Annotated in this window: 321 protein-coding genes, 5 tRNA genes, 1 other RNA gene, 3 pseudogenes and 1 riboswitch; of the genes and pseudogenes, 174 read left to right on the top strand and 156 right to left on the bottom strand. The window is 42.5% G+C overall.

The window, feature by feature from the left end; genetic code table 11:
* Positions 1 to 187 precede the first annotated feature (187 nt).
* On the bottom strand, positions 188 to 430 hold the full coding sequence (locus ACFSVN_RS02710; RefSeq protein WP_390298233.1) for a hypothetical protein: 243 nt from the start codon (positions 428 to 430) through the stop codon (positions 188 to 190).
* 47 nt (positions 431 to 477) lie between these two features.
* Here ACFSVN_RS02710 and ACFSVN_RS02705 point away from each other — a divergent pair, with 47 nt between their 5' ends.
* Positions 478 to 2292, top strand: a complete 1815-nt coding sequence (locus ACFSVN_RS02705) for a Xaa-Pro dipeptidyl-peptidase (protein ID WP_390298230.1) — start codon at positions 478 to 480, stop codon at positions 2290 to 2292.
* Between the two features lie 484 nt (positions 2293 to 2776).
* Here ACFSVN_RS02705 and ACFSVN_RS02700 read toward each other — a convergent pair whose 3' ends face one another.
* Positions 2777 to 4051 (bottom strand): M28 family peptidase, encoded by a 1275-nt coding sequence (locus ACFSVN_RS02700; RefSeq protein WP_390298228.1) that lies wholly within the window; start codon positions 4049 to 4051, stop codon positions 2777 to 2779.
* A 203-nt stretch (positions 4052 to 4254) separates the two neighbouring features.
* Here ACFSVN_RS02700 and ACFSVN_RS02695 point away from each other — a divergent pair, with 203 nt between their 5' ends.
* Both ACFSVN_RS02695 and dcm read left to right on the top strand, forming a co-directional pair.
* On the top strand, positions 4255 to 4674 hold the full coding sequence (locus tag ACFSVN_RS02695; RefSeq protein ID WP_390298225.1) for a very short patch repair endonuclease: 420 nt from the start codon (positions 4255 to 4257) through the stop codon (positions 4672 to 4674).
* A gap of 2 nt (positions 4675 to 4676) precedes the next feature.
* The gene (dcm, locus tag ACFSVN_RS02690) at positions 4677 to 5708 is read left to right on the top strand and encodes a DNA (cytosine-5-)-methyltransferase (protein WP_390298222.1); all 1032 of its coding nucleotides are present in this window, start codon (positions 4677 to 4679) and stop codon (positions 5706 to 5708) included.
* Here dcm and ACFSVN_RS02685 read toward each other — a convergent pair.
* Positions 5696 to 6820 carry a phospholipase D-like domain-containing protein gene (locus ACFSVN_RS02685; protein WP_390298218.1) on the bottom strand — a complete coding sequence of 375 codons (1125 nt, stop codon included), beginning with the start codon at positions 6818 to 6820 and terminating at the stop codon, positions 5696 to 5698. The genes dcm and ACFSVN_RS02685 overlap by 13 nt on opposite strands.
* A 160-nt stretch (positions 6821 to 6980) precedes the next feature.
* On the opposite strand from ACFSVN_RS02685, the gene ACFSVN_RS02680 reads away from it, so the two are divergent.
* Positions 6981 to 7628, top strand: coding sequence for an HNH endonuclease (locus ACFSVN_RS02680; RefSeq protein WP_390298215.1), 648 nt, complete (start codon positions 6981 to 6983; stop codon positions 7626 to 7628).
* Positions 7629 to 7632: 4 nt separating this feature from the next.
* On the top strand, positions 7633 to 7878 hold the full coding sequence (locus tag ACFSVN_RS02675) for a hypothetical protein (protein ID WP_390298212.1): 246 nt from the start codon (positions 7633 to 7635) through the stop codon (positions 7876 to 7878).
* A gap of 476 nt (positions 7879 to 8354) precedes the next feature.
* On the opposite strand, the gene ACFSVN_RS02670 is transcribed toward ACFSVN_RS02675, so the two are convergent.
* From ACFSVN_RS02670 to ACFSVN_RS02655, 4 genes are all read right to left on the bottom strand, one after another.
* Entirely contained in the window at positions 8355 to 8852 is a 498-nt protein-coding gene (locus ACFSVN_RS02670) for an HAD domain-containing protein (protein ID WP_390298209.1), read from the bottom strand.
* Positions 8853 to 9187: 335 nt separating this feature from the next.
* Positions 9188 to 9475 (bottom strand): type II toxin-antitoxin system RelE/ParE family toxin, encoded by a 288-nt coding sequence (locus ACFSVN_RS02665; RefSeq protein WP_390298206.1) that lies wholly within the window; start codon positions 9473 to 9475, stop codon positions 9188 to 9190.
* On the bottom strand, positions 9468 to 9695 hold the full coding sequence (locus ACFSVN_RS02660; protein ID WP_390298203.1) for a hypothetical protein: 228 nt from the start codon (positions 9693 to 9695) through the stop codon (positions 9468 to 9470). Before ACFSVN_RS02660 ends, ACFSVN_RS02665 begins: the two co-directional genes overlap by 8 nt.
* Positions 9696 to 10717: 1022 nt before the next feature.
* Positions 10718 to 12352 carry a potassium channel family protein gene (locus tag ACFSVN_RS02655; RefSeq protein ID WP_390298200.1) on the bottom strand — a complete coding sequence of 545 codons (1635 nt, stop codon included), beginning with the start codon at positions 12350 to 12352 and terminating at the stop codon, positions 10718 to 10720.
* Between the two features lie 580 nt (positions 12353 to 12932).
* Positions 12933 to 13026, top strand: a riboswitch (TPP riboswitch).
* Positions 13027 to 13077: 51 nt separating this feature from the next.
* Here ACFSVN_RS02655 and ACFSVN_RS02650 point away from each other — a divergent pair.
* Entirely contained in the window at positions 13078 to 15525 is a 2448-nt protein-coding gene (locus tag ACFSVN_RS02650; RefSeq protein ID WP_390298197.1) for a TonB-dependent receptor, read from the top strand.
* A 513-nt stretch (positions 15526 to 16038) separates the two neighbouring features.
* Here the strand turns inward: ACFSVN_RS02650 and ACFSVN_RS02645 are convergent.
* Positions 16039 to 16995: a YpdA family putative bacillithiol disulfide reductase gene (locus ACFSVN_RS02645; protein ID WP_390298194.1), complete on the bottom strand. Its 957-nt coding sequence runs from the start codon at positions 16993 to 16995 to the stop codon at positions 16039 to 16041.
* A gap of 162 nt (positions 16996 to 17157) precedes the next feature.
* On the opposite strand from ACFSVN_RS02645, the gene ACFSVN_RS02640 reads away from it, so the two are divergent.
* Positions 17158 to 17922, top strand: a complete 765-nt coding sequence (locus ACFSVN_RS02640; RefSeq protein ID WP_390298191.1) for a DUF481 domain-containing protein — start codon at positions 17158 to 17160, stop codon at positions 17920 to 17922.
* 272 nt (positions 17923 to 18194) lie between these two features.
* On the opposite strand, the gene ACFSVN_RS02635 is transcribed toward ACFSVN_RS02640, so the two are convergent.
* Positions 18195 to 19130 (bottom strand): YheT family hydrolase, encoded by a 936-nt coding sequence (locus ACFSVN_RS02635; protein WP_390298188.1) that lies wholly within the window; start codon positions 19128 to 19130, stop codon positions 18195 to 18197.
* 137 nt (positions 19131 to 19267) lie between these two features.
* Here ACFSVN_RS02635 and ACFSVN_RS02630 point away from each other — a divergent pair, with 137 nt between their 5' ends.
* On the top strand, positions 19268 to 20011 hold the full coding sequence (locus ACFSVN_RS02630; protein WP_390298185.1) for a lysophospholipid acyltransferase family protein: 744 nt from the start codon (positions 19268 to 19270) through the stop codon (positions 20009 to 20011).
* Between the two features lie 241 nt (positions 20012 to 20252).
* Here the strand turns inward: ACFSVN_RS02630 and ACFSVN_RS02625 are convergent, their stop codons facing one another.
* Together ACFSVN_RS02625 and ACFSVN_RS02620 are read right to left on the bottom strand one after the other, a co-directional pair.
* Positions 20253 to 20504: a hypothetical protein gene (locus ACFSVN_RS02625; protein ID WP_390298182.1), complete on the bottom strand. Its 252-nt coding sequence runs from the start codon at positions 20502 to 20504 to the stop codon at positions 20253 to 20255.
* 131 nt (positions 20505 to 20635) lie between these two features.
* Positions 20636 to 21778, bottom strand: a complete 1143-nt coding sequence (locus ACFSVN_RS02620; protein ID WP_390298179.1) for a 6-bladed beta-propeller — start codon at positions 21776 to 21778, stop codon at positions 20636 to 20638.
* A gap of 83 nt (positions 21779 to 21861) precedes the next feature.
* Between ACFSVN_RS02620 and ACFSVN_RS02615 the strand changes: the two genes are divergently transcribed.
* Complete coding sequence (locus tag ACFSVN_RS02615) at positions 21862 to 22365, top strand: heavy metal-binding domain-containing protein (RefSeq protein ID WP_390298177.1); 504 nt, start codon at positions 21862 to 21864, stop codon at positions 22363 to 22365.
* 174 nt (positions 22366 to 22539) lie between these two features.
* Here the strand turns inward: ACFSVN_RS02615 and ACFSVN_RS02610 are convergent.
* Positions 22540 to 22617 (bottom strand) — tRNA-Val (locus tag ACFSVN_RS02610).
* Positions 22618 to 22795: 178 nt separating this feature from the next.
* Between ACFSVN_RS02610 and ACFSVN_RS02605 the strand changes: the two genes are divergently transcribed.
* The 6 genes from ACFSVN_RS02605 (at position 22796) to ribB (ending at position 31003) form a co-directional block, all read left to right on the top strand.
* A complete protein-coding gene (locus tag ACFSVN_RS02605; RefSeq protein ID WP_390298174.1) occupies positions 22796 to 24100 on the top strand; it encodes an acetyl-CoA C-acyltransferase in 1305 nt (434 codons plus the stop codon).
* A gap of 75 nt (positions 24101 to 24175) precedes the next feature.
* Positions 24176 to 26287, top strand: coding sequence for a 3-hydroxyacyl-CoA dehydrogenase NAD-binding domain-containing protein (locus ACFSVN_RS02600; RefSeq protein WP_390298171.1), 2112 nt, complete (start codon positions 24176 to 24178; stop codon positions 26285 to 26287).
* Between the two features lie 343 nt (positions 26288 to 26630).
* A complete protein-coding gene (locus ACFSVN_RS02595) occupies positions 26631 to 28250 on the top strand; it encodes a BCCT family transporter (protein ID WP_390298168.1) in 1620 nt (539 codons plus the stop codon).
* 10 nt (positions 28251 to 28260) lie between these two features.
* Positions 28261 to 29163 carry a universal stress protein gene (locus tag ACFSVN_RS02590; protein ID WP_390298165.1) on the top strand — a complete coding sequence of 301 codons (903 nt, stop codon included), beginning with the start codon at positions 28261 to 28263 and terminating at the stop codon, positions 29161 to 29163.
* 284 nt (positions 29164 to 29447) lie between these two features.
* Positions 29448 to 29765, top strand: a complete 318-nt coding sequence (gene yajC, locus ACFSVN_RS02585) for a preprotein translocase subunit YajC (protein WP_390298163.1) — start codon at positions 29448 to 29450, stop codon at positions 29763 to 29765.
* A 47-nt stretch (positions 29766 to 29812) separates the two neighbouring features.
* The gene (gene ribB, locus ACFSVN_RS02580; protein ID WP_390298160.1) at positions 29813 to 31003 is read left to right on the top strand and encodes a 3,4-dihydroxy-2-butanone-4-phosphate synthase; all 1191 of its coding nucleotides are present in this window, start codon (positions 29813 to 29815) and stop codon (positions 31001 to 31003) included.
* 23 nt (positions 31004 to 31026) lie between these two features.
* On the opposite strand, the gene ACFSVN_RS02575 is transcribed toward ribB, so the two are convergent.
* Genes ACFSVN_RS02575 through ileS form a run of 3 tightly spaced genes read right to left on the bottom strand, consistent with a single transcriptional unit; the run spans position 31027 to position 35188 of the window.
* Positions 31027 to 31608, bottom strand: a complete 582-nt coding sequence (locus ACFSVN_RS02575) for a signal peptidase II (protein WP_390298157.1) — start codon at positions 31606 to 31608, stop codon at positions 31027 to 31029.
* 9 nt (positions 31609 to 31617) lie between these two features.
* Positions 31618 to 32019, bottom strand: a complete 402-nt coding sequence (locus ACFSVN_RS02570) for a TraR/DksA family transcriptional regulator (RefSeq protein WP_390298155.1) — start codon at positions 32017 to 32019, stop codon at positions 31618 to 31620.
* 10 nt (positions 32020 to 32029) lie between these two features.
* Positions 32030 to 35188: an isoleucine--tRNA ligase gene (gene ileS, locus ACFSVN_RS02565; RefSeq protein WP_390298152.1), complete on the bottom strand. Its 3159-nt coding sequence runs from the start codon at positions 35186 to 35188 to the stop codon at positions 32030 to 32032.
* A gap of 188 nt (positions 35189 to 35376) precedes the next feature.
* Here ileS and ACFSVN_RS02560 point away from each other — a divergent pair, with 188 nt between their 5' ends.
* From ACFSVN_RS02560 to ACFSVN_RS02550, 3 genes are read left to right on the top strand one after another with little or no spacing between them, the layout of a single operon-like run.
* On the top strand, positions 35377 to 35889 hold the full coding sequence (locus ACFSVN_RS02560; RefSeq protein ID WP_390298149.1) for a low molecular weight protein-tyrosine-phosphatase: 513 nt from the start codon (positions 35377 to 35379) through the stop codon (positions 35887 to 35889).
* Between the two features lie 5 nt (positions 35890 to 35894).
* Positions 35895 to 36749 (top strand): fructosamine kinase family protein, encoded by an 855-nt coding sequence (locus tag ACFSVN_RS02555; RefSeq protein ID WP_390298146.1) that lies wholly within the window; start codon positions 35895 to 35897, stop codon positions 36747 to 36749.
* A complete protein-coding gene (locus tag ACFSVN_RS02550; protein WP_390298143.1) occupies positions 36742 to 37485 on the top strand; it encodes a helical backbone metal receptor in 744 nt (247 codons plus the stop codon). Before ACFSVN_RS02555 ends, ACFSVN_RS02550 begins: the two co-directional genes overlap by 8 nt.
* 4 nt (positions 37486 to 37489) lie before the next feature.
* Here ACFSVN_RS02550 and ACFSVN_RS02545 read toward each other — a convergent pair whose 3' ends face one another.
* The gene (locus ACFSVN_RS02545; protein ID WP_390298141.1) at positions 37490 to 37753 is read right to left on the bottom strand and encodes a hypothetical protein; all 264 of its coding nucleotides are present in this window, start codon (positions 37751 to 37753) and stop codon (positions 37490 to 37492) included.
* Positions 37754 to 37888: 135 nt separating this feature from the next.
* On the opposite strand from ACFSVN_RS02545, the gene ACFSVN_RS02540 reads away from it, so the two are divergent.
* Positions 37889 to 38290: a response regulator gene (locus ACFSVN_RS02540; RefSeq protein WP_390298138.1), complete on the top strand. Its 402-nt coding sequence runs from the start codon at positions 37889 to 37891 to the stop codon at positions 38288 to 38290.
* A 102-nt stretch (positions 38291 to 38392) separates the two neighbouring features.
* Here ACFSVN_RS02540 and ACFSVN_RS02535 read toward each other — a convergent pair whose 3' ends face one another.
* Genes ACFSVN_RS02535 through ACFSVN_RS02525 form a run of 3 tightly spaced genes read right to left on the bottom strand, consistent with a single transcriptional unit; the run spans position 38393 to position 41576 of the window.
* Complete coding sequence (locus ACFSVN_RS02535; RefSeq protein ID WP_390298135.1) at positions 38393 to 39412, bottom strand: YhdH/YhfP family quinone oxidoreductase; 1020 nt, start codon at positions 39410 to 39412, stop codon at positions 38393 to 38395.
* Positions 39388 to 40755: an aldehyde dehydrogenase gene (locus tag ACFSVN_RS02530; protein ID WP_390298132.1), complete on the bottom strand. Its 1368-nt coding sequence runs from the start codon at positions 40753 to 40755 to the stop codon at positions 39388 to 39390. The genes ACFSVN_RS02535 and ACFSVN_RS02530 overlap by 25 nt, the downstream gene beginning before the upstream one ends.
* Positions 40755 to 41576: an SDR family oxidoreductase gene (locus tag ACFSVN_RS02525; protein ID WP_390298129.1), complete on the bottom strand. Its 822-nt coding sequence runs from the start codon at positions 41574 to 41576 to the stop codon at positions 40755 to 40757. The genes ACFSVN_RS02530 and ACFSVN_RS02525 overlap by 1 nt, the downstream gene beginning before the upstream one ends.
* A gap of 114 nt (positions 41577 to 41690) precedes the next feature.
* Between ACFSVN_RS02525 and ACFSVN_RS02520 the strand changes: the two genes are divergently transcribed.
* The 7 genes from ACFSVN_RS02520 to ACFSVN_RS02490 all read left to right on the top strand — a co-directional run bounded on the left by ACFSVN_RS02520 (position 41691) and on the right by ACFSVN_RS02490 (position 49893).
* Positions 41691 to 42773, top strand: a complete 1083-nt coding sequence (locus ACFSVN_RS02520; RefSeq protein ID WP_390298126.1) for a Kelch repeat-containing protein — start codon at positions 41691 to 41693, stop codon at positions 42771 to 42773.
* A gap of 118 nt (positions 42774 to 42891) precedes the next feature.
* Entirely contained in the window at positions 42892 to 44544 is a 1653-nt protein-coding gene (locus tag ACFSVN_RS02515) for a M28 family peptidase (protein WP_390298123.1), read from the top strand.
* Between the two features lie 161 nt (positions 44545 to 44705).
* Positions 44706 to 46241 carry a sensor histidine kinase gene (locus tag ACFSVN_RS02510; protein ID WP_390298120.1) on the top strand — a complete coding sequence of 512 codons (1536 nt, stop codon included), beginning with the start codon at positions 44706 to 44708 and terminating at the stop codon, positions 46239 to 46241.
* Positions 46238 to 46627 (top strand): response regulator, encoded by a 390-nt coding sequence (locus ACFSVN_RS02505; protein ID WP_390298117.1) that lies wholly within the window; start codon positions 46238 to 46240, stop codon positions 46625 to 46627. Before ACFSVN_RS02510 ends, ACFSVN_RS02505 begins: the two co-directional genes overlap by 4 nt.
* Before the next feature lie 123 nt (positions 46628 to 46750).
* Positions 46751 to 47980, top strand: coding sequence for an MFS transporter (locus ACFSVN_RS02500; RefSeq protein ID WP_390298114.1), 1230 nt, complete (start codon positions 46751 to 46753; stop codon positions 47978 to 47980).
* Positions 47981 to 48037: 57 nt separating this feature from the next.
* On the top strand, positions 48038 to 48667 hold the full coding sequence (locus ACFSVN_RS02495; RefSeq protein ID WP_390298112.1) for a DsbA family oxidoreductase: 630 nt from the start codon (positions 48038 to 48040) through the stop codon (positions 48665 to 48667).
* Between the two features lie 89 nt (positions 48668 to 48756).
* Entirely contained in the window at positions 48757 to 49893 is a 1137-nt protein-coding gene (locus ACFSVN_RS02490; RefSeq protein ID WP_390298110.1) for a DUF2911 domain-containing protein, read from the top strand.
* A 41-nt stretch (positions 49894 to 49934) separates the two neighbouring features.
* On the opposite strand, the gene ACFSVN_RS02485 is transcribed toward ACFSVN_RS02490, so the two are convergent.
* Positions 49935 to 50333 (bottom strand): DUF2784 domain-containing protein, encoded by a 399-nt coding sequence (locus ACFSVN_RS02485; protein WP_390298107.1) that lies wholly within the window; start codon positions 50331 to 50333, stop codon positions 49935 to 49937.
* A gap of 12 nt (positions 50334 to 50345) precedes the next feature.
* Positions 50346 to 51104, bottom strand: a complete 759-nt coding sequence (locus tag ACFSVN_RS02480; RefSeq protein ID WP_390298105.1) for an enoyl-CoA hydratase/isomerase family protein — start codon at positions 51102 to 51104, stop codon at positions 50346 to 50348.
* Between the two features lie 150 nt (positions 51105 to 51254).
* On the opposite strand from ACFSVN_RS02480, the gene ACFSVN_RS02475 reads away from it, so the two are divergent.
* The gene (locus ACFSVN_RS02475; RefSeq protein WP_390298102.1) at positions 51255 to 52502 is read left to right on the top strand and encodes a hypothetical protein; all 1248 of its coding nucleotides are present in this window, start codon (positions 51255 to 51257) and stop codon (positions 52500 to 52502) included.
* Positions 52503 to 52529: 27 nt separating this feature from the next.
* Positions 52530 to 53255 (top strand): T9SS type A sorting domain-containing protein, encoded by a 726-nt coding sequence (locus tag ACFSVN_RS02470; protein ID WP_390298099.1) that lies wholly within the window; start codon positions 52530 to 52532, stop codon positions 53253 to 53255.
* Positions 53256 to 53261: 6 nt separating this feature from the next.
* Here ACFSVN_RS02470 and cutA read toward each other — a convergent pair whose 3' ends face one another.
* Positions 53262 to 53603 (bottom strand): divalent-cation tolerance protein CutA, encoded by a 342-nt coding sequence (gene cutA, locus ACFSVN_RS02465; RefSeq protein WP_390298096.1) that lies wholly within the window; start codon positions 53601 to 53603, stop codon positions 53262 to 53264.
* Between the two features lie 154 nt (positions 53604 to 53757).
* Between cutA and ACFSVN_RS02460 the strand changes: the two genes are divergently transcribed.
* The 5 genes from ACFSVN_RS02460 (at position 53758) to ACFSVN_RS02440 (ending at position 58568) form a co-directional block, all read left to right on the top strand.
* A tRNA-Leu gene (locus ACFSVN_RS02460) sits at positions 53758 to 53841 on the top strand.
* Between the two features lie 67 nt (positions 53842 to 53908).
* The gene (gene tig, locus ACFSVN_RS02455) at positions 53909 to 55186 is read left to right on the top strand and encodes a trigger factor (RefSeq protein WP_390298093.1); all 1278 of its coding nucleotides are present in this window, start codon (positions 53909 to 53911) and stop codon (positions 55184 to 55186) included.
* An 18-nt stretch (positions 55187 to 55204) separates the two neighbouring features.
* Positions 55205 to 55858, top strand: coding sequence for an ATP-dependent Clp endopeptidase proteolytic subunit ClpP (gene clpP, locus ACFSVN_RS02450; RefSeq protein ID WP_390298090.1), 654 nt, complete (start codon positions 55205 to 55207; stop codon positions 55856 to 55858).
* 28 nt (positions 55859 to 55886) lie between these two features.
* Positions 55887 to 57140: an ATP-dependent Clp protease ATP-binding subunit ClpX gene (gene clpX, locus ACFSVN_RS02445; RefSeq protein ID WP_390298087.1), complete on the top strand. Its 1254-nt coding sequence runs from the start codon at positions 55887 to 55889 to the stop codon at positions 57138 to 57140.
* 90 nt (positions 57141 to 57230) lie between these two features.
* Positions 57231 to 58568, top strand: coding sequence for a sensor histidine kinase (locus tag ACFSVN_RS02440; RefSeq protein ID WP_390298084.1), 1338 nt, complete (start codon positions 57231 to 57233; stop codon positions 58566 to 58568).
* On the opposite strand, the gene ACFSVN_RS02435 is transcribed toward ACFSVN_RS02440, so the two are convergent.
* The 6 genes from ACFSVN_RS02435 to porQ all read right to left on the bottom strand — a co-directional run bounded on the left by ACFSVN_RS02435 (position 58553) and on the right by porQ (position 63514).
* Positions 58553 to 59128 (bottom strand): sigma-70 family RNA polymerase sigma factor, encoded by a 576-nt coding sequence (locus tag ACFSVN_RS02435; RefSeq protein WP_390298081.1) that lies wholly within the window; start codon positions 59126 to 59128, stop codon positions 58553 to 58555. The two genes, ACFSVN_RS02440 and ACFSVN_RS02435, sit on opposite strands and share 16 nt — an antisense overlap.
* A 137-nt stretch (positions 59129 to 59265) precedes the next feature.
* Positions 59266 to 59991: a CPBP family intramembrane glutamic endopeptidase gene (locus ACFSVN_RS02430; RefSeq protein WP_390298078.1), complete on the bottom strand. Its 726-nt coding sequence runs from the start codon at positions 59989 to 59991 to the stop codon at positions 59266 to 59268.
* On the bottom strand, positions 59984 to 60892 hold the full coding sequence (locus ACFSVN_RS02425) for a LysM peptidoglycan-binding domain-containing protein (protein WP_390298075.1): 909 nt from the start codon (positions 60890 to 60892) through the stop codon (positions 59984 to 59986). Before ACFSVN_RS02425 ends, ACFSVN_RS02430 begins: the two co-directional genes overlap by 8 nt.
* 73 nt (positions 60893 to 60965) lie before the next feature.
* Positions 60966 to 61298: a tetratricopeptide repeat protein gene (locus ACFSVN_RS02420; protein ID WP_390298072.1), complete on the bottom strand. Its 333-nt coding sequence runs from the start codon at positions 61296 to 61298 to the stop codon at positions 60966 to 60968.
* The gene (gene aroC, locus ACFSVN_RS02415) at positions 61295 to 62479 is read right to left on the bottom strand and encodes a chorismate synthase (protein ID WP_390298069.1); all 1185 of its coding nucleotides are present in this window, start codon (positions 62477 to 62479) and stop codon (positions 61295 to 61297) included. The genes ACFSVN_RS02420 and aroC overlap by 4 nt, the downstream gene beginning before the upstream one ends.
* A gap of 57 nt (positions 62480 to 62536) precedes the next feature.
* Entirely contained in the window at positions 62537 to 63514 is a 978-nt protein-coding gene (gene porQ, locus ACFSVN_RS02410) for a type IX secretion system protein PorQ (protein WP_390298066.1), read from the bottom strand.
* 90 nt (positions 63515 to 63604) lie between these two features.
* On the opposite strand from porQ, the gene ACFSVN_RS02405 reads away from it, so the two are divergent.
* The 6 genes from ACFSVN_RS02405 to ACFSVN_RS02380 all read left to right on the top strand — a co-directional run bounded on the left by ACFSVN_RS02405 (position 63605) and on the right by ACFSVN_RS02380 (position 69804).
* On the top strand, positions 63605 to 64363 hold the full coding sequence (locus ACFSVN_RS02405; protein WP_390298064.1) for an MlaE family ABC transporter permease: 759 nt from the start codon (positions 63605 to 63607) through the stop codon (positions 64361 to 64363).
* A gap of 3 nt (positions 64364 to 64366) precedes the next feature.
* Positions 64367 to 65116: an ABC transporter ATP-binding protein gene (locus tag ACFSVN_RS02400; RefSeq protein WP_390298061.1), complete on the top strand. Its 750-nt coding sequence runs from the start codon at positions 64367 to 64369 to the stop codon at positions 65114 to 65116.
* A gap of 10 nt (positions 65117 to 65126) precedes the next feature.
* Positions 65127 to 66059, top strand: a complete 933-nt coding sequence (locus ACFSVN_RS02395; protein WP_390298058.1) for an MlaD family protein — start codon at positions 65127 to 65129, stop codon at positions 66057 to 66059.
* A 154-nt stretch (positions 66060 to 66213) separates the two neighbouring features.
* Positions 66214 to 67968, top strand: a complete 1755-nt coding sequence (locus ACFSVN_RS02390) for a SurA N-terminal domain-containing protein (protein ID WP_390298055.1) — start codon at positions 66214 to 66216, stop codon at positions 67966 to 67968.
* A 98-nt stretch (positions 67969 to 68066) separates the two neighbouring features.
* Positions 68067 to 69194 (top strand): bifunctional diaminohydroxyphosphoribosylaminopyrimidine deaminase/5-amino-6-(5-phosphoribosylamino)uracil reductase RibD, encoded by a 1128-nt coding sequence (gene ribD, locus ACFSVN_RS02385; protein WP_390298052.1) that lies wholly within the window; start codon positions 68067 to 68069, stop codon positions 69192 to 69194.
* Positions 69195 to 69198: 4 nt separating this feature from the next.
* Complete coding sequence (locus ACFSVN_RS02380) at positions 69199 to 69804, top strand: riboflavin synthase (protein ID WP_390298049.1); 606 nt, start codon at positions 69199 to 69201, stop codon at positions 69802 to 69804.
* A 10-nt stretch (positions 69805 to 69814) separates the two neighbouring features.
* Here the strand turns inward: ACFSVN_RS02380 and ACFSVN_RS02375 are convergent, their stop codons facing one another.
* The 3 genes from ACFSVN_RS02375 to ACFSVN_RS02365 all read right to left on the bottom strand — a co-directional run bounded on the left by ACFSVN_RS02375 (position 69815) and on the right by ACFSVN_RS02365 (position 73879).
* Complete coding sequence (locus tag ACFSVN_RS02375) at positions 69815 to 72544, bottom strand: putative LPS assembly protein LptD (RefSeq protein WP_390298046.1); 2730 nt, start codon at positions 72542 to 72544, stop codon at positions 69815 to 69817.
* An 8-nt stretch (positions 72545 to 72552) separates the two neighbouring features.
* On the bottom strand, positions 72553 to 73500 hold the full coding sequence (locus ACFSVN_RS02370) for an ROK family protein (protein WP_390298043.1): 948 nt from the start codon (positions 73498 to 73500) through the stop codon (positions 72553 to 72555).
* A 73-nt stretch (positions 73501 to 73573) separates the two neighbouring features.
* The gene (locus ACFSVN_RS02365; protein WP_390298040.1) at positions 73574 to 73879 is read right to left on the bottom strand and encodes an FtsB family cell division protein; all 306 of its coding nucleotides are present in this window, start codon (positions 73877 to 73879) and stop codon (positions 73574 to 73576) included.
* Positions 73880 to 73957: 78 nt separating this feature from the next.
* Here ACFSVN_RS02365 and ACFSVN_RS02360 point away from each other — a divergent pair, with 78 nt between their 5' ends.
* Complete coding sequence (locus tag ACFSVN_RS02360; RefSeq protein ID WP_390298037.1) at positions 73958 to 75889, top strand: phospholipase D-like domain-containing protein; 1932 nt, start codon at positions 73958 to 73960, stop codon at positions 75887 to 75889.
* 88 nt (positions 75890 to 75977) lie between these two features.
* On the opposite strand, the gene ACFSVN_RS02355 is transcribed toward ACFSVN_RS02360, so the two are convergent.
* Together ACFSVN_RS02355 and ACFSVN_RS02350 are read right to left on the bottom strand one after the other, a co-directional pair.
* Positions 75978 to 76050: transfer RNA gene (locus ACFSVN_RS02355), tRNA-Lys, on the bottom strand.
* Positions 76051 to 76110: 60 nt separating this feature from the next.
* A complete protein-coding gene (locus tag ACFSVN_RS02350; RefSeq protein ID WP_390298034.1) occupies positions 76111 to 76596 on the bottom strand; it encodes a thioredoxin family protein in 486 nt (161 codons plus the stop codon).
* 77 nt (positions 76597 to 76673) lie between these two features.
* Here ACFSVN_RS02350 and ACFSVN_RS02345 point away from each other — a divergent pair, with 77 nt between their 5' ends.
* From ACFSVN_RS02345 to ACFSVN_RS02320, 6 genes are all read left to right on the top strand, one after another.
* The gene (locus ACFSVN_RS02345; RefSeq protein ID WP_390298032.1) at positions 76674 to 77072 is read left to right on the top strand and encodes an HIT family protein; all 399 of its coding nucleotides are present in this window, start codon (positions 76674 to 76676) and stop codon (positions 77070 to 77072) included.
* Complete coding sequence (locus ACFSVN_RS02340; protein ID WP_390298029.1) at positions 77069 to 77503, top strand: type II 3-dehydroquinate dehydratase; 435 nt, start codon at positions 77069 to 77071, stop codon at positions 77501 to 77503. Before ACFSVN_RS02345 ends, ACFSVN_RS02340 begins: the two co-directional genes overlap by 4 nt.
* Positions 77504 to 77534: 31 nt before the next feature.
* A complete protein-coding gene (locus tag ACFSVN_RS02335; protein WP_390298026.1) occupies positions 77535 to 78998 on the top strand; it encodes a lipopolysaccharide biosynthesis protein in 1464 nt (487 codons plus the stop codon).
* A gap of 132 nt (positions 78999 to 79130) precedes the next feature.
* Positions 79131 to 79946 carry an NYN domain-containing protein gene (locus tag ACFSVN_RS02330; RefSeq protein WP_390298023.1) on the top strand — a complete coding sequence of 272 codons (816 nt, stop codon included), beginning with the start codon at positions 79131 to 79133 and terminating at the stop codon, positions 79944 to 79946.
* Between the two features lie 71 nt (positions 79947 to 80017).
* On the top strand, positions 80018 to 80584 hold the full coding sequence (locus ACFSVN_RS02325) for a helix-turn-helix domain-containing protein (protein WP_390298020.1): 567 nt from the start codon (positions 80018 to 80020) through the stop codon (positions 80582 to 80584).
* Positions 80585 to 80676: 92 nt separating this feature from the next.
* A complete protein-coding gene (locus ACFSVN_RS02320; protein WP_390298017.1) occupies positions 80677 to 82626 on the top strand; it encodes a heavy metal translocating P-type ATPase in 1950 nt (649 codons plus the stop codon).
* An 11-nt stretch (positions 82627 to 82637) separates the two neighbouring features.
* Here the strand turns inward: ACFSVN_RS02320 and ACFSVN_RS02315 are convergent, their stop codons facing one another.
* From ACFSVN_RS02315 to ACFSVN_RS02305, 3 genes are read right to left on the bottom strand one after another with little or no spacing between them, the layout of a single operon-like run.
* A complete protein-coding gene (locus ACFSVN_RS02315; protein ID WP_390298014.1) occupies positions 82638 to 83090 on the bottom strand; it encodes a methyltransferase family protein in 453 nt (150 codons plus the stop codon).
* Positions 83091 to 83127: 37 nt separating this feature from the next.
* Entirely contained in the window at positions 83128 to 83889 is a 762-nt protein-coding gene (locus ACFSVN_RS02310) for a sulfite exporter TauE/SafE family protein (RefSeq protein WP_390298012.1), read from the bottom strand.
* 8 nt (positions 83890 to 83897) lie between these two features.
* The gene (locus tag ACFSVN_RS02305; RefSeq protein ID WP_390298009.1) at positions 83898 to 84470 is read right to left on the bottom strand and encodes an AraC family transcriptional regulator; all 573 of its coding nucleotides are present in this window, start codon (positions 84468 to 84470) and stop codon (positions 83898 to 83900) included.
* 281 nt (positions 84471 to 84751) lie between these two features.
* Between ACFSVN_RS02305 and ACFSVN_RS02300 the strand changes: the two genes are divergently transcribed.
* On the top strand, positions 84752 to 87844 hold the full coding sequence (locus tag ACFSVN_RS02300; protein WP_390298006.1) for a WD40/YVTN/BNR-like repeat-containing protein: 3093 nt from the start codon (positions 84752 to 84754) through the stop codon (positions 87842 to 87844).
* A gap of 202 nt (positions 87845 to 88046) precedes the next feature.
* Here the strand turns inward: ACFSVN_RS02300 and ACFSVN_RS02295 are convergent, their stop codons facing one another.
* Complete coding sequence (locus ACFSVN_RS02295; RefSeq protein ID WP_390298003.1) at positions 88047 to 88403, bottom strand: VOC family protein; 357 nt, start codon at positions 88401 to 88403, stop codon at positions 88047 to 88049.
* 141 nt (positions 88404 to 88544) lie between these two features.
* Here ACFSVN_RS02295 and ACFSVN_RS02290 point away from each other — a divergent pair, with 141 nt between their 5' ends.
* Positions 88545 to 88850: a HigA family addiction module antitoxin gene (locus ACFSVN_RS02290; RefSeq protein ID WP_390298000.1), complete on the top strand. Its 306-nt coding sequence runs from the start codon at positions 88545 to 88547 to the stop codon at positions 88848 to 88850.
* Between the two features lie 76 nt (positions 88851 to 88926).
* Here ACFSVN_RS02290 and ACFSVN_RS02285 read toward each other — a convergent pair whose 3' ends face one another.
* Positions 88927 to 90042, bottom strand: coding sequence for a CynX/NimT family MFS transporter (locus ACFSVN_RS02285; protein ID WP_390297998.1), 1116 nt, complete (start codon positions 90040 to 90042; stop codon positions 88927 to 88929).
* 379 nt (positions 90043 to 90421) lie between these two features.
* On the opposite strand from ACFSVN_RS02285, the gene ACFSVN_RS02280 reads away from it, so the two are divergent.
* The 17 genes and pseudogenes from ACFSVN_RS02280 (at position 90422) to ACFSVN_RS02200 (ending at position 107289) form a co-directional block, all read left to right on the top strand.
* Positions 90422 to 90679 carry a ribosomal protein L7/L12 gene (locus ACFSVN_RS02280; protein ID WP_390297995.1) on the top strand — a complete coding sequence of 86 codons (258 nt, stop codon included), beginning with the start codon at positions 90422 to 90424 and terminating at the stop codon, positions 90677 to 90679.
* 161 nt (positions 90680 to 90840) lie between these two features.
* Positions 90841 to 91302, top strand: coding sequence for a hypothetical protein (locus tag ACFSVN_RS02275; protein WP_390297992.1), 462 nt, complete (start codon positions 90841 to 90843; stop codon positions 91300 to 91302).
* A 90-nt stretch (positions 91303 to 91392) separates the two neighbouring features.
* A complete protein-coding gene (locus ACFSVN_RS02270) occupies positions 91393 to 95151 on the top strand; it encodes an efflux RND transporter permease subunit (RefSeq protein ID WP_390297989.1) in 3759 nt (1252 codons plus the stop codon).
* Positions 95148 to 96482 carry a TolC family protein gene (locus ACFSVN_RS02265; protein WP_390297986.1) on the top strand — a complete coding sequence of 445 codons (1335 nt, stop codon included), beginning with the start codon at positions 95148 to 95150 and terminating at the stop codon, positions 96480 to 96482. Before ACFSVN_RS02270 ends, ACFSVN_RS02265 begins: the two co-directional genes overlap by 4 nt.
* A gap of 68 nt (positions 96483 to 96550) precedes the next feature.
* Complete coding sequence (locus ACFSVN_RS02260) at positions 96551 to 98230, top strand: efflux RND transporter periplasmic adaptor subunit (protein ID WP_390297984.1); 1680 nt, start codon at positions 96551 to 96553, stop codon at positions 98228 to 98230.
* Between the two features lie 83 nt (positions 98231 to 98313).
* Positions 98314 to 99384, top strand: coding sequence for a DUF2231 domain-containing protein (locus tag ACFSVN_RS02255; protein WP_390297981.1), 1071 nt, complete (start codon positions 98314 to 98316; stop codon positions 99382 to 99384).
* 69 nt (positions 99385 to 99453) lie between these two features.
* Positions 99454 to 99837, top strand: a complete 384-nt coding sequence (locus ACFSVN_RS02250) for a YybH family protein (protein ID WP_390297978.1) — start codon at positions 99454 to 99456, stop codon at positions 99835 to 99837.
* 35 nt (positions 99838 to 99872) lie between these two features.
* Complete coding sequence (locus tag ACFSVN_RS02245; protein WP_390297975.1) at positions 99873 to 101921, top strand: copper-translocating P-type ATPase; 2049 nt, start codon at positions 99873 to 99875, stop codon at positions 101919 to 101921.
* A 60-nt stretch (positions 101922 to 101981) separates the two neighbouring features.
* Positions 101982 to 102527 carry a DUF3347 domain-containing protein gene (locus ACFSVN_RS02240; RefSeq protein ID WP_390297972.1) on the top strand — a complete coding sequence of 182 codons (546 nt, stop codon included), beginning with the start codon at positions 101982 to 101984 and terminating at the stop codon, positions 102525 to 102527.
* Positions 102505 to 102723: a GDCCVxC domain-containing (seleno)protein gene (locus ACFSVN_RS02235; protein WP_390297969.1), complete on the top strand. Its 219-nt coding sequence runs from the start codon at positions 102505 to 102507 to the stop codon at positions 102721 to 102723. Before ACFSVN_RS02240 ends, ACFSVN_RS02235 begins: the two co-directional genes overlap by 23 nt.
* A 161-nt stretch (positions 102724 to 102884) precedes the next feature.
* Complete coding sequence (locus tag ACFSVN_RS02230; RefSeq protein WP_390297966.1) at positions 102885 to 103730, top strand: restriction endonuclease; 846 nt, start codon at positions 102885 to 102887, stop codon at positions 103728 to 103730.
* 175 nt (positions 103731 to 103905) lie between these two features.
* Positions 103906 to 104379, top strand: a pseudogene (locus tag ACFSVN_RS02225) (MBL fold metallo-hydrolase); the annotation flags it as partial.
* Positions 104380 to 104499: 120 nt separating this feature from the next.
* Positions 104500 to 105114, top strand: coding sequence for an MBL fold metallo-hydrolase RNA specificity domain-containing protein (locus tag ACFSVN_RS02220; RefSeq protein WP_390298242.1), 615 nt, complete (start codon positions 104500 to 104502; stop codon positions 105112 to 105114).
* Positions 105115 to 105214: 100 nt separating this feature from the next.
* Positions 105215 to 105874, top strand: a complete 660-nt coding sequence (locus tag ACFSVN_RS02215; RefSeq protein ID WP_390297963.1) for a CDGSH iron-sulfur domain-containing protein — start codon at positions 105215 to 105217, stop codon at positions 105872 to 105874.
* Between the two features lie 92 nt (positions 105875 to 105966).
* Positions 105967 to 106344, top strand: coding sequence for a DUF423 domain-containing protein (locus ACFSVN_RS02210; protein WP_390297960.1), 378 nt, complete (start codon positions 105967 to 105969; stop codon positions 106342 to 106344).
* A gap of 84 nt (positions 106345 to 106428) precedes the next feature.
* Positions 106429 to 106932: a hypothetical protein gene (locus tag ACFSVN_RS02205; protein WP_390297957.1), complete on the top strand. Its 504-nt coding sequence runs from the start codon at positions 106429 to 106431 to the stop codon at positions 106930 to 106932.
* 3 nt (positions 106933 to 106935) lie between these two features.
* Positions 106936 to 107289: an MmcQ/YjbR family DNA-binding protein gene (locus tag ACFSVN_RS02200; protein ID WP_390297954.1), complete on the top strand. Its 354-nt coding sequence runs from the start codon at positions 106936 to 106938 to the stop codon at positions 107287 to 107289.
* 2 nt (positions 107290 to 107291) lie between these two features.
* Here ACFSVN_RS02200 and ACFSVN_RS02195 read toward each other — a convergent pair whose 3' ends face one another.
* On the bottom strand, positions 107292 to 107600 hold the full coding sequence (locus ACFSVN_RS02195) for a DUF6787 family protein (protein ID WP_390297951.1): 309 nt from the start codon (positions 107598 to 107600) through the stop codon (positions 107292 to 107294).
* Between the two features lie 184 nt (positions 107601 to 107784).
* Between ACFSVN_RS02195 and ACFSVN_RS02190 the strand changes: the two genes are divergently transcribed.
* Positions 107785 to 108408 (top strand): MIP/aquaporin family protein, encoded by a 624-nt coding sequence (locus tag ACFSVN_RS02190; RefSeq protein WP_390297948.1) that lies wholly within the window; start codon positions 107785 to 107787, stop codon positions 108406 to 108408.
* Here ACFSVN_RS02190 and ACFSVN_RS02185 read toward each other — a convergent pair.
* The 3 genes from ACFSVN_RS02185 to ACFSVN_RS02175 all read right to left on the bottom strand — a co-directional run bounded on the left by ACFSVN_RS02185 (position 108386) and on the right by ACFSVN_RS02175 (position 110922).
* Positions 108386 to 109786, bottom strand: a complete 1401-nt coding sequence (locus ACFSVN_RS02185) for a sensor histidine kinase (protein ID WP_390297945.1) — start codon at positions 109784 to 109786, stop codon at positions 108386 to 108388. The two genes, ACFSVN_RS02190 and ACFSVN_RS02185, sit on opposite strands and share 23 nt — an antisense overlap.
* A complete protein-coding gene (locus tag ACFSVN_RS02180) occupies positions 109783 to 110484 on the bottom strand; it encodes a response regulator transcription factor (RefSeq protein ID WP_390297942.1) in 702 nt (233 codons plus the stop codon). The genes ACFSVN_RS02185 and ACFSVN_RS02180 overlap by 4 nt, the downstream gene beginning before the upstream one ends.
* Before the next feature lie 69 nt (positions 110485 to 110553).
* Positions 110554 to 110922, bottom strand: coding sequence for a four helix bundle protein (locus tag ACFSVN_RS02175; RefSeq protein WP_390297939.1), 369 nt, complete (start codon positions 110920 to 110922; stop codon positions 110554 to 110556).
* A 95-nt stretch (positions 110923 to 111017) separates the two neighbouring features.
* Here ACFSVN_RS02175 and ACFSVN_RS02170 point away from each other — a divergent pair, with 95 nt between their 5' ends.
* The gene (locus tag ACFSVN_RS02170) at positions 111018 to 111815 is read left to right on the top strand and encodes an SDR family oxidoreductase (protein WP_390297936.1); all 798 of its coding nucleotides are present in this window, start codon (positions 111018 to 111020) and stop codon (positions 111813 to 111815) included.
* A gap of 74 nt (positions 111816 to 111889) precedes the next feature.
* Here ACFSVN_RS02170 and ACFSVN_RS02165 read toward each other — a convergent pair whose 3' ends face one another.
* The 4 genes from ACFSVN_RS02165 to carA form a co-directional block, all read right to left on the bottom strand.
* Positions 111890 to 112810 (bottom strand): DUF58 domain-containing protein, encoded by a 921-nt coding sequence (locus tag ACFSVN_RS02165; protein ID WP_390297933.1) that lies wholly within the window; start codon positions 112808 to 112810, stop codon positions 111890 to 111892.
* Between the two features lie 43 nt (positions 112811 to 112853).
* Positions 112854 to 115040: a DNA helicase RecQ gene (recQ, locus tag ACFSVN_RS02160; RefSeq protein ID WP_390297930.1), complete on the bottom strand. Its 2187-nt coding sequence runs from the start codon at positions 115038 to 115040 to the stop codon at positions 112854 to 112856.
* A 391-nt stretch (positions 115041 to 115431) separates the two neighbouring features.
* The gene (gene carB / locus ACFSVN_RS02155; protein WP_390297927.1) at positions 115432 to 118260 is read right to left on the bottom strand and encodes a carbamoyl-phosphate synthase large subunit; all 2829 of its coding nucleotides are present in this window, start codon (positions 118258 to 118260) and stop codon (positions 115432 to 115434) included.
* Between the two features lie 53 nt (positions 118261 to 118313).
* Positions 118314 to 119417 carry a glutamine-hydrolyzing carbamoyl-phosphate synthase small subunit gene (carA, locus tag ACFSVN_RS02150; RefSeq protein WP_390297924.1) on the bottom strand — a complete coding sequence of 368 codons (1104 nt, stop codon included), beginning with the start codon at positions 119415 to 119417 and terminating at the stop codon, positions 118314 to 118316.
* 650 nt (positions 119418 to 120067) lie between these two features.
* Here carA and ACFSVN_RS02145 point away from each other — a divergent pair.
* Positions 120068 to 120457: a GxxExxY protein gene (locus ACFSVN_RS02145; RefSeq protein WP_390297921.1), complete on the top strand. Its 390-nt coding sequence runs from the start codon at positions 120068 to 120070 to the stop codon at positions 120455 to 120457.
* A gap of 90 nt (positions 120458 to 120547) precedes the next feature.
* On the opposite strand, the gene ACFSVN_RS02140 is transcribed toward ACFSVN_RS02145, so the two are convergent.
* Positions 120548 to 120961, bottom strand: coding sequence for a hypothetical protein (locus tag ACFSVN_RS02140; protein WP_390297918.1), 414 nt, complete (start codon positions 120959 to 120961; stop codon positions 120548 to 120550).
* 37 nt (positions 120962 to 120998) lie between these two features.
* Between ACFSVN_RS02140 and ACFSVN_RS02135 the strand changes: the two genes are divergently transcribed.
* The 9 genes from ACFSVN_RS02135 to ACFSVN_RS02095 all read left to right on the top strand — a co-directional run bounded on the left by ACFSVN_RS02135 (position 120999) and on the right by ACFSVN_RS02095 (position 133758).
* Positions 120999 to 121934, top strand: coding sequence for an MBL fold metallo-hydrolase (locus tag ACFSVN_RS02135; RefSeq protein ID WP_390297915.1), 936 nt, complete (start codon positions 120999 to 121001; stop codon positions 121932 to 121934).
* 7 nt (positions 121935 to 121941) lie between these two features.
* Positions 121942 to 123162: a serine hydrolase domain-containing protein gene (locus tag ACFSVN_RS02130; protein WP_390297912.1), complete on the top strand. Its 1221-nt coding sequence runs from the start codon at positions 121942 to 121944 to the stop codon at positions 123160 to 123162.
* A gap of 73 nt (positions 123163 to 123235) precedes the next feature.
* On the top strand, positions 123236 to 125416 hold the full coding sequence (locus ACFSVN_RS02125; RefSeq protein ID WP_390297909.1) for a S9 family peptidase: 2181 nt from the start codon (positions 123236 to 123238) through the stop codon (positions 125414 to 125416).
* Between the two features lie 133 nt (positions 125417 to 125549).
* Positions 125550 to 126278, top strand: coding sequence for an NAD(P)H-binding protein (locus ACFSVN_RS02120; RefSeq protein ID WP_390297907.1), 729 nt, complete (start codon positions 125550 to 125552; stop codon positions 126276 to 126278).
* Between the two features lie 23 nt (positions 126279 to 126301).
* On the top strand, positions 126302 to 127588 hold the full coding sequence (locus ACFSVN_RS02115; protein WP_390297904.1) for an amidohydrolase: 1287 nt from the start codon (positions 126302 to 126304) through the stop codon (positions 127586 to 127588).
* A 21-nt stretch (positions 127589 to 127609) separates the two neighbouring features.
* The gene (locus ACFSVN_RS02110; protein ID WP_390297902.1) at positions 127610 to 128899 is read left to right on the top strand and encodes a M20/M25/M40 family metallo-hydrolase; all 1290 of its coding nucleotides are present in this window, start codon (positions 127610 to 127612) and stop codon (positions 128897 to 128899) included.
* Between the two features lie 22 nt (positions 128900 to 128921).
* Entirely contained in the window at positions 128922 to 130007 is a 1086-nt protein-coding gene (locus tag ACFSVN_RS02105; RefSeq protein WP_390297899.1) for a serine hydrolase domain-containing protein, read from the top strand.
* A 270-nt stretch (positions 130008 to 130277) separates the two neighbouring features.
* Complete coding sequence (locus ACFSVN_RS02100; RefSeq protein WP_390297896.1) at positions 130278 to 131885, top strand: peptide chain release factor 3; 1608 nt, start codon at positions 130278 to 130280, stop codon at positions 131883 to 131885.
* A gap of 343 nt (positions 131886 to 132228) precedes the next feature.
* Positions 132229 to 133758, top strand: a complete 1530-nt coding sequence (locus tag ACFSVN_RS02095; RefSeq protein WP_390297893.1) for a SulP family inorganic anion transporter — start codon at positions 132229 to 132231, stop codon at positions 133756 to 133758.
* A 42-nt stretch (positions 133759 to 133800) separates the two neighbouring features.
* Here ACFSVN_RS02095 and ACFSVN_RS02090 read toward each other — a convergent pair whose 3' ends face one another.
* Positions 133801 to 134592 carry a peptidase gene (locus tag ACFSVN_RS02090; protein ID WP_390297889.1) on the bottom strand — a complete coding sequence of 264 codons (792 nt, stop codon included), beginning with the start codon at positions 134590 to 134592 and terminating at the stop codon, positions 133801 to 133803.
* A gap of 114 nt (positions 134593 to 134706) precedes the next feature.
* Between ACFSVN_RS02090 and dinB the strand changes: the two genes are divergently transcribed.
* Complete coding sequence (dinB, locus tag ACFSVN_RS02085) at positions 134707 to 135792, top strand: DNA polymerase IV (RefSeq protein WP_390297886.1); 1086 nt, start codon at positions 134707 to 134709, stop codon at positions 135790 to 135792.
* A 34-nt stretch (positions 135793 to 135826) separates the two neighbouring features.
* Here dinB and ACFSVN_RS02080 read toward each other — a convergent pair whose 3' ends face one another.
* On the bottom strand, positions 135827 to 136039 hold the full coding sequence (locus tag ACFSVN_RS02080) for a four helix bundle protein (protein WP_390298239.1): 213 nt from the start codon (positions 136037 to 136039) through the stop codon (positions 135827 to 135829).
* Positions 136040 to 136374: 335 nt separating this feature from the next.
* Here ACFSVN_RS02080 and ACFSVN_RS02075 point away from each other — a divergent pair, with 335 nt between their 5' ends.
* From ACFSVN_RS02075 to ACFSVN_RS02060, 4 genes are all read left to right on the top strand, one after another.
* The gene (locus tag ACFSVN_RS02075) at positions 136375 to 137211 is read left to right on the top strand and encodes an enoyl-ACP reductase FabI (protein ID WP_390297883.1); all 837 of its coding nucleotides are present in this window, start codon (positions 136375 to 136377) and stop codon (positions 137209 to 137211) included.
* A 3-nt stretch (positions 137212 to 137214) separates the two neighbouring features.
* Entirely contained in the window at positions 137215 to 137790 is a 576-nt protein-coding gene (gene ruvC / locus ACFSVN_RS02070) for a crossover junction endodeoxyribonuclease RuvC (protein WP_390297880.1), read from the top strand.
* 180 nt (positions 137791 to 137970) lie between these two features.
* Complete coding sequence (gene ruvA, locus ACFSVN_RS02065; protein WP_390297877.1) at positions 137971 to 138567, top strand: Holliday junction branch migration protein RuvA; 597 nt, start codon at positions 137971 to 137973, stop codon at positions 138565 to 138567.
* 96 nt (positions 138568 to 138663) lie between these two features.
* Complete coding sequence (locus ACFSVN_RS02060) at positions 138664 to 140409, top strand: Na/Pi cotransporter family protein (protein ID WP_390297873.1); 1746 nt, start codon at positions 138664 to 138666, stop codon at positions 140407 to 140409.
* 46 nt (positions 140410 to 140455) lie between these two features.
* Here the strand turns inward: ACFSVN_RS02060 and ACFSVN_RS02055 are convergent, their stop codons facing one another.
* Entirely contained in the window at positions 140456 to 140920 is a 465-nt protein-coding gene (locus ACFSVN_RS02055; RefSeq protein ID WP_390297870.1) for a PH domain-containing protein, read from the bottom strand.
* Positions 140921 to 141168: 248 nt separating this feature from the next.
* On the opposite strand from ACFSVN_RS02055, the gene ACFSVN_RS02050 reads away from it, so the two are divergent.
* Positions 141169 to 142848: a formate--tetrahydrofolate ligase gene (locus ACFSVN_RS02050; RefSeq protein WP_390297867.1), complete on the top strand. Its 1680-nt coding sequence runs from the start codon at positions 141169 to 141171 to the stop codon at positions 142846 to 142848.
* Positions 142849 to 142909: 61 nt separating this feature from the next.
* Here the strand turns inward: ACFSVN_RS02050 and ACFSVN_RS02045 are convergent, their stop codons facing one another.
* The gene (locus tag ACFSVN_RS02045; RefSeq protein WP_390297864.1) at positions 142910 to 143914 is read right to left on the bottom strand and encodes a sugar phosphate nucleotidyltransferase; all 1005 of its coding nucleotides are present in this window, start codon (positions 143912 to 143914) and stop codon (positions 142910 to 142912) included.
* Between the two features lie 220 nt (positions 143915 to 144134).
* Here ACFSVN_RS02045 and ACFSVN_RS02040 point away from each other — a divergent pair, with 220 nt between their 5' ends.
* Complete coding sequence (locus tag ACFSVN_RS02040) at positions 144135 to 145745, top strand: UDP-N-acetylmuramoyl-tripeptide--D-alanyl-D-alanine ligase (protein WP_390297861.1); 1611 nt, start codon at positions 144135 to 144137, stop codon at positions 145743 to 145745.
* An 8-nt stretch (positions 145746 to 145753) separates the two neighbouring features.
* Here ACFSVN_RS02040 and ACFSVN_RS02035 read toward each other — a convergent pair whose 3' ends face one another.
* On the bottom strand, positions 145754 to 146980 hold the full coding sequence (locus ACFSVN_RS02035) for an FtsX-like permease family protein (protein ID WP_390297858.1): 1227 nt from the start codon (positions 146978 to 146980) through the stop codon (positions 145754 to 145756).
* Positions 146981 to 147100: 120 nt separating this feature from the next.
* Between ACFSVN_RS02035 and glgB the strand changes: the two genes are divergently transcribed.
* The 8 genes from glgB to rho all read left to right on the top strand — a co-directional run bounded on the left by glgB (position 147101) and on the right by rho (position 157864).
* Positions 147101 to 149302 carry a 1,4-alpha-glucan branching protein GlgB gene (glgB, locus tag ACFSVN_RS02030; RefSeq protein WP_390297855.1) on the top strand — a complete coding sequence of 734 codons (2202 nt, stop codon included), beginning with the start codon at positions 147101 to 147103 and terminating at the stop codon, positions 149300 to 149302.
* A 7-nt stretch (positions 149303 to 149309) separates the two neighbouring features.
* Positions 149310 to 150815, top strand: coding sequence for a 4-alpha-glucanotransferase (gene malQ, locus ACFSVN_RS02025; protein WP_390297853.1), 1506 nt, complete (start codon positions 149310 to 149312; stop codon positions 150813 to 150815).
* A gap of 73 nt (positions 150816 to 150888) precedes the next feature.
* Positions 150889 to 151710, top strand: a complete 822-nt coding sequence (locus ACFSVN_RS02020) for a phosphosulfolactate synthase (protein ID WP_390297850.1) — start codon at positions 150889 to 150891, stop codon at positions 151708 to 151710.
* 19 nt (positions 151711 to 151729) lie between these two features.
* Entirely contained in the window at positions 151730 to 152533 is an 804-nt protein-coding gene (locus tag ACFSVN_RS02015) for a glycogen/starch synthase (RefSeq protein ID WP_390297847.1), read from the top strand.
* A 35-nt stretch (positions 152534 to 152568) separates the two neighbouring features.
* On the top strand, positions 152569 to 153771 hold the full coding sequence (locus tag ACFSVN_RS02010) for a hypothetical protein (protein ID WP_390297844.1): 1203 nt from the start codon (positions 152569 to 152571) through the stop codon (positions 153769 to 153771).
* The gene (locus ACFSVN_RS02005; RefSeq protein WP_390297841.1) at positions 153764 to 155077 is read left to right on the top strand and encodes a hypothetical protein; all 1314 of its coding nucleotides are present in this window, start codon (positions 153764 to 153766) and stop codon (positions 155075 to 155077) included. The genes ACFSVN_RS02010 and ACFSVN_RS02005 overlap by 8 nt, the downstream gene beginning before the upstream one ends.
* A 71-nt stretch (positions 155078 to 155148) precedes the next feature.
* A complete protein-coding gene (locus ACFSVN_RS02000) occupies positions 155149 to 156480 on the top strand; it encodes a tetratricopeptide repeat protein (RefSeq protein WP_390297838.1) in 1332 nt (443 codons plus the stop codon).
* 166 nt (positions 156481 to 156646) lie between these two features.
* The gene (rho, locus tag ACFSVN_RS01995) at positions 156647 to 157864 is read left to right on the top strand and encodes a transcription termination factor Rho (protein WP_390297835.1); all 1218 of its coding nucleotides are present in this window, start codon (positions 156647 to 156649) and stop codon (positions 157862 to 157864) included.
* Between the two features lie 40 nt (positions 157865 to 157904).
* On the opposite strand, the gene ACFSVN_RS01990 is transcribed toward rho, so the two are convergent.
* From ACFSVN_RS01990 to miaA, 6 genes are all read right to left on the bottom strand, one after another.
* Positions 157905 to 158225 carry a rhodanese-like domain-containing protein gene (locus ACFSVN_RS01990; protein ID WP_390297832.1) on the bottom strand — a complete coding sequence of 107 codons (321 nt, stop codon included), beginning with the start codon at positions 158223 to 158225 and terminating at the stop codon, positions 157905 to 157907.
* Positions 158226 to 158237: 12 nt separating this feature from the next.
* A complete protein-coding gene (gene lptB, locus ACFSVN_RS01985) occupies positions 158238 to 158999 on the bottom strand; it encodes an LPS export ABC transporter ATP-binding protein (RefSeq protein WP_390297829.1) in 762 nt (253 codons plus the stop codon).
* Positions 159000 to 159005: 6 nt separating this feature from the next.
* The gene (gene purQ / locus ACFSVN_RS01980; RefSeq protein WP_390297826.1) at positions 159006 to 159707 is read right to left on the bottom strand and encodes a phosphoribosylformylglycinamidine synthase subunit PurQ; all 702 of its coding nucleotides are present in this window, start codon (positions 159705 to 159707) and stop codon (positions 159006 to 159008) included.
* Positions 159708 to 159711: 4 nt separating this feature from the next.
* On the bottom strand, positions 159712 to 160041 hold the full coding sequence (locus ACFSVN_RS01975) for an ATP-dependent Clp protease adaptor ClpS (protein ID WP_390297823.1): 330 nt from the start codon (positions 160039 to 160041) through the stop codon (positions 159712 to 159714).
* A gap of 3 nt (positions 160042 to 160044) precedes the next feature.
* Positions 160045 to 160290 (bottom strand): phosphoribosylformylglycinamidine synthase subunit PurS, encoded by a 246-nt coding sequence (gene purS / locus ACFSVN_RS01970; RefSeq protein ID WP_390297820.1) that lies wholly within the window; start codon positions 160288 to 160290, stop codon positions 160045 to 160047.
* A 161-nt stretch (positions 160291 to 160451) separates the two neighbouring features.
* Positions 160452 to 161360 carry a tRNA (adenosine(37)-N6)-dimethylallyltransferase MiaA gene (gene miaA, locus ACFSVN_RS01965; RefSeq protein WP_390297817.1) on the bottom strand — a complete coding sequence of 303 codons (909 nt, stop codon included), beginning with the start codon at positions 161358 to 161360 and terminating at the stop codon, positions 160452 to 160454.
* Positions 161361 to 161478: 118 nt separating this feature from the next.
* Here miaA and ACFSVN_RS01960 point away from each other — a divergent pair, with 118 nt between their 5' ends.
* Entirely contained in the window at positions 161479 to 162702 is a 1224-nt protein-coding gene (locus ACFSVN_RS01960) for a 6-bladed beta-propeller (protein ID WP_390297814.1), read from the top strand.
* On the opposite strand, the gene ACFSVN_RS01955 is transcribed toward ACFSVN_RS01960, so the two are convergent.
* Positions 162686 to 163771, bottom strand: a complete 1086-nt coding sequence (locus ACFSVN_RS01955) for a PorV/PorQ family protein (RefSeq protein WP_390297811.1) — start codon at positions 163769 to 163771, stop codon at positions 162686 to 162688. The two genes, ACFSVN_RS01960 and ACFSVN_RS01955, sit on opposite strands and share 17 nt — an antisense overlap.
* A gap of 187 nt (positions 163772 to 163958) precedes the next feature.
* On the opposite strand from ACFSVN_RS01955, the gene dnaN reads away from it, so the two are divergent.
* The 3 genes from dnaN to ACFSVN_RS01940 all read left to right on the top strand — a co-directional run bounded on the left by dnaN (position 163959) and on the right by ACFSVN_RS01940 (position 166818).
* Positions 163959 to 165074, top strand: coding sequence for a DNA polymerase III subunit beta (gene dnaN, locus ACFSVN_RS01950; RefSeq protein ID WP_390297808.1), 1116 nt, complete (start codon positions 163959 to 163961; stop codon positions 165072 to 165074).
* Positions 165074 to 165862, top strand: a complete 789-nt coding sequence (locus tag ACFSVN_RS01945; RefSeq protein ID WP_390297805.1) for an SAM hydrolase/SAM-dependent halogenase family protein — start codon at positions 165074 to 165076, stop codon at positions 165860 to 165862. The genes dnaN and ACFSVN_RS01945 overlap by 1 nt, the downstream gene beginning before the upstream one ends.
* A 149-nt stretch (positions 165863 to 166011) precedes the next feature.
* Positions 166012 to 166818: a class I SAM-dependent methyltransferase gene (locus tag ACFSVN_RS01940; protein WP_390297802.1), complete on the top strand. Its 807-nt coding sequence runs from the start codon at positions 166012 to 166014 to the stop codon at positions 166816 to 166818.
* Positions 166819 to 166912: 94 nt separating this feature from the next.
* Here ACFSVN_RS01940 and argS read toward each other — a convergent pair whose 3' ends face one another.
* From argS to ACFSVN_RS01925, 3 genes are all read right to left on the bottom strand, one after another.
* Positions 166913 to 168541, bottom strand: coding sequence for an arginine--tRNA ligase (gene argS, locus ACFSVN_RS01935; protein ID WP_390297799.1), 1629 nt, complete (start codon positions 168539 to 168541; stop codon positions 166913 to 166915).
* Between the two features lie 132 nt (positions 168542 to 168673).
* Positions 168674 to 169237, bottom strand: coding sequence for a DsbA family protein (locus ACFSVN_RS01930; RefSeq protein WP_390297796.1), 564 nt, complete (start codon positions 169235 to 169237; stop codon positions 168674 to 168676).
* Between the two features lie 4 nt (positions 169238 to 169241).
* A complete protein-coding gene (locus ACFSVN_RS01925) occupies positions 169242 to 170396 on the bottom strand; it encodes an IscS subfamily cysteine desulfurase (RefSeq protein WP_390297793.1) in 1155 nt (384 codons plus the stop codon).
* Positions 170397 to 170475: 79 nt separating this feature from the next.
* On the opposite strand from ACFSVN_RS01925, the gene nadC reads away from it, so the two are divergent.
* The 9 genes from nadC to ACFSVN_RS01880 all read left to right on the top strand — a co-directional run bounded on the left by nadC (position 170476) and on the right by ACFSVN_RS01880 (position 179469).
* The gene (gene nadC, locus ACFSVN_RS01920; RefSeq protein ID WP_390297790.1) at positions 170476 to 171306 is read left to right on the top strand and encodes a carboxylating nicotinate-nucleotide diphosphorylase; all 831 of its coding nucleotides are present in this window, start codon (positions 170476 to 170478) and stop codon (positions 171304 to 171306) included.
* A gap of 116 nt (positions 171307 to 171422) precedes the next feature.
* Complete coding sequence (nadA, locus tag ACFSVN_RS01915; protein WP_390297787.1) at positions 171423 to 172532, top strand: quinolinate synthase NadA; 1110 nt, start codon at positions 171423 to 171425, stop codon at positions 172530 to 172532.
* A 182-nt stretch (positions 172533 to 172714) separates the two neighbouring features.
* On the top strand, positions 172715 to 174433 hold the full coding sequence (locus ACFSVN_RS01910; protein ID WP_390297784.1) for a TonB-dependent receptor: 1719 nt from the start codon (positions 172715 to 172717) through the stop codon (positions 174431 to 174433).
* Positions 174434 to 174442: 9 nt separating this feature from the next.
* Entirely contained in the window at positions 174443 to 174640 is a 198-nt protein-coding gene (locus ACFSVN_RS01905; protein WP_390297781.1) for an HU family DNA-binding protein, read from the top strand.
* A gap of 3 nt (positions 174641 to 174643) precedes the next feature.
* On the top strand, positions 174644 to 176107 hold the full coding sequence (locus ACFSVN_RS01900; protein WP_390297778.1) for an SPOR domain-containing protein: 1464 nt from the start codon (positions 174644 to 174646) through the stop codon (positions 176105 to 176107).
* Positions 176108 to 176120: 13 nt separating this feature from the next.
* Entirely contained in the window at positions 176121 to 176828 is a 708-nt protein-coding gene (locus ACFSVN_RS01895; protein ID WP_390297775.1) for a MotA/TolQ/ExbB proton channel family protein, read from the top strand.
* A 2-nt stretch (positions 176829 to 176830) separates the two neighbouring features.
* Positions 176831 to 177244, top strand: a complete 414-nt coding sequence (locus ACFSVN_RS01890; protein ID WP_390297772.1) for an ExbD/TolR family protein — start codon at positions 176831 to 176833, stop codon at positions 177242 to 177244.
* Between the two features lie 4 nt (positions 177245 to 177248).
* Complete coding sequence (locus ACFSVN_RS01885) at positions 177249 to 178070, top strand: TonB family protein (RefSeq protein WP_390297769.1); 822 nt, start codon at positions 177249 to 177251, stop codon at positions 178068 to 178070.
* A gap of 31 nt (positions 178071 to 178101) precedes the next feature.
* Positions 178102 to 179469 carry a S41 family peptidase gene (locus ACFSVN_RS01880; RefSeq protein ID WP_390297766.1) on the top strand — a complete coding sequence of 456 codons (1368 nt, stop codon included), beginning with the start codon at positions 178102 to 178104 and terminating at the stop codon, positions 179467 to 179469.
* A gap of 73 nt (positions 179470 to 179542) precedes the next feature.
* Here the strand turns inward: ACFSVN_RS01880 and ACFSVN_RS01875 are convergent, their stop codons facing one another.
* From ACFSVN_RS01875 to ACFSVN_RS01860, 4 genes are all read right to left on the bottom strand, one after another.
* Positions 179543 to 180565: a mechanosensitive ion channel family protein gene (locus ACFSVN_RS01875; RefSeq protein ID WP_390297763.1), complete on the bottom strand. Its 1023-nt coding sequence runs from the start codon at positions 180563 to 180565 to the stop codon at positions 179543 to 179545.
* A 76-nt stretch (positions 180566 to 180641) separates the two neighbouring features.
* Positions 180642 to 183122, bottom strand: a complete 2481-nt coding sequence (locus tag ACFSVN_RS01870) for a glycogen/starch/alpha-glucan phosphorylase (RefSeq protein ID WP_390297759.1) — start codon at positions 183120 to 183122, stop codon at positions 180642 to 180644.
* Between the two features lie 128 nt (positions 183123 to 183250).
* Entirely contained in the window at positions 183251 to 184123 is an 873-nt protein-coding gene (gene ispE, locus ACFSVN_RS01865; protein ID WP_390297756.1) for a 4-(cytidine 5'-diphospho)-2-C-methyl-D-erythritol kinase, read from the bottom strand.
* The gene (locus tag ACFSVN_RS01860; protein WP_390297754.1) at positions 184116 to 185531 is read right to left on the bottom strand and encodes a CCA tRNA nucleotidyltransferase; all 1416 of its coding nucleotides are present in this window, start codon (positions 185529 to 185531) and stop codon (positions 184116 to 184118) included. Before ACFSVN_RS01860 ends, ispE begins: the two co-directional genes overlap by 8 nt.
* Before the next feature lie 113 nt (positions 185532 to 185644).
* Here ACFSVN_RS01860 and ACFSVN_RS01855 point away from each other — a divergent pair, with 113 nt between their 5' ends.
* The 3 genes from ACFSVN_RS01855 (at position 185645) to ACFSVN_RS01845 (ending at position 188390) form a co-directional block, all read left to right on the top strand.
* Positions 185645 to 186046, top strand: coding sequence for a universal stress protein (locus tag ACFSVN_RS01855; RefSeq protein ID WP_390297752.1), 402 nt, complete (start codon positions 185645 to 185647; stop codon positions 186044 to 186046).
* Positions 186047 to 186256: 210 nt separating this feature from the next.
* On the top strand, positions 186257 to 187429 hold the full coding sequence (locus tag ACFSVN_RS01850; protein WP_390297749.1) for an AI-2E family transporter: 1173 nt from the start codon (positions 186257 to 186259) through the stop codon (positions 187427 to 187429).
* Between the two features lie 127 nt (positions 187430 to 187556).
* On the top strand, positions 187557 to 188390 hold the full coding sequence (locus ACFSVN_RS01845; RefSeq protein ID WP_390297746.1) for a nucleotide excision repair endonuclease: 834 nt from the start codon (positions 187557 to 187559) through the stop codon (positions 188388 to 188390).
* Between the two features lie 53 nt (positions 188391 to 188443).
* On the opposite strand, the gene ACFSVN_RS01840 is transcribed toward ACFSVN_RS01845, so the two are convergent.
* The 5 genes from ACFSVN_RS01840 to dtd form a co-directional block, all read right to left on the bottom strand.
* A complete protein-coding gene (locus tag ACFSVN_RS01840) occupies positions 188444 to 189109 on the bottom strand; it encodes a nitroreductase family protein (protein ID WP_390297743.1) in 666 nt (221 codons plus the stop codon).
* Positions 189110 to 189249: 140 nt separating this feature from the next.
* Positions 189250 to 190812, bottom strand: coding sequence for a glycerol-3-phosphate dehydrogenase/oxidase (locus ACFSVN_RS01835; RefSeq protein WP_390297740.1), 1563 nt, complete (start codon positions 190810 to 190812; stop codon positions 189250 to 189252).
* A gap of 78 nt (positions 190813 to 190890) precedes the next feature.
* Positions 190891 to 191772 (bottom strand): patatin-like phospholipase family protein, encoded by an 882-nt coding sequence (locus ACFSVN_RS01830; protein ID WP_390297737.1) that lies wholly within the window; start codon positions 191770 to 191772, stop codon positions 190891 to 190893.
* A gap of 33 nt (positions 191773 to 191805) precedes the next feature.
* Complete coding sequence (locus ACFSVN_RS01825) at positions 191806 to 192693, bottom strand: alkaline phosphatase family protein (protein ID WP_390297734.1); 888 nt, start codon at positions 192691 to 192693, stop codon at positions 191806 to 191808.
* A gap of 111 nt (positions 192694 to 192804) precedes the next feature.
* Entirely contained in the window at positions 192805 to 193245 is a 441-nt protein-coding gene (gene dtd / locus ACFSVN_RS01820; protein WP_390297731.1) for a D-aminoacyl-tRNA deacylase, read from the bottom strand.
* A gap of 495 nt (positions 193246 to 193740) precedes the next feature.
* Between dtd and ACFSVN_RS01815 the strand changes: the two genes are divergently transcribed.
* The 5 genes from ACFSVN_RS01815 to ACFSVN_RS01795 all read left to right on the top strand — a co-directional run bounded on the left by ACFSVN_RS01815 (position 193741) and on the right by ACFSVN_RS01795 (position 197855).
* The gene (locus ACFSVN_RS01815) at positions 193741 to 194259 is read left to right on the top strand and encodes a YfiT family bacillithiol transferase (RefSeq protein WP_390297728.1); all 519 of its coding nucleotides are present in this window, start codon (positions 193741 to 193743) and stop codon (positions 194257 to 194259) included.
* Positions 194260 to 194374: 115 nt separating this feature from the next.
* Positions 194375 to 195382 carry a phosphoribosylformylglycinamidine cyclo-ligase gene (gene purM / locus ACFSVN_RS01810; RefSeq protein WP_390297725.1) on the top strand — a complete coding sequence of 336 codons (1008 nt, stop codon included), beginning with the start codon at positions 194375 to 194377 and terminating at the stop codon, positions 195380 to 195382.
* A 40-nt stretch (positions 195383 to 195422) separates the two neighbouring features.
* Positions 195423 to 195908: a hypothetical protein gene (locus ACFSVN_RS01805; RefSeq protein ID WP_390297722.1), complete on the top strand. Its 486-nt coding sequence runs from the start codon at positions 195423 to 195425 to the stop codon at positions 195906 to 195908.
* Positions 195909 to 196049: 141 nt separating this feature from the next.
* Entirely contained in the window at positions 196050 to 196658 is a 609-nt protein-coding gene (locus ACFSVN_RS01800; protein WP_390297719.1) for a CPBP family intramembrane glutamic endopeptidase, read from the top strand.
* A gap of 99 nt (positions 196659 to 196757) precedes the next feature.
* Positions 196758 to 197855 carry a DUF2914 domain-containing protein gene (locus ACFSVN_RS01795; protein WP_390297716.1) on the top strand — a complete coding sequence of 366 codons (1098 nt, stop codon included), beginning with the start codon at positions 196758 to 196760 and terminating at the stop codon, positions 197853 to 197855.
* Between the two features lie 108 nt (positions 197856 to 197963).
* Here ACFSVN_RS01795 and ACFSVN_RS01790 read toward each other — a convergent pair whose 3' ends face one another.
* Both ACFSVN_RS01790 and ACFSVN_RS01785 read right to left on the bottom strand, forming a co-directional pair.
* A complete protein-coding gene (locus ACFSVN_RS01790) occupies positions 197964 to 198272 on the bottom strand; it encodes a hypothetical protein (RefSeq protein WP_390297713.1) in 309 nt (102 codons plus the stop codon).
* 347 nt (positions 198273 to 198619) lie between these two features.
* On the bottom strand, positions 198620 to 198853 hold the full coding sequence (locus ACFSVN_RS01785; RefSeq protein WP_390297710.1) for a DUF3820 family protein: 234 nt from the start codon (positions 198851 to 198853) through the stop codon (positions 198620 to 198622).
* Positions 198854 to 199058: 205 nt separating this feature from the next.
* Here ACFSVN_RS01785 and ACFSVN_RS01780 point away from each other — a divergent pair, with 205 nt between their 5' ends.
* Positions 199059 to 200792 carry a carbon starvation CstA family protein gene (locus ACFSVN_RS01780; RefSeq protein ID WP_390297707.1) on the top strand — a complete coding sequence of 578 codons (1734 nt, stop codon included), beginning with the start codon at positions 199059 to 199061 and terminating at the stop codon, positions 200790 to 200792.
* On the opposite strand, the gene ACFSVN_RS01775 is transcribed toward ACFSVN_RS01780, so the two are convergent.
* Complete coding sequence (locus ACFSVN_RS01775; RefSeq protein ID WP_390297704.1) at positions 200777 to 202468, bottom strand: potassium channel family protein; 1692 nt, start codon at positions 202466 to 202468, stop codon at positions 200777 to 200779. The two genes, ACFSVN_RS01780 and ACFSVN_RS01775, sit on opposite strands and share 16 nt — an antisense overlap.
* A gap of 221 nt (positions 202469 to 202689) precedes the next feature.
* Here ACFSVN_RS01775 and ACFSVN_RS01770 point away from each other — a divergent pair.
* The 4 genes and pseudogenes from ACFSVN_RS01770 (at position 202690) to ACFSVN_RS01755 (ending at position 206390) form a co-directional block, all read left to right on the top strand.
* Positions 202690 to 203315: pseudogene (locus tag ACFSVN_RS01770) on the top strand (2OG-Fe(II) oxygenase).
* Between the two features lie 182 nt (positions 203316 to 203497).
* The gene (locus tag ACFSVN_RS01765; RefSeq protein ID WP_390297702.1) at positions 203498 to 204175 is read left to right on the top strand and encodes a response regulator transcription factor; all 678 of its coding nucleotides are present in this window, start codon (positions 203498 to 203500) and stop codon (positions 204173 to 204175) included.
* The gene (locus ACFSVN_RS01760; RefSeq protein WP_390297699.1) at positions 204172 to 205266 is read left to right on the top strand and encodes a sensor histidine kinase; all 1095 of its coding nucleotides are present in this window, start codon (positions 204172 to 204174) and stop codon (positions 205264 to 205266) included. The genes ACFSVN_RS01765 and ACFSVN_RS01760 overlap by 4 nt, the downstream gene beginning before the upstream one ends.
* Positions 205267 to 205304: 38 nt before the next feature.
* Positions 205305 to 206390 carry a mannose-1-phosphate guanylyltransferase gene (locus ACFSVN_RS01755; RefSeq protein WP_390297696.1) on the top strand — a complete coding sequence of 362 codons (1086 nt, stop codon included), beginning with the start codon at positions 205305 to 205307 and terminating at the stop codon, positions 206388 to 206390.
* An 8-nt stretch (positions 206391 to 206398) separates the two neighbouring features.
* On the opposite strand, the gene ACFSVN_RS01750 is transcribed toward ACFSVN_RS01755, so the two are convergent.
* Genes ACFSVN_RS01750 through ACFSVN_RS01740 form a run of 3 tightly spaced genes read right to left on the bottom strand, consistent with a single transcriptional unit; the run spans position 206399 to position 208178 of the window.
* Positions 206399 to 207157 carry an MBL fold metallo-hydrolase gene (locus tag ACFSVN_RS01750; protein WP_390297693.1) on the bottom strand — a complete coding sequence of 253 codons (759 nt, stop codon included), beginning with the start codon at positions 207155 to 207157 and terminating at the stop codon, positions 206399 to 206401.
* Positions 207154 to 207453 (bottom strand): hypothetical protein, encoded by a 300-nt coding sequence (locus ACFSVN_RS01745; protein WP_390297690.1) that lies wholly within the window; start codon positions 207451 to 207453, stop codon positions 207154 to 207156. The genes ACFSVN_RS01750 and ACFSVN_RS01745 overlap by 4 nt, the downstream gene beginning before the upstream one ends.
* Entirely contained in the window at positions 207450 to 208178 is a 729-nt protein-coding gene (locus tag ACFSVN_RS01740) for a BAPKO_0422 family outer member beta-barrel protein (protein WP_390297687.1), read from the bottom strand. Before ACFSVN_RS01740 ends, ACFSVN_RS01745 begins: the two co-directional genes overlap by 4 nt.
* Positions 208179 to 208240: 62 nt before the next feature.
* Between ACFSVN_RS01740 and ACFSVN_RS01735 the strand changes: the two genes are divergently transcribed.
* The 5 genes from ACFSVN_RS01735 (at position 208241) to ACFSVN_RS01715 (ending at position 212663) form a co-directional block, all read left to right on the top strand.
* Positions 208241 to 208789 (top strand): glutathione peroxidase, encoded by a 549-nt coding sequence (locus ACFSVN_RS01735; protein WP_390297684.1) that lies wholly within the window; start codon positions 208241 to 208243, stop codon positions 208787 to 208789.
* Between the two features lie 128 nt (positions 208790 to 208917).
* Positions 208918 to 208991: transfer RNA gene (locus ACFSVN_RS01730), tRNA-Asp, on the top strand.
* Between the two features lie 191 nt (positions 208992 to 209182).
* Entirely contained in the window at positions 209183 to 211066 is a 1884-nt protein-coding gene (mnmG, locus tag ACFSVN_RS01725; protein WP_390297681.1) for a tRNA uridine-5-carboxymethylaminomethyl(34) synthesis enzyme MnmG, read from the top strand.
* Positions 211067 to 211078: 12 nt separating this feature from the next.
* Positions 211079 to 211723 (top strand): 16S rRNA (guanine(527)-N(7))-methyltransferase RsmG, encoded by a 645-nt coding sequence (locus ACFSVN_RS01720; protein WP_390297678.1) that lies wholly within the window; start codon positions 211079 to 211081, stop codon positions 211721 to 211723.
* A 1-nt stretch (position 211724) separates the two neighbouring features.
* Positions 211725 to 212663, top strand: coding sequence for a helix-turn-helix transcriptional regulator (locus ACFSVN_RS01715; RefSeq protein WP_390297675.1), 939 nt, complete (start codon positions 211725 to 211727; stop codon positions 212661 to 212663).
* 83 nt (positions 212664 to 212746) lie between these two features.
* Here ACFSVN_RS01715 and gyrA read toward each other — a convergent pair whose 3' ends face one another.
* Complete coding sequence (gene gyrA, locus ACFSVN_RS01710) at positions 212747 to 215215, bottom strand: DNA gyrase subunit A (RefSeq protein WP_390297673.1); 2469 nt, start codon at positions 215213 to 215215, stop codon at positions 212747 to 212749.
* A gap of 45 nt (positions 215216 to 215260) precedes the next feature.
* Positions 215261 to 217198 carry a DNA topoisomerase (ATP-hydrolyzing) subunit B gene (gene gyrB, locus ACFSVN_RS01705; protein WP_390297670.1) on the bottom strand — a complete coding sequence of 646 codons (1938 nt, stop codon included), beginning with the start codon at positions 217196 to 217198 and terminating at the stop codon, positions 215261 to 215263.
* Between the two features lie 270 nt (positions 217199 to 217468).
* Here gyrB and rpmB point away from each other — a divergent pair, with 270 nt between their 5' ends.
* The 10 genes from rpmB (at position 217469) to ACFSVN_RS01655 (ending at position 222232) form a co-directional block, all read left to right on the top strand.
* Complete coding sequence (gene rpmB, locus ACFSVN_RS01700) at positions 217469 to 217714, top strand: 50S ribosomal protein L28 (protein WP_290877553.1); 246 nt, start codon at positions 217469 to 217471, stop codon at positions 217712 to 217714.
* 4 nt (positions 217715 to 217718) lie between these two features.
* Entirely contained in the window at positions 217719 to 217883 is a 165-nt protein-coding gene (gene rpmG / locus ACFSVN_RS01695; RefSeq protein ID WP_103664281.1) for a 50S ribosomal protein L33, read from the top strand.
* 8 nt (positions 217884 to 217891) lie between these two features.
* The gene (locus tag ACFSVN_RS01690) at positions 217892 to 218062 is read left to right on the top strand and encodes a DUF4295 family protein (protein ID WP_390297665.1); all 171 of its coding nucleotides are present in this window, start codon (positions 217892 to 217894) and stop codon (positions 218060 to 218062) included.
* An 86-nt stretch (positions 218063 to 218148) separates the two neighbouring features.
* Complete coding sequence (locus ACFSVN_RS01685) at positions 218149 to 218607, top strand: GatB/YqeY domain-containing protein (RefSeq protein ID WP_390297662.1); 459 nt, start codon at positions 218149 to 218151, stop codon at positions 218605 to 218607.
* Positions 218608 to 218610: 3 nt separating this feature from the next.
* Positions 218611 to 219192 carry a CvpA family protein gene (locus ACFSVN_RS01680; RefSeq protein WP_390297659.1) on the top strand — a complete coding sequence of 194 codons (582 nt, stop codon included), beginning with the start codon at positions 218611 to 218613 and terminating at the stop codon, positions 219190 to 219192.
* On the top strand, positions 219193 to 220407 hold the full coding sequence (tyrS, locus tag ACFSVN_RS01675) for a tyrosine--tRNA ligase (protein WP_390297657.1): 1215 nt from the start codon (positions 219193 to 219195) through the stop codon (positions 220405 to 220407).
* A 6-nt stretch (positions 220408 to 220413) separates the two neighbouring features.
* Positions 220414 to 220617 (top strand): endonuclease/exonuclease/phosphatase family protein, encoded by a 204-nt coding sequence (locus ACFSVN_RS01670; protein ID WP_390297654.1) that lies wholly within the window; start codon positions 220414 to 220416, stop codon positions 220615 to 220617.
* A 2-nt stretch (positions 220618 to 220619) separates the two neighbouring features.
* The gene (locus ACFSVN_RS01665; protein ID WP_390298236.1) at positions 220620 to 221180 is read left to right on the top strand and encodes an exodeoxyribonuclease III; all 561 of its coding nucleotides are present in this window, start codon (positions 220620 to 220622) and stop codon (positions 221178 to 221180) included.
* Positions 221181 to 221230: 50 nt separating this feature from the next.
* Entirely contained in the window at positions 221231 to 221683 is a 453-nt protein-coding gene (locus tag ACFSVN_RS01660) for a MarR family winged helix-turn-helix transcriptional regulator (protein WP_390297651.1), read from the top strand.
* A gap of 63 nt (positions 221684 to 221746) precedes the next feature.
* Positions 221747 to 222232, top strand: coding sequence for a hypothetical protein (locus ACFSVN_RS01655; RefSeq protein WP_390297648.1), 486 nt, complete (start codon positions 221747 to 221749; stop codon positions 222230 to 222232).
* A gap of 11 nt (positions 222233 to 222243) precedes the next feature.
* Here the strand turns inward: ACFSVN_RS01655 and ACFSVN_RS01650 are convergent, their stop codons facing one another.
* Complete coding sequence (locus tag ACFSVN_RS01650; protein WP_390297645.1) at positions 222244 to 222801, bottom strand: class I SAM-dependent methyltransferase; 558 nt, start codon at positions 222799 to 222801, stop codon at positions 222244 to 222246.
* A gap of 68 nt (positions 222802 to 222869) precedes the next feature.
* Positions 222870 to 224921: an excinuclease ABC subunit UvrB gene (uvrB, locus tag ACFSVN_RS01645; RefSeq protein ID WP_390297642.1), complete on the bottom strand. Its 2052-nt coding sequence runs from the start codon at positions 224919 to 224921 to the stop codon at positions 222870 to 222872.
* Positions 224922 to 225115: 194 nt separating this feature from the next.
* On the opposite strand from uvrB, the gene tyrA reads away from it, so the two are divergent.
* The gene (gene tyrA / locus ACFSVN_RS01640) at positions 225116 to 226249 is read left to right on the top strand and encodes a bifunctional chorismate mutase/prephenate dehydrogenase (protein WP_390297639.1); all 1134 of its coding nucleotides are present in this window, start codon (positions 225116 to 225118) and stop codon (positions 226247 to 226249) included.
* A 6-nt stretch (positions 226250 to 226255) separates the two neighbouring features.
* Here the strand turns inward: tyrA and ACFSVN_RS01635 are convergent, their stop codons facing one another.
* Both ACFSVN_RS01635 and ACFSVN_RS01630 read right to left on the bottom strand, forming a co-directional pair.
* Entirely contained in the window at positions 226256 to 229069 is a 2814-nt protein-coding gene (locus ACFSVN_RS01635) for a T9SS type A sorting domain-containing protein (RefSeq protein WP_390297636.1), read from the bottom strand.
* A 14-nt stretch (positions 229070 to 229083) separates the two neighbouring features.
* Positions 229084 to 229485, bottom strand: coding sequence for a hypothetical protein (locus tag ACFSVN_RS01630; RefSeq protein WP_390297633.1), 402 nt, complete (start codon positions 229483 to 229485; stop codon positions 229084 to 229086).
* 180 nt (positions 229486 to 229665) lie between these two features.
* On the opposite strand from ACFSVN_RS01630, the gene ACFSVN_RS01625 reads away from it, so the two are divergent.
* Positions 229666 to 230151: a hypothetical protein gene (locus tag ACFSVN_RS01625; RefSeq protein WP_390297630.1), complete on the top strand. Its 486-nt coding sequence runs from the start codon at positions 229666 to 229668 to the stop codon at positions 230149 to 230151.
* A 156-nt stretch (positions 230152 to 230307) separates the two neighbouring features.
* Here ACFSVN_RS01625 and ACFSVN_RS01620 read toward each other — a convergent pair whose 3' ends face one another.
* The 7 genes from ACFSVN_RS01620 to ACFSVN_RS01590 form a co-directional block, all read right to left on the bottom strand.
* A complete protein-coding gene (locus ACFSVN_RS01620; protein ID WP_390297627.1) occupies positions 230308 to 231369 on the bottom strand; it encodes a VOC family protein in 1062 nt (353 codons plus the stop codon).
* A gap of 81 nt (positions 231370 to 231450) precedes the next feature.
* Positions 231451 to 232062, bottom strand: coding sequence for a TlpA family protein disulfide reductase (locus ACFSVN_RS01615; RefSeq protein WP_390297624.1), 612 nt, complete (start codon positions 232060 to 232062; stop codon positions 231451 to 231453).
* 116 nt (positions 232063 to 232178) lie between these two features.
* Complete coding sequence (locus ACFSVN_RS01610; RefSeq protein ID WP_390297621.1) at positions 232179 to 232847, bottom strand: nitroreductase family protein; 669 nt, start codon at positions 232845 to 232847, stop codon at positions 232179 to 232181.
* 90 nt (positions 232848 to 232937) lie between these two features.
* Positions 232938 to 234056, bottom strand: coding sequence for a M23 family metallopeptidase (locus tag ACFSVN_RS01605; protein WP_390297617.1), 1119 nt, complete (start codon positions 234054 to 234056; stop codon positions 232938 to 232940).
* 13 nt (positions 234057 to 234069) lie between these two features.
* Positions 234070 to 236202 (bottom strand): bile acid:sodium symporter family protein, encoded by a 2133-nt coding sequence (locus ACFSVN_RS01600; protein ID WP_390297614.1) that lies wholly within the window; start codon positions 236200 to 236202, stop codon positions 234070 to 234072.
* 118 nt (positions 236203 to 236320) lie between these two features.
* Entirely contained in the window at positions 236321 to 236698 is a 378-nt protein-coding gene (locus tag ACFSVN_RS01595; RefSeq protein WP_390297611.1) for a DoxX family protein, read from the bottom strand.
* A 94-nt stretch (positions 236699 to 236792) separates the two neighbouring features.
* A complete protein-coding gene (locus ACFSVN_RS01590) occupies positions 236793 to 237644 on the bottom strand; it encodes a proline dehydrogenase family protein (protein ID WP_390297608.1) in 852 nt (283 codons plus the stop codon).
* A 126-nt stretch (positions 237645 to 237770) separates the two neighbouring features.
* Between ACFSVN_RS01590 and ACFSVN_RS01585 the strand changes: the two genes are divergently transcribed.
* Positions 237771 to 238718 carry a DUF4097 family beta strand repeat-containing protein gene (locus ACFSVN_RS01585; protein ID WP_390297605.1) on the top strand — a complete coding sequence of 316 codons (948 nt, stop codon included), beginning with the start codon at positions 237771 to 237773 and terminating at the stop codon, positions 238716 to 238718.
* 132 nt (positions 238719 to 238850) lie between these two features.
* A complete protein-coding gene (gene uvrA, locus ACFSVN_RS01580) occupies positions 238851 to 241667 on the top strand; it encodes an excinuclease ABC subunit UvrA (protein ID WP_390297602.1) in 2817 nt (938 codons plus the stop codon).
* A 6-nt stretch (positions 241668 to 241673) separates the two neighbouring features.
* Here the strand turns inward: uvrA and ACFSVN_RS01575 are convergent, their stop codons facing one another.
* The 4 genes from ACFSVN_RS01575 to ACFSVN_RS01560 all read right to left on the bottom strand — a co-directional run bounded on the left by ACFSVN_RS01575 (position 241674) and on the right by ACFSVN_RS01560 (position 247312).
* Positions 241674 to 242252, bottom strand: coding sequence for a DUF2911 domain-containing protein (locus ACFSVN_RS01575; RefSeq protein WP_390297599.1), 579 nt, complete (start codon positions 242250 to 242252; stop codon positions 241674 to 241676).
* Positions 242249 to 245191 carry a hypothetical protein gene (locus tag ACFSVN_RS01570; protein ID WP_390297596.1) on the bottom strand — a complete coding sequence of 981 codons (2943 nt, stop codon included), beginning with the start codon at positions 245189 to 245191 and terminating at the stop codon, positions 242249 to 242251. Before ACFSVN_RS01570 ends, ACFSVN_RS01575 begins: the two co-directional genes overlap by 4 nt.
* Positions 245191 to 245856 (bottom strand): PAQR family membrane homeostasis protein TrhA, encoded by a 666-nt coding sequence (gene trhA, locus ACFSVN_RS01565; RefSeq protein WP_390297592.1) that lies wholly within the window; start codon positions 245854 to 245856, stop codon positions 245191 to 245193. The genes ACFSVN_RS01570 and trhA overlap by 1 nt, the downstream gene beginning before the upstream one ends.
* Positions 245857 to 246055: 199 nt before the next feature.
* Positions 246056 to 247312, bottom strand: coding sequence for an Nramp family divalent metal transporter (locus ACFSVN_RS01560; RefSeq protein ID WP_390297588.1), 1257 nt, complete (start codon positions 247310 to 247312; stop codon positions 246056 to 246058).
* 263 nt (positions 247313 to 247575) lie between these two features.
* Here ACFSVN_RS01560 and ACFSVN_RS01555 point away from each other — a divergent pair, with 263 nt between their 5' ends.
* The 3 genes from ACFSVN_RS01555 (at position 247576) to ACFSVN_RS01545 (ending at position 251321) form a co-directional block, all read left to right on the top strand.
* On the top strand, positions 247576 to 248181 hold the full coding sequence (locus ACFSVN_RS01555) for a TolB family protein (protein WP_390297585.1): 606 nt from the start codon (positions 247576 to 247578) through the stop codon (positions 248179 to 248181).
* Positions 248182 to 248232: 51 nt separating this feature from the next.
* Entirely contained in the window at positions 248233 to 248535 is a 303-nt protein-coding gene (locus ACFSVN_RS01550) for a TolB family protein (RefSeq protein WP_390297582.1), read from the top strand.
* A 203-nt stretch (positions 248536 to 248738) separates the two neighbouring features.
* The gene (locus ACFSVN_RS01545; protein ID WP_390297579.1) at positions 248739 to 251321 is read left to right on the top strand and encodes a M14 family metallopeptidase; all 2583 of its coding nucleotides are present in this window, start codon (positions 248739 to 248741) and stop codon (positions 251319 to 251321) included.
* 577 nt (positions 251322 to 251898) lie between these two features.
* Here the strand turns inward: ACFSVN_RS01545 and ACFSVN_RS01540 are convergent.
* Genes ACFSVN_RS01540 through ACFSVN_RS01530 form a run of 3 tightly spaced genes read right to left on the bottom strand, consistent with a single transcriptional unit; the run spans position 251899 to position 254884 of the window.
* Complete coding sequence (locus tag ACFSVN_RS01540) at positions 251899 to 252369, bottom strand: YybH family protein (RefSeq protein WP_390297576.1); 471 nt, start codon at positions 252367 to 252369, stop codon at positions 251899 to 251901.
* 8 nt (positions 252370 to 252377) lie between these two features.
* Entirely contained in the window at positions 252378 to 253568 is a 1191-nt protein-coding gene (locus ACFSVN_RS01535; protein ID WP_390297573.1) for an amidohydrolase family protein, read from the bottom strand.
* On the bottom strand, positions 253565 to 254884 hold the full coding sequence (locus ACFSVN_RS01530; protein ID WP_390297570.1) for an amidohydrolase family protein: 1320 nt from the start codon (positions 254882 to 254884) through the stop codon (positions 253565 to 253567). Before ACFSVN_RS01530 ends, ACFSVN_RS01535 begins: the two co-directional genes overlap by 4 nt.
* Positions 254885 to 255029: 145 nt before the next feature.
* Here ACFSVN_RS01530 and ACFSVN_RS01525 point away from each other — a divergent pair, with 145 nt between their 5' ends.
* On the top strand, positions 255030 to 255686 hold the full coding sequence (locus tag ACFSVN_RS01525) for a DUF748 domain-containing protein (protein WP_390297567.1): 657 nt from the start codon (positions 255030 to 255032) through the stop codon (positions 255684 to 255686).
* Between the two features lie 35 nt (positions 255687 to 255721).
* Here the strand turns inward: ACFSVN_RS01525 and ACFSVN_RS01520 are convergent, their stop codons facing one another.
* The 4 genes from ACFSVN_RS01520 to ruvB form a co-directional block, all read right to left on the bottom strand.
* A complete protein-coding gene (locus tag ACFSVN_RS01520) occupies positions 255722 to 257056 on the bottom strand; it encodes an amidohydrolase family protein (protein WP_390297564.1) in 1335 nt (444 codons plus the stop codon).
* Between the two features lie 42 nt (positions 257057 to 257098).
* Entirely contained in the window at positions 257099 to 257893 is a 795-nt protein-coding gene (locus ACFSVN_RS01515) for a DUF6962 family protein (protein WP_390297561.1), read from the bottom strand.
* 171 nt (positions 257894 to 258064) lie between these two features.
* On the bottom strand, positions 258065 to 259189 hold the full coding sequence (gene metK / locus ACFSVN_RS01510; RefSeq protein ID WP_390297558.1) for a methionine adenosyltransferase: 1125 nt from the start codon (positions 259187 to 259189) through the stop codon (positions 258065 to 258067).
* A gap of 110 nt (positions 259190 to 259299) precedes the next feature.
* Complete coding sequence (gene ruvB / locus ACFSVN_RS01505; RefSeq protein WP_390297555.1) at positions 259300 to 260316, bottom strand: Holliday junction branch migration DNA helicase RuvB; 1017 nt, start codon at positions 260314 to 260316, stop codon at positions 259300 to 259302.
* A gap of 92 nt (positions 260317 to 260408) precedes the next feature.
* On the opposite strand from ruvB, the gene ppk1 reads away from it, so the two are divergent.
* The gene (gene ppk1, locus ACFSVN_RS01500) at positions 260409 to 262649 is read left to right on the top strand and encodes a polyphosphate kinase 1 (RefSeq protein ID WP_390297552.1); all 2241 of its coding nucleotides are present in this window, start codon (positions 260409 to 260411) and stop codon (positions 262647 to 262649) included.
* A gap of 16 nt (positions 262650 to 262665) precedes the next feature.
* Here the strand turns inward: ppk1 and ACFSVN_RS01495 are convergent, their stop codons facing one another.
* On the bottom strand, positions 262666 to 263463 hold the full coding sequence (locus ACFSVN_RS01495) for a tetratricopeptide repeat protein (protein WP_390297549.1): 798 nt from the start codon (positions 263461 to 263463) through the stop codon (positions 262666 to 262668).
* Between the two features lie 91 nt (positions 263464 to 263554).
* A complete protein-coding gene (locus tag ACFSVN_RS01490) occupies positions 263555 to 264100 on the bottom strand; it encodes an RNA polymerase sigma factor (protein WP_390297546.1) in 546 nt (181 codons plus the stop codon).
* Between the two features lie 97 nt (positions 264101 to 264197).
* On the opposite strand from ACFSVN_RS01490, the gene ACFSVN_RS01485 reads away from it, so the two are divergent.
* Positions 264198 to 264938: a segregation and condensation protein A gene (locus tag ACFSVN_RS01485; protein ID WP_390297543.1), complete on the top strand. Its 741-nt coding sequence runs from the start codon at positions 264198 to 264200 to the stop codon at positions 264936 to 264938.
* Positions 264939 to 264959: 21 nt separating this feature from the next.
* A complete protein-coding gene (locus ACFSVN_RS01480) occupies positions 264960 to 266588 on the top strand; it encodes a M28 family peptidase (protein WP_390297540.1) in 1629 nt (542 codons plus the stop codon).
* Between the two features lie 94 nt (positions 266589 to 266682).
* Here ACFSVN_RS01480 and ACFSVN_RS01475 read toward each other — a convergent pair whose 3' ends face one another.
* On the bottom strand, positions 266683 to 269610 hold the full coding sequence (locus ACFSVN_RS01475; protein WP_390297538.1) for a CHAT domain-containing protein: 2928 nt from the start codon (positions 269608 to 269610) through the stop codon (positions 266683 to 266685).
* Positions 269611 to 269695: 85 nt separating this feature from the next.
* Between ACFSVN_RS01475 and ACFSVN_RS01470 the strand changes: the two genes are divergently transcribed.
* A complete protein-coding gene (locus ACFSVN_RS01470; protein WP_390297535.1) occupies positions 269696 to 269830 on the top strand; it encodes a hypothetical protein in 135 nt (44 codons plus the stop codon).
* Positions 269831 to 269860: 30 nt separating this feature from the next.
* Here the strand turns inward: ACFSVN_RS01470 and ftsY are convergent, their stop codons facing one another.
* Positions 269861 to 270814 (bottom strand): signal recognition particle-docking protein FtsY, encoded by a 954-nt coding sequence (ftsY, locus tag ACFSVN_RS01465; protein WP_390297532.1) that lies wholly within the window; start codon positions 270812 to 270814, stop codon positions 269861 to 269863.
* Between the two features lie 5 nt (positions 270815 to 270819).
* Complete coding sequence (locus tag ACFSVN_RS01460) at positions 270820 to 271413, bottom strand: CDP-alcohol phosphatidyltransferase family protein (RefSeq protein WP_390297529.1); 594 nt, start codon at positions 271411 to 271413, stop codon at positions 270820 to 270822.
* Between the two features lie 63 nt (positions 271414 to 271476).
* Between ACFSVN_RS01460 and ACFSVN_RS01455 the strand changes: the two genes are divergently transcribed.
* Complete coding sequence (locus ACFSVN_RS01455; RefSeq protein WP_390297526.1) at positions 271477 to 272049, top strand: NUDIX domain-containing protein; 573 nt, start codon at positions 271477 to 271479, stop codon at positions 272047 to 272049.
* Positions 272050 to 272128: 79 nt separating this feature from the next.
* Here ACFSVN_RS01455 and ACFSVN_RS01450 read toward each other — a convergent pair whose 3' ends face one another.
* The 3 genes from ACFSVN_RS01450 to ACFSVN_RS01440 form a co-directional block, all read right to left on the bottom strand.
* Positions 272129 to 272416: a hypothetical protein gene (locus ACFSVN_RS01450; RefSeq protein ID WP_390297523.1), complete on the bottom strand. Its 288-nt coding sequence runs from the start codon at positions 272414 to 272416 to the stop codon at positions 272129 to 272131.
* On the bottom strand, positions 272403 to 272822 hold the full coding sequence (locus tag ACFSVN_RS01445; RefSeq protein WP_390297520.1) for a helix-turn-helix domain-containing protein: 420 nt from the start codon (positions 272820 to 272822) through the stop codon (positions 272403 to 272405). Before ACFSVN_RS01445 ends, ACFSVN_RS01450 begins: the two co-directional genes overlap by 14 nt.
* 264 nt (positions 272823 to 273086) lie before the next feature.
* On the bottom strand, positions 273087 to 273290 hold the full coding sequence (locus ACFSVN_RS01440) for a hypothetical protein (RefSeq protein WP_390297517.1): 204 nt from the start codon (positions 273288 to 273290) through the stop codon (positions 273087 to 273089).
* Between the two features lie 127 nt (positions 273291 to 273417).
* Between ACFSVN_RS01440 and ACFSVN_RS01435 the strand changes: the two genes are divergently transcribed.
* The 11 genes from ACFSVN_RS01435 to ACFSVN_RS01385 all read left to right on the top strand — a co-directional run bounded on the left by ACFSVN_RS01435 (position 273418) and on the right by ACFSVN_RS01385 (position 286181).
* Entirely contained in the window at positions 273418 to 273876 is a 459-nt protein-coding gene (locus ACFSVN_RS01435) for a thioredoxin family protein (protein ID WP_390297514.1), read from the top strand.
* Positions 273877 to 273899: 23 nt separating this feature from the next.
* On the top strand, positions 273900 to 275045 hold the full coding sequence (locus ACFSVN_RS01430) for a PQQ-dependent sugar dehydrogenase (protein ID WP_390297511.1): 1146 nt from the start codon (positions 273900 to 273902) through the stop codon (positions 275043 to 275045).
* Between the two features lie 79 nt (positions 275046 to 275124).
* Entirely contained in the window at positions 275125 to 277527 is a 2403-nt protein-coding gene (locus ACFSVN_RS01425; protein WP_390297509.1) for a DNA internalization-related competence protein ComEC/Rec2, read from the top strand.
* A gap of 75 nt (positions 277528 to 277602) precedes the next feature.
* Positions 277603 to 278841, top strand: a complete 1239-nt coding sequence (locus ACFSVN_RS01420) for an amidohydrolase family protein (RefSeq protein WP_390297506.1) — start codon at positions 277603 to 277605, stop codon at positions 278839 to 278841.
* Between the two features lie 119 nt (positions 278842 to 278960).
* Positions 278961 to 279164, top strand: coding sequence for an exodeoxyribonuclease VII small subunit (gene xseB / locus ACFSVN_RS01415; protein ID WP_390297503.1), 204 nt, complete (start codon positions 278961 to 278963; stop codon positions 279162 to 279164).
* A 10-nt stretch (positions 279165 to 279174) separates the two neighbouring features.
* Positions 279175 to 281097 (top strand): 1-deoxy-D-xylulose-5-phosphate synthase, encoded by a 1923-nt coding sequence (gene dxs, locus ACFSVN_RS01410; RefSeq protein WP_390297500.1) that lies wholly within the window; start codon positions 279175 to 279177, stop codon positions 281095 to 281097.
* Between the two features lie 2 nt (positions 281098 to 281099).
* On the top strand, positions 281100 to 282101 hold the full coding sequence (gene queA, locus ACFSVN_RS01405) for a tRNA preQ1(34) S-adenosylmethionine ribosyltransferase-isomerase QueA (protein ID WP_390297497.1): 1002 nt from the start codon (positions 281100 to 281102) through the stop codon (positions 282099 to 282101).
* A 126-nt stretch (positions 282102 to 282227) separates the two neighbouring features.
* Positions 282228 to 282301, top strand: a tRNA-Arg gene (locus ACFSVN_RS01400).
* A gap of 120 nt (positions 282302 to 282421) precedes the next feature.
* Entirely contained in the window at positions 282422 to 283942 is a 1521-nt protein-coding gene (locus ACFSVN_RS01395; protein WP_390297494.1) for a type I restriction-modification system subunit M, read from the top strand.
* Position 283943: 1 nt separating this feature from the next.
* Positions 283944 to 285290 carry an ATP-binding protein gene (locus ACFSVN_RS01390; protein WP_390297491.1) on the top strand — a complete coding sequence of 449 codons (1347 nt, stop codon included), beginning with the start codon at positions 283944 to 283946 and terminating at the stop codon, positions 285288 to 285290.
* 279 nt (positions 285291 to 285569) lie between these two features.
* On the top strand, positions 285570 to 286181 hold the full coding sequence (locus tag ACFSVN_RS01385; protein ID WP_390297488.1) for a restriction endonuclease subunit S: 612 nt from the start codon (positions 285570 to 285572) through the stop codon (positions 286179 to 286181).
* Positions 286182 to 286208: 27 nt separating this feature from the next.
* Here ACFSVN_RS01385 and ACFSVN_RS01380 read toward each other — a convergent pair whose 3' ends face one another.
* Both ACFSVN_RS01380 and ACFSVN_RS01375 read right to left on the bottom strand, forming a co-directional pair.
* The gene (locus ACFSVN_RS01380) at positions 286209 to 286844 is read right to left on the bottom strand and encodes a histidine kinase (RefSeq protein ID WP_390297485.1); all 636 of its coding nucleotides are present in this window, start codon (positions 286842 to 286844) and stop codon (positions 286209 to 286211) included.
* 1 nt (position 286845) lies between these two features.
* Positions 286846 to 287496, bottom strand: coding sequence for a hypothetical protein (locus tag ACFSVN_RS01375; protein WP_390297482.1), 651 nt, complete (start codon positions 287494 to 287496; stop codon positions 286846 to 286848).
* 192 nt (positions 287497 to 287688) lie between these two features.
* Here ACFSVN_RS01375 and ACFSVN_RS01370 point away from each other — a divergent pair, with 192 nt between their 5' ends.
* The gene (locus ACFSVN_RS01370) at positions 287689 to 288711 is read left to right on the top strand and encodes an isoaspartyl peptidase/L-asparaginase family protein (RefSeq protein ID WP_390297479.1); all 1023 of its coding nucleotides are present in this window, start codon (positions 287689 to 287691) and stop codon (positions 288709 to 288711) included.
* A gap of 73 nt (positions 288712 to 288784) precedes the next feature.
* Here the strand turns inward: ACFSVN_RS01370 and ACFSVN_RS01365 are convergent, their stop codons facing one another.
* The 6 genes from ACFSVN_RS01365 to ACFSVN_RS01340 form a co-directional block, all read right to left on the bottom strand.
* Entirely contained in the window at positions 288785 to 289576 is a 792-nt protein-coding gene (locus ACFSVN_RS01365) for a four helix bundle protein (protein ID WP_390297476.1), read from the bottom strand.
* Between the two features lie 100 nt (positions 289577 to 289676).
* Complete coding sequence (locus ACFSVN_RS01360; protein WP_390297473.1) at positions 289677 to 290513, bottom strand: purine-nucleoside phosphorylase; 837 nt, start codon at positions 290511 to 290513, stop codon at positions 289677 to 289679.
* 53 nt (positions 290514 to 290566) lie between these two features.
* Entirely contained in the window at positions 290567 to 291217 is a 651-nt protein-coding gene (locus ACFSVN_RS01355) for a DivIVA domain-containing protein (protein WP_390297470.1), read from the bottom strand.
* 45 nt (positions 291218 to 291262) lie between these two features.
* A complete protein-coding gene (locus tag ACFSVN_RS01350; protein ID WP_390297467.1) occupies positions 291263 to 291616 on the bottom strand; it encodes a hypothetical protein in 354 nt (117 codons plus the stop codon).
* An 11-nt stretch (positions 291617 to 291627) separates the two neighbouring features.
* A complete protein-coding gene (locus ACFSVN_RS01345) occupies positions 291628 to 291939 on the bottom strand; it encodes a hypothetical protein (protein ID WP_390297464.1) in 312 nt (103 codons plus the stop codon).
* 62 nt (positions 291940 to 292001) lie between these two features.
* The gene (locus ACFSVN_RS01340) at positions 292002 to 292706 is read right to left on the bottom strand and encodes a YggS family pyridoxal phosphate-dependent enzyme (protein ID WP_390297461.1); all 705 of its coding nucleotides are present in this window, start codon (positions 292704 to 292706) and stop codon (positions 292002 to 292004) included.
* A gap of 197 nt (positions 292707 to 292903) precedes the next feature.
* Here ACFSVN_RS01340 and ACFSVN_RS01335 point away from each other — a divergent pair, with 197 nt between their 5' ends.
* The 3 genes from ACFSVN_RS01335 (at position 292904) to rnpB (ending at position 295188) form a co-directional block, all read left to right on the top strand.
* Positions 292904 to 293965, top strand: a complete 1062-nt coding sequence (locus ACFSVN_RS01335; RefSeq protein WP_390297458.1) for a Nif3-like dinuclear metal center hexameric protein — start codon at positions 292904 to 292906, stop codon at positions 293963 to 293965.
* A gap of 10 nt (positions 293966 to 293975) precedes the next feature.
* Positions 293976 to 294710, top strand: a complete 735-nt coding sequence (locus ACFSVN_RS01330) for a zinc ribbon domain-containing protein (protein WP_390297455.1) — start codon at positions 293976 to 293978, stop codon at positions 294708 to 294710.
* Positions 294711 to 294837: 127 nt separating this feature from the next.
* Positions 294838 to 295188: RNase P RNA component class A (gene rnpB / locus ACFSVN_RS01325), an RNA gene on the top strand.
* A 125-nt stretch (positions 295189 to 295313) separates the two neighbouring features.
* Here rnpB and ACFSVN_RS01320 read toward each other — a convergent pair.
* From ACFSVN_RS01320 to ACFSVN_RS01295, 6 genes are all read right to left on the bottom strand, one after another.
* A complete protein-coding gene (locus ACFSVN_RS01320; RefSeq protein ID WP_390297452.1) occupies positions 295314 to 295868 on the bottom strand; it encodes an MgtC/SapB family protein in 555 nt (184 codons plus the stop codon).
* A complete protein-coding gene (locus ACFSVN_RS01315) occupies positions 295852 to 296040 on the bottom strand; it encodes an MgtC/SapB family protein (protein ID WP_390297450.1) in 189 nt (62 codons plus the stop codon). The genes ACFSVN_RS01320 and ACFSVN_RS01315 overlap by 17 nt, the downstream gene beginning before the upstream one ends.
* A gap of 47 nt (positions 296041 to 296087) precedes the next feature.
* Complete coding sequence (gene smpB, locus ACFSVN_RS01310; protein WP_390297447.1) at positions 296088 to 296564, bottom strand: SsrA-binding protein SmpB; 477 nt, start codon at positions 296562 to 296564, stop codon at positions 296088 to 296090.
* A 78-nt stretch (positions 296565 to 296642) separates the two neighbouring features.
* Positions 296643 to 297056 carry a hypothetical protein gene (locus ACFSVN_RS01305; RefSeq protein ID WP_390297445.1) on the bottom strand — a complete coding sequence of 138 codons (414 nt, stop codon included), beginning with the start codon at positions 297054 to 297056 and terminating at the stop codon, positions 296643 to 296645.
* An 8-nt stretch (positions 297057 to 297064) separates the two neighbouring features.
* On the bottom strand, positions 297065 to 298282 hold the full coding sequence (locus ACFSVN_RS01300; protein ID WP_390297443.1) for a site-2 protease family protein: 1218 nt from the start codon (positions 298280 to 298282) through the stop codon (positions 297065 to 297067).
* 10 nt (positions 298283 to 298292) lie between these two features.
* Complete coding sequence (locus ACFSVN_RS01295; RefSeq protein ID WP_390297440.1) at positions 298293 to 299528, bottom strand: arginine deiminase; 1236 nt, start codon at positions 299526 to 299528, stop codon at positions 298293 to 298295.
* A gap of 122 nt (positions 299529 to 299650) precedes the next feature.
* On the opposite strand from ACFSVN_RS01295, the gene ACFSVN_RS01290 reads away from it, so the two are divergent.
* Positions 299651 to 300502, top strand: coding sequence for a transglutaminase-like domain-containing protein (locus tag ACFSVN_RS01290; protein ID WP_390297437.1), 852 nt, complete (start codon positions 299651 to 299653; stop codon positions 300500 to 300502).
* Between the two features lie 3 nt (positions 300503 to 300505).
* Here the strand turns inward: ACFSVN_RS01290 and ACFSVN_RS01285 are convergent, their stop codons facing one another.
* The 4 genes from ACFSVN_RS01285 to ACFSVN_RS01270 all read right to left on the bottom strand — a co-directional run bounded on the left by ACFSVN_RS01285 (position 300506) and on the right by ACFSVN_RS01270 (position 308064).
* Entirely contained in the window at positions 300506 to 301867 is a 1362-nt protein-coding gene (locus ACFSVN_RS01285) for a histidine kinase dimerization/phosphoacceptor domain -containing protein (RefSeq protein WP_390297434.1), read from the bottom strand.
* A 298-nt stretch (positions 301868 to 302165) separates the two neighbouring features.
* Positions 302166 to 304784, bottom strand: a complete 2619-nt coding sequence (locus ACFSVN_RS01280) for an ABC transporter permease (RefSeq protein ID WP_390297431.1) — start codon at positions 304782 to 304784, stop codon at positions 302166 to 302168.
* 4 nt (positions 304785 to 304788) lie between these two features.
* Positions 304789 to 305127 carry a PadR family transcriptional regulator gene (locus ACFSVN_RS01275; protein WP_390297428.1) on the bottom strand — a complete coding sequence of 113 codons (339 nt, stop codon included), beginning with the start codon at positions 305125 to 305127 and terminating at the stop codon, positions 304789 to 304791.
* A 216-nt stretch (positions 305128 to 305343) separates the two neighbouring features.
* Positions 305344 to 308064: an alpha/beta hydrolase family protein gene (locus ACFSVN_RS01270; RefSeq protein WP_390297425.1), complete on the bottom strand. Its 2721-nt coding sequence runs from the start codon at positions 308062 to 308064 to the stop codon at positions 305344 to 305346.
* Positions 308065 to 308242: 178 nt separating this feature from the next.
* Here ACFSVN_RS01270 and ACFSVN_RS01265 point away from each other — a divergent pair, with 178 nt between their 5' ends.
* Both ACFSVN_RS01265 and ACFSVN_RS01260 read left to right on the top strand, forming a co-directional pair.
* Entirely contained in the window at positions 308243 to 309115 is an 873-nt protein-coding gene (locus tag ACFSVN_RS01265) for a DUF72 domain-containing protein (RefSeq protein ID WP_390297422.1), read from the top strand.
* Positions 309116 to 309261: 146 nt separating this feature from the next.
* Complete coding sequence (locus tag ACFSVN_RS01260) at positions 309262 to 310158, top strand: ATP-grasp domain-containing protein (RefSeq protein WP_390297420.1); 897 nt, start codon at positions 309262 to 309264, stop codon at positions 310156 to 310158.
* A gap of 8 nt (positions 310159 to 310166) precedes the next feature.
* On the opposite strand, the gene ACFSVN_RS01255 is transcribed toward ACFSVN_RS01260, so the two are convergent.
* The 8 genes from ACFSVN_RS01255 to ACFSVN_RS01220 all read right to left on the bottom strand — a co-directional run bounded on the left by ACFSVN_RS01255 (position 310167) and on the right by ACFSVN_RS01220 (position 316400).
* Positions 310167 to 310904: a DUF1499 domain-containing protein gene (locus ACFSVN_RS01255; RefSeq protein ID WP_390297417.1), complete on the bottom strand. Its 738-nt coding sequence runs from the start codon at positions 310902 to 310904 to the stop codon at positions 310167 to 310169.
* A 119-nt stretch (positions 310905 to 311023) separates the two neighbouring features.
* Positions 311024 to 311578: an adenylate kinase gene (locus ACFSVN_RS01250; protein WP_390297414.1), complete on the bottom strand. Its 555-nt coding sequence runs from the start codon at positions 311576 to 311578 to the stop codon at positions 311024 to 311026.
* 166 nt (positions 311579 to 311744) lie between these two features.
* Complete coding sequence (rplS, locus tag ACFSVN_RS01245) at positions 311745 to 312095, bottom strand: 50S ribosomal protein L19 (RefSeq protein WP_390297411.1); 351 nt, start codon at positions 312093 to 312095, stop codon at positions 311745 to 311747.
* 39 nt (positions 312096 to 312134) lie between these two features.
* Positions 312135 to 312827, bottom strand: a complete 693-nt coding sequence (trmD, locus tag ACFSVN_RS01240; protein ID WP_390297408.1) for a tRNA (guanosine(37)-N1)-methyltransferase TrmD — start codon at positions 312825 to 312827, stop codon at positions 312135 to 312137.
* Positions 312827 to 313363 carry a ribosome maturation factor RimM gene (gene rimM, locus ACFSVN_RS01235; RefSeq protein WP_390297406.1) on the bottom strand — a complete coding sequence of 179 codons (537 nt, stop codon included), beginning with the start codon at positions 313361 to 313363 and terminating at the stop codon, positions 312827 to 312829. Before rimM ends, trmD begins: the two co-directional genes overlap by 1 nt.
* Positions 313364 to 313381: 18 nt before the next feature.
* Complete coding sequence (rpsP, locus tag ACFSVN_RS01230; RefSeq protein WP_390297404.1) at positions 313382 to 314350, bottom strand: 30S ribosomal protein S16; 969 nt, start codon at positions 314348 to 314350, stop codon at positions 313382 to 313384.
* A 37-nt stretch (positions 314351 to 314387) separates the two neighbouring features.
* Positions 314388 to 315728 carry a signal recognition particle protein gene (ffh, locus tag ACFSVN_RS01225; RefSeq protein WP_390297402.1) on the bottom strand — a complete coding sequence of 447 codons (1341 nt, stop codon included), beginning with the start codon at positions 315726 to 315728 and terminating at the stop codon, positions 314388 to 314390.
* A 285-nt stretch (positions 315729 to 316013) separates the two neighbouring features.
* Positions 316014 to 316400 carry a hypothetical protein gene (locus ACFSVN_RS01220; protein WP_390297400.1) on the bottom strand — a complete coding sequence of 129 codons (387 nt, stop codon included), beginning with the start codon at positions 316398 to 316400 and terminating at the stop codon, positions 316014 to 316016.
* Positions 316401 to 316545: 145 nt separating this feature from the next.
* On the opposite strand from ACFSVN_RS01220, the gene ACFSVN_RS01215 reads away from it, so the two are divergent.
* Genes ACFSVN_RS01215 through ACFSVN_RS01205 form a run of 3 tightly spaced genes read left to right on the top strand, consistent with a single transcriptional unit; the run spans position 316546 to position 319022 of the window.
* The gene (locus ACFSVN_RS01215; protein ID WP_390297398.1) at positions 316546 to 317115 is read left to right on the top strand and encodes an RNA polymerase sigma factor; all 570 of its coding nucleotides are present in this window, start codon (positions 316546 to 316548) and stop codon (positions 317113 to 317115) included.
* Positions 317108 to 317788 (top strand): anti-sigma factor family protein, encoded by a 681-nt coding sequence (locus tag ACFSVN_RS01210; RefSeq protein ID WP_390297396.1) that lies wholly within the window; start codon positions 317108 to 317110, stop codon positions 317786 to 317788. The genes ACFSVN_RS01215 and ACFSVN_RS01210 overlap by 8 nt, the downstream gene beginning before the upstream one ends.
* Positions 317789 to 317807: 19 nt before the next feature.
* Positions 317808 to 319022 (top strand): hypothetical protein, encoded by a 1215-nt coding sequence (locus ACFSVN_RS01205; protein ID WP_390297395.1) that lies wholly within the window; start codon positions 317808 to 317810, stop codon positions 319020 to 319022.
* Positions 319023 to 319165: 143 nt separating this feature from the next.
* Here the strand turns inward: ACFSVN_RS01205 and aat are convergent, their stop codons facing one another.
* Complete coding sequence (gene aat / locus ACFSVN_RS01200; protein ID WP_390297393.1) at positions 319166 to 319750, bottom strand: leucyl/phenylalanyl-tRNA--protein transferase; 585 nt, start codon at positions 319748 to 319750, stop codon at positions 319166 to 319168.
* 70 nt (positions 319751 to 319820) lie between these two features.
* On the bottom strand, positions 319821 to 322232 hold the full coding sequence (locus ACFSVN_RS01195; protein ID WP_390297391.1) for a zinc-dependent metalloprotease: 2412 nt from the start codon (positions 322230 to 322232) through the stop codon (positions 319821 to 319823).
* A gap of 303 nt (positions 322233 to 322535) precedes the next feature.
* Here ACFSVN_RS01195 and ACFSVN_RS01190 point away from each other — a divergent pair, with 303 nt between their 5' ends.
* Positions 322536 to 323768: a hypothetical protein gene (locus tag ACFSVN_RS01190; RefSeq protein WP_390297388.1), complete on the top strand. Its 1233-nt coding sequence runs from the start codon at positions 322536 to 322538 to the stop codon at positions 323766 to 323768.
* Positions 323769 to 323794: 26 nt separating this feature from the next.
* Positions 323795 to 324556, top strand: coding sequence for a hypothetical protein (locus tag ACFSVN_RS01185; RefSeq protein WP_390297386.1), 762 nt, complete (start codon positions 323795 to 323797; stop codon positions 324554 to 324556).
* 9 nt (positions 324557 to 324565) lie between these two features.
* Here the strand turns inward: ACFSVN_RS01185 and ACFSVN_RS01180 are convergent, their stop codons facing one another.
* The 3 genes from ACFSVN_RS01180 to ACFSVN_RS01170 form a co-directional block, all read right to left on the bottom strand.
* Positions 324566 to 325912, bottom strand: coding sequence for an alanine/glycine:cation symporter family protein (locus ACFSVN_RS01180; RefSeq protein WP_390297383.1), 1347 nt, complete (start codon positions 325910 to 325912; stop codon positions 324566 to 324568).
* Between the two features lie 92 nt (positions 325913 to 326004).
* Positions 326005 to 326451, bottom strand: a complete 447-nt coding sequence (locus ACFSVN_RS01175) for a DinB family protein (protein WP_390297380.1) — start codon at positions 326449 to 326451, stop codon at positions 326005 to 326007.
* A complete protein-coding gene (locus ACFSVN_RS01170; RefSeq protein ID WP_390297377.1) occupies positions 326451 to 327080 on the bottom strand; it encodes a MarC family NAAT transporter in 630 nt (209 codons plus the stop codon). The genes ACFSVN_RS01175 and ACFSVN_RS01170 overlap by 1 nt, the downstream gene beginning before the upstream one ends.
* A gap of 168 nt (positions 327081 to 327248) precedes the next feature.
* Here ACFSVN_RS01170 and ACFSVN_RS01165 point away from each other — a divergent pair, with 168 nt between their 5' ends.
* The gene (locus tag ACFSVN_RS01165; protein WP_390297374.1) at positions 327249 to 327722 is read left to right on the top strand and encodes a GAF domain-containing protein; all 474 of its coding nucleotides are present in this window, start codon (positions 327249 to 327251) and stop codon (positions 327720 to 327722) included.
* 20 nt (positions 327723 to 327742) lie between these two features.
* Here the strand turns inward: ACFSVN_RS01165 and ACFSVN_RS01160 are convergent, their stop codons facing one another.
* The 8 genes and pseudogenes from ACFSVN_RS01160 to ACFSVN_RS01125 form a co-directional block, all read right to left on the bottom strand.
* The gene (locus ACFSVN_RS01160; RefSeq protein WP_390297371.1) at positions 327743 to 328591 is read right to left on the bottom strand and encodes a mechanosensitive ion channel family protein; all 849 of its coding nucleotides are present in this window, start codon (positions 328589 to 328591) and stop codon (positions 327743 to 327745) included.
* Positions 328592 to 328604: 13 nt separating this feature from the next.
* Positions 328605 to 329291: a hypothetical protein gene (locus tag ACFSVN_RS01155; RefSeq protein WP_390297368.1), complete on the bottom strand. Its 687-nt coding sequence runs from the start codon at positions 329289 to 329291 to the stop codon at positions 328605 to 328607.
* A gap of 93 nt (positions 329292 to 329384) precedes the next feature.
* Positions 329385 to 330143, bottom strand: coding sequence for an ABC transporter ATP-binding protein (locus tag ACFSVN_RS01150; RefSeq protein ID WP_390297366.1), 759 nt, complete (start codon positions 330141 to 330143; stop codon positions 329385 to 329387).
* A complete protein-coding gene (locus tag ACFSVN_RS01145) occupies positions 330128 to 330889 on the bottom strand; it encodes a hypothetical protein (protein ID WP_390297364.1) in 762 nt (253 codons plus the stop codon). Before ACFSVN_RS01145 ends, ACFSVN_RS01150 begins: the two co-directional genes overlap by 16 nt.
* On the bottom strand, positions 330873 to 331607 hold the full coding sequence (locus ACFSVN_RS01140) for a hypothetical protein (protein ID WP_390297362.1): 735 nt from the start codon (positions 331605 to 331607) through the stop codon (positions 330873 to 330875). Before ACFSVN_RS01140 ends, ACFSVN_RS01145 begins: the two co-directional genes overlap by 17 nt.
* A gap of 196 nt (positions 331608 to 331803) precedes the next feature.
* Positions 331804 to 332148 carry an AtuA-related protein gene (locus ACFSVN_RS01135; RefSeq protein WP_390297360.1) on the bottom strand — a complete coding sequence of 115 codons (345 nt, stop codon included), beginning with the start codon at positions 332146 to 332148 and terminating at the stop codon, positions 331804 to 331806.
* A 75-nt stretch (positions 332149 to 332223) separates the two neighbouring features.
* A pseudogene (locus ACFSVN_RS01130) lies at positions 332224 to 332943 on the bottom strand (SIMPL domain-containing protein).
* A 122-nt stretch (positions 332944 to 333065) separates the two neighbouring features.
* A complete protein-coding gene (locus ACFSVN_RS01125; RefSeq protein WP_390297358.1) occupies positions 333066 to 334964 on the bottom strand; it encodes an ABC-F family ATP-binding cassette domain-containing protein in 1899 nt (632 codons plus the stop codon).
* Positions 334965 to 335187: 223 nt separating this feature from the next.
* Between ACFSVN_RS01125 and ACFSVN_RS01120 the strand changes: the two genes are divergently transcribed.
* Both ACFSVN_RS01120 and ACFSVN_RS01115 read left to right on the top strand, forming a co-directional pair.
* Positions 335188 to 336186, top strand: coding sequence for an amidoligase family protein (locus ACFSVN_RS01120; protein WP_390297355.1), 999 nt, complete (start codon positions 335188 to 335190; stop codon positions 336184 to 336186).
* Complete coding sequence (locus ACFSVN_RS01115) at positions 336176 to 336961, top strand: gamma-glutamyl-gamma-aminobutyrate hydrolase family protein (RefSeq protein WP_390297352.1); 786 nt, start codon at positions 336176 to 336178, stop codon at positions 336959 to 336961. Before ACFSVN_RS01120 ends, ACFSVN_RS01115 begins: the two co-directional genes overlap by 11 nt.
* Here the strand turns inward: ACFSVN_RS01115 and serA are convergent, their stop codons facing one another.
* Complete coding sequence (gene serA / locus ACFSVN_RS01110) at positions 336962 to 338203, bottom strand: phosphoglycerate dehydrogenase (protein WP_390297350.1); 1242 nt, start codon at positions 338201 to 338203, stop codon at positions 336962 to 336964.
* Positions 338204 to 338451: 248 nt separating this feature from the next.
* Here serA and ACFSVN_RS01105 point away from each other — a divergent pair, with 248 nt between their 5' ends.
* Complete coding sequence (locus tag ACFSVN_RS01105; RefSeq protein WP_390297347.1) at positions 338452 to 340437, top strand: serine hydrolase; 1986 nt, start codon at positions 338452 to 338454, stop codon at positions 340435 to 340437.
* 10 nt (positions 340438 to 340447) lie between these two features.
* Here ACFSVN_RS01105 and ACFSVN_RS01100 read toward each other — a convergent pair whose 3' ends face one another.
* The 3 genes from ACFSVN_RS01100 to ACFSVN_RS01090 form a co-directional block, all read right to left on the bottom strand.
* Complete coding sequence (locus ACFSVN_RS01100) at positions 340448 to 341650, bottom strand: S1C family serine protease (protein ID WP_390297344.1); 1203 nt, start codon at positions 341648 to 341650, stop codon at positions 340448 to 340450.
* Positions 341651 to 341743: 93 nt separating this feature from the next.
* The gene (locus ACFSVN_RS01095) at positions 341744 to 342679 is read right to left on the bottom strand and encodes a response regulator (protein WP_390297341.1); all 936 of its coding nucleotides are present in this window, start codon (positions 342677 to 342679) and stop codon (positions 341744 to 341746) included.
* Positions 342680 to 342734: 55 nt separating this feature from the next.
* Entirely contained in the window at positions 342735 to 343712 is a 978-nt protein-coding gene (locus ACFSVN_RS01090) for a DHH family phosphoesterase (protein WP_390297338.1), read from the bottom strand.
* Positions 343713 to 343787: 75 nt separating this feature from the next.
* Between ACFSVN_RS01090 and ACFSVN_RS01085 the strand changes: the two genes are divergently transcribed.
* On the top strand, positions 343788 to 344426 hold the full coding sequence (locus ACFSVN_RS01085) for a thiamine diphosphokinase (protein ID WP_390297335.1): 639 nt from the start codon (positions 343788 to 343790) through the stop codon (positions 344424 to 344426).
* 4 nt (positions 344427 to 344430) lie between these two features.
* Here ACFSVN_RS01085 and pnuC read toward each other — a convergent pair whose 3' ends face one another.
* The 4 genes from pnuC to ACFSVN_RS01065 form a co-directional block, all read right to left on the bottom strand.
* On the bottom strand, positions 344431 to 345078 hold the full coding sequence (gene pnuC, locus ACFSVN_RS01080) for a nicotinamide riboside transporter PnuC (RefSeq protein ID WP_390297332.1): 648 nt from the start codon (positions 345076 to 345078) through the stop codon (positions 344431 to 344433).
* Between the two features lie 99 nt (positions 345079 to 345177).
* On the bottom strand, positions 345178 to 345414 hold the full coding sequence (locus ACFSVN_RS01075; RefSeq protein WP_390297329.1) for an SEC-C metal-binding domain-containing protein: 237 nt from the start codon (positions 345412 to 345414) through the stop codon (positions 345178 to 345180).
* 104 nt (positions 345415 to 345518) lie between these two features.
* The gene (locus ACFSVN_RS01070) at positions 345519 to 345962 is read right to left on the bottom strand and encodes a hypothetical protein (RefSeq protein ID WP_390297326.1); all 444 of its coding nucleotides are present in this window, start codon (positions 345960 to 345962) and stop codon (positions 345519 to 345521) included.
* Between the two features lie 104 nt (positions 345963 to 346066).
* The gene (locus ACFSVN_RS01065) at positions 346067 to 347545 is read right to left on the bottom strand and encodes a hypothetical protein (protein WP_390297323.1); all 1479 of its coding nucleotides are present in this window, start codon (positions 347543 to 347545) and stop codon (positions 346067 to 346069) included.
* Between the last annotated feature and the right edge of the window lie 157 nt (positions 347546 to 347702).

Here is a 347702-nt window from a genome sequence, read left to right as displayed (position 1 = left end):
GGGGCAAAACCATTGAACACGAGGGATCTCAAGGTTTGCACTACTTGCCAGGTCAACCTTTGATATCCTTCGCGGCAAACCTTCCAAACCTACATTCAACTCCACTTCGCTCAGGATGACGACTTTAGGGGGATAGAACTAAAAGAACAAACAAGGCCTTACTTAACTAATACACTCGCCTCCGTCGTCATCCCGAGTGCGTACCAAGTAGCCAGGGGTAATGCCCTTGAAAACGAGGGATCTCAAGGTTTGCACTACTTGCCAGGTCAACCTTTGATATCCTTCGCGGCAAACCTCCCAAACCTACATTCAACCCTGCTTCGCTCAGGATGACGACTTTAGGGGCTATTGGATATTGATCAGAGTGGCACCTTTGGCGAGTATAAAAGCTTTGTTTTACCCTAAGCTCAAAACTTTTTCCAACACTCAAATCTATTATCTGTTACTTTCCATCATATCTTAACTAATATTTTTTCCATGCGATCATTTTCCAGATTCTCACTTTGGCTTTCTGTATTTGCTTTGATCTTTGTTTCGGGGCTCACAGCACAAGATATTCAGGTACCCGTAATTGAAGACGGGCAGGCTCAGATCATCCCTGAATTTGAAGATCCCGAAAACTGGATCCGTCACGACCTCTGGGTTGAGACAGAATTTGATACCGATGGCAATGGTAAACCGGATCGTATGCATGTATCCGTTACGCGTCCTCAGCAAACTGAATCCGGGAACCTGAAGCTGCCGGTTATATATGAGACCAGTCCCTATTATTCAGGCACGGCACGTCCACCCTATGATTTTTTCTGGAATGTGGAGCATGAGATTGGGGAAGAGCCTCCGGTGCGAACAGAAGGGCCGGAAGTAGAACGCCGGGGAAATCGACCGATTATCTCCAACTCCCATATCAGAACATGGGTACCCCGCGGATTTATAGTGGTACACTCCAGTTCTCCCGGAACCGGACTGTCACAGGGATCTCCTACCGTGGGCGGCGAGAATGAATCGCTGGCTCCAAAGGCTGTCATAGAGTGGCTGAACGGTCGTGCCAATGGATATACCTCCCCTGATGGCGATGAAAAAGTAGAAGCTAACTGGACCACCGGTCAGGTTGGGATGACCGGAACATCCTATAACGGCACACTGCCATTAGCTGCTGCCACCACCGGAGTGGAAGGACTGGAAGCCATCATTCCTGTAGCACCAAATACGTCTTATTATCACTATTACCGCTCCAATGGGTTGGTGCGCTCGCCGGGTGGCTACCTGGGTGAAGATGTGGATGTGCTTTTTGATTTCATTCACAGTGGTGCTGAAGAATACCGTGAGCACAATCGTCGTGTTTACAGAGATTCCATCATCGCAAATGGCATCGATCGCAAGACCGGGGATTATAATGATTTTTGGGCCGGACGTGATTACCTAAATGAGATGGAGAACTTGAATGCACCCGTGCTGATGGCGCATGCCTTCAACGACTGGAATGTGATGCCCGAACACAGCTACCGCATTTACAAGGCATTGAAGGAAAAAGGGGTGCCAAGCATGATCTACTATCATCAGGGCGGACATGGCGGGCAGCCCCCTCTGTGGCTGATGAATATGTGGTTTACCCGATATCTCTTTGATGTGGAGAATGGGGTTGAGGATCTGCCTCGATCATGGATCACCCGCGAAGATGACGAGCGTGACCAGCCAACGTCTTATCCGGATTATCCCCACCCGGCAGCACAAGATGTAACCTTCTACCTCTCCGGAAATGCACCAGAACGAGGCACGCTTTCAACGGAAAGAACCAGGGGTGTGGGAACTGAATCCTTCATAGATAATGTCTCTTTTGACGGAACGGCTCTGGCCAAGGCCAACTGGACCAATCATCGCCTGATGTATGTGAGTGAACCACTTTCCGATTCCCTCCATATCTCCGGAGTGCCTTCCATCACGGTGAAGCTGGCGAGCAGCAAGCCGGCGGCAAATCTCTCGGTTTGGCTGGTGGCTCTGCCTTGGGAAGAAGGCCGTAGCGCTCAGATCACCGATAACATCATCACCCGGGGCTGGGCCGATCCGCAGAACCATGCATCGCTGACTGAAAGCGAAGCACTCGAGCCCGGAACCTTCTACACCATCACTTTTGATCTTCAGCCCGATGATCAGGTCATTCCGCCGGGGCAGCAACTTGGACTTATGATCTTTTCAAGTGATCAGGAATACACCCTGCATCCACAACCCGGCACCGAACTGACGGTGGATCTGGATGGGACCTCGTTGACTTTGCCGATCGTTGGAGGTTTTTAGGTTTATTGATATGCGATTAGCGAACGGTTATTAGCGATTTTTGGAGTGGCCGTGGTAGTGAAGGCAGATGAGGCCTTGGCGGCCACAACAGTCGTCATCCCGAGTGCGTACCAGGTAGCCAGAGGCAATGCCATTTAACACGAGGGATCTCAAGGTTCGAACTGTCTGCCAGAGCATACACTGAGATCCTTCGCGACATACTTCCCAAACCTGCATTCAGCCCCACTTCGCTCAGGATGACGACTTTGGGGGACTGGGATATAAAGAGCAAACAAAGCCTTACTTAAAAATACACTCCCTTCCGTCGTCATCCCGAGTGCGTGCCAAATAGCCAAGGGCAGTAGCATTGAACACGAGGGATCTCAAAGTTCGAACTGCCTGCCAGAGCATACACTGTGATCCTTCGCGACAAACCTCCCAAACCTGCATTCAGCCCCGCTTCGCTCAGGATGACGACTGTTAAGGTTTGGTATTCATTGAACCCCTAAAGCTCCAGATCAAAAACTAGCTCCTCCCCATCCCGAACCACCGTAACCGGGACCGTTGTTCCCCGCTCAAGTTCATTCAGGGCGCCCATGTAGCTGTAGATATCCTCGATCTCCATCTCTCCGATCCTGATGATGACATCTCCGCCTTCGAGTCCGCCGCGTTCGGCCGCGCCACCGTTGCTTACGCCGGTGATACGAAATCCTTCGCCATCAAAACCATAATCCGGAAGCACACCTAAAGTGGGGCCGTCCATGGACATGGACTGTCGCTGCTCGCCGGGAGCTTCCACAAAAGCCAATTCCTCTTTATCCATGGCATCCAGGCGCTGGATGACACGGGCTACGTGTTGCAGCAGTCGGGCCTGACCTTCTGCATTGATCCACTCCGTATCATCCGAAGGGCGGTGATAATCGGCATGGGTGTCGGTGAAGTAGTGCAGGACCGGGATGTCCTTGTAATAGAAACTCGTGTGATCGCTGGCGCCGGTTCCATCGGGAACGAGATCCAGGTCCAGGGAATCGGTGTTGGCTTCCGTGAGGATGGGTTCCCAGGCCTCCGTGGTAGCTACGCCGAAGATCATCATCCGGTCGTTATTCATTCGCCCGATCATATCCATATTGATCATAGCCAGCGTATTCTCCATATCCACCGTTGGGTTTTCTACGTAATACTGAGAGCCCAGCAATCCCATTTCCTCCCCGGAAAAAGCAAGGAAAAGCAGATCGGTTTCGGGGCGATTTTCAGAAAAAAACTCCGCCAGCTCCAGGAGTCCGGCCGTGCCCGAAGCATTGTCATCGGCGCCGTTGTGGATGGTAGAATCGCTGCTGCTGAGCGAGCCAAATTTACCCAATCCCAGATGATCGTAATGGGCCCCGATGATGATCAGCTCCTCCGAGTCTCCGGTTCCCTGAAGCAAGCCCGCTACATTTTTAGCCATTCTTTTATCACCGGCAGAACCGGAGTCGGCGGCATGGGGATTTTCAAGGATAGACATATTCACGGTGAAAGACTGAAAATAGGTCTCTTCCTCTCCGGCCGGGTCCAGTCTGTATTCCCGGAAATAGTCCGCGATGTAATTCGCTGCTTTGGCTTCCTCCGCCGTTCCGGTCTCGCGCCCTTTCATTTCATCACTCGCCAGGAAGCTGATATGCGACTGCACATCCATAGAGGAAATATCAGACATCGTATCGGCCGACTCATTTTCAGAGGCACAGGAAGAAAGAAGCATCAGCAGTGGGATCAGAACAGCAACAGCATTTCGGAATTTCATGGAGCAAAAATTTTTGGGTGATGATTGATGGGTTAAGATAGGGGTTTGTTGGGGTTATTGGGAATAATTGATTTAAGGGTGACGATAATTGTCACTACCTCTGTATATTTTATTCATAGGCTGAAATGAATAGCAAAAGAACTGTGAGTATATTTGTGATAGTGGCATAAGAATTATACACTTTAGTAAACAAATATATAAATATGACTGACGTTCACGAACCAAAGACTCGAAGTTATAATATGAGTCAAATACGTTCTAAGGATACAAAGCCTGAGTTAATTGTAAGAAAGTTCTTACATAGAAAAGGCCTTCGATTCAGTCTGCATGCAAAAGATTTGCCAGGTAAACCTGATATTAAACTCACTAAATATAAAACTGTAGTTAACGTCCATGGTTGTTTTTGGCACGGGCATGAAGATTGTGAGCATTTTAAGATGCCTAAATCAAATATAGATTATTGGGAAAATAAAATTTACGGTAATAAGGAAAGAGATAAAGCTAATAGGAAAAAACTAAAAAAAATGGGCTGGAAAGTAATTACATTTTGGGAGTGTAAGCTGAAAAAAGATGATTCTTTGGAAAGACTTGAAAACCTTTATTTAGAAATAATAAAAGAATAGCTATGTATACAGTCGGCGGTTTATTTTCAGGAGTTGGAGGAATTGAATTGGGTTTTGAGAGAACTGGAAAGTTTAGAGTTCTTTGGGCAAATGAGAATGACAAATATGCTTGTGAGACCTATCGCGAAAACCACGATCATCGATTATTTGAAAAAAGTATTTATGACCTAAAAGCTTCTGAGCTTCAACCTGTTGATGTTTTAACAGGAGGTTTTCCTTGTCAAGCTTTTTCAATTGCTGGTTATAGAAAGGGGTTTCAGGATGAAAGAGGTGAATTATTTTTCGAAATCATGAGACTTGTGGATGAGTTTGAAGAAATAGGACATAAGCCAAAAGTTCTTTTTTTAGAAAATGTCAAAAATTTCAGCACACATGATAATGGTAAAACCATAAAAGTTGTAGAAAAGGAGATAAGAAAAAGAGGCTACTCTTTCTTTGTCGAAGTTATAAATACTTCTGAAGTAACAGACATTCCACAAAACAGAGAAAGGACCTTCATGGTTTGTTTTAAGGATGAGAATAGATGGAATGAACTCATTAAAGACGAAAAAAATGCCGGTGATGTTTTTCAAGATTTATTTCCACCTAAAAAGTGTAAATCAAAAAAGCATATTCAGGAAATGCTTAGTAATGAAAAGGTGGATGACAGATTTTATTATGATGATCGATATAAAATGTTTAATCAAATCAAGGAAGCCGTTACTTCACCTGATACAACATATCAATGGAGACGTAAATATGTCAGGAAAAATAAAAGCAATGAGTTTCCGACCCTAACTGCTAATATGGGAACTGGCGGGCATAATGTTCCACTTATTAAGGATAAATCGGGAATAAGAAAACTAACCCCAAAAGAGTGCTTTCGTGTTCAAGGGTTTCCTGAAATTAAGCTACCAGATTTAAGAGGTGATGCTCAACTATATAAACAGGCAGGAAACATGGTTACGGTTGATGTGATTCAACTTATAGCTGAATCTATTGGGAAATCACTTGACTATAAATTTCAAGACAATGTTGAATATCAAGTTGCCTGAATACTTCGTTCTGGATCAATGAATTTTTCATAACTACCTACTGGCATAACATCTATTGTATAGTAATCTTTTTCTTTTTTTGTGACTATTACTGAATCAACACCAAGGTAATCTAGATGCTCTCGGGTTGCCAATTTACCTTCCTTTAAATTCAAAATAGTTCTTAGTAACCATTCACTTAAAGCTTTATTAGGATTTGTCATCAATGCTTTTGAATCTTGTTGGCAAATTTTCGCTTCAAATATTTCGCCAGTAGGTATTTCAAGCTTGAAAGGTGTGTCTCGAGAAGGAAAAAAATCAGGATATTTATTTCTTATATCTGCAGGATTTGGGATATAAACCTCTCCATAATCTCTTTGACGGCCTCCTGCATTCCATTGATTTAGCCCACTTTTTTCAGCTACTTCTCTGCTTTTACTTTGAGTAGAATACAATGGAAGAACAACATAATCAAAACTCTCTGCTTCTTCCTTTTTAAATAAATCATCTTTTAAGTTTAGCAGTAATTCAAATGGATCATCAACTATTTCTATTTCAATTTTAGAAGATTCCCCGACAGTAAAACGCTTATATAAAGTCGATTTAGAAATATTATAAGAGTACTCATAATGCTGATCTTCAAACTTCACAATATTGCTATTTGTTGATTTCAGCATTTTAATATTACCTAAATCTACTTTTAAGTAATCATTTTCAAAAACTTCCAGAACCCCATCTTTTCTTCCTACACAATGATATATCGCTTCTTTTACATTGTATAATCTTAGAGCCGAATTTATTCTACTATTTCTCGCCTTTGCTACTTCAATTGCTAATTTCTTCCCTTTCAACTCTCTTAAAGTTGATGAAATTGAATTAAATTCAGCAACTTTTTCCAAACTATTATCACTTTTAAGTAAAAATGTTTTTAAGCCAACCCCTATCTCATCTATTGTGGCATCATAGGAAGAATCTTTTCGCGCTAAATTTTTTGCTCCAAAAGCTCTGCAAAAAATATTCTCCGCTATTCGATAATTCATATACGGGGCTTTCCCTTCGCTAAATAATCTTGAAAGTGCGCTAATAATTTTAAGTAATTCAGTGTATTCTCTGTTTTCAAATTTAATAGCCATTTGTAAATCCGGACATAATTTGTTTAGAAAATTGAATATACTGCTAACATAATCAATTTAACTTATATCTCAATTATAAAGGATTTTGCGAAACCCCAAATGGCATAGAGATGAAATAATTTTAGCACTTGATCTATATTTTAGGATGGATTCAAGTAAGATGACCAGCTCACACCCTGATATTATTGAACTGTCTAAGTTATTGAATCGACTTCCTATTCATGATATAAGACCAGATGAGGTAAAGTTTCGGAATCCAAATGGGGTGAACTTAAAATTGAATAACTTCAAAGCTTTTGACCCTTCTTATTCGGGTAAAGGAATGGAAAATTATGGGAAGCTTGATAAACAAGTATTTGACGAGTTTGAATCTGACACAGATAGATTGCACAAAATTGCTGAACGAATACGTGCCGTTAGCCAAGATCTTGACCTGGCTATAGAACTCTACAAGATCAATGAGGAAGACGACCGAGCTTTTGAAATACGTGAAGGAACCGTCATCTATAAGCTTCACAAATACAGGGAAAGAGACTCCGATATCATCAAACGAAAAAAAGAAAGGGAATTTCAACGACTAGGCCGGTTACCCTGCGAAGCATGTACCTTCGATTTCTACCAAAAATATGGTCAGCTTGGCTACAAATACATTGAATGCCACCACCGTACACCTCTTTCTGAATTCTCAACTTCAACGACTACCACTCTAAAAGACTTGGCATTGGTTTGCTCAAACTGCCACCGAATGCTTCATAGAAAAGTGGATACCTTAAGTGTCGAAGGTCTTAGAAATATCTTAGCCAGTTAATAATATGAACAGGATCAAACAAATCAACTTCGAGTATCTAACTCCAAACAAAACGATCGAGGAGTTGTTAGTCTTCAATGATCACAGCGAGGGAATTTTCTATCTCTACAACTACAAAGGAACTTCATTCCGTCTCTTCCCTTCAAAACAAAAGCTGGATGATTTTTTCGATAATTCATCTGATGAAACACTCCATTTCCAAACCGAAGAAACCTTAGACAACTACCTTAACCACATTCAACTTCCCTAAACCAGTTCTACAAATTTCTTTATTGTTAAGGCTTCTGTATCAGATAATCGGCCTTAGAAAAAAGAGCGTGAAGAAGATGACGGAATGCAGCGTTAAGAAAGAAATCATACCGCATGGCACTTAACTTTCAGGCAAGCCCGGTGATGGAGCATTGATTTCTTTTAGTGAAATGGAGACAGCTTTAGCTCTTTTTTCGCAGACGAGAGCTTTTGGTTCTTTTGTCGGCACAAAAGAACAAGGAACACGATTGTAGCCAGAGGTCAATAGGGGCGCCGGAAAGTTGCAAAAAGTACGCCCCAACGCAGAGCGTGTGGGGCGAGGCGAAGGAACGCGACCAAGGTCAATCTATCAATAGCAGTAACGGGAAGCCGGAGCTTCCGGGAATGCATTCCAAAGATGGACCTTCGGAACGAGGATCAAGGTTGAAATGCGATGGAAGATGTGCGATGGACCGATTTGCGAAGTGGGTTAATATTTTAAACCAACCCCGCCATCCTCTTCACCTTTTCCTTATCGGCGAAGCCGACCTTGGGGTCGCACTGGATAAAGCGCTCGCCGAATTGGCTTAGTCCTTCGTCCATATCATCCAGGATGGCATACCTGGGGACCTCTTCGGTGTACAGGTGCTCGGAGATCCAGCGGCGGATCTCATCCCCGCGGTTTACATTTCCGGAGTTTTCGTAGATCAGGGAAGGTGTGACGCCAACCACATATTTCCCCGGCAGCCCATTGGTCTCGAACAATTCCTTTAGCTGTCGGAGGGAATGGTCGTACCGCCAGGTGGAACTCACCACGATCTGTCCGTTGTAATACTCCACCAGCAGCTTCAGATGCGCCATTGCCGTCGGACACCAATTCTTATTGCTGGACCTTCCCGTATCCCTTGCCTGCTTCCGCAGATGCGCCTCCGTATTCAGTACGCCGTCAATATCCACAAAAAGGGTGAAGGTGGTTGTATTTTCATCACTACTCATGGACTTATTTTAACAACATGGAAAGTTAGGGGCAATTTTAGTTTTGAGTTTTGAGTGTTTAGTTTTGAGTTGGGTTCAAGGTTTTAGGTAAATTGGCAACCAAGCCATCCTTTACTTCAGCGAGGAATTCATTCTGTATTTTGGATTAACGAATGGAACGCGGATGAGGCAGATTTGGCAGATTGTCGCTGAGGCATGGTTGAACTGATGGATCGAATTGCGAAACAGGAACCCAAAGCCATCCATCACCCCGCTATTCAGCGGAAAGATGGATTCCCGGCGGGTAATTTTCAATAATGAATTAATACTTCATTTAACGTTTAAAATTTGCAACCTTAATTCTTTTGACGGTTATCCAGAATAGTTATCACCTTTATAGTTTCCTCGCCAATTTCATAAATAACCGATTGATGTTTTGAAATAACAGCCTTTCTAAAATGGGGAAATTTCAACGATGAAGGGTATAGCTTTGGAAAGTAACTTATACGATTTTCAAACTTCTTCAGCTTTAGCAAAAAACTATTGACTTCTGTTTCACTCCATTCCTCTAAAAGATATGCTTTGATATCCCGGATCTTATTTGACGACTCAAGCGACCATACTAATTGCTTTCGCTCAGCCATGCTTATCCCAAAATTCCCGGCTGCTTAATGTTCTTCCCTTTTCATGATCTTCTTGCCCTTTTTTTATGGACTCTTTTTCTTCTTTGGTCAAACCATCATACCAATCTCCTTCCGTCTGCTCTGCTTCTTTCATAAGCTTCAGCGTTTCCAGCAGATCTTCATTCCCCGGCTTTGAGATCCACTCTACTAATTCTTCTCTGACTATATTTTCATCGTCCATGTTTTCTCCTTTTTGTAAGTCATTCAATATATAAAATTCGGGTTTTGAGGCAAATTGATTTGCGATATGTGATGATCGATTTTTTGGGAATAAAACTAACGAATGGAACGCGGATAAAGCGGATTCTGCGGATGATCGCAGAGGTGGGATTGAATTGCGATGGACGATGGACGATGGACGATGGACCGATTTATGAAGGAATGACTAGGATATAAACAAGCTCCGAATGCTCGGAGCAGGCTGCCTTTAGGCCTGCCTAAGGGTGACCAAGTTGCCACAAGCAAAACAGCCTTCCGGTACACAAGCATGGGGTTCAGCCCTGTTTTTGGACTAACGAATGGAACGCGGATAAAGCGGATTCTGAGGATGATCGTGGAGGTGGGATTGAATTGCGATGGACGATGGACGATGGACCGATTTATGAAGGAATGACTAGGATATAAACAAGCTCCGAATGCTCGGAGCAGGCTGCCTTTAGGCCTGCCTACAGGGTGACCAAGTTGCCACAAGCAAAACAGCCTTCCGGTACACAAGCATGGGGTTCAGCCCTGTTTTTGGACTAACGAATGGAACGCAGATGACACAGATTTGGCAGATGGTCGCTGAGGCATGGTTAAACTGATGGATCGAATTTCGAAACAGGAACCCAAATCCATCCATCACCCCGCTATTCAGCGGAAAGATGGATTCCCGGCGGGTAATTTTCAATAATGGATTTTTGAAGTTGGGAGTTGTTCTACAACCTCCGTCGTCATCCCGTGTGCGTACCCGTTGGCCAGGGGTAATACCGGTGAACACGAGGGATCTTAAGATTCAAACTACCTGCCAGAGCATACACTGAGATCCTTCGCGGTATACTCCCCAAACCTACATTCATCCCCGCTTCGCTCAGGATGACGACTAATGGGGAAGTGATCTGCACTCAGCGAACGGTGAGGTGCAATTTTTAAAATGAAATAGCTTTCGAAAACACGTGTGAAAGTTTTTAACGACGCTTCTAATTTGGGGCAAAATTGCCACACCTAATTCAGATACCGTCTTTCAAACTCCTGTGTGCTTTCGTCGGTACCGGCAAGGATCACCTCATCGCCATCCCGGAACACAAAGTCATTTGGATCTACCTTTGGGAATCTTTCATCACCCCTGATCACCACCAATATTGTACATCCGGTTTGGGCACGTACGTCGGCTCCAGCAAGGGTTTTCCCTGCCAATGAACCCACCGGAAGCTGTATCAAGTTGATCTGCTTGTTTGCAGCTATGGAGGTCTCATCCTCGAAAATACAGGAAGCCAGCATCCGACCGCTTACCGTAGCCAGCGACTGTACATAGTCGGCTCCTGCCTGATAGAGCTTTTGAACATCACCTTTATCATTCGCCCTCACAATGATATTAGCCTGGCGGTTTTTATTTCGCGACATAAGTGTGGCGAACAAAGCAGCAGTATCATCCCTGATCGTGATAATGATAGCCGAAGCATCTTCTACTCCCAATTCACTGAGTACTTTAGGTTCACGCACATCACCAATGATATCTACTCCTTCTTTGTCCTCAATATCTACGACCTTGACCGATACACTCGTATTTCTAAGTACTTCTGCCACGGCCTGCCCGGATTGTCCATATCCCAGGATCAGAACCTCATTGCGGGTAAAATCTCTTGTTTTGGCTACCGCTTTTTTGGTAAGGTTCTCAAGCTCTTCGGAAAAGCCTGCCACAAGAAGCCGGGTATTGGAACTCAATTCAAGATCTATATGCACCGGACTTTGAAATTCACCTTTCACCCAAGCCCCAATAATGTTGATATTATACTGTTTCAGAAGATCCGTTTTACCGATCACCTGATCACAAAGTTCACTTCCATCCTGTATATCGATCTCAACGATCTCCAGATTATTGTCAATTTCCACACTGTCGTTTATTGAAACAGCCGGAATTTGTTCAGCAAGTGTTTTTCCCACCAATTGTCGTGGCGCAATAGTGATATCAGCCCCGGCCAGGTCGTAATACACCTTCATGTTCTCATCTCTCAGGATTGCAATAACCTTAGCGTTTGTCTCGATATTCTTGACTGTAAAAATTGTACTGATGTTTTTGTAGATATCAGTATGAATGACCACCGCTGTCGCCTTATCAATACAGGCGGCTTCCAGGATCTCTTTTTGTTCCGGATCACCCAGCATCACATTGAATCCTGTTTCCATCAACCCTTTGGCCTTTTCCTCCTCATCCTCAATGATCACATAATCCTTATTTCTTGAATTCAGCTCCTCGATCAGTGCTTCGGTGTATGAGGAATAATCGCAGATGATCACATGATCTTGCTTATTGATCTTTCGCGGGATATCTCTGCTCATCACATTTTTAAGTGAAGGAATGAAAAAGACCGGAAAGGCAATGAAAAGCAGGGCAAGTCCGGTGAAGTTCATCCATAAGATAAAATAATTCATGAAATCACTTTCCCAGGGAGCAAAGCCGCCGTACCCGCTTGTCGTCAACGATTCCACGACCACCTGAATGGATTGGGCCAAGGTAACCTGTTGCCCTTCAAAATAGCCCATTCCCCACATGAAGATCTTGGCATAGATCAGGATGATCGCTATAACTCCTACTAAGAATATCAGGATCTTGTTTTGCCAGCTAAATTTTGAGTTCATTTTTTAAGTTTAGCTTTTGAGGTCAATTTGTTTGATTTAAGATAACAGGCGTTCAAATATATCTATCTAACTTAGATAAAAATAGCAAAGGTAATTTCGAATCAAAGGATTTCCAGCCAGATACCAGCTAATCATATTCGGGTGTTCGTTCCGGGAGATTGGGCGGATGACCGCTAAGGTGTGGTTGAACTGTGATGTACGTTGGACCGGGTTGCGAAACAGGAACCCAAAGCCATCCATCACCCCGCTATTAAGCGGAAAGATGGATTCCCGGCGGGTAGTTTTCAATAATGGATTTTTGAAGTTGGGAGTAGTTCTACAACCTCCGTCGTCATCCCGAGTGCGTACCAAGCAGACAGGGACAATGCTATTGACCACGAGGGATCTCAAAGGTTAAGCTACCTGCCAGATCAACCATTGATATCCTTCGCGGCAAACCTCCCAACCCTACATTCAACCCCTGTTCGCTCAGGATGACGACTTTTGGGGGGCGATTTTTGAAGTGTGTCGTTAAACTTCTGCATTCAATGTTGAATGTTCCTTGTTCGATATTCCTAAGCCTCTTATCTTGTCAGCTCACAACCAAGGTTGGGGGTGCTTGCATAGCGGGCTGAGATTACACCCTGATACCTGAACCGGATAATACCGGCGTAGGGAAACCTGTTTACCGCACAGTTACGCAAGTTAACCTCCTCCATTAATCTAAGTTTCAAATGGAGGAATTCATGTTTAATTCTTTACTTAAAAAGTCGTTTTTAGCGGCTTTTCTATTCACACTACCACTACTCTTCACTACCGAAATTCAGGCGCAGACCATCTCCGGTACCGTACTTGATGCTCAATCCAAACAACCGCTGGTCGGGGCAGCCGTCCGACAAATGGGCACTTCCCGCGGGGTTGTTACTGAAGATGACGGCTCATTCGAGATCCGTCTTTCCGAAAACGGACAACGAGCTTTGCTCATCACCTATCTCGGATATAAAGATCTTGAAGTCGATCTAACCGTCCCTAATAAAACGGGTGAACTCTTTATGTTTCCGGAAACCTACATCGGGGATGATGTTTTCGTAAGCGCCACCCGTGCCGACGAGACGTCCCCCATCACCTATACCAACATAGAGCGAGAGGAGATCGACCGGCGGAATCTGGGACAAGATGTGCCCTACTTGCTGCAAAGCACGCCATCGGTTACTACTACTTCTGACGCAGGTGCAGGCATCGGTTACACCGGTATTCGCATCCGTGGGGTTGACCCGGCTCGCATCAACGTGACGATCAACGGAATTCCTGTCAATGATGCTGAATCACATGCTGTGTTTTGGGTGAACCTGCCGGACCTGTCATCATCTACCGAGAATATTCAGATACAGCGCGGAGTGGGAACATCCACGAACGGAGCTGCTGCTTTTGGAGGCACCATCAATCTTCAAACCAGTTCTTCCCGGGTGGAGCCGTTTGGGGAGATCAATACCGGAGTTGGCTCCTTCAACACGCAAAAATATAACGTGAAGTTAGGCTCAGGTCTGATGGAAAATGGATGGCAATTCGAAGGCCGCCTTTCCAAGATCGATTCTGATGGATTCATCGATCGGGCAAGTTCTGACCTGGATTCCTATTTCCTTTCGGCTGCCCGACACGGAGAACGCAGCCTGCTGAGAGCGGATGTCTTTTCAGGACGAGAACGTACCTATCAGGCCTGGTATGGCATTGAAGAAAGCATACTTGAGGATAACCGCACCTTCAACGAGGCCGGAACAGAAAAACTTGGTGAGCCCTATGAAGATCAGGTCGATAACTACCAGCAGAACTATTATCAGCTGCATTATTCTTATCAGCTCACCGAGCAATGGAATGCTAACATATCCGCTTTCTATACCAAAGGATTTGGATATTATGAGGAATATAAAGCTGATGAAGACCTGGCCGATTATGACATTGAACCGATCCTTCCATCTACTCCTTCTGAAACAGATCTCGTCCGTCGCCGCTGGCTCGACAATGATTTCTACGGCACTATCTTCTCCACGAAATTCACCCCGAATGATACCTGGAATGTAACATTAGGCGGTGGGTACAATTATTATGACGGAGCTCATTTCGGAGAGGTGATCTGGGCTCGTTATGCAGGGGACAGTGAAAACGAAGACCGTTATTATGATAATGATGGTATCAAAAAGGACTACAATCTCTATGGAAAAATTCAGTATCAGCTCACGGAAAACCTGAATTCTTATGTGGATCTGCAGGTGCGGGGAGTTGATTACGAATTTCTCGGGAACGGCTTTGTTCGCAGCGCGGGAAGTACCGTGAGAGACAGTCTCGTAGCTCTTCAGCAAACCGATGATCTGCTGTTCTTTAATCCCAAGTTTGGCTTTGTATACCAGCTTCCGGAGCAGCAACGCATTTATGCTTCTTTCGCGATCGGTAACAAGGAGCCTACCCGTGATGAGTATGTGGATTCATCGCCCGAAAGCCGTCCTGATCCCGAGAGATTATACAATGTTGAAGCCGGGTATCGTGGTGATTTCAGCCGTTATTATGTGGGCGCTAATGTGTACGGCATGTACTATCGCGATCAGCTGGTTCCTACCGGAGCGATCAATGATGTGGGTGAGATCGTTCGTGAAAATGTCGATGAAAGTTATCGGGTTGGACTCGAGCTTCAGGCCGGTGTGAGTCTTTCGCAGAACCTTAGTGTGTCAGCGAATGCAACCTTCAGCCAGAACAAGATCACCGAATACACGCAGTTCACTGATCAGTATGATGCCAGCTTCAACTATCTTGGTCAGCAGGAAACAGTGTACGAGGATACCGATATTGCCTTTTCTCCTTCGGTGATCGGTAACGGGATCATTGGATATCAGTCCGGTGGGTTGAATGCAGAGCTGATCAGTAAGTATGTATCACGTCAGTACCTGGATAACACCCAAACCGAAAGCCGTTCCATCGATCCGTATTTTGTGAATGATCTCAGGTTGAGTTATGCACTGGATGGGATCGATCTGCTGAAGGGAATCACAGCAACATTGCAGGTGAATAACATCTTCGACCACGAGTATGAGACCAACGGTTATACCTTCGGCTGGTTACAAGCAGGGGAGCCGGTGAACTTCAATTATTACTATCCACAGGCCGGGACTAATTTCCTGTTTCAGCTTACTTGGTCTTTTTGATCACAGATTTTTGTGATTGCACTGATTTCGCTGATTTAAAAGGCGCTTCTTTGAAGCGCCTTTTTTTGTTTTGGGAGGCCTTGGCTACCACACCCCACGAAATCAATTCAGGAACAACTGAATTGATTGATCTGCCCTCAAGGGGAGACTGCAGAATATCGAATATTGAGGACGAGAACACTGAATATCGAAGTGTGTTGATCACTTCTGCATTCAATATCGAATATTCCTCTGTTCAATATTCGGAGAGTCCTCCCTTGAGGGAGGCGGAGGGTGTCAGTCAACAAAATATAAAAACTACTTACAGCCCACCACAAGTCATTCTGTGGGTACTCCCGAAGAATCCTGCCTATTTAAGACTAATAATTTCGAACAGAATATCGATCATCTCTTGCTCCACTATAGGCAAGGTCCTTCGCTTCGCTCAGGATGACGACTTGGGGATTAGATAAGTAAATGTTAAGTGTTAAATGAACAGCTACCATTTAACACTTAACATTTAAAATTAACGCATTATCCCAAATTCTTCTCAACATGAGTTGCTATCTGCTCGGCATGGATGCGGGAATTTTCTATGAACAGGCTGCTGGTATCCATTCCTCCACAAACCACTCCGGCTACGTACATGCCTTTGCGTTGAGTCTCCAGGCTATCTTCATCATATATGGGCATGCATTTTTCATCTTCGGTAAGTTCAATATTCAGGCTCTCCATAAGCTCATAATTGGGGTGGTAACCGGTCATGGCGAGCACAAAGTCATTTTCTATCGTCACTTCTCCATCCGGGGTTTTAATGACCACTTCCTTCTCGCGGATCTCCTTCACTTCTGAGTTGAAATACGCGGGGATCTCTCCGTTTTTGATCCGATTCTCAATATCCGGTTTCACCCAGTATTTTACCGTCGGCTTGATGGTATCATATTTTAGCAACATCGTTACTTCGGCTCCGCCTCTCCAGCATTCGAGCGCTACATCCACACCTGAGTTACCGCCGCCTATCACCAGCACTTTTTGCCATGCATATGGATGAGGTTCATCATAATAATGCTTCACTTTTGGAAGGTCCTCACCCGGAACTCCCATCATATTCGGTTTCCCATAAAATCCGGAAGCCACGATCACTTTCTCGGCTTTGTAGGTATCCTTATCTGTTTTCACAGTAAAGTTGCCATCTTCCCCTGTAACCGTATCAACTGTTTCATATAAATTGATCGGTAGCTTATAGTGTTCTGCCACACGACGATAATACTCCAGTGCCTCAGCTCGGGTAGGTTTAGGGCCGTGTGAAATAAAGGGAATATTGCCGATCTCGAGTTTATCTGAGGTTGAAAAGAAGGTCATGTTGGTGGGATAGTGAAAGAGTGAATTCACCAAACAACCGCGTTCAATAATTTTAAAGGGTATGTTTTTCTCTTGAAGGGCAATTCCGGTGGCAAGCCCAATAGGACCTGCACCAATAATGATAACCATGTGAATTTATGTTGTTATAAATTTGAGTAAGTGAGTTGAATTAACAGCCTGAAGATACGAATCGTTTGTATTTATATGGAATGATCTGATCGAACGATTTGGGAACAATTCTTGATGTTGTACCTTTCAACAAACCCAGAATAATCGCCTAATATTCAGTACATGCGTATATTTGTTCCATCCCTTCTATTTGTATCCCTTCTTTTTTCCGCCCCTGTTCATGCCCAGCTTTTGAATGTGGAAAGTGTCCGTGCCAATGCCGACTCAGCCGGGTGGCATGGTGAGCTGGAGTTCGACCTCTCTCTGAACCGATATAATGAGCAGGTTTTCGAATTCACCAACGAATCCAATCTTTCCTATTTCACAGAGCGGAACGCTTACATGCTTCTCAACAGCCTGAAGTTTGTGAACCTGGATGGAAATTCCCTGATCAGCAGTGGATATGTACACCTTCGCTCAACCTTGTTACGAAATGAAAAACTCTCTCCGGAATTCTTTACCCAATATCAGTACAACAACAATCTTGGGTTGAATCATCGTGCACTTGGCGGTGCCGGTATCAAATACCGTTTTTACCGGTCAGACTCCTGGCAGGCAAGTATTTCCACTGCACTGATGTATGAATTTGAGGAATGGCAACTTGCAAGTGAACCTTCCATCGAAAATGAGTATGTAAAAACCACCAGTAACATCCGTCTGAATGGAAAGATCAGTGATGACGCTACTTTTTTATTGGTTGGATACTATCAGGCCCGTCCCGCTCAGTTTTTTGAAGCCCGTTCTATTCTTGAATCAAAGCTAAAAATGGATCTAAGCAAGAGAATAGCATTGTCGATAAGTTTTGTGGCTTCCTATGATGCCAACCCGATCATCGATATCCCTCAGTGGACCTATGAGCTGAGTAATGGTTTAGTTATTAAGTTTTAACTTCATGCTTTTCTAGGTGTTTTCTCCCAGTAGATGTTTGATAATTTGATAACAAATAGAGGTAGATATCAAAGATAAAAACTATACACCAGCTTTGTCATTTCGACCGGAAAGAGTGAACACCATAAGGGTGAACGAGTGTAGCGGAGAAATCTGTGGGGTTGAATACAAAAATGCGCCTTTTTAACCTCTTTAGATTTCTCAGCTTCGTTTCGTTCGTTTTTACTCACTACACTACGTTCGAAATGACAACCTTGTGAGTATAGCCCTTCTCATCTTTCCAGCCATTGCAAAATCACCCTGTACAACCATCCCGGATCAGAACTCAAAAACCCAACATGTCCGCCTTCATCAGTAAAATGAGTTAGGATATGATGATTATCCTGCATCACTGAAACCGGAGCAAATTCTATAGGACAGAGCGTGTCTTCCTTGCTATGGATGACTAACAGATCTGTTTTCACCTCTCCATAAAAATGCTTGCTCGAACATTGGTGATAGTAATCATCGGCCCCGCTGAAATTGTGAAGCCTGGCTGTAACCTGATCATCAAAATCATAGATCGTGTTTCCATGGAAACTGGGCAAGTCCGGAAATTTATCCCGTTTTAACTCCAGTTTTTCAACCAGTGTTTTCAGAAAACGGATCTCGTAGATTCGGTTAAACCCTTGCTGCATACGGAGGGATCCTTCTTTCAGGTCATAAGGCGGAGAAACAGCTACTGCCCGCTTCACTAAACTTTGCTTTCCCTCTTCACCTAAATACTTTACCAGTGCGTTAGCACCCAGGGAATAGCCAACTGCATAGAGATCCCGATCCGGAAATTCCCTGTTGATCCATTGAAAGAAAGTACGATAATCCTGTGTTTCACCGGAATGGTAGAATCGGCGCTGATCATTCATCCGGCTTCCGCAGCCACGGAAATTTAAAGCTACCGATGAGAACCCATTTTCTTCCAGCTTTCCCATTAAATTAGCTATATAATGCCGATCTGTGGAACCTTCCAAACCATGAAAAAGTGCAACCACAGGCTTCTCAGTATCAACTCTGCAAACATCAATTTCGAGGAAATCATTATCCGGGGTTGGGATCTCGATCCGTTTGTGATCAGGTTTCTCTACCCTGGTGAGTTGCGAAGCAACCACGGTATGAACATGCGTATTCCAGGCCCACCAAGCCGGCTCAAAAGGTTCAATATTAATGCTCAAATTTGACTGATCTATCATTTATAAAAAAATTTATGCCGGACAAAGCTATACAGAATTGAGCTGCCAATCCATTTTAGGTTTTCAGCGAACCGTTGCTTCCTTTATATTCGGTTTCAAAAAATAACTTATCAAAAGAAATGGCATCATCACTTACACCCGTTGAATACATCCGAAGCATTTTAGCGTTAGTGGTCTTCTTTCTGATGTTTGCTATTTCCACTCCAATGATCGCTATTCTTTTGATCTTGTCTTTTGGTAAAGCCACAAACTATGTCGTGGAGAACTTCGGCCCCTTCATTGCCTATCCCGTGCTGTGGACGCTCGGAATTAAATTCAATGTAATTCAACATGGCGAACCCGTCAAAGGTTCTGTGATCTATACCATTAATCACAGTTCTACCCTCGATCTTGTTACAATGATCGCACTTGGGTTACCTCATATCCGTTTTGTAGCGAAGTGGGAACTGCAGTACAATCCCCTTTTTTTTATAGTGGGTCATCTTACAGGTCAGGTTTTTATTCAGCGTAAAAAGAGTAAAAAAGCGATCGCGAAATTGCAGAATACCTATGATCGTCTGCGTCGTGATAATCTATCCATCATGGTTGCTCCGGAAGGCTCAAGAAAACATCCCGGGGTGATCGGGCCTTTCAAAAAGGGAGCTTTTCATATGGCCATCGACCTTGGATTTCCTATCGTCCCCATTTATTTCGATGGCAATCAGGAATTGAGCTTAGGCGGATCGTTACTTTCCAAAAGCGGAACTATAAATGCACATATCCACCCTCCCATCGATACCTCTGACTGGGAAAAGGAAACCATCGATCAGCATATAACTGAGATCCGTAATAAGTATTTAGTTTGGGCCGGGGTAGAAGAGTAAGGGATTTTATTTGCTTGATCTTATAAAGTGAGATTGCAGTGAAAGCAAATGAGGCTTTGGTCACAGCACCCCACGAAATTCAAAAAGGAACAGCTTTTTGAATTGATCTCCCCTCAAGGGGAGACTTTCCATTGTTGAATTTGAGAGAGTTGCTAATCAGGAATCAAAAAATTAAAACCACCACGAAAATTCCTCCCTCGAGGGAGGTGCCTGCTGCCATAGGCAAGATATTAATTACCTTCTACTTATCCCGGTAGAAGTAGATCTTTTTGTTATCAGCGTCTCTTCGACTTTTTACTTTGAAATCATTTTGCTTCCCAAACTGATACACGGCCGTACGCATAGAATTGATGTTCTTTTCATTGCTATAACTTACCTCAACAGCCTGTCCGCCCGGTTTTAGTTTTTCAATGGCTTCAAGAAGTGGTTTAAATTTTGAGGTTCTTTTTTTGGAAGATTTTACTGTGGAGCGTTTTACGAATTTAATGTCCATTACCTTTTTTCTTTTTATCTGCTAATAATTATAAATAAATATATGAATATTATTTTATATGTCTTGAATTAATAACTTAATCATTGTAAAATAAATATGTTAATCAGACGGCATAAAACCATCGCTCAAAACTAATAATTTATTTGATATCTAAGTACTTCATCGGAATACTTTCTTGAATTAAAAGCTTTTGTGTAGACATATCCATCTTTGATAAGCATGATCTTGCTATTCCGGGGCAGATCAAAAGTTGCGAGGGGCTCGCCACCGGGAGCAAGGATGAACCAGCGATATTGGGTTAGATCCGGGATAATGGTAGCAATCCAAAGACGAACCTTATCATCTATTTTCATAGCTGCCAATGCCGGCCATGTTGCAGGAAGACTTGCCCGACGAATAGCCCTCCGCCGATGGGTATCCCTGTAGAGGTCAATAGCATCCGACCTGATCAGGTTATATTTTTCAAAAGGGTAATAGCGGGATCCGATATTTGTTCCGGAACTGTCGGCTACATGAATCAAAAAGTGATCTGAATATGCGGAATAGATCCGGCCATTGGAATCTGTTGCCGTGAGGGTTTCCGGCTCATAAGGCAGCATGATGATCAACGGAGGATTAACAGCTTCATCCACATAAAGGCTTCTATTTTTGAATGCCAGCAATTGATCTGAGATGATCTTTCCTTCAGGATCTACTTTATAATACACCAGCTGCCTGTCCTGTGGAGTATTGACCCTCTGAAAGGCCACAAGAAAATTACCATCATTCAGGACCTCAAATGCAAAAGGCCTGGCCTCACTCAGAGAATCCACTCCCAGCGAGCGAGCGGTAAATTCCAATTCTGTTACATCTTCCAGCTCTAAGCCGGGGAGGCTGTACCTATAGGTTCTGAATAAATTTTGATCATAAGCATATAAACTCTGCCCCTTTACTTTCAGATAGGTTGGGTTTTGAAAATCTCCCGGATCTCTGCCTATTCTTCCCAAACTGCCCATATTATTTCCTGAACCGTCAAAAACCTCGATCTTTTTTCTAAGCTCATCAACCACATAAACTGTTTCCTCCTCATCCACAGCCATGGCACCGATGTTGTTAACGGTTTTCATGGACCCTACTAAAAAATCCCTGTCTCTTATTAATTCAGCAGGAGCCGCTTCATCAAGGTTAAATTTTTGGGCTTCGGAAATTTGTTTTGAAAGCTCTTGTTCTTGCTGACATCCTGCTGTTAGTAATAACAAGATGGCACAAAGCATTGCTTTAAATAATGATCTCATTCTAACAAGCTAAAAAAATGATGAGCAATTTGTTTGGCTATCTAAAGTATATTACAAGAGAACATAAACTTAGAGATCGATCAATGAGACTTTTAGTAGTTATAGCAATTATTCTTTTTTCGGGATGTAGTACCACAATAGATTTAACACAAGAGGGTGGTTACGATTATAAAGGGATAGATTTCAGAGAGTATACCAGAAATGGGTTTAAATTTACACCAGAAAAACCATCAGGGAAATATGAATCCATTGGTATAGTTGAAGTGGAATTTTACCCTGAAATTAGGGAAATAGATCTTAATCAATATAATAGGGCCATGACTATTCAAATAAATTCTTCCAGTAATACTTATGAAATTGATGGGAAAGAATTTAAAGTTAACAAGAGTAGCTATAACGGAGTAGTTGAATACTATCTAATTGAACAATTCGAAACGGATTCAATCTTGGAAGAAATGTACGAACTTACTTCAAGTTGGGGTGCCAATGCTGTAGTAAATCTTAGATTCGATTATCAGTTATTTACAGAAGGATTGACTTGGTCAAGTGTTACAGTTAGAGGTTTTGCTATTAAAGAGGAGAGGTAATTGACTGAATGTTTTATGAAAAGATATGCTTCTTTAAATCCGTCAACCTAAATTGTGAGCTCAACAGGTAGTAACTCAAATACTCAGTTTTCCTTATTGACATTTTGACCCCAAATCATAGAAATAAAAAACCCTCTGCTCTACTCTAAATAAAGTTAAACAAAGGGTTTGTAGTGGTGGGCAATGAGGGACTCGAACCCCCGACCCCCTCGGTGTAAACGAGGTGCTCTGAACCAACTGAGCTAATTGCCCGACTTGCTTGAAGGGCGACAAATATAAGAACATTTCAAACGCAGACAAAGAAAAATAATCATACAGCTTGATTTATTAGTTAACACTGTTAACTTACGAGTGAGTTTTAGTGTTTTAATTTCAGTAAGGGCACATCGTAATATGCCCTTACTGAACAATTTATTCACCCAAATTGATTATGGATACAAGCCAAGATAACTCTCCAAAAGCTGTTCTTGTTGATGGATGCCGAATACCCTTCCAGCGCTCTTCTACTAACTATAATGATCTGATGGCCTATGATCTGGGGCGTATGGCCATCGAAGGATTACTTGCCCGAAATCCTATTGATCCCGCTGATATTGATCGGGTGATCATGGGAACAGTCATTCAGGAAGTGAAAACCAGCAACGTAGCACGCGAAAGTGCGCTCGGTGCAGGCATCCCAAATTCTGTTCCTGCTTTCACCACCACCATGGCGTGTATTTCTTCCAACCAGGCTATTGCAAGTGGCGTTGACCTGATCCGCTCAGGACAAGCAAAGATCATTTTGGCAGGCGGAACCGAGACCATGTCCGACATCCCGGTTCGCTTCAAAAAGAAATTCCGACAAAAAGTATTGGAAGCCCGAAAATATAAATCACCGCTCGATTTTCTGAAGTTTTTCAAGGGATTGGGATTCAAAGATCTTCTTCCGGAGTTGCCGGCTATTGAAGAATTTTCAACAGGTGAAGTTATGGGTGAGAGTGCCGACCGAATGGCCGCACGGTTTGGGATCTCACGGGAAGATCAAGATGAATATGCCATGCGTTCTCACCATCTGGCTGCCAAAGCGACGAATGAAGGGCTACTGGATGACGAACTTATCCCCGCCAAACTCCCTCCTGAATTTGATGTGGTTAAACACGATAACGGTTTTCGCGAAGACACTTCGATGGAGAAACTAAGTAAGCTTCGTCCCGCTTTTATCAAACCTCACGGAACTGTTACTGCCGGTAATTCTTCCTTTTTAACAGACGGCGCCTCCGCCAGCTTTATTATGGAAGAGCAAACAGCTTTGAAATTGGGACTGAAACCCAAAGCTTATATTCGTGAATATAATTTCGTGGCTCAGGATCCCGGTGAAGAATTATTGCTTGGCCCGGCCTATGCCATACCCAAAGTTCTGGATGCCATGAAGCTCTCATTGGAAGACATGGATGTGATCGAATTGCACGAGGCCTTCGCAGGACAAGTGCTCTCTGTTTTGGCCGCCCTGGATTCTGATACCTTTGCAAAGGAATCACTGGGCAAGGATAAGAAAGTTGGTGAGATACCCATGGATAAGCTGAATACGCTGGGCGGCTCCCTTTCTTTAGGGCATCCATTCGGAGCCACCGGCGTTCGGCTTGTTACCACAGCCGCTAACCGATTGATCCGTGAAGATGGAAAATATGCCCTCGTTTCCGCCTGTGCAGCAGGAGGCCAGGGACATGCGATTGTGTTGGAGCGGTATTCTAGTTAATCAAAATTTTCCACCCTTCGGTAGAAACGCGATGCATCGCGTTTCTACCGAAGGGTTAATTTATAAACACACACCATGAGCTACCTAAACATCACCCATAAGAATTCCGTCGCCATTATCACCCTCGATCTTCCCGGTGAGAAGGTGAACAAGCTGAATGAATCCATGATGGATGAATTTTCTTCTTTCCTGGATGAGTTGGAATCGAATGACAAACTGAAAGGAGCTGTCCTGATCTCAGGTAAAAAGGATAACTTCATTGCCGGGGCTGATATCGATATGTTTCAGGAGCGGGATACGGCTGAAGAAATTGAACAGCTCAGTAAAAACGGACATAAGATCCTGAATCGGATTGCAGATTTTCCAAAACCTATTGCCGTAGCCGTTCATGGGAGTTGTATGGGGGGAGGGCTCGAACTTTCTTTAGCATGTCATTATCGGGTTTGCTCGGATAGCTCAAAAACGATATTTGCTCTTCCGGAAGTTAAACTGGGATTACTTCCCGGAACCGGAGGAACACAAAGACTACCCCGAACCATCGGTATCCAGAAGTCGCTGACCTATATGTTGCAAGGGAAAAATATCTATACCCGTCAGGCACGAAAAATGGGACTGGTGGATGAAGTGACTCATAAAGATGCCATTGAGTCCGCCGCGATAAAAGCAGTTCATAAGATCGCAGAGGGAAAGTTCAACCGAAAAGATAAGCGGTCTTTGGTGGAGAAACTGCTTGAAGGTAACCCGATCGGGCGAAAGATCATCTTCTCCCAGGCAAGAAAGAAAACTATTTCACAAACCAAAGGAAATTACCCGGCTCCGCCAAAGATCATTGACGCTGTGGAATACGGATATAAGCATGGACTTGAAAAAGGACTTGAAAACGAGACGGTACTATTTGGCGAGTTGGGAGCTACTCAGGAATCCAGGAATTTAGTAGATCTGTTTTTCGGAATGAATGCCTCCAAGAAAGTGCCTAATCCTGACCTGCTAAGACCGGTTAAAAAGTTGGCAGTTCTGGGAGCAGGATTGATGGGCTCAGGAATAGCTGAGGTAAGCATAGATAAAGGGGACTATAACGTACTATTGAAAGATCAAACTATTGACCAGGCTGCACAGGGCGAAAAAGAGATCTGGAAATCGCTTAATGAAAAAGCCCAAAAAAGAATCATCTCAGAATTTGAGCGGGATAAAATGGCCAGTAAAGTCACAGGAGTTGATTCATATGATGGCTTTGGTTCTGTCGACCTGGTTATCGAGGCCGTCTTCGAAGACCTGGAACTGAAGCGTACCATTGTAGAGCAAGTTGAATTTGCTTCCGATGACGACTGCATTTTTGCATCCAACACCTCCTCACTGCCTATCTCAGAAATTGCAAAAGGTGCAAAACGACCCGAAAACGTAATTGGGATGCATTACTTCTCACCGGTTCAGAAAATGCCATTGCTTGAAATCATCACAACCGACCAAACCGCAGATTGGGTAACACAAACCGCATTTCAGGTTGGGGTGAATCAGGGGAAGAATGTGATCGTGGTGAAAGACGGACCGGGTTTCTACACCACACGAATTTTAGCTCCTTATATGAATGAAGCTCTCAAATTGTTGGAGGAAGGGGCTTCCATTGAGTTTCTCGATAAGATCATGAAAGACTGGGGATTCCCGGTGGGACCCATGGCACTTTTTGATGAAGTGGGGATTGATGTGGGAGCGCATGTAGCCGAAACCATGTCGGCCATGTTTGCCGAGCGCGGGGTGGATACTTCCAATCGTGCACAGGAGTTACTTGATGCCGGTTACAAAGGCCGAAAAAATAAACGTGGAATGTATAAATATGCTTCCGGCAAGAAGAAGGAAGTCAACACGGAGATCTACGAACATTTCGGCGGCTCCAGTCGAAATAATCCCGATAAAGAAACAGCACAGCTCCGCATGGCGCTGACCATGATCAACGAAGCGGCCTGGTGCCTGCAAGAAGGTATTTTGAAATCTCCGGAAGATGGCGACCTTGGGGCTATCTTAGGACTTGGATTCCCTCCATTTCTTGGAGGACCTTTCCGCTACATCGATCAAACCGGGGTCCAAAACGTTTTAGATAAACTAAATGAATTCACTGAAGCACATGGACCAAGATTTAAACCTGCCAAAATTTTAAGTGAGTATGCTACGGATGGGAAGAAATTTTATTAAAACCTGTGTATTTGATTATTATATTTATACTTAAGCATAAAGCATATCATTATTTAAACTTCAATATCAATTATTTGATACTCATCTGCATTTTATATACCCTATATGGAATTATTGGACGCTGTATTACTTTATAATTATCAGTTATTTCAATAAGCTGACCTTTTCAGCATTAGTTAATTTCTATAAGGAGTACATGAGGCCGATGAATAATCAAATTCAGGAGCATTTCTTCACTATAAATCTGAGCAATTCCATTCCTCAGAATTCTCGCTCTCCTTACGACATTTTGCCCCGCTTTCGGCAATTATTGAGTTAATTCTAACTTTCCAAATTTACCAACATGGCAATAAGAGGAGAAGAAAAAGACCCGGGTGAGAAAACGGGGATCAATAAATATTTCGACATTCACAAACCGGTATTCTGGCCTTCCGTTATTTTGATCACAGCTTTGATAGTTGGGGTGATCTGGGCCGGTGACGCTGCTAACGAGGCATTCAACTCCGTTAGGGTGGGTATCACTGATGCTGCCAGTTGGTTATTTGTCGGTGCTGTTAACATTTTCATTGGTTTTGCACTTTATTTTGCTTTCAGTAAATATGGTGACATCCGCTTAGGTGGAAAAGACGCAGAACCTGACTTTAGTACAATGGCTTGGTTTGCCATGTTATTTAGTGCGGGAATGGGAATCGGGCTTATGTTCTATGCTGTGGCCGAACCAATGTGGCATTTAATTTCACCACCACATGCCGAGGTTGGATCTACTGAGGCTATCCGGGATGCGATGGGCGTTACCTTTCTGCATTGGGGACTTCATGCATGGGCTATCTATGCTATCGTAGCATTAGCATTGGCATTTTTTGCATTCAACCGCGATCTGCCTCTTTCTTTCCGATCTGTGTTCTACCCGATTCTGGGCGATCGTATCAATGGATGGATTGGAGATGTAATCGATATTTTAGCTGTATTGGCCACCCTTTTTGGTTTGGCCACCTCTCTTGGATTAGGTGCAGCACAAGCAGGTGCCGGCATGGAATATGTGTTTGGCTTTGAAAATACTACCAATCTTCAGATCATCATTATAGCCGGAGTTACTGCTATTGCCGTAGTCTCTGTTGTACTCGGTATTGATAAGGGAGTAAAGGTTTTAAGTGAATTCAACATCCGCCTTGCCGGACTCTTCCTGCTTTTCATTCTGGTGGTAGGTCCTACCTTATATATTCTTAGTTCTTTCATTCAAAATCTTGGACACTATGCCCAGAATTTTGGAACCTATTCTTTCTGGACACAGTCGTATGAAGAGGGTTCATTTATGTCTTCATGGACTGTTTTCTATTGGGCCTGGTGGATCTCCTGGTCACCTTATGTTGGGATGTTCATTGCCAGAATTTCACGGGGTCGAAGTGTTAAACAATTTGTATTGGGTGTTTTGATCGTTCCGACCATGCTTACTTTCTTATGGATGAGCGGTTTTGGAGGAAGTGCGCTTTTCCTTGAAACAAATGGCATCGCTGAAATTGCCTCCGCCGTTGAAGCAGACCAAACTACCTCCCTGTTTATCTTACTTGATCAATTCCCGTGGTCTATGGTCACTTCATTCCTCGCCATCATCCTGGTGTTGAGCTTTTTTGTAACCTCATCTGACTCAGGCTCATTGGTGATCGATGGGTTAACAAGTGGCGGCAAACTTGACGCCCCTGTTGGCCAGCGTATTTTCTGGGCGTCTACAGAGGGTCTTGTAGCAGCTGTACTGCTCTTGGGCGGCGGGCTTGGAGCTCTTCAGGCCGGAGCCATCAGTACGGGCTTGCCTTTTGTTTTTGTGTTGCTCGTCATGTGTTACAGCCTGAAACGGGGGCTCGAAAAAGAACATCAGGATTACCTGCGAAAAGACAGAGATAAGGAGAGAGAGTCTTATCGCGAGTTAGTTATGAAAGCAATTCAAAAACAAAAAAAATCAGATTAGAGGTATAAAAATGATAGATTCAAAACATTGGTTAGCATGTCTCGACTTGTCCAACATGGACGATATCCTTATCGGATACACTGCATTTTTAACCTCCGTCGTAAAACCTAAAACCATCACTTTCTTTCACACGGTTGAATCGGGACCTACGGCTTTAGAGTTAGCAGAACAATTTCCGGAAATTGAATCCGAAGATGAATTTCTCGATCTCATCCGTAATGAGCTGAATGATAAAGTCAGTGGCCACTTCGATGATGATTCCATAGAAATCAGGATCATGATCAAAACCGGGAAACCTACCGATCAGATCATTGATGTAGTAAACTCTATTGAACCCGATCTCTTATTAATGGGTAAGAAGGTTGGATATACCGGAGAAGGTATCACCCCAAAAAGAATTCTCAAATATGTGGCTAATTCTGTTCTTCTTGTTCCCGAGAACAGTCGTTACAGTATGAAGAATATTCTTGCCCCTGTCGACTTTTCTGAGCAATCGGGTAGAGCGATCAAAACGGCTAAAGAATTGTCCGATGGAGGGACTGTTACCGGTCAACACATCTATAGATATCGAGCCCAGTTTTTCCCTTATACCCTTTCTGAAAAGGATAAAAAGGAAGTGGACCAAAAGGTGAAAAAGAAATTAGAGGAATTTAAAAAGCAACCCGGCCTTGAAGATGGGATCAATTATGTACTCTCATTGCAAAAGAAAGAGCGGGTAGCAGATGTTGTCTATAATCAGGCAATGGTCGATCAAACTGACCTTATTATCGTATCATCCAAGTCCAAAATGATGAACACTTTTGTAAGCCATGATTTCACTGATAAGATGGTAGATTATGCCTTTGGGATTCCACTTTTAATACAGAAAAACAAAGAGAAGCATCAGAAATTCCTAAAGTCTTTGTTTAGTTAGGCCGGGATTTACTTTTGAGTGTCATTCCTGACTGTCCTCCCCGGAAGTAATGAGCAAGCTCATTCTTCCTGTCCCTCCAAAGGGACACAAGTACGGGGCTTTGGCAAGAACTTGTCTCTCTTTGGAGAGAGACAGGAATCAGCTTTGCTGCAATCCAGAGAGAGGAACGTAATTTGGCTATGGCACTATACCTGATTTTCTATTCACAAATCCACCATCGTCTTTCAATGCAGGAATTCGTATCTTTTGCCCGCAAAAACATAATCGCACACTAATTAATACTTATGCAATTTCTACCTCTATTTTTTATGGGAGCTCCCGGTGACGAAAGCGCCGGAATTATCAACCTTGTTTTTCTTGGAGCGATCTTCCTTGTATTCTATCTCTTTATAATCCGTCCGCAGAGTAAGCGGCAAAAAGAGATCCAGCAAATGGTCTCTGATATGAAAAAAGGGGATAAGATCGTTACTTCATCCGGAATCATCGGTATTCTTGACAAGATCGAAGAAACGGAAGTTTTGGTTGACGTAGACAGTGGCACCAAGATACGCATGTTAAAGTCTGCTATCACCGATGTAAATCCTAATAAAAAGGATAAATAATTTATAAAGCTGCTCTGATATTCTGCAGCGCAAAGTGAAGTAAAGCTATGAGTCAGGATTTCCACTTCAATACCATTACCGAGGCCATTGAAGATATCAAACATGGTAAAATGGTTATTGTGGTTGACGATGAAGACCGGGAAAATGAAGGAGATTTCCTGATGGCGGCCGAGATGGTTTCCAAAGATGCCATCAACCTTATGGTGACACATGGTCGCGGACTCGTTTGCGCTCCTATAACAAAGGAAAAAGCCGACAAGCTTAAACTCCGGCATATGGTGCAGGAAGGAGCTGATCCGGATGAAGCCAATTTCACCATTTCGATCGATCATAAGCGTCAAACCACTACCGGGATTTCTGCGCAGGATCGTGCCAACACCATTCGTGAACTAGCCAGTGACGATTCCAAACCCGTTGACTTCCGGCGTCCTGGTCACGTATTTCCACTGTTGGCTGTAGAAGGCGGCGTTCTTCGCCGCGCCGGGCATACTGAAGCTGCCATTGATCTTGCACGCCTTGCCGGGCTAAAGCCGGTGGGAATCATTTGTGAGATCATGAAAGAAGACGGTGAAATGGCCCGCGTCCCCGAGCTCATCAAGATGGCGGAAGAGTTTGAGATGAAGATCATCACTATCAAGGATCTCATCGCTTACCGGAATGAAAATGAGACACTCGTTGAAGAAGTGATGGATGTTAACCTTCCAACCATGTATGGTGATTTCAGCCTTCGAGCCTTCAAAGAAAAACTGACCGGCGATATTCATCTTGCCCTTACAAAAGGCAGTTGGACCAAAGAGGAACCGGTACTTACCCGCGTTCATTCATCCGACCTGATCGGAGATATTTTTGGGGCCCGCAATAAAGACACCAGTGAACAGCTTCATCAGGCTATGCTTCAGGTAGAGCGGGAAGGAAAAGGTGTGGTTCTGTATATGAACCGAAATCAGCGTGGTTCGGTTTTGGTAAACCAGCTTAAAACCCTGAAAGCCTTACAACAGGGGAAAGTTTCTGAGAATGAAGAAGATATAAGTCCCCGAGGGGATACCCGGGATTATGGAGTTGGCGCCCAGATCCTGCGATCACTTGGCATCCGCAAGCTAAAGCTGATGACGAATAACCCTGTCAAGAGAATCGGGATCAAAAGTTTTGGGCTGGAGATCGTAGATCAGGTACCTATTGATCATAACTTCGACTTTTCTACGCAAAAGTATCCGTTTGAGGGAGAAGAGAATAGTTAGTTTGTTTGTACTAACTACTATTCCTAATTCAAAGTACTATCAGTCTTTACTTCAGATTCCGTTACGGATTCTTCTGTTTCTGATTCCCCATTCTGCGTAATAAAAAACCTGCGATTAAAGATCAGGATAAAGATAATAGAGCAGGAAATAGCAACATCGGCCACGTTAAAGATATAAGGAAAGACCGTCCAGTCTCCAATTTGAAGAGAAAAATAAATGAAGTCGACTACATGACCTTCCAACACCCCGCCATAGTCCATGATCAAACCCATAAAAAGGCGATCAGAAATATTTCCGAATGCTCCGCCAATGATCAGCCCCATACAGAATAAGTACCCTATGGTAGCTTCCTCAATATTTTTGATGATATAGAATAAAATCCCAGATACCGCCAAAATGGCGATAACGCTTATCACAGGGGTAGAAAACACATCGATCCCCAGTGCCATACCCGGATTTTTGGTATAGTAAAATTGCAACCACCCTTCTATTAGGACTTTATTTTGCAACTCAGGCGAAGTTCGGATAAGCCACTTTGTGAGCTGGTCTAAAGCCAGCACAATAAATGCAGGCACAAAAATGGCCGTCAGCTTTTGTTTGTTCAAAGCGTGGAGTTACCTGCGTTTTAGTTTGGCATCAATGCTTAACTGCGTATGTGGCACAGCTTCCAATCGACCTTTAGCGATCTTTTTTCCTGTTACTTTGCAAACGCCATAGGTTTTGTTATCAATACGCTTGAGGGCATCATCCAGATACTTCACGAACTTCTTGGTTCGGTTAAAAAGCATATAGGTTTTTTCGCGCTCCTGAGCATCAGTACCGGCATCCGCCATGTGATAAGAATAAGCAGATTCATTCGAAGCATTTTCCATACTTTCACGCAGCGTACGTTGTAAAGCATTTACTTCTTCTTCTGCTTCTTCCATCTTTTTGATGATTATGTCGCGGAAATATTCCAATTCTTCATCAGTATATGGAGATACTCTTTCGTCCTTTTTTGATTCTTCAGTAGACATAGCTGCTTAGTTATGAATTAATATTTCTTCGGATGGAGATAGTGCACTCTTCATCACTAATTTCCCATTTCTTAGTAAAGTCGGAAACTTCCAACTCCGTAATTTGAATTTCTTCTGCCAGTGTTTCCTTCTTAATATAATCACTCATGGAAACAACAGCTTCCTTAATTGCATCAGACCCTGTGAAGCCGATAGCAATACGGTCGGTTACTTCAAAGTTAGCTTCCTTTCTCATATTTTGCACACGATTTACAAATTCCCGGGCAATTCCTTCCTGAATCAGATCTTCACTTAAAGCAGTATCCACTGCAACACTGAGTCCTTTTTCAGTTTCAACCGTCCAGCCTTCCAGCCCGGTACGAACTATTTCGAGTCCCTCAGAATCGATACGAATAGTTTCATCTTCTACATCGAGATCGATCCATCCATTTTTCTCAAACTGAGTGATCTCTTCGGTGCTGAGCTTAGCTACTTTTGCTGCAACAGCTTTCATCTTTGGGCCTAATCGTTTACCTAATACCGGATAGTTTGGCTTCGCTGATTTCTCCACGATTCCTGAATCATCATCCACAAACTGAATGTCCTTAACATTCACTTCTTCCAAAATGATATCCCGAACCGACTCAATAGCCTGTCGTTCACTTTCATCTTTTATAGGAAGAATGATTCTCCCTAAGGGCTGACGAACGTTCATCTCTATCTGGTTACGAACTCGCAATACAATATAGGAGATAAGCCGCGCCATTTCCATCTTATGCTCAAGCGCTTTGTTTATGGCCGTCTCCTCTACCGTTGGAAAGAATGCCAAATGAACAGACTCTTCTTCTTGCTGGGTCACAGAATTTAGTTTTTGATACAGCCATTCGCCAATAAACGGAGCGATCGGACTGATCATTTTACTAAGATTACTCAGGCATTCATACAAGGTTTGGTATGCAGCTGTCTTATCAAGTGTATTTCCTTCTTTCCAGAAACGGCGACGATTTCGACGAACGTACCAGTTACTTAATTCCTCTACAAAGTTTTCCAACTCACGGGCAGCTTTAGTTGGCTCATAATCTTCAAGATATTCTTCCACAACTTTTACGGTACTGTTGAGGCGTGAGATCACCCACTTATCAATTTCCGGACGATCTGCGATCGGTATCGCTGTTCCTGAGAAGTTGAATCCATCAATATTCGCATACATGGCGAAGAAAGAGTAAGTGTTAACAATGGTGTTAAAAAACTTACGCTGGACTTCTTTGAGTCCGTCTATACTGAATTTCAGGTTTTCCCATGGCGAGGAATTACTCATCATATACCAGCGAACGGTATCGGCTCCGAACTCCTGTATCACCTCAAAAGGATCTACCGTGTTTCCTTTTGATTTACTCATTTTCTCGCCGTTCTCATCAAGTACAAGCCCGTTGGAAACTACATTCTTATAGGCTTCTTCATTGAACAACATGGTACCTAAGGCATGTAAGGTATAAAACCATCCACGGGTCTGATCCACTCCCTCAGCTATAAAATCTGCCGGATAGTTCACCTGGAAATCATGATCATTATCATACGGATAGTGCCACTGAGCGAAAGGCATCGCTCCGGAATCAAACCAAACATCGAGCAAATCCGGAATACGGCGCATAGTTCCGCCATCAGGCGCTTCCCATGTGATATCATCTATGAACGGGCGATGGAGATCGATCTCAGCATCTTCATCCAGTCCGGCTTTTTCGCGAAGCTTATCCATACTTCCGATACATTCCACATACTCAGGGTCTTTATCACTTACCCAAATCGGGATCGGTGTTCCCCAATAACGCTGACGGGATACGGCCCAATCCACGTTATTCTCGAGCCATGTTCCAAAACGACCTGAACCGGTACTTTCCGGCTTCCAGTTAATTTTCTTATTCAACTCCACCATTCGATCTTTCATCTTGGTGGTTTCAATAAACCAGGACTCTACAGGGTAAGACATAAGCGGAGTGCCTTTACGCCAGTCAAAAGGATAGTTGTGAACCATAGTCTCATGCTTATACATGCGGTTCTTCTCCTTGATAGCTTTTGAAATTTCTTTGTCGGCCTCCTTAAACCACTGTCCTTCAAAATCCGGGGCCTTGTCTGTAAACTTTCCGTCCCGATCTATCGGGTTAAACATTGGAATCCCGGCTTTCTGGCATGATTCGTAGTCATCGGCACCAAAAGCCGGTGCAGTATGAACCACCCCGGTTCCGTCTTCTGTGGTCACATAATCAGCCGGGATCACTTTCCAGGCTTCGGTTTTGTCAAATTCTTTAAGAGCGTAGTCAAAGATCGGTTCGTAGGTTCTGTGAAGCAGCTGCGAACCTTTCATCTCTTCTTCAATGATATAGTCCTCGCCAAGCACATCTTCTACACAATCTTTGACCATGATAAAGGTCTCATCGAAATGAGCAACTTTCACATAGTCCAGATTTGGATTTACGGCAATGGCCATATTCGAAACTACTGTCCATGGTGTGGTTGTCCAGGCCAGGAAGTAGGTATTTTCTTCTCCATCAACTTTAAATTTAAAATAGATGGAAGGGTCCTGAGTTTCCTTATAACCCAAGCTCACTTCATGGGAAGAAAGAACCGTTCCGCTACCCGGGGAATACCATTGGATCTTGTATCCTTTATACACCAAGCCTTTATTGTAAAGCTTATTAAAAGCCCACCAGACTGATTCTATATAGTTATTCTCAAATGTAACATAAGGGTCGTCCTGATCTACCCAGTAACCCATGCGAGAGGTGAGTTCATCCCACAGATCCTTATATTTAAGTACACTCTTACGGCATGCAGCATTATATTTTTCTATACCATACTCTTCAACTTGCTCACGACCTTCGAGCCCTAACGCTTTTTCAACTTCAATTTCTACCGGAAGTCCGTGCGTGTCCCAACCTGCTTTTCTCTCTACTTTGAAACCTTTGAGCGTCTTATATCGGCAGAACATATCCTTAACCGTTCTGGCCATCACATGGTGGATACCCGGCTTACCGTTAGCAGTAGGTGGGCCTTCATAAAAAGTAAAAGGAATCCCATCCTCACGGGTTTTGAGACTTTTATCAAAAATCTTGTGCTCCTTCCACCAATTCAGAATTTCGACTTCTGATTTCGGAAAACTTACTTGCTTAATCTCTTCGAATTTTTTTGTCATAAAAAACTTAGTTCCGCGAATAGTTTTAAGCCTCAAATATACAAAATATCAGGGAAAAGCATGTACAACCTTCAACCAAAAAATCTGGAACTTGACGCTAAGGCTCAGTCGTTATACTATCAGTGTTCCATTAAAATTGAAATGATCCATAAAATTGCCAATCATCATCTCTAAACATCTTTTAAAACGTGAGCAACTCATATTTAAGACCTATCAGTAAAGAAGACCCTTATAAGCTTGTATTTGTATGCCTTGGAAATATTTGCCGAAGCCCAACCGCAGAAGGTCTTTTTATCCATAAGGTTAACCAAAAAGGACTCGATAATTATTTCTACATAGACTCTGCGGGAACGGCCGCTTATCATGTGGGTGAATCAGCCAACAGTAAAAGTCAGGCTACAGCTAATAAACATGGTGTACACCTGCCTTCAAAAGCCCGAAAATTTGAGTATGCTGACCTTGAGGAGTTTGACCTGATTCTGGCTATGGATTCTGAGAACTTATCAAATATCAAAGAGTTAGACCGAAAAAATAAGTTCTCCGAAAAAATTAAAATGATGCGCGAGTTTGATCCCGAACCCGGTAATGGGGAGGTTCCCGATCCATATTATGGAGGTCAGGAAGGGTTTGAGAATGTTTTCCGCGTTCTGGACCGAAGTACACAAGCGCTTCTCAACGAATTGAATTCTTTTATTAAGTAATAATTATGCTTTCTGAGAACATTCAGACCACTTTAGAATCCCAACTCAACGACAAGATTGTATCAAAAGAATCCGTCCATGGTGGTGATATCAATCATGCCCATAAACTTACTTTTGATTCAGGAAATATTGCTTTTCTGAAGTGGAATGAGAATCCTCAAGAAACTATGTTCAAAGCCGAAGCAAAAGGGCTGAATTTGTTACGTAAATCTGATACAAACCTTGTTATCCCCAGAGCCTTGGCCATATCTGATGAATATCTTCTTTTAGAATGGATAGAAGAAGGGGGAGGAAAGCCTGACTCTTCTTATAAATTTGGTGTTGAGTTAGCCAAACTTCATTGTACGTCTAACTCCTACTTTGGTCTTGATCATGATAATTTTATCGGGAAACTGAAGCAATCAAATACGAATCATTCCAACTGGCCTGATTTCTTTGCCCTTGAGCGCATAGAGCCGCAGATCAAATTGGGGGTTGAGTCCGGGAAATTGACTCGCTCACTATTTCGAGATGTAGAGCACCTTTATAAAAATCTGGGTTCTATTTTCCCACAGGAGCAACCGGCTTTGCTTCACGGAGATCTGTGGGGTGGAAACTTTATGTTTACCAAATCAGGAGTAGCAAGTATCTATGACCCTGCCGTTTATTACGGGCATCGGGAAATGGACCTTGCAATGACGCGGCTCTTTGGTGGATTTTCCGCAGATTTCTACAACGGATATAATGAACAATTTCCAGTTGAGCCCGGTTTTGAAGAACGGATAAGCCTTTGCAACTTATACCCCATACTCGTTCATGCCAATTTGTTTGGCGGAAGTTATTGTCGCCAGGCGGAAAGTATTATTAAAAACTATGTCTGAATTCCCTTATAAGCGAATCGTTTCACTCGTTCCAAGCTTAACCGAGCTATTGATCGACCTTGGATTAAAAGGTCAGCTTATCGGGCGTACACGTTTCTGCATCCACCCGGAAGATGATGTTGAAGATATTGAGATTGTAGGGGGTACAAAAAAACCTGATCTCGAGAAGATCATTGAACTTAAGCCTGATTTCATTCTCGCCAACAAAGAGGAAAATCGTAAAGAAGACATTGAGGTATTACAGGCCTATACTCACGTACAGGTTACAGATATTGAGTCGGTGGAAGATGCATTACTTGAGATCAGTTCATTGGGTATTACACTTGGGGTTAATAATAAAGCTCAAAAACTTGTATCCAAGGCCACAAAATTACTTTCTGAGATTCCCAGTGAGCGCGAACTTTCCGTGGCCTACTTCATCTGGAAAGATCCCTGGATGACCGTGGGCAAAGACACCTATATTCATCACGTACTGGAACGATATCATTTAAAAAATGTATATGGCGATCAAACCCGATACCCTAAAACCACGTTAAAAGAACTGGAATCCAAGAACCCGGATCTTATTCTATTGAGCAGTGAACCCTATCCTTTTAAAGAGAAACACATACAAGAGATAAAAGAAGCATGTCCTGTTGCCAAAATAGAATTGGTAAATGGAGAATGGTTCAGCTGGTATGGTTCCAGGATGTCCAAAGCTTTTAACGCTTTAAATACCTGGAGAAGCAAACTCTGAATTGTTAGCAGATCTTCCCCTTTTCGGGATCAATGTAGCATCCGTCTCCGCTTAGCGATCGCTGCCAATTTAATTCTGCGGTAAGTTCAATCATCCATTCCTCGATCTCCTCTTCAGTTTTATAAACAATCCCATCCTCAACGATATAAGGTAATCCAGCTTCATTTTCGGCATGAATTTCCCTCTTGAAAGCGATCACGAGATCCTCGAGCCTGCTTTCCAACTTATCGGAATTTATGTGATCCTTTTTTTTGTGAAGAGTGATCATAGATATTATTCTGATTTTGCAGCTTCAGCTTACAACTTTTGTTCTTTTGATTGCAATAATTACAGATATTCATTGGTTAATATTAAAAAATCTTAATATGTTGATGTTAAGGAATTTTAATATTTAAGAGGCACTATGGGACCTTCAAAAAGGGTAATGATAGTTGAGGATGATCCGCTTCTTTCCATCGTTGAAGCAAAAATGATAGAAAAGCTTGGCTACACCGTTGTTGGCAAAGCCAAAAGCGGGGAGGAAGCACTGGAAAAATTTGACGAGTTGAATCCTGAGGTTTTGGTTATAGACATTCAACTCGCAGGTAAACTGAATGGGATTGAAACGGTGGAAAAACTAAGGGAACTATACTCTAATATCCCTGTCATTTTCTTATCAGGAGATAACTCTTCTTCCATCCTGAAAAAAGCAGAAACAGTAGACTACATTGACTTCCTATTAAAGCCAGTATCAAGTAACGAATTGTCCGGTACCTTACAGAAAGCCGTAGAGAAAAACGAAATGCTTTCTCAAAATGCCGCTTAAAAATGAACTAGATCAAACAAATACCCATAACTCACATAAAGTAGTTTGACCGCTGCTTTATGATTATTCAAAGCCTGCTATTATTCCCAATAGCAGGCTTTTTTATTTGTGTTCTACTACTACTCTTCCGGCTTGCTTTCCTTCCAGGATCCGGTCTATCTCTTTTATCAAATCCCCCAGTTGTACCATTTTTGAAAATTTCTCAGGCAATTTCTTATGATCAATATTCGCAATGGTATCCCAGATCTTAAGTCTCATCGGCATTTTACAAATGGCTGAATCAATACCAAGTAAACTCACCCCCCTCAAAATAAATGGATAAATATTGGTCGTAAGTTTATGGCCTAAAATATTCCCACAACAAGCAACAGCTCCATCATGATTGGTCTGCCGGATCACCGCATCCAGCATTTCCCCACCCACGGTTTCTATGGCACCATTCCACTCACGGCTTAGCAGAAAATTGCTATCTACATTTGTGATCTCATCCCGGTGAATGACTTCATCTGCTCCAAGCTCTTTCAGAAACTCTACCTTATGCATTTTGCCGGTAGCAGCTATTACTTCATAACCAAGTTCAGATAGAAAGAATACAGCAAGCGATCCTACCCCACCCGTAGCTCCGGTCACTAAAACCTTGCCCTCATTCGGTAAGATCAGTTCACGCTCCAAACGCTTTATACCATACATTGCCGTAAAACCAGCGGTTCCATAATTCATCGCTGTTTTCAAGTCCAGGCCGTCCGGCAAAGCAACCACCCAATCTTTAGGTACGCGGATCATAGCTCCAAAACCGCCCGGCGTATTTGATCCTAGATCCCGGCCGGTTACTACTACTTTCTGTCCTTTTTCAAATGTTTTGCTTTCGTCTTTAACTACAACTCCTGAGGCATCAATACCGGGAATATGAGGATAATTTCGGGTCACCCCTTTATTACCAGAAGCCGAAAGACCATCCTTATAATTAAGAGAGGAAAATTGAACCTGCACCTGCACTTCATGATCAGGCAAAAATGACATAGGAACATCTTTCACTTCTCCCCGGAAGTTTCCTTTTGATGTTTCTTCAACATAAAATGCTTTGAAGGTCTCTGTACTCATTTCAGAATTTTTTTTATCCATTTTAGCTTTCCTTTGTAAGGAGCATACCGAAATGGGATATCCAACCAAAGCGGCTTTTTCATGATCCCTTTGAAGTGGGAAAAGGTATCAAAGCTTTTCTTTCCGTGGTATGCTCCCATTCCACTTTTACCCACTCCGCCAAAAGGTAAATGGTGATTCCCAAGATGTGCAACCACATCATTAACAGCACCGCTCCCAAATGAACATTTCTCTACGATCCGGTCTTCTGTTTCTTTCTCCCTGGTGAATACATATAGTGCCAGCGGCTTAGGCTTTGAGTTGATGAGATCAATGGCTTCCCCAATATCATTAAATGTGATAATCGGCACAATGGGGCCAAATATTTCTTCCTCCATCACCGGTGCACGCTCTTTAATATCAGTCAAAATTGTTGGTTCTATATAACATTCCTCTTGATCCGTTTTACCGCCGTAGTATATTTCGCCATCTGATAAATATGAAACGAGCCTTCCAAAATGGTCTTCATTAACGATACGAGGGTAATCGGGACTTAACTTCGCATTCACACCATAAAAGGAGCGAATGGATTCTTTGAGATATTCCAAAAATTTATCTTTAACGGAAGCCTTAACCATTATATAATCAGGAGCTACACAAGTTTGTCCTGCGTTTAAAAACTTACCCCATGCAATACGTTTAGCAGCTGTTTCAAGATCCGCGGTATCATCAACAATGCAAGGACTTTTACCACCAAGTTCCAAAGTCACTGGGGTTAGGTTTTTAGAGGCCGCCTCCATCACAATCTTACCAACACGACTACTACCTGTAAAAAAAATATGGTCAAAATCTTCTGACAACAGTGCTTGATTGGTCTCAACTCCACCCTCAACAATTGCGATAAATTCTTCCTTAAACCACTTGCTCATCAAACGGCTTAAAACTGATGTAGTATGTGGAGTGAGTTCAGAGGGTTTCACCACTACGGTGTTCCCCGCTGCAATGGCTCCTACTAACGGTAAAAGGGCTAACTGGATCGGGTAATTCCATGGGGCTATGACCAGGACGGCTCCATAGGGTTCAGCGATGGTATAGTTTGATGAGGGAAAATTTATCCACGTCCCTTTCAATCGTTTTGGTTTTGCCCAATTTTTTAAATTCCTAATGGTGTAACTGATCTCATTATGAAGGATGCCGAGCTCAGTGGCATAGGTCTCAAGTTCCGGTTTTTTAAAATCAGCATATACTGCCTCAAAGAGCTCATCTTCATGTTCACTCAATAACTTCTTCAAAGTTTGAAGCTGGTGAATTCTAAACTCAACCGACTTTGTGGCTCCTGACCGAAAATAGGTTCTCTGTTTTTCCAGTAATCTTGCTGTGTCCATCAATCTTTATTTTTCCTTCCTATAAATGAATCCATTGAACCATATACCCCAAAGATCTTACCGGCTACAAAGTCATAGACCTTCGCGGGCAAAATTCCACGGATAAAAGGAGTTAGCTTCACCATAAATGGTTCTCTGAGGCGTGCTTTTCCGCGTTCAACAGCATCAAGTATTTTTGTTGTGATGTCATCCGGGTCCAAAAGCGGCATGAGCAGAGGGGCTGTTACTCCCGCAAACATTCCGGTATTTATATAGCTTGGCATAACAGTTAGAACCTTAACAGACGATCCGGTTTTCTCAAGCTCAAGGTTTAATGATTCTGACCAGCCCACGGCTGCCCATTTACTGGCCGCATAAACCGTCATCCCGGGGTTTGGCGTTAAGCCTGCTGCTGAGGCAATGTTAATGATATAGCCGTCTCCATGCTTTTTCATGGAAGGAAGGAATGCCCGAGCTACATACATCATTCCAAGGCTGTTCACATCCATAGTTTTCTTAATACTTTCCATGGAATGTTCTTCAAAATTTTTACCGGCTACAATGCCCGCATTATTGAAGATTATATCTACCCGGCCGTGCTCTTCGAGAACTTTTTCTGTCATTTTTAGAACACGCTGGTGATCACTTACATCGACAACGTCAGTACTAAGTGAATATCCTTTTCTGGTGAGCTTGGATGCAGCCTTTATCAAGGCCTCCTCATTAACATCCCAAATGATTAATTTTTCTGCACCTCTCTCAAGTGATTTTTGCCCCATTAACAATCCGATCCCACTCGCGCCACCGGTTATTAAAACAATTTTATTTTTAAAAGAGGACATATAAAAACCTTATATTTAAGACTTAAAAATAATTAAAAACTGAACACATTCTTTAAGCAAAATTTTCGTGTTCAGAGTAATTAACAAATAGACAATAAGTCCATTATTACACAAATGAAAAGAATATTATCACTTTTAACCCTTGTATTTTTTGTCGCATCCTGCCAGCAAACACCAAAGCAAGTTTCGCTGGACTGGTCAGAAGCAGAATCATTGCCCATGCCTGTTTCTAATAACGCTGTAACTTCAGCTACCATTGACGGGAAAGTATACCTTTATACCTTTCTAGGTTTGGAAGAAGGCAAAACCCATGAAGATGTTACTGATTTTGCGGCTCGTTATGATGTTGAAAATGGTACTTGGGAAGAAATCCCCGGTGTGCCTGACGGGATCGGCAGACTTGCAAGTACTGCAGAATACGTAAACGGAAATATCTATATTTTTGGCGGCTATACGGTTGCTGAAGATGGATCTGAAGTATCAACTCAGGAAGTTTTCAAATATGATCCGGCAGCAAATTCTTATGAACGTGTTGCTAATATGTTGCTTCCCGTAGAAGATGCTGTATCTCTTGTATATCAAGACCGCTACATTTACTTAGTAAGTGGATGGAATAACACCAATAATGTTTCAAATGTACAGGTGTATGATACCGAAACAAATTCCTGGGAACATGCCACTCCGTATGCGGGACCTCCTGTTTTTGGTCATGCCGGTGGAATTGTTGGAAACACCATGATCTTGTCGGATGGCGTTCAAGCTATTGTGGATGAAGGCGAACGTATTTTTAAAATGTCACCCGGTAGTATCCGCGGTGAAATTAATACCGAGGACCCAACCGTTATTGACTGGACCAGAATTAGGCAGCATCCTGGAAATGCACGTTACAGAATGGCTGCCGTTGGCGTTGAAAGCCCTGTTGAAATGGTCGTCTTTGTTGGAGGAACCGATAACCCGTACAACTACAACGGAATTGGTTACAACCTTAAACCATCTTTCCCGGATAGCAATGTACTTGCCTACCGCCTTGATACTAACGAATGGGTTGAATTAGGCACCCAGCCTACCCCAAGTATGGATCACCGCGGTGTAGCTAAAGCCGGAAATGATTTTTATATCATTGGTGGCATCCTTGACAATCAGCAAGTAACTGATATGGTACAAAGTTTTAGTATTGAGCTGGAAGCTGCTAACTAAGCTTTTTTCAGACATCATTTTTTAAAAGCGAAAGGTGAATAACCTTTCGCTTTTTTTATTTCTTCCAGGTACATTATTTTATCCGGAGTTTCTTCCATTAACTTTTAAAAGCTGTTCAATGAAATCAGTCTTATCCCTCCTGATCTTTTCTCTTCTCTTTGTAAGCTGTAATCGATCTCCTGCTAACAAAGCAGCGAATAGCATTAACAAAGATTCTTTACTTCGGCATATTGAAACACTTTCCTCTGATGAGTTTCAAGGTCGCGCGACCGGCACAGCAGGAGAGCAAATGAGTGTAGACTATCTTGTAAACGAATTAGAAGCAATGGGTGTAGACCCCGCCGGAGAAAATGGTACATATATTCAAGAGTTTCCGCTATTGGGACAAACCACCTCCAATGCCCAAATGTCGGTTTCAACGGATGGACGGACTCCTTTTAACATTGAGTATTTTAATGAGTTCATGGCCTGGCCTGCTAATCAGGCAGAAGAAGTTGAGGTCAGAAATGCGGAATTAGTTTATGTAGGATATGGCATCCAGGCTCCGGAAGAAAATTGGGATGATTTTAAAGGAGTGGATGTTGAAGGGAAGGTCCTTGTGTTCAAAAACAGTGACCCCGCCTATGATGAAAACCTATTCGGAGGCACCGCCCGATTGTATTATGGCCGCTACGATTATAAATACGAAAAAGCCAAAGAACTCGGTGCTTTGGGCGCTATTATCATTCACACAGATGAAACCGCAGGATATGGTTGGAATGTAGTTTCAGGTGCCTGGAGCGGTGAAGGATTTTATTTAAAAAGTGGTGATGAAGGCTCTTCCTCTGAAACTGAATTCAATGGATGGATAACAGAACCCACCAGTCGGTTACTTTTTGAAGAAGCAGGACTCAATTTTGATGATCTTTTTGAAGCCGCAGACAGTCCTGATTTTGAACCTGTTGAGCTTACGGGAGTACGGATAAATGTGAGTATGGATGCTGATTATCGCGAGATCAACGGAAAAAACGTACTAGCTGAAGTAAAAGGAAACGACCCGGAATTGAATGATGAGTATCTGTTGCTTACCGCACACTTCGACCACCTTGGGGTTACCAATCCAATTGAAGGAGATTCTGTGAATAACGGCGCTTCTGATAATGCTGCAGGTGTCAGTGCCCTTCTTGAAATGATGGAAGCATACCAATCGGTCCAACCCATATTGAAACGAAGTGTACTCGCCGTGATCGTAAGTGCCGAGGAAGTGGGCTTACTTGGTTCTCAGTATTGGGCTGAAAACCCAACCGTTGATCCCGGCAAAGTGACTGCTAACATCAATCTCGATGGGATGAACGTATATGGCGAAACAAGAGATGTGGTAGTAGTAGGTTACGGGCGCACTTCCTTAAGCGAGCTTTTAGAGGAAGAAGCTGAAAAACAGGGCCGTACCGTAAAACCTGATCCCTATCCGGAGCGGGGCTATTTCTACCGATCTGATCATTTTAATATGGCAAAAGTTGGAATTCCTGCGATCTTCCCGAATCCCGGCACTGAATATATTGGCAAGGGTGAAAATTTTCTAGCCTTACGAGACAGTGTGGCCGATGCGAATTATCACACCGTTTCTGATGAGATCAATGAATTTTGGGACCTTAGCGGTGCAGAAATTGACACCCGGTTATTTTTCTTGACCGGATTCAGAGCCCTGAATGCCGAAGAACTTCAATCCTGGAAAAAAGGGGATGAATTTGAGGCTACAAGGTTGGAAATGCTGGAGCGCCTTGAAAATTAATTTTCAAGCACTTCAGAATAACTTCATAAACATTTTCTAACATGTCTTAACTATTGCTAACGTAATCTTATACCATTATTTGATATCATATCATGTGAACATAAACTCACTGTAGATATTTCAAATACTCGATTTCAATTATCAGCTAACAGCTAGTACCTATGAGTTACGTGACTGCTAAGGATACCATCAATAAAGAAATCTTTTGGTCTTGGGATATAGCTTCCGATACGCTCACACTAAGTGAAGACTTTACCGATATCTTTAATTGCCCCCTCAATGAGTTGCCGGGGAGTTTTGAAGAAGTTCGTTCGTTTTTCAACAAAACAGATCTTGAAGATCTAAAGCATGCCTTTAACGAACATGTTGAGTCCAAAGGGGAAACAGATTTCAATTCCACAACAGCTCACTTTTCATTTGATAAAGAACATGCCCTTAACCTGCTTTGGAAAGGGGAAGTTGTAAAATGGAATGGGAAAAATGAACCTCTGCTCATGATTGGTTCTGTTAAGAAGATCACCTGGTATAAAAATGTTCAACTTGAATACCAACCTGCCAAAAATGGGTTAAATAGAGGATACATAACTGATTTTGGAGAACAGAAAGAGATACACAAATCCAATATCCGATTAAAACATCAGTTTCAGGCGGTGTTTGATACTGTTCCAAATTTAATCTTTGTGAAAGATCTGAATGGAACGTACATCATGGCCAATAAAGCTACCGCTGAATTTTTTGGTCAAAAACCGGAGGAGATCGTTGGTAAAAGAGATATCGACTTTGGTATGACCAAAGAAGAAGCCATGCGGTTCAGGGAAGCCGATCGGGAAGTGGTCGAAAACAATGATATGCTCTTCATCCCGGAAGTAAAAACTATCCGTCCTGATGGCACCAAGGTTTGGCACCAAACCATTAAAGTCCCTTTTCAGCAGCTCGACTCAAATCAACCAACCGTATTATCAGTTGTAACGGATGTAACCAGACGCAAGAAAAATGAGATGGAGTTGAGCAACAGCCTTAACATCATCGGGGAGCAGAACAAGCGGCTGATGAACTTTGCTCATATCGTATCACACAACCTCAGAAATCACGCCGGAAATATTGGAATGCTGCTTTCTTTATATGATACAGAAGAGTCTCAGGAAGAGAAGGAAGAGCTTCTTGATCATTTAAGAATGGCCTCCAATCAACTTAATGAATCCATCAACGATCTGAATGAGATCATCGATCAACAGTACAAAACGAGCAATGATCGTAAGGAGATCAATCTGAAAAATTATATTTCTAAGATCAAAGAAATTCTAACAACAGATATTCTTGCCCAAAATGTGACGTTCAATGAACATGTGCCCGAAGACCTTACCCTTAAATATAACCCGGCTTACCTTGAGAGTATTATTCTGAATTTACTTTCGAATGCTATCAAATACCGGCAGCCTGTTATTGAAGTAGAAGCTTCAGAGCATAACAAACATGTTCATTTGAGAGTCTCTGATAACGGGTTAGGCATCGACCTTGATAAACACGGGGATAAGCTTTTCGGTATGTACAATACCTTCCACGATAATAAAAACTCTAAAGGTATCGGGTTATTTATTACCAAAAATCAGATCGAGTCGATGGGAGGCTCGATCGAAGTTGAGAGCGAACCGAATAAAGGTACCACATTCAAAATAATTTTAACGGGGGAGAAATGAAGAGCATCTGTATAATTGATGACGATAGAATTTACACCTATGGGATCTCAAAGATCATAAAAAGTCACCTTCCAGGAAATGAACTTAGTTCCTTTGAAAATGGGCGGAAGGCATTAGATGCCATCACAAAAATGGCAGAGAATAATGAGGCTCTCCCTGATATGATATTACTTGATATCGATATGCCTGAAATGAACGGTTGGGACTTTCTGCATGCTTTTCAAAAAGTACGAGATAAGATCGAAAAAGAAATCGAGATCTATGTGATCAGCTCAAGAGTAAATGATAATAACGAGGAGCTCTATAAAATTGAATGGAATCAAAAAGTATCGGACTTCATCCAAAAGCCGGTAAATATAGAGGCTCTTAAAAAGCTCCTTAAATAGCTTCAAAACATAGACAACTTTTATACTTCAGATAGAGTAATACATTAATTTTCGAGTATCGCTTCGTTCGGAATAACGGTATTTTAGAGATCGTTAAAATCACAATCCGAACAGTATCATTTTTTGAGTTACCTCACCTTTGTTTTACAAGAGAGAAAAGTCCTTAGCTTTGGACTTTCATTTACTTTTTTCTCCAGCTTTGGGCAAACCTTTCTTATCTCATTGTTTGTCCCATTTTTTCTGGCCGATTTTGATCTGTCCAATGCAGCTTTCGGCTCCATTTATTCCGCAGCTACCTTAGCAAGTGCTTCCATTCTGCCTTACCTGGGTAAGTGGATAGACGTACTTCCTATCAGGCAATATAGCTTGTACGTAGCGGGAGGATTATTGGTCGCCGCTCTGACCATGGCTTTTTCGTGGCATATCGGGTTTTTATTTGCAGGAATTTTAATGCTTCGTATTGCCGGTCAGGGGCTTAGCGGTCACACTGCCGAAACCGCAATGGCCCGATACTTCAAACTTCAGCGGGGTAAGGCATTAAGTATCTCAAGTTTAGGCTATCCAATAGGGGAAGGTATACTTCCGGTTGGGATTGCGGCCATACTGGCTATTACAAGTTGGCGAACAACCTGGGGTATAATTGCTGCAACCATTGCGCTGATATTCATTCCTTTCCTCTTGTATGTATTAAACAAAACCGAGATCGAATACTCCAATCAACAGGTAAAAAAAGCTAAGCCTGAATCTGAAGACTCTTCCGGTTCCTACTTTCAGATCATAAATAATCGCAGATTCTGGTTGATCTTACCCGCTATCCTGATCCCGCCATTCTGGGCTACAGCTTTGTTTCTCTACCAGGTATCCATAGCGGAACAATTGGGGTGGTCTGCTGCTATCATCGCTTCCGCCTTTATTTTCTTTGCGATAGCGCGAATTGTTAGCTCTCTTGGAATCGGTCCGGTCATTGACAAATTCAGTGCTGCATCGGTCTTTCCCTTTTACATTATTCCGTTAGGAGCCGGGTTGATCTTGGCTTTTTATCATCCAGGAATATGGTCTGCCTTCCTGTATATGGCCTTGGTAGGTATTACACTTGGATTTGGAAGCACTACAAAATCTGCACTCTACGCAGAGCTTTACGGAGAAGAAATGATCGGAACGGTACGCTCCTTGTTTGCTTCTATAATGGTTTTCGGTACCGCTATGAGTCCGTTCTTAATGGGATGGATGCTTGATAACAATATAGCCATGGAAAGCATCTTACTAATAGCTTTTTCCACGGTTATAGCCGGTGTTGTACTGGCATATGTTGGGCTGAAAGATGAAGTCTCTTCCGGTCTTGATTTCAGGTGAACATTTTCATCCGGAAATGAGTTTTAATGACTACAATCAAAGAACTTCTATATGGCTATGAATATTGAAATTTGGTCAGACGTTGCCTGTCCCTTTTGTTATATCGGGAAACGACATTTAGAGCAAGCGCTCGAACAACTTCCTGATCTTGAGGTGGATATCACCTGGAAAAGCTTTGAACTCGACCCCAATGCACCGATCGATTCTGACCTCGATATCTATGACACTCTCGCCAAAAAATATGGACGGGATCGTGATTGGGCACAACAAATGAATGCCAATATGGTAAATATGGCATCTAATGTTGGGCTCGAATTTGATATGGACAGCCTCATACCAACCAACACTTTTAATGCGCACCAGCTTATTCATCTAGCAAAAGAGGTAGGCAAACAAAATGAAATGAAGGAAGCGTTACTTTCCGCCTATTTCAGTGAAGGCAAACATGTGGGCAAAACAGATGCGTTGGTTGAAATAGCGGAAAATGTCGGAATGGATGTGCAAAAGGCGAGACAAGCATTAGAGGATAACTCCTATTCCAATAACGTTGTGAAAGATGTCGAAGAAGCCCATAGCTTGGGAGTGCAAGGTGTTCCATTCTTTTATATCAATGGGAAATACGGCCTTTCCGGCGCTCAGCCTGTAGAAGTTTTTGTTGAAGCCCTATCCAAGATCGCTTCTGAGTGATCCCATTTGCAAACTTTAATCCCGGTTATTTGGGGGTTCCAAGATTTTAAAATAGATTTTAACTTCAACTCAAAATCATTCATGGTATTATGAGAAATATAGTTATCACGATATTTATAGCCGCAGTTTTTGCTGCATGCAGCACCTCCGATTCTAATCAGACTGCATTTGTAACTTTACTCGGCAGCGATACCTTAGCTGTTGAGCAATTCGAAAAAACTGACACCAGTATAACCGCTAATGTGATCTTACGAAGTCCGGAAACCCGTTTCTCCACCTATCTATTGAAGTGGGATGAGACCGGTGGCATACAGGAAATGGCCCGCACCGATTTTCCGCCATCAACCGGATTTGCAGGTGAAGGCGCTGTTGTTCAGACTGTCGTCAGAGAAGGCGACAGCCTAATGGTACAGGTGACAGACGATGAAAATCCACGAAGCTACAAAGCCCCATACCAACCGGGTGTTCTTCCATTCATCGATATGGTACACTGGCCTTTTGAGATCGCGTTTAACAATGCCGTTGAAGCCGGACAGGATACTGTCAACCAACCTTTATTAACCGGAAACCGACTCTCCAATTTCATTATTGCAGCCATTGAAGGCGACTCTATGACCATCCGTCATCCGTTCCGCGGAGTGATGGGGGGGAATGTGGATGAGAACGGAAATCTTGAACATTTAGATGCCGGACTCACTACCAGAAAATTAAAAGTAGATCGTGTTAATGATTTAGACATGGATGCCCTGAGTACAAGGTTTGCCAGTAATCCTATTGGCCAGCTTTCCGGTGCCGCCAGTGCTGAGTATTCATTTAAAGGAACTGATTTCACCATTGAATTCGGTTCACCACAAAAACGCGGCCGTGATTTATTTGGTGGTATTGTTCCCTACGGTGAAGTCTGGAGAACCGGCGCTAACCGTGCAACCCATTTTTCCACTTCTAACGATCTGATGTTCGGCGATCTTGAAGTGCCGGCCGGAGAATATACTCTATTTTCCATACCGGAGTCTGATGGCGGTATGCTCATCATTAACAGCCAAACCGGGCAAAACGGTACTTCCTATGATGAATCCCGAGACTTGGGTCGTGTACCAATGGAGGTTACAACCCGGGATGATACCGTCGAAGCCTTTACCATCACCATTGATGAAACCGATGAAGGCGGTCGAATTAACCTGATCTGGGGAAACACCATTTATTCATCTGATTTTATGATCGACTGATCAAATAAGAACGCATGTTAACTTATAACCGGTGGGAATATCTATTCCCTACCGGTTTTTTGTGTCTGCCAATCCCTGAAATTCATGATTACTGAAACCAAAAACGCCCCTATCCCCAAAACGGCCACCAAGACATCTACCGTAAAAGGCTCCCATGAAAAACCAAATACCTGATCAAGGTAATATTTGATATAAGAAGCCGGAAGCCCGGTTTCTCCCAACGCTCTTTTAACCTGCCAGTGCCAATCGGTGCAAGGGCAATATCCCAATCCATAAATAGCCCCCAATCCCACCCAGGAAAATATGGTAGCAGAAATTACATACAAATGAAGTCTTCGGGTTTTCTTCCAGATCCAGCCCGTTAAAATGAACACGACAAGAGAAAAGTGAAATGCCACAAAGGCATAATCAAAGATCAGCAATGTGGTTTGGTCGTCCATTGTTCAAAAATGTTATTTCTTTTTATTCATAAAAGCGTCCACACGGTCTATATGTTGCTTATCTACCCAAAGCTTAGAAAAGGGATCTACTTCTGCTTCTAAGGCTTCTTCCCGGTGAGATGTAAATCGCATAGCCCCCTCTTTAAGGATATGGATGAATTCCCGATCATTTTTGGTGAGTGTTTCTGCCCATTCCAATGTTTCTTCTTGTGGATTATCGCCTCTTAGAATGTGTTCGATCAGTCCATGCGCTAATACATTATTTGCTGAATTCACCTCTGATTTACCCAGCCACTGAAGGGCTTTTGCCCGACCAACTTTTTCTACCAATCGAGTCAAGCCGCCCCAGCCGGGTACCAGATAAAAACGGCCTTGGGTAAAACCAAATTTTGCGCCGGAAACTGATAACCTGAAATCAAAAGACAGCATCAGTTCTATGCCTCCACCATATGCATCCCCATTGATGTGAGCGATGGTCCAGCAGGGAAGTTGTTCAATTCTGCTTAACAGCCGCTGCATGCGTTTCGCTTTATACACGGCTTTTTCTTTAGATTTTATGGTGTGAAATTTCTTCAGATCGCCTCCGGAAATGAAAAACTTTTCACCGGCTCCACTTAGAATCAGCACCCGGATACTCTCATCTTTTTCCACCTCTCCCACCATTTCCTCCAGCTGCTCCATCACCTCAAAATCAATGGCGTTAAGGGCTTCTGGACGGTTTATTTTAACCCACAAAATATGATCTGATATGCGCTCTTTTAATAAAACCATGGCTGCTTTTTCTTTCCAAAATAGAAAAATTGGTATTAACCATGTTATCAAAAAAGAAATTTATCCAAGCATTAACCTGCCTCCGGCAGATATGATCTATTTCCACTTCCTGTTTCGTATCTAATAGTAAAAACTGAATTCTATCTCTCTATGAGCCTTCTAATAAAAGAATCTAAATTTCTACAGGTAACAATACTAACGATCAGCCTTGCTTTTTCAACCACTCCTCTCATTGCTCAAACCACGGTTTTAAAGGATATCTACCCCGGTAATTATGATAGTGATATCGAATATATGACGGTAATTGATTCTGTTATGTATTTTGTAGCGGATGTAAGTGATGAAGATGAAGGAGAGCTTTTTATTACCGATGGAACCCCGGAAGGAACTCAAAAGATCAGTGATATAGCCCCTCCTCATGATTTTCCGGATATTGAAGATGTTACCCCTCTTGGGAATAAGATCATTTTTACAGCCGTAACCGATGAAATGGGACGTGAACCTTATATCTCAGACGGTACTTTCTCCGGCACTCAACTCATTGAAGATATAAACCCTGATGACGGGTACTCCGAAGCAGAACATTTTGGAGTAATGAATGGAAAGGCATACTTCCCTGCTGAAGATGGCAGCTATCCGGATGCCAATAACGGAGAAGAACTATGGGTATCGGATGGTACATCGGGTGGAACCTATATGATCAAGGATATCTTTCCGGGCACCTATGAAGACCATCCGGATATAGAATATGATAGCTCCCCCACAAACTTTGCCTCTATCAACAGAACCGTACTATTCAAAGCTGAAAGCGACTCTGTCTCCAAACATTATTTATATACTACCGATGGCACAGAAGAGGGAACAGTAAAATTTCTGGAGGAAGAAGACGTATTCATCCATCAAGAGCCCATTGAATATAATGGAAACTGGTATTTTATTTCCGGCACCAAGCTTTGGAAAAGTGATGGTACGCCCACAGGCACAACTGTTGTTATTGATATGGCTGAAGGAAATTATGTAATTGAAGATGGTTCTGATCTGAGCAATAAACTATTTAGATACAATGGCCATATCTATTTTTTCAGTACTTATACATTATGGAAAACCGATGGTACCCATGCCGGAACGGAAGTGGCGGTAGAGGGTCTGTTTTCCCTATTTGATTATCATCACACAGATTTTGCTGCCCTTTTTAATGATCATATTTATTTTGCAGCAACGGATGAAGACTACGGACAGGCCAATGTATCAGGCCGCGAACTTTGGATGACTGACGGCACGCAGGAAGGAACCATGTATGTAGCCAACCTGAGAACAGGTATTGACCGTGGCGAACCTGATGACTCTGACCCGGAGGACCTTAGGGTACTTAATGGAAAATTATACTTTACAACATAAGGTGATTCCCTCGGAAGAGAGATCTGGATGACAACCGGGATCCCTCAGCGGAATTACCAGATCAAAGACACCTCACTTACCGCTGAATTCCCTGATTACGGAGCCACCGTAAGCTTCCCAAATTTTACAGATTCATTACAGCTTCAGGCATTTCTTTATAGCAATATAGATCCGGACTATCTCCAAATTTCCGATTCTCTTACACTGGGAGCAAATCGTGTCTGGAAACTTGAAACTCAAACATCAAGCTCGTTTGAGGCAACCCTTTGCCTGTCCCTGAGTAAAGTTAACCTTGACTCACCGGATCTGGATAACCTGGACATTATTAAAAGAACAGATCCACAGTCAGATTGGGAATTATTAGCTGCACAGGTTGGTAACAGTGAAGAATATCTATGTGCTGCAGGCATTCAGTCATTCAGTGAATTCACCATTGTGGAAAACCCCGGCAATGATCTGGGTGTTTTTACTGAGGCTGAAGAAACACCCGGTTCCTTTGAGCTGAAGCAAGCATATCCACACCCCTTTAATCCAACAACAAACATCCGCTATTCTATTCCGGAAGCAACAGATGTATTACTCGACGTCTACAATATAGTTGGGCAAAAGGTCTTAACCCTGGTAAATACAAGGCAATCGGCAGGAACCTACAACGTAACGTTTGAGGCCCACAATTTATCGAGTGGCGTCTACTTTTATCGGCTGGAAGCCGGAGGAAAGGTTGAGACCAATAAAATGACCTTATTGAAATAAAATACCCTAAAGCTCAAAGGGTTGTTTTGAGCTATTTTCAATCCAATTCAGGTACTCTTCATTTCCCTCATCTTCCGTAAGGGTGAGAGATATAACACAAGGTACTTCATAACTGTGCATTTCCTTGATGAGACGAGTTACTTTTTGCACTCTTGAATAATGGGTTTTTATCAGAAGCACACACTCATTGTCTTCCTGTATCTTTCCTTCCCACTTATAGATAGATTCCATTCCATCAATAATATTTGCACAGGCGGCAAGATTCTGTTCTATTAATGCCCTGCCTATTTTTTGGGCTTCTTTTTTATTGGAAGTAGTAACGTAAAGAAGGCGAAGGTTTTTATACATGATGACTAAAATTCAACATTTCAAGGTCCAATATCCACTTGTTTTTTGCTCCCGATCTGTCTCAAAGTATTAAGATCTGTTATTGCAGCACTTTCTGTGTCAATTTGGTTGAATTCAGAAGTTTAAACTCTTATCTTTGCAAGCTCTGAATTTTGCGAGAGTGGCGGAATTGGTAGACGCGCTAGATTTAGGATCTAGTATCTTAACCGATGTGGGGGTTCGAGTCCCCCCTCTCGTACTTCCTTCCTAATAAAAATTGAAATCCTGTTCATTTATTGAATTCACATAATTAAAGCGGAGAACACGTGGATATTTCTGTAGAAGAGCTCACATCTGTAGATAAAGAAGTCACCTTAAAAGCTAAAAGAGAAGATCTTCAAGAGGACTTCGACAAAGCTTACAAAAAATATAAAAGCCAAATTCAGCTTCCCGGATTTCGTCCAGGGAAAGTGCCCATGGGACTTGTGAAAAAGCGTTTTGGAAAAGAGATCGAACAAGAAGAGATCAGTAATATTGTCCAAAAGGTATTTGAGAAAGAAGTAGTACCTGAATACGAGCCCGTTGGTGAAACTGAAATGTTGGATTTCAATTGGGAAAACGATGAACTGGAAGTGAAATTCAAGATCGGTTCTAAGCCTGAAGTTGAAATTTCAGACCTTTCCAAGATCAAAGTGAACAAAATGGTTCATGACGTTACCGACGATGAGGTTGAAGAAGAAGTAGAGCGCACCCTTGAGCGCGAAGGAAACTGGGAAATTGTTGACGAGCCTGCTTCAAAAGAAACCCAGGTGATCGTGGATGTTATTTCTAAGAACCACGGTGATGAAGATAAAGACCAAAAAATAGACCTTCGCAAGGACGAAGCTGAAGATTTTCTAAAGGCTCTTAAAGGCAAGAAAGCCGGTGATGTAGTTGAAATGACCATTCCTCATGGTGATCATGAGGATGATCTGGAGATCACTATTAAAAAAGTTCAAAAACTTCATAAAGCGGAACTGAATGAAGAGGTCATTAAATCTCAAAGTAATGGAGAGGCTTCAAACGAAGACGAGTTTAAGAGCTATATCAAGAGCCGCATGCAAGAATACTATGACCAAACGGCCGAAGACCTTTTTAAAAATGACGTAGCCGATGCCCTTGTTGAAGCACACGACTTCGAAGTTCCTGAAACCTTTGTGGCACAGATACAGGGATCATATGTAGATCAATTGAAGCAAAAGCAGGGTGGCGAACTTCCTGAAGGCTTTGATGCCGAGCAGTATAAGGCTGGAATGAAGGAGCGTGCTGTACGCGAAGCCAAGTGGTCGTTCATCAGTCAAAAACTGCAAGAAACATTTGAAGATATCGAAATAAAACCCGAAGATATCGATGAGCATTTAGCTGGTCAGGCTGCACAATACGGCATGCCAACAGACCAATTGAAGCAGTATTATGCTCAGCAGCCACAAATGCTTGAACAATTAAGAAGCAGCATTCGCGAAAACAAAGTATTTGATATTTTACAGGATAAAGTGGCTATTAGCGAAATGGACAAAGATAAGTACCGCGAATTGCAGGAAAAGAAAGACAAAAAGAACAAATAACCGATTACTCAGGAAACCATGATTACTAAGCAACCTCTTTTTGAAAACCCGAATTTAGACTCTGTTCAACCTATTCAAAACAATCTGGTTCCTATGGTTGTGGAAACAACCAGCCGGGGAGAGCGTGCTTATGATATCTATTCCCGCCTCCTTAAAGATCGGATCATCATACTTGGCTCTGCCGTAAATGATGCTGTTGCAAGTTCTATTATGGCTCAGCTTTTGTTTCTGGAGTCGGAAGATCCTGAAAAAGACATTCAGTTTTATATTAACAGTCCGGGAGGCGTTGTTTCTGCCGGCCTGGCGATCTACGATACCATTCAGCACATCAAGTGTGATGTAGCAACTACTTGTATGGGAATGGCTGCAAGTATGGGTGCTGTACTCTTGACCGCCGGAACCAAAGGCAAAAGAAGCTGCCTTCCACATTCTCGTGTTATGATCCACCAGCCTCTTGGAGGAACTCAGGGTCAGGCAAGTGATATTGAGATCGAAGCTCGCGAGATCATTCGTGTAAAAAAAGAGTTGAGCCAAATACTGGCTGATCACTCAGGCAATTCTGTTGAGCAGATCATGGAAGATTCTGACCGTAACAAATGGCTAACTGCTGATGAAGCAAAAGACTATGGCCTGGTTGATAATGTGATCGTGAAAAGCAAAGATTCAAAATAACCGGCATTTTCATTAAATTAAGCTTGTTATGAGCGATAAAGAGAAAAACAGCGATATAGTACACTGTTCATTTTGCAGTCGCTCCAGTCTGGAAGTGAACAGCATGGTAGCCGGTCCCGGAGTTTATATCTGTGATCGTTGTGTAGAAGACGCATCCAGTATCATTGAAAGTGACTTGGCCTCATTGGCTCGCCGCCGTGAGAAAAGCTACAAGCCAATGCTTAAGCCTGTCGAGATCAAGAACAAACTTGATGATTATGTGATAGGACAGGAACTGGCTAAGAAAACCTTATCGGTAGCCGTATACAATCACTATAAACGTATTTCTGCTGAAACTGCCGAGATCGATGATACTCAGATCGAGAAATCAAATATTATGTTGCTCGGGCCAACAGGTAGCGGTAAAACTCTTTTAGCTCGTACACTTGCCAGAGTTATCGACGTCCCGTTCACCATCGCCGATGCAACTGTGCTTACGGAAGCCGGCTATGTAGGCGAAGACGTGGAAAGTATTCTGAGTAACCTTTTACAAGCAGCTGATTACGATGTGGAACGTGCCAAGCGCGGCATCGTATACATCGATGAGGTGGATAAAGTAGCCCGCAAGAGTGATAACCCCTCTATCACCCGTGATGTAAGCGGAGAAGGTGTTCAGCAGGCTCTCTTGAAGATATTAGAAGGAACTGTAGCTAACATCCCACCTAAGGGAGGCAGAAAACATCCTGAACAAAGTTTTATTCAGCTTGATACAGCGAATATCTTATTTATTTGTGGAGGGGCTTTTTCTGGATTAGAGCAAATAATTTCTCGACGGCTCTCTACAAGCGTTATGGGCTTCCACACCAAGGAACAGGTGAAGTTTGACAAAGAAGATCCCGAAATTTTCACTCATGTGGAACCGGAAGACCTTCAGCACTTTGGGCTAATCCCGGAATTGATCGGTCGTTTACCTGTCATTGCAGGATTGCATGAGCTTTCTGATGATGCTATGCTTGATATATTGACGGCTCCTAAAAATGCTCTTGTTAAACAATATACTAAGTTGTTTAACATGGAAGACGTTGAGCTTGAAATTGAAGAAGAGGCCTTAAAAGCTATTGTACAACGTGCAAAAGCTCGAAAAACCGGAGCACGCGGATTGCGATCCATTATGGAAGCAGCCATGCTTGATATCATGTTCACGCTGCCTTCCATGAAAAACATCGCCCGATGTGTAATAACTAAAGAGACCATCGAAAAACAGGCACCCCCTGTTTACGAAAAACAAAAAGCGTCTGCTTAAAAATTTCGCCTCCTTAAATGTTCGTTTATTAAGGAGGCTTTTTTATATCTCATCCTTTTTATTATTAGCTAAAAGGATTACCCTTGGCTTATGAAACTTTTTGTACCCTCAAACAAGATCAAACTCATTCTTGTATTCCTGCTCATCTTCCTGGGAATTGGGTCTGTTGTCTATAATCAATATTTGGTCTCAAAAATACTGGAGCAGGAACGGGCAAGCGTAGAGCTGTGGACTAAAGGTATAGAGTTCAACAGTCAACCGGTTAATGAACAAGCAACCACTATGTTGCTTAAAGCCATATACATTCTCCAAACTATAGAGGAAGTTCCGGATAGTGTCATTACACTGATCGAAGAAGCGGATGCCGCCCGAAGTTCTAATGATTTCGTAACCAAAGAAATTATTCTGCAGGATCGTTTTCGCATACCCACCATTCTGATCGATTCAAGTGATGTAATACTTGCTTCCCGAAACATTGATTCCCTTCGTCTCGCCACCCCCGAGAACCGGGAAGAACTAGTTAGGGAGCTAAAGAGCCTTAATACTCCGATCAGTTTTGTTTATGGTGATGAAAAACGTCAGATCACTCAATTTGTGTACTACGGTGAAAGTCCTACCGTACAAATGCTGCGTTATTTTCCCTATATACAGATCCTTTTGTTAGGCTTACTGCTTGGAATCGGTTATACCACTTATCGCAGTATCACCCGTTCAGAGCAATCCAATTTATGGGTTGGGATGGCCAAAGAAGCAGCGCATCAGTTGGGTACTCCTATCTCCAGTCTTTATGGCTGGTTACAGCTTTTAAAAGATGAATATCGGTATGAGGAAACAGCTGTTAACATTGCAAATGAGATTGAAAAAGACATACAGCGCTTACGCGGAGTCGCAGAACGATTTGGCAAGATCGGCTCAGAGCCTGAACTTAGAAAAATGGAGATCGGGCCATTACTTGAGCAGGTTGTTGTTTATATGGAACGGAGGCTCCCCCGTTTAGGAAAAGCCATTGAAGTTCGTAAAAATTTACAGGCTCAGGCTGTAGTTCGTGCTAATCCCGAATTACTACAATGGGCAATAGAAAATTTGGTTAAAAACGCTATGGACTCTCTTCGGGGGAAGGAAGAAACGGCGTATATTTCCGTTATATCGAAAGTACAGGAAGGGGAAGTGATCATAGATATTGAAGATTCCGGAAGCGGTATCGATATCAAGAACGTAAAGAATATTTTCAAACCCGGATTCAGTACTAAAAAAAGAGGATGGGGATTGGGTTTAAGCCTTACTAAGCGCATTATCGAAGAATATCATAAAGGCAGTATATTTGTGCTACGTTCTGAACTGAACGAAGGGACTACGATGAGGATCACTTTAAAAGTTCAGAAAAAGGAAGAAGAAGTATACCCGATGATAGATCAGTCTCCGGTATAGCCTCTCGTTTTTGCGTATTCCAGCAATTCTGTCTTCAATAAATTTCGGCCCCGGTGTAACCTTGAGCGGATTGTTCCGATCGGCACGTCCAGCATATTAGCTATTTCTTCGTACGTGTATCCATCCACATCACATAAAAGAACCACGGTCCTAAAATCTTCGGGAAGCCGTTTTAAAGCCATGGAAAGATCATCATCCATCATTTCACGAAACATCAGGTTTTCAAGATCCGATGTTTCTGTTCGCTCTGCACGAATTGATTCGTAATAGGAAGAAACCTCATCGTAATCTACCTGAGATGGTTTTATAGAGGACTTCCTGTAGTTGTTGATGAATGAATTTTTTAAAATTCTAAACATCCATGCCTTAGCATTAGTGCCTTTTTCATAGCTGCTAAAAAATCGATATGCTTTTACAATAGTATCCTGTACAAGATCTTCCGCATCATTTGGATCTGTTGTTAACCGAAGAGCAAAGTTATACAACGCATCCATATGAGGTATGATCTCTTCGTCAAAATCCTTCTGCTTTTTTTGTTCATCTCTCGTTAACTGAGACATTTACCCATCCCTAATTTCTTAATATCAATAAGAGTTAACTGCTTCTTTATTCAAATAATTTCAATCTACTTAATGCTAACTAAATAATACTTTAGTATTAAATAGATTCTATTGATCGCTTAGTTAATAAATTACTTTTATGACAAAAGCGCGATCACCATAATGTCATAGATGGCATGAGTCCAGGCGGCCACACCAAATCCTCTCCAAACATATATCCCATTGAGAATTAAACCAAATAAAAAACGATAAAGAAAGGAACTCATTGTAAAAGCGTCGCCCATTGAGCCAACGTAATGCACCGCAGAGAATAATAAAGCCGAAAGGACGACCGCTGCGGTAACACCGGCCCATTTTTTCCCTAAAAATTTTGTAAAAATCAGAATAAATAAGGTTACGAGAATGACTCTAAAGAACAACTCCTCATATAAACCGGCCCCCAATGATAGCGCTAGTTTTTGAGTAATCGTCAAACTGTTGATTGGATCTGTAGCAGCCATATTTACTATAAATGACACCAAACTCTGGCTTATAAAGGCCACTACAATAGCATAAACGGTAGCCTCCAGGATAAGAATTGGAAAGTAAGAAAGCTTAAGGCTCTTTAACCGCTCTCTTTCCTTATAGATAATAAAGAGTCCGATCACTGCCACTAATAACAACGAAAAAGAAACCGCATTCACTCCAAGATAAGTGAATAATGTTTTGATCCACACATCCACACTTATACGAACAATGGCATCTCCCGATGGCTGGGAGATCATGATCAATAACTCATACAATAAAAAAAGCGGAAGGCTTACAAGAAAGCTGTAAAGTAGGTTATTGGTATTCTCAAAGTATGTTTTAACATGATTAGTCATCTACTTCCGTATAAATGGTTACAGCCGGCTGATTTGCTTCATTTAAACGAAGTGTACTGTATGCCTTTCGAGAAAGTTTCAGGCCGGAACCGGTTATCCGGTCATTAATACGAATGTACACTCCCTTACCAGTTTGTACATTTTCAACAAAAATGATACTCCCCAAGCTGATATTGGAATGGGCCGCCGTTAAGGCTTCAGGATCGTATAGTTCGCCATTGGTAGTTGTTTCCCCAAATTCAGATTCACTATAAGAAAATACCTGAACTTCACCGAGATCTTGCAAGTCTGCTTTCTGTAAATATGGGTTCTCATAATTTCGTGAAGGCGGAAGTAATATGGTTACCTGCTGTCCGGCGGGTATCCGTCTCATATCCAATTCCGCATTTAACATCTGGAATTCATTCTCAGTCATTTTGAACCGGGATGTTATATCCTCTAAATTTTCCCCGCTTTTAATTTCATAAATGGAAAAAACACCTTGTGGGGTTGACTCCTCAGAGAATTCTGCTACTGATGGCGGGGCTTCAGACTGTTTTTTGACCGCTAACCTCTGGCCAACACGTATATTATTTTCTGTGAGGTTATTCAGATCCTTCAACTCCTGAACAGTCATATTATGTTCACCGGCAATTTTGTAGAGAGAATCTCCACTTTTCACTATGTAAGAAACATTTTCTGATCCTGAAGATCGATTAACCAAAGGCTCTGATTCTCCCTCGGATAGCTCTTGAGGATTCTCATTTTGCAAATAGTAGGTCAACTCTTGCCCTAATTCTATTTGATTTCCATCAAGGTTATTCCACTGCTGTAACTCTGCAATACTTACATTTAGCTGCTTAGAGATACCATACAGAGTATCTCCTTGCTTAACTTTATAGGTAGCTTTCTCTTGTGCCAAGCCTTCAACAGCTGTCAAAAAAAATACTGAAAGCAGTATGCATGCGATTTTTAAACAAAAATTAGACTTCATTCTATGATCCTTCTTCCATTTCAATTTCAAGATTCAACAGAGCCGCTGATAACTCTGATTTCGTATGCTGATCATTTTGATCTTCTGCGACTTTTATTCCCTCTTTATAAGTTTCTAACGCCTTTTTGTTCTCGTTCAATTCTGAATAAAGTTTTGCTAAATGGTAATAAACACCTACATATTCCGGATCATCATTCCTGATCGCTTCAAATAAGATCCGGGCTTTTACAGGCTGCTCTATTTTCAACATTTCCAAAGCCAAAGTAAATTTATAAAAGGAATCCTCTGGATGTTCTTTTACCGCTTTTGCCAACGTTGAAATTCGTGAACTCATTGTGTAGCATTTTTAAAATTTGCTTCAATTTCTTCAATGGAATCACCGCCAAATTTTTCTAGGAACGCATTTGCAATAACCGGAGCGACTACACTTTCAGCAACCACAACTGCCCTGGGAAGAGCACAAACATCTGATCGTTCGTATCTTGTTTCCGTTACTTCTTTGGTTTCCATATCCACAGTACTGAGCGGATTCAACATTGTTGGGATAGGCTTCATTACCCCCCTGATTATGATCGGCATACCGGTGCTCATACCTCCTTCAATTCCTCCCATACGATTTGTTCTTCGCTTGAAGGAACCTTCTTCATGTGTAATTTCATCGTGGACCTCATGGCCCGGAAGGGAACCTGACTCAAAACCCAATCCAATTTCAACGCCCTTCATTGCCTGTGTTCCCATGATAGCCTGAGCTAACTGCCCATCCAGTTTTCTATCCCAGTGAACATAGCTTCCCAAACCTACCGGAAGCCCGGTTATCACGATCTCATAAATACCTCCAAGAGAGGAACCTTCCTTTCGGCGTTTCTTAATTTCTTCCCTCATTTCTGCCGAAAGGGTTTCATTCAGGCAACGCACATCAGATTCATCTGCAGCTTTATAAATTGATTCAGCTCCATTTTCAGCCAATGGATCTGTAATCTCACGAACTTCATTCCAACCACTGTACCCAATTGAACCAATTCGAAGTACATGCCCTCCGATCTCGATCCCAAAGTGTTTCAAAAATTGTCGCGCAACACTACAGCAAGCAACTCTCATCGCTGTTTCACGGGCACTTGAACGTTCTATAACCGGACGAATATCATTGAATTTATATTTTTGCGCACCAACCAAGTCAGCATGTCCGGGCCGAGGAAGTGTGATCTTTTCTATGCCTTCCGCTTCGGTCTTTTTATTCATTACGGTAGGCCAGCCTGCATCATCTTTCTCAAACGCACGATTTGGCATGTACATTGAGATCGGACCGCCCATGGTTTTCGAAAAACGAAGCCCTGAATTGATCGTTGCGAAATCTTTTTCAAAGGCCATTCTTCCTCCACGGCCATAGCCCTGCTGTCGTCGAACGAGATGTACGGCAATTTCTTCTTCTGTGAGCGGAAGACCGGCTGGAACACCTTCAACAATGCCTGTTAGCCCCGGTCCGTGTGATTCTCCTGCTGTTATATATCTGATCATATAATGACCGTTCTGCTTTTTAAAATTTAATGAGTTGTTAATTGCCCGTTAAGTTAATCAAAGCAACGCTACTTTGATGCTTAATCTGGTTATTCCACCTAATTTACTGTATGAATTTCTGCTGACATCAAATGTCATACTCTTAAAATTGAAACCAACACCAAATGCCATTCCGGCAAGGTCAAATGTTTGACCGGTTTTAGTCTGCTCGTGCAAGTAGTGATCGTACCCAAGACGAACCTGCATGCTTTCACCAATATCCGCCTCAGCTCCAAATAACATATGACGAAATAAATTATCCAGCGGTGCCGGCTTTTCAGACTCCCCAAAAGTACGCAGATCCCAGTTATTGAGCTGCCGTAATGTGAAGCTTAAGTGAAAGGGAAATGCTTCCGGTTTTTTCGAAATACCAACAGATACGTCTAAAGGCAACGGCTCTCTTCGTTCCTCAAATGTGGTTATTTGCGCTCCTACATTTCGAATCGCTATACCCGCACTGAAATTACTTGTGCTATCTTGGTAAAGCAGTCCTGCAGACACAGAAATCGCACTTGATCTAAAATTTGCATAGGAAGAATGTATGTAATCGACCGCTGCACCTGCCTGAAATTTAGGCGAAATTGACTTGCTGTAAGCTCCCGTTATAGCAATATCATTAGCGCTAAAATTCCCCAGATCGTTTCCATTCTCATCCAGCTGGTCAAACTCTCCATATCCTACAAAGCGTATACCCAATCCAAGGGTCCCAATATGTTCCAGGTCATAAGCGCCACTGCTGAAGCCCATATTAGCATCTGCTAAAAAATTTATATAAGAGGCTGAAATTGACCCCGTATTTCCTGCATTCAGATATGCAGGGTTAACATGCATCAAACTAAAATCTGCATCAAATATACCCACATGATTCCCGCCAAGCCCTGCAGAACGTGCTGTTGGGGTTACCTCTAAAAAACGGAAAACACTTGACGTATTTGATTGCGCTGCCGAAAGTTCGGTGCAAATAAAAAGTATCAGGAAAGATGCAATCAGGCGCACTTTTTAACTCATTTATAAATCACAATTGGCAAAAATGTTTTGTAATATAATCAAATGCTTCGGCAATACGTCAAGATTATTGATTAAGAAATGATTTCCAATTTACCAGGGGCTGCCGGTTTACAGCAATTCGGCAAGTACGCCCAACTTTTATATCAGGCTTTACGATCATCGACCGAAATAAGCACCTACCGCAAAAACCTATTTCAGGAATTTGTTAAGGTTGGCTATGAATCTATACCTATTATTTTCCTTGTAGGAATATTTACGGGTGCTGTACTAACACTGCAAACAGCTTATCAATTAGACACTGATATTTATCCCAGTACCATCATCGGTTCTATTGTAGCTCAATCTATTGTAATTGAACTGGCTGCTGTTATAAGTGCGTTGGTATTGGCTGGAAAAGTAGGTGCTCGTATATCAACAGAACTTGGAACCATGCGCGTTAGTGAACAAATAGATGCGCTGGAATCAATGGGGTTTAATTCTGTCTCATTTTTGGTGGTACCAAGAATATTAGCCGGACTATTGATGTTTCCAATTCTCTATACAACGGCTGCTGTTTTTGGGATCATAGGCGGGATAACAGCCGGGGCCCTTGATGGAATATTGCCTGCTGCTGAATTCCTGGAAGGTGCACGAGCGTTCTTTTTTGAATCGGATATTATCTTCGGTTACATTAAATCAATTGTTTTTGGCTTTGTAATAACTTCTATTGCATGTTACAAGGGTTATTATGCATATGGCGGAGCAGAAGGAGTAGGAACAGCTACAACACAAGCAACCGTTTTAAGTTGTATCTTTGTACTTTTAGCTGATTTTGCATTAGCCGCGTTATTATTATAACTCATGATAGAGATCAAAAACCTGACAAAAAGCTTTGGCGACCTGGTAGTTTGGAGAGATGTTTCCTTTGATATCCAAGATGGCGAAACTACGGCTGTGATAGGACGCTCCGGATGTGGGAAATCAGTACTATTGAAACACCTGAATGCACTTTTATATCCTGACGAAGGAAATGTATTGATCGACGGAAGGTGTGTATTTGAATTGAGTTATTCTGAACTCCGAAAAGTACGTCAGCGATTTGGTATTTTATTTCAGGGGGGAGCTCTTTTCGATTCCATCAGTACCTTCGAGAACGTTGCTTTTCCCCTTCGTTATTTTACAGAACAAACCGAAGATGAGATAACACATAATGTTAATGAAGCTTTGGGCATGGTAAACCTTCAGGAAGCGGGCATGAAATCAACTTCTGAGCTTTCCGGAGGTATGAGAAAACGAGTAGGCCTGGCAAGAGCGATCATATTAAAACCTGATTATCTGCTGTATGATGAACCAACATCCGGGCTTGACCCAAAAACGTCAGATGAGATCAATGAACTGATCGTGAATATGGCTGACAGCCTCGATATCACTTCTATTGTTATTACTCACGACATGCATAGTGTCTTGGAGGTTTCTGATAAGGTGGCCTTTCTGGATAACCAAAAACTGAGCTGGTTCGGCAAAACCGAGGACATGAAACACAGTGAAAATCAAAACCTGCTTGAATTCATTTCAGCAAGTGAATATCAAATAAATTCAAAAACTGCATAGGAGACCTGTTTTGAAAAAAGTTTCCAACGAATTAAAAATTGGCCTTACCATCATTGTTGCTATCATCGTAGCATTTTTGGGGTATAGCTTCATGAAAGATATTCCGCTATTCAAATCGTCCACAACTATTTATACTAAGTTTGAACAAGTATATGGTTTGATACCGGGCAATGTCGTGAATGTGAAAGGCTTTAAGATCGGTACTGTAAAAAGAATGGAACTACTTGAATCCGATTCTACTCAGGTAACATTGAACATTGAAGAAGGATATGAAATACCGGAGGGTTCAGTCGCTTTATTAAAATCGAGCGGAGTATTAGGAGGTAAATACATTGAGATCCAAAAATCTGATTCGCAGACAATAGTAGAAGATCAAGGGTTTATAAAAGGCACTTTTGAGCAAGGCATCATGGATAGCTTTGCCGAAGAAGGTGAGCGACTTAGTAAAGATATTTCCGGATCTATACGTGGGTTTGAAGAGTTCATTACAAGCCTCAATCAAACCCTGAATGAAAAAAATAAAGATAACATCTCAGGTATTATTCAGAATCTGGAATCGAGTACCGGCTCCCTTAACGAAGTGATCCAAAACCGACAAACCGATCTTGACCAGATGATCGTGGAAGCTAAAAATACGCTTCAGAATTTAGATGAACTTAGTAGTGATAATAAAGAGAAGCTTACCAGTCTTATAGAGAACCTGGAGGCAACCAGCGCTGAGTTAGAAACCTTAAGCACAGGCCTTAATCAAACAAATCTGACATTGAATGAGGTTCTGACAAAGATCAACAATGGCGAAGGAACATTGGGCAAAATGGTCAACGATCCCTCTCTGTATAATAATATCGACAGCCTTTCAGTTAGCCTGAATAAGCTGATTAAAAATATCAATGAAGATCCCGGAAACTACCTGAAACATATGAGGCTGATCGAAGTATTTTAAGTCACAGCATCGTTTTTATTAGCTTTCAATTCCTTGGGTATTCACTTATATTTCCAAGCTTACTGTCAAAGGTTAAAATGACACCGACAGTATTCAAATCGCAATTTAACAAATGTTTTTTTAGAGGTAACCTTTTATGGGTGTAATGGAAAAAATGAGAAACAGTACCGCATTTATCTTGTGGTTACTGATAGGTTCTTTTGGCCTTTTATGGGTTCTGGCTGATGTTAACTTTTTTGACGCCATGCAAGCCGGGCCTAATGCTCTGGGCGCTGTGAATGGAGAAAAGATCTCGAATGAAGAGTATCAAAGCAGAATTCAATATTATTCTAATGCTTATAGCCAGCAAACCGGGAATTCCCTTTCAGCTGAAATGCGTGCCAATTATGAGAATCAAGCCTGGAATGAGTTGGTAAATGCCAGATTGATCAACCAGAAAATGGATGAGCTTGGCATTACCGTTTCTGATCAGGAAATCATGGATATGGTATTCGGAGAAAATCCCGCTCCCATAATCCGTCAGAATTTCACCCGTGAAGACGGAACAATTGATCGTGCTGCAATCCAGCAAGTGCTCTCATCAAGTGAATTTACTCAGCAGGCAGTTGCCCTTGAACTTCAGCTACGAGATCAGCGCCGCCAGCAAAAACTGAACAATTATATTTCTGCCGGACTGCAGGTTACTGAATCAGAAGTTGAGCAGGAATTTATTAAAAATAATACCACAGCTCAGATCAACTTCATCCGTTTTCCTTATAGCGAAGTTACCGAGCAAGAACTTGAGATATCTGACAGGGCCTTACGTGAATATTATAATAATAACAGAGAACGCTATACTCGCGACGAAAGTTACCGGTTCCAGTATGTAACTTTCAGTAAGCTTCCTACTGCTGCAGATACTGCACAGATCATTGAAGATATTCGCTCACTCAGAACGGCTTTTGCTGAAACTGAGAGTGATTCCCTTTTCCTTGCTCGCCAGGCTTCAACAACCAACTATCGTTCTACTTTTGTTGAAGTGGATGACATTCGTGACGAATTTCAGGCAGTGACAAACTTAGAAGTTGGGGAAGTTTCTGATGTAATCGTTACCGGAAGTCAGGTTGCAATACTTAAAAAAGAAGAAGAGCGTGGTAATGAGATCAAGTTCCAAACAATGAGCTACAATATTCAGGCGCTCCCGGCAACCATAGACGATGCCAATGAAAGAGCCTCTGACTTTGAGTTTTTTGCTTCTGAAGAAACAAGTTTTCAGGAAGAAGCAGAGTCTCGCGAATTGGAGATCAGTGAGGCCTTCGCAACGAAAGGTAATAACTTCATTTCCGGACTTGGAAGCAGTCAGCAGATCATGAATTTCCTTGAATCGGCTGATGAAGAAGATATATCAGACGTATTGGAGTTAAATACTGAATTTGTGGTACTGGAAGTTATAGAAGTAACCCCTGAAGGATTTCGCCCTTTTGATGAAGTACGTACACAAGTTGAGAATATGGTGAAGATCGAGCGACGAAAAGAACTTACACAACAGAAAGTTCAGGAGCTGCTTGACCAGAATCAAACATTAGCTCGATTAGCCGAGAGTTCAGAAAAAGAGATCCAAACGGTTAATAATCTTCGCTCAAATGCTACTGTAATACCCGGTGCAGGCCGCGAACCAATGATCGTTGGCGCCGTCTTTTCCTTGAATGAAGGCGAAACTTCTGATGTGCTTACCGGAAACAGTGCTGTATTTATTGTTGAGGTAGCTGAGAAAATGGAAGCTGACCTTGCAAACCTGGATCAGGAAACACGCCGGCAAATAAGACTACGACTGGAGCAACAAAAGCTTCAGGAATTTTCTTCCATTTGGCTGGAGCAACTGCGCGAAGAAGCTAAGATCGTAGATAACCGTTCTCGCTTACTTCAGTAACGAAAAATTTTGATGATTTCAGGGGTGAGGAGTTTCTTCTCACCCTTTTTTGTTTCCTATACATGTAAACGATACCGGTAAAACAGTAGATTTCATCTATGAATACCAACAGCAAACATAACCATGAATACTGGATGCAAGAGGCTCTTTCCCTGGCGGAAAAAGGTAAGGGAGCTGTGTCTCCAAATCCTATGGTTGGTTGTGTAATAGTCTCAGAAAATGGAGAAAAAGTAGGAGAAGGCTTTCATAAAAAATTTGGAGAAGCCCATGCTGAAGTACATGCTGTGCAATCCATTAAAGACCGGGATACTCTTAAAAATGCCACTGTTTATGTGACACTTGAGCCGTGTTCTCATCAGGGGAAAACCCCTCCATGTGCACAAATGCTTGCAAAACTCCCGATACAAACGGTTGTGGTTGCCATGCAAGACCCGAACCCTTCCGTCAATGGAAAGGGAATTCTTCACCTTAGGAATAACGGAATTGAAGTGGAGGTTGGTGTTCTGAAGAAAAAGGCTGAAAAACTGAATGAATTTTTTATTCATCATCAAACTTTCGGACGCCCTTTTATAACACTCAAAGTAGCTCAGACTTCAGATGGCTATATTGCAGCCGCTGACGGAGAATCGCAATGGATCACAGGCAAAGAATCACGGAGAATGGTTCATCAGTGGAGAGCCGAATATGATGCCGTACTCGTTGGCAGAACAACCGCAATGGTTGATAACCCGAGCCTTACTGTTCGTCATGTTTCAGGCAGACAACCCAGGCGTATTGTGATTGACGGACCTTATGAACTACCCAAAGAGCTCAATTTATTTTCCGACAAATTTGAAGAAAAAACCACCATTCTTACCTGGAATAAAGAGGCCTCTGCAACCGATGCAGACCCCATGTTGAAAGTAATGAAGCAAAACTATTTCAGGGGTGAAGTTATACAACTTTCCAAAGTAGATGGGCATGTAGATCTTCGGCAAGCCTTTAAAGTACTGGGAGAAAAAGGTATCACCTCCGTTTTAGTTGAAGGAGGACAGCAGCTTTCTTCTGCATTGGTCCGTCAAGGGATGGTTGATAAACTTGAACTTTTTATAGCCCCTAAATTGTTGGGTGCCGGAACCAGGTCTTTTATAAATATCGGTATTAATAAAATGAAGGAAATTGCCGAACTTAAAGATTCTACGTGGACCAAGGTTGGAAACGACATCTTATTAACCGGATATTTTTAGCACTATGTTTACAGGAATTGTACAGGAGATAGGAAAGGTAGCCGAGATCAGGTCACTGAATGGAGGAGGGCAAGAAATGAAGATCTTTTGTTCATTTGCTGACACTTGCCATGAAGATGAGAGCATCTCAATAAACGGAGCCTGCCATACTGTTACCGCATTTGATGAAGATACGTTTACGGTTCAAAGTGTAGAAGAGACCCTCCGAAAAACCTCGATCGGAGAACTTGAAAATGGAAGCCCTGTAAATCTTGAACGCTCTCTTACGCTGCAAACAGGAATTGAAGGACATCTTGTACAGGGCCATGTTGACACTACGGGTACTATCCAAAAAATAGTACAAGAAAAAACCGGATGGTTGCTCACCATAGAGTATCCTGATGAATTCACTAACATGATCGTAGGCAGAGGAAGTGTTACGGTGGAAGGTATTAGCCTCACCGTGGCAAGAGAATCCGGAAATCAATTTACCGTGGCCATCATCCCATACACATGGGCTCATACAAACCTTAAAGATAAAAAAGAGGGTGATCCTTTAAATTTGGAGTTTGATGTGATAGGGAAATATGTAGTTAAATACCTTTCTAAGATTGGTCGTGATTCTCTATAAGAATAGCATTTTAAAACCCACCATATCCACCTCTCCGGTTTCTCGCTCCGGATGGACTTGAGCTTCTCTCAAGATTCTTAAGTACAGGTAACTTCTGGAATAAACTCTGTATTTGGGCACTGTTTACACTTAAACGGAAGAAGTAATATTGGAATTCTCCAAATGGATTGATCTGAAATGAAAGATCCCAGCATTCTAAATTTCGGTTTAATGAAAACTGTGATGGAGTAAACTCTTTTCCAATAAAGTCATACCCTACATCCGTAGAAAATCTCCATTTTGGGGTCAGGTTGAAGGAGATATTTGAAGCCCTGAGTGTTGCCCTTTTAGAGGGATCTTCTCCGAAGCGAAAACTCCAACTATAGCTAAAATTTAGGGAGACGCTCCAGGGTGAATTAATTGGAGGAATAGGCTCATATCCGAATCTTGAATCTATTGGATGAAACCTCGACTGATCCAGTGGGTCGTACCTGCGACGATACTCCGGTGTATATACCCGAACTCCATTATTTCCACCCCTGAAGGATGTGCTTGCGTTAAGTGAGAAGGACCTAAGCTGTGCTAACTTCTTTCCATCTTCAATGAAAAACCGATCTATTTCTCTTCCTGTTGAATCGAACTGATAAAAGGAAAAATTGGCTGATGCTCTCAAATTCAATCCGGAAACCGCGCTTGAACTAATACTTGTGTTCAAATTACTCAAATTCAGGCTGTCAGCTGCAAAATTATAGGAAGAGCTAAGTGAAAGATTATCGATGAACCTAATATTCTTTTCGGTAACCTCCCCGGTGCTGTCCCGTTTTACCAGCTTTGTTTCAAATACATTTCTTAATGAGAAATTTAAGGACCGTTGCTCACCCCTGCCCGGCCCTTCAAAAACCTCGTCTTCAAAAATTGAATATTCCTGCGTATTGCCCTCTTCATCAGATTGTACCGTTTTGTAATACCCCCAAAATTCAGAACTGAAATCCGGACTGTAGCTGAAGCCTATCTGAGGGCGTACGGTATGCCGAATACCTTCCATATTACCGACCTTAATATTTGAGATTCCATAGAATGTAGTTCCCATACTAAGGTTCGTGCTGAATTCTCTTGCCGATTTAAATCCATATACTTTTTCCTCTTCAACCCGATTAGAATCTGCATTAAATGTTTTCAGTGTGGTTGAGGGATACCAGGTTTCCGTTGCATTAATACCCGCAGAAATATTTAAAAACTGACTGGGAATCAGCTGCCCCACTTGCAACCCGGCAACTTGTTGAAACCCGGCCTGTATGTAATCGTCATTTCCGGTTGCCTCCTCATATTTATCTCGATCAGTAAGTGCTTCGAAGAAGGATATTTCAGAGCTGTCTGCATCAATGGGATCAAAATCAAAACTGGACCTTAATGTATTGTTATAGCTTATACTGATAGATTCATACCATCTTGGGTCAGAAGTGCCTGAAGAACGGCCTTGAAATGGAGAGAATGTTCTTAACCTGAAATTTGCTGAAGGTCCACTGACACGTGTAGAGTAATTAGTAAAATTTTGAACAAGCTGTGCATTGGTACTGAAAGTGAACATGCTTTCCGGGTGTTTATAATTGTACGCCAGCTTTGAGTTGGAATTAGTTTGCGCACGCTCATCAATACTGTAAGAGTTTCGTGTATTGTAATCCGCTGTTCTTAGATTCACATTGGCCGTCAATGAAGCAAATGGTGAAATAGTTTGATTATGCGATACTGATATTGATTTCTGAATGGTTTCTGAGTATCCCGGATCTGTAGGTTCCATCCCACGGTCTTTCGAATATCCTATTCTAACTGAACCATTATAAAAATCTCTTTTCCGGTATTGAACCAATCCATTTAAATAGAATGATCCTGAAGTATAAATATCGCCATCAACCTGCCCTGTCAAGTAATCATTAAAATACTGAAACCAACCTACATTTTGCAGACCAAGTCCTCGTCCATTCTGATCCTGAAAGGCATAAGTAGGTGTTAAAAGTCCCGATCTTTTTCTCTCAATATCGGTAGGCACATATCCAAATGGAAAAATAATGGGGTAAGGAATATCCAGGATGTAAAGCTGGGCATTGCTGAAAAACAACTCGTCCTCATCTACTACTTTCATCTTCTTTGCTTTCAAATAATAGTACATGTATTCTGGCGGACAGGTTGAATAAATACCATCTTCTATGAAAACTTCGCTGTCGTTTATATTTTTTATTTTTGAACCGATCAGGTGTCCTTCAGATACTTGTACCTGAGCAGCTTCAAATTTTCCTTTTTCAGTCTTATAGTTGAATAATATTCGCGTACTTTTGATCTCATCTGTTTCCCTGATCAGCACGGGTCTGGAAAGGGTATCTTCAGGCGTTGTTGTGCGGGCCTCCACCGTAGTTTTGTCGATATCCATGTTAATTACCCCTGAACGTAATGCTCCTGATGTGTGCTTTACCTCAGAATTTCCATATAGAATAGCTTTTTTCCCTTCCCTGAAATCTATGACAAGAGAATCTGCCGATTGGAACTGCACTGCGTTTTCGGGAATCGAACCGCTCCTTGCACTACTGCGAGTCGTTTGGGGTTCTCCGGTTTGGGTAGTGTCAGCACCGATTATACCTTCCGGTACTGTTAAATCCTGGTTTATATCTGTGGAATCTCTCTGCTGTCCAAAAAGGGGAGCCGTCACCAGAAAAACGAGGCAAATACCTGTAACATATCTGCCTGTATTTTGGATAACGGAAAGCATAATCGTTGTTAGTTAGAAAAAGAATCAAAAGCCAAACCGGCAGCTCCCAGCAGTGCGCTGTCGTTACCAAGGTCTTCATACACTATCTCAAACCCTTTTTTGAACGGCTCCATCATATGTTTTCGTACTATTTGTTTTGCCGGTTCAAATAAAAAATCTCCGGCTTTAGAAACTCCCCCACTTAACACAAACTTCCGTATATCCATCATATGGACATAGTTTATAAGAGCATACCCAAGCCTTTGCCCGCTTTTGGCTAAGATCTCTATGGCTAACTCGTTTCCTTCTTTGGCCGCATTAGTAAGATCAACAGGCTCCAGTTTATCAAAATCGTTGGCAAACTTACTGTATAATGGGTTAGAAGGGTTTTGGGATATAAGGTCAGCTGCAAAACGACTTAAAAAGCGTTGACCTAAATAGGCCTCAACGGTACCACGAGTTACGCTATTGCTAAGCGGTCCGTGATAGTCTATGATCACATGACCAAGTTCTCCGGCCATACCTTCCGTTCCTTTAAATAGTTTTTTCTCGTAAATAATACCACCACCAACGCCGGTGCCAAGAGTGATCATAATAAAGCTGTCGAACTTCTGCCCAACCCCAAAATGCATAGAACCTAACGCTGCTATATTCGCATCATTTTCAATCTTGCAATCTATTCCCGTTCTTTTGCGAATCTCATCTGCAGCATTCACAGAGATCCAACCAGGTAAATTAGGCGGATTATTTACTGTTGTTTGATCTTTGGAAACCATTCCGGGCAGTCCCATTCCGATGCCAATGATGTCATGGGTCTCTACCAAACTTGAGATAGTTTCGGAGATCCTGTCAAGAAGATGTTCCTTTCCCAGATTTGCTTGGGTTGGAGTGGTTACCCGCTCAATGATTCCTTTATCTTTATCTACGACGGCAGCTTTTATGTTGGTTCCGCCAAGATCTACACCAATGACTTTCATTTAGTTTGGCTTAGAAGCTATTTTTACTTTTGGGGAAGATAATGGGCCTACCTGCTCGAACCAAACAGAAGTGCTACTCCTCACGCTTTACTTTGTACACGGTTTCGCCTGGTTTTCTCATACCATATTCTTCGCGGGCGATTTTTTCGAGAAGAGCAGGATCTTCATCTAATTGCTTGATCTTAGTTTTGAGTTCTTCAGATTCGACATTCAGATACTCAGCACGCTCCTTAAGCTCTTGTTTCTGGGTGTGAAGGTCCCAACGAGTCTTCAGGCTGTATGAATCTATAAATGCAAACCACACTACGATAAACGCGGCAAGTAAAGTGATCAGAAAAGACTTTTTCCACCGAAGTGGATTAAAAAATTGGAGGTTCATAAATAAGCCTGTAGATTTCTGTTATTGTTTTAAAATACATTAATTTGATTATTAAGTACAATCCGCTGTTCTTCTGATATGAAAGTAAGATCCGTTTCACATTTTTTCTTTTTACTCATCTTTTGGCTTGGCAGTTTTTCTGTTTTTGCCCAAACTGAAGAATGGATTGAAGTCTACTTTAATATGCCGGCTGATCATTCTGTAGCTACTCCCGGCAATGAGAGTAATAGTGAAGTAGATCTGATCGCCACCCTTGAAGGGATCATCGATTCCGCAAAAGTAAGCGTAGATGCTTGTTTATATGATTTCGAAGAGAAAAGAATTGCCTACGCACTTGTACGCGCTAAAGAACGAGGTGCAAGAGTAAGAGTTGTTACCGACGATCACAACCGAACCGATGGCGGTGAATACGATGAGGCTATTTGGCAGGTCCTGGCTGAAGGCGGCATTATTTCCATGGATGATGACGGTGATATCTATAACCCGGATGGGTCCATATCAGATAATGATCTCGTCAATTCGGGCTCACAAATGCATAATAAATTTGCCATCATTGACTATTTAAGTCCATCTCCGGATGATGATTATGTATGGACCGGATCTACCAACATGACCTACACCAGTAATTACAATACCAACCATACCATCATTATTAAAGACACTGAAATTGCTAAAGTTTATACTGAGGAATTTGAGCAGATGTGGGGAAGTAATAATGAAACACCCAATCCCGAAAATGCCGGATTCCACAAAGATAAAGTGAATGTCAGCCAAAACGTTTTTGATGTGGGAGGAACAAAAGTTGAGGTCTATTTTGCCCCCATAGACCGGGACCGAATAAAACCAAGCGTTAGTGACCGCCTTGTCAGGTTAATTGAGCAAGAAGCTCAACACGATATCAATTTCCAGGCATTTGCTATCACTCCGAGTATTCCCATCAGTGAGCAAATGTGGACACAAACAGCTGACGGACAAATATTGCTTCGGGGGGCGATAGATCGTCGCTTCTACAGTCGATACGAAAGTGCCGGTGAGATTTGGGGAAGCCCGGAAGCCCGATTGGGAAATCGTATGATTCTTCAGGCCAATGAACTGCGAACCCTTCATCATAAAATAATTTTGCTTGATATAGAACATCCCGATCCGGATGATATTGCTGTTACCGTTGCAGGTTCTTACAACTTTTCAATGAATGCAGAAATGAATAATGATGAGAACACTCTTATTTTTTATTCTGATGAAATTTCGAATCAATTCTATCAGGATTTTATGGGTGTAATGAGCCGGGCAAAAGAAGAGACTTTCCCACCAGCACCTGAGGTAGACGTAAATAAATGGTATGATATATTTTCTATATCTGATGGCAGTCGATTCGAAATTGATATTGCACCGGGTTTTGGATACAGTGTTCGCTTTCTTGGAGTAGATGTCCCCTCAATTTACGCCGGTGGTGATTCCGCCCGTTACTATTCAGGTGCAGCAGCAGAATATCTTCAGAATGTACTGGAGGGTCGAAAAGTTCGAATCAAGGGATATCATGGCGGAGTTCCTGATGCCCGATACAATGCATTTCAAGCCTATGTTGAGATGGAAACCGAAAATGGGCCCATAAGCCTAAATAAACTTTTACTCGAAAACGGGTATGGTACTACTTCTGTTTACTACCGTCAAAACCGGGATTCTATAGACGCTTTTAAAGAATATGAAGCAAAAGCCAGACAACAAGAACTTGGCTTATGGAAGAACTCTGATAAGATCGGAACAAAAGTACTTCGCGTAGAAGCGGTAGATTCCGGGAGCCCAACTAATGTAATGTATCCGATCAACATCAATACAGCGGATGAAGCCACTCTTCAGCTTTTACCTGGCATCGGACCTTCTTATGCACAACGGATCATAGAGTACCGAACCGAAAATGGGGGGTTCAAAAGCGTGGAAGAGATCACTAATATTCGAGGGATCGGGCCAAAGACTTTAGAAAAACTTCGGCCGATAGTTACTATAGATTAGTCAAATATAATTCCCATAAAAAAACCCCATCCGAGGTCAATCGTCTGGGGCTGGTCAAGAGAGATTCTAAAAATTTCTTAAAAAAGTGTGAATCGGGAGGGGCTCGAACCCTCGACCCACGGCTTAAAAGGCCGTTGCTCTACCAACTGAGCTACCGATTCTCAAATAGATTCCAAAGATAAGGCATTTATCAATTATAGTACAAGGGAAAAATCACTTTTTTAGTCACTTTTTCCCTGATGCCTTTTCACTATTTGAATCAAGTCGAACTCAATTGATCCTTGTGGCTTTTCTTCAATACGTCCTATTTCAAAACCGTCTTTTAAAACCACAACGGTGGGAATATATTCGATATCAAACTTATTTAAAAATGATTCCGGATAATTTTTTTGATCATCTACCCCAATATAAGTCGCCTCAATTAAATCACTATCAACCATTTTCAGTGTTTTCATAAGTCCGGGAATGTATTTTTTTGATTCCCGGCACCAATTTCCAAAGAAAATATAGAGCGAAAGCGAGTCTTCCTGAGAGCTTAAATATTCGATGGCTTCTTCCTCCGGATCATATCTATCCACATAAATACGAAAGATCCGGTCATGGTCTATAATCTCCTCAGCAGTAACCGGGCCTATCTGGTCTGCTGTAGATTGCGCTCTTGCAGGTATCATCATCAACCCAAATAGAATAAAGATGCTCAGAATCATGAGCCTTGCAGAGTTCATAAGGATTTCTCTTTTTTGGATGGTATCTTCACTCAAATTAACATCTTTCAATCAGAATTATGTCGAGCATTTTTACCAAGATCATAAGTGGTGAGATCCCTAGCTATAAGATCGCCGAAGATGAAAAGCATTACGCCTTTCTAGATATCAATCCTGCGGCGAAGGGACATACCTTGTGTATTCCCAAAAGAGAAGTCGATTACTTTTTTGATCTAAAACCAAATGAAATAGGCGAGCTTACCAAGTTTTCCCAGAAAGTTGCCCGGGCTATAGATAGATCGTTAAAACCTATTCGCACCGGCGTTATTGTTGAAGGCATGGAAGTGCCACATGCACATATTCACCTCATTCCGATCTATAAAGAAACACAAGCATTCAGCCTTGGGAAAAAAGTAGAAGTTACTGAAGACGGGATGAGGAAACTTGCTCAACAGATCCGACAAAAAGTTGAATTATGAACATACTGATCATTAACGGACCTAACCTAAATTTACTGGGTAAAAGAAACCCCGGCGTGTATGGAACCGGAAGCCTTGCTGAGCTGGAAGATTATTTAAAAACTGAGTTTCCCGGTCAAACCCTCGAATTTTATCAAAGCAATGTTGAAGGAGAGTTGATCAATAAAATCCAAGCTGCCTTATCCGATGGCACCGAAGCTCTTGTGATCAATCCCGGCGGATATTCCCATACTTCCGTAGCCCTTCGCGATGCCCTGGAACCTTTGGAGATTCCGAAAGTTGAAGTCCACATCTCTAACATTCATGGCAGAGAAGCATTCAGGGAAAAGTCGATCACAGGAAGCGTGATGAATGGCATCATCACCGGCTTGGGAAAATACAGTTATGTTTTGGCAATTCAAGCTATCGAAAAGCTCTCAGCTGATCACTGACCACTGCTTCTTTAAACACACCTAATTAACATTGACCAAGCTCAAAGAACTTTTTTCGGACACCCTTATCTACGGCATTAGCAGTGTGCTTGCCCGATTCATAGGGTACCTCCTGGTTCCGCTACATACCGGTGTTTTTGATGAGGATCAGTATGGGATCATAAGTTTGATCTTTGCTGCCATTGCCTTGTTTAACGTGCTTTTTACCATGGGCATGGAGTCCGCTTATATCCGTTATGGAAAAGACCGGGACGAAGCAAAAAGCCTGTTTAAAACACTCCAGCTTTTCTTATTGGGAAGCTCTGCGCTCTTTGTTATTGCAGTTTGGTTGGGACAACCCTTGATCTCCCCTATGATCGGTCTTGAGACTGGAGATCCCATATTGTGGATGATGCTCGGAATTCTATTTTTCGACACCTTGGCTATTGTTCCTTTTGCTGAGCTGAGGCTGGTCCGGAAATCGATCTCTTTTGCTGTTATTAAAACCGGAAACGTTCTTATTAATTTGGGACTCAATTTCTATCTCATTCTTTGGCTTGATTATGGCATCGAGGCCGTATTTATCAGCAATCTGGCCGCTTCATTACTTACCGCACTTGCAACCTGGATCGTCACCATCCCAATGTTTATGGGAGAATGGAATCGGGCACTGCTCACTAAAGCCCTCATCTTTGGGCTGCCTTTTGTGCCAGCCGGACTAGGACATGTCATCAACGAGTTGATAGATAGGTTTTTTCTTAAATCCATGGAACCTGAAACTGTTGAAGCTCTCTATGGTTCTGATTATTCAGCTGATGATATCGTAGGAATTTACAGTGCCTGTTACAAGTTGGCTGTATTTATGCTGCTATTGGTGCAAATGTTTCGCATGGCCTGGCAGCCATTTTTTATGCGGCAATCGGATGAGGAGTCTGCACCAAGAACTTTTTCACAAACTTTCTCGCTGTTCAATTTTGCAGCGGCCGCCATCTTTCTTTCCGTGGCCCTTTTTGCAGAGCAGATCGTTTCGATCAAAGTCCCCTTTCTTGATTTCTATTTAGTTGATGAGAAGTTCTGGAGTGGACTTGGCATTGTTCCCGTTTTATTGCTGGCGTATTGGTTTCAGGGATGGTATGTGAATTTCTCAGCAGGAATTTTTATCAGTGAAACCACCAAACGCCTTCCTCAGATCACCTTGATAGGCGCCGGCATAACCATTGTAGCCAACTTCATCATGATCCCGTTTCTTGGAATGATGGGTTCAGCTATTGCTACCTTGTCAAGTTATACAGTGATGGCTGCACTCATATATTACTACTCGAGAAATGCATTCCTTGTCCCTTATAAGTTAGTACCCGGGCTTGCTGTAATGTTAGTCGCAACAGCCTCTTACTACCTAAAGCCAACCCTCATTGGGTTTGGTTTCCCGGACCTTTTAACCTCCTTCTTATTATTATTTTCTGGATTGACAGTAACCGGACTGGTCACCTATCGAACTGTTCTACGCTTTAAATAGCCCCTTTCTAATAAGGGTTGATTCTAATCTTTTTTTTTCGCTTAATTTATTGGCGTACTTGGAGTTAAATCAGATAGTGGGTTATTTACCCCACAGCATATTATTAAATAAAGACCAGCACTGGATATTATTATGAAGACTAATGAACGAGTAGGAATTTTTGTAGACGCTGTTAACGTAACCATGAATGGCGGCTATGGACTCAGATATGATATTTTACGAATGTTTGCCTGCAGAGGTGGAGGGATAGCCTCTCGCCTTAACGTCTATTTATGTTATGATGCAGATCGACTAAAGGAAGATCATGAGTACCGTAAAAAGACACAGCGATTTTGTGAGGTACTTCGTGATTTTGAATATAAAGTGACGGAAAAACCCGTTCAAACCTATACCAATTACGAAACAGGTGAAAAGATCACAAAGTCTACCATTGATATGGATATGGCCGTTGACCTGCTGGTGCAGGGAGACCATCTGGACAAAGTAGTATTACTGAGCAGCAGTGGAAGCTACGTGAGTGTGGTAAATGCTCTCCAAAATAAAGGATGCCGAGTTGAACTGGTTGGTTTTGATAATGTCTCCTCCTCTCTAAAAAGAAGTGTGGACTCTTCTGTATCCGGATATCTGATTCCCGGACTTTTACCGATCGACTCTCCCTATGAATGGGGAAAAAATGGGTCTCGAGTTCGCGGTGTATGTTATGACTTCACTCAGGATGAAGGCTATGGATTTCTCCGGTTCCTCACCCGAAAGGAAGACTGCTTATGGATCACTGATTCAAGGGATCAAGAATCTCCTTACAAAACCGTTTTTGCACACATCTCACAATTCGAAGATGATTTTGATACCTCCTACCTACCTAGCCGGGAACTTATCTTTGAGTTCGATATCACCGAGAATGACAAAGGATTTGTCGCTGAAAATATTGTTTTGGTCAGTGCACCTTAATTTTATTAATTCCGGACCTATATTCTGATTGTTATTGGGAATGGTCTCCTTCCTTTGCTACTTTTCGAGGTATGAAACATCAACATTTCCATATAAAAAACATGGTATGCAGCCACTGTAGTGAAGTACTCCGGGAAAAACTGGACCAGGCCGGATTTCCTGTTAAAGAAATTGATTTAGGTGAAGTCACTCTCAAAAAGCCGATTGGGCTAAAACAGCAAAAAGAATTTACCGAACTTATTCGCCAGCATGGTTTTGATGTCATTAATGACCAAAATAGCCGCTTGGTTGAGCAAATTAAACAGCTTGTCATTCAGCTAGCCCGAACAGGTGAAAAACTTGAGAATCCGCTTTCTGATTATCTCTCTAAAAAGCTACATAAAGATTATCAGCAACTGAGCCGTTTATTTTCCGGGGTGGAAGGGAAATCCATTGAACGCTACTACATCCTCCAAAAAATTGAACGCGCCAAAGAATTAATCGTTTACGGCGAGCGAAGCCTCAGCGAGATTGCCTATGATCTTGGTTATAGCAGTCAGCAACACTTTTCCAGGCAGTTCAAAAAAGAAACAGGATTGTCTCCTTCCCATTTCAGCGAGATCAAGGAAAACCGACGCATTTCCATTGATGAGGTCTAACACAATCCTGCACAAGAATTACGCAATAGTGTAAGACTCTCTTTATCCCTCTTAATACTTTAGGTTTGCAAATTAAAACCTACTCCATCTACATGGAATTCGTTAAAAAGTATTACGAGGTCTTTTGGTCCGCCGTTTTTTTAATTGCGGCTTTGGCCGTTCAGCATTGGATCACTTTTCAGGGAAATGAGTATGTATTCTTGCTTTTTTACCTAATCTCTTACCTATTTGTAGGAGGGCCGGTATGGATAAAAGCGTTCAAATCTTTCCAAAAAGGAACCATTTTCAGTGAATTCCTGCTAATGGGCATTGCAACCGTTGGTGCTTTTATTCTTGGAGAATATGCCGAAGGTGTTGCTGTAATGTTGTTCTATATGATCGGAGAATATGCCCAGGGAAGTGCTGTACGAAAAGCCCGCCATTCCATTGAATCACTCATAAACCAGCAACCAGATGTTGCCCGGGTTGAACGAAACGGGGAGACAGAAGAAGTCCATCCTTCTGAAGTAGAAACCGGAGAGATCATTCAGGTAAAATCCGGGTCTAAAGTTCCGCTGGATGGAGAACTGCTTACAGATCGTGCTTCTTTTAATACTGCGGCTTTAACCGGAGAGTCGAAGCCTATGACTCGGATTGCCGGAGAAGAAGTCTGGGCCGGCTCTGTCAACGAGCTTGTCCCGGTGCGGATAAAAGTGACTAAGGGATATGAAGACTCCCGCCTTTCTGATATTTTGAATATGGTACAGGAAGCTTCACAGCGCAAAGCTCCTACCCAAAGGTTTATGACTCGTTTCGCCAAGGTGTACACACCCATCGTGGTCTGGCTGGCAGTAGCACTTACCTTCTTTCCATGGCTGTTTGTGGAACAGTATATATTTGAAGATTGGTTTTATCGTGCACTAATCTTCCTCGTGGTTTCATGTCCGTGTGGCTTAGTGATTTCAATTCCATTGGGATACTTCGGAGGGATCGGGGCGGCTTCACAAAATGGAATTCTCCTGAAAGGCTCCGATTATCTTGATCAACTTCGAAAAATGAAAACCTTGTTCCTCGATAAAACCGGTACCATGACTGAAGGTGTTTTTGAAGTACAAAAAATTCATCCTGCTAACGGTCATGAAACTTCAAATATATTAAAACTGGCCGCTTCATTAGAACAACACTCTTCACACCCTGTTGCAAAAGCCATTCTACAAAATACCAAGGGACAGGAAATACCGGAAGCCAGAAATATTCAGGAAATCCCGGGACGAGGGCTAAAAGGAACTATCGGGCAAGGGGAAATTCTGGTCGGCAATCGAAAACTATTGGAGGAGAACGAAGTTTCCGTTTCTGAAATCGGTAATGAAAAACCTTCTGCATGCGTATATGTGGCAAAGGATGGAATTCATATCGGAACCATTTTAATTTCCGATAGAATAAAAGCGGATGCTAAACAAGCCTTGGAGGAACTTAGGAATTTAGGGGTAAGAAAATTGATCATGCTCTCAGGTGATAATCAGGAAACCACGGATGCTATAGCCAAGAAACTGGGCATAGATCAAGCTTTTGGCGGATTACTACCTGACGGAAAATATGAAAAAGTTAAAGATGCTTTGGATTCAGATCATGTAGTTGGATTTGTAGGTGACGGGTTGAATGATGCTCCGGTGATCACTTTGGCAGACGTTGGAATTGCGATGGGAGGTATCGGTTCGGATGCTGCCATCGAAACCGCGGATGTGGTTATTCAAACTGATCAGCCTTCAAAAATTCCACAGGCTATTCATATTGCAAAATTTACCCATAAAGTAGTTTGGCAGAATATTGGCTTTGCCTTAGGGATCAAGGTCTTGGTGATGGCTCTTGCCACCGTTGGCCTGGCAACCATGTGGGAAGCTATTTTTGCTGATGTAGGTGTTGCCCTTATTGCGATTGCCAATGCAATAAGAGTTCAGAGAAAGTTTTCGAATGATCCATTCACATTCCGCTCTTTTTTTGAAACAGAAAAATCGAATACTTTAGCCAACAGTAAACCGGAAAGCTGTTGTGAGGTCTGTTAACAGGTTGCGCATTAAATCCACCGGCGAACTGCTTTTTTATATTCTAAAAACTCTTCCTCAAACTTCTGCTCCATTATTTCTTCTTCTGGCTTGATCTGAAATTTATTTATGTACCAAACATAAAAGATTAGAACTATTATACCCGCCGGTTCTCCAAATTTTATCATTCCACCCAAAAGTATTAGAAACATGGCAAGATACATTGGGTTTCTGCTGAATTTATATACTCCGGATGTTACCAGCATACGGGCTTTCTCTGGATGGTGTGGATCAACAGTTGTTGAATTGTTCCTAAACTGAATTACCCCTCCTAATCCAAAAAGAACACCAAAAGCCAATATTATCCTTAGTACCCATTGGTCTAGATCTATTACAAACCAATCGGTGATTTGGTTGTCTAAAGCCCACATCAAACCAATGCAGATCAAAAATACAAAAGCGGGAGGGATTTTGAGCTTTAGCATAGTTTTTGGTGTTTTGTTGCTTCCGTGTTATTCATTTCTATAAAATTCCCATCTTGGATATAATCATATACAGACCACTAAGCACCATAACGGCAAGCACATATTTTCGGAACGTTTTGTCGGTCATAGAACTGAGTAATTTTTTGCCGACCAGGTTTCCCGCCGTAGCTCCAAGTCCTAACACAATTCCCAAGATCCATAGATCTCCGTATAGCGCACCTAAAAAAGAATAAGTTCCGATCTGAACAACTCCCATAAAAAAAGAATTGGCTGTTTTGGTGGCTATCATTTCTTCTTTCAGAATTCCGGCATTCAGATAGAACGGATTTAGTACAGGCCCAAGTCCACCCACAATAGTAGAAATAGAAGCCACCCCAACGCCAAGAGGAAGCCAGTACCACTTCTTCATTTGAAACGTTCGCTCTTTTTTTCCAAACTGATATTGAAAAACCGTACTCACCAAAAAGACACCAATAATAACCTGAAACCAGCTCGCATCCACCCTGGTAAATAACCACCCGGCAAGTAACACGCCTGTTATAGCAGCAGGAGCGTACCATTTTAAAACATCCCACCTGATATCATCCCAGAAAATAATGAGTCGTGAAGGGCGCCCAATTAGATCTCCAAGATTAATGATGGGGGCTACAACCTTCGGCCCAAACATAAAATTTATGGCCGGAATCAAAAGCAGTGAACCACCACCTCCGGAAATCACAGATACAATATAAGCACCCATCCCTGCAACGAATACAGCTGCATACATCCACCAGGGTTCTGTGAATAGCGACTCTATCATGAATGTTTCTAAATTTTATCCAGGGATTTTCGCTCGGGATCTTGAAGCTTTTGGTATTCGCTCATACTCATTCCCGTTATTTCCTTGAACTGGCGGGAGAGGTGCTGCAAATTTTTATACCCAAGTTGATATGCAACCTCACTGAAGCTCAAATTTCCATATTCTACCAATTCCTTGGCCTTCTCTATCTTCAGGCGAATGAAATATTTTTCAATAGTTATCTCTTCCTTCCTTGAAAAAACCCGGGAGATCGTAGCGTAACTTTTGTTTAGATTTTTTGCCAGATGATCAGAAAGAGAAGTTTCATCGGATTCCAGCTCACCGGAATCCACCCATTGAATGAGAGTGGTCTTTACTTTTTCCACCACGATCAGTTCCTGATCCTTTATGACCCCAAAATTAAACCGCTCCAGCTCTTTCTCTATTTCATGCATGGTAGGTTTATCACCTTTACGGGTGACTTCCGCCTTTCCTAATTGTACATGGGTTACTTCCAATCCAAGGGCCGTTAAAGCGGTCTCTATAACCATCTCACAGCGATCACAAACCATGTTCTTTATATGCAGTGTCATTTTTTCCATAGTATTAAGGTAAACAGAAGTAGAAGAAACTACATTCAACTGAGATTTACGTTACAGGATTTATAGAAAGACTTATCTAATTTTGAATACTCATAATTGTTTTCAACCTCTTGAAGCTTAACGAATTAGTTTACAATTATGTAAAAAGTTTATACCGTTTTTTTTGTACTAAAAATAATCAGTACGTTCAAAACGGCAGATCTTCTCTTTGAACCGCCTAAACCTTGAACTTCAACTTCTTACCAATGAAAAAGCTTTCTCTTTTAGCACTAATTTTTTGTTTGGGAATATATTTTCCCTCAAATGCACAGGAAAAAATATCCAATTATCCCGTTGATGAAACACTCTATGAAACGTTAACATATCGTAATATTGGTCCTTTTCGTGGAGGCCGGTCAACTACGGTTACAGGTATCCAAGGAGATATCTATACTTATTATATGGGTACAACCGGAGGCGGTGTTTGGAAAACAACAGACGGTGGTACTACCTGGCATGTTATCTCTGATGGTTATTTTAATACGACAGGAATAGGTGACGTTACGGTAGCTCCTTCAGACAACAATATCATATACGTTGGAACAGGTGAGGGTCCCGTTCGTGGGGTTAAAACATCTCATGGTGATGGTGTTTATAAATCAACCGATGCCGGAGAAACATGGAGACATATTGGGCTAGAAGCTACTCGACATATTAGCCGGGTTTTTATCCACCCAAAAGATCCCGATGTAGTATACGTAGCTGCGCAAGGTAACCCTTGGGGACCAAATGAGGAACGAGGTATTTACTTAACCAAAGATGGCGGCGAAAACTGGGAGAAGGTTCTATATGTGAATGAAAATTCAGGTATTGCTGATCTAAGTGTAGATCCATCTAATCCTGACATTATGATGGCTACTTCCTGGGATTTTAATCGAAAGCCATGGTATGTTCAAAGCGGTGGGCCGGGCAGTAAAGTTTGGAAAACAACTGATGCCGGTAAAACCTGGAAAGAAATAACTAAAGGGCTCCCTGAACTGAAAGGGAAAATGGGAGTTTCTATATCACCTGCAAACCCAAAGATAGTTTATATGGCTATTGAAGCATTGGGCAAAGAAGGAGGGGTATATCGCTCAGATGATGGTGGTGAAAGCTTTGTGCAGACATCAAATGACCCAACAACTTATGCTCGCGCCTGGTACTATATGCATATTGTTGCAGATCCCTCAGATGAGGATGAACTATGGGTTTTAAATAGCTACGCAATGAAGTCTATCGATGGTGGCAAAACATTTTCCGGGAATAGGTTTACTCATGTTGATCATCACGATATGTGGATCAACCCGGAAAATAGCGAGAATATGATCAATGCCAATGATGGTGGTGGTGCCGTCACTTACAACGGTGGAGATACATGGTCATCAATCAGGAATCAGCCTACCGGACAGTTTTATCGTGCTATAACTGATAATCAATATCCATACCGTGTTTATTCCGGACAGCAAGATAATAGCTCTATCGTAATTGATAGTAGAACATCTGATGGTGGAATTGGTGAGATGCATTGGAATATTATCCGTGCCGGTGAATCCTCAACTGTTGGATTTGACGCTGACAACCCTCGATTTATTTATTCTACCTATTTTGCCAGTAACTTCATTGAGTGGGATAGCGAAATTGATAATGTTAGAATGGTTAGACCCTACCCTGAAAGAGTTAGTGGCGAGCAACCTAAGAATTTAAAATATAGAGCCAATTGGAATGGACCGGTGCTTGTTTCTCCTCACAACCCCTCTGTGATCTATTATGGTTCTCAGTATGTAATGAAATCAACTGATAGAGGAGTAAACTGGGATGTAATAAGTAAAGATCTCACTAGAAATAATAAAGACCATCAAGGTAAAGGCGGAGGCCCAATTTCTAATGAGCAAATTACTGCCGAAAGTTATAATAACCTTTTCAACATCGAAGAATCTCCGATTAAAGAAGGTGTTATTTGGGTGGGCTCTGATGACGGTTTAGTACATGTTTCTGAAAATGCAGGGGAAACATGGACAAATGTCACCCCAAAGGGTTTACCGGAAGCCATTATTAATGTAGTTGAGCCATCCCCCCATGATCCCGCTACTGCTTATATCGCTGTTGCTGGTTATAAAATGAATGATTTTACTCCATATATTTATAAAACCAATGACTACGGATCATCATGGGAAAAGATAGTAACTGGTATTCCTAATAATACATTTGCTCGCTCAGTAAGAGAAGATCCTGACAGAAAAGGATTACTTTATGCGGGTACTGAAACCGGGGTTTTTGTTTCTTTTAACGATGGGAGAAACTGGCAACCTCTTCAGAATAACCTTCCGGAAGTACCCATTACCGATCTTAGAGTTAAGCGAAAAGATTTAGTGGTATCTACCCAGGGACGTGCATTATGGATTTTAGATGATCTAACTCCATTACACCAGATTTCTGACAAGGTAGCAAATGCAGATTATTATCTATATAAGCCCCGTGACTTTAACACTGGAATCTCCATTTCATATAGCGTAGATGTAGCTCCTGGAGAGAATGCTCCCTCAGACTTACAAATTACATATGTGCTTAATAAAGAAGTTGGTAAAGATGTTCCGATGTCAATGGAAATAATAGATAGTAAAGGAAATATTGTTCATTCCGAAGCTACTAATGAGGCCCCAACACAATGTGATTCTATGAAAAGACCACAATTAGAAAGAAGTTCAGGTGCTCATGTTTACAATTGGAATATGCGAGTTGGTATGTTCGATTGTATTAAAGAGGTTACAACTACCAGCCGTAACTTGAGCGCATATGATGCCGCACCCGGTAAGTATAAGGTGAAATTGAGTATCGGTGATTTCAGTCAAACACAAGATTTTGAACTTAAAATTCATCCCAATATTCTTAGCAGCATTCCAAACGCTGCCGCCTCATTCGCTGAACGAGATAAGCTTTCTGCTTCTTTATTCGCAGCTGCAACCGAAATGTCTAAAGGTGTTCGCGACCTGCGTCAAGTGCAACGCCAAATTAATTTTGCTTTAGATGTTTCAGACAACAAAGAAGTAAAAGATAAAGGCGCTGCTTTAAACCAAACTATTGAAGATTGGATTGCAGAAATCTTACAAAAAGAGATGCGTACAGGACAACACAATTACCAATTTGAAGCAAGACTACTACTTAGATTTAAGGATTTCTTAACCCAAATGGGTAAAAATATTCCTGTTACAGCTGGCTCAAGAGATGTTACCAGAGATTACTTAAAAGAATGGTCCGACCTGAAAAAGGAACTTAATACTATAAAAAATCAATCGGTGAAAAATTATAGTGGCTTATTAGTAAGCAATGGATTGCCTGAAATCTATTGGCCTGAATAAGTTCACAATTTCTTGACTACAATTATTAAGGATTGGATCTCTTGAGGTCCGGTCCTTTTTTATTTCATAAATAAGCTGTTCTTGCTCCGGGCGAAAATAAATGGGAGGAATAACGGCAGTATTTATATCCAACATGTCATTTCATTCTCAGACCTTCCATGTTATTGGTTTCTTTTCGTAGAATTTAAATTATCAAATTCGATCAGTTTTTATCTGACCACACTGCAAATTCATTACCGCTTGGTTCAGTGAAGTGAAATCGACGCCCACCCGGAAAAGAGTAAGTCGTTTTGACGATCTTACCACCGGCTTCTTCTACTTTCTTTTGCGTAGCCTCCAGGTCTTTACTATAAAAAATAATAAGAGCACTTCCAGTTTCAGTAGTTCCTTTTTTGTTGGATTTAAAAAACCCGCCATTGATTCCTTCATCTGCAAAAGAGGTGTACTCAGGACCATAGTCTGTGAATCCCCACTCGAATACCTTGGTAAAGAATTTCTTGGTGGATCCCAGATCACTGGCCGGAAATTCTACATAGTCTATTTTTTCGTGTTCTTGCATAGGAGCCCCTTTTCTGAAAAAAGTAACTAACCACACCTTAAAGAACAATAGACATTAAACTAATAAATTAGCTACATTGTTATGTATAACGAGACAAGAGACACTATGATCAAATAATTATCCCTAATAAAATGAATACCCATGAGTACTGATAAAAAAGTTAAGCCGATTCATCCTGGAAAAATATTACTGGAAGAGTATTTAGAGCCCCTGAATATAAGCCAACGTGAATTTGCTCGCCGTATTTCAGTCTCACCCAATCGTGTAAATGAGATCGTTCGGGGGCGGCGTACTGTAACGGGAGACACAGCCCTGCGATTTTCCATTGCCCTCGGTACCAGTGCTGAGATGTGGCTTGGCTTACAAGCTCATTACGAACTCGGAAAGGCCCGCAAAGAAATGACAGATGAGGTCAGGGAAAGTATTGTAAAGCTTGAGGATCAGTGATAGCACCAGCAAGTCTTAAGTCATAGCTGCTAGCAGGGCAGCAGAATCAAAAATAAATATAAAGATGGTAGAGAAATCACGAATTTTCGTATATGACCCTGTCCTTAGCCGCGCCCAACCCGATTACTAGTTGCAAAACAGCAATGGCCAACATGCTGTAGATTGGAATATTCCAGCTATTGGTCAGGTCATGAATAAATCCAAAAAATACCGGGCCGAAGGCGGCTACAAAGTAACCGACGGATTGAGCCATCCCGGAAAGTCCGGTAGTTAGCTCAGCTGAATCAGCACGCAAGACCATGAATAGCAGCGCCAGGCTGAAGTTTCCACCCAAACCAAATCCCAAAATTCCGGCCCAGACAGAAACCATAAAGGTTTCCGTGATCAGGATTCCTGCAATACCTATAATTTCCATAGCGCCGGTAACTACTACAATTCTTCGCTGGTCTTTAAACCGACCGGCAACAACAGGAATGATCAGTGAACCAAGGATTCCGGTCCCTTGGGAAATTGATAAAACCAGACCTGCTTTTGTTTGGGTCATGCCTCTGTCGATCAATATCTCCGGAAGCCAGGCAAGAATAGCATAGAAGATGAGAGATTGTAATCCCATGAAGAGAGCAATCTGCCAGGCTATAGGAGAGGCACCTAGTTTTTTGATTGCTGAAATAATATGAATTGGGTTTTTAGGCTTTGTTCGGTTTCTGAGCTGTGGAATCCAGAACAACATTCCCAAAAATGCTAGAATTGCCCAACTTCCTAACGAGAATTGCCAGTTAGTGGTATGAGCCAAGGGAACACTTACGCCGGCCCCCAGCGTCGCCCCAACTCCCATCACCCCGGAATACATACTAGTCATTAATCCTGAACGCTCCGGGAAGTCCCGCTTGACTATGGAAGGCATTAGCACATTCATAATGGCGATCCCGATTCCAATAAAGAGAGTCCCCATGTATAAGGCCGGAATATTAGCAAAAGACCTGCCAACGGTGCCAACAGTTAAAATGAACAGTGCGGCTCCCAAGGTAACTTCCAAGCCAAATCGTTGTGTAAAATAAAGTGTGAAGCCGGACAAAGCAGCAAAGCAGATAAGAGGAAGCGTGGTGACCAACCCGACCATACTGTAGGAAAGGCCCAAAGCATTTTGTATAAATTCTGTAAGTGGCCCCACACTTGACAGCGGCGAACGCATTGACAAGGCAATGAAGACGATACCAAGAATCAGGATGTAGCGCTTTTTAGAATCGGGGCTAATGGAGAGGCCTCTTGCTTAAATTAATGGGTTATTCGAATGAAGTAGCAAAGCCAAATATACGGATGTGAGATTAATTATTTGAGAATCGAAAACTGAGTTCGAATCAGAGGATATATATGGGTAGAGCAGTGGGACAGGCCACCTGGGGCAAAAGGTCAATAACTTTTATTCAGCCGATTTAAATGACCGGGTTTGCTGAATTTTTTGGAGAGTGATTGAGCTTGTTTGTATAGAATTAATTTTGCTAATTCTAAGAAATATTAACGACGGGACCATCAAAAATAAGACGTTTTATTAATTATATAGGATTTGAACCATGAGTACACCTGAAGACATAATCAATCAAATCAACGCGGAAGTTAGAGATGGCAAGAAGATTCAGGCCATTAAAATACTTCGACAGGCTACAGGTATGGGATTAAAAGAAGCTAAAGATCATATCGATAGTGGCAAACCAATAACTGCCAACATGATCAAAAATACGGATATTGAGAACACTCCACCTGGTTGTGGTTCGAAAACTACAACTGTGCTGGTTTTTATTTCTATAGTCTTATATCAATTTCTGTTTTAAGCAACTCGCAGCGCTATTAAAGCTCGAGCTTTAAACCTTTTCTCAATACTAGTGAATTACCAACGCCACCGACCTTACCAAATCCTGTTAATCATTTATCAGATCCTGACTTGCTTCCTGCCCCGCTTTGAATTCACTGTTCCCTTGACTAATTTAGGCTTGTGAAAATTTCTGCGACATATCGATTTATTGCCTCTCTGCTTAGCCTGAGTATCCTGATAGGGGTTTCCATTCCTTCAGGCCTTCAGGCCATGTCGGAGGATGTGTGTGATGAAATGAAGGAAATGCAGCATCCTATGCAGCCAATGAGTCAGCATGGGGAAGATTGTCCCATGAACGGACAACCTGCTGAAATGCCGGAAAACCAACATCACCCCAAAACGGATAAAACACACCATAAGGCTCATAATCTTGGATTTGCGTGTGCCTGCTCCATAGATGAAGCACCTGTTAAAACTGAAGCTCCAGTTTTCCAAAAAGTGAAAACACAGATGTTGGTTGTTGTTCAAGTGTTGGAAGAAAATCACACCACTAAAACAGAATTCGATGCTCCTTCTTTTCTTACATCGGATTCTTATTCCCCTCCTCTTATCTATCTCGCTAACGAGTCTTTTCTGATTTAGGAATTGGTATTACTTGTTGAATCGAAATCACTCATACAGGCTTTGCCCGTACGAATGATTAACAATTAACCAATTCCTAATAACCATAACATGCTAAACAAAACCATCCGGTTTTTCCTGGAAAATAAACTTCCAGCTGTACTGCTATTACTAGTCCTGGTAGGCTGGGGACTTGCTGTAGCTCCCTTCAACTGGAACCTGAGTTTCCTGCCCAATGACCCGGTGCCCGTAGATGCCATCCCTGATCTTGGTGAAAACCAACAGATCGTTTATACCGAATGGGAAGGTCAATCTCCGCAGGACATTGAAGACCAGGTAACCTATCCGCTTACCACGCAATTACTGACTGTACCCGGGGTGAAGACCGTCCGGAGTACGTCGATGACCGGACTCTCCAGCATCTATGTGATCTTTGAAGAGGATGTGGAGTTTTACTGGAGTCGCTCACGGATCTTGGAAAAGCTGAATTCCCTGCCGGCTGGAACATTACCGGAAACCGCCAAACCTGCACTTGGTCCGGACGCCACGGCGTTGGGACAGATTTTCTGGTACACACTGGAAGGTCGGGATGAAAATGGTTATCCCGCAGGTGGATGGGATCCACAAGAGTTGCGTTCTCTTCAGGATTTTTATGTTAAGTACGGCCTTTCCGGGGCACAAGGTGTAGCAGAGGTCGCCTCCATCGGGGGATATGTTAAAGAGTACCAGATAGATATCGACCCCAACAAATTAAAAACTTATGAGGTTACTCTTTCACAAGTTATTGATGCCGTACGAAAGGCAAATGCCGAAACCGGGGCACGTACCATAGAGATGAACAACGCCGAATACCTTGTGCGAGGCTTGGGCTATATTAAAAACCTGAAAGACCTTGAGTCGGCCGTGGTTAAAGTGGTAGATAATACACCCATTCGTATTCAGGATGTGGGATTTGTAAGTATGGGGCCGGCTCCGCGAAGAGGCGCATTGGATAAAGCCGGAGCGGAGGCTGTAGGCGGCGTGGTGGTTGCTCGACAGGGAGCTAATCCTCAACAGGTAATTGATAATGTAAAAGCACAGATCGAAGAGATATCAGCCGGACTGCCTTCTAAAACTCTGGATGATGGCTCCGAATCAAAAGTTACCATTGTGCCTTTTTATGACCGATCCACGCTGATTGATGAAACTTTGGGTACACTGGAAGAAGCCCTCTCCCTCCAGATTCTGATTACCATTATTGTCATCATCATTATGGTGATGAACCTGCGAACTTCCGTTTTGATCTCTTCCATGCTGCCCATTGCCGTACTTATGACTTTCATAGCTATGAAATACTTCGGCGTGGACGCTAACATCGTGGCGCTTTCGGGAATTGCCATTGCCATCGGAACCATTGTGGACATGGGGGTGATTCTATCCGAAAATATGCTTCGGCATATGGAGGAAATGGAAGAAAATGAATCTCTGCTGGAGGTGATTTACAACGCCACGGTTGAGGTAGCCGGAGCGGTATTGACTGCCATCACTACCACCATTGTGAGTTTCCTGCCTGTCTTCACCATGATAGCCGCTGAAGGCAAGCTCTTTAAGCCACTTGCCTATACCAAGACTTTTGCGTTGATCGCTTCCATCATTATTACCATCACACTCATTCCGCCTTTCGCCCATTGGTTCTTCGGGCTTAAGATCAATAATAGAAAATTTAAACTGAGCTGGAACGGATTGTTAGTGATAGGTGGGTTGTTCGCTATGTTCACCCTTTCCGGCTGGGGTGGATTCTTGATCTTGGGCTTTGGACTGATCAATGGTGCCGGATATTTTTTAGATGAAAGCTATCGGCAGCGAATTCCGTTTTTGAATAATGCCTTGTCTGTATTTGTAGTAACCTGGCTATTAACAGTATACTGGCTTCCGTTTGGCCCCTCCGTTTCTTTTGCCGGAAATCTTATCTTCATTGTAATATTGATCGCCTTGATCCTGACCGCTTTCTGGCTCATCATCAAATATTATCAAGGCATCATTGGTTGGTGCCTGGACCATAAGAAAGCCTTCCTGTCTATCCCATCCGCATTTGTGGTTCTTGGGGTGATGATCTGGCTGGGCTTTGCCACCACCTTTGGTTTTATAGCCAAGAGTTTTGATGTTTTTGGGTTGGATGTCCGCCAAACTTCTGCGTGGAATTCCGCCTCCGAAACCTTTCCCGGACTTGGAGAGGAATTTATGCCCGCCCTCGATGAAGGTGCCTTCCTGTTGATGCCTACTACCATGCCTCACGCAGGAGTGGAAGAAGCCGAGGATGTAATGCGTAAAATTGATATCGCTGTTAACGCAATTCCTGAAATCGAAACAGTAGTTGGTAAAATGGGCCGTACTGAATCAGCTTTAGACCCTGCCCCGGTTTCAATGTTCGAGAATATCATACTCTATAAATCAGAATACAAAACGGATGAAAATGGCCGGCGGATTCGCTTTCAAGTAAATGAAGCTGGCGAGTTTGTGGAAGATGAAACAGGTGAATTGATCCCCGATGAAAACGGGGAGTATTACCGACAGTGGAGAGATTATATTCAATCTCCTGACGATATTTGGGATGAGATCGTTTCCGTTTCCCGCATTCCCGGAACTACTTCTGCCCCCAAACTTCAACCCATTGAAACACGACTTGTGATGTTACAGTCCGGTATGCGAGCTCCCATGGGTGTGAAGGTAAAAGGGAATGACCTGCTCGAAATTGAGCGTTTTGGCCTTGAATTAGAAGAAGTACTTCGTGAAGCAGAGGGCGTAAAAGCGTCCTCCGTATTTGCTGAGCGTATTGTGGGAAAACCATATCTGGAAGTAGATTGGAATCGTGAGCAACTGGCTCGCTATGGACTTTCAGTTCAGGATGCCCAACAGTTCATGTCAATGGGTGTGGGCGGAATGGCAGTTTCCACCTCGGTTGAAGGACGCGAGCGCTACCCCATTCGGGTACGTTTTGCACGGGAGCTGAGAAGTGATCCCGAAGCACTGGGTGAACTCTTAGTGCCAACAAAAACAGGAACCGAGGTTCCATTGGCTCAGCTTGCTGAAATCAAATACCGACAGGGCCCACAGGCTATAAAAAGTGAGGACACTTTCTTGGTCGGATACGTGATCTTTGATAAGGTCGACGGCTATGCCGAAGTGGAAGTGGTAGAAAATGCCCGGCGTGAAATTCAGGACAATGTGAATTCCGGAAATTTGACGATACCGGCTGGCATCAACTTTGAGTTTGCCGGGAATTATGAAAATCAGGTGCGGGCTGAGAAAAGGCTAAGTATCATTCTGCCGATTGCTCTGGCTATCATTTTTCTGATCATGTATTTCCAGTTCCGTTCAGTTAGTACTACCGCCATGATCTTTAGCAGCATTTTTGTGGCCTGGGCAGGTGGTTTCCTTCTCGTCTGGCTCTACGGTCAGGGTTGGTTCCTGAACTTTGATGTATTTGGACAGAATATTCGCGATCTCTTTCAGATGGGAACCGTGAATTTAAGTGTGGCCGTTTGGGTCGGTTTTATCGCCCTATTTGGCATTGCAGCAGATGGAGGCGTGGTGATGGCCACCTATCTTGATCAGCTTTTTGACCGCAAGAAACCAACGACATCGGCTGAGTTAAGGGAAATTGTGATCGAAGCAAGCACCCGAAGAATTCGTCCCACACTGATGACAACAGCAACTACCATTTTGGCGTTGCTGCCCGTGCTCACCTCCACCGGCCGCGGTGCAGATATCATGGTCCCGATGGCAATCCCAAGTGTAGGCGGGATGTTTTTACAGGTTATCACTTTGTTGGTGATACCGGTGCTTTATTACATGTGGAAAGAACTTAAAATGAAACGGAGTTTGAAATGAGAGAAGAACAGCGATCAAGGAACATCCACTATTCAACATTGAATAAGCAGGAAAGAAATCACTCAGCGTACCTATTGTATTCTCTGCGACTAATATCATTGTTGGTCTTAGTTATACTGCCTTTCACAACTTATGCCCAATCCATTGCCGATTACCAGCAAGAAGCAGCCGAAAACAATCCGGAACTGAAATCTAAATACCAGCAGTATCTATCGGCTTTGGAAGAAAGCTCCATAATGGGAACTTTGCCTGACCCGGAGGTTTCATTTTCTTATTTCATCAAACCCATAGAGACAAGATTGGGACCGCAGCAAGGGCGAATATCCGTTTCACAAATGCTGCCTTGGTTTGGCTCTCTGAGAGATCAACGCTCGGTTTCTGATATCCGGGCAAAAGCATCCTTTGAATCCTTTCAGGAAAGCCGGAATCGCATCTTTCTGCAAGTTGAGCAAACACTTCTGGAGATCTATGAACTCGATGAAAGCATTCGCTTAGCTAAAGAAAACCAAATGATCCTGAATTCCCTGGTGGAATTGAGTTTGTCTCGTTATGAAACCGATCGTGCCACTCAAGTTGATGTGTTGCGAGCTCAAATTGAAGAAGAGGATCTTAATATTCAGATCGAATTATTACAAGACAATCGGGAGGTCTTGCTTCAAAGAATGAATGAGTTACTGAACCGTAGTGAGAGCTCGAAGATCATATTGCCTGATTCTTTGGGAGAAACTGAAATTAATTCCCGGGAGGAACTTATGGCTCAAATTCAGCAACAAAATCCCAATTTAAACCGACTCCGATATCAGGAAGCCTCTTCCAAAGAAATGAGATCACTGGCTCAAAAGCAGAATAGACCGGGCATCAAACTAGGTGTGGATTACATCTTTACCGGTGAGACCGATATGCCGAACGTGGCTAACAGCGGAGAGGATGCACTTATGGTTATGGCCGGATTCAAAGTGCCCCTTTTTGGGAAAAAGAATAACGCCAAAGTACAACAGTCTGAACGAAACATTCAGGATGTCCAATTTCAGATCTCCTCCCGAGAAAATTCACTGCAAACTGAATTGGATGCATCCTTGCGGGACTACGAAGATGCCCAGAGAAAATTCACCCTTTATAACCAAAAACAAATTCAACGCATCACTCAGGCCATCGACATTATGATGGAATCCTATTCCTCCGACAGTTCAGATTTTGAGGAGATTCTGCGGATGCAGCGCAAAAAACTGGAATACCAACTCAAACGCATTCAGTCCAGAACGGTACAACATAAAGCGGCGGCATATATCGATTACCTAACCGGAAAAAAAAATTTAAATCTAAATAATTAGTAGTGAGTAGTGAGTATTGAGTCGTGAGAAACTCAATACTCAATACTCACGACCCAAAACTCAAAATCATGAAAACTAAAAACATACTTATTTACTCCGGACTGCTATTGGGTGGACTCTTTCTCGGATATTTATTCTTTGGAGGAACATCTGAGCCTCAGTCTTTGGAGGAACATATAGCAGAAACACATACGGATGAAGAAGGAAACATTGTGTACACATGTAGCATGCATCCGCAAGTACGTGAAAATGAACCGGGGGATTGCCCAATATGTGGAATGGAATTAATTCCTGCTAATGAGTTAGACGAAGATGACGGCTCAGTCCAAAACCCCAATGCCGTGAGGATTTCGCAAGCCGCCATGGCTTTGGCAGATATTCAGACCTCAGATGTGCGGCTGGGAATCCCGGTTAAAGAAACCCGACTCCCGGGGAAAGTTGTAGTAAATCAAAATTTGGTTTCTAATATTACCGCTCATTTCCCCGGACGTGTTCGGGAGTTATATGTTGATTTTTCAGGCGATTATGTCCGTAAAGGACAGCGACTAGCCTCCATTTATTCTCCTGAGCTCATAACAGCTCAAAGGGAATTACTGGAAACGGCCCGATTCAAAGAGCAAAATCCGCGGCTGTATGAGTCTGCGCGACGTAAGCTGATGCTTTGGGAATTCCCGGAAGAAACCATAGATCAGATCGAGCGATCCGGTGAGGTGATGGAGGAGCTAGATTTCTTTGCTCCTGTTTCCGGCTATGTATCAGAGATCAGCATTTCCAGGGAAGATCATATTATGGAAGGTATGGCAATGTATCGGATTGCGGATCTTTCCGATGTTTGGATCGAGTTTGAGGCTTATGAATCCGCTATCGGTGGGCTTTCGAAGGGTGATGAAGTTGAGTTTCAGGTTTCCTCTTTAGGCAGCCAAACTTTTAGCGGAGAAGTCGATTTTATTGAGCCTTTCCTGAATACTGATTCACGCACGGTAAAAGTCCGTGTTGTCACAAATAACCCCAACACTCGAATGAAGCCCGGTATGTTTGCGGAAGGCGTGATCTCATCCGGTTCAGCCCAAACAGAAAAACTGCTGGTTCCAAGATCGGCTGTTATGTGGACTGGCAAGCGTTCCATTGTTTTTGTAGATGTATCACAAGGTGACATCCCGGCTTTTGAAGCACGCGAAGTATTATTGGGCTCGCGTGCCGGAAATGATTACGTCATCGAGTCCGGGCTGGAGCCGGGAGAAAGAGTGGTGACTAACGGAACCTTTAAAGTGGATGCTGCCGCCCAGCTTTCTGATAAACTCAGTATGATGAACCGCGAGCCGGGAACCGGAAACAATCAGGGAGCTCACAATCACGGTGATATGGAAAGTGATGATTCTGAAATAGAGCAAACAGAAGATCATTCCGGCCTCCAAATGCAGGGAGATCTGAAGATGTTGATTCCGAAATACCTGAAACTGCGAGAAGCTCTTTCCAACGATGACTTTGAATCTGCACAAGAACAGGTTACCTCATTTACAAAAGATGACTTCAGTGACATCGAGGAACTCCGAGCGGAATTTAAGTCCATCTCGGAAATGTTAATTACTCGGGTTGAGGAAGAAGGGTATGAAGGAAAATTATTTAAACAATACTGTCCTATGTACGATGGTGGAAGCACCTGGATAAGTGACAAAGAAAATATTGAAAACCCTTTTTATGGCACTCAAATGCACAACTGTGGAGAGACTGTTGAGCAGATGAATTGACAATTCAATAAATGATGTTAGTTATAACTAATTAAGCTTCGGCAACTATTTATAGTCAATTAAACAAACGCTAAAAATTAATTATGGAATCACTACTAATTCCCGATTGGGCTCCAAACATTCACCCACTAATTGTGCACTTTCCAATTGCACTGTTAGTGATCACCGCATTCGCAAACCTTATTACCTTTTTTATTCCTGAAAAATGGTGGGATGAAACCAAAAATACGATCCTGTATGTCACAGGAACTATATGCGCCGGAATTACCTATTATACCGGAACTATAGCCGCAGATACTGTTTTTCTTCCAACTGAAGCCCAATCTGTACTCAGTGAACATGCCGACTGGGCTCAATATCTGCTCTGGTTCTTTATTCTTTATTCAATACTAAGGATTGCTTTTCACTGGTTTGATCTTTTTGAAAAGAACAGCTTTAAGATAGTAGCTTTCATAACGGTTTTACCGGGATTGTTTATGGTGTTTGAAACCGCGGAATACGGTGGAAAAATGGTCTTCGGATACGGAGCAGGAACGGGACAACTTTTGCAACAGGAAGAACCTGAATCACCTGTACCAATGGATAGCACTTCAACCGTTTCATCTTTTGTTACTAAAGGAAATGGGGACTGGACCTGGAACATAAACTCAAATTCGGTCAGTGATCTCATCACTAACTTTCATTGGGTGGAAGGTTCTGTTCAAGACTTAAATCCGGCAATAATTTCAGCAGAATCTCCACTACTTCGCCTTAAAGCTTCAGAACAAGCAAACTTGTTTGTGACCCATGACTCGTTCCAGGATGTACAGGTTGATTACAATCTCAACTTAGATGATCTAGATGGAAAAGTAGAACTTGTTCATCATTTACAGGACGCAAATAATTATGATTTTGTATCTCTTAGTTCAGATGGAATGATGCGTCAGGGAAGAATCCAAAATGGAGACGAAATCATATTTCAAGAAGGTACATTTAAAGTCAATGGAGAATTATTCCTGCGTGTTGTTGGAGACGGAACTCATTTTCGGGGGTATGTGAACCGTGAAATGAAAGTACACGGCCACGGGGATGCCCCGGAAAGGGGTAATGTGGGACTAAAGCTACAGGGAAGTGGCACAGTACTGCTCTCTCAAATTGAAATGACTCAACTTTAAACAAAAAAACAACCTTATGAAATCACTTATAAAGATAACTGGTATACTTTTTTGCTCTCGGGAACTGTAATGGCTCAAACGAACCAGCCAAAAACAAACGTATTAATGGCGTTAGAAGATTTTAAAACAGCGATCATAGATAATGACTCTGAAACCGCCAGCAATTTATTGGCTAATGATGCCCTGATACTGGAAGGAAGCGGAGTAGAGACGAAAAAGGAATATCTCTCCCATCACTTTCACTCTGACGGCAGGTTCCTGAAGGCCATGAATCGTGAGATCCTTACTCAAAAAGTTACAACTGAGGGTGCTATTGCCTGGGTAAGCACCGTGAGTACCATGAAGGGAACGTATTCTGAAAGAGAAATGGACCTGACCTCACTTGAACTCGCCGTATTGAGAAAAGATGGAGACCATTGGAAAATTACAGCCATTCATTGGTCATCCCGATAAGTAACAAACGACCACTAACTTAACCGGAACTTAAAATGGACCACCAAGAACAACACAACCATGATAATCACAATTGTCATGACCATAAGATGGATCACAATCACGAAAATGGTGACCATGGAAGCCACTCCCACCATGAACACCACAAACAAATGGTGCAGGATTTCAAGTGGCGCTTTTGGTGGGTGCTAGGGCTGACTATCCCTATTATGGCACTTTCCCCAATGATCCAGAATTTTCTTGGAGTAGACTGGAGATTTACTTCCGACAAATGGATACTCGCTGCTCTTTCTTCCGTAGTGTATTTCTTTGGAGGATGGCCGTTCCTAACCGGCTTAGTGGATGAGTTAAAGAAAAAACAGCCGGGCATGATGACACTTATCGGCCTTGCGATCTCCATAGCCTACCTCTACAGTACCGCTGTGGTTTTTGGATTTGAAGGTGACCTGCTGTATTGGGAGCTATCTACTTTGGTTGGCATTATGCTTCTGGGTCACTGGATTGAGATGCGTTCCGTGATGAGTGCTTCATCTGCATTAGAAGAATTGGCTGAGCTATTGCCGGGGGAGGCCCATCGTGTGAACGAAAACGGGTCAACTGAAGATGTTCCTGTTGATGAATTGAGGCAGGGTGACAAAATTCTCATCAAACCCGGAGAAAAAGTTCCTGCTGATGGCATCGTGGTGAAGGGGGAGTCAAGTGTAAACGAAGCTATGCTTACCGGCGAATCCAAGCCTGTTAACAAAGCTAAGGACGATGAAGTGATCGGGGGCTCAGTAAACGAAAAGGGGTCCATCACCATAGAAATTTCGAAGACGGGTGATGAGTCCTTCCTATCTCAGGTGATGAGTCTGGTGGAAGAGGCTCAGCAGAGTAAATCCCGAACACAAGATCTGGCTAATCGGGCTGCATTCTGGCTGACCATTGTTGCCATCACCGCGGGACTAATAACGTTTGGAGCGTGGATATTCTTCACCGGTCAAAGTTTTGATTTTGCGATGAACCGAACTGTAGCGGTAATGGTGATCACCTGCCCACATGCTTTGGGGTTGGCGATTCCTCTCGTTGTTTCAAGGTCTACCAGCATTGCAGCCACTAATGGATTTTTGATCCGTAACCGCGCCGCTTTTGAACAGGCCCGAAACCTGGATGCCGTCATCTTTGACAAAACAGGGACGCTTACAGAAGGAACTTTCTCGATAACTGATATCCTGAATTTTGGAGATGACTTTTCGGATGAGGAAATTTTGAAATATGCGGCATCATTAGAGAAAAACTCCGAACATCCATTGGCCAAAGGTATTTTAGAGAAAGCCGAAGAGACCTGGGAACCTGACGAGTTCAACTCCATCACCGGGAAAGGAATCGAAGGAACAGTGAATGAGAAATCAATGAAAGTAGTAAGCCCGGGATACATCCGTGAAGAGGAGATGGATTACCCGGAAGAAAACGTTCAAGAGCTTTCATCCCAAGGAAAAACGGTAGTTTTTGTGATCATCGAAGACAAGTTGGCCGGAGCTATTGCCCTGGGAGATGAAATACGGAAATCCTCTAAATACGCTATTGAAGCACTTCATAACATGGGTATCGAGTGCATCATGCTTACCGGCGACAATCAGCAGGCCGCCGATTATGTAGGCAAAGAACTGGGCATTGATCAGGTATTTGCCGAAGTCCTCCCCGATCAAAAAGCCAACAAAGTGAAGGAAGTTCAGGAACAGGGCAAAATGGTTGCCATGACCGGAGACGGAGTGAATGATGCCCCCGCACTTGCACAAGCTGATGTCGGTATTGCCATTGGAGCCGGCTCGGATGTGGCCGTTGAAACGGGAGATATCGTACTCGTTAAAAACAATCCCGAAGATGTAACTGCCCTTATCAAACTTTCTAAATCTACCTATAGAAAAATGATCCAGAACTTGTGGTGGGCTTCCGGCTATAATATTGGAGCTATTCCATTGGCAGCCGGCGTGTTATTTGCCTGGGGAATTATTTTGAGTCCGGCCGTAGGAGCTATTTTGATGTCCTTGAGTACGGTGATCGTAGCCATAAACGCACGATTTCTAAAAATGGAGGACGGATAGTTCTGACTTCTTAGTACCATCATTCAAATTTTCAAAACAATACACTAATCAAAAAAGACTATGAAATCAATATTAGCACTGACCCTAGTATCCCTTATAAGCTTTCCAGCGATCGCTCAGCATGGAGACCATAGTAATCACCAACAAGAGCAACATCAGCATACCGATCATTTGGAAACGTTGATCCTTCATTACATGGAAGCAAAGAATGCTTTGGTGCAGGATAAATTTGAATCTGCTAAAGAACACATTCTGCAATTTTCGAAAGAAGTTTATAACAGCGGAGAAATGAATAAACATGAAGAACACGCTGAAACACACGCAGATCATCATGCCAAAATGCAAGCTGCCGTACAGGAAGCATCTGAATCAAAAGACATCACAGCCTTGAGGTCCGCATTTAAGAAGATCTCAGATGAACTTATTACAGCTGTTCAAAATCAGGGCTTTGAAGGAACGTTGTTCAAACAATACTGCCCGATGTATAAAGGGGGCAGCAGTTGGCTCAGTTCGGAAGAAGAAGTTCAAAATCCATTTTTTGGTCAGGCCATGCATAGCTGCGGAGGCTCTTCTGAACTTATAAATGAAGATTCAGATGAACGTTAAGACTTCGTCAACAATTACCTGTCCATTGTGTGGCAATAAAGCTTCGGAAGCAATGCCGGAGGATTCCTGTCATTTCTTTTGGGAATGTCCGGGATGTGGAGAAATTATCAAACCAAAACAGGGAGATTGTTGTGTATTTTGTTCGTATGGAGATGCTGATTGTCCGCCTGTAAAACAAAATAAATCATGTTATTAATTAATTTACCTGCACCTTTGATGTCCTTTTAATTTAATAGATTAGTTTTTCTCTAATGGCTAATTCATATACGGAATCTTTCTTATATGAAATAATAGCCTCACTCAATCTTTACAGTTCTTTTATATACTTTTGTTTAACACAAAACGGAAGCTTTACACATGGTTACATTTGAAGTTATAAAGGCTACAGGTGAAAGAGAGACTTTTCAGCTATCCAAACTTAAACGCTCATTGAGTAATGCAGGAGCTCAGTCAAATGTTATAAATTCTGTGATCAAAGATCTGGAAGATACTGGCTTGTTTACAGACGGTATGACTACCCAAAAAATTTACCAAGAAGCCTATCGGCTGCTAAAGAAGAAATCTATCCGAATTGCAGGCCGGTATAAGTTAAAAGAAGCTTTGCTTGAACTGGGGCCCTCCGGCTATCCGTTTGAAATTCTGGTCTCAGAACTCTTCAAAAAGCTTGGGTACGCAACAAAAGTGGGCAGTGTAGTTAAAGGAGAATGTGTTTCTCACGAAATTGATGTACTTGCCGAGAAGGATGATGAATATTTAATGATGGAGTGTAAGTTTCACAACAGACAAACTCATCATTGCAATGTTACCATTCCACTTTATGTGAGATCCCGTTTTGTAGATGTCAAGAATGAGTGGATCAAACAGCCTGGGCTCCAACATAAAACCCATGCTGGATGGGTAGTTACTAACACACGGTTTACTACCGATGCCTCAGATTATGCAAATTGTATTGGACTCAAGTTATTGAGCTGGAGTTTTCCAAAGAACAACGGTTTGAAAGACCTGATCGGCAGAACCGGACTTCATCCTATAACCTGTTTATCAGTTATTGATAGATCTGAAAAACAGGTTCTTTTGAAGAACAACATTGTACTGGTTAGACAGATTTGTGACGATTTACAGCTCCTCACCCGGCTTGGTTTTGATAGAACCCGGGCAAAGCGTATTCATAAGGAAGCAACTGAAATTTTAAACCTAACATGAGCTGATCATGAGCAAATCCATTAAGATCCATTTTTTAGGAGCTTCAGGAACAGTTACTGGTTCCAAATACCTCATTGAAACTCCTGAAAAAAATCTAATGATAGATTGCGGGATGTTTCAGGGAATAAAAAAGCTACGGGAATTGAACTGACAACAGCTTCCTGTTAAAGCTTCGTCAGTTGATCTTATTTTATTAACGCACGGTCACCTTGATCATAGTGGATTTCTTCCGCGCCTCGTTAAAATGGGATTTAATGGCTCAATTTGGGGAACAGCTCCAACCCTTGACATAGCTGAGATCATATTAAGGGACAGTTCTAAAATTCAGGAAGAAGATGCTGAAAGAGCTAACAAAGACGGGTACAGCAAACACGATCCGGCCGAACCTCTTTACAATACGGATGATGCTGAAAGGGCCATAAGCAGATTTCAAAAACGGGAAAAAGCCGAGTGGATTGCAGTTGACGACAACATTAGAGTTCGATTTCAATACAACGGACATATTATAGGAGCTACTTTTATTGAGATAGATATCTACGGAAAACGATTTGTATTTTCAGGGGATATTGGCAGGCCAAAAGATGCTTTGCTTAGAAATCCTAAGAAGCCCAAACGTGCCGATGTACTGTTCATAGAATCAACGTATGGAAACCGGAAACACATTGAAGAAGATACTTCAGGAAAACTCAAGCAACTCATCGATGAGACTATTCAAAAAGGCGGAACACTCATCATCCCGAGCTTCGCTGTTGAACGTGCTCAGTTGCTCATGTTTCTGATCTGGCAGCTTCACAAAAAGAATCTCATTCCGGCCTCACTTCCTGTTATTTTGGATAGCCCCATGGGAGCCCGGGCTCTGAATACCTTCAACAAATATCCGGAATGGCATAAATTAACTGAAGAAGACTCTGCTGATATGAAGAATCGCGTTCACATCGTGGAATCTTTTAAGGAAACATGGAAGATTATAGATGATTCAAGGCCAAAGGTTATCATCGCCGGAAGCGGCATGGTGACTGGTGGCCGGGTTCTCACCTACCTCCAGCAGTATATTGGCAGAGAGGAGACCACTGTACTTTTAGCCGGCTTCCAGGCTGAAGGAACGCGCGGGCGTCAGCTGTTAGACGGGGCTGAAGAGATCAAATTCTATGGGAAATATCACCAGGTCAAGGCCCACATCGATATCCTTCACGGCCTTTCGGCTCACGCAGATCAAACAGAATTGCTGGACTGGATTTCTGATATCAAGAAAGTGCCCGAGCATGTTTTTCTGGTTCATGGCGAATCTCAAAGCCTGGATATGATGCGCGTTAAGTTGAAGGACACCTACAATTGGGAAGCCTATATACCTGAATTATATGAGATTGCTGACATTCAACTTTAACGAAACCGGCACCTGATTTTTTTACACTTTCTATTCCTTTTGGTTCGAAACTCTCACTTAATTATAATGATGAATAACTTAAAACCAATCTAAGACCTCTATGAAAGAAAAGATCCTGCACTACTCAACCGATAAGCTGAAAGTTACCTGGGATAAAGAACGCTGTATTCATGCTGCTGAATGTGTAAAAGGATTGCCAGATGTATTTGATCCAAAGCGGAAACCTTGGATAAAACCGGAGCTGGCTGATATAAATGAATTGACAGATGTGATCGAGCGGTGCCCAACGGGAGCACTTCATTATGAGCTCAAGAATTCGGATAAAGAAGAGAAAGCACCTGAGCAAAATGTGATCACCATAGAGAAAGACGGACCGTTATACATTCATGGTGAAGTAGTCATCAAAGATCTGGATGGAAATACGGTTTTGAAAGATACACGGGTTGCAATGTGTCGTTGCGGAAAGTCCAAGAATAAACCGTTATGTGATAATTCTCACATCCCTGCCAATTTTAAGGCGGATACCAGCTACAATGTTGATCGCCTCCGAACAGATCCTGTAAAAGGGACAGGCGGTGAGTTATCAGTCACCTTATATGAGAATGCTCCTTTTTTAGTGGAAGGGAATTATGACCTTGTGGGAGAAGAAAGCGGCCGTGAAACGTGCAGCAAGAAAATGAGCTATTGTCGCTGCGGAGCCTCTTCAACTAAACCTTTTTGTGATGGTACACATAAGCAAGTCGGCTTTGTTTCTAATTAATGAAGGTTATTCGTTATTGGTGTAATCGTTAATTATCTATTTGTTAACTTCATAGATATTACTTTCCCAATAACGATTAACGAATTTACTAAATGTCTAATCCAAAGATCATTATTGCCATAGCCGCCATCCTTTTAGCACTCGCTGTTGCGGCCGGAGCTTTTGGTGCCCATGCCCTCAAGAATGTACTCAGTGCAGAGCGACTAGAAACATGGCAAACCGCTGTACAATATCATGCCTGGCATGCTTTGGGTCTGATGTTAATTGCCTTGATCGGGCTTCAGTTTGACCTTGTTGTTACCTGGCCCGCTTCCCTGATCTTAACAGGTATTGTAATTTTCTCGGGGAGTCTATATGTGCTTTGCCTTACGGGAATTGGATGGCTCGGCGCTATTACGCCAATAGGAGGAGTTGCTTTTATTCTTGGATGGATCGTTTTTGCCATAAAGATCTTAAAGGTTAACAATTGATACGGAATGATAAATACCTTGCTATGATTTACTATGATGAACCTTGTATTTAACATTTATTCAGGTTTATAAATTATGATCGGCATGAAATCTCTAAACATATTCTCTTCACTATTTTTAGTTCTGCTCCTGAGTTCCTCAGGATATGGTCAAAATGAAGTGCTTCGAGAGCAAAATTCCCTTTATGGCATCTCCGAATTTGGGGTAGTTGTGAATGTGGAAAAGCCTGAAGGTCTGGATAACATCTCTATTCCTGTTGATAGTGTCCGAAATCTAATGCTTAAAGAGCTCAGCAGTCTTCCCGTTACTATTTTGGAATATGAAACACTTCAGCAATCCGATCAACTTCCTATTCTTTATCTGCATATCAATATTATGGAAGGGATGGCGGGGACCCTTTCTTTTACAGGACAACTTTTGTTCTACCAACCGGCAAAACTTCCGCTTAACAATGACCTTCGCACCATGGCTGCTACCTGGCATGATAGCTTTATAGGAGTGGTTACACCCGACCTGGCAAACTACATCATCTCACGTTCATCGCGACTTACCTCCAACTTTCGTATCGATTATGAAAGCGTGAACTAACTCATGCAGATTGAAGCTTTCTATAACTACTGCATTTCTCTTCCGGGGGCTACCGATGGTTTTCCTTTCGATAAAAAAACACTGGTCTTTAAAGTAAAAGGTAAGATATTCGCTCTTACTGATATAGATAAGTTCGAAAGCATAAACTTAAAATGTGACCCTTTGAAAGCATTGGAATTGAGAGCCGTTTATGAAGAAATTCAACCGGGTTACCATATGAACAAAAAACATTGGAACACCGTGAATACAAAAGGCGGCTTAAAAGATGAGTTTATTCTAGAGCTTATCCGGCATTCATATGACCTCGTTGTAGAAAAACTTCCTAAAAAAGACCGTATAAAGTTAACGTCTTTATGAACCTAAGCTCCTGAACTCCCGGGTATAAACCTGCTCATCATTTTCTTAAAAAATTTCCAGAAAAAGTGGAACTGACCGAATAATGCTGCGTAGGTAAGGAGCAAAATATTATACACAGGAAATATTGTTAATAACCACATGATAGTTTTATACCAAAAAGGGTCCGCAGATTCTACCCCAATGAGTGGAAAAATAAGACGTCTGGCAAAAAGGGAACTAAACCCGGTAATGGCAAATACAATCATAATGACGACGATCTGCCCATTACTCTCAATTTCCCAACGTGCTTTTAATTTATCTAATAAATGCATGCTATAAATTTTATTTCCCTGAAAATATCCTTTTTCTAAGCCTATATGAAGTCAAATAGTTAGAAATATTATTGGTATTCTTTTTACAATTTATGAAATTGCTTCCTTGCTATTCCTGCTTCCGGCAGGTAGTTTCAGCGGCAAGGAAGGACATATGAAGTTTTTACAGACCAACAAATAGGGTATGCGCACATATACAATTGAGGCGTTCGGAGCCTTTTTTTTCGTATTAGTTTTTGGCTTTACGGGCGATCCGCTCGCTATTGGCTTAACATTAATGGCTTTGGTCTATATCGGCTCTCCCATTTCCGGAGGACATTATAATCCTGCTGTTTCTTTCGCCTTTTTTCTGAAGCGTAAACTTTCCTTTTCTGATCTTTTGGGATATGTAGCCGCTCAATTGGCCGGGGGCTTTCTCGCAGCCTTTTTGTTGTACTTTCTTTCGGGATCCGTTTTTTATGTGGAGCCTCCTTCCGACACCGGACTATATCAACAGGCTTTTTCCGAATTATTTTTTACCGCGATCTTCACCTTGGTTATGCTCATGTTATCTATAGCAAGCCTTCATCGTAAGAACAACCTTAACGGACTTATAATTGGATTAACCTTTACCGGTATGCTGATGATTAGCACCCCTATCTCAGGAGGTATCTTGAATCCTGCAACTTCTATCGGAACCGCTTTATTTGATCTTATCCAGGGGGGCGACTCCTACCACCATATCTTGCTTTATACCATTGCTCCTCTATGCGGAGGAGCTTTGGCTGCGTTCTCTTTCAGCTTTTTTAATCCAAAGTGGGAAGCCTGAAATAAAACTTACTTCCCTTTCCAACCTTACTCTCTACTTTGATATCGCTTTGATGGGCATTCAATATTCCCTTCACCACAGATAGTCCTAACCCGGTTCCTCCCTTATCTCTTGATCTCGCTTTATCGGTTCGGTAAAAACGATCGAACAACCGATCTAAATGCTCCGGGCCTATTCCGGGTCCGGTATCCTTAACATACACTTCAACCACATCATCTTTCATCTCAAACCCAACTTCTACCGTTCCCTGTAGTGTATATTTGATGGCATTTGAGATCAGGTTATCCAGTACCTGCTCCAGTTTATCAGGGTCAGCATTTACTTTGCAAGAAGTGATGTTTTTGGCAACAAGCTCCAATCCTTTCTTTTGAGCTATAGGCTGATAGGCTTGCTCTGCTTCTACTACCAGTTGCTTGAGATCGATCTTCTTTCTGCTGATGAAACTTTCATCAAAATCGTATCGCTGCAATGTCTTGATATCTTCAAATAACCGCGCTACCCGCTTGATCTGCTTCTGAGCGGTTACCATGTACTGTTTTTTCTTTTCCGGCTGAAGATTTTCCAGCTCCAGCATTTCCAATGCTCCCGAAATAGTATGCAGTGGATTTCTTACTTCATGGGTAATATCAGCAAAAAACTGACTCTGCTTTTCATTGAGCATTTTAAGTTTTTCATTATCCGCTCTAAGTGTACTGGCCATATGATTTAGCGAATCTGCCAGGGTTCCAAATTCATCATTTCGTTTCAGATCAATTTTACGATCTAGGTTTCCCCGGGCGATATCCAGAGCTGCAGAATTCAGGCGGAGGATAGGAGCGGCTATATATCTCGCGAACAAAAAACTAACAATGATGACAGCCCCTATGGAGAAAAACATCCCGGCATAAATAATGTGCCGGATACTTGCAGCAGCTGCATAATATTCACTCTTGTCCTGACTGATCCTCAGGTACTGTGCTCTATTATCAGATTGTCCAAGATCAACATAAGAGATCAGTTTTTGTGACTGTTCATTGTTTTGAACGATCGGAGCTCCATCCCTCTTCTCCAATTGTGACAACAACTGATCAGATAGATGAGTATCAACCGTATCAAAAGCGTCTTCAGGAAAGGTTAAAAACCGTACTCCTTCCTTATCATAGACAGCCATTTCGTACCTTGATAGCTCAGCTTGTCTTCTGATCTTATCATCAAACTGAGCATCATCTTTAAAACTGCTTGCTGTAAGGGCAAGTGAAAGAGCATCCCTCTCAAATTGCTCCTCTCCCTCATCCAGTAAAAAACTCCGAATGGTCAGGATCGAATAGGCACTTATGGTGATGATCCCGATAACCAGAAGAATGATGTAGGTCCATGCCAGTTTGGAGCGGATCTTCATACGTGAAGGAATTCTTTGTTAAATCCATATCCTACCCCTCGGTAGGTCTTGATGAGCTTGCCTTCATTACCCATTTTTAAACGTAAATTTTTTACATGCACATCCACGGTACGGTCAAACACATACTTCTCTTCGTCTGATATCTTTTCAAGGATCTGTTGACGACTATACACCAACTTCGGATTCTGAAATATCATCTCCGCTATGGTGTATTCAGTATGGGTAAGATCTACCAATTCATCATTGATATACATTTCTTTTGAGTCAAGGTCTACATACACTTTCCCATATTGGATCCAGTTACTTCGCTCTTTTGAACGTCGTCGCAACTGCGTTTCCACATGAGCTTTGACCAAATTCAGACTTGCCGGCTTCTTGATATAATCGTCCGCACCCAGTTCCAATCCTTCTATCTCATCTTTCTCTTCATCCCGAGCCGTTAGAAACAAAACAGGTATCTCATAAACCACAGGATGCTGACGAATATGTCGACATATTTCCTTCCCGTCATGATGTGGCACCATAATATCCAGAATAGCCAGATGAAGATCATTCGCATTACTATCGATCAATTCAATGGCTTTTTTTCCATCTTTCGCCCAAAGCACCTCATAATTATTCAGTTCCAAAAAGTTGGCCAGCATCTCACCGGATTCTTCTTCGTCTTCCACTAAAAGTATGGTGTGTTTATTGCTCATCGTGTAGGTTTTTCGTTAAGGTGTTTGATGTAAATATAGTAAGCAGTTCTCAGTAAGCAGAATGCAGTTTTATAGTGTGAATTTTTCCGGGGAACGTATCATGGAACCCAGCATCTTGCCAACTTCTTCATACTTTTGGTTAAAATACGAATGTTGTTCATTATTGATATATCCGCAATCGAGAGCAAAATCAATCCAAACCAATGTTTCTGAGCATTCGGCATCTGAATCACTCAATTTACTTATAAAATGTTTCGGATATTGTCGCTTACGAAATGCTTCTGCGATATTTGTCGGAATTGATCTTGAAGATCTCCTTACCTGATCTGTAAGTGAATATTTTTCTTCTACTGGAAAATTCTTAGAAATCTGAAAAACCTCCATGGATAGCTTATACGATAGCTGATAAACTTTTAAATCTTTAAAACCTTCATACATATGACTTGCTTTCTGCCAACTGCTTTCTTGTTTTATAACAAAAGCTGTTCAAAAAGAATCAATTGATTAACTTTGGCTAAAAATAATACATCAGCATGAATTACCAAGGAAAAACCATTTGGATCACAGGAGCTTCTTCAGGCATCGGAGAGGCCTTTGCGCGAGCCTTTCATAAAGAAGGGGCAAATCTGATTCTTTCTTCCCGCAGAGAGGATACTCTTCTAGAGGTGAAGGAAAGCCTTGGGAATGACACATCAACTGTAAAGATCGTCACACTTGACCTGACGGATACTGAGTCCTTCCCCATAAAAGCGAAAGAAGCCATTTCAGCATTTGGCCAGATCGATGTGTTGATCAATAATGGTGGTGTGAGTCAGCGTTCAACGGTTTTAGAATCCGAGATGAGCACCTATCGACGGCTTATGGAAGTGAACTACTTTGGTTCGGTTGGGCTAACCAAAGAAGTGTTGCCACATATGGTTGAGAGAGGGGCCGGCCATATTATTGTTACAAGTAGCGTGGCAGGAAAGATCGGAACTAAGTTTCGATCCGGTTATTCTGCAAGTAAACATGCCGTACAAGGCTTCTTTAATTCACTTCGTCAGGAAATGTATGAGCATAATGTAGCCGTTACTTTGCTCTGCCCGGGGTTTATAAAAACAAATATCAGCAAAAATGCACTCACCGGAGACGGATCCAAGTTCAACAAAATGGGAGATGCTCACTCAAAAGCTATGACGGCCGACGAAATGGTTCAAAAAGTAATGCCAAAGATCAAAGCCCAAAAAGAAGAGATCTATGTTACCGGGATAAAGGAGAGCCTGGCGCTTTGGGTGCAACGATTTTCACCGACACTTCTTAATAAGATACTGAAGAATCAAAAAGTGACATAGATTCGTTATTCGTGTATTCGTTAATGGTTATTAGTGACCCTATTAAACGAATGCACGAATAACCATTAACAAAACTACCCCAGTCTTTTTCTTTTCGTAATATAGGCCAATAACGACTGGTCGAACGGACTCTGGGTATCCATCTCTTCAAAGTCGATCTCGAACTCGCTGCAGGCCATTCTGAATTTCTTGGTATACTCCGCCACTTTCTCCTGATAATCTTTTCTAACCTGAGCAGGCAGTACTTCCACTTCATCACCTAATTCCATATCCTCGAATACAAAGCGCCGATCCGGAAAATCAAGATCCCGTTCACTTTTCTTCTCCAATACGTTGAAAAGCAGCACTTCATGCTTCCGGTGACGAAGGTGTTTTAAAGCAGAGATCAACTTCTCATGCTCCCCTGCATTTTCAAAAAGATCTGTAATGATAACCACGAGGCTGCGGTGATTCAATCGCTCAGCGACTTCGTGAATAGCTTGGGCTGATGCCGTTTCCCGCCGTTCAGAACCTTTTTTCTCCTCTCGGATCAGTTCTCTTTCCAACTCAGTGTAAATTTGCCTCAAATGAGCATAGGTTGATTTCGCCGGTATAAAAGCATCGATCTTAGAGTTGAAGGGGATCAGTCCGCAAGCATCCCGCTGGCGATGCATCAGATACATCAATGAGGCAGCATAATGAATTCCGTAGCGTAATTTACTCCACTCTCCAAAGTGCTTGAACTCCATGGATGAGCTTGTATCCAGCATGATATAGGATCGAAGGTTCGTTTCCTCTTCATACTGCTTCACATAAAACCGTTCTTTTTTCGCATACACTTTCCAATCGATGTGCTTGAAATCATCGCCGGGATTGTAAGGCCGGTGTTCCGCAAACTCAACACTAAAGCCGTGAAATGGACTTTTATGCAAGCCTGATATAAAGCCTTCCACGATCTTCTTTGCCCGCAATTCAAGCGAGGATAATTTTGATAGTATATTTGGTTCTAGGATCATGGATCAGAGTACATAAATTATTACAGAAAAACTTATCTCCCGATCAACTCTTCTCCGCAGCTTCATTCGCCATAAAATAAAGCTGCATGATCCGGATCTGATCATACCCGATCTTTTTATTCATGCGGTCGTAGACTACTTTCAGCATATGTGATCCCTTTTCATTAAATACCTTGATGATCTCATCCTGCTGTCTCAGCGACAATGAAGTGGCTTCCGTAATACCTTCCAGCCGGAGCTCATTTCCCTCTTTAAGGTAATCTTTTAAATGATTCAGGATCGTTACTTCCTTTACTCCGTGTTCTTCAGCCAGGTGCGAAATAGACTGTCCGTCATTAAACGCCTTCCCGATCTGCTGGTGTAATTCCACACTCTCTAATTCTTCTACTTTTTCATTAAGTGAGTCTTCCTTGGCCTCAATACCATGCTCGGCCGTGTATTTTTTGATCACACCAATAAAAGCAGAACCGTATTTTTTCAGCTTCACATCGCCCACTCCATACAGCGGAAGCAGGTGCTCTTTATCTTTTGGGAAGTAGTATGCCATTTCCATTAATGTAGTATCCGGGAAAATAGTATAGGGAGTAACACCTTTTTCGTCTGCCATTTTCTTTCGCTCTGTACGCAGGATCTCGAACAGATCCTCATCATATTGAGCTTCCACCTCGCTGGTAACCCATGCTGCCTCTTCAGTACTCATCGCGGTTGCCGTACGGTCTAAGGTTCCGAATACATTTTCGTCCCCACTGATTACTGCATGAGCTTTATCCTCGAGCTTCAACTCGGCATGCTCTCCTTTTGAAAGATAGTCCTGGCGGATCAACATTCGCGATAATTGTCCCCACTGATTTTTAGACCATTCTTTCCCGGTTCCGTAGGAATCCAGCTTTTCATGCTCTAGCTCTAATACTTTTTGTGCTTTCGAGCCGCGCAGTACATTGATCACCTGTGTTTTCCCAAATCCTTCTTCCAGATCTGAAATACAATTCATTAATTTTTTAGCCTGAAGAGTGAAGTCTTCCACATCTTCATCTTTGGAAATACAGTTATCACACATTCCACATTCATCTTTGGGATATTCTTCCCCAAAATATTTCATCAACGGAATACGACGACATTTTTTGGTCTCAATGAATTTGACCAGATCTTCCAGGTGCTTTTCAGCGACCTCTTTTTCTTGCCCTTCTTTTTTATTGATGAAGTATTTGATCTTGTGGCGATCATTGTAGCTGAAGAGCATCACACAATCAGAACGAAGGCCATCTCTTCCTGCCCGACCAATTTGCTGATAGTACTGCTCAATGTTTTGCGGCATATCATAATGAACTACAAAACGAACATTCGGTTTATTGATCCCCATCCCGAAGGCGATAGTTGCTACAATGATCTGCACATCATCCCGAATAAACTGCCGCTGATTAATGGCGCGATCCCGATCCGAAAGCCCGGCATGATACGGTTTCACCGAATAGCCTTCATCTTCCAGCGCCTGGTACAACTCATCCACCTGGCGGCGTGAGATGCAGTAAATGATCCCCGACTGATTTTTGCGTGTGTACAAAAAATCGAGAACCTGATTGGTTGCATCGTCTTTATCGGCGATCTTCAAAAACAGATTTGGGCGATCAAAGCTTGCGATAAATTCTTCTGACTCTCCGAACTCCAGCGTTTTTTTGATATCCTCACGAACACGAGGTGTGGCAGTTGCCGTCAGAGCCATACAAGTTGCATCCGGGAAAAGCTCCTTCCTTACCCGAGCTAGTTCGCGGTAATCCGGCCGAAAATCATGTCCCCATTCTGAAATACAGTGTGCCTCATCCACAGCAAACAGATCTACCTTAATGTCTTTGAGGAGATCCCTGGTTTTATCCATCAGCAACGTTTCCGGCGCAATATATAGTAACTTTGCTTTACCCTGTAAAACCTGCCGGCGGTTGTATCCATAGGCTTCCGGAGAAAGCGAACTGTTCAGGTGAACAGCATTTATATCATATTCTCTAAGCTGTTCCACCTGATCTTTCATCAATGATATGAGCGGGGAAACAACAATGGTTAACCCGTCGAACAACAGTGCCGGGATCTGGTAGCAGAGGGACTTCCCACCACCGGTCGGCATAATTACAAGTGCGTCTTTTCTCTTGGTAACCTGACTGATGATGTCTTCCTGAAGAGGACGAAAGGTGTCATAGCCAAAAGTTTCTTTTAGGGTCTCTTTTGCTTCTTTGAACACAGATTAGTGGGATTTTGGGATTTCACAGATTGATCATGGATCTCGATTAAAAGAGTCGTGAAATCAGTGCGTCTTTAAATTTCTTATTTAAAAACTAAGATAAGGCTTTTTATATCCCGCATCTAAATCAAAAAGTGCTATTACTTTTTTAAGCCAAGCCCTGAAAGGGCGCCTTCAAAAACATAGTGTAACGCACTATGAAAATTAATCCATCACAAACTCCATAAGCCCCAACGGGGCGTAATCATATGATTCAACCCCATAAATATCTCTCGTCATAATCAACATTATAACGCCTCAACAACGTAATAAACTCTTTTTTGAAATCTAATCCGCACAAACCAAAAAATCAGCGCAATCAACGAAATCAGAGATCGTAATAACCACCACTCTACTTTGAGAGATACAAGCTTTTAAACTCATACGGTTTCTTAAAGTGCTCGTCATTGAAGTCCTTAGCGAAGTAGATACTTTCACCGGTTGATTTCATCTCAGGCCCAAGCTCTTTCTTTACTTCCGGGAACTTATCGAATGGGAAGACCGGCTCTTTGATAGCCCAGTTTTCCAGCTTCGATTCCAGGTCGAATTCTTTGAGCTTAGCACCCAGCATTACCTTCACTCCAATAGCGGCTTCGGGTCGCTGTGTCGCTTTGGCCAGGAAGGGTATAGTTCGGGTTGTTCGTGGGTTGGCCTCCAATACATACACCTTGTCATCTTTGACCGCATATTGCACATTGAGGAACCCGAGGATCTCCATGTTGTCAGCGATCTTCTCCTGATATTCCTCGATAGTCTTGATGATCTCATCGCTTAGTGAATAGGGAGGCAGAACTGCCGTAGAATCACCTGAGTGAACCCCGGCCGGCTCGATATGCTGCATGATCCCGGCTATATGAAGCTGATCTCCATCGTACACAGAATCCACATCCACCTCAATGGCGTGTTCCAGATACTTGTCTATGAGGAATGCATTTTCGGGATGGGTCTTCAGAATGTTGGCTACATATTTGCGCAATTCTTTTTCTTTCACCGCGATCCGCATGCCTTGCCCGCCTAATACATAACTTGGGCGGATAAGCACCGGGTAGCCAATTCGATCTGCGATCTTAATGGCTTCCTCAACTTCATGGGCTGTTCCGTATTCAGGAAATGGGATGTCGAGTTTCTCAAGGAATTTTGAGAACTCGCCCCGGTCTTCGGCAAAATCTATCATCTCAAAGGCAGTTCCGAAGATCTTAATTCCTTCTTCTACAAATCGTTTTCCGAGCTTGAGTGCTGTTTGTCCTCCTACCTGAAGAATCACCCCTTCCGGTTTTTCATGATCGATGATATCCAGAACTCGTTCCCAGTATACAGGCTCAAAGTAAAGTTTGTCAGCAAAATCGAAATCTGTGGAAACGGTTTCGGGATTACAATTCACCATTATGGCTTCGTAACCCATTTCTTTGGCTGCCAGCACAGCATGTGTACAGGAATAATCAAACTCGATACCCTGACCAATTCGGTTGGGGCCGCTGCCCAGGATAAGTACTTTTCTCTTGTCAGTGACTTCACTTTCATTCTCGCCTTCATAAGCCGAGTAGTAATAAGGGGTCTGCGCCGGGAATTCTGCCGCACATGTATCTACCATCTTAAATGATGGAGTGAGGCCCAATTCTTTTCGCCTGTCCCGAACTTTCTTGTCATCCACTTTCTCACCGCTTTTGCTTAGTAGGTATGCGATCTGTGAGTCAGAGAATCCGGCTTGTTTCAGTTCAAAGAAATCATCTTTGGAGATCTCCTTAAGGGCTTGTCCTTCGGTTCGATTTTCCAGTGAGACCATATATCGGATCTGCTGAAGATACCAGGGATCCACTTTAGTGATATCTGCGATTTCCTCTACAGATGCACCCATTTTAAAGGCATTGCGGATCTGCATTGAGCGATCCCAATAGGGTTTCAGTAGTCGCTCACGGACCGTTTTACGGTCAAACTCCTCGTAACCGTCAGCTCCCAGTCCATCGCGCCCAACTTCCAGTGACTGCCATGCTTTATTGAGGGCTTCCGGGAAATTTCGGCCGATCGACATTACTTCACCTACAGCCTTCATTTGGGTTGAAAGCTCTTCGTCTACACCGGGAAATTTATCGAAGTTAAAGCGTGGTATCTTACATACAACATAATCAATGCTTGGCTCAAAGCAGGCCGATGTGGTTCCGGTGATCTGGTTCTTAAGCTCATCAAGCGTATATCCTACGGCAAGCTTGGTTGCCACCTTTGCGATCGGATATCCCGTGGCTTTGGATGCGAGTGCCGAAGAACGGCTTACCCGCGGGTTGATCTCAATAGCCACAAGCCGATCACTTCCGGGCTCCATTGCGAACTGCACATTACAACCACCGGCAAAGGTTCCTATACTGCGCATCATCTTGATCGCCGCATCACGCATGTGTTGCAGCTGCTTATCGCTCAATGTCTGGGTTGGGGCTACAGTCACGGAGTCACCGGTGTGTACTCCCATCGGGTCCATATTCTCAATAGAGCAAATGATGATCACGTTGTCGTTGGCATCACGCAGTAACTCCAGTTCATATTCTTTCCAGCCAAAAATAGATTCCTCGATCAGCACCTGATGAACCGGACTCATTTCCAATCCGCGTAATACCTTTCGTTCAAACTCATCTTCATTCCAGACGATCCCTCCACCGGCACCACCCATGGTAAATGATGGTCGGATCACGATCGGTAAGCCGCCAAGCTCTTCTTTGATCTCCTTTGCATCCAGTAGCGATTGTGCCGTTCTGCTTTTACACTGCTCAATCCCTATCTCTTCCATCTTATCACGGAATAATTGGCGATCCTCAGTCAACTCTACCGCATCAATATCTACTCCAATGATCTTGACGTCGTTTTCTTTCCAGAAATTCTCTTTTTCAAGATCACGACAGAGATTTAACCCCGTTTGTCCACCCATTGTTGGGAGCACGGCATCGGGTTTCTCCTTCGCTACAATTTCACGGATGGAATCGGTGGTCATCGGCAGCATATAAACTGCATCGGCCATGATCGGATCCGTCATTATGGTGGCCGGATTCGAGTTGATAAGTACAATTTCATAACCCTCTTCCTGAAGAGAACGGCAGGCCTGAGAGCCGGAGTAGTCAAATTCACAGGCTTGTCCAATTACAATAGGTCCTGAACCAATGATCAAAATTTTATGAATGTCGTCGCGTCTGGGCATGGGTTTTGTGAGTAATTATTCGTTAATGGTGTTTTCGTTCTTGGGCTGTCGTATTATTTTTGTGCTTTCATCATGTCGATAAATTGATCGAACAGGTACGCTGAGTCATGCGGACCGGGAGATGCCTCCGGGTGATATTGCACTGAGAATCCCGGGAAGTTTTTGAACTTCAATCCTTCAATGGTATTGTCGTTCAGATTAATGTGGGTGACTTCAGCAATCTTCTCATCGAGAGAATCTTCATCGACTGCAAAACCGTGGTTTTGGGTTGATATCTCCACGAGTCCGGTTTCCAGGTTTTTCACGGGCTGATTGGCTCCCCGATGACCTACAAACATCTTGGTAGTTTTGAGTCCTTCACTGAGAGCCATTAACTGGTGGCCAAGACAGATACCGAACATCGGTTTACCGGTTTCCTTCGCGTAATTCACAGCTTCGAGAGCATACTCAGCTGTTGCAGTGGGGTCGCCCGGACCGTTGCTGAAAAAGTAGCCATCGGCTTCCCATTCTTTGATCTCATCCACTGTTGTTTTAGCCGGAAAGATCCGAAGTGTACAACCACGCTTATTTAAATTATTAATGATGTTTTGCTTGATGCCGTAATCGAAAGCGGCAACTCTGAATTCATCTTTTCCATTCACGGTTTGGGCTTCGAAACGAGTGACTTTAGTGGCAAGCTCAAGGCCTTCCATATCGTCCCAATCTTTAGCCATCTGGATAAGTTTCTTTTCATCCATTTCCGTGCTGGATATCACCGCGTTCATCACACCTTTCTCTCGAACGTGACGAACCAGCTTCCGGGTATCAACACCTGAAATCCCTGTGATCTCATTGTCTTCCAGGTATTCCTGAAGACTTCGATCCGCCATGGTGTTACTATACTCATGAGAGAAGGCTCGGCAGATAATACCTGCAACCATCACTTTTCGGGCTTCATCATCACGCGGCTGGGTTCCATAGTTCCCAATATGCGGATAGGTCATCATCATGAGCTGACCATAATAACTGGGATCGGTGAAAATTTCCTGATAGCCGGTCATGCTTGTATTAAAACACAGCTCGCCGCCGGTGATGCCTTCATAGCCAACGGCCTTCCCGTGAACCACGGTTCCGTCAGAGAGTGCAAGTATTGCTTTTTTTCTTTCGTTTAATGACATGGATTAGATATAGTTCTGGGTTGGTGAAATTTGTTGGTTTTGGGGGGGTATCGATTATGCTAAAAACTGTTCGGGCTCTGGAGCTATTGACCCTTCTCTTAATCCCCTCCAAGGAGGGGAAATAGCCTATTTTACATTGGCACTCAAATACAGAGTCTTCTTCTCCCGGGAGAGGAAACAAAGGTGAGGGTCGATGTTGCCAAGGTTTCAGTCTCAGAACATCAAAAACAATGGTATATAAAAAAGAGGGGAAATTTTTTAGCTCAAAAAAAATCCGACTACGGAAACCGCGTCGGATTTGAAAATTAATATGGGCAAATAATAATGCCATCAATCGCACGACCTCCATTTTTGGGTGTGCGCCGGCAGTGCTTCAAAGCTATGGATTGCTAAATCGTTAATTTGAGTATGAGCTTTTTTGAAGTTTGCCTAAGATAAGGAGTACGGAGATTGGATTCAATTTTTGATTGTAATATTTGTGAATCATTTCGGGAAGTAAGATTATCAATTTTGGGTTTTGAATCGCGGAATAACCGGATTTTTGGATTAACGCGGATTTATAAAGATCCGTGAAATCCTGTAATCCCCTTAATCCGCGATTCAATACATTTTACTATATTATTTTCAAAATCTGGGAAAACGGGGGAAGAATGAAATCAGATCTAAAGTATCATGATCTCACAGAGAAAATAATTGGTGCATCCTTCGAGGTTCATAAATTTTTAGGGAATGGATTTCAGGAAGTCATCTATCAAAGGGCTTTAGCTTACGAATTCCAAAAAGCAGAATTAACTTTCGAACGGGAAATTGATCAGCAGATCTTTTACAGAGACCTTGAACAACCAATAGGAACACGAAGGGCTGATTTTGTAGTAGACGGAAAAGTATTAGTTGAGATAAAAGCTGTTTCTGATCTGGAAGACGTCCACATGGCTCAAGCTCTTAATTATCTGAAAGCCTACAAATTAGAGGTGGGATTGTTAATAAACTTTGGGTCAAAAAGTTTGGAATTCAAACGGTTGATTCTTTCTAAGCGGTAGAATCGCGGATTAACCGGATTTTTGGATTAACGCGGATTTATAAAGATCCGTGAAATCCCTACATCCGCCTAATCCGCGATTCCAAAAATATTAACTAAACTCCCTCGGCGTCTCCTCCACCAAAGAACCAGTCAAAGTAGCCAAACCACTAATAAAACCACCAAGAATTCCGGTGATCAAAACCACCAAAATAGGTGAGCCTACTGAAAGCATTTCCGCAATCCGGGAGGAAAGTATGGCATCATTGGCAAGATGAATGTAGAGCGCTTGCCCGCCCCAAAGCAGGAAGAGGGCTAAAAAACCCCAACCAAAAGAGGGAAGAGGTTTTTCATTTAAGAAGTAACCAAAGATCAATCCGGGAATGGCGATGCTCCACCATGGCAAAAACAGGTTTAGCAGAAATGCGGTGATTAGAATCAGGACTGTCAGTAGCATCAGATATTCACTTGGTTGAAATGATGCCTGAGTGTAGCAATTATTTTGGAAAACTTTCAGCTTTTTCAAGTCTTTGAATTGACCTCTGTTTTTACTTCATTCTGATATGAATCGACTTCTTATCTTTACTTTACTTTTGATCACGGCATGTTCTGAGAAATTGAACCCGGAACCAACTCAAGAAACTGACCAGTCCATAACAATACTAGGCATAGCCCAGGATGCCGGATTTCCACAAGCTGATTGTAACAAAGAACATTGCCAACAATTCTGGGAGGGCAGGGTTGAAAAACGGCATGTGGTCAGTTTAGGTCTTACTGATCAAACCACAGGTCAAAACAGGATCTTTGAAGCTACTCCGGATTTTACCGCACAGCTTCATCAACTTAAGACCATTTCTGCCATCGATGATCTTTCCGGATTTTTTTTGACTCACGCCCATATAGGCCATTACACAGGGCTAATGTATCTTGGCCATGAAGTTATGGGTACTTCTGAAGTTCCGGTTTATACCATGCCAGGAATGCGATCCTACCTGGAAACCAATGGGCCCTGGAGTCAACTGGTGAACATGAATAACATTTCACTTCAAGATATACAGGCCGACTCTGCCATCCGGCTCACCCAAAATTTATCTGTTACTCCATTCATAGTACCCCACAGGGATGAATATTCTGAAACAGTCGGTTACCGAATTGAATCTCCAACCAAAAAAGTGCTCTTCATTCCTGACATCAATAAGTGGCATATCTGGGAAAGGGATATCATCAAGGAAATTGCCGCCGTTGACGTCGCTCTCCTCGATGGTACTTTCTATGATGCCGAAGAACTCCCCGGCCGGGACATGAGTGAGATTCCTCATCCCTATGTGGAGGAAAGCATAAAGCTTTTTAACAATCTTCCTGCTTCAGAGAAGTCAAAAATTATGTTTATTCATTTTAATCATACCAATCCATTGATCTTAGACAGTCCTGAGCGCAGGGAAGTTGAAGATCTTGGATTTCGGGTGGCTTCAGAAGGACAAATTATCTCATTAAACTAACTATATCATGACTCGTTTTTACCGCATATTACTAACCCTCATTGTTACCGTTCTGCTAAGCTCAACAACGTGGGCCCAAACCTACTATCCCGGTGAATGGGGTGATTGGGAAAAAAGGACTCCTGAAGAAGCAGGATTAAATGCTGATAAAATTCAGGAAGCGATAGAATATGCTCAGGCTCAGGAAACTGATAACCCCCGAAGCATGGAAGAAAATCACTACGGCACCTTTGGGCGAGAGCCGTTTGGGGATGGCATTGGCCCCTTCAAGGATCGCGGGGAGCAAACCGGGATCATCATTAAAGACGGATACATCGTAGCAGAATGGGGAGAGCCATTTCGTGTGGATATGACGCACAGCGTAACCAAAAGCTTTCTCACTACCACAATTGGTATTGCTTATGACCGTGGATTGATCCGTGATGTAAATGACAGGGTTGACCAATATATGGCTCCCATCTACTTTATGGAATGGGATAACAATCAAAACAAAGCAGATGCTTTTAAAGACCAAAAGGTCTTTCAGCCCTTCAAAGGAGAACACAACTCCAAGATCACCTGGAACCACCTGCTACGGCAGACTTCTGATTGGGAAGGGACTCTGTGGGGGAAGCCGGACTGGGCTGACCGGCCCACCGGAGATCGCTCCGAATGGATGACCCGCGAACGACATGAACCGGGATCTGTATTTGAATACAATGATACACGGGTAAACCTGCTGGCTTTAGCTGCTATGAATCTACTGCGTGAACCGCTTCCCAAAGTACTTCGTGAAGAGGTAATGGATAAGATCGGCGCTTCTCCTACCTGGCGCTGGATGGGGTACGAAAATTCATGGGTTATCATTGACGGACAGCAAATGCAGGCCGTGAGCGGAGGAGGCCACTGGGGCGGTGGCATGTTCATCAGCGCAAGAGACCAGGCTCGATTTGGATTGCTGACTTTAAGAAATGGTAAGTGGAAAGACGAGCAGGTCATTTCTGAGGAATGGAACAGAATGGCTCATACACCAACGGAAGCGAATACCAATTACGGTTTCATGAATTGGTTTTTGAATGTTAATAAAGACCGGTTGCCAAGTGCCCCAACTTCAGCATTTTTTCACCTCGGCTCAGGAGTAAACATGGTGTATGTAGATCAGGAAAATGATCTTGTGATCGTCACACGATGGATCGATAGCAGTGCAATGGATGGTGTAGTAAAAAGAGTCCTTGATTCCATCGAGTAATTTTTCTGTTAAATAGTTGTCTTTTCAGCTAAAACTGATAGATTCCCTAATTAATAATAAACCGGATTATATAATGAAGCTCTATTTTAAACATTTTACGCTCATTCTTTTTGCTTTTGTATTGCTAACCGGTTGTGATTGGCAACGCGAATCAACCATAAAAAGCAACGTAATCAACCTTTCTCCTCCGGACGCTGAAAAACAGGATTCAGTGCTTACCATCCACGGAGATACCAGGATCGACCCCTATTTTTGGATGCGTCTCACCGATGAACAAAAAATTGCTGAAACACCGGACGCTCAAACACAGAAAGTGCTCGATTACCTGAATAGCGAAAATGAGTATACCGATCTTGCCATGAAAGATACCGAGGGGCTTCAGGAGAAATTGTACGAAGAAATTGTTGGCAGAATTAAAGAAACAGACGAATCTCTTCCCTATTTCAAGAATGGATATTGGTATTACACCCGATATGAAGAAGGAAAGGAATATCCCATTTATTCCCGCAAAAAAGGATCCCTTGATGCTGAAGAAGAAATCCTGATCGATGTAAATGAGTTGGCTGAAGGCCACGATTATTATTCAGCTACAGGACTTCAGGTAAGTCCTGACAACAAGATCCTGGCTTTTGGGGAAGACACTTTAAGCCGAAGGGTGTACCACATTCGGTTTAAAAACCTGGAAACCCGCGAGTTTCTGGATGATAAATTAGATAATACCACAGGCAGCGGAGCCTGGGCGAACGATAACCGCACCTATTTCTACACCACCAAAAACAATGTGTCTCTGCTTTCAGAAAAAATATACCGGCATACCTTAGGGAATAACCCCTCAACAGATAAATTGGTGTATTCTGAAGAAGATCCCTCTTTTTATCTGGGTGTTTATAAATCAAAATCAGATCAATACATCATAATTGGTGAACAAAGTACCCTGGCCAACGATTATCATATTCTGAATGCCGATAACCCTAACGGAGAATTCCGGCAATTCACACCGCGTGAAGAAGTTCATGAATATTCTATCGATCACTTTGAGGATAAATTCTATATCGTTACCAATTGGCAGGCACCCAACTTCCGGCTTATGGAAACCCCCGAGAATGCGACTCAGAAAAGTAACTGGGAAGAAATAATCCCCCACCGGGAAGATGTGCTTATCAGTGGCATTGAAGTATTTCAAGATTACCTGGTAGTTAGCGAGCGGGGCAATGCGCTCACCAATATTAAAGTCATAGACCAAAACACACAAGAAGAGCATAATCTGGAATTCGATGAACAAGCTTATGTGGCGTACACCTCAACAAATCCTGAGTTTGATACTGAAACCCTTCGATTTGGTTATTCCTCTTTAACCACGCCAAATTCTATCTATGACTATAACATGAATACCCGCGAAATGGATTTAATGAAGCAGCAAGAAGTTGTGGGCGGTCATAATCCGGATGATTACACAACAGAACGCTTCTTTGCCGAAGCAAGAGACGGAGTGATGGTTCCTGTTTCCGTAGTGTACAAAAACTCCGTAGCGAAAAGCCCTTATACCCCTCTGCTGCTTTATTCCTATGGTTCCTATGGCTCTTCTACCGACCCATGGTTCAATTCTTCCTTGTTGAGTCTTTTAGATCGAGGGTTTATCTATGCCATTGCTCACATACGGGGCGGACAAGAAATGGGACGGCAATGGTATGAGGACGGCAAGATGTTCAACAAAATAAATACCTTTACCGACTTTATAGACGTAGCCAAATACCTTGAAGATAATGGCTATTCATCTGCCCCTCACATGTATGCCCGTGGAGGTAGTGCCGGAGGGTTGCTGATGGGAGCCGTTGTAAATATAGCTCCAAAGCAGTTTAATGGAGCAATCGCCGCCGTTCCTTTTGTAGATGTAGTTTCAACAATGCTGGATGAAACCATTCCATTAACCACAAACGAATTCGATGAATGGGGTAACCCCAAAAATGAAGACTCCTATCACTATATGCTTTCTTACTCCCCATATGACAATGTTGTAGAACAGGAATATCCTAACCTGCTGGTAACGACCGGATTATTCGACTCACAGGTTCAGTATTGGGAACCTGCGAAGTGGGTGGCTAAATTAAGAGATAAAAAGACGGGCGATAATGTCCTGCTGTTAAAGACAAATATGAAAGCCGGGCATGGCGGAGCGTCAGGCCGGTTTGAGCGTTATCGCCAAACGGCACTGGAATATGCTTTTTTACTCGATCTTGAGGGAATGAGACGTTAATTCGCTTAAGACCTTTTTTGTCATAGGATTGTTGAATAATTGGGAAATGAGAGTTGAAAGTTGATAGAGTGATGGTTTCATTTATTATACTCCAAGCTGTATTCAGGTAACATCAACTTTCACCCTTTCAAAAATGAGTAAAACAGCTATCGTAATAGGAGCAACCGGATTAGTAGGTTCAGAAATTATGAATCTGCTTCTGGAAGATGAACACTATCAAACAGTGAAAGTCTTCCATCGGCGAAGTACCGGTATAAGCCACCCGAAGCTGGAAGAGCATGTCATTAATTTTGATGAGGTGAATGAATGGAAACACCTTCTCACCGGCGATGAATTCTACTCGGCACTCGGAACTACTATCAAAAAAGCCGGAAGTCAGGAAGCGCAGTACACTGTAGACTTCACCTATCAATATGAAACCGCCAAAGCCGCTGCTAAAAACGGGGTGAAGAAATATTCCCTGGTTTCTTCGGCCGGTGCCAACCATCAATCCCGAATGTTTTATTCCCGCCTCAAAGGAGAGCTGGATGAAGCTGTAAAAGAGTTGCCTTTTGAGGTCACTACCGTTTTGCGCCCCTCAATTCTGGATGGTGACCGAAACGAGAAGCGGCCCGCAGAGAAATTTGGCTTACTGATGGCTCGTTTGTTCACCAAGATCCCCGGACTGAAAAAGTACCGCCCTATTTTAGCCCAGAAAGTTGCTGTGGGAATGATAAATTCTCTGCAAAAATGCCCTCCTGGATATCATATTTTTGAACTGGATGAGATTTTTATTTGTAAAGTAAAGAGACACGATGCATCGTGTCTCTATCGCAGGGAAAGGCAATTTTCAATTTGCGGGCTGATTACTTACTATCATTAAAATTCAAACATCATTCTTTACCCATGAAAAAACTGTTACTGCTTTTCCTGATCTCACTTTTCACCATTACTGCTAATGCCCAGGATCTCAAACAAATCATCGACCAAAAGGCCGATGAAATTGAAGAACAGGTCATTGAATGGCGCCGCCATTTCCACGAAAACCCCGAGCTTTCGAACAGAGAATTTGAGACCGCAGCTTACATAGCAGGTTATCTGAATGAATTAGGATTGGAAGTTGAAACTGAAGTTGCTCACACCGGAGTGGTCGCAATTCTTGAAGGTGGAAAACCCGGGCCTGTAATAGGTTTACGAGCTGATATTGATGCCCTTCCTGTCACGGAGCGCACAGATGTCCCTTTTAAATCCGTTGCCACAGGAATGTACCAGGGCAATGAGGTTGGAGTAATGCATGCTTGCGGGCACGACACCCATATAGCCATCATGATGGGGGTTGCTAAAATTCTAACCGATATGAAAGATGACATCAAAGGAACTATTAAATTCATCTTTCAACCTGCTGAAGAAGGAGCTCCACAAGGTGAAGAAGGCGGAGCCGAATTAATGGTAAAAGAGGGAGTACTTGAAAACCCTGACGTCGATGCTATATTCGGTCTTCACATTTGGGACAGCACCCCTGTTGGCACCATCGGGTATCGCTCAGAAGGGATCATGGCCAGCGTAAACAGTTTCAGCCTTGAGATCATCGGAAAGCAGGCGCACGGCTCAGCACCATGGGCGGGCATCGACCCTATCGTTACTGCAGCACAGATCATCAACAATGCACAGACCATTGTAAGCCGAAGCATGCCTTTGACCAAACAAGCTGCTGTGGTAACCTTCGGCAAAATTGAAGGCGGAGTTCGCCACAACATCATCCCGGAATCTGTAAGTATGGAAGGAACCATCCGCGCTTTAGATGAAGATATGCGTCAGCTTATTTTCAAGCGTCTTGAAACCATCGTCCAAAACACAGCCGAAAGTAACGGTGCTACCGCTGAACTTACCATCCACAAAGGATATCCCATCACCTATAACGACCCGGAATTAACCGCTATTATGGCACCGACCCTGGATGAAGTGACCGGCGGTAATGCACAGATCATGGATGCAGTAACCGGAGCTGAAGATTTCTCTTTCTTCCAGGAAAAAATACCGGGATTATATTTCTTCCTGGGTGGCCAATCTCCTGATGTTGAATCCGGAGGACACCACACTCCCGACTTTTATGTTGATGAAAGTGCCATGAAACTAGGGGTAAGAACCATGAGTAATTTGGTTGTTGATTACATGAACACCGCCGGAAATTAATTCTAAAACAGGCCTTAATTTATGAAGAAGTTTTTAACCACTGCACTGTTCTTGCTCTTCTCCATTAACTTGGTTGCCCAGCAGCTTACGGAGACAGAACAAAAGATCCTTGACCGTATCGATGCCAATCATGCCGAAGCATTGAAATTCCTGGAAACCAATGTAAACATCAACAGCGGAACCCTTAATCTTGATGGCGTTCGTAACGTTGGAGATAATTATATCGAAGCCTATGATGAGCTGGGCTTTGAAACCCGCTGGATCCCACAGGATGAGGTAAGCAGGGCCGGACATTTCTTTGCTGAGCAAAAAGGAAACTCAGGAAAAAAACTACTCCTTATCGGTCACCTCGATACCGTTTTTGAGCCGGACAGCCCATTTCAGAAATTTGAAATGCTGAATGATTCTGTAGCTACAGGTCCCGGAGTAAACGACATGAAAGCCGGCAACGTGATGATCTTCTATGCTCTTAAAGCGTTAAAAGAAGCAGGAGCTATTCCTGATGCACAAATAATTGTAGCCTATACCGGAGATGAGGAAAAGGCCGGAAGCCCAACTTCCATTAGCCGTAAAGATCTGGTTGATGCAGCTAAACGAAGTGATGTCGCCCTTGGTTTTGAAACGGCATCCGGATTCAGCTATGCCACGGTTGCCCGCCGAGCCTCGTTTTCCTGGAAACTTGAAGTTGAAGGCAGACAGGCACATTCATCCGGTATCTTCAGTGACTATACCGGGGCCGGTTCCGTTTATGAAGCCTCGCGAATTCTACATCGTTTTTACGAGGAACTTCGGGAAGAAAACCTCACCTATAATGTGGGCGTTATTCTGGGCGGAAATGAGGTGGATTATGATGAGGAACAGATAAGAGGTACCGTAAGCGGTAAAACCAACATTGTTCCCAAGAAAACGATCGCCCATGGTGGAATTAGATTTTTAACTACCGAACAAGGTGACCGTGCCTTCGCCAAAATGAGGGAAATTGTATCTGACCATCTGCCCCGAACTTCTGCAGAGCTTACCATCTATGAGGGCTATCCGCCCATGGAACCTACCGATGGAAACATGGAATTACTGAGTGTGTTAGACGAACTAAGTAAAGACCTGGGACTGGGTGAAGTGGAAGCCTACGATCCCGGAAGGAGAGGAGCTGCAGATATTTCCTTCGTTGCTAATTATGTGGACGGACTTGATGGGCTCGGAGCCATGGGAAGCGGTGCTCACGGCCCCAATGAAACCATCAACCTAAAGACCTATAAAGACCTTACAAAACGCGCCGCTCTTTTGATCTATCGCCTAACCCGGTCTGAATAATTCGCGCCAAATTATCTACATCATGAAAAAAATCACTTTCTATGTTATTCCGTTACTTTTCATCTGGATCTCAGGATGTAATACGCCCGACCCGGAGATACAACAAGACATCAGCGCAGCCGATGAAGTCTTGCAAACCTATGTGGAAGAGCATGACATTCCCGGCATGAGTGTGTCTGTTTATCGGGGTGGGGAAGTCATCTGGTCGAAAGGATACGGATATATGGATGTTGAGAATCAGGTGCCCGCCGATCCTGCCTCAACGCTTTTCCGTATCGGAAGTGTTTCCAAGACCTATACTGCTTCCGGGGCGGCTCTGCTTTTTCAGGATGGAAAATTGGATCCCAACGAGCCTATTCAAACCTATGTACCTGATTTTCCTGAGAAAGAATTTGAGATCACCGTTGAACAGGTGGCCGGACATATTGCAGGAATTCGTCATTACAGGGGAGATGAATTTATGAGTGATAAAAAATACACTTCTATTACAGAAGGGCTTGAGATCTTTAAAGATGATTCGCTGCTTTTTGAACCCGGAACCGATTACTCCTATTCAAGTTATGGTTGGAATTTGATCAGCGCTGTAATGGAAGGTGCTTCCGGTCAGGATTTCTTACCCTTTATGGAGACACAGGTTTTTGACCGATTGAACTTAACAAACACCATGCCCGACCATGCCGATCAGGATATTCCTAACCGCACGCTTTTCTATGTGTATGATGACAGCGCTGAATCCAATCAAGAAGCTCCTTATGTGGACAACAGCTACAAATGGGCCGGTGGCGGATTTCTTTCCACAACTGAGGATATGGTTCGTTTTGGAGAAGCTCATCTGACCAATGAATTTCTAACCGCAGAAACGCTCGATCGATTTATGGCTCCTTTGCAAACCTTAGATGGGGAATCTACCGGATATGGATTTGGGTGGAGCACCTTCATCGATTCCGAAGGAAATGAGTGGAAAGGACACAGTGGAGGATCCGTCGGAGGGAGTACCATGTTTTTCCTTCATCGGGAGAATGGTGTGGTGGTTGCTTTTGCCATCAACCGTTCCGGAGCCCCCATGGGAGATCTCAGGGATGAACTGGCTAAGATATTTATTGACTAAATCATACTACCCCTCGTTCCCAACAACCCGGTTGGTAATGCATTGAGGGGCCTCCCGGTCTCAACGTGTAAGATCATAGCTAGAATGAACTCTAAGAAATCTTAGCCACACTGACCCACCCCTTAATCCCCGCCCGAGCGGAGAAACTCCTTAACATAGATCTGTAGTTGAAATAACCCACTTCATCACTTTTTTACTCCTCACTCTCCACTACAAACTTCACTTAAAAGGCCGTATCTTTAAAGCTTCAATCAAGCTGAACGAGACATTATGAGCACGGCCACTGCCGAGACAGAAATTACCAAAGAGGCGAAAAAACGGCGAACCTTCGCTATCATTTCGCACCCCGATGCGGGTAAAACCACCCTCACCGAGAAGCTATTGCTGTATGGCGGAGCCCTGCACGAGGCCGGATCCATCCGCGCCCGAAAAGCAACCCGGCACGCAGCTTCCGACTGGATGTCGATAGAACAGGAGCGTGGTATTTCTGTGACCTCATCCGTGTTACGTTTTGAGCAGAACGGCATCAAATATAATCTCCTGGATACCCCGGGCCACAAAGATTTTTCTGAAGATACGCTCCGGACCCTGGTTGCTGCTGATTCCGGCCTGATGGTGATCGATGTTGCCAAAGGCGTTGAGGAACAAACCGAGAAATTATTCGAAGTATGTAAGCTTCGTGAAGTTCCGGTCATCACTTTTGTGAACAAGTGTGATCGCCCGGGTATGGACCCGCTCGAAATACTAAGTAATATTGAAACCAAGCTTGGTATTGAAGCTGTGCCGGCAAGCTGGCCGATGGGTTACGGGCAAAAATTTCAAGGTATATATGATGCCATTGCCAAAAAGGTGCACATCTATCAAAAAACAGAACACGGAGCTAAAAAGGCCGTGACCGATGTTCTTGATGTGGAAGATGCTATTGATGCTTCTTCTTTGTCTGATATGGAAAAAGAAGCCTTCCGCGAAGAGGTTATGCTGATCGATGGGATGTATGAAGGAATGGATCGCGATGAATATGCTTCCGGAAAAGTAACTCCTGTATTTTTTGGCTCTGCCTTACACAACTTTGGATTGGATGTATTTTTGAACTATTTCCATCAGCTGGCCCCTCATCCACAGCAGTATAAAACACCCGATGGAATTGTCCGTGATCTGAATGATGGATTTTCAGGCTTTATCTTTAAGATGCAGGCTAACATGAATCCTGATCACCGTGACTGTGCTGCTTTTATTCGGGTGGCTTCAGGGAAGTTTGAACGAGGCCAGCAGGTAACGATCGCGTCAACGGGAAAGAAAATTAAAATGTCTACTCCGCATACCCTGATGGGAGATGACCGGCAGCTCATGGAAGAAGCCTATCCCGGTGATATCGTGTCTATCTTCAACCCCGGTTCATTCCGGATCGGTACCACCATCTTTGAGAAGAATGAAGTTAATTTTGATGTGATACCACTTTTCACCCCCGAGCATTTCCAGAAAGTGGCCACCAAAGATCCATTCAAACGAAAGCAACTCCGTGAAGGATTAAAGCAGCTTTCGGAAGAGGGAGTGGTTCATGTTTTTGAAGTGCCAAATGGTGTTGGTAATGAATTATTACTTGGAACTGTAGGGGTACTTCAGTTTGAAGTGGTGGAACATCGCATGCTCACCGAATATGGGGTTGAACTGATCAAGACTCCCGTTTCCTATTTCTGTGCAAGATGGCTTCCCAATGAAAGGGATGATATTATCGAAAAATTGGAAGCGAGTTATTCAACTCACGTAACCAAAGACATGGAAGAAAACCCAATTGTACTATTTGATTCCATGTATGCCTTAAACCAAGGGGAAGAAAAAGTAGGCAAAGAAAACCTATTCAAGTTCAAACAGGGATAACTTCTCGCACAGAAATAAAAATTTATTTTAGAAATTTTTTAAAAACCGCTCTTTTTTTCCTGAATGAAGGGTCTTTCTGTGCCGGATTTAGTTCTAGCTAAAAAAAATTTCCCCGACTATCTCACCTGAAAACCGCTTTCAAAAACTCTTTATTTAAATGCAACTAAGTTCATGATTTTATAACATGAATAATTAGGCGTTGCTGTTCCCAAGTGGTTAATTGTTGCGTAATTTTGGACGGTAAAACAGAAACGGTTCTGCCCCTCTCTTCAACATATAAGCTCATCTCTACCCCAGAACCCTTCCCGATTTAAAACAACAATATTTAGTACGACTAAACTACATGAAAAAGTATTTAGACCTTTTCGGTCTCAATGATAAGATTGATTATAAAATTGAAATTCTAGCCGGTATCACTGTATCACTGGCACTGATTCCGGAAGCCGTTGCTTTTGCAATGATCGCCGGGCTTTCTCCTTTAACCGGACTTTATGCCGCCTTTATGGTTGGATTAGTGACTTCTATCATCGGCGGCCGCCCGGGGATGATCTCCGGAGCAACCGGTGCGGTTGCAGTTATATTAGTAGCCTTAGCTATTTCGCATGGACCTGAATACATTTTTGCTGCCGTTGTTTTGGCCGGATTGATCCAGATAGCCGCCGGAGTCCTAAAGCTTGGTAAGCTAATGCGCCTTGTTCCTCATCCTGTAATTTTTGGTTTCGTGAATGGATTAGCCATCATCATTTTCATGTCTCAGCTTGACCAATTTAAGACCCCTTCCGGTGATTGGATGACCGGTGAACCACTTTATATCCTGCTTGGGTTGGTTGTTTTAACGATGGCAATTATTTGGGGGCTGCCGAAGTTCAGAAAAAAAATACCGGCCTCCTTAGTCGCCATATTAACCATCTTTGCCATTGTGGTTGTATTCGGCATTGAGACGAAAACAGTGGGTGATATTGCTTCCATACAGGGAGGGTTCCCTCCATTCCATATACCTCAAATTCCATTCACCTGGGAAGCATTCATGGTCATTTTGCCTTATTCCGCAATTATCGCCGGAGTTGGATTGATCGAAAGTCTTTTGACCCTAAATATTATTGATGAGATCACTGAAACCCGCGGCAATGGAAATCAGGAAGCCGTGGCACAGGGTACAGCAAACATCTTCTCAGGATTCTTTTCCGGGATGGGTGGTTGTGCGATGATCGGCCAGAGCTTGATCAACGTATCTTCCGGCGCAAGCACGCGAATCTCAGGAATTGTGGCCGCAGTAATGCTGCTCGTATTCATCATGTTTGGTTCCGGGATGATCGAATTATTACCCATGGCTGCACTTACCGGTTTGATGATCATGGTTGCCATTGGAACTTTTGAATGGGCAAGTTTGAAAACTTTTAACCGCATGCCCGTCTCCGATCTTTTTGTAATGGTGATGGTAACCTTAGTTACGGCCGTGCTTCATAATCTGGCACTGGCGGTTTTGGTTGGGGTGATCATCGCAGCCCTCGTTTTTGCCTGGGACAACGCTAAAAGAATTCGGGCCCGTAAACACATTGATGAAAATGGTGCAAAACATTACGAGATCTATGGACCGCTTTTCTTCGGTTCAATTTCCGTTTTCAACTCCAAGTTCGATGTACTGAACGATCCTGACGAGGTCATTATAGATTTCAAAGAAAGCAGGGTGGTAGATATGTCAGCTATAGAAGCTTTGAACAAAATAACCGAACGATATAGTAAGGTAGGGAAAAAGGTTCATCTGAAGCACTTAAGTAAAGACTGTCGTAATCTGCTTCAAAATGCTGATGCCATCATCGATGTGAATGTACTTGAAGACCCTACCTACAAATTAGCTTTAGACAATATTTAGAAAGTGTTAAAAAGGGGCTCTGAAACAGAGCCCCTTTTTTATTTATTTACCACCGTTAGCCTGAAGATCGGCAATACAGTTGGCGTCCAGCTCAGCAACACTGTCATCAAAAAATTGTGAAATCAGATCCGGCCGTTCCATGGCGTAGTACATCAGGCAATTTTCATTGTCACAATGATGTCCATTCTGTTCATCCTGATGATCTGTTTGCATATCGGTTCCTGACCCGTCAATATTTACCAAGCCAAATAAATGGCCGAATTTATGTCGTAGAGAAGTGGGTTCAACCTGATACCTGGAAGGCGCTCCAAATCCGGAAGATGCCTGATCATAAGCCGGGCCAAAAAATGCATTTGATGTATTATAATAAGCTATCCCAAGTACATTTTGCTGCTCATATTCTCCATCTACAATGATCATGTAGGCTGCCAGTGTTTCACCTTCAGTAAACTCACTGCGGTGCTCACTTTCAAGATCGCGAACGTCTGATGCAGAATATTGACTTTGATCTCCGGAAGGTACTTCAGTCGGCTCTAAAATAGTCACCGTTGTTTTGTTCAATCTCCGTTCCAAAAATGCCTGAAGGCTGTCAATGGCCTGTTGATTGGGCGCATAGCCCGGCATGTAATCAACTTCAATAACTAAGTCAGTATAATTTTCATTTGATAAGAAATCATTTGCAGAAAGCCCCGGGTTTTGAGTGTGGGAATATTGATCCGGTTCTTCCTCATTATCTTCATCGGTTCCGGTTGGATTATTAAAGCAACTAACCGTGAAGATCATCAAAGAAAAGATCAGCGTGTTAAGTACTAAAATTCGTTTTGATCGCCTCATATAAGTTTTTTGTTTCTTTATGATCTCCTAATTAAATGCATCCCATAGAGTTATTGTTCCATATAAATATACGATTCCTCTTTTGAATCAGATTTTATATGTGTAATTTATGTTATGGACTCCAAATTCCCTATTCGTAAGATCATTCATGTAGACATGGATGCTTTTTATGCCTCTGTTGAGCAGCGGGATAATCCCGAACTGAGAGGGAAGCCGGTGATCGTTGGAGGCAATCCCAGTGGTCGTGGCGTTGTAGCTACCTGCAGTTACGAAGCAAGGAAATTTGGTGTACACTCTGCTATGCCCGCCTCACAAGCTGTTCGTCTTTGTCCACACGGTATTTTTGTCAAGGCCAATTTCGATGCCTATAAAAAAGCCTCTCAGCAGATCCGAGAGATCTTCTTTGAATACACCGACTTGGTGGAGCCACTTTCTATGGATGAGGCTTTTCTAGATGTCACAGAAAATCACAAAAACCTGCCTTCTGCTACACTCATTGCAAAAGAGATCAAAGAACGTATTTATGAAGAAACAAAACTGACAGCATCAGCAGGAATTGCTCATAATAAGTTTTTGGCGAAGGTTGCTTCCGATATCAACAAGCCAAACGGTCTTACCCTCATCACCCCTGAAAAAGCGGAAGCCTTTTTGGAAGAACTGGATATCAAAAAGTTCTTTGGCGTTGGAAAAGCTACACAGAAAAAGATGAACGCTGTTGGGATCAAAACCGGTGCAGATCTGAAACAATGGAGTGAAATAGATCTTGTTAAGGCATTCGGGAAGTCCGGAAGATTCTATTACCGGATCGTGAGAGGCATTGATCACCGGGAAGTGAAACCGCATCGGGTTCGAAAGTCCTATGGTAAGGAGCGAACCTTTTCGGAGGATATTGAGAGTCTGGAGTGGATCAATAACTTTCTGGATGAACTGGCTCAAACCATTGCTGAAGGAATGAAGAAGATCAACGCGGCCGGCAAGACCATCACCCTCAAAGTCCGCTACGATGATTTTGACACTATCACCCGAAGTTACTCCCTTACTCACTACACGAACAGATATCGGGATATCATGGATGTCGTCCGGAAACTGATGGAAGAAACTGAAGTTGGAAAACGACCGGTTCGGCTTTTGGGTATCACATTGTCTAATCTAAATTTAAATGAGAAGACAGTGTGGGAGCAGTTGGAGCTGGCGCTTTAGTGATGGAGTGATAGTTGAAAGTTGATAGAGTGATTTAGCTGGATTTACTTTTCCAACGCTGATCAGTTATCATACTTTGCAACAATTTTATGATTGAAGTCAGCATTTTAATTCTTGTATAAGCAAGATCATAACTAATTGCGTGTCGGCTTTTGAAATACCAATCTCTTGCTTCACGAGCTGAACCAAGAGAAATTTCATAAAATCTGGCTTTTTCTTTTTTTGATCTTCTAGAGTATCCCTCAATAATATTTGCACTAATTGATCTGCTAAAGAAAACCTCTTTATCTCAATTATTTTTTCAGTGTCCTTCCAACAAGCATCCGATAAAAAAAGGCCAAGCCTATACGCCTCTAATCGCCAAGCCACATCTTCTTTCATTTCTATAGGTATAATTTCTACCCATTTATCATATTTCATAGCCCTAATGTTTGTTACTTTTTAATAAGTAAGAGCACTTTCAAGTCAATTCCTTACAAAAAATATCACCCTATCAACTTTCAACTTTCACTTCACTATCATTTTACCAAGATTATCGTGAATTTCCCTTGATACCATTCAACAATAAGAAACTGATAAACAATGAGTGACGGTTACGAATTATTAAAAGGAAAAAAAGGAATTATTTTTGGAGCATTGGACGAGCGCAGCATCGCCTGGAGAATTGCCCTGGCATGTAAGCGAGAAGGTGCAGACTTCGTACTATCAAATGCACCGGTTGCTTTGCGATTGGGAGCCCTTGATGCATTAGGCGAAGAAACCGGCGCACCTATCATCGCTTGTGATGTAACAAAGGATGACGAGATCGAAGATCTCATGAATCAAACCAAAGAGCATTTAGGTGGAGTTGATTTCATCCTTCATGCTATTGGGATGTCACCAAACGTGCGAAAGAAAAAAGAATACACCGACCTTAACTATAACTGGCTGCAGCAAACGCTGGATATTTCTGCTATCTCTCTTCACCGCGTTCTTCACCATGCTGAAAAAATGGATGTGCTTAATGACGGAGGAAGTATTGTAGCTCTTTCCTACATAGGAGCGCAACGAATTTTCTCAAAGTATTCGGATATGAATGATGCAAAAGCACTGCTTGAGAGCATCGCCCGAAACTATGGAAGCAGACTTGCCCCAAGAGGAATTCGTGTAAACACGGTTTCACAGGCCCCAACTAAAACTTCAGCCGGAACCGGCATCAAAGGTTTTGACGGCATGTACACTTTTGCCGATATGATCGCACCAATGGGGAACCCTTCTGCTGATGAATGTGCCGATTACTGCGTTACTTTATTCTCTGACCTCACCCGAAAAGTGACCATGCAGAACCTGTTCCACGATGGTGGTTTTGTAAATTCAGGAATCTCAGAGGAAATGATAAACGATCTTGCTAAATTTTACGGCGACAAAGACGACGAATAACATATGCCTGACATAATCCTCGGTATTGATCCCGGCTCCAGAAACACCGGTTATGCCCTGTTGACGGAAGAAAACGGACAGCTGATCGCCTTACGGTGTGATGTAATTCGTATGGCCGACATCGATGATCATGCCGAGCGATTGCAGGTGATATTTGACAAAATATCAGGGATTATTCGTTCTAATAAACCTACTGCCTGTGCAGTTGAAACTCCTGTTTACGGGGTTGATCCCATGGCCATGCTAAAACTGGGTCGCGCACAGGCTGCGGCCATGTTGGCCATTACCAACAACGGACTTTCGGCTGTGGAGTATTTCCCAAAGGTGGTAAAGAAATCCATCACCGGAAATGGGAATGCCAATAAAGAGCAGGTCGCATTTATGTTGAACAAAATGGTAAAGTTACCGGATGAGAAACTATCCAATGACGCAACGGACGCTTTGGCTGTAGCCTGGTGTCATATGATGAAAGGCAAAGGGATCCCCGGTTCAGCCAAAAAGAAAACGCACCAGAATAACGCCAAAGGAGATTGGGCCAGTTTCGTAGCAGACAATCCCGAACGGGTAAAGGGGATGTAATTAATTTGTCCAATGAATTTGATCTCTGAATAAGCGTGAGGCAGAGCCTCAAGTAAGCATTCCGCAGCGGAGCTACGGAACGAGATAAAGGTAAGTTAGGGTCTATCCAATTTGTCCCATCAAGTCATTTCCGCGAAGGCGGAAATCTAATTGTTGAATTAAGAATCAGTTCCAGAAAATATGATCGCATTTTTGAAAGGTTACATCGAAGAAAAAAAAGAAGGAGTTGTGATCCTTGATGTATCCGGTGTAGGGTACCGGGTTGAAATTTCCTCCATCACTCAAGAACAACTGGAAAGCGCCGGCTCGGAAGTAAAACTCCTTACCTATCACCACATCACCGACAGCGATCAGCGGTTGTTTGGGTTTTTCTCTTCAGATGAAAAAGCGCTATTCGAGAAACTCATCACCGTAAAAGGTGTTGGCCCGAAATTAGGGCTTACTATTTTATCCGGATTACCGGCTGATCAGCTTATTGGAGCTATCACCAACAGTGAAGCCGGAACACTTTCCAAAGTTCCCGGAATTGGTAAGAAAACAGCGGAAAGGATCATTGTAGAACTGAAAGACAAGCTTGCGGAATACGCAGCTTCTGCCGGTGTTACCCCTACCTCTTCATCCGAATCGAGCGTTACGGGTGAAGCTATTTCTGCTCTTGAATCGCTTGGTTTTAAGAAAAAAGAATCGGAGCAGGCGGTTATGAAAGCACTAAAAGAGACCGGCAGTGAAGACGCCTCGATAGTTATTAAAAAAGCGTTGGCGAGTTTAAACAAGTAGGACTAAAATTGGCTTCTTTAACTTATGGCAATCGGTTTTAGATCGACCTAATATCTGTTATCTTCCCGCTCATCTCAGCACACTTACTCGTATACAATGGCTTATACCTTTTTTGACTTTCTCCAACTGCTCGGAGCACTCGGGATCTTTATTTATGGGATGAAAGTCTTTAGTGACGGCCTCCAAAAAGTTGCCGGAAGTAAACTCCGGGCCATCCTTAAAGGAATGACCACCACTCGCCTTCGGGGTCTTTTCACAGGATTTACAGCCACCACCATCACCCAATCTTCTTCCACTACCACAGTAATGGTTGTCAGTTTCGTGAACGCCGGTCTTATCACTTTTGTGGAATCAACCGGGGTTATTATGGGGGCAAATATCGGTACTACAGTTACCGCATGGATGGTTTCCATTTTTGGGTTTAAGATGGAGGTCACTCCCATTGCCGTGATGCTGATCGGTCTGTTCTTCCCATTTATGTTTTTTGGGAAAGAGAAATTACGCAACCTGGCTGAGGCGATGATCGGTTTTGGGATTCTCTTCATCGGACTAGATTTTATTAAAAATGCCGTCCCTAACATTCAGGATAATCCTGAGATGTTCATGTTCCTTGATCAATTTACTGAATTCGGTTTTATCTCCATTTTAATTTTTGTGGTAATAGGAACTGTTTTAACCTTAATTACGCAATCATCATCCGCGGCAACAGCTATTACCTTAGTGATGTTATTTCAGGGGTGGATCGATTTCCCAATTGCCGCAGCCATGGTTCTTGGTGAAAATATTGGAACTACCGTAACGGCAAATATAGCGGCCCTCGTTGGAAATGTATATGCAAAAAGAGCCGCACGATTTCACTTTGTGTTCAATGTTTTTGGGGTGATATGGATGCTCATGCTCATGCAGCCCTTTTTAGTTGGAATAGATAATATCATGAGCTATTTCTCTCCGGGGGCCGGCTCCGTTTTTGTGGCAGCAGATGAAATCGGACGGGCTAATGCTACGCTTGCACTTTCATTATTTCACACCACTTTTAATATTCTGAATGTAATTCTCTTATTTGGCTTTGTTCCCCGGATCGTTAAGCTGATCGAGAAATATCAAAAAGACAAACAAGGAGCGGATAACACCTATCGTCTTCAATATATTTCTTCCGGAATGATGTCCTCCCCTGAACTATCCATATCACAAGCCCATAAAGAGTTAGAACTCTTCGCCAAACTGATCGAAAAAATGCACTTTAGCTTACAGGGATTGCTTTTCAACAAGCAGAATAAACAAGATCAGTTCTTAGCTAAACTTAAAAAAAGGGAAGAGATCACCGATACCATAGAACTGGAAATAGCAGAATACCTAACCAAGATCTCCAGCTATAATCTAACCGAAGAAGCTACTCGCCGGATTCGTGGAATACACAGCATGATCAATGATCTGGAACGCATTGGCGACATTTATTACCAAATGTCTAAAACTTTTGAGCGTATGCAATCAGAAGGTACCGAACTGGCAGAACCTTCTATGATCCGAATCAAGAACATGCTGGATCTCATCCATGAAGGGGTACAAAATGTGCGCGAAAACCTGGCTCTTGACAGTGAAAACGCAGATCTCGACCAAGCGATGGAAATTGAGCAATACATTAATGACTACCGGGATGAACTGCTGGAATACCACTATAACCAGCTTGAGAACAAAGCCTATTCCAATAAAGTCGGTTTTGTATTTCTTGATTACCTTAATCGCCTCGAAAAAATTGGGGATCACTTATTTAATGTGAACGAAGCCATTGCAGGAGTGAAAGTGAAAGCCGCATATGAGAAAGTGGTTGAGGAGCGCGGCTAAAGAAATACCCACGGCATATTAAATAGTTGCGGATAGCTATGGAATTCTACATTATCGTTTCCTTCAGAGAGGCTACAAACTCTTGGGGACTATCGGAAGAGATGACGATCTGTTCTTCTTTTGTATAGATAACTACGGTCTGCTTGGTATGCGTTGAATAAGCCTTATATCTGCCTAAAATACTGTTGCTAAAATAACCTATATATCCGAACACTCCGCCTATCCCAAACCTCCTAAACGAACCTAACATCGCATTGGGTTTCTCTTCTACTTTATTAATCTCTGAAAGCTGAATATCCTTAGACCAACCAAGGCGAAGAATTTTCAGTTTCCCATCCTGAATACTGTAGCCATACACCCCAAAAGCGGCGCAGCCCAAAACAATGCTCCATAATAGAATGGCGGACCAAAGGTTTTGAGCTACATAATTCAGGCCTCCAAATACAATGATAATCCCTGAAGTTATTGCAATGAGTTTAAGATCCCATGGGGCGCGAAATTGTTTTCTCATGGTCATAACCTACATTTTTTTTAGAGATTTGATACTAAACTAGAGCCATCGAAGATCAAAAAGGTATAATTGGCTCCGTTCTTATTTTAAGTAATAACAAATCCAATAATAAACCAAAGGAGACCACTATTTCGTTGAAGCACCGACATTATGCCTTTTGCTGTTCTCAGTGAATTTATCTTTCCTTCACATCTTTAAGGGATATTAGTGTACGGTAAACATTATCCGCTAACTAAAAGGCCTGACAAATGATCGACAATATCAAGATTGCCCAAGATGCTCCTATGAAACATATGCGCCATTTTATGGCCGAACTTGAACTGGATGAAGATAACTTCGAGTTCTACGGAAAGTACACCGGTAAAATTCGACTTAACGTATTAGAGAAATTCAAAGACCGACCCGATGGCAAACTGATCCTTGTAACAGCCATCACACCAACACCTGCCGGAGAGGGTAAAACTCTAACTTCTATCGGTTTGAGTCAGGGGTTGCAAAAACTTGGGAAAAGATCATTGGTGGCTTTGCGCGAACCTTCTCTTGGACCGGTATTCGGGATCAAGGGTGGAGCTGCAGGAGGTGGTTATTCACAGGTAATACCTATGGAGCGGATCAACCTGCATTTTAATGGAGACATACATGCCATTGGTACAGCACATAACTTGCTCACCGCTATGCTCGATAATCACATATTCAAGGGGAACGAACTGGACATTGATGTCACAAGTCCGCTTTGGAATCGAGCAATGGATATGAATGACAGGGCTTTGAGGCAGATCGTTGTTGGATTGGGAGGAAGAGTTAATGGAATTCCAAGAGAATCAGCTTTTATGATCACTGCTGCCTCTGAAGTGATGGCAATTATGTCTTTGGCTACATCACGTATCGACCTAAAAAAACGGCTCGGAAATATTGTAGTTGGATACAACCGCTCGGGAGAGGCCGTAAAAGCTAAAGACCTGGGAGCCCATGAGGCTATGGCTGTGGTTCTTAATGAAGCCATTATGCCAAATCTTGTTCAAACCCTTGAGCACGTTCCTGCTCTTATTCATGGAGGGCCTTTTGCTAATATTGCTCATGGCACCAGTAGTATTATAGCTAACAAGATCGGTTTAAAGCTTGCCGATTATGTGGTTACCGAAGCCGGCTTTGGGGCAGATCTCGGGGCTGAAAAGTTTTTCGATATTGTAGCACGCACTTCCGACATATGGCCTTCCGCAATAGTTCTCGTTGCTACGGTTAAAGCACTCAAATATCATGGAGGTGTGACCGTGGAGGAAGCCAAGGAAAACGGCAAACACCTTAAGGAACTGCAAAAAGGCTTGGAGAATCTGGCTGCACACATTGAAAACATGAAGAAATTCAAGACCCCGGTTGTGGTAGGCATCAATAAATTTGTGGGCGATACTTCTGAGGAGATAAATATCATCAAAGAATTCTGCACCAAATTAGGTGTCCCCTGCGAAGCTCACAACGGATTTGAAGAAGGAGGAGAAGGTGTCACCGACCTCGCCAATGAGGTGGTGAAGCAAGCTGAAATGAATAAGAAACCTGAAAAAACCACGCTTTACGATACACAGCAACCCATAGAGGAAAAAATTGAAACCGTGGCCCGGGAGATCTATAACGCCAAAGATGTTTATTTTGAAAAAAAAGCCCTTAAGAATCTGGCTAATTTCAAAAAGCTCGGATACGGGAAACTCCCAATTTGTATAGCAAAAACGCAATCATCAATATCTGACAATCCCCTCTTAAAGGGGGCTCCTAAAGATTTTACCCTTACCGTCACGGATATTCAGCTTTCAGCCGGTGCCGGTTTTCTGGTGATAATTTGCGGGAATATGATGCTGATGCCCGGCCTGCCAAAAGTACCCGCCGCCGTAAATATGACGGTAGATGAGCATGGTGTGATATCAGGACTGTTTTAAAAATAAAAAGCCCCGAATTTCTTCGGGGCTTTTACTTTACTAACTCAAAAACTAGTCACTGTCAGTTTATATCCAGGTTGCTGTGATCTCCTACATCCACTTTTCCTTTCACATTTTTCAGTGAGGTGTGGGCTCCAATAGTTGATCCTGATGTATCCACATCTTCCAAAGAGGCGTGATCTCGAATGATGCTATTTTCAACTTTGGAATTTTTGATCACTGTATCGTTTTCAATACTCACTTTTGGGCCAACGGTGCTATTCTCGATTTTCACACCCTCTCCGATATACACCGGGGGAATGATTTTTGAACCGGGATATTTGCTCTCATCCACACCTTTAAACTCCTTTTCTGTAATGATGCCGGTAGTTTCCAGCCAGGCAGGCAGCGTTCCGCAATCCAGCCACTCATCAACAGTAGCCGTTTTAAAGATCTTGCCATCTTTGATCATCTTGTCAAGGGCAGCGGTAAGGAAATATTCTCCCCCGGGACCTCTCATCTCATTATTCAGGACCCACTCGATCTGCTTCTTGAAATAATTTCCATCTTTGAAATAATAAACCCCAATGATAGCAAGGTCAGAAATAAACTCTTTTGGCTTCTCCACAAACCCGGTGATCTTATCACCTTCATGCACTGCCACTCCAAAACGGGATGGATCCTCTACTTTTTTTAGCCAGATCACACTATCAGCATCTCCAAGGTCAAACTGTTCTTTACTATCAAAAATAGTATCCGCAAAAGCGATGATCACCTCTCCATCCAAATGCTCTTTGGCCATGGCTACGGCATGGGCTGTTCCCAGGGCTTCAGCCTGCACTTCAAAAAGTGCTTTGGCGCTGTGAAGTTCGCTCATTTCACGAAGTGGCTGCTTGATGTCTTCTCCAAAATCGGGGCCGAGGATATATACGATCTCCGTAATATCACGATCAAGCGTTCGGTTAAAGGTCTCGACAATACGCTCTACGATCATGGTTCCCGCAACAGGAAGCAACGGTTTTGGTACGGTATGCGAGTGAGGTCGGACACGAGTACCCCGTCCGGCCATTGGGATAATTAATTTCATATATTTCTCTACGTTTATTGAAACAATTTTATTGAATGCGCGGTGAATATAGGAAGGTTCTAAACCGATTTCGAATAACTGTTAATTTCATAACTTCCCATTACCCATAACGGCTTAATCCTTAAAACATACTCTGAATAATTTGAACTGGTATTACACGCTCCTTGATGTCGGCGCAATTCTTTTATGTCTTCTTTTCCTGCGGTACACCTGGCACCGCATGCGCTTTTTCCTGCATACCTTTCAGCAAGTTGGATATAAGAACAACGAATTTTGGCAATGGATAAAAGGCCATTGGGATGAAAAGGTCATTCCTGCTAATATTGCCATGGTCAACATTGCCATATTTCTGCTGCTTTGGTTTGATGACTGGATCTTAGAAACTATCACCTACTCCTCTTTGTGTATCATATTCTTTGTATTCTCCGTTTTCTGGTTCGGTTCAGTATCCCGATATACGCAGGCCAAGGTTAAAAAGCCCCTGGTATACACTTCCCGTGTTAAGCGTTTCTTAATCCCGTTTGTAGCACTCTCCTTTATTTTCCCGGCTTTATTTACCTATATGAGCTTTACGGGGTTTTTACCTTATTTCAATGTTCCGCTACCAAACCATTTCTCCGGATTTCTTTCTTTTGATCTGCTGATGCTCCTTGTGGGATGGGGATTTGGGGCAACATTTATTCCGTTCTTCATTTTACTCTCCGGCCTATTTACCAAACCTGTGGAAAAATTCATCCAAAACGGATTCAAAAAGGAGGCTCGTAAAAAGCTGGCTTCTATGCCGGACCTTAAGGTAATCGCCATCACCGGAAGTTATGGCAAGACCAGCACTAAATTTATGATCCGCGATCTTCTCAAGGAGCGGTTTAATGTGTGCTCTACGCCCGGCAGCTATAACACTCCAATGGGAATTTGTAAGGTGATAAACAATGACCTGCAGTCCAGCCATCAGATCCTGATCCTGGAAATGGGTGCAAGATATGAAGGCAATATTCAGGAGCTCTGTGATATAGCCAAACCTGATATTGCCGTGGTCACAAATGTGGGCGTGGCTCATCTCGAGACATTTGGTTCTCAGGATGTGATCGCCAAAGAAAAGGGCACCTTGGTTGACAACTTAGAAGTCGGTGATGTGGCCATCTTAAATGCTGACGACCCCAGAGTCTCAAAGATGGGCGCTAATCGTAATGAAATAGATCGCATTTTGGTCGGGTTGGAAAGTGGAGAAATACGTGGGAATGCTATTTCATATGATACCTCGGGGATGGAATTCGATGTTGAGATCGGAGATGAAAAAGAACGTTTTCAAACTAAACTGCTGGGAGCTCATAATGTCCAGAATTTACTTTTGGCTGTTGGAGTAGCGAAGCATTTTGGTATCCGCTTGAAAACCATGGCCCTGGCCGCTGCTAAGATCGAACCTGTTGAACACCGCCTGGAACTGAAGCAACAGGGTGATCTTTTTGTGATCGACGATGCTTTTAACTCTAATCCGATTGGTGCCAAAAATGCCGTTGAGATCTTAGCTCAATTCAATTCCGGCCAGCGGATTATTATTACTCCCGGAATGGTGGAACTTGGGGAGATCGAAGCGGAGGAAAACAGAAAATTTGGTTCTGCTATTGGAAAGGCTAACCTTGATCTTGTGGTATTAGTGGGAGAAGAAAGAGCACAGCCGATCCTGGAAGGAATTCGGGAACACGATACAACTGCTATGAATGTTCGTGTTGTAAATAGCCTATTCGAAGCCAACGAACTGGTTCAAAAGCACGCTCGGGCCGGAGACGTCATCCTCTACGAAAACGATCTTCCTGATGTATATAATGAGTAAGAAATTTCTTACTCATATCTTACTGCATCTGCGGGTTGTACCTGCGCTGCTCGATGGGCAGGATACCAACTTGCCAAAACACAAAGCAATAAGCTGGCCGCCAAAATAATGGACACATCAATTGGGCTTATTTGAACGGGGTAAGCATCAATTATAAAAGCAGAAGAAAGCTTGACCATACCAAATTTCATCTGGGCCCAACTCAATAACAGCCCTAAAGCCCCTCCTATTCCACACCCGATCAACCCTATATATAATCCTTGTTTTCTGAAAATGGTTTTGATCCCTTTTTTGCTATATCCCATTGACATCAAAATCCCAATATCGCGCTGTTTTTGTATGACGATCATTGTTAACGACCCGATTATGTTAAGTACAGCTACGATCACGATCAGGATCAGCACTACAAAGGAACCCCATTTTTCAAGGTACATAACATCATATAATGGTTTTTGAAGGTCATACCACGTTGAGATCTCATAGTCCAAACCCAACATCGCCGTAAGTTCCTCTTTAACCTCCTCAGCATCCTCATTATCATGAAGCTTAATGTCTATTCCGGTGATCTCATTTCGAGCCCGGAATAATCTCTTAGCTGCTTCAATATCCACAAAAACTTTCTGGCCACCGGCTATCTGCTGCAAAAAATAAGCTCCTCGCACATCAAACCGATATGTTTGAGGGACAGTGATCTGGGTGAGGGCATTTTTCATTCCGGCTGCACTCAAAAGAGCAATCTCGTCACCAACTTCGAGCCGTAACTTATTCTTTAGATCTTCATGCACGATAATGCCAGGGGTTCGGTCCCGCACCGAAATATCGAAAACACCGGTGGTAACACTTTCCTCAATATCTACCAGCTGGAAGAATACGTCACGTTGCACACCCTTGACTTCTACAACTTCATTCTGAACTCCATCAAGAGCGAATAGAGCCTTCCCTTCAACATAAGGAGAGATAATACGTACTTCAGGAAGTGATTCTATTTGCTCCATGATCTGCTCATTCTGAGCGAAGGTCTTCATCCCGGAGGCTTCAATCCTAATATCAGGGTCATATGAAAGAAGGAAGCTTTTTATCACATCAAAAAAACCATTAAAAACTGATAGAACCACTATAAGCAAAGCCGTACCAATGGTAATGCCGGTGATACTGATAAATGTAAGAGTTGATATCAGCGATATATGTTTTCGTGAAAAAAGATACCGCCGTGCAATAAATCCGGAATTTTTCATACGCTCAAAATATAGAATAGTGTAATCGAAAGCACTTTAAATGAACACATACATTAAATGAACACATACATTTCCTAAACTTTTAGTATCTTTATTGCCCTTTCAAATCCAACAATGGTGATGAATTTCACACTTTCAAAAAAAATAATTGATTCCATTTCAGACGGATCACATGGTGATCCTTTTTCGGTTTTAGGGCTGCATGAAATTAAGATAGATGGTAAATCAAAATTAGTGCTGCGTGCGTTTCGGCCGGAAGCTAAGTCGGTAACGGCGGTTGTCAACAAGAAGAAATATGAGCTGGAGCCGGTATCTTCAGATGGACTATTTGAAAGAGTCTTTTCCAGACGTAAAAATCGCTTTGAATATGATCTTGAGATCGTCCCTCATAAAGGAAAAAAATTCACCGTTACCGATGCATACCGTTTCAAATCCCTGATAAGTGATTTTGACCTCCAGCTTTGGGGAGAAGGAAACCACCATCAGGCCTATGAATTTATGGGCGCGCATCAGTGGGAAATTGAAGGAGTAAAAGGGACCCATTTTGTTGTAACGGCACCCAGCGCAACCCGTGTAAGTGTAATTGGAGAGTTTAATGGGTGGGATGGCCGGGTTCATCGAATGCGAAAATTTCATGATCAGGGTATCTGGGAGATTTTTATCCCGCATGTCACCGACGGTGATCATTATAAATATGAGATCAAAACTCCTGCACAAGATCCCCCGCTCAAAAAAGCAGACCCATTTGCGACCTATTCAGAACTTCGCCCCGGCACCGCTTCCATCGTAACCAATATTGAAGACTATAAATGGAATGATAAAAAATGGATGAAGTCTCGTCAGGATAAACAAGCTTTTGACCAGCCTATTTCCATTTATGAAATGCATTTAGGTTCCTGGCGTCGTAAAGTAGGGGAGGATCCCGGGTTTTTGAATTTTAGGGAAACAGCGGACCAGCTGGTGCCCTACCTTAAAGACCTTGGCTACACTCATGTTGAACTTATGCCAATTGCGGAGCATCCCTACGACCCTTCCTGGGGGTATCAGATCACCGGTTATTTTGCTCCTACAAGTCGCTTCGGCACCCCAGAAGACTTCATGTATTTTGTGGATAAATGTCACCAAGCCGACATTGGAGTGATCATAGATTGGGTTCCCGCCCATTTTGCCAAAGATGATCATGGCCTTCGTCGCTTTGACGGAACCGGCCTTTTTGAACATGATGACCCCCGTAAAGGAGAACATAAAGATTGGGGCACATGCATTTTTAATTACGGAAGAACAGAGGTTAGAAACTTCCTGATCTCCAACGCTATTTATTGGTGTGATAAATTCCATGTTGATGGGCTTCGTGTTGATGCCGTGGCATCCATGCTTTACCTGGATTATTCTCGTGACGAGGGAGAATGGGTTCCCAACAAATATGGGGGAAGGGAAAACATCGAAGCCATTGATTTTTTAAGAGCCTTTAATGATTCTGTTCATCATCATTTTCCGGGAGTCATTACTTTTGCTGAAGAATCTACTTCATGGGGAGGCGTTTCCCGTCCAACAGAAACAGGCGGACTCGGCTTCGACTTTAAATGGAACATGGGCTGGATGAATGATACCCTTACCTATATTGAGAAAGATCCTCTTTTTCGAAAATACCATCAGGATCAGCTTACCTTTTCTTTGATCTATGCTTTTTCAGAACAATTCACCCTTCCATTTTCCCATGATGAAGTGGTGCATATGAAGCAATCCATGCTCTCTAAAATGCCGGGCGATGACTGGCAGAAGTTTGCGAACCTACGCCTTCTTTACCTTTATATGTATGCCCATCCCGGAAAAAATTTATTGTTCATGGGTTCAGAGTTTGGGCAATGGTCGGAGTGGAGTGAGTCGCGGTCTTTAGATTGGCATCTACTTGAATGGGAAAAGCACCAGGGACTCCAATTGCTGCTTAAAGACTTAAATGGATTGAATAAAAAGGAAAATGCCCTTCATGAATTGGATTCTGATTGGCGCGGCTTTGAATGGATCGATGTGAGTGATGCTGATAATAGCATTATCTCATTTATCCGGCGGGCAAAGAATCCTGAAGATTTTGTGGTAGTGATATTGAACTTCACGCCAACTGTACATTATGGATATAAGGTAGGTGTTCCCCACGCCGGCGAATATGAAGTATTAATGAACAGCGACTCTGAATTCTATGGCGGCAGTAATGCCGGCGACAGTGAAATTCATGCGGAATGGGGTGAGTGGCATGGCCAGAAAGCAAATATTGCAATAACAGTGCCCCCATTGGCAGGTTTAATTTTAAAACCAAAGAGTTAGGTTGTAGATGAGGTTTCCACGCTCAAGCGGCACCTTGATTCATCCAACATCATTTCCTGGAAAATATGGAATGGGGGATTTCGGGTTTGAAGCACGACAATTCATAGATTTTTTAGAACGTACAAACCAAACGATTTGGCAGGTATTGCCCCTTACCCCAACAGGATTTGGACACTCACCCTATGCCAGCTATTCAGCTTTTGCAGGGAATATTTATTTGATCAGCCCGGATATCCTAAACAAAAAAGGACTGTTAACTGAAACAGAGATCGAAAGTATTCAGTTGCCTTCAAATACAGTTGCTGATTATGACGCTTCTTTTAAAAATAAGGATAAAGTATACCAGATTGCCTGCGATCGTTTTTTTAAAAAAATGACTCCCGAGGAAAAAGAAGCTTATTTAGCTTTCACTGCTCAAAACAAACATTGGCTGGATGATTTTTCATTGTTTATGGCCTGCTCCCTCCATTATAATAAAAAGCCATGGAATACCTGGGATCAGGATATTGTGAAACGAAAGCCGAAAGTACTGAAAGCGTATAGGGAGAAATTTAGTGAGCAGATCAAATTTCAATCTTGGCTACAATTCGAGTTTAATAACCAGTGGGTTGAATTAAAAAAATACGCTAACAACAGGGGCATTCGTGTTATAGGAGATATTCCCATTTTTGTGGATCACAACAGCGCTGATGTTTGGGCAAACCCGGAGTATTTTGAAATTGATGAAAACGGTAACCGGGAGCTAGTGGCGGGAGTCCCTCCTGATTATTTCAGTAGTACAGGTCAACTTTGGGGCAACCCCCATTATAAATGGGATGCACTTCAGAAAGATGGATTTTCTTGGTGGGTTGATCGATTTAAACATATGTTTGAAGCCTTTGATGCTATTCGGGTAGATCACTTTCGTGGTTTTGATGAATACTGGGAAGTCAAAGCTACAGAAGAAACAGCCGAAAAAGGCCGCTGGGTCAAAGCTCCCGGAGAAAAACTATTCGATACTATTTTGGAACAATGTGGAGAACTTCCCATTATTGCTGAAGATCTTGGTTATATAACCGAAGGTGTCGAAAAGCTTCGAGACAAATACAACTTCCCCGGCATGAAGATCCTCCAGTTTGCTTTCGATTCTGACTCAACCAATAGTTTCCTGCCCCATAATTACTCTCAGAACAGCGTTGCTTACTCAGGAACTCACGATAACGACACAACTCTTGGGTGGTATAATTCAGCCAGTGAAACCGAGCGACATCGTGCTCGCTCATACACGCGTTCAAATGGAGAAAATATTCATTGGGAGTTTATTCGTTTAGGGATGCTTTCGGTAGCAGATCAGGCTATATTCCCACTGCAAGATTTTATGGGTTTGGACGGCCGGCACAGAATGAATATTCCAGGAACTTCTTCTAATAATTGGCTTTGGAGATATACTGAAGAGATGTTGCAAAGTATTGAAGAAGGTCACATTTGCGAACTTATAGAACTCAGTAACAGACAGATTAAGAGAAATACCTAACTATAAAATGCCTGATTTCATATACAGAACGTGTTTTTGTATATTCAAGGCTTAGATATTTTAACTAATAAATATGGCATTTACACTCAATCACTTACCTAAGCGGACTGAAAAACCCCGTAATGAAGGTCTCACTCTTGCTTTAGATAAAGGATATAGCGTACGGCAAGCAGAAGATTTCGTTGAATCCAGTTCTAACTACTTTGATGTAGTTAAGTTAGGATGGGGTACTTCCTATGTGACTCAAAATCTTGAAGAGAAAATTGCAGTTTACCATAATGCAGGTATTCCGGTTTACTTTGGCGGTACTTTGTTTGAAGCCTATGTATTAAGGGACCAGCTTGATGCTTACGTGGAGCTGATGAAGAATTATGGTATTGAGCATGTCGAGGTTTCAAATGGTACTATCTGGCTTTCTGATGATAGAAAACAGGCCATAATAAAAGAGTTAAGTCAGGAATTTTATGTCTATTCAGAAGTAGGCAGTAAAAACCCCAATGACATCATTCCTCCATACAAATGGGTTAAGATCATTGAAAATGAATTGAAAGCCGGATCTCAAAAAGTGATCTGTGAAGCCCGCGAAAGTGGCACTGTTGGCGTGTTCAGACCTAACGGTGAAGTTCGTTCAGGCTTAATTGAAGAAATTACCGATCAGATACCACAAGACAAGCTGATTTTTGAAGCCCCGCAGAAAGAACAACAAGTGTGGTTCATCCGGAAATTTGGGAGTAATGTGAACCTTGGAAATATTGTTCCTGCCGATGTCATATCTTTAGAGACTTTACGACTAGGTTTAAGGGGCGACACCCTGTTAGACTTTTACTCATTGGATGACGATGAGGATCTTAATAATGTTATGAAAGACACTAATACAATCTCGAACAAAGAGTAATCACTGAGAGTATATATTTATGAAAATTCTTTACGTTGCTGCTGAAATTTCTCCTTTTGCACGCATGACCTATACCGCCGATCTACTTAGGTTTTTGCCTGCTTCACTACAAGACAAGGGGTTTGAAATTCGAATCCTGCTTCCCAAATACGGAACCATCAATGACAGAAGAAACCGGCTCCATGAAGTGATCCGGCTTTCAGGCATTGAGGTTGAAGTAGGTGAGAAAGTGGAAACCATGAAAATTAAAGTAGCAAGTATACCAAATGCTAAACTCCAGGTTTACTTTTTGGATAATGATACTTACTTCAAGAGAAAAGGGCTTTTCAGAAAACCCGATTCAGAAGAATTTTACGAGGATAACGATGAGCGCCTGGCTTTCTACAATAAAGGCGTACTTGAAACAGTTATTAAGCTCGGCTGGGAACCGGACATCATACATTGTCATGACTGGCCTGCTGGTTTAACTCCCCTTTTAGTAAGAACACTGTATAAGGACGAGAAGATCTTCAAGAACACAAAGATCGTTTATAATCTTCATCACCCGATCAATGAGGGCGATTCTGATTCAGCGAGAGTATTGGAGCTTCTTGGTCTTCCGGCCGATACAGATATCGACAATCTTACAGAAGAGGGCAAAGTTGATCTTCTAAAATTAGGTCTAAAGTATAGTGACCATGTGGTTACCGGAAATTACCTTAAAGATGAGTTTGATGACATCTTCAAAGAACTGGGGATCAAACCCGAAAAAATTCAGGGTTCTCCCGAGGATGTTTCAGATAAATTTGCCGAATATTACCGGACCATTTCTGACGTTGAATAGAATAACAGATAGAGAACATTTTAAATTTACCTTTGATGACCAATACAAATAAGGGTCTTTTTTCCTTATACATTTCACTATTTACCCTAATTTTATTTTTTAACGGCTGTGAGGATCCTGGAAATGTAGGTAGTGGCTTCGTTAACGAACCAACCATTAAAATAGATACTCTGTATCTTGATGATATCACTGCTGAATCTTTTGAAGCCTTTTCCGGAAACATATCCGTATTCAATATCGGGCTTTATTCAGATCAGGTTTTTGGTGATGTAAAAGCCACCGGGTTGGTGAAGCCAAACCTTTACACTAATGCTTCAAATATTGACGGTAATAACTTTACCCTCAACCTTGAAGTTCAGCTTGATAGTGCCATTGTTTATGGCGACACAACTTCTCAAGCCTCATTCACTTTATATGAGATCAACTCACTTTGGCGAGGTAATTCACAATTTGTGAATTCACCTGTCAGCTATGATGAATCCCAATCGATAGGCAGTTTTGTAGTTGGAGACGAGAAAAGGTTTTCAGTAGAACTCTCAGATTACTGGAGAGACAAATATGCCAGCTACATCAACAATGAGAATGATAATGTTGATTCTCTTTACCGGTATGAGTTCTTCGGTTTAGCCATTGTACCAGATAATAGTGCCAATAAGATCTCTGCAGTAGATGTCGGCAATTCAAATTTTACTCTTGTTGATGCAGAAGATGACACCGTGAACCTGGGAATGTCCAGCCAGGGATATTTTTTAGAAAGAACTAATTCCAATATTGGTGACCCTTCAATTACCCCGGTTTATTCTACACTTGAGCAAATGATGAGGATCAATCTGCCAATGCAAGAGTTAGAGCAGGACTACAAAGGAGCTAATTTATTATCTGTTGACCTTGTTGTTTATGAGGCAGATCAAGAGCTGTCTAATTCATTACCGGCAAACCATGTAAGGCCATCAGTTAATGCGCTTACAGTCAATCTCCGCGCGGAATCAGATGAAGTGTATGATTATCAGATCACCGGGCCCGATTTTTTCGCTCCCAAAAACAGCGATAGTCCTTACTATGAGGCTAATATCACTCCCTATATTAATAACTTATTTTTTGGAGGAGAGAGCACCACTGAAATTTTAGTTGGGCTTCGATCAGGCTCTGGAGTGCTGCGCTCTACTTTACTTCATAATCAATCAGCCTCACAAGAATTAAGACCAAAATTAATTATTACATCTACAGTGAATGAATAAGAATAATTTATATAGAATCTTTTGTTTAACGTTTCTCTTCTTCAGCCTTTCAGTTTTTCAGGCTTTTGCTCAAAGTGAAAGCAGAAGCATAAATAGTAATGGTTCTTTCTACTCTATATTTGGAGTAGGATTTCCTGTTGAAAATAATACGTCCAGAGAACTTAGCTTAGGTATCTCAGGAGTGTCTTTGGATAATACCCCATCCAACACCCTCAGCAATCCTGCACTGTGGGGTAAAAATGTCTATGCAACTACCTCATCCGGATTCAGCCTTTCACAGTACCAAGCTTCAGATAATGTAAGCGAAAGTGTTAACTCTGATTTATCTGCAGGTTATTTCCAGGTAACTCTTCCAATATATAAGCAAAAGCTTGGTATTTCTGCTTCTCTTTATTCGGTTACAACCTCTGATTACAGATATTTTAATTCCGGCACACTTATTACTACAGAAAATGACTCCATTGGTTATGTGTCCGATATAAGTGGAAGTGGGGGTATTAACAAGCTTGAACTTGGAATTGGGTGGAATATTAACAAGAATATAGCGATCGGATACGCCCCTTCTCTGGCATTTATTTCTCAGGAAAATACCACCGAGTTATTCTTTAGCCAAAATGATTTCCCTTACAACTCTCTTGACTATAAAGTTACCGGATCTACTTTTAGCCATCGCTTTGGAGCACTGCTTACTTTTAATGATTTACTTCGCGATAATGATAAATTGGGATTTGGAGCTTCCTATATATTACCTGTAAATATTTCCACTGAAGAAACCTCTGAAACCTCCCGTATCATCAATAATAGCGAACAAGATGTTACTTTAGGTGATACTTATAATGGAAATGCAAAATTGCCTGCTGAGTTTAATGCCGGCTTGACCTATTACCCCAGTAATCTCGTTAACATATCAGTAGAAGGAAAATTTCAGCAATGGAGTAAAGCCCGGTCAAATTTGAAGTTGGATAATGAAAACTATGAGCTTTCAGATCGTTTTAAATTAGGCTTAGGTGGCGAGTACCATCCATATAAAACCACTTCTTCAAGCTTCCTGTCAAACTTCCGATACAGCGGAGGAGTTTCCTATGATTCCGGCCATTTAAAAACTTTAAACCAAGATATTAATACTCTTTGGTTTTCTGCCGGTTTAGGAATAATTTCTCGCTTCTCTAATTCTTCCATTGGATTAAGCGCCCGATACGGGCTCAGGGGCACAACCTCTGATGATCTGATTAGAGAAAAAATATGGTCTTTTAATTTGTCTGTAAATTTAACAGAGCTTATGTTTTTCAGGCCTAAATTGAATTAATTAACAATCATTTATAATAAATCAACATATTGCTTAGTTTTAATAACTGAGTATTAATAATAGCTAGATCAATGAAACAATTAATTACGCTTTTAGGGATTCTCTTTGTTAGCACCCCTCTCATTAACGCCCAGGCAAACTGTCAAGAAGAGCCGCCAAGTGGTTTATCTCCTTTAGCCGCCTATTCTATTTTTTATGAAAACTACCGGTCCGGCGATTATGAATTTGCTCTGGACTATGGTCGATGGATGATCTGTGCCAAACCTGAAAAACTTGAAGGTAATCCTCGCTTCAGTCTTTTATCCCAATACAAACGAATGGCCACGATCTATGAAGAGATCAGCCGTACCAAAGAAGACCCAACTGTAAAAACCGCGTATGTTGATAGCGCTATGATCATTCTTAATGAAGCTATTGAGCTTTTTGGAGAAGATCAGAAAACCGAATTTGACCTTACTTTTAAGAGAGGTCGTTTTTACCAGCAAAATTACAACAATATTGATAACGGTCTTCAGAAAGCATACGGAGATTATGCTAAGCTTTTTGAAATAAACCCTGAAAGAGCCATTTCCTTGGGTGATGGATATTATCTTCGTCAAGCCCTTAATAATATTGTAAGGCAAGGCACCAAAGAAGAAGCACAAGCCTTTATTGACAATGTAAAACCATTTGCCACCGGCGAAGCCCTTGCATTCATTGAAGAAAAACAGCAAGAAATATTAGGTTCTCCTGAAGAGCAGATCGCTTATTTTTCTCCTTTGGTTGAAGAAGACCCTGAAAATCTCGAGGCCTGGAAAGCACTTGAATCCGCTTATGAAGACCTCGATGACCGGGAAAAACTGAATGAAGTTAAACTCAAGATCAATGAGCTTGAGCCTACTTACGAAAGTGCCATGGGTCTCGCTGAATTTGCACGCGGCAACGCAGAATACCAAGATGCAGTAGAGTATTACAATCAGGCACTGGAAAGAACAGACGATAATTCTCAGAGAAAAGACCTGTTTCTCCGCCTCGCTGATATGCATATCAATCTTGAAAGTTTAAGTACTGCCAAAAGGTATGTTCAGGATGCTCTTGCTATAGACGCCAATGATGGGGCCGCATACATTAAAATGGCTACCATCTATGGAGCTGCTGTTACTCAGTGTACTGAAGATCGTACACTTGAAGCTGCAGACAAAGTAGTATACTGGTTGGTAATTGATTATTTGAATAAGGCTAAACAAATAGATCCTTCTGTTGCGAATACCGTTAATCGCCAAATGTCTTCCTTCGAAGATGTGACCCCAAATTCAGAAGATAAGTTTTTTACCTTGAATCTTGAGAATGGACAAACGATCAGAGTCGACGGCTCATTAAATAGCTGTTACAGCTTTATTAATGAATCTACAACGGTTCGTTAATTTGGTATCAATAAAAACATTTGTATCTTTTCTCATCCAATAAGTTTATAGGTGCGGAGTATTAATCCGCACCTTCTTTTTCCCTCCTTCCTCTTACAATACACTTTAAATTTGGTTTTCCACTTTTCAATACCGATAGAAGGATTAAACAACACGCATCAAGTACATGGCACGTAAAAAGAATCATAAGAATCGCAATAAGAACAAGCGAAATAACCGCAATAATAAAGGCGGCAACGTTTTCATTCCTAAATTTCACTGGAAAAATAACCAGGGTGTAGCAGGTCGTTATGCCGGAGTATTGGAGATCAACGCCAAAGGGTGGGGCCTTATTCGTAAACTTGATTATGAGTTTTCATATCAACCCCAAGACCCTTTCCTGAAGCCTGAAGAAGTTAAAGAATTGGATCTTCGTCCGGGTTTGGTTTTAGAAGGTGAATTTGAAGAAGATAACCGGGGCAATAAGCATGCATCCTCAGTGGATGTGATAAATGGAAGGCCGGTGGAAGCCTGGACCAAGTCAAGCCGGTTTGAGCGTCAAACCCCGATCATGCCGGTAGACTGGCTCAAGCTTGGATTTAATGCGGACGATGTTGAAATGCGAGTCATGGATCTTGTAGCGCCCATCGGTAAAGGACAACGAGCTCTCATCGTTGCACCACCGCGAACCGGTAAAACGGTACTACTTAAAAAAATTGCCAAATCACTTACTGATAACTACGACAATGTACACGTTAGTGTCCTTTTAGTTGATGAACGCCCTGAGGAAGTCACTGATTTTATTCGCACAACTCAGGCAGAAGTATTCGCTTCTTCAAACGATAAACAAACCCAAAGTCACATTCGCATTACAGAAATGGCCTTGGGATATGCCAAGAGAAAAGCTGAGATGGGAGAGGATGCCGTATTATTAATTGACTCACTCACTCGTTTAGGCCGCGCTTATAATGCCGTTCAAACAAACAGCGGGCGTACACTTTCCGGGGGGTTAGATATACGAGCTCTTGAGATCCCTAAGAAGATCTTTGGTTCAGCGCGTAAAATTGAAGGTGGTGGCTCACTAACTATAATTGCGACCTGCCTGATCGAAACCAATTCCAGAATGGACGATCTCATCTTTGAAGAATTCAAGGGAACAGGAAATATGGAACTGGTACTGGATAGGGAGTTAGCCAATGATCGTATTTACCCGGCTATAAATATTGCAGCTTCAGGAACGAGAAATGAGCATAAATTTATCACCGATTCTCTGGAAGAGCGTAATATGGTAAGAAGATATCTGCTCAAGAAGTCACCAAAAGAGTCGATGCTTGGTCTTCTTAAGGTCCTTAAAAATACCGATAGTAACCAAGAACTGTTGAACCAGATAGCTGCATTAGCATAACCGTTTTTGGTTCCCGGAAACTAATATTCCTTCTTGGGTTCTAAATTACCGGAAGTGAGGGGTCAATCTCTTTCGCCCATTTTTTCATTCCACCCTCTAAACTGAATATATTTTCAAATCCGGAGTCGATCAAGATACTTGCTGCGTCTTTACTGGTATTTCCGGAGCGGCACATGACTACCACATCTTTATCTTTGTGCTCATCAATTTCACTTAGGCGATTTTCCAGATCATTATAAGGGATATGATGGCCATCAATATTTGAAACTAAGTATTCGTGGTATTCTCTTACATCAAGTAGAAAAAAAGAGTCCTCATTTTCCTTTTTCTTCTTTAAATCATGTACGGTAATGGTTTCCATAGGATCTTAATATTATTCTGAAATATAGCGGTCTAATTTAAACTGTTTCCCCAAATACAACTGTTTTGCTTTTTCGTCTTCGGCAAGCACATCAGCTGAGCCTTCCATCAATATTTTTCCTTCGAACATTAAATAAGCTCTGTCAGTGATCGCTAAGGTTTCATGTACATTATGATCAGTGATCAGGATTCCTATATTCTGATGTCTTAATCCTGAAACGATCTCCTGAATATCCTCAACAGCGATCGGGTCTACACCGGCAAAAGGCTCATCCAATAATATAAACTTCGGATCTGTAACTAAAGCTCTTGCGATTTCTGTTCTTCTTCTTTCGCCGCCGGAAAGGCTATATCCTTTACTGTTTACTACTTTATGAAGACCAAACTCTTCGATCAGTTTATCCACCTTTAGGTCTATCTCCTTTTTGGGAATGGATAGAAACTGGAGCACTGACTCAAGGTTTTCTCTGACGGTTAGATTACGAAATACACTGGCTTCCTGCGCAAGATATCCGATTCCCATTCGTGCTCGTTTATACATGGGCTCTCGAGTCAGGTTCTTTTCATTCAGGTAGATCTTTCCGGCATTGGGACGAACCAACCCAACCATCATATAAAAAGTTGTTGTTTTACCTGCACCATTAGGTCCAAGCAGGCCAATCACTTCACCCTGACTTACATTGATCGACACATCATCCACAACCGTACGTCTGCTGTAGCGCTTAACCAAGCCCTCACTATGCAGCATTAATTCCGGTTGGGTTTCAGTATTCATTAAGATCTATTCGGCTATTGATAGTGAATTCAGGATCGATTCAAAGATCGGCTTTCCATCCACAGATCCAAGTAATTTTTCCATCGCCCGTTCGGGATGGGGCATCATTCCCAATACATTTCTGCCTTTGTTACAAATGCCTGCGATATGATCGATGGAGCCATTGAAGTTGGCTTCCTCTGTTAATTTTCCTTTGGCGTCACAATAACGGAACAATACTTGATCATTGTCCTGAAGTGATTTCAACCCATCACCCTCAATAAAATAATTTCCTTCCCCATGGGAAACCGGTATATCCAACACCTGTCCTTCTTTCAACCCATTGGTGAAAATGCTATCGGTTGATTCAGTTCGGATAAATACATTCTTACAAACGAATTTCAGCTTTTCGTTATGCATCATGGCGCCGGGAATCAATCCGGCTTCCAGCAAAATTTGGAATCCGTTGCAGATACCCATCACCGGACCACCTTTCTCCGCGAACTTAACGACTTCCTGCATGATGGGCGAGAAGCGGGCAATAGCTCCTGACCGGAGATAATCACCATAGGAAAAACCACCGGGAACGATCAAAAAATCGATGCCGGAAAGATCGGTTTCTTTATGCCATAGAAATTTTACGTCTGAGTTCATCACGTGCTTCATGGCATGGTATGCATCGTGATCGCAATTGGAGCCGGGAAATACTACTACGCCAAATGTGGCCATTGTTCTATCCTTTTATTTCAGTAACAAGTTGAATTTCTTTAAGTACGCCGTCTATGCGCAGGCATTCCTCAAATTCGCCTTCATGAACAAGCGCTTTACCTTCGTTGTGAACCTTCCAGGTTTTATCTTCCGCTTCGGAAAGACTGCACCCGGTAGCTTTCATTAATTGAGAGATCACTTCGTCAAAGGTATGAATGTCATCATCATAAAGAATAAGCCGCCATGGTGTGGTAACCGATTCTTCGACTTCTTCTTCTGTTTTAGTTTCGGTGATCTCTTCAGATTCCGTCCCAGACAACACGAGTACATCGATATGTTGAGAAAAGGAAAACACAGATCAGGATTCGATCGTAATTTCGAAATCTTCCATCACCTCATTTGCCAGCAGCTGAGCACAGGCAGATTCTACAATTTCCTTGGCCGCAGCTTCGTCTTTGGCATCCACATCAAGTTCAATAAATTTTCCGATGCGAACCTGCCGAACTTCATTTAACCCAAGATTTTGCAGGGCATGATGGGCGGCTTTTCCTTTGGGGTCTAAAATCGACGGACGGAGCGTCACATTAACTTTCGCTTTATACATATTCGGGCTTCGTTTTAAGTGAATGCCAAAGTTAACCTTTCTTCAACTTAGCTGCTAACTTCTCTTTGAGAATACAGGAGTCAGAACTCAGGATTCAGAATTCTTCTCTGAGTACTGAATTCTGAATCCTGAGTTCTGACTTCCTTTTGACATCTACTCCTTCAGTTCAATCTATTCAAGACCTCTTCTTTCATCTCTTCCACACTCATCTCATCTGCATCCATCCAGTGAACAAAATCCCATCGTTTATACCAGGTCATCTGTCGTTTCGCGTAGCGACGGGTACTTGTTTTGATCTTCTCTATCGCCTTCTCCAGTGTCCATTCCCCATCCAGGTATTTGATGATCTCCTGATAGCCTACCGTATTCAGTGATTGAAGGTCTTTGGAGTGACCCGAATCCAGAATGGATCTCACTTCATCAACCAAACCTTGCTCTATCATCTGGTCAACGCGCCGGTTGATGCGATCATATAATTTCTTTCGTGGCCTCATCAACCCAAAAACGAGGGTATTTTCATCGGGTTGAATTTCACCCCGCTGATGGAAGCTACTGAAAGGCTTTCCGGTCTGCATCCAGACATCCAACGCCCGGATGATGCGTTGCCGATTCATCCCATCCATTTTTTTGAGGTATTCCGGATCTATTTCCTTCAGCATTTCATACAATGACTCAAGCCCCTCTTCCTCAATCCGCTCTTCCAGTTTTGCGATGTTCTCCTCATCCGCCTCCGGCATTTCATTGAAAGGCTGGATCAGGCTTTGGATATGCAGCGTACTACCGCCCACATAGATTACATGTTGGGACTTCTTGAGGATTTTCTCTTCCCACTCTTTAGCCCTTTGCTGAAAACTCATGGCGTTATCATCTTCCTCAAGTTCCAACAGGGAAATATTATAATGTGGTACGCTTTCTAGCTCTTGGGCTGAAGGCTTGGCCGTACCGATATCGATATGCTTGTAGCATTGGCGGGAATCCGCCGAGATAATGGACGTATCCAGTTCCTCAGCAAGCTGAAGGGAAAGTTCGGTTTTACCGGCAGCAGTTGGGCCTAAAATGATGATGCGCAAAATGAAGAGTTTGGATTTATAATTGTAAGGATAAAAATAAACCTCCTTACTGGTCTTTCTAAATATTCTTCCCAATATTCTCTTCACCAAATTTCTGAGAATACACTTTCATCTTATTATGAAAAAGATCTTATCTGTTTTTCTTTTTGCGAGCCTTTTCTACTCTTGCTCAAAGGATGGTGAAGTTATACACCCCCGAGCTGAGTTTATCCAATCAATTGAAATGATGTCTAATTCAGTAAAAATACAGGATCATGAAAATTCATCGGAAAATATTCTTCCAGTAGTACCCCCTGAACTCGTTTATCTCGGAGGTGGAGAAGTTGGTACAGATGATTTCATAGTAGAAATGGGGGGAGTTGTGATGGATGACTTTGGAAGAATTTATGTTTCAGTGCCCAAAGAATATAAAATTAAAGTTTTCGATAAAAACGGAGACTTTCTTGAAGATATTGGACGAGGTGGCCGAGGACCGGGAGAGTTTGAGTTTTTAAGCGATATCGATTATCACTCAGAAAAGGATTTACTAATCGTACTAGACAATAAAGATATTGAGATTTTTAAAGTCACTGAAAATGAAATAAGCCACGAACGAACCATTTATAATGAAGCCACTATGAGTACCGATTTATGTGTTACAAATAATAAAATCATCGTAAATGGCTATACCGTTCAGGAAACGAATTCTAATACAGATGGTGAATTGCCTAACTTAAAAATTTCACCACCGCTTCAAGCATATCCTTTAGATCAAGATACATTATTGTCTTCTTTTGGTGACCCATATTATTCCGAGCATGGTTGGGGTATTTTTGACGGAACTCTATCTAAGATGAAAGTTCAATGCAATGAAAACAGCGGGATTATAATTGGCATGCTAGACCTATATCCTTATTTAGCTGGATATGATGCTATTACTTTTGAGAAGAATTGGGAAACAGGTATTACAGGTGTTAACCTCCAGAAATTTAAGGAAACAAAAACAAGCGCAGTTGACATCAATCTTAGCCCGATGCGTGAGCTTAATTTATCGAGACATCATGTCAACACATCGTTTACCTCATATCAAGATAAAAAAGCACTTATCCAATTCAATGAATTTAGAATAAGCTTTTCAGATGCTTCTAAATTAGATAAGGATATGATTGAAAAGGAATACTCAGACAAAGTAACTAACATCTCTATTACCATAGACCACTCAACCGGTAAAATAGATTTTTTAAAGAGTAATTATCCAATATTATTAAATTCAATACTTTACAAGAAGAATAACTCCATCATACTTGGGCCTAAAATTGTCCCTAAAGATGCCGGGATTGTATTAGCTATCTATCATTATTAAAATCAAACCTAAGCGAAATACGGTGCGTAAATCCCAGGTCGCTGGAGGCTCCGGCAAAACTGGCGAAGCCATAATCAAGAACAAAAGAAGAAAGCTTCAATCCCATTCCCAATGTTGGCGATACCATAAAACCGGAAACGGGATCCGTGATGAAATCCGTAACTCCGGCCCGAAACGCTATCAAGTCTTTATATGAAACCTCTCCGCCCACATGCGGCTCAATACTCATCCTTCCCACATTTAAATAATACGCACGTCGATTCTCGAAAAGCAGATCCACATCCGTGGCGGCACTTACAGTGAAGTCTTCTCCGATCGGGAATAACTTTGATGCGCCGATCTTAACAGAAGGCAACACATATTCATTTTGTCCGGTAGGCAGTGTTGCTCCCAAACTGTCGAACTGAGCTTCGTAATCGCCGAAAGCAGATTCATTCACATCCCACATTTTCTGCATGGTGGTAATATCGTGGACAGTGACACCGACATTGGCGAAATCGGTTCTTAACTTCGCCCCTATATCTAAACTATATCCCCAGGCTTGTGCAAATGGTCCTAATTTATGGTGGATGATCTTGGCTGATGCTCCTATTGAAAGCCGATCCGTTCGTTGTTTTGCATAAGAGAAAAAGATCGCCATATCTGCAGCACTAAAACGAGTGATATAATCTTCTGCATTTCCTTTGGGTTGATCACGCTCCCGATCCCAGGCATTCAATGTGTTGGCAATATTATCAACTCCCTGACGGAAAAAGCTTAGTGAGACGACCCCTTTTCCGGATTTTAGCGGAAGAACTCCCGCACCATAATCATACCCAACAATGCCACTGAATCGCTCCGAATGCATGTACATAAGTTGTGGTTTTTCTACCTCAGCGAGTCCGGCCACGTTCCAGAATGCTGCGGTAACATCATTTGCTAAAGCAACCTGAGCACTACCCATTCCTAAAGCCCGGGCACCACTACCTGTACTCAAAAAATCATTACCATACGTTGCCTGTGCCGACTGGGCAGTAGAGAGCAAGGGAAACAGGCCAACCAATAAAAGCGCTGATAGGAAGCGATTCATCAATAAAAATGATAAAAATTAAAAGGTTACTGTAGCGCTTAAACGATATATTTTGAGACTTATTGGTATTGAAAATTGCTCTTTCTGTGGTTGCAGAGAGAGTCAGTATTTCTTAGTATAAGCACACTCCATAGAAAGGGCAACTTTGGGTAAATAATGCCCTTTAACCTTTTTAAATAATGAATGTATGAAATTTTCTGTATCGAGTAACGAACTTAATAAAGGGCTTTCGGCCGTGATTGGAGCCGTGCCTTCCAAAGCCACTCTTCCCATACTTGAAACGATTCTTTTTGAATGTGAAGATGGTAAACTGAAATTGACGGCAACCGACCTCGAGATTTCCATCATCGAGTATATTAAAGCTGATATTGAAGAAGAAGGAGCGGTTGCTATTCCCGCCCGGCGTTTATTGGAGACTTTACGTCAACTTCCAAACATACCGGTATTCTTTGATGTGGATGACCGTAAGAACATCAACTTCCGTACTGACAAAGGAAACTATAAACTGGTTGGGGATGATGCCGATGAATTTCCGGAAGTACCGAACCTGGATGACGGAACCAACATCAGTACTACTACCGAGCTGATGAATAATGCTATCCATAAAACACTATTTGCGGTTTCAAGTGATGATCTGCGTCCTGCCATGATGGGGGTCTATTTTCAGATCGGAACCGATGAAAGCAAATTTGTTGCAACCGATGGCCACCGTTTGGTGAAATACTCCAACAGAGAGATCACCGCTGACAAAGATGTAGATTTTATTGTTCCTGATAAAGCATTGAGCCTAATACAGAAAACCATTGATGGCGAAGAGTGTGACCTCACAGTAACTGAAGATCATGCACGCTTCAAAAGTGAGAATACCATCGTCATAACCCGACTTATTAATGAGCAATATCCGAATTACGACTCGGTTATCCCTCGCGATAACGACAAGTTCCTTACCATCAGCAAAGATCAGATGCTTTCAACCGTGAAGCGTGTGGCCATTTTCTCAAGCACTACCACCCGCCAAATTCGTCTTCAGCTTGGTTCAGACAAACTGACCATCCGCGCCGAAGATCTCGACATGAGCAGTGAAGCGAAGGAAACCATCGAGTGCGAATATTCTAATGAAGAAATGGAGATCGGCTTTAATGCGAAATACTTAGGCGACGTCCTCAGCAATATTGATGATGATGAAGTAACCTTTGAGTTTTCTTCACCAAACCGTGCCGGTATCGTGAAGCCTTCCAACAAAGATGATAACGAAGACATCCTGATGCTGGTTATGCCGGTTATGCTCAACAGCTATGCTTGATGAGTCAATTAATTACTCTCACAACTGATTTCGGATTACAAGACCATTACGTGAGTGCCATGAAGGCCGTCATGCTGGGAATCGCTCCCAGTGCCCGCTTCGTTGACATTTCTCATGAGATTCCGCCACAAGACATTATGGCCGGGGCTTGGGTAGTCCGAAATACTGCTTTTCTTTACCCGCCAAATACCGTGCATTTGGTTGTGGTAGATCCCGGCGTAGGAACCCCACGTCATCCTGTAGCACTAAAAGTAAAGGATCAATATTTTGTGGGGCCCGACAATGGTATTTTCTCCCTTTTCTTTAATGAATATGATTATAAAGCGTACAAGCTGAATAACTCAAACTTTTGGCGGGAAGGGGTTTCCAACACTTTTCACGGGCGTGATATTTTTGCTCCGGTGGCCGCTCATATCAGTAATGGTGTCGCTCTTGAGGATATTGGTGAACCTATTGAGGAGCTCGTTACTTACCACTGGGCCGTTCCAATTGCCGATAAAGACGGGCTGCAGGGTTGGGTCGTTCATATAGATCGCTTTGGGAATTTGATAACGAATATTTCTAAAGAGCTTATTGATGATCATCTCAAGCGTAAGAGCGTGAAGATCTATGTTGGAAATACCATGCTCAACAAGATCGTCACTACCTTCGGGGATGTGGAAGAAGGGGAACCGGCCGCTTTCATTGGCAGTTCGGGTATGTTGGAAATTGGCATTAATAAAGGAAATGCCAGCCGAATGTTAAGTGTTGATAAAGGTGCGCAGATCTCCATCGTGCTGCAGAAGTAGTTGTTTCCTAAACTAACTTTTCCAAAGTTAGTTTAGCTTCTTCTTTTTTTATTCTACTCCTCAGGTAACTTTGGAAAAGTTGCTACTGGATACTGTAACACTAACATCCAATTAGCGTATTCTACACAAAATTAAATGATTGGTTTTTTATGAAGCTTGAATTACGCTCCCCCATTGATGAACGCGCCGGTATCTCCGTCCCGGATGAAGTATCCAACCTTTCCATGCCATTTAACGGAACCGTTGGTTCCAAGGAAGGAGATGAGTACCAGGTCAAGAACAATATTATTGATCTTTTAGGAAAAGAACCTGATTTCACCTCCATTGCTCAAAGCACTAACCACTGGAAGATCACTGCCGCTATTTATGAGGACATCTGGCGAAAGCGTTCCCTCTCATTGCTTTCCGGAGAAGAGTTCCCGATCGAAAAAGAGCACGAATTACTCATTGACTGGACCGCTCCAAAAGAAGAAGGCTGGTATTTGGATCTTGGATGTTCAACTGCATTATATGGCCGGGCGCTAAAAGCGGCTCAGAAAAAAGCGAATATTGTTGCTCTCGACTTTTCTTACCAAATGCTTGAAGAAGCCAGGCTAAAAGCTGAAGCTGATGAAACAGATATGACCTTCATCCGTGCTGATGGACGAGAACTTCCTTTCTTTTCCAAAACCTTTGATGGCGTTGTGATGGGTGGAACGCTTAATGAACTGACAGAAGAGTTGAAGGTGCTTTACGAAGCAAAACGGGTTTTAAAAGAAGATGGCGTGTTCTTTATGATGCACCTTATAAAATCAGACGCTTGGTATGGACGCTTGCTTCAGGAATCAGTAGCAATTGGGGGTATCAACTTCTGGTCTGTGGATGAAAGCAATGAGCTTTTCAATCAGGCAGGATTTAAGGTTGAAGAGCAGCTGGTGAAAGGGATCGTTTGCTTTACGAAATTAAGGCCGGCGTAGCCGGAATGCTTAATTTTAAATGATGAATGTTAAATTTAGCAGCGCCAGCGGCGCAGTCCTATTTAACATTCAGCATTTCCACATTTAAAATTACCTACATTTGTTCCGGAGCTGAAATCCCAAGAATGCCCATTCCGTTTCTGAGCACCTGCTGTGTTGCTTTCGCTAACTCCATTCTGGCCTGTGCGAGATTTTCATCCTCACCTAAAATTCGGCAGTCGTGGTAGAAGCTTGTAAAAGCAGAAGCCAATTCATTGAGATAGGTGATCACGTGATGGGGCTCTCTAAGCCGGGCCGCATTTGCTATAGTATCAGGAAACTTCAGCATGGTTTTTATAAGCTTGATCTCACTTGAGTGTGAAAGCAAACGGAGTTCGGCGGCATCAGAGAAATCATATTCCTCTTCCACTTTTCTGAGGATGCTTGAAATACGGGCATGGGCATATTGCAGATAAAAAACAGGGTTCTTCTCGCCGGCCTCCTTGGCCTGAGCGATGTCAAATTCCAGATGTGTGTTCGGGGATCTCATCAAGAAAAAGAATCGAGTTACGTCGGCGCCCACTTCATCCATCAAGTCATCCAATGTTACAAAGTTGGCCTTCCGGGTGCTCATTTTGAACGGTTTGCCATCCTTTACCAGCGTTACAAACTGGTAAACAACTACATCTACTTTATCCGAGTCATAACCCAGTGACTTGATGCCTGAAAGCACATCCGGATAGGTCGCAATATGATCGGCGCCAAACACATCAATACACAGATCGAAACCGCGATCAAGTTTATTGGCGTGATAAGCTATATCAGGAAGTCGGTAGGTGGGCTCCCCGGTGCTTTTTACAAGCACCGTATCTTTTTCTTTTCCAAACTCTGTGGTTTTGAACCAAACCGCTCCATCCTTGTCATACGCTAAGCCAAGTTCCCGAAGTTTCTCAATCGTTTTTTCGATCTTTCCTTCTTCATATAAACTGTGCTCATTAAAATAGGAATCCATTTTGATCTTCATCCGCTCCAGCGTGCCGCTGATATCCGCAAAGATCTCTTGCTCCGCTTTTTCCTTGAACGGTTTTTCGTCCTTGGCTTCAATAAGGCCTTCTCCCTTTTCATTCACTAAAGACTGAGCGATCTCGCGTACGTACTCCCCTTCATAACCACCTTCAGGAAACTCCGCTTCCTTTCCCAATAATTCCAGGTATCGGGCGCGTACACTTTCTCCCAGAACCCGCATTTGTCGGCCTGCGTCATTAAAATAATACTCACGTTCTACTTCTGCTCCGGTCCATTCCAGCAGTCGGGATACGGTATCACCCAAAACGGCATTTCTTCCGTGACCTACCGTTAGCGGTCCGGTTGGGTTAGCGCTTACAAATTCCACCAATACACGGTTCCCTTTGTTAGTCTCACTTTTTCCAAAAGCTTCGCCTTTTTCCAAAATTTCAGACAGCTCATCAAATAAATACTTCTCAGCAAAGCGGAAATTGATGAACCCCGGTCCCGCTATTTCTACGGCTGAGATCTTTTTCTCATCGTACTTCAATCCATCTACAAGTTGTTGCGCGATCGCTCGTGGGTTATTTCGCAATGGCTTGGCCATCATCATGGCGATGTTACTGGATGCATCACCATGGTCCGGTTGATTCGGTTCCTCAATTCTTATTTCAGGTGTCTCTTCTAACTCAAATTGTTCAAGCGACTCGCTTATGATCTGTGCTAAATATTCTTTCATGAAGTAGTGGTTTTCAAATTCACCCAAAGATAAGGGAAATGGAAATCAGTAATAAGGTCGGGTTAGAAATCTTCTACATAAAAAAAAAGGGAGGGTGCTAAAGCACACTCCCTTAAAACTATGTCGCTATCTTTAGTTAACGATGGCTTCTATAATGTTTTTAAACTCAGCAGCAGTTCTGGGGTTGCGCTCTACTTTTACTCCGTTAACATAAAATGTGGGAGTTGAATTGACATCGAGCTCAAGGCCCTCACGTTTATCTGCCATTACAATTCGTTGCATTTCCGCCGAATTCATATCGTTTCTGAACTTTTCAACATCGAGGTCTAATTCACGGGCATAGCCGAGAAACATCGTTTCAGCATTTCCGCGCGCCCACTGTTCCTGCCCGGCAAAGATCATATCGTGCATTTCCTGATATTTTCCCTGAACCCTTGCCGCTTCTGCCGCGCGTGCCGCCACTTGCGCAAATTCGTGCATGCTAAGCGGAAAGTGTTTGGTAGTAATGGAGATATCATCGCCATATTCTTCTTTCAATTGCTTTTCAATAGGCACGTAGTATTTACACGCGGGGCACTGATAATCGCTGTACTTAACAATATTGATCCTTGCGTCACCGGCTGCGCTACTTTGAGCAATCAGGGAGGTGCTAAACATAAGCGCGAAGACCGTAAGTAAAAATAATCCTTTTTTCATGTCCTTATCCTTTCTTTCTGTAGTAATTTACTTTATCAAAATGTCGTTTCAAGATACCACTCATTTTTTCAATTATCAGTGGAATTTGAAGTTCTTCATTTTCTTTTCCGAATGATAAACGTATGAACTCCCTCGCTTCTTGTTCATTTTTCCCCAGAGCCATCATGGTATTATTCGGTTTATCGGAACCGGCCTGACATGCACTTCCCGTTGAAATAGCCAAACCTGCCTGATTACACTCCAGCATCATAAATTGGCCTTCCATTCCCGGAAAACGAAGTCCCATTATGTTTGTAACACTTTGTCTTGATCCGCCTTCAAGCTTCACTTCAAAGCCCATTGTATTGATCTCTGATAACAATTTATCTTTGAAAACCCGCATTCTTTCCTGCTCTGCTTCCATATCAGAAGTCGTCTCCTTTGCAGCAGTGGCAAACGCGGCAATGGATGCAACATCAGCTGTTCCGGGCCTGAACCTGGAAGTATTATCCTGATCGGGAAACACAGGCCTCCACTCTGCTTTGGGATTTATCCATACGGCACCGGCTCCCTTAGGGCCGTAGATCTTATGCGAAGATATTGTCAGGGCATCTACATTTAATGCCTCGACATCCAGAGGAAGACGGCCATAACTTTGCACGCAATCACTGTGAAGGGGTATCTTTTTTTTGTGCAAAAGTGCCCCGAGTTCCTGGATCTCCTGAATGGTACCGATCTCAGAGTTTACATGTTGTATGGAAACCAGGGCTGTTTCATTTCGAATCGAATCCTCAAGCTGGTCCAGTGACACCTGTCCAAATTCATCTACAGAAAGCTTCGTTATTTCATAGCCCTCGCTTTCCAATTTCAAAAATACGTTTCGGACAGAAGAATGCTCGACCTCCGTAGTAATGATGTGCTTGCCCGACTTCGCCTTCAATAAAGAGTTGATTGCCAGATTATTTCCCTCCGTTGCCCCTGAAGTAAAGAAGATATCCTTTGGACGAGCATTCAATGTTAACGCTATGGTTTTTGCCGAGGCTTGTAAAACCTGCTTGGCCGCAGAGCCTTCATCATGCAAACTGCTCGCATTTCCAAAATAATACTTCGCTACGTTCACGTACACTTCCAATGCCTTTCCGCTCATAGGGGTGGTAGCCGCGTGGTCTAAATAGATCATCAATGATCGCTCTTGAGATTAAAAAAAGGTATCTTCGACATCCTCAAAAATAGACAAATAAAACGCCCCAATCATCAAAATGAATCAACTTGAGCTAAGAAAAATACTTGAAAATGCTTTTACCGAAGATATTGGAATGGGCGACCTCACCTCCGAGTCCATATTTTCAGCTGATAATAAAGGCACCGGAATTTATACAGCCAAAGCAGATGGCACACTTTCAGGACTTGCAGCTATAGAAACAGGTTACTTGTTGTTAGACCCAAATGTTCAGGTAACCTTATTTAAGCGTGATGGGGATAGCGTAGAAAAAGGAGATGAGATAGCTAAGGTAACCGGCTCCATACGAACTTTGCTGACCGGTGAGCGTGTAATCCTGAACCTGATCCAGCACCTCAGCGGGATTGCGACTTCAACAAAAGAAGTAATATCACTTTTGGATGATCCCGATATCACCGTCACCGATACCCGAAAAACCCTGCCCGGATTGAGAGCCCTCCAAAAATATGCTGTCCGGTGTGGAGGTGGGAAAAATCACCGTTTTCGGCTGGATGATGGCGTAATGATCAAAGACAATCACATTAAGGCGGCCGGCAGTATTTCTGCAGCTGTTGACTTGGTTCGTAAAAACTCTGGACATATGGTCAAAATTGAAGTAGAAACTGAAAACCGAGCACAGGTTGAAGATGCCGTTTCAGCAAGAGTTGATGTGATAATGCTGGATAACAGGACGCCCAAGGAAGTAAAAGAATTCCGAGAGATCATTCCGGCTGAAATTATACTGGAGGTGTCCGGAGGAATCAATCCACAAAATATAGGCGGCTTTAATAACTGTGGCGCCGACGTGATCTCCCTCGGCTGGCTCACACATTCTGTCAAAGCCTTTGATATCAGTTTTAACCTCAAGTAAAAGCCTGTTATCCTGAACGAAATCAGCGATTATTTTCATACCTTTATAACTGATCAAAATGTTGACCTGAATTTCGTTGAAATGACGCCCTTATTTACCCAACACCTAATAATTCTATGGAAGTTTTAGACCTGTTAGAAATTGAATCAGAAGTGTCACTCCCCAAGCGCTACAGTAAGTTATCTGTTGAAGAAATGGAGGCGCGTGTTAGAGAGATCAAATCTAAGTTTGGGGATCGGCTTTTTATTCCCGGGCATCACTATCAAAAAGATGAAGTTATACAGTTTTCGGATGCCCGCGGAGACTCACTGAAGCTTGCTCAAATTTGCTCTCAAATGCCTGAAGCAGATTTCATTGTTTTTTGCGGTGTTCACTTTATGGCAGAAACGGCCGACATGCTTACCAATGCTGATCAAAAGGTCATTCTTCCTGATCTTCGTGCCGGTTGTTCCATGGCAGACATGGCTGATATTGATCAAACTGAAACCGGTTGGGGGAAAATGCAGGAGATCTGGGGTGATACCATTTTACCCCTCACTTATGTTAATTCAACAGCCGCCATCAAAGGGTTTGTTGGAAAGCATGGCGGGGCTACCGTAACCTCCTCCAATGCTAAAAAGATGTTAGAGTGGGCCTTTACTAAAAAAGAGCGGATCTTATTTTTACCCGATCAGCACTTGGGGCGAAATACCGCTTTTGACCTGGGAATTCCTCTCGACCAAATGGCAATATACGCTCCTTTGGAAGGAAAATTCGAATATGAGGGAGATCTTGATGACGTGAAGGTGATCCTTTGGAAGGGGCACTGTTCCGTTCATGAAAAGTTTAACATAAAGCATATTGAAAACCTTCGGAAACAAGAACCCGAAATGAAGATCTTGGTTCACCCCGAATGCACCTATGATGTTGTTCAGGCCTCTGATCTTGATGGTTCTACCGGCTTTATTATAAGTACCATTGAAAATGCTCCGCCCGGCTCAAAATGGGCTATCGGAACAGAAATGAATTTGGTGAACCGGCTGGCGCAAGAACATCCCGATAAGGAGATCGTTTCGCTTAACCCTTTTATGTGCCCCTGTCTGACCATGAATAGGATCGACCTCCCGCATTTATTATGGTCGCTGGAAAAGCTGGAAGAAGGCGAAGTCGTTAATCAGATCACTGTTCCGAAGGAGGTGGCTGAGTATGCCGTTCTTGCTTTAGAACGAATGCTGGAGCGATCCTGATCTAACTAAGCTTTTGTTACCGATGTGGTTTTGTTGATCATTACACAAATTCATACTCTTTGAAAAAGCCGTTAAATGGAACCCCTTTCAGGAACAACCCACGATACTTACAGTACATCTTTTTCGTTAGCTAAGCCTTAAACCTTCTGTCAATTTTTAGTACCTTCAGGAAACGCAGCTCTATGATGAGAATACAACCGCTACTTTTTACCCTTTTTATTTTTCTGATCCCCACACTTTCCCCTGCACAGGGCGGACAAGGCGGGGGCGATGGTTCTCTTCTACCTGAGATCAATCCTCAGGATATTGAGATCCGAAGTGAATTCACCGCACGCTTTCCAGGCTTGAGAAGACAACCCATATTGGGATTTAATCCCAATCCCCGTGTTTTTCAAATTGACCCAAACAGGATGCCCTTCATGGAAACGCGGGAAGAAGCCGTGGCTGATATTTCCATCACTCAGCTTGGCCGACCTGAACCACCCTTCCGAAGCTTCCTGCGAATACCGAATCGTATTAATACCTATATAAAAGCAGGTTTTGGAAGCTATCTTACACCTGAATTAAATGGGTATGGGTTTTATAAACTGAATGAGAGCAGCATAGCTTCAGCAAGTTTAAACCTGCGTGCCTCTGATGGACATTTAAATACTCAGGAGAGCGGCTTCCGTTATCTGGATATAAATGGGACTTATATCACAAAAATTCAGGAAGATCTTCAGCTTACAGTTAACGCCGGAGCGCTCAGTGACTTCAACTACCTGTACAATCTTAGCGACCCCTTCCAGGATAATTTCATTGGGGAAACTTCAGACAAAGAATATCGAGGGGGAAGTGCCAATATTACGCTTCAAAAGAAGCAAAACTCACTGAGTGGATGGGACATCGGTCTGGGCGGTAATATTTTTTCTTCCACATTGAATGCAGGTAATTCCGGTTCATCAGGAGATATGGAAGAACAGGTTCTTCGTTCTTCTTTTTCATATTACTGGCCGGGACAAAAAATTTATGAGACTTTCGATATCACCGGCTCTGTTGAAGCCGGCACGTATAAGTCTGATTTTTTCGACAGCCAAAACTGGACCGATGCTCGTGCTTCCTTTACATATGAACGATTATTTGATTTCACGACCCGAATAAGAGCAAAGGGAGGAGTAGCTTATGTTACTGATACTTTTTCTGAAAATGTATACGCTGCTCCGGAAATTGAGATCATACATAACCTGAATAGAAATATTTCTGTTACCGGAACTGCTTTCGGACGACCGGAAATGCAAACCATTCAGGATCATAATCAATTTAATCGCTTTCTGAATTCCCAAACACAATTGCGTCATGCTTATGAGGCAGGAGCTTCCGGTGAGGTCAACTATCAGCTTTTTGACGGCAACAGAATTTTTGGCGGGCTCAGTTACACCCATACTAAAGATTATGCCTATTATTTCAGGGAAGAAATTCCCCCCGCCAATGTTCTTGGGTTCTACGACGTAAATTATGGAACTGCCAATATTTTTGAGCTTTATGTTGGGGCTTCACATCAATTGGTTCCTAATAAATTCTGGGCAGATGTGAAGGTCTATGGTCGTAGTCCTAAATTAAAATCCGGTGGCGATATTCCTTACGAAGAAAAGCTAGGGCTGAAGGGTGCTGTTTCCTATAAGCCTGTAAAAGAACTAACAATTAATGGCTGGACAGAATATATTGGAAGCCGTAATTCCCCGGAATCAAATACAGAATTAAATTCCTTTTTATTGCTTAATGCCGGGGCAGAATATCAGATCAACGAAACATTTGGCGTTTATGCCAAACTGTTGAATATTCTGGGGCAGGATTATGAAATTTGGAATGGATATACCGAACGTCCATTTCAAATGTTTGGAGGGTTAACCGTAAAGTTCTGATTATTTATTATGACTAAAGAATTTTTAGAAACACTTGGTATTGTTATTCGTGACCAGATCATCATGAAGAACTCTGTAGAAATTAAAGGCTTGGGTACATTCAAACCGGTTCATCACAACCAAAAACAAGAAAAAAAGGCGGATGGCACCAACGTCATGATGCCACCAAAAGACACTATCGAATTTACAGCTGAAAATAAGGGGTAAGCCATGCATATAGATCATTCAAAACTTGTTGAGCTTCTTGTAGAAACTGCCGGTCTTGAGAAGGAGAAAGTTGAAAGCCAGTTAATGGAACTTGTGGATGAGATTAGGGCTGCAATTGAAGAAGGTGACGCCTATGAAGTGGATGGACTGGGTGTTTTTAGCGGCATTGGCAATAATGTGATCTTTATACCTTCCGACGAACTCTCTACTGAGATTAATTACAAGTATGTAGGGATGGAACCCATTGAAATGGATGATGCTATTTCCGGTGAAGAGCAAATTCCACAAGAAAAGGATCCCTCTCCTGAGGAAACTGATCTTGATGATGAAGGATCAGAAAAAGATCCTGAAGAAGAGAAACCGGGACCCGATAAATGGGGAATTGACACTTACAAAGACGACACCGCAGAAAATATGTTTTCCGGACTTTTGGGAAAGCAGGAGGAACCTGAGGATACCGAAAAAGAGCCTGCGGAAGAAGACCCCTTCAACGCTTTGTTTGAGCAGGAGGATGAGGAAGAATCGGATGATAGCCTGTTAAATGATTTAACTGAAGCAGAGGATGATTCCGATTATGTAGAGGAAGAAGCCTTAAAAGCTGAGCTGGATGCACAATCTTCTGATGATGATGACGAAGAATTCGATGATCCGTTTGAGGCTCTTGCTGCCGAGAACGAAGAAGAGGATGAAGACGACAACCTTGAAGAATCAGCGGAGGAAGAAGAGGTTATACCCGTGATCAAAAACCTTTCTTCTGAAGGCGCCAAAAAGAAAAAAGAAAAGGCGAAAGAAGAAGAAGAAGAGGAAAAAACAGAACCGAAAGATCCAAAAAAGGATAAAACGAAATTTAAACCTTCTTCAGAGCCTAAATCTCAGCCCGTTATGCTTTGGGTACTGTTGATCATACTTATACTTGGAGGGGGAACCTATGCATTGGGATACTACGGAATAGTAAATATCCCCGGTGTAACACCTCAGCCACAGATGGCATCTTCAACCACCCAAACGACATCCCCAGCTACACAACCTGAAGAAACTACTCCTCAAGAGCAGCAAGTTCCGGAGCCCCAGAGTGAAACTCCCGATGAGGAACCTCAAGCAGACAATCCAGCAGAAGAACCCGCTCAAGAACAGGAACAAGAGTCGCCAGATCAGGTATCTACTGATAGACAGGCTCCGGCCAATCAACCTACATATGGAATGAACGGTGTACCGGTAGCGGCTGCCAATAACGGATATACTATTGTCATTTATTCACTGAGCAGGGAAAGCAGCGCAGAATCCCGACGAAATGAACTATCTGAACAAGGATATCGGGTACTTGTTGCAACCGTGCCTTCTCAACAATATGGAACACTTTGGCGCGTAAGTTTGGGACAGTTTAGAACAATGAGAGACGCCGCCCTTGCTGCTGAAGATTTGGAATCACCATTTTCTGAAAATTATTTTATAACTAAAATTCAATAAATACATCATCTACATGCACCCATTGCTGATATTTTTGCAGGATACAACTGCCGCAGACTCCCTCATGGCTATGCAGGAAGAAACTACTTCATTTTTCGACCTTCTTGTTGAAGGCGGAGTTTTAATGATCCCGATAACCATTCTTTTTATGATCGCAATGTACGTGATCGTAGAACGCTGGAAAGCCTTGAATCGCTCTCATGTTGATCCGGATAAATTCCTTGGTACCATTGGAAGTATGTTGAAATCCGGAAAGGGAGGAGCTTCAAATGCCATGAGTTATTGTGACGAATTTGACAAACCGATCTCAAGGATCATTAAGGCCGGAATTCGTCGCTTGGGTCGCCCTATTCGTGATATTGAAGATGCGATCGACAATGCCGGTAAAAAAGAGATCTTTTTTCTCGAAAAACGCATGAACTGGCTGGCAACTATTGCCGGTGTTGCCCCTTTGCTGGGTTTTACCGGAACTGTAACAGGTATGATCGAAGCCTTTATGGATATTCAGTCTCTGCAGGGGAATGTAAACCCCAGCGTTTTGGCCGGAGGTATTTGGGAGGCGCTTATCACCACCGCTGCAGGACTGATCGTAGGACTGATCGCTTATGGCTTTTATAACTTCCTGTTAGGTAAGATCAACCGCTCGATCTTCGAGCTTGAAAATGCTTCTGCTGATTTCCTTGATCTGTTACAATCACCTGCAAAAAAAGAAGATAATTAACCATGCCAAGAGATTTTAGAAGAGGAGATAAACGCCTTCCGCCTTTGTCGCTGTTTTCACAGTCGTCATTGACGGATATTGTGCTTCTGCTACTTATTTTCTTTCTGTTGACTTCCTCCTTTGTTACCAACTTTGGAATACGGGTTGAGGTGCCACGCGCTGAAAGCAGTGCCGCCACAGATTCTCAATTCATTTCTGTTGCCGTTACAAAAGAAGGAGAGTTTTATGTGGATGGTGACCTCACCGCAAGAGGTTCCCTTGCTTCTGCCATTCGTAATGCGCGAAATAATAAGCCCGACGGTACCGTTGTATTAAGGGCTGATAAAGAAGCTAAAGTTGATGATGCCGTTCGTGTGATGAACATCAGCAAGGCTCTTAATCTAAGAATCATAATGGCTACCGAACAAGGCTCCTGATATTATGGGACGTTATAATTTTACTTCAGATGACCGCTTTGCTCTTAAAGTTACTTTTGGAGTAAATGCCGTATTACTTATTCTGTCCCTCTTGTACACTTTCGATATGAACAGCAATGTTCGTCCATCATATATTGAGGTTGAATTCGGGGAATATCAAACCGGGCAATTGGCAGAATATTCTGAAGTACAGAATGAAGAAGTTGCCCAGCGTCCCAATCCTTCACAAACAGAACCGGAAGAACCGGTAGAGGAAGTCCCGGAGCCGGAGGATACCCCTCAACAAGAAACTCAGGAAGAAACGAAACCGGTTGATCTTGCAGACCAGGTAGAAGAAGTTGATGCGGAAGTAGTAAATACACCCGAAACCGACCAAATTGACCCTAGCCAAGAAGAGACAGAGCCACAAGAAGAAGAAGTCGAAATTCCCCCTGTTGCCCAGAAAAATGAAACCGTTACCGAGGGAGCTGATGAAAGCGGTGACGTGGATGGTGCCCGGGGAGACATGAACTCTGATCAGGGAATCGGTAATGATGAGGATAAAACTTCTCCCTATGAACTAAAATGGGAAGGAGATCTTGATCGGTCCCCTATGGTTCAGCCACTTCCTGAAAATACATCCAACTCCGAGGCCGTGATAACGGTCCGATTTGAAGTTCGCCCCGATGGTACCGTGGGCCGGGTAATACCCCTACGAAAGATGAACCCGGAATTAGAAAGAGAAGTGATGAGTACGCTCCGAACATGGCGCTTTTCACGATTGCCGGGCGGCCTTCCTCAGCAAACACAATGGGGCACCATTACTTTCCGTTTTGTGTTTGATTGATCGATAACACTAAACCAATAAGCGGTTTGACATGCAATCCAGAATATTCTTCTTTCCCCTTTTATTTTCTGCACTGATGCTCTTCTCAGCTTGTAAGGACAACCCTTCAGGAACCGATGAAGGTGAATTTTTCGAGATAAACAGCTGGATGCATCAAAATATGGAGCTATACTATTTTTGGAATGAACTGGTACCTGAAGAACCAAACGGCACTATTACACCCGGTGATTTTTTTGATTCCATGCTCGAGCCTGATGATGAGTTTTCCTACTATTCCGATGATGCCCAATCTCTGTTGCAGGAGTTGAACGGTTCTTCATTTACCGCCGGTTTCTCTCCTTATTTTGGTCGTTTTTTCGATACCGATAACGTTTTTATCGTTGTTGAGTTTTCATATCCAAATTCACCCGCAAAAGAAGCCGGTATTGAACGGGGTGATTTCATTATTAAGATCAACGGGCAAGACATCACTATTAATAACTATCTTGACCTTTATTACGCAGAGTCAGCGACAACAACGTATACGCTTGCTGAATACGATTCCTCACAGAATACTCTGGTTGAATCCGAAACAGTTGAACTAACTAAAGCTGAACTGGATCTGGACCCGGTGGTTTACTCTGACATCATAGAAGAGAACGGAAGCAAGATCGGGTATTTATTATATGCGCGTTTCTTAACCGGAGAAAATGATCAGTTTATCGAAAGTTTGGATAATGTGCTCTCCAACTTTAAAAACGCCGGTGTAGACGAACTTGTGGTAGATCTTCGGTACAACCCGGGAGGAAGGATCTCTGCTGCAACGAATTTTGCAAATGCACTGGCTCCACCATCCGTGACATCAAATGAAGAAGTATTTGTACGGTATGAATACAATGAAAACCTCGAAAACTTTTACATAGAAGACGGGGGCTTGGACTCACCCAACCTGGTTGCTCGATTTTCTGATGATCCCAATAATTTGAATTTAGATCGTGTATACTTTTTGACCACTTCCTCATCTGCTTCTGCAAGTGAATTATTGATCAATGGGTTAACCCCATACATGGAAGTTATCTCTATCGGAACCCCTACTTTTGGTAAATTTTATGGTTCTTATGTATTGACGGGTGAGAATGCCAACCCTCCTAATAACTATGCCGTTGTACCGGTGACCCTTAAATATTCCAATGCTAATGGCTTTTCCGATTTTAGGGACGGACTGGCACCCGACCACCCCATCGAAGAAAACATCCTGGAACTTAAAGCCGTAGGGGACACCACCGATGTTATGCTTGCCAAAGCAATTCAACTTATTACAGGCGGGGAAGGGCCTCCTGCAAAAGTGTCAACTCCTTTATTAATCGAGAAGTTAGATGATCCTATTCGGCTTAAGCGAGGAAATGTCTTTTTTGAATAGCTGATATGTAGGAGAGGGAGAGATCAAATTTTAACCTGCCGGCAATTGCTGACCGGAGCAACTTTTCCTGACCCTATTCTTTTTCGCTGGTCTCTGAATCCTCAGATCCGTGCTTTTCCTCTTTGTTCCCCATATCAAGCCCTGAACGGACATGCAGGTCTCTTTGTGGGAATGGGATCTCGATCTCATACTCAGCAAATTTTCTGACTATCGCCTGATTCAGTTCATTCTGAACCTGGTATCTTTTTTTCACGTCCGGTACCCACACCAACAATTTCATGTCCCAGGATGAGTCGCCAAACGACCTGAGATGAACATCATGCTTAGGATGCTTTAGTACATCATCGCTCTCTTCAGCTACCTCATTTAAGGCTTTCAATACTTTATCCAGATCTGAGGAATAAGAAACTCCAACGTTTATACTCAGCCTGTACGTGGTATCGCCATGCGAGAAGTTGATCACATTCCTGGACACAAATTCCGAGTTCGGCACGATGATCGAGATGTTATCCAGTGTTTTCACTGTGGTAGAACGAATATTGATCTCCTCGATATCTCCTTCAATATCACTCACTGATACACGGTCTCCCACACTTATAGGTCGCTCAAAAAGCACGATCAGGCCTGAGATAAAGTTTGAGGTAACGTTCTGTAGTCCAAAACCGATACCAACGGAAAGGAAACCAAAGATCACCGCAAGTCCTGTCATGTTTATTCCCAGGAATTGGAAAGAGATAAATACGCCTATTACCACAATAATATATTGCGACATCCTCGCAAGTGTATATCTCAGTCCGCTGTCTCTTACGAATCTTGGAAGAATTCGGTTATTCAGTATACGCTTTACAAAAGAAGCCAAGAACGAAAATCCTATCAACAGAACAATGAAGATGATGAGCTTCAAGAAAGTGACGGGATTATTCTGAATGCTGAAAAGCTGTACTTGTAACAGATCCCAGATGTACTGAAACGTATCCGAAATAGTATAATTAGATGGATCGGGTATCTGAAATGCAGAATCTGCGGAAATGATCGAATTCGCGCTATCCGGTGCAAGCGAATCGACTTGTGTGTTTGGTATCTGTAATTGGTTCATAACCTCAAATGTAATGGATTATAACGAAAAAATAATTCCGTTAAGCAGTTCAGGAAAAATGATGATAAAACATTCATTACCGCTCTTTCAAACTAGTCTTAGGCGCCTTCCAGATCTCATCATTATAATCATTGATGGTGCGGTCGCTGGAGAATTTCCCAATATTGGCCGTGTTAAGAATAGCTTTCTTATTCCATTCCTCCTGATCCTTAAATGCCTCTGATACTTCGTCCTGCTTTTCCACATAGGCTTCGTAATCGGCCAGTACCATAAAGTAGTCGCCTTCATGCAGCAGTGCATTGATGATCGGCTCAAACAGCGACTTATCGCCATTACTGAAAAACCCTTCGCGGATCTGGTCCACAGCTTTTTTCAATTCTTCGTTGGCATTGTAGTAATCCCATGGGTTATATCCTTCCCGGCGAACCTGTTCGATCTCTTCTTCTTCAAGCCCAAAGATAAAGATGTTCTCGTCGCCCACCTCTTCCCGGATCTCCACATTAGCTCCATCCAGCGTCCCGATAGTAAGGGCTCCGTTGAGAGCAAATTTCATGTTTCCCGTTCCGGAAGCTTCCATGCCGGCTGTAGAGATCTGCTCGGAAAGATTGGCGGCAGGAATTAGTTTTTCCGCAAGAGTCATACTGTAATTCTGAAGGAATACACACTTCAGCTTTTTATTTACGATTGGGTCATTATTAACGACTTCGGCAATGCTATTTATAAGCTTGATATGCAATTTGGCCATCGTGTATCCCGGGGCCGCTTTACCGGCAAAGATCACCGTGCGAGGAGAGATGTCCAGATCGGGATCTTCTTTAAGTCGGTTATACAAGGTAATGACGTGCAAGGCCGCCATAAGCTGTCGTTTGTACTCATGAATTCTTTTGATCTGAATATCGAACATGGAATTAGGGTCTACATCCAGGTCGTTATGCTCCTTGATGTATTTTGTCAGCCTTTTTTTATTCTCGAACTTGATATCAGCAAACTTATCGCGGAATTTTTTGTCGTCCGCATACTTATTGAGCTTTTTCAACTCATCCAGGTCGGTGATCCAATCATCCCCAATGTTATCAGAGATCAGATCTGCTAACGCCTGATTAGATTGTTTCAGCCAGCGGCGTGGAGTAATTCCGTTCGTCTTATTGGTGAATTTGTCGGGATACATCTCATCGAAATCCTTGAACATAGAGTTCTTCAGCAAACGGGAGTGCATGGCCGCTACCCCATTCACTTTTCTGGCTCCTACAATTCCTAGATGGGCCATATGAACCACCGGATGTTCATCATCACTTATAATGCTCATTCGGCTCTGACGATTTTTATCGTTCCCTAACTTTATCTTCACATCGTCCAGAAAGCGCCGGTTAATTTCATAAATAATATTCAGGTGGCGAGGTAACAGGTTTCTTACCAGTGAAACCGGCCATTTTTCCAATGCTTCCGGCAATAAAGTATGATTGGTATAAGCCATGGTCTCTACCGTGATGTCCCATGCCTTCTCCCAATCCATGTGTTCTTCGTCGAGGAGGTAACGCATCAATTCCGGAATAGCCAGATTTGGATGCGTATCATTACATTGAATAGATACTTTTTCAGGGAATTTGGTGAAATCAGAATACTGCTTTTTAAATCTCCGGATGATATCCTGCATAGAAGCTGACACAAGAAAATATTCCTGCTTCAGTCTCAGTTCCTGCCCTACAAACACCTTGTCATTCGGATAGAGAACGCGGGATATATTCTGTTCAAGCTGATTATCCTTTACGGCATCAATGTATTGCCCCTGATTGAAGCTTTTAAGGTCAATGGCAGAAGATGATTCCGCCTTCCATAAGCGCAGGTAGTTAACGATCCCATTGTCATATCCCGGGATGGGGGTGTCGTATGCAACCGCTTTTACGCGATGTGTATTTTCCCAGGCGTAGCGAGTGTCCCCGTTACTGCCACTTACTGTAGCTTGGTTTCCATAAAACTCTACCGGGTACTGAACTTTAGGGCGAACCGTATCCCATGGGTTGCCATATTTGAGCCAAAGATCCGGGCGTTCTATCTGAAAACCATCTTGTATTTTTTGATAGAAGATCCCGTAGTCATATCGAATTCCATGTCCTATTGCGGGAATTCCCAGCGTTGCCATTGAATCCAGAAAACAAGCTGCAAGCCTTCCAAGACCTCCATTACCAAGACCGGCATCCCACTCCTGATCCCGAATATTTTCATAGGAAAGATCCAGATCGTCAAGAGCCTCTGCAACCAGATCACGCACATTGAGGTTCACCAGCATGTTATCCAGCAAGCGGCCTATCAGGTATTCCATCGACAGATAATACACCCGCTTGGCATCTATCTCATAATAATGTTGCTGTGTTTTCAGGAGGCGGTCATTTAGCCGGTCCATGATAGTGAGCGCCACGCTTTGATATTTATCCCAGTTTGTAGACGAATATTCATCCTTTGCCAGCGTATGGCGTAAATGCAGTTTAATATCTTCGCGCAGTGAATCCTTGTCCATTCCGGAACGGATGTTCACATTTGGTGTTTTTTTGTTGCTCATAATTATTCTCTCTGATCTATATGCTTTTTCTTTCGGGAACGATAGTTGAAAGTTGATAGGGTGATATTGCCCTTATCAAATTCCGGGCAACATCAACTTTCACTCTATCAACTTTCAACTCTCAATCTTCAATCATCCTTTAAATAAATACCCTGATCCGGCTCAAATTTTGGCCTGGTTAGGTTGGCAGGGAATCCGAGTTTATGAAACGATTCATACGCATTAATAGCAACAAAATCCTGTTCAAAAATTCCAAAAACACTGGAACCGCTTCCACTCATACTGGCGTACTCAGCCCCGAATTCATAGAGCTGATCTTTGAGATTTCCAACCAAATGCAGACGAGGAAAAACGGCCTTCTCTAATTCATTCAAAAGCAAATACCGCCATTCTTCCGGCTCTTCTTCAAGCAGTACATTTTTAAGGGAGAATTCCGGTTCCGGATTTGGCTCACACATTTGATAGGCTTCTGCCGTGCTGCTTTCGATATTTGGGTATACGGTAACGATCCAGGCATCAGGTTGAATATCAAGCTCCTGGATCTCGTGTCCAAGTCCGGTTGCAAACCCCGGTTCTCCTTTTATAAAAAAGGGGACATCGGCTCCAAGTTTTTTTCCAAACTCGATCAGGTCATGCTGCGTCAATCCCAGGTTGGCGATCTTATTCATCATTTTCAGCGCCGTGGCAGCATTACTGCTTCCCCCTCCCAAGCCGGCGCCGGTGGGAATATTCTTCTCCACCTTGATATTATACTCGTCTTTTAACCCGGCGTCTTGCTGAAGCAACCGAATAGCCTTCACTATAAGATTCGATTCATCCACCGGAATTTTAGGGTCACTCATTTCCAGGTGCATGCGTCCCGGTTTTACCTCAAACCGATCATTCCATTCAATAAAACAGAAGCCGGATTCGATAGCATGATATCCGCTATCCAGCTTTTCGAGCACATTAAGCCCAAGGTTAATTTTTGCGTAGGAATTTGAGATCCAAAGATCAGCCATTGTTTAAAAAGTCTTCTTTGTGTTCCATCATATAATTAAATGCCGCATCATGTTCGTTCGGAATTTCACCGTTGAGGATCGCTTCTTTCACCGCATCCTTCACATCTCCAACGGTTTTACTTGGCTTGATGTTCAGCGCATCCATGATCTCCTCTCCGGAAAGCGGGTTTTTCCACTTCCTGAGGCGATCTTTTTCTTCCACTTCCTTGATCCGCCGTTCCACATAATCAAAGTTCTTTTGATACTTAACCTGCTTATAGTCATTCTTTGTGGTGATATCAGCACGGCATAATTTCATAAGGTCGTCGATATCATCACCGGCCTCATAAATTAACCTGCGAATGGCTGAATCCGAAACTTCATCTGAAACCAGGGCTATGGGGCGGAGATGCAATCTCACTAATTTTTTTACATAACGCATCCGTTCATCCAGAGGAAGACCCAGCCGTCGAAAGATCCGCTTGGTCCATTTGGCCCCCAGGGCATCGTGACCGTGAAAGGTCCATCCCGCTTTTTCATGGAAGCGTTGGGTTGGCGGCTTGGCGATATCGTGCATGATGGCTGCCCAGCGCAACCAGAGATCGGCTCCAAGTTCGATCACATTATCCAGCACCTTTAGGGTGTGCCAGAAATTATCTTTATGACGAACCCCGTTGATCTCCTTTACCCCATGAAGTTCATGCATTTCAGGGAAGAACTCCTTTAGCAACCCTGTCTTGAAAAGCATCGTGAATCCAAGAGAGGGCTGATCGCTGAGAATAATTTTATTCAACTCATCGATGATGCGTTCCTTGGAGATGATATTGATCCGTTCTGCCATTTCGGTAATGGCTTCAAAGGTTTTTTCCTCAATTCTGAAGTCGAGCTGAGAGGCAAACCGAATGGCCCTCATCATGCGAAGAGGATCATCATCGAAGGTTTGGTGCGGGTCGATCGGAGTTTTGACGATCTTGTTTTCGAGGTCTTTCATTCCCTCAAAAGGATCGACCAGTTGTCCATAGTTTTCTTTATTCAGAGACCATGAAAGGGCGTTTATAGTCAGGTCACGTCGCAATTGGTCATCTTCCAGTGTACCGTCTTCCACGATCGGCTTACGTGAGTTCTTCCGATAACTTTCCTTTCGGGCTCCCACAAATTCCAGCTCCAGCTCACCGGCCTTTACCTGAGCGGTTCCAAACTGTTGATAAACAGCCAGCGAAGACCCTTCAATATTATCAGCAACTTTCTTTGCAAGGGCAATTCCGGAGCCTACTGTAACAAAGTCGAGATCCATCACTCCTTCTTTGAGCCGGTTGAGATAGTAGTCGCGGACATATCCGCCCACTACATACACCGGGCAGTCCAGTTCCCCGGCTGCATCGCTGATTATTCTAAATACTTTTTGATGTAAAGTTGGTATGTTATTCATGTGTTCCAAAGCATCGCAAAGATAGGAATGTTCGGGATTGCTTTCAGAGGATTACTGAGATATTTTCAGTACCATTAATAAATTATGTTTATCAGTTAAAACAAACGATCGTCATGGGAAATGCAAAAAAATGGGTTATAGCCACAAACGGTACAAAATATGCGAGTGCAGCTGTAAAATATGCGGCTGAATTATTTCGGGACCTGCGCGTAGATCCTGAAGTGTACATATTGGTTGTGGCTGTTGATGATGAAGCACTTAACGAAGCAAAGGGCATCATTGAGTTGGCTAAATATACCTTCGAAGATATTGCCGGCAAAGAGGGTCCGCTTACAACATTGGTTGAAACCGGAGAGCCGGGTAAGATCATCGTTGAGCAAATGAAGAAATTAAAAGCCGATCATCTGTTCATCGGCGGTGCTGATTTTAAGTGGGATATCAATGATGATGGCCCGGGAGGTATCAGTAATTATATTATCGAGCATATTTCGGGTGGAGTTACGCTGATCAAGTAGTAATTAACTCCTTATACTTATTTCATAATTCTACAGAATCTTTGGAAGAACCCTCAAATTGAGGATATATGAACGGTTGAGTTCTAAATTTTGCACTATCCAGAAATAATATAATCTTCACAAATGATCACTAAACTCTTCCCGTAGCTTTAGAATTACCTATCTTAAGATGCTCTTTGCAAATTGCACCTTGTCCAACAGAGAACATACATGGAGCAACAAACAATGGAAAACTCCAGACTGATTAGAATAGCCTCATTGCTGGTCATCGGCGTTTTGATAGTCTATATCATGATCGAGGCTCAGTTCATTATACTTCCTTTGATTTGGGCTACTTTTATCGCGCTCCTCATTTTGCCTCTGACTGCAAAACTCGAGCAGATCAAGTTTCCCCGCTGGTTATCTATTATAGTAGTTCTGACAGTTGTCACTTCAACCTTAAGTGTGATTCTTTATCTCTTATCAATTCAGGTAGTGGGCTTGCTTGGTGATATGCCCACAATTACCGATAAAATTGATAGTTGGATCAATGGACTGGAGCATTTTCTTGAAGTTCGGATCGGCATTTCTCATGAATTGTTAACCCGTCAGGCGACTAATTCTATATCACAGATCATCAATACCGGATTGATCGAGCTTAGAAATTCGTTGTTCTCTGTGTTCAGGTTGCTAACAGTTATCAGTATCATCCCTCTATATATTTTCTTTCTGCTTTACTACCGTGACAATTTTTATCGAAGTTCTCTACACTTTTTCATCAATTATCCTGACCAAACTCGGGCGCTTTTCAACAAAATAATAAAAGTTACTCAGCAATATTTACGAGGGTTGATGATGGTGACTCTCATTGTAGGGGTTTTATTCTACATTGTACTATCAGTTTTAAATATAAAATACGCTTTTTCCTTTGCGGTTTTACTTTCCATATTTAATCTGATACCCTACATCGGTGTATTTATTTCATCATTACTTGTGGTGCTGTATTCAGTTGCAACCTCTGATTCTACGTTCTACCCGGTAGCCATTCTCATATCACTTTGGCTCATTCAGCTTCTTGAAAACAATCTTATCACTCCTTATGTGGTTGGATCACAGGTAAAAATAAATCCCCTTGTAGCATTGATCGCTGTGTTAATGGGTGCCTCAATATGGGGTGTCTCCGGTATGATCCTTTTCATTCCTATGGTCGGCGTACTAAAAGTCGTCCTTGATGAATTTGAGGGCCTTAAACCTTTTGGCTTACTTCTGGGAAAAAATGAGTTGGTACTATATGGGAAGAAAATGGCTGCTTGTGCTCTTTTTTTTGGTGAGCCGATTGCCTTATGTTCTCGTCATTTATTAAGCCATATTAATGCACTCTATAATGTTTCAAATCATTCTTAAGCCCAATAAAATTCCATTTGTTTAATAGTGTATAGATTTTAAGTTCATTAATTCCGCATTGGAATTTGATTCTTCCTTTCCCCTATTTTAGCCTCGTTGTTAGCAATCAATTCAAAAATATTCCTGCGTGACCTTAGACCTCTTTGAGCCTTCCGCTGTTACCCAAAAGGAGCGGGTGAATAATGCCATGGGGGAGGAACTTCCTCCGCACGATCCCGGCGTGTACACCATGTACGATCGCCACGATCAGGTGATGTATGTGGGCAAGGCCAAGGATCTGCAACAGCGGGTTACTTCGTATCGGTATTCCAAGTCCAAGAAGATACAGCGGATGATCGCACACCTGGAGCGTATTTCCTATGAGGTTTGCAATTCGGAGACGGATGCCATTTTACTTGAAAACCTGCTGATCCGTTCACTTCGGCCTCCTTTCAATCACGCCAACAAAAAGCCGGAGACCTATTATTATATTTCCACCGCGCGGCGCGGCAACCAGCGGGAGTTCAGGCTTTCCATGCGGGTACTCGATGATTATCCGAATGTGTACGGTTGCTTTAAAGGCCACCTTAAAACCCGAAAAGGTTTGGGAGCTTTATTAAAGTTGCTTTATCTGTTTAACCGCCCGATCAAAAGTGCCACCTATTTGCCAAGTCAGCTTTTGAACAGGATCACCCCACAGAAATTTCACCTCAACCTGGATACCCAAACCGGCGTGTTTGTCGATCAGTTTTTGAAAGGCTCCTCAAGCCTGCTGGCCGATGAACTGGAAGAGTGCGTGATGGATGTCAACTTCAAAGACCGCTTTACCGAAAATTATTTTGATAACGAGCTGGAGCTGCTCCGCATGTTCTACACATTGGGACCGGAACGCAACTTCCGCATGAAAAAGGAATTGGGGCTGGAATCCGTACTTATCGATCAGGATGAGATCGATGACTTGCTGGCTCTAATGAAAAAATAGGGGAGCCCAAATATCCAAGCTTTTATACTTGGATATTCCGTGTTGAATATTGGTTATTGGATATTCTCACCTGCCTCGATCCAGTCCATAAAGTCCCCGACTTCGCTTCGCTCCTCTGCATTCTTTCCGGTTTTGGTTTCGGTATCAGCCGGATACTCTTCAGGAAACAGAAAAACGGCTCCGAGCAGGATCTCATGTTTTGGGATTCCCAGAAATTCCAGCACTTTGTCTTTTCGGATGATCCCGCCCGACGACCAATATGCGTTGATACCCCTTGAAGTTGCCGCCAACAACAAATTTTGAATGGCTGCGCCGGTAGCCGCAATATGCTCCATGTTCTTCAGGTTGGGATGAAACCTTCGGGAAAGCTTTCGGCTTTTTTCCGGCAGCCAGGTGGCCAATATCAATCCATCCGCAGCAGCCAGCATTTGACGGATGCCTTCCGGGGCCTTCATTGGTTTATCCTGATTCAAAGACCTGAGAAATGAACGGCAGGTCTTCCCGTCCAACGCATGAAAACGCCAGGGCTCAATTCCTTGTAATGAACCTTTCCTCTGATCTTCACTGCTTTCATAATGAAAGGGTGCCTTTCCGGCCAGCTCGATGAGTTCTTTTATGGTTTGCTTAAATTCCTCCCCCTTTGTTACCGGAAGAGGTTTTTCAGGATCAACCCGTAGCTTCAGGGTTTTGCGGGTGCGAATGGATTCGTCGGTGGTCATGATATCTTTTGAATTGGTTTTTGAATCCAAAGATACGGAAGAAATGAATATCCAATATCCACCACGGAATATCCAACGCCCAAGGGGTCTCTACTTGATCATTCCGTGTTGAATTTTGGTTATTGGATATTCGCCTACATCTATTCCAACATATAATTCTTCGCTACCTGCTTATACTCTTTCACTTCCTGTTCTACCCAGGCTTCGTCTTTGCGGAATTCTTTGGCGAGCAATCGGCCGACTTCGGGAGCCATTTCCACGCTGGCTTTGGCGTCCAATAACAGCGCCCGGGTTCTGCGGGAGAGAATATCTTCAATGGTCTGCGCCATTTCATTTCGAACGGCCCACACTACTTCAGCTTTCAGGTAAGAGAGGTCGGGATGCAGTTTTTCCCCAAGCGCCGGTTCCTCTTCGATGAGTTTATTTAATGCTACTTTGTCAGAACCGTACACATAAAGATGATCTTTACGGTCTACGTTTTTGAGCCACCCGTGAATGCGAAGTTCCTTCGTGGGTGTTTCCTTTACATCGAGACCTGCGACCAATGCCGCCTGATCTACGGTATCTTCGGCCATCTTCCGATAGGTGGTCCATTTTCCGCCGGCTATCGTAACCAGTCCAGATTCTGAAACCTGTATATGGTGGCTTCGGGAGATCTCAGAGGTGTCTTTGGCGTCCGGTGGTTTAACCAACGGTCGGATTCCCGCAAATACACTTTTCACATCTTTTCGGGAAGGGTCTTTGGTGAGATATTGCGCAGCATGGCGTAACACAAACTCGATCTCTTCTTCCAGCGCGATCGGTTCCAGTGTGGCTTTGTCAACAGGTGTATCCGTTGTTCCAACGATCACCTTATCGTGCCATGGCACTGCAAAAAGTACACGGCCATCTTCTGTATGAGGAACCATAATGGCTGAGTCGCCGGGTAGAAATTCCTTGTCCAACACCAGATGTATTCCCTGTGCATATTGAATGATCTTTTTATGGCCTTCTTCATCCATCTCCAGGATATCGTCGGAGAAAATTCCCGTAGCATTGATCACCACACGGGCGTTGATCTCATAATCATCTCCATTAAGCATATCACGGACTTTCACACCTTCGATCAGATCCTGTCCATTTTTCTCCAGCCCCATCACCTTCATATAATTCATGGGATATCCGCCCTGATCATACATGGTTTGGGCCAGGTTAATGGATAGTCGGGAATCATCAAATTGCCCGTCGTAGTAGATCACCCCTCCCCTTAAACCTTCGGGTTCCAGTGTAGGGATCTTCTTAAGTGTTTCTTCTTTGGAGAGGTTTTTCGATTTGTTGATCCCGAGTTTTCCGGCCAGGGCATCATATACTTTCATTCCAACCCCATAAAACGGGCCGTTCCACCATTCATAACTCGGAACGATAAAAGACTGGTGACTTACCAGATGAGGAGCATTTTGAATAAGTAACCCACGTTCATGCAGCGCTTCGATCACTAGGGAAACATCTCCTTGCTGCAGATACCGAACTCCGCCATGTACCAGTTTTGTGCTTCGGCTAGACGTTCCTTTTGAGAAATCGTGCATTTCCAGAAGCAGGGTTTTATATCCACGGGAGGCCGCATCAACACCCACGCCCAGTCCGGTTGCTCCGCCTCCAATTACGACTACGTCCCAATAATCGTTGAAGTTTTTGATGTGATCCAGAAATTCGGCTCTTTTCATGATTTCGGTGGTTATTCGTTATTCGTTAATCGTTATTAGTGTAATGGTTATTAGATCCTGCTAATTCCTAATAACTATTTAACCAATAACTTCCTTGCAGGCTTCTCTTCCAATATCATATACCCTTTTTCCCTGATCAAAATCAAAAACTCCGCAGGCATTTCTAGGTATTTCTATCAAATGATCCGGCTGATACATTTCGATGATAAGTTCGGTAAGGCGATCTTGAGTAAAGCTAAAAGAGCTGTCCATCAATTCGATCAGGGAAAAGGAATCTTCCTCTGCCGGAAGCTCCGCTTTCACCTTGTTTTTTCTGGTTGATTTCATGGAATCCGGAAGCATTTTATCAAACCATTTTTGCATTTCTTCGAGCTTATCGGGTTCCGGTTCTTTATCATATTTAGGATCCGTTCTTCCGTTTAAATTAACGGCTACGATAATCGCATCTTCTTCCTTGTCTACAAGATTGATCGGCAGGGGGTTAAGAACCCCTCCATCTACCAAAACCCTTCCTTCTTCAACAACGGGCACAAAAAATCCGGGCGTGGAAACCGAAGCTCTTAATGCTTTATACAGATCACCGGATTTAAAATGCACTTCTTCATGGTGACGCATATCTGTTGCTACTGCAGTGAATGGGATCTTAAATTCCTCAATACTTTCATTTCCTGTCACCTCTATATGCTTCGCGAATAGTTTTTCCCCCTTCAAAAATCCCTGCTTAGTAAAAGTAAAATCCAGCAGATCGAAAACTCCTTTTCGGGACACCCCTGTTATCCACTCCTTATATTCGGGAAGATGTCCTGCAGCATAAATTCCCCCAACAACCGCACCCATGGAGCAACCTATTACTTCGATGATCTCGTATCCGGCTTTTTCGAGTTCCTCAATTACAGCAATATGGGCAATTCCTCTGGCCCCGCCGCTTCCAAGTACTAAGTGGACTTTTTTATTACTCATGAACTCCCTTATTAAAACTGGCTATTGAACTCTTTAAATAAACGAAATTATACCGTCTTTAACACCGGTCAGGCTCTCAGTGTTTTCAAATACTTGAACCGATTCTCCCAATACAAACAGCGGTACTTTATTTCGGGTATGTGTTTTAGTAGAAAGATCTTCCAGGTTGCCATGGTCACTGGTGATGACCAAAGTATCGCTGTTTCTCTTGTTTTTGATGATATGCAGTAAAAATTCATCCAGTGGTTTCAGGACACGCTCGGCATCTTCATGCTTTTGTTTGTGGCCGGCTTTATCGGTGAGGTAATATTCATAGAGTACCAGATCGTAATCGGGAACTACATTCAACAATCGTTGGGCAGCATCGGTTGGGGATATCTTGGGGATATCGATACCTAGCTTTTCCCGCCAGGCATTCTGGACGATCTCAGCCGTCAAGGCCGATTCATTCAGTACATCTTCAGTGGAATTCAATTTCAATCCGGCACTTTTGGTCATGAGCGTAGTACAGCTCCAGCGATTTCGCTTTTTGGCGTGCTCGAAAAAGATCGGGGGATAGGCGTTCATGAAATACGGTTTCTTACCGGCTTCCTTCACCGCATGGAATACACTTTCTTTTTTTAGAAAGGGTTTGATGCCCGAATGAGGAAAAGGGCCAAAATGCTTTCCTATTTCCCTGGCCGCATTTCGTCCGGTAAAAAGAGCGGTTTGTCCGGTACCGCTTTGAGGTAATCCCTTTACACCGAGATTGGCATCAATGGGTTTGAATAGCCGTCCTTTTTCAATAACAGGGCGGGAATCAAAATTGAAAAAACCATCGGTCAGGATCTCAAACGACTCATACCTATTTTCAGAAAATGGATTTTCAGGCCCGGCTTTTCCAAGTCCAACCCCATCTATAAAAATGAATATGACTGACATTTTAAATTTTCTGATTTATCTGATTTAAAGGTGATCCCGTTGAAATGATTTTTTGAAAGATTGAAAGTTGATAGGGTGATTATCACTTTATCATCTTTCAACTTTCATTTTCTACTTCTCCAAAATTATAGTAACCGGGCCATCGTTCTCCAGCTTCACACTCATCATTGCCCCAAATTGGCCTGTTTGGATGTTCAGGTTCGTGTTCGTTTTAAACCATTTGACGGCATCATTATACATAGGTTCTGCTTTTTCAGGTTTAGCAGCTTCTATAAAACTCGGCCGTGTCCCTTTATCGGAATTGGCATACAAGGTGAATTGTGAAACCATCAGGATCTCGCCGCCTACATCCTGTACCGACTTATTCATTTTCCCTTCCTCATCTTCGAATATCCGAAGCTTTGCGATCTTTCTGCAGATCCATTCCAGTTGTTCATCCGTGTCTTCTTGATGTATTCCCAGTAAGACCAAAAGTCCGCGCTCAATGGCCCCGATTATCTCGTTATTTACCATTACTGATGAAGAACTCACGCGCTGAATAACTGCTTTCATAAACTGTTTATATGTGGATTACTATGTGGATTACTCACTAACAAAAGTTGGATAACTAAAATGCCCCGAAATTATTAACACGTTTCCACAAAGTTTCAGGACTATCAACATCCAAAAAGAATAACTTTTCGTGTGGACGACTTTTTCGGTGATCTTATGTATGAAATATATAGCGATGTTTATAAATAAAATAATCCTACCATAAATACTTGATTTCTATGGCTGAGTTATAAACAAAACTATCCACATTCATTAAAGATCGGCAGGATTATTTTGGATAAAAAAGTTATCCACTTATCCACAGCCTCTACTATTACTATTAAACTATATAAATCCAATTTTCATAATAAAACCCTGTGGAAAACAAAGAGAAAAAGTTCTTAAAACACTCTTCTAAACATTCTATATTTGTGTGTTATCAGTGAGAAGTAATAAAGTGAAGGTTAGGTTTAATAACTTTTCTTTTTTCACAGAACTTTTGACTTAATTAAGCAAATGAATAAGCAATATCCCATAGGTAAATCTTCTTTCCCAGAAACCTATTCTCCAAATGATCTAGAGCAATGGATCGATGACATTGCACTTCTACCTGAAAGAATAAGAAATGAGATCAGTGGTTGCTCTGATGATATACTGTTAACACCTTATAGGGAAAATGGCTGGACAGTAAGGGAAGTCATAACTCATTTGCTGGACTCTCATACAAATGCTCTCACACGAATAAAGTTTGCTTTAACTGAAGAGGAACCAACCATTCTTCCTTATGATCAGGAGGCTTGGGTTGAGATTGAAACCCAGTTCGAAATTCCTTTGGAACTGACCTTGCAAATGCTGGAAGATATTCATGAAAAAATAGTTCGCATCTACCAAAGCCTGGATGATGATCAATGGAAAAGAACCTACATAAATCCGGAATCCGGGAGTTTCAGTTTAGCCCGTTCAGCATACCACTATGACTGGCATTCTAATCATCACTTAGCTCATATTCGTTTGGTTACACAAAGTGAGAGTTGAAAGTTGATAGGGTGATTTTTTTTGTAAAGAGTAATAAGCAGATGCAGTAAAATTTAATAACTATAATAAACTTTAGTGTTTTAGAGCCTTCGTGGTAAAATAAAATCAGCGATAAATGTCAGACAAGAAACAGTTTACATACAAAGATTCCGGAGTAGATATCAAAGCCGGAGAAGAAATGGTGGAATCCATTAAAGGGGTCGTTAAAGATACACATGGACCGGAAGTATTACATAACATCGGAGGATTTGGAGGATTTTTTAAACCCGATCTCGGTTCCTATAAAAATCCGGTTTTTATAAGCTCGGTGGATGGAGTTGGTACCAAATTGATCGTGGCATTTAAAGCCGGTAAATATGATACCGTTGGGCAGGATCTGGTAAATCACTGTGTGAATGACATTGCCGTATGCGGAGCCAAACCATTATTCTTCCTTGATTATTTTTCCACGGGAAAACTTGAGCAGCATGTTGGCGTTGATGTGGTAAAAGGATTTGCCAAAGCATGCAAAGAAAATGGGGTAGCACTCATTGGAGGAGAAACAGCTGAAATGCCTGATATTTATGATGCAGGTGAATTTGATCTGGCCGGAACCATCGTTGGTATTGTGGATGAGGATAAAGTTATTAACGGTTCAGAAATTCAGAAAGGAGATGTGCTGCTTGGGTTCAAGAGCTCAGGACTGCATACGAATGGGTATTCTTTAGCCAGAAAAGTACTGTTCAGCAGGTATAAGGTTGAAAATTATGTGGAAGAATTAGGAAGTACGGTTGGGGATGAATTATTGAAAGTTCACCGTTCCTATTTATCATTGATCACGGAGCTAAAAGAACTGTCGGGCGTAAACGGATTTTCCCACATCACCGGCGGTGGTATTGTAGGAAATACCAAACGGATCCTTCCTGAAGGCATGAAACTGGATATTAACTGGGATGCCTGGGAGCGACCACCCGTATATAAATTGATCAAGGAAATTGGAAACGTTCCCGAAGACGATATGCAAGCCACCTTTAACTTAGGTATTGGATTGATAGCTGTGGTTTCTGAAAGTGAGGTGGATGCGGTGAAGAAAAAAGCTGAGGCGTTGGGGGAAGAGGTTTTTGAGGTAGGAAAAGTAATCTAATCTGATTATAGTTCTTAATCCTTTATCTAAACCAGTTTCTATGAATAGTAAGCTACTCCTATTTTTTATAACGTTGCTATTTACAGGGTGCTCTATATTAAGTACTGATTCAGAAAGCAGCAGTTTTGAAGCAAATATTGGATCCAGATCATTTAAAGCTAATGCCGAGGTTTATCTAAGTGATACTGAAATGACGATAGTTGGCAAAAAAGGAGATTGGGAAAACTCTGAAAATGTAATTTTTAATGTTGTTGATTTTGATGGGACAGTTGGTGAATACCAAGTACGGCAGGCTACCTATTTTTTTAGGGATGGGAATGAGATAGCTGAATATGCAGCGTTTGACAGTGTAACTTCGTCTGTAACTATAACTAGGCTTTATGAAGCTTTTGATCAAATAAAGGGGTTTTTTGAATTTGAAGTTATAGTGAAACAACCTTTCAGTGAATTTAGGGAAGGAGAAAAAATTATGATTAATGGTAGTTTCAGTGCGAGAATAGATCGACTTCAAGTTGCGGTAGAATAATAGTCCTAAGACCTTTAAAGTGTTTAAAGTTTTAGCTTAGAAAGTCTCTGACTTTCATCAAGGGAAACAAAGTTTAATCAGCATCTTCTGTGTTCCATAATCCCATTTTCAGCTTACCACTCCCCACCTTATTTTGGTTTCATGGAAAATGAAACGCAACCCGATCAAACCAGTAATGAACTCTCCGGATTGACTACGGGAAGGCTACTGATAATGTCGGTGGTATCGGCTAATATCTATGTGTTCTTCTCATTTCTGATCATAAAGTATTGGCATGATGGTGGGTTGGGAGAAGTTTTTGAAAGCATTTTTTCATTATGGCAACAACTTGCAATAGGGTTAGGTGCAGGAGCCATAGCTTCTGGAATAGTTTTTATAGTGATCAAGCTTCCGCCGGTATCAAAGATACTTTCTGACTTCACCATTTTTGAGGCTTTATCAAAAGCCAACTTCTCTTTCTTTGATAACAGCCAGATCTCAATATTTGCAGGAGCCGGAGAGGAATTGTTATTTCGAGGAGCTATTCAACCGTTGCTTGGAAATACCTTTACTTCCATGATCTTCATAGCTATCCATGGTTATTTTAAATTCAGATCTGCCGGACATATTCTTTTTGGAGTGATGATGTTTGGGCTCAGTTTTATGCTTGGTTTTCTATTCGAACATGTTGGGTTAATCGCTGCCATATGCGCCCATGCTGTTTATGATCTGATCATGCTTCAGGCTATCCAGAAGAAGAATGTTCAGTAACTATTATTAGCGGTAGTATACATTCCATTCCCATTTCTATATGAGTCTTACCGGGGCTATCTTAACTTTGCTTAAATTCATCATTCAAACTAATAAATAATGTTTAAAAGATTTCAGGCTTATGTAAGGGCAAAACAGCGATATTTGCCGGTAGTATTTTTTATGATGGGCTTCTTGTGGGATTCACTTACCCTGGGCCGCATCGATCGCCTTTATGACCAGATCATTTTATGTAGCTACCTCACCTCACTCACAGTTTGTTTGTATTTGTTCAATCTTTCAGGTGATGATAAATGGAAGGGTACGTTCTTTGAGAAGTATGAAGATTATCTGCCTTTAGCTATTCAGTTTTTTCTTGGGGGTTTATGCAGTGCGTATGTCATCTATTTTTCACGAAGTGTTTCCTTTTCTAAAACCATCAGCTTTTTCATAATTCTGTTGGTATTGCTGTTCGCCAATGAGTTGCTTAAAAAAAGGATCTCCAATAAATACCTGCAGTTCAGTGCATATTTTTTTGTGAATTTTACCTTCTTCACCTTTTTTATTCCCATGATCGTAAATAGTATGAACACGTTTCTTTTCATGCTTTCAGGAACTATAAGTTTGGGGATAACACTGGCTCTCATCATTTTTATATATAACTCCAGCCCTTCCACTCAAAAGGAGATCAGTTTAGGTAAAATGTTAAGTTTGATTCTTGGGATCTATTTTCTGATCAATACCTTTTACTTTTTTAATCTTATTCCACCCGTTCCACTGGCGATGGAATCAGGACTTGTAGCTCATAACGTTGAAAAAAACGTAGAAAGAGATGAATATTTTGTGACCTACGAGCAAAATCCCTGGTATAAAATGTGGAGAGATAACCGTCATGAATTTTCATATGAACCGGGTTCTGATGTATATGTTTTTACAAGTATATTTGCTCCTTCAAAACTCAGTAAATCGGTATTACATCGGTGGAAATGGTATAGTCCACATACCAATCAATGGGAGATAATTGATGAAATTGGATTTGAAATAACCGGAGGTCGTGAAGGAGGTTACCGGGGTTATACGGTAAAAAACAAAATGATGGAAGGTGAGTGGAAAGTAGATGTGATAACTAACGATGGTTTGGTTTTAGGGATCATCAACTTTGAAATAGATTCGACATCAACAGCTGAACCCAAGCGACTGGGAACCCGGGTTTTTTGAACAAACAGATAAACGACAATCCACTTTACCACTCTATCGTGTTTACAAAATTTTCAAAGAAGAGATCAATAAACGATCTCTTCTCCGAATACTCATATCAAATCAATATCAAAAATCAAATTCAGGTATTTCACCGACTTCAACAATATAGATTCCATCATTGTTAGGTTCATCAATTTCCCCGAGAACATCTCCATCACTTAACAATTTCAGCGTTATTGAGGGATTATCTCCCCCGAATGAAGAAGCCTGAAGCTGATATCCGGAATAGTTTCCATCTTCAAGGTCTCCCTCAGCAGATCCTGAAGAGTTAATAGTAACAGTGCCAATAGTTTCAAAATTAATTTCATTCTCGGTATAAGCATTGAAAGAAAGAAACACTGATTCACCTTCATTTCCCTCTACAAGGTATCTCAAGTCACCGTCTAAAGAAGGACCACCGGAATCTTTTTTACAAGAATTGAAACTCAACATAAAGCACAGGATAAGTAAGCCCGAAATAAATCTATTTTTTAAAGTGAACATAATATTGTGATTTATTTATAATTATTGTTCATACTCATATACGTAGTTGGAAATATTTATAGCTCATAAATTATTTTTCTCTCTTTAAGCTGTTATTCTGCAAAATCCAAAGATTGGGATACCGAGTTTTTTGATTAGATGATGACTAATTCAACTATAATTCGCCCGAATTGTCTTGGGTTTTATAAAATTAAATTATCGCCCGTCTCCCGATCAGCGTCATGTCGTTCTATTCTCACTCAATAACGCGAATTTCTGTGCTTCCGGATGATAGGTTTCAAAATATCATCCAGCCCGTTGGTCTTGATCTCAAACATAGTGGCTAAATATTGCCCTAGCTGCCCATTTGGCCAACCTTGTCTCGAAAACCACTCCAGATAATGGACGGGCAAACCGGTGATGTAGCGATCTTTATATTGGCCAAAGGGCATTTTGGCTTGTACCAGTTTTATAAGGAAGTTGGGATCGTGCATACTAGTACATCGGGTCGCTGACCCGATATGGTTTTGGTGGTTTGAGGTTTGGGAGGTCGAAGTATAGTATAAGGCTCAATTGCTTTTAGAATAACCAATCTTATTTTAGTGTTAGTGCAGAACAAGCAGCTTGCATCACAAAGTGAAAAATAGTAATTAAAGCGCAGTTAATTGGAGCTCATAAAAATTAATCCGGAATAAATTTATGCAAGCAAGTTGGGTCGCAGCACTTTCACTGTTTCTTTTCTTTGTTGGATACCGATATTACTCCAAATTCCTTGCTGAAAAGATCTATCAGCTGAATCCTGATTACATGACCCCGGCCCATGAGCTCAAGGATGATGTGGATTATGTTCCGGCGAATAAATTTGTGCTGCTGGGACATCACTTCACTTCCATAGCAGGAGCTGCTCCTATTGTGGGTCCGGCCATAGCCGTGTACTGGGGCTGGTTGCCGGCGATGTTATGGGTTGTTCTCGGAACAATATTTGCCGCGGGAGTTCATGATTTTGGAACCATGGTTTTATCGGTTCGGCATAAAGGACAGTCGGTGGGAATTCTTGCCAATAAATTAGTAGGCCATCGGGCCAAACTGCTTTTCCTGTTTATCATATTGATCCTCGTTTTAATGGTGAATGCCGTTTTTGCTTGGGTGATCTCCAATCTCTTTATCAACTTCCCGGCTACGGTACTTTCCATCTTTATTCAAATACCTTTGGCTATCTGGATCGGGGTGCGTGCCTATAAAAAGACCGGGAATATGGTGGTTCCTTCCATCATTGTTCTTTTTGTGATGTACTTCACTGCCATTATTGCCAGTTATGTTCCCGTTCTTCAAATTGATCTGGTCCAGTACTTTGGCGGAGCAGAGAATATAGTCTTGTTTGGTTTAACAGGGATTGAGATGGCATTCTTTGTTTGGATCGCTGTATTAATGATCTATGTATATTTCGCCTCTACTCTTCCTGTTTGGAAATTACTTCAGCCCAGAGATCTAATAAATGCCTACCAGCTGGTACTGGGCTTAGGAATTTTATACCTGGGATTGTTCATAAGCAATCCGGAGATCACTGCCCCGACTACCAATGTGGAAGCAACGGATGTAAGCTGGTTTCCGCTGCTTTTCATCACCATTGCATGCGGAGCTATTTCAGGTTTTCATGGATTGGTCTCGTCCGGAACCACTGCCAAGCAGTTGGATAAAGAAACGGATGCTCGTTTTGTAGGGTATTTGGGTGCAATCGGGGAGGGTTCATTGGCATTGATCACGATCGTAGCCGTTGTTACTTATTTCAATACTTCAGGAGAATTCATGGATGTGTATCATTCCTTTTCTGAGGCGGGTGCCGTAGGATTAAACATTTTTGTAGAAGGAGCAGCTCAGCTCGCAACAGCATTGCTCATTCCTCTGGAGGCGGCAAAAACCATCATTGCAGTCATCGTGATCAGCTTTGCAGCAACTACGCTTGATACATCCGTTCGTTTAATGCGTTATATCCTCAATGAACTTGGGGAAGAATATAAGATCAAGCCGCTGACCAAGGTTCATACTTCAACATTGATCGCTGTGGGAGCAAGTGCGGCTTTAGTATTATTACCTGAAGGCCCTCGCGGATTAGGTTCCGGAGGCTATTTACTCTGGCCTTTGTTTGGAACATCCAATCAGCTGTTGGCGGGAATCAGTTTATTGCTTGTTACCATTTGGCTGAGGCGTCAAGGTCGTTCTATTATCTATACGCTAATTCCAATGGTATTTTTAATGATCATGACGCTGTGGGCTATGGTGGAGCAAGTCGTCTTCGACTGGTCGGGATGGGGAACAAATGATAAGAATATGCTCCTTTTTGTATTTGGGGCGATCATCCTGGGATTCACCATCTGGATCATTTTGGAAGCCGTATCGCTTATGAGAAAAGAAAAGGATCAGTCTGACTTATAATAATCGATAAACCGTTGTTCGTCTTCTGATTGTCCGATCAATATGATCTCACTGTTTTCAGGAATAGGCTTATTGGGATCCGGGTTAATATCTTGCTCATCATTAACCTGATAGGCAATTACATTACATCCGGTCTTATTTCGGATATCAGATTGAACTAAAGACTTTCCAACAAGCTTTTTAGGGGTGTCCAGACTAAATACATTGAGTCCCTGAGCTATCATAACAATATCATTTTCCTCATAAATATTAAAAACAGCATTAGCTCCCATAGAGGCATAACTCATTACAAAATCGGCTCCGGCACGGTGAAGGGTATTTACATTTCGCTCTAAGGTTGACCGGGCTACAATATGAATATTTGGTCGTAAACTTCGACAGTAAATGGTGAGATAAATGTTTACATCATCCTGATTCGTTGTGATAATAACATTTGGAGCGTCTTCAATACCCGCTTTCTTCAGAGTATCAAGATCAGCGGCATCACCCAAAATAAAATGTTTGGAATCTTTAATCCGGTCCGGGTTCTTATCAATAATCTTATAATTTATGTTTCGTCTATGAAGATGAAGTGCTGTAGCCCGGCCTACTCTTCCTGCCCCAATAATAACAACCGGCTCATCGCTTACACCATAGATACCAAACAATTCATCATATTTTCTGAGTTGTTCTACAGTACCTGCAAGTACTAAAACACTATGGTTATGAATTTCAACTTCGGGATGGGCACTTTTGAAGTTTCCTCGTTCCCAAACCCCAACAACATTAATTCCAAGGTCTTCACGAATACGACTTTCTTTTAATGTTTTCCCAACAAGCGGAGTAGCATACGTGGTTGCTTCTGCGATCACTAATTTTCCAAACCTTCCTACGGTATGTACCCGGGCATCCTGCCCCAATGTTCTTCGCGATAAAGCCCGGCCTAAAATATTCCCCATATGCAGAACATGATCACTTCCCGCTAATTTCAAAATGTCCATTGAATCATAGGAGTTAGCCGTGGAGATGATCTTTACGTCGGTAGAAAATTCACGTATAGTATGGGCTACATTAGAATTAAACATATCTGTACCACCGGTAAAGACCAACGCTGCTTGTTCAACACATATTTTTCGGTAGGTCTCCGGATCATCAGGCTCTCCAAGCATTACTTTGTAGCCCTGGTCATAAAGCTCAAGGGCTTGCTCCAGTTCATTAACCAATAAAACATAGTGATGCCCATACTGGTCAAGTTTTTGAATTAGGGATCTTGTTATCGCATCAAAACTGGTAATGATGATATGATCCTTAGTATTAGGAGGCAGTTCACGAGGGGCTCGCGCTCGGTGTTGAGCTTCCATCCATGGTGCATAAAAGAATTCAATAAAGGTGAATGGGAGCATTATAAGCAAAGAGATAACACCGGTTACCAAAACAAAAACTGAAAAAACGCGACCGATATCAGAAGTAAAGGTAATGTCACCAAAACCGAGGGTAGTCATGGTGGTTAATGTCCAATAAAAGCCCGTAACCCAGGAATGCTTTTGGCCTTCATATTCCATGATCTCATGAAACAGGACACCATAAACAATGATCATGGCGAACAATATTAATACAAAGCGAATAAGTCGCTTGATGTTCGTTTTGGTATTCCGGTTAGAAACGAAATAGCTGATCTGTGAAGTAAAAAATTTCATGGTGGAATATGTACGTTAGCCCAATGAAAAGAAAGAGTTTTTCATAAGAGTGTATATTATTTTGCTATTAAGCACCAAGCCATATAGAGAAGGGCGTTATTGTATTTAAGGAGAATATTGACCTCTAAAATAGTTTATGTAAAATATTCATTCCTTTTTAAAAACAGAGTATCTTTGAATAGACGCAAGAGAAACCAACAACTTATCTAATTATATATCCAATGCGCTACTCTGAAGAACAATGGTTGTCATGGATGGATCGCCTTGCCGAAGATGATTATGTGATCGTGGATGATTTTATCAGTGATGAGCTGTATGGAAATATCATGAATTTCTTTCATGAAATGGAGGAATCAGATAAGTTGAAAAAGGCGGGTATTGGAAGTCAGCAGGATTTCCAGGTTAAGGCAGAAATTCGCGGAGATTTTATTTACTGGCTCGATGAAAGCCGGGATACAAAACTGGCTCCTTTTTTTGGTTTGATGGATGAGCTTACACAAAACCTGAAACGGTATTGTTATTTGAGTTTATCCGGTTCCGAATTTCATATTGCTAAATATCCTGCAGGGTCTTTTTACCACAGGCATCTGGATCAGTTCAGCGAGCGAACAAACCGGCAGATAACTGTCCTCATTTATCTCAATAATAACTGGAAAAAGGGGATGGTGGAGAGTTAGTTATATATAAAGACGGTCAAGAAATTAATGTAGAGCCGAAAGCAAAACGATTGTTGGTTTTTAAAAGTGAGCTCATTGAGCATGAGGTATTAACCACGCATGTTCCCCGCTATAGCTTAACGGGTTGGTTGCTGCGGCAGCCAGCCGGTGTTGGGTATTTACTCAGTTGATCACAGATTTTCGGGATGGAAGGACTATAGGATTAATTCGTTTTCATTTTGTGAAAATAAAATCTGTGGAGTCCCTCAAACCTGTGATCCCGTAACAATTTCTTAATGACGATACATTTTCTATTAATACAGTACATTAGTACCATTGTATAATTGGAAACCATCATAAAACCCCCAATCCCGTGGCTAATAAAACGATACTCGTAGTTGATGATGAAAAAGACCTGCTTGACCTGATCGAATATAATCTCAAGAAAGAAAACTTTGATGTTCTAAAAGCAGAGAATGGCGAAGAGGGAATTAAAATAGCAAAAGAGCATAAACCGGATCTGGTGCTCATGGATATCATGATGCCCAAGATGGATGGGATGGAAGCGGTAGAAAAAATGCGTGCTGACAATGATCTTAAATCAATTCCCATTATATTTTTAACGGCAAGAAGCGATGAGAAAACCGAAGTAGAGGGGTTGAATAAAGGTGGTGATGATTATATCACCAAGCCGATCAGCACTACCAAACTGATCTCCCGTATAAAAGCCGTAATGCGTCGTTTTGATGAGACCGAAGAAGAAGTCAACAGACTTGATGTTCATGACCTTTCCATCGACAAAGACCGATACATTGTAACACGCGGTGAAGAAGAATTTCAACTGCCACGCAAAGAATTTGAGTTGTTGTATTATTTAGCCAGTCGCAGAGGAAAAGTGAGGGATCGTCAAACACTACTTAATAAGGTCTGGGGAGATAACATCTATGTAGTAGATCGTACGGTAGATGTACATGTTAGAAAGATCAGAGAGAAATTAGGGGATCACTACATTGAAACAGTGAAAGGAGTAGGCTACCGATTTAAGGAATGAGCAAACACAAGCGTAAAAAGCAGAAAGGTATTTATAGGTTTGGTCTAAGAATAGGCTTGACCGCATCAGTGTTGTGTGCCGGTATCTTATTTCTTGTATTGTGGCAGGGTTATAATTTCACGCCGGAGGATGCCGGATCCTTAAGTGTTTTAATGGCTGCCCTCTTCTTTTTGGTTACTTACGCTGTTACATACTACAACTCATACAAGCGTCTTAAAACCATAGAACAGCTCTTTAAAAACATTGCTCGCAAACGGTTCATGGAATATGAGGATGTTACTTCCGATCATCACGATGAGGTAGACTATCTGGTTAAACAGGGAGTTAAATCTAGTCGTACCATTGAGCGTGAGATACAAAGGCTGAATCGCATTGAGAATTATCGGAAAGAATTTATCGGAGATATTTCTCATGAACTTAAAACACCGATCTTTGCTATTCAGGGTTTTATAGAAACTTTATTGAATGGAGCTCTTGAAGATGAAGAGGTTAACCGGGATTTCCTAAAGAAAGCCATGCGGAATGTTAACCGGCTTATCTATCTTACCAAAGACCTTATGGAGATCTCTAAACTGGAAACCGGGGAGCTTAAATCTGAGATCGAAGAGATCTATTTATATGAAGTGTTAAATGATATTATCGAAAGCCTTAATTATAAAGCAGAAAAAGAGAATATTCAGCTTATCGTAAATGATTTTGACAAGAATATTCAGGTTAAGGTTGATAAGAATCAGGTTAAACAGGTTCTTATCAACTTGATAGAAAACGGCATTAAGTATAATATGCCCAGGGGGAAAGTTGAGGTAACGGTTTTTACTAAACCAAAAGAGAAGGAACGGGTTTTTGTTTCAGTGAAAGACACCGGTATTGGTATTGATGAAAAGGATATCCCACGGGTGACGGAGCGTTTTTTTAGAGTTGATAAATCCCGATCAAGAGAACGTGGAGGTACAGGATTAGGACTGGCTATCGTGAAGCATATAATGGAAGCCCACGGAGAGAAATTTAATATCGAAAGTGAGCCTAATAAAGGATCGACATTTACGATCAGCTTACACCGTGCTGATAATGTTCACGTTCTGTCAGATTAGTTGTACCTTTCCGCTGAACATTAAGTTAACACTGACAGATGGTTTATGCAGTAATTATGGCCGGGGGAGCAGGTACTCGCTTTTGGCCTAAAAGCACAAAGAAACTTCCAAAACAGTTTTTATCACTTTTTGGAGATAAAACCATGATTCAAAATACGGCTGAAAGGATCAAAACCCTTATTCCCCAGGAACGGATCATGGTGGTGACCAACGATAATTATGTGGATCTTGTAAAGGATCAACTCCCTTCTGTCCCCAATGATAATATTGTAGGTGAAGTGGTGGCCAAGAATACCGCCCCTTGTGTAGCCATTGCTGCAGAAATGCTATATAAAAAAGACCCGGAAGCCGTTATGGTGGTCTTACCCGCAGATCATCATATTGAAGATCCGGACGCTTTTAATCAATATTTGAAGTCAGCAATAGAGAAGGCCGAGTCCGGAGAAAACCTGGTAACGATCGGTATTCAACCTGACCGGCCTGAGACAGGATATGGGTACATTCACGGGGATAACACTGTTGAAGAAGAATTAGCAGGATATACCGTTCACCCCGTAAGAGCATTTAAGGAAAAACCGGATAAGGAAACAGCTGAAAAGTTTTTGCAGGCGGGTAATTATTTCTGGAATAGTGGGATGTTTATATGGGCGGCAAAGACCATTCTCAACGAATTCAAAAAACATCTTCCAAAAATGTACGACCAGGTCAAAGAGAGTTCGGAGTATCTTTTCACAAAGGATCATAAAAAAGCGGTCGATTCTTTTTATCACTCATGTGAATCTGTTTCTATCGATTATGGCATTATGGAGCATTCAGAAAATGTATTTGTTGTACCCGGAGAATTTGGGTGGAACGATGTGGGTAGCTGGACAGCGGCGTACGATTTGGGTGAGAAAGATCTAAATGGAAATGTTGTAAATGCAGATCATGCTTCATTCAGCGAATCATCTAAGAATTATGTACTCTCTAAAAGCGGTAAAATGATCTCAATTGTGGGAGTGGATGGGATTGCGGTAGTGGAAACGGAAGAAGCTATTTTAGTTTGTAAACTGGATAAGGCACAAAATGTGAAAGAAATTGTCCAAGAGCTTCAATCAAAAGAGGAGCTGAAAACGTTTTTATAAAAGCATAGTCAAAGACTAAGGGTCAATTGATCGTAGGCCAATTTTATGTGGTCAGGAAGTCGTTGGTTTGTAGGTTCATGATCCACATAGCTATTCATGTGTATTAAGAACGCCTTTGGTATCTCAAGCTCTTCTATTATTTCAACAGCTTCAGGAATAGTTTGATGTGTAGGATGTTCAGGCTCCCATCGCAATGCTCCCATCGCAATAACTTTAGAACCCCGGATAAGCTCTTTTGTTTTCTGGGGGATGTGCTTGACGTCGGTCAGATACGAAAAGTCATTTATTCTGAACCCCAGAATCTCCAGACTACCATGTTTAATAGGGAGCGGAGTAATATTATTCTCCCCAAGTTTAAAAGGTGCATTTGCCTCTATAAGGTCAAGTGAGGTTGATCCAGGGTACTTATCTTCTCCGAACATATAGTTAAACCGGGTTTTTATCTCTTCGATGCATTTTTTGGAGGTATGAACCGGTATTGGGGCTTTATTGAGATAGGAATATACGCGAAGATCATCAAGCCCGGCCACATGATCCATATGTTCATGGGTTATAAGCAGATGGTCTATATGTTGAATTTTAGCCTTAATACTTTGTATTCGGAATTCAGGGCCTGCATCAACCAGAATAGAAGTACCATTAGATTGGATCCAAACTGAACAACGAGTACGTTCGTTGCGGGGATCATGCGCGAGCTCTTCTCTGCGAAATCCTCCGGCAACGGGTACTCCCATCGAAGTTCCTGTTCCTAAAAAAGTTATTTTCATTCTAATTCAAAATCCTCAGCGGTATCTTCAGGAATCACTTGAAGCTGATCCCAAAGATCTTCCAGCTTTTTTCTGACAGCAGGCTTTATATAGACTCCGGTAAGGTCTATTTCTCCCAAAACCCTTCCCATAGTTCCAAGTTGTGATTCTATAGGTTTGTTTTTATTTACCACAACTAATTTCTGTCCCTCAATAATACATTCGTCTCCCCTAAAAGAGCCGCGTTCTTTTCTAAGGGTGTAGCCGGCCTGTTCTAATATTTGTTCGAGTTCGAGAAGAAATTTATCCGGTTTCAAAGTGATACTCCAAGGGTAATTAAATGTCCGCTTACATCGTAATCATACTGTTCTCCGTCAATATCATAGGAGTCTAAGATATAATCATATCCTAAACTAATATTTTTCCCAAAGATAAGATTGTAGAAATTTAGACGTGCAGAGCCGGCAAGTGAATAAATGTTCCCCCCTAAAAACCCACCACTTGATGAGCTAAAGCCAATACTTGGAATAATTTGTGTGGTGATACCCAGCTTTTCAGGGACATTTACACGCATGATCAATCCTGCTCCTGCACTGAGATCTGTTTGTGAAAACTCTTCCTGAACCTGGTCGCTTCGCACGGATGTTACTTTTGTTCTTAGTTTTATAGGAATACCGGCACCAAAATTTTCTTTCTGTATCAGATAAAAGGGATTTGTAAAATTTAGATCCAAATTGAAAAAACGCCTGTTGTCCAATCCCGAAAACGAACTTCCAAAACCCAATCCTAAATTCAAGCCATTGGATTCATACCCAAAGTGTGCTACGGTACCGGAAAAAGATAATCTGTTGTTACCGGGCACTGCAGCAGGATTTCCCTGATAAGTGAAATCTACTATACTAACCCCTCCTCTTACATAGGAAGAAAATGGGTTGCTGCTTCTGCTGCGCTCTTCTCCTACAGAGAACATTTGAGCAGATGTGGCCAAAGGCATGATCAGAAAAAAAAGAAGAAATATTGTGGTTAGAATATTTTTTGTCATGCGGAATGATTTAATTGTTCTAAATAGTTTAAACACTAACGACTCAAGAAAAAAATAATTCGATGAAACTTTTACTATCAATACTAATTTTTTCAACAGGCTTGTTTATGACCGATAACACGGACACTTCAGTATATAATTTCAATTTGAAAGATATAGATGGAAATGAAGTATCGCTTGAACAATATAAAGGTAAGGTTTTAATGATTGTGAATGTTGCTTCAAAGTGTGGATATACTCCTCAGTATGAAGGCCTTCAAAATATTTATGAAACCTACAAAGACGATGGATTGGTGATCCTTGGCTTCCCCGCAAATAATTTCAAGGGTCAAGAACCGGGTTCTAATGAAGAGATCAAACAGTTTTGTACGCTTGAGTATGGAGTTGAATTTCCTATGTTCTCTAAGGTATCTGTTAAGGGAGATGATCAGGCAGAGCTTTTTAAGTATTTAACCTCTCAGCCAAACCCTGACTTTGAGGGTGATATCGAATGGAATTTTGAGAAATTCTTGATTGGGAAAGATGGCGCACTGGAAAGACGATTTCGTAGCGCCGTAAAACCAGAGAGCGAAGAGATAGCAAAAGCAATTCAGAACGAATTAGCTAAATAAATTTTTCCATCACCATCCCTATAGAGGATCACGATTGAATTCGTGATCCTCTATTTTTTTGAAATTGATTTTAGAATTGGCTTGACTTCGGGATACGATGGTCCGTATATTTGATGCTCTCTTAAAAAGGTCCGGTAGTTCAGTTGGTTAGAACGCCTGCCTGTCACGCAGGAGGTCGAGGGTTCGAGTCCCTTCCGGATCGCAACAAAAAGCTTCCAACATTGTTGGGGGCTTTTTTTGTTTGTAGAAACTACTTACTGCTACAAACCAAGTAAAATGGTTTGTATAAAAGTGACCTTGGATCCGAGTTATAGTTCAGGGAGTGCTAATTTCTTATCTTTAGTATATCAGGAAGATTTTAAACTTAATTAAATCAATAAAAAACAGAGAGTAATGTCAACTTTAGATCCTACATATGATGTGATCGTAGTTGGGGGTGGACACGCAGGAAGTGAAGCCGCCGGTGCTGCAGCACAAATGGGTTCAAAAACTCTTTTGATCACAATGAACCTGGAAGCTATTGCAAAAATGTCGTGCAACCCGGCAATGGGCGGTGTAGCAAAGGGACAGTTAGTTAGAGAGATTGACGCCCTTGGAGGTATATCAGGAATCGTCAGTGACGAGACCGGAGTGCAGTTTAGGATGTTAAACAAAAGTAAGGGACCTGCAATGTGGAGCCCACGGTGTCAAAGTGATCGTATGCTTTATGCTCAGAAGATGAGGGAAAAGCTTGAAGAAAAAGATAAGCTTTATTTCCGACAGGATAATGTAGTAGATCTTATCTCAGAAGACTACACCATAAAAGGTGTTGTTACTCAGACAGGCCAGAAGTTTTATGCTAAATCCATAGTTCTTACTACAGGAACCTTCGGCAATGGGCTTATCCATATTGGAGAGGCACAGCATGGAGGGGGGCGCTCGGGAGAAAGAGCTTCTATAGGAATTTCAGCGGCATTGGAAAAATTAGGTTTTGAGGTAGGTCGTTTAAAAACAGGAACTCCACCCAGGATTGATGGAAGAACAGTTGATTATTCTAAATTAGAGGAGCAGTTTGGGGATGAAGATCCTTCCGGATTTTCTTTTATGACTGAGAGCCTTCCATCATTAGATGAACAGCTCTCTTGTTGGATCGGATATACAAATGAGGAAGTTCATGAGGTTCTTAAGACCGGATTTGACAGAAGTCCTATGTTTAATGGAAGAATTAAATCCATAGGCCCTCGGTACTGCCCAAGTATAGAGGATAAGATCAATCGCTTTGCAGATAAAGATAGCCATCAACTATTTTTAGAGCCGGAGGGATGGAATACTTATGAGATGTATCTGAACGGATTTTCAACCTCTCTTCCTGAAGATGTTCAATACAAAGCATTAAGAACTATTCCCGGATTTGAAGAGGTGATCATGATTCGGCCGGGTTATGCCATAGAGTATGACTATTTTCCCCCCCATCAAATTAAGAGATCGCTTGAGACAAAGACCGTTGATGGTTTATTCTTTGCGGGGCAAATTAATGGAACTACTGGTTATGAAGAAGCTGCTTGTCAGGGATTAATGGCTGGGATTAACGCTGCTCTTTTAGTTCAGGAAAAAGAACCCCTGATCCTTCAAAGATCTGAAGCATATATAGGAGTTCTCGTTGATGACTTAATTAACAAGGGCACAGAAGAACCTTACCGAATGTTTACTTCCAGGGCTGAACATAGGATATTACTAAGGCAAGACAATGCAGACCTTCGGCTAACAGAGATTGGCCACCGAATAGGATTAGCTTCTGATCAAAGACTTAAGAAAGTTGAGCAAAAGAGAGAAGCAATTGATAGGCTGGATGATCTTATAAAAGATTATACCGTTCGACCCGAAGATATTGACCCATTGCTTGAGAGCAAAGACAGTTCCCCAATGAGTCAGCCCATGAAGGCAATAAAGATCTTGTTAAGACCAGAGGTTTCTCTTAAGGAAATGATGGACTATGATAAAGAGCTCAAAGAACAAGTCCGGTCAATTTCTGTCGACAACAAGGTTCTTGAACAAGTAGAAATACAATCTAAGTATGCCGGATATATTGAAAAAGAATTTGAAATGGTAAAAGAGATGGAGAAGCAAGAAAACATGCTTATTCCAGAACAAATAGAGTACTCCAACATCAAAAGCTTATCTACAGAAGGAACTCAAAAGCTTTCCAAGATCCGCCCGGAAACAATAGGTCAGGCCAGTAGAATTAGCGGGGTTTCCGCCAGCGACCTGTCAGTCCTTATGGTTTACCTTAAAAACTAACCACTGTTCCACGTGAAACATGTGCTATCTTATTCTAAGTATCCTGCAGACAAGGTTAAATATCTGCGGACATCTTTTCTTGAGAACAAGGAATTATTAGGTCAATATGTAGACCATCTGCTTTGGTGGAACGACAAAATAAACCTTGTTAGTCGGGATGTTCCACGTGAAACAGTGTTGAATCATATTGAGCATTCTTTATCAATTTCGGAGTCTGATGTATTTAAGGAAGCAGATTTTGTTATAGATGCAGGGACCGGGGGAGGGCTTCCTGGGATTCCTTTGGCAATTTTGAGGCCGGAAAAACAATTTGTTTTAAATGACATCGTCTCAAAAAAAGTAATGGCATGCAAGCATATGGCCACCAAATTAAAATTGAAGAATATAGATTCTTATATGGGTTCTTTAAAAGACCTTGAGGTTAAACCCAATTCTATAATTGTCTCCAAGCATGCTTTTAAAGTAAATGAGATAATGAAGATGATAGAGGGAAAGCCGTGGTCAGGGGTTATTCTTCTAAAGGGGGGCGAAGAAGTAGAACACGAGCTTGAGGGGATAGCGTCAGACCTTGAAGTCTCTGTATTCGATCTTCAGGAAAGTTTTGGTAACCCATTCTACGAAGGGAAGGCGATGGTTGAAATAAAAAGAAAGGGGTAATATGAATAGCTCAGAAAGAAGGTTAAAGCTGATGCTTTTGCTGCAACAGCCAGGAAAAAGGCTGACAGTTGACGAGCTTGCTGAACGGTTTGATGTAAGCAGAAGAACAATTTTCAGGGATTTCAATGCTCTACAGGAAATCAATGTGCCGGTTACCTGGGATAGGTTTTCAGGCTATGGTTTGATCGAAGGTTATAAGATCCCGCCACTAATGTTTACTCCCAAAGAGCTTGCAACCATCATGGTCGGGCTGAATTTTGTAAAGTCTCAGGTTGATCAGGGTTTGGTGGAGGACGCCAAAGGAGTTGAGGTAAAAATTAAAAATGTGCTACCTGATGATCTAAAGAAATTTATGAATTCTCTTGAGGGTCGTACTATTGTTGATCCATTTCTAAAGTTTGGAGGTAAAAAGAAAAAAGGGGGAAGTTGGTATTTGATAAATAGTGCAATTGCTCAGCAAAAAAGAATGCAGTTTGAGTACACAACAAAGTTAGGGGAGACCGGTGTTCGGAAAATCGATCCATACATTTTAGTTTTTTATCAGGATCATTGGAATGTAATTGGTAAATCTCATCTCAGGGGGGAAATCAGGAATTTTATACTCGAAAATGTAAATGAGGTTCTCATTTTAGAGGAAAGTTACGAGCTTAAGAAGGAATTGGACGTAGAGGGCCTTATTTTCCGCTCTGACGAGAGTTCTCATTCGATCATACTAGTAGTCGAAAAAAGCGAGATGGCGCGCCTGGAGGCAAATTTACCGGCTAAAATTATTAAGAAATCGGATGTAAATTCTGAAAAAATTAAGGTGGAGTTTAAATTTGATAATTTGGCCTTTATAAATGAATGGCTACTTCAATTCGGGAATAAGGTGAATGTTCAAGAACCTAAAGAGTTAGTAGAAAAAAGAAAGGCTTTGCTCCTTCAAATGTTAGAAGACTGAGAACTTTAAATTTGTTCACAAAATAAAAAAGGGCTTCAGAAATGAAGCCCTTTTTTTATCAATAGTTGTGAGAGAAGAAAAGCTTAATCGCCATCCTCATCGTCGTCACCCTCTTCTTCATTAACCACCCGGGTTACTGCAGCAATCGCTCCATCTGAGTCGAGTCTCATAATTCGAACGCCCTGTGTATTTCTACCCATTGTTCGAATTCCACCACAGCTCATTCGGATCACTTTCCCTTGTTCGGTAATGATCATAAGGTCATCTTGATCGGTAACTTCTTTGAGCGCGATAAGATCACCAGTCTTAGGAGTTATCTTAAGTGTAATCACACCCTTACCCCCCCTTGATTGTTCTCTGTAATCATCCACAAGCGAGCGTTTACCATATCCGTTTTCAGACATGGCGAGTACGGTAGCTTCATGAGTGTTCTTGATCACTACCATGTCTACGATCTCATCTTTTTTACCGAGCGTCATTCCTTTGACTCCGGAGGTGTTACGTCCCATATCGCGAACACCGCCTTCATGGAATCGAATTGCTCGTCCATTTTTATTGGCAAGAATGATATTGCTGTCTCCATCAGTTAACTCAGCGGCCAATAAGCTATCACCTTCTTTGATATTGATAGCAATAATACCATCTCGTCTTGGGCGACTATAGGCCTCTAAAGTTGTTTTCTTAACTAAACCGCCTTTTGTGGCCATTATGATAGAGTGGTTATTGATATAGTCTTCATCCTCAAGTGTTTTAACCGGGACGAAAGCCTTGATGGCATCATCTTTATCAAGCTCGATCAAATTAACAATCGCGCGACCTCTTGCCAATCTACCACCTTCCGGAATTTCATAAACCTTAAGCCAGTAACACATTCCTTTTTCTGTAAAGAATAGAATGTAGTTATGAGTAGTGGCTACAAATAAATGTTCTACATATTCCTCATCACGAGTAGTAGTTCCCTTCATCCCTTTACCGCCGCGACGTTGTCTGCGATAACCGCTGACCGGCATTCGTTTGATGAAGCCTTTATTCGAAATGGTTACAACCACATCTTCATTGGCTATCATGTCTTCAATATTGAAGTCCTCAGCAGAATGAACTACCTGAGTGCGTCGCTCATCTCCATATCTTTTCTTTAGATCAGCAAGCTCTTCTGTAATAATAGAAGTCTGGCGGTCCCTGTTTGAAAGGATCTCGCGATATTCGGCGATCTTGTCGATGATCTCGCGATACTCCCCATCAATTTTTTCACGCTCAAGGCCTGTAAGCTTATGCAGGCGCATGTCCAGGATTGCTTTAGCCTGAATATCAGTAAGAGCAAACTTCTTCCGAAGTTCAATATTTGCCTCTTGAGAGTTATCGGATGCACGAATTGTCTTGATAACCTCATCCAGGTTATCAAGGGCAATTTTAAGTCCTTCAAGAATATGAGCTCGTGCTTCAGCCTGATCAAGATCATACATTGTACGCCGAATGATGATATCAACCCGGTGTTCCACAAAATGATAGATCAACTCTTTCAGGTTCATAACCTTAGGACGCCCTTTAACCAGCGCAAGATTTATGATCCCAAAAGTGGTCTGCATTTGGGTGTACTTATAAAGCTGGTTAAGTACAACACCGGCATTTGCAGAACGCTTAAGAATGATAACTACACGAATACCTTCCCGGTCAGACTCATCTCTAACTTCAGAAATTTCAGTAATCTTCTCGTCATTGACAAGGTCAGCGATCTTCTGGATAAGGGTGCTTTTATTTACCTGATAAGGAATTTCCGTTATTACGATCTGCTCTCTGTTTCCACGAAGCTCCTCAGTGTTTGCACGTGCGCGAAGAGTTACTTTTCCACGACCCGTTTCATAAGCTTCTTTAACACCTTCATAACCATAAATGATACCGGCTGTTGGAAAATCAGGAGCCGTGATATGTTTCATCAGCTGCTTGATCTCTATATCCGGATCCTCTATATAAGCTGTAACCCCATCAATAACCTCCGACATGTTATGGGGAGCCATATTAGTGGCCATACCTACAGCAATTCCCGATGAACCATTTAACAGAAGATTTGGAAGCATACTTGGAAGAACGGTAGGTTCTTCAAGGGTATCATCGAAGTTAAACTGGTAATCAACCGTTTCTTTGTTGATATCAGCGAGCATTTCTTCTGAAAGACGGTCCATGCGAACTTCCGTATAACGCATGGCGGCTGCACTATCACCATCAATGGATCCGAAGTTACCCTGACCATCCACTAAGGGATAGCGAAGGGAAAAATCCTGCACCATTCGCACGATAGAGTCATAAACGGCAGAATCACCATGAGGGTGATACTTACCCAAAACCTCACCGACTATACGGGCACTTTTCTTATAATTTCGATTATGCAGCATTCCGAGATCATTCATTCCGTATAATATTCTACGGTGAACGGGTTTTAGTCCATCTCTTACATCTGGAAGTGCCCTCGAAACAATAACGGACATCGAATAATCGATGTAAGACGACTGCATTTCGTCTTCAATGGTAATAGGTATAATTTTTTCTCTGGCCATAAATCAGGTGGTAAAAAAAGTTAGTCTGTGTTCAGATTAGTATGATTAGATATCGATAGTGGCGTACTTGGCATTTCGCTCAATAAACTCACGACGCGGTTCAACATCCCCGCCCATAAGAGTAGAAAAGAGTTTGTCTGCACCGGCAGCGCTTTCAACATTTACTTGCTGAAGAGTTCTGGTTTCAGGGTCCATGGTGGTTTCCCAAAGTTGCTCAGGATTCATTTCCCCAAGACCTTTGTAGCGGGAAACATCATATTTCTTACGGGATTTCTTAAGCTCTTTTATCATCTTATCTCTGGTCTCGTCATCCCATGCATATTCCAGATCTTTACTCGTTGTGATCCTGTAAAGAGGAGGAGTAGCAATATAAATGAACCCGTTTTCTATAAGCGGCCTCATATAACGATAGAAGAAAGTGAGCAGTAATGTTCTAATGTGAGAACCATCAACATCAGCATCTGTCATCAGAATGATCTTGTGATATCGAAGTTTATCAACTTCAAAATCCTCATCACCATGACCAACGCCGGTCCCCAGCGCAGTGATCATAGCCTGAATTTCTTTATTTTCGAGAATTCGATTGATCTTAGCCTTTTCAACATTCAGGATCTTACCACGAAGCGGGAGAATAGCCTGAAAACTTCTGTTACGACCCATTTTTGCTGATCCACCGGCAGAGTCACCCTCAACGAGGTAAATTTCACTGTGTTCCGGATCCTTAATGGAACAATCAGCCAATTTACCCGGAAGACCTCCACCACTCATTACACTTTTGCGTTGAACAAGTTGACGAGCTTTACGGGCAGCTTCACGTGCTTCAGCAGCAAGAACAACTTTCTCAATAACTTTTTTAGCCGCCTTGGGGTTTTGCTCCAAGTACTCATTAAGTTGATCGTAAACAACAATTTCAACAGCGCTTTGAACTTCGGAATTACCAAGTTTGGTCTTAGTTTGACCCTCAAACTGTGGTTCCTGAACTTTCACACTCAACACAGCTGTCATTCCTTCCCGGAAATCCTCTCCGGAAATGGAGATCTTACTGTTTGATTTGATAAGGTTGTTCTTTTCAGCATAAGACTTCAAAGATCGAGTCAGCGCTCTTCTGAATCCGGAAACGTGCGTACCGCCTTCCCGTGTATTAATATTGTTCACATAAGAGTGGACGTTCTCAGAAAAGGAGCTGTTATAGGAAATAGCGATCTCAACGGGCACATTGTCGATCTCTCCTGTAATGTGAATAGGAGTTTGCAGCATTGACTCTCTATGCTCGTCCAGAAAATCTACAAAATCTTTTACACCACCCTCATAGTGGTACACTTCTTTTTTAAGCTCTTCATCTTCTTCCCGCTCATCAATTAGTTCGATGGTTATCTCAGGGTTAAGAAAAGCCAATTCCCGCATCCGTTCTGCAATAATATCAAACTTAAACTCAGTGGTTTGAGTAAATATTTCAGGATCCGGGGTGAAAGAGATCTTAGTACCCGTCTTATCTGTTTTTCCTTTAACAGAAAGGGGGATGGTAGTTGCCCCTTTGGAGAATTCCATTACATGAATTTCGCCGTCTCTATGAATTTCTGCACGAAAGTTACTTGCAAGGGCATTCACACAACTTACTCCAACACCATGCAAACCACCGGATACCTTGTAAGTGTCTTTATCGAATTTACCACCGGCATGAAGTTTGGTAAGTACAACCTCAACGGCGGGAATCCCAAGCTTCTCGTGAGTATCAACAGGAATACCCCGGCCATTATCAAAAATGGTCATCGAGCCGTCTTCATTAATGGTAACATTTATATAGTCACAATAACCGGCTAGCGCTTCATCGATAGAGTTGTCAACCACCTCATTTATCAGGTGATGAAGTCCGCGCTGTCCGGTGTCCCCAATATACATTGAAGGGCGCTTTCTAACTGCTTCAAGCCCCTCCAATACCTGTATGTTGGAAGCTTTATAGTCAGAACCTTGTTTTTTTGCCATAATTATGGAGTGATAGCTTTGTAAGATGAGTTTATTGACGTCAGAAAATAGAGCTTACACAAGCAAAATCAAAAAAAGGAAGGGTATTAGTTTAAAATATTCGAGATAAGCTTTCTGGGGTGAAATTAAGGACGGGAAAAGAGGGGTAAAATGTGGATAATTACGAAAAATGTTAATAATCTAAATTTTCATGCTTGCTGCCGTTGAACTTTGATGTTTATAGCTCTATCTTTGGTGTCTATTTTCATTATGAATTAACCGAATTATACGATGTCGCGAAAAGACGATATTACAGGTAAAGGAGCTTTGAACGGATACCGTTCATCTAAGTCAAACAATAAGACGAAACACCGCTTTCAGTTAAATCTGCAAAAGCGACGTTTTTATGTTCCTGAAGAGGATAAGTGGGTAACCCTAAAAGTTTCTGCTAAGACTGTTAGAACAATTAATAAGAAAGGAATTTCTGCAGTATTGAAAGACGCGCGGAAAAAAGGAACTCTTTTAAAAGAAGTATAGAACTATGGCAAAAGGAAACAGAGTTCAAGTGATTTTGGAATGTACCGAAAAACCCGGTTCATCTAGATATGTTACTACCAAAAACCGAAGAACTACAACAGACCGACTTGAACTGAAAAAATACAATCCTGTTCTTCGTAAACACACTGTTCACAAAGAAATTAAATAACCAGAGATATGGCTAAGAAGCAAGCATTTGGACAAGACGCACTACAAGCAAAAGCGGCTCACCGCAAAATGGCAAAGGTTATTATTTCTACCAAGAATGATAAGGGGAAATATGCCTATAAAGAGGTCATGATGGATCAGGAAAATGTAAGAGAATATATTCAGCAGAATAAATCCTGATAGTTCATTCATAAAGACTGTATAAGGTTACACAATTATGATTGTGTAACCTTTTTTTTTGATTATTTTTATAGCAGGAGGAAATCATGAGTATACAAGACAAAATAATAGCAGATATTAAAGAGGCCATGAAGGCCAAAAACCAGGATAAACTTCGGGTGCTTCGATCCCTGAAAGCGAAGCTGATGGAAAAGGAGATCAGTGAACGAAAAGACGGAGAAGCAAAGCTTTCAGATGAGCAAGCGGTGGAAGTATTAATGAAAGCCGCTAAGCAAAGAAAAGAATCCATCGAACAGTTTGAAGATGGCGACCGGAAAGACCTTGCTGAGAATGAAAAAAAAGAACTGGCACTCATTGAAGAGTATTTGCCTGAAATGATGGACGAGGACGAAGTCCGGAAAATAGTTCAGGAAAAGATAAAGGCTCTTAGTGCATCCGGCCCAGAGCATATGGGCAAAGTTATGGGGCCGCTAATGGGACAATTGAAAGGAAAGGCAGAAGGTTCTTTGGTAAGCAAGATCGTCAAAGAAGAACTTGGCGGATAATTCATGCTGATCCTAGACCTCATTATTGCAACGCCTCTTTTATATTTTGGATATAAAGGAGCCGTAAACGGATTGGTAAAAGAGGTTCTCAATATTGTTGGAATTATCCTAGCTATATTTCTGACATTCAATTACCTGGATGCTTTTACAGGTTTGATCGCACCTATGTTTGAAGAAGGGGCCTCATATGTCCCTTTTGTATCAGGGGTGATCCTATTCATTGGGACTCTCGGGGTAGTGGCTGTTATCGCCTATGCGACCAAAGAATTTTTAAAAGCGATCAAACTCAGTATAGTAAATAGAATATTGGGAGGAGTATTTGGAGCATTAAAAAGCGGGCTTGTAGTAAGCGCCGTCCTTCTGCTTCTTGCCGGGTTTAATGTCCCTTCTGATGAAGCCCGCGAAGAGTCTTATTTATATCCTGCTGTTATCTATTTAGCCCCACTCACTTATAATACAGTTGCTCTAGTTTATCCGGGTGCTGAAAATTATAGCCAGACATTGAAAGAAAATATTGGCGAATATAATCCTTTAGAAAACATTCCATTTTTAAACGAACTTCAAAACGATAATTCAGATAATTAAATGTCATTTATAGCAGTTGATCAACAACTTGAGATAATCCGTCGCGGAACCGTAGAAATTGTCCCCGAGGACGAACTCATTGAAAAACTTAAGAGATCCAAAAAGGAAAACCGTCCACTAAAAGTTAAGCTGGGGGTTGACCCAACTCGCCCTGACCTTCATCTTGGGCATTCTGTTATTCTGAGAAAAATGCGACAGTTTCAGGACCTTGGGCATGAAGTGATCCTCATCATCGGTGGATTTACGGCTATGATCGGAGACCCAACCGGACAAAATAAAACCCGCCCTCCGTTAAGCCTGGAAGAAGTGAAGGAAAATGCACAAACTTATATCGAACAGGCTAAGAGTATTCTGGATGAATCAAAGCTTACGCTAACCAATAATTATGATTGGCTGGGCGAAATGGATTTCATGGATGTAGTTAAATTATCCTCCAAACTTACGGTGGCTCGTATGATAGAGCGGGATGATTTCTCCAAAAGATTTGAAAATAATGAGCCTATTTCATTGCACGAATTTTTATACCCACTGGCTCAAGGACAGGATTCGGTTCATCTGAAATCTGATATCGAGCTGGGCGGTACCGATCAGAAATTCAATCTGCTGGTTGGTCGTCAGCTTCAGAAAGAAGATGGACAAGAGCCACAGGTTTGTCTAATGATGCCTTTGTTGGTAGGAACCGATGGTTCAGCGAAAATGTCCAAATCATATGACAATTACATTGGGATCAATGAAGAGCCAAATGATATGTATGGAAAATCACTTTCTATCCCTGATGCCCTGATCTATACGTACTATGAATTGGTAACGGATGTGGATACAGCCGAACTTCCCGCTATTAAAGAGAAGATCGAATCGGATCCCCGGAATGCAAAACACGACCTGGCTTTTACTATTGTTCGAATGTACCACGGAGAGGAAGCAGCTAAGGCAGCAAAAACCCATTTTGAGCAGACCGTTATCAATAAAGAAGTACCGGATGACGCCCCGGAATTTTTCTTCGAAACGGGCGAAGAGATCAGGCTTTTGGATATCGTAGCAGAAACCGGATTCTCTCCAAGTAATGGCGAAACCAAGAGAATGATAAAGCAGAGCGGGATCAGCATTGATGACAAGAAGGTCACAGATAAAAACCATACGATCACTTTTTCATCAGGAGATGAATATGCCCTTAAAGTTGGAAAAAGAAACTTTGGAATCTTAAAGGCGAAATAACTCAGTTTGGTAAAGATAAGTTCTTATAACGTAAACGGAATACGCGCCGCTCATCGAAAAGGATTCAATGAGTGGGTGAGTGAAAGTGATCCGGATATAATTTGCATTCAGGAACTTCGGGCGTTAGAAGATCAGGTACCTGATGATATCAGGTCTTTGGATTATCATGAGGCTTATCATGTGGCAGAAAAAAAGGATATTCCGGAGTAGCTATCTACTCAAAAACAAAGCCGATCAAAGTTGAAGAAGGTATGGGGGTTGACTGGGTAGATCAGGAAGGCCGTGTGATCATGGCAGAATATGATAAATTCAGAGTCTTTAGTATATACGCCCCAAGCGGGACAACCGGAGATATCCGACAAGATATGAAGATGGATTTTCTGGATAAGTTTATTAAGTATGGAAGGCAGTTTGTTGATGACCCAAAACCGTCTGTATTTTGCGGAGATTTCAATATTTGTCATACTGAAATTGATATCCACAATCCGAGTAAACAGCATAAAACCTCGGGATTTTTACCCGAAGAACGACAATGGGTAACTGATTTTTTGAATACGGGTTTTGAAGATGTATTCAGAAACCTTCATCCCGGTAAAGAAGATCTGTACAGCTGGTGGAGTCATAGGGCTGCCTCAAAAGAACGAAACAAAGGCTGGAGAATTGACTATCATTTAGCCACGCGTGAACTGGCGACTAAAGCCGTTAACGCTGAAATTGAAATGAAGTGGGATCTGTCCGACCATGCTCCCGTAAGCATACAATACGATCTGTAAATAAACGATGCTGAAAGATAAGCTGTTAAGCGGATAGCAAATAAATAATTATGGGAACACATTTTAAAGGAAATAGTGAAGTTCAGAAAACGCTGAATGCGTTTATTAAACTCACCCGTGCAAGTGAAAGTGTTAACGGGCGACTTTCACGGCATCTCTCCGATGCAAACCTTACGGTTAGTCAGTTTGGAACACTGGAAGCTTTGCTACATCTTGGCCCGCTAAACCAGAGAGAGCTTGGACAAAAACTGCTAAAAAGCGGGGGAAACATCACCCTGGTGATCGACAACCTTCAAAAGAACGGATTGGTAGAAAAGAAGACAGACCCGAGCGATCGAAGAGCCGTAATTATTAGCCTCACGAAGAAAGGGAGGAATTTTATTGAAGATTTTTTCCCTCAGCACCTCGAAAAGATAAAAGAAGAGTTCTCTGTTCTTAGCTCTGAGGAAAAAGAACAACTGTCTTTCATTTGCAAGAAGCTTGGGGTTGGGAAAGAAGAGTAAGTTTCAGTTCTATTTTTCACATCTATAGACTACATTTTATGTAATTGAACTAATGGAGTAGGAATGATCTTTAATATTCAGATAGGCAAAGAACAAAAATCGAAAGAAAGGCAGCTTATCAATGCGCTGCTTACCCTGGCGACCGGGATATTAACGCTGGTTTTTCCGAATTTTTTGTACCTGATAGCGGGAGGTTATCTACTCGCTCTCGGGTTGATGTTCCTGGCCTTCAAATTTCCCGGAGCAGTGGCAGCTTTGCCAATTGTGGCAGGAGCGTTGATCTTTATTTTCCCTGAACTCATACCCTTTACTTTTGCAGGTTTTCTGGGATTATTCGGGCTCATCATGCTTTTCTCCTTTCAGCTCAGCTTTCTGGGCATACTTACTTTGATCATAGCAGTTCTTATAGTGATGAATCCCGACTCCGTGGCTTATTTCATAGCCTTTTTTATGTTGACTTACGCTGTTTCCAACCTCATTCAGTTCTACAAACAATGGAAGAACAAAGGCCCAAAGGAAACAAGCGACGGAGAGATAATAATCGACTGATCCAGGCAGTATTAGCCGTTATTTACAGCATCATAAATAAAATAAGGCGGAATATTCTTCCAGCAGAATTCAGTAGTGTAATTTCCGAAAGCTTCAGTTAGGGGCTCTTTCAAATGCCCTGAAGTTTGGTAAGCAAGAAAGGATCCCTCTTTACGCAACACCTGCTTTGTCTTGGTGAGGATATTTATTTTCATATCCCAATCAAAAAATGAAAAAGGTATTCCCGAAACAACATGGTCTACATTTCCTGTCACGTCTTCGGGTAAAAGCTCCAGGATGTCCTCAACAGATTGATGAAAGACCGTTAGGCGAGCATCATCAATATTACTCAGGAGTTTGTAGAAGTTATCATTGGTTTCGAAAACAAAAAGGCGGGCATCGGGTCTCATTCTTTTGAGAAAGTGTTTGGTAAAAACTCCGGTGCCTCCGCCATACTCTACGAGCACATCTGTAGTGGCAAAATCAATATGCTCACAAAGTTTACGCACACAGTATTTTGAAGAGGGAGTAATAGAAGCAACGTCTTTATCGGTTGCAAATGATTTCAAAAACTCGATCGTACCTTTCATGTGTTGGTTATTTGTATAAAAGTTAAAGGGTTAATGGTATTCAACAATTACGGAAAACCATTAACCAACTAAAGTTCATCTTCCAGTTGTGCAATTTGATCCCTGATCCGGGCAGCTTCTTCAAACTCCATATTCTTGGCGGCATGGTACATAGTTTCGCGAAGGTGGTCAATCAGTTTATCTTTATTTTCAAAAGTTACTTCTTTCATGGCCGGGCTGGCTTTATACTGAATACCTTCTTCAGCAACCTTAACTACCTCAAGCGCTTCATCATTGGCCTCTTCACCCGGTTTGGCAAAGTCGAAGCTTTTATTTGATATAAGCGCCGGGTCAACCAAAGGCTTTAATTCCTTTTTAATGGTTTCCGGTGTGATGCCATGCTTCTCATTATAGTCCTCCTGTATCTTTCGCCGCCTTTTTGTCTCTTCAACTACTTTTTGAATACTGTTAGTGATCTTATCAGCATATAAAATAGCTTTTCCTCCGACATTACGGGCGGCACGACCAACGATCTGAAAGAGCGAAGTTTCTGAACGGAGAAAACCTTCTTTGTCTGCATCCATGATCGCAACCAGGCTCAGTTCAGGAATATCTATTCCTTCGCGAAGCAAGTTAATACCTACCAATACGTCAAAGTCACCGCGGCGGAATTTATACAAAACTTCGATTCTTTCAAGGGCGTTTAATTCACTGTGCATATATGCAGCACTGACGCCCAGGTTTTTAAGATATTCACTGAGTTCCTCACTCAAGCGTTTGGTTAAAGTGATAACCAATACTCGTTCTTTTTTCTCAACCCGTTCCTGAATTTCAGCAAGCAAGTCATCTACCTGGTTGCCAAGAGGACGAATTTCAATTTCAGGCTCCATCAGGCCGGTTGGGCGAATGATCTGTTCAGTATAAACCCCGCCGGACTTCTCCAGTTCATAATCGCCGGGAGTAGCACTAACGAAAATAACCTGGTTAACTAATTCCTCCCATTCATCAAAAGTAAGAGGGCGGTTGTCTAAAGCAGAAGGAAGACGGAATCCGTGTTCCACCAATTCAACTTTTCGCGAACGGTCGCCGCCATACATTGCTGAGATCTGAGGAATTGTTTGATGACTTTCATCAACTACAACAAGGTAATCGTCAGGAAAATAATCAAGCAGGCAATACGGGCGTTCACCGGGCTTTCTTGCACTCAGGTAGCGCGAGTAGTTCTCGATCCCGGAGCAATAACCGATCTCCTGTATCATTTCAATATCAAATAAAGTACGCTGTTCAATACGCTTGGCTTCAAGAAATTTTTCCTCATCGATCAAAACCTGCCTGCGCCACTCCAGTTCCTCACGAATCTGCTCGATAGACGTTTCAAGACGCTCTTTTGAAGTTACATAATGTGAAGCCGGATATACTCTGAACTCATCCACATTCTCAATGATAGAACCATCATCCACATTAAAAAGCTGAAGTGACTCGATCTCATCACCCCACTGTGTAATACGCAAGCCCTCATCGGAGTAAGCAGGATATACATCGATCACATCACCCCGAACCCGAAACGAACCGCGCTTGAATTCAAGATCATTGCGGTTATAGTGAAGGTCAACAAGATCATATAAAATGGTATTTCGCGGAATTTCCTGACCGGTCTTTAAGGTAAGGATGAGTTTCTCATATTCTGAAGGAGAGCCGATACCATAGATACAGCTCACTGAAGAAACAATGATCACATCACGCCGACCGGATAGTAAAGAGCTCGTGGCCCGTAATCGCAATCGCTGTATCTCTTCATTAATGGAGAGATCTTTTTCGATGTATTTATCCTGAGAAGACATATAGGCTTCCGGCTGATAGTAATCGTAATAAGAGATGAAAAATTCTACCCGATTCTCCGGAAAGAAATCACTAAGCTCGCGATAAAGCTGTGCCGCCAGGGTTTTATTATGGCTCATCACCAGAGTTGGTTTCTGCACATTCTCGATCACATTGGCTACCGTTCTGGTTTTACCGGAACCGGTTATGCCAAGTAAAGTCTGGAATTTATCGCCTGCAGTAAGTCCTTCCGAAAGCTCAGCTATGGCGGAGGGCTGATCGCCCGCAGGTTTATAAGGGGAGTGAAGTTTAAATTGAGACATAAAGACCTTTTAAAGGTACAAACTGTGATGTAACTTAGGAAACGATATTTGTTCATTAATTGATGCTACAGATTTCGAAAACACAAATGATTTAGAAACATTCCATAATGGCTGTTACAAACAGCTAATTGAAAATAGTTATTGGTTAACGGAGAGTTTTTAACCAATACACCAATAATGAATAACCAAGCACCATGTCCCATCGACATAAAGAATTAGAATCGCCCCGAAAAAGGATAGACGAAATAGACGAACAAATATTAGACTTGCTCTCAGAGCGGGGAGATATTGTACGTGATGTCATCAAGCGAAAAGTGGAAAATCAGCTTCCTGTTTTTGTCCCGGCTCGAGAAGAGGAAAAAACTGAAGCCTTTAAGAAGTTAGCCAGAACAAAAGGTATTGATCCTGATTGGGCAGAGGATTTTTTACGGATGATCATGACGGCTTCCCGGGCAACGCAATCGCAGGAAACATTTCCAATTGCCACGGATAAACCCAAGCATATTTTACTTATTGGCGGGGAAGGCGGAATGGGTAAACTGTATAAAAGAATGGCGGATCAGACAGGCCACATCACCTATTCTATTGATAAAAGCAACTGGTATGAGCTGGAAGAGTGGGCACCAAAACTGGATATGGTTATTGTTACGGTACCCATAAATGTTACTGAAAGTGTGATAGAGCGTTTAAGTGGCCGTCTGAAGAAAGAGACCATACTGGCTGATTTTACAAGCAACAAATCAAACCCCATAGATGCCATGTTGAAAGCCCACGAAGGACCAGTGGTAGGGCTTCACCCCATGCACGGCCCGGATGTACAGAATCTTTCCAAGCAGCTGATGGTATTTTGTGATGCAAGAGATAGAAATAAAGCCTCTTGGTTCAAAGACCAATGTGAACTTTGGGGAATGCGGGTAATAGAGGCGGATCCCGAAAAACACGATCATGTAATGCACTTGGTGCAGGGGCTCCGCCATTTTGTAGCGTTGCTTCATGGTTCTTTTATGGAAGAGTACGATCTGAAGCCGGCCGATATGCTGGACTATTCCTCACCTATCTATCGTGCAGAGCTGATGATGACCGGCCGGATCTTTGCACAGGATGCAGAGCTGTATGCTGATATTGTATTTGCCAATAAAGAGCGGCGCGACCTGCTGATAAAGTTCTTTGATCATCACAAAAAACTCGCAACACTGGTTGAAGAAAATGACAGAGAAGGATTCATCAAAGAATTTGAAGGTGTAACGGACTTCTTTGGGAAGTTCGCTACACAAGCACTTGAAGAAAGTGGTTACCTGATCAACAGGCTGGCAGACCGGTTTGCTTAACGGAAACTATTTTATGAGTGTCATTCTGCGTGTTTCCGTAAGCTGTGTGCTTCCATTTTCAGCGTACACTTCCATCCTATAAAGATAAACACCGCTGGCGAGATCACCCGCGTCAAACTTAATAGTGTGATCTCCTGTAGACATTGGTGAATTTGAAAGCAGGTCGAGAACCTTCCTGCCACTTATATCAAATACAGCCAGACTAACTCTGCTGCTTGTAGGTAAACTGAATGAGATCGAAGTTGTAGGATTAAATGGGTTTGGGTAATTCTGATTCAAAGAGAAACCATTGGGCCGGTCAGTATTTTGAGATTCACCGATACTGTTTGCAGAACCGGGTTCCCCAAGGAAAAGACCTCTTCCGTGAGTTCCCACAGCCAGATAATTGTCCACAGGACGAAGGTCCATAAATTCTACTACAGATTTGCCGATCATAGATTCTGCTTCACGAGTCCAGGTAGTTAAAGCACCGTTTAAGTCGGTTGTAGAATATACTCCCGTACTGGTACCCACATAGTAAACAGGACCACCAGTGGTTTCAATAATTGCTGATGTTCGTACCGAAGGCCCCGGAGTATTTATGTCTCCATTAAGGTTACCTTCTACGCTTGACCAACTTGAGCCACCGTCTGAAGAATGAAAGATACTGGGAACATTATAGTTTGAGAAGATAACCAGCAACTCATTGCCATCAGTTGGGTTCACCGAAATATCATGCGGATAGGACCCTGATGATGCAACAACAATTGAAATATCTTCTGCGGTGTTGTGAGAGTTTGCGTTATTTATTTTAAAGATCTTTGGGCTACCGCTATCATTATAACCGGCATAGTATAATGTTGAGGACGGGTTATCAACAGAAACCTCAAGTGTGGTTATTGTATATCCATTCATGCCACCACCTACACTTACACCGGGTATTTTAGACCATCCTGACATGGTTGAGTTTTCATAAGAAGGAATCTGGTCTAACTGGGTGTTTCTCCAGATCGAATCCGCCTCCGGATAGTACATCGTATTATTAAATGTCGGATCGATCTTAAAAGGATGAATAAAAAGCTGACCTGAGGCATCATCAGGCTCTACTGAAGTCCATTCCATAGGTTGAGTTGAACCACAGCCATTAAAAAAACAGTCTAAACCGCCATCCTGAAGGTAGGTCAGCCGCAACACATTTCCATTTTGGCTGGATACATATGCATAATCATCAGCAAAATAGGAATAGCTACCATCTCCGGAAGAAAGGTCAATGGAAGAAGAGCTTTCTCCCATAATGCTATAATTGAAAAAAGGTGTTCCATTATCCTGAGTACCACCCATGATACGTTCGTCACCGGCTTGCCTGTGAAGGGAGACACCATAGAATTGAGTAACATTATACCCGTTATTCTTATCAACCCAGCTGACAGGAGTTGTGGTTATAGAAGAGGTAAGAGATACTCCTCCGTCATGTCCACTCCATACTTTGTCCGGATCATTAGGGTCAAAGAAGACAACATGCTGATCTGCATGATGGTTGCTATAGCCACTTACATTGTTATCGGTAGAATACCCCCCGATCCACATATCGTTAGGGTCGGCAGGTTGAGCAGTTGTATACCCATCAAAGGAAATATACAGATTAGTCCCGCCGGTGATCACTGTTTCAGGACTTGTAGGGTGAACTTTAACCAGCATATTATATCCGCCCTGTAAATTAAATTCTCCGGAGGGTTCCCCATAGTCGGGCAGGTTTGCTGTCCGGTCTTCGTTATTAGCAGCATTATCCAGATCTATGTAGGAAAGCACAGGGGTTCCATTGACACTGGTAAGCACATACACCTCATTAGGAGAAGAAGGAGCTAAACTTATTACACTGCGCTGGTAAGTCCCCGGAAAAAAAGCAGGACTAACATCACTCCAGGAAGTTCCATCATTAGTAGAAACATAAACCCCCGGAGTATTTGTTGGGGTGGTACCGGAAGTTTCTTGAGAAATTACAGCTACAATATCTCCATTTGGGGCGATATCAAAATCACTCCAGGAATGTTCTCCTAATCCTCCAAGAACCACATTAAAGTTTTGACCATCAGTAGACCTTAAAATGCCGACTCCATTACTGGCTATAAAAATACTTCCTGTAGAGGGACTGACCATGACTTTACTTATATAGTCAAAGGAAGAATTGAAGGAGTAATTATCACTTTGATCAGTTGAAGAGATCTGAGTCCAGGTAACTCCATTATCTGTAGATTTCCACACACCGTTGCCATAATAGAAAGCCCCTCCCCCCTGAGTGTTAGCTGAATTTCCTGTAAATTCACCTGTCACAAAATACCAGTTATCCGTAAACCCGGAACGTGGATCCTGGGCGAGATATGTTACACTGCTAATTTCTGAGGGGTCGGTGACAAGAGTCCAGTTATCACCCCCATCGGTTGAGCGCCAAACTCCTCCCGAAACGCCTCCTGCCAAAACTATATCAGGGTTCTCAATATCTACAGCGAGGGCCCGGGTTCTTCCCCCCACATCAAAAGGTCCCACTTCTGTGAAGTTATAAGCTTGTGGATTACCCAGCTTGGCAAATTCGGGCCTTACAGGCAAATTTTCAGCTTGTTTTAACTCCAGGTTCCGGATGTTTTTGGGGATGTCATCAGTTGCAGGGTCCCGTAATAGCTGAAAGAAATAATCTGCTCTTCCCTTATTTAATCTTTGACGATCTTGCAGTGTCTTTTTTTGTTTTTCTAAGGTTGGGACATCAGGATTATTTGAAATAAATAATGGGGTCCCGAGTAAAAGCAAAAGAATGATTCCCGGAAGGAAGGCGCGGATTAATTTCATAACGGTAATAAGGTTTAGTATAGTTTAAATATCCTCCATGAAATGCCATCCGACATTTCACCCATCGCCATATTTTGACGAGCAACGATAATTGCAGTGATGGTGGTTTGAGGTTTTGGGCGACCTTCAGAGCATTGTTCTTCACATAAAAAGGAGATGCTGCTTCCCTTAGAAACAACCGGAGCTTGTCGCCCATATCGTATTACATCTATGATCTTTGCTTCATAAAGAACACCGCCATTGCTCTCTTTAAGATCTACCAGCTCTAATTCTAAAAGAACACTTTGTGGCGGTAATTCATCACTTTCCGGGTAAATGGCCCGGGGTGAATCATTGGAGGTGGTTTTTTTGGAAGCACAGGCATTTGCGATAAGGAAACCCGAAAATAATAATAAAGGCAGTATAGAAATTTTCATCTAAAGTGGAGTAAATCAGATTTGTACCATTGTAATAGTTTTGATTTTAATATAAAAGAAATAGTAAAATATTATTTAAAGTCGAAATTGAGCTCTTGTATGAACACGTTTGTTTATGAACTATTATGTAACAAACAGGTGCTGTTAAGCTCTTTAGATAATAGAATGAAATGAGAAACCATGAAACAGCTTTTCTTTTTTATATTAATAGTAATAATAGGTATAGGCTGCACCACGGAAATGGAGGAGCAAAACCACAGCCAGCCGATCTTATCCTCCGGGAGTACCTTATTACCCAACCTACCACATTCAGAATTTGTACTGTCAAGCCCAGGCGGGGATGAAATCATAGAATATGAAGGCAAGGTGCTTTGGCGAGAATTGGAGCCTTTACTTGCCCAGGCGCAGAAGCAAACAGAATCAGAGTTAGTCGCAGTATTCAGTGTAAGAGATAAAAAAAGTGACCAATATAATTATTACTTGCAACCCTTGGGTTTTTCACCACAGGCGATGGAAGTAGCGGCTGGAAAAACACAGCCATTTATATACGAGGTTGAAAAAGACGAAACAGGTAGTGTGCCGAGAATAGTTGTGGCCGTAATTCCAGCCGGTAAGCGGGCGTACATTGAAATGCAAAGATGGGTTTTGCCAAGGATAAATAACTAAGTTCGCTACGACCGGAAAAATGACCGGCAATTAATGACCAATACTGACAGTATTAAATACTCTTATTTAGGATTGGTTTAAGAGTGTTTCACAGAAACCAAATACATTCAAAAGAAGATATTTTAACAGTCATTAAATTACCTGGTCACCGCTTTATTACCCCTTCATCCTGCTAAACCTCAGCGCCCCTATCATCCAGTTTGGGAGATTTTTTCTGGGATCGCGTTTCGTCATATCGATATACCACCCGATTTTTTTCATGATGGGTACCTTATGGGTTTCCACAAACTCGATGAGGGTTCCGTCAGGATCTTCCACATACGTAAATCTTCCGGCCGCTTCTCCCATATCAAAACTGTTGGCAGAATCTACGGTGAAGGGGAATCCATTGGATTCGAGATCTTTTTCCAAAGCATCCATTCCCTGAATATCAAAACAAAGGTGAATAAAGCCGAGATCTCCCCAATAACGGTCTTTGTAGATCTTGCGAGGTTCCCGTTCTTTAACTTCGATAAGTTCAATTTCAGTTGGCCCGAACATCTGGCTGAATCCCCCTTCCCGGCGCTTGGAATGACGAAGCAAAACTCGCCGATAGGATTCATTTCCACCGGGTAATCCGCTGAAGTCAGCAAAGGTTCCGGATTCATCATACACCACTTCATCATATCCTAAAACATCGGAGTATAGGGCACGAGACTTTTCGATGACTGTTGAGCCGATCACTGCTCCGACCACCCCACCGGTAGTTGAAGGGGTCTTTTTCTTAAAGAATTCAACTCCTTTTACCACTTGCCAAATGTTGCCATACAAGTCCTTAACGAAAAAAGTGTCATCTCCGGCAGGATTTTTTTCAAGCGGGGTGACAATATCCAGCCCGGCTTTAGACATCTCTTCAAAGGTTTTTGCTACATCTATGGTTTTGATCTTTCCGCAGTTGATACCGAGGTCGCCCATCATCAGGTCAAAATCGGCAGGTTGCGGAGTACGGCTGGTGTATTGCCAGATCTCGAATCCACCCCCGCCTTTCATATTCAGGGTCAGAATGGCGGTGCGGTCATGGGGCTTTCCTCCGGTATAGGGAAGCATCAACTCAGCTGTGGCTGCATCTTCAAAAACCTTAATGTCCATGCCGAAATGCTTTCGGTACCAATCGGTTGCCTTATAAACATCAGGAATGCCGATGCCAATTTGCTGAATGCCGGAGATCACTTTTTCCATAGAAAGACTTTAATGAATGAGAATTTGTTTGGCCGCTAAGGTACGTTTTTTTGGACACCGAGAAAAAACACAATGGCGGATCTAACGACTGGAAATAGATTTTAAAAACTGTTTGAAGTCATCCGTATCGTACTTAGCCATTCCACGATGCTCCATAACAATATCTCCACCGGGTGAAATAACATAGGTAGTTGGAACAACCGAACTGTCGTAGACCCGTGGTTTGCTCAAAACGGAATAAACCGGAAAGGTAAACCCTTTGCGGGCAATGAAATCGCGGGCTTTCTGAGGGTCTTGATCAAGGGAGGCCATCACAAACACGATGTTCTCGTCAGAGATATCATCATATAACCGCTGGATATTTGGCATCTCGGCAATACAAGGCGGACACCAGGTCGCCCACAAATTCATGAAAATGGTTTTACCTTCAAATTCAGAAAGGGAGGTGCGCTCGCCATCCAGTGTCAGCAAAGCCATGTTGTAGTCGGCTTTATCCCCATGGACGACGGATGCATCCGTATCAGGTTGAAGAATGCCGGTATAAAGCAGGACACTTTGCATCTTCCCGATCACCTCTGTGTGATATCCGGTAGCATATAATCCGGCACCGATCACAAAGATGACACTCCATTGTAAGAGCTCTTTCTTGAATGTGGACTTTTTAGATTTTGATTTAGTCTCTTTGGTGTTCATGGAGTAAAGGTAAGCTTAAAATAACTAACTAAGCAGGCTTGTAGTAACAGGCTTAAAACGCAACGGCTCAGTGAGTCATGGTACGTGAATCGGCTTGCTGAGCCGGTACGTTTGTGCTAAATAAAACTCGCGATCTCATCCAGCGATTTCTTCGTGATATCAGGAACCTTTACATCTTCATCAGGATATCCGACTACGAGTAGCAGAAATGGTTTTTCATGAGAAGGCCGACCCATGATCTCATTTAAAAAACCCATGGGACTTGGGGTATGTGTGAGCGTAGCCAGTCCTGAGTGATGCAGTGCGGTGATCAGCATACCGGTAGCAATACCAACCGACTCCTTAACGTAATAATGTTTATCTTTATCCCCGTTTTCACCCAGGTTATAGTTTTGGGCAAAGATGCCGATCAGATAGGGGGCTTTTTCCAGGAAGGGTTTCTTCTCATCTGTGCCGAATGGGATGAGATCTTCGAGCCAGTCATCCGGCGCTCGACGGTTATAAAATTCATGCTCCTCTTTTTCGGCCTCAATCCGGATCTTCTTTTTTACTTCAGGATCACTCACCGCCACAAAATGCCAGGGCTGTTTATTGGCGCCATTCGGAGCCGTTCCCGCTGCCAAAAGGCATTTTTCGATGATCTCTCTTGGTACAGGTCGTTCTGAAAAATCACGAACGGTCCGTCTTTTCTTAAGGAACTCATAGAAATCATCGGCCCGCTTTTTCATTTCATTTACGGGGTGTTCTTCATAATCGGTATGTGGGACAAAAATGGGAGCGCGCATGGATTAAAAAGTTGTGTTATTAAGTTAAATGCAATTTATAATAATAAATTTTGTATGCTAAATACGAAAAGACAGAGATAAGAGTACTTACTAAAAACGAAGATAAGAAAGTGGATTGACATGCGTACCGTCTTTAATGATCTCAAAGTGTAAATGAACTCCGGAGGAAGTCCCGGTATTACCGGCCCTCCCAACAACATCGCCTTTTCGGACACGATCTCCTTCCTTTACACTAATCCTGCTCATGTGAGCATAAACCGTTTCAAAACCATTGCCATGTTTGATTCGAACCATTTTTCCGTAACCACGTCCATTTCCGGCTTTTACAACTACGCCTTGTTCAACGGCTAGAATATTATCGCGAAGTCCGGCATCAAGGTCCACTCCCTGATGTTCACGGTTCCAGCGGGGACCGAATTCTGAAGTCACAAAAGTATCTTTCAGTGGGGGAGAAAAATTAACACCTGAAACCCTCATCAAAGGGGGCAGCTTGATGTCATTCTTTTTACTTTTTCGTCGATTCCATGGGATACTGATGGAAACACCTACCGAAAAAGAAAGGGGGCTGAAATCAAGAGAACGAAAAGCCGGGTTTTCTGTGAAACTGCTTTGCGGTATGATGTTCTGTGGAAGGTTATGGGTTTGGCTAACCTCAGCCTGAAGCCGTACAAAATTGAGCAGATAATATTTGATACCCAAAGTAAGAGAAGCCGTAAGGGGGCTCCTGGGATCTTCAGGCTGTACCCATGAAACATTGCCATTTCGGGGATCGGTTGCGCGTATCTTTAGATCCCATACACTTCCTGCTTTGACGCCTCCATACACACCAAACTTTGGAAATTGTAACCCAACCAGCGCCCCAAGATTGAACTGTTCAAAATCAACAGGACCACCGATCATGAAACTTTGTTGATTGTGCAGAAGGTATTCTGCTTTCCCGGCTACATAAAATTGATGGAATAAATAGCGTTCCAGCTCAACTTCCAGCATCCCCTTAGAAACAGCACCGATTTCACCATTGTACGTTCGGTTTGATACGTAATTAAACCCAACGCTCTGGATACTGTAGTTGGCAGAAAGCCTGTAATCCTGAGCTTGAACAGGCTTAGCCTCAAAAAAGAAACCCCAAAAAAGAAAGCCTGCAAATAATATTATGGAAGTTTTTTTACCCATTAAACCCGCAGCATCAGTTAACTTTTGTATAGACATGATTATATAACCATTAATCTGCAATTTCATTATAAGTTTTAAGGAAATCGACCCATTTTATCACTTCTTTTATGCGCTCTTCGTAACGAAGTCTAAGGTTTAAAGAGTCAATGTTCATGATCCAGGTTTCTGCAAGCTCATAGTTACCCCGGTAAGCTAACCGGTCTATTACATCTTCATAAACGTCAAACCAGTCGGATGAAGGACTGTGATTTTTTAGGAGTTCAGCATAAAGGAGAACCAATTCATGTCGGCCATCCTGAAGGGCTTTGTTTAACGTGAGCATCTGATTTGGGAGATTTAGATCCAAAAATCCGACACTGTCAGGATTCCAATTCAGATAACGACGGGCGGTGTGATAATGCCATTGAAGGCTGTCTTCTCTCATTTCAAGAGTAAACCGAAGCGTTCTGGAATTGGAGGAGCGGATGTCATCGCTTATTGTTTGAAGGAGCGAGTCAGCCTTCTGATAGCCGCTTTGTAAAAACATGGCGTCTGCTTTAAGTACCTGCAGGGTAAGAAGGCTGTCTTCCGGTCTAATGGTTTTTGAAGCTGAATCAAAATCCCCCATATCTAACTGAGCTCGTGTCCATGCATCTTTAACAAGGGCGTTTTTTGAGTCTAAAGTGTAGAGCTGACCGAGTGTTTTGTAGGCAGCTCCGGTATCCTCTTCCGCAAGGTGATAACGATAGGTATCCCAAAGTCTCATTTCCTTGGTTATGGAATGTGGGCATTCCTTCTGGAATAAAGAGCGCTGTGCAAAAATGAGCTCTGAAATTTGGCGGTCAACGGTATCCAGCTGAGTATCCTCTAACTGCTGATGCCATTCAGAAATGAGCTTTTCCAAAGGCTGAGAATAGGCAGCCTCAATATTTGAGGATCTGTAGGCTTCTTTAAGATCATCAACAGGATACTCATCTAATAAATAAGCAATGAAAGAACCTGTAGTGGTATAACTGATGGAACCGGCGCTTTCATAAAACCCCCAAAAAGAAAGGGCAGATTGCATATCCTCAGCTGAAGGCCAGGGGCGCTCTGCCGCAACGATCTGGTTCAGGGTTGAGCGAGCAGAGGCATCTTCAGCTATCCCTTCTGCCAATCCTTCGATCAGCCCTATGTTCCAGCTTCCATTGAATAAAGCATTTCCAAACTGCTTGGAAATCACATGTACAAGTTCGTGCTTTAAGACACCATTCAGTTGCTGTTTGGCAATATGAAGCTGATCCTGTTCCAACCAAATAGGAACATAACTGGTGAACTTAGCTCCGGTGATCTTCTTTTTCTGCCAGGCATGAGCATATAAATAGGAGTCGACCTTTTGTCCTTTGGGCCACTCAATATCCAGTTGTTCTAGGATCTCCCGAAAGTAAAATTCATGCCGCGCCGACCAATATTCGACTTCATCTTCAGAATAGAACTTCTCATCATAATAAAGATCAAAGTGCGTGGTTTGGTGAAACCCTCCAAGCTGTTGTTGAATAGCTTCCTGAGGGCTTATGATCCCGGCTTCGTCCAGATTCAGGTAGCTGAATAGCAGTGAAATGAGGGCAAGTGCGGTGATGAGTTTGGTCTGAAGGTTTTTACTCCATTCAGGTAACACCCATAGCAATACGATCCATAAAAAAGTAAGCCAGCGAAAATAGAAAAAGGAGCCGGTGAGGATGACGGCTTCATCAAAAATAGGGCCGGGCCAGACACCCCAAACGTGGTTATAGAAATAAACCTGAGGAAAGCTGAAAAACTCAATAAGCCATATTCCCACTGCACAGAACATTAAAATGAAAACGGTAACAGTTTTTGGGAAAGGAATCCAGAGTTTACGAACCAGCCGTCCGATAGCAGCGCCCAAAAAGACACTTGGCAGTGGGATGAAGATCCAGAATCCGACACCATCTATGGTCAGGCATCCGGATATTAAAGCAAAAATAAAAAGCGGAATGGCGGCGAGATACATCACCCCGAGTATTCGAAGAGAGTCAAAGAAATCTTGTTTCGACGTAGAATCTGCAGCCTGAATACCCGCCCAAAAGCAGCCGATGGTTCCTGCAAGCATGGCGGACTCGAAATGGAAATCACGCAGAAGTGGGACAAACAGCAAAGCTATTCCGAATAAAATATACGGGATGTAGGGCGAGGCCTTTTTCAAGAGCAAAGTAATGAAGTGATTAAGTGATGAAGTAAGTTAGGAAAACAGCACGAATGGAAATAGAAGTTTTATGTACTTAAAACTTTACAGTTTTACTTTATCACTTGTTACTTAATCACTACAAAACTCCGGCCCAATACACCCACCATATCAATACAAACTGAAGGGGGAGCCGCAGAAGTAACATCAAGGTGTAAAGACTAAAACCATGTTTATGATGTGCTTTTTGAAACATGGTGATATTTGCGGGTAGAACGGCGAGCAAAAGTAAGATCAATCCCCAAGAGGAAAAAATCTGAAGGGTTGGAACCATGATCCCAATTCCTCCTGCGATCTCAAAGAAACCACTGATCAAAACCAAGGGTTTGTGCCAGGGTAAATAATCCGGCATGATCTTCATAAAAAATGCAGGTCTCACAAAGTGCAATATACCGGCAAAGATGAATAGCGAGCCGATCAAGTAGCGGTGAAGTTCGGGATCAAAGAATGTATTCATAAAAAGTGTTGCAGTGCGAAAGTGTTACGGCGTTAAAGGAAAATGAATCTTTAACGCCGTAACACTTTAACACCATCGCACCGCAAAACCAAACTTACTTCTTAAACATGGTGCTGAAAATGAACCAGATGTTTTCTTTTCGCTCCATAAGCCGGCGGGTAAAATAAGGAAACCAATCTGTTCCAAAAGGAACATACACACGTGTGCGATGACTTTCATCAGTGAGTTGAACCATGGTTTCTTCCCGAAGGCCATAAAGCATTTGAAATTCGAAACGGTCTTTAGAGATTCCCTTTTCGGCAGTATAACTTTTTAACCAGTCGATAAGCTCATCATCGTGAGTACCAAATCTTGGGAAACTTGTTTTCTCCAGCAAAACCTTGGCTTGTTCTTTGAATGCTTCACGAATAGCCGGCATATCCTGTAGCGCGATCTTGGCCGGTTCTTTATAAGCTCCTTTCACCAAACGAATATCTGCTCCCATTTCAGCGAGCTCGTTGATGTCGTCTTTGCTTCTCAATAACATGGATTGAATTACGGTGCCAACATGCTTGCCGTATTTATCAAAGGCTTCTTTAAAAATATCGATCGTGATCTGTGTATTCTCCGACCCTTCCATATCGATCCGCACAAACTGATCTTGCTCTTTAGCCACATCCAGTAACCGAAAAAGTTTCTTCCGGCAAAAGTCATGATCGATATCAAGCCCCATCATCGTAAGTTTGATAGAGATACTGCTTATCAACCCATGTTCTTTGATCCCTTCGAGTAGACGGATATAAGAGTCAACAGTATCGGTAGCCATTTGGCGGTCCTTTACGTTTTCTCCCAAAAGGTCGAGGGTAAGTTTCAGGTCTTTGTTATTTAGTTGTTTTGCTTTTGGTATTGACTCTGTGAAAGATTCACCGGCTACAAAACGCTTGGCAAGAAAGAAAGGTAATTTCATTTGATTCCATTTATTAAAGGCGCGCAAAGTTAATCAATAATTTACACTCTGTCACCATTCTGGTTTGTAACTAACAGTAAATTATTTCGTGTAATGTGCAGGTTCTAAAACTAAAGGAAAATTATTATGAGTACAGATAAAAGATACATGTGGAGCTTGGCCATTTCATGGACCGCCTTTTTGGCGTTGATGTTATTTGCAGTGCAGATCGGATTTGCGCAGTCAAGTGATGATGCATATCAAACAGAGAGATTTAACGTATCAGGGTCAGTTAGCCTGGAAGTTCAAACTTCAGGCGGAAGCGTAGAGGTTGAGGGTACTAATGGCGATGAAGTGCTGGTTGAAATGTATGTTCGGCGTCGTGGACGATATGTTGAAGCAGGAGAAGCAGACCTTGATGATTATGAGATAAGCATCACGCAAAATGGAAATACGGTATCTGCAATTGCCGATCGTAAATCTAATCGTGGGTGGAACTGGAGTGATGGATACTCCATCTCATTTGTCGTGTATACCCCTCAACAAACAAGAACGAGACTAAAAACGAGTGGGGGAAGTTTAACCGCTAAAAACCTGACCGGTTCGCAAGAGCTGAGAACTAGTGGGGGCAGTATCACCACTGAAAGCATAAAAGGCAGAATGATATTAAAAACATCCGGTGGCAGTATAACAATGACGGATGTAGAAGGTGATGCTGAAGCAAATACCAGTGGTGGAACGATCCGCGCGGATATGGTGGTCGGTAACCTCGACGCCAAAACCAGCGGCGGAAGCATCAGGTTGTCCGGAATAAAAGGAAATGTAGAAGCCAAAACCAGTGGCGGGTCCATAAGTGCAGAGATCCTCACACCCAGAGATATTATTGACCTGAGAACAAGTGGCGGCAGTATTACAGTTACAGTTCCTCAAGAACAAGGCTATGATCTGGATCTGGATGCAAACAGAGTACATGCAGAATTGATCAACTTTAACGGAAGGGCAGAACGCGATGAGATCCGGGGAACCTTCAATGGCGGTGGTACAATGTTAAAGGCTAAAACCAGTGGAGGTTCCATTAGGCTGGAATATTTGTAATCAGAAATAAATGACAAAGAATTAAAAAGCGAGGGATAGTATCTCTCGCTTTTTTTGTTGTGAGATGGTGTCGGTTTGCCGGCGCTAAATCCTTATATTCAAGGTTCGACGAATTCAGAATTAAAATTCTATATGTCCACAGCAGAAACAGCTTCCAAAAAAGCGAAAGAACAAGAAGAAGAACGGCCGATCGTAATTAAGGGTGCTCGAACGCACAATCTAAAGAACATAGATGTCGAGATCCCGCGGGGTAAGCTAACGGTGGTAACCGGCGTTTCCGGCTCAGGAAAATCGAGCCTCGCTTTTGATACTATTTATGCGGAAGGTCAGCGCCGATATGTGGAAAGCCTTTCCAGTTATGCTCGTCAGTTTTTGGAGCGAATGGACAAACCGGACGTGGATTTCATGCAGGGTATTTCTCCTGCTATGGCCATTCAGCAGAAGACCACTTCAAGCAATCCCCGTTCTACCGTAGGTACCACAACCGAAATTTACGATTACGTCCGCCTGTTATTTGCCCGCATCGGAAAAACGATCTCGCCAAAATCCGGGGAAGAGGTAAAGAAAGATTCACCCCGCACGGCGATCAAGAAATTATATGACACTCAGGATGAAGGTGAGCGGTTTTATGTGTTGCATCCCATTCCTCAGCACGAGAAAAAGAAGCTGGACGAAGAACTGAAGGTGCTGAAAGAAAAAGGATTAACGCGCCTGCTCAATATCGATGATGAGAGCATGGTGGATCTGACCACTGACGATATCAACCCGAAAAAATTCAAAGCCAGTAAACACCGGGTGCTTATTGATCGATTGGTATTGAAAGATGACGAGGAAACCCGAACCCGAATTGCTGACTCCCTTGAAACAGCTTTTCAGGAAGGAGCGGGACGTTGTTCCATCAAAATGAAAGATGGAGAAGAACTGAATTTCAGCGAGCGGTTTGAAATGGATGGGATCGAGTTTCAGGAGCCCACACCGCAGATGTTTTCCTTTAACAACCCATTTGGAGCCTGTGATAATTGTGAAGGATTTGGAAAAGTAGCGGGCATCGACGAAGACCTGGTGATCCCGGATCATCAAAAGACGATCAGAAATGGGGCAATTGCTCCTTTTACATCACAAAAGTTCAGTATGCATTTACGGGATCTGATCAAAGTAGCAGCCCGTGAAAAGTTCTCCATCGATACCCCGTATGCAGAACTTCCCAAGGAAGTTAAGGACGTTATTTGGAAGGGGAAGGATGAATACATCGGTATCTGGAAATTCTTTGATGAGATCAAGAATCAGTCTTATAAAGTCCATATGCGTGTATTGTATTCCCGTTACAGAGGATACAGTCGTTGCCCCGATTGTGAGGGCTATCGCGTTCGTAAAGATGCGCTGTACGTAAAAGTGGGTGATCTGCACGTTGGGGAAGTCTCGGAACTTACTATCGGGCATGCCAGAGAATATTTTGAAAATCTTGAGCTTACTGAATTTGAGGAAGGGGTTGCGGGACAGATCCTTTATGAGATCCGGAAGCGATTGAAATATCTGGATGAAGTTGGTTTGGATTATCTAACACTTGACCGCCTCGCAAATACATTAAGTGGCGGAGAATCTCAGCGAATCAGTTTGGCCAACGCCCTTGGTTCTTCATTGATCGGAAGTATGTACGTGCTTGATGAGCCGACGATAGGGCTTCACCCGCGAGACAACGACAGACTTATTAAGATCCTGGAATCGCTTAGGGATATCGGGAATACGGTACTGGTGGTGGAGCACGATCCCGAAATGATAAAAGCGGCTGATAATGTCATTGATATAGGTCCGTTTGCAGGAACACATGGCGGAGAAGTTGTTTTCCAGGGAGATGTTGAAAAACTGCTGAAAGCCGATACCTTGACCGGGAAATTCCTGAGTAGGAGAAAAGAAATTCCCATTCCCAAAAAACGAAGAAAGGGATCAGGCAAGACCATTTCATTGGAAGGAGCATCCGAGCATAACCTCAAAAATATTGATGTGGATTTCCCGCTGGGAATGATGACAGTGGTGACGGGAGTTTCAGGTTCGGGTAAATCAACGCTTGTTCATGATACACTATATGCCGGTATCCAAAAACACATTGGGTCTTATAACGATAAAGTTGGACGGTTCTCCGATTTGTCAGGAATGGCTGCTGTACATGGGGTTGAAATGGTGGACCAAAGTCCGATAGGCCGATCTTCACGTTCAAATCCTGCCACCTATACAAAGGCTTTTGACGGAATCAGGGATCTTTTTTCCAATACCAAGCAGGCTAAGATCATGGGGTATACTCCCGGTCATTTTTCTTTCAATGTTCCGGGCGGACGTTGTGAAAATTGCCAGGGGGAAGGTGTGCAGCGCATCGAGATGCAGTTTATGGCTGATATAGAATTGACCTGTGAAGTGTGCAACGGAACCCGATTCCGAAAGGATGTTCTCAATGTTAAATATCGTGGGCAGAATATCCACGATGTGCTGGAAATGCCCGTTTCTGAAGCCATCGAGTTTTTCGTGGACGAGACGACGATCATCAACAAACTACAACCACTGGAAGATGTGGGGCTGGGTTATTTGAAACTGGGCCAAAGCGCTACAACTTTGTCAGGTGGCGAGGCACAAAGGGTTAAGCTTGCGAAGTTTCTTTCTAAAACCTCAACCGACCACACCCTCTACTTTTTTGATGAGCCAACCACCGGACTTCATTTTGAAGATGTGGCGAAGCTCCTCGATTCATTCAATGAGTTGGTGGAGCAGGGTCATTCCGTTATCATTATCGAACACAACCTGGATATTATCAAGTGTGCCGATTGGGTTATCGATTTAGGTCCTGAGGGTGGCTTCGGTGGTGGTCAGGTAATAGCGGAAGGGACCCCGGAAGACCTCATGAACAAGGATGAAAGTCATACCGGCCGGTTTTTGAAAGAGTATCTGGAAGAGAAATAAAGACTGTTATTCCCCATAAAACCTGATGGGGATATCTATCTGTACAAAATCCCAGCGAAGGATCATGGCTGTCATGCTTTGTTGTGGATCTGTGAAATCTATAGTGAAGGCCTCCACCGGGATGGGCAAGCGATTGGTCGGGAACTTCATTCGTTTATAATCCCGGTCGGGGTTGTAGTTGAAGGCACCCCATTGACCTAATTCGTGATTCAGGATCACCGTAAAAGAGTCGGGTTCCGGAATTGTAAATAAAGCATAAGTTCCGGCGCGGATCGCTTCATCGCCCATCAAAATCGTTTTAGTAAGAGTGATCTCGGTCGCCTCGTTTGCTCCGGTTCTCCAAACTTCGCCCCAGGGTTCAAGGTCTCCAAAAACAGTTCGGCCTCGCCGGTAGGGCTGGCCATAAACAACTTTGATATAGGCTCCGTCATATTTAACTGAAGCAATGGCAATAGGGCTCTTCCTATTTCCATTTTGTACTTGTTGTTGATTGTCAGTTTCCTGGTCGGTGCAACTGTATAAAAAAGTGCATAACAACGCTGAAAGTACAAGGAGAGTGGTCTTAATAAAAGTATGCTGGATCAAAACTGGCCAAGGATAAATTGAGTGTTTTCACGAGTAGGTTCATATGCAAGGCCAACTCCAAAATCGAACAACAAGTTCGATACTTTAAACTGGAAATGAAGTCCCGCACCAAAAATACTACGGCTTGATTCTACTAAATTATTTGAATCCATATCAGTTAAAGTGTGTGAAAAAGCAGTCAGATAAATACTGCTTAAGTAGAGTGGCACGGTAAGCATTCCATTATCCGGATAGAATAAAGGAATGGTATAACGCGTGCTAAAACGCCCAATATTTTTAAATGCTCTTTGCTGGTCGATGAAGTTCGGGAAGATATCCTCTGAAAAACCTAAAGGAATTATCGTGTCATTTGAGTATATCGGACTGGTGCTTTGACTTAACATCCTCACATCCAGACGAAGAGATTGGTTCAGTTTGCGAAAAGGAGATACATATCCGAACGCACCGTAATAAGCAGACCAAAGAGTACGGTTTGGTGGCTCGTAGGTTCCAATGGGGGTTGGAACAGATACCTGCTGCTCTTTGAAGGTTTGCTCAAATAATCCAAAGAAAGAGATACCTGAAGAAGGTTGAATGTCACGCGGGAGGTTTAGGATTCCGAGGCTAAGCTGAGAGTAGAAACCGGCGCGGTATCGGTTGAAAAAATCTGTCAATTCATTCGCCTGAAGATCATAGTATTTGAACTGCTCGATCTTAAATTCCGGCTCAAAAGAGATCCCGCTGAATCGGGTGTCAGATCGGAATGAGTAGGAAAAAGGAATGGAAAACCCTAATCCTCTGTCTTGCCTCATCAGGGAAAAGGTTTCATTAGCATTCTGGAGAGGGAAAAACTGAGGTTCGCTATACGCAGAGATGCGGGCTCCCGGGTAAAACGACTTGTTGGTATAGGTAACATCATACCACACCCGATTTTGAATTCCTGTTAATTCTGCCGAGTAAGCCTGACTGGAAAGCGGATCAATGCTGGAAATAGAAACCCCGCTTTGATAGGTATTCGCTTTTTCCTCAATAATTGGGAAAATAACCCGTGGCTTTAACCATTTTAGACCTCCTTTATAGGAAGTCTTCTCATAGTCCATCACAGAATCTATAAGATCGCTACCCAGTAAAGGCCGTTGTAATTCTTGTTTCAATTCGGTTCCGGTCAGTAAAGCACGATCAGATACTTTCCGGTTTAGAAAGTCAGCTCTTTCCAGGGTAGCGATCTTGCGCTCATTTACTTCTTGGACCACGTAAGCAATTTGTTGCCCACTTGGGGAATAAGAAGCTTCGAAAGCATTATACAAAGATGACGTTAACTGAACGATCTCTTTGGTATCAAGGTCAAATTCATAAACGTTCATGGCCGGGGAAGCATCCATAGTGAACATGATCTTGTTCTCCGAAGGGTGCCACTCAGGGTCGTGGATGGAGGCATTTCTAAAAGCCAGTGTGGGTTCGCGATCAAGGTCATTAGAAATAGAACTCAGTGTGGTAAGCCAGAGAGCTTGAACTCCTCTTTGGTTGATGATAACAGCGAGTTCGTTGGCATTTTTAGGGTTGAACTGAAGACTTACCGGTATGGCATTCTGAAATGTTTTTATGACTTTTGTTTCGCCATTTTCGATTACTTCAACGATCTGTGCTCCGGAACCCCTTGTTTGCAGTGCAAGTAATCGCTCGCCATTGGAAGTAGGCGCATAGATTCGTGCCTCCTTAGTCAGTCGTTCGGTTTCACCGGTATTAAGATCTATTGTTCGCAGATCTGTTTTATAGGTTCCTGTATAAAGCGGGTCACGATAGTAAGAGCTAAAAAATAAAAGCCCATCGTTATCGATCTCATAATTATAATCACCGACTCCAAACGTTTCTTTGATCATGTTGAAAGATCCGGTAAGCAGATCACAGGAATAAAAACCAACTCTTCCGTTATAAAAGGAACCATAAAAAAGAAGTTGGTCTTCATCGATCCATTTTGGAGCATGGGTCTCTTCTCCTTTGTAGGGGGTGTCTAAGATGACTGAGCTTTCAGTAGTATTTTTAACGATCTGAGAACGGCGATTTCGCTCATATTCTTTTAGATCCTCTTCATAAAGGCGATATAATTTTCCTGGCCAATTTCCTGTTTTCTGACGAAGGGTAAAACCATATCCCAGAAAGAAATTATGGTAGTGGTAGCGTATGGCATCCTTAGAAATGTCATCTCCATATTCGTTGTGGAGCCAGTCAATGAACGAATATCCTGAAATATAATGTCGATTGAATGGCTGGGAATAATCAGAGGGAGTCAGGGTTTGGCCCATATTCCAGCGATCACTACTACCGAAGTTGGAATTAAATCGGTTGGTTGAAAAAGTATAATTACCTCTTCCTCCCATAGGGGCAACCGATTCCGTTTCATAATACACCGCAAGCCCTTCGTGAAAACCAACCGGGGGATAGCCATGAAAAGTACGGGCAAGATCAGGTGAAATAACGCTGACTAAATTTGGGATGCTTAGCTTTTTTCCCTCCCATGGAATTTGAACATTGAAGTGAGCAGCATGAATGAGTTCATGCGGAAGAACGGTTTCCAGCCAGTCACCTGATTGTGGATTCATTCCCTTGCCCTTAATGGAGGCAAGATCGACCTCAGACCTGAAATTAACGGAATTTACAAATCCGTTTGAGAGATCATTGTAGTTGGTGAGTATAACCGGAAAATTTTTGAGTGTGCCCCCTGTGAGTTCCCTGGCTTCTGAATAATGACTTTCTAAAATAGCTGCAGACCGATAGGCGAGCGAGTCTTCACCATCAGGGAAGATGATCCTGAAATGGTCGGTTTGTATTTCCTGCCAGTTTAACCCTGCGGGACGGTTAACGACAAATGCGTTGTAGTTCAAGGGGTTATACAATTGACTGAAGGCCAACACCGGGAAGAGCACGAACACGCTGAGTAAAATAATTTTGAATTGCTTCATTAAGCCGGAAGATTGAATTCAGGTAAGTAGTGATAGATCGCCCAATAATGTGAAAAAGCACCGCCCATAACAAATAAATGCCAAATTTCGTGGAAGCCGAAAGCATTTGGGATAGGATCAGGTTTTCTTATTCCATAAATAACTGCACCTATCGTATAGAATGCCCCCCCGAGCGCGATCCAATAAATGAAGGCGTGGGGCAGCAATTTCCATATAATGGGAAGAATGATCACGGAAACCCAACCCATCAACAGATAAATTACGGTAGAAAGCCATCTTGGTGCATTCAGCCAAAGGGTTTTCTTAAGGATGCCGGCACCGGCAAATAGCCAGATCCCAAGCAACATCCCCCATTGCCAGGCTCCTTGCAATGCGATCATACACATTGGAGTGTAAGATCCGGCAATAACTACGTAAATAAGTATATGGTCAAAAAGTCTGAAAAGCTCTTCGGTTTTATTTTGAACATTAAGCGTATGGTAAACTCCACTGGAAAGAAACATGAGGATCACGGAGATCCCGTAGATCAAAAAAGAAACTTTATGCCCCATGGGGCTTTCAGAAGCAGCATCCATTAAAAAAAACAACCAAACAGTAGAAATTAATGCACCCAGGTAATGGGAATATGCATTAAAAGGCTCTCTTGGTGGAAATAGAGTTTGCAAAACGGTGTCTTAAGTAGGTTATCAATTAAGTGACTGAAATATAGAGCTTCTCAGGAAATTATGAACTACGGGAAAAAGAACCTCCAGGCGTCTGAAAAGATCTTGGAGCGTTCGCTGTATGAATAGGTTGAAGATCCATGAATAACCACCGCAACGCTTCCATCCCGAATTATTCGGGGGGACGCCGGAAGGTTGCTCTCTACACAAAAAATCGCCAGTAGAAAAAGAGCAGGGCAAATACTGATAGAAAGATCATCCCAAACCAGCTTAATATCCGAAGCCAGATTGGAGGCTTATGTTCTTCCGGGAAATAGGAGGACATGATGAGCCGGTAGTTGATGAAAGCCAACGCAGGTGCAGTGAGAAATGAAAGCGAGGTAGCGAGATCGATGATGTAGGTGAACTGACTTCCTGTGATATACAGCACCAACATTGAAATAACGGAGATGCCGAACAGTAGTCCTTTGTAAGAAAATATCCAAGAGTCGCTATCTTTGCCCGCATTCATCACCCGAAAGATCTCTTGGCTTACTCTTGGATAGGAATCTGTCACAGTAAGCGTAGTGCTGAACATGGTGGTAAAAGCACAGATAATAATGATCCAATGCGCCCAGTCGCCAAGCGTTTGTGTATAGAGATCTATGAGTTGTTGAGCAAAAGCAGCTCCGGCTGAGGAAAAACTAACGCCCGATCCAAACATCACCAACGCTCCCAATCCGAGAAAGATCAGAGCTAAAATAGCCGACCCGATATAGCCGATGTTGAAATCCAGCAGACTTTCCTTCAACGACGAACGATGATTGGTCTGCTTTTCGCGCTCTAAGGTCCAGAGTGAATGCCAGGCGGAGGCATCTATGGGGATAGGCATCCAGCCCATAAGGGCGATGAGAAAAGTGATGCCAGCCACATTCCAAACGGAAGGCGTTTCAGTAAGGGAAGGAGAATGGCCGTCAAGAAGAGCAACAGCAAAAGCAGCAACAGTAGAGATGGTTAGTACGACCATCACAAGTTTTATGATAGAGTCGAGAGCGGAATATTGCCCGCGAAAGAGAACTCCTATACAAATAGCTAAAATGATAATACTCCAGATCAAAAGAGGAAGCTCAATGCCGGTTAGCTCCACGGCCAGACTTGCCGTAACTATGGTAACGGCTGCCTGAATGGCGAACATGGTTCCTACTGTGAAAATGATATAGATCCACAGCGCCCAACTCCCCAGCTTTTTATATCCTGCGATCAGGCTTTCTCCGGTGGTTGCGGCATAACGGGGACCGTACTCCAGGAAGGGGTATTTCATCAGGCTGGCAATAACGACTGCCCAAACGAGGTTAAATCCATAATCAGCCCCGGCGCGGGTAGATTGGACTAAATGCGAAACCCCGATAGCTGCCGCTGCCAGGATCAATCCCGGCCCGAAGGCGTATTTGAAAGTTGACTTTACCTTTTCCGACTCCATATCCTGATATTTTTATTTCTATCGGGTAGATTATACAGAAAAATTCAATTCTTAAATGGTCGGTTGACCGAGTATTCACAAATCGGTCATTCGCTATTTTATGTTGAATGAAAGACTTAGATAATTATAACGATATAGAAATTACACCTCAAAAGTACCCCTCTTAATCACTAAAAATTATTTATATATCCATACAATCTAATTGTAACATTTGGCTTGTTTGAGTATGTATTGTGTGTAAATAATTAATGTTGAGAGATAAGATGAAAAAACCCTGCCCATTATTCTTAATTGCTTGTTTAATACTTACCACTTTTGGCTGTGAAATCATAGGCGGGAAAGATGATGGAGACGATGACGGGATCTCCATTGATTTGCCTCCCCCTCCTTACCAGGAATTCCCTCGCTGGAGTCCCGATGGAAATACTATTATATATTACCACTCTGGTCTTCAACTATACGATCCATCAAACGACCGATCCATTCATAACCCTGATTCAGCCGGGATTTGGGCGATGACCCCAGATGGAGGAAACCAAAGAAAAATTCTTAATGCTGGCTATGCTGAATGGTCCCCAAATGGGGAATGGATTGTATATGTAGCGGGTGCTCAAATTTTTAAGGTCAAGTTCAATGGGACCTCAACAGATACCTCCACCATAGAGCAACTTACTTTTGAAGGTCGCAACTTCTTTCCCGACTGGAGTCCTAATGGAGAGTGGATTGCATATGATTCAAATAATGACAGCCCAAATGGACAAAGTTTTATATGGAAAATGAAAAATGATGGGTCTGAAAAGCTAAGGATTGTATTTACACCTGAACATGGGGAGGCAAGGATGCCGTCATGGTCTCCGGATAGCAAATAAATTGCTCATATACAGTATTTAGTTGGTGTTTATTCTTCAGAAATTTTTTCAGTGGATTCTGATGGGAGCAATCCAATTCGACTTATAGAAAATGAAGCCCCAGATTATTATCCAAAATACTCTTCAAGTGCTCATGCAATTGCATTTTCTTCGAATGTTCAGATATGGACCATGAGTGAGAATGGAGGTGGTTTAAGGCAATTAACCTTCGGTGAGCGGGGAACCATGCCCGATTGGTCTCCCGATGGACAACAAATTATTTATTCGGGCCCAAAAGGGGCTATTTGGGTCATGGATAAAGATGGCAGTAACCAAATACCACTAACCTTCCGACCAGAAGGTAAAATCTACTAAACCGATCATGGGCTGCGTAATGCCTGCCGGAGGCTCTGCCTCCAATCGTGAAAAAAGTTAATGTTTAGTAACGAAGCCCTCCTGTTATAAAAATTCGATTGTTGCCGATCTGAAACCCATTCTTTTTAAAGCTTTTTTCATTTTGAACTGCTACCATTCATTCCGTTATTATGGATGTAAACTTTTCACAAATTAATCTCACTATGAAAGCATTTGTTACAACTCTCATTTCCTTGTTTTTCGGGGTGATGGTCCAGGCACAGGTTTTGAATCCTGAGCCGGTCTCGCTTGATTATTACTTGCCCGATGATGTTACTTATAACTCCAATATCCCGACACCTGAAGAAATTCTTGGAGCTCAATTGGGAGAATGGCATGTTCGTCATGACCAGCTGGTAAACTACATGTATGCAGTTGCGGAAGCCTCTGACCGCGTGACCATCACCGAATATGCACGTACGTATGAAAACCGTCCGTTGCTGATGCTCACTATTACCTCTCCTCAAAACCACCGAAATATTGACGAGCTGAAGGAAGAGCACCTAAAGCTTACGGACGCTTCGGTATCCGATGATCTGGATCTTTCCCAGATGCCTGCTGTAGTAACTATGAGTTACAGCGTGCATGGGAATGAGCCGAGTGGTTCAAATGCTTCCCTTGCGGTTGTGTACTATCTTGCTGCTGCACAAGGTGCTGAAATAAACTCCATGCTTCAGAATACGATCATTAATGTAGATCCGAGTATTAATCCGGATGGGCTTGATCGTTTTGCACACTGGGCGAATACCAACAAGAGTAAGAATGTGTTGGTTGCTGACCCGAACAGCAGAGAGTTTGACGAAACCTGGCCGGGAGGAAGAACCAATCACTATTGGTTTGATCTGAACCGTGACTGGATGCCGATGATCCACCCTGAAAGTCAGGGCCGTGTAGCGAAATTCCATGAATGGATGCCCCAGGTATTGACCGACCATCATGAGATGGGAACCAATTCCACCTTTTTCTTTCAACCCGGAATTCCTTCTCGAACACATCCGCTTACGCCACAGCGAAATCAGGCACTGACCGGTGCGATTGCAGAATATCATGCCGCAGCTCTTGATGATATCCAGTCTCTGTATTACACCCGCGAAAGCTTCGATGATTTTTACTATGGAAAAGGATCTACTTATCCTGATGTACAGGGTTCCATAGGTATTCTGTTTGAGCAAGCCAGCTCTCGGGGTCATGCACAGGAAAGTATCCACGGTATAGTGAAATTTCCGTTCACCATTAAAAACCAATTCGTAACGTCCCTTTCTACACTTGAAGCAGTTCAGGGACTGAAAGAAGAGTTACTGGCAAATACCCGGGAGTTTTTTAAGGAAGCTGCTCAGGAAGCACGAAATGCACCGATCAAAGCGTATGTGTTTGGAGAGGAAGCAGATCAGGCCCGAACCAAACATTTGGCCGAAATGCTGGACCGAAACCAAATCGATGTTTACGAACTGGCTCGTGATTATCAGGATTTTAAAGCCGGTAAAGCTTTTGTGGTTCCAACCAATCAAAGACAGTACAAACTGTTGACAGCCATGTTTGAGCGACGTACTGAGTTTACGGACAGCTTATTCTATGATGTTTCTACCTGGACGATGCCATACGCATTCAACCTTCCTTTTGCAGAACTGAACCGAGATTATAACTCCAATATGCTGGGGGATGAGTTTTCTGAAGAGGAGCTTGAGCTGAATGGTGAATTGGTAGGTGAGAAAGCTCAATATGCCTATGCATTTGAATGGGATGAATACTACGCACCCCGTGCGTTATACCGATTACTTGCAAACGGCGTTCGGGCCAAGGTTGCTTCCCAGACATTTAAAGCTGTTATCGAAAACGGAGCCAAAGACTTTGACTACGGTACCATTATGATCCCAATGGGTGTACAGGACGATCAGGATAAAGTACATGAGATCATTCAGACCATCACCGAAGAAGATGGGATCACGGTGTACGACCTGCCAAGTGGACTTACTCCTTCAGGAATGGATCTGGGAAGTGGAAACTTCGAAAATCTAGAAGCTCCAAAAGTTGCTATGATAGGCGGCTCAGGAAGTAATTCAAGTGAAGTCGGTGAAGCATGGCATTTATTTGACCAGCGTTATCACATGCCACTTTCGATCATTAAAAGTGATAATGTGGGCCGAACCGATCTAAGCAGATATAACGTGATCATCTCCAGCGGATACGGTGTTTCCGAAAGTGCCGGCGAAAACCTGAAGGAATGGGTTCGCGATGGTGGTACACTGATCGTGTTTAAGAATGCAATACGCTGGGCTAAATCCCTTGGACTTGCAAATGTAGAGTACGTTGAGAATGAGGATTCTGATGAAGGGGAAGAAGTTAAAGTTCGTCCCTATGTAAAAGCAGGAGAAGATCGTGGAGCCGGCTTTATTGGAGGAAGTATCTTCAACGCCAAACTGGATCTGACCCATCCTCTGGGATATGGATTTAACAATGAGAATATCACCGTTTTTCGTAACAGCACATTGTTTATTGAGAAAGGTGAGAACCCATATTCTACTCCGTTGTATTATACTGATGACCCACTGGCAAGTGGATATAGCAACGACGAGAACCTTGAACGAATCAAGGGTTCCGGCGCCATTGTAGTAAGCAGTTATGGAGGTGGTAATGTTATTGCTATGACGGATAATCCAAACTTCCGTGCTTTCTGGTATGGTACCAATAAGCTGTTTGCCAATGCCATTTTCTTTGGTGAAACCATAAGTGGTGGAACAGCGAATTAAAGAAGCAGTAAAATAAGAGTAGAAAAAAGCCCCGATGTTTAGCATCGGGGCTTTTTTTGTTTGTGAGTTTTTTCATTCTGCAAACTTTCAGGATAAGAAAGCCATTTGGGAACTGATTATTGTTCATGAAGCAATTGGTCATATTTGCGAAAGATTCTTCGACGAGTAAGCTGTTTATTCCTGCCATCCTTAGTAGATGTCAGGTAATTTGACAGTTTTGGTTCTTAGGTTTTAACTACCATTGCCTCGCTTGTCATTTCGAACGTAATGTAGTGAGTGAAAACGAACGAAAAGAAGCTGAGAAATCTACGGAGTCGAAAAGAGCAGCATTGCTGTATTCAATCTCCGTAGATTTCTCCACTCCACTCATTCGCCTTTCAGGCTCATTCTTTCCGGTCGAAATGACAAAACCGGGATTTAGTTTTTTATCTTTGACATCTGCCTCAGTTTGTCATCGAATTATCTAATCCTATATGGCGGTCTACTTCAGAGACCTTATATCGAACTTACCTTTAATAAATTGATGATAGCAACCTTCCTACGGCTCACTGAGCCGTAATGGACAAAGCTAGGCCTATCACTTCCTGTAATTAACAGATCTGAAATTTCCTTCCTCATCAATGATATTGGTTTCAGCACCCGGAACGATGTCCGTGTTATGAGCAGAAACCCAGACCCAGGATCCTTCCTGCTTTTGCACAACAAAACTAAAGATGTTTTGACGTATTGAGGGTGTTCTTACCTCACCTTTTTGGGTTTGGTTCTTCAGTCGCATTCGGGCATGAACAACGGCGATATCCTCATGCAGGTATTTTACAGAAGACTCCATGATCCTCAGATCCGATTCCCCAAAGATATTCTCAAAGCCGTAGGCATGTGCCCTTTCGATGTCTTTACGATTATGCCACCATAATCCCACTACATTCACGAACTCAGCTTCTTCTGTGAAAAGGGAGGAGAGCATATTTGCATCACGGTTCATCCAGGCTTCAACAAAAAGAGCCGGAATTTCTCCCGGCTCTTTCGCTTTTTTAAATGTAGTTGTCATAACAAAAGTTACTTCACTTTTTCACCGTTGATGATCACACCGGTGACATTGGTAATGTACTCAAGCGGGTCGCCGTTGTACATAACCAGGTCCGCATCTTTACCCCTTTCCAGGGAGCCGACACGGTTATCGATACCCAAAAGCTTGGCAGCATCAATGGTCAGTACTTTGAGTGCATTTTCTTTCCCTAGGCCATTTGCAGCAGCAACACCGGCTTCGTAATGAACGACACGGGTTTTGGGTACGTATCCTTCGAACCCACTTTGGAAGGCGATAGGAATACCCGCTTCATACAGCTTAGCAGCTGTTTCCATAGATGCGTTCTTGGCATCGCCACCCGGACGTATCATAGACGGGTGAATGGTTACAGAATATCCACCAGCTTTGATCTCATCAATGACCATATAGGCTTCAGCCATACCATCCAGGATCATAGGAAAATCGAACTCTTCCTGTAAGCGAATGGCCGACATGATATCGTTGGCTTTATGAACCGTGACCAGCGCCGTTTTCTTACCTTCAAGTAAGTCGGCTAAGGCTTCCATTCCCAGATCTTTGCTGTAATCATCCTCACTGTTTCTTTTTTCCAGGTAGGCTTGAGCTTTGATCAGCTCTTGTCTCAGCATGGCGATCCCTTTGGCGCGAGTTCCGGGCTTACTGAAAGCGCGGCTCAGGTTATCGCCTAAAGTGAAGGCAAGCATTTTTGAGGCCTCGATCAAATTGTCGTCGACCGTTTCACCGGTAGTTTTTATGATCATGGTTTGGCCACTTATAAGGGCTCCCGGTCCGTGTCCGGTATGAACGGTGGTTACTCCCTGATCACGAAGAAAACCAACGAGGGCTTCCTGAGCATTGTATGCATCAATGGCACGAAGTTCGGGCTGAATAGGGTTGGAAGTTTCAAGTTGGTCCTGATCGGCATCCACATTCAGATGGCCGGCTAAGCCTACCACTGAGTGGGCATCGATCAAACCAGGCGTAACAACTTTCGCTTCGTAAACTTCATAGCCGGATGGGATATTGATACCTGAACCTACACGTTCAATTTTTCCATCTTTTATGAGTACCACACCATTTGAAATAGGTTGACCTGCCATGGTATAAACAGTTTCACCTTTAACTGCGATCTGTGCTTCAGTTGTAAAGCTAAACGCAAGTAAAAATGCCGGCAGTAGTATTAATTTTTTTAATAATCTCATTTCAAACCTCCTTCTCCGTGGTGTGTATGAATGGTACCGGGATAGATCTGATATCCGCCGGTAGCAAATTTTTTGTCCTCTTCGTTACTGCGATCCCAGACTTTCTGTCCTTCGATCCAGGTTTGCTGAACATGAGTATAAACACTGAAAGGATCTCCGTTAAGGATGATGAAATCAGCATCTTTGCCTTCCTCAAGAGTTCCTACTTTGTCATCAATATCCATCATAATGGCATTGGCGATGGTTACAGCTCTGAGGGCCTCTTCGCGACTCATACCTTCTTTAATACCGAGAGCAGCATGGCGCAGAAACATTCTGGAGTCCGTTATACCGTCATCCGTATGGAATCCAACCAGTGCTCCGGCCTCTTCAAGAACCTTACCATTGGAGTTTCTTATTTCAGCAGCTTCAACCTTTCCACCAAATGAATCGAGCGTGATGATGGAAGCTCCCAGGACATTATCAGAATTTGCAATTTCATCAGCTACTTTCCAGGCTTCACTTACGTGCTGTAAAACAAGTCGATAGTCAAATTCTTCGGCTAATCGCATAGCAGTAAGAATATCCTGATGCTTGTGCGTATGATTGTGAACAATTCGCTTGCCTTCAAGAACTTCTACAAGAGTTTCCATGCCGATATCACGGGGAGGCATTTTACTTTCGTCGCCATAAGCAGCTTCGATCTTTGCCTGATACTCCTGAGCTTTGATATATAGCTCACGAACCATGGAAGCAGCTTTTGCTCGTGTTCCCGGTGAAGGCGGATTCCCTCTTGGGTTGGTTCCGTTAGCCATTTTTAGTCCGCCGTAGATAGTCTTTTCATCATCTGTGTAAAGCAGCATGTCTTCAATAACATTGGCTTTACGTAGTTTCAGGTACACGGTTTGTCCACTCATCAGGTGTCCTGAACCCGGCATTACATTTACAGAAGTAATACCGCCTGCAAGAGCTCTTTTGAATGAGGGGCTTCTTGGATCAATGGAATCCATAATGCGAACATCAGGATGTAAGGTAGCAGAGCGGTCGCCACCATCACCATCTCCAATGTGAGAGTGGGTGTCAACAAGTCCGGGCAAGATCACTTGTCCGGAAACATCGTGAACTTCGGCTCCTCGTGGAATCCGGGTATTAGAACCGCCAACTGCGGTGATCTTTCCGTCCTGTACAATAAGTACCCCATTATTTATAGGCTCGCCTGATATGGGAATGATCTGTGCCCCGGTAAATGCCTGTGGTGTGGATTGTGAAAACCCATTCACCCCAAACATAAGAACACAAACCAAGGCGAGTAAAACACTTCGTATCGGTTTTTTCATTAGGTCAATGATTAGTTAAAATTTATTGGGCTTAATTTATAAAAAAAGAAGTGCCATAAAAGAGTTGCTTCGTAAAAAGAGGAAAATGGAACAATCTACAGTAGCTTGGATTGAAGTTTTCAAAGTTCAAGCAGGCAAAAAAAACATGAAAAATAAAGTTTTAAAAATAGTTGGCGGATTTGTGGTGGTGATCATTGCAGCAATACTGGTGATCACTTTGTCACTAGATGGCATGATAAGATCCGGGATCGAAGAAAATGGCTCAGAATTATTACAAACCCAGGTTACGGTTGATAACGTAAGCGTTTCAATATTTAGCGGGAGCGGAACCATTAGCGGGTTTACGGTTCAAAACCCGGAAGGATTTAGCAATGAACCGGCGCTATATATCAAGGAAGCTTCTATGAATATGGATATTTGGTCCCTATTCTCCGATCAGATTGTAGTGAACGAGATCATAGTAAAAAGCCCGGATCTCTTTTTTGAGGAAATTGGAGTTGGAGTAAACCTCAAAAAGCTGAATGAAACTATGGATCTGGCTTCTGAAGAATCATCCGAAACCTCTTTGATCATTCAATACTTGCTGATTGAGGACGGGAATATAACGGTAAGCAGTAGCTTGGAAAGGGAGCGAACAACGGAGGTAACCCTTGATGATATTGGGCGTAATGGAACTAACACCATTAAACAAAGTGTGCGGCAGGTTCTGAAACCATTACTGCAAAAGGCCATGGAAGAAGCCCTCAGAAGCGGAGTTGTTGAACAGCTGGAAAATAAAGTCAGAAATCTGTTTGACAACTGACAATAAAGTAACTGCCTGAGTCACCGACTTATTGGTTATTCAGCATAATAAGCTGCTATTTCCGCTAACTTCTCATCGATCATTTCCCTTGAATACCATTTACCCTGCACCATTACACCGGAATGATCCTGAATGGCGGAAAGGTCTTCCAGCGGATTCCCATTCACTAAAATAAGATCCGCTCGTTGTCCTTCAGCTATAGTTCCGAACTCATCCCAATCGGCAAAATACTCACCTACATTCTTTGTTCCGCTTTCAATGATCTCAAAATTGCTCATTCCGGCGGCTTGCATGTGTGGCAGTTCGCGGTGTATTGAAATTCCCGGAACACTGAAAAGCTGAGGGGCATCGGTTCCCATCAGTATCTTTACACCGGCCATATTCATTTCTGATAAGATCTGCGTGCGTAGTTCGGCGCGTTCCTGAGGATTATCAGAAGAGTAACCGCTTTGCGGATTAGCTGCAAAATCGAAGTAGTTCTGCTTAACGGCTTCAGGTATATACTTCAGTTCATCGTATTGCTTCATGGCTTCGTAATCGGCGGCACCTATGATGGTTTCCCATAGCGCCATGGTCGGGACGATCCACACATCATGTTCTTTGGTAAGTTGTATGACTTCAGCCAGTTTTTCTTCCATCTCCTCACCATCAAACTGCTGCAGGTAATTCACATACCCATCCACATGATCAATGGTGATCTGTCCGGATTCAATGGCATGGATCACCCCAACATTCGCAGGAACATGTCCGCCAAAAGTGATACCCATTTCATTAGCCGTCTCTGCCATGGCATCATATTCCTCAAGAGATAATCCGGGGTGAACTTTGAGCAGATCCCAACCCTCTTCTTTGTGCACACGAACCCGTTCATCGGCTTGTTCAGGGGAGGAAATTGTGTTGCCATTAAAACTTGGTCCGGCCAGATAAAGATTCGGCCCGATCAATTCACCGGAGTTAACGCGCTCTTTCAACTCAAGCTGATTCTCATATCCCAGCATTCCCCGCACCGTTGTGACACCTGCTGAGATGTATAAAAACAGGGTGCTTTCCACGTACTCATCGTCAAAATAGTCGGGGGCATCAGGCCCGGGATCCGTAGGGGGAACGTGTCCATGCATTTCAGCTAGGCCGGGTAACAGGTATTTCCCGTCACCGTCAATGATGGTGGCATTTGATGCTACATTCACCTCGGATGAAGGAGCAACTTGGACGATACGATCTCCTTTAATGACAACGGTTTGATCCTCTAAGACCAACTCAGTGTCCATTGGAATTACTGAGACATTGGTGAATACAGTTTGCGGCTCGCCTGGAGCGCAAGAGACCAATAAGCAGGATGCTAAAAGTAAGAAGAGAGCTACGTTTTTCATGGCAGGATGATTAAGTATTAGTGAATGTATAAGAATATGAAATTATTCGTCATTTTCTACATGTTCTCTTTTCAGGTTCTTTATTAATCCCTCAAAGGCATCGCGAACAGCATCTGCAAAAGAACCTTTTTCTTCATGAATGTCTTCAGGTTTCAGTACTTCCAGTTTCAGGGTGCCCCGGTAGAAGAAGTACATACTGAAGGCCATCACCGTGTGAGCTATATCCAGATGGTTGAACCAGGTGTGCAATCCAATTTCACTGGTATAAAAGAAAGCAGCTAAGGTGGCAAAAAGTACAGTAAGAAAGAAAATACGGCTCCCTTCATTTCTCGTACGCCAGTAAACGAGGAAATGCAATGGCAGAACGACCAATCCAAGGCCATAAGCCGAGTGAACCTGAATGAAGAAAAAGTTTAAAGTGGTGAAGGTGATCACGGCAAAGGTAAGGAGTTCAACCACATTGGCCACTTCCAGGAACTTGCCGAACTTCTCGTTGATGACCGGCTTGGCGTGCATGATGGATGCGCGCTCAACAGCCATCACAGCAAGCATACTGATGAGCCATCCGGGTAGCTTCCATTCCAGCCCGACTGCATATTGAAAGGCATGGCCAAGAACCCCTCCCAAAAAAGTAGCCAGCGCCATGATCCCAAAGTACCATCGCATGTACTGGTGCAGTTTCCCTTTCTTATTGAGCTTGATGAGTTTAACAAGTGCATACAAACAAACGGCGGTGATCCAAAGGTCGGTGAAAGTGACCATTGGCTCCATGATGGGAATGTCGAAGATCTCTATCGTTGGCTGGCCTGAATCTGATTGAAAGCGCTCGTTATCCATAAACTCCATTGAATTAAGAATTCACGGAAAATAACAGAAATGGGGAGATTGTCGAAAAGAAAGTAAACTATGTGTGGAACCGGAGGTTCCGTCATGCATTCCCAACCGGGAGGTTGGGAACGAGTCTAACGAGTCTAATTCAATATTGAATATTCATCTGTTCAACATTCACTATCCCAATTTATCCACATAATCCAGTTTCTCCCATGGAAATTCCTCTCTACCAAAGTGACCATAAGCGGCCGTATTTCTGTAGATGGGAGACTTCAGGTTGAACCGCTCAATGATTCCTTTTGGGGTGCAGTCAAAGGTTTTGGTTACTTTATCGGCCAGCTCCACATCGCTCATTTTTCCGGTTCCATAGGTATTCACGTTGATGGAAACGGGCTCTGCAACACCGATCGCATACGCAAGCTGTACAAGGCACTCGTCGGCAAGGTCAGCAGCCAGTATATTCTTGGCGATATGCCTGGAAGCATAGGCTGCACTACGATCCACCTTGGATGGGTCTTTTCCTGAAAAAGCTCCACCACCATGAGCGCCAAATCCACCGTAAGTATCTACAATGATCTTCCGTCCGGTAAGTCCGGTGTCCCCGTGCGGTCCGCCTATCACAAATTTGCCGGTCGGGTTCACATGATAAATGGTTTCATCATCTAACAATTCAGCAGGAAGTACCTTAGAAACCAGGTGCTTTTTAACATCTTCTTTGATCTGCGCCTGCTCAACACCTTCATCATGTTGTGTTGAGAGTACGATAGTGTGAATACGCTTTGGTTCTCCGGCATCATCATACTCAATGGTAACCTGACTTTTACTATCCGGCGCAAGGTAAGGCATTAGGTCTGTTTTCTTACGAATACGAGCCAGTTCCCGAAGCAAGTTGTGTGAATATTGAAGCGGCATCGGCATAAACTCGGGTGTCTGCCGGGTAGCATAACCGAACATCATTCCCTGATCACCGGCACCATTACGATCAACGCCCATGGCGATATCAGGGCTCTGGGTATGAATGGTAGTGAGTACACCACAGCTTTCAGAGTCAAAACGATAGGAGGGTTTGGTATAGCCGATCTCACGGATCACCTGTCGAACTATTTCCTGAACATCCACATAAGCATCAGTGGTCACTTCTCCGGAAACCACGGCAAGGCCTGTGGTTACAAGGGTTTCTACCGCTACGCGGGATTCGGGATCGTCGGTGAGAAGGGTGTCTAAGATGGCATCTGAAATTTGGTCGGCTACTTTATCCGGATGTCCTTCGGATACGGATTCTGAGGTAAAGAGGTTTTTCATGCTAATAATAATCTGAGTAATAAGGTGCTTTCGGTTAGGAAAATAATGTCCGCGAATTCAGGCGGTGATCATAAAGTGCGCAAAGTTAAAAAGATTTGAGGAGAAAAAAGCTATGAACTAAACAAATCCCCATCCTTTTTACCCGGATCAATACTTAAATACTGATATGCTTTTTTCGTACAGATCCGTCCTTTGGGAGTGCGCTGCATAAAACCTTCCTTGATGAGGAACGGCTCATATACTTCTTCGATAGTACCCTTGTCCTCCCCAACGGCTACGCCCAATGTACTCAGTCCGACAGGGCCGCCATCATAGTTTTCAATAATGGCTTTAAGGATTCTGATATCCATTTCATCTAATCCATTTTGATCCACATCCAGGGCGTTTAAGGCTTTGTCGGCGATCTTTTCGTCGATGGTATCTACGTTATCGACTTGGGCAAAATCGCGTGTGCGGCGTAGGAGCTTGTTCACAATTCTTGGGGTTCCACGACTTCTCCTTGCAATTTCATGCGCACCTGCATCTGTAATGCCCAAACTCATGATGTCCGCCGTTCGCAGTGCAATTCGCTGAAGCAGTTCCACATCGTAATAATCCAGCCGCATATCGATCCCAAAACGGGCACGGAGGGGAGCTGTCAATAATCCCTTTCGGGTAGTCGCACCAACCAGTGTAAAATGATTCAGTTCGATCTGAATGCTTCGGGCGTTGGGACCGGAATCGATCACAATATCCAGCTTATAATCTTCCATGGCGGAGTACAAATATTCCTCGATCACCGGATTGAGCCTGTGGATCTCATCAATGAATAGCACATCACCTTCTTCCAGGTTGGTAAGCATACCCGCAAGGTCGCCGGGTTTCTCCAGAACTGGTCCGGTGGTTGGCCTGATCTTTACGCCCATTTCATTGGCAATGATATAGGAAAGTGTGGTTTTGCCCAACCCGGGAGGTCCGGAAAGGATCACGTGATCAAGGGCATCGCCCCGCTGTTTAGCAGCTTTTATAAATACAGAAAGATTGGAAATAGCTTTTTTTTGCCCAATAAATTCCTGAAGGGAGCCGGGACGTACTGTTTGTTCAAAAACTTCTTCTTTTTCTTCGGGATTTAAAAGCGGGTTATTCACGTTGTAATATTCGTCTGATTGTTTACGCTAAGTTAATGTAATTATACTTAGTTTTGCCACTAATTGTATGGGCTAATTAATTTGCGGTACTCATGAAAAAGTCTTCGTTATCACCGGATGAAGTAAATTTTGATACTTCATCGGATAAAAAATCTAAGTTTGCCAAGAAACTGGCAAATCCCAAAAAGAATGAGATCCTAAAGCAAAAGGGGATGCAAAAAGATCTGCGCTCCAGCGATTTGAAGATCTTCGGGGGTGAGTATTTTTTCAATTATGAATTGAGCTGGCTGAAATTCAATGAACGCGTACTTGCTGAGGCTCAAAATGAAAAGAACAAACTGCTTGAGCGCGTGAAATTTCTTTCCATCGTCTGTTCCAACCTTGATGAGTTTTTTCAAAAGCGTGTAGGCGGACTTAAAAGACAGCTACTTGCTGAGGTTAAAGAACTTTCTGTGGATGGAATGACGCCATCTGATCAGCTGAAAGCAGTACGGCATGAAGTTCAGAATATGATCGAGTCTTACCGGGGTTGTTTTTTTGAGGAATTGATGCCCAAGCTTGCAAATAAGGGGATTGAGATCAAATCCTATAAAGACCTTAACGAATATCAGCAAAGCGTAAGCGACCGCTATTTTCAAAAGCAGGTGTATCCTATAGTCACCCCGCTTGCTGTTGATGAATCACACCCGTTTCCGTTCATTTCAAACAAAAGCCTTTCCTTTGCTATTGAATTGATAAATCCGCGAACGAAAGAGAAATCTTTTGCGCGGCTTAAGATCCCGGCCAACCGTAATCGTTTTGTTCAGGTTCATCGGAAAGGGAATAAGGTGATCCTGGGTCCGATCGAAGATTTAATCAGGGAAAAGATGGCACAGTTCTTTCCGGGAATGAAGGTGCTATCGGCTCATATGTTCAGGGTCACAAGGAATGCTTCGGTTGACCGAAATGAGGAAGAGGCCGAAGACCTGCTGGAAACGATAGAGGATGAGTTACGGGAACGTAAATTTGCGGAGATCGTACGACTGGAGATCGATGCGGAAATGCCGAAGCATTTGAAAAAATATATCGTGACGAATTTGAATATCAGCTGGAATGATGTGTATGAGATGAAAGGCACGATCGGTTTGGCGGATGTGATGGAGATCGCCAGGCTCAGCGGTTTCAATCGGCTTAAAGAGCGAAACTGGACACCCGTTCTTCATCCTGTCCTAAAGCATAATCCCGAAGATGACATGCCTAGTATCTTCGAGGTTATAAAACGCGGGGATTTTATGGTGCATCATCCTTACCACAGTTTTGAACTTTCTACCCAGCGCTTTATAGAAGAAGCGGCCCGTGATCCGAAAGTACTGGCCATCAAACAGACATTATACAGAACTTCTAAAGATTCCCCCTTGATGCATTCTCTGATGAATGCAGCAGAAGAAGGGAAGCAGGTAGCTGTTCTTGTGGAGATCAAAGCTCGCTTTGACGAGGAGCGTAATATTAACTGGGCACAGCAATTGGAGAATTACGGTGTTCATGTGGCATATGGAATTCCCGGACTTAAAATTCACACCAAGCTTACCATGGTGGTTCGCGAAGAAAGTGACGGGCTGAGGACCTATTGCCATATTGGTACCGGGAACTACCACCCTGATACGGCACAGCTTTATGAAGATCTGGCACTGTTCACCTGTGATGAAGTACTTTGTTCAGATGTGACCGATGTGTTCAATCTATTAACCGGATATGCACCTGACCAAACATTTGAGAAATTATTGGTGGCGCCAAATCACATGCGTAAGCAGATGAATGAACTGATCGAGTTTGAGATCAATGAAGCAAAAGAAGGCCGGCCGGCGCGTATCATTGCCAAGATGAATAGCCTGGAAGACCCGGTGATCATTCAAAAACTATATGAAGCATCTGAAACAGGCGTGAATATTGATCTGATAGTGCGAGGAGTATGTCGATTGATTCCCGGGGTGGAAGGGATGAGTGAGAACATAACGGTACACTCTATTATCGGGCGTTACCTGGAGCACTCGAGGATCTACTATTTCAATCACCGGGGTGAACACAAATACTTTATAGGCTCAGCAGATTGGATGCACAGAAATTTGGATGCTCGTGTTGAAGCTATTGCCCCCATCGAAAATGAGAAGCTGAAAAAATATATGCAGTTTGTTCTCAATATATATTTCAATGATAACAAGCAGCGGTGGATACTGAAAGCTGATGGCAGTTATGATCGGGCTAAAAAGGAAAAGGGGAAATCGAAGCTAAGCGCTCACGACTACCTTATGAATCACATGAAAGAGTCAGAAGAGCCGATCCCGAAAGCAGAATAAGCCTTTCTGGTTTGTTCTATTCTAATTCTGGGGTGTTAAATTCCTCATAATCAGAAGTGCCAAGATCATCACTTAATTTCTTCAGCAAGCGGAATGCAGGATTACGGAAAATACCATCCAGCTGATAGGCCTGAAAAACAGCTTCCTGTGCAGCCTCAAGTTCTCCGATATTTACGAGTGCATTACCCATGTACCAATATGCCTTTTCTGTGATCATACGACTGTCTTCCACACGTTCTGCTGCCTCCTCAAATGCGAGAATGGCAGAATCGTAGTCCCCTTCATTGTAAAGTATGATTCCTTTATTTAAAAAGGCTTTGGAGCCATATGGTTCTTCACCATAGTTGTTGATCACTTCATCGAAGAGCTCAAGTGCGCGGTCTTCATTACCTGAGATAATGGCTTCAAATCCAAGATTGAGAAGTGAGTCAGCTGTGGTAATACGCAGATCTTTCCCCCTTACACCGTCTGCAGTCTCAATTTCACTTGGGTTGATCTGCTGAACAACAAATTGATCGATATTTGTTGGAGTATCTACCCTGAAAAGCTGAACAAGGGCAACAATAATAATGGCAGCAGCTGCTGCTGCATGCCAGGTCCAGGATGGAAGTTTGTAGATCTTTGATTTAGGGACGGCTTGGGTAGCATTCTTCTCAATGATGGCTTTAACGTTTACCTCTAGCTCCAACACATCCAGCAGTTCAGGGTTTTTAGCAAACTCATTCCAGAGTTCCTGAATTTCTTCCTCTTTAAGCTGCCCCTTTACGTATGCATCAATACGTTGTCTGATTTCTAATTCTCTTGAGTTATCCATGAGATTGTTCTTAATTCGCCTCAGTTCAGAATGTATTTAAATACATTCTGTCCTTTCTATGTAAGAGCGATTAAAAAGGAATTCCTTACAGTTAAATTTGAATTTTTTTTTCGAAGCATTCTTTCAGCACATTTATCACCCGGTGTTTTTTAGTCCAGGCGTTGTTGACAGAGATCCCAAAATGGTCAGCAACCACTGAAGTTTCGAAGTCAGGGTTTTGAAACCAATACTCGATGTATTTTTTATAATCAGCCTTTAAAGCCTCTATACAGCGTTTCAGTATGCTCATTTTCTCAGAATCGACCAATCGGTTAAGCTGATCTGGTTTATCATAATAGTGACTTGGAAGGTCATCATAATTGACTTCCCGTTTCTTGGAAATTACCTTGAAATACTCATGTTTTGAGGTAGTAAAAAGGTAGTTTATAACCACATCGGGGTTGTCCAATTCATTATTTCGGATCTTTTCAATGGCAATTAAGAGCGTACTTTGTGCGCAATCCTTAGCATCTTCGATAGGGGCATCTAAGCGAACCGTCAAAAATTTGATAAGCACAGCGGTGATCACTTTTACCTGTTCATTGATGACAGGCTCATTATTTTCCAGTACTGCACCGACAAATTTTGAGTAATCCATGTTTCTAATAATGCTTGACTAAAACAAAACGTAAAATAACATTCGCTGTCAAAAAGAAAATAAAGAAATTTAGTTCGTAACAGTGTAGTTTTAGTGTATGTACAGAGTTCAGCTAAACAATTTTGAAGGTCCGCTCGACCTACTGCTATTCTTCATCAAAAGGGATGAGTTAGATATCTATGATATCCCCATTTCTTACATCACCAAGCAGTTTCTGGAGTATATTCACCTGATGGAAGAATTAGACCTTGATGTAGCCAGTGAATTCATTTTGATGGCGAGTATGTTGATGTCCATTAAGGCAAGAATGATGCTTCCACGAGAAGATTCAGATGACGATGAGCTTGATGAGTCGGACCCCAGATACGAACTTGTGCAACGTCTGCTTGAGTATAAACGCTATAAGGAAATGTCAGAGAAAATGGCTGACATGGATGAAGAGACCCGAAAGAAGTACATGCGTGGGCACCCGGAGGCCGATGAAGTGGACCAACAAGCCACCGGGGAAGCCCTTCAGGATGTAACCATGTTTGACCTCATCGCCGCCTTCAAGAAAGTGTTGCAGGATATTGAACGAAAGAACATCGTCCATCACGTAGAAAAAGTAAGTACAACCGTTGAAGAACAAGCTGAGTTTGTACTGAACAGATTGCAAGAAAAAGGTAAGCAAACCTTTATGGAAGTCTGTTCTACATTAAAGAACAAGATCTACGTGGTAGTAACATTTCTTGCTGTGTTGGAGATGATCAAAGAGCAACAGATCAATTTATTTTTAGCCGACGACCCCACAGAATTTCACATAGACCTTAAGCCTGTTGATGAGATCATAGGCGCTTAATTAACCTCATATTTTACAACAATGACTAAGAAAATACTTCTATTCATAACCGTTGCCGCTTTATCTGCCTGCAGCGTTTTAAACAAAAGCTCACAAAGTGAAGCTCCAAATATCTATTCTTTTTCTGATAATATAACAGAGGAAGGATTATATAACGATCTTGCTGTACTTGCTCATGATTCCCTGCAAGGCCGTGAAACAGGTACGATCGGAGAAGAAAAAGCAGCCCGTTACCTGTCAAAACGCTACAGAGAAATGGGCCTGCAAGCCGTGGGTGATGATGAGAGTTATTTCCAGCACTATGAGCTTGTACAGCCCGCCATGGAAGAGATCAGTTATCGGTTAATGAGTACTGAGAACGATTCCATATTGGATGAATCCACTCATAATTCGGATCAGGGTTCTAATTTCGTAACACTTTTTGGGGGAAGCGATCCACTTTCAGGTTCCGTTGTTTTTGCGGGAACGGGAATGATGAACGCTGAAGAAGGGATCGATCATTTTCCAGAAGAAACAGAGGGGAAATGGCTCTTTATCTTATATGATGAAGAACATACGAACATGCAGCATTTGCAAATGGCTTTATCTCAAGGAGGAGCTCTCGGCACCATTTTAGTCATCGGCACGGATGTAGAAGAATACCAACAGGAAGTTGAAGAGCGGAGCGGCTATTTTGGAGTCGGAGGAGGGATGTCACTTAAGTATCTGCAAGAAGACAGTGGAACTTCTCCGGCATTCAATCGGGTAAACCCTGAGCTTGCAGCACATATGCTGGGGCTTGAGGATGTTAACAGGCTTTCTGAAGTTCAGGAAAGTATTTTGGAAAACCCCGGCGCTTTTGAATCCAGAGAATTGCCGTTGGCTTTAGATCACGTCCCAACAGTAAATGAGAATACAATTGTTACCAAAAATGTAGTGGCTTTTTTGGAGGGAAGTGACCCTGAGCTAAAAAATGAAGTAGTGGTATTAAGTTCTCACTACGATCACGTTGGAGTAGGTCGCCCGGATTCCACAGGAGATAACATCTACAATGGGGCTGATGATGACGGTAGCGGAACAGTGGCAACCCTTCAAACTGCACAAGCAATGATGGATGCCAAAAAAGCCGGAGCAGGGCCAAAACGAAGCGTGCTGTTCCTGAACGTATCCGGGGAGGAAAAAGGACTTTTGGGATCTCGTTATTATTCTGATCATCCCATTTTCTCCATTGAGAATACAGTTGCCAACATCAATATAGACATGATCGGCCGGGTGGATGAGCAAAATGAAGCAGACAGTAATTATGTGTACATCATTGGTGGAGAGATCATATCATCAGGTTTAGACAGTTTGACTCAGGTTGCCAACACGATGGGGCCAAATCTGACTTTAAGCAAAAGGTATAATGACCTGAATGATCCAAATCAATTCTATCGAAGAAGTGATCACTGGAACTTTGGTCGCCTTGGAGTACCATTCGTGTTCTTTTTCACCGGTGTGCATGCTGATTACCATCGGCCTTCTGACCATATCGATAAGATCACTTTTGGCCCGCTTACGAAAAGAACAAAACTGGTATATAACCTGACCGCACTATTGGCAAATTCACCCGAAAGACCTGAAGTTGATAATCAGGAATTCATAGAAAAAACACAGGTTCAACCGAGGTAGAGCACATGCCAAAAGTCATTCCCGCGAAGGTGGGAATCTAAAAGTTGATATAGAGCCTCAAACTCGCTCCGCACGCTTTGCGTCGGAGCGTTTTTTATTTCCCAACCAGAATAAAAGGCGCCCAATAAACCGGATGGCTATAATATGGGTGTTCGATCATTGAGATTTTGGCGTCCCGAAGTGCTTTGGCTTTATAATCAAATAATGGATGCTCATACAAGCCAAACCAATTTAATGTTCGGTTCATGATACCATAGTCTGCACTCTCGTGTGTCTTAAGCATACTGTAAAACTCGGACATGAAATCTGCAGTACTTCGGTCGTAGATGCTCCACAAGCTAACCATCACTGAAGAAGCCCCGGCGGAGAGGAAGGAGCGCTGCAATCCAAGCAAGCCTTCACCGGTCACAATTTTACCCATTCCGGTATTGCACGCACTTAAGGTTACAAGATCTGCATTCAGTTTTAGCCCGGAAATTTCCCGGCTGTTCATAAATCCGTCTTCACCAAAAAGAGATTCTACATCAGTTTTCTTGGAAAGCAACAACCCGCTTTGAGAAGGAGTTGATTCGTTCACCTCGGCATGGGTGGCAAAATGGATAAAGCGGAAATCACTCAGATCATGAGACTTTAAGTTAGCCTCGGTAACATCATCATTCTTAAGAATCCTAGAATTAGTGAAATTCACTGAGATGGAATCCACTTCCAGTAAGGTAGAAGGAAGGGAGGCAAAAGATGCCTGAGAGCTACTCTGATTGGTAAGCCCATCGCCTCCTTCAAAGCCGGAACCGGCAAGAGCCAATAACTCAAAATTTGTAGTCCGGTGTGGGTTATTTATAAATGAATAGATAGAAGCCGAGGGAAGGTATTTAATATGAAAGTCTTCGATCAAATATCGGTTGTTATTGCTTAGGGTTTCAAAAGGAAGAAAAGTAAGTGCTCCTCCGGGAATGATCAGTAAGTTCGAAATTTCACTTCTGCTTTCAGAAACTTCAGAGGGAATAAGTTGAGTATATAGAGAGGCTCCGATCTCTTGTATTTCATTAACCGAGGCTTTGCTTGTGATCGCTTCCCGGTAAGTTCTGATCTTTTCAGTAAAGTACTGTTTTGCTTTCGGTGAACCTTCAGGCATAAGAATACTGCCAGTAATATTATCTTCTGTGATCAAAAGCCGAACCACATGTTCTTCAGTGAAAGCATATTCCAAAATTGCAGATTCAGAATCCAGCATATCCTGAGCTTTCTGGAGGGTAATCGGTTTAGGGTACTTGAAATCTTTAAGACTTACATTACTTACATGCAGTTCATTCAGAAAACTTTGATATTCGAACTCAAGATCTTTGAGCTCATCCCGTATGGCACTTTTCTCGGTTAGTGACTCTGTTGCAGAAAGTTGATTGTATAATCGGTCAATTTGCTTGGCCTTTTGCTGCTTTTTGATAAGGGTTGATTCATCCAGAGAACTAAGTTCTTTTTCCCGTGCTTCAGCAAGCTCATCCATCAATACTCGTGCCTTGGCAGACTCGATCAGCTCAAAGGCTTTCTTCGGGTCATTTTTTCTTTTGATATACCAAGAGGCCACTTCATTATAAAAACCGGCATGCTGACTAAAAAATCCGGACCGAAAAGCGAGTCCTGCTACATTAGTACGCACCGAGTCTATCAATGAAAAGGCTTCTTCTGCAAATATAAAGGCACTGTCTGAAGAGGCATCATTATAAGCTTTGGCAAGATTCATTGAAGGAGAAATTCTATCAGTTATAGCAAAAGAGGAGGAATGTTTATAAGCTTTTTTATACTCCTCAAGACTCAGCTGTAGATTCCCTTCAATGTTATAAAGCTCCCCTAGTAAATTATGTGACCTGACCTGCTGTAATTGAAATTCCTTTTCAAAGGCAATATTACGTGCGTTAGAAATATATTCTTTCGCTTTCCCATTGTTTCCTTTCAGAAGCTCAAGGTTGGCAAAATCCAGATATAAATTAGTAAGAAACCTTGGATCATTTACGTCCTCCACCCATTCTAACGCCTCATTGTAGAAAGCCGTGGCATTTTCAAGATCATTATTTTTTACAGCAATACGGGCAATGCGAAATAAGCCTTCTGCTGTTGAAACCGGTCGGTTAATTTCACGGTTGATGGTCAAGGCCTCATTGTAATAGCCAAGAGCGTTTTCAAAATCGCCTGAACGTTCGTAAAGGCTACCGATATTTTCCAAAGTTTGGGTGATCTCGAAAGGGTTCTCAAGCATCCTGGAGAGCTCCAATGACTTTTGATAGTAAATGATGGCACTATCTCTTTTTCCCTGTCGCTCCAAGTTCCAGGCCAGGTTGTGAAAAGCGATATCGAGTAAGCGAGGGTTTTCTAATTTTTTACGTATCTCAAGGCTTTTGCGGATATACGGCTCTGCTTGCCGGTGGAGTCCTAATTCCATCATTGTCAGGAAAATTCCATTCAAGACAAACGAAAGCCTGGAATCATTACCTAAAGCAATATAAATCTCCAATGCTTTTTGTTGATGAAGAAGCGCTGTTTCATAATCGCCCGTATTTTGATAGGTATAGGAAATATTATTATTCAACTGGGCGATCACAATGGAATCACTTATCCCCTCCGCAAGTTTCATGGCATCCAAATAATACTTCCGTGCTTCATCATACTGCTCAGTACGTCTTAAAGTTAGCCCGATGTAATTTTTGAGGCGTATTTGTAAAGATGTGGGAATTTGTTGGAGTGATGTTTTGTCAAGAGTAAGAAAAATCTCAACAGCCTCATTCACAGAGCCACTTATATTAAGCGTTCTTGCATATTCAAAGGAGGCTTCCAGCCATTTTAAAGAATCACTTTCTTCCAGAAAAAGGTCCATGGCCTTTTGGTAATGCCTAGCGGCACGGTCATAGTCTTGGTTGGAATAAGATTCATTTCCAAGGACAAGCAGAGAGTCACCCTGAGATGCCTGGGCATTTAAGATTTGCCAAAACCCAAAAGTGATCAAAAAAGTTATGGTAAGTACTGCTTTCATTTAAGAAATATTACTCCTTCCTAATTGAATGTCCTTATAATAAATTGTTTTTTCATAGGGAACTATTAAGAAATAATATTTAAAAATGGAAAATAATTATCTAACCAATATATATTTTAAAAATACTGATCCTGATGATGACGGTGAAGATGATGGAGGAAAAGGAGGAGATTCTGATACCGGAGGGACCGGTGATCCAAAGCCGGGTGGAAACAGTTAATTTTAAAAAAGCCGGGAATCCCGGCTTTTTTTATTCCCCAAATAAGGCATTCACGAAATCGGCGCGGTCAAAGACCTGTAAGTCTTCAATTTGCTCACCCAATCCAATATACTTTACAGGGACACTTAGCTCATGAGAAACTCCGATCACGATTCCGCCTTTGGCAGTTCCATCCAGTTTTGTCAGTGCCAGTCCGGTGATATCAACGGTTTCAGTGAAGGCTCGTGCCTGTTGTAACGCATTTTGTCCGGTTGAGGCATCCAGAACCAAGATCACTTCGTGCGGGGCTCCCTCTACTACTTTGCCCATAACTCTTTTGATCTTAGCCAGTTCTTCCATCAGGGCTTTCTTGTTGTGAAGACGTCCGGCAGTATCGATCAGTGCCACATCCGACCCTCGGGCTTTGGCTGCCGCTACGGTATCGTAAGCAACGGAAGCCGGGTCTGCATTTTGTCCCTGTTGGATGATAGGAACATCCGCCCGTTCACTCCATATCTTAAGCTGATCAACGGCAGCAGCACGGAAAGTATCAGCGGCACCCATGATCACTTTTTTACCGGCCTTTTTATAGAGATGTGCGAGTTTCCCGATCGTCGTTGTTTTCCCGACACCATTCACTCCAACAACTAAAATAATGTGTGGTTTAACAGGGAAATCGGCTTCAAACTCAGCGGGCTTGTCGGGTGCATTGTCCTCAAGCAGATCCACGATCTCCTGCCGAAGCATCGTTTGCAGCTCATCCTGAGTTACATATTTATCTTTTGCTACGCGGGCCTCGATCTTTTTAATGATCTCAATGGTGGTATTAACCCCAACATCGGAGGTGATCAGGATCTCTTCCAGGTCATCAAGAATGGCATCATCAACCGTATCCTTTCCAACAAATGCCTTTCCGATCTTATTGAGAAGACCATCCCGGCTCTTCTCAACACCTTCGTCCAGTTTCTCTTTCTTTTTAAGTCCTAATTTTTCGAGAAATCCCATATAAACTAATTGAATTTTGCCCCGCGCATGATCAGGCGGTAGCGGTTAAAATAATCAATCCAAGATATGACCATTAAAGTTACCGAACATGCCATCAAAAACATGTGTACGCTTTGAGCCTCGGGGAAAAAGAAAACAGCGATCCAGTAGAGAGCCAAAATATTCACTGAGATCTTCCCGGACATAATTGCCATGGCTACTTTATCATATTTCTTCTTGATGAAATAGGATCCGGCCATAATGCTGATATCCCGTGCCATCGCAAACAACAAAAACCAAAGAGGGATCCATCCGATCCACACGGTATAGATAAATAAAACAAGTGCACAAAGTTTATCAGCGATCGGGTCTATCATTTTTCCGACCTCTGATATCGTATTCGTTTTCCGGGCAATGAACCCATCCAGATAATCTGAAATTACTCCATAAATGATCAGCACATACATTAAAGGAGTAACCTGAAAATTATTCTGATAATGGAGATATACGATAGGGAAGGCAACCAGAATCCGGGAAAAAGAAATGGTATTGGACCAGGTAAAGACCCGACCTGACACCCTAACCTTTTTGCCGTCTATATTTTTATTGCTTGTAGCCAAACCTTGTTTTTATTTACGATATTGCGACTCCAAATTTACAGTCATTAAGTCTCTAAAACCACCATGAACGAGCACAAATTACTGGTCGAGAAAAAGCTGAATTCAAAAGAAGTTTTTAAGGGGAAGTTACTGCATGTTTTCTATGATGAAGTTGAGCTTCCCGACGGGACCGTTTCATCAAGGGAATGGATCAAACATCCGGGTGCATGTGCTGTTGTTCCGGTCTTTGAAAACGGTGATATCATGATGATACGACAATTTCGCTACCCTATGGCACAGATCTTCTGGGAAGTTCCAGCCGGCAAAATTGATGCAGGCGAGCCTCAGGATAAAACAGCCATGAGGGAGTTAGAAGAAGAAGCCGGAGTAGCTACAGGTGATTTTGGTTATGTGGGTCATTTCTATCCCGGCATCGGTTACTCCGATGAGGTCATCCATATTTACACCGCCTGGAACCTGGATTCGGTTCCCCAAAAAGTAGATGATGATGAATTTGTTACCAAAGAACGAATTCCTTTCAAAGAAGCCGTGAATATGGTTCATACGGGTGAGATCAATGATGGGAAAACAGTTATTTGTCTGCTCCGGGCATGGGAGTGGTGGAAAGAAAGCGGGCCTTTTAAGCTGACAAACTAAGCCTACATTAAGTGGGCCAGAGAGCCGCAGTACGTATATCGGTTCGCTGAGCCGATATAGTTAGAGTAGTTTCGGTATGTTACCGGATCAACCCTTCTTCTTTACAAAGCTCAAACATACTTTCGTGAAGATTCTCATTATCCAGGTCTCCACGCATGCAAAGCTCGGCTACTTCAATTCCGTTGAGCATGAGTATGCAGCCCATTTCATTTAGTACAGAATCAAATTTCATGGGGTCAGCTTTGCTGAGTTTATCTACATCAATCCCTTCGGGACTTATCTTCTTATTTACCAATACATAAAATTTGTCGTCGGAATCATCTCCGAAAGAAAATTCCTCTAATCCGGTATCTTTAAGTGTTAGCATGTTTATCTAAAAAATCTCTGGCTTTAATAATTTCTGTGATCTCATCCGTTTCCCTGTTCACTATCCGAACCTGAAACAAACTGATAATGGCTTGTTCGTTCAATATCTGAATAACCTCGTCAATGGTCTCACATTCTTCGGTCTCACTCACGAGGTCGTTAATGCCCTGTACTATATACCGGTACTTCTTTTTATTTTTCTTTGTTTGGGTTGAACCGGATTCAGGCTGAGGCTCATCAAAATATTCCCGGATGGCTTCTTCAGTAACGTACCAGCTCACCCCCAGTTTTCGCCCGCGAATACGACCTTCACGCAAATACGTTCGAAGCGTCATTTTTGAAATTCCGAGTTGTTCGTGCAGATCATCGACCGAATATAGGGTGAGATCTCCGATTTGTTTAGGCATTGCGTCTCAAAATTAAATGAATAAAAAATGGTTTTATTAGAGGTTAAACTACAAATAATTTCACATTACTTGCTATTACTTATAGAAAAGAAATTAGATTTGGCCGAGGGAGGTTTTCCGTCGTATATTGGAAGCAGTTATTCAAAAAAACAAAGCAGCGAGTCTCGAAAAGGCCGGCTTTTTTTATGTCTGAGAGTTGCTGTTTTTCCTTTGTTGAGGCAGGTTTATATATACCGACTTACAAGGTACAGTCGAAAATCAGACCTACTCTTCTTCTTCAATATTTTTATAAGCCTGAGTAATACGTTGATTCATTAACCTGCGATAGTTCTTGAACTCATATTCACTCACCGTAAATTCTGAATGGTATTCCCCATCGAAGCACTCCACGTTTAACTTATTGGGTTTTTCGCTTTCGGTAATGGTTACCTGTACTTTTCCCAGGCGGTATGAATCTCTTTCTTTCATAGAATAATTTTTATCTGAAGGTAAAAAAATCTGTCTTTAGCTTTCGAACTTTAACCTGTTTTAAATTCGTTCAGCTAAATCACACGCTAACTTTTAGTATTTTAGAATATTCAATCTAAAAAACGTCATGAAAAAGAAGAACATTGTCATAATAGCGGTAAGCATCTTTTTAGGGATCTTTGTGTACATCTCATTGAGTAATGTACAGGCTCCGGTAAACGACAATTCTCCGGAATGGATCCCCATTCACGAGGCTCAGCAAATGGCGGCTTCATCTGACAAGTTGATATTTGTGGATGTATACGAGATCGGCTGTAAATACTGCAGGGCCATGGATCGGGAGGTATTCCCGGATTCCACCGTTCGTCAGGTAATGGATGCCAACTATATCCCGGTTCGGCTTGATGGGAATTCGACGGAACCTATTCAATTTAATGGGGAAGAAATTCCCTCTATTGATTTTGCTCAAAGCAAAGGCGCCTATGTATTTCCAACCTCATTGATCCTTGATGCAGAAGGAAACGTTATCAAGAAAAAAACCGGTTATATGGGCGTAGATGAATTCAGACAATTTTTATATCGATAAACTATAATTAATAAAAAATTACTATGAGCATCAAAAAAATTGCTACAAACTTAGGGATGATATTAGCCGGCCTGTTGGTTATGGTCGGGTGTAACGGAGAGGCGGGGGAGGCTCAGTCTCAACCTGCAGAAATATCTGTGGAAGCGGAAAAAGTGGTAGATGGCATTAGAATTGGTTGGGGCATAGCATTTTTACCTGATGGGGACATGCTTATAACAGAAAAATCAGGAACATTATACCGAATCAGTAATGGTGAAATAGCAGCCGAAATAACAGATGGGATTCCATCAGATCTTGATGTAAACGGGCAAGGAGGTTTTCTTGATATTGAACTTCACCCCAATTATGAGGAAAACGGCTGGATCTATTTCTCACATGCATCAAGTGCCGGAAGCGGAGAAGGAAGTAATACTGCCATCATTCGTGCCAAGCTTGAAAACGATGCATTGGTTGACGCCGAAGTACTGTATAAAGCAGTTCCCAACACAACGAGAGGTCAGCATTATGGAAGCCGCATTGTTTTTGATAACAACGGATATATGTTTTTCTCGATCGGTGACAGAGGAAATAGAGACGTACTGCCACAAGATATAACCATGGATGGCGGAAAGATCTATCGGTTGAATGATGATGGAAGTATCCCTTCAGACAATCCATTTGTAGGGGAGGACGGAGCTAAAGAAGCTACTTATTCCTATGGACACCGAAACCCTCAGGGCATGGCCTTGAATCCGCAGAGCGGAATGGTATGGGCGAATGAGCACGGACCTCGAGGCGGAGATGAAATAAACATCATTGAGCTGGGGAATAACTATGGATGGCCTGTGATCAGTTATGGTATCAACTACAATGGAACGGAATTCACAGAAGACACTGCCCGGGCAGGAATGGAACAGCCTGTACTTTATTGGGATCCTTCGATTGCTCCTGCAGGCATGACTTTTGTAACCAGCGATAAATATCCTGGCTGGGAAGGTGATCTCTTGGTGGCGTCACTTAAATTCTCTTACATCGCCCATTTAGAGGTAGATGGAAATGAAATTCTCGAGGAAACGAAATTGGTTGAAGGTGTAGGAAGAATCCGTGCCATCGAAGAAGCTCCGGACGGGTACATTTACTTCACCGCAGAAGGTGATGGCATTTATCGCCTGGTTCCTTCAGAGAACTAATTTCTATGAGACCGGTTGAGTGATCTCAATTTTTTTTAAATTTTTTGTAAGGAATTGACTTTTCGTTGCTCTTACTGTTATGGGGCAGCGGAATACATATCAATTTCCATTTAGCAGATATCCTGCTGTTAGGATCGTTTTATTCCTGATAGCCGGAATTCTGCTTTTTTATTTTTACGAGCCCTCCCTGCTTTTAACCGCAGTTTTATTTGGTATTCTATTCTTTGTTTTGGCATTCATAGAATGGAGAAACAGAACAACCATCAGTACTTTTTGGCCTAAGCTTTCCGCATTTATCTTCCTATTGATGATCCTGGTTTTTGGGGCATTCAGAATGGCCGTTGACTCTAAACACGGGACTTCAAAAACTATTCAGCTTATGCAACTATCTGGCTGGGAAGAAGTTGAGGTAACGGGAAATATTCACGCCATGTCCGCAACATCGACCGGAAAAGTCAGGTGGGACCTGTCGGTAACGGAAACGCAACTCGGAGGCATAGTATCAGCTCAAGAATATAAAGCCAGGATCTTAGCGGATGAAGTTAGTGCCCAGCCAACATTGGGAGATCAGGTGGAGATCAGCGGAACTATCATTCCCATTTCAGGAAAAAGAAATCCTCATGAATTTGACTATAAAGCTTATCTCCGGTCACAAGGTATCTCGGTACAGGTAAAAGCGGAAGGACTTCACGGAGTTGTTCCAAACAAAAACATTCTGGAATGGGTTTGGTGGCGGGAAAAGGCCTTAGATCTGGTTGAAAATAACTTTAACTCTGAGACGGCGGCGATTGCTAAAGCCCTATTGGTTGGTTACAAACAAGACCTGGATTCGGATTCTAAACTTGCTTTTGCCAGAGCTGGATTATCTCACATTATGGCCGTTTCAGGATTGCATGTTGGGTTTATAGTAGCGCCTTTTTGGATTATAATTCCTTATTTCTGGACCAAGAGATATGGCATCATGATCGGTCTGATTATCTTAATAATGTTGTTGGTCTGTTACGCCGGAATTACCGGTTTCTCACCTTCTGTCATGCGTGCCTCTGTGATGGCCGGATTCTTAAGCTTTGGTAAGTTATTCCACCGGGTGAATGACTCCATTAATTTGACGGCAGCGGCTGCCATTGTGCTTTTGGTTATTGATCCCTCGCAATTGTTTGAGATTGGATTTCAGCTTTCCTTTGCCGCGGTTTTGATCATTCTGCTCATTCTTCCGGTGATCCAGAATACACTACCTTATTGGGTGAGGGTTCGGTGGTATGGTAAGCCGCTAATGGTGATCATTGTATCATTGGTTGTGCAATTTGGTTTATATCCCCTACAGGCACACTACTTTGGAGAGATCTCATTGGTAAGTCCGGTCGCAAATGCTCTTTTTGTTCCACTATTGGGATTGATTGTCCCTCTTTCATTGATCGCTTTATTCATTACGTTAGTCATTCCTATTGCAGGGTTCATTATTAATTATCCGTCACTTCTATTCCTTGAGTGGATGAATGCCTTTGTAACAACTGCAGCAAACTGGGAGTGGGCCTGGACCACTGCATCTGTTGAAAGCGATCTTTTCTTTCTGTTTTGGTTATTTCTGGTATGCACTATCTCGGCATGGAATATTCCGGCTTTGAAGTGGAAACTGGCTATAGGTGTAATAGCATCACTATGTGTAATTACATCTCTGGATGTGATCGAAAAACTTCAACCCGCAAAACTCAGGGTTATTTTTTTTGATGTTGGGCAGGGAGATGCTACGCTTATACAGACACCGTCAGGGAAAAATGTGTTGGTAGATGCAGGAGTCTGGTCTCCCTCATATAACAGCGGAAGGTCGATCATACTTCCGCACCTGCAAGCAAGTGGAATTGAAAAGCTTGATGCTGTCTTTCTAAGCCATCCTCATGCGGATCATATTGGAGGTATCATCGATCTGCTGGAAGGAATTCCGATCGATGTGATTTACAATTCGGGCTATGAATACGATTCAAATTTGTATGCTACTTATTTGAAGATAGCAAGGGAGAAGTCTGTCCCCGTATTACCACTCCAGTCAGGAGATACCTTGGGTATAGATCCTTCAGTATTGTTTTTAGTGATGGGGCCGGAAGGCCAAAAGTTTACTTCTGATCCTAACGAGCATTCCCTGATCTTGAATGTGATCTATGGGAAGTCAGAGTTTCTTTTTGTGGGAGATGCAGGAATACATCAGGAAGAGAGACTGGTAAAAATGTATGATGACCTCTTGGATACAGACCTTCTTAAAGTAGGGCACCACGGCAGCAGAACAAGTTCCGGCGATGTATTTCTTGATCATGTTAGCCCGGAGAAGGCGATCATATCATTGGCAGAGAATAATCGCTTTCGACATCCTCACCCGGAGGCGGTCGATCGGTTATGGCGATCAAAGGCGGAATTACTATTTACGAGTAAGGAGCGAGCGGTAATTATCGAGACCAATGGGGAGACAATTCAGAGGATTTATTGGTGATAGAACAGGCAGAAGTAATAGTTAGGATCTTTTGTTATAATTAGGCTCCCCGGAATAAATCCTACTAAACACATTATGAGAAAATTACTTACTCCCCTGATATTTGTATTCGTATTCAGCAGTCTGTTAACGGCACGCCAATTAGAGCATAAAGATTATGCTCTCATAAATGGTCATATCATCGATCAGGTAAATGAAGAGATCCTTGAAAATTCTATGATCCTGGTTTCGGAAGGCGTGATCGAAAGAGTTACTGAGAATTCCGGAAACGTTCCGGATGGATACGAAGTGATAGATATGGAAGGAAAGTATATTCTTCCCGGATTTATGGATGCTCATACTCATTTGAACTCACTTGAATCCGCAAAGCGGGCTCTTTATTCCGGCGTTACTACGGTTCGAAGCTCAAGCGTTCCTTACTTTCAGGATGTTGCGATCAAGAACCTGGCGGATCAGAATTATATTGCCGGTCCTGATATGATCCCTGCCGGTGTTTTCGTGTCACCAGACTTAGGCGAGACTATATTGGCGGATCCGGAGCTGGCCTCACTCTTTGATGGAGTTACGACCGAAGAAACACTCAGAAAATTAGTTAGGGTAAATGCCGAACGTGGAGCTATGTTCATCAAAACAAGGGGCACGGAGCGTGCAGGTCTTCCCAATACCGACCCAAGAAAACAAACCTACACCGAAGATCAGCTTAAAGTAGTGGTAGATGAAGCCGCCAAATATGGGATCCCAATTCAGATTCACGGTCATGGAGATGAAGGTTCATATGCAGCCGTTAAAGCAGGAGCCAGAAGTATTGAACACGGCACTTATTTAAGCGAACGAACATTAAAGCTTATGGCCGAAAAAGGAACCTTTTTTGTGCCAACATTCAGCACGGTTTATGATCTTACTCAGCCCGGAGGAGATTATGACAATCCGGTGTTAAGAAATCGCGGCAGGCATATGCTCCCTGAATTAGGAAAAACCGTTAAGAAAGCCAGAGAGTTGGGTGTGACCATTGTAACCGGTGCCGATACGGGATATGGACCCAATAGCATGACAAGGGTAAGTCATGAGGTCACGTTTTTTGTTGAACTGGGATTTTCCCCATATGAAGCGATAAGAGCTGCCACATCAGATGCTGCCCGACTTCTGCAAATAGAGAATAAAACAGGAAGGGTAGAACAGGGAATGGAAGCAGATCTTATAGTTTTAAATAGCAATCCCATCGAAGACATCAGATCCACTCAAGATGTGATATTGGTGATGAGCAATGGACATCTTGTATATAGCCGGCTTCCATATGGAATAGGAGATCAATAAGAAGAATTCAAGTTAACTTTAGCCCAAACTAATCGTACTGTTACACCATGTCTTTTTCCCAAAAAACCGGTATCCTTAGATCATACTGATCTTTATAATAAACCGGTTTAAAAATCTTAATGGCAGAAAAGGAACGACTTAGCTTCGAAGAGGCTTTAATAAAATTGGAATCCATAGTGGAACAATTAGAGGACGAAGACATTACACTTGAAGATTCTGTTAAATTATACGAAGAAGGCGTTAAGATGTCGAAATTCTGCACGGAAATTCTGGAAAAAGCCGAGCTTCGTATAGAACAAGTGAAAGAAGCGAATACACAGTAAAAGAGAAATTATGGAGACAAAACAGCCAAAACCGGGAAAATTGCTTGCCGGCATTAACTCCCCGTCTGATCTTAAAAAATTAGAACCCGCACAGCTACAGGATGTGTGTGATGAGCTGCGCCAGTATATCATTGATATGGTCTCCGTAAATGGCGGCCACTTTGGAGCCAGCTTAGGCGTAGTAGAATTAACTACGGCACTTCATTATGTGTATGATACACCTAAGGATCTTTTGGTTTGGGATGTTGGGCATCAGGCATATGGACACAAGATTTTGACAGGCCGGCGTGACCAGTTCCATACAAATAGAGTATATGGAGGGCTTTCAGGTTTTCCGAAACGCTCAGAAAGCGAGTATGACACCTTTGGTGTTGGTCATTCAAGCACATCAATTTCAGCAGCACTCGGTATGGCAGTTGCCCGTGACCTCGACAACTCTGATAAAAAAGTGGTAGCAGTGATCGGTGACGGGGCCATGACGGCTGGACTCGCATTTGAAGCGATGAATAACGCCGGCGCAATGAATAGCGATATACTGGTGATCCTCAACGACAATAACATGTCGATAGACCCCAATGTTGGAGCACTGAAAGAATATTTAGCAGACATTACCACCAGCAAAACCTTCAATAAGATGAGGGATGAAGTGTATGATATGCTTGGGCACTTCAAGTCGGCAGGTGAGAAAATGCGGAAAGTAGCTTCAAGACTTGAGAATGCAATGACAGCGGCTCTTACTCCGGGGTCATTGTTCCGGGCGCTTGGTTTTAAATATTACGGTCCTACTGATGGTCATGATGTAAACGGGCTGCGTGATATGCTTGAAGATCTAAAAGAAGTAAAGGGGCCAAAATTACTTCATATCGTAACGGTGAAAGGGAAAGGTTTTGCCCCGGCTGAACGCGAACAAACAAAATGGCATGCATCAAGCAGTCCATTTGACAAGATCACTGGGAAGTCGCTGGTTGCTGCATCTCCGGTCAAAAAGAAGTCAGCTCCCAAATATCAGGATGTATTTGGAGATGCACTGGTAGAACTGGCAGAGAAGGACGAACGAATTGTAAGCATGACTCCCGCAATGCCAAGTGGTTCCAGTTTACTGCCTATGATGGAAGCTTTCCCCGACCGGGCTTTTGATGTCGGTATTGCAGAGCAACATGCAGTAACATTTGCTGCAGGCCTTGCCACCGAAGCTAAAAAAGCATTCTGTGCCATCTATTCTTCATTTCTTCAAAGAGGATATGATCAGTTGGTACATGACGTGGCGATCCAGAACCTGCCGGTAGTTTTTTGTATAGATCGTGCAGGCCTGGTAGGTGCAGACGGACCAACGCATCACGGTTGTTATGATACAGCCTTTATGAGGGCAATTCCGAATATGGTGATCTCTTCTCCCTTGAATGAGCAAGATCTTAGAGACATGATGTATACAGCCTCCAAATATGAAGATGCTGCCTGGGCAATTCGTTATCCTCGGGGTAAGTCAACCGGAATGCAAGTGCGTGAAGGCTTTGAGTCGATGGAGATTGGAAAAGGAATAGAGTTGAGAAAAGGTGAAGAGATAGCCGTTTTAAGTTTTGGGCCGATAGGAAAGTATGCGATTGAAGCAGCGGAACTATTAGCAGCCCAAGGTATAGAGATCGGGCATTACGATATGCGTTTTGCCAAACCCCTGGATACAGAGCTGATCGATGAGGTATGCCGAAATTACGATCATATCATAACCTTAGAGGACGGATCCAGGCTTGGTGGTTTTGGCAGTGCGGTAGCTGAATATATCTCTGAGAAGGCAGATCGCCCAACGCTCAAAATTATGGGGATTCCTGATCGTATAGTAGAACACGGTACCCAGGAAGAACTTCATGATGAAATTGGTATTGGGGTCAAGGGAGTCATTGAAAGCGTAAAGGAAAAAATTACTCAAAAGGTATAAATTTGAATTTTACCCTTTCTGACTTTGACTATAATCTCTCTGAAAGTCTGATCGCTCAATCTCCAGCACATCCAAGAGATCATGCGCGTCTTTTGGTTTATGACCGAAAATCCGGCTCGATAACCGACGATCATTTCTATAATCTCGGACAGTATTTACCGGACTCAACTACCCTGGTTGTTAACAACAGCAAGGTTGAGAAATGCCGTCTGCTTTTTGATGAAGGTAAGAAAGAGTTATTTGTTACTTCTGTCAGTAATAATAATACGATCGAAGCTTTGGTACGTCCCGGGAAGAAATTCAAACAGGGAAAAGAGATAAAACTGGCCAAAAATATTTCAGCAAAAGTAACACATATAGCTGAAGACGGGTTGCGAACATTGATCTTGTCTTGTGACCTTGACGACCCGAAGCTGGCACCATTCAAGCACACTCCATTTCCTCCCTATATAGAGCAGGATGAATCCCTGTCCGATGAATACCAGACGGTCTATGCAAAAGACCTTGGCAGCAAAGCAGCGCCAACTGCAGGATTACATTTTACAGACGAACTGTTAGATCAACTGAAAGGAGCCGGGATAAAAAGATCCGAAGTCACCTTACATGTTGGTTTAGGAACCTTTGCCCCGGTGAAAACGGAAAACCTTGAAGACCACACCATGCATAGTGAGTGGTATCACTTGGAGCAAAATACGTGTGATGAACTGAATGCAGCCGGCCATATTACTGCTGTAGGAACCACCAGCGTTCGGGTATTGGAAACGGCATCGGGTAAGCCAAGAACATTCAGGCCCGAGAGTAAGGAAACAGATATTTTCATCACCCCCGGTTATGACTTTAAAGCCACTGATGCTTTGATCACTAATTTCCACTTACCCAAAAGTACTCTGCTGATGTTGGTAGCGGCCTTTATGGGCTTTGATGAAATGAAGCGGTTATATGAACATGCCATTAAAGAAGAGTACCGCTTTTATTCCTTCGGCGATGCCATGTTGATCTTATAAAACAGTGCCCGATTTTTGATGTTTCTGAACACAACTCTTCTTATATTTGATGCCCTTTTGAAATTCGAAACAAAATCACTTCAATATGCACTATTGAATGTTCAATATTCGATATTCAAAACACCTGCGCCCGTAGCTCAACTGGATAGAGCGTCTGACTTCGGATCAGAAGGCTGAGGGTTCGAATCCTTCCGGGCGTACTTTTAAGCCTCATAAGTCATTGATTTATGAGGCTTTATTTTTTTACGGCAAATTTTTGATTACCATCTATTCTTGACCTATAATTGCCCTACATAAATTTTTTAAACGTATTTTTTTAGATGGGAAAACTTGATACAAGTGAATTAAGCAATTGGCTTTGGGATGCGGCAAGCCAAATTCGCGGACCGGTGGAGGCCGCAAAGTACAAGGACTACATCCTCCCGCTTATTTTCATCAAACGCCTTTCGGATGTGTTTGATGATGAAATGGCGAAACTCACAGAACAGTTCGGGGATGAGGAAACTACGGAGGAAATTGTAGCCGAAGACCATTCTTATGTAAGAGTGTACATTCCACCGGAATACCGCTGGACAGAGTTGAAACAAAAAAGTACCGGAATCGGAGAGTTTTTAACCGATATGGTTCGCGCCCTTGCCCGCGAAAATAATCGGCTGGAAGGGGTTATTAATACGGTAGATTTCAATGCCACTACTAGCGGACAGCGTATTATTTCCGATGACGCATTAAAAAGCTTGGTAGATGTTTTAAGCAAACACCGTCTGGGTCTGGAGGACGTGGAACCGGATATTATAGGCCGGGCTTATGAATATCTAATCCGGAAATTTGTGGAAGGTTCGGGACAAAGTGCAGGAGAGTTTTATACACCTCGCGAAGTAGCCTTGTTAATGGCAAGAATATTGAATCCGGAACCCGGCGAAAGCTGTTACGATCCCACATGCGGATCGGCCGGACTGCTCATCAAGTGTAAGCTGCGGTTTGAGGAAAAGTTCGGGAAAGATTATAAAGAGAAACCCCTTCAGTTTTTTGGGCAGGAAATTCAGCCGTCAACTTTTGCAATGGCAAAGATGAATGCTTTTATCCACGATATGCATAATACCACCATCGGACTTGGCGATTCTATGAACCGCCCCAAGTTCCTGGACGAGGATACTAAATTGAAGAAATTCGATATCGTAACGGCCAATCCCATGTGGAACCAAAATTTTAAGGAATCGGTGTATGAAAATGATACCTATGGCCGGTTTCAGTTTGGGTTTCCGCCATCCAATACGGCCGATTGGGGGTGGGTGCAGCATATGTCTGCTTCACTGTCGGAAAATGGAAGAATAGCCGTGGTTTTGGATACCGGCGCGGTCTCTCGGGGAAGTGGAAATACCGGAAAAAACAAGGAACGGGATATCCGAAAGGAATATGTGGAAAAGGATTTGATTGAGTCCGTGATCCTGATGCCGGAAAATATGTTTTTCAATACCTCCGCTCCGGGCATCATCCTCATCATCAATCAAAATAAAAAGCATAAAAAGGAAGTGCTTTTGATCAATGCTTCTCCGCTGTATAAAAAAGGGAATCCCAAGAACTTCCTGGAAGAAAAGCATATCAAACAAATTGCGGATTTGTACCTGAATTGGAAGGAGGAAGACGATATTTCAAAAGCGGTGGAGGTAAAGGAGATTGTTAAAAACGACTACAACCTCAGTCCTTCCCGCTATGTTTCTCAATCTTCGGGTGAAGAAGTGCTTCCGTTAGAAGACGCTGTTGTATTGCTTCAGGAAGCCGAAGAAGAGCGGGTCAAAGCCGATAAAGAGTTAAATAAAGTGTTGAAAGAACTCGGGTTTTAATATGGCACCTTTTGATCCTTCAAAATTGAAAGAATCTGAAGTGATTGAGCTTAAAGAGAAGTTCAATGACAGTGCCATGAAAACGCTCTCGGGATTTATAAATGCGAAAGGCGGCTCTTTATATATAGGGATAAAAGATGATTCCACTTTAATTGCTGGTGGGATATCCGATCAAGCTCAACAGGACATCGTAAATAAAATTATTCAGGGACTGAATGTGGTGCCTGAAGTTATTTTACATGAAATGGATGGAGATGAGTTTTTAGAAATTAAAGTAAAGCATCAGCGATCTCCCGTTAGTTTTAGAGGCAGATATTATAAACGGGTGGGCAATACAACCCAGCAAATACCGGACGAAGAATTGAAGGTACTTTTTTTAGAAGATGAAGCCTGGGATACTCGGAATGATGAGCGGTTTTCGTTAAAAGAAATCAATCTTGATACGATTCAGCATTTTGTTGAGCTTGCTAAAAACAGTGGCCGAATTTCAACGGAAATAAATGCTGAAAATATTGAACAAGTACTGGATCAACTTGGGCTTCGGATTGATGGAAAGTTGACAAATGCAGCGATCATACTGTTTGGAAAAAATCCTCAAAAATACTTTCCAAATGCTGTAATCCGCTACGCTCGTTTAAAAGATGAAGCTACGATTATTGCCGACCGCACGGTTTCAGGAAATCTGTTTGATCAGGTTTATGGGGCAGAGGAACAAATCAAAAGCTTTATTTCGCTCCGGTATGAAATTACGGATGAATCTTTCCAGCGAAAAGATGTTTGGCAGTACCCCCTTCCGGCCATTCGGGAGGCTTTGCTGAATGCGCTCGTCCATCGTGACTATTTTCAGGTAGGTGTTAAAACTCAGATTAAAGTGTTTGACGATTACCTTTGGATTTATAATCCGGGAAAACTGCCTGGCTCGCTTCAAATTGAAGACCTGAAAAAGCCGCATGCATCTGTACCCCGAAACCGGCTGTTAACTACCATATTTTATCGCGCGGGTTTGATTGAAGAACTTGGTTCGGGGATTCATCGCATTATGAATGCAATGAAGGAAAAAGCACTTCCCGCTCCGGAATTTGAAGAACAGGGCAATGGTTTCGTGATCAAATTATTTGGAGACTACCAGGTTATCACCCAAAAAGAGTGGAAAATCGAACTAAATGCCCGCCAGAAGAAAATGATTGCGTTTGCCCAGGAAAAAAACTCGTTTAAAATGGCGGATCTATCCGAACATTTTGATGAGGTAGATTCCCGTACTTTGCGCAGAGATTTAAATGAACTGGTTGAAGCCGGAATTTTTGAAGCCGAGGGCGAAAAACGGGGTCGTACCTATTCGCTAAAATAAATGGGACATTTATGAGACATTAATGGGACATCGCTCCAACAGTTATCGGACATTTATCGGACATTTTGAAACTTTCGTGAAACTTTTATGAAACCAAAAAACACCATTATATACCCTCAGGGTATGTTTCCGGCGCCGGTGCCAGCAATTGAGTTATCGGACATTAACGGACATTTTATGGGACATCCAATATCCCATAAATTACTTGCAGACCTCCAAGGTTTTCGAAACCTTGGAGGTCTTGAAGCTACCTGTTAACCACAAAACCACCACACCACCATGACCACCACCAACAAATTTAAAGAAACGGACATCGGGAACATTCCTGTGGAGTGGGAGGATATTGGTTTAGATGAATTGATCAAGCTAAGAAGTGGTAAAACTCGCCCTAAAGATTTATTAGATCATCGAGGAGTGGACAAAAAACATCCGGTTTATGGAGGTAATGGAATAATCGGCTATAGCTCTGAAACAAATGTAGATCACGAAACAGTAGTTATAGGTCGGGTTGGAGAATATTGTGGGGCAGTTTATCATTTACCGGAAAAGGCTTGGATTACTGATAATGCAATGTATATAAAGGAGTTTTTAACGGATAAAGTAACCCCAGAATTTTTAGGATTGGCTTTAGATGTTTTAAACTTAAATCAGTTTAGCAACAAGTCTGGTCAACCGCTGATTAATCAATCAATAGTTTATTCAAAATCCGTTCCCTTACCCCCACTCCCCGAACAAAAAGCCATTGCCCATAAGCTCACCGTAATCCGCAATGCCATTGAGCAGACACAGGCGGTAATTGAGGCCACCGAAGCCCTCAAAAAGTCTATGATGAAACACCTGTTTACTTACGGCCCGGTCCCCACCCACCAAACCGACCAGGTGAAACTCTAATGAATTCTCTTAATTTTAGTAGCTGATTTACCAGTTATTATTTCCTTCTCCTTCTTCAATAAAGTTAAAAAGTGATTGTGATAGATTATTTAAAGTTTCTATGGCTTCATCAGATTTCTTCAACGCTTCACTATAAATAGTATTCAGAGAATTGAAGAGGAAATGAGGGTTTACCTGTGCGCGTAGGGCTTTTAATTCCGTAGCGATCTTTTCATTTTCAAGCTCGGAAATTCTTGTCTTAGCACGAAGGCCATCAAACCAGCTGCGTGCAAATTCAAGAGAAGAACTGATCAGCAAAAAGAAAAGAGCAAAGCCTATTACTTCAAATGGAGTATATGTACCTACTAAATAATAGCCGGGGAAAAGCCATTCAGAAAGTAAAAGGAATGAAAAATTATAGATCGGGTAAACAGTTCCTAAAAGACAGACCAGCGTTAGTCCATAGGCCCAAAACATAGACTTTGCTAAATAATTTGGAACCAGATGGAAAGCATGAACAGATACAACAAAGACAAAGGGAAGTAAGAAATTCAAAGTATAGATTACATCGATAACACGAATTTCTTCAGTTCTGCTGAAAAATTCTAATCCGGCATAGAAAAAAACTCCCCAAAACAGGAGATATAAGAGGAGTTTTTTTAGATCGATCCTGGGAAACTTCATGTTAGTCAACTCGATTTAAAGTGATGGGATCCCGGTAGGCTTCAGTTACATTGCCGTACTTTTTGATGAATTGCTGTAACTCTTCGGTAGAAGCTGTGATCAAAATACCTTCTTCTAGTTTTTCATGTTTAATACGGACTCTGTTATCCCGAATCTGATCTTCTATCCACGAATCCCGAAACAAGTTAATAGAAATGGAATCTTCTTCAAGATCAATTTTCGAGAAGGTATGAACAGGTAACAAATGGCTGGACCTGAAGTCAACATCAAAAACATCGAATGGATAAAGATCTAAATAATAATCCTCATCAAGCTGTACAAACTTTCCTAAAAAATAGGAGCTGTCAGGTTGTTCATCATTTAGATCTTCGTAGATCACAAAGTAACGAAAGAGGTTTCCGGATGAGTCAGTTCCGGTATCAGTCATGGTTATATCCAAATCTTGTCCTCCTATACCGTTAAAAGAAAGATCGTCAAATTCACCTTCTTTAATAAATGTGAATCTTTCGTCTCCATTTCCCCAGGTCCCTGAAATTCCGGGCAGTTCAATGGTCTCTTTGTCAGAGACCAAAGGATGGACTGACTTTAGAAAGCATCCGCTTAATACTAGTGGTAAAATTAAAACAGCGAAAATAGAAATTTTACGTTTCATGATATGTATCATTAGTTAAGGTTTCGGAAGAAAGAAACGTGACTATTAAACCGGATAATAATTTATTCGATGAACAGCGCTGTTTTCTGGATGAATGAGATCATAGGCTGCTAAAATCAGTAAATCTATATACAAAACTTTAATATGGTGAAATTGAGTAGTATAATCAGTCGAACCAAAAAAATTATGACTATGAAATACCTAACTACTTTTGTTACCACACTATTATTAATAGCATTGACTGCTTGTCAGCCAAACCATGAGATGGAGCGACCTCCTCAGGATGAAAAAGAATGGTCCATTGCCTTGCATGGCGGTGCAGGTTATGTTTCTAAAGATATGCCGGAAGATCGTAAGCAGGCATATATGGAATCGTTGGAAGAAGCACTTGCTATAGGCGCAGAGATCCTGGAAAATGGAGGTTCTGCCTTGGATGCCATTGAAAAAACGGTAAACTATCTTGAGGATAATGAGCTATTCAATGCAGGTAAAGGAGCTGTTTTTACTGCTGAAGGAAAAAATGAGCTGGATGCAGCTATTATGGATGGCACAACGTTGAATGCCGGTGCTATTACGGGCGTTACAACAGTCAAAAACCCGATCTCGCTGGCCCGAAAAGTAATGACGGAATCAGAGCATGTATTTTTCTCAGCGGCCGGGGCTGAGACTTTTGCTGATCAGGTAGATGTAGAACGGGTTGATCCTTCCTATTTCTATACCGAAAGGAGATATGAGTCTTTACAAAGAGCTCTTGAGCAAGAAGAGGAAGAGTCTTTTAATATGATCCAGACCGATGAAGAGAAGGCCTGGAAATACGGTACGGTTGGTGCAGTTGCCAAAGATAAAGACGGCAACCTGGCAGCAGCTACTTCAACAGGTGGTATGACCAATAAGAAATTCGGAAGGGTAGGAGATGTGCCCATTATCGGTTCCGGCACTTATGCAAATGACTTGGTTGCTGTTTCGGCAACGGGGTGGGGAGAAAAGATCATGTTGAATGTTTCGGCACATACACTCGCTTCTTATATGCAGTTTAAAAATGCTACTCTTCAACAATCCATGGACTACCTGGTGGACGATGTACTTGAGCCGGGTGATGCAGGTTTCATTGCAGTAGATAAGTATGGTAATTTTTCGATGAAAACGAACACAGGCTCTATGTTTCGCGCTGCAACGGACTCTGATGGAAATAAAGAAGTTGGAATCTGGGAGTAGTAGAGTGTTAAGGTGCGATGGTGTTACGGTGTTTTATTCATTATCTAAAACACCGTAACACCAAAACACTGTTTTATTCTAACCCCATTCGAAACTGATCACGCAATTCCTGAATATAGATCCCGATATCATTTCGGAGTTCAAAAAGACGGGAGTGCAGCTCTTGATATTGTTTTTTGGTGAAGTATCCTGTTTTCTTAAACCCTTGGAGCAACTCCAAAGCATGGTTTGCGCAATTCAGTGACTTCTTGGAGTAGGCAATATTGGCTCCGATATATTCCTGCTCAAAACCAAAAGAATGACCACCGGCAATTTTGGCCCCTATCTTCAGAGACTCTTCAACAAATTCTTCAAACTCAGGGGTTTGAATTTTTTGTGGGATCGATTCAGCCCACCGTAAAATATCTACAGCGAGGTCTTTAGCATCCAGATATATATCAAGATTGTCTAACTCTCCGTAATCAGAATAGAGGTAATCATCGCTCAGGCTTTTCCACTCTTCTCCTTTGTCAAAATCATCAAAATCATCTTCATTCTGGTTCATATCCAGGTAGCTGTCTTCAGATAAGCCAAAAAGAAAGTCCTCGTCATCCCAATCTTCATCATCTTCATCGTCCCAATCATCTTCGTCTTCCGGGAAGTAAGCTTCATCCATTAGCAATTCTTCTTCCACATATGCTTCAAAGGCATCGTCTTCATTTTGGCTTTCCTGAAGCAAAGTGATCCATCGAGGAGTATTACCTTTATGGTCAGAAGCGATAAACTTTCGAAGTTGCTCGCTCTTTTTTTCAACTTCATTTAGGTGAGACTCCCACTTGAATTCGTCCCACTGTTCGTCATCGAATCCATCAAAATGCATGTGCATATAAGGCAGGCTATTGGTTGGTGTTTATTATAAAAAAGAAATTGTCAGAAGTAATGCAATACTTTGTGGAAAAGTAACGCTTTTTGTGGATAAAAAGTTGTTATAAGCGTTCCAAAACATTAATAATTACCTGGGTCATTTTGGGCTCTGCCATGGCTGCAGCAGCCAAAACATCCTCTATATCCACCGGTTCAAGTGCATCGGGGAAACATTCGTCGGTAATCACTGAGATTCCCAACACATCCATCCCCATATGTACAGCTGAAATAACTTCAGGCACGGTGCTCATCCCAACAACATCGGCTCCTAACAAGCGCATGTATCGGTATTCGGCTTTGGTTTCGAGCATAGGTCCGGTAGCGGCTAAATAAACACCCTGATGCAATTTTATGGAATTCTCAAGCGCTACATTTTCTGCTAATTCCAGCAATCGCTCAGTATAGGGCTCACTCATATCAGGGAATCGGGGTCCAAGTTCGTCATCATTAGGGCCCATCAGCGGATTATCTCCAAGGAAGTTGATATGATCAGTGATCAGCATGATATCTCCCCGGCTGTAATTTGGGTTCAGCCCGCCGCAAGCATTACTGACCAACAATGTTTGTGCGCCGATCGCTTTTGCCACTCGTACAGGAAAGGCGATCTGTTGCATGATATAGCCTTCATAGAAATGAAAACGACCCTGCATGGCTACGACTTGTTTACCTCCTAATTTTCCAAAGATCAATTTACCTGCATGACTTTCGACAGTCGATACTGGGAAATGGGGTATGTCACTGTAGCTAATGATATGCTCGGTTTCGATCTCATCGGCAAGTTGTCCTAAACCAGTGCCGAGGATTAATAAATACTCCGGCTGAAAATTAGTTTCTGCTAAAATAAAGTTTACTGCTTCATCGCGCTTTGCACGAAACTCATCAACCGTGTCGTATTTCATAAAAGTAATGTATAGAAGATGTGAAAATTACGAAATCAAAAATACGCCAAAGACTAATCTATTTCATCTAAAATGTCATCAAGGCGATCACTGCCTGGAGGGAAAGCATGGTCTTCATCTTCATTGATTGCTTCAGAAGCTTGTTCACCGTCACCATCTGCATTTTCATCAAGGATAAACTTGGTGGATTTCTTTGGAGTGTTCTTAATAGCTTCGTCTAGGTTTTCTTCCTTGGGAAGATTGAAGACTTCCATCTCATCCTTACCAAATTGTTCTACAGAGTTTTTAGTATTCTCCAGATAAGACGTGATCCCATTTATGATCTCTTCTCGTCGGTCAAGCAACCTTAAGATACTTTGGCGGATCTGTTGCCGATTGTGGTTAGCTTCTTTTATAATAGCATCGGCCTCCATTTCAGCTTTTTCGAGCGTATTCTTGGCTTCCTGTCGCGCACCGGAAACTTTTTGCTCCATCGACTCTTTAGCTGTTTGGAGTGTTTCGTGAAGGGCATCTTCTACGCGCTCATAATGCTTGACGCGCTCGGTAAGTTTATCGATTTCTTGTTCAAGTTCTTTATTCTTATTCAGCAGATGCTCGAATTCGTTAGAAACCAATGTTAGAAAAGCCTGAACATCGGCTGTGTCATATCCACGCAACCCTTTTTCAAATGTCTGTTGTTTTATTTCAAGCGGAGTGAGTTTCATAAATAAGTGTTTTTAGTCGTCCTTAAAGCTTATATAAAATAACAGTTATTCATTTAACATGTTGCGTAGATTTCCATCATCGTCTTTGCCTTTATTTGATGATGAACGAACTTCCTCCTCTTCTATTTCTATATCACCCATAGTATCATGAGTTTCATCAAGCCGATATCGTTCTTCTTCAAGGTCTGAGACTATGGTCTCAAGGTTGGCAATTCTTCGTTCGGTATTTTTCTTGAACTCTCCAAGTGCTTTAAAAAACTGTGGATTGATATCCGAATTTCCGCTTTTTTTGTTGATCCATTGTCTGATCAAACTGAAGATATTCCAAAAAAGGAAGCCCGCAAAGCCGAGTCCGCCAACGATGGCTACCATTGCTATAACAAATTCTTCACCTGACATTGATCTATCTATTAATTTCGATTTCTTTTTCTTCCAGCTGAATTATCGGAATTATGTTCTTCAACTTCATCATCAATTTCTATATCCTGCAAAGGGTTAGCTTGTCTGCGGGATGAATTTAGTTTCTCCTCAGTGGCAATGGCTTCTAAATTTTCAATGCGTGATTTAAGGTTATGAACGATCTGTCGAAGGTCGTGAATTTCACGGGAGCTGGCTAACCTCTTGCCCTCCATTTTTAATTCTTCTTCTTTATAAGCATAGATCAAGCCGCCGCCGATGGCTACTATTGCTACTATTGCGAACCAGGGAAGTCCAAAAAACATAATGCCCTCAATGTTTATAGTTAAATCAGATAATATTTAAGTAAAAAATATTACGCAACATATTAGTCATAGTTGCGCTCACCAAATATAGCACTTCCAATTCGAACCATGGTGGAGCCTTCTTCAATGGCTACTTTCATATCGTTGGTCATGCCCATAGATAGATGTTCTAATTGAACACTTCCCTCATTGTATTTTTGATGGGAGTCAAACAGCTCTTTCAGTAATTTAAACTCAGAGCGGACCTCTTCAGGGTCATCCACAAAAGTGGCCATGCCCATCAAGCCTTTTACCTTTACGAAATCGTAGTTTTGTGCTGACTCTAAGATGGAAGCAAGGTCTTCTGGTTTGCAGCCGCCTTTTTGCTTTTCATCACTGATGTTAACCTGTATAAGAGCATTTATAACCCGATTGGCTTGTCCTGCTCTTTTATTGATCTCCTTAAGATATTTCGCCTTTTCTACGGAATGGATCCAGTTCACCCGATCCGCAATGTATTTGATCTTATTGGTTTGAAGGTTGCCGATAAAATGCCATACCACATCGGCATTCTTGATGGAGGCCATTTTATCCTCAAGTTCCTTCATCCGGTTCTCTCCAAAATGGAGCTGACCGGCTGTAATGGCTTTCAGGATATCTTCATTAGGTTTGGTTTTACTTACTGCCACCAGGGAAACATCCTTTGGATCACGACCGGCAGAAGTACAGGTTTGTTCAATTTTTTGCTGAATGGACGTGAGATTTTGTGCTATATCTTGGTCACTCATATCAAATAAAGAGATTTTTTGAAGATTCTATACAATTAACCATAAGATAAGCTTTTATCATTCATCAATAAGCCTTATTTTTGGAAGCTCTAAAGACATTGTAATTAATGGTTACTTATTGAGATTGACAAGATCCAAATTCATAATTCCGCTTACGACGATACAGTCGGGTTCAAAAAAACGAGGGGATAGATAGCATGTCAACTCGAATCCGACAAATATCTACCTTCCTAAACCAGTGGGCACCGCCCAAAGTGAAGATGGATTACGATAACGTCGGATTGCTTGTCGGAGACCCCGAAGCCAATGTCACTTCCATTCTTACCTGCCTTGATGTGACAGATGCCGTTGTAGCTGAAGCTATAGAAAAAGGTTGTGAACTCATCGTCGCTCATCACCCCCTTATTTTTAGTAAGATAGGAAGCATTAACCCTACCAACGAACAGGGTCGAATAATATACAAGCTGATCAAAAATGACATAGGCTTGTTGGTTGCACACACGAACTTAGATGCTGCATTGGACGGTGTTTCTTTTGTTTTAGCGAATATTCTGGGCTTGGACAATCTGAGGTTTTTAGACAAGAATTATTCTATCAGCCGAAAGATCAGGTTGATCACTTCCCATAACGACAGCGACGCTGTACTAAAACTTCTGAATTACCATTCCGCAGAAGAAGCCCACCATTTTGATGTAAAAAGCCGGGAAGATGGATTGAAATGTTTTGAAGCCATTATTGACCAGCATAATGTTTCGGTATTGAAGAAAGCCTTAAAAAGTGAAGGCATGCTGAAAGAAGGTAGTTTCCAGGTTGTAGACCTTGCCTCCACTTCTCAAAATTTTGGCATGGGAGTAATTGGAGAATATCCTGATAATGGAATTGGAAAGAATGAATTTTTGCACCTTGTATCCAAAGCGCTGAGTGTAAAAGCGATCCGTTTTTCCGGTGATGTGGATCGCATTGAAAAAGTAGCAGTTTGTGGCGGAGCCGGAGTTTTTCTGAAAGATAAAGCCATACAATCCGGAGCTCAGGCTTTCGTAACAGCCGATATAAAATATCATGATTACTTCACCGAAAAGGATGATTTCCTATTGGTGGATGTAGGCCATTACGAAAGTGAATTTCCTGTTGCCGAAGCTTTAAAAAATGAACTATCTGAAGCTTTTGAAGAAATTGAAGTATCTGTAACCCGAACGGTTACTAACCCGATGCAGGTATATGTATCGGATCCCGAACCTAAAACTATTCAACCAAGTTGACCCTCACTCCATGAACGAAGTATTACAAAAATTAGCGAATCTGCAATATATCGACAGCCGAATAGACGAGCTGAAACAATTGAGAGGCGATCTTCCGGAAGAAGTGCTTGATCTTGAAACAGATATAGCCCGAAAAGAGGCACGTCTTAGTAACCTTGAAGAAGAAGAAACAAACCTCACCGTAGAATACGATAAGCTTAAGCTTGATCTTCAAAGTTCTAAAGAAAAGATAGAAAAATACGAAGACCAGCAGCTTAGTGTTCGCAATAATCGTGAATATGATGCTCTCACTAAAGAAATTGAGGCTCAGAAACAGGTTATCGAAAATGCTGAATCTCGCCTGAAGGAGATCGAGAAACGAAAAGAAGAAATAGTACCTGAGCTCGAAGAAGCCAAAGAAGAGCTGGAAGCAGCTCAGGAAATGTATGACGAGAAGAGTAAAAATCTCGACAAGGTGGTTCAGTCTACTCAGGATGAAGAAGATGAATTACTGAAAAGACGCAAAGAAGTTGAAGAAGAGATCGATGACCGATATATGAGAAGCTACAAGCGTTTGCGTGATGGCCTGAATAACGGAATGGCTGTTGTGGCCATGGACCGCGGAGCTGCTTTAGGTATGGCACTGCCTCCACAAACTCAGGTAGAAGTTCGGCGTAAGAACAAGATAATCATAGATGAGAACAGCGGAAGAATTGTGGTAGATCAATCTTTCTTTGACAAAGCAAAAGAAGAATTGTCTATCTGATCTTGATCAGCACACATATATTACAAAAAGGGGAAGCCGGAAAGGCTTCCCTTTTTTGTTTTACTGAAGTGTATTTGGAAGCGGGCCTCTTATAAATTATATCTCTAAAACCCGTATCTTTAAAAGGCAGGAAAGTCGGGTAATCGCTTCATACTTTGTATGGGGAGGAAAGTCCGGACACCAACAAGTACCGTGCTCCCCGATTCGGTTCAGCCGGCGAAGGGGAGGCTTCCCGAAAGGAATTTCGGGATGATAGACAGTGCAACAGAAAACAAACCGCCTCAACTTGTTTGAGGTAAGGGTGAAAAGGTGAGGTAAGAGCTCACCGCCCCGTGTCGTGAGGCCGGGGGCACGGCAAACCTCGCGGGGTGCAAGTTCATGCAGATGGTATACGCCGCTTGTCGTGACGCCATCGGGTGGAACGCAACAGACAAATGATTACCCTCGACAAAATCCGGCTTACAGACTTTCCTGTCTGAATTTATATCAAAGCCCTGCTATTAACTGAGAGTGGGGCTTTGTTTTTTTCATACAAATAGAAGAGCACTTATAATTCCTCCGGAAGAGATGATCAGGATCATCCAAAGTAATTCTGTACTCTTCTTAAATCCTGGCTCTGCTTTGGGCCTTTTGCTTAGCGAATTGCGCCAGACTTACCGTTACTGCGGTGGAAGAAGCTAACCCTCCGATCACTGCAGTCAGAAGAGTGCCTTTACCTTCTCCGGCATATTTAACCAATATATACCCAAGAAATGACAATCCTGAAATCAGCACCACCATCCACCAGATCCAGTAGGGGTTGAGAGTTTCCCATGGGCCATATCCCTGATTGGGCAGAAGTGGAAGCATAATTACGGAAATGATCAATAGCTTGATTCCGGCGTAGATCACTTCAACATCAATTCTCTGCAGCCAATCGTGAAGAACGGGTTTTAAGCTTAATAAGGCTATAGTGGCAACGGCACTTCCCAATGCTTCCATCTGAAACCCCAGGGCAGCCCAGGCACCCAACGAAAATGTTAGAATAAGGGCAACTTCTGTAGTTATACCAATATCATCGTTACCCTGCGTTTTGATCTCGAATATATAGGAGGCGATCACCAGAGCTGTGAAGGAAAAGAACGCCACTCCGAGGATCCATTCACCGGCATAAGGCATAAAGGGAAGCACTGATACCGCCGAGCAGTCCAACCAGGCTGAATGTGCGAATTCCTGCAACACGATCCCCTTCGTCTTCTTTGCGGCCATACCAACCTCTTTCAGTACCGATTAGGAGTCCAACTCCCAAGGCAGAAAGTAATTTCCAGACAATATCTAATTCGGGACTCATGTCGGATTATAAGCATAGAAAAGCAAAATGTTGATCTATTTTTCAGATCACATATTGATCTTATAATTCCCTTTCACATTACGTTCTATCTGCCTCTTAACGTCTTTCTCTTTGATCGAATCTCTCTTATCGAATTGCTTCTTACCTTTGGCTACGCCGATCAACACTTTGGCATTTCCTTTTTTGAAATACAATTTCAGCGGAACAATGGTATAGCCCTTTTGTTCGGTTGCTTTTTCAAGTTCTCTGATCTCCCGCTTATTAAGCAATAGCTTACGGGGGCGAGTTTCATCGTGATTATAGTATGAGCCATGTTCATACGGCTTGATGTACATATCACGCAAAAAAACCTCTCCATCCTGGATGAAGGCAAAGGTATCTGCAAAACTCGCTTTTCCCTGACGCAACGATTTCACCTCGGTTCCTTTCAGAACAAGTCCGGCTTCGTAGGTCTCTTCCACTTGATAATCGTGACGGGCCTTACGGTTTTTTATAGTCGGTGTGGTCTTTTGTTTGTCGCTCATGGGAGCTTTGCTTGTAAATGACTGATCTAAAAATTATTTCTGGTAAGGGCATATCGCAATACGCCCTTACAATGTATGCTAAATTTGAAATCCGAGTTCTTCGAGTTTCTCTAACACATCTTCTGCGGGTTGCCGATCTGGAAAGGTGCGATAAATGTTTAGGATCTGTTCCGTTTCTGCACGGGCTTTTTCATTTTCGGGATTGATCTCCAATACTGCAATAAACTCCCGCAATGCGTTATTAGCATTCTCACGCATAGAAGCCGGGTCTGCATTATAGATCAAGTAAATACCGTGCTGGAGGTGTACCTTCTCTCTTTGTTCTGCGATCCCTTCTGATTCTTCTTGCTCATCCAGTAAAGAATGAGCTTCTTCAAACTGCTGTTCTGCAATAAAGTTATCTATCTGTTGTTTAAGCGTAAGCTCTGATTTTGATTCTGAACAACCGGCAAACAGTGTAAATGCGAAAAAACTAAAAAGTAAAATTCTCATGGGTTTCATTAATTCATGTAAATTGGATTCGGACTGATACAGAGTATGAAGATAAGCATACTTAGCCATCCTATCACCTGCCTGCCGGGAGATAATTTCTCTTCAATTTCAACCGGAGGATGTTCCACTTTAACGATAAAAGCGATGAAAAAACTCCATACTAACCAGATAAAAGAGGCCTGGCCGGTTTCAGCAGCTCCAAAGATATAAGTGTATCCGGCGCTCAGAGCGAGTGAAAGTATAACCATTCCATTGACCCAGGATTTATTTGAGCGAAATGCTTTCGTCATAAGCATGTATAAAAGCCCTCCCCAGGCAATCCATTCGATAAAAGGAAGTGGGATATATTGATAGATGAAGTCGGCCAGAAAGGGTATGAATTCGATTCCGGCGAGCGCAGTAATAAAGGCAAAAAAGATTCGGGCAACGATCTTGTGCTTCCGGCTCCCAATCAGGGAATAAAGGATGTGTCCACCGTCAAGCTGACCAACCGGCATGAGATTAAGGGCTGTAAAAAAGAGACCAAGCCATCCTGCAAATAGGAATGGGTAGTGATACATTTCCCACATGGGTGGGACATTGTCGAAAAGGGCTGCCAATCCGCTATAAAGAAGGGTGTTGCCTATGGTGAGTACACCACCTTCTTCTGTTTCATCAGTAATAAAATCCGGATAGGCACCATTTGCAGCTACGTACTCTTTTAACTCTTCGTGACCGGCAAAGTTTTGTACATAATCCGGCTCTGGTAAGGTTGCAAACCCGACTAGCAAAACAGTAAGAGCAACTATGAACCCGGCTACAGGGCCTGCCGCTCCAACATCGAATAATTTATGCATTCGACGAATGGGTTCCTTGATCCGTATGACTGCGCCGAGTGTCCCGATACCAATTGGAATAGGTATGTAATAGGGCAGGCTTACTTTGATCTTATGATGGACAGCCGCAAAATAATGGCCAAACTCATGAAAGGTTAAAAAGGCAAGGAGTAATCCCGCAAACAAAAGACCTCGGAGGAGATCAACTGTATCTGGTATAGCGAAAGGAAATAAAACGGGATCGAAACCAACGAAATTAGCCCCTGTCATGGTCACAAAAAAGACCGTGAGCAAAAACAGCCCAAGGTGTTTTAAGATCGTTCTTGTATTCGGCTTATTTTTTGGTTCTTCAACCGAGGAAATGATGTTAAAATCTGCACTTACTTCTTCATGGAATTGGTTTTGGCTCAATCTTCTCTCTTTATGAAGTTAAAGGTTTTCTTGAAATGGGCATGGTCATGCACCGGGCTCCGCCCCGGCCCCGACATAATTCATGTCCCTGAAAACTGATAGCGATCTTTTGCTCATCAGAAGGGGTAAAATCTTTGTCGCCATATTCTTCAACGAACTCGAATTGGGTCATTAGGTCATACCCGTGATCTACGAGCGTGTTGAAGGTGTTGTTATTACGTTCATAGCCAATAATTATTCCGGGAGCGAGGGCAAAAACATTGGCTCCATCGGTCCATTGCTCACGAAATTGATTAGTACGATCTTCGCCTCCGCATTTAATGAAGTTGAAATCACGACCAAGGCTTTCTTCCAGAGCAGATTTTAACGATGAGCGGGTTTCTGTTTTAATAGAATCGCCGTCCTTGAACAAAGCTACAACGTTATCGTTTTGCTCCATGATAGCCGGTGGAAAGGCAATGCATTCTGAGTGGCTTGCAAAAGTAAATATGGTATCCAGATGCATGGAAGAGCGTTGCTTTGGGATATCTACAGCAAGAACTGTTTCGACACCGCTGTTCAACAACCCTTCCGTTCCCTTTATCAAGCCGCTGAAGGATGTTCGTTCACTCATGCCTATCAGAACCAGCTTGTCAGAAACAACCAAAACATCACCGCCTTCAATGGATTGTTGCCCTGAGATCCGGATAGCGTTTTCACGGACACTGTCAAATAACGGATGAAATTGAACCAGTGTTTCCATTAACAAGGATTCCCGAAGCCGGGCTTTTTTTGCTGCCCGTGATATCAAAATATTGCTGCCAACAACAGCTGCAAGATCTCGGGTAAATAATAAATTTGGGGAAGGGTTGAGCGTAAAACCTTTACTGTTCTTGAAATAGCCCTGAATAATGAACGTAAGCAGGTCGTCTGCATCCAGCTTGCCAAGCTCTTTTTCGATGACATGAAGGTTTTCTTCCGGGAATTCTTTCACTAATTGCTCAATGAAATACCCGCGGGCATCCTCTTGTTGGAATACTTCCAGAATAAGATCTACAATCTCTATAACCTTTCCATCGGAAGGCATAGCTGCTTTGAATACTTCAAGCATATCAAGATGCTCTTGTCTGGCATCTTCTTCAAAAATGATATCATCAAATAATAATTCATCTTTAAGTTCAGGGTTGACCAAAGAAACTTCATGTCCCGGGGTGTGTACGATCACACCTTGGAGGTGACCAATTTCAGAAGAAACTTGTATGTTCATAAATCAGTTATTCGGTTGGTTAAACAGAGCCTTCAAATATACAGGATAACAGGCGGATTTATAAGCAGTAATTGGTTTGCTGAATCAATATCTTGACCCGTCAGAGAATAAAAGATGTACCTATGACTTCAAAGACAGAAATTAAATCGCTGCTTTTTTTAATGGATGACCCAGATCCGTTTGTACAGGAAAGCGTGGAGAACCGGCTTCAGGAGCTGGGAGAGAATGCCGTACCTCTTTTGGATGAGTATAAAGCAGAAATCAACAGCGAAGATGCCAGGAGGAAGGTGAATGAGGTCATTCACAAACTTACGTTCGAAACGCTGGAGCAGGATTTTATTGAGATTCTTGAGGGAGGATTGAAAACCCGAAGATCACTGGAAAAAGCCGTTTTTACCCTTGCTCGTTTTGGAAACCCAACACTTAGAATTTCGGAGTACCAAGCCAAGCTCGATCATTTTGCTGATATTGTTGAGCCCCAGATAAAATACAAGCTGGATGAAAAGCGGAAGATGAAACGTCTGCTCAAGTTTATTTTTGAGGACCTGAACTTTCATGGGGATGCGGAAGATTATCATGCTCCAAAAAATTGCTTTCTGGATCAGGTTATCGAGCGCCGAAAAGGACTTCCGATCTCGTTGAGTTTAATAGTTATGTTTATTTCTTACCGATTGGAAATGCCTTTTTTTGGGATCAACATGCCTATCCATTTTATGCTGAACTATGTTGGAGATAAAGAAGAATTACTAATAGATCCTTACGATAACGGCGCGATAGTAACCTATGATCAATGCTACTTTTTCCTCAAGAAAAACAATATTGATCCACGGTCGGAGCATTTTCAAATGGCCACTAATTTAGATGTCGTACTTCGTTGCATCAGAAATCTGATTCACAGCTACGAACGAAAAGAAGAGATGCACAGGGTAGAAGATCTTGGCCGACTATTGAGCGTTGCTGAAATGTATCAGTAATTACTACATCTTTTTATTCTTAGGGAAGGTGAATATAAAACTTGTTCCTTCACTAGTAGTTTCTATATCCATTTGGGCATCAAGTTGTGCTGTAAAAGAATCGATAAGCATGGTCCCTAAACTCTCATCTTTGTTTAGCTCAAATCTTGCAGGAAGTCCGGGGCCGTTATCGGAAACTGTTAAAACAATGTTCTGATGTCGGTTTTTCAGAGATATTTTGGGCGTACCCTCTTTATTCTTATTAAAGGCGTGCTTAAAGGCATTTACAACTAATTCGTTAATGAGAAGCCCACAGGGAATAACACGGTCGATATCAAGTATGACTTTTTCAAGATCAAATGAAAGTGCTACGAATTTTTTGGAATCACTGAATGTCGCGTGAATCGCTTCAACGAGATCTCTGATATAGTTATCAAGTATAATATCCGAAATGGACTCCGTCTGATAGAGTTTTTCGTGAATCAAAGCTACGGAGTGAATGCGTGACTGACTGTTTCGAAGTACATTACGGGCATCTTTACTGTTTGTACCTTCCAATTGCAGTTCGATTAACCCGGAAACGATCGAAAGGCTATTTTTGACACGGTGGTGTATTTCTCTGAGAAGCACATCCTTCTCTTTCAGTGAATGCTGGATCTCGGATGTTTTGGAATCAACCCTTCGCCTGAGAACAATTACCCACCCAATGATAAAGATGCTTCCAACAACAACTCCACCAAAAAGTAAATACAAATAGTATTGTGGGATAGAGGCGTACTTAAGGTCATCAGGGGTTCGTAAAAACAGCTTGTAAGTCCGTTCGTTTGGGAATTCCGGATTGTACTCTGTAATAATGCCCGTAACCGATATTCTATCCCCAATACGTAAAACATCCAGGTTAAAATCATCGTACAGTCGATGAAAATTGGATACGTATACCATCATGCTTCCGACTTTATTTTCCTGGGAGATACGCACGAACTTACCGTTGAAGGTATTACCCTTTTCAATGACGTTACCTTCTCCCGCTACCAACATTCCAAGGTGCTGAGCAGGGTTTGCTATTGCGGCCGAAAGTGATTTTGAAGCTGGAACAAAACGAGCATTTTTGTACACCTGATACGAAGTGGCGTTTACTTCTGCCAAGCCATTATATCGTTGAATATTGCCTCTAACTACTAAACTGTCTCCAACTTCAAACGGAGTGTCAATTCGCATGGCAAAAATGGACATACCGGCAGAATCATTTTGAATGAAGGCCTGCAAATAATGCTCATGGAGAAGGCCGCTGCTAATATTTGCTATACCAGAGATAGAGACCTCAGCTCCCAGATAATCCAGTGTATCGTCATTATTAACATCAGCCCTTATTTTGGAAAACTCCACAATGAATCAGTGGGGATCTGACAGAATGCTGAAAGGCTGGACAATAGAAAAAGCAAACAAAAAGCTGCTGCTTTTCTCAAGATACTAAAATGGTGAGGATCCCTCATCTATAAAGCTGAAATTTTGTACTAACAGATTCTTTTATAAAGAGACTAAAACAAGTGGTCTTTCTTAAAAATACCTTTATTAAGTATACAGTACAATTATTTACTTAAAATCTATATATAAGTTCAGATTTTCATAATAAAGTGCCTTGCAGTATAATCACTTAGGAATCGTAGCAAAATTAAGTTCAATTCTATTCTGATCTTAGATTTTTTACCGGACTAGTTCTTGCCGCGCGGTAGGTTTGTGTGCTTATAGTTAACAATGCAAGCAAGGAAGCGATCAAGGCACCAACAACGTGGATCATAATACCAAAATCAGCCTTATTAGACACGTTTTGCAGCCATAGCGAATTTATGAACCATGAGGCAGGAATACTGATGATGGTCGCCGTCAATATCATCCAGAGATACTCTTTGGATAATGTATAGACTAGCTGATTTACCGAAGCTCCCAATACTTTCCGAATCCCAATTTCTTTAATTCGGTTTTCTGAAGAGTAAATAGCCAATCCAAGTAAGCCTAAACAGGAAATGAAAATGGAGAAGCCCGCTACAAGCCCCAATACTTTTATGAAGTCTACGAATACTGTAAGGCTTGGGTTTTCTTTAAGCTCATCGTCGAGTATAGTGAATTTGAGGGCATAGGTGCTGTTTAAAGATTCCCAGGTATCTTCAAGTCCTCCCACAAAAGAAATCGTTTTACCCGGCATGGTTTTAACCATGGCGAACCTCGCCAGCTTAGGCTCATACAATAAAGCAATAGGATCATTAGCGCTTAGTGGGTCTGATGAAATAAAGTTTTCGACAATACCTACTATTGTTGATTGCCGGTTTTCATTTTCAATGGAGATTTGTTCACCGATGGCTTTCTGTGGAGATTCAAAATTCAACAGTTTTACCATTTCTGTACTTATTATTACTGCATTTGATGAATCTGTTCCCATTTCAGGGTTAAAATTTCTGCCAGCCACTAAATTCAATCCCAATGTTTGGATAAAATTCTCATCAATTCGAAAAGAGTGGCCTTCAACAATATCAGGCTGAAATTCGGAGGTTACATTTATTCCATAAATAGAATTTGATGCCGGCACCAAAGAGGTAGCTGCTATGGATTGGACATCAGGATTCTGTATCAATTTATCCTTAAGCTGATTAAAGGGAATATCGTGAAGTGATACATTTACAATAGATTCCTGTTCAAATCCATAGTCTGTATTTACTAAATGCTGAAATTGTTGGAACAGGATCAAAGAAGTACTGATAAAAATAATGGAGAACGTGAATTGACCCACTGTAATAATTTTCTTTAGTTTTTGCCCGGATATACCCCGGGTATGCGCTATTCCTTTAAGAACCTGCGCAGGGCTGAAAGAAGAGAGATAAATAGAAGGGTAAAGTCCGGCCAGAATCCCAACAATTATGGCAAAGCCAATAAAAGCGAGCAAAACTTGAGGCTGCAACAGCATGGATGGCTCTATCTGATTACCCAATAAATTCATGATATAAAGCCCGTTAAATTCCGGGAGCAACCACCTAAGCAGTATCGTTGAGAATAATAAAGCAAAAAGAGCGATCATCACGGATTCTACTATAAACTGCTTAATTACGCTTGCCCGATAGGCTCCATGAACTTTTCTTACCCCTACTTCTTTACTGCGGTTTATTGCACGGGCAACTGTCAAGCTCACATAATTAAAACAAGCAATGAGGGTGATGATGATCGTGAAACCAATTAAGAACCAGGCGATTAATCCGGGCATTACCATGCCAATTTCATTCGACAGGATTGGCCCTAAACTAATAGCTGTGATGGGCTGAACTCCAAATGCATTCAGTTGAGAGGACTTTGTTTCCTCATTTGAATATTGTAGTTGGATTTGTTCTTGGATCTTAGTTTCAAAGGCATTGTAATCCGAGCCATCGTTCATCAATACATAAGTATAAGAGCTCCAAAGGGTATTATTCCACTTGCTAAAGTGATTGTCCCAGTCCGTATCAGAAGTTAGAGTCGAGTAGGAGGCAATGGCTTCAAAATCAAAGTGGGTTTTTTGGGACTTATCGATAATGCCTGTGACCGTATAGTCTTTACTGCCAACCTTGGTTATTATTTTTCCGAGAGGGTCATCTTTTCCAAAAATTTTCTCTGCGGCATCGGGTGTTAGAAGTACACTTCCCGGTTCATTCAGCGCAGTATTGGGATCGCCTCGAAGAAGTTTAAAACTGAAGACTTCTAAAAAATTAGGATCTGTATAAATTCCGGAAAAAGGAATATCGAGCCCTGAATATCTGAAGCTTCCTGAAAACGGGGACTTCGTTCTAACGGTTTTTTCGACCTCAGGATATTGCTGCTCCAGAATATGAGCCAAAGAGGCCGGTGAAGTCGCATAAGAATTTATTCCATCACCGACCGAATGATGTATATCAGAAGTGATCCGTACAATTCTATCACTGTTCTCATGAAAACGGTCAAAGCTTTTTTGATCAATAATAAACAGGATCATCAACAGACAAATCGACAAGCTCGCTGCTAACCCCAAAACATTAATAAGTGAAAAGCCGGTATGTTTTTTCATGTTTCGCCAGCCCACTTTCATATAGTTTAAAAACATGGTAGTGTTCCAGGTTAGAAATTGAAGGAAAAACCAGGGGAGAGAACGAATAAGCTGAGACCAGAAATGAAGTCGTGCACTCGCCAATCCCTCTGAGTTGATATTTTGGCTGAATTCTTCTTCCAGGTCTCCAATTAAATGATGTAGGTCAGGAGGAAGAACCTTCTCTAATAACTGTAAAAGGAATTCAGGCTTTTTCATTGAGCTAACTTTTTGCAGGAGCCCAATCAAAACCAAGGTCAGGCAAATTTGACCATGCGTTATCTTGAACTGATTTTACTTGCTGAAGTGCTCCGATTCCTTTCTGAGTGAGTTTATAAAATCGTTTGGAGCGTCCGCCACGCTCATCGGTAGGTTCACTGTCCCAGGCCTCTAAGTACCCCCGTTTTTTAAGTCTTTTCAGTGGAACATACACAGCGCCGACCGAGAGCTCCTGACCCGTTAGTTCCGATAAGTGCTGACGGATCTCAAGTCCATATGCTTCAGTCTGCAGCTTCCATACGGAAAGTAGTATCAGTTCTTCCATTCGGGAAAGAATGTTCATGATCTATTTGTTTTATTTTTTAGAACAAATATTTTTGGGATTTTAATACAACTTTTTGAAATGAGCAAGGGGAAATTTCAGGTTTGCCCTTTATCTGGTTCGACAATGCTATATACAATCGGAGTTCCATCTCAGACTGTCGATCGCAATAAGTCTCAGAAATAAAAAAAGCCTGCACCCAAAACCGGATGCAGGCTTGAGTATGTAAAAAATGAACTATTCTTTTTCTATTATCTCAGGTCGCTCGAGGTAGGGGACCCCACTTGAGATCCACTCGGGAGCCTCTTCACCTTTTAGGAAATGCTCGTGCCATTGGAAAGCACGATTGGCATAATCGATTTGGTTTTCCTTTTGGCGAAGGCCGTGATTTTCACCTTCGTATACCAGCATCACATATGGTTTTTCCATTCTTCGCATAGTATTGTAAAGCTCCACGCCCTGGTTGAAATCAACTGCCCCATCATCTGTGCCGAATTCAACAAGCAGGGGAGTAGTATTGGTTTCCATATTAAAAATTGGCGAGTTTTCGATGAATTTATCCCAGTCTTTCCAGTAGGGTTCAGGAAATCTTCCCTGGCTAACTTCGAAGATCTGGGCATCGGGTGTCCCGGAATTCCAGTAGACGGAATTGTACATACTCACCATATTGGTGAGAGGTGCGCCCGCTACCGCTGAGTTAAACATATCAGTTTGCGTGATAATGAATGCTGTTTGATATGCACCCCATGAATGTCCCGTTAGCCCAATTTTTTCTTCATCGATCATACCTGTTTCCAATACTTTCCGGACGGCAGGTACAACACTTTCTACAGCAGAAACACCTGGATCTCTGAGCACATAGTTAATGTCCGGCTCAAATACGAAATATCCTTCTGAGGAATACCTCCTCATGTTATACGGACTGGTTCGTGTTGGAATAGAATAACTGTGTGTTGCCTGGGAACGCATCTCATAGATATAAGTGATCATCGGGTATTCTTTGCCTTCTTCATAATTAGCAGGGTAAAGGAGTCGTCCCTGTAATTTATCTCCCCGGGCGTTCGTGAATGTGATGAGTTCATCATCCGCCCAATGATAATCCTCTTGCTGAGGATTGGTATCAGTGATGCGTTTAGGGTTTCTAAAGTTATTTCCGGTATAATAAAAGTTAGGAGATTCGGTTGCGCTTTCTTTCATGAATACAAATGCATTCGAAGTTTCAGCTTTATCCAAACGACTTATCATTCTGGATTCGTAGATAAGTTCCTGTAGCCGGTTTCTGTTATCGAGTCTTGCATAGCCACGATCTTTGGTATAATAACCATACTTAGAAAAGTATATCGGCTGACCTTGGGCAAGGTGATCATCTTCATAATCCAATCTTGTCTGGCGATATACAATTTGGTCCTCACTGCCATTGGTGACTTTCTCATGACGGCTGCCATCTGCCCAAACTTTATACACGTCATATTCATCATAGATGAGCAGCCAATCATCTCCTTCAATCCACTGTCCAACTCCAAAAGACGGAAAGTTTTCACGGCCGTTTATACTTTTGAAATTTTCAAACCGTGTATCTATGTCTTCGGTAATATTGGTGTGGGTTTTACTTTGGACGTCATAAGTCCACCAGTCTGTGTCTTTGAAGTAAAGGATATAATTCCCGCCCGGACTGCTGCTTGCATTTTCATGTCGTTCAAGGATCCTGGTACGCTCGCCGGAGCTTGCGTTGATCACATAAACATCATTCCATTCTTCCCTGAAAGCAGGTTCATAGGGATTCGGATCATACCCAATAGCATATTCTTGATCCCCGGTTAGTACTATACCTTCAACTTGCTGATCTTCAAGTTGCACGAAACGGTTATTGTTAAAATGCCAGGCTGATAAAAAGTTATCACGTTCATTTTGAGTTCTGCGTACTTCCTGTTGAGGCTGAATTTCAGCATCTCTCCAGTGCCAAACTTCCACATTGGTGGGATCAAGGTGTTTATTAAGCTTTGCGATGGCGGAAGTGTCTTCAGGTTCATCCTTTTTTACTTCCCATTCTTTAATACCAAAAAAGACAGTTTCAGCATCCTCAGCCCAGATTAATCCTGCAAAATCAACGATGCGATGATGCTCAGGTAAGAGGCCATTCTCAGTGTGATCAAAAACTTTTTGAGTGGAAGGATCAGCGGCATTAGTATATGTATAAAGCAGATGAGTCTCATCTTTGTGAACCGTATCGCTTTTTGTTTTCATGAAGGCAAGCGCATTTTGATCCTCATGCCAAGCTAAGCCTTTGTAGGTTTCAGTATCTGAATCCAATACAGAAGTACTGTTATTCGACAGATTCAGCAAGTGAACACCGTTTCCGAGTTTCTCGGATGCATCAATTGCTAAGGCAAGATGAGTTCCTGCATCGTTAAAAGAGTACTCGGATACATTTCCGACGATCTGGTTTGAGCCGGAATTCAGGTTTCGAATAATGATATCGGTCCCGGCGGTTTTTACACCTTCAGCCTTATATTTTTTCATGATCAGGTGACTTCCGGTTTCATTGAAATCAAACTCCTGGATCATTGTAAAGGTATCTACCATGGCTGTAGACAAATTCATAAGCCCCATATCATATTGAATGGGTTTCTCTTGTTCTTCCAGTTTTCTTGCGTCGTCTTCAGAAACACCAATTCTAAATGCGAACCAATTGTTATCGTTAGAAAACGCTGGATTGGTTGCATGCATGAACTTATGTTCATCTTCGGAATCAATATTGGTAAGCATCAGCCACCCATCACCTTCAACCAAAGAAATTTGATAGGAAAACCAATTTCCATCACTGGCAAAAGCAGTTGAATAAATACTTTGCCATTGAGCATAATCAGCAGGTTTGAGGTCTTTTTTTTGAGCCTGTAGTGAGCCTGTGATCAAAAAAAGTAGCGCAAAGACCCCGACTCCAAAAACTTGTTTATTCATCTATACATCCCGTTAGTTAAAAATTATATAGCAACACGGTACCATTTTATAAGCAAAAAAACATGTTTCTGTATTCTTTTCAAAACCTCTTCATCATTTCCTGAAATTCATATTGTGAAATTTAATGTCCCACTTTAAGGTTTAATTTCTTATATGTGATAAATCCCAAACAAGCACCGTGAGCAGAACTATAATGCCATATCACCTTGGATGTACCGTCTGGAGTCTTCCGGAGTGGAAGGGTATATTTTTTACAGATGATGCAAAGCCCGGTCAGTTTTTAAAACAATATGCATCGGTGTTCAATGCCGTGGAAGGTAATACCACGTTCTACAATGTGCCGGACGAGTCGATTATAAAAAAGTGGGGAGAACAAACGCCTAAAGGTTTTAAATTTTGCTTCAAATTTCCCCGATACATTACTCACGAAAAAAGAATGCACAATGTGAAAGGGGATGTACTTGATTTCATAAGGTTATTCGTACCTATACGTGAGAAGGTGGGGCCTTTTATGATTCAGTTTCCGGATTCTTTTTCGTCTAAAGAGTTGTATAGGCTTGAAGAGGTATTTTCTATTTTACCAAAAGCATTTAGTTATTCTGTTGAAGTAAGGCATAAAGACTTTTTTGATCATGGGAAGCATGAAAGAAATTTGGTTTCGCTTTTAAAAAGCTATGATGTGGATCGTGTTATTTTCGATACCCGTAAACTTCACTCAACCAAGTCGGTTGAAGGGTCCATAATCGAGGCCCAAAAGAAAAAGCCTAAAGTTCCTGTTAGATTTGATACTACCGGTTCTCGACCTGTTCTGAGATATGTCGGTACGAATGATATTTTGAATAATGAACCTTATTTAAAGGAGTGGGCAATTATTGTGGCAGAGTGGATAGGGGAAGGGTTACATCCCTATGTATTTATACATGCTCCTAACAAGGTTGATCAACCCAAATTGTGTCAGCATTTTCACAAGCTGCTTTCGGAGTTTTTGGAAGTTCCGCCGCTTAGAGAGTGGCCGGTTAACAAACAAGATACTCAGTTAGGGTTATTCTAGAGCTAAAGGAATAGGCTGAAAATTTCCCAAAGCCATAATTTCATGTTTAAAAGGAATAGCATCATACTAAAACATGATTGGTTTTGATAAGTAATTTGCATTCATTTAGGAGGTAATAATGATGATGTTGAGAATGGTGTATAAGAATGGCAATATTTGATGTAACCCTACTTACAGATTCAAGGTATGTTGACCCAAAACTACCGGGGCAATATGTTCAAAATATCTTGAAGGAAGACCAAATCGTTCGTGAAGCGCTTGAGAAAAAAGGCCTTACCGTAAACAGAAAAAATTGGGCAGATCCTGAGTTTGACTGGGGACAGACCAATATGATCTTGTTTAGAACCAATTGGGATTATTTTGATCGATATGATGAATTTAGGATATGGGTCACACATGCTTCATCCAAAACTAAATTTGTTAATAGTATCGATCTCCTGAATTGGAATGTGGATAAGCATTATTTGTCAAATTTATCAGAGAAGAAGATTAGAATTGTACCTACCCGTTATATTCCTAAGGGTTTATCTTTATCATTAGAGGAGCTGTATAATTTTACCGGATGGTCGCATTCTGTTGTTAAGCCAACAATTGGCGGGGCCGGCAGGCATACCTATGACATCACAAGGGAAAACATTTCAATTATATCAAATAAGCTTGATGAATTAATGAAGAGTGAAGATTTTATGCTTCAGCCATTCCAGAATTCAGTGCCGGTTGATGGTGAACTTTCGTTGATTTTTTTTGGTGAAGAGTATAGTCATGCCGTCTTGAAAAAAGCCAAGGAAGGAGATTTCAGGGTTCAGGATGATTATGGAGGCACCGTTCACAAATACGTTGCGACTGAAGAAGAGGTTGAATTCGCATATGAGGTTATAAAAGCCTGTCCTGAAAAGCCTGCATACGCTCGCGTTGATATGATAGAGGATAATGATGGGGAGTTAGCTGTTTCTGAGCTGGAACTCATTGAGCCCGAACTTTGGTTTCGGTTTCGGCCTGAGGCAGCTGACCTTTTAGCTGAAGAAGTTATTGGCCGACTTTAAGGGAAATATTAATTCTCAAATTCCTGAAGATAGGCTTTGATCCTTTTGGCATTCACTCCAAGGTCTCCCCGACCAATACGTGATTTTGAACGGATATCGATCTTACTGCCAGAATCTGTAGTATCAACCCGGATCACAACATCATCAATGAACCCGAACCAAGCCAGCTTATGGTAGGCTTCAATGCGGCCTTCTTCCATATTTTCACCTACAAGTTTCCAAGGCATTTCCCGGGCGGTCTCTAATGCTTTTGCGTAAGCTTCTTCGTAAGAAAGAGAGGTGTTATAAGTCTCAATATCTTCATAGAAATTACGTTGTGCTTCAGCCGTTTCTGGTCCGGTATATTCAACGGGATTAGGAGCATCGGCTCGCAATGGAGCAATGGCATCAAAAGCCGGGGGATTTTCAAGATCAGTAGTTATATCATGAATGGGCGGGTAACCTTTTTGAACCTCGCTGTACCAGTAACCGAGATTAAATAGGGCTGCAACCAAAAGAAAAACACTAAGTGAGCCTGCAATTATATAGTTCTTCGTTTTTGGGGAGAGTTTAACAAGACCAATTCCGGCAAGAATCCCACCAACAACAGCAGCCCCTGTTCCCCAGGGAATAATTGTGAAACCAAAACTAAAATGCCACCAGCCCCATTGGTATCCATACCCTGATAGAATTACAGTTAGGGCGCCTATTACGGAAAGAATTGTTCCGTACTTAATTAGACTGATGTTTAATTTAGATGATGCCATCCGTGCTCAAGTTTATTAATGGTTGCGTATGTAATATACATCAGAAAGCAGAAACATCGTTCCACTTTTATAAACAGAAGCCTACAAAGCACTATCGCAACCTAAAGCAGCCGAATGTGTTACTGTAAAGCAGCTTTGATACGACCAAAGATCTCATCAATGGATCCTATTCCATCAATTTCCTGAACTTTATCCTGTTTTTTATAATGCTCCATCACCGGCTGGGTTTCTTTGCGATAAACTTCAAGGCGGGTTTTGACTTTCTCGACTGTGTCATCGGTACGGCCTTCACCACGTGATAGAATACGCTTAACCAGTTCATCTTCAGGAACGGAAAGTGAAATGAATGCATCAAGGCTGTCATTATTCTTATCGAGAAAAGCATCAAATGCCTCAGCCTGAACTACCGTTCTTGGAAATCCATCCAGGATATATCCATCTTGGTATTTATCATTACTGAGTTCATCAGCTACAAGATCTACAACAGTTTGGTCTGGAACCAACTCGCCGGAGTCAAGGATGGATTTAACTTTAACACCAAGCGGAGTCTTGTTTTTTATTGCTGCCCGAAAAATATCTCCTGTAGAAAGATGGGGAATACTGTATTCATCTTGCAGTTTTTTAGCTTGAGTCCCTTTACCTGCCCCCGGTGGGCCAAACAGAATAATATTCATTACTTATTAGTTTGGTTAAAACTTAGATCTGATTAGTAACCGGGTTTTTAAAGACCACGGTTGTAGAGAATAAAATTTGAATAAAATGAAGAAGCAATCTCCATGAAAAGAGAATGAACCCTTAACCTGTGGAGATTGCTGAAAAGAGTGTTTAACAGCTAATACTTTAGTTCTTAGCGTCTTTTTCTTTAATACGCGCTGCTTTACCTCTTAGGTCACGCAGGTAGAAAAGTTTGGAACGTCTTACTTTTCCTTTTTTCTTCACTTCAATTTTTGCAATAAACGGAGAGTTTAAAGGAAACACACGCTCTACACCAACGTTACTGCTGATCTTACGAACAGTAAAAGTTTTGTTAGGACCGCTTCCACGCTCAGACAATACAATTCCCTCATACTGCTGAATACGCTCTTTTTCCCCTTCACGTACACGGTAGTGTACATTTACCGTATCGCCGGCAGTAAAAAGAGGGATATCCTCATTTATTAGGCTTTGCTCTACAAGTTTTAGCTTATCCATGATTTCTGAATTTAATTCCAACATCTGTTGGAATTGTTATTAATGTTCTTTCTTAAATTTATCGTACAAATCTTTTCTTCGTTCTTTAGTCCGTTTTTCAGATTGCTTTTGCTTCCATTCGGCCACTTTACTGTGATCACCTGAAAGCAAAACATCCGGGACTTTAAGTCCTTTAAACTCTGCCGGACGGGTATAAACCGGACCTTCCAGCAGACCATCCTGAAATGAATCATTCAATGCGCTGCCTGCATCTCCCAACACACCGGGAAGAAGCCTTACAATGGCATCTGTTATTGCCAAAGCCGGAATCTCACCTCCGGACAACACATAATCACCAATAGAATATTCCTTGGTAATGAGTTCATCTCTTACTCGCTGATCTACGCCTTTATAATGGCCACATAAAATGAGGATATTTTTTTTTAGTGATAATGTGTTGGCATCATCCTGTTCAAAAACATCGCCATCAGGTGCGGTGAAAATGAGTTCATCATAATCACGTTCGGCTTGAAGTTGCTCAATGCAGCTAAAAATTGGCTGCGGAGTCAGTACCATGCCGGGCTCACCTCCGTAAGGGTAATCATCGATCTTGTTATGTTTGTCTTCGGTATAATCCCGAAGATCATGCACATAGATCTCAACCAGATCTTTCTCAAGTGCACGCTTAACGATACTGTGGCTAAGCGGACTTTCCAATAAAGCAGGAACGGCAGAAATGATATCGATTCTCATCAGATACCCTCCAGCTCGTCCAGATTCTGGCAGTAGATGTTACCGTCACGCGTTTCTTTAACAAAATGGTCGATGTATGGGATCAACCGGCTTCCTGAAGTGGTAGCAACTACCAAGATGGGATGTGCCGGATTGTTCATAACCTCGATCACTAAACCAATGGCTTCATCGTCATCATAAACTTCATGATCTACCAATGAATCTTCGGTTTTAGCTTTAGCATCCAGGAAAGCATCAGCATTTTCAACTTCAAGGAAAATGCCGCGATTTCTCAATGCTTCAGCGCCTGTGCGGTCAGCGATATGGTCAAATTGTACAAAGAACGAAATATTATTTCTTTTTCCCTCAACCCGCATATCTGTTATGCGTGCAGGATAAAAGTCGCCCCGATCGTTACGCAAATAAACGAGCTTAAGGTCTTCAATTTCCTGAGGGTCGCTGACATCAAAGAAAACTTTGAGTTCACCCTCAAGTCCATGGGAACGTAACACATGTCCCACCTGAATAAAGCCCGGTGTATTGGCGTCCCGATTCATAGGCGCCGGATTTTTAAATTATCCTTCTTGTTTGCTATCCCAGGCACGCTGAACCGTAACACGGTCTTCATCGTCTGGTACAAATCCTTTTAGATCTGCAAGGTCTGTGTTATTGATGTGATCAATAGCTTCTTTTGCAGTCATATCAGTTGAAACCTGATCTGAAGATTCTTCTGCTTTTTCATCCTTCTCTTCTTCTGCAGGAGCTTCATCTTTGGTTTCTTCTTTCGCCTCTTCAACTTCAGGCTCTTCGTCCGCTTCAGCAACATTTTCTTCAACAGCTTCTGCTGCTTCTTTTGCTGTAGGCTCTTCAGGAGCAGCTAAGTCTTCTTCTTCCACTACTTCTTCAGCAGCTTCGGCTTCAGCGACAGGCTTCTCAGCAGACTCTTCCTGAATGTCTTCAACGGCAGCTTCTTCAGCTGCTGCAGTTTCTTCTACAGATTCTTCGGCATTTTCAGCATCAGCATTTTCTAATGCTTCTTCTATCTTATCTGCGTCTGACTTAGGAGCATCGTCCTCTTTTTCGGCTTCAGCAGCGGCTTTTTCAGCTTCTACTTCAGCAGCAGCCTGCTTGGCTTTTTTCTGAAGTTGTTCTTTATATTCCTTCTCTTCAGCAGCAAGAACGGCTTTATAGTCTTCTTTACGGCTGGCTGAGTCTTCATCTTTGGAGTCTCTGTATTCTCTCCATTCAGCAAGAGCCTTTTCAATTTCTTCTTCGCTCTTTCCCCAGTTCACGAGGTGGCGTTTGTAGAGAATTCCTTCTCTACGCAGAATTTTTCTTACGGTATCGGTAGGCTGTGCACCGGTATCTAACCAATACAGAATACGGTCTTCATTTAAGACCACTTCTTTCTTTTCGGTTACGTTGTCATAACGACCAACACGCTCTACGATTCGGCCATCGCGGGCTTCATGTCTTTCGGCTACTACGATATGCCAGATCGGGCGTTTCTTACGTCCTTTACGTTGTAATCTGATTCTTAACAATGATGTTCTCCAATATGTGTGTTTAAATTATAAGTTCTTATCGGCCGATAGGCAGATTTTTCAGTCCTTGAAGAGCACGTCCGGCTTTACCCATTTTCGACATGGTCTTCATCATTTTTTTCATTTGATCGAACTGCTTCATGAGTTGATTGATCTCATGAACTTTGGTGCCAGAACCTTGTGCTATTCGCCGTCTTCGGCTTCCATTCAATAGCTCGGGATTCTGACGCTCCTCCGGCGTCATTGATAAGATTATAGCTTCAATCGGTTTGAATGCATCATCATCGATCTCGTTATTATCCAATGCTTTGCTGGCGCCGGGTATCATAGAAACAAGATCAGAAAAGTCTCCCATTTTCTTGATCTTCTGAATTTGTTCGAGAAAGTCGTTTAGGTCGAAACTATCCGACTTAATTTTCTTTTGAAGTTTTTCAGCTTCTTTCTCGTCAAATTCCTTTTGAGCTTTTTCAACAAACGAAACCACATCTCCCATGCCCAAAATACGCTGGGCCATTCGGTCGGGATAAAAAGGAGACAGAGCATCCAGCTTCTCGCCGGTACTCACAAATTTGATGGGTTTATTTACAACGGTTTTAATGGAAAGGGAAGCACCACCGCGGGTGTCACCATCCAGTTTGGTTAAAACCACACCGTCGAAATCGATACGATCGTTGAATTCTTTGGCTGTATTTACAGCATCCTGTCCGGTCATGGAATCGACTACAAACAGGATCTCATGAGGATTTACGGCCTTCTTAATTTCCGCAACCTCATTCATCATATCCTCATCTACATGTAAACGACCCGCAGTATCAATAATAACCGTGTCGAGTGCCAAACTTTTAGCCATGGAAACAGCTTCTTTGGCAACGCGAACGGCATCTTTCTGTTCGATGGAATACACCGGAACATCAATTTGAGATGCGAGTGTCTTAAGCTGGTCAACAGCGGCAGGGCGATAAACATCGGCGGCAGCAAGAAGAGGATTCCTTTTATGCTCCTGCTTTAAGTGTCGGGCTAATTTACCAACGAAGGTAGTTTTACCCGAACCCTGAAGTCCGGCTATAAGAATTACTGTAGGAGGGGTGTGAGCTTGTGTGATATCGACCCGTTCGCCACCGAATGTTTCAACCAGCTTATCGTGCACAATTTTTGTGAACTGTTGGCCGGGGTTAACACTGGTGAGTACGTCGGAGCCTAGCACTTGCTCTTTAATATCTTCTGTGAATTGGCGGGCAACCTCATAATTAACGTCAGCATCCAGCAATGCACGGCGAATTTCACGGACAGTCTCCGCTATATTCACATCCGTGATGCGAGCTTCCCCCTTAAGGGATTGAAACGCTTTGTCTAATTTTGAGGATAAATCTTCAAACATGGAATTAAATCAGTTTTTCTCCGCCAATTACAGAGCCTGTAAAAATACGGCATCTTTTCAGGCTTATCAACAGCTTTGTGGATAATTATTTTTTATTGAAAGTTGAGAGTTGAAAGAGTGATGGAAGTGAGGGGTGATGAAGTGGGCACAGTCTAATTAATATTCTTGATCAACTCTCCGGATTTTTCCTCGTGCGTGACGCTTTGCGTCGGCACGATCAATCTTTGAACTTAATAATAAGTATGATGCGAGGCCTTCGTAGAGTTTACGTGCTAGAAATTTTTTTTATTCAAAATCAGAGCCCGGTTTATTTATAAAAATCGGCTCTTTCCAGTTTGGGATGGTCAAACGAAGGATAAAATAATAGACGGAGAGGAATGCCAGTGGAATGATCACAAATACAAAATTCCAGGAGGAATTCGGGATAAAATAATAGGTGGCAATGTATGGCAGCATAATGAATAGAAAAAAGGAAAGGAGCCAGCCATATCTCTTTAATCTAAAAAGAGACCACAAAATAACAGGTGTAGAAACTATAGCAACAAGGATGCCTATGGAGCCGACACTGTCAGGGACAAAATAAAAAGGGGCAGGAACAGCATCATCAATCCCGTAATTCAGAATTTTGTCAAGCCGTTCTAAATGATGATTTCTTTTGTATAGTAATGGCATATCAAAAATTAATCAGTACAAAATAGATTACCAAACCACCATCACTTTATCAACTTTCAACTCTCACCTTTCATTTCTTTTAAAACTATTATTGACCTTTCCTCGTCTTACTCTCAGAATGAACTCGGGATCTCGAAACGACAACATGGAAGACGCACAACTGGTACAAGATTTTCGTGGTGGAAATCACCGGGCTTTTAACAAGCTGGTAACACGATGGCAGAATCGAATCCATCACTTTGCGTACCGGTTTTTTGCAAGCAGTGATGACGCTGCCGAGATCACCCAGAAAACCTTCATCAAAGCGTACCAAAAACTGGATACGCTGGAGGATGTAAACAAATTCGGTTCATGGATCTATACCATTGCCAATAATTTGTGCATGGATGAATTGAAACGAGCGGGGCGAAAACGAGCGACTTCCTATGAAGCGCTCAAAGTTGCTCCGCAAACAGAAAATGCTACCCCTGCTGATGGCTCTGTATTAAGAAATGAAGGGTTGGTGCTGCTTCACAAAGCACTACTTCAATTGCCGGTAGACCAACGCGTGGTGGTGATCATGAAAGAATACGAAGGCCTGACCTTTAGGGAAATAGCCGAAATTTTAGATGAACCCGAAAACACAGTAAAGTCAAGATTGTATTACGGGTTGAGCGCCCTCAAAAAGACGTTCGACTCCTGGAATATCAACAAAGAGGTGTTTGATTATGAATAAAGAAACCGCCCGATCGCTCTTCATGGACTATCTATATGGTGAACTGGAGCAAGATCAACGAAAAGAATTAGAAATATTTTTATCCCAAGATCCGGAGTTGCAGAAAGAACTGGACGAACTCGGAGATGTTAGAAGTATGCTTCAACATCTTCCGGTGCAAGATCCTGCCGAACAACTAGTGATGGTAGAACCTAATAAATCCGGCTTTCAGGATTGGTGGAATGAGCTGATCGAAAGCTGGATACCTACTAATGGATTTGCTCGTGCAGGTTTTGCTATGGCCTCGGTTCTGATCCTATTTGTGGTGGTGGGAGCTTTTACCAAAATGAATATATCTGTGGATAATGGTGGTTTTAACCTGACCTTCGGAGAAAAACAGGAAATTATCCAGCAGGGATTTACTCCACAGCAGGTAGAAATGCTTCTCCAGCAAGTCAGAGAAGATAATGCCGTCATGATTTCTGATGCGATTCAGCAAGCACAGCAACAGCAAGAAAATCGCATTGAAAAAACACTGGTTAACTTTGCAGATTACATTGAGCAACAGCGGCAATCAGATTTACAAATGATTAGCTCTGGCATTTATAATATGGAAGAAACGTATTACGACCGATTCAGGCAGACCGATCAGGTTTTAGGCGAACTCATACAAACGGTAAGCACCAGAAATTAAACTTATACAGGAATACACTATGAAAACATTAAAAAACACAATACTGATCGGGTTGATGACACTTTTACTGTCTTCCCTTTCTTTTGCCCAGAATTTTGATAGCAACCGAATGAACCGTGATATCAAGATCATGGAAAGTATTTTGAATGAGCTGTTCAAGATCGAGGCTAAAACTAACACAGCTTCCGGTTCTAACAGCGCATTACAAGTAAGAAGTATGTCAGGGAATTTGGCATTCAGCTCATTTAATAGAAGTTCTAATCAGGTGTCAGGAAATTATATTCCCGGATATGGCATCATATTCAAAGTTCCCTACCTTATTTCAAGTAACATCTCTTCTATTTCTGTGGTTAAAAATGAAGAGAAACCAAATATTACTTTCTATTACGACGCGAATGAAAATTCAGGCGATAATCAGGTTTCTGAAGAAACGGTCATCAATAGGATCAAGGACTTCCTAAAAGATTATGCCCCAACCATTGGCCAGCTCAAAAATGGAGAGCATATAACCATTGTATATGGAAAGAGAAATGAAAACCTTCCTCATCTGAGAGTTTTTAATATATCCGGAGAGTCAAAGGCTGAAGAGGAAGTTGAACAGGTCCCCGTTATTACTGTCTCAGCTAAAACAGAAGATTTGCTGGCGCTTAAAAATGGGAGTTTGTCATCAGATAATTTTGCTGATCGTTTAATAATATCTAAACAAGATAAAGAAGAAAAACAGCGATTAGATCTTGAAGTAATGGGTAATATTTTGAAGACGGCTTTTGAGGAAGGTGACGGAGATTCTTTTCATCTGATTAATACTAATTCTTTGTCTTATGTAAGTATAGATGGATTTGGTGTGCATTATACGCTCGACATGCATCGCGGGCACGGGCTTGAGGCCTTTACTTTCGGAGCAATAAGAAGTTTTGGAAGAGCTGATTCTGAAGAGGCGGAAGAATCAGCCAAAAAAATTCAGGAAGCCAGAGAAAAGCGTGAAGCCACACTTAAAACTGAATACGAGACTTTAAAAGATCAAATGAAGCAATACTTAGTTGATTATGGCAGAACATTAAACTCGCTGGAAAGTGATCAGTTCCTGATCGTTACGACAAACATTTCAGATCATCAGGACATTGTCCCGGCACAAGTCAATTTCCAACTCAAAAAATCTATACTCGAACAACTCGACCGTGGACAAATATCCCGGGAAGCTGCCATGAATGCTGTAACTATTACTGAATATTAGAGTGTAATTAGTATCCTATCCCAAAAGCTGCTTCGGAGGTAAGTCTAAGATTTATATTCCGGGGTGGCTTTTTTTATGTATTTCAGTGCGATGGTGTGCTCAAGGTAACAACCATAACACCGTAACACCTTCGCACAGTAACACTAAAATTTAAATTCACAATCTTTCTTCAGTGCCTTATCCAGCATTTGCTCGTATTCAATAGCGTCGATCTCAATACAGCCGAATTGAGCAAGGTGGTGGGTGTAGAACTGAGTATCCCAAAGCTGGAATTCATTCCCCTGGAGGATCTCATGGCAGTAGCAGAGGGCTACTTTATCCGCCCACTTTTCTTTTTTGAACATACTCTCCCCGAAAAAGGCGGCCTTTAATTTTACACCATATAATCCGCCTACTAATTTCTCACCTCTATAGCATTCCACACTGCAGGCATTTCCATGTTGGTTTAACACATCGTAGGAATTAATGATGAGATCGTTGATCCAGGTGGAATCACGATTAGCGCACTGCTTCACTACTTCCCGGAAGTTATGATTTACTTTTACTTCGAATCTTTTTTGTCGGATAATTCGGGCAAGGTTATCCGAAGTATGAAATTTTCCGATTGGGATAATCCCCCGTTTTCGGGCGGTGTACCAATCCACTTCTTTAGCATTCTTACTTTCTGCCATTGGGAAGATTCCCTGAGCATAAGCTTCGAGGAGATTTTCTGGCGGAAGAATGCGCATAGTTAAAAAAACTTCGCACGAAGCACACGCACAAAAAGATGTGCTGTGTGCAAAGTGCTATGTTTTTTATTTAAAATTCACAATAATACATGCCACCACTTCCTATCGGAGATCCGGGAGGAGTTGCCGGAGCATCCGGAACGTCAAACTCTTCCGGGTTAGTAAAGTAATGGGCAATCAGATGAGCACCATACTGGCTATCTGCATCGTTGTTGCGAGAAAGCTTAGACTGAAGGTCCTTGAGCTTTTTATGCATAATGGCTTTAGTAACAGGGTTTGCGCTGTTTGAGGCAGTCAACTCGATCATATTCTTTAACACTACATGATTTACTACCCGCTGAATGGTGCCATAATATCCATTATTTATATTTCGATTCCATGAGACACTGATGAGCCGGTCGATAACATTTTCCAAACTAAGATTTCCTTCGCGAGCCGAATATTCCACTAAACGATTGGCACGGTCAGGGTTCAGTATCAAGCTAACGGGGAGGTCGGCAGCTGTCTCCGCTATACCTAAGGCATCTAAAGCAGGCCCTGTGTTTCCGTTAAATAGTTCACGGGAATAGCCAAGTCCGGCAGGGCGTGGAGGAATGATCTCCAGTAGATCTTCCGGCAGAGCCAGTGCTTCCGGTGAAATGGTTGCGAGCATCTCATTCAAAGCTTTTTCTTGTGTGTCACGATCCACAATCTCAGGATAGGCTTGGTTATCGCCCTTTACCTTGTAGGTGTAATCGAGCCCGCCGATCAACTTCACAGTTCCTTCAACCTGATAGCGATGGAATAGATAAATGGGAACCAATACATCTTGGAGTTCAGCTAATGGCCGACCGGGTTTCAGATTTGCTTCTCCAAAATTCTGGAGTGCTGTTTTTCTAATCTCCATAATTTTGGGAAGTTGAGCAACGGGATCATCCCCAAATTCCCATAAATGTGCATCAGGGTGAGCACCACTTTGCGGACGGGCATCCTGATCGGAGATATACTTCAATCCGGAATCATAAGCTTCATTCAATATCTCATTCAAAGCAGCTTCTTCATCGGTTCCTTTCGGAAAATCCTGATAACCATACGCCACTGCCATTTTATCCCACTCTCCGATTCCCACATCATATGGATCGGAAAGGTCGATCTCGCCGTTCACAATTTTAGGTTGAGGGTGGGGGTAATCCATCACAGAAGCATCGTTGGTTACACTGGCTGCAAAGTTGTGGGCTATACCAATGGTATGACCAATTTCATGAGCTGAAAGCTGTCTGATACGAGCCAAAGCCATTTCCTGCATCATAGTATTTTCTTCGGATCCATTGACATAGGGAGCAAGCAGCCCTTCTGCAATAAGGAAGTCCTGACGGACTCGAAGTGAACCGAGCGATACATGTCCTTTGATGATCTCACCGGTACGAGGATCGCGAACAGAGGAACCGTACGACCAGCCTCTTGTTGACCGATGGATCCACTGAATTACATTGTAGCGAACATCCAGCGGGTGAGCATCTTCTGGAAGTACCTTCACAATAAATGCATTTTTGTAGCCAGCAGCTTCAAAAGCCTGATTCCACCATCGCCCACCATCTAAAAGGGCGCTTCTAACCGGTTCCGGGGTTCCATTATCCAGGTAGTATATGATCGGCTCTACCGGTTCGCTTACTGCGGCTTCGGGGTTTTTCTTCTCCAATCGGTGACGGGAGATGAATCGCTTTACCAAAGGCTCATCAATTGGTGTACCATAATCCTGATAGGTAATACCAAAATATCCGGCACGGGGATCGTATTCTCTTTTTTGATATCCATCATCGGGAAGCTCAACGAAAGAATGGTGTTGGCGAACGGTAATAGCTTCCGGAGTTGGAGTGACCGACCGAACATAACCACCGGGATTATTGCCTGCAAAAGTCAGTGTAGCTTCAAACTCGGTATTTTTAGGGAAGTTCATAATAGCTTCCTTATATAAAGCAGAGCGGTTTTTATCTAAGCTAAAAGATCCTTGATTACTTCTTTGCAGGGTAGATGTCACACCATGAGCATCACGCAGAAGAAAATCGGTAAGGTTGATGAGTACTTTGTCATCTTTTTCAGCTGCAATTTCAAATCCGGCTAAGATGGAAGAAGCGAAAGCCTCCCGTACTGATTTCTTTTCCAGCTCATTATCAGTTTCTGCCCGAAAACTATAGTTGGGCTGAACCATCATTACTTTTGGCCCACGTCTTTCGAAATACACTATTCTGGTATCGCCGAGTTGCCCACGGTCCAAACCAATATCATTGGAACCAATTCCGGCAGCAAGAGAATTCACGTAAATAAATTCCGTATCCAGCTTGTCGATCTCCAGCCAGAGCTGGTCTTTGGCATCATCATAATAATAATCGAAAAAACCTTCGGCTTTAGTCAGCCCTTCGGTTTTTTCAGTAATTGTGGGGAGTTGAGCCGTGGCCTGAAAGGAGATAAAAGCCAGTAGTAAAAAAAGTATCGTTCGCTTCATGATCATAGAATATTGAATTATGAATTATTGACTGAATATGCAAAAGTTGATGAGATAAGGAAAATCTTAAAATCAATCTTTTCGATAAATCAGGTAAAAGGATAATAAACGTGAATATAGCATTGTCGACAGAGTATCGGAACAAAATGAATTTCAAGTAGTAACTAAGTTAATGACAAGCTCAGAAGAGGTTTACAAAGATTAGATTATGTAACAAAAGAGCCGGTCAGGACTTCTTAATGGTACTGATACGCTGGATGTTTGGGGGTAAAAAGTTTTTGCTAAAAACTAAACCCAATATCTATGAATAACGATACAAATACTTTAGCCCAGATAGCTTTTTCAATATTGCTGTTCCCGACTTTTTTTCAGGAAGAGTTTTTGGCATTTGCTTGGGCTGCAGCCGATCCTTTGTGGGCTATGTCTCTGAAACGAGTATTCCTGTTGCTGCCCGTCTTAGCCTTCATACTTGGTGCCTGGGTCACTGTTCCTACCGTTCTGTCTGTAATATTCAGGCATAATCGCAAAGAATATGTCCTGTCAGTTTTTTCAACCTGGTGGGATCTGGGTAAATCGATCACATATTTTTGGGCCGGGCTGGCAAATTTCGCTTTCTATCTTATAGTATATGCGTTGGGATTGATAAAAATGCTGGTTCTGGGGGTGATGGCTGTTCTGCAAACAATTTTACTTATGCCATTTCGGCTATTGGGTTCAGCAGGGAAAAAGGTAACAAGTTCCTCGGTTCCGCTCATTGCTGTGTTCCTAACAATATTTTGGGTTTTGATAGAGGCAACCATTTTCACTTATGTAACTACCCCCTTGGTATTGGATACCCTATCAAATATTACCGGTGAGTCGATCAATGTGAGCCTAATGAGAGTAGCACTATTTACCTTTCTCTTTTTCATCGTTTTGGGAAGTTATGCTGTGCTTTCAACTTTTGTGGATGCTATTAAAGAAAAAGATATTTCACAGATCATTGGTATTACAGCCATTGAGATCATTGTGCTTATGGTAGAGGTTCTCTTCTTGTACAGAGAGTTTGTTGACGCATTAATTCCCTGGTTTGCTATGTATGCAGAAGACTTTCAGATAGGTATCATAGGTATTTTAGCCATTTCAACTTTTGTATGGTTTGGGATCAGAAGTTTGTCATGGTTTCTTTTTGCTTCTTACGGCACCCCAACGATCATGTCTATTATCCAGGGTAAAGGATTGGAAGGTGCTAAGCAAAAAGCCGGCACATCAGCGTCTAAAAAACTGTCTGCCAAAATATTTGATACCGATGAATACATGGAGAGTATTAAGAATGATATTGACTGGGTGCAGGAAAAAGGAGATGAACTCATTGAGGCTTTTATGTTACCACCGCTGCAACTGGTAGCTTCAGCTATAAACTTCTGCACTTTGTTGGTGGCCGGTAAGCATATGTTTGAGTTACCGTTGAAAAATATGGAGAGCCTTAAAAATACCGGCGGTTTCAATGTTTCCGATTCAATAAAAGCAGAAGAGCCCGAATTGGCTTCTGAATAAAGATTAAAAGTAAAGAAGACATTACTATGATGAAGCCAAAACGATTATTAATAATATTGATCACCATTCTTGTTCTTGGAAATTGCACCACTTCTGATGAGCCGAATCCCCGTCTCTCTATGTTTGTCGGTGTGGATATCAGTGGGTCATACCAGAACAGTGGTCATTTTGACAATTCGATCGAATTTCTTTCTCAATATATCTATGCCCATTTAAACGGTATAGAAGAGCTGGAAAAGCCGAACGTTTTATTTGTCAGTTCGATCGGAGGATCAAATGATAACGAACCAAAAACATTTTATCCTATCCAAACTTTTGAGAACAGGAGTCCGGCAGAAATTGAAGAAAAGCTGCGTGAGATATTTCCCAAGGAAACACAAAATCGGTTTACTGACTTCAATGCTTTCTTTGAACAGATCGCGCTTACCATCAGGAATAAAAACCTGCTACTGCGGCCGGTTTCAGTAGTTATGTTAAGTGATGGTATTCCGGATGTAACAGTAAACGGTGAGACTGATTTTCGAAGTCTTGATTTTTCACCCCTCGAAAAATTATCCCGAAATATCACCATACGTTTGTTATACACGGATGCAACTACCGGTAGAAACTGGCAAACGAAAGTGCCGCGAAGGCGAGTAAAAGTATGGACACAAGATGCCAATGTGATGACTTCATGGAATGACTCTACGATCTTTATTCCCGACCAACCTATTGAGGAACAAGATCGTTTTATCTCGTGGATCGAAGACAATGTAGATTTTGGAGTAAGGGCCCGCAGGGTAGACTAAGGGCTTATGCTACTTTTTATATTCCGTAAACTCTCCGGCCCTTAATCTTTTGAAATAATCCTTGGATGCGGCTCTCACTTTGGGTGAAAGGAGAAGGGCCGATATCATGGTTGGCACTGCCATCAGTGCAAACATTCCGTCGATGAGATTGATCACAGCATCCAAAGAAGCAACGGCACCAAAAATGATGGAGAACACATAAAAATAATTATAGAGGTGTTGTTTATCAGCACCTATCAGAAAGCCCAGGCACTTGGAACCGTAGTACGAATAGGATAACATGGAACTCACACTAAAGGTGAATACAGAGATCATCAACAAGTAGGTTCCGAAAGTAGGTAAAGCTTCATTGAAAGCGTTGAGGGTCAAAGTGACACCATTCGCTTCGGTGGTTTGCCACACACCGGTAACTAAAATAGCAAGGGCGGTCATAGTACATACGATAAGTGTGTCGATAGCAGGTTCCATCATAGCTACCAATCCTTCTCGGATGGGTTCTTTAGTTTTGGATGCACCATGGGCCAATGACTCGGTTCCAATTCCTGCCTCATTCGAAAATGCGGCCCGTTGAATTCCAATAATGATCAACTGCCCAACGGCTCCACCCATAACCGCTTTCCCGGTGAAAGCATCTGTTACGATCAGTCCTAAGTAATATGGTACATCAGCTATATGAACAGCAAGAATGAAAACAACAGAAACGAAATAGATAACCACCATTGAAGGAACCAGTTTGGAAGCTACTTTCCCGATCTTGGTAATTCCTCCAAAGATCACAAGTGAAACCAAACCGACCAATGCAATTCCAGTAATCAGATTTCCTGAAAAAGCAGCATCGGCCTCAACCCAACCATTTGGGATATAGATAAAATCTCTTAGAATTTGAACCAGCTGATTAGTTTGAAAGATCGGTAAAGGGCCGAACAAACCTGCCATTGCAAAAAGATATGCCAAGGGCATCCATTTTTTATTGAGGCCTTCGCGGATAACGTACATCGGCCCTCCCTGGATCTTGCCTTCGCTGTCTTCACCGCGGTACATAATGGATAGTGTACAGGTAAAGAATTTTGTTGCCATTCCTACAATTGCACTCATCCACATCCAGAACAAGGCACCGGGACCGCCCATAAAAATGGCTACGGCTACACCGCTTATGTTACCCATTCCCACTGTAGAAGCAAGTGCCGTTGAAAGCGCCTCAAAGTGATTGATATCACCGGGATCGTCGGGGTTGTCATATTTCCCGCGTACCAGATCGATGGCATGAAAGAAAAACTTGAACGGGGTAAATCCTGAGGAGATCAAAAACCATAGCCCTCCTCCTACCAATAGAATGACCAGTGGATATCCCCACATAAAGGATGAAAAAGCTGCTAAAAATTCTTCGAGGAGTGCCAGAGTTTTGTCCGTTTTGTGAATCTTAAGCGTAGAAACTAACTATCGGACGGTTAATTGTCTAATGTTCGCAGAAAAAAGATAAAATCGGTTGCGGGTGGTGTTTGTCCTGCTTGCCTTAAAAGTGAAGCAATTTGAGCCCGGTGATGCTGTCCATGAATAGTAAGATGAACCAAGATCTCCTCTACAAAGTTTGTAAAGGCTTCACCTTTTGAATTTTTGTAGTTAATGATCTCATCTTTTTTTGAGATCAGCCCGTTAAGCTTATATGGATTATGGTGCAAAAGCTTTTCAATTTCCTGTATCGACAAGGAAGGCCAGATATCTGATGGAAGAGGCTCTTTTTTGATTCGGTTTACCCAAATCAATTGTGCAGTTAATAAATGGGCAAACAGTCTTAGGATCTCAGAACGCTCCTCAGATTCAGGAAGTTGGTTTAATGATCTAAAAACACTGGAATTAGCCCAGGAATCATAATCCAATAGTTTCTTTAAATCCATTATCCAATGCCATAAAACTTAGAGATGCCATTTATGATAAACTGAACACCGATGGCCAGTACAATGAAACCCATCATACGGGTAATAACAGTCATTCCTGAAGACCCAATGTATTTTACCAATTTAGGCGCCACTCTGAGTATCAGGTAAGCTAGAAATGCTGTTGCAAGAACGGCAGCTCCATGCACAATGTAATCTGTTACACCCTGAGCTTCAGAGCCAAATCCAATTACTACGGCAATACTTCCGGGGCCTGAAAGCAAGGGCATTGCAAGCGGACTAAAAGAAACATCTTCTTTTTCCATGGCAGCTTCCTGATCCTTTTTTGTCAGCTTTCTACCACCATTTTGTGGACTTAACATAGAAAAACCACTGCGGACAATGACCAAGCCACCTGCAATTTGAATTCCGGGCAGGCTGATTCCAAAGAAGCTCAAAATAAATGTACCGATGAGTAAAAATGTGATCAGTACAAAAAACATATAGGTGCTGGCCTTGCGGGCAGTCCTTGACTTCTCAGAATCGGTATGCCCTTCCATAAGGGAAATATAAACCGGCATGGCTGCAAATGGATTCACTACTGAAAATAACGAAGAAAAGCTGGCGGCAAACAAAGCAAGAGCGCTCATAAAGACAGTTGAAAAGGGTATTATTTCGTTAAAGAATTCTTCCATAGTAGTGATAAGATACTGACCTTTTGATCAAATTTTAACAGTGTTTTTTAGTCTGAACAAAGCTTAACTTTTAGTTTACAGATAATATTTTATTTTCGATTTTCATCTTAAAATTATTTCGATATGAGCACCGCCCAACTGACTTCTTACGATCAATTAATTGAAGCAACAGAAGAAATTCTGGATCGGGATGTGACCCGTGATGAAAAGCTGTTTGCTATCTGTGAACTTCTTGCAGACGAAATATCGACATTTAGCTGGGTAGGGTTTTATTTACCTGACCAGGAAGGTAAAGAGGAGTTGGTACTTGGTCCGTTTGTTGGCCCACCTACAAATCATAAACGGATACCATACGGAAGTGGAATTTGTGGTCAGGTTGCTTTGAGTCACGAAACTTTTGTTGCCCAGGATGTGGAAAGTGAAGATAACTATCTGGCTTGCAGTGTAGATGTTAAATCAGAAATCGTGGTACCTATCATGAAAGGAGAAAAGTTTGTGGGGCAGTTAGACATAGATTCTAACACTAAGAATTCTATTTCGAAAGAGCAGGAAGCATTGCTTGAAGAGATCTGCGAAATGCTTACGGATGAATTTTAATTTTTAACTTCGAATAAATATCAGCTGTTCACATTCACATCTACGGGCAGCATATCTATAGCCGTGGTTACATTGGAACTGAATGTGTAACCATTAACGGCAAGGGCTTGATGGCATGCTTTCATAAGCTGAGATCTGACATCGATTAGATCAGCTGATTCACTAAATGTATTAACCCAAAATAGCACCTCAAGTTCAATATAGCCGGGATTAAACCCTGAAATTTGAACGGTTGGAGCAGGTTGCTTTAAGGTGTTCTCGTTGTTCTGCACGGTAGAAAGTAATAATTCCCGAGCATTTTGAGGATCATCCCCGTAATCGATTCCAATAGTAAAACGCCCTCTTCGAAGTCCATCGCGAGTGAAATTATGTAACGGGTTTTTATATATGATGGCACTTGGAATAAAGATGTCACACCCTTCAGCAGTTCGAATGTGAACCTCCCGAATCTCAATACGCTTTACTTTTCCACGAATACCATTGCTTTCAATAATATCGCCCACATCAAATGACCGGCTAAAAGAGAGAAACAAACCCGCCAGTAAATTTTCTCCAATTTCACGAAAAGCAAATCCCAGTACGACCGCCATAACACCTCCGGCAGCCAAAAAACTAGCAGCAACCTGGCTAAGTCCAAGCAGGTTTAAAGCGATCACAATTCCAATAAGACTGAAGCCCCAGCGAATCAACCGTTTGATGAGTCGAGTTTGTTTTATTGCTTTTGTTTTTCGCTTCCCTAAAACTTTCTCGATACCATTGCTAACAAATTGCCCAGCAAACACCAACACAACGATGGTAAAAACGGCGCCTAAAATCTGGGGAACGGATTCTATTAAACGTTGCAGTTGAAGTTCGAAAAGATCTTGCATGAAGAATCAGTTCTTAATTATTAAGACTAAGATCAGAGATATGGAGGTTTACACTATGATTTGCTCTCAAGCCAAAAATACCATCTGTTGTCAGTACCGATGAATTTACAGATGCGACCTCTTCATCATTTATAGAAAACGAAATAGCATTACCGACAACAGCCACCTCTAAGACATTCATAACCGAAGAGTTTTCAGTAACACCACTTTCATATTTTATGATAGCACTGCTTGGAGTCCAGTTTTGAAGCACTTCAGTTTCTTCACCCATTCGTTGTTTCACTAAAAATTCGCCGGTATTCCGAAGCAAGAAATAAATGTAGGATTGATTTTCACCCTGAAGATCAGAGCCTCCAATAAAAATTCCATATCCTTCGCGGTTTCGATCTCCTGGATCAAAAAAGTGTAGCTCAGACGTAACGGTGAAATTTCCGGAAGCTGTGTTTGAGGGATGATAGAAGATGCCGGCAGGCCCTGTTGTGATGTGCCAGCCGGGAGTCATATTTACAAAATAAACATCCGCTTCCGCCGGGTTTGAACTTATTATCACATCTTCCATTTCATGGTCTAAACGAACCTCCCAACCTTCAGGAACTTCAAGATTAGTACCCTGTGGCATGTTAGGATCAGGACGATCCTGTGCCATTACAATTGTAGAACAAAATAATACCCAAACAATAAACCTGACCGTAGTCTTCATATAATACACCCTTTTTTTTATTGACCAACCTACTAACCTGGTGGATTATACGATATTTGAAGGAATTGGCGAAATGATCAGAGTATTTTTAATCTAAAGCCATTCCACGATCTGGTCTTTTTTCTCTACTTCCACAAACTTTTCAAAGATCTCATGCAAGCTGGAATCTTTTTGAAGTTCCTTTCGGCTGATGGAATCTAGGTAAGCTTTGATCTTACCGTTATGCAATATGGCGATATCATCACAAAGGTTCTCAACAACTTCAAGAATATGACTGGTTACAATAATGGTCACACCCTTGTTCTTAAGACGTCGGATCACATTTTTCATGCGTTCGATGGAAATTACATCCACCGACTCAAAAGGCTCATCCAATAAAAGGAGCTTGGGTTCAAGCAGAACGGCTGTTACAAAAGCTAATTTTTTACGGCTGCCTGATGAAAGCTTATTCACTTTTATTTTGGCAAAATCCTTGATATCAAAATAATCCATGAGGGAATAGGCTTTCTCGATAAGCCCTTCTTTTTCAACTTCATATATTTCACAGATATATTCAATGAATTCCAAGCTGCTGAATTGCTCAAATAAAAGCGGAGGTTGCAAAACGGATGCAGTTAACCGTTTTATATTGAGCTCATTATCAGTATTAAGCTCCATTCCATGGATCTTAATATCGCCTCCTTCAAAGCTTAGTAATCCGGTCAATACACCGATGTGCGTACTCTTTCCTGCGCCGTTGGGGCCTATCAGCCCAAAAATAGTGCCTTTAGGAATATCAAGCTCCAGGTCCTTGAGAACAGGCTCTTCTTCATAACATTTTATAAGTTTGTTGATCTCTACAGCTCGTTCCATAATCTCATTAATACACGGTTTTTAAAAAGGTTAACCAAAACATCCATGTGTTGCCACAAATAGATCGCCATAATGACAATGACCGTACTCATAATGGTAAGGCGATACCACTCAAGTCCATTCAACGGTACAAAGACCAAATATCCCATAGAAAAAATGAGGAATGATATGGCAAATGTAACTTTTTGTGGTATGATGGGGTGCTTATAACTGAAAGAAGAATAAGTTGCTTTTTGATACTGAAAGTAAGAACTCCATACAAACAGCAGCATGAACATCAGAAAGAAGAACGTATTTGCGATAAAGATCTGAAGTGGGGAACCTATCTCAGGTATCACAAGCAATTCGAAAACAGTGATCAGATAGAACACGAGCAATGGGAGTAGGATTACCCCTAAAAAACGTTCCTTAAGTTGCTTTTCAAGGTTAATGGGAAACTGAAGGTGAAGTAAAAACTCTCTGTTCTCATATCCATACATGTTGGCCATACCCATTGCCAGCAGGGCAACAGGAATACCGGCGAGTATGGTTGGAATTAGAATGGTTCTGGCTAATTCAAATTCAACATTCATAAGTAAGGGGACATACACGATCGGAATGATAGTGAGCGTCAAAACCTGAAGTCGGTTATATGGATGTTTCATTACATAGAAATAATACTTTCCGGCGTTTCTCCCCAATATTTTTCTCAAAACCTTCCACAGCATACTGCTTTCTTCTTCGGCTTTTTTAAGTCCAGGATTCAACAAGCCTTGTTTTGTTGAAGTGATCGACCACAGTAAGCCCAATTATCACAACGGCAAAGAAGAAAATGATAATGGCATTCATCCATCCATAATAGGTTGTTACTGTTTGAATGAGCATACCACCGGGTAACCACGAGAGGAATGCATTGATGGTTTCAACCTGAGGGACAAATTCGGCAAATATTCTACTTGAGTTAGAGGCAAAAAGAGAGATCATTTGAAATAAACCGAAGATCAGTATAAAAAAACCTACTACGACGGCAATAAATCGTTTTTCTACTACCCGAATAAACCGATGTTTGATGGAGTAGATGATCACATAATTCAAGGCCACTGCTACAATGGCAACAGGAACCTGGAAGGCATAATCGACCTGGATCAATAAAAAGACCAGCCAGGTGAAGTTATAGATAATATTAACGGGGTGACAAAACCCGATGAGGGTCAGGTATTTAGCAAGACGATCCAATGAAAAGCCAAAGCCAAGTAGTTTTCGGTTTTCCTCAATATTAAGTAACCGCATATTGGTAAAAGAGAAATGCATCACCCAATAAGCGTTCCCAAATACAAGTAGTATGAAAGAGTAGATATCAGGAGTTAGCCAGGGAAGCTGAACTTGCATCCATGGGTCACTGTCCATCAAAACCACTACAATGGCTGTCCCTATCAAGTTCACCAGCATGATCCCCAAAAACAGGATATACCCGATCGTAAGCAACAGCTAAAAACGATTCAGGTTGGAGATGAAAATACGCCAGTTTAATGATAGCAACCGGTAGAACAACGCTTTTTAGTATTTGAACTATGTTAAAATTCAGGGTGAATATTATAACAGATACAAACTGTTTTATCTATTTGAAAATTCAAATAAATAGTAACTAAAAAACGACCGACTTAAATAGAAAAAAAGCGGGCTAGTTTTCCACCAAACTCAACAAGTTTTCAGGCACATCGATGTCCATTCGTAAGACCTGTGATGCATGGGTCTTACCCTGCGCATCCAGTTTTAGAGAGACGGTTCCGCCTCCGCCCAAACTTTCGTTTAGCAGGAAATTGAGGGCCCCGATGTTGGGTAATTCAAAACGCTCTACATCACCTTTACAAACATGTTTCATGTGTTCTTTAACACGATCAGCGGTAAGGTTTTCTTTGAGAAATGGATAGATCTCTGGGTGGCGGGCAATGATACCTACATTACTCCCATTTCCTTTGTCGCCGCTACGGCCATGAGCAATTTTGAGAAGTTTTACAGTTGGCATATCAGAGTATGTTTAAGGCTAAATTTTTGATAAAGATAACGGGATTTGGTTTCACTTCACAATGATAAGCCTGAACTAATCTGACAGATAATACACCACTGTAGAAACTACCCGAATATTTTTTATATGCGGATTGTTATTATCTCTTGGTGAAATACTAAACTGTCCCTGACAAGCTGTTTTGATCTTGCCTAGCTCACTGTTGGAATCTTCGGCAAATTTCTCAGCTACTGCTCTAGCTTCCTTCGTAGCTTCCTCGATCATCTGCGGTTTGATCTCATTCAGACTGTTGAATAAATACTCGGTACGATTTTGGTATTCGTCCCCGCTCAAGGTAACGCCCTGTTTGCCCAGGTCGGCGAGCTTAGTCATGACTAAACGAACATCTTCTACTTTTTCAGAATATACCGTAACGGTTTGAGTAGCCACATAACGAAACTCAGATTCGTTTGCGCCGCCATAACGCTGGGCAGATTTATCTGTTACAAGTGGGGAAGATATCGAGATCTCTTCTTCCCTGAATCCATTTTCAATGAGAAAAGCACGGACTTTCTGAGCACTGCTTTCAAGCGAAGTATAGATATCTTCAAGGCGATTGCTTGCTTAAGAAAACTGGATGGGCCAAATCACAATATCCGCAAGATGTTCCTGCTCCGAAAGTCCTTTTACCGTTACCGTTCGTTCATATTCTTTAAAAGTGATTGCGGCGTTGCTGAGCAAAAAACCAAATGCTACGAGGCCAAGAAAAATAGCACCGCCAATTATGGTAAGCCCTCGATTACTTTGTGTATCCATGATGTGTGGTTCTAAAAAATTAGCAGTATCAAATAATAATAGTCGAGAAAAAGAAATATTGTTTCGGTAGAAAAACTAACATTCTACTCAGAACTCAGAACTCAGAACTCAGAACTCAGAACTCAGAACTCAGCTCGTTCCGCCATTTCCAGCCAGATCAATTCTTTCTCTTCGATCTCTTCTTTGAGTTCTTCAAACTCCCGGGACAGTTTATTAAGTTTTTCGTATTCCAGATCACCTGAACTCATTTTTTCCTCGAGCTTGGATTTCTTCTTCTCCAATTCAGTGATCTCTTTTTCCAGCTTGTTGTATTCGCGGCGTTCGGTATAGCTTAGTTTGTCTGAGTTATTTTTTTGGGGAACAGATTTTTCCTCAGTTTTCTTCTCCGGTTTCTGAATTTCCTTTTGTTGGGAAGAAGACATCCTTGCCAGCATCTCCTCTCTGTACTCATCATAAGTCCCATGGAAATCCTTGATCTCGCCCTGACCTTCAAACACAAAATAATGATCAACGAGTTTGTCCATGAAAAAGCGATCATGAGATACGATGATGAGGCAGCCTCCAAAGTTTTGCAAAAAATCTTCCAGCTTGTTAAGGGTGAGGAGGTCGAGGTCGTTGGTGGGCTCATCCAGGATCAGAAAGTTCGGATTCTTGATAAGAACCATCATTAATCCCAACCGGCGCTTTTCACCACCGCTTAGTTTCTCAACCGGCGTATACTGCATTTTCCCGGGAAACATGAAATGCTCAAGGAACTGCGAGGCGGTGATCTTATCTCCATTTGCTAACTCAATAACTTCAGCCACTTCCTTGATAACCTCTATAACCCGCTTACTTCCGTCGATCTCAATTCCCTGCTGTTGGTAATGCCCGTAAACGATGGTTTCCCCGGTTTCAATTTGACCGGAATCGGCGGGTTCTTCTCTCATCAATACTTTAAGGAAAGTGCTTTTTCCAACCCCGTTCTTTCCAAGAATACCTATACGCTCTCCCTTCACAAACTGATAACTGAAATCATCCAGGATCACGGTCTCATTAAAAGCCTTGGAGATATTCTTGAGCTCAAGGATCTTCCCGCCCATGCGGCTCATATTCACATCCAGCTGTAACTCCTCTTCCTCGCGGGCGGAAGTTGCTTTGTCTTTGGTTTCGTAGAATGCCTTTATTCGCGACTTAGATTTGGTGGTTCGGGCTTTGGGTCCCCGGCGGATCCACTCCAGTTCCTTCTTCATGAGCTTACCGGCCTTGGCGATCTCTGTAGCTTCTACTTCTTCACGTTCGGCCTTCTTTTGCAGATAATACTCGTAATTTCCTTTGTGGTGATAAAGCTTGCCGTAATCCAGTTCCAGAATGTGATTACACACCCGGTCCAGGAAATAGCGATCGTGAGTTACCATCAGCAAGGTCATGGCGCTTTTAGCAAGATACTGCTCCAGCCACTCGATCATCTCTACATCCAGATGGTTGGTAGGCTCATCCAGGATCAACAGGTCGGGTTCATCCAGGAGTACAAAAGCCAGGGCCACTCGTTTACGCTCTCCACCCGATAGGGAAGCAATGGACTGATCAAGATCGTGAATATTCAGAATGCTTAGGATCTGCTCCATCTGTTGTTCCACATCCCAGGCTTCGGCGGCATCCATAGCGGCCGATGCTTTTTCAAACTGTTGTTGGGTTTGTGGGTTGAAATCCTCAGCTTGATCATGAACAGCCCTCTCATACCGCTGTACGATCCGGATCTTTTCAGAATTTCCGTGAGCAATAAATTCACTGATGGTCATGCTCTCATCCATCTCAGGCTCCTGGGCCAAAAACCCCACCTGAATGCCTTTTTGGGTCATCACCTTACCTGAATCCTGTTCCATTTCTCCCGCTAAGATCTTAAGTAGGGTTGATTTTCCGGTTCCGTTTGGGGCTATCAATGCGGTTTTATCTCCTTTAGAGATGCCAAAGGTCAGGTCTTCAAAAAGTGGTTTGATCCCAAAATTTTTGGAAAGGTTTTCGGTGGAAAGATAGGTCATGTAGTAAGAAGGTTGTGAACTCTGATGATGAATATTTAAAATACGGATAAAAGGAGTGGAATATTGAATGTTGATCGGAGGAATATTGAAAAATCAAGTGAGTCCGGCCGGCTTCATAGTATTCTCATTTCGGATCTTATATTTTTGAGGTAAAATCACAAAATTCAGGATTGAATCTCACCTTACATCTGATTAAAGTGATTGCAAAGAATTAAGGATGAATGTGAGCTTTAGAAATCCCCCAAAAATCAAAAATCAGGATGGTAAAGAACGCTCGGTTGGCTTTGAGTTTGAGTTCACCGGTGTGGAGATGAAGGATGCCGCCGAAATGACCTCAGAACTGTATGGCGGAAAGGTAGAACAGATCAGCGGATATGAATATGCAGTCAACGATTCTGAATTTGGAGACTTTTCCCTGGAACTTGATGCCAGCTTGTTTTTGAATAAGAAATATGAAAAGGTACTGAAATCGGTAGGGTTAGATGTTGATAAGCTTAAGAACAAAGAGAAGCTTGAAGATACGCTGCGGGATATGGCCTCAACTGTGGTTCCATTTGAGATCATTACACCGCCCATTCCGATCTCAAGTTTAGAGCAAATGGATAGGCTGGTAGAGAAGTTGAGGGAATGGAAAGCCAAAGGGACCGGCAGTTCCTTTTTCTATGCATTTGGGCTTCACCTGAATCCCGAGGTTCCGGAGCTTTCGGCGGAAAGCATTCTTCATCACCTGAAAGCGTATGTAATGATGGACGCATGGATCCGAAAAGATGCCAATATCGATTTAGCAAGGAAGATCACTCCCTACATCAACGAATATGAGATGGACTACATCAGGTTTATCCTGCAGGAGGACTATAAGCCGGACCTTAAAACTTTGATCACAGACTACTTTAAATTTAAAAATTCCCGAAACCGCCCCCTTGATCTCCTGCCTGTTTTTATGTTCATGGATGAAAAGACCACAAAGGGTTTACTTGAAGAAGAGCTGACCTCCGCCCGGCCAACGTTCCATTACCGATTGCCAAACTGCTCAATAGAGGATGAATCCTGGTCGCTGGCAGAAGAGTGGAACCGATGGTTATTGGTAGAACAGTTAGCAAATGATGAAAAAAGTTTAGATCAATACAGTCGTGCTTTTTTGAATATGGATGAAAAATCTGTTTTCGGTATGAAAAAGAAATGGATCAAACTTATGGATCGCTGGGTGAACAATGTTAGATAGACAGCCGGTAATTGGAGTAACAGGGCCAAATGAAGGAGGTCAGGCCGCCTGGTTGTTTACGGCATTTTCGGTGATCCTGGCCGGAGGGAAACCACTACGTATAACTACTGATATGCCCCGGGATATAGATCAAATTGACGGATTGATCATCGGTGGAGGCGCTGATGTGGAGCCTCTCAAATATGGACAGCAACGCATTGAAAGGGCGGTACTTGCCAGAGATAAACGCACTATTATAGAATGGGTACTATCCATTTTATTCTTTCCGGTCTATTGGGTAGCCCGCTATTTTCAGCATACCAAACGTTCTCCTGTTGATCTGGAGCGGGATGAGCTGGAGTTGAAATATCTATCCAAAGCAACAGAGCAGAAGATGCCGGTTTTAGGAATTTGTAGAGGAATGCAACTAATGAATGTGCACTTTAAAGGTACTTTACATCAGGACATAAGAGGGTTTTATGGAGAGAAATCTCAGGTTTCTTCCATCTTTCCCAAAAAGAGGATTGTAGTAGAGGATGGTACCAGGTTATGTGAGTTGCTTCAAACTGATATTTGTAACGTGAATGCCCTGCATAATCAGGCTATTGATAAGCCTGGAGAAGGAATTCGGTTGGCAGCCAGAGAATTGAACACGGAAGTTTATCAAGCAATAGAACACCGGGAATATCCTTTTGTGATCGGAGTTCAGTGGCATCCCGAATATCTCATCCAAATAGCCCGACAGCGTAATATTTTTAAAGGCTTGGTGAAAGCAGCTGTCAGTAATACAACCTAATCAGTACAAGATCCGGGTCCTGATTGTGTGTTTCACTTTATTCATCTCTTCAAGGATTCGGTCGTCATATTCCTTATCCATATCAAGAACAACATAGCCAATATGTTCATTGGTTTTGAGATACTGACCCAGGATATTGATATCCATTTCGGAAAGCAGATTATTGATCTCAGAAAGTACACCGGGTTTATTTTCATGAATGTGCAGGATGCGGTGGGCATCTTTTTGTTTGGGAAGATTGAGAGGTGGCACAGTATGAGAACCTACCGTAGTTCCGTCATCGATCAGATTAATGAGTTTGGTAGAAACATCAATTCCAATATTGTATTGAGCTTCCAGTGTAGACCCCCCGATATGTGGGGTAAGGATCACATTAGGAATATTTTGAAGTTCGGTTTTGAAAGCCTCTCCTTTCGATTCCGGCTCCTCGGGATATACATCAATACCGGCTCCTGAAACATGTCCTGATTCAAGGGCATCTTTTAATGCAGGAATATCAACTACCGAACCTCGGGATAAATTCAAGAGGATACTGCCTTTTTTCATTTTTGAGATGTTCTCGGTATCTATCAAATTTTTAGTACCGGGGGTGGCGGGCACGTGTAATGTTACAATATCAGACCGATGTAAAAGTTCATCCAGCGATTCCATTCGGGTAGCATTACCCATCGGCAGTTTTGGTTCTATATCATAATAAAGCACATCAAAACCCATATTCTCGGCCAGCACAGACACTTGTGATCCGATATGCCCATATCCAATTATCCCGATCTTTTTGCCACGAACTTCATAACTGTCTTTGGCATCCTTCAACCAGATTCCTTCATGGGCTTTTTTATCACGAAGTGGAATACGGCGCATAAGCATTATGGATTCCGCGATCACCAATTCTGCTACCGAACGTGTGTTGGAATAGGGAGAGTTAAAGACCGTGATCCCAGCCATCATTGCTGCATCAAGGTCAACCTGATTAGTACCGATACAAAAACACCCGATCGCTTTTAGCTTATTTGCTTTTTCGATCACCTTTTTAGTGAGATGAGTCTTTGAGCGAACCCCAATGATCTGAACATCTTCTATATGCTCAAGAAGCTCCTCTTCGCTCCAGGCAACATCATGAGTTTCTATATTCACAAAATGATGTCGTTCGAAGTTCTCTTTGGCTTTTGGATGAATACCTTCCAGTAATAAAACTTTGATCTGTTCTTTGGGGTAGGAAAGATCGTTTTTAGCTTCTGTCATAAAATGATTGATAAATAAATGAGTGAGTAGCCCAAGTTAAAAAACATTTAGGACTAATCTGACTTACTCCGAAAACACTCTGGCTTTATTAGTCCTATATTTACAGAAGCAGATATAAGGAGTAAATTTGAAACAATTTTACTCGTAAAGCGAATAGGAGATCCAAGTGTTATAGTTAGCTCGATCTTAATATTTATGAATTACAACTATAACGAAGTAACAACGGGAACACTAATCAAAGGATAGGAATGATGATAAAGAAATCAGGGGCATTGATTTTAGTTTTTATACTAACTATTAGCACCACAATTGCACAGTCAACCCAACCGATCGAAGTTGGTGAAAAGATCTCAGCTTCACTACAATCGGAAAGCATTCACAACTTTGAGGCAGAATTCCCATCTAATTATTATGTATTTGGCAGTGTAACTCAGATATCAGTGGATGTGGTAGTTACCATCTATAATCCCGAAGGAAAAGAAGCAGCTAAATTTGATGGTCCGGCAAGAGGAAATGAGTCTTTTCAATTTAACACCAGGGAAGCGGGAACCTACCGGATCGAAGTGACCCCGTTTGAAAAGGAAGAAGGAGAATATGACATAACCCTGAAAATAGCCGAACCAATTGCTGAAGACCCGGCAGGTAAGGTGGATCAGCTGATGACAGAATACTCGGGCAATATTCCCGGTGCAGCGGCCATGGTTATTAAAAATGGAGAAGTGGTTTTTCAGAATTCCTATGGTATGGCAAATCTTGCTTATGATGTTGAAATGACAAATGAAACGGTCCACAACATCGGTTCAACTTCAAAGCATTTTTTAACTTTTGGACTTCTGTTATTGCAGGAAGACGGAATGCTTTCTTTAGATGATGATGTCAGAAAATATATTCCTGAACTTCCTGAATTTGAGCACACCGTCACGCTTAAGAATTTAGTAAATCATACTAGTGGGTACCGGGAGTTTTTGAATACCCTTGTGATGACCGGCCGAAGCCCTAGTATGGAATTAAGTCAGGAACACGTGATCGAAATGATCAACCGTCAGCCTGAACTTCAGAACGTACCGGGCGCAGAATTCAATTACAATAATACTGGTTATGTATTGATGACGGAGGTTATTGAGCGAGTTACGGAAACACCATTTCCTGAATGGATGAAAGAACATGTGTTTGAGCCGATCGGGATGGATAATACGGTGGTTCGTGCCGGTCCCGGGCAAGTTGTTGAGAACAGATCAATGGGATATGAGCCAGTTGGGGACGGAGGGTTTAAAGAAGTTATGGATCTTGGCGGAGCCATGGGGCCGGGAGGTATCCACACCACGATGGGAGATCTTCAGAAATGGGTCAATAATCTTCTTGACCCAAAAGTAGGTACTCAAGAGATGATCGAAGCAATGACCACCCCATTTGAATTAAACAATGGGGCTTCTACAGGCTATGGTCTGGGGCTTTTTTCAGAGGAATTCAGGGGACTTGAATATTTCCACCATGGAGGGGCGGATATGGCTCATCGGTCCATGCTTATGGTATTCCCGGAATTGAGCAGTGCCGTGGTTACACAAAGTAATTACGCTGCTTTTCAGGGAAATACAGCGCAAAGAATAGCTGAGATCTTTTTTGAAGAACATATGGAGCAAAAGGCTCAGCAAGAAGACATGACTGAAGAAGAGGGAGAAGAATTTGTATATGATGCTGCAGATTTTGAACCGCTAACCGGGCGGTATGAACTCAGTATTATGCCGGGGTTTGTCCTCACTTTTTCAAGAGATGGGGATCGGATCTACACACAGGCTACCGGCCAGCCTGAGGTTGACATAACGGCCACATCAGATTCAACTTTTAACCTTGTTGGCGTAAATGCCGCTATCACTTTCCATCGAAATGATGACGGTTCGGCCGATTCGCTCACTCTTCACCAAAATGGAAATCACATTGCTAAGAAGATCGAATTTGACCCAAGCCAAGAAGAACTGCAGGAGTACACGGGTCGGTATTTTAGTGATGAGACTGAAACACTTTACACCATTGCTATTGAAGATAGCAGCCTAATGCTTCAGCATTACCAAATGGAAGACGATATCAAGCTTACGCCCGGAAACATAGATTCTTTTGGAGGCGGTTTCCCAATAGCAGATATCTCATTCGAAAGAAATGAAGCCGGAGATATCATTGGCTTTAAGGCATCCAATGGCCGAACCAGAGGAGTGTATTTCAGAAAGTGGGATGAATAAAAAGTAAATTTTACCGCCCCTGAACTCGTTTTCTTAAGTTCATACTAGTTTTATACTGTCGGTTTTCACGAACAAGGTGAAGGTCCATTTCCTCACCTTCTTCGTATTCCCGCATCAGTGCCCAGGCATGCATCTCACTGGTTACGCGCTCATCGCCTATCTGGACGATCACATCTCCCGGCATGATGCCACACTCGTAAGCAGGTCCGCTTTTATTGACCTCGGTTACAAAGAGACCCAATACGCGCGGAATATTCGGGTATTGCATGATCAGCTGCCGTGTCACAGGAACAAACTTCATTCCCGGATCATAGTCCAATGACACGGTTCCTGATTCTTTAAGCTGATTGATGATCTTCTGTACCCGATTGCTTGGAATGGCAAATCCTAATCCCACAAAACCACTGCTTGTACCGCCGGTAAAAATGAAGGTATTCACACCCATCACCTCGCCATTACTGTTTATTAGTGGTCCGCCTGAGTTCCCTCTGTTGATGGCTGCATCAGTTTGGATCATCTCAACGTAAACCCTTGGGTCTTGGGGGTCGGGCCGGAAATCTCTTTCCTTGGCACTTACAACACCTACGGTAACAGAGGGCTGGCCATCGGCAAAGAGTCCGAACGGATTACCCATAGCTATACTCCATTCTCCAACCATAATATTATCAGAGTCCGCAAAATCAATGTGAGGATATGTTCGGCTTTGGTCTTTAATTTTAAGCAACGAGAGGTCGGCAAGTTCATCAGAACCGAGTAGTTCGGCGTCATAGGTGTTCCCATCAGAAAGCGCCACCATAATGGTTTTGGAATTTTTACTGGCCACATGTTCATTGGTTACTACCAAACCATCTTCACTGATTATGAAACCGGAGCCTACGCTTTGCACTTCCCGCTGCATGGGGACATCAAAATATCGGAAAAAGAAAGAATCAAATTCTCGGGTGTAGCCACGCTGAAGTTCCGTTACGGTGATACTTACAACAGCAGGCCCGGCTTTATCAACGGCGTTTGTAATGGCATTTCGGCGGGAACCATCGATGGTTGAAAGCTGATTGCCATCTTCCGCTTTTATGTCTTTATCAGTCTGGGTTTTGGTGTTGTTAACGGTACCTATTGACGCAACAGGAGAAGGGTTTTTTTGATCTGGGTCTTGTTGAATACTGCACCCGGTAAACATTAAGGTCACCAATGAAATAGTAACGAATCGAACCATAAGTAGCTCTGCGGTTTTAAAAAAGTATTTGGTTAAGCTATAATTAAAGGACTCATTCAACGCATTTTCCTGCATTCAATTGTATGATAACACCTACAGGTCATGATATAATCGCCAGAGAATGGTTCCCAGTTGCATCATCAGGATAGAAGTGAGTTTATATTCCTTGCTGGTAAACACTCTTTTCCGTTTCAAAACAACATATCCAAAAAGAGGAGTTTTGGGTGGGATCTTCATTTTGTTCTTGATCAATTCTTTCTCTGTAAGTGCAAATAGAGGGATCCCTATCTCAGCCGGCAGTCCTTCTTCTTCCGACATTTTAGGAAGGATACCCTTATCAGAAGTAAATACATTGTTGACCAAATAAGGTCTTTTTTGTTCTAAGACAAGTTTAAAAGTGGGCTCTTCTTTTAGATCCTTGGGGCCATATCGTCGCGGAAGTTGTACTCCGTTTGCCAGAAGCATTTGCACATTATCACCGCTGATAGTCCAAAACGAAAGGTGGTCAAGTTCTAATTTCTGACCTATGATCTTGGTGAGCTTTTGAGTAGTCGAAACGAAATCACCTGAAGAAACTTCAAACAATATGCTTTTGGTGATCTCTTTTTTATCAAGAGCCAGTTTCTCCGGCAGATCCGGGATGTCAACATTAGCTACCAGCTTCATGCGAATACGGTTCAATAACTCTTCCTTATCAGTATTGAAAAGAGCCTTGTCAATAAAATCAGCAGCACCTAAGCCAAGCGCTTTTTGTTCCTTTTCAACGGAAGGAAGGCTTGTCATGATAAGGATAGGGATCTTTTTCCTGTCCGCATCTGCGGTAAGAGATTCCAGGAATTCGATACCGCTCATGCCGGGCATATGGATATCGGAAAGTATAAAATGAACGGGTTGTTCGGAAAGAATATCAATTCCGTGTTGGGCAGTTTTGGCATTTACTACGTTATAGTCCTGACCCAGCATATTATTAAGGATGATATGCATTGGTGGGTCATCATCAATAACCAATAATGTATAATCCTTTTCCATTTTGAACTGACTTTAACTAACCTTGGTACATAATAGTAAAAACTCAGTCGCAGAGCTATAATTGTTCCCTTCCTGCAGAAATTACATCTTTGACAGCTTTTTTCAGGGGGCCTTCATGCCATGCACCGGCCGCTTTTTGGTGCCCTCCACCATTAAACGACCGTGCCCATTTGTTTACATCTATTTTGTCACTTTGTGAACGCAAACTTAATTTGATCCGGTCTCCATCTTCCCGAAATAATACGCACGCTTTTACGCCTTCAACACTCAGTGGGTATTGTACAAATCCTTCGGTGTCTTCATTAGTGCATCCGGTTGCTTCAAACATCTCCTGGGTAATACAGATAGTGGAAAAAAGCCCGTTGGCATGAAGCTCGATGGTATCGAGGGCCATACTAAGCAACTTTAACTGACGTAATGGACGGGATGCATAAATGCGCTCGGTAATTTCATTGGGAGTAAATTCCCCGCGTTTCAAGAGGTCGGCCGCAACATGCATGGTCGCAGGTTTCACACTGTCAAACTGGAATGAGCCGGTGTCTGTTACCAGCCCCAGGTACATAGCTTTTGCAGCGTGTTCATCAATTTGGTCTGCATTATGTTCGGCATACAGCTGATAGATCAGTTCACAGGTAGATGAAGCCGAAACCACAGATACAAACTCCTCAAAGATATCATCCGGGTCAGGATGGTGGTCAACCATAAAAATAGGTTTCCCCAGGTTTTTGAGAGATTCTGCCGTCTCCCCAAAACGATGAAGCGCATTTCCATCAACGACTATAAAGGCGTCAAAGTCTTGTAGCTTGTCTTTGGAAGGTTTTGAGATCGGGAAGAAAGTCTCCAGCCAGTTCATATTTCCGGGGACGTCGTCTTCATTAAAAGCGGTTACCTCGATCCCGTTTTTCTGCAGCCACAAACTGAGGGCTACCTGGGAGCCGAGACAATCACCATCCGGTCTCAGGTGTGAAAAGACAGCTACTTTTTGGTGTGATAAAATTTTCGAAATAAAGTTTTTGAACATAAAATTCTCCATGGCGTCAAAAATAGGCGAACATTGACAGAAATCCACTTATTTTAAAGCAGAAATAATTTCAGCTTAAAATCAATTATGCACGCAGTTATAGTAAGTAACGGTTTTCCTCCAACTAAAGAACTTCTGGAATTTGAAACTGAAAAAGCGGACCTGATCATTGGTGCTGATGGCGGTGGAAACACGATCTTAACTCATGGTATCACACCTGATATTGTGATCGGAGACCTGGACAGCTTCAAGAAGCCGGAAAATGCCGATTTCGATATCATTCTTGATGAGGGTCAGGAAACCAATGACCTGGAAAAAGCACTTTCGCTGGTGTCAGAGAAGAAGGCAAAAACCTGCACGGTGCTGGGCGCTTTTGGCAAACGTATGGATCATGCTTTGAAAAACCTTTCAGTGCTTAAAAAGTTTGATAACAGGTTTAGCTCTTTGATCTATAAAGATGAGTTATTTGAAGCCTTGCTGATAACCGAGTCTATTACCATGAATATAGGAGCAGGGCGCATGGTATCCTTATTTCCGCTATCGGGCGAGGTTCGGGAAGTAGTTACAAAGGGGCTGAAGTATCCTTTGGATAATGAATTACTTAAGAATGGAGAGCGGGACGGAACCTCCAACGAGACAGTGGAGGATGAGTTTTCCGTCGCTGTCGGGGAAGGAGATCTAATCGTGTTTGTTGAAATGAGTGCATGGAGTAGTCGGGCAAATTGAAGACCTATGTGGCTTCAACCTGTTCTTCACGAGGCTTAAATTTCGAATTATTCTCCTCCATCGATCTCTTCCATGAGATGTAGCCGCCTACGGCAATGATCGTGAATACAAGGAATTGAAAACTTGTAAGCACCAATTCCTTGTAGAAATACAGGGGAATGGAAATGAGATCGGTGATGATCCAGGCAACCCAGCTTTCAAGTTTCTTGCGGGCCATCAGGTACATCCCCAAAATGGCGAAACACGTTGTCAAAGAATCCCAGAAAGGAACATCACTGTCAGTAAAATTAGAGAGAACAAAGTATAGAATGCTGAAGGAGCCGATGGTTAATGCAGCTGAGATCAGGTTTTCGGTCTTGTTATTCATGGTAACACGAACCTGTTCCCGGTCATCACTTTTTGGGTGAAGCCAGTAATACCAGCCATACACGCTCATAATGAAGTAGTAGAAATTAACGCCCATGTCGGCATACAACTTATATATGTAGGCAATGTACACATAGATGAGTACGCTCACGATGCCGGTAGGATAAACCCAGATATTCTCCTTCATGGAATACCATACACTGAGGAGTCCGGTTGCTACAGCGATCCATTCGAGTATGGTGGTCTGAAGTACTCCGGTTACGATCCCATCAATAATATATTCCATGAAGCCTGGCTTAGATAATTACTAAAATTCAGCCGTGAAGATAAGCAGGGGAAAGGTGAACTGATAAGTCTATTTAACAGAACTCCGGATCTCAAAGCATTAATGGCAGTGCTGGTGCGATGCCGACCAGGTAGTACCTGCAGGACAATTTTGGGTACTGTCATCGCCGGATAAGGCCGTTGCTAAAAACCAGGCCCCGATCAGGAAAAGAAGTGCCAAACCGGCCACTCCTATCTTTGAAGTAAAAGTTGAGCGGTCTTTATCGATACAGCAGTTCTTGTATTTTTTCCCACTTCCGCAGTGGCATGGTTCGTTTCTGTTGGGTTTCTCAGCCATGGAGTATATTGGTTGTTGATGAGTGTATGATCAATAAACGACTAAATTTCCAAAAGAAGAAATTTCTGGTGGGACTCCATCCGCGTCCGATTTAAAACGCTTTGTTATTTGAGGTATTCAAGACCTTTAATTTCTGTCATTTGTTTTAGATATGATCTTAATTCCTCAAGCTGTTCTTTTGTGTGAAGAGGTAACTGAATTTTTTCTGTTGACCCAATACTATTTTTGATCTCAATAACATTTTTGTGGACCCGAATCCCTTTTACTTTTTCCCACATTATTTCATTCTTTTCTCCCCAATGAAATGTATAGTTATGAAGATGAATTCCTTTCTCATCAATTGTAAGAGATGGATTATTTTTTCCCGGGAAAAAGGCAAAAAATAAACTTAGTAATATACCGGTCAGGTTCATCCACTCAAGAGTTCCCTCGTATTTTAAAGTGAAGACAATAGCTCCTATGAAAAACCCTAAAAGTGCTGTTCCCAAAAAACGAATTGCCTTAATGTATGGGGCTTGATCATTTACTTTGAATTCAAAATTTTCCATCGGTCTAAATTAAGTTTGAGGGAGGAACGGCTCAGCGTTTAAGGGTTAGTGGAAATAGCGAAATTAATTTTTTAGAAACAAGTACGATCGCCCCAGTCCGTGGGTCAGAATCGGTCTCGGTTACCGATACCTCCAAAGCGCGGGTTTACGACATTGTTGAGTAGCGAGCCGAAGCGGTAGCGGAATCCGAAGCTGATGCCCGCCTCGTAGTTGGTTTCGAGCTGTCTGCGCCTCAGAAGCACATCTTCGAGGTCTGCGTTACCCTTTGGAAGGTTGATCTGATCGTGGATGATTTCAAGGAAGCCACCAACCTCGACGGAAAGCCCTCTTGTGATACGAACTTCGAACTCCGCATCAAACTGAAGGCTGTTACGAGACAGGTCGTGAAGGTACTGCGAGGCATTAACGCCTATTTCGATCCCTCCCCACGGCTGGACGACTTCATACCCTGCATTGAGTAGATGCTGTGGAAGCAATTCCTCGATTTCGTTATAGATCGTAGTGTCTCGATAGGTGATGTGCGAGGCGCCCAGGCGATAAGCAACCGTCAGCTGTCGCCGATTCGCTTCGCGGTAAGGATAGAGGTTCCACTCCATTGCGCCCATGAAACGGTAGCGCCAGTCCACGTTAGAAAACGTCGAGGTAAGAACATCTCCGTATGCACCGGCCGACCAGTGCGGCGAGATGCTTCGTACGGCATAGCTGGTGAATCCGTCGCGTCGGGCCGTGCTCGTGATCGTTCCTTCCTCACGTTCAAATCGATCGTAGTTGTAGTTAAAGAAGGGGCGGAACTGAAGCTTCCAATCCTCAGTCACCCGGCTGACGTACACCCCGTACCGGGTGTCGTAAGAGCGCTGCTGGGACTCGAAGTCGGCGCTGCCATCGGCATAGACTTCGATCGTCCAATGGTTCCAGGGATCTTCCGTTATCAGGGTCTGTCCGGTGGTGGATACTTCAGACGGCGCGATATCCACACGCAGTCTGTCTCGTATGGGAGTCTGCATCAGGTATGGCACGAGTGCGGCTTCGAGGGTTTGGAGAAATCCGTCCCGATCTTCGGCTTCAGTGGCATCTGCAGGTGCATTGAAGACGGTCGAGAAATCCAGCCCCTCAAAGATGCCCAGGCCGATGACATCTATGGTCCGTGCCTCACCACCTGATCCCGTGCTCTCGCTGGTGACGAGAACGTGAACATCGGCGACTTCACGGTCACGGACGTGATCCAGATAAGGCATCTCCTGACGCATGAACGTCTCATCGCAGAAGTCACAGTCGAGGAAGAGCGCGAGCCGGGTGGGTGTTGCCATCTCTACCCCTTGTGCTGACGCAGGGTTGATGCCAGCACAGAACCATAAAAATACGATCAGACATACCGCGGTAGTGACATGTTCTATTCTTTTCTTGAAATTGCGGATCCAGGGTAGTGTGACCAAATAAAGCAGATGGCTCGGGCTGAAAGAGAACGACATGTCGTCTTCTGCTTCAGCATGTGCACAGTATGAGGGAGCATCCGGAAAGATACCGGGCAACTCTAAATGGTCTCGAATTACTTGTGAATTTTGATCATGAATTGGTTGTGGCATGGATCTCAAAATTAGGGGGTAACGACCCAGGGTTTAAACGGCGCGGGGATTATGATTTGGTTGAAGTAGCGAAATTATTTCCTGGCAATCAGGTTCCATTGCGCCCCGTCCGTGTCCGATTTAAAACGCATTGTTATGTTTTGAATTTACTGGATTT

The organism is Gracilimonas halophila (assembly GCF_042684365.1).
Classification (GTDB): Bacteria; Bacteroidota; Rhodothermia; order Balneolales; family Balneolaceae; genus Gracilimonas; species Gracilimonas halophila.
This window is presented reverse-complemented; position numbering and strand designations above follow the sequence as displayed.

Coding starts and splice junctions, on each gene's coding strand:
- purM (WP_390297725.1), top strand. CDS start 194,375: ATGTCAGACAAGAAACAGTTTACATACAAAGATTCCGGAGTAGATATC.
- ACFSVN_RS01350 (WP_390297467.1), bottom strand. CDS start 291,616: ATGTCAGGTGAAGAATTTGTTATAGCAATGGTAGCCATCGTTGGCGGA.
- ACFSVN_RS01295 (WP_390297440.1), bottom strand. CDS start 299,528: ATGAACATACAAGTTTCTTCTGAAATTGGTCACCTCCAAGGTGTGATC.
- ACFSVN_RS02390 (WP_390298055.1), top strand. CDS start 66,214: ATGAGAAACAGTACCGCATTTATCTTGTGGTTACTGATAGGTTCTTTT.
- carB (WP_390297927.1), bottom strand. CDS start 118,260: ATGCCCAGACGCGACGACATTCATAAAATTTTGATCATTGGTTCAGGA.
- carA (WP_390297924.1), bottom strand. CDS start 119,417: ATGTCATTAAACGAAAGAAAAAAAGCAATACTTGCACTCTCTGACGGA.
- ppk1 (WP_390297552.1), top strand. CDS start 260,409: ATGAAAAAGTCTTCGTTATCACCGGATGAAGTAAATTTTGATACTTCA.
- ACFSVN_RS01345 (WP_390297464.1), bottom strand. CDS start 291,939: ATGTTTTTTGGACTTCCCTGGTTCGCAATAGTAGCAATAGTAGCCATC.
- smpB (WP_390297447.1), bottom strand. CDS start 296,564: ATGAGCGACAAACAAAAGACCACACCGACTATAAAAAACCGTAAGGCC.
- ACFSVN_RS01280 (WP_390297431.1), bottom strand. CDS start 304,784: ATGAAAAAGCCTGAATTCCTTTTACAGTTATTAGAGAAGGTTCTTCCT.
- ACFSVN_RS01335 (WP_390297458.1), top strand. CDS start 292,904: ATGTCAACTCGAATCCGACAAATATCTACCTTCCTAAACCAGTGGGCA.
- ACFSVN_RS02075 (WP_390297883.1), top strand. CDS start 136,375: ATGAGTGACGGTTACGAATTATTAAAAGGAAAAAAAGGAATTATTTTT.
- ACFSVN_RS01455 (WP_390297526.1), top strand. CDS start 271,477: ATGAACGAGCACAAATTACTGGTCGAGAAAAAGCTGAATTCAAAAGAA.
- ACFSVN_RS01870 (WP_390297759.1), bottom strand. CDS start 183,122: ATGAGCAACAAAAAAACACCAAATGTGAACATCCGTTCCGGAATGGAC.
- ACFSVN_RS01290 (WP_390297437.1), top strand. CDS start 299,651: ATGACTTCAAAGACAGAAATTAAATCGCTGCTTTTTTTAATGGATGAC.
- ACFSVN_RS01825 (WP_390297734.1), bottom strand. CDS start 192,693: ATGTCAGTCATATTCATTTTTATAGATGGGGTTGGACTTGGAAAAGCC.
- ruvA (WP_390297877.1), top strand. CDS start 137,971: ATGATCGCATTTTTGAAAGGTTACATCGAAGAAAAAAAAGAAGGAGTT.
- ACFSVN_RS01270 (WP_390297425.1), bottom strand. CDS start 308,064: ATGAATAAACAAGTTTTTGGAGTCGGGGTCTTTGCGCTACTTTTTTTG.
- ACFSVN_RS02630 (WP_390298185.1), top strand. CDS start 19,268: ATGGCATCATCACTTACACCCGTTGAATACATCCGAAGCATTTTAGCG.
- dinB (WP_390297886.1), top strand. CDS start 134,707: ATGGACTCCAAATTCCCTATTCGTAAGATCATTCATGTAGACATGGAT.
- ACFSVN_RS01340 (WP_390297461.1), bottom strand. CDS start 292,706: ATGAGTGACCAAGATATAGCACAAAATCTCACGTCCATTCAGCAAAAA.
- ACFSVN_RS01830 (WP_390297737.1), bottom strand. CDS start 191,772: ATGAGTAATAAAAAAGTCCACTTAGTACTTGGAAGCGGCGGGGCCAGA.
- ACFSVN_RS01385 (WP_390297488.1), top strand. CDS start 285,570: ATGACCACCACCAACAAATTTAAAGAAACGGACATCGGGAACATTCCT.
- ACFSVN_RS02510 (WP_390298120.1), top strand. CDS start 44,706: ATGAGTTACGTGACTGCTAAGGATACCATCAATAAAGAAATCTTTTGG.
- ACFSVN_RS02550 (WP_390298143.1), top strand. CDS start 36,742: ATGTCTGAATTCCCTTATAAGCGAATCGTTTCACTCGTTCCAAGCTTA.
- ACFSVN_RS01525 (WP_390297567.1), top strand. CDS start 255,030: ATGAAAAATAAAGTTTTAAAAATAGTTGGCGGATTTGTGGTGGTGATC.
- ftsY (WP_390297532.1), bottom strand. CDS start 270,814: ATGGGATTTCTCGAAAAATTAGGACTTAAAAAGAAAGAGAAACTGGAC.
- ACFSVN_RS02615 (WP_390298177.1), top strand. CDS start 21,862: ATGAGACTTTTAGTAGTTATAGCAATTATTCTTTTTTCGGGATGTAGT.
- ACFSVN_RS02285 (WP_390297998.1), bottom strand. CDS start 90,042: ATGCGTTCGCCGCTGTCAAGTGTGGGGCCACTTACAGAATTTATACAA.
- ACFSVN_RS02170 (WP_390297936.1), top strand. CDS start 111,018: ATGAATTACCAAGGAAAAACCATTTGGATCACAGGAGCTTCTTCAGGC.
- aroC (WP_390298069.1), bottom strand. CDS start 62,479: ATGATCAGATATATAACAGCAGGAGAATCACACGGACCGGGGCTAACA.
- mnmG (WP_390297681.1), top strand. CDS start 209,183: ATGTCAACTTTAGATCCTACATATGATGTGATCGTAGTTGGGGGTGGA.
- ACFSVN_RS01755 (WP_390297696.1), top strand. CDS start 205,305: ATGGTTTATGCAGTAATTATGGCCGGGGGAGCAGGTACTCGCTTTTGG.
- ACFSVN_RS02400 (WP_390298061.1), top strand. CDS start 64,367: ATGATAGAGATCAAAAACCTGACAAAAAGCTTTGGCGACCTGGTAGTT.
- ACFSVN_RS01735 (WP_390297684.1), top strand. CDS start 208,241: ATGAAACTTTTACTATCAATACTAATTTTTTCAACAGGCTTGTTTATG.
- ACFSVN_RS01075 (WP_390297329.1), bottom strand. CDS start 345,414: ATGGCTGAGAAACCCAACAGAAACGAACCATGCCACTGCGGAAGTGGG.
- glgB (WP_390297855.1), top strand. CDS start 147,101: ATGAATTTCACACTTTCAAAAAAAATAATTGATTCCATTTCAGACGGA.
- ACFSVN_RS02330 (WP_390298023.1), top strand. CDS start 79,131: ATGAAGACTAATGAACGAGTAGGAATTTTTGTAGACGCTGTTAACGTA.
- tyrA (WP_390297639.1), top strand. CDS start 225,116: ATGTCCCATCGACATAAAGAATTAGAATCGCCCCGAAAAAGGATAGAC.
- ACFSVN_RS02260 (WP_390297984.1), top strand. CDS start 96,551: ATGAAAACTAAAAACATACTTATTTACTCCGGACTGCTATTGGGTGGA.
- ACFSVN_RS02350 (WP_390298034.1), bottom strand. CDS start 76,596: ATGATTCTGAGCATCTTTATTCTATTTGGGTTGATGATGATACCTGCA.
- ACFSVN_RS02245 (WP_390297975.1), top strand. CDS start 99,873: ATGGACCACCAAGAACAACACAACCATGATAATCACAATTGTCATGAC.
- ACFSVN_RS02050 (WP_390297867.1), top strand. CDS start 141,169: ATGATCGACAATATCAAGATTGCCCAAGATGCTCCTATGAAACATATG.
- ACFSVN_RS02120 (WP_390297907.1), top strand. CDS start 125,550: ATGAGTAAAACAGCTATCGTAATAGGAGCAACCGGATTAGTAGGTTCA.
- ACFSVN_RS02290 (WP_390298000.1), top strand. CDS start 88,545: ATGAGTACTGATAAAAAAGTTAAGCCGATTCATCCTGGAAAAATATTA.
- ACFSVN_RS01680 (WP_390297659.1), top strand. CDS start 218,611: ATGCTGATCCTAGACCTCATTATTGCAACGCCTCTTTTATATTTTGGA.
- ACFSVN_RS01535 (WP_390297573.1), bottom strand. CDS start 253,568: ATGAGATTATTAAAAAAATTAATACTACTGCCGGCATTTTTACTTGCG.
- ACFSVN_RS02210 (WP_390297960.1), top strand. CDS start 105,967: ATGTCTAATCCAAAGATCATTATTGCCATAGCCGCCATCCTTTTAGCA.
- ACFSVN_RS02605 (WP_390298174.1), top strand. CDS start 22,796: ATGGATACAAGCCAAGATAACTCTCCAAAAGCTGTTCTTGTTGATGGA.
- ACFSVN_RS02535 (WP_390298135.1), bottom strand. CDS start 39,412: ATGGATAAAAAAAATTCTGAAATGAGTACAGAGACCTTCAAAGCATTT.
- ACFSVN_RS01515 (WP_390297561.1), bottom strand. CDS start 257,893: ATGGATAACGAGCGCTTTCAATCAGATTCAGGCCAGCCAACGATAGAG.
- ACFSVN_RS01430 (WP_390297511.1), top strand. CDS start 273,900: ATGAGCATCAAAAAAATTGCTACAAACTTAGGGATGATATTAGCCGGC.
- dnaN (WP_390297808.1), top strand. CDS start 163,959: ATGAAATTTTCTGTATCGAGTAACGAACTTAATAAAGGGCTTTCGGCC.
- ACFSVN_RS02180 (WP_390297942.1), bottom strand. CDS start 110,484: ATGAGCAATAAACACACCATACTTTTAGTGGAAGACGAAGAAGAATCC.
- ACFSVN_RS02685 (WP_390298218.1), bottom strand. CDS start 6,820: ATGGCTATTAAATTTGAAAACAGAGAATACACTGAATTACTTAAAATT.
- ACFSVN_RS02700 (WP_390298228.1), bottom strand. CDS start 4,051: ATGAAATTCCGAAATGCTGTTGCTGTTCTGATCCCACTGCTGATGCTT.
- ACFSVN_RS01890 (WP_390297772.1), top strand. CDS start 176,831: ATGCCAAGAGATTTTAGAAGAGGAGATAAACGCCTTCCGCCTTTGTCG.
- ACFSVN_RS01160 (WP_390297371.1), bottom strand. CDS start 328,591: ATGCAAGATCTTTTCGAACTTCAACTGCAACGTTTAATAGAATCCGTT.
- ACFSVN_RS02340 (WP_390298029.1), top strand. CDS start 77,069: ATGAACATACTGATCATTAACGGACCTAACCTAAATTTACTGGGTAAA.
- ACFSVN_RS02530 (WP_390298132.1), bottom strand. CDS start 40,755: ATGGACACAGCAAGATTACTGGAAAAACAGAGAACCTATTTTCGGTCA.
- ACFSVN_RS02005 (WP_390297841.1), top strand. CDS start 153,764: ATGAATAAGAATAATTTATATAGAATCTTTTGTTTAACGTTTCTCTTC.
- rpmG (WP_103664281.1), top strand. CDS start 217,719: ATGGCAAAAGGAAACAGAGTTCAAGTGATTTTGGAATGTACCGAAAAA.
- ACFSVN_RS01795 (WP_390297716.1), top strand. CDS start 196,758: ATGTTTAAAAGATTTCAGGCTTATGTAAGGGCAAAACAGCGATATTTG.
- ACFSVN_RS01990 (WP_390297832.1), bottom strand. CDS start 158,225: ATGGAAACCATTACCGTACATGATTTAAAGAAGAAAAAGGAAAATGAG.
- ACFSVN_RS01165 (WP_390297374.1), top strand. CDS start 327,249: ATGAGCACCGCCCAACTGACTTCTTACGATCAATTAATTGAAGCAACA.
- ACFSVN_RS02265 (WP_390297986.1), top strand. CDS start 95,148: ATGAGAGAAGAACAGCGATCAAGGAACATCCACTATTCAACATTGAAT.
- ACFSVN_RS01590 (WP_390297608.1), bottom strand. CDS start 237,644: ATGAAATTACCTTTCTTTCTTGCCAAGCGTTTTGTAGCCGGTGAATCT.
- ACFSVN_RS01435 (WP_390297514.1), top strand. CDS start 273,418: ATGAAAAAGAAGAACATTGTCATAATAGCGGTAAGCATCTTTTTAGGG.
- ACFSVN_RS02295 (WP_390298003.1), bottom strand. CDS start 88,403: ATGCAAGAACACGAAAAAATAGACTATGTAGAATTTCCGGCCAGTGAT.
- dtd (WP_390297731.1), bottom strand. CDS start 193,245: ATGAAAGCAGTTATTCAGCGCGTGAGTTCTTCATCAGTAATGGTAAAT.
- ACFSVN_RS01365 (WP_390297476.1), bottom strand. CDS start 289,576: ATGCACATGCATTTTGATGGATTCGATGACGAACAGTGGGACGAATTC.
- clpX (WP_390298087.1), top strand. CDS start 55,887: ATGAGCGATAAAGAGAAAAACAGCGATATAGTACACTGTTCATTTTGC.
- ACFSVN_RS02360 (WP_390298037.1), top strand. CDS start 73,958: ATGAAAGTAAGATCCGTTTCACATTTTTTCTTTTTACTCATCTTTTGG.
- ACFSVN_RS01960 (WP_390297814.1), top strand. CDS start 161,479: ATGAAAAAGATCTTATCTGTTTTTCTTTTTGCGAGCCTTTTCTACTCT.
- ACFSVN_RS02405 (WP_390298064.1), top strand. CDS start 63,605: ATGATTTCCAATTTACCAGGGGCTGCCGGTTTACAGCAATTCGGCAAG.
- ACFSVN_RS02215 (WP_390297963.1), top strand. CDS start 105,215: ATGAAAGAAAAGATCCTGCACTACTCAACCGATAAGCTGAAAGTTACC.
- uvrB (WP_390297642.1), bottom strand. CDS start 224,921: ATGTCTCAATTTAAACTTCACTCCCCTTATAAACCTGCGGGCGATCAG.
- ileS (WP_390298152.1), bottom strand. CDS start 35,188: ATGACAAAAAAATTCGAAGAGATTAAGCAAGTAAGTTTTCCGAAATCA.
- ACFSVN_RS02590 (WP_390298165.1), top strand. CDS start 28,261: ATGATAGATTCAAAACATTGGTTAGCATGTCTCGACTTGTCCAACATG.
- ACFSVN_RS01095 (WP_390297341.1), bottom strand. CDS start 342,679: ATGGAAAAGGATTATACATTATTGGTTATTGATGATGACCCACCAATG.
- ACFSVN_RS01255 (WP_390297417.1), bottom strand. CDS start 310,904: ATGGCATCATCTAAATTAAACATCAGTCTAATTAAGTACGGAACAATT.
- ACFSVN_RS02490 (WP_390298110.1), top strand. CDS start 48,757: ATGAGAAATATAGTTATCACGATATTTATAGCCGCAGTTTTTGCTGCA.
- ACFSVN_RS01910 (WP_390297784.1), top strand. CDS start 172,715: ATGATGAGAATACAACCGCTACTTTTTACCCTTTTTATTTTTCTGATC.
- ACFSVN_RS01570 (WP_390297596.1), bottom strand. CDS start 245,191: ATGAAGCAATTCAAAATTATTTTACTCAGCGTGTTCGTGCTCTTCCCG.
- ACFSVN_RS01360 (WP_390297473.1), bottom strand. CDS start 290,513: ATGAAATACGACACGGTTGATGAGTTTCGTGCAAAGCGCGATGAAGCA.
- ACFSVN_RS02380 (WP_390298049.1), top strand. CDS start 69,199: ATGTTTACAGGAATTGTACAGGAGATAGGAAAGGTAGCCGAGATCAGG.
- ACFSVN_RS01215 (WP_390297398.1), top strand. CDS start 316,546: ATGGAAGACGCACAACTGGTACAAGATTTTCGTGGTGGAAATCACCGG.
- ACFSVN_RS01945 (WP_390297805.1), top strand. CDS start 165,074: ATGAGTCAATTAATTACTCTCACAACTGATTTCGGATTACAAGACCAT.
- ACFSVN_RS01595 (WP_390297611.1), bottom strand. CDS start 236,698: ATGAATACATTCTTTGATCCCGAACTTCACCGCTACTTGATCGGCTCG.
- ACFSVN_RS01115 (WP_390297352.1), top strand. CDS start 336,176: ATGTTAGATAGACAGCCGGTAATTGGAGTAACAGGGCCAAATGAAGGA.
- ACFSVN_RS02420 (WP_390298072.1), bottom strand. CDS start 61,298: ATGAGTTCACGAATTTCAACGTTGGCAAAAGCGGTAAAAGAACATCCA.
- ACFSVN_RS01250 (WP_390297414.1), bottom strand. CDS start 311,578: ATGAATATTATTCTGTTTGGCCCACCGGGGGCAGGTAAAGGGACTCAA.
- ACFSVN_RS01540 (WP_390297576.1), bottom strand. CDS start 252,369: ATGACAACTACATTTAAAAAAGCGAAAGAGCCGGGAGAAATTCCGGCT.
- ACFSVN_RS01840 (WP_390297743.1), bottom strand. CDS start 189,109: ATGACCACCGACGAATCCATTCGCACCCGCAAAACCCTGAAGCTACGG.
- ACFSVN_RS02230 (WP_390297966.1), top strand. CDS start 102,885: ATGGTTACATTTGAAGTTATAAAGGCTACAGGTGAAAGAGAGACTTTT.
- yajC (WP_390298163.1), top strand. CDS start 29,448: ATGCAATTTCTACCTCTATTTTTTATGGGAGCTCCCGGTGACGAAAGC.
- ACFSVN_RS01650 (WP_390297645.1), bottom strand. CDS start 222,801: ATGAAAGGTACGATCGAGTTTTTGAAATCATTTGCAACCGATAAAGAC.
- ACFSVN_RS01220 (WP_390297400.1), bottom strand. CDS start 316,400: ATGCCATTACTATACAAAAGAAATCATCATTTAGAACGGCTTGACAAA.
- ACFSVN_RS02115 (WP_390297904.1), top strand. CDS start 126,302: ATGAAAAAACTGTTACTGCTTTTCCTGATCTCACTTTTCACCATTACT.
- ACFSVN_RS02680 (WP_390298215.1), top strand. CDS start 6,981: ATGACCAGCTCACACCCTGATATTATTGAACTGTCTAAGTTATTGAAT.
- ACFSVN_RS01370 (WP_390297479.1), top strand. CDS start 287,689: ATGAAATACCTAACTACTTTTGTTACCACACTATTATTAATAGCATTG.
- ACFSVN_RS02365 (WP_390298040.1), bottom strand. CDS start 73,879: ATGAACCTCCAATTTTTTAATCCACTTCGGTGGAAAAAGTCTTTTCTG.
- ACFSVN_RS02000 (WP_390297838.1), top strand. CDS start 155,149: ATGAAACAATTAATTACGCTTTTAGGGATTCTCTTTGTTAGCACCCCT.
- ACFSVN_RS02010 (WP_390297844.1), top strand. CDS start 152,569: ATGACCAATACAAATAAGGGTCTTTTTTCCTTATACATTTCACTATTT.
- ACFSVN_RS01900 (WP_390297778.1), top strand. CDS start 174,644: ATGCATATAGATCATTCAAAACTTGTTGAGCTTCTTGTAGAAACTGCC.
- ACFSVN_RS02520 (WP_390298126.1), top strand. CDS start 41,691: ATGAAAAGAATATTATCACTTTTAACCCTTGTATTTTTTGTCGCATCC.
- ACFSVN_RS01785 (WP_390297710.1), bottom strand. CDS start 198,853: ATGCACGATCCCAACTTCCTTATAAAACTGGTACAAGCCAAAATGCCC.
- ACFSVN_RS02665 (WP_390298206.1), bottom strand. CDS start 9,475: ATGGCTGAGCGAAAGCAATTAGTATGGTCGCTTGAGTCGTCAAATAAG.
- ACFSVN_RS02100 (WP_390297896.1), top strand. CDS start 130,278: ATGAGCACGGCCACTGCCGAGACAGAAATTACCAAAGAGGCGAAAAAA.
- ACFSVN_RS01775 (WP_390297704.1), bottom strand. CDS start 202,468: ATGAAATTTTTTACTTCACAGATCAGCTATTTCGTTTCTAACCGGAAT.
- ACFSVN_RS02660 (WP_390298203.1), bottom strand. CDS start 9,695: ATGGACGATGAAAATATAGTCAGAGAAGAATTAGTAGAGTGGATCTCA.
- ACFSVN_RS01450 (WP_390297523.1), bottom strand. CDS start 272,416: ATGCTAACACTTAAAGATACCGGATTAGAGGAATTTTCTTTCGGAGAT.
- ACFSVN_RS02595 (WP_390298168.1), top strand. CDS start 26,631: ATGGCAATAAGAGGAGAAGAAAAAGACCCGGGTGAGAAAACGGGGATC.
- nadA (WP_390297787.1), top strand. CDS start 171,423: ATGGAAGTTTTAGACCTGTTAGAAATTGAATCAGAAGTGTCACTCCCC.
- xseB (WP_390297503.1), top strand. CDS start 278,961: ATGGCAGAAAAGGAACGACTTAGCTTCGAAGAGGCTTTAATAAAATTG.
- ACFSVN_RS01150 (WP_390297366.1), bottom strand. CDS start 330,143: ATGGAACGAGCTGTAGAGATCAACAAACTTATAAAATGTTATGAAGAA.
- ACFSVN_RS01320 (WP_390297452.1), bottom strand. CDS start 295,868: ATGCCTTATGCCGGTGAATGGATCCTCGGAGTGGCGTTCTTTTCCTTC.
- ACFSVN_RS01860 (WP_390297754.1), bottom strand. CDS start 185,531: ATGAATAACATACCAACTTTACATCAAAAAGTATTTAGAATAATCAGC.
- ACFSVN_RS02345 (WP_390298032.1), top strand. CDS start 76,674: ATGTCGAGCATTTTTACCAAGATCATAAGTGGTGAGATCCCTAGCTAT.
- ACFSVN_RS01470 (WP_390297535.1), top strand. CDS start 269,696: ATGGAAAATAATTATCTAACCAATATATATTTTAAAAATACTGATCCT.
- ACFSVN_RS02485 (WP_390298107.1), bottom strand. CDS start 50,333: ATGGACGACCAAACCACATTGCTGATCTTTGATTATGCCTTTGTGGCA.
- ACFSVN_RS01185 (WP_390297386.1), top strand. CDS start 323,795: ATGATGAAGCCAAAACGATTATTAATAATATTGATCACCATTCTTGTT.
- ACFSVN_RS01620 (WP_390297627.1), bottom strand. CDS start 231,369: ATGGAAAAAGTGATCTCCGGCATTCAGCAAATTGGCATCGGCATTCCT.
- ruvC (WP_390297880.1), top strand. CDS start 137,215: ATGCCTGACATAATCCTCGGTATTGATCCCGGCTCCAGAAACACCGGT.
- ACFSVN_RS01260 (WP_390297420.1), top strand. CDS start 309,262: ATGGCAATATTTGATGTAACCCTACTTACAGATTCAAGGTATGTTGAC.
- ACFSVN_RS01555 (WP_390297585.1), top strand. CDS start 247,576: ATGAAAAAACCCTGCCCATTATTCTTAATTGCTTGTTTAATACTTACC.
- ACFSVN_RS01180 (WP_390297383.1), bottom strand. CDS start 325,912: ATGTGGGGATATCCACTGGTCATTCTATTGGTAGGAGGAGGGCTATGG.
- ACFSVN_RS02570 (WP_390298155.1), bottom strand. CDS start 32,019: ATGTCTACTGAAGAATCAAAAAAGGACGAAAGAGTATCTCCATATACT.
- ACFSVN_RS01380 (WP_390297485.1), bottom strand. CDS start 286,844: ATGAAGTTTCCCAGGATCGATCTAAAAAAACTCCTCTTATATCTCCTG.
- ACFSVN_RS02270 (WP_390297989.1), top strand. CDS start 91,393: ATGCTAAACAAAACCATCCGGTTTTTCCTGGAAAATAAACTTCCAGCT.
- ACFSVN_RS02235 (WP_390297969.1), top strand. CDS start 102,505: ATGAAGATTCAGATGAACGTTAAGACTTCGTCAACAATTACCTGTCCA.
- ACFSVN_RS02650 (WP_390298197.1), top strand. CDS start 13,078: ATGTTTAATTCTTTACTTAAAAAGTCGTTTTTAGCGGCTTTTCTATTC.
- ACFSVN_RS02600 (WP_390298171.1), top strand. CDS start 24,176: ATGAGCTACCTAAACATCACCCATAAGAATTCCGTCGCCATTATCACC.
- ACFSVN_RS02190 (WP_390297948.1), top strand. CDS start 107,785: ATGCGCACATATACAATTGAGGCGTTCGGAGCCTTTTTTTTCGTATTA.
- ACFSVN_RS01495 (WP_390297549.1), bottom strand. CDS start 263,463: ATGGATAACTCAAGAGAATTAGAAATCAGACAACGTATTGATGCATAC.
- ACFSVN_RS01875 (WP_390297763.1), bottom strand. CDS start 180,565: ATGAACCAATTACAGATACCAAACACACAAGTCGATTCGCTTGCACCG.
- ACFSVN_RS02205 (WP_390297957.1), top strand. CDS start 106,429: ATGAAATCTCTAAACATATTCTCTTCACTATTTTTAGTTCTGCTCCTG.
- ACFSVN_RS01485 (WP_390297543.1), top strand. CDS start 264,198: ATGTACAGAGTTCAGCTAAACAATTTTGAAGGTCCGCTCGACCTACTG.
- ACFSVN_RS02095 (WP_390297893.1), top strand. CDS start 132,229: ATGAAAAAGTATTTAGACCTTTTCGGTCTCAATGATAAGATTGATTAT.
- malQ (WP_390297853.1), top strand. CDS start 149,310: ATGAGGTTTCCACGCTCAAGCGGCACCTTGATTCATCCAACATCATTT.
- ACFSVN_RS01905 (WP_390297781.1), top strand. CDS start 174,443: ATGACTAAAGAATTTTTAGAAACACTTGGTATTGTTATTCGTGACCAG.
- ACFSVN_RS01800 (WP_390297719.1), top strand. CDS start 196,050: ATGGAAAATGAAACGCAACCCGATCAAACCAGTAATGAACTCTCCGGA.
- ACFSVN_RS01855 (WP_390297752.1), top strand. CDS start 185,645: ATGGGAAATGCAAAAAAATGGGTTATAGCCACAAACGGTACAAAATAT.
- ispE (WP_390297756.1), bottom strand. CDS start 184,123: ATGGCTGATCTTTGGATCTCAAATTCCTACGCAAAAATTAACCTTGGG.
- ACFSVN_RS01610 (WP_390297621.1), bottom strand. CDS start 232,847: ATGCGCGCTCCCATTTTTGTCCCACATACCGATTATGAAGAACACCCC.
- ACFSVN_RS02675 (WP_390298212.1), top strand. CDS start 7,633: ATGAACAGGATCAAACAAATCAACTTCGAGTATCTAACTCCAAACAAA.
- trmD (WP_390297408.1), bottom strand. CDS start 312,827: ATGAGAATCGATATCATTTCTGCCGTTCCTGCTTTATTGGAAAGTCCG.
- ACFSVN_RS02430 (WP_390298078.1), bottom strand. CDS start 59,991: ATGACTAATCATGTTAAAACATACTTTGAGAATACCAATAACCTACTT.
- ACFSVN_RS01395 (WP_390297494.1), top strand. CDS start 282,422: ATGGGAAAACTTGATACAAGTGAATTAAGCAATTGGCTTTGGGATGCG.
- ACFSVN_RS01835 (WP_390297740.1), bottom strand. CDS start 190,812: ATGAAAAGAGCCGAATTTCTGGATCACATCAAAAACTTCAACGATTAT.
- ACFSVN_RS02375 (WP_390298046.1), bottom strand. CDS start 72,544: ATGCTTTCCGTTATCCAAAATACAGGCAGATATGTTACAGGTATTTGC.
- ACFSVN_RS02505 (WP_390298117.1), top strand. CDS start 46,238: ATGAAGAGCATCTGTATAATTGATGACGATAGAATTTACACCTATGGG.
- uvrA (WP_390297602.1), top strand. CDS start 238,851: ATGTCCACAGCAGAAACAGCTTCCAAAAAAGCGAAAGAACAAGAAGAA.
- ACFSVN_RS01930 (WP_390297796.1), bottom strand. CDS start 169,237: ATGAAAAAAGGATTATTTTTACTTACGGTCTTCGCGCTTATGTTTAGC.
- ACFSVN_RS01305 (WP_390297445.1), bottom strand. CDS start 297,056: ATGAGAATTTTACTTTTTAGTTTTTTCGCATTTACACTGTTTGCCGGT.
- ACFSVN_RS02135 (WP_390297915.1), top strand. CDS start 120,999: ATGAATCGACTTCTTATCTTTACTTTACTTTTGATCACGGCATGTTCT.
- rplS (WP_390297411.1), bottom strand. CDS start 312,095: ATGGATAAGCTAAAACTTGTAGAGCAAAGCCTAATAAATGAGGATATC.
- ACFSVN_RS02035 (WP_390297858.1), bottom strand. CDS start 146,980: ATGAAAAATTCCGGATTTATTGCACGGCGGTATCTTTTTTCACGAAAA.
- ACFSVN_RS01520 (WP_390297564.1), bottom strand. CDS start 257,056: ATGAAAAACGTAGCTCTCTTCTTACTTTTAGCATCCTGCTTATTGGTC.
- ACFSVN_RS02055 (WP_390297870.1), bottom strand. CDS start 140,920: ATGAGAAAACAATTTCGCGCCCCATGGGATCTTAAACTCATTGCAATA.
- ACFSVN_RS01760 (WP_390297699.1), top strand. CDS start 204,172: ATGAGCAAACACAAGCGTAAAAAGCAGAAAGGTATTTATAGGTTTGGT.
- ACFSVN_RS01175 (WP_390297380.1), bottom strand. CDS start 326,451: ATGGATTTAAAGAAACTATTGGATTATGATTCCTGGGCTAATTCCAGT.
- ACFSVN_RS02060 (WP_390297873.1), top strand. CDS start 138,664: ATGGCTTATACCTTTTTTGACTTTCTCCAACTGCTCGGAGCACTCGGG.
- ACFSVN_RS01390 (WP_390297491.1), top strand. CDS start 283,944: ATGGCACCTTTTGATCCTTCAAAATTGAAAGAATCTGAAGTGATTGAG.
- cutA (WP_390298096.1), bottom strand. CDS start 53,603: ATGTATAAAAACCTTCGCCTTCTTTACGTTACTACTTCCAATAAAAAA.
- purQ (WP_390297826.1), bottom strand. CDS start 159,707: ATGGCCACATTTGGCGTAGTAGTATTTCCCGGCTCCAATTGCGATCAC.
- ACFSVN_RS02435 (WP_390298081.1), bottom strand. CDS start 59,128: ATGTCTCAGTTAACGAGAGATGAACAAAAAAAGCAGAAGGATTTTGAC.
- ACFSVN_RS01375 (WP_390297482.1), bottom strand. CDS start 287,496: ATGAAACGTAAAATTTCTATTTTCGCTGTTTTAATTTTACCACTAGTA.
- lptB (WP_390297829.1), bottom strand. CDS start 158,999: ATGAATACTGAAACCCAACCGGAATTAATGCTGCATAGTGAGGGCTTG.
- ACFSVN_RS01475 (WP_390297538.1), bottom strand. CDS start 269,610: ATGAAAGCAGTACTTACCATAACTTTTTTGATCACTTTTGGGTTTTGG.
- dxs (WP_390297500.1), top strand. CDS start 279,175: ATGGAGACAAAACAGCCAAAACCGGGAAAATTGCTTGCCGGCATTAAC.
- ACFSVN_RS02165 (WP_390297933.1), bottom strand. CDS start 112,810: ATGATCCTAGAACCAAATATACTATCAAAATTATCCTCGCTTGAATTG.
- aat (WP_390297393.1), bottom strand. CDS start 319,750: ATGCGCATTCTTCCGCCAGAAAATCTCCTCGAAGCTTATGCTCAGGGA.
- ACFSVN_RS02655 (WP_390298200.1), bottom strand. CDS start 12,352: ATGAACTCAAAATTTAGCTGGCAAAACAAGATCCTGATATTCTTAGTA.
- ACFSVN_RS02250 (WP_390297978.1), top strand. CDS start 99,454: ATGGCTCAAACGAACCAGCCAAAAACAAACGTATTAATGGCGTTAGAA.
- ACFSVN_RS02475 (WP_390298102.1), top strand. CDS start 51,255: ATGAGCCTTCTAATAAAAGAATCTAAATTTCTACAGGTAACAATACTA.
- ACFSVN_RS02110 (WP_390297902.1), top strand. CDS start 127,610: ATGAAGAAGTTTTTAACCACTGCACTGTTCTTGCTCTTCTCCATTAAC.
- ribB (WP_390298160.1), top strand. CDS start 29,813: ATGAGTCAGGATTTCCACTTCAATACCATTACCGAGGCCATTGAAGAT.
- ACFSVN_RS02125 (WP_390297909.1), top strand. CDS start 123,236: ATGAAGCTCTATTTTAAACATTTTACGCTCATTCTTTTTGCTTTTGTA.
- ACFSVN_RS02705 (WP_390298230.1), top strand. CDS start 478: ATGCGATCATTTTCCAGATTCTCACTTTGGCTTTCTGTATTTGCTTTG.
- ACFSVN_RS02470 (WP_390298099.1), top strand. CDS start 52,530: ATGACAACCGGGATCCCTCAGCGGAATTACCAGATCAAAGACACCTCA.
- ACFSVN_RS02130 (WP_390297912.1), top strand. CDS start 121,942: ATGACTCGTTTTTACCGCATATTACTAACCCTCATTGTTACCGTTCTG.
- ACFSVN_RS01940 (WP_390297802.1), top strand. CDS start 166,012: ATGAAGCTTGAATTACGCTCCCCCATTGATGAACGCGCCGGTATCTCC.
- ACFSVN_RS01445 (WP_390297520.1), bottom strand. CDS start 272,822: ATGCCTAAACAAATCGGAGATCTCACCCTATATTCGGTCGATGATCTG.
- ACFSVN_RS01955 (WP_390297811.1), bottom strand. CDS start 163,771: ATGAATCGCTTCCTATCAGCGCTTTTATTGGTTGGCCTGTTTCCCTTG.
- ACFSVN_RS01815 (WP_390297728.1), top strand. CDS start 193,741: ATGAATAAGCAATATCCCATAGGTAAATCTTCTTTCCCAGAAACCTAT.
- ACFSVN_RS02640 (WP_390298191.1), top strand. CDS start 17,158: ATGCGTATATTTGTTCCATCCCTTCTATTTGTATCCCTTCTTTTTTCC.
- argS (WP_390297799.1), bottom strand. CDS start 168,541: ATGAAAGAATATTTAGCACAGATCATAAGCGAGTCGCTTGAACAATTT.
- dcm (WP_390298222.1), top strand. CDS start 4,677: ATGTATACAGTCGGCGGTTTATTTTCAGGAGTTGGAGGAATTGAATTG.
- ACFSVN_RS02040 (WP_390297861.1), top strand. CDS start 144,135: ATGCGCTTTTTCCTGCATACCTTTCAGCAAGTTGGATATAAGAACAAC.
- ACFSVN_RS01885 (WP_390297769.1), top strand. CDS start 177,249: ATGGGACGTTATAATTTTACTTCAGATGACCGCTTTGCTCTTAAAGTT.
- ACFSVN_RS02540 (WP_390298138.1), top strand. CDS start 37,889: ATGGGACCTTCAAAAAGGGTAATGATAGTTGAGGATGATCCGCTTCTT.
- ACFSVN_RS02625 (WP_390298182.1), bottom strand. CDS start 20,504: ATGGACATTAAATTCGTAAAACGCTCCACAGTAAAATCTTCCAAAAAA.
- ACFSVN_RS01615 (WP_390297624.1), bottom strand. CDS start 232,062: ATGAACACCAAAGAGACTAAATCAAAATCTAAAAAGTCCACATTCAAG.
- ACFSVN_RS01205 (WP_390297395.1), top strand. CDS start 317,808: ATGAAAACATTAAAAAACACAATACTGATCGGGTTGATGACACTTTTA.
- ffh (WP_390297402.1), bottom strand. CDS start 315,728: ATGTTTGAAGATTTATCCTCAAAATTAGACAAAGCGTTTCAATCCCTT.
- ACFSVN_RS01780 (WP_390297707.1), top strand. CDS start 199,059: ATGCAAGCAAGTTGGGTCGCAGCACTTTCACTGTTTCTTTTCTTTGTT.
- ACFSVN_RS01895 (WP_390297775.1), top strand. CDS start 176,121: ATGCACCCATTGCTGATATTTTTGCAGGATACAACTGCCGCAGACTCC.
- gyrB (WP_390297670.1), bottom strand. CDS start 217,198: ATGGCAAAAAAACAAGGTTCTGACTATAAAGCTTCCAACATACAGGTA.
- ACFSVN_RS02090 (WP_390297889.1), bottom strand. CDS start 134,592: ATGAGGCGATCAAAACGAATTTTAGTACTTAACACGCTGATCTTTTCT.
- ACFSVN_RS02195 (WP_390297951.1), bottom strand. CDS start 107,600: ATGCATTTATTAGATAAATTAAAAGCACGTTGGGAAATTGAGAGTAAT.
- ACFSVN_RS02495 (WP_390298112.1), top strand. CDS start 48,038: ATGAATATTGAAATTTGGTCAGACGTTGCCTGTCCCTTTTGTTATATC.
- ACFSVN_RS02670 (WP_390298209.1), bottom strand. CDS start 8,852: ATGAGTAGTGATGAAAATACAACCACCTTCACCCTTTTTGTGGATATT.
- ACFSVN_RS01605 (WP_390297617.1), bottom strand. CDS start 234,056: ATGTCTATACAAAAGTTAACTGATGCTGCGGGTTTAATGGGTAAAAAA.
- ACFSVN_RS02545 (WP_390298141.1), bottom strand. CDS start 37,753: ATGATCACTCTTCACAAAAAAAAGGATCACATAAATTCCGATAAGTTG.
- ACFSVN_RS02185 (WP_390297945.1), bottom strand. CDS start 109,786: ATGAAGATCCGCTCCAAACTGGCATGGACCTACATCATTCTTCTGGTT.
- ACFSVN_RS01425 (WP_390297509.1), top strand. CDS start 275,125: ATGGGGCAGCGGAATACATATCAATTTCCATTTAGCAGATATCCTGCT.
- ACFSVN_RS02620 (WP_390298179.1), bottom strand. CDS start 21,778: ATGAGATCATTATTTAAAGCAATGCTTTGTGCCATCTTGTTATTACTA.
- ACFSVN_RS02370 (WP_390298043.1), bottom strand. CDS start 73,500: ATGAAAGTCATTGGTGTAGATCTTGGCGGAACCAACATAAAAGCTGCC.
- nadC (WP_390297790.1), top strand. CDS start 170,476: ATGAATCAACTTGAGCTAAGAAAAATACTTGAAAATGCTTTTACCGAA.
- ACFSVN_RS01630 (WP_390297633.1), bottom strand. CDS start 229,485: ATGAAAATTTCTATACTGCCTTTATTATTATTTTCGGGTTTCCTTATC.
- ACFSVN_RS02480 (WP_390298105.1), bottom strand. CDS start 51,104: ATGGTTTTATTAAAAGAGCGCATATCAGATCATATTTTGTGGGTTAAA.
- ACFSVN_RS01635 (WP_390297636.1), bottom strand. CDS start 229,069: ATGAAATTAATCCGCGCCTTCCTTCCGGGAATCATTCTTTTGCTTTTA.
- ACFSVN_RS02045 (WP_390297864.1), bottom strand. CDS start 143,914: ATGAAATTAATTATCCCAATGGCCGGACGGGGTACTCGTGTCCGACCT.
- ACFSVN_RS01420 (WP_390297506.1), top strand. CDS start 277,603: ATGAGAAAATTACTTACTCCCCTGATATTTGTATTCGTATTCAGCAGT.
- rho (WP_390297835.1), top strand. CDS start 156,647: ATGGCACGTAAAAAGAATCATAAGAATCGCAATAAGAACAAGCGAAAT.
- ACFSVN_RS02320 (WP_390298017.1), top strand. CDS start 80,677: ATGGAATTCGTTAAAAAGTATTACGAGGTCTTTTGGTCCGCCGTTTTT.
- ACFSVN_RS01625 (WP_390297630.1), top strand. CDS start 229,666: ATGAAACAGCTTTTCTTTTTTATATTAATAGTAATAATAGGTATAGGC.
- ACFSVN_RS01195 (WP_390297391.1), bottom strand. CDS start 322,232: ATGAAGCGAACGATACTTTTTTTACTACTGGCTTTTATCTCCTTTCAG.
- ACFSVN_RS01805 (WP_390297722.1), top strand. CDS start 195,423: ATGAATAGTAAGCTACTCCTATTTTTTATAACGTTGCTATTTACAGGG.
- ACFSVN_RS02200 (WP_390297954.1), top strand. CDS start 106,936: ATGCAGATTGAAGCTTTCTATAACTACTGCATTTCTCTTCCGGGGGCT.
- rimM (WP_390297406.1), bottom strand. CDS start 313,363: ATGAATCGGGACGCCAATACACCGGGCTTTATTCAGGTGGGACATGTG.
- ACFSVN_RS01850 (WP_390297749.1), top strand. CDS start 186,257: ATGGAGCAACAAACAATGGAAAACTCCAGACTGATTAGAATAGCCTCA.
- ACFSVN_RS01065 (WP_390297323.1), bottom strand. CDS start 347,545: ATGCCACAACCAATTCATGATCAAAATTCACAAGTAATTCGAGACCAT.
- ACFSVN_RS01090 (WP_390297338.1), bottom strand. CDS start 343,712: ATGGAGAATTTTATGTTCAAAAACTTTATTTCGAAAATTTTATCACAC.
- ACFSVN_RS02280 (WP_390297995.1), top strand. CDS start 90,422: ATGAGTACACCTGAAGACATAATCAATCAAATCAACGCGGAAGTTAGA.
- ACFSVN_RS01560 (WP_390297588.1), bottom strand. CDS start 247,312: ATGGAGTCGGAAAAGGTAAAGTCAACTTTCAAATACGCCTTCGGGCCG.
- ACFSVN_RS01530 (WP_390297570.1), bottom strand. CDS start 254,884: ATGAAAAAACCGATACGAAGTGTTTTACTCGCCTTGGTTTGTGTTCTT.
- ACFSVN_RS02015 (WP_390297847.1), top strand. CDS start 151,730: ATGAAAATTCTTTACGTTGCTGCTGAAATTTCTCCTTTTGCACGCATG.
- ACFSVN_RS01125 (WP_390297358.1), bottom strand. CDS start 334,964: ATGACCTATCTTTCCACCGAAAACCTTTCCAAAAATTTTGGGATCAAA.
- ACFSVN_RS01275 (WP_390297428.1), bottom strand. CDS start 305,127: ATGAACATTCTTTCCCGAATGGAAGAACTGATACTACTTTCCGTATGG.
- ACFSVN_RS01170 (WP_390297377.1), bottom strand. CDS start 327,080: ATGAGCGCTCTTGCTTTGTTTGCCGCCAGCTTTTCTTCGTTATTTTCA.
- ACFSVN_RS01440 (WP_390297517.1), bottom strand. CDS start 273,290: ATGAAAGAAAGAGATTCATACCGCCTGGGAAAAGTACAGGTAACCATT.
- ACFSVN_RS01105 (WP_390297347.1), top strand. CDS start 338,452: ATGATGATAAAGAAATCAGGGGCATTGATTTTAGTTTTTATACTAACT.
- ACFSVN_RS01925 (WP_390297793.1), bottom strand. CDS start 170,396: ATGATCTATTTAGACCACGCGGCTACCACCCCTATGAGCGGAAAGGCA.
- ACFSVN_RS02240 (WP_390297972.1), top strand. CDS start 101,982: ATGAAATCAATATTAGCACTGACCCTAGTATCCCTTATAAGCTTTCCA.
- ACFSVN_RS01490 (WP_390297546.1), bottom strand. CDS start 264,100: ATGGATTACTCAAAATTTGTCGGTGCAGTACTGGAAAATAATGAGCCT.
- tyrS (WP_390297657.1), top strand. CDS start 219,193: ATGTCATTTATAGCAGTTGATCAACAACTTGAGATAATCCGTCGCGGA.
- ACFSVN_RS01210 (WP_390297396.1), top strand. CDS start 317,108: ATGAATAAAGAAACCGCCCGATCGCTCTTCATGGACTATCTATATGGT.
- ACFSVN_RS02645 (WP_390298194.1), bottom strand. CDS start 16,995: ATGGTTATCATTATTGGTGCAGGTCCTATTGGGCTTGCCACCGGAATT.
- ACFSVN_RS01655 (WP_390297648.1), top strand. CDS start 221,747: ATGATCTTTAATATTCAGATAGGCAAAGAACAAAAATCGAAAGAAAGG.
- ACFSVN_RS02105 (WP_390297899.1), top strand. CDS start 128,922: ATGAAAAAAATCACTTTCTATGTTATTCCGTTACTTTTCATCTGGATC.
- clpP (WP_390298090.1), top strand. CDS start 55,205: ATGATTACTAAGCAACCTCTTTTTGAAAACCCGAATTTAGACTCTGTT.
- ACFSVN_RS02220 (WP_390298242.1), top strand. CDS start 104,500: ATGTTTCTGATCTGGCAGCTTCACAAAAAGAATCTCATTCCGGCCTCA.
- ACFSVN_RS02020 (WP_390297850.1), top strand. CDS start 150,889: ATGGCATTTACACTCAATCACTTACCTAAGCGGACTGAAAAACCCCGT.
- ACFSVN_RS02525 (WP_390298129.1), bottom strand. CDS start 41,576: ATGTCCTCTTTTAAAAATAAAATTGTTTTAATAACCGGTGGCGCGAGT.
- ACFSVN_RS01685 (WP_390297662.1), top strand. CDS start 218,149: ATGAGTATACAAGACAAAATAATAGCAGATATTAAAGAGGCCATGAAG.
- ribD (WP_390298052.1), top strand. CDS start 68,067: ATGAATACCAACAGCAAACATAACCATGAATACTGGATGCAAGAGGCT.
- ACFSVN_RS01690 (WP_390297665.1), top strand. CDS start 217,892: ATGGCTAAGAAGCAAGCATTTGGACAAGACGCACTACAAGCAAAAGCG.
- ACFSVN_RS01715 (WP_390297675.1), top strand. CDS start 211,725: ATGAATAGCTCAGAAAGAAGGTTAAAGCTGATGCTTTTGCTGCAACAG.
- ACFSVN_RS01330 (WP_390297455.1), top strand. CDS start 293,976: ATGAACGAAGTATTACAAAAATTAGCGAATCTGCAATATATCGACAGC.
- ACFSVN_RS01100 (WP_390297344.1), bottom strand. CDS start 341,650: ATGGTTCGATTCGTTACTATTTCATTGGTGACCTTAATGTTTACCGGG.
- ACFSVN_RS02555 (WP_390298146.1), top strand. CDS start 35,895: ATGCTTTCTGAGAACATTCAGACCACTTTAGAATCCCAACTCAACGAC.
- ACFSVN_RS01660 (WP_390297651.1), top strand. CDS start 221,231: ATGGGAACACATTTTAAAGGAAATAGTGAAGTTCAGAAAACGCTGAAT.
- purS (WP_390297820.1), bottom strand. CDS start 160,290: ATGTATAAAGCGAAAGTTAATGTGACGCTCCGTCCGTCGATTTTAGAC.
- ACFSVN_RS01135 (WP_390297360.1), bottom strand. CDS start 332,148: ATGCCAACTGTAAAACTTCTCAAAATTGCTCATGGCCGTAGCGGCGAC.
- ACFSVN_RS02305 (WP_390298009.1), bottom strand. CDS start 84,470: ATGGAAAAAATGACACTGCATATAAAGAACATGGTTTGTGATCGCTGT.
- ACFSVN_RS02515 (WP_390298123.1), top strand. CDS start 42,892: ATGAAATCAGTCTTATCCCTCCTGATCTTTTCTCTTCTCTTTGTAAGC.
- ACFSVN_RS01480 (WP_390297540.1), top strand. CDS start 264,960: ATGACTAAGAAAATACTTCTATTCATAACCGTTGCCGCTTTATCTGCC.
- ACFSVN_RS02440 (WP_390298084.1), top strand. CDS start 57,231: ATGAAACTTTTTGTACCCTCAAACAAGATCAAACTCATTCTTGTATTC.
- ACFSVN_RS01880 (WP_390297766.1), top strand. CDS start 178,102: ATGCAATCCAGAATATTCTTCTTTCCCCTTTTATTTTCTGCACTGATG.
- ACFSVN_RS02175 (WP_390297939.1), bottom strand. CDS start 110,922: ATGTATGAAGGTTTTAAAGATTTAAAAGTTTATCAGCTATCGTATAAG.
- ACFSVN_RS01355 (WP_390297470.1), bottom strand. CDS start 291,217: ATGAAACTCACTCCGCTTGAAATAAAACAACAGACATTTGAAAAAGGG.
- metK (WP_390297558.1), bottom strand. CDS start 259,189: ATGAAAAACCTCTTTACCTCAGAATCCGTATCCGAAGGACATCCGGAT.
- ACFSVN_RS02325 (WP_390298020.1), top strand. CDS start 80,018: ATGAAACATCAACATTTCCATATAAAAAACATGGTATGCAGCCACTGT.
- gyrA (WP_390297673.1), bottom strand. CDS start 215,215: ATGGCCAGAGAAAAAATTATACCTATTACCATTGAAGACGAAATGCAG.
- ACFSVN_RS02695 (WP_390298225.1), top strand. CDS start 4,255: ATGACTGACGTTCACGAACCAAAGACTCGAAGTTATAATATGAGTCAA.
- ACFSVN_RS02315 (WP_390298014.1), bottom strand. CDS start 83,090: ATGCTAAAGCTCAAAATCCCTCCCGCTTTTGTATTTTTGATCTGCATT.
- ACFSVN_RS01070 (WP_390297326.1), bottom strand. CDS start 345,962: ATGGAAAATTTTGAATTCAAAGTAAATGATCAAGCCCCATACATTAAG.
- serA (WP_390297350.1), bottom strand. CDS start 338,203: ATGACAGAAGCTAAAAACGATCTTTCCTACCCCAAAGAACAGATCAAA.
- ACFSVN_RS01155 (WP_390297368.1), bottom strand. CDS start 329,291: ATGAAGACTACGGTCAGGTTTATTGTTTGGGTATTATTTTGTTCTACA.
- pnuC (WP_390297332.1), bottom strand. CDS start 345,078: ATGGAATATATTATTGATGGGATCGTAACCGGAGTACTTCAGACCACC.
- ACFSVN_RS01315 (WP_390297450.1), bottom strand. CDS start 296,040: ATGAGTCCCGAATTAGATATTGTCTGGAAATTACTTTCTGCCTTGGGA.
- ACFSVN_RS02310 (WP_390298012.1), bottom strand. CDS start 83,889: ATGATAGAGTCGCTATTCACAGAACCCTGGTGGATGTATGCAGCTGTA.
- ACFSVN_RS01545 (WP_390297579.1), top strand. CDS start 248,739: ATGAAAGCATTTGTTACAACTCTCATTTCCTTGTTTTTCGGGGTGATG.
- ACFSVN_RS01585 (WP_390297605.1), top strand. CDS start 237,771: ATGAGTACAGATAAAAGATACATGTGGAGCTTGGCCATTTCATGGACC.
- rpmB (WP_290877553.1), top strand. CDS start 217,469: ATGTCGCGAAAAGACGATATTACAGGTAAAGGAGCTTTGAACGGATAC.
- ACFSVN_RS02255 (WP_390297981.1), top strand. CDS start 98,314: ATGGAATCACTACTAATTCCCGATTGGGCTCCAAACATTCACCCACTA.
- ACFSVN_RS01190 (WP_390297388.1), top strand. CDS start 322,536: ATGAATAACGATACAAATACTTTAGCCCAGATAGCTTTTTCAATATTG.
- ACFSVN_RS01750 (WP_390297693.1), bottom strand. CDS start 207,157: ATGAAAATAACTTTTTTAGGAACAGGAACTTCGATGGGAGTACCCGTT.
- ACFSVN_RS02145 (WP_390297921.1), top strand. CDS start 120,068: ATGAAATCAGATCTAAAGTATCATGATCTCACAGAGAAAATAATTGGT.
- ACFSVN_RS01740 (WP_390297687.1), bottom strand. CDS start 208,178: ATGACAAAAAATATTCTAACCACAATATTTCTTCTTTTTTTTCTGATC.
- ACFSVN_RS01085 (WP_390297335.1), top strand. CDS start 343,788: ATGCACGCAGTTATAGTAAGTAACGGTTTTCCTCCAACTAAAGAACTT.